We start from the raw sequence: 324788 nt of genomic DNA on the forward strand, positions 1-324788 counted from the left end.
CGGCGGTAGTTCTCCCTGACGCGGTCGATGTCGAGGACGTACAGCGGGCCGCCGAAGTCGGTGACGAGGTCACGCAGGACGTCCGCGTCCCAGTCGTCGAGGCGACGGATGTCCGGGCCGCCGTCGGCCGCGGGCCCGTCGTCGAACGGCGCGCCGGCGGCGGCGCTGCCGTCAGCGTCCCCCCCGGCTTCGTCGCGGTCGTCCCGCGCGACCTCGCCGTTCATTCGCGCAGCACCTCCTCGCGCTGGGTGGCTTCGAGCGTCTCGGCCTCCAGTCCGGTCGCGACGACGGCCGGCTTGTACGCGCCGCCGTCGATGAGGTCGTGCTCGCCGAGCGAGGACTCGACGAACCGCTGGAACGCCCGGCGCTCGGGCGGTAGCTCGCCGTACAGCACCTGGTCTTCGACGAGGTCGTAGACCGGGATTCTGGGCGTGAGCAGCGTGTTCTCGCCGACGACGGAGTTCTCGCCGACGACGAAGCCCGAGGTGACTCGGCAGCCCGCGCCCAGCGAGACGCCGTCCTCGACGACGACCGGCGCACCCTCGACGGGTTCGAGCACGCCGCCGACGAGCGTGTTCGCGCCGAGCTTGACGTCCGCGCCGATCTGGGCGCAGGAGCCGACGGTGTCACAGGAGTCGACGAGCGTGCCGTCGCCGACGTGTGCGCCGATGTTGACGAAGCTCGGACTCATCAGGATGCAGTCCGCGCCGATGTGTGCGCCCGCCCGGACGACGGTGCCGTCGGGCGTGTTCCGGCTGCCGCGCGCGCCGAGATCGCTCGTGTCGTGCAGCGGGAGTACGTCGTTGTAGGTGACGCCGCCGTAGTCGTACGCGGCGATGTCGTGGCAGACGAAGTTCAGGAGGACACCCTGCTTCACCCACTCGTTCGCCACCCACTCGCCGTCGACCTTCTCGGCGGCCCGGGCTTCGCCATCCTCGAGCGCGTCCAGCAGCGCGTGGAGCACGTCGTGGGTCTCCGGGGCGTCGGTGTCGAGCTCGCCGGCCTCGTGCGCTGCCCAGAGGTTCCGGATATCGGCTTCGAGACTCATGCGTCCACCTCCAGAACCGCTTCGAACTCGTACTGGCCGGCGTCGCGACCGGCCAGCCACGCGGCGGCGTCGAGCGCGCCCTCCGCGAACACGCGGCGCGACTCGGCGCGGTGGGTGAGCCGGAGCTCCTCGCGGCCGCCGGCGAGCCAGACCTCGTGCATCCCGGTCACGTCGCCCGCGCGGACGGCGTGGACGCCGACTTCCTCCTCGGAGCGCGGTGCCTCGCCCTCGCGACCGTGGACGCGCGGCGACTCGCCGCGAGCCTCGTCGACCGCGTCGAGCAGCGACAGTGCGGTGCCGGAGGGAGCGTCGGTCTTGCCGTCGTGGTGCGCCTCGACGAGCTCCACGTCGTAGTCCGCGAGCGCGGCGGCGGCGTCCCCGACCAGCTGCGTGAGGACGGCGACGCCCTTCGAGAAGTTCGGCGCGTGCAGGACCGGGACGGAGTCGGCCGCGTCGGCCAGTGCGGCCCGGCCGTCGTCGGTCAGTCCGGTGGTGCCCGTCACGAGCGCGACGCCGGCGTCCACGCAGGCAGCCGCGTAGTCGGCGAGGGCGGCCGGCGCGGTGAAGTCGACGAGGACGTCGACCTCGTGTGCCGCGAGCGCGTCGGCGAGGTCGGCGTCGTGGACGACCGCGGTGTCCACGTCGACGGTGACCGGGTCGACTGCCTCGGGGTCTGACGAGACGGCCAGCACCACGCTCTCCGCGCGGTCGGCCGCGGCGGCGAGCACCTCGCCGCCCATCCGTCCGGACGCGCCCGTGACGGCCAGTCGCATCAGTTGCCCACCTCCGCGAGGTGGTCGTCCCCGTCGTCGGCCCCGTCGTCTTCGAGGTCCGCCAGCAGGTCGGCCAGCGGCTCGACGTGCTCCTCGGAGAGCCGCGTGAGGGGCAGCCGGAGGTGCGGCGGGGCGTGGCCCCGGATGTGGAGCGCTTCCTTCACCGGGATTGGGTTGGTCTCGACGAACAGTTCGCGGGTGAGCGGGGCGAGCTCGTGGTGGATGGCACGGGCACGCTCGTAGTCGCCGGCCAGCGCCGCACCGACCATGGCGCAGGTCCGCTCGGGTTCGACGTTCGCGACCACCGAGATGGTGCCGACGCCGCCGACCGAGCAGATGGGCAGCGTCAGGCCGTCGTCGCCGGAGAGCACCGCGAACGCCTCGTCACGGGTGCGCTCGCAGACCTCGCTGATGGCCCCGAGGTCGCCGTTTGCGGCCTTGAAGCCCGCGACGTTCTCGTGGCTCGCGAGCTCGACGACGGTGTCGGGCGAGAGCCCCTGTCCCGTGCGCGAGGGAACGTCGTAGACGATCTGGGGGACGTCCACCTCGTCGGCGATGGTGCGGTAGTGCTCGACCAGGCCGCGCTGCTCGGGCTTGTTGTAGTACGGCGAGATGAGCAAGAGTGCGTCGGCACCGGCCTCGACGGAGCGGCGCGAGAGCGACAGCGCTTCGGCGGTGTTGTTGCTGCCGGAGCCGGCGATGACTGGCACGTCGTCGACAGCGTCGGCGACGGCCGCGACCACGTCGACGTGTTCGTCGTGGCTGAGGGTCGCGGACTCACCGGTCGAGCCGACGGGCACGATGCCGTCGACGCCTGCGGTCTCCAGGCGCTCGACGTTCGCGCAGAGTGTGTCGTAGTCGATGCTGCCGTCGTCGTGGAACGGAGTCGTGATGGCGGGGTAGACGCCACTGAGTTCGATTGTCGTCATTTCGTTCGGGTTTCGTCGGGAGTCGTCGGTCGTCACACGGTTCAGAAGTCGAGTGCACCCGGAACGGGGTCGCCACGCCCGCACCGAGCACTTACCGTGTGTAGAATTTCCCTGTAAAGCCGAAACCGAACGCGCCGCTCTGCTCGGGTCGAGCCCGGCCGGGAGCGGCGTCTATCATCACATGGTTCACGGAGCGCGACCGGTATAACGCTTGTGCTGACCGGCAGAAGCTGTCACGGGTCGAAGGAAGTGACATGGGTCGCTGTGCCGTGGCTGCGGTTCGCACGCGGCTGACGGACCCGTGCTACGTTTGGACGCCATTTATCAGGCGTGGGCCGCTACCCGCCGGATATGCAACACACGGGCCTCAAGCTCAGGATGGCGTTCGTCGGCACCGTCCTGTTTGGCTTCTACTCCGCGCTGGCGCTCGTCGCGCTCAGCGTGTTCGGCACCGGCGTCTGGCCGTTCGTCGCCGTCGGGACGCTGCTGTTCGTCGGCGTCCAGTACAAGATCGGCAAGTGGGCCGCGCTCCGCAGCGTCGGCGCACAGGACATGCCCGAGGAGGAGTTCCGCGAGATACACCGCATGGTCGAGGACCTCTCCGAGGAGATGGATATCAAGAAGCCCAAGCTCAAGCTCGCACGCATGGGCGTCCCCAACGCCTTCGCCACCGGGCGCAAGGGCGCGGGTGTCGTCGTCGTCTCCACCGAGCTGCTGCAGGTGCTCGAACCGGACGAGGTCGAGGCCGTCCTCGCCCACGAGCTCGCGCACATCAAGAACCGCGACGTGGTGACGATGGTCGTCGGACAGTCCATCGCCGCCATGATCGGCATCGCCATCCAGTGGATCGTCATCCTCGCGGGCGACAACGCCATCGTCGACTGGGTTCTGGGCTGGCTCGCCGGCATGGTCGCCCAGATGCTCGTCATGGTGTTCGTGCTCGCCATCTCCCGGTACCGCGAGTACGTCGCCGACGCCGACGCCCGCCAGTACGTCGGCAGCGGCGACCCCCTCGCCCGTGCGCTGAAGAAGATTCAGGTCACCAGCGAGAACGTCGACGACACCGCCATCGACAGCAGCACCGCGGCGCTCTGTATCTTCGACAGCGACAAGAGCTTCCTCCGGCGCATCCTCGCGACCCACCCGCCGGTCGAGAAGCGCATCGAGCGGCTGCAGAGCTGAACTCGGCCCCTGGTTTTCGGTTCTACGTTCGAGTGCGCGCAGCGGGTCCCACGGCTGTCGGAGGACTGCCTGGAAAACGATACCGCAGCAGCGAACGATTACTCGTGCCGCGCGAACGTCAGGTAGCCGGTGTGCCCGACGCCGCGCGTCGATGGGCGGGAGCCACGGTCGTCGAACTGCATCTGCCGCTGGATGGTCTCGTAGGTCGTCACCCCGGAGAGGCCCACGTCGCGGGCGGCCTCGGCGGCGGCCCGGGTCTGTTCGACGAACGGGGAGTAGACGGCGACGAAGCCGCCGCTCTCGAGCAGTCCTGGGGCGCGCGCCACCACGTCGGCGGCGTCGCCGGTGTCGAGCGTGATGACGTCGAAGTTGCCGAGGTCGTCGAGGTGCGGACGGACGTCGCCGCTTCGGACGTCGACGCGGTCGTCGACGCCTGCGAGGCGCATGTTCTCGCGGGCGACATCGGCGAACTCGGGGTCCTGCTCGAACGTGGTGACGGTCGCGCCGGCGCGGGCGAGGTACGCGGAGAGGACGCCGGTGCCGGTGCCGGCGTCGAGGACGCGGTCGCCCTGGCCGACGCCGGTCTCACCCATGACGAGGCCGATGTCACGGGGCATCATCGGGGCACCGGTGCGCTCGAAGTGGCTGAACAGGTCGGGGCCACGGAGCGCGCGGACGGTGAACGGCTCGCCGAGATGCGTCTCGAGGACGGTGCCGGGCTCGGGGTCCTCGGGGACATCCAGCACGCCGAGGTCGGTCTGGAGTTCGTCGCCGGGGGCGACGAGGTACTCCCGGTCGTCGTGGACGAGGACGACGCTCACTCTAGCTGGTCGACGGCCGCGGCGAGGTCGCCGTCGTTGGCCTTCAGCGCGGCGCGGGCCTCGTCCTCGCGGGCACCGGTGCGCGCGACGACGATGTCGATGTCGTCCTGCGGGATGCCCTCGTCGGTGTCGTCCGCGTCGCCAGCGTCAGCGCCGGCGTCGGCATCGGCGGACGCCAGCTCGCCCTGTGCCTGCTCGGTGGGGTCACCGACGATCTGGTAGGTCTCCTGTCCACGGGCGTCCATCTTCGTGACCTCGGCGTCGTCGAAGACGAGGTCGTGGTCCTCGGTACGGATGATGACCTCCTCGGCGTCGATCTCGGTCACGTCGATCCCCATCTGCTTCATCATCTGCTTCATCTTGCGGGGGTTGAGCCCGCCGCCTCCTCCGAACATACCCGAAACGACTGCCCGTATCGGCAAAAACATGACGAACTGCAAGGCTGCGCGGGGGTCGCCGTCGCTGTCGGCTGGTACCGTTCCGGTCGGTCAGTCGCTCGCGCCGGTGCGGACGAAGACTGCCATGCCGCTACCGAAGTCAAGCATCGAGCCCGCATCGAGTTCTGCGCGGCCGACCGCGAGCAGGTGGCCGTCGTGGTGGACGACGCACACCTCGTCGCCCGGCCGGACTGCGGGGTCGACGTCGCGGACGAACTTCGCGAACACGTTCTTGCCCTCGCGGACGAACGGCTCGCTGTCGTCGCCGACCACGACCCGGGCGGTGGGGTGGTCGAGCGCGTCGTGCAGCCGGTGGCCGCCGGCGAGCCCGAGCGTGAACCGGCCGTCGACGCCGTGGCTGACCAGCCGGCCCTCGTCGGCGATGACCTGCTGGGGTCGGCCGGAGCTGGTCCGACGGACCTCCAGGTCGTCGCTGGCGGGGAACAGCGCCGTGCCGGCACCGGCCCCGAACTGGTAGTCCGCGAGCGTCCGCAGGTCGGGGACGTCGTGGTCCTCGTCGCTCATGCCCCGGAGTTTCGCGGCCGTGGATAAACGCGTGTCGAACCGACGACGGGCCGGTCGGCGGGAACCACCACCGCGGAGAGTTTGTCACTCCAGACCATGAGCCCTGGTACCATTCTTCGAAGCTGAGACGGAGAGAAACATATATCCAGTCGCTCTCCCAGTCACAATACGAAATGAACACGACCAAGATCGCGCTCGGGGCGGTGCTGCTGTTCCTGAGCTCGGCCATTCTGCTCATGATGGGTACACCCGGAACATCCATCCCGGTGCTCGCTGGCGGTGCCGCCTCGCTCGCGATGGCGGCCGGCGCGCTGCTCGTCGGTACGTCCGAGGGCGGCCGCCCCGTCTGAACGGGCGGCACTTCTCCGGTTCGCAGCCTCAGAGTAGAAACGTCTCCGGCCGCTCGGAGAGGTCGATGAACCGGTCAGTCGCCTCGACGAGCTCGTCGGCCGTCGAGCTCTCGAAGCCCATCACCTCGACGCGGACCCCCTCGTGACGCAGGTGCGAGCAGAGCCGCGAGAAGTCGCCATCGCCTGTACAGAGGATCATCGTGTCGACCTTCTTCGCGAGCGTGACGGCGTCGAGGCTCAGTCCCACGTCCCAGTCGGCCTTCTTCGAACCGTCCGAGAACGTCTTGATGTCCTTGATCTTCGGCTCGAAGCCGATGTCCTCCAGCGCATCGAAGAAGCTCTCCTCCTCGGGCGAATCTGCACGGATGACGTAGGCGATAGCCCGGGTGAGCTCGCGGTCCTGCACCCCCTTCTCCAGCAGGGCGGAGTAGTCGATGTTGCGCGTGTAGATGCTCTGTGCCGTGTGGTAGAGGTTCTGCGCGTCCACGAGCATGGCGACGCGCTGGCCCGGATGAATCTCGGTCATGGATGAGTCTCGTGTCCACTCCCTGAAAGCCCTTTATCTCGGTTCCCCCGGTCGTGGCGAACGGACGGCGCGACAGCAACCGCTTTGGCGACTCCGTCCGACAGCCGACCCGTGTCCTCGACGATACTGGTCGCCGGCACCGCAAGCCACGTGGGCAAGTCCACCGTCGCGACGGGGCTCTGCCGGCTCCTCGCCGACCGGGGCGTGAGCGTGGCCCCGTTCAAAGCCCAGAACATGTCGAACAACGCGCGGGCGGTCCCGGCACCGCACGCCGACGAGCCGTGGGGCGAGATCGGCGTCTCGCAGTACGTACAGGCCCGAGCCGCCGGGCTGCAGCCGACGACGGACCACAACCCGGTGCTCCTGAAGCCCAGCGGTGACGGCGCGTCGCAGCTCGTCGTCGACGGCCGCGCCGTGGGGACCTACGAGGCGGGCTCGTACTACGACGAGCACTGGGAGACGGCCCGTGCGGCGGCCGAACGCGCACACGGCCGACTCGCTGCCGAGCACGACGTGGTCGTCGCCGAGGGCGCGGGGAGCATCGCCGAGATAAACCTCCACGACCGCGACCTGGCGAACGTCGAAACCGCGCGGTTCGCCGACGCGAGCGTCGTCCTCGTCGCGGACATCGAGCGCGGGGGCGTGTTCGCGTCGCTGGTCGGGACGCTCGAACTGGTGCCCGACGACGTGCGCGAGCGGGTCGTCGGGGCGGTCGTGACCAAGTTCCGGGGCGACGCGGCTATCCTCGAACCGGGGCTCCGCGAGTTCGAGGACCGGACCGGCGTGCCGATACTTGGCGTGGTTCCCTACGACGACCCGGGGCTCCCCGAAGAAGACAGCGTGGCGCTTCCCGCGGTCGACGAGCGTCGCATCGTGGGCCGGGACGACCACGACGACCCGGTCCGCATCGGCGTCGTCCGGCTCCCCCGTGCCTCGAACGTCACCGACGTCGAGCCGCTCGCCGGCGAACCGGGCGTCCGAGTGGTGTACGTCCCGCCTGACGGCGACCTCGCGGACCTCGACGCGGTGGTCATCCCCGGGACGAAGAACACCGTCGACGACCTGCTGACCTGTCGCGAGGCGGGCCTCGACGACGCGCTCACCGCCTTCGACGGCCCCATCGTCGGCCTCTGCGGCGGCTACCAGCTCCTCGGCGAGCGCATCGCGAACGCGAGCGTCGAGGGACGGGGCGAAGGGGTGGGAACGGGCGCTGACGACGCCGTCCCGGGCTTCGGCCTGCTCCCGGTCGTCACGCGCTTCGACCACGAGAAGGCCGTCCGGCAGGCGACGTACGAACTCGACGGCGTCGGCCCGCTCGCGGACGCCACGGGGACCGCCTCGGGCTACGAGATACACATGGGCGAGACGCGCGCCGTCGAGTCCGTCGAGACGCCGTTCGTGGCCGACGGCGAGGCGAGCGCGGCGTTCGGTGCGGTCGCGGGGAACGTCTGTGGCACCTACCTCCACGGGCTGTTCGGGAACGAGGTGGCACGACGCGGCCTGCTGTCGGCGGCCGCCGGCGGTGACCGGGAGGCGGCGACGGCCGCGGACCGGGCCTCACACGCGTCATCGTACGACCGCGCGGCGACACTCCTCCGCGAGTCCGTCGACGTTGACGCGCTGTTGTCTGCCACGGACATGCATGTTAATTACTGACGCATCGGCCACAACAGTTACTAGCCGGGGTCGCCACGTACCGGGTGGTTGGGGCACCCCCTGGCCAGTCACACGCTCGACGTGGATGGCATTTCTCCCCCCACCGATTCCCCCACCGTTTCTTTCATTGGGTAGTGACACGAAACATCTTTGTACGGTCGGGCAGCAGTCGTGGCATGGTCGAAGCCGTCGCCGTCGCCAGCGGGAAGGGAGGCACCGGCAAGACGACGGCGACACTCGCCCTCGGGATGGCGCTCGCGGAGCGCTACGACGTGACCGTCGTCGACGCCGACACCGGCATGGCGAACCTGCTGTTCCACGCCGGCCTCGCCGACGCCCCCGTCACCCTGCACGACCTGCTGCTCGACGACGACGACGTGGCGGTCGAGGACGCCGTCTACAACCGGTTCGGGATGGACGTCGTGCCCTGTGGCACCTCGCTCGACGCCTTCCGCGACGCCGACCCGACCCGGCTGCGCGACGTGGTCGCCGAGCTCGCACGCGACACCGACGTTCTGCTGCTCGACTCCCCGGCCGCACTCGGCAGCGTCAGCGCCGTCCTGCCGGTCGTCCTCGCCGACCGGGTCGTCGTCGTGCTCCAGCCGACGGTGCCGGCGCTCTCGGACGGCCTGAAGGTCCAGGAGTACGCCCGCTCCTACGGCACAGACGGCGCTGGCGTGCTCTTCAACAAGGTCCACGACGACGACAACGTAGAGCGCATCGCGGACCGGACCGAACGCTACTTCGACGGGCCGGTGCTCGCGAGCGTCCCCGACGCCGACGCCGCTCGTGAGGCCCGCGACGCCGGCGAGCCGTTGCTCGCACGGGCCCCGGAGTCCGCCGCCGCCGAGGCGTTCCGCGAGGCGGCCGCGAGCATCGAGATCCGCGACGAGGCCGCCGAGGACGTGGCCGCGCGCTTCCGGAGCGCGGTCGTGCCCGAGCAGCCATGAGGCTCCCACGCGGCGACCTCGTGCGCTCGCGCACCGCGACGGCCCCCGGCGACGCGCTCGCGTGGGCGCTCGATGCCGGCCACACGGGCTACGTCGTGTTCGAACCGGCCGACGCGGTGCTCGGCGACGGCGACGACGCATGCGTCCTCACCGTCGCCGACGGCGTGCCCCGACTCGCGTACCACACCGATACCGAGCGCGGCGGGCCACCCGCACTCGCCGATATCGCAGGCGCTGAGCCGTACAGCGTCGACTGCTACGCGGTCGACGGAAGTGCCCTCACAGACGTCCCGGAGACCGACGAGTTGACCGTCGCTCCCGACGCGCCGGCGGAACGGCTCGCCGGCGATTCGGCACTCGCGGAACGGACGCGCGCCGCCGCTCCCGACGAGTGGACCGAGGAGTCGGCGTCGCCCAGCGACCCGGTAGAGGCGTTCCTCGCGGACGAAGAGCGACTAGACGCTATCCGCGACCGGGCCCGCGAGGAGGCCCGGCGGAAGGCACGGGAGTGGGACCTCACGGACGCGCTCGTCGACGACGACGAACATTGAGTGGTTCTGCAGCCGGCGACGTCAGAGCCGGCGGCGGCGCGTGTACACGGTGTGTGCGAGCGCGACGACGAGGAAGAGTGCCGCACCGATCGTCGCCGTGGCGAAGCCGTTGCCAGCGAAGAATGGCACGACGCCCGTCGCCGCCGCGAACACGAACGCAACGTTGACCGCGGCGACGCCCACCGTGAAGTCGCTCCACGGTATCTCGTCCCCCTCGAGCACCTCCAGGTAGACGTCGAGCTCGTCGACGGTGTCCGTCCGTTCGATGGTGCCGCGGTTGCAGTCGTACTCGACCACGTCGAGCTCGTGCAGCTTCGGCAGGTGTGACTGGTACAGCGAGGTGTACACCCGCTTGCGTTGCTTGTACGTGACCTCCTCGACCGGGATGTCGTTCTCCCAGGCGGCGATCTGCTCCGCGAGGTCGCGTAGCTCGACGCGTTCCTCCGTCGCGTGCTGGTTCAGGTACTTGATCGCGAACCGACGACGTGCGTTCGACAGGACCGTGAAGACGCTGTCCTGCGAAAGTGTCGTGTCTCGGTTCGTCGGTTCGGTTCCACCTCTGGTAGATAGTTCGGGCTGGTCGAGTTGCAAGCTAGTTCCCCCCAGAAATCCTCCCGACGTACGGCACAATAAAGGGGGTCAACCGTTCACTGAACCCGACTGTTCACGGTCACGGAGGGCCCGACCTAACAGCGTGTTAACTCGTGTTGACATCCGGGGACGGCGGGCGGGTGTCGATTACGATAGCGGATTTCAACGCCCAGAAACGCCGTAGCGACGCGGACCGCGTCAGCCACACACTACCGACTCCACCAGAGTTGTAAGCCCACAGACACGAAGTGGTTCGTGTGGGGGTATATATGGGTGTTCGGGACCGGCGGTGCGACGGGCGGCGGCGGCGCGGCCGGCCGGCTCAGCCCTGTAGGCTCTGCCGGATGTACCAGCGGTTCGACCAGAGTTGGTACGTGACCAGCAACGCGAAGCACGCGAGCGATCCGCTCGTCCACAGCATCGGGTCGACCGCCGAGACGACCGGCAACCCGACGAGCGACCAGAGCACCAGCGTGAGCGAGGCGACCCCGAGGCTCCGGTACACCTCGCTCCAGGTGACGCCGTGGCTCGTCACGACCTCCATGTACTGGTCGACATCGCGCGCTCGGTCGCTCGGGTGGACCTCCCGGGCGTCGCGGTCGTAGTCCACGACACCCAGCTCCTCCAGCTTCGGCAGGTGCGTCTGGTGCAGCGAGTTGTAGACGCTCTCGCGGGCGGCGCGCGGCGGCGGCGACTCGCCCGTCTCGCGCGCTGCGATCTCCTGCGACAGCTCGTGCAGTGTCGTCGGCTCACCCGACGACTCGACGGTGAGGTGTCTGATGGTCTCCCGTCGCCTGCGATTTGCCAGTACCTCGTATATCGTCCCCTCCGATAGCGTATCTGTCCTGAACATCTCTCCCCCCTCCCCAGGGTCTACTGTTCGGTTCAACGGGAGGGAGCATCATCATCATGAGCCGCATACGGGTTCGGTACGTGGTACCTGTGGCCTCCTGTCCGTCGGGCCGATCTTGATTGTGAGTTGTTACCATGATAAGACCATCCTGCTCCCGTCCCGTACAATCGGTCGATTCGTCCGGTTAATGACCGGATACGAGACGTCAGTGACCGACGGCTGTCCCCGGCCTCAACTGCTTGGTTCCGGAGCGACACCGTGCCGGACCGTATCGATCGGTTTGAGGCCATTGCCGACCCTCAATTCCGGAATTGAACCGTGACGTGGCGGCGGATTACTACGGGGGTATCTGTGCATGTGATAGACAACCGAGCCCCGTTCGAGAACGGGAGTTCGGGGGGAAATACACTATGTCAGACAAGAACACGCTCGGACTGTCGCGGCGCCGGTTGCTCGGTGGCCTCGGTGCCATCGGCGTCGCATCCGCCGGTGCCGGACTCGGAACGAGCGCGTACTTCAGCGACGTCGAATCGTTCGATGGAAACTCGATGACAGCCGGTGCGCTCGACCTGAAGGTCGGCTGGGAGGAGCACTACTCCAACTGGTCCGACGACGAGGGGAACGGAATCAACGGCACCGTCGAGATGGAGCAGGGGGCGAACTTCACTGCGGGCAGCACGGTGGGCAGCCCCCGTGTCGGGCTCCCGGCGAACGCGGCGGCGATGCTCTCGTTCAACAACTCGACCGACGCACAGCAGTTCCTCGACAACACGCAGGAGGACGTGTACCCAGATGGCCCGAATGGGTACGACTCCAGCGACTTCATGACCGGGACGTCGATCGACTGTACCGCAGACAATCCGGGGCTTGCGGACGACGACGCAGCGCCACCGGTCATCGAGCTCGACGACGTCAAGCCGGGCGACTTCGGCGAGGTGACGTTCAGCTTCGCCATCTGTGACAACCCGGGCTACGTCTGGGCACAGGCGTTCCTCGAGGACGCGAGCGAGAACGGGCTCAACGAGCCCGAGATGGCGGACGAGGACGAGGACCAGACGATCAACAGTACCGGAGATGTCGATCCGGCCGACGGCGACGTCGAGTTGCTCGACGAGATCATGGTCGCCATCTGGCTCGACGACGGCAGCAACTCCCAGAACTGCGGGGAGCAGCCGCTCACCGTCGGGAGTCTCCGTGATACAATCAACAACATCCCGAACCCGGGACAGCGGCTGGACGGGCGGAACGTGCCCGAAGGTAGTACGGCCGCTGGGAACAACAAACAGCTCACCGCTACGGGTGTGAATCGGTTCGACGTGAACCAAGACGGGAGCTGGGACGTCGACTTTGAGCTCGCCGACGACCCTGCTGGAAACAACAGAAAGGTTGCAAAGGCCACGTCGGGTGGCCAACAGACCGAAGACTACGCGTCGTCCGTCGTCTCCGTCTGCGAGACGATCGGGGATATCGACTCTCTGACCTACCAGTACTACGAGGGAGACGAGAACACGAACGCGAACCCGGACGAGGTCGTCCTGCTCATCCAGGAGGCCGACGGCACGCAGCACGTCGTCTTCCGGACTGCAGGGTCGGCAAACAACAGTAACCCCACCGAGGACACGTGGCAGACGCGTGATGTCGGTGCCGAACTCAGTGGTGGCGTCAGCGGGTGGCACGAGATCGAGGACGGGGGCGGTTACAGCGGTATCTCCGACCCCGAGACGGAGTACGGGTCGGATGCGACCGTCCTGTCGATGGGGGCTGGTGTCGGAAACACCAATGGCGGAAGCGGCAGTGTCAGCGAGATCTACGTCGCGAACCCGCAGGTCGACACCGGTGACGGTGCCGTGTCACTCGGCAACTTCCCGACCGCCTGTTTCCGCGGCGGCGGGTCGGTGTACAACGGCGTGTTCGCGTGGTGGCTCCCGGTCGACCACGGCAACGAGATCCAGAGCGACTCCGCGACGTTTACGCTCGGACTCTACACCGAGCAGTGCCGCCACAACGACGGCAGCGGCCAGCCGCCGGAGACCCAGCCGAACTGAGCTGAGCACAGCGAACCAACAATCGACCCACGCGGGTGCGCGACGGCGGTTCGACTCCGCCGGTGGGTCTTCCCCACAAGGGGGGTTACAATGTCAGAGAATCCGATAGAACTCTCACGGAGGAAGATACTGGCCGGTATCGGCGCGGCGGGGGTCGCGTCAGTTGGTGCTGGGCTGGGTACCAGTGCGTACTTCAGCGACAACGAATCGTTCGACGGAAACACGCTCACTGCCGGTGAGCTCGACATGCACGTCGGCTGGGAGGAGCACTACTCCGACTGGTCCGACGACGAAGGCGACGGTATCAGCAGTATCGAGATGGTGGGGCCGAACGAGACGGCGAACAGTTCTCGGGTGGGGCTCCCGCTCGGTGCAGACACCGCGATAAACGGGTCGATGGTTACCGTCGAGAACGTGAGTCAGGCCCATCAGTTCCTGAACAACACCGAGACGTCACCGAACGGGACGTACTCGAACACGACGGACTTCGACCCGATGACAGTCTCCGGCGACCCGTGTCAGTACCTCGCCGATGGTGCGGAGCAGAGTCCCGTCATCATCGACCTGGACGACGTCAAGCCGGGCGACTTCGGGGAGATCACGTTCAGCTTCGCGCTGTGTGACAACCCGGGTTACGTCTGGATGAGCGGTGCGCTCGAGAGCGCGAGCGAGAACGGGCTCAACGAGCCGGAGATGGAGGATCCAGATGAGGACCAGACGATCAACAGTACCGGAGATGTCGATCCGGCCGACGGCGACGTCGAACTGCTCGATACCGTCCGGGCAGCTGGCTGGTACGACGACGGTGACAACTTACAGAGCGGCGGCACCGAGGAAGCCGCGGTCGGCGCAGCTGACATCGCATTCATCCTGGACCGCTCGAATAGCATGAGTGATGAGCGCAACTTCCTTCAGAACGAGATCTCGGGCCTCGCAACGCAGATCTCTCAATCGGGGGTCGATGCGCAGTACGCACTCGTCCCGTACGAGGACACCACGAGCGGCAGCTGTCCCACGTTCATCGCGACGAATCTTACCGCTGACGAGACCAACCTGGACTTCACCTACGGTACCTGTGGTGGGAACGAGGACGCATCGGAAGCGATTAGCTACGCACTGGACAACCTGAATTGGCGGTCCAACGCCCAGAAGATCCTGGTCGTTCTCACCGACGAGGACGACGACGGCAATCAGTCCCAGCGTACTACTGCACTCAACAAGATCGATAATGAGAACGCATGTCTCCTGGCCGTCTCGGAGGGCGGTTCTCAACCCAACGACCTCCAGCAGATGGCTGCCAGTGTCAACTGTGGGGACTGGGTCCAGATCGATGACGGGCTTTCCCAAGACAACCTGAACGATTTCGTCAGCTTCGTCGGTGGTGTTACCGGCGGCGAACCGGTCTTCGTTCAGGGGACGCTTCGCGAAGTGCTGAACGCACTCTCAAGTGGGCTCGGCGTGCCCCTCAATGGCGACATCGAAGCCGCCGCTGGTGGCGGAATGAGCGAACGGAACTGCTACTCCGCGAGCACGCACCACAACGTCGGCTTCGCGTGGTGGCTGCCGGTCGACCACGCCAACGAGATCCAGACGGACACCGCGGAGTTCTCACTCGGCTTCTACACCGAGCAGTGCCGCCACAACGACGGCAGCGGTCAGCCGGCCGAGACGACTTCCGGAGGCACCAACCAAACCAACACGACCACCCAGCAAGCCCAGTGAGCTAGCGGGAATCGTTACATCGACCCACGCGGGTGCGCGACGGCGGTTCGACTCCGCCGGTGGGTCTTCCCCGAAGGGGGGGAGATGCCAATGAGCAAGAACATCGAACTGTCACGGCGGAAGATACTGGCCGGCATCGGCGCAGCAGGCGTTGCTAGCGTCGGTGCTGGACTCGGAACGAGTGCCTACTTCAGCGACCGCGAACTGTTCGAGGGGAACACGATCGCGGCGGGGGAGCTCGACCTGAAGGTCGACTGGGAAGAACACTACTCCGACTGGTCCAGCGACGAGAACGTCGACATCGAGGAGGCAGACGACGGCGAGTCCCAGGAGGACGACGGTGAGGGCGGGTTCAGCGTCACGATGACCGAACCCCAGAACACCGAGGGATTCACCGCGTTCCCGCCGGGCACGCAGTCCGATTTCAACGGGCAGGAGCCCTTGATCTGGGTGCCGGACCCGTACGTCGATGACTTCATGGCCAACACGGCGATCGAGGCGTTCCCGGATATGGATAACGATGGGCTCGCCGAGTTCCCAGTCGATCAGATCGAGGGTGATCCATGTGACTTCCTAGCTGACGTCGGCGGCGAGAGCGGCGGCGACCTGGGGTCGTACACGACGCCGGGAACTGACGACCTGGGGCGGACGGACAACGATGACACTGTCATCCAGACCGGTGAGGGTGAAGGCCCCGCGCCGCTCATCAATCTGCACGACGTCAAGCCCGGGGACTTCGGCGAGGTGACGTTCAGCACGCACCTCTGTAACAACCCCGGCTACCTCTGGATGACCATGCCCGACGGCCTGACGACCAGCGAGAACGGGCTCACGGAGCCAGAGATGGAGGACGGCGACGAGGACCAGACGGTCAACGAGTCTGGAGATATCGTCCCGAAGCAGGGAGTCGAAGAGCCGACGGTCGAACTCGCTGACAAGCTGCAGACGGCCATCTGGTACGACAACAACTGTGACAACCTGTTTACCTGCGACGAGAAGGTCGACGTGATGGCGGTCGCCGACACGTCAGCCAGTATTGAGGGTACGCTGAAAGACGACGACGGCGACGGGGAGATAGACATCGGCAACCAGGAGATAGACCTCATCGCGGAGGGAGCGAACACCTTCGTGAGCGAACTTGAGGCACGGGCAAGCGACCCCGACGACGTGCGGGCAGGGTTGCTGACGTTCAACGGACCCACCGAGTCCGGCACCGACATCAGCAACATTGACAGAGGGTTCGAGCGCCCGGCGCTGCGCGCTGGTCTGGGGCCGCTCGACCAGTTCGACCGCGACGGTGATGGGTCGCCCGAGATCGAACAGTTCCTCCCCGCTCAGGGAGTCGGCGACACGCCGATGCCACACGCGCTCGACCTCGCTCAGAAAGTCCTTAACAACGACCCTGACGGCCGGAACGACGCTCGGAAGGTCATCCTGCTGGTCACCGATGGGCTTCCGGACTACGTCGGGACGAACTCCGGTACTACGCCATACACCGTTACCGACGCCGAGGGGAGCCCCCTCTCGGGGAGCGGTGCCACGTACACGTCCGAGAGCTATTCCGGGAGCAGCGATGGGAATAGTTCGCCGGGCGAGCAGGAAGCGACCGCCATCGAAGCCGAAGAAATCCAGCAGGACGGTATCGAGGTGGTCGTCGCGGGTGTTGGTCTCGACGTCGGTAACGACCAGTTCCTGGAGGACGAGGTCGCAGGCCAAGACGGCGACAGGACGATTGCCGAGCCGAACTACTTCTTCGACGTGGACTTCCCGAGCCAGATCGAACCCGGCGACAGCGAACAACCGATTGGCGAGGCCGCAGAGGACCTCGCACAGTTCCTCGTCAGCGGCGACGGCGAGTGTGAAAAGACGATCTTCCAGGGGACGCTCAGAGAGGCTGCCCAGGAACTCACCGCGAACGGGGGGCTCGGCATCCCACTGACGTCCAATCAGGCGACCGACTTCGACGAGCTCGAGGATAGTCCGGACGACCCCGGACGCGAGTGCTTCTCACCGGGGCATACCTCGTGCTTCGGGTTCTCGTGGTGGCTGCCGGTCAACCACGGTAACGAGGTCCAGTCGGACTCCGTCTCGTTCGACATCGGCTTCTACACGGAGCAGTGCCGCCACAACGAGGGAGAAGGTATCGAACTCGTGTAGCGACGGTTGGGAACCGACGCTACCGAACCAAGACACCCATCCCAAACCACCCCCCTTTTGACCGCTAGTCCGACGCCGCGAGTGGCGTGCTCCGGTGCTCGCGCAGAATCCGCTCGAAGTACGGCGTCATCACCTGTTCTGCCTGCTTCCACTTCCGCGTGTCGTGGAGTTCGACGCCGAGCAGGTACCGGGCGGGCTCCGGGCCGTACCCCGACTGCCCGTATCTGGGTTTGTCGGGATAGTCAGGCTTCTGGAGTGCGGCGCGGTACTCGTGCAGTTGAGCCTGCTTCATCGGCGTCCAGTAGTCACCGCCGACCTTGTGCCGGCGCCACGCGGTGGTGCTCTTTTCGGCGTACTGGGGGTCCATGTCGACGAGCGACGCACGCCTGGCGAACGCCTCGCGGACGTCGCTCCAGTCGGCGGCCGCCAGCGCGTCGGCGTCGATGGTGCCATCGACCATGCAGGACCGCTCGACCGCGTCTTTGGCCCACAGCGCGTCCACGTAGGCGACGGCTGCGTCGTGAGCCGTCGTCTCGGAGACGTGTTGGAACTGGAGGCGGTCGACCGCCGCGAACGACTCGACCGCCGCCTCGCGTTCGCGGTCGTCGTGGTGCTTGAAGCCGAGACAGAGCTGTCTCGCCGCGCGCCTCGCACCGGTCTGTACGTCTTCCGCCTGGTCGTCAGCTTGCTGATGGGGGGTAGCCATTCGTCGGCCGACGTTTGGCCGTCACATTCAAATACTTAATTTCAGCTTGCCAATCGCTTGGTCGTGAGATAATCGCCCGTTAGATGGCCAACTCGTCGGTTTCTGGCGTTTTCGTCCTACAGCACCTCGTCGATTGCCAACAAGTAACGCGCCACTACCAGAGTCGGCGAACCGTCCCGGCCCGTCGTTCACGCGCCCACGTCAGACGGCGGGCGACGGCCCCGTACGAGGAGACGGCCGCGGACCCGACCTGCTCCGTCACTGCCAGAACTGCAACGTGATGGAGTACGTGGCGATGGCGCGGACCCACACGGGGCACTCCGCACTCCATAAACCGCCGATTAGCACGCTGCAGGCGCTTGGTACCATCCCAGTATGCAGTTGTTGCTCTCCGGTACGGCGCTCATTCATATCCCCCTACCTCTGGTACGGGTTTACACGAACGCGCCCGTCCGGTGGGGGCCGAACGGGCAGGGGGGAGACCTGTGAACCCAGGAATATCTGACGGAGACCGTCGAATGAGGCGAACAAGACACTCCGCGAGAGGTGAGGCACCGTGAGCCGCGACCAGGCCTCGGTGAGCCGCCGGAAGCTCCTCGGGAGCGTCGGGTCGGTCGGCGCACTGAGCGGTGTCGCCGGCGCCGGAACGTGGGCACTCTTCGAGGATAGCGAGAGGTTCGGCGTCTCGATGAGCGCCGGCAAGGTCGGGGTGAGCATCGACTGCCGCAACTGCGAGGTGATTGACGGGACAGTTGGCTTCGAGTTCGGCGGGCTGACTCTGGGGGAAGAACGCACCGAGCGGTTCACCGTCACCGCCGACGCGAACCCGATTTGGGTCTGGCTCCGGACGAACTGCCCTGAACCAGTTGACCCACTCGGTGACGTCGTCGAGATACAGCTCTTCCGGGACCCCAACTGCGACGGCCCGAGCGACGTGACGCAGGTATACCCACCCGACGACGACGAAGACTCGTGGACCACCCTGAACGAGTTCCGGACCGCACTCCGGGGTGGGCTCCGGCTGGACGACCTCGACGGCGAGCCCTGCATCGACTCCGAGCTCTGTCTCGACCTGAAGTACCGACTGTCCAAGGACGCGACGTGGGCCGTCGACCTCTCGACCGAGCTGACGTTCGAGGTCGTCGCGGAGCAGTGCCGTCACGTCCCGGAAAGTGACATGGCTATGTCGCCGTTTCCACCCGAGGACTGTCCCGAGCCGGAGTGCACGGAATGCGTCGAATTGGGGAAGCTGGAGGTCGGCGACGACGACCTGCTCGAGCCGGATATCTACGATTTCACCGAGCTCTGTTCACAGTTCCGCAACGACGAAACGGCCTACGCGCTGGAGGTACTCGATGCGATGAACAAGGACGACAACGGAGGCGAGGAAACGGTCTGTGTGTGGTTCCGGCTGCTCGCCGGCGACAGTTCGGACGCTCTCGACGCTCTCGACGAGGCGAACGCACCCGCGATGTGCTCGGTCGCAGTGAAGGGCAGCCAGCAGACCGAGTCGTACCCCATCGACCCGCCGTTGACGCGCACCCGAGGGATGGTCTGCACGGTGACACAAGACGGGGACACCGGCGCGCTTCCGGCGATCAGCAACATCGTCGTCTCCGTCTGTGCGGAGAGCGACGAGGGCTGCGGTCCACCCGACGGAACTGGTGGGCCGCCTCGTCAGATCGAAACGTGGGACCAAGGCTTCGAGGTGAGCGACTGATGGTGGACAAGCGACGCGTCGCACACGGCATCGGCCTGCTCGTACTGCTCCTGGTCGTCGTTCCGTTCGTCGTCTACGCCTTCCCCGGCGCCGTCGGCGCGGACCACAGCTTCGTCGTGCTCTCGGGCAGCATGGAGCCCGAGATCGCTCCCGGCGACGTGGTCATCGTCGACGAGGGCTCGACCGAGGCCATCGAAGAGGGGGACATCATCACGTTCGTCAGGGGCGAGGGCGAGAAGCCGGTGACCCACCGCGTCGTCGGGCTCGAGGAGCGCGGGGACACCACGGTGTTCAGGACCAAGGGCGACGCGAACGAGGACGTCGACGCCCAGCCGATCCCGGCGGGGAACGTCATCGGCGAGGTGACGGTCACCATCCCGTACATCGGCCACGTCATCCAGTTCGCTCAGCGGCCGGTCGGCTTCGTCGTGCTCGTGCTCCTCCCGCTCGGACTCCTCGGGCTCTCGGAGATCTGGACCATCGTCCAGAAGCAACGCGGCGACGGTGCCGCCGACGACGTGGGTGACGAGACCGTCGCGACGGGCGCGGACGCAACCAGCGCGGCGACGGCGGCCGACGCCAGCAGCGCGGCGACGGCGGCCGACGCTAGCACGGACGACGACGAGATCACGCTCACGGCGACGGACCTCACGCTCGCGTCCGGAATCCTCCTCGTGGTGGCACCGTACACCGTGTGGGTCGCCATCCAGCTCCGGAACCCCGTGACGTTCACCGCCGCCTTCGCCGCCATCTTCTCGTTCGTCGGCGTCGCCGCGCTCTGGCTCACTGCCCGGGGTGGCGACACTGGCGAGCCGACGGGCGCGCCGGACGACGACGGCGACGGCTGGGAGGGTGGCGACCTACTTGCGGACGGCGACGACGCGTTCGACGACGACTGGGCAGCCGGGGAGTCGGACGAGACATTCACGTTCGACGACACGGGCGGCGACGGGTTCGCCGACGAGTTCGACGGGGCGTTCGGTGACGGGGCCGACGCGACCGCCGACGTGGTCGACCCGACCACCGACGGGAGCGGGCCGACCGCCAGCGTGACCGCGGACGACGCCGGCGAGGGAGACACGGCCGGGGGCGACGGATTCTTCGACGACCCGACGGCCGAGAGCGAGTCGACTGGTGCCGACGTGTTCGACGACACGGCCGACAGTACGGAGGAGGTGGACTGAATGGACCGAAACGTTCTCTTCGCACTCGCCTGCAGCGCGCTGCTGATCTCGGCCGCGTACCTCGCCGGCTTCGGAACCGTCGCGACCTTCACCGACTCGGCGACCGTCAGCGGGAACGTCGCGAGTGCCGAGAACTTCGACGGCTCGGTGACAGTCGTCGACGCCGTGACGAACGAGCAGTCGACCGGCGGCGGGAGCGGCTGTACGGCCGAACAGGACGCGGCTGGGAACACGGACGACGGCGGTGCCGCTAACGCACAGGCTGGAGGCGGCGGTCTCGGAGACTGTGGCGGTACCGGCGGCAACGGCGGCACCGACGGCGGTCGCTACGTCGCACCCGTGGCCCGACCACTCACGGTGGGAGAACGGGAATGAACCCGCCGTCTGGACGGTCTGATCCCCCGCCAAACGACGAAGGCGAGACTCAGGGGCCGAGAATCCCCATCGTACTGCTCGGGCTGTTGCTCCAGATCGACAAGCGGGCCGTAGTGATACTGCTGTGGCTGTTGCTCATCGCCGCGGTGCTGTACGGGCTCCTCGTCGGCGCGTGACTCAGTCGTCTCGCCCGTCGCCGTTGTGGTTCACGTGTGCCGACACGACCTTCGAGAGCGACTTCCGGAGGTGACTGTGGAACGTCGAGGAGGCGATCTCCATGGCGTCCGCGATCTCCTCGGCCGTGCTCTCTCGGGGCCACTCGAAGTAGCCGGCGTTGTGCGCGGCGACGACGGCCTCGCGCTGCCGGTCGGTCAACCCCTCGACGGTGGCGATCCGTCCATCGTCCTCCGTGGCCGGTGGGCGCTCGCGCTTCGACCGCAGGCTCACCGGCCCGACGGCATCCTCGAGTACCTCCGTCAGCTGCCGAACGGCGTTTCCGGTCGCGGTCTCGGCGACGAACGTGAGCTGCCCGTCGCGCGCTGTGGCCTCGCCGAGGCGCGCGCCCCGGGCGGTCACGACACCGAGTGCGGACGGACCACGGAGGCGTACCTCGACGGTGTCGCGGTTGGGAACCTGTCGAACCCGCTCGACCTCGTCGGCGTCGGCGAACGTGTCGATGACCGCCTCGACGTCGCCGCAGTCCTCGACGTCGACGTAACACAGCAGTCCGGAGTCCTCGACCGGCACGGTTCCCTCGACGATGAGCGTACAGTCGTGGGCGGCGCTGACCCGGGCGAGGGGCGACCCCTCGGCCGACACCTGGTAGGTGAGTGCGACGAGGCTGTCCGATAGCAGCGTCTCGCGCGTCTCGATGGCGTGCAGCGCCATCCCGACGCTGGCACACAGCTCCTCGAGGATGGTCACCTCGTGGTCGTCGAACGCCCCCTCGCGGTCGCTCTCGACGACGAGCGCGCCGTAACCGATGGACGCGAAGTCGATGGGAACCGTCGCACGCATCCGGCCCCCATCCGTCACCTCGACGGTCGTCTCCGGCACGCTCTCCTCGCGGATGGTCGGGGTGACGTACCACGGCGTGGTCGCGAGCCGGTTCGTGACCCCGTCGAGGAGTTCGGGTCGGGACTGCGCGCGGACGATGCTCGTGAGCACGCTCCGGATGGACTGGTTGATGGCGTCGAGCTCGCGGAGCTCGGTGCGCTGGCGTTCGAGCTCGTCCTGTCTGCGCTCCAGTTCGGCGAGCCGCCGTTCGCGCTCGGTCACGTCGTGGAGCAGGTACGCGGTGCCGACGGAGCGGCCGCGACCGTCCTCGACGGGCGAGGCCGAGACCTCGAACTGGCGGTCGTCGAGGGTGATGAGTGCGGGCTCGTCACCCGGTTCGGGGCGTTCCGGCAGCAGCGCCTCGATAGCGACCCCGATGAGGCCGCTCCCGTGTTCCGCGTCCGCCCCGGTCGCGGGCACCGAGAGCACGTCGCGGGCGATCTGGTTGTCGGTGACGACGGTTCCCTCCCGGTCGGTGACGAGGACGGGGTCGTTGAGCGTCCCCAGTGCGGAGGTGCGACCGAGCTGGAGGATGGAGGGTGGCCGTTCGAACAGGTCGTGTTCGAAGACGGCGATGGCGAACGCGAGCCCGGTGATGCTGAACGCGTAGGGCGTCATGTCCAGCCCCTCGTAGATGGCGTAGCCGAGCACCGAGAGCAGGTTCGCGACGGTGGGCGTCCCGATACCGACGATGAGCGCCGCACTCGCCGCGGAGAACGACTGCTCGGAGCGCCGGATGGTGTACAGCAACAGGGAGACGCTGCCGCCGAGGAGCAGGTAGGTGTAGAGCAGGTTGATGCGGTACCACGGCCCCTCCTGCTGCGTGGCGACGTTCACGCCGTCGACGACGCGGAAGCTCCAGTCCCGCCAGATGAGGGGGTGGTACTGGCTCGTCCAGACGAGCACCAGCGTCACCGCCGGGACGATGCAAACCCCCGCGACGACGGCGGGGCGCTGGAGCTCCTCGAAGCCGGTGTACTCGGCGAAAAACAGCAGGACGAACACGGGTGCGAGGACGATGCCGAACCACTGGAGCTGCTCGAAGAACAGTCGAAGACCGTACTGGTCGGCGGGTGTCAACAGCCCCGCGGCGTAGCCGGCGCTCCAGACGCTCGCCACGGCCATCATCCCGGTGAACGGCGTCGCACCGGGGCGGCCACGGTTTCGCCAGCCAACGACCGCGAGCCACGTCGTCAGGAGCGTGGAGAACCCGAGCAGCGAGACGTGGAAGGCCGCAGCCACACCCACCATCTGTCGTCTAAACCGTATACCACCCCCGAGTGATAGCGTTTGTGATACGTGCAGCCTCGAAAATAATGCCGGCTGTGAAAGGAGATACGTTAACATATCAACCGCCGCCTATACCGTGGTTCCTCGTGCAGTCTCTCCCATGACAGCAACCGACGAGAGCGTCGAGCCCCCGACGTTGACCGGCGACGACGTCCTGCGAATCGACGACGCCGACTTCGCCGCCGGCCGGGTCGCGCTCGTGACGGGCGCGGCCTCGGGGATCGGCCGTGCCACGTCGCTGGTGCTCGCGGCGAACGGGCTCACGGTCGTCGCGACGGACGTGGACGAGGACGGGCTGGCGGAGACCCGCGACCGCGGCGACGAACTCGACTTCCCGGGCGATATACACCCCGAACCCGCCGACCTCACCGACGACGAACACCTCGAATCGGTCGTCGACGCCGCTGCCGGCTACGGCGACCTCGCCTACCTCGCGAACGTCGCCGGGATGCAGCACATCTCCCCGCTGGACGAGTTCCCGATGGAGGTGTACGACCGGATGCAGGACGTGATGCTCCGCGCGCCCGTCTACCTCTCGAAGCTCGTCCTCCCTCACCTCCGGGACAGCGGCGGGGGCTCCGTCGGCAACATGGCGTCGGTCCACGGGCACTACGTCACCGCCGACAAGGTCGCCTACAACGTCGCAAAGTTCGGCCTGCGGGGGCTCACGCAGTCCATCGCCGCCGAAGGAGCCGGAACCGTCCGGTCGTTCTCGGTCAGCACCGGCTACGTGAAGACGCCGCTGGTCACCGACCAGATTCCCGATACCGCGGAACAGCGCGGTATCTCCGTCCAGGAAGTCGTCGAGGACGTGATGCTCGGCCAGTCGCGCACGAAGGAGATGATGGAGCCCGTCGACGTGGGGAACCTGTTCGCGTTCGGCTTCTCGAAGCACGCGACGCACCTCAACGGCGGCGACCTGCTGTTCGACGGCGGGATGACGCTGACCTACGAGTAAGCTGTCGCGGGCCAGTCAGTCCTGTCGGATACTGAAGAACGCGTACAGAAGGAGACCGACGCCCACGATCAGGTTGACCCACCCCGGGAGCGTCCACGTGATCGTGTCCGTCAGGTTGCCCACGCCCAGGACGAGCAGGCCGACGCCGACGCCGAACAGGAGAGCGACCTCGACCAGGTGGCGGAGTGAGTTTCGTGGTTCCGTCTCGGGACGTGACATACGTCCTGTATCGTTCCCGACTGATATAAAGCGGCACTATCGAAGCGACTCGACTCGAAGTACCCACTTCAGGCGTTCTCGTAGTTGAATACTGTCACCCAACACACCTAATTCGAAGCTCACATAATATTGACAATGTATATACTCCGCAGATTCGTCAACACGCGTCTCGGTGACTCTCGATGGACCTCGACCAATTCAGGACACGGAACGCACCGAAGGAGAGCGGCGACGCCTTCCAGCTGGAGAACTCGAAGCGCCTCGGCGTGAACGGCTCGGTCATGGCGAAAGCAGCAACGTCTCGCCCGGCTCGCACCGCGACACCAACCTGAAGTCGTTCATCGGGAAGTCGGCGGGCGAGACGTTCCAGCTTGACTTCGCCCAGCCCGGCGGCTGGGTCGTCCTCCAGCCGTACGAGGAAGCCAGCCCGCAGCAGTAGCCCGGGCGCGTTCTTTGCGTCTCGGCTCGCCGCCCCCGTGGCGAGGCGCGGCTCAGTCCCGCCCGTCGGGCCCGGCGCCACCATCGGCCTCGACCGTGCGACCGTCGACGGTGCGCGCGGTCCGCAGGGTCTGGACAGCGGTCGCGACGGGCGCACGAGCCGCCCGACCCGCACCCACCGCCGCGTAGACGGCGATGGCGACGAGCACGATGGAGCCGCCGGCGGCCACGTCGTAGACGTACGAGAGCGTCGCGCCGCTGACGGTCGCGACGAGTCCGGTGAGGACGGCGGCGGCGACGCTCCGCCGGAACCCGCGCATCCCGCCGGCCGTCGCGACCGGGATGACGAGCATCGCGGCGACGAGTATCACGCCCATGATCTGCATCGCGGCGACGACGACGACCGCCGTCAGGACGACGAGCAGGAGGTTGTACCGACCGACGTGGAGGCCGGCCGCACGGGCCCCGACCTCGTCGAACGTCGCGTAGAGCAGTGGCCGGTAGGCGAGGGCCACGACCGCCGTCACGAGCAGCGTCATCGCGAACAGGATGCCGACGTTCTCACGCGTCACCGTCGCCAGCGAACCGAACAGGTAGGCGTTGATGCCGACCGCGATGCCGCCGTCGGTCGCGGTGATGAGCACGCTGCCGACCGCGAACGCACCCGTCAGCACGACCGCAAGCGAGGTGTCGGTGTAGGTGCCGACACGGTCGACGAGGAGCTGGACGAGCACCGCCGCGACGACGGCGACGACCAGCGCGGTCAGCAGCGGCGGCACCGACAGGGCGAACGTCGCGTTCACGAACAGGCCCACCGCGACGCCCGCGAACGCCGAGTGCGCGAGCGTGTCGCCGATCATCGCCATCTCACGGTGGACCAGGAAGCTCCCGACGAGCGGGCCGATGACCGCGATGCAGACCGCCGCCAGGTACGCCCGCTGCATGAACGGGTAGCTCAGCATCTCGACGCCGGTGAGCGCCGCGAGCGCGTCGAGGACGGTGCCCCACACGTCGTCGAGGACCCAGTCGAGCAGGCCGCCCAGGAGGAGCGGCGTCCGGGCGACGGCGGTCGCCCCCGTCATGGGTGGTCGTGCGCGAGCACGTGCTGATTACCGCCGTAGGCGTCCGCGAGGGCGTCGGTCTCGACGAACGTCTCCGGGTCGCCGTGGAAGAACAGCTCGCGGTTGAGACAGGCGATCTCGGTCGCGTGGGTCGTCACGACGCCGATGTCGTGTTCGACGAGGACGACCGTGAGCCCGGACGCGTTCAGCTCGGCCAGCAGCCCGTAGAACGCCTCCCGCGACTCGGCGTCGACGCCGACCGTCGGCTCGTCGAGCGCGAGCAGGTCGGCCTCCGCCGCGAGCGTGCGTGCGATGGCGACGCGCTGGCGCTGCCCGCCGGAGAGCCGGTCGACGCGACGGTCGGCGAGGTCCCGGATGTCGACGCGGTCGAGCGCCGACTCGATGGCCCGCCGGTCGTCCGCGGTGAACCCGCCGACGGGGCGGTGCGGGTACCGCCCCATCCGGACGGCTTCTCGTACCGTCACCGGCATCCGCCCACCAGCGTGGGTCGCGTCCTGTGCGACGTAGCCGACGCGCTGACCGTCTGCGACGGAGTGGGCCGGCTCGCCGAACAGCGTGACGCTACCGGCGTCGGGCCGGCGAAGCCCGACGAGCAGTGCGAGCAGCGTCGTCTTCCCGGAGCCGTTCGGGCCGACCAGCCCGAGGAACGCCCCGGCCTCCACGGTGAGCGAGACGTCCTCGACGACGGGCGTGTCGCCGTAGCCGAACGTCACGTCGCGGGCGTCGACGACAGCCATCAGGCCTCCAGCGCCCGTTCGAGCGTCGGGCGGTTCACGTTCTCGACGATGTCGAGGTAGCCCCAGTCCCGGTCGGCCCAGTCGTCGTGCAGACCGGGGAGCGCGGTCAGCGGCAGGACCTCGGTCGCGTCGGTCTCCGCGACCAGCTGTTCGGCGGCGCGCTGTGACTCGAGCGGGTCTGCACAGATGTACTGCAGGTCGTGATGCTCGATGACCTCCTGTGCACGCTCGATGTCACGTGCCGTCGGCTGCGCGTCTGGCGACATCCCCGTGAGCGCCTCGATCTGGAGGCCGTACCGGTCGCCGAAGTACTGGAATGCGTCGTGGCCGGCGACGAGGAGCGTCCCCTTCGAGGCGTCGGCGACGGTCCCGTCGATGTCCTCGTGGAGCGCGTCGAGTCGCTCCCGGTACGCCGTCGCGTTCGCCTCGTAGACGTCGGCGTTCGCCGGGTCGACCGCGACGAGCCGCTCGCGGACCGTGTCGACGGCCGTCCGGATCCGGAGCGGGTCGAGCCAGAAGTGCGGGTCGAACTCGCCGCCGTGGTCGTCGTGGTGTTCCTCCTCGTGATGTTCGGTGCCGTCGTGCTCTGTACCGGTGTGCTCTGTGCCGCGTTCCTCCTCGTGCTGTTCCGTCTCGTGCTCGCCGTGGCCGTGTCCGTGGTCGTCGCCGAGCGGCAACAGGTCGACGTCCGCACTCGCGTCGACCGTCTCGACCGCGGCACCGTCGGCCGTCAGGTCGGTGGTGATGTCGTCGACCCAGGGCTGGAACCCCGGCATCCCGTGGACCAGCAGTGACGCGTCGCGGATGGACTCGCGGACGCGCGGCCCGGGCTCCCAGCCGTGCCCGTGCTGGCCGACCGGGACGAGGACCGAGGCGTCCGTCGCGTCCCCGGCGACCGCGGCCGTGACCGCGCCGAAGACGAAGAACGACGACTGCACGCCGCCGCTCTCAGTGTCGCCACCAGTGTTCAGGCCGTCGAGACAGCCAGCGACTCCGCTGAGCCCCGCCAGTCCGGTTCCCGCCAGCACTCGGCGTCGAGTGAGTTCCTGCATATTGCTAAGACCAAAGCCTGAATTAATAAGAATTGTGTTTCTTGATTGGTTTCTTGTTAACTCTCGCGGCACCGGGCGCCACCGTCGTCCGTCGGGGGTACCGTTTTGTCCCCGCCCGCGCAACGACGGACCACCATCCGACTGATGCACGACGCACCACCGACGCCACCGCTCGCCGACGCCCCCGACGAGCTCCTCGACGGCGGCCACCTCTGGCTCCGCGAGCACCTCACCGGGAGCCCGTTCCGGTTCCAGCTCCGCTCGACTGGCGTGCTCGCGTTCGGCGACGCCGACCGGGAGTTCGGTCCCGACGACGTGCCGCTCCCGTACGCACACGCGGTCCGGCACGTCCGCGAGCAGTTCGACCGCGAGGCGTTCCGGGCGTCGGTCGAGAACGTCGAGCCCGTGACGTTCGTCGGCGTCGCAGTCGACGGGAGCGGCGTCGCGTACGACTGGTCGCGGACGCCGTCGTTCCTCGGTACCGAGGTGTACGACGCCGACCACGGCTCGTTCCTGCCGCCGGACTCCGTCGCGAGCATCTACGACGGGCTCGGGCTGACACCGGTGAACGCACTCGAGAAGGAGGTTCGGGCGGTCGACTTCGACCCGGAGGGCTACGCTTTCCCCGACTCGAACTGGCGCGACAGCCCCGTCGCCGGTGTCCTGCTCGCGGACAAGACGGGTCACCGCGCCGTGCTGCGGAACCACACCGTCACGGGTGGGGAGGACGCAGTCGAAACGACGGCCACGAACCCGGACGAACTGGTCGCAGCCCTCGCCACGGACCGCTGGCTCGACGGCGTCGTCGCCCGTCTCGGCGTGACCGACGACGAACTCGGCTTCGACCTGCTGTTCGAGCGCGCCGTCGAGGCGCTGGCCCGCGAACACGTCCGGGCCTTCCGCGACGGCTCCGTCGATACCGACGAGTCCGGGGTCAGGAGCGCGATGGCCGACCGCGTGGAGTCGTACCTGGTCGCACGCCGGGAGTAACGTTTTTTGTGTCGGCAGTTCGACTACAGGTTGCATTGAACACGTGCTCGCGGTCGACTCGGGCTCGCGTCGCGGTCTGACGCGAGGGTCGGCCGGCTCGCCGGCTGTGGGAACCGTGGCGGACCGACCGGAGGGGTCGGCATCCGACGCGGCGTCACGCTGATCGGCACTCCGGTTCGCGCGCCCCGCCAGCGTTGCGTGGACCGTTCTCCCGGTTCTCGAACCCGCTAGCGGAGCGCGTGGGACGTTCCGCCCGCTGACCGCCGCCGGTCACGACCCACGTCGATGCACGATACACCCACGATTCGTCCGCAGTGCCACCAGTCGCACCGCCCGCAGGTTCTCACGACCACCACCATCGTCACCGCCGTCGCCGACCCGCGGAGGGGAGGTAGCCGATGCCACTGAGCCGCCACGAGCCGGCTCTCGCCCTCGGCTCGCGCGTCGACGGCGGCCCGCGGCGCTACGAGTTCCACACCGCCGACAGCTGCTGTTCGCCCGACGGGTTCCGTCCCGCGACGCTCGCCCTGCTGGAGGCGTGCTGGGAGGAGCGACTGGGCCGACTGCTCGTCCCGGCGGCGAACTACGGCGTCGTCGGCTGCGTCCTCGCCAGTGTCGCCGACGCGGTCGTGATGACCGAGACGAGCGCCCGCGCCGCCGCCTGCTGCGAGCGCAACAGCTCCACGAACGGCGTCGACGCGACGGTGGCGACTACCGCCCATCCGGCCGGCGCGGACTCGACGTTCGACACCGTCGCGTACGCCCCGAAACCGTACACCCCGGTCGCGGTCGGGAAGCAGCGAGTGGCGAACGCGCTCGCGACGCTGGCTCCGGGCGGCACGCTCTACGTCGCCGGCAACACGACCACCGGCCTCGGTCGCTACGAGGACTGCCTCGCCGGGCTCACCGGCCGCGTCGAGACCGTCCACGACGGCGAGGCCCGCGTCGTCGCGGCGACGCGACCGGAGACCGTCGACCCGCCCGCGTTCGTCGAGCCACGCGAGTTCGCCGCGACGGTCGACGGCGTCGACCTCTCGCTCGTCTCCGTCCCCGGGACGTTCTCCGCCGGGCACCTCGACCACGGCACCAGGCTGCTGCTGGAGACCGCCACCGTCGACGACGATGCGAGGGTTCTCGACCTGTGCTGTGGCTACGGTCCAGTCGGCTCGTACGCCGGCTCGGTTGCCGACTGCGACCTGTGGCTGACCGACGACGACGCGGTCGCGACGGCCTGCGCCGAGCGGACGCTGGCCGAGAACGGCGTCGATGCGACGGTCGTCACCGCCGACGCGGTGTCGGGCGTCGCGGACCGGCGCTTCGACCACGTGCTCTCGAACCCGCCGACCCACGCGGGCGACGGCGTGCTCTCGGACCTGTTCTCCGGGATGGAGCACGTCCTGGCGTCGGATGGTCGTGCGACCGTCGTCCACCATCGGTCGCTCGACCTCACCCGGCACTTCGAGCGGTTCCCGTCCGTGGAGACGCTGGCGACGGGCGCGGAGCACGTGGTGGTCCGGCTGCACGAATAAGCGGCTCGGACGACTACAACCCGTACAGCGCCTCGGCCTTCTCCCGCGCGCAGTCGACGAAGTACTCCGCGGTCAGCGGCTCGCCGGTCGCGACCGCGACCAGTTCCGCGGGCTCGTAGCGCTGGCCGTGCCGGTGGACGTGGTCCGTCATCCACTCGTGGATGGGTCCGAACTCGGCCCCGCGGACGAGGCCGTCGGCCGCTTGGCGCGGCCGGGCGCGCCGCCCTGCGGCATCGTCACCTGCTGGTCCCAGTTGAGGAACGTGGAGGCCTGCCGGAGGTTCGAGACGCGTCGGTAGCGGTCGGTTCGTCGTAGGCGGCTGGTGCGTCGCTCGCAGCGTCCGTTGACATAGCATGCGGCGACGTGGCCGACCGAAAGAGCTCGGGTCGGGGACGACCCCCGAGCGAAGCTCCCTCCGACTCGCGTCAGAACTCGCCGGTGACGATGTCCGCGACCCGCTGGCGGTCGAACAGCTGCTCGTCCTCGGGAATCTCGGGGTACGGGTCGCCGTCCTCGTAGGTCGGCCACGCGCCGAACTGCTGCGGGTAGAGCTGTTTGGCGGTCATCTCGAGCTGGAACAGGTTCATGATGGGGCCCTGATACCGCATCCCCTGTGCGTGCACCCGGTCGTTCTGGACCGCCGTGAGGTCCCGGCCGACGGGGTGGTCCACGAGTAACTGTCGCATATCCGTCATGCTCCTTGAGGGCGTCATGCCCCACAGATGCAGGAGGACGTCCGGGTCGGCCTCGACCATCGCCTCGAAGTCGACCTGTCCCCAGAGATTGCCCCAGTCCTCGTCGGCGAAGGCATCGGTCGCGCCGAGCGGACGCGTGTCCGCCAGCCAGTAGCCCGGCTTGTTGAGGTGGTAGGTGTAGAACGACTCGCCGTCGCTCGCGATGGAGACGCGTACGGCGGTCGGTCGCTCGGGCGGCAGGTCGCTCTGGATGCGCTCGACGAGGTCCGCGTGGACCGCGGCGAGCGCCTCGTAGCGGGCCTCCTCGCGGAAGACCCGTGCGACACCGCCGAATAGCTCCCAGAGGTCGTAGTACTCGTACTCCGGGTACCCCTCCGGCGGCGACGTCTGCGTGCCGCTGTAGAAATTGCCGAACCACGGCGCGACCTGTGTCCCGACCTCGTCGACGTCGCCCCGGTCCCAGTTCTGCTGGGTCGACGCCCACGAGGGGTCGGCGAGGTGGACGTCGCTGTCGAGTTCGTACAGCCGCTCCTTCGACAGGCCGTCGACGAGCGGGTCGTGCAACCCCTCCCAGTCGAAGGAGACGCCGTCGAGGTGGTGGTAGTAGTGGTTCATCGTCGTCCCCGACATCTCGGGTACGTAGAGGGCGTTGACCGCGTCGCCCCGGCCGAGGGCGACCGCCATGTCCGCGTACTGTGCGAAGACGGTGAAGATGTCCGCCGGGACGGTGTCGAACTCGACGGTGCCCACCGGAGACATCGTCACCGAGTAGGGGCCGTCGTCCTCGGTCGTCTCAGTGGCGGTCGACTGGTCCGCTGACCCGGTCGGCGTCGCGGTAGCCGTGTCGCCGCCTCCGTCGCTGCCACTCCCACCGAGACAACCCGCGAGCAGCGCACTGCTCGCCAGCGTCCCACCGTACGTCAGGTACGTCCTGCGCGTCGATTCGTCACCCACACTGCGGTCTCCCGACATATGATTTAGGCCGGCCTAAAAATTCTTAACGCTTCCGGTTTTTAGGCCGGACAGAACCTGGTGGCGTCGAATCCCTCCCAAGCACGACGACGGTGAGGCAGAGAAGGCCTTCGACGCCTTCCCGGGTTGCGGTCGTGCTCGGCCCAGAACCCCCTCGTAGCCCGTCACTCGTCGGCTTCCATCCGTGGCTGGTGGTCGCGACACTCGTCGGGGGCACCGTCGTCGTCGTGCCGGGGGCGAATCGGCTCGACCCGCGGACCTCGTTCGGTCCGGTCGACTGCGGCGTCGATCTCGAAGACGTCCGCGAGCATCGACTCCGTCAGGACCTCCTCGGGCGTTCCACGGGCCTGAATCTCCCCGTCCTTCAGCGCGACCATCCGGTCGGCCAGTCGTGCCGCCTGCTCGACGTCGTGGAGGACGACCACGACGGTGATGTCGCTCTCGTCGCGCAGCGTCTCGATTATCTCCATCACCTCGAGCTGGTGGTGGAGGTCGAGGAACGTCGTCGGCTCGTCCAGCAACAGGACGTCGGTCTCCTGTGCGAGCACCATCGCGATCCAGACGAGCTGCTTCTGGCCGCCGCTGAGACTGCTGACCTGCCGGTCACGGAGGTGGTCGACGCCGGCGAGGTCGATCGCACGGTCGACGGCCCGTTCGTCCTCGTCGGTGACCGTCTCGAAGAAGCCGCGGTGGGGGTAGCGGCCGTGGAACACGAGCTCCTCGACGCTGATGCTGCCCGGGGACGTGCTCTCCTGTGAGAGCAGCCCGAGCTTCTTGGCCATCTCTTTCGTGCCGAGGGACTGCACGTCCCGGCCGTCGAGCAGGACCGAGCCGTCCGTCAGTTCGAGCTGGTTCGCGAGCCCCTTGAGCAGCGTGCTCTTGCCGGAGCCGTTCGGCCCCACGAGCGCCGTCACCGCACCGGGAGTCGCGGTCATCGACTCGCCGTCGAGCACGGGCTCGTCGGTGTTCGGGTAGCCGAGCACCAGCTCCTCGCCAGCGAGTTCGCTGATGGCTGCGGTCGTTGTCTCGGTCGTCGCCTCCTCGGTCCAGTCGGCGACGGTCGCTCCGTCGGACTGCGGCGTCGCGTCGTCGGTACCAGTGTGCTCGCTCATATGTTCCCCAACGCCTCCTGCTTTCGCATCAGATAGAGGAAGTACGGTCCGCCGACCAGGCCGGTGACGATACCGACCGGGACCTGACCGCGGCTGCCGATCATCCCGAAGAACAGCCGCGCACCCACGTCGGCCGAGACGACGAGCGCCGGTCCGGCGAAGAGGCAGCCGACGACGAGCTTCTTGTAGTCGCTGCCGACGATGTTCCGGACCATGTGCGGGACGATGAGGCCGACGAAGCTAACGATGCCCGCGACGGCGATGCTCGCGCTGGCGGCCAGCACGCCCACGCTCGAGAGGCCGAACCGGACCCGCTCGACGTTCATCCCGAGTGACTTCGCGGTCTGTTTGCCGAGCAGGAGGACGTTCAGCTGTCGCGACCCCGCGAGCGCGAGCACGACGGCGAGGACCGACCACGGGAGCACCGTCCGTATCTCCTCCCAGTCGGTCCCGATGAGCGAGCCGACGGTCCACGCACGGGCGGACTTCGCGACCGCGATGTCCTGCAAGAAGAAGAACATCCCTCGCTGGAGGGAGGTGAATATCGTCCCGACGATGACGCCCGCGAGGACGAGTCTGACCGGGGAGGTGCCGTTCTTCCACGCAATCATGTAGACGGTCAGGAACGCGAGGGCCCCGCCCGCCGCTGCGATGAGCGGCAGGTACATCGTCAGCCCGCCGAGGAAGACGAACGTCAGCAGGATGGCAGCCCCGGCCCCGGACGAGACGCCGAGGATGAACGGGCTGGCGAGTTCGTTCCGCGTCACCGCCTGGAAGATGGCCCCGGAGACGGCGAGGTTCGCACCGACGAAGATACCGACGACCACGCGGGGCAGACGCATGTACCAGACGACGAGGTTCTGGCGGCTCATCTCGGGGAGTTCGTGCCCGAGGAGGAACGCCTTCCAGACCTCGATGTCGAAGAGAACGGTCTGGTCGGTCAGCGATCGCCACACTTCGGCGTAGCTCATCCGGAACGGTCCGTGGCTCACCTGCACGATACCACCGACGACGACGATCAGTAGGCTCACCGCCGCGAGGCCGACGAGCTTCGGGTCGAACAGCCAGCCGAGGCGGGTGCCTCCCGGAACCGTGTCGGTTCCGACGCCCCGTCGTTCGTTGCTCATCGTGTCGTCCACCCCTCCCGTTCACCGAGCTCCCCTGTTCGTCGTGTGCCTCGCCTGCGACCCACAGCGTGCACACTCGAGTTTGCCGGGTCGTTTGCCATAGGAATTAGGCCTACCTAAAAAAATAAATGGCTTTCGGATTTTAGGCGAGCCGAAAGCAGGTTCGAACGACCCTGCGCCCCGGAGTTCGGCGCGTCACGGGGGCGTCGGAAAGGAAGTCAGTCGTCGGCCGCCGTCGCATCCTGCCGTTCGAGGTACGAACGGATGTGCTCGTCGTCGAGGTGGTCGAGCAGGCGGTGGTGTGCTTCCTCGGTCCGCTGCTCTATCTCCTCGTCGGTCGTCTTCGTCGCGAACGCCTCGTCGAGGTACCGCTCGCGGAGTTCGACGAACCGCGCCTCGTCGAGGTCGTGGTCGCCGGCCTCGGCCTCGAAGTACTCGCGCCAGCGGTCCCGCTCGGCCCACTTGCCGGAGAACTCACCCGCCCGTCGCCGCCAGTCGTAGCGCGCGGCGACGCCCTCCGGGTAGCCCGCGGCCACGCGGTGGTCCTCCAGCAGCGACCGGGCGACGTGGGCACCGTTGCCCGCGGCGACGACGGCCTGCGCGCTCCGACCGCCGGCGGGCGAGGCGACGTACAGGCCCTCGACCGGCGTCCGGCCGTCGTCGTCGGGGTAGTCGGGGTCGAACCGCTCGTGCTCCTCGCCGTGATGCTCGTGCAGTTCGAACATCTCGTCCCCGTCGTCCAGCGGTTCGAGGTAGGAGCCGTCGTACCAGGCCGCCGCGAGGACGTAGTCGGTTCGGACCCGCCGGTCGTCGGCCGTCTCGACGACGAAGCGAGCACCGTCGTCGGCGTCCGCCGCGGTGCGTGCGACCGACACAACGGAGTCCTCGACCGGAATCGCACCCGCCGTCTCGAGGTGGTCCGCGAGCAGGCCCTGGAACGTCCCCACGTCGATGCCGGCGGGGAAGCCGGGGTAGTTCGCGAGGAACGCACAGCGGTCGAGCGCCCCGGCACCGCGGTCGAAGACGACCGTGTCGAGGCCATCCCGGGCAGTGAACACCGTCGCGGCCGTTCCAGCGGGCCCACCCCCGACGACCACGACGTCGTAGCGGTCAGCGGCGTCCGTCGCGTCGGAGCCATCTTCCGTCATCGTGGGTCGAGCCCCGACTCGAGCTGTCGCGTCACCAGTTCGTCGTCGAGCAGGGCGTCCGGGCCCGCGAGGTGGACGACGGGGCCGTTCTCGACGCGGAGCCACTCGTCACAGCCCTCACCCGCCAGCGTTACGCTCTGACGCGACTCGGGGAGGCCGTTCTCCCGACGACGGCCGGTGCGCTGCCGGACGCGCGTCAGCGTCCCACCCGCGCCATCGGCGTCACAGACCGCGAGTTCGTAGCGTTCGAGTCCGGGGTCGAGCGTCCGGAGCACCGCCCGGTAGCGCCGCGCGGCGTCGCGGGCACGCTCGGCCCGCTCGAACGTCTCGAACGTCGAGCCGTCGATTGGTTCCGGGCTGGTGCCGGTCTCGCGGCAGGCGACCGCGAACGGACCGTCCTCGCAGGCGAGCCGTGCGACGTTCTCGCGCTCGTGCCGGAGCGTCGCGACGAGACCCGCGTCGCACGCGTCCTCGTCGGCGCGTTCGTCCGCCGCGTCGGCCGCGTCCGCCTGTCCGGTCATGCTCAGAACTCCCCCGCAACGATGTCGGCGACCCGTCCACGGTCGAACAGCTCCTCGTCGACGCCGTAGAGCTTGCTGGCGGTCCGCTCGGTCAGGACCATGTTGGTGATGGGGCCCTGGTAGAGACCGCCGGCGCGGTAGACATCGCCGTTCTGGACGGCGGTGAGGGCGCTCGCGGTCGGGTCCGCCTCCAGGCTGGCGACGACGGTGCGCTGGAACTCGCTCTCGGACATCGACTCGTAGCTACGGAGCAGGATGACTTCGGGATCGACTTCGAGCAGCGTCTCCAGATCGATCGCAGTACGGCTCCCGTGGAAGTCCCGAATGTTGGTGCTCGCGAGAGCGTCGCGGAGCCGCAGGTCCCGGAGGTGCTTGAACCCGGTTCCCTCGCCGATGATGTACGGAAGGAACTCCTCGAGGGCCTCACCGTCCCCCCAGAGCACGGCTACTTCGGGGCGCTCGCCCTGTGTCGGCACGTGGGGTGCGAGGTTCGACTGGAACTCGTCGTGGACGGTCTCGAACGCCTCGTAGCGGTCGGTGCGCTGGAACAACTGCGCGAGCTTCTCGAACGCCTCGTAGAGGCTGTAGTAGCGGTAGTCCGAGTGCCACGGGTAGTTCTGGGCGTAGATGCAGTTGCCGAACATGGGGGCGACGTTCTCCTCGACCTCCGCAACGTCGCTCTCGTCCCAACCGTTGAACCGGTTCACGAGGAAGTTGGGGTCCATCACGTGCACGTCGGCGTCGAGGCTGAAGAACAGCTCCTTGCTGACGCCGCTCTGGTAGAGCGACACCATGTCGCTCTTGTCGACGGAGACGCCGTCGATGCTGTCGTAGTACTGCGTGTGGTAGCGCCCCGTCAGCCAGACGGCTTTCGGCGGCTCGAGCCCGAGTGCGACGCCCATGTCGGCCCAGCTCCCGTTGTTCGCGACCCACGTCTCGGGGACGGTCTCGAACTCGACCGATCCGACCGGCTCCATGGTGACGCTGTAGGAGCCAGTCGTCTCGGACGGCCCCTCGGTCGTCCCTGCCGTCGTCGCAGGCGGTGCGGTCGACGTCGGGTCCGCAGTCGATGTGCCGTCGCCGGGCCCGGACTCGCCGAGACAGCCGGCCAGTCCGATGGCCGCAGCCAGTCCAGCACCGGTTCCCAGGAAGCGCCGCCGCGTCGAGTCGTCGTACGAATCCTCGCTCATAGTTTTAGGCTAGCCTAACAATTTAAATCGCTTTCGGAATTTAGGTAGACCTAATCCTCTGTCACGGGGGCCGCAGCCGAACCGCTCCGGCACCACGACTTTGCCGTGGGCCGTCGAATCATCCGGCCATGGCCGCAACCGTCTCCCGCTGGGCGCGCCGGTACGTCGGTGTCGCCGTCGCCGCGCTGCTCGCGTGGCAGGTCGGCCTGCTCGTCGGCATCCCACGGGGGACCGAGGTGGCGCTGGGGCTGTACGGGTTCGTCCTCCACGTCGTCTTCGGGAAGGCGTACTCGCTGGTGCCGTCGTACTTCGACCGCGAGCTCGCCGAGCCCCGCGCCGCAATCGTCCAGCTACCGCTCACCGCAGGCGGGGTGGCCTGCCTCGCACTCGCACCGCTGGCGGGGACACCGGATGTCCTCGAACCCGCCGGCGCCGCGCTGTGGGCCGCCGGCGTCCTCGGCTTCGTCGGCACGCTCGCGTGGACGGTGCGGGACAACCCCACCGGGGGCGAGACCGGCACCGGCGGCCCGAACGCCCACCGGGCAGGGGTCGATCGGGCGGCAAACGCCGTCGTCCCCGTCGCGCTCGCGTACCTGCTCGTCGGGAGCTACGCGACGCTCGGACTCGTGGAGCTCGTCCCGCCCGTCTTCGACGGCTACCCGCCGCGGACCATCCACCTGCTCGGGACCGGGACGGCGGCCCTGCTCGTCTTCGGCCTGGGCGTGCGGCTCCTCCCGCGGTTCCTCGTCGCAGACCCGCCGAAAGCCCTCGTGTGGGTCGTCCTCCCCGCGGGCGCGGTCGGCCCGGTGCTGCTCGCGGCGACCCTGCCCGCAGGCCCCTGGTTCCACCTCGCCGCAGTCGTCGAGACGGTCGCCGTCGTCGGCTACGCCGCCATCGTCGGCACCCTGTTCGTCCGGTCGGACAACCGCCGGACCGCGCTCTACGGCGTGCTCCTGGGCGCGGTCGGTGGCGTCGCCGCCGTCGCGCTCGGTGCGTGGTTCGCGTTCGTCGGCCTCGACGGCGTGCTACTCCCGGCCCACCGCCGGCTCACCCTGCTCGGCTTCCTCGGGCTGACCGTCGTCGGCGTGTCGCTCCAGTTCTATCCTCCGAACGTCGGGCGCTGGCCGGGCTGTGACGACCGGACCGCGCTCGCGTCGATGGGCCTACTCGCGGTCGGTGTCGCGGTGCAGGCGGCCGGTCTCGGGCTCGACGTGCCGGCAGCCGAGACGAGTGGCGTGGTGCTCGCGCTCGCCGGTGGCCTCGGCTACGCCTACCTGCTCGCCGGCGCGTTCGCGACGCGGTGACCGCGGCTCGACCCGGGTCCTACGACCGGTGACCGCCGACGCAAGGTGCTTCTCACGGTTCGGCCGTCGTTTCGAACCGGCCCCGACTTCCGCTCACCCGGGGTCTCCAGCCCAGTCGGTTCGACGGAGCACCTCGTACGACTCCTTCAGGCGCTCGTCGTACGAGAGGCGGTTCCACTCCTCCCACCCGTAGGCGACGGTCTCCAGCCGGTCTCCGCGGGCCCCCGGTGCCGCGCGGTCGACGGCCGTCGAGTCCGACTGCGGCGTCCCCGCATCGTCGTTCGGCGCGTAGGTCGCGACGCCGACGTCTATCTCGTCGAACGACGTCACTTCGAGTCCGGCGTCCCAGTCCGTCTCGATCCGACGCTTGCTCGACGGGTCGGCGACGTTGAGGAGCACCCAGGGCAGTCGTACTTCGACGACCCGACCGTCCGGAGCAGCGTACACGTCGGTGAGGGAGTCGTACTGGTCCGCGGCGGGGTTCCCGACCCCGTATCGCAACTGCCCGGTCTCGACCGCATCGAACGGAACCTGCTCACCCGTCGGAGGGACGGTGTAGCCGAGAGTGACCGGCTCGTAGACCGGGACGAACCCGGCATCGCCGGTCCGATACGACGCCACGTCCAGCCCTGCCAGGGACCCGAACTCGCGTGCGAAAGCGTCGTACGACGACTCGACCAGCAACCGCGACTCCCCGGCCCCGGCGAGGTTCACGACGAAGTCAGCCGGAGCCGTCGCGTCCAGCCCGAACGGCAACGCCGCCCGTCGTCCGGTCAGTCCGATGGTCACGAGCGCGTTCGTGGCGCTCCAGTCGATGGGCTCTCCCGTGGCTTCGAACTCCAGCCGTACGGCCAGGCCTTCGTAGTCGTGTGTCACCCGAGCGCGCTGGAGTTTTCGCGTTCCGCTTCCGCCGTCGCCCGTCGCAGCCACACGCAGACCGTCGGTCCAGCCATCGACGGACCCGTCGAGGGAGACGCCGTCTGTCGGCTCGAACGCGAGCAGGCCGAACCGTTGTTCGGGCGTCTCGATGTTCGACCAGAACGGACGACGGCCGGGGACCGATCGCTCGTCCAGGTTCCAGGTCCGCTTGAACCACTCGTCCTGCCAGGAGAACACGATCCCACCGGCGCAGCCGGCGTGGAGGATATCCTCGTACATCGCTCCAACCAGCTCTCCCTGTCTGGTCTCGGTGTGACGCCCCTGGTCGCGACCGTGAACGTGGTGGTGGGCGATGCCCCGCGAACTCGGGACGCCGAACTCGGCGAGCAGGACGGGGTGCGAGGTCGAACCGACGAGGTCGTTCAGGTAGCCAGCGTAGCTGTTCTGCTCTCCCCGGTGGTCGACGTAGTCGACGTACGACGGCGTCTCGTTGAGCAGGTCGGGGTAGTACGGATACGCGTGATAGGCAGCGAACGTACCCGCGGGGTAGGCGTCGGTCGCCGTGAGTGCGTCCGGATCGACGCTGACAGAGTCTTCGTCCCCGTAGGGTTCGTAGGGATGTGCCAGCGGATCGGTCGTCACCCAGTTGACGAACGCGGCGGGACGTTGCACCCCGTAGGTCTCGGTCTCGTGCCCGACCGCGGCGTTCAGGCGGCCCCCGAGCCACCGTTCGAACGGCGAGGCGTGGGCCCCCCGGAGGTATCGACCGTCGAGTTCGCCGGCCGTTCCACGCTCGTCGGTTCGGGCGACGACGTCCGGTGGCCACTCGATACCGAACAGGAGGCCGAGCGTCGTGCCGCTGACATCCGCATCGTAGGTGCCGCTGGCGTGTCCGGGGCGCTCCGGAAGCGTCGCCTCACCGTGGAGGACATCGACGGTTCGCTGGAGCTCCCGGTCGACGGTCCGTGACAGCTCGGTGGCGTCCTCCGCGTCGAGAAGTTCCGCCGTCGGAACCCACGTCCCCTGGAGCAAGAACAGCGGTTCGGCGGCCGTCTCGTTGTACGCGGCCAGCGCCCGGTAGAACGCCGGCGGGTGGATCGTGTACGTCCGGACGACGTTCGCGATGTCGCCCATCGCCGCGAGCCACCGGTCGTACTCCTCGCGTGTGATCGCCGCCTGTCCCGGGAACGCGCCGGGCTTGGCCATTCCGAGATTGATACCGCGAACGGTCAATGGTTCGAACCCACCGTCGGTCCACCGTTCGAAGCCGTCACCGGCGACGCGAAACGCGGCCCCGTCCGGACTGACGTCCGCCGTCGTCGGTGACTCGGTGCGACTGCCTGCGGAGGTCTCGGTTCCGGGTGACTCGCCCGGCCCCGAGCTCGTCTCCTCCGCTGATGAACCCGCCAACCGCTGACAGCCCGCGAGGCAACTGAAGCTACCGGCGCTGATCGACGCCAGAAACCGACGTCTCTCCATATCCCGACGAAGGGGAGAGCCCACAAGAAGCCGGTGGATGGCCGCGGCGTCGATAGGCGTGTTTATGTACGTGTGCTCTCATCTCTTATTGAATGGCGGTCGATGTCCTCGTAGTCGATGACGACGAAACGCTTCAGCAGCTGGTGAAACACCAGCTCGGAGCAGCTGGATACGAGGTGCGGGTGTGCGAAGACGGGCGTGCAGCCGCTGACGTCCTCGACGGAGGCTACGAGCCGGATATCGCCGTGATGGACGTGATGATGCCTCGTCTGGACGGGATGCGACTCGCGAGGATGATCCGTGGTGGGGAACTGGCCGTCAGGGCCGACCTCCCCATCGTGATGCTGACTTCGCGGGGGCGAGAAGAACACGTCCTCGAAGGGTTCGATGCCGACGTCGACGACTACGTGACGAAACCGTTTCGGAGCGAGGAACTTCTCGCCCGAATCAGGAGACATATCGATGCGTGACGGTCCGAGAGGAGTTCGATGACCGAGGTCACGCTGTTCGGGTACGTCGTTCCGATGCGGGTCATACTCGTCAGGGTCGGACTGGTCGTTGGCGTCGCGACCACGGTCTCGTTCTGCCTCACGATGGGGTTGTCGGTGTATCGTTCGGGCAAGAACACCCGCCGCGAGCGCGTCCGCCCCGACCTCCGAGAGGAACTTCTGAATCGACTGTTCGCCGACGAGCCGGACTGGGAGGGATGGGTGGACGGTCTCTCGCGGATGGAACGCGCCGTCGTCGAATCGTTGCTGGACGACAACCTCCGGGAGCTCGACGGGCGGGAGGCCGACCGGCTCCGCGATCTGGGCGACGCACTCGGGATTCCTGAGCGAGCCGGGCGGAGACTCGAGTCACGGAACGAGTACGACCGGTTGCAGGCGCTCACGTGGCTGACGCTGCTGTGCCGACCGGACCAGTACGTCGACTCCACGTTCGAACCGCAGAGTCCCCGCGAGCGAGCCGCGGTCGTCACACTGCTACAGGTAAGCGGCACGCTTCCCGACGCGGAGAGTGGTATCTCGATGCTGCTGGACGGGACGAACGAGGAGTTCACCGTCTTCGGCCAGGACACCCTCTATCGGGTGGCGCGGGACGATCCCGAACCGTTGTTACGTCGGGCCAACCGGTCCTACAGCGAGTGGCCCGAACCGCTGCTGACGCAGGTACTCGCCGTCTGTGCGAACCTCGGAACGAGCGTCCGCGACGGCGACCTGGGGTGGCTGACGGCCGCCCTCGAGACCGAGAACGAGGCGATCCGTGCCGCCGCCGCGGCCGCGCTCGGGAGTTTCGGCTGGAACGCATCGCTCCGTGACCAGCTGTTCCTCGAGCGGGCGACCGACGACCCCTCCCCCCGCGTCCGGGCGGCCGTCTACGAGATGTTGGCGGCCTGGGGAGACGAGAAGGCCCTCTGGATTCTCCTCTTCGCGCTCGTCGAAGAGACCCACCCCCGTGCACTCACGCTCGGGACGGCAGCACTCGTTCGACGACGTGACCGCATCGAGACCGACGGGGACGCAGTGCTGGGAGACGCGTGGGCATGGAGTCTCGAACACGCCGAGTACGACCAGTTGGCACGCACGCCGAACCGAGACGGGGTGACCGGCTGACGTGCACTCGATCCAGCACCTCCTCGGGACGGTCCTGCTGCTGTTCGGTGTGTTCGTCATCTGCTACTACCTCGTCGTGAACGGCGGATACCTGCTGTTGCACGTTCTCGCACTGTTCGAACTCCGTGACGACGTTCGCGATTCGCGATGGAACCCACCCTTCAGGCGGTTCTCGAGCCCGTTCTATCCGGGCATCGGCATCGTCGTCCCGGCGTACAACGAGGAGGCGACCATCGTCGAAAGCGTCCAGTCGATGCTGTCGCTGAACTACCCCGAACTGGAGGTCGTCGTCGTCAACGACGGGTCGACCGACGCGACACTCGACCGGCTCGTCGAGACGTTCGACCTCGAAGCGGTCGACGCCGACATCCCGTTCGACGTCCCCTCGGAGGAGATACACCGCGTCTACCGCTCGTGCACCGACGAGGAGTTACTGGTCGTCGACAAGGAAAACGGCGGCAAGAGCGACGCGCTCAACGCCGGGATCTGGCTGACCGAGATGCGGCTGTTCTGTGCCGTCGATTCGGACACCGTCATCGACCGGGACGCGCTGCTGTCGCTGGTCAGACCGTTCCTCGAGGAACCGACGACGGCCGTCGCCTCCGGCGGCGTCATCCGGGTGGCCAACGACTGCGTCATTCAGGACGGGGTCGTCGAGTCGGTCAAACTCCCGAAGACCGGGCTGCCGGGGGTGCAGGTGATGGAGTACCTCCGGGCGTTCTATTCGGGCCGTCTCGGCCTCAACCGTATCAACGGACTCATCCTCATCTCCGGGGCGTTCGGCCTGTTCCAGACGGACGCAGTCCGAGAGGTCGGGGGGTACAGACAGGACACCGTCACCGAGGACTTCGACATCGTCGTCCGACTGCACCGCCACCTCAAGGAGACCGGCCGCGAGTACACGGTCGACTTCGTCCCGGAGCCGGTCGCCTGGACGGAGGTTCCGTCGACGCGGCGAGTGCTCGGCCGTCAGCGACGGCGGTGGTACCGGGGGATGATCGAGACCGTGGTCACTCACTGGCGGATGCTGGGGAACCCGAACTACGGCCGTGTCGGGTCGTTCGTCATGCCGTTTTTCGTCGTGGCAGAGGTGCTCGGGCCGCTGATCGAAGGGCTCGGATACGTCGTGCTACCTCTGGCGTGGTACTTCGGGGTCCTGAACGTCGAGTTCGTCCTCGTGTTCTTCCTGCTGACCACCGGGTTCGGTATCTTCCTCTCGTGGTTCGGCGTCTTCAGCGAGGTCTGGAGCTTCAACCGCTACGACAGTCCGTGGCAGGTGTTACGGCTGCTGTGGTACGGCGTTCTGGAGAACTTCGGCTATCGCCAGTGGAAGACCCTCGTCGCGTGGCGGGGCCTCCTCGAGTATCTCAGGGGCGTCGACACCTGGGGTGCGATGGAGCGGACCGGCTTCTCGACCGAGGACGATTAGTGCGGCCGGTGATAACTCCACCCATGACCGACCAGGAGGTACGGGATTACTTCCGTGACCTGTACGAACTCGGGGGAGACACGTCGGCGACGCTGGAAGAGAAGATCGGCCGGGCGATCACCGTCGGTCGGGACCGCCTCGACATCGACTACGGTGTCCTCTCGTACACCGGCGAGGGGGACTACGAGGTACTCGCCTCGACGATCGAGAGCGGGGAGTACACCCCCGGGTCGGTTCACGACCTGGAGACGACCTGGTGTCGTCACGTCGTCGGCGACGAGAAACTGCTGGTGCTCGCCGACGCCGACGACTCGGGCTACAGCGACGACGTGGCGAAGGAGGTGACGGAGCTGCACTGCTACATCGGTGCCCCGATAACCGTCGACGGCGACATCTACGGGACGCTGTGTTTCTCCGCGGAGGACCCGCGCCCGGTCTCGTTCGACGACGACGAACAGCGGTTCGTTTCGCTACTCACTCGCTGGATCGGCCACGAGATAGAGCGAGAGCAGCACTACCGGTCGCTGGACGCGCAGAACGAGCGACTGAACGAGTTCGCGGGCGTGCTGGCACACGACCTCCGGAATCCACTGGCCGGCGCACAGGGGTACGCCGAGCTCGCTGCCGAAACCGCCTCCGGACCCGAGGCGGAGTACCTCGAGGTGGTTCTGGAATCGCTGGAACGGATGGACGCGCTGATCACGGAGACGCTTTCGCTCGCTCGCGACGGGGTCGACGTCGGCGAGCGCGAGTCGGTCCAGCTCTCGGCCGTCGCGCGCACGGCCTGGGACACCATCGACCCCGAAGCGGCCTCGCTGGACATCGCCAACGACCGGACGCTCCGGGCGGACACGTCCCGTCTCAGACAGCTGTTCGAGAACCTGTTCCGGAACGTCGACGAACACTGCGGCCCGGACGTGACAGTAAGAGTCGAAGGGATCGAGGACGGCTTCGTCGTCGAAGACTCCGGCCCGGGGCTGCCGCCCGACATCGCCGATTCGTTGTTCGGTGGTGAGTACGGTACGGACCGGCGAGGCCTCGGCCTCCTCATCATCGAACGAGTGGTCTCCGGGCACGGCTGGCGTGGGTCGGTGCAGGCCACGAACGACGGGACCCGGTTCGTCTTCACCGGTGTCGGGACGGTGACCGACCCGCCGACGAGCTGAGTCCGGCCCCCGCATCGCTCCGAATCCACGGTCGGGACGCCGCGTCCCAGCCGTCGGTCCCGAACATGTGTGGCCCCCGAGCCTTGACGCCGGCGACCGTAAGTGGTCTCATGGTTTCGACAGGCGACACCGCACCGACGTTCACCGCGACGTACGGCACGAGCGACCACGAACCGTTCGACCTCGCCGACCACCTCGGCGACGGCCCGGTCGTCCTCGCGTTCTTCCCGGGCGCGTTCACGCCACCCTGCACGAACGAGATGGTCGCGCTGCAGGAGCACCACGACGCGTTCGCCGCGGCCGGCGCGGCGGTGTTCGGCATCAGCGCCGACTCCCCGTTCTCACAGGGCGCATTCCGGGAGGAGCACGGCATCGAGTTCGACCTCGTCAGCGACATGGCCGGCGACGCTATCCGGGCGTACGGCCTGGAGATGGACATTCCAGACCTCGGACTGTACGGTATCGCGAACCGGGCCGTGTTCGTACTCGACGACGACGGCACCGTGAGCTACGCGTGGGTCGCCGACGACCCGACGAACGAGCCTGACTACGACGCGCTGCTCGACGCCGTCGGAGCCCCCTGAGCCAGTCACTGGCACCCGACCGGAGCAGCCGGCGGAGAGCGGCCGGGACCGACGGCCAGCGGGTGTGACCCACCGCGAGCAGTCGAAAGTTTACAGCAGACGTAAACATGAAGGCTGGTGACGCCGTAGTTCGGGCCATGCCCGCGACCACACCGTTCTCCGCCTCGCTCGTCGCCGACGTGGCGCGCGACCGCGACGTCGACCGCGACCGCCTCGCCGACGCACTCGCGAGCATCCACGCCGACCTCGCCGAGGGTGGCGACGCCATCCAGCGGCACTACGACGACGAGTACGACCAGCCCTACCACACCACCGACGACGGGCTGGCCACGGTGCTCTTCATCGGCGCGGACGTGTGGACCCAGCTGGCGGAGCGGCTCGACCTCCCCGACGACCTGCGTGCCGCCGCGGAGCGCGTCCACGCCGCGTTCGCACGGGACGTGATGGACGAGTCCGTCCCCGGCAGCGAGCCGCTCGTCCTGCCGAGCAGTCGGGTCGCCTCGCTCGTCCGCGCCGGCCTCTCGCTCCGGCAGGCACAGGTACAGGTGCTCCGGAACGAGGGGCGCTCCCAGCAGGCCATCGCCGACGAGCTCGGCCTCGACGTCGGGACGGTCAAGACCCACACCTACCGCATCGACAGGAAGGTCAGCGAGGCGCGGGCGTTGCTCGCTGCCGTCGACGACGGCGAAGACTGACCGGGTCGACCCCGAACCACGTCGCCGCCGCTGGCCGGAATCCATTAGCCCCGCCCGCCCGTAGCGAGTGGTAATCGTGACAGCGCGGTCATCGAAAGAAGAGGAGGGTATCCGAGTGCTCTACGCCAGTGCCGACGATGGATTCAGGGGGTTGGTGGAGACGAAGCTCCTGCGGGCCGACCCCGAGATCGACTGTCTCACAGAATCCAGCATCGAGGCGACGATGGAGCGGCTGCGAACCGACGACGTCGACTGTGTCGTGACGGCCTACACGCTCGACGACGGGGACGGCATCGAGCTCACCAGAGCCATCCGCGAGACGGGCGACGACTGCCCCGTGGTCCTGTTCACGGGGTCGGGCGACGAGACGCTCGCGAGCGAGTCGACGCGGGCGGGCGTCTCGGACTACATCCCGCTTCGTCCGGACCGGGACGACTTCGACCTGCTCGCCAGCCGCGTCCGGACGCTCGTCGAGGCCACACGGGAGCGTGCGGCCGCCGAACGGGTTCGAAACCGCTTCCAGCGAGCGCTCGAGCGAACGACCGACGCGGTGTACGCCGTCGACAGCGACTGGCGCATCGAGTACCTGAACGAGCGGATGGCCGACCGCGTCGACCGCGACCCACAGGCGGTCGTCGGGGCGGATATCTGGACGGAGTTCCCCACCATCGCCGGGACGGAGATGGAGGAGCGCTATCGAACCGCCATGGAGACGGGCGAGCCGACCTCCTTCGAGGAGTACGTTCCCGAGCCGTACGACTACTGGGTCGAGGCGCGTGTGTTCCCCGACGAGGACGGCCTCACCGTCTTCTCCCGTGACGTGACCGAGGAGCGCGAGCGGGAACTGGAGCGCGAGCGGAACGCGACCGTCCTCGATACCATCCACGACGTCGTCCTCGTCGTCGAGCCCGATGGCGTCGTCCAGTTCGCGAACGCGCCGGCCAGACGGCTCACGAACGTCCCTGACGGCGAGACGCTCGAGGGACACCGCCTCTCGGACGTCGCCAGCGGACAGGTCCACGATGACGACCAGTTCAGCGAAGCGGTCGCGCGGACACTCGACGACGGGGGGAGCGACCGACGTGAGAGCGACCCGTACGAGGCGGACATCACGGTCGACCTCGAGGTCGGCACCGGCACGCGGACGTTCGACGTGCGGCTCACACCGTTCGAGCGGACCGAGCCGGCGCAGGTGCTCGTCGTCGCGCGGGACGTCACGGACAGCAGCCAGGCCAGGCGAGAACTGGAGCGCGAGCGGGACGCGTTGCAGGAGATCGAGCGGGTCATGGCCAGCAGTACCGGCGACGTGGACGAGCAGCTCGAGGCGCTCCTCGACGTCGGCAGACGGACGCTCGGCCTCGACATCGGCATCGTCTCGCGGATCGAGGAGGACTCCTACACCGTCCGTGCCGTCCGCAGCCCCGACGACGACATCGAAGCGGGCACCACGTTCGACCTCGAATCGACCTACTGCGAGGCGGTCGTGCGCCAGGACGACCTCACGGCGTTCGCCGACGCGACGGCTGCCGGACGGTCGTCCCATCCGGCCTACCGCGAGTTCGACCTGAAGTCCTACATCGGCGCACCGCTCCCCGTCGACGGCGAGCGATACGGGACCATCAACTTCTCGAGTTCGACCCCCAGGGACGGTTCCTTCGGACGGCTGGAACGGACGTTCGTCGAACTGCTCGCCGAACTGGTGAGCGCGGCACTCTCCCGGGAACGCGACCGGCAGGAGCTCGAACGCCAGCAGTTTCTCTTCGAACGGGTCCAGCAGATCGCCGACCTCGGCATCTGGGAGTACGACCCGGCGACCGAGGACCTGAACTGGTCCGGCGGTGTCAGGCACATCCACGGCGTCGACGACGACTACGAGCCCACGCTCGAGGACGCTATCGAGTTCTACCACCCCGACGACCGCGAGCGTGTCTCGACCGCGGTCGACCGTGCTATCGAGGCGGGCGAGCCGTACGACCTCGACCTTCGCATCGTCCAGGCCGACGGCGAGGAACGGACCGTCCGCGCCTGGGGCGAGCCCGTCGAGACGCCCGCCCGCGACCGGCCCATCCTCCGGGGCGTGTTCCAGGACATCACCGAGCGCGAGCGACGGGAGCGGGAGCACCGGGCACTCGCAGAGGAGTACGAGGCGCTGCTCGACACCTCCGGCGACGCCATCTTCCTCCTCGACGTCGACCAGTCGGAGACGGACCCGACGTTCCAGTTCAGGCGACTCAGCGACGGCTACGAGTCACAGACCGGTCTCACGACCGCGGACGTCCGTGGCCAGACCCCACACGAGGCCTTCGGGCCGGAGCAGGGGGCCGAGCTCGAGTCGAACTATCGTCGCTGCGTCGAGCAGCGCAAACCCGTCGCCTACCGCGAGGAGCTCGATCTCGGGCCCGAGGCACGGTTCTGGGAGACGACCCTCGCCCCGGTCGTCGTCGACGACGACGTGGTCCGCCTCGTCGGTATTGCACGGAACGTCACCGAACAGGTCGAGCGCGAGCGCGAACTCGAGGCGGCGAACGAACGGCTCGAGTCGCTCATCGAGGCCGCGCCCCTCACCATCATGGAGATCGACGAGGACGGCGAGGTCCTCCTCTGGAACGACGGCGCAGAGGAGATGTTCGGCTGGTCGAGCGAGGAGGTGCTGGGCGAACGCAACCCGATGGTTCCTGAGGAGAAGCGAGCGGAGTTCAGCGACAACCGCCACCGCGCGTTCGACGGAAACGCCATCCGGGGCAAGGAGGTCCGCCGCCGGACCAAAAGCGGCGAGGAGCTCGACCTGCTGCTGTCGGTCACGCCGCTCAGGGACGCCGACGGCGAGGTCGCGAGCGTGCTGGCCGTGCTCGAGGACATCACCGACCAGAAACAGCTGGAGCACAGCCTCAGGGGGCTGCAGGAGACCGGGCAGCGTCTCAGCAGCGCCCAGTCGGTCGAATCCATCGGGCAGATCGCGGTCGAGGCGGCCGTCGAGGTGCTCGGGTTCGAGAACACGGGCATCTGGCGTTACGACGAGGGGGACGACGTGCTCGTCCCGCTGGCCGCGAGCGACGTTGCGGAGCAGGCGTTCACAACGATCCCGCGATTTGCCCGGGGCGAGGGCCTGACCTGGCAGGCCTTCGAGGCCGGCGAACTGCATCGCTACGAGGACGTCAGCACCGAGACTGCGGTGCACAACCCGGAGACCGACGTCCAGAGCGAGATGCTGGTCCCCCTCGGCGAGCACGGCGTCCTCGTCACGGCCGTCACCGAACAGGCCACCTTCTCGAACACGGACGCGGACCTGTTCCGCATCCTCGGTGCGACCGTCGAGACGGCCCTCGACCGGGCCACGCGTGAGGCGACGCTCCAGCGGCAGAACGAGCGCCTCGACCAGTTCGCCAGCGTCGTCGCCCACGACCTCCGGAACCCCCTGACCGTCGCGATGGGTTACCTCGACGTCGCCGCCGAGACCGGCGACCCCGCGCACTTCGAGGAGATAGAACTCGCCCACGACCGGATGGAGCGGCTCATCGAGGACCTCCTCACGCTGGCCCGCGGCGAGACGACGGTCGAGGCGAGCGAACAGGTCGACATCGCGGCGGTCGCCACCGAGGCATGGGGCTACGTCGACACCGACGAGGCAACGCTCGACATCGCCGCCGACGTCTCCGTCGTAACCGGCGACGCCGGCCGGCTGACCCAGCTGTTCGAGAACCTCTTCCGGAACGCCGTCGAGCACGGCGGCGAGGATGTCCGCATCACCGTCACCCCGCTCACGGACGCCGACGGCTTCGCCGTCACCGACGACGGCGGGGGCATCCCACCCGACCGGCGCGAGTCGGTGTTCGAACACGGTGTCACCACCAACGAACAGGGGACCGGGTTCGGGCTCGCCATCGTCGAGGATATCGCCGAGGCCCACGGCTGGACCGTCGCCGCGACCGAGGGCGACGAGGGCGGTGCCCGCTTCGAGTTCGAGTTCGCTGGCTAGACATCCGGCCGTCACCCCACGACCGGCACGACAACCGTCACCGCCGACACACCCTCCCGCGTCGTCACCGTCAGGTCAACAGCGACCGCGAGCACCGTCGTCTCCCCCGCACGTTCCTGCACGACGACGCCCTCGATAGCCTCACAGTCGCCGAACTGCCGGTCCGGCCCCGACGGGCAGCGTTCCGCCGCCCAGGTGGCCGCCGCCGAGTCGTCGACTCGTACCTCGTAAGCGATGCCCTCGGCGACTCGAACGGTCACGGGCTCAGCCGGTAAGCTGGTAGATTTGATTTCGATAGATCGGCTCGATATCCTCGTAGTAGGTGTGGATGTACTCGTCGATAGCACCCCTATCGTTGATCGTCGCTGACCCGGGCGTGTCGCCCCGCATGTACTTTAGAAGTTCGCGGTTGAGGTCCTGTTCGACCCGCCAGTACGTCGTGAACCGGTGTCGACCGTAGTGGCTGGTCACGGCTCGGTGCTGCTCAGTCTCCTCGTGCTCGGGGTGGAAGTACTGCTTCCAGAATTTGTTGATGTCCTGTTTATCGAGCTGGATGTGCCGGCTCTTCGAGAGAAACAGCCACGCCACACCGTTGTCCGGTCGGACGAGAAGGTACTCGGTGAGCACCCGCTGTGCTTCCTCGTCGAGTGGGAGCACACGAGAACGACGCGACTTGTTCCCGCTCCGGTCGTGGGGAATGAGTATCGCGTTCTCACGACCGTCGAGCAGTCGGTGGGTACCGAGTTCCGTGTAGTGGTTCCGTACTTCAGAATCGGCTATCGAGAGCTCTGAAAGGCGGATATTGCAGAGTTCGGTGGCACGGAGCCCCAGCTTCAACTGCAGGAAGATGATTGCGTGGTCACGGACGTGGTCGATGGCTGCTAGCTGCTCCCTGAGGTCGTCCACAGTCAGCCGTGGAGGTTCTTTCCGTTCGGGATAGGAGAGGTCGATGGTCGACCGTGCGAGGCTGACTGGATTGAAGTTCACCGGATGGGGGAACACGGGGTCGTTCTGCCAGTACTCATAGAGCGAGTTCAGTTTCCGGAGCTTCTCCGCGACTGTTCGCGGGCTGTTGCCCTTCTCGTCGAGTTCGTACCTGGCGAAGCCCTTCACATGCTCCTTGTTGGGACAGGCCGGGTGCCGCCCGAGTCGGTCCATGTGCTCACACCATTGTCCCCAGAGACATTCGTGGAGGTCGATCGTGTGCTGAGTGACGTCACGAGATTCGAGGACGTCAGTTCGGAACGGTTCAAACGGGTCGGCATCTGTCCCTTCGAAGGTCGCTTCGTACTGTTCCAGTGGATCGGTTTCGGATTCGAAAGCCTTCGCGAGCGTCTCGCGGGTATCGTCGCTCACTGTGTCCCTCCATTCCCCCGTCTGATCTTCTCGTCCCAGATCTGCCCCGAAGCGCCACCGTCGATAGCCGCCATCAACACAGGGTTGTAGCAGTGGGGATGGGAACGGTGCCAGTACAGCCACGTGTAGAAGCGTTCGACCCGGACCCAGTAGGAGTTGTATGCAGTCTTGATTTTGAGCGTGTTCACGAGATGCTGACACCAGGACTCGACGTCGCGCGGCGTTGCGAGAGCGGGGTGCCGACCGCGGGTTTTCATGTGGTCTTTCCACCGTCGACCCGCTCGCTTAGCGTCCTGAATCGACCGGTCAGACGTGTAGCGTTCGAGCAATACAACTTCCATGAACTCATCCCAGACCTCACGGTTCTTGTACTCGGATTCGTACTGACTCAGTCGCCTGTGAACTGGGACATCCTCAAGCCGTTTGTATATCCCAATCCGATCCGCGGGGTCGCGTGACTTGATCTTCGGCGAGGCGTCGGTCTCCGAACTACTGGTTGGTTGGCTCACAACGGTATTGATGCGCTATCGGTTTTGAACTTCCAGACTGGGATGTGGTGATCGCACGGCATAGTTACGACGAGACCGCCGGCTCAGCCTCCACAATCAGTCGGAAGCGATTTGCGGTGCCGAGAGAACTCAAGAGCCTCGCTAGACTTCTATCGTGTGTTCCACAATCGGCCTCAACACCCGCAAGAAGAGCTGTGAAACTGCTTGTGGAGTGATTGTGGAGGGTGTTCGAAACCGAGAAGTGCTGCGCGAGAGCAAGTCGAAGCTGGTCGAAAACGGGGTGTAGAACCCCTCAGTAGCGATGTGTGTGGGGTTTCCGTTAGTCGTTCGACAGGGGTGTCGGTTCGTTCGCGAGCGATGGCTGAGTTTCCACAATCGGTCCCCGTCTTGCGGTTTTCATTGCGGCTGGCCATGACAGCCTGGAAATACAGGCAGAGCATAAGAGGAGCCGGTTCCTGATTCGGTCGTTTTCGGGTTTTCTCAAGACCTGTATCCAGACATTCGGTACGCTCTGTGCAACTATCTGTTTGGCTCTCTTCGCGTTCCACACTCACCCTCATCACAGCGAATGCGTCCTTCTTGCGGGTGTTTAGGCCGATTGTGGAATCGCGGAGACCGAACTAGCACGGCTATCGGCTGCTGTCAGCACGTCTCGGTGCGATAATCCGGTTGTGGAAGAACGTCCACAGCTACCGACAGGTTGTGAGCGGCTGCTCGAGGAGCGGTCGCGTGCCATGTGACTGGGACAGTTCTGTCATGCGTGGCACCAACTATCGACGACGGCTGGAACGACCGCCTCTCTCGGACTCAGTCGGGTTTCTGTCGGTTCGGTCAGCGCCCCGCTGCTCTGGCCACCACAGCCCGCGAGGGAGCTGACGGCCGCGACGCCGCCGAGTCGGAGGAGGCTCCGTCTATCGATGTCGTCTCTCGCCATCGCTGGTCGAGGCGACGACACAGCGACTAATCAACCTCAGCTAACAGATACATCAGCGGGCATCCGGACGGTTACGAGGATACAGAAGCGTCACCAGGAGCCACGGTAGAACGGTGGGTGAACCGTCTCAGGCTACGTGTTGGGCACAGAACACGTGCGAATTCTCGGCCAGACACTGTCGGGTGTGAGGCGTCAGCCAGCGTCGACAGTGCGTTACGTGTCTTCCATCGGCCGCGTGTACCACCACGCCCACAGCGCCAGCACCGCCTGGAGCGGCAGCCGCAGCCACGCGACGACCCGCGCGATGTCGGTCGCCCACTCCGGCGCCGCCTCCGCCGCCACGTCGTCGGTCGCCATGTAGACGTTCGCCGGGAACACCGCCGCCAGTAGCGCGACCAGTCCCCATGCCGACTTCCGCCGCGTCGACGGCAGTAAGACACCCACACCGAGGCCGATCTCGGCGATACCGGAGAGGTAGACCAGCTCCCGCGGCCGGGGGAACTGTGGCGGTACCACCCGCTCGTAGGTGTCCGGCGCGACGAAGTGTAGTATGCCCGCAACGACGTACAGCGGGCCCATCACGTACAGCAACGGCCGTTTGAACCGCGCTATCGACTTTCCGAGGTCCGGTTCGCTCATGCGACCCGAATCGGGCCAGCGGCCAAAGAACGTTCTCCACCGCTCCCGTGGTACTACGTTCTAATCCCATCGCGGATTCAAGTAGATGCCCGCGGTAAGGCGTCGCTATCTGTCGAACCAGCTTCGAGTGAAAAAGCCATGCCGCCTCCCGGATTTGAACCGGGGACAGCTCGATCTTCAGTCGAGTGCTCTCCCAGTCTGAGCTAAGGCGGCGCGCACTCCAACTTCGGTGGATGCACTAAAAAAGGATTTCGAATCGGGAGCGTGGGAACCAGCCGTCGGATTCGGATGCGGCACGGGTGTCAGGCGGCGGCTCCGGGGACAGAGCGGGCTAGAGGACTCTGGCGAACTCGTACTCGTCGAGGGACTGGCCCTTCAGCTCGACTGTCTCCTCGCTGGTTTGCTCGAAGCCGTGGGACCGGTAGAAGGAGATGCCGACCTCGTTGTTCGCGATGACTTTGAGGACGAGTCGCTCGAAGCCACGCTCGCGGAGTCGCTGTGTGCAGCGCTCGAGCAGCGCCGTTCCGATGCCGGCTCCCCAGCGGTCGGGATGGACGTAGATGCTGTACAGGCCCGCGACCGTCTCGGGTCGCTCGTCGTCGGTCGGACCGACGGACGCGTAGCCGACGACCCGGTCGTCGGCCGTGGCGACGAGGTAGTCGATGTCGTCGTTCTCGATGGCGTCGCTGACCGTCTCGTGGTCGTACCAGTCGTCGATGCAGTCGTCGACGGTGTCGGGGCCCATGGCGTCGTCGTAGGCCGCGTGCCAGCCCGCACGAGCGACGCGCTGGATGCCGGAAACGTCGGCCGGCTCGGCCTGGCGGAGGGTGTAGGTGGACACGGACGGACCATCGACGAGGCCCCGCAAAAGCGTTCGGCCGGTGTGTGCGACTCACTCGGCGAGTTCGACGTCGGTGAACTCGAAGCGTACGCCGCCGTCGTCGCCCTCGGTGAGCGCGACCGACCAGCCGTGTGCAGTGGCGATCTGCTGGACGATCGCGAGGCCGAAGCCGGTCCCCTGTTCCTCGGTGCTGAAGCCGGGGTCGAATACGTGCTCCCGCTCGGCGGCGGGGATGCCGGGGCCGTCGTCGGCGACGTAGAAGCCGGCGGCATCGTCGAGTACCCCCACGGTGAGGGCGACGCCGTCCGTCGCGGCGTCGTGGTCCGTGCCGTGCTCGACACTGTTCCGGAACAGGTTCTCGAGGAGCTGCTGGAGTCGGCTCTGGTCGGCGACCAACCCGAGGTCCGACGCGACGGTAAGCTCGGCCCCTTCAGCCTCGACCGCCTCCCAGGCACGCCGGACGACGACCTCGAGGTAGAGTGCTTCGGTCTCCCCCACGACCATTCCCTGTTTGGCGAGCGTGAGCATATCGGAGACGAGGTCCTCGATCCGGGTCAACGAGACCTCCGCACGGTCGAAATGCTCGCCGTCGCCGGTCTCCCGTGCGAGTTCGAGCTGGCCGCGGACGACGGAGAGCGGGTTCCGGAGGTCGTGGCTGACGATGTTCGTGAACTCCTCCAGCCGGGCGTTCTGCTCGCGGAGCTCGTGTTCGCGGTCGCGAACCATGCGCTCGCGGTTGGCGCGGTCGAGTGCGGATTGCAGGTTGGCCGCGAGGATGCGCGCGAGGTTGTGGTCGGTCTCGGAGAAGTCGTCGGGCGTCGGCGAGGCGAGCGCGAGCGCTCCGTACCGGCCGAGCGGGAGGACGAGCAGCGACCGGATGTCCGCATGGGACTCGACGGTCACCGACTCGGAGACTACGTCGGGGTACCACTGCACCTCTCCCGTCGTGTAGGCGTGCCAGGCGGGACCGTTCTCGCCCGGGAACGCCAGCCGCTCCTCCAGCCCGTCTGCCGTGGCGTCGGTGACGGCCACCGGTTCGAGGTCGTCCGTCTCCTGGTCGTACAGTCGAACGGACGCGATGGGGAACTCCAGCGAGTCACAGGCCGCCTCGACGGCGACCCACGCGCACTCGTGTCTGTCCGCCGTCTCCAGCAGTTTGCCGAGGACTTCGTTGAGGGCGTCGAGCCGCCGTTCGTAGCGCACCCGTTCGGTCACGTCGGTCATAAACCCCTCGAGCGCGATGAGTTCGCCGTCGTCGCCGTACACGCCACGACCCTGCTCCCACATCCAGCGGACCGCCCCGTCACGGCGGCGGATGCGGTAGGTGACCTCGAACGACTCCAGGTTGTCGACGGCGTCCTGAACGACCTCCCAGGCCGACTCCTGGTCGTCGGGGTGGAGTATCTCCTCGCCCCAGACGACCTCGCCGCGCTCGAGCTGGGATGGCTGGTAGCCGGTGAGGTCTAGACAGCCCTGGCTGACGAACTCCATCGGCCACTCCGGTGCGTTGCGGCACCGGTACACCATCCCCGGCAGGTTGGAGATGAGCGTCGAGAACATCCGTTCGGACTCCTCGAACGCTGCCTGCGTTCGGTAGGCCTCGACGGCGTTCCGGATGCGGTTGGCGAGCAGCTGGAACTGCTCGTTCGCGCTGCCCTTCTGGAGGTAGTCCGTCACCCCCGCCGAGATAGCGTTGCTCGCGATCTGCTCGGAGCCGTGGCCAGTAAAGAGGATGAAAGGCAGCTCGGGGCGGCGGTCACGGACCGCGTCCAACAGTTCGAGCCCGTCCATCTCCGGCATCTGGTAGTCGCTGACGAGACAGTCCGGGTCCACTGCGTCGAGCCGGTCCAGCGCCGCCGCGGCGCTGGTCGTCGTCTCGACCTCGACGGCGTCGAGTTCCCGGTCGAGGAACTCCCTGGTGAGGGTCAGGAACGCCGGCTCGTCGTCGACGTGTAGGACCCGGATGGGGTCGGTCATGCGTCGTTGCTCTACGTAGCCGTGGCACCGATTAATACTCTTGGGACGGTGATGCGGCCGGTGCCGGAGCGGTTCCTTTACCCGTGTTCGAGTGGGCCACTTGCGCGAGTGTGACGGTGACATGTTTGCGCTCTTATCGAGTGAGTCGCCGTGGGACGGGACCACGACCAAACTAAAAATTGTCACTAGCTCCGCGACGGCGGCCGCTCCACCACGGTCGCGCGGACACCCGTTCGCCGGTACGGGAGCGGAACGGTTCATAGAACCATTGCATAGAAGGCCGACAGAGTTATACTATAAACGATAATAAACTGAACTGGATGGGTTGGGGCCTATCCAGAGAGGAGCAATCGAGCCACCACACGGTTCCACCAGTTCGTCACCAACACCACCACCTGCTCCTCCACCTTTTCGACCGCGACGAGTCAAGACACGAACACCGAGCGGCCGTCCCGGCGAACTGCCTCCTGTCTTCACAGCTGTCGGCCACGTCGGTGCGCGGCGGATATTCGGCAGACAACCGGCTGCGTGGTGCATGACCGCGCGCGAGACCGGCGGCTCGGTGACGGGGTCGACCTCAGGACCGCTGTTGGATTCCTCTGCGGCAACTACACGCCACGGATGTCACGCGATGGGTTCTGATATCCACACCTCGTGGCAGCCGTTGCGTGCGAGATACGGCGGGTGAGTTCCGCGAGTGGCTGTTGGAAAGGCCGGGCTGTAGAGCGGGGAGGATGCCGTCGGTCAACCGTGAGGGTCCGTCTCTCATCTCCGGCTGTGACAGAGCGGATGCCGAAGCGTACTTACCCGGTGTTCGACGTGGGAACTACGCAGCAGCACAGATATGCGCGTGATAATCGCTGGCGCTGGGCAGGTCGGACGAAGAGTTGCAGCCAAACTCGACGCAGCTCACGATGTCGTCGTAATCGATACCGATGCAGACCGGATCGATGGCCTTGGCTACGAATTAGATGTCCTCACAGTTCTCGGTGACAGTTCGACGATTGGAACACTACAGGAAGCCGGTATCGCGGACGCAGACTTGCTCATTGCGAGTACCGACAGCGACGAGATCAACATCCTGACGTGTGAGACGGCGAAAGCACTGAGCGACGCCACGACCGTCGCACGCGTCAGAAGTGTAAAATATATCGAAACGTGGGATCGTGCAGACGACGTGTTCGGCGTCGACCTCATGGTCGGGACGAACCTGTTGACCATCGGGGCAGCAGTCGGCGGAACTGGCCTGGAAGCAGCGAGCAGCTTCGACGTCTTCGCCGGTGGAACGGTCCATATCGCCGAGTTCTACGTCGATCCGGGCAGTTCTCTTGTCGGCCAAACAGTCGAGGAGGCCGACAGGTTCGAGGGGCTGACCTTCGGTGCTCTCGTCCGGTCGGGAACCACCATTATTCCGACTGGCTCCACCCGGATCGAAGCCGGCGACGGAATCATCGTCATCGGAAAGCCCGAATCAGTCCATACCCTCGGCACCGAACTCAGTCAGGAGAGATCACCCACGCGAAACGTCCTGATTGTCGGGGGGAGCGATATCGGATATCACACTGCACAACTGCTCGAGGAGCGGGGACTTCGCCCGCACCTGCTGGAAGCAGACCCTGACCGCGCACGCGAACTGTCCGAACGCCTCTCGGCGACGACTGTCCGCAATACGGACCCGACAACCCGGGACTTTCTCGAGACCGAACGAGCCGCGGACATCGACGTCGTCGTCGCGGCACTCGATCAAGATAGCGAGGCGAACCTCCTGGCCGCACTCCGGGCCAAACGGATGGGCGTCGACCGGTCGGTCGCAGTCGTCGATCACGGTGAGCACGTGGACCTGTTCGAGGAGGCTGGTGTCGACACCGCGGTGAACCCGCGGCGAGCGACTGCCGAGGAGATCATCGAATTTGCCCGTGACCAGGATACACTGAACGTTGCCCTGCTGGAGAACAATCAGGCCGAGGTCATCGAAATCCGGATCGACACGGAGAGTGCCCTCGCAGGGCGTCCAATCGCGGAGGCAATCGCCGATTTCCCACCCGGTGTCGTGATCGGTGCGATTACTCGGAACGGGAGTTTTCTGATGCCCCGCGGCGATACGGTCGTCAAACCGGGAGACCATGCCGTCGTTCTCGCTGACAGTGATGGCATCGAGGAGGTAATAGAGCGCCTATGAGCGGAACTGACCAGCGGTGTGCCCGACCGTCTCCCGCTCGATCCACTCTCGCCCGGGATGTGGAGGCAACCTGATGCACCTGAACGTTAACTGGCGCCAGAGCTGTGCGCTCGTCGGGACAGTCCTGAAGTATCTTGCCGTCGCGATGCTCGTTCCGCTCTTCGTTGCAGTCGTCTACGGGAACGACGTGGACGTGTTTCTTGGGTCGGTCGTCATCACTGCCGGACTCGGGGTTGCGCTGGAACGGAGTGCCGACGTTGACGACCTCGGAACGGAGGAGGCGATATTATTCGTGGCGCTCGCCTGGGTCGGCGTGTCCGTCGGTGGAGCCGTGCCGTATCTGCTCTAGGGCTTCGGGACGGCATCGACGGTCGGACTCTCACTCGAATCACCGAGTGCGCTGTCCGCCTCGATCGCCAACGCCCTCTTCGAGTCGACGTCGGGATTCACCACGACAGGGGCGACCGTGCTCGGCGAGATCTCGTTCGAGCGTCACTCACACGCCATGCTGATGTATCGGCAGCTGACGCAGTGGCTCGGTGGGATGGGCATCATCGTTCTCATGGTCGCGATCCTGCCCGAACTGGCGGTCAACGGCGCCCAGTTGATCGACGCAGAGGCGCCGGGCCCGGAGTTGAACAAACTCACCCCACAGATCGCCGAGACGGCACGCATCCTCTGGCTCGTGTATGCCGGATTCACCGCGCTGTTGATCTGTTTGCTGTACGCGCTCCATCTGATCGGCGTTGCCCCAAATATGGACCTGTACAACGCGATCGCGCACGGGTTCACGACGCTCCCGACCGGTGGGTTCTCGCCGGAGGCCGAGAGTGTCGCAGCCTTCTCCCCGGCCGTGCAGTGGCTCGTGATCCCGTTCATCGTCGTCGCGGGGACGAACTTCGCGCTCTTCTATTTCGTTCTGCAGGGGAAGTACGTCGACGTGTTCCAGAATCGAGAGTTCCAGGGGTACGTGGGTGCGATCGTCGGTGTCGCGCTCGTTCTCTGGGCGCTGTTGTTCGGCGGTGTTGCACCCGCGCTTGAACTGGGTGGGGTTACCAAGGGAGCCTTCGAGAACTCACTGCGGCAGGCCTGTTCCAGACTGTGACACTGCTCAATTCGACCGGCTTCGCGACGAGTGACTTCGCGCAGTGGAACGAGGCGGGACAGGTACTCCTCCTGGCAGTGATGTTCATCGGCGGGTCAGCAGGGTCGACGGGTGGCGGTGTGAAGATAATCCGGTGGCTGGTCATCCTCAAAGCCATCCGTCGACAGCTCTCGACGACGGTGTACCCCGATGTCGTGGAGCCAGTCCGTCTCGGCGGCCAGGTCATCGACGAGGAGGTCGTGCGGGGTATCTTCGCGTTCACCTTCCTCTATCTGTTCATCTTTGCCGTGTCCACGGTAGTCATCACGCTCGATGCGGGGCGTGTAGGGCTCGAGTTGACGACGCTCGAAGCACTCAGCGCGAGTATCGCGACCATCGGGAACATCGGCCCCGGCTTCGGGATGCTCGGCCCGTTCGGAAGCTATCTGGAGTTCCCGGTGACGTCGAAACTCCTGATGATCGTGCTGATGTGGCTCGGACGGCTCGAAGTGGTGCCAGTGCTCGTGTTGTTTACCCGCTCGTTCTGGGAGTGGTGAAACCGTCGCGCTCGGCCTCACGAACGATTTTTCGTCGGCGGTGATACCGAGCTGTTCGGGACTCACGCCTCGTGGACTCCCGTTCGAGCTTCGGTTGGTAGAGTCGCAAGACGGCAAAGGGGGCCGTGTATCCCCTCGTCGAAATCCACTCTGAGAGGTGGGTTCCAGAAAACCCGGAACCGCCGAGTCCGAGCACTACGCAGCGCTAAGGATTCTGTTTTCTGAGAGTGGAGAAACAGGTGTTTCGTCGATGGGCCCTGACGGATTCGAACCATCGACCACTCGGTGTCCCACGACCGGACCCGGTACGAGTCGGCGGTCGATATGAGCCGAGCGCTCTAACCAGGCTGAGCTAAGGGCCCTCTCGGTCGGTAGTTCCGGACCAGGCATAATAGACGTGTCGAAAATACGGGCAGGGAGTGGTTCGAGCCGAGCGTTCGTGCCACCGTCGGAAACGCGTGGATACTCGAAGACGGTGATCTTCGGGTACTGAATCGTCAGAAGCGCCGTCACCAGGGCTCGAACTCGCCGAGACGTTCCTGCTCGCGACGCTGCGCGGGCTGCGACTCGTCTGCTCGAGCCCTGGCGTGTCTCGGTTGTATCGATTCGGGCGTCGCTCGGAGACAGTGCTCCTCGGGTACTGAATCGTCAGAAGCGCCGTCACCAGGGCTCGAACCTGGGACCACCACGTTAACAGCGTGGTGCTCTACCAACTGAGCTATGACGGCTCGTCGCATTCTCAGGTAGGCCTGCCGGATATAAAGAGACTTTCGCTTTACCGCGGCCGGGTGCCGTGTCACCATCCCATCGACATCCGTTTACGGGCCCACCGAGTATTTCGCGAGCATGAGCGAGGACGCCTTCGAGGCGACGGTCGCGGCGGTCCGCGAGCGAGTCGACCCGTCGCCGGCGGAGCGGGAGCGGCTCCGGACGGCCGCAGACGAGCTGGTCGAGCGGGCGGCGGCAGCAGCCACGGAGCGCGTCGCGGACGCCGACGTGGTCCAGGTCGGAAGCACTGCCCGTGGCACCTGGACGGCGGGCGACCGGGACATCGACGTGTTCGTGCGGTTCCCGACGGACATCGACCGGGAGACGCTGGAGCAGTACGGGTTAGAGGTCGGCCGCGAAGTGCTGCCGGACGGCCACGAGGAGTACGCCGAGCATCCGTACGTGAAAGGCGAGTACGAGGGGTTCGACGTCGACCTCGTGCCCTGTTTCCGGGTCGACGCGGCCACCGAGATCAGGTCCGCGGTCGACCGGACGCCGTTCCACAACGCCTACCTCCGCGAGCGACTCGACGACGAGCTCGCGGGGGACGTGCGCGTCGCGAAGGCCTTCTGCAAGGGGATCGGTGTCTACGGGAGCGACCTTCGCACGCAGGGGTTCTCCGGATATCTCGTCGAACTCCTGGTGCTCGAGTACGGCGGGTTCCACGAGCTCGTCACGGCGGCGGCGGACTGGCACCCGCAGGTCGAGCGCGACCCTGAGAGCCACGGCACGCGGTCGTTCGAGGACCCCCTCGTCGTCGTCGACCCGACGGACCCCGAGCGCAACGTCGCGGCCGTGGTCTCGCCGGCGAACGTCGCACGGCTCCAGCACCACGCGCGGGCGCTGCTCGCGGACCCGGCCCCGGAACGGTTCGAGCCACGCGAGCCAGAACCGCTCTCGCCCGCCGAGGTGCGGGCACATCTGGAGACGCGTGGAACGACACCGGTCGCAGTGCGCTTCGACCCACCGGACGTGGTCGAGGACCAGCTCTGGCCGCAGCTCCGGAAGTCGCTCGACGGCGTCACGGAGGCGCTCGACCGGCGCGGCTTCGACACGTTCCGGGCAACCGCGCTCGCAGACGAGACGGCGGCGCTGTTCGTCGAGCTCGCCGTCCCGGAGCGGCCGGCCGTCGAACGCCACGACGGGCCGCCAGTGCACGTCCGCGAGCACGCGACCGGCTTCTACGAGAAGTACGCCGCGATGACGGAGACACCGCCGTACGGCCCGTTCGTCGACGGCGACGACCGGTACGTGGTCGAGCGGGAGCGTGAATTCACGACCGCGGCCGCGTTCCTCCGGAGCGACGCGTTGTTCGACGTGGCACTCGGGGCGGGCGTCGAGCGCGCGCTGGCGGACGACTACGAGGTGCTGGTCGGTGACGAGGTCGCGGCGCTCGCGACGGAGTTCGGGACCGAGCTGGCGGCCTACTTCTCGCCACGGCCCTGAGGCCGGCAGCCGGCCCCCGGGACGGCCCAGTCAGTCGAGGTCGTGTGCGGCGCGGACCTCGTCGAGCAGGTCGGCGACGTCCGCCGAGACCTCGTCGTCGGGCTCGATGGGGTCGCGTCCGTCGAACGTCTCGTGGACCATCGCGACCCCGTCCGCGAGCACGTCCAGGCCGTACCCCCCCTCGAGGATGAACGCGATAGGTGCGTCGACGCGCTCGCAGAGCCCCCGGAGCTGGTCGGTGAGGACGGCGTACCCCTCAGTCGAGAGCCGCATCCGCGAGATAGGGTCGTGCCGGTGGGCGTCGAAGCCCGCGCTGACGAGCAGGAGTCCGGGGTCGAACCGCTCGATTGCGGGCTCGATCGCGCGCTCGAAGACGGTGGCGTAGTCGCTCGTGTCCGCGCCCGCCGGGAGCGGGACGTTCAGCGTGGTTCCGTCACCGGCTCCCTCGCCGGTCTCCTCGACGTCACCGGTCCCGGGGTAGAGGCCGTCCTCGTGGGTCGACGCGAAGAACACGTCCCCGCGGTCGTAGAAGATGTCCTGCGTGCCGTTGCCGTGGTGGACGTCCCAGTCGACGATGGCGACGCGGTCGACGTCGCGCTCGTCGATGGCCGTCCGGGCCGCGACGGCGACGTTGTTGACGAAACAGAAGCCCATCGCGTCGTCGTAGACGGCGTGGTGCCCCGGCGGCCGGCCGAGCGAGAACGGCGTGTTCCTGCCCTGCTCGCCGTCGAGCGCGCTCGTCGCGGCCCACTGCGCGCTCCCCGCGCTCTTCAGCATGGCGTCCCAGGACTCCTCGACGGCGGTCGTGTCCGGGTCCCAGTCGCCGCCGCCGTCGGCACAGAACTCGCGGACCGCCTCGATGTAGTCGCGCTCGTGGACCGTCGCCAGAGCCTCGACCGTCGCGGCGTCGGGGTCGACGTACTCGACGCCGTGCTTGCGCTTCAGCCCCTCCCGGATGGCCCGCAGGCGGTCCGGCGTCTCCGGGTGCCGTGGGCCGGTGTCGTGCTCGAGGCAACGGGAGCTGTATCCGAATTTCATCTCATTCGAAGAGGGCGAAGTACGTCTCGATGTCTTCGGCCTTGATGGTGCGTCTGTCCGCGTGGCGCGCCAGCGTCGCGGCGGCGGCCGCGACGTTGTCCGCGTAGTCCTCCAGAATGTCCGCGAGTGCGACCCGCGCGTCCATCGCGACCCTGTAGGAGTCGCCGATGTCGAGACGGGCGATGCGGTCGACCGGGGCGACCGGCAGTTCCAGTTCGTCCTTGTCGATGGTCGCCTCGACGCCGAAATCACTCGCCATCAGCGTCTTCCGCCCGTCCGCCGTGGCGACTTCGGCCGCGTCCTCGGCCAGGTCGGCACCGTGGAGCTGGATGCGTCGCGCCAGCTCCTCTGCGGCACCGGCGCTGACCCGAAGGTCGCCTGCGTTCCGTCGGATGATGGAGTCCACCGGGGCGAACGGTAGCTCAACGCTCATACCCTGAACCGAGTCCGCCCGTCCCTTTGTAGTTTTCCGTCACGCCAGCATCGGCCGCGAAGCCGGGACCGGAACCGCGGTTCCGGCGCTGTCGAGACTGGGAGCGTGTCAGCGACCCACGTCCGTCTTTCCACAACATACATCCGTGATTCACTCGCGCGTACAACATATGCCCGAAGGAACGCTGTACGAACGTCTGGGGGGCAGAGAATCGATACGCGCCGTGGTCGATGATTTCTACGACAGACTCCTCGCGGACGACGAGCTGGGGCCGTTCTTCGAGACCGCGAATATGGAGCGACTCCGGCGGACACAGACGGAGTTCCTGTGCGAGGCGGCGGGCGGCCCGGAGACGTACGACGCCGAACCCGTCCGCGAGGCCCACCTGCACGTCCCGTTCACCCCGTCCCACATCCAGCGGGCTGTCGAGTTGCTGTACGAGAGTCTGGACGCGTTCGACGTTCCCGAGGAAGACGCGGACGCCGTCGTTCAGGCGGTCGCCGCGTACGAAGACGACCTGCTGGCGAGACCGGAAGACGAGCGGCAGTAGCGACCACGTCGCTCCGTGAAGCGCCTCGGGGTCGACCCCCGAAGCAGTCGCTCTACCTCTGCTGTAGAGTGGCCGCGCTGAATCCGGCAGAGGTGCTGCGACGCATCGCACGTCGACGGTTTCGATACGGCCGCGGTTCCCAGTCGCGGGCGACCGCGTTCAGAACACGTCGTCGGCGTCGAGGGTACCCTCGGAGACCGCTCCGCGGACCGTGACCTCCTGTCCGAGGTGGACGTCGGCGTCCGTCTCGACGCTCATCGTCTCCTCGCCGTCGTCGAGGATGACGGGCGACCCCGCCTGCACGACGGTGCCGGTGAACTCGACGACCTCGCCCTGGAGCGACGCCGTCGCGGAGCCACCCGAGCCACCCGAGTCGGCGACGGTCGCGCTTGCGTCGTCGCTGCCGGCCGTCTCGCCCGCGTCGGCGCCCTCTCCCTCCGCGAACGCGTCGAGACCGGTCGCCTGCTCGTCGGCCCCGTCGCCCTCGTCGCCGCCGGGGGCGTCTCCCGCACCGTCGAGGATGGTCACGCTCGACCGCCAGCCAGCGGACGCCTCGAGGTCGTCCTGCCAGCCGTCCTGGATCTCCACGTCCGCGAAAGCGACGCGGTCACCGGGGCCGATGTCGTAGTCGGCCTTGTCGCCCCAGAGCGCGACGCGGATGTCGCCCGTCTCGTCCTGGACGCGGACGTTCCGGACCTGCCCCTCGGAGCCGTCGTCCCGGTCGAACGTCCGCTTCGGGTCCGCCGACCGGACGACTCCGGCGATGTCGACGGTGTCGTCCATCTCAAGTGCCTCGATGGCCGTGCTCTCCGGCTCGTACTGGATTTCCTCGTCCAGCTCCTCGATGGCGCCACGCTCACCGACGTGGAGTTCGAGGCTGCCGTCGCGCTCACGGACGTAGCCGTCGACGACCTCGACGCTCGTCCCCGCGGAGAGCGCCTCGACGGTGTCTGCCTGCCCGTCCCACATCGTCACCCGGATGCGCCCCGTCGGGTCGCCCAGGGTGAGGTTCGCGACCTTGCCCTCGGAGCCGTCGTCCCGGTCGAACGTGCGGACCGACTCGGTGTCGAGGATTCGACCCTTGGTGTTCACGTCCGAGAGCCCGAGCGAGAGGTCCTCGACGCGGTAGGAGTCCTGTATCTGTACGTCGACCTCGGCGTCCTCGTCGACCTCGACCTCGTCGACGTTTACCTCGATGCCGTTGTAGCCCTCCTTCGGGCGGCCCTTCACGCGGAGCACCTGCCCGGCCTCGAGCTCGTTCTCTGCGGCGTCGGCCTTCTCGTCCCAGAAGGCGAGCCGGAGCGAGCCGGTCTCGTCGGCCACGTCGACGTTGACGACACGGCCGTCCTCGGCGTCGTCGCCGTCGCGCTCGAAGGTCCGCACGTCGCCGACGGCGGTGACCTTCGCGAGGAACTTCACCTCGTCCATCCCCGGCGCCACGTCGGCGATACCGTTGACCTCCTCGTCGCGCAGCTCGTGCGCGATGAGCATCGCCGCGGTCTCCTCGTCGGCCAGTCCCCCCATCTGCTCGACCTTGGCCTCGACGGCCTCCTCGAACTCCTCGAGGGAGACGTCGGCCTCGAGGTCCTCGTAGACGTCCTCTATCGCGCCCATAATTCTAGAATTTCGCAGGGTTGGGCGTTGCTTAAGCGTTGTCCTTGCAGGAGGAGGTCGCCTCCTGGGGGTGTTTTTCTCGCCGGTGAGCGCGTGTACATGGCCGACGCTTGCGGCGGCCTCCTACAAGAACTCCGGGCCGGGCGTACACCGGTCAGTGCGGCTGGACGTTCCGCGACTCGGTCGTGACGGTCGTCGTCTCTCCCTGGCTCGCGTGCTGGATCTCGACAGTGCCCGGGAGCGCATCGGCGAAGGCGAAGCGCGCCTCGTACTCGACCTGCCCGAGACACTGCTGGCACGCGTCGGCGTCGTCGGCCGCCACACCGACGACGACCGTGAGCGTCCCGTCGGACACCGCGGCGCGCTCGACCGTCGCGACGTGGCACGGGTTCGGCGCCATGATGGAGCCGTCGACGCTCACCGTCGACGAGCCGCCGTCGAACGCCACGGCGGCCTCGGTTGCCGACCCGCAGCCGGAGTCGGTCGTGGTGATGTTCCGAGACTGCACGCTGGCGCTGCTCGACTCGGCCTCCCCCGAGGCATCCGAACTCGTCGAGTCGTCACCGTCGCCCGAGTCGTCGCTGCTGGGGTCGTCGCCGTCGGTCGTCCCATCGCTACTGGAGTCGTCGCCGTCGGTCGTCCCGTCGTTTCCGGAATCGTCGGAGCCGCCGGACTCGCCGGTCGGCGTGCTCGTGTCCTCGCCCCCGCCGCCAGGGGAGTCCTCGGTCTGTAAGGACCCGATACAGCCCGCTATCGACCCGATAGCCGCCGCTGTACCCGCTTTGGTGAGTAGCTCTCGTCGCTTCATACCTGTCCAGACGCACCCTAATTTCAAATCCCTTTCCCACGGTGAAAATCTCCTTTCAGCTTGCTCGCCGGTTCGAACGTCGTGCCAGATGCCCGCACACGGCGCGGCCCCACCACATCGTAACCCTCTTATCCTTCTCCGCGGAAGGTGTAGTTGAGTCCGGGTAGGGTAGTGGACTATCCTCTTGGCTTGCGGAGCCAGGGACCGGAGTTCAAATCTCCGTCCGGACGTTCCTTCGTTCCTTCACTGCGTTCAGTCACTACGTCACGTCCGGACGCGCCCCCGCTCGCTTCGCTCACGGCTTCGCCGTTCGCAACGCGGTTCTCACTCGCTGCGCTCGTTCCGAACCGCGCCACTGCTCGCGGGGACTCCGTCCGGAACTTCCCTCGACGGCGAGCACAGCGATGATTGGTCCACCAGTAGCCCAAGGAGCCGTTGAACATATCCGAATTTAAAAGATGGTGCATGTTCACAAAGAACAGATATGGCCGGAGAGATGGACCATCCGCCCTCGGCCCTCACCCGCGTGCCACCGCTGACAGCCGGAAACCTCGCTCTGGCACTCCTCGGATTACCGCTCTTCGTCGTCCTCCTGGAAGTGACCAGCACGGATGTTCAGACGACGACGACCATCGGCGTCTACTGGGCACTGGCGCTTCTCGTCGTCGGCATCGCAGTGAGGGGCGAAGCATTGTCGGTAGCCGACCTCGGGTTTCGGCGTCCAACCCGCGTCGACTTCGGCTACCTCTTCGCGACGTCTATCGGTATCCTCCTCGTATACACCACCACACCACCGCTGATCGAGACGCTAGGATTGCCGGTGAGTGAGGGCACGACCGCGGTAGGTGCTGGTGTCGGAATCGGCCTCGCGCTCTTTCAGTCCGTGACTATCGGAGTGGTCGAGGAGGTCCTCTTCAGGGGGTACCCGATCGAGCGACTGCTCGCGTACACGGACAGTTCGCTCGTCGCCGGTGGGGCGACGTGGCTCGTGTTCACCGCGGCCCACGCGATGAACTGGCCGCTCGGAAGCCTGCTCCAGACCTCACTGGTTGCCGCAGTGCTCACTGTGGTCTACCTCCACCGACGAACACTGGTCCCCGTGGTCGGCGCACACGTCCTCGTGTGGGTATTCGCGACACTCGGGCAGTTCTACGGCTAACGGGCAGGTGCACGAAGTGGACAGCTAGGCGTCTCGCCTGCTGTCCACGTTGGCCGCTCTCCACGGACAGTCCCCCGACCGTGGCCTCACGGCGGGACGATGACCGCACGCCCCTCGATTTCGCCGTGTTCGAGGCGTTCCGCGACGGCGTTGATCTCGTCGAGGTCGTTGCGCTCGGTCCGGAGTTCGACGTCGCCGCGCTCGACGAGGGCGACGGGTTCCCGCAGTTCGGCGTAGCGGCCGGCGCTGCGACCCTCGGAGGCTGGCTAGCACCAGCCCGTACCCTCGACCTCGACGACAACCTGGTTCGCCCGCGACACCGTCGGACGCTCGACCTCGTCGAGGGAGAGCGCCTCGCTCATCTCGTCCGTGTACCCGTAAGCCGTGCAGCGTGCACGCGCGAGCTACCGGATGCCGTGGTATCGAGTAACAAGACACCCGGTGGGACGGACCGGAAACTGGTTTCCGCCCAGACGCCGTAGGCTGGGCCGAATGCGCGAGCACCTCCGGGCGGGCATCACCGTCTTCAACGCGGGCGACTTCCACGACGCCCACGACGCGTGGGAGGACCACTGGCTCGACCTCGAGTCGGGCACCGACGACGAGCAGCTGCTCCACGGGCTCATCCAGTTCACCGCCGCGGTCCACCACGGCTACGGCCACAACTGGACGGGCTGTGTGGGGCTGGCAGAGAGCGCCGGCCAGTACCTCGCCGGGCTTCCCGACGAATACCGCGGCGTCGACGTGGCGCGCGTGCGGCGCATCCTCGCCGAGGTCGCACGGGACCCCGAGGCGCTGTACCGGCGCGGCGCGCCGCGGCTGACCCACGAGGGCGAGTACCTCCTGCTCGCGGACCTGGCGTTCGAGAGTGCGGCGGTCGCCGCGGGGGTCTACGCCGAGCGCGAGGGCTACGACGAGACGACCATCGACCGCGGGGTCGCCTACGCACACGAGGACCTCGAAAGTGGGAAGCAGAACAGCCGGTTCGTCCACCTCGTGCGGGACTTCGCCACCGACCCCGCCAATCGAGGGATCATCCACCAGCGGCTCGGCGGTCACGTCGAGCAGCGGCGGCACCGCGAGCGCGACGTGGAGGGGCTGTTCGACTGACCGGCGCTACTCGGGGGTCGGCGTGTAGTCGGCCCCCACACGGAAGTCGAGCGCCCCCGCCGACACGTCGAGCGCGAGGTGTTCGTGCTCGCTCAGCTCGCCGTCGCGGCTGAAGGTGATGGGTTCGCCGTCGGTGTCGCTGACGGCCACCCTGTCGGCCTGGAAGTGCGTGACGTTCTCGCTCCCGGAGCCGAGCAGCCGGTGCTGGACCGCCTCGGCGACGAGGTTGCTCGTCGGCATCTGCTCGACGACCGCCACGTCGAACAGGCCGTCCTCGAGGTCGGCCTGCCCGCCCTGCTCGACGAACTTCCGGGCGTTGCCGACGAGCACGCAGAGCGCCTCGCCGGACCAGCGCTCGTCGCCGTCGTCGGTCGTCACCTCCACGTCGATGTTCAGCGGCTCGAACTCCAGCGCCTCCTGCGCACCGGTGACGAGGAACGCGAGCGTGCCGAAGCGTGCCTTCAGGTCGCTCGACGCCGCGACGCTCGCCTCGGCCGGGAAACCCGCGATACAGGAGACGACGAACGGCTGGCCGTCCGCCATCCCCACGTCGATGGTCCGCACGTCGCCCGTGTCCGCGGTCTCGACGCCCTGCTCGATGCCGGCGACGCCGATCTGTCTCGCCAGGATGTTCGCCGTCCCCGCGGGAACGACCGAGAGCGTCACGTCGCCGAGGTGGTCCGCCGCTGTCAGCCCGCGGAGCACCTCGTTCACCGTCCCGTCACCGCCGACGACCGCCAGCTCGGAGACGCCGTCGCGGCCGGCCTCCAGCGCGAGCTCCACGGCGTCCTCCGGCCCGTCGGTCTCGTGGACCGCGAAGCCGCGGGCTTCGAGCAGCCGTCGCGCGTAGTCCGCGTGTCCGCCGCCACCGCTGACGGGATTCAGGATGGCACGCCTGGACCCGACCTGCATACCGGGACGGACGGCCGCCTGCTATTTAAGCACGGGCGGTCGTCGGCTTCCGCGCGGTGCCGACCGCCGGCAATCAGCGCGTCCCGTCGACGCCCGCCTCGCGCTCGAACCGCTCGAAGAACTCCTGCACGAAGCCCCAGCGCTCCGCCCCCAGTCGGCGGCCGGGGTCGGTGTAGAGGGCATCCAGTCGCTCCCGCGTCCAGTGCCGGAGGAGCGAGATGTCGGGGCTGTCCGCGGAGGCCGTCTCCGACCCCGACGCGTCGTCGATGACGGCGTGTGGCTCACCGTTCCGGCCCGACCGCTCGCCGACGATGCACGCCAGCCGGACGATACCTCGCGCGCCGGCGGCGTCCAGCTTGTCCGCGTCGAACAGCAGTTTGGCCTCGTCGGTCGCCGGCTCGGGTGAGCTGGCCCGGATGCTGTGCGCTCGGATGCAGTGCTCGACGGCGTCGACAGTCGCTGTCGGCACGCCCTCAGATGCGAGCAGGTCGACGGCCTCGGTCGCGCCCCACGCGTCGTGGTCGTCGATGTCACCGGTGCGTTCCAACGGGCGACCGATGTCGTGGAGCCACGCCGCCGCGGCGAGCACGTCCCGGTCGATTTCGTGGTCGGATTCGTCGGCCAGCCGGAGCGCCACGTCGCGGACGCGTCTCGCGTGGAAGCGGTCGTGTGCGGGGAGCGCTGCGTCGTAGTACGGGAGCGAGAGCTCTCGTGCGAGGGGTCCGAGGTCGGTCGTCATTGGAGGAGGCTGGAGGTCGCCCCGGTGTCGGCATAGGCGTTGTGGAGTCGCCCGCTCGATTCCGGCCGGGACTCGCTGTCCTTGCCAGCGCCCGGATGTTTATGGTCCGCGAGGTGGTCGGAGCACTCGCTAGCATGGCCCGTAGCATCTGGCGCGACACGACCAGACGTCGGTGGGTCGGCTGGGCGGCGCTCGCCGGCGCGTTCGTCCTCGTCAACTTCCACCGCGTCTCGACGGCGGTCCTCGCGGACACGCTCAGTCGGGTGTTCGACACCACCGGCGCGGAGCTCGGCCTGCTGCACTCGGCGTTCTTCTACGTCTACGCCCCCATGCAGCTGTTCGCGGGCATCCTCGCCGACCGGTGGGGGACGCGTCGCGTCGCGACGGTCGGCTCGGCCGTGATGGGCCTGGGCGTCGTCTGGTTCTCGGTCAGCGGCACGTACCTCGCGGGGTTCCTCGCCCGGGTGCTCATCGGGCTCGGCGGCGGTGTCATCTACATCGCCACCCTCCGGTACTGCGCGAACTGGTTCCGGACCGACGAGTTCGCGACCGTGACGGGCCTGACGCTCTCGGCGTCCGCGGTCGGCGGCCTGCTCGCGGCGACGCCGCTGGCCGTCCTCGTCGGCGCTGCCGGCTGGCGCGACGGTCTGCTGGGCATCGGACTGGTGGGATTCGTGCTCACCGGGGCCGTGTTCCTCCTGGTGCGGGACACGCCGACCGAGGCCGGGCTGACCCCGGTCGAGGGGACGCCCGACTCCACCGAGCAGTCTCTCTCGGAGGTGTTCGCCGGTGTCAAGACGGTGTTCGACAGGCGCGACACCTGGATCATGGGCTGGATGCTCTTCTTCGCCGCGGGAATCAACTTCACCGTCATGGGCCTGTGGGGGGTGCCCTACATCGTACAGGCCTACGACGTGTCCGTCGAGACCGCGTCGGTGTACACGCTCGTCGGCAACGCCGGCCTGCTGTTCGGCTCGCCCATCCTCGGCTGGCTCTCGGACCGGCTGGACGAGCGGACCGGTATCATCCTCGTCGCCGCAGTCGTCTACTTCCTCGCGTACACGAGCATCGTCGTCCTCGGGACGCCGCCGCTCTGGTACGTCGGACTCGTGTTCTTCACCGTGATGTTCCTGCTCGGCGGGTTCACGCTCTCGTACACCGTCATCAAGGAGCGCCACACTGCTGCGCGGTCCGGCACCGCGACGGGCACGATAAACGGGATGAGCTTCCTCGGCGCGGCGGTCCTGCCCGGGGTCATGGGCGCGTCGCTCGACATCTTCTGGACGGGGGAGACGGTGGCTGGCAGTCGCGTCTACACGCTGTTCGGCTACCGCGTGGCGTTCGGCATCGCCGCCGCGAGCGGCCTCGTCGCGCTCGTCTGTGCCGCGTGGCTCCACCGGCGCGCCGGCTGATTGCGTCAAGCAGCACGAATTTCACGACGCCCGCACATCGTGAGCCATGGCAGGCACTGCCGACACGTACGAGACGACTGTCACCGTCCGGTTCCGCGACCTCGACCCGATGGGGCAGGTCCACAACAGCGTCGTCCTCCAGTACGTCGAAGAGGCCCGCATCCGCTACTTCCGGGACGTGCTGGACACCGACTTCACCGAGGTCGACGGGGCGGTCGCTGGCCAGGACATCGACTACCGCGCCCCCATCACCCACGGTGCGTCGGTCACCGTCCGCTACCGGGTCACCGAGATTGGCTCGTCGAGCCTCACGATGGCGTTCGAGGTCCACGCCGACGACGCGCTCGCCGCCGAGGGCGAGGTCGTCCACGTCGCACTCGACGAATCCGGCACGCCGGCCGCGCTCCCCGAGTCGTGGGTCGAGAAGGTCCGGGCCTTCGAGGGAATCGACGGCGACTGAGGACGGAACCGCCCGTCAGTCGTCGGCCCAGTCCGCCGAGTTATCGAGCGGCTCGTATCCCAGCACCTCTTTCGCGTTCTCCAGCGAGTAGTACTTCCGGTCGTTGTCGGAGATACCGTAGACGATCTCGTAGTCGTAGTCCGCCGTGAGACAGCAGTCGAACAGGTGCGCACAGTCCCGGTAGGAGAGCCACATCGCCTGCCCGCGCTCGTAGTCCTTCGGCGGGTGATCTCTGGTGAGGTTGCCGATACGGACCGCGACGAACGAGAGGTCGTGTTCGTCGTGGTAGTAGCGGCCGAGGAGTTCGCCGCTGGCCTTGGAGACGCCGTAGAGGTTGCCCGGTCGCGGCAGCTCGCTCCCGTCCAGCCGGAAGTCGTCGTGGGAACGGTAGAGGTCCGGCTTGCGCTCTGTCTCGTAGTGCTTGACCGTGTGGTTCGAGGAGGCGAAGACGACGCGTTCGACGCCGGCGTCGACCGCCGCGGAGAGCACGTTCTGCGTGCCGTCGATGTTGTTGGCGAGGACGCTGTCCCAGGGCGCGGTCTTCCGTGGGTCGCCCGCGAGGTGGACGACCGCGCCACAGCCCTCGACGGCATCGCGGATGGCGTCCTCGTCGGTCACGTCGGCGACGACGAACTCGCCGGGGAACGCGTCGGGGTCGGTCGGCGGGTCGCGGTCGATGCACCGCCACTCGTAGTCGTCGGCCAGCTCGTCGAGGATGGCGGTGCCGACGTGGCCGGACGCGCCGGTGAGCAGGACGGGGTCGTCCATTCGGTCGGAGGAACGATGGGTGGCAGTAAGTAGGATGTGGTTTGGGCCGGCGGCTCAGTCGCCGGTGGTCCAGACGCTCGCGGCGCGCTCGACTGCTGCGGCGTAGTCACTGATGAGGCGGGCAGGCGCGGCGGCGAGGGTCGCGATGGCGTCGCGGTCGCCGGCGTCGTCGGCGTCACCGTAGGCGCGGCGGACGGTGAGGGTGTGCTCGCAGTCGGGACAGACGAGGGCGGTGCCCCCGGCGCGGTCGGCACGCACCCAGTCGCCGTCGACCGGGTTCTCGTGGTCGCAGGACACGCAGAACAGCGTGGCCTTGCGACGTGTGCGTGTGCCGTCGCCGGGTGCGTCGACACGGGGGTTGGTCATACACGGATCAAGTGTTTCCAGGGGTAAAAGCCTCTCTTGCGTGTGTGTACCGATGGCAACTGAGCCGTTCACACCGCTCGGGGCGGGGTCACCCGAGCGCGACGTCGAGCGAGAGCATCACGAGCACGCCGACCATCGTCCCGAGGGTGGCGACGCGCTCGTTCCCGCGGGCGTGGGTCTCGGGGACGATCTCGTCGCTGATGACGAACAGCATCCCGCCCGCGGCGAAGCCCATCGCGTACGGGAGGATGGGCGCGGCGACGCTCACAGCGAGCGCCCCGAACAGGGCGAGCGGAACCTCCACCAGCCCCGCCCGGATGCCCGCGAACGCGGCGTAGAATCGCTTGCCGAGCCCGGCGTTGATCGCGGCGACCGACACCGCGAAGCCCTCGGGGATGTTCTGGATGCCGATGGCGAGCATCAGCGAGATGGCGTTGCCCAGCGCCGACTGCCCGTCGACGGTCGCGGTCGGGTCCAGCGCCGCCGACCCGAGGCCGACCCCGACGGCCAGTCCCTCCGGCATGTTGTGCAGCGTGATGGCGACGATGAACAGCAGGACCGAGGCGACCCGTGCGTCGTCGCCACGCCCCTCGTCACGGGTCCGTCCCGTGACGAACACGTGGACGTGGGGCACCCACTCGTCCGCCTGGTCCAGCAGGAGCACGCCGAGCCCGAACCCGACGACGACCGGAACGAGGCTCCCCCCTGCGAGCTCGATACCGGGCAGGATGAGGCTCGTGTAGCTCGCCGACAGCATCACGCCCGCCGCGAATCCGAGCAGCCCGTCGAGCTCTCGCTCCGAGGGGTCGGACCAGACGAACACCAGACACGCGCCGAAGAGGTTCATGCCGGCGATGACGAGCCCGCCGACAAGTCCCCAGACCAGCGCGTTCGTCCCGAACAGGTCGACGAACTGGGATCCGAGGCTCACGCCACCCAGCCTCCGTGCTGCATTACCGGGAGCGTTCTCGGGCGTGTGATTTCAGTGTTGCCCCCCGCTAACAGTTGTTTGAATCAGTGCTGACGACCCAGAGAGGTCATCCGCAAGAACGACTGAAGTCGAGCCGCTCGCCAGCCGCGCGCTACGGTGGAGAGACGGAGAACCCTACTCCCCGGCCGCGTCCAGCCGCCCCATCTCGTCGGCTGTCAGCTCCAGTGCTGAGGCGGCGACGTTCTCTTCGAGGTGGGCGACGCTGCCGGTGCCGGGAATCGGGAGCGTCACGTCGGAGTGGCCGAGCAGCCACGCGATGGCGACCTGCTGCTGCGAGGCGTCGTGGGCGTCGGCCACGTCGTCGACGGCCGCAGCCACGTCGTCGTCCAGCTCACTCGCGCCGAGCGGGTACCACGGGATGAAGCCGACGCCGTGGTCCTCGCAGGCGGCGAGCACGTCGGCCTCCTCGCGGTAGCCGACGTTGAAGCGGTTCTGGACGGTGGCGATGTCGACGATGTCGAGGGCGGTTTCGAGCTGCTCGACGCTGACGTTGCTCACGCCGACGTGGTCGACGACGCCGTCGTCCTTCAGCTCTGCGAGCGCGTGCACGGAGTCCTCGAAGGGCGTGTCGGGGTCCGGGCGGTGGTACTGGTAGAGGTCGATACTGTCGACGCCGAGACGGTCGCGGCTGCAGAGCACGGCGTTCCGGAGGTAGTCCGGGTCGCCGTGAGGGAGCCACTCGCCGTCGCGGTTGCGGAGGAGTCCGCCCTTCGTCGCGACGACGAGGTCGTCGCGGGTGCAGTCGAGCGCCTCGCCGAGGATGCGCTCGGAGACGCCGGGACCGTAGGAGTCGGCGGTGTCGACGAAGTCCACGTCGAGTTCGACCGCGCGCTGGGCCACGCGTCGGGCCTCGTCCTCGTCGGCCGGCGACCCGATGATGTCCTCCCCGGTGAGCCGCATCGCACCGAAGCCGAGGCGGTTGACCGTCGTCTCGCCGTCCAGGTCGAAGGTGTCGGACTGGTTCTGTGTCGCCATGGATGAACGTGCAACCGCCGGCCGCAAGAGTGTCGGTGTCCCGGTCGTCCGTGCCGGGACCGTTCGGGCCGGCTGCCGTCAGCGCGCCGCTGCGTCGACCGGGAGCGGACCGGCGGGCCACTCGGCGTCGACGGGCTCGACGGGCCAGACCGGCTCGTCGGGGGTGGCCGGGCGCGGCTCGGGGAGCGCAGGCCGCTCGACTGGCTCCGTCGGCTGCTCGGAGTCGAGGTGGTCGAAGGGGAGCTCGGAGACGGGCTCCCACGTCTCCTCGTCGACGACGGTCAGCCCGTCGTTCGAGAAGACGTAGAGGTAGTCACCGACGTAGGCCGCGCGGGTCGCCGGCTCGTCCGTCTCGACGAACGCCTGCTGGTTCAGCTCGGTGTCGAACACGTAGCCGCCCCGTTCGGTCGGCAGGAAGAACACCTCGTGGCGCTGGTCGTAGAGGAACGCGTGGTGCGTCTGTGCGATGGCGGACCAGCGCGCGTCGAGGATGCGCGACTCCGCGACGGTCGGGTTCTCCGGGTCCGACACGTCGAACACCGTCGCTTTTACCTGGCCGTCCTCCTGGCCGATGCCGAGCACGCGGTCGCCCGAGAGCGGGTGCAGGTACCGCGAGAACCCGGGGAGCTTCAGCTCGCCGGTGATCTCGGGAGTCTCCGGGTCCGAGAGGTCGAGGACGTAGAACGGGTCGATCTGCCGGAAGGTGACGACGTACGCGGTGTCACCCTCGAAGCGGACCGAGTAGATCTCCTCCGTCTCGCCCATGTTCCGGGCCGAGCCCTGGACCTCGAGCGAGCCGTCCAGCGTGTAGACGTCGTTCACCGAGGTCGCACCCATCGGGTCGACCGTCGTCGCGATGCGCAGGGTGCCCTCGTGCTCGTCGAGCGCCCACTGGTTCAGCGGGCGACCGGGCACCTCGCCGGTCTCGGCGACAGAGAGGGAGTCACCGTCGCGGTCGATGCGGACGATGCCCGAGCGCAGCAGGTCGCGCTTGCGCTCGTCGACGTACTCCTCGTACCCGGCCCGGAGGTCCGACCGGAGCTGGTCGCGCTCCTCGGCGGGGTGGCGAGCGAGCCAGTCCTGCACGAGCGTGCGGAGCTCGGTCATCCGGGCGTTCCGGCTGAGGTCGTACGTCGCCAGCTCGTCGAGCCGGTCGTGGGCCTGCTCGTCGAGCAGCTCGCTGCCCTGCAGGTACGCCTGGTACGTCTCCGCGTAGGGCGTGCGCTGCGTGTAGGTGAGGTACACCGAGTCGTTCGTGACGTACGTCGCGGAGTGCTGGCGCGTCCCGAGGAACGTCACGCGGTCGTGCTCGTCGCCGGTGTGCGGGTCCATCGAGACGACGGTGTAGGTGACGGAGGCGTCGGCGTCCGCACCGGGGCGGTACACGTCGGTGCAGACCGTTCCTGGCCGGTCGGCGAACGGCTCGACCGGACACGGGTCGTCGAGCGTGACACCCTGCTGGAGCACGAGGACGAGCCGACCCTCCGTCATCCGGGCAGTCTGGATGTGCGCGTTCAGGCCGACCGACCACACCTGCTCGGGGTCCTCCCGGTCGGCGACGTCGTAGCCGACCACGCGGTCGTTCGAGAGGACGACGAGCGTGTCGTTCACGAGCAGGAGCTGGCCAGAGTCGTCGATGCCGCCGACGAGTTCGGGCGCGGCGGGGTCGCTCGCGTCGAGTATCCTGGTCCGGCCGTAGCCGTCCTCGCGGACGTAGCCGCCGCCCCAGTGCCGCCCGTCAGCGTAGTACAGCGTCCGTTGGCCGGTCTGGAGCCGGTCCGGCTCGGCGACTCCCTGGACCTGGACGTTCGTGTCGGAGATCCGGGTGTCGCTGCCGCCACCGCCGCTGCCGCCCGCCCCCTGACTGTTGGTCGCGGCGTCGGCGGTCTCGACGGCGACCTCGCCGTCGTTCTGGAACGTGACCCTGCCGCCGCCGAGGTAGCCACGGCTGTCGCGCTGTGCCGCGGCGACGTACGCCTCGAATGCCGCATCGGAGTCGAACTGTTCGACCGAGGCCTCGTCGACGACGGTCGGCGGGTCCGTCGTCGGTGGGTCGTTCGCGTCGGCGGGACTGTCCGTCATGAGTGCGAATGCACCCACGCCGACCACCACCGTCGCGATGGCGGCCAGCAGCACCACGAGCTGGAAAGAACGTCGCATGCACAGAGCAACGACAGCGGAGATAAAGGCCGTATCGCTGGCTGAAACGCCGGTTTCAGCTTGCGAGGGCAATCGTTTTCACGGTTCGGGCGGAGTGGGTGGATATGAAGGTGCTGCTGGGAATCGACGGGAGCGACGAGTCGATGAAGACGTTGCGCAAGACCATCGACCGTACCCGGGAAGCTGACGACGACCTGACGGTCGTCGTCGTCCCGAAGGAGGCCGCAAAGCGCTCGCAGGACGAGATGGCGACCGAGGCCCGCGACCTCGTCACCGAGGCCGGGCTCGACCTCGACGTTCGCGTCGTCACCGGCGACCCCGGGAGCACGCTCGTCGACATCGCGGAGCGCGAATCGTTCGACCAGCTCGCCATCGGCGGCGGCACGGAGAGCCCGATGGGGAAGATACGGCTCGGCCCGATCACCGAGTTCGTCCTGCTCAACGCGAACGTCACCGTGAGGCTCGTCCGATGAGCCGCGAGCGAGTCTACCCCGAGGAGCCGGCCGGTCCGTTCCCCGAGCCGCCACAGACGTTCGCGGACAAGGAGGAGCGGGAGATATCGGTCGTGACTGCCGACGAGAGCGACGTCGACGCCGTCACCGAGATGTACTGCGACTTCGACCCCGCAGACCGTGCCCAGGGCATCCCCCCGACCGGTGAGACGCGCATCCGTGAGTGGCTCGACACCATCTTCGGCGAGGGGCTCAACGTCGTGGCACTCGACGACGACACCGTCGTCGGCCACGCCACGCTCGTACCCGACACCGCCAACGGCGAGGGCGACGAGTGCGCCTACGAGCTCGCCATCTTCGTCCTCCAGTCCCACCAGCGCGCCGGCATCGGCCGGAAGCTGCTCACCACGCTGCTCGGCTACGGGAAACGCGAGGGCATCGAGCGTGTCTGGCTCACCGTCGAGCGCTGGAACCGCGCCGCCGTCGAGCTCTACCGCGACGTCGGCTTCGAGACGTGTGGCTCGGAGAGCTTCGAGCTGGAGATGTCGCTGCGGCTGAACGGGTGAGCGACGACGGCTCCGGCAGTATCACCCGGACGGGTGAGATTTTTACTCGGTGACGACCAGTCACGGGGTATGGCAGCGCACGGTAGTTCGATGGACGGCAACGGTGGCCCACAGCTCCCGCCTGCCCTCCCGTTCACGCTCCCGCACCTCTCCCGGCTGAGCTGGGAGCTCGGCGCACGGGTCGTGGACGACGAGGCAGCGACGACCGAGAGCGTCTGGGAGCGGACCGACGGCTCCTGGGGACTGTCCGTGTATCGGGTGACGACCGCGACCGACATCCTCTGTGTCAGGTCCCCGACCGGGCGCGAACGGTTCTACGGGACGCCGGACGCGCCGCTCGAGTCGGCACGGCAGCAGCTCGCGGCGGCGGCGAACTGGCGACGCGTCGGGTAGGGAACACCCATTCGGGCAAACCTACACCGACAGCAACGGCTGGCTCGCGTACAGCAGCACGTACTCGGCGGCCTTCGCGAGCACGTCGCCGGCGTCGTCCGTCATCGACTCGCGCGGGACGACGATGAAGTCAGCGCCGAGCTCCTCGGCCGTGTCGAGCACGACGCTGCCGGGGTGCTGTGTCTTCCGGCGCGTCGAGAAGCCGTAGGCCGTCGACGTCGAGAGCTCGACGTCCTGGTCGTCGGCCACCGACACGGTGTCGTCGACGAACGACTGGGCCTCCGTGGCGACCTCGTCTTCATCGACTGCACCCTCCTCGATGGCCCGCGAGACGTCCTGTCCGACGACGTACACCGCGTGCACCCTCGCGTCGTAGCTGCCCGCAATCGCCACCGCGTACTCGACCGCCGTGACGGATTCGTCGCTCCCGTCGACCGGCACGAGTACGAGGTCTACGTCGAGCGCCTCGGTCATGTGCGGGAGTGCGTCGGCACGCACCAAAAACGTGCCCCTCGCGAGTGAGTGGCATCCGTTCCATCGCGCCGAGCCGGGAGAGTTTACAGCAGCTGTAAACCTCCGTCGGCATCGACCGCTGACCAGCCGTATGGCGCGCGTCTTGCGAGCCCGCCGGGCTGTGACCCAGCCACGCGCCGTCTTCGAGAGGGAATCTCCCTCGCCCCTGCGGGGCTCGTCCGGCAGGCAGCCAGAACGCCGAGTGGTCTGACAACGCAGCAGGCTCCGGTTCCACGCTACTCGCAGGCAGCCGCCGAGAACAGACGAGGAAGGTATTTACCCACGACCCGCTAGCCGACGGACATGTACGACTTCGTCGTCGTCGGAGCCGGACCGGCGGGTTCGCGGTTCGCACGACGCGCCAGCGAGGCGGGCCACGACGTGCTCGCGCTGGAGCAGGGCCGCGTCGGCGAGCCGCTGGCGTGTTCGGGCCACGTGAGCACGGACATCTGGGAGTTCACCGGCCCCGACGCGCGCGATGAACTGCTGCAGAACGAGGTGTACGGCGCGCGGTTCCACGTCGGCGGACCCGGGTCGGACGCCCACGAGTTCTACAAGCGCGAGGTGGTCTCGAACGTCATCGACCGGGTGGGGCTGGACCGCCATCTCGCCGGGCTCGCACGCGAAGCGGGCGCGGACCTCCGCGAGGAGCACACCGTCACGGCGGTCGACGAATCGCGTGACAGGGTCGCCGTCACCGCCCGCGGACCGGACGGCGTGGAGACGCACGAGACGAGGATGGTCGTCGGCGCGGACGGCCCCACGTCACGGGTTCGTAAGGCGCTGAACCTGCCCGAGCCGGGCGAACTGCTCCACGGCGTGCTCGGCTTCGACCCGGACGCGGACCCGCAGGACTTCGTCGACGTCCACCTGACCGCGCCGCGATTCTTCGCGTGGCGCATCCCGCGGGCCGACGCCGGCGTGGAGTACGGGCTGGCCTGCCCGCCCGGCGAGCAGGTGAACGAGCTGTTCGACGAGCTGGTCGCGGGCTACGGCGCCGACATCGAGAAGCGCTGCTCGGGGCTCATCCCGGTCGGGCCGCCGGACGTGGTGACGACCCGGCGTGGACTCCTGCTCGGTGACGCCGCCGCCCAGACGAAGCCGTTCACCGGCGGCGGCATCCTCTACGGGATGACCGCAGCGGACCACGCCGTACGCACCGTCGACCCCGACGACCCGCGCACGCTGGCGGACTACGAGGCGGCGTGGCGCGAGGACCTCGCGACCGAGATCCGGCTGGGCCACCTCATCCGCAAGGCGTACTCCCTGCCCGAGCCGGTCCAGACGCTCGGGCTCGCGTCGGTGTCTGGCGAGATCGGCGTCCACATGGACCGCCCGACCAGCGTGTTCTCGGTCGACCACCTGAAGAAGATGCTCTCGCCCTGAGGCGGGCGTTTTTACCACATCGGAGCCAACGACGCAGCAATGAGCGACGATACAGCCGCCAGTGCGAGCGACCCGGTCGCTGCCAGCCCGCGCGACTCGGTCGCGACAGTCTACGGGGCCCCGACCATCGTCAGCCTGAGCGACGTCCACGGCTACCTCGACCGGGCCCGCAGCGCGCTCCTGACGCTCTCGGACCACGACGGCTTCGACCCCATCGTCGAAGAGCGCGACGACGGCCTGCTGCACTGGGCCGGCAACGACTACGTCTTCGTGTTCAACGGCGACGCGGTCGACCGCGGGCCGGACTCCGCGGGCTGTCTCGCCCTGATCGACCGGCTGCGGGCCGAAGCGCCCGACGGCCGTGTCCGCCAGCACCTGGGCAACCACGAGTGGTTCTGCCTGCTGCCCAACGACCCAGAGGACGGCAGCTGGTACTGCGACATCATCCCCGACGAGCGGCGGCGGGCCATGTTCGACGCCATCGTGGATGGCGACCTGGCCGTCGCCTACGAGGGGTACAACTACACGTACAGCCACGCCGGACAGCCAGCGGGCGTCGACCCCGCTACGGTGAACGACGAGGCAGCGGCGGCCGCCGCGGACATCCGCACTGTCGTCGGCACGCCGGCGGACGACCTCCGGGCCGTCGTCGACCGGTTCAGCGAGTACCCCGTGTTCGACGCCGGACTCCACATCCTCGACGGCGGCGACGGCCACGTGAAAGGGCCCGGGGCCGGCCCGCTCTGGCTCGGCTTCGACCATCTGCCTGCGGCGGCACCACCGCAGATCGTCGGCCACACCCGCCACGAGGAACCCACGAGAACCGGGAACGTCGTCTGTGGGGACGTGGTGCTGAACAACCGCGAAACAGCAGGCGGTGAGGCGGTGCTGGTCGAGACACCCGACTCGCTACGGGCACTCGTCAGGCAAGGAGACGGCGATGTCGAACTGCGCGAGATGTAGGGGTGCGCGGCGCGAGCCGGGGAGTCAGGCTTCCGGGTACGTCGGCAGCCGCCCCGAGCGGTCGCTCCCGTCGACGAACGGGAGGTCGACGACCGCGGTCTCGACCTCGTCCCCCTCGTAACGGACGGTCAGCGCGTCGTCCACGGCGTCCCACTCGACGTAGGCAAGCGCGATGGGCCGCTCCAGCATCGGACTCTCGACGGCCCGCGTGACCTCGCCGACGGCGGCGTCGCCCGCGAACACGGCCGCCCCGGACTCGGGCACCGCTTCGGGTTCCAGCCCGACCAGCCGGTTGCTCGGCCGGCCGCGGTTCTCGACGCGGGAGACGACCTCCTGGCCGACGTAGCAGCCCTTCTCGAAGTCGAGCGCGTTCCGGATGCCGGCGACGTTCGGGATGCGCCCCTCGAGTTCGGTGTCGAACGTGGGTGTCCCTGCTTCGAGCGTCAGCGCGTCCCAGGTCCGGTAGCCGAAGGGCGCGGCGTTCAGTCCGTGGTTGACGAGCGTGTCGAAGACGCTGGCGGCGGCGTCGGCGCTGCAGACGACCTCGTAGCCCTCGTCGCCGGCGGGCGCGTCGCTGGCGATGACGGTCACGCCGTCGTCGCCCATCGAGCCGCGGTCGAAGTGGAGGTGGCCCTCCGGGCTGCCTGCGCCGTTCAGCACGCTGGCTATCTTCTCGGTTGACTTCGGACCGTGGACGCCGAAGGTGGCGAACTCGTCCGTGGCGACGCTGATCTCGACGTCCTGGATGAACACCTTCTCCGACCAGTCGTCGGCGAGCGGTTCGGCGCGCTGGGGCGGCGTGAACAGCAGGAGGCGCTCGCCGGCGTTGTAGACGTACATGTCCGTCTCGATGCCGCCCTGGGGGTCCAGCAGGAGCGCGTAACAGCCCTGGCCGTCGGTCTCGGGGACGTGGTTGGAGACCGCGTTGTCGACGTACTCGACGCGGTCGTCGCCCGACACGACGACCACTCCGTAGCCGAGTTCGATGACGCCGACGACCCGGCGAACCGCCTTGTGGACCCGCTCCGGGCGGCCGTAGTGGTCGACGACCCGACGGCCGCCGCGCTCGGTGAAGGTGGCTCCGTGGTCCGCGTGGACCGACTCGATGACCGTCATTCCTGACCCGTGTTTCGGGTCGTTCGCGGGTAAAGCCTCCCATTCCGAGTGGCCGACACGCTGGTCGGTACGGGCTGGAACGGCGAGTGCGGCGGGGAGAAGGTGTCTACGCGTCGACGTCGTGGTCGGGGTCGTCCTCGACCGAGCGCTTCATCGACTTGCGGCGGGACTTCGCGTCCCGGCCCGTCGCCTCGAGGAGGAAGTCGTTCTTCTTGTCGACGGCGTCGCCGGCGGCCTCCAGCTCGTCCGGGCCGAGGTCGGCGATGTCGCGCTCGTGGAACTCGACTGCCAGCTTGTCCTTCTTGCTGGAGTAGGAGACGGCACCGGCGACGACGCGCTCGAAGACCGGGTTGTCGGGCTCCGCGATGACGAACAGGTCGCTTCCCTTGAACTCCTCGGTGCCAGTGATGGGCCCGAAGTACTCCTCGACGGTCGATTCGAGGTCCGGAATTCGCTCCTCTAGATACTCGCCGCGTCGCATCTTGTACTCCTTCATGGGTGGGTCAAAGACAGGGGACCGTTTACTTGTTTCGTCACTCGTTGGCCTCCGCCAGGTAGCCCCGTTTGCACTCGGGGCAGATGTCGCCGGCGCGCAGCGACGTACGCGACCGGCTCTCGGCGTTGCCACAGGCCGGACAGGCAAGCTGGGCGTCGGGGCTCGTGCTCGTGCCCTCCGAGGGCGCGGTGGCTTCGCTCGCGCTGGTGATGCCGGTGACGCTCTCGCCGTCAGTCGGCCGGTTCGACCCCTGCTCGGTCCGTTCGTGCTCGGGGGCGCGCCCGACGGCGTTGTCGACGAACTCGGCGTCGTGGCCCTCCTCGGCTTCGACGGTCTCGCCCTCGGCATCCGCATCCTCGCCGGCCTCCGGGGCGAGCCCGCCGCCGAACTCCACGTCGGCGGTCTCGTCGTCCGGGACCTGTGCGTCGTAGCCGCCGTCGTCGCCCTCGTGTTCGGGCCAGGCCGTCGTCTCGTCCGCCGCCGGGGCGTCCGCCTGCTCGTGTTCGGGCCACTCGCCGTGGCCACGCTCGTCCGCCTCGGACGACGGCTCGGCCTCCCCCGGAAGGATGACGCCGTCGTCCGTCGCGGCGTCCCCGTGGGGGTCGGCCGGCTCCGCCGCGGCATCGGCGGTGGTCTCGCCTGCGTCAGCAGCGCCCTCGGGTGCGCCGGTATCGCCGGACTCGACGTCGACGGCCGGCTCGTCGTCGTCGTCCGTCATCACCACTGCGTCCTCGTCCGCGGGGTCGACGGCTCCCGACTCAGCGGCCGCCGGCTCGGTGGGCGACTCCGGCTCTCCGTCGGCGATGTCCGTCGCTCCATCGGCGGCATCGTCCTCGGCGTCGACGATGATGGCGGCGTCGTCGCCCTCGACGGCCGCGTCCTCGTCCTCGGCGGCCGCCACTGCATCGTCGACCGGGTCGTCGTCGGGCTCCGCCGGGGGTGCCGCCGGCTCACGTTCGGTCTCGTGCGGCTCGTCATTCCCCGTCTCCTCGCTCTCCGCGTCGTCGCTCGTTCCGTCTCCCGTGTCCGCGACCGTCGTTACCTCCGTGTTCTCGCTGACGAGGTTCCGCGCGTCACAGCGCGAACAGACCTCGTACTCCCGGACCGTCAGCACGACCTCGTTCCCGCGCTCGTCGCGCTCGTCCTCCAGTTCCCTCTCGCTCCAGTCGTGACCACGGAGCGAACACATGAGACCCATTGTGCCCGCCTACCCTGTCCGTGCCTAAAAGGCTACTGCCGCGCCACTCGGCGTCTGACACGCGTCCGACGGGTACCCATCACGCAGGGACAAACATCAAATCGTATCCACGCTAACTGTGAGGTGATGAAGGCAAAGCGGGAGTACCGGGACCGGGACGAGATCGACGTTTCGGTGCTCGACGCCCTCGTCGACCGCCAGCACGACGGCATGACGGTCTTCGAGCTACGGTCACGCGTCGAGGTCGAGATCGACGCCCTGGAGGACGCGCTGGCAGGGCTGAAGGAGGACGACCTCATCGTCGTCGAACAGCCGTCGCGCTCGCGGACGGTCATCAAACCGGCCGAGACGGTCGTTCCCGACCCCGAGGACCTGGAGGAAGACCCCTCCCTCGTCGAGGAGCTCCGCCGTCGGCTGCCGTTCTAGTCGAGCGCGCGCTCGACGGCGGTGGCGACCTGGCGGGCCTGTTCCGCCAGCGGTTCGGGGACGTGCCCGGCCGCGACGGCGTCGTCGAGCTCGTCGTCGTCCACCCGCTCGACCGTCCCGTCCCCGTGTTTCACCACGTCCACGTGCAGGTCGACGTACCGGGCCGAGTCGGGAAACAGCTCGACCGGCGTGCAGATGTTGACGTAGGTTCCCTTCGACTCGCCGTCGGCGTCGCGGTACACCGTCGGGTACCACCAGCGGCCCTCCTTCAGCTTCGTGACCGCGGTGTCACCCGACTCCCGTTTCGTGCCGAGCGCGTCGTAGGTACCGCCGCCGGTCATCGAACGCTCGACGGTGAGCGTGCCTGCGTCGGGGTCGAACTCGGTGATTTCGCCGCGACCGAGCGTGAACGCGCGGCCCTCGGGCTTGCCGTGGTGGATGCCCAGCCTGTCGCCCAGCCGTGGACCGAACCCCTCGCTGACGGCGCGGAACGGGAACTCGCCGTCGCCCGGGTCGTCGCAGACGGCCTCGACGAAGTCCACTGCCGTGTTGGCCGAGCGGGCGGCCGCCTTCACGCGGTGGTGGCCGTTCATCGTGGATTCGACCTCCCGCCGGGCCTCGTCCAGCCCGAACCGGCTCTCGCGGCCGAACCAGACCCAGACCGTCGCCTCGCCGTCGGCGACCACCGGGTCGTCAGTCCCCAGGTTGTCCTCGATGGGCGGGGCGTCCGCGACCGCCGCGTCGAGCACCTCTGCACGCTCGACGGCGTCGGCGAGCGCGTCGCCCAGTGCGCCCATCTCGGCGTCTTCGGCGGCGCGCTGCCAGCGGAGCCCCCAGCCGTCGGGCACGTCGGCCGAGAGCAGTTCGACGGTACGGACCAGCTCGGTCGCGCGGTCGCCGGGCACGTTCGCCGACGCGCCGGAGCGACCGCGCGAGAGCTCCACGAGTCCGGTCTGGACGGTCAGCTCGGTCGTCAGTGCGGCGCGGTCGTCGCCCCACGGCGGCGTGGGGTCGGTCACCTGCACGCGGAGCGCGTCGCCGTCCTCGACGTAGCCGTCCGTCGCGCTGAACGGGAGGAAGCCCTCGAACTCGCCGCAGTCGACGACCGCGCCGGAGCCCAGCGTCTCGGTGACGACGCCGTCGACGACCGCACCGCGGCCCGCCGGGTCGTCCCACGAGAGCGCGTCGAGCCCGACGCCGGTGCACGTCTCGCGGACGGCGGCGACCGTCTCCGCGTCGCCGTGGATGCCGACCCCCTGCCTGTCGTTGGTCGTCTCGACCGCGGCGGCGTCCGGCACCGCTGCGAGGTCGGCGTCGTGGTCGGCGAAGCGGCGCTGGATGGGCGGCGACGCCTGCACCACGTCGATGCCCGCGTCGAGCAGGCGCTTGGTGAGTGCGGTCGTGTAGATGCCCCTGATTCTGACCGTCATAGCGCGTCGCGAGTCGGCGCGAACCGCACCCGGTCGTTCACACTCGGCCCCAGCGTCAGCTCGACGGTACCGTCGTCCAGCACGCGGCCGTCCTCGACGTAGACGCCCCAGGTCGAAAAGCGGAGCCAGCCGCGCATCTCGGCGGCGTGGGTCGTCACGTCGCAGTACTCGACGGTGTGCTCGGGGAACTCGGCCGTCGAGTGCGCCTGGTCCATGTCCGAGTAGACCACGTCGTTCGTCTCGAAGAACTCCTCGAGCGCGGCGGCGCTCTCGGCGACACGCTCGACGACGCCCTCCGAGGCGGCCTGTAGCTCCTCGGTCGTCAGCCCCACGTCGCGCAGGGCGGCCTGTGTCCGCTGGTCGAAATGCATACCCGGCGGTACTCGCAGCAGCGTCTTGAACCTGGCTTCCGCTGGCCGGTCAGTCGTCGGCGGGCGTTCCGCTCCAGGCTGGTGAGTCAGTCGAAGTCGGGCGAGAAGTAGGAGGGTCGGCGGTCGGTGCGTCGGTCGGGGTGTCGGCGGCCGATGGTTTCGGGTCGTCACTGAACCCTTTTAGTGTCGGTACTGGTGTTCGAAAACCGTCGTCCTCCGCTGTGGGGAGGGGGGTGTAGAGCATTCCTCGGCCATTCTGGTCTGTCATTAGAACGTACACGGAGTTTCTCGTTGATAAACTACCCCTAATACAGATACTGTGAATCAATGTCATACTAAGATGTGCCACGAATCCTTAAGGACGGCGCCGAGAGTCCCAGGGGAACCATTACGGGGCCGTTCCCCCAAGCCGGAGCCAATGAGTCCACGACGGGACCCGATAGAGCGGGCCGCCGACCGGGGACGTGACCTGTACGAGGTCGCCACCTGGGACCAGCGCAGCGAGTTCGACGGCATCGCTGTCGCGGTCTACGAGGGACTACGCCCGGCCGCACGCTGGGTCGTCATCGGCATCGCGACGATCATCACGGTCGCGCTGTTCGCCTTCGGCGGACTCGCCACGATCTCGAACCCCATCGTCGGGACGTTCGTCCTCCTCTCGCTCGTGCCCGCACTGTTGCTCGCCGGCTACGTCTACCGCAGCGACGTGACCACGCACGAACCCCTCCCGATGCTCGCCGGTACGTTCCTGCTCGCCATCGTGTTCTCGACGTTCGCGAGCATCGTCAACACGTTCACGAGCGCCGCCTTCACCAGCGTCGGCCTCCCGACGCAGGGCTTCGTCGGCGGGGTGCTCTTCTTCGTCTTCATCGTCGGTCCCGGCGAGGAGTTCGTGAAGTGGCTCGCGGTGCGCATCTACGCCTTCCGACGCGCCGAGTTCGACGCGGTCATCGACGGCGCGGTGTACGGTGCCGTCGCCGGCCTCGGCTTCGCCACCATCGAGAACGCCTTCTACATCACGCGGTTCATCGAGGCGACCGGCACCACCGTCTCCATCGTCGAGGCCGGGTCGAACATCGCCGCCCTGCGGGCGCTCGCCGGCCCCGGGCACGTCATCTACTCCGCAATCTCCGGTTTCTACCTGGGCCTCGCGAAGTTCAACCGCGAGCACTACGGCCCCATCGTCGTCAAGGGGCTGCTGCTCGCCGCGCTGTTCCACGCCACCTACAACATCTCCGTGGGCTACGTCCCCGGCATCATCTCGTTCGTCTCACCGCTGGACGACTTCGCCGCGAGCATCGTCTACATCATCGTCTACGACACCCTCATCGGACTGTTCCTCTACCGCAAGCTCCGCAACTACAAGCGGGCCTACCGCGACGCGGGGGTACGCGAACACCGGAACCGCCCGAACGACCCCGAACTCACCGAGTTCGACGGCCCGCCGCGGCCCTGACTCAGGCCCGCTCGCCCAGCATGTTCTCGACGTACTTCGCGACGACGTCGACCTCCAGGTGGACCGGATCGCCCGGCTCCTTCGCCGAGAGGTTCGTCAGCTCGTACGTCGTCGGCACGATGGCCACCGAGAACCCCTCGTCGTCCCGCTCCGCGACGGTCAGGCTGATACCGTCGAGCGTCACGGACCCCTTCTCGACGACGTACCGGCCGTAGCCCGCGGGCAGGTCGAACGCGAACTGCCAGTCCTCGCCCACCGCCTCCACCGAGCGAACCGTCGCCGTCGTGTCGACGTGACCCTGCACCACGTGCCCGTCGAACCGCCCGTCTGCCGGCATCGCCCGTTCGAGGTTGACGGGGTCGCCGACCGCCACGTCCCCGAGGTACGTCTTCGCGACGGTCTCCTCGGCCAGGAACACCTCGAACGCCTCCTCGTCGTACTCCTCGACGGTCAGACAGACGCCGCTGACGCTGATGCTCGCGCCGTGGCCCACGTCCGAGAGCACCACGTCGCCCGCGATACGGAGGCGACGACCGTCGTCGGTGTCCGTGACCCCGACGACCTCACCCGTCTCCTCGACGATTCCCGTGAACATGGCCGGCGCTTGGGGTCGGGGACGCAAAACGCTCCCGTTCTCACGAGTCGGACGCGGTGCTCACGCCCCTGCGTCGAGTTCCTCGTACCGCTCCCGGAACCGCGCCTCACACGAGCCACAGCAGAACTGGTAGACGTCGTCGCCGATGCGGGCCGAGGTACCCTCGCTGGTCACGGTGTTGTCGCACTCGGCACAGGAGAGCGCGAAGTCGACGCCGCCGACGCTGGGCGACCACTCGGCGCTGGCGACCAGCTCCACGTCGACGTCCCGCACCAGCGACGAGTCGACGACGCCGTCGAGCCAGCGGTGGACCGCGTCGTCGGGGACGCGGGCGTGGACCGTCACGTCGCCGTCGGCGGTCGTGAACACGTGCTCGACGGCGTCGGCGGCCCGGAGCGCGCCCGCGACCTCGTCGCTGGCACCGGGTTCGAGGTCGAGGCGGACGAGGACCGGCGTGCCCTCGCGGAGCTGCGAGCGGTCGACGTCGACGGTGAACCGGCGGACGACGCCGACCGCCTCCAGCCGGGAGACGCGGTCGGAGACGGCGGGCCCGGAGAGCCCGACCGCCTCGCCGATGCTGGCGAAGGAGCGGCGGGCGTCGGCGGCGAGCAGGCGGAGGATCTCGATGTCGGTGTCGTCGAGGTCGCGCATACCAGGGAAGACGAGCCGGGCATCGAAAAGTATTGTGCGGGTTCGGCCTTGGAATCCAATGCGAAGCCAGCGTCGGCCCGCTGATCCGAACGTTGTCAGTAGACGATGCCGGCGCCGTAGACGATGAGCGTCGCGTCGACGAGCAGGAGCACGGCGACGACGCTCGCGGCGTAGAGGAACGGCTTCGCCTCGCGGGCAGGCGAGCGGACCTTCTGCTCGTCGAAGCCGCGGTCGAGCTTGCCGCCGGCGACCTCGACGAGCCCAGTGAGGACGAACCAGAGCGTGAGCATGGTGAGGACGAGGTGGCCGCGGCCGCTGCCGGTGAGCGAGTCGACGGTGTAGAGGGTGCCGGCGAGGTGGCCGCCAGTGAAAAAGAGCAGGGCAGAGCAGCCACGCGAGAGCCAGCGGAACCGCGAGACGATGCCTTGCAGGGGGCTGGCGTTGAGCGAGCCGTCGAGCGCGGCGGGGAGCAGGCCGAACGTGACGAACAGCACGCTCCCGACCCAGACGGCCGACGTGATGCTGTGGAGCGTCCGGACCGCGACGTCGATAGTGGACATGCTCGTCGGTGACGAAGCAGGGGACAAAAGAGTTGCCGAAGTCGACAGGGCGGCTGGGAGCGGGACGGCGGCCACCCAGTCACCCTGACGGGGCGGGCACGGCGACGCGCTCGGGGTAGCGCCACGCCGTGACGGCCGGGTCGACGTCGGTGCCAACGAGCAGGAGCCCGACGATGCCGACGAAGGTCGCCAGCGCGCTCCCCGTGACGAGTCCGACCGCCGCGGGGACGACACCGAGCAGCAGCGTCGGCGCGGCGAGGCAGAGCCAGTACGCGGTGCGCGGGACCGGCCGGGTCGGGTGTACCGAGTGGTGGATGGGGTCGAGGCCCTCGCCGAACTCGATGCCGGCCTCGACCCGTATCTCGTCCCACGAGCAGCGCCCGACCGTCGCGTAGGCGGCGGCGTGGACCGCCTCGTGGGCGACGAACACGGCCGCGATGACCGCGAACTGGAGCAGCTCGCCGGCGGGGAGCGCATCCGCGTAGCTGAGGTACTGGGCGAGGCCGTAGGTCGCGACGTAGGCCCCGCCGACGGCGAGGGCGGCGGCCGCACCGACGGCGGTCGACCGCGCCGCGCCCCAGCCGTCCTCGTGGCACTCGGGGTCGGGGTCGACGTACATGCGTTGTGGGTTGCGTGGCGAGGGCTGTAAGCGCTCGGGCATGGCTGGCTACGCGTCGACCTCGCAGCGCCGACGCGGCTCGCCGTCTCGACGCCGGCGGTAGTACGCCAGCCCGAGGAGCTGGGCGTACAGCAGTCCCAGCGCGATGGGGAACAGCGCCAGCGCGCCGACCGTCTGCGACACGTAGCCGCCCGCCACGAGCAGTTCGGCGAGTTCGTTCGCGACGACGACCGTGATCGCACCGACGTACAGCAGCGGGGAGGCGGCCATCGAGCGAGCCGACCGGTACAGCGAGCGGAGACCGTTGGTTGACTGTCCGTTCTGCGTCATCGACTCAGCGTACGACTGCCGGCCACTTGGGCGCTCGGCGAACGGAATTTCTATACAGAATCCATCAGTTCTCCTCGACAGCGACGACGCGCCCGTCGCCATCGAGTGTGGCGGTGAGGCTGTCGTCGTCGATGGCGACGGTGACGACGAGTTCGCCACCGTCGACGGTCGTGTCGCCGTCATCGGCGTCGGCCCCACTCTGGGTGCCCCGAGCGTCGACGGCCTCGACGCTCGCGTCGTCACCGACGAACGGGAACTCCCAGACGTGGTCCTCGCGGAGCGTGTAGCCGTGTGTGCGGCACCAGCTAGCCACGTCAGGGTCGACGAGCAGGGGGAAGCTGATCGGGCCAGCGACCCGGGCAGGACAGGTGTCACAGACCGCGCGGAAGCCCGGCTCTGCAGGGTCGCCGATGGTCGTCTCGACGCTGTCGTAGCACTGCGTGCAGACGCCGGCGAGCGCCTGCTCGATAGCCTGGAACGCGAACAGCTCGGCGAGGGCGACCACCTCGGAGAGCGTGGCGTCGGTCGTCGCGTTCGCGGGCACGTGCCACGAGAACAGCGGGTGGTCCTCCGCACAGGAGACGACGCACTGGCCGTCCTGGACCGTCGCGACCGCGGGGGTGCCACAGAACGGGCACGTGCTGTCGAGCTCGGCCGGGCCGAGCGAGACCGACTCGGTGTAGGTGCCCGCGAGGATGGCCCCGGCGACCCGTGCGCCCGTGGCGGTCAGCCGGTAGCCGTCGTCGGTCCGCTCGACGAAGCGGGCGCGCAGCTGGTTGAGGTGGTAGCGGAAGCGGCCCGAATCACGGACGCCGACGCGACGCCGCAGCGCCGCGAAGCCGACGGGCTCGGGCCCCTCGTCCCGGTGGTGGTCCGTGAGCGCGTCGAGGATGTCGACCCGGACCGGGTCGCTCAGTGCCGCGAACGCGTCGGCGGGCGCGGGTTCGTCGTCTGATTCTGGGTCGGACATCGGCCGGGAATCACTCCGTATCGGCGGCACAGGCGCCACAGAGCAGCTCGATGGTCGCCGTCTTCGAGCCGATGACGGTCTCGAGGTCGTTGACCGGGTGGCTGTCGCCACAGCGCTCGCAGTCGGCCATCGGCTGGGAGACCTCGCCGAGGAGGCTCTCCACGTCGAACGCGTCCTCGCCGAGGTCCGCGTCGAGCTCGTCGGCCGTCCCGCCGCGCAGGAGGGCGTCCTCGGCGGGCTCGTCGTCGGGGTCGGGCTCGTCGGGGTCCTCGTCCACGACCGACCGCATCGCCTCGCCGAAGAACTCGCCGGCGAGGTCGTCCGGCAGGCCCGCGTTCCCGTACAGCGTCGAGACGAGGTCCGTCCGGAGCTCCTCCGGCGAGATTCCCTCGCGGCGGGCGACGGCGGCGACGGCGTCGGCCTCGCGTTCGTCGTGACCGCCGTACTCGTTCGGGTTGTGAACGTAGCGGTCGACGACCGCGTGCAGCCGCCTGCGCACGGTCGGGTCCGCGTCCCACCGGGCCGGGAACGCCTCGTCGATACGCTCGACGAGGTCGCTCCGCGGCCCCGGCGGGCTCTCGGGCTGGCCCGACGCTCCGGCGGTCCGGCCGGCGTCCGCAGTCGTGCTCCCGTCGGCGTCGGCCGATACCGGGTCGAGTCGCCCCTCGGCCAGGTCACAGAGCACGCTGAGGCTCTCCTGGGCCGACGCGGGCTCGTAGCCGCGGCAGTCCACGAAGATGCGCTCGATGCGGTCGGCCACCGCCGCCGGTATCTCGACCGCGACGGCGTCGCCGTCGTGGTCGTCCCGCTGTTCCATCATCCATTGTCTTGCCCCCGAAACGTATAAATTCCACTGAAAGAGCCGGTGGGGATTGGACGAAACACGGTCCGGACGCTCACTGGCTGCGGTGGCCGTCCGGTCGACGGGTACTGTTATGACTCGTCGTCCAGTAGGGAGATGCAACGTCTGAGCTATGTGGACTCGTAACCGTGTACTCGTGCTGGTGTTCGCGGTGACCATCCTGCTCCTCGGCACCACGTTCGTCTCGCCCTCGGTCCAGACGCCGCCGGGCGAACCCGAGGACGACGACGAGGCGCTGGTCGGTCTCGGGGACACCGAGACGGACGTCTGGCCGTACGTCAGCAGCCGCGAGGCGTTCCAGGGACGCGCCAGCGCGCTCAACCTGCTCGTCCGTGGCAACCCCGAACAGGTGAAGGCACGGCTCCAGGCCGGCGGCGACGGCTGGAACGAGACGGAGCCGGTGTTCACCGAGGAGACGGACGATAACCCGCAGTTCGGCAACGGCAGTCGCATCGTCTGGGCCGACGCCGTCGGGGCGAAGCGCTACGTCTACTACGAACGCGCGACGGGCGAGGGCACCTGGGCGCCCCAGTCCTACCAGCTCCACCGCGGCGACTACTTCGGCGGCCAGTACCACGCTCGAGCGTACCAGCTCGAGACGGAGAGCGGCAACTGGACCGCGGTGCAGGCCCACGCGGAGCACTTCGACTGGTTCACGCTGACACACACCGTCGACAGTCTGCAGGAGGCCCGCATCGACATCGAGCGCGACTTCATCGACTCGACACCCACCGGTGACGTCCAGCGGGTGTACCACGACAACGGCGACACGCACGACCACGACGGCTGGACGACCGTCGTCTACCTGCTCGCGCTGCCGCTGCTCGGCAGCGTCTCCCTCGGCTCGGCGCGGGCGACGGCCCGGACCATCTTCGACGGCGTCTGGACCTACCGAACCCGGCTCCGGGTCGCGGTGTTCGTCGGCCCGGCCGCGGTCCTGCTCGGAGTGCGCTTCGCCGGCATCGTCATCGAGAACGCCATGTCCGTCGACCCCAACAGCATCGTCGCAGCACTCTACCCGGTCCTCGTTTTCGGGACGCCCGCCGCCGCCTACATCGCCGGGCGGAACCTCGACCCGGCCGACGGCTTCATCTTCGGCACCCTCGGGTTCGGCACCGGCGTCGTCCTCGACTACGGCTTCATCGGCGTCCGCGTCCTCCCCATCGAACTCGTGCTCCACCGGGTCGGCCTCGCGGTCGGCATCGGGCTCGTCGCCGCCGGCGCGAGCGCGTTCCACGACTTCGAACTGCGCCGGTCGCTCGTCGCCGGCGGCCTGCTCTGGTACGGCCTCGTCGTCGCCGCACACTACCTCTGAGCGACCAGCGCTCTCTCTCGCACCCGGATTTTCCGACCCAGCAGCCGTCGGAGTGATTTAACTGGGTCCCGAGCCACGCTCCGGGTATGCAACAGTCACCCCGCCCCGCGAGACGGCCCGCGCCGTGGTGGTCCCGGTGAGAGTGGCCCCCCGACACGTCCGTCGCATCGCCCGGACGGAGTTCCGGCGAACCCTCCGCAAGCTCGGCGACAACACCGTCCAGGTCGTCGCGCTCGCCGTCGCCGGCCTGTTCTTCAGTGGGATCTCGCTCGGGGCCGCCTCCCTGTTCGCCATCCTCGGCCGCGAGCTCCGCACCGGGGAGCTGACCGACCTCTCGATCTCCGGAGGGTTCGTCGGCGGCCTCCGTGGTGCCGTCGGCCTCGCAGCCGTCGGTCTCCTCGCGCTGACGACGTTCCGGACCATCGCCCAGCGCGGCAGCGTCGACGAACCCGAGACGCTCCTGCTGTCCGCCCGCGTCCGCGACGTCGTTCCCGGCATCCTCGTCGCCGAGACGGTGAGCTACCTCGCGTGGCTGGCCGTCCCGGTCGCCCTCGCTGTCGGCGGCTTCACCTACGGGGCCCGCGCGCCACTGGTGCTCCTCTTTCTCCCCGTCGTGCTCCTCGGCGTGCTCCTGCCCGCCATCTGGCTCGGTTTCTGCCTGGGGCTCGTCGGCCGACACCTCGTCACCCGGTACGAGCCCATCGCCCGCAACCGGACCGCCATCGGACTCGTCGCCTTCCTCGCCTACATGGGGCTCGTCTTCGGCAACGGCTTCGCCGTCCTCACCGAGTTGCTGTTCGAGCCGCTGCAGTCGACGCCGCTCTCGGGCTACGCGGACCTGCTCTTGCTCGGCGCGCCGAACGTCGACGCCTCCCCCCTGCGGGCCGGTGGGGCGGTCGCGACAACCGTCGGCCTCGTCGCCGTCGGCCACGTCGTCTCGGTGCGGCTGGCGAACTACCACTGGTTCTCCGACCCCGCGACGGAGACCGAACACGAGCGCGTCGAGAGCGAGTCGGGGTTCGCGGTCGGCGACCGCCTCCTCGGCATCGTCGACCGCCCGACCCGGAGCGTCGTCCGCGTCGTATGGACCCGGACCCGCCGTGCACCCATCAAACTCGTCTACGCGCTCTACCCGCTCTTCTTCCTCGTCTCGGACGTTCAGACCATCGTCGAGACCGGGACCATCCCCTCGCACCTGCCCTGGCTGCTCGGGCTCTACGTCGCCTGGAGCGTCGCGCTCGCGTTCGCACTCAACCCCCTCGGCGACGACGGGCCCGCGCTCGAGGCGACGCTCACCGCACCCATCTCCGGCCGGCAGTACGTCGTCGGGCACGTCCTCGCCGGGGCCGTCGTCGGCATCCCCGCCGCGGTCCTCGTCGTCGCTCCGGTCGCGTTACTCAGCCCGCTCCCGGCCATCGAGGCCGCCGCGGCCGTCGGCATGGCGGTGCTTGGCACCCTACTCGCGCCGCTGCTGGCCATCGGCGTCGGCATGACCTTCCCCCGCTTCGGCAGCGTGCAGGTCGCCGGCAACAAGCAGGCCGTCGTCCCGAGCAAGACCGCACTCGCCGCCTTCTCCCTCGCGCTCGTCGCCATCGCCGGGAACGTCGCGCTCGCGACCGACGCCGGGACCCGCCAGCTGCTGGCCGCAGTCGCCAACGGCCTCGTCGGGTTCCTCACGCCGTGGACCCTCGGGCTCGACCCCGCGTGGCTCCTCCCCGCCAGCGCCGTCGTCGTCGCCGCCGGAATCGCCGCGCCGCTGCTGTCGTACGTCTACGCCGTCCAGCGGTTCGAGCGGTTCACGCTCTCCTGAGAACCCCGCGGCGTCGCCCTATCGGAACCGCTCCGGCGTGATGTCCGGCAGGCGCTTCCGGACCACCGTGTACGCCAGCGAGACCACCAGCCCCGCCAGCGCGGCCTGCTCGACCCAGCCGTCGAAGACGGCCAGCCCCGGGAGCGCGAACGCCGCCCCCACGACGAAATCCTCCGGCGCGCCGTCGTACCTGACCAGCCGTCTCGGCCGGAGCCACCGCCGCTTCGGGTGGACGTACACCCCCTTCTCGCCCGTCGCCTCCCACGGCCGCAGCTCGAGCCCGCCGCCGAGTACGTCGCTCGCGGAGTGGACCGCCGCCGCGACGAGAAAGAGCGCGACGGCGACCGTCGTTGGAGTCGGATTCACCAGCGCGAGCAGGGCGACCGGGACGGCGGCGACGCTGTAGTACACCGGGAAGTGCAGCGTCTTGCGATGCGCGGCGGCGAGGTCCAGGTCCGGGAAGACACCGCCGGCGAGCGCGCCGGTGGCCGCGGCGACGCCGAACTCGGGTGCGACCAGCGCCACGGGCACCGCCAGTGCGAGCCCGACGAACGCGTGCGTGGTCGCCATCATCGTTGGTTCGTGAATGGGTCCTCGTTCCGTATGAGGTTGTCGTCGCGAGCGGCATCGGCGTCGGACGATGGCTCGGGACGGCTGCTCCGACGACGTCCACGCCAGGCGGTTACGACACGTTTCGAGTGGCCGAATCGACCACCGGCTGCGGTTCGACCCGAAACGGCGGTGCCACCAAGTCCCTCCGCGACCAAACTGGAGCCATGAGTCTGACACTGTACCAGCTGGAGGGCTGTCCGTGGTGCGAGAAGGCCGCCGACAAGCTCGACGAACTCGGCCTCGACTACGAGACGATCTGGGTCGAGGCACTGCACTCGGAACGGAACGAGGTCAAGCGCGTCTCCGGCCAGCGCGCGGTACCGGTGCTGGTCGACGACGAGCACGGAGTGACGATGAACGAGTCGGCGAACATCGTCGAGTACCTGGAGACGACGTACGGGGGCTGACTACTCGGCCCACTCGGCGTCGGCGAGCGTCTTCTGGACCGTCTCCTCGCCGACGGCCGCCGCGAGCGTCTCGAACCCGGCGCGCTCGACGCGGTCGTCGGCGTCGGCGACCAGCCGGGAGACGATGAACTCCGGCGTGGAGCGCCCGAGCTGGTCGAACCGGGGCTGGTAGTCGACCTCGAGTTCGAGCTCCGGCGTGAGCCCCTCGGCGAAGATGCCGTCGACGCGAGCCGCCTCGGGAAGCGGTTCGAGGTCGTCGGCGAGGTGCGTGACGAACGCGCCGACGGCATCCCGGTCGACGGTCAGCGTGACGAGGCCGTGGAGCAGGTCGGCGGCGCTGCCGGGCTCGGTGATGGCCTCGAACTCGTCGACGAGCATGAGCGTCCGCCCCTCGCCGGTCAGGGGTGGGACGACCGACTTGAGGGTGGACTCGAGCACGCCGGCGTTGAACGAGGCGTGCCGGCGGTGGAACACCACGTCGTCGAACAGCGTGAGTTCGGCCGACTCCGCAGGGACGGGCAGCCCCATGTGCGCGAGGACGACCGCCTGGCACACCGTCTCCAGCAGCGTCGTCTTCCCGCCGGAGTTCGCCCCGGTGAGGACGGCGACGCGCTCGTCGCCCGGCGGCGGCGTGAGGCCGTGCTCGCCGAGCCCGTAGCGCACCGGCTGGACGTCGGCGTCGCCCGCGAGCAGGTCCAGGTTCCGGGCCCCCTCCACGGCGACGGTGGCCTCGCCCTCCAGGAACGACGGTCGGGTGAGGCCGTACGCCGCGGCGAACCGCGCCAGCGAGAGGTCGAGCGCGATGTCGTCGACGGCCGAGACCGCGCGGTCGATGTCCTCGCGGGCGTCGCTGATGGCGTGCTGGAGGTCCACGCGGACCTCGCGCTCTCGTTCGTCGACGGCGCTTGCGAGCTCCTGGGTCAGCGAGCGCAGCGCGGAGCCCACGAAGTCGGTGGCGTCGCGTGCGTCCGTCGGCACCGAATCGCGGATGCGCTCGGCGTCGACCGCGGCCTCCCCGCGGACGTAGTCGACGAACGCGCTGCGGAACTCGTCGGGCGAGCGAGCGCCGGCGTCCCGCACCGCCTCGATGACGTCCACGGCGTTGGCGTCCATCGTCTCGACGGCGGCGCGGGCGTCGCGCAGCCGGTCGAGGCGGTCGTCCGCGCCGGACGCGACCCGCCCGTCGGAGAGCGCGCCGAGCGCGTCCGCGGCGTCGGCCAGCCCCTCGCGGTCGAGGTCGCCGAGCGGCGCGAACGTCCCCTCGGTCAGCGCCAGTTCGAGCAGCGCGAGCGCGGTCTCGACGGCCGCGAGCTCGCCGCCGCCCGCCTCGTCGTAGTCGGCGAACGCGTCGAGGATAGCCTCGCGGTCGTCTTCGGCGAGTGCCTCCCAGGACTCCCGCGCCGTTGTCACGTCGTCCAGTCGGCTCTCCATCGCCTCGCGGTGCGCCAGCGGCGTCAGCACGCGGATGCTGTCGGCGGCGTCCTGCGTGACGGCGTGGCGGCGCGCCAGCTCGATGCACTGCTTGTACACCGAGCGCGTGTCGCCGGTCGAGAGGATGCCCATACCCTCGCCGCCGCCGGCCCGCCGGAGGATGCGGGTCGCTCGGCCGCGTGAGAGCCCCGCCTCCGCGAGCGTCCGCACGTCCGCCGACTCGATGGCGTCGACGCTCCGCTCGACGCCGAGTTCCGCGACGAGCAGCTCTCGGGTCTTCGGCCCGACGCCCCAGTAGTCTTCGAGTCGCATACTCGCCGGCAGGGCCCCCGCCCCCAAGAGGTTATCCGAAGCGGCCGGAGCGAGCGCCGGCGTCTGTGGCCGCGAAGGAACGCCGTCCGAGATGAACAATCCCAACGGGAGTGAGGACCGTGAACGCTCGGCCAGTCGACGTGATTTACTTAAAATTTTGACTATATCTCATGTCTCTGTCGAAGAAAGTGCTCCTACACCCCCGAATTTCAGGCTGTGAAACGGTGTCGGTTCTTTTATTTGTTTTCCAGTCAGATGCCCGATGTATGCAGGACAGTTCCCGCAGACAGGTCCTCCGCAGTATCGGTACAGCCCTCTCCATCGGTGCGCTCGCGTCGGTCCCCGCCGCCGCAGGCGACGCCCCCGGTCGGTCGACCGCCCTCGACCGTACGTGGCGCGACGCCGACGAGTTCGGCGAGCTCTTCGAGTACGTCCCGGCGTCTGCCGCCGGGGACGAGCTCGTCTTCGGTGCCATCGACTACGCGGCGATGCGTGAGTCGAGCCGCGAGGGGGCGACGACGGTCCCCGTCGCGGGCCTCGACGTCTCCACCGACTCCCTCTCCAAGGGTGCCCTGCTCCAGGACGGCCAGTTCGGCGGCGACGTCCGCGTGCTCGTCCTCACCGGCGACGTCTCACTCGACGGCGACGGCGAGACCGTCGAGACAGACGGGAGGGAGTACGAGCGCTACGAACGCGGCGAGTTCGTCGTCGCCGACGTCGACGACCGCCTCGTCGTCGCATCGTCGACCGACGTGCTGGCGGACGCCCTCGCCGCGAAGGCCGGCGAGCGCGAGCGCCTGCTCGCGGCCAACGACGTCGTCGCTGACGGCATCGAGGCCTTCGGCGACGCCGACACCCGTGCCGTCATGGTCGGCGACGAGGTCGGCTACGCCGAGGTCGTCGACGCCGACGTTCGCTTCTCCGGCTACGGGATGACCGTCCGCGGGCCCGACAAGCTGGAGCGCTCCTTCGTGTTCGGCCTGGAGGACGAGTCCGACACCGAGCAGGTCGTCGACACGCTGGAGTCCGAGGGCGTCTTCGGCAACGGCGACGACACGACCGTCGAGACCGACGGCGCAGTCGTCATGGCGACGACCGTCATCGACCTCGCCGCCCGGCGGCGTGCTCGCGAGCACGACAGCCCCGGCGGGCTCCGCGTCGACCGCGACGCGCTCCGGAACGCCGACGAGTACGTCGAAATCGAGGTGACTCACGGCGAGCCGACTCCGGTCGACGAGCTCACCCTCGAGGTGGGCGGGGAGACGTACGACCGGTCTACCTGGGCCGGCAAGCAGGAGCGCATCGCCGAGGGCGACACCATCCGCATCCGCGCGTCGGACGTGGAACCGAACCTCGAGGTCACGCTCACCCACGAGACCGAGTACGCGACGAGCTCGACCACCACGTATCTCCTCGGTAGCCTCGACTTCGCGTTCGACTACGCCTTCGACAGCCGGACGCTCGACCTCGAGTACGCCGACACGTTCGCGGTCGACGGCGACGAGCTCTCCGCCGTCGTCTTCGAGGGCCGGCAGTGGTGGCGACGCGACGACGACGACGAGACACGGACGGAGACGCTGTGGACCGACGAGACCGTCACCGAGGGCGACACCGCCTCGCTCGACGAGGTCGACCCGGGCGAGACCGTCGTCGTCACCTACGGCGGTACCGAGCCCCAGGACGGCATCGCATACTTCCGGCCGGAGCCCCCGGGCGACGCGACCCTCGAGTACGACTTCGCCGCCCGCACGGTGACGGCGACGCTCACCCTCGACGAGCCACGGCCCGCCGCCGAGTACGAGGTCCGCGTGGAAGACGAACCCGCGGAGACCCAGTGGGCCGACGCCGGCGACACCGTCACGGACGGCGACAGCCTCACCGTCGAGGACGTGCCGGTCGGCACGACCGTCGCCGTGGTCTGGGGCGAGGACGACGCCAGACTCGCGGTCGAGCGTACCATCCCCAGCATCGAACTCGACCTGGCCTTCGGCGACGAGGTCTCGCTCGAGCACGTCGACGGCGACGCAGTCTCCGCTTCGAAGCTCACCGCGCACGTCTGGAACGACGGCCGGACGCTCGTCGACGTCGGCGACGAGGTCGACGGCGAGTTCGCCCCGGGCGACAGTGTCCCGCTCGGCGTCGAAACCCTCCAGCACGTCTCGCTGATGTACGACGACGAGTACTACGTGGGCTTCGCGTCGGCCCGCGACCGCTGACCGACGGATTCCGGCGAGCTTCGGGCAACGCTCAACGCCGGTACGGTTTTTTCCACGCCCCGCGTACTCCGAGGCATGACGGATGCCTTCGACGGTGCCGACCGCATCGACACCGACGCACGGTCGTACCGCTACTACCGGAACGCAGTCGAACGTCACTGGGACCCCGCGGACGTCGACCTCCAGCAGGACCGCGTGCGCGTCGCGGCCCTCGACGACGACACGTTCGACCAGCTTCGGGGCGTCCTCGCGCTGTTCGGCGCGGGCGAGGAGGCCGTCACCGAGGACCTCGCTCCCCTCGGGGTCGTCCTCTCCGACCTGAACGACCAGCTGTTCGTCACCACGCAGCTCTACGAGGAGGCCAAACACGCCGACTTCTTCCACCGCTACTGGTCCACGGTCGTCGCGCGCGAGGAGGACAGCCGCGGCATGACCCGGTCGAACCCCCGCGACCCGAAGTGGTACTCCGACGCCTACGTCGAGCTGTTCGACCGGACCGAAGACGCCATGCATCGCCTCCTGACCGAGGACACCCCCCAGACCCGCGCGGCGGCGTTCTGCCACTACCACCTCACCATCGAGGGCATCCTCGCCCAGACCGGCTACTACGGCATCCAGACCTCGTTCGACGGCAGCGTCCCGGGCGTGCCCGAGCTTCCCGGGCTCGTCGAGGGGTTCGGCAACATCCGCGCCGACGAGGGCCGCCACGTCGGCTTCGGCATGGCCAAACTGGAGGAGCTCGTCGAGTCCGGTGCCGTCGACCCCGAGGAACTCCACGAGCTGACGGCCGAACTCGCCACGCTCACCCAGCAGGCCGTCGCCGGGGCCGCGACCGACGGCCGGACCGGTGTCGGCCCCGACGAACTCGCGGAGTACGCCGCGACGAAACACGCCGAACGCATGACCCAGATCACCGACGACGACGTCGAGATCCCCGACGTCGAGGCGCTCGTGGACGTCGGGACCGAGTGAGCGCTGCGGATTCGTCGATTCCTTACGCGGGAGCCGAGCCCACGGAGCCACGCTGGCCGCGAGCGAGTCGGACCCGGGAGGACAGGTGGTGGCTCTCCGACGTAGTCCACGTGTCGTCGAACAGCGCATCGCATCCAGGCTCCCGGCCCGTTCCGGGACCACAACGGACTTCGGCCGTCCACCCCACCCCCGAGTATGGACGCGACGGAGCCGGAGACGGCCTGTTTCGAGGCGGGCATCAAGTTCGGGACGCTCTACCACCAGTTCGCGGGGACGCCCGTCTCCCCCGAGTCGGCGGCCAGCCTGGAGACAGCGATGGCCGACGCCATCGAGAACCAGCCGCACTGCGTCGACGTGACGGTAGACGTGCTGGCCGACGCAATCGCCGACGCCCTCGCCGAGCAGTCGGCGGACTACCTGGAGCTGACGGGGCGGTTCATGGAGGTCGAGATGGTCGTCGAGTACGAGGGCACCCGCGTCGAGACGAGCATGTCGATGGAGGGTGACTACCCGATGATGCGGGTCGACAGCGTCGAATGAAGTACTTCGAGGAGCTCGAAGCGGGCGAGTCCCACGACCTGGGGACGGTCTCTCTCGCCGCCGACGAGATACGCGCGTTCGGCGAGCAGTTCGACCCGCTGCCGATGCACACCGACCCCGAGACCGAGGAGCCGTTCGGCGGGCTCGTGGCGAGTGGCTACCACACGCTGGCGGCGGTGAACCGGGTGGTCGTCGACGAGTTCCGGACCGACGTGGCGGGCATCGCTGGCATGAGCATCGAGAACCACCGGTGGCACGCACCGGTCTTCCCGGACGAGGAACTGACGGTGGCACTGGAGCTCGCCGAGAAGCGGCCGTCGGCGGGTCGACCGGGGACGGGTGTCGTCCGCGAGCGCATCACGGTCACGCGCGGCGGGGACGACGGCCCTGAACCGGTCCTGACGTACGACAGCGTCGGGCTGGTCCGCCGGTGCGAGGACTGACGCCGGCCCGATGCGTCAGGGTCGTGAGTTCCGGTTCGGCTGAGCTATCCGGGCGCGAGGACGCTCAGGGCAGCCGGTTTCACTTTCACTTTCAGGCAGGTACTTAACCACCTCCCGCTCGAACCGTGAGCCATGAGCCAGTCCACCCTGAACGACGACGAACTGTTCGGCGAGGCGGCCAGCGAGATGCGCAATGACGTCGAGGACTCCCTCGCGGAAGCGTGGGACGAACTCCCCGACCCCGACGACGTCTGGGAGACCGACGCCGACAACGTGCTTGGCGTGCTCAACGGCCTCCGCTCGGCGCTCGACGTCGGCGACGCCGAGGAGCACCTTCGAGACGCGAAGAAGTGGTTCACGATGGGCGAGCGCGCCGACGCCTTCGACGACGCCGACGATCTCGAGGCCGAACTCGAGGACCTGGAGGGGGTCATCGAGGATATCGCCACCGCCGGCGAGCAGGTCGGCGAACTCACCTCCACGGTTCCGGGCCTCCGGAGCACGCTGGAGGAGGCCGCTGGCGACGACGAGGAGTAGTCCCTACCGCGACCGCTCCCGGAGGCCATCGACCAGCGCCAGCAGCTTCTCCGCCGCGTCGTCGAGCACGGCCTCGCCGCGTTCTGCACTCGCCGCGCTCGGGTCGCCGACGTTGCCGCTTTCGGCGAACTCGCTGAAGTCGTAGGCGACGTTCACGCCCGCGACCCAGTCGCCGAAGCCGTCGCCAGCGCCGGCTGCGGCCGCATCGTAGCGCTCCGGGTGGACGAGGTCGCTGTCGATGGCTGCGACGACGCTCGTCTCGACGGGGCCGCCGTGTCCCAGCCCGCCGAGCAGGTCGCCCTCGACGGTGTCGAACCAGGTGAACGGGGCGGCGTCCGTGGTGCCGTCGCGGGTGACCCGCGCGCAGACCTCCCGCACCGCGGCGGTGTTGCCGCCGTGGCCGTTGACGACGACCACGTACTCGACGCCGTGGTGTGCGAGACTCTCGACGGTCTCGCGGACGTACGCCCGGAACGTGTCCTCGCTGACCCAGAGCGTGCCGTCGAACTGGCGGTGCTCCTCGGCGATGCCGACCGGGACGACCGGCGCGACGAGCGGGTCGAAGTCGGCCCGCTCGGCGGCTCTCGCGGCTATCTCGGTGGCGCTCATCGCGTCGGTTCCCAGCGGTGCGTGTGGCCCGTGCTGTTCCGTGCTGCCGACAGGGAGGAAAGCGACGTCGGCGCCGGCGTCGCGCACGTCCGTCCACGCCACGTCTGTGAGCTGCATACCGGGACCGACGGGTGGTCGGGTCTTGTATCCGCCGTCTCGGTGGCGGGCAGGGTCGCCCGTGAATCGGTGACCGGCCTGTCGGCTCAGCCGGGCGGGACCCGGCGGAGGTAGAGCGCGACACCGACGAACCAGACGAACGCGAACCCGAACAGGACCAGTAGCACCTCGAACCGCTCGAAGACGACGGCCGACGCGACGAACGTCATGAGGAGGAAAGTCAGGAGCAGCATCCGGGGGAACCCGAGGGTCTTCACGACCTCCCGCATCGTTCCGGCGTCGACCTGGACGCCGTCCTCGTCGACCGTCTCGGGGCGGACGACGAAGGCGAAGCCCTGGAGCCCGAGCCGCGCAGCCGAGAACTTCCGCCGTCTGATCCGCCAGCCATCCTGGTACCGCGGCGGGAGCTCGTGGAGGTAGACGAGCAGATAGTTGTAGCGGTCGCTCTGGGCGGGGAGCCGGTGGTCGAACCGCTGCATTCGGCCCCGATTGAAGTCGGTCACGAACCGAATCCCGATCGCACCGTTGACGATGATCTCACAGCCACCTTGCTGGGTCCCGAGGGCGACGACGTCCTTCTCCCACTCCGTCTCCACCCCTGCGTTCAGGTCTCGCTCGATGTGGCGCTGCAGTCCCCTGACCGGAACACCCTCGGGGAGGCCGTCGCGTTCGGCCCACAACCTGACGCTCTCGACGACCGACTCGAATGTCTCCGGGCCGTCCCCCTCATCGGGTAGGACCATGGTGGAAAGAAGGGAAGCCCGGGCGGCGCTCGTCGCGAGGCGCACCGCTGGTCGGCCGGTGACAGCGCGATCCGACCGTCTCCGCTGACCGAACGCCATACCCGAGGTTGAGAAGCATCTCGCAGGAGATACGCTGTCCCACGGGGAAAGGGTTGGCTCAAACTACTTTGGCTGCCGGACAGCGCCTCGTCCGCGTCGTCCCGTTCAGGCCCCGCCGAAGTCGTCGGTGAGGTGGAACCGCCAGGCGTCGAACCCGGAGCTACACTCGGGGCTGGTCTTCAGGTGGTCCACGAAGCCCGCGCCCGGATTGGGGAGCGTGGCGTCACAGAACGGGCAGGTGTTCTCGTCGGTCCAGTTTGCGGTGGGCGTGCCGACTGACATACGCGATAGTGTGCACGCATCACGTATGAATCCCGCCTACAAAGTAATAGGAGACACTAGTGGTGATTAAACACGTTTTAATCATCTTCGGCAGCCAGCGACTCGACCGGGGTGTCCCCCGAGGCGTCGACGAGCTGGAGTTCGACGACGAACACGGCACCGCCCTGCTCGGCGTCCTCGACCCAGACGTCCCCACCGAACTCGTCGGTGAGCGTGTCGACGAGGTAGAGCCCGACCCCGGTTCCCTCGCTCTCGAGTCCCTTCTCGCCACGACCGAAGATCTCCTCGCGCTGGCCCGGCGGGACGCCGGGGCCGTCGTCGGCGATGCTGATACGAGCCACGCCGTCCGCGACCGTGCAGTCGACCCAGACGTCGGGCTCCGCGTCGTCGTTGTGGACGACCGCGTTGTTCAGCAGGTTGGTGAAGACGGCGGTGAGCATCTCGTTGCCGTCGACGTGAACCGACGGGACGTCGCCGAGGTGGAAGCTCGCATGCGGGAAGTTCGAGCGTGCCTTCTCGACCTCCGTCGTGAGGACGTGGCCGAGCGCGATCGGTTTGAGCGTGAGCGTACCGTCGCTGGTGATCGTCTCCATCAGCTCGCGCACCGTCTCGGTGATCTCGATGACGTGCTCCGCGCTCTCCATGACGAGCTGGTAGTCGTCCTCCCCCGCAGGAGCGACGTGAGGTTCGAGCAGCTGGCCGCGTCCGTGGAGCACGTTCATCTCGTTGCGGATGTCGTGACGGACGATGCGGTTCAGGATGGTTATCTCCTGCTCACGGTTCCGGCGTCCGGTGATGTCGTGGAACACCGCCACCGCACCCATTCCGTCGGGGAACCGCGAGAGCTTCAGGTCGTAGTGGTGTCTCTCGCCGTCGCGCTCGAGGGTCACCTCCCGGTCCGCGATGGGCTCGCCGTCCGCACCGCTCTCTGCCCCGACGAGTGCATCGCCGACCGCCACGCCGAGTACGTCGTCGATACTCTCGTGAATGACGCGACGGCCGCCGACGAGCTCCTCCGCGGTGGGATTCACGTCGACGATGTCGCCGGTGTCGGTGAGCACGAACACCGCCTCCTCCATGTTGTTGAAGACGGTCGCCCGGGCGACCGGGAGCGTGTCGAGCAGCTGGAGGCGCTCGACGGCGAGGTAGAACCCGAGCACCTTGACGGCGCTCGTGAGCGCGAGCGTGTCCAGCGGAACGACGCGGAGCCACCAGAGCACCACCCCGCCCATCACCAGCGTGATGGTACCGACGAGCACACCCGTCTGGAGGCCGAAGCCCCGTCGCGACCGGAACAGTCCGAGCAGCAGCCCGACGCCGACGACGATGCAGCCGACCATGAACGTCGCGTACACCCAGTAGAGCGGCCCGAACGCGGGGACGAGCAGCTCGTTCTGGAGCTCGCCGGCGGCGTAGAGCGGGCCGTCGGTGCCGTTAGTCCAGACCACGACCTGTACGGCCGCGACGACCGCGACGAGGCCCGCGACCACGCGGCGCGTGAGCACGTGCTCGTTGTCGGTGTACTGGACCGCCATCAGCATGTAGCCGATGGCCATACAGGACACCCCGAGGAACCGCCAGTTCCACCAGAACAGCTTCGTCGCGGGGTCCGTCGCGCTCACCTTCAGCGCGACGACCGCCGACAGGAGGACGACGCCGGTCACGTCGAGCAGGAAGCCCTTCGCTGCCCGCCGCTCACGGTGTCGCCACAGGAGCACCCAGAGCCCTGCGGTGAGGACGAACGCGGCGACGTAGGGGACGGCAAGGGGTGTCAGCTCGTAGGCCACAGCGGAACACCGGAGTCTGTCGTCCGGACGAAAGGACGACAGCGTCTTTAGCCTACGGGCCGGTCAGTCGTCGTTCTGTGCCTCGACGCGGTTCTCGCGCTCTCTGGCCCGCTCGATGAACTCCTCGGGGAGTTCGTCGATCTCGCCGGCCTGCACGCCCCAGAGGTGCGCGTAGAGGTCATCGTTGCCGAGCAGCTCCTCGTGGGTGCCGCGCTCGGCGACCCGACCGTCCTCGAGGACGAGGATCTGGTCGGCGTCCTTGATGGTCGAGAGGCGGTGCGCGATGGCGAACGTGGTGCGGTCCTCGGCCAGCTCGTCGATGGAGCGCTGGATGAGCATCTCCGTCTCCGTGTCGACGTCGGAGGTCGCCTCGTCGAGCACGAGGATGTCGGGGTCCTTGAGGATGGCCCGCGCGATGGAGATGCGCTGGCGCTGCCCACCCGAGAGCTTGACGCCGCGCTCGCCGACCTCGGTGTCGTAGCCGTCGGGGAGGTTCTGGATGAACTCGTGGGCCTCGGCCATCTTCGCGGCCTCGACGACGTCCTCGCGGTCGGCGTCGAACGTGCCGTAGGTGATGTTCTCCTCGACGGTGCCGTAGAACAGGAACGTGTCCTGGCTGACGTAGCCGATGTGCCGGCGCAGACTCGGGATGGTCACGTCCCGCAGGTCCTGTCCGTCGATCTCGATGGCACCATCGTTCACGTCGTACATCCGGAGCAGCAGCTTGAGCACCGTCGACTTCCCGGCTCCGGTCGGGCCGACCAGCGCGAGCGTCTCGCCGCCCGAGACGTCGAAGCTGATGTCCTCGACGATGGTCTCGTCCTCGTCGTAGCCGAAGTTCACGTCGTCGTAGGTCACGTCACCGTCCGTGACGACGAGGTCCTCGGCGTTGGGGTCCTCGGCGATGCGCGAGGGCTCGTCCATCAGCCCGAAGATGCGCTCGCTGGACGCGCGTGCCCGCTGGTACATGTTGATTATCTGCCCGAACTGCGCCATCGGCCAGATGAACCGCTGGCTGAGCAGGATGAAGACGACGAACTCACCCTCCGAGAGCGTGCCCGTGAGGAACCACGGTCCCTCGCCGCCGTACACCCAGAGGCCACCGACGAGGAAGGTGATGACGAAGCCGACGCCCGCGAGCACGCGCAGCGCCGGGAAGAACTTGATGCGGGTGTTGATGGCGTCCCAGTTCGCGTCGTAGTAGTCCTGGGAGACATCGTCGACGCGGTCGGATTCGAAGTCCTCGGTGTTGTACGTCTTGATGACCTGCACGCCGCCGAGGTTGTTCTCCAGCCGGGAGTTCATCTGCCCGACCGACGAGCGCACGTCGGCGTACTTCGGCTGGATGATGCTGACGAACTTGTACGTCGTCACGCCGATGAGCGGGACGACGACCAGCGTGATGAACGCGAGCTGCCAGTTGTAGTAGAACAGGATGCCGGCGATGCCGATGACCATCACGCTCAGGCGGAACGCCGAGTTCATCCCGTCGTTCAGGAACCGCTCGAGGCGGTTCACGTCGTTGCTGAGAATGGACATCATCTCGCCGGTCTGCTTGTCGGCGAAGAAGTCCATGTTGAGCCGCTGCATCTTGTCGTACGTGTCGGTGCGCACCTCGTGCTGGATGTGCTGGGCGAAGGAGTTCCAGCCCCAGTTGCGGGCCCAGTGGAACGCCGCCCCGCCGAAGAACGCGAACCCGATGATTCCGGAGGCGAGGATGACCTGCGACTCCGGGTCCGGCGCGTACTCGTACAGCGGAACCGGCCCGAGCTTGAACGGCCGCGACCCGCGGAACGTCGCGTCGATCGCGACGCCGAGGAGGACCGGCGGAAGCAGGTCCAGGAGCCGGGCGACGATGCTGGAGAGCAACCCCACCACGAAGGCGAGTTTGTTGTCCGACCCGTACTCGAGGAACAGCCGCTTCATCGGGTTCTCCGTGTTCTCCCGTTGTTCCTCGAACGGGTCCTCGTCTTCAGCTTCGATACTCATTGTGCATCTTCTGGTGGCTCAGATTGAAAAGGCTTGTTACGAATCGAAACAGTTGCCGCAATCCACCGCGGGGCCCGGGGCTGTGGGGCTTGCATGGGTTTGGCAAATAGTCTCACTGACTCGGAACTGTGTCTGCGTACGTGAACAGATTATTGTCGTGTGCTACCAAGGCTCTACCGCCGAGCCGTCGGCCGCGGGCGGCCTCAGAGCTCCCGCCGCTCGACCTCCGGGTCGATGCCCGCCTCGGCGAGGTCCTCCCGAATCCGTGCCCGGAGCGGGTCCGGGACGGTGTTCCGCCCGACGGGCACGGCGACATCGCCGTCGCCTTTCACCTTCCAGTAGACCACGCACTCGCTCGGCTCGTAGAACTCGATGCTGTAGCGGTCGCCCGCGCCCTCGTAGTGGACGCGAGCGGCGAACCCCTCCGCGCGCCAGCCGTCGCGGTCGGCCAGCGCGGCAACGGCGTCGGTCATAGCGGGAACTGCGACCGACGGGACGGTAGGCGTTGCGGTCGCCGGTCGGGTGGGCCGGGTTGGGCCCGGTCAGTTCGACTCGTTGTAGTTCGGTTCGACGTGGTCACCGACCTCCATCCCGGTCTCGTTAGCGTAGCCCCGGGGGACCTCCAGCACGTACTGGCCCGTACCGGTCGCGGTGATCTCGTTGCCGTCCTCCTTCGGGCCGGGTGCGCGCCGATGGTGGATGCTGTTGATGCGGCCGTCCTCGCCGACGAAGATGATATCGAGCGGGAACTCCATCCGGCGCATCACGTACGTATGCTGGCTCTCTTCGTCGTAGACGAACCACATCCCGTCGCCGTCAGCGAGGCTCTCGTGGTCGCTCAGTCCCGTAAACCGCTCCTGGCGGGTGTCCGCGACCTCGACCTCGATGACCGCCTTCTCGCTGCCGTTCTCGTCGGACACCACGACGGTCGCGGGACCACTGTACTGGTCCTCGCCCGGGAGCTCGATGACGCCCAGGTACCAGAACATGGCGACGATGAGGAGGGCGGCAGCTCCGACCAGGGCGACCTGGAAGAGGCGTTTCCGATTCACGGTCGTCCTTCGGACCCCCACGAAAAAAGGGAAGCGTTATTCCGACGGGTCGGCTACGCCCGATTGCGGGGTGGTGGTCTAGCCGGTTATGACATCTCCCTTACAAGGAGAAGGTCGCCAGTTCGAACCTGGCCCACCCCACTCGCTTCTCGGGACCCCGACCAGTCACGCCAGGCCGTCACACACTTTACTCCCCAACCAGTAGTGACGGCGACGATGGCAGAGTACTACGTCGTGGTGGACGGGCACGAGTTCGAAGGGCCGTTCGACGACCGGAAGTCGGCGAAAAAGCGGGCGGACGAGCTGAACACCAACGAGGTCGGTGGACGCTACCGGGTCACGTCGAAGTAGCGGCCGAGTGGCCGACTCCGCGGCAGTTTTGTGTCGGAGGGGCGTCGGCTGGAACATGGACGAACGCATCCACGAGCACGCCGACGTGCTCGTGAACTGGAGCGCCCGCGTGAGCGAGGGAGACAACGTCGTCGTCAGCGTCGACGAGGGCGCGCACGACCTCGCCGTCGCGGTCGCCGAAGCGCTCGGCGACGTCGGTGCGAACATGTCGGTGCAGTACGGCTCCGGCGAGGTCGGCCGCGCGTACACGAAGGCCCACGACGGCGAGTTCGACGAGAGCACACACGAGCTGGCGCTGTACGAGGAGACGGACGTGGTGCTCCGCCTCGGCGGCGGCCGCAACACCAGCGCCGACGCCGACGTGCCCGCGACGAAGCGACAGGCCGCCGCGCAGGCGAGCCAGGGCGTCCGCGAGGCGCTGATGGACACCGACTGGGTGTCGACGGTCCACCCGACGCGCTCGCTCGCCCAGCAGGCCGGGATGGCCTACGAGGAGTACCAGGACTTCGTCTACGACGCCGTGCTCCGCGACTGGGAGGCACTCGCCGACGAGATGGCGAAGATGAAGACCGTCCTCGACGAGGGCAACGAGGTCCGTCTCGTCAAGCAGGACACCGACATCACGATGTCCATCGAGGGGCGTACGGCGGTCAACTCCGCCGCGAGCGTCGCCTACGACAGCCACAACCTCCCCAGCGGCGAGGTGTTCACCGCACCGTACGACGTCGAGGGCGAGGTGTTCTTCGACGTGCCGATGACCTTCCGCGGGACCCGGGTCCAGAACGTCCACCTCACCTTCGAGGACGGTGAAGTCGTGGACTACAACGCCGACGCCGGCGAGGACGTCCTTGGCGAGATTCTGGACACCGACGAGGGCGCGCGCCGGCTCGGCGAGCTCGGCATCGGCATGAACCGCGGCATCGACCGGTTCACCGACAGCATCCTGTTCGACGAGAAGATGGGCGACACCGTCCACATGGCCGTCGGCCGCGCCTACGATGCGAACCTGCCCGAGGGCGAGTCCGGCAACGACTCCGCCGTCCACGTCGACATGATCACCGACGTGAGCGAGGACTCGCGCATGGAGGTCGACGGCGAGGTCGTGCAGCGCAACGGCACGTTCCGATGGGAAGACGGGTTCGAAGAGTAGCAAACGCCGTCGAGCCGGACCTGCCGGTCCGCGTCATCCTCTCCACGGTCACTGCTTGGCCCGGATTTTGCGAGCGCAGAGCTTGCTCGGCGCTCGACGAAGGATAGTGGTTGAGAGGAGTAAGCCCCCTTCTGTTCGTCCCGGCATTCGGCTGAGCGTCCGTCGCCTCGTCCGGACTACCTAGTGGCGCGGACTTGCACCAGTGGGGATTCGCCGTTCCATCCGTTCTCGCCCGTCGACACGCGGCGGACCGCGTGCCCGGACGTGGTCGCGGATGCGACCACGCGCGCTCGGCGGGTCAACTCCCTTCCCTTGCGGGTCGGTTCGCACCGAGCGGTGACTCGCGTCACCGCTCGCGCCTCATCGCTCGGGCCGAGGGGTCTCGTTTCTGTTCCAGAGCCAGCGGTCTCCCGCTCCGGACTTGCGTCCGGCCACCTGTCCGGACGGTGGGGGGACTTTCCTCACGTCGTGGCGGAGCCACGTCGCGGTGGCCGGGCTCTCTCTACCGTCGAAGCCTAGCCCTGTCCCGCGTTTAAACCCCTCGGTCGGACGGCCGGTAGGAGCTTCCTACTGCCGTCGAGACGAAACGAAAGCGTTCAAGAGCGTGTCCCACGATATACGTTCTATGTCGCAGGCAAAAGGCGTCCAGTTGACGTACGATGACGGGGCGCGTGCCGTCGAACTTGCGCGAGAAGCGGTGGAGGGCTTCGTCGTGAACGGTCGACGTGAGCAGCCCGGCAGCATGATCGACGCCTTCTACAACCGAACGGGAGCGTTCGTCCGGCTCGAATCGACCCGGGGGCGTGGGAGCCTCCGGGGCTGTGCCGGTGGCTACGAGTCCGACGACCAGCTCGGCCACGTCATCGTCGACGCCGCCATCGAGGCCGCCAGCGAGGACTCCTGTGGCTCCGAGGTGACGCCGACCGAGCTCTCGAGTCTGACCGTCTCGGTCTGCTGTGTCTGTAACCTCGTCCTCACCGACGACCCGGTCGCCGACATGGAGCTCGGCACACACGGCGTCGCAATCGACACCGGCAGCGAGCGCGGCTGGCTCTACCCGACCGTCCCGGTCGAGCACGGCTGGTCGAAGACCGAGTACCTCGGTCGTGTCTGCCGGAAGGCCGGCCTCCCGCCGATGGCCTGGCAGCAGGAGGACGTGATGGTGACGCTGTTCGAGGGCCAGATCTTCCGCGAGCGCGATCCCGAAGGTAGTATCGAAGAGCTGACCGGTTAGAAGTCGACCAGCTCGGCGTCCCGGAGCGCCCGTTCGGCCGCCGCGTCGATGTCGAACTCGCCGACGACCTCTCCATCCCGTAGCAACGGCTCCAGCAACGGCTCCGCATCGAGGGGCCCCTCGCGGTCCGCCAGTCCGACCGCGTGTGCGCCGTCCGCGGTCCGGTACACCTGCTTCTTGCCGGAGAGCTTCCCGCGCTTGGCCCCCGGCTCGCCGTCTACGGTCACGATGTCGAGCGCGAAGTCCACCGGGTCCGCGTTCGTGACGTGGCTCCCGACGCCGAAGCCGTCGGCGAGGTCGCGCAGCTCGCGGATGCGGTCGGGCGTGAGTCCGCCGCTGACGAAGATGTCCACGTCCTCGTGCCCCCGGACGTCGAGCTCCCAGCGCACCTCGCGGATTATGTGTTCGAAGTCGCCCCGTCGCGAGCCCGTCGTGTCGAGGCGCACGCCGTCGAGGTCGTCGCCCAGCTCGTCGACCGCCCGCAGCACCTCGTCGACCTCGTCGCTGTAGGTGTCACAGAGCGCGATGCGGGGCACCCCGGGCGGGGCCGCCTCGTGGAACGCGCGCCAGGCGTCCTCCTGGCGGCCGCGGCCCATGCAGATGACGAGCGCGTGCGGCATCGTCCCGCCGGCCTCCCGGCCGAGCAGTTCGCCCGCGGCCACGTGCGAGAAGCCGTCCAGCCCGCCGACCAGCGCGCTCCGTTCGACGGCGGCGGCGATGGCGGGGTGGACGTGGCGCGCGCCGAAGGAGAGCACCTGCGACTCAGGTGCGGCCCGTCTGGCCTCCAGCGCGGCCGTCGCGAAGCCCGAGGCCTGCGAAAGGAACCCCAGGATCGAGGTCTCCAGACTGGCGAAGTCGAGATACTGCCCCTCGATTCGCATCACCGGGCCACCGTCGAACAGCTGCCCCTCGGGTATCGCCTGCACGTCGACCGGGCGACCCTCCAGGAGTCGTGCCACGCTCTCGACGCCGGCCAGCACCTCGAACTCGCCGGACGGGAACTGGTCGGCTGTCACCTCGACGACCACGCGAGGGTTCACCCCGGCGTGTTCGAGGGCCTCCTCGGTCCGCTCGAAGTAGGCGTCCGTCGCGGTGCCGTCGCGTATCGCCTCGGCGGGAATCACGTCGAACGAATCGTCCATACCGGGCGTTCTCGTCCCCGGGCAAAAGTCTAGGCGGTGCCCGCTCGGTGCCCTGTCGTCGCATCCGTGAGCGACGACGGTATCCGTCCGGCTGCTGCGATGGCGAGTCCACCGGGGTCATGCACGTCGTCGAGGTCGGCCACCGTCGGCGCGTTCACGACGAGCACCGTGTCGCCGTCGCGGACCACGCGGAACGCGTCGGCGAAGCCACCGTCGGGGACGACGTAGACCCCGTCGCCACGGGACTCGGCCCCGTTAGCGGCGAGCAACTCGCGGTAGGCATCAGCGAACTCACGCGCCTCGTCGGCCGACTCCCACTGCGACCGCCAGACGTACGCGCCCTGCTCGCCGTCCGTGTAGAACACCAGCCGGTCACCGGCCCAGCCGGTCGAGTACGGATGGTCGTACCTGTATCGGTTCACGCCCTCGCCGCTGGTGTAGTGCTCGCGGGGGAGCGTCTCGCCGTACCAGAACATCGAGTAGATGTGGGCCTCACCCGCCGTTTCGAGGACGGACTCGCCGCCGACCGCGATCCGCCGCCAGCTCTCGCCCGACCGGTCCGGAACCGTCACCGGGGTGGGCCGCTCGTCCGGGTACCGCTCGGGGTGGATGAGCTGTTCGGTGCTGACCGGCCGGTTCTCGAAGGCCCCGTCGACTGCATCCCAGCCGCCGCGCTCGTACAGCGCCGCGACGAACCGCTCCCCGGCCGCATAGGGTGTGTACGTCGCCACGGAGAGCCCGGCGTTCACGTCCCTGCTCCCGCCACCGCCGTCCGCCTGTGGCACCTCGACGCAGTCCCAGGTACCCGCCGCACAGCGCTGTTCGTACAGCCCTTCGACGTAGTTCGCGTCACCTTCCACGACACCGGTCGCGGCCAGCCGGCCGTCCCGGGTCGTCGTGCTCGCGGCGAGCCCGAACTGCTGGTCCTGCAGCGCGTGCTCGAGTTCGTGGACCAGCGTCGCCCGCGAGAGCCGGAGCTGCTCGGAACCGTCGCTCACGATGACGATGTCGCCGGCCGAGTAGTAGCCGAGCACGGACGAGCCGTACAGCTCGCCGAACGCCTCGTCCACCGTCGTGTCCTCGTCGACGACGAACAGCGCCTCCCAGAACTGCTCGCGCCACTCGGGCGAGGACCCACCGCCGGAACGCTGCTCACGGTACGTCTCCCGCGAGATTATCTCGACCGACACCGACTCCTCGAACTCGTGGCCGCGGATGCGTTCGATGCGAGCCATCGCTCTCGCGGTGACCGCCTCTATCTCGGGCTTGCTCAGCCCGTCCTCGCCCTCCACTGGGAGCGAGTCGTTCCACCAGTAGCCGTCCTCCCAGCCGCGGACGTCGGTGTCCGGGTCCGGATGGTTCGACGCTGGTTCGGCAAGGCGCGTCTCGCCGAAGCCAAGCCCCAGACAGCCCGACAGGACGAACAGGGCGACGAGACAGGCGACCGGGAGGATGCGTCTCATGGCGGTCTGTTCGGGGCCGCCGGCAAAGGAGTTTGGCCTCGCTCAGGCCGCGACGACGCTCGCGTTCGTCGTGCCCGCACCGCTCCGGACGCCACTCAGGTCGTCGACGGTCGGCGCGTTGACGATGACCACTGACGTCCCCTGCTGGACGACGTGGTACGCGTCGCCGTACGCCGCCCCGTCGTCGATGAGATACGTGTTCGCCCGGTCGCTCACCGCCTGTGCGTCGTGGTGATCGAGCAGGTCGCGGTAGGCGTCGGCGAACTCGCTGGCGTCGCTCTCGCTGTCCCACTCGGTCTGCCAGACGTAGCCGGTCTCGTTCGTGCTCGCCGAGTCGTCGGTGACGTAGGGCACGAGCCGGTCACCCGCCCAGCCGTCCGTGATGGGGTGGTCGTAGTTGAACGGGTCCGTCTGGTTGAGCTGCTGGCCGTCGTAGTTCAGGTGGTTCTGGTACGGGATGACGACATCCGTCAGCTGACCGGTCGCCTGCGTCGTCTGGTACGACGGATACCAGAACATCACGTAGAGGCCCGCCTCGCCGAAGGAGGCGTAGTCGTTTGCGTCTTCGAGGCCGAGCACCTGCCAGTCGTCGTTGCTACGGTCCTCGACGGTCGGATAGGAAGGCGTCTCGTCGGGGTACCGGTCGGGGTGGATGGTCTGCTCCGTGCTGGCCGGCGGGTTCTGGTACACCGCGTTCACGGCGTCCCAGCCGCCCCGCTCGTACAGCTGCTGGACGAACAGCACGCCGTCGCTGTACGGCTGGAAGCTGACCTGGTAGAGCCCGAGGTGGATGTCGCTCGAACCACCGCCGCCCTGCTGTTGCTGGGGCATCAGGCAGTCCCAGTTGGACTCACACCGCTCCTGGTAGCGCTGGTCGACCAGGTTCCCGTCGCCCTCGATGATGCCGTCGCGGGCATTGTGGAGTTCCTGGGTGGACTGGTCGAACGAGCTGATGTCGAACCGCTGGTCCTGCAGCCCGTGGAACAGCTCCTGGGAGAGGGTTATCTCGTCCATCTCGGGCGTCTCCGAGTCGGAGATGATGACGATCTGCTCCTCGCTCGGGGAGTAGTAGCCGCCGACGCCGCCGGCGGAGTTCCGGTTCTGGACGGCGATGGCGTCGGTCGACTCGTCGACCATCAGCATCGCCTCCCACTTCACGTTCTGGTGGAGCCGGTCGGCGGTCGTCGTGTTGCCCGACTGGACCTGCTCGCGGTACTCCTCGCGCGAGATGATCTCGACGGGCACGCGGCTCTCGAACTCGAGGCCACGGACCTGCTCGACGCGGGCCATCGACCGCGAGACGACCCTGTCGAGTTCGGTGTCGTTCAGCCCGTCGCTCCGGTCGACGGTGATGCTCTCGTTGTACCAGTAGCCGTCCTCCCACCCGAGGACGTCCTCCTCGGGGTCGGCGAGGCCGCCGGACTGGTCGCCGCCGTCGGTCGTTGTCTGAGTGGTCTGTGCCGCCGTCGTCTGCATCTCGTCGGTCGGTGCCGTGGTCTCGGGCGTGTCAGTCGCGTTCGACGAGCCGTCGAGCGCGCTACAGCCGGCGAGGACCACGAGCAGGGCGACGAGGATGCTCGCCGATACTCGCATATCTCGGCTGAGGGACCACGTGGAAATAAACGACGTGGTGCCGGCGGCACAATCGACTTTGCCGTGCCACCCGAACCGCGACACATGGAGTTCGACTCGACCGACACCGCACTGGTGGTCGTGGACATGCAGAACGGCTTCTGCAAACCCGATGGGAGCCTCTACGCGCCCGGGAGCGAGACGGCCATCGACCCGGTCGCGTCGCTTGTCGACCGGGCACACGACGCCGGCAGCCGCGTCGTCTTCACGCGGGACGTGCACCCGCCGGAGCAGTTCGACGGCGCGCACTACTACGACGAGTTCGAGCAGTGGGGCGAGCACGTCCTCGAGGGGTCCTGGGACGCACAGCTGGTCGAGGAGCTGGAAGTGCGCGAGGACGACCACGTCGTCGAGAAGCACACGTACGACGCGTTCCACGAGACGGAGCTGGACGGCTGGCTCACGGCCCGTGGTATCGACGACCTCGTCATCTGCGGGACGCTCGCGAACGTCTGTGTCCTCCACACGGCCGGGAGCGCGGGGCTACGGGACTACAGACCGGTGCTCGTCGAGGACTGCATCGGGGCCATCGAGTCGGATCACCGGGAGTACGCCCTCGACCACGCGGACTGGCTGTTCGGCGAGGTGACGCGGTCCATGGACGTGGCATTCGTGAGCGGGGAGTAGCAGCCGCAGTGAGCCCTGTCGACGCTGTCGCTGGCGTTGCTGTGGCGAACAGGCGACGCAGCGTGGCTCGACCGACGGCGCGTCGCGCACCCGCGGAACCGACGGTCGGCAGTGTGTCAGCGCACGCCGCCGTTGGCCGCGGTATCGTACTTGAATCCCCGGAGCGGCCGCGTCGGACTACGTCGGGTCGACGGCGACCGTGACCCGGTCGCCGACAGCGAACTCGCGGTCTGGGCAGACCAGCTTCGCACCGAAGCCCGGGTCGCGGGCGAGGAACAGCGAGAGGCCGTGCACCGGCTCGCCGTTCGCAGTGACGGTCACGTCGTCCCAGACGACGGACCGACCGTCGGCGACACCGACCCGCTCGCCGAGGAAGCGGACTGACCCGTCGCCATCGCGCCGGGAGCCGCGTTCGTCGAACAGGCCGCCACAGTCGTAGTGCCGGAACCCGCCGTCGAGCGCGACACGCGCTCCGCCGGTGGTGGTGGCTTCGAGGCCGACGAACCGGCCCGGATTCGGATGGGTAGGCGCGTCGAGCATCGCCCACGTGTCGCCGGTCGCGACGACCTCGCCGGTGCCGTCCCACGGGACCGCTTCGACGGGGACGTCGGCAACGAGTGGAAGCGAGCCCGATGCACGCCGGAGGTGCTGGTCCGGCCGACGGAAACCGACGTGGAGGTGCGGATCGACCCATGGTCCAAAGAAGCCGGGGAAGACGAGCTCGCCGAGGTCGTCGCCGACCGCGACCCTGGTACCGGGGTCGAGCGGGGAATCGACGTGCATGACACGCGCGACGAGGGCAGACGGCTCGGAACCGTCGCTCCCGCCGACCGACAGCCCCGGCGTCGAAGCGATGTCGACGTCGACGAGCAGGAGGTGGTCCTCGTCGTCGGCGTAGTCACGTGGCGGCGCTCTGACCGTGAGCGTCTCGCGAACCGTCCCGGCGACCGGGCTCGGTGCGGCGTCGTCGCCGGGGTAGCAGTCGACCGCGTGGCCCGCGTCGTGAGCAGGGTACGGCGAGTTGTACAGCGACAGCCGGTCGTACTGGTCGACGACGGTCGGGCCGAGCGTGACCTCCATCGGGGACGGCTTCGGACCCGATGGGTTTAGACGCGTCGCCCCCAACCCGGAGCCATGCGCGTGGTTCGCGGCCGCGGGGAGGACCCGACGGCCGACGGCGAGGTGACGGCACGGCTGCTCGACGAGGTCGGCGAGCACGGCGAACCGGCGGTCCGTGTGTGGGCGCCGCATCGTATCGTCGCGTTCGGCCGCCGCGACGCCAACGAATCGGGCTACGAGGCGGCCGCGAGTGCGGCCCGGGAGCGCGGCTTCGAACCCGTCACGCGGAGCGTCGGCGGCCGCGCGGTCGCCTACGACGGCGGGACGACGCTCGCCTTCGCCCGCATCACGCCCGTCGACGACGTCCGCGGCGGGCTGGACGACCGGTACGAGGCGCTCACGGTGGACGTGCGGCGCGCCCTCCGGCGGCTCGGCGTGCCCGCGGAACGCGGCGAACCGTCCGACTCGTTCTGCCCGGGCCAGCACTCGCTCCAGCGCGACGGCAAGCTCGTCGGCATCGCCCAGCGCGTCCGTGCCGACGCCGCCATCACCTCGGGCGTCTGTATCGTCCGACACCACGAGGAACTTGCCGACCTACTCGATGCCGTCTACGGCGCGCTCGACGCGCCGTTCGACCCGAACTCGCTCGGGAGCATCGAGCGGGCTGGGGGGACGAGCGACCCCGAGACGGTGCGCGCGACCATCGAGGCGGAGCTCGCGGGCGAGCCCGAGCCGACCGTCGAGCGGCTCGACGGGGCGTCCGTCGACTCACACGACGAGCCGTAGTTCGGGAGACTTAGGACGCCCGGCGCGGGAGTGGGAGATATGCTCATCGGCAACGCGACGCTGCCGGACGGGACGACCGCCGACGTGCGCGTCGACGGCGAGACCATCGACGCGGTCGGCGACCTCGGAGGCGAGGTCGACGTGGACGCGACCGGAAAACTGCTCATGCCCGGTGCCATCGACGTGCACGTCCACTTCCGGCAGCCCGGCTTCTCGCACAAGGAGACGTGGTCGACCGGCTCGCGGAGCGCCGCCGCGGGCGGCGTGACGACCGTCGTCGACCAGCCCAACACCGACCCGCCGACGGTGTCCGGCACTGCCTTCGATGAGAAGGCCGCCCTCGCCGGCGAGTCGCTCGTCGACTGGGGCGTCAACGGCGGCGTCACCGAGTCGTGGGACCCCGACTCCCTGTTCGACAGACCCCTGTTCGCCCTGGGCGAGGTGTTTCTCGCAGACTCCACGGGCGACATGGGCATCGAGGCCGACCTGTTCGACGACGCCGTCGAGCTGGCCGCGGGACACGACGTGCCGGTCACCGTCCACGCCGAGGACGCCGACCTGTTCGACGAGGCAGCGCTCGAAAACGCCGACGACGGCGTCGGGAGAGCGGCCGACGGGGACGCCTGGTCCGCCTACCGGACCCCCGAAGCCGAGGCCGCCGCAGTCGAGCGCGCCTGTGAGGTCGCCACCGACTCCGGTGCGGACCTCCACATCGCCCACACTTCGACGCCGGAGGGCATCGACGCCGCCGCCGAGGCCGGCGCGACCTGCGAGGTCACCCCGCACCACCTGTTCCTCTCGCGCCTCGACGCCGCCGACCTCGGCAGCCACGGCCGGATGAACCCGCCGCTTCGCTCCGAACCACGCCGAGTGGCCGTCTTCGAGCGCGTCGCCGACGGGACGGTCGACGTCATCGCGACCGACCACGCCCCACACACCGTCGAGGAGAAAGAGGAGAACATCCGCGACGCGCCATCGGGCGTCCCCGGCGTCGAGACGATGGTCCCGCTCCTGCTCGTCGAAGCCACCGCCACCGACGGTGCGTTCGGCTTCGAGCGCGTCCGCGACCTCGTCGCCGCGAACCCGGCCGAGATCTTCGGGCTCGACTCGAAGGGACGGGTCGCCGAGGGCTACGACGCGGACCTCGCGCTGTACGACATCGACGACAGCCGCGAGATCCGCGGCGCAGACCTGCACTCGAACTGCGGGTGGACGCCGTTCGAGGGCTGGACGGGCATCTTCCCCGAGTGGACGACAGTTCGGGGAACGGTCGTCTGGGACGGCGAGGAGTTCGGCGAGAACGACGGGCAGAACGTCAGTCTCTGAGTCCGGCGCGGCTCACAGCAGCACCGTCGCGAGTGAGCCAGCGAGCATCACGCCGACGCCGAAGCCGCTGATTCTGGCCATCGCGCGCCGTGAGTCTGTCTCGGTCCAGTCCGAGCCGGTGTCCATGTAGCGCTGCATGTTCTCGATGCCGCGGCCTGCCATCACGGAGCCGGACCAGCCGAGCACGCCGAAGCCGAGCAGGAGCGCACCGACCGCGAAGGTGGTCTCGGTCGCCGCCCGGAGCGTCCCGTCGAGGGTGAGCCCGGCGAGAGCGACGAGCCCGACGACGACGCCGGCACCCCCGGCGGTCGCGAGACGGCGGACGGCCGTGGCGAGACCAGTGCCGGTCGCCACCTCAGTCGACCGCATCCTGCATCCGCGGGTCAAGTGCGTCGCGCATCCCGTCGCCGAGCAGGTTGAACCCGAGCACGGTCAGCGCGAGGAACAGGCCGGGGAAGAAGGACATCCACCAGAGGCCGTTGATGAGCCCGTTCTCGACGCCCTTCGTCAGCATCCAACCCCACGACGGCGTGCCGGCAGTCGCACCGAAGCCGAGGAACGAGAGGGCCGCGAGGTCGATGATCGCAAGCCCGAAGTTCAGCGTGCTCTGGACGGTGATCGGCGCGAGCGAGTTCGGGAGCACGTGCCTGACGATGACCCGCCAGTCACGCGCCCCGAGCGCGACGGTCGCTTCGACGTACTCGTCCTCTAGCACCTTCAACGCCGCACCGCGCACGACGCGGGCGAACCGGGGCGTGTAGACGAGCGTCAGTGCGAACACGGCCTTCCAGAGACCGGTCCCGAAGACGGCGACGACCGCGAGCGCCAGCAGCAGGGAGGGGAACGAGAGCAGCACGTCCATCGTCCGCATGATGACGTTGTCTATCCAGCCGCCGTAGTACGCGGCCACGGTTCCGAGGCCGACGCCGAGCACCGTCGAGGCGGCGACCGTGACGGTGCCGTACTTCAGCGCGAGCCACGCGCCGTACATCGTCCGCAGGAACACGTCCCTTCGCTGTGCGTCGGTCCCGAAAAAGTGCTGACAGGAGCCGAGCGACGAGAGCCAGCCAGTGAGCGTCGCGTCGCCACACGGTGGGTAGTACTGCTGCTGGGCGAACTGCGTATCGAGCAGCTGGCCGAAGTCGAGGACCCCGACGAACACCGCCAGCCGGGTCCCGACGCCCATGACGGTGATCAGCAGTATCAGCGATAGGCCGAATATCGCGAGTCGGTTCGACAGGAGTTCGGTGAGGAACGGCGACGCGCGGAGCCGGTCGACGAATCCCCGCTCCTCGCGCTCCGGTGTGGCTGTTTCAGTGCTCATTGTTCGATCCTCGGGTCGAGGTAGGAGTAGGTCAGGTCGACGATCAGGTTCACCATGGTGAACACGAGCGCGAATAGGAGAACAGTCCCCTGGATTATCGGGTAGTCACCGTCGGTGATCGCGTCGACGAGCAACATCCCGATACCCCTGATGTTGAACACTGTCTCGGTCAGCACCGCCCCACCGAGGAGGCTCCCGAACTGGATGCCGATGACTGTGACGACGGGGATGAGCGCGTTCCGGAGACCGTGTTTCAGCAGCGTTATCTTCCGCCCCTGTCCCTTCGCGTGTGCGGTCCGGATGTAGTCTTGCCGGACGACCTCCAGCATCGAGGAGCGCATCATCCGGGAGATGAGCGCCATCGAGTAGATACCGATGACCATCGCCGGGAGGAACAGGTGCCAGGCGGCGTCGATGAACATGATGATGTTCCCCTCGAGCAGGGAGTCCACGAGCAAGGCGCCGGTCGTCTGGGGCGCGCCGCCTTCGTACGCCCGCTGCGTGAGACGCCCACTCGTCGGGAACCACCCGAGGGAGACCGAGAACAGCAGGATCACCAGCGGCCCACTCCAGAAGATGGGGATGCTGATTCCGGAGAGTGCACCGACCCGGCTGAGGTGGTCCGTGATAGTGTCCTGCTTGATTGCGCTGACGATGCCGATCGGGATTCCGAACATGATCCCGGCTATCTGCCCGAGAACCGCCAGTTCGAGCGTGATGGGGAACTTCCACCGCAGGACGCTCGTGACCGGCTCACCCTTCCGGATGACCCAGGACTCTCCGAGGTTGAGCTGGACCGCATCGAGCATGAACCGCCCGTACTGGACCCAGACCGGGTCGTTGAGTCCGAGCCGTTGTTCGACCTGCCGAATCTCCTCGGCCGACGCCTGCTGCCCCGCGACGACGGTCGCCGGGTTGCCGGGCGAGAGATGCAGGATGGAGAAGACGAGCGTCGCAACTCCGAACAGCACCGGAACCAGCAACAGCAATCGCTTGAATATGTATCGCTTTGATATCATCAGGGAGAGATGACGGAGGCAGTTACTCGAGTTCGACCTGGTTCAGGAACGGCCCACCGATGAGCTCGACGACGTAGTTCGAGACGTTCGTTCCGGTCGCACGGACTTCCTCGGTGTGGACCAGCGGGACCCACGGACACTCCTCGTGGAAGATGCTCCCGGCCTCCTTGTAGAGCGACTCCCGCTCGCTATCCTCGTAGGTCGTCTGTCCCTGCTCGACGACATCCATGAAGTCGTTGTTCGCCCAGGCGGCGCGGTTGCTCGTGTTCATCCCCTTGGTACCCCACTCGACGTAGTTCTGGTCGGCGCTGGACTCCACCTGGGGGTGGAGCAGAGCGTAGTAGAAGTTGTCCGGGTCGCCGTTGTCCGTCATCCAGCCGAGGAAGCAAGCGTCGTGGCTCCCCTCACCGGTGTAGGTGAGGTACGTCTCCCACGTCTTCTGCTCGATGTTCGCCGTGATGCCGATCTCGCCGAGGTACGAGCGGACCGTCTCGGCAGCCTGCACCGGCGACGGGTTGTACGCCCGCGGGTTCTGGAACGTAGCGAGTTCGAACTCGAAACCGTCGCCGTATCCGGCCTCCTCGAGCAGCTGCTGGGCCTGCTCGGGGTCGTGCGGGTACGGGTCCAGCTCCTCGTTGTATCCCATGATGGAGTCCGGGATGGGCTGGCTCGCAGGCACCGCGATGCCCTGGTAGACGCTGTTGGCCAGCTCCTCGGTGTCGATGGCGTAGTTCATCGCCTGCCGGACCTTCTTGTTCCGGAACGGCTCGAACTCGGCGATGTTCATCGCGAGGTAGCCGACGTTCATCCCGGCAGTGCGGTGGACTTCGCCCTCGCCGTCCTCGACCTGCGTGATCGTCTGTGGGTCGAGCCCGTCGATGATGTCGAGTTCGCCCGCGTTGAGCGAGGACGCACGGGTGGAGTTCTCCCCGATGACCTCGAAGACGACCTCGTCGACGTTGGGGCCGTCACCGTAGTAGTCGCCGTTGCTGGAGAGGCGAATCGTCCCCGAGCCGTCGTCGAGGCTCTCGAACTCGAACGCGCTCGTGCCGACCATGGTCGACGAGAAGTCGGTTTCGGCCTCTATCTCGGACTTCGGCAGCACGACCAGCGCGAACGCCCCGAGGTTCGCGAGGAACGGGGCGTACTGCTTCGAGATATCGAACTCGACGGTGTAGTCGTCCGGTGCCGTGACCTCGTTCACCGACCCGAGGAGGTAGGGTCCGTAGATGGAGCCGTCCTCGAAGAAGTACTCGTACTCCTCGTCGAGGAAGCGGCGGTACGTCGCGATGAAGTCGTCGGCCGTGAACTCGTCGCCGTTGTGGAACGTCGCGTCCTCGCGGAGCTGTAGTGTTGCGGTCGTCCCGTCTAGCTCGAAGTCGGTCGCGAGCGACTCGACGAGCGCGGAGCCGCCCGGCTCGAAGCCGATGAGCGTGTCGTACACCTGGTTCGTCACCTTGGCCACTTCGCCGCTGGTCGTCGCCTGCGGGTCGAGCGTCTCGGATGCGGCACCGCGTCCGTAGACGAGTGTTCCGCCGCTGCCGCTACCGACGAGGTCGCCGATGCAACCCGCGCTCGCGGTCATCGTCGTCGTTGCTGCGGCGGCACCCGCCGACTTGAGGAAGCTGCGTCGATCCATATCTCGTGCCATAAACCGGCATCCTCGGCTATCTCCAATAAATATAACGAAACCCCGACAAAGTATAACAAACGTAGATATCGGCAGAAGCTACCGGTCAGCGCGGGAGATATGGCAGGCGGCTACGTGTGAACCGTCGCCGAGTTCGGGCTCCTCGCGCTCACAGACGCTCCCGAACTCCTCGGCGAGCAGATCGGCCGCCTCGTCGTACTCGTCGGCCGCGACGAGTCGCAGCGAGTCGTCGACGACACGTCGCACCTCCACCGGGAGCGTCGTCTCGAACAGTTCCGTCCGGGCGTCGGCGACCGACACGTCGGCCGCCGACCCCCCGTCGGTTGCCGCAGTCGAGTCATCTCCCGGGACAGCTTCGGAGACCGTCGGGAGCTCGACCGGGACGCTCCCCTCGGCGACGCGCTGGCGATAGTCCATCAGTTCGCGGAACGCCGCCTGCTCGATGTCGAGGTCCTCCGGTGGGATGACCTTCGGACACCGCGTCCGGAACCGACAGCCGCTCGGCGGGTCGATGGGGCTGGGGACGCTCCCGGACAGGAGTATCCGGTCGTCGGTCTCCGCGAACGGGTCGGGGTCGGGGATAGACGAGAGCAGCGCCTCGGTGTAGGGGTGCTGTGGGTCGTCGAACAGCTCGTTCGTTTCTGCGACCTCGACCACCTTCCCGAGGTACATCACCGCGACGCGGTCAGAGATGTGGCGGACGACGCTCAGGTCGTGGGCGATGAACAGGTACGTCAGCCCGAACTCCTCTTGCAGGTCCTCCAGCAGGTTGAGTATCTGTGCCTGCACGCTCACGTCGAGTGCCGACACCGGCTCGTCGGCGACGATGAAGTCCGGGTCCACCGCGAGTGCGCGGGCGATGCCGACACGCTGGCGCTGTCCACCGGAGAGCTCGTGCGGGTAGCGGTCGCGCTGGTCGACCTCCAGGCCGACCGCCTCGATGAGTTCGTCGACCCGCTCGCGCCGACGCTGTCGCTTCGAGCGGTCGCCGCTCCCGTCGGGCTCGGGCAGGTCGTGTATCTTGAGCGGCTCCCGGATGGTCTGGGCGACGGTCAGCCGGGGGTCCAGCGAGGACATTGGATCCTGGAAGATCATCTGCATGTCCCGCCGCCGCCCGCGGAGCCCGTCCTTGTCGAGCGAAGCGAGGTCCTCACCGGCGAACAGGACCCGTCCGTCCGTCGGTTCGATCAGGCGGAGGAGCGTCCGGCCAGTCGTCGACTTGCCACAACCGGATTCGCCGACCAGGCCGAGGGTCTCGCCCTCGTACAGATCGAAGTCGACACCGTCGACCGCCCTGACCGGCTGCTCCTCGTCGGCGAGCAGTCTGTCGAGGAAGTCGTCGGCCTGCGAGAAGTGCTTCGTGAGTCCGTCGACGTCGACCAGCGGCTCGCCGTCGAACTGCTCGGCCGACGTGGACATCCCGGCTCCAGCCTCGCCGTACAGCGACTCGTCGAAGTCGTCGAGGATGCACTTCGACCGGTGGTCCATCTCGTCGGGGCCGTGCTGGAGATAGGGTATCTCGCCCTCGCGGCACGCCGGCTCCGCCCACGGACACCGCGGCGCGAAGTGGCATCCTTCTGGAAGGTCGACGAGGTCGGGGACGTTCCCCTCGATGGGGGTGAGACGCTCCGTGTCCTCGGACGGGATCGACTCCAGCAGCGTGTACGTGTACGGGTGGCTCGGGTCGGCGAAGATCTCCTCGACGGGGCCCTCCTCCACGATCTCGCCCGCGTACATCACCGCGACCCGGTCGCAGGTCTCCGCGATGACGCCGAGGTCGTGCGTGATGAAGAGCACGGACATCCCGATGTCTTCTTGTAGTTCGTTGATAAGTTCGAGGATCTGGGCCTGGATCGTCACGTCCAGTGCCGTCGTCGGCTCGTCGGCGATGAGGAGCTTGGGCTGACACGCCAGCGCGATAGCGATGAGCACGCGCTGGCGCATCCCGCCGGAGAACTCGTGTGGGTAGTCGTCCAGCCGCTCGTCGGGGTCAGGGATACCGACCTGTTCCAGGATCGAGACCGCCGATTCGAGCACCTCCTCGCTGATGCCGCCACCCTGCAGCGACGGCAGGACCTCCCTGACCGCGTTCCACCACGTGTCTCGCTTGCGCCCGCCGTGCTGGTGGAGCTGCAGGCTCTCGGCGACCTGCTCGCCAACCGTCAGGGCGGGGTTGAGCGACGTCATCGGGTCCTGGAAAATCATGCTCATCTCGCCGCCACGGATGGCCCGCATCGCGGGTTCGGGTGCGGCGCTCAGGTCGACGACGCCCTCGGACTGGTCGACGAAGCTGTCGGCCTGTCCAGGGAATTCGTCGGCCAGTTGTGCAGCGATCTCGGCGTCGTGGAACTCGACTGTCCCGCCGACGACCTCGCCGGGGTCCTCGACGAGCCCCATCGTCGACAGCGCGGTGACACTCTTGCCGGAGCCGCTCTCGCCCACGAGACCGACGGTCTCCCCCTCGCGGACCGTCAGGTCGACGCCGTCGACGGCCTTGACCTGCCCCCGGTCGGTCGCGAACTGTGTTCTGAGACCGGAGACGGAGAGTAGTTCTTCCATTATCTCCGTAGCTACGAGCGAGAATAAAGTATCTTTCTACCGACGCTAGCGACCGGCGCCCCGCTGTCGGAGCGGACGGGAACGCTTTTTACCGTCCCCCCGCGCACCTATGCCCATGGAGACCCCCGGTGTCGACGATTCGGTCCTCAGCTCGTGGGAGCGCGTAGTCGAGGACATGGAGGCGACGGCCGCCGAGTACCGCGACGACGGGTGGGAGGTCGTCGAGCTTCACCCCGGCGACGTGACTCCCCTGCCACCGGACCACGACCGATTCGGCCTCGACGTGCTCGTCGGCGGCGACGAGTACGAGACCGTCAGCGAGATCGTCACCGACGACGGTGCGGCCTTCGACGAGTTCGAGGTGTTCCGCGCGGTCCAGGGCGGTCACGTGTTCCTCGTCGTCGCCGTCGAGGACGCCGCTCGCGAGCAGGCCGTCCTCGTCCCGGCCTACTACGGCATCAAGGACGCCGATGACACCATCGAGGCAGTGCTGGAAGAAGACACGTTCCCGCTGCACATCCGCCCGCTCAGCATCGACGACGTCGTCACCGTGGAGCCGTCGGACCCGTCGCTGCTGCTGCCGCCGACGGAGTGAGCTACTCCGTCTCCTCTTCCTCGCGAAGCTCCGCGCTCGCCTCGCGCACCTCGCGCATGACCGTGGAGATGCGCTCCTCGGCCTCCAGCTCCTCCTCGACGGAGAGGTCCACGCCCTCGACCTCCAGCAGGAACTTCGCGACCTCGGTCGACTCGTACATCACGTCGTCGAGCTCCTCGGCGGTGAAGAAGTCGCACATCGCGCCGTAGAGGAACGTCGCGCCCGCGGTCCGGATCTTGTCCTCGAAGGCGGCCCGGGCCTGGTTGACCGCCTGCGGCGTGTACGTGTCGGTCATGAACGGGACGAGTTCGGGCAGGTTCTCGCCGATCTTCGTCATCTCGACGCCGGTCTCGGTGCGGAAGTCCGAGCAGAGCCGGGCGATGGCCCACTCGCGGGCCGTGATGTAGGTGCGGTCGCGCAGGAACTCGTTGACGCGCTCGTACTGCGCGCCGTCCATCTTCGTGAAGCGGTCGTAGGTGGCCACGTCCTCGGGGACGTCAAGCGTCTCTTCGTCAGGGACACCCGGCGTGGGGCCGCCGGCGTCGGCGTCCGTCGACTCGTCGGCTGTCGACGCCACGTCGTCGCGGGCGGGCCCGTCGGCCGCGTCGTGTTCCGCCGGTGCGTCCGTCGACGGGGCGGTCTCCTGGCCCACCCCGGTGGCTGGCGTCTCGTCGTCGTCCCCGTCCGTGCCCGGCGACTGCTCGGTCATGCCCTGCCCTACCTCGCTCTCGGCTAAAAAGGTTCGGCGGCGGTGCCGACTCAGTCCCCGCCCCGTCGGAGCACGACGACGAACCCGCCGACCGAGAGCAGGAACGCCGCCGTCGCGACCGGGTACTGCGCGTGGCTGAGCGTGGCTGCGAGCGAGCCAGCGCCGAGCGAGCCGGCGACGGTGGCGACGACCGGCGCGGTACAGCTCACGCACGCGAGCAGACCCACCGCACCGGGCATCGATGCACCCCACGTCCGGTCGACGGCGACAGCCGCGAGCAGGCCGAGCGTCGCGTAGCCGCCGACGAGGAACGGGACGACGGTGAGCGCGACCATCGGGCCGACGTAGTGCACGGCCGGCCCCCAGCCCGGAATCGCGAGGTGCACCGAGAGTTCGGGCGCCGACGCGGCCGGTGCGAGCAGCCCAGCGGTCCACAGCAGCGCGACGGTGTACGCCGCGCCGGCGAGCGCCGGAAGCGGCGAGAGCGAGCGTGCCCCGGCGTCGATGGCCACCCGGACGCCGACCGCGCTGACCGCCAGCCACAGCAGCGGGTAGCCGACCTGCGCCGGCGACTGGACGACCGGATCGACCGCCAGCCAGTAGCCGACTGTCACACCCGCGACCACGGCGAGCGCGACCCACGACAGCGGCAGCCGGGGGCGGTCATCGACGACGGACATCTCAGGCCTCGCCCTGTGCCGACGCGCGCTGGAAGTCCGCCAGCACGGCGAACAGGGTCAGCGCCACCGCCAGCGTGCCCAGATACGGGACCGCCGGCACGTCGACGCCCAGGAACAGCCCGAGCGCCGTCCGGAGCTCGAAGCCGAAGACGAGCAGGAACACCCAGGCGACGAGCAGCCCGCCGCGGGTCTTGACGATGGGGCCACGGTCGCTCATCGGACCACCCCCAGGAGCTCGCGGACGGCGTCGAGACCGTCGAACGCGCCGAGGACGGACACCGGGTAGGCGTCACCGCCCATACCGAACAGGCCGCCGTTCTGGATGATGGCCCCGAGCGGCAGGACGTACGCGAGTGCGACGAGCAGCAGCGCGATGCCCGCCCAGAGCTTCATGTTGTCGAGCACGCGCGGACTGTCCGACGCCCCGGAGAGCGGCTCCGGAAGCGACTGCCCGAGTCCCTCGACCTTCGGGTTCCCCATCGAGAGGCCGAGGTTCCCGAGGAACAACAGGGTGGAGACGAACAGCAGCGTGCCGCCGACGGCGAGCTGGATGTTCAGCTCCGAGATGCTCCCGAACGCGGTGTTGAAGTCGAAGCCAGCGTACTCCGGCTCCGCGGTGCGGCGCGGGACGCCGTAGAGCCCGGCGACGTGCATCGAGTTGGACATCAGCGCCATCCCGCCGAACCACATGACGACCTGCAACAGCCCGATGGGCCGGGAGTAGATCCGGCGGTTCGTGAGCTGGGGCCACAGCCAGTACGTCCCCGCCATGAACGTCAGCGCGACCGCCGTGCCGACGGTGAGGTGGAAGTGGCCGGGCACCCAGATGGTGTTGTGGATGAGGTAGTTGATGTTCATCCCGGCGTTGATCATGCCGGAGAACCCGCCGGCGGCGAACATCAGGCCGGCGAGTGCCATCCCGGTGAACGCGGGGTCGCGCCACGGGAGGACGGTGAGCCAGCCGAACAGTCCCTCACCGCCGCGCTGCCGCGCCCCGTGTTCCATGCTCGCGACGACGGTGAACGCGGTCAGCAGGCTCGGCAACAGCAGGAACATCGTGTTCGTCATCGCGATGAACTTGAACCCCTCCGCGATGCCGGGGTCGACGTACTGGTGGTGGATGCCGACCGGCGTCGACAGCAGCACGAACAGCACGAAGACGACCCGTGCGAGGGGGTCGCTGAACAGCCGGCCGCCGGCGAGCTTCGGCAGCACCGTGTACCAGAGCATGTACGCCGGCAGCAGCCAGAAGTAGACGACCGGGTGGCCGAAGAACCAGAACAGCGTCCGGGTCAGCAGCGGGTTCACGGTCTCGATGAACCCGAGCGACCACGGCAGCAGGAAGAAGAGCGTCGCGACCGCGACGCCGATGGTGGCGACGTACCACATGATCATCGACGTCAGCACCATGAACGTCTGCAGTGGGATGCGCTCGTCCGGGTTGTCCTGCTTCCAGTGGAGCCACGTGCGGAACCAGTCGACGCCCGCGAGCCAGGTCCCGATGATGAACACGACCAGTCCCGTGTAGAACAGCGGGTGGGCCTGCAGCGGCGCGTAGAACGTGAACAGCACGTCCGCACTGATGCCGACCTGGTCGACGAACCCGAGCAGGATGGTGATGCCGGTGAGAGCCGACCCGACGGTCATCAGCGTGAGCCACGCCCGGGTGAAGTTGATGTTCGTCGGCGATCGGTCGAGGCTGCGCGTGATGGCCCACTGGTACAGCCCGACCAGATAGAAGATAGTGAAGACGATGACCATCAGGACGCCGTGTGCGGTCAGCACCGTGTAGTAGTCCGTCGACGGGATGAATCGAAGGACGTTGGTCCGGTGGAGCGCCTGGATGATGCCGAACAGCGCGCCCAGGCCGAGGGCGGTGAACGCTACCAGGAACGCACGCCGGACGAGCTCTGCCTCCTGTGGATACCGGTCCACGAACGTCTCCTGTTCGACGCTCATTGCTCACCTCCGTCGCTGCTGTTGTACTCACCTTCCGGCACCACCCGGAGGATTCCCTCCATGGTGTGGTGCCCGGAGCCACAGTACTCGTGGCAGATGAGGCCGTACTCGCCGGCCTCGTTCACTTCGACGGTGACCTCTGAGACCTCGCCGGGGATGACCATCGTGTTCGCGTTGGTCCCGACGACCGAGAAGCCGTGGATGACGTCCGCAGAGGTCACGTAGAACGTCACCGTGCTGTTTGCGGGCACCACGATGGGGTCCGGCTGGAAGATGAACTGCCGGGCCACCACGTGGGCCTCGTACTCGTTCTCACCGACCTGCTCGACGCCGGGGTCGCTGAACTCGGGGTGCTCGTCGAGGGCGTTCGGGTTGACGTTTCCACCGCTGTCGTCAACCATCGTTACACCGACGCCGACCGCGCCGTACGTGATGGTCGCGATGAAGCCCACGATGAGCAGCAGCGACATGCCGAGCCAGAGTTTCTCGTACTGGTGAATGTGCATCCGTGATCACCCCACCACGATGAGGTCGTTGCCCAGGAACTCGACGAAGTACATGAACACCCACATGACCGCGAGGACCGCGAAGTACGTCAGTATCAGCGCGAGTGTTCCCTTCGGGTCGAACTCCTCGTGGGTGAGCTTCCGTTCCGGTTCCTCCTGCGTCACAGGTGCCGAAACGCTCTGTTCTCCCTCCGCCACTTCCTCCTCGTCTTCGACTGCTGGTACACCCCTGCTCATGAAAATCAATTCTAAATTCTCATGTCTTAATTCTCTGGGTCGGTTCCGCGAGCCGAGAATCGGACCAGCATTTATAATCGCACACTTCCACACCCCTCACCATGGACGCTACACCGCGAACGGTCGGGTTCATCTCGCTGGCCGCGCTGGCTCCGGCGGTGGCTTTCATCGCGCTGAAGGGGGAGACCATCGCAGCCATCACCCTCCTCAACGTGCTCATCATCACCGGCAGTCTGGCGCTCGCGCTCTCGCCACACGAGGACGAGCACCACGACGAGGCGAGCGCGAACGGGGTGTGATAGGTGAACGGGTGGGGCGAGCCCGTCGCGCGAGGCCTGCAAACCGGCGGCGTCACCGCGAACGCCGACCTGCTGCTGTTCCTCGTCATCGGCGCGCTCGGCGGCGCGCACTGCCTCGGAATGTGTGGGCCGCTGGTGTCGACGTACGCCGACCGTATCACCGCGAGCGGCGACGCCCGCCGGCGGGACCAGCTGACGGTGCGCGACGTTCGCCAGCACGGACTGTTCAACCTCGGCCGCACCGCTGGCTACGCGTTCGTCGGCGCGGTGCTCGGACTCGCCGGCAGCCTCGTCGTCGGGGGCGTCACGGCAATCACGTCGCTCTCGGACGTCGTGCGCGGGAGTATGGGCATCCTCGTCGGCCTGTTCATCCTCGCCGCGGGCGTCGGCTACCTGTTCCGCGGCACCGCCGGCGGTGCGGCCGTCGGGAACTCTATCCCCGTGCTCTCGGGTGTGTTTCGACGGGTCAGTGGTGTATTGACGGGCCACCTCGACCGTGCGACGAACTCGACGGGTATCGTCGGACTGGGTGCGGTCCACGCGGTACTCCCCTGTCCGATCACCTACCCGGCGTACCTGTACGCGTTCGTCATCGGCGACCCGGTCCGTGGGGCACTCGCGTTGTCGCTGCTCGGCATCGGGACGATTCCGACGCTGCTGGCGTACGGGCTCGCCATCGGTTCGCTGTCGGTGCGGCACCGAACGCTGTTGCACCGGACGATGGGCGTCGCCTTCCTCGGCCTCGGCTACCTGCCGCTCGCCCACGGCCTGATGCTGCTCGGCGTCCACCTGCCGCACCCACCCGTACCGTACTACCAGCCGCTGTGAGTGAGCTATGACCGGCTGTACGCTCTGTGACCTGGACCTGCCCGCCGACCCGGTGACCGACCCCGAGGTCGCGGGCGAGTTCTGCTGTCGTGGCTGCCTCGCCGTCGCACGCTCGCTGGACGACGTCGAGGACATCGACGCGGCCTCGCCCGAGGAGCTGCTCGACCCGGGCGACGACGACGCCGACGGCGAGGTCTGCTACCTCTCGGTCGACGGGATGCACTGTGCGACCTGCGAGCTGTTCCTCGAGTCGACAGCGACCGACAACCCCGGCGTCGAGGGGGCGTCGGCGAGCTACGCGACGGACACCATGAAGCTCGTCTACGACCCGGCCACCGTCGACGCCGGCGACCTGCCCGACCTCGTCTCGACGGCGGGCTACGAGGCGCGCGAGCGGTCCGTCGCCGAGGAGGACGAACCCGACTCGCCGACGGCGAAGTTCCTCGTCGGCGGCGGCTTCTTCGGCATGATGACGATGATGTGGTACGTGCTGTTCATCTACCCGCAGCACTTCGGCTTCGCGCCGGTCGTCGACTTCGGCTCCTTCGGCCGACTCTACCTGCTCGCACAGATCTGGCTGTTCACGACCGTCGTACTGTTCTACAGCGGCTTCACCCTCCTCCGCGGGGCGTACGTGAGCCTCCGGGCGGGCCAGCCGAACATGGACCTGCTCGTCTCGCTTGCGGCGACGAGCGCGTACGTCTACAGCACCGCCGTGATGGTGACCGGCGGCATCGACGTCTACTTCGACGTGACCGTCGCCATCGTGCTCGTCGTCAGCGCGGGCAACTACTACGAGGACCGCGTGAAGCGGAACGCCGTCTCGCTGCTGTCGGACCTCACCGCGGCGTCGGTCGAGGAGGCCCGCCTCCGCGACGGCCGCACGCTCCCGGTCGAGGACGTTGCCCCGGGCTCCGAACTGCTCGTCCGACCGGGAGAGCGGGTCCCGCTCGACGGCACCGTCGTCGAGGGCGTCGCCGCCGTCGACGAGGCGCTCGTGACCGGCGAATCGCTCCCGGTGACGAAGCGCGAGGGGGACGAGGTCGTGGGCGGCTCGGTCGTCACGGACACCCCGCTCGTCGTCGCGGTGAGCGAGGACGCGACGAGCACGCTCGACCGCATCGTCGGCCTGCTCTGGGAGGTACAGAGCGCCCGCCCCGGCGTCCAGCGCCTCGCGGACCGGCTCGCGACGGTGTTCGTGCCGACCGTGACGACCGTCGCGCTGCTGGTCGCCGCCGGGACCCTCGTCCTCGGCGGGACCCCGACCGGCGCACTGCTCGTCGGGCTGACCGTCCTCGTCGTCGCCTGCCCGTGTGCGCTCGGCCTCGCCACGCCGCTGGCCGTCGCCGCGGGCATCCAGCGCGCCGCCGAGTCCGGCGTCGTCGTCGCCTCGGAGACGGTGTTCGAGGTGCTGCCCGACGTCGATACCGTCGCGCTCGACAAGACCGGAACGCTGACCAGCGGCGAGATGAGCGTGACCGACGTCGCGGTCGCGGACGGCGACGAGGCGCGGCTCCTCGCCCGCGCCGCCGCGCTGGAGCGGTACTCGAACCACCCCATCGCCGACGCCGTCGTCGCGTTCGCCGCGGGTGAGGGCGTGCGACCCATCCCCGACGAGGAACCCGCGACCGACGGCGGCAAGCCGGCGGCGGCCACCGCGACAGGCAGCGACGCGGACGCTTGGGACGACCCCGCGACGTCGGTCGACGTGCGCCCGACGGGCGTCGTCGGCGACGTCGACGGCGAGCGGACCGTCGTGGGGAACTCCGACCTCCTCGTCGCCGAGGGGATCGCCGTCCCGGAGCCGTTCCGCGAGCGTGCCGACGCGGTCGCAGCCGATGGCGGCGTCCCCGTCCTCGTCGGCTGGGACGGTCAGTTCCGGGGACTCCTCGCCGTCACCGACCGGCCGCGCGACGACTGGGACGAGACGGTCCGGGCGCTCGCCGACGATGGCCGCTCCGTCGTCGTGCTGACCGGCGACGAGGGCGCGGCCGCCGAGCGGTTTCGCGACCACCCCGCCGTCGACGAGGTGTTCGCCGGCGTCCCACCGGACGGGAAGGTCGCCGCGGTCCAGCGGCTCCGCGCACGGGGGACCGTTGCGATGGTCGGCGACGGCGACAACGACGCGCCCGCGCTCGCTGCGGCGGACGTCGGGGTCGCCATCGCGGGCAGCGGCGGGCTGGCGACGGAGGCCGCCGACGCCGTCGTGACCGACGGCCGGCTCGACGCGGTTCCCGTGCTGTTCGACGTGGCAACCGCGACCAGACGGCGCGTCCGCGAGAACCTGACCTGGGCCTTCGGCTACAACGCCGTGGCCATCCCGCTCGCGGCCACGGGACTCCTGAACCCGCTGTTCGCCGCGCTGGCGATGGGGACGAGCAGCGCCCTCGTGGTGCTGAACTCGGCGCGGTCCCTCGTTCCCACGGAGTGAAAATCTGGAGACCGGGTTTATATGTAGACCGCGTATTCACTGGTATGACTCAGTACCCGGAGCAGTCGAACGATGGACTCCAGACCGAAGAGCGTATCCTCTGGATATCCGGTGCGCTCGGCCTCCTCGTGGCGCTCCTGCTGACGGCCGTCGTCGTGTTCGCGACCGTCGGAACCGGCACGCTCACGACTGGCTACGTCCCGGCGGCGCTCGTGTTCACGGCCCTGCTCGCCGTCGTCGTGTTCGCGATGCGCCGGCTCGGCACCAAGCGCTCGCGCCCGCGCTGACGGACAGTTCTTTCTGCGGAACCGGTGGTTTCAGAATCGAAACGGCTCTTACGGCTAGCCATGCGCGTCAGACCGGCAACGCCTGGTGACGCCGACGCGGTCCTGGCGGTCCACGAGGCAGCCATCGCCGAGCGCGGGCCGCAAGGGTACGACGCCGCCGTCGTCGATGCGTGGCACGACGGCCGGAGCGTGGACGACTACGAGTTCGACGGCGACGACACGTTCCTGGTCGCGACGACGGACGCCGGCACCGTCGTCGGGTTCGGCACCGCCCTCCCCGAGTGTCGGGACCACCTCGACGCCGACGTCGACGCCGAGGTGACCGCGCTGTACGTCGACCCCGGCCGGGCGGGCGAGGGCGTCGGGACGACGGTGCTCGAGGCGCTCCACGGGCACCTCCGGACGGCGGGCGCGGCCTCGGCGGCGTGCTGGGCATCGGCGAACGCCGCGGGGTTCTACGAACGCCGGGGCTACGAGCGGGTTGCCACCCACCGCCACGAGTTCGCCGACGGCGTGACAGGGGACGTGGTCGAGATGCAGACCCGGCTGTGAGCGTCCAGTCTTGCCCGGGCACGACCCCCTCCCCAGCCACGTGACACGAGTGTAACCTGCCGACACGGGGGTCCACACGCTATTTCCTCGCCGGGCACCTACGAATCGGTATGACTGACACGGGCAGACTACACGGCATCCACCACGTGACCGCCGTCGCGGCGGACCCGACCGGCAACGTCGCGTTCTACACCGACGTTCTCGGCCTCAGGATGGTCAAGCAGACCGTCAACTTCGACGACGTGACCACGTACCACCTCTACTACGGCGACGAGACGGGCACACCGGGCACGGCGATGACCTTCTTCCCGTTCGGCGAGACACGCCAGGGTCGGGTCGGGAAGGGGATGGCGAGCGCGACGGCGTTCCGTGCGCCCGACGGCTCACTGTCGTACTGGCAGGACCGACTGACTGAGAGCGACGCCGACGTGACCCAGCCGGTCGAGCGCTTCGGCGAGACCGTGCTCCCGTTCCGCGACCCGGACGGCCAGCCGCTCGAACTCGTCTTCGGCGCGGACCCGCACGACGACGACGCAGTCGAACCGTGGGGCGACGGCCCAGTTCCTGCCGGGCACGCCCTGCGGGGCTTCGCCGGTGTGACGCTGCTGCCGACGGACCCCGAGGCAACCGGCGACGTGCTGGCGACGATGGGCTACGAGGCGAGCGAGACCGTCGGCGACCGCACCCGCTACGAGGTGCCCGACCGCGCCGGTGTCGTCGACGTACTCGACCGCCCCGACGCACCCGCTGCTCGTCCTGGTGCCGGTACCGTCCACCACGTCGCCTTCAGGACGCCCGACTCGGAGACGGAGCTCGCGTGGCGCGAGACCCTGCTCGACGCCGGTCAACGCGTCACCGAGCAGAAGGACCGCCAGTACTTCCAGTCCCTCTACTTCCGCGAGCCCGGCGGAATCCTCTTCGAGATCGCGACCGAGGAGCCCGGCTTCACCGCCGACGAGTCCGTCGCGGAGCTCGGCAGCGAGCTCCAGCTCCCGCCGTGGCTCGCCGACGACCGCGAGCGCATCGAGGCGAACCTCCCGCCGCTGGCGACCGACGCGACGGCGCAGCTGACAGACGGCGGCGTCGACGGCGATGGCAGCGGGGACACGGGCCCAGGTGACGAACTGACGGGTGAGCAGTGACCATGCCCGACGGCCCGCACGCCGACGCGCAGGTGCTCACGACCGGTGCATCCCTCGACGAGGCCCGTGCCGCCGTCGTCGCACTCCACGGCCGGGGTGCGATGGCCCGGAGCGTCCTCGGCCTCGCGACCGAGCTCGACGTCGCCGACGTTGCCTGGCTCGGCCCGCAGGCCGCCGGCAACACCTGGTACCCCTACTCGTTCATGGCCGACACGGCGGACAACGAGCCGCACCTCTCGTCGGCACTCGAACTCGTCGACGAGACGGTCGCACGGGCCGTCGACGCCGGCATCCCGCACGAACGGGTCGTCCTGCTCGGCTTCTCGCAGGGTGCCTGTCTCGCCAGCGAGTACGTCGCGCGGAACGCCACCCGTTTCGGCGGCCTCGTCGCCTTCAGCGGCGGCCTCATCGGACCCGAGGGGACCGCCCGCGACTACGACGGCGACCTCGACGGCACGCCCGTCTACCTCGGCTGCGACGCGAGCGACCCGCACATCCCGAAGGAGCGCGTCAACGAGACCCGCGACGTGCTCACCGACCTCGGCGGCGACGTGACCGAGCAGATATTCGAAGGGATGGGCCACACCATCGTCCCCGAGGAACTCGAGGCCGCAGGCGACGTGCTCGCGAACGCGGTCGGCGACGGCGACGAGTAGCCCGCGCCGGGGGCAGCCACCAACTCTCTTTACCGCGTTGCGAGAACGGACCGGTATGAGCGACTCCGACATCGTCGTCGAACGCCTGTCGCCGGACGAGGCGTTCGGCCTGGTGGCCCACGAGACACGGGTCCGCGTCCTCGAAGCGCTGCTCGACGCCGACGAGCCGCTGTCGTTCAGCGAGCTCAACGACCGTGTCGGGATGCGCGACACCGGCCAGTTCAACTACCACCTCGGGAAGCTCACCGGGCGGTTCGTCGAGGAGGGTGACGACGGTTACGGGCTCACCCGCGAGGGCGCGCGGGTCGGCGGTGCCATCCTCTCCGGCGGCTACACGAAGAGCATCGACGCGGAGCCCGTCCAGATGGACGCGACCTGCATCGACTGCGGCTCGCCGATGACGGCGACGTTCGAGGAGAGCAGGGTCGACATCACCTGCGCCAGCTGCGGCGAGGACTTCGCTCAGGTCGAGGTGCCGCCGGGTGCGCTCTACGACTGTACCCCCGAGGAGGCCGTCGACGTGGCCCACCGCTGGGCGCTGCGGAACCACAGCACCGCAGAGCTCGGCTTCTGTACGCGCTGCGACGGCCGCATGGACCGCTGGGTCATCGACGCCACGACCGACGACTCGCCGGACTGGCTCGACGACGGACCGTTCGAGGCGTTCGTCCGGTACGGCTGCGAGCGCTGCGGCGCGGGCTGGTTCACCGACGTCGGGCTCGCACTCATGTCACACCCCGCCGTCGTCGCCTTCCACTACGACCACGGGATGAACACGCACGAGACGCCGCTCTGGGAGCTGGAGTGGGTCAGCGCCGACGCCTCGACGGTCGTCGACCGCGACCCGCTTCGGGTCGCCGTCTCGGTCACGCTGGACGACGAGACGCTGACGCTCACCGTCGACGACGAGCTCACCGTCCTCGAAGAGGAGCGGACACGGGCTTGAACGGGGACCGCTGGCGACTCGCCCGCTGCGTCATCGCACCGCCAGTCCTCGCACCGGGCCGGTCTCGTCCCACGTGACAACCCGGTCCCACGAGCGACCGGCATCTTCGCTCCGGTAGAGCCCGTCGTCGGCCGCAGCGAGGAACGTTCCGGGGCCAGCGGACGCGAGGACCGGCCGGCGGAACCCCGCCGGCTCGGGCAGGCCGTCCATCGCGACCTCCCACGGATCGTCGCCGTGCTTGCGGTAGACGTAGCTCTCTGCCGTCCCCGTTCGGTGGGCGCGTGACGCACTGCTGGCGGCCGAGAGGACGCGCAGATCCGGGTCAGCGGGGTCGACCGCGACGCTCCAGCAGTAGCGATGGTCGAGGCCCGCCTGGGGCTGGTCCCACGTCCGGCCGTGGTCGGTGCTCTCGGCGTAGCCGTCGCCGGCCGCGCTGTACACCCGGCCGACGGCCCCGGACTGCGTCGCGAGCTGGTGGTTGTCGCGACGGCTTCCCTCCGGACGTTCGGTCCACGTCTCGCCCCCGTCGTCGGTGACGGCGAGCGCGCCAGCTTCGATACCGACGTAGCAACGGTCCTCCCGGTGCGGGTCCGGTTCGAGCCAGCGGACGTGGTGCGTGTCGGGCCGCGGTGGGAAGTACCACTCGTCGGCGGAGGGCAGGTCTGTGAGTCCGGGGCGCTCGGCCCAGCTGTCGCCGCCGTCGGCGGAGTAGAAGACGCGGCTCGGCTCCGTGCCGACCCAGACACCGTCGGGGTCGTGCGGGTCGAGCGCGACCGCCGTCACCGAATCGGGGAGCGATTCACCGACGCGGTGCCAGTTGTCGTCGCCGGAACCACCGTCCTCGCGGCGATACAGCCCGGCGTCGAACGTCCCGACGAACACCCGGTCCGGCCCGACGGCCACGCACTCGAACTCGTGGCCGTCGAACCGGCGGGTCACCGTATCGTCGTCGACGGTCAGGAGCGCGTCGTCCAGTGCGACGAACTGCATAGCTCCGGATACGCGCTCCCCCACAAAAACCTCGGGTGCTGGCTGGCCGACCGCGTCTAGCGGTAGCCCAGCGCGCCGAGACGGTCCTCCAGCTCCTCGGGGACCTCCTCCTCGTCGCTCTCACCGTCGTGCTCGCCGGCGACGGTCGCCAGCGCGTCGAGCCGTCGCTGGGCGGCTCGGCAGAGTTCCGCGACACCGGGCTCGTCGGCTGCCTCGTCCCACCGGTTCTCCCGTTCCTCCGGGTCGACGCTCCGGTCGTAGAGCTCGCGCTCGTCGGCCGCCGGGCACTCGATGTACGTCCAGCGCTCGTCCCGAACGCTGACGACCGTGTCGCCGTCGCCCAGGTTGCGGGGAATCGGCTGCTGGGTGACGGAGTCACCACGGACCGTCACGGAGACGATCGGCGCGGCGTCCGGCTCCTCGCCGTCGCGGAGCGTCGGCAGGAGGCTGTCCGCGGTGAACCCCTCGGGACGCTGGAGGCCGTGGAGGTCACACAGCGTCGGCGGGATGGCGTCGAGCGCGACCGGCGACTCCACCCGCCGGCTCGGCGTGTCCGGTGCGTCGACGACGAACGGCACGTGCGTCAGCTCGCGGTAGAGCTTCGGGTAGTGCGAGAGGTGGCCGTGTTCCATGAACTCCTCGCCGTGGTCGCCGGCGACGACGACCGTCGTCTCGTCGCGGATACCCTCGCGTTCGAGCGCGTCGAGAACCCTGCCGATGCTCTGGTCGACCTGATGGGCTGCCGCACGGTACAGCGTCCGCAGGTCCGCGAGCGTCTCGGGGCCGACCTCGCGCCCCAGCCCGGTGCGCAGGTGGGGGCTCAGCATCCGCAACGTGCCGTAATCCTCGCCGGTGACGGCGCGGACGTTCACCGGTGCGGGGACGTACGGCGTGTGGGTGTCCATGTAGTGTATCCAGCAGAAGAACTCGCCGTCCTGAGCCTCGATGAACGAGACCGCGGCGTTCTCCACGTCGCGCATCCGCGAGGTGTTCTCGGCGGGATAGCTCTCCTGCCCCCGCAGGCGTCGCGCAGCGGCCCGGAACGGCTGGGTGGCGAACTGCGACCACGCCTGCCAGGTCGGGTGCGCCGAGAGGAACTTGCTCAACGGGTTCGAGGCCTCGGCGTGGTACGTCTCGAACTCCTCGAACCCGCGGTCGTAGCCCCAGTACGCGGTGAGAAACCCGTTCGAGGCGTTGAACCCGCCCGTGGCCATACCGGACCGGCCGAGCGTCTCCGCGAGCGTCGGGCCGTTCCCGACGCCGATGCGTGGCCCGTCGGCGAACACCGGTGCACCGCCGAGGATGCTCGGGAAGGAGAACGGGGTCCAGTTCCCCTGCGCGAACGCGTTCTCGAACACGGTCGCCTCACCGGCCAGGTCCCGCAGTGCCGGGGTGTGCGACGAGTCGGATGTCAGGTCAAGTGCGTCCGCTCGCAGCGAATCGACGGTTATCAGAACGGTGGCTCGTGCGTCCTCACTCATACGTGTGCGGCCGGGTACACCCCGACTTCTCGCCTACTCCTAGCGCTGGTGCCGCAAAATAGCTGTCGGGCCGAATATATATAGTGGCCCGGAGCCGGCGTGGTGGCGAACAGGCGCACTCGACACCCCTCCGACGACGTATCGCGCACCCGTGACCCGTCAGAGGGCGGCCGTCAAGACACGCAAGGCCCGGTGGGCGCTGGTACTCGAACTCTCAGTTCGCGACCGACCAGTCGAGCCGCCGGTTGTGTCGCTCGAGGCAGTCCCGCACATCCGGCGCATCCGCTGGCAGTCGAACCCGCTCGCCCTCGCGTGAGACGAGCGTTCGACCGAGCAGGTCGCTCTCCGTCTCGAACGAGGGCGCGACGCGGATTCGAAGGTCGAAATCGAGCGTGAACAGCCCGGCGTCGAACGCCGCGTGGTGGGTCTTTCCGAGCAGCAGGACGTTCCGTGGGTCCGTCCGCAGGTCGTCGTACTCCGCCCACGGGAGGATGTGCGCCACGTCGACCAGCTGCCGGTGGTCCACGCCGGAGACGGGGCACGTCTCGCCGTACCGCCCGAGGACGGCGCGCCGGAACGCTGCCGACATCGACCGCGCGGTCGCCGTCGTCTCGTACTCCGCGGCGTGGTACGCTGTCTCGGGAGCGTCGCCGCGCGAGGGGCTACCTGTCTCCCCGGACCTCTCGTCCGCCCCGATGCCGACGAGCCGGTAGGTCCCCGGGGCGAGGAACTCGACCTCGTCCCGGTCGCGGAGCTGTTGGAGCACCTGTCTGAGCTTCGCCGAGGGGTGGTCGTTGTCGGGGAACTCCGACGCGACGACCGGGAGGAGCTGTTCGTACACTTCGTCGAGGTCGACCACCTCGAACCCCGTGTCCGCCCTGTACTGGGCGAGCTCGCGTCGGACGACCTGCCGCCAGCGAGACATGATTCCCAAAAAGGATCGGGGGATCGAAAACGTTCGGGCCCCGCGGACCGAGCCTCACCGCTGTCGCTGCGCTGGGAAACCGGGCAACGGGAGACGCTTCAGTCGTCGTCCGTCGGCGTCGCCATCTCCCGGGTCTCGGGCTCGACGCGCTGGCCGCGTGGCCCCTCGACGTCGACGCCGGGAAGCAGGTCGCGCAGGTAGCGGCCGGTGTGAGAGGCGTCGACCCGGGCGACCGCCTCGGGGGTACCGGTGGCGACGACCTCGCCGCCGTGTTCGCCGCCCTCGGGGCCGAGGTCGAGGACGTGGTCCGCGTTCTTCACGAGGTCGAGCTCGTGCTCGATGACGACGACGGTGTTGTCGTTGTCGACCAGGCGGTGCAGCACGTCGATGAGCTTCTTCTCGTCCGCGGAGTGCAGGCCCGTGGTGGGCTCGTCGAGCAGGTAGAGCGTGTTGCCGGTGTCGCGCTTGCCCAGCTCCTCGGCAAGTTTGATGCGCTGGGCCTCGCCGCCGGAGAGCGTCGTCGACGGCTGGCCGAGGGTCATGTAGTCCAGCCCCACGTCTTTCAGGAGCTTCAGCCGGCGCCGCAGGCGCGACGAGGACTCGAAGAAGTCGTGGGCCTCCTCGACGCTCATGTCGAGCACGTCCGCGATGGTCTTGCCCTTGTAGGTGACGTCGAGCGTGGCGTCGTTGTAGCGTGCCCCCTCGCACTCCTCGCAGGGGACGTACACGTCCGAGAGGAAGTTCATCTCGATCTTGACGGTGCCCTGTCCCCCGCACTCCTCGCAGCGGCCGCCCTTGACGTTGAACGAGAAGCGGCCCTTCTCGTAGCCGCGCTGCTTCGAGAGCTTCGTCTCGGCGAACAGCTCGCGGATGTAGTCGAAGACGCCGGTGTACGTGGCGGGGTTCGACCGGGGAGTGCGGCCGATGGGGCTCTGGTCGATGAGCCGCACCGTCTCGACGCCCTCGATACCCTCGATGTCGTCGTGCTCGCCGGGGTTGACGGAGGTGTTGTCGTTCATCCGGCGTGCGAGCCCCTTGTACAGCACGTCGTGCATCAAGGTGGACTTCCCGGAGCCGGAGACGCCCGTGATGGCGGTGAAACAGCCCAGCGGGAGGTCCACGTCGACGTCCTTGAGGTTGTGCTGGCGTGCGCCGAGGACGGACAGATGGTCGTCCGCGGTGCGGCGCGTGTCGGGCACGGGAATCTGCCTGCGGCCGGCGAGGAAGTCGCCGGTGATGCTGTCCTCGGAGGCGACGACGTCGTCGAAGTCGCCCTGCACGACGACCTCGCCGCCGCGCTTGCCCGGGCCGGGACCCATGTCGATGACGTTGTCCGCCCGACGCATCGTCTCCTCGTCGTGCTCGACGACGATGAGCGTGTTCCCGAGGTCGCGCAGCCCCTCCAGCGTGTCGAGCAGCTTGTCGTTGTCGCGCTGGTGCAGCCCGATGGAGGGCTCGTCGAGGACGTAGAGCACGCCGACCAGCCCGGAGCCGACCTGCGTCGCGAGCCGGATGCGCTGGGATTCGCCGCCGGAGAGGGTCGACGCCTCGCGGTCGAGGGTGAGGTACTCCAGCCCGACCTCGGTCATGAAGCCGAGGCGGGCGCGGATCTCCTTCAGTATCTCCTCGGCGATGGTCCTCTGGCGCTCGTCGAGCTGGGCCTCCATGCCCTCGAAGTGCTCGAGCGCGTCGCCGATGCTCATCCTGTTGACCTCGCTGATGGCGGTGCCGGCGACGTAGACGGAGCGCGAGGCGGGCTTGAGCCGGGTGCCGTCGCAGGCCGGACACTCCGTGACCGACATGTAGTCCTCGATGTGGTCGCGGGTACCCTGCGAGTCCGTCTCGACGTAGCGCCGTTCGAGGTTCGGGATGATGCCCTCGAAGCGCTTCTCCTTGCGCCGGGTGCCGTTCTTCGTCTGCCGCTCGAACACGACCTCGTCGTCGGTTCCGTAGAGGAACTGGCGCTGGACGTCCTCGTCCACCTCCTCGAACGGCGTGTCGAGGCTCACGTCGAAGTGCGCCGCGACCGCGTCGAGGCGTGTCTGGTAGTACGACCGGTTGTAGCTCCAGGGCTCGAACACGTGCCTCAGCGGCTTCGACTCGTCGACGACGACGCGCCGCTCGCTGACCTCCTTCGTCTCGCCGATACCCTCGCACTCGGGACACGCGCCGTGGGGCGAGTTGAACGAGAACGAGCGCGTCTCTATCTCGGTGAAGTCGATGCCGCAGTGGGTGCAGGCGAGCTCCTCGGAGAACTCCAGCACGAGGCGGTCGAAGCCGGCATCGTCGCCCTCCTCGTCGCTCCCCACGTCCGCGAGATCACCCGTCGAGCGGGCCTCGCTGCCGCCGATGTCCGGCTCCTGGGGTGGGTCCGGCAGGATCAACTTCATGACGCCGCCCGCCTCTACGAGTGCGGTCTCGACGGAGTCCGTGATGCGCGGCCGAGCGTCACCGCTGAGCTTCACGCGGTCGACGACCACGTCGATGGTGTGGTCGTAGTTCTCGTCGAGCTCGGGGCGCTCGACGGTCAGGTCGTACTCCTCGCCGTCGACCTCGACCCGAGCGTACCCCTCGCTCACGAGTTCGTCGAAGCGGTCCTCGAACGCTCCCTTCTGGTCGCGGACGACCGGCGCGGCGATCTTCGCGCGGGTTCCCTCGGGCAGGTCGAGGATACGCGACACCATCGTGTCCGCGGACTGCTCGCCGACCTCCCGACCGCACTCCGGGCAGTGCGGCGTGCCGACGCGGGCGTACAGCAGACGGAGGTAGTCGTGCAGCTCGGTGACGGTACCGACGGTCGACCGGGGGTTGTTCGCCGCGTTCTTCTGGTCGATGGAGATCGCAGGTGAGAGCCCCTCGACGGTCTCGACCTGTGGCTTGTCCATCTGTCCCAGGAAGTTCCGAGCGTACGCCGACAGCGACTCGATGTACCGTCGCTGCCCCTCGGCGTACACCGTCTCGAACGCGAGCGAGGACTTGCCCGACCCGGACAGCCCCGTCACCACGTTGAACTGCTCGCGTGGGATGCGAACGTCGAGGTCTTTCAGGTTGTGCTCCTCGGCACCTTTGACCTCGATGAAGTCCTTGCTCATCTGGTCGTAGCCTGGGACGGGACGACCCTTAGGGTGTCGGTTCCGGGTTGTCCCGTGTGGGCACGGGAGAGCGGATGTCAGGGTTTAAATGACAGGCAGCGGCCAGTGAGGGTAATGAGCACGCCAGCACGGTACGACATCTCCGGCGTCGAGCTCACCGACGACCGATACACAGTCATCCAGAGCTTCATCCGGAACAAGTACAGAGCCGAGGACGCGGCCGGCAACACGGTGCTGAAGGGGAAACAGAAGCTGTTCAAGATGAAAGAGGAGTTCCCGTTCACCGACGGGAACGGGCAGGAGGTGTTCACCGTCAAGGCCGGCGGTATCATCGACGTGGCTGGCAACTACATGCTGTCCGACGCCCAGACTGGCGAGGACATCGTCGTACTGGACAACGACTTCTCGATGCTGCAGGACACCTGGCGGATTCGGGACGCGAGGACCGAGGAAGTCCTCGCCCGAATCGACTCGCGCGGGGCGGCGGTCACGCTCGCCCGGAACTTCCTCCCGTTCGGCGTGCTCATCCCGCACAAGTACGAGATCACGGACGTGAACGGGAACCACGTCGGCAAGATAACCGGCCAGTTCTCGGTGAAGGACAGGTACGACATCGTCATCGACGACGCCAGCAACGTGCCGAAGGAACCCATCATCGCGGCCGCGATGGTCATCGACGCCATCCAGGGGAACTGAGCGTCCTCAGGTAGCTCTCAGGGCGGACGCAGGTGGACTATGACCTCGGTGCCGACCTCGGGGTCGCCGAAGCTGACCTCGCCACCCAGCGACCGCACCACCCAGTTGACGACCCACAGCCCGAGCCCGTCGCCGTGTTCGACCTGCGAGACGTCTCGGTCGCCCGTGAGGAACGCCCGCTCGTGGGCCGGGATTCCCGGCCCGTCGTCGGTGACGTGGATGTCGACGCCCGCTCCATCGGTCGCGACGCGGACGCCGACCCTCGGGTCCGTGGCGTGTGTGTGCTGGATGCCGTTCTCCACGAGGTTCTCGATGGCGAGGTCGAGCCGCTCGTCCACGTGAGCGACCGCCGTCTCGGGCGCGTCGACCTCGATGGTCGCCCGAGGGTAGCAGTCGCGGAGCCCGTCGACGAGCGGTGCCAGCCGCTCGACCACGTCCGTCGGGCCGGGCGTCAGGTCGGTGTCCTGCTGGATGACCTGCTCGAGCTGGTGGACCTTGTCGGCGAGCCGGGCAACGTCCTCGGCACGGCCCGTGACGCGCTCGATGAGCGCGTGGTCGTCCGGGTCGTCCAGCCGGTCGTCGAGCTGGTCGAGGTAGCCGATGACGACGCCCATGTCGGTGCGGAGGTTGTGCCGGAGAACACGGTGCAGCACCTGAAGGTGGCGTTCGCGGTCGTGCTGGTCGGTGATGTCCGTGTAGATACCGAAGGCGTGGGTACCCCGTTCGTCGGTACGGTACGGGATGCCACGGAACAGGAAGTGTCGGTCGCCATCGGCGGTCTCCCGGCGGACCTCGGCGGAGACGGGGACGTCGTCCCCGGCGAAGGTTCGCCGATCGAGTTCGCGGCCGCTGCCCTCGTCCTCGGCCGGCACGAGCACGTCGTTGATCGACCGTCCCGCGATCGCGTTCATATCGTGGCCGAAGACGCGCTCGAACGCCGGATTCACGGTGTCGACGACCGGCTCGTCGCCCTCGAAGCGCGCGTCCACGATGGGGTCCGGTAGATGCTCGAACAGCGAGCGGAAGCGGTCGCGCTCCTGGGCCAGCTGCTCCTCCGTCTCGACGAGATCGGAGATGTCCCGTACCGCGCCGATGGTGCCGCGGAACTCGCCGTCGTCGCTCGGGAGCAGCGAGACCTCGACCTCGATGGGGACGTTCGTACCGTCGGCCCGGGAGCCCACCGTTCGATACGTTCGGCTCCCGTCGTCCCCGGACGTGTACAGCTCGGCGACGAGTTCGGTGCCGCGTTCGAACCCCTCCTCGTCGATGAACTTCGAGACGTGCTCGCCGACGAGCTCGTCGCGGCCGTAGCCGCTTGCCTCGACTATCTGGCGACTGACGAGGACGATGCGAGCGTTCTCGTCGAGGACGTACACCATCTCGCGGACGTTGTCGACGACGGTGCGGTACAGCTCCAGCGTCTCCTCGCGGGCGGTTCGCTCGAAGGCCGCGGAGGCGTTCGCCGTGAGTATTTCCGCGAGCTGGACGTCCGACTCCCCGACGTCGGTGACGCTGCCGGTGCCGACCGCGAGGACGCCGTGCTCGCCGAGCGGGAAGTACAGCGCGGCGCCGTCGTCCTCGCGGCGCTGCACGGTGGGCTGGCCGGTCTCGAACACGCGGCCGACGGGCGGCTCCCCCACGTCGTACGCAGGGTCGTCGCCGCCCGCCGCAGGCGTCAGGCGCTCCGCGTGGTCGTCGACGAGCCAGACCGTCGTCCACTCGAAGTCGAGCGTGTCGACGGCTGCGTCGACGATCACGTCGGCGATCTCGTCCGGCGAGTGGATGGTGAGCAGCTGTCGGGCGGTCGCGAGCAGTCCGCTGAGCGTGCGCTCGTCGGGTCTGGTCGGGTCCTGCTCCTGAGAGAGGAGCATGACCCGCTCGGCGAGCCGACTCGGTGGGTCGTCCCAAATGGCGAGGGGGAGGTACTCCGACGCGGTGCCGTCGGCGACCGCAGCGGCGACATCGTCGCTGGGCTCGTCGGTGACGAGGATGCTTGGCACGTGTGGGTACGCACCGTGCAGCCGGCTGAGGAGTTCGACCCCGGACAGCCCGTCGCGCTCGTTCGGGCAGACGACACAATCGACGGGGTCGGTCGCGAGGTGGTCGGCGGCGTCGGCGTGGTCGTCGACGACGGTGGCGGCGATGTCCGGATGCTCCGACAGGAGCGGCTCCTCGCCGGAACCACGGACTGACAGGACCACCGGACGCGAGCTCATGCGGGGAAGGTCACTCGGACGATGGGCAGGCGCCTACATGAAACTGTCTCCCGTGCCACATTCAGAGCCGCCAGCAGTACTCGAACGCGAGTAAATCTAACCGCTTAAGTGCCATCCCGTCCGTATCACTCGTAGCATGGCCACCTACGCGGGCGTCGACCTCGGCGCGACGAACGTCCGGGCGGTCGTCGGCGACGGCGACGCCCGCATCCTGGGGTCGCACCGAACGAGCACGCCACAGGGACCGACCGGAATCGCTGTGACAGAGGCGGTCCTGGACACCCTGAGGAACGCCTGTGCGGACGCCGGGGTCGACCCCACCAACGTCCGCTCCTGCGGCATCGGATCCATCGGTCCTCTCGACCTCGCCGAAGGTGCGGTCGAGGACCCGGCGAACCTCCCCGGCACGGTCGAGCGCATCCCGCTCTCGGGCCCCATCGGTCAGCTCATCGCCAGCGACCAGGTGTATCTCCACAACGACACCGCCGCCGGCGTCATCGGCGAGCGCTACCACGCCGACCGCAACCCCGACGACATGGCGTACATCACCATCTCGTCGGGTATCGGCGCGGGCGTCTGCGTCGACGGCGACGTCATCGCCGGCTGGGACGGCAACGCCGGCGAGGTCGGCCACTACGTCGTCGATCCACAGGGCCGGCTCACCTGTGGCTGCGGGAAGGACGGCCACTGGGAGGCGTACTGCTCGGGCAACAACATCCCGAACTACGCACGTCTGCTGGCCGAGGACGACCCCGAGGTCGACACCAGCCTCCCGCTCGACGACCCGCAGTTCACCGCGAAGGACGTGTTCGACGCCGTCGGCGAGGACGCGTTCGCCGACCACGTCGTCGACCAGCTCGCGCACTGGAACACCATCGGCGTCAGCAACGTCGTCCACTCGTTCGCCCCCATCGTCGTCTACATCGGCGGCGCTGTCGCGCTCCACAACACCGAGCTCGTCCTCGACCCCATCCGCGAGCGCATCGACGAGATGGTGATGACGAACGTCCCGGACATCCAGCTCACCACGCTCGGCGACGACGTCGTGGTCAAAGGTGCGCTGGCCAGCGCTCTCACCGGTGGGACCGGTGACAGGTCACGGACACGTCGCTGACACGACCGTGGAATCGGCACGGCCGGCCCGACGACCCTCTCCCCTTTCGACGCGCGAACTAGTAACAAAAAGACATCTTTGAGCTTCCTGAACCTTTAGTTAGAGTAGCTCGTTGGGTGGGGGTATGGAGCGAAGAGATGTACTCCGTGCGGGTGCAGGCGCGCTCGCGCTGGGTGCGGTCGGAGGAACAGTTTCCGCAGCAGGACAGCAGGACGCGTACGAGCCACTCGGCAGCGTCGACATCGAAGGCACGATGGAGGTCGCACCGAGCGAGGACGGCCAGTTCGCGTTCGTCGCGACCGGCGACGGCTTCGTCTCGGTCGACATCTCGGACGAGGCGAATCCGAGCATCGCCTTCGAGGACCACGCCCTGCTCGCGGACCGCGACGCCGGACCGATGCAGGCCGTCGCCGACGTGAAGGTCGACGGCGACCGCCTGCTCGTGGTCGGCCCCAACCAGCCCGGCGATGTCATCAAGGCCGCACTGCTCTACGACATCAGCGACCCGGCCAACCCCGAGCAGGTGGCGGTCAAGACCGTCGACCACTCCATCCACAACAGCTTCTTCGTGGACGGCTACGCCTACCTGACCAACGGCGACCGGTTCCGCATCATGGACACCTCGAACGACGAGTTCAGCGCCGTGTCCGAGTGGGGAATCCACCAGACTGCGGACATCTGGAGCGAGGTCAACGCCAACTTCCGGAACGTCCACGACCTGTGGGTGCAGGGCGACTACGCGTACCTCGCGAACTGGGATGCCGGGACCGTCATCGTCGACATCTCCGACAAGGAGAACCCCTCGATGGTCAGCCGACTCGGCGGCGCGGACCCGCAGAAGCTGGCACAGGTCCGACGCCAGGACCTCACGGCCATCTTCTACCAGCCGCCGGGCAACGACCACTACGTCACGGTCGACGAGAACGCGGAGACGCTGTACGTCGGCGCGGAGTCCTGGGATGCCAACCCCGACGACGACCGCCGCGGTGCGAGCGGCATCGACGTCTGGGACATCTCCGACAAGGCCAGTCCCGAGAAGCTCACCACCATCCACGCGCCCGGCTCGGAGAACGAAGGTTTCCAGGGACAGTTCACCACCTCGCACAACTTCTCCCTCTACCGGGACCGCCTCTACACCTCCTGGTACTACGGCGGCGTGATGGTCCACGACATCACCGACCCCGCCAACCCGGAGCGCATCGCCTGGTGGCGCGACCCCAACAACACCCAGTTCTGGGGCGCGAAGTACGCCCGTTCGAACGGCCCGGATGCACAGGGAGCGTTCGTCGCCGGCAACATGGGGCCCGGACAGGCCACCGGCGGCCTCTACGTCTTCCCCGATACCGACGGTGAGATGGCGGAACCGCCGGGCGTGTTCACCGCACCGGAGGAGACCAGCATGGTCACGAGCGTCGACTGGCCGGACTACGTCGAGAGCGAGAGCCCGAACACGGCGACTCAGACACCCACCGAGACGCCGACTGAGACCCCGACCGCAACGCCGACCGAGAGCGGCACGACAGCGATGGAGGGGACGACCGAGATGAACGACACCACCGCCGGGACGACCGAGAGCAGTGACGACGGCGGCTCGCCCGGCTTCGGCGCAGTCACCGCCCTCGCAGGCCTCGGCCTCGGTGCCGCGCGCTTCCTCCGTAGCGACGACGGAGAGTAGGGAGGGTTCGAGCGCGGGCCGGAACTGCTGCCAGGAACCACCGCGGGCCGTGCCGCGGGAACGGGGTTCCTCACGGTCGTTCCTGTCGAATCGTGCGACAGAGACCCAAAGCTTTCTCACCGTCCGAGTGCCTAGGAGTGAACGATGAGTACCGACGCGGCTGAGACGGACGATGCGCTCGCCGAGCGGGTAGAGCAGTGGCTGGCGCGGGAAATGCCGATCATCCAGATGCACGGCGGGACCAGTTCCGTGCGGCGGGCCGACCTCGAGACCGGTGAGGTCGTCGTCGAACTCGGCGGCGGCTGTTCGGGCTGTGGCGTCGCCGACATCACCACGGGTAACATCGAGGCGGAGCTGCTGCAGTGGCCCGAGATCGAGGAGGTGACGGTGCGGGTACCCGAGAGCGGCGAGTCACTCGGCGTCGACCAGGCCGAGTCCATCATGGGCGTCGACCGGACCGAGGGTGGCCGTGGCGACTGGGGCTCCTCGAACCCCGGCAAGGACCACCTCTGAACTGCGCAGTCGCTGTCAGCAGTGGCGAACAGGCGGTGCATCAGCTCCCGCGCGGGGCGCACCGCACGCCCGCCCAGACCGCCGCGCGGCCGAGTCGTGGCTGACGCTGGCTCTGGGTGCGGCTTCGCTGATAAAGGCTGGTTCGCTCAGTCGCGGCCGAGCTTCTCGCGGCTGATCTTCACGCCCGTCGGCGTGACGATGAGCTGGTCGTCTCCCTTCTGGACGATGTCGCCGTCGACCTCCTGGGCGACCTGTCGCAGTTCGTCGACGATGTGTTCGACCGTCCTGTCCTCCGTGCGCAGGCGTGTGATGTCCGCGATGACGAGGTCGCCGTCGTAGACGGCGTCCTTGATATCGATCGCATCGGCCTGCCCGGCGACCTCGGCGATGTGAACCTCCATCGCCGCGTCGCCCGAGACCGTATCGAAGTCGTCGAGGTCGAGTTCGAGATAGTCCTCGGTGCTGTGAGAGTTGTTCCCGCCGAGGATCTTGCTCATGAGGCCCATAAGTGTCTACCTGCGGTGGCGAGCGTTTAGTTCTTACGTCAGACACGGTCGGCGTCGCCGGAGTTACGGGGGAGAGTGCGAACCGCCCAGTCCTGGCGATAGCGGACATCGTTTTGGAAACAGCCCACTATAGACAGATATTGCTCTTTATCTAATACTTGTGCCAGGTATAGTTAATTATTTAATCCATGGTGCACGACATCGGGCCGCATGGTCAGAGACACCAATGGCGTTTCCCGACGGAAATTATTGAAAGGAGTCGGTGCTGGACTGGCGGCGACGACGATGGCGGGCGAGGTCGTCGCGGGCGAGGGCGCACAGGACGTAATCGTGGGCGTCTCCGACGACCACGGACTCCAGACCGCCCGGGAGCAGGCGTCGTCGGTCAGACACGAGTTCGACTTCGACGAGGTCGGGCAGGCCGTCGCGGGACGGTTCCCCAGCGAGGCCCTACAGGGGCTGCAGAACAACCCGCACGTCCGGTACGTCGAGGCCGATAGCGAGTACCACGCGCTCGCCCAGACGCTCTCGTGGGGAGTCGACCGCGTCGACGCCGACGTGCTACACAGCAACGGTGACACCGGCAGCGGGGCCGACATCGCCATCCTCGACACGGGTATCGACAGCGACCACCCCGACCTGGCCGACAACATCCAGGGCGGGAAGTGCTTCACCGACAACTGCTGTGGCGAGGCCGGCGGGGGCGGCGGCCCGTTCGGCTGTGACACGAACAACAACGACTGCCCCAACGCCTGGGACGACGACAACGACCACGGCACACACTGTGCCGGTATCGCCGACGCCGTCGACAACACCGAGGGTGTCGTCGGTGTCTCCACACAGGCGAACCTCTGGGCGGGCAAGGTGCTCGACGGCTGTGGCTCGGGCTCCCTCTCGGCCATCGCGGCCGGCATCGAATGGGCCGCCGACCAGGGCTTCGACGTGGCGTCGATGTCGCTCGGTGCGTCCTCGGGCGATCAGACCCTACAGGACGCGGTGCAGTACGCCGCGAACAACGGGCTGCTGATGGTCGCGGCGGCTGGGAACGACGGGCCCTGTTCGGACTGCGTGGGCTACCCCGCGGCGTACTCCGAGGTCGTCGCGGTCTCGTCGACGGCCAGCGACGACAGCCTCTCGGACTTCTCCTCGACCGGTCCCGAGGTCGAGCTCGCGGCACCCGGTACCGACATCTACTCCACGGTTCCGAGCGGCTACGCGACGTTCTCGGGCACGTCGATGGCGTGTCCGCACGTCTCCGGCACCGCCGCACAGGTGATGGCAACCGGTGCGACCGCCTCCGAGGCCCGCACGATTCTCCAGAACAGCGCCGAAGACATCGGCCTCGCCGGGAACGAGCAGGGCTACGGCCTGGTCGACGCCGAGAACGCGGTCGCGGCCGCCGGCGGTGGAGGCGGTGGCGACGCCGCACCCAGCGTCTCCTGGGTGAACCCCGCGGACGGCAGTACCGTCAGCGACACCGTCGCCATCCAGATCAGCGCCTCGGACGCCGAGGACAGCGACGACTCCCTGACGGTGGAGTGGAGCGTCGACGGCGAGACGGCACAGACGGCGTCGTACAACAGCACGTCCGGCTACTACGAGGCCAGCTGGGACAGCACCGGCGTCGCGGACGGCGACCACGCCGTGTCGGCGACGGCGACCGACTCCGCCGGCAACACCAGCAGTTCGTCTATCACGGTGACGACGGACAACAGCAGCAGCGGGAGCACGGCACCCGCCATCGACCAGTTCGGTATCAGCAACCGAAGCAACGGTGGCTGGGCCCGCTTCGAGGTGAACTGGGCCGTTTCGGACGCCGACGGCGACCTGGCCTCGGTCGGCCTCGTCCTCGACCAGAACGGCACCGCCGACTCGGCGAGCGCCAGCGTGAGCGGCGCCAGCGCGTCCGGCTCGACCCGGCTGCAGGAGAAGAAGGGCTCGGGCAGCTACGACATCACGCTGACCGTGACCGACGCGGCCGGCAACACGACGAGTCAGACGAAGACCGTCACAGCCTGACGGCGCTGGACCGACCGCACCGAGAGGACGACCGCATCGACTTCCGGCACACCGGCTTTTTTGCTCGGCTCGCTCCAGTTCCCGGTATGACGTTCAGCATCTGCGTCCACGAGACGTACACCGACGACGACGGCGAGGAACAGGACCGCTTCGGCGTGGCGGTCACGACCCGGCTCCCCGGCGTCGGGACGCTCTGCCCGTTCGCCAGCGAGTCCGGTGCGGTGGCCACACAGAGCCTCGTCAACGTCGAACTCGGGCGGAAGGGCATCGAGTACGTGGACGACGGCCTCGCCGTCGAGGACGCCCTCCAGTCGCTCCTGAACGCCGACGAGGGTGCCGAGAACCGCCAGCTCCACGGCGTCGACGCCGAGGGAACCTTCGTCTTCTCGGGCGAGGAGTGTAAGGGCTGGTACGGGCACATCGAGGGTGAGGGCTACACCGTCGCGGGCAACCTGCTGACCGGCGAGGCCGTCATCGACGCCGTCGCCGACGAGTACGAATCGAGCCGCGACGAGGACCGCCCGCTCGCCGAGCGACTCGTCGACGCCCTGGCCGCGGGCCACGAGCAGGGCGGCGACAAGCGCGAGGAGCTACGCGTCCAGAGCGCGGCGCTCCTCGTCGAGTCGACCGGGGAGCGGGTCGTCGACCCGTACTACGAGGACCTGCGGGTCGATGCGACGGAGACGCCCATCGCGGACCTGCGAGAGACGTACGAGTACGCCGTCGAGGGGTACGAGGAGGCGATGGAGCTGTACGAGGACGCCTACGACGAGGACGGACTCGACTCGGTCGACGGGGACGAAGACTAGCCCGAGAACTGGAAGAGGTCGTCGCCGACGTGGTGGATGGACTCGACGACCTTGCCGGAGTCGCCGGCCATGTCCTCGCCGTCGACCTTCGCGCGGCCGACCGCGAGCACCTTGCCGTGGGTCTCCTCGGCGATGACGACGAGATCGCCCGGCGCGATGTCCGAGGTGGCCTCGACGATGCCGGGCCGCATCACGTCGGCGCCGTCGGAGACGAAGGAGATGGCACCGGCGTCGACGGTGACGACGCGGCTGGTCGGTTCGGTCGCGTTCGCACCCGCGACGGTGAGGAACGGTTCGTCGTCGACGTAGAAGACGGCGGGCTCGCCGTCGACGAGGACGACGTCGAACTCGCTGTCCTCGAACTCGACCAGTTCGTACGTGTCGCCGTCGAGGTCGACGCCGAGTGCGTCGGCCACGGCGCTCTCGACCTCCCTCACGTCGTCGCTACGGAGGTGGTGTCGGGACTTCACCTGCATACCCCAACCCTCCACCGGGAGCCGCATAAACCGGTCGTTCTCGGCGAGCGGTCGAGACGGCCTGCTGCACTTAAACAGGGTGAGAAACCCGCGGCAACGTCTTTATAGGTGCCCCCCGTTGCCAAAACCATGTGGGGTGCCCGGCGAGACGGCGACGACGACCCCGTGACGTGCATCGCGTGCGGCGACGAGGTCCCTCGCGACGACGCCCGCGAGTACGACAAACACGGCAACCGGTGGGAGCGCACGGACAAGGAGTTCGAGTACCTCTGCAAGCCCTGCGACCGGGCGTGCTGTCACCAGCCGCGGAAGGGGCTGGAGTGCATGCTGATCGACCTCGGCGCCGGCCAGGTGTCCCAGGAGGAGTTCCTCGCCCGGTTCCACGACGCGACCGTCGAGGCGCAAGAGCAGTCTGACTGAGAGACCGGCCCGCGACGCGGACGCCCCGATACGTTTTCCCGTCCCCCCCTCGTAGCCCGGCCCATGACCGACGACGCCAGCGCGCAGGCCGCCGCGGGCACCGCCGAAGGGCAGGGCCCGGTCGAGATCGACGAGGAGCTCGCGCGCCACCTGGAGAACAAACGCGAGGAGCTGTTCGAGAAGTTCGAGATCGCCGACGCGTTCCCGCCGGAGGTACTGGAGGAGGCCGAAGAGCGGACCGAGGGCGTCCAGCAGGAGATAGAGGACGAGCTGGACGAGCGCGAGGACCTCCGTGACCTGACGACGTGGACGACCGACCCCGTCGACGCACAGGACTTCGACGACGCCATCGCCATCCGCGAGAACGAGGAGACGTACACGCTGTGGGTCCACATCGCCGACGTCTCCCACTACGTCCACCCGGAGAGCGCGATGTGGAAGGAGGCCGTCGAGCGCGGCAACACCGTCTACCTCCCGGCGTACACCATCCACATGCTGCCGCCGACGCTCGCCGAGACCGTCTGCTCGCTGGTCCCCGAAGAGGACCGCCTGGCCCACACCGTCGAGATGGAGCTCGACAAGGAGCACCTGAGCTACGAGTCCATCGACATCTACAAGTCCGTCATCCACTCGAACGAGCGGCTCACCTACACGCAGACCGAGGACCGCCTCGACGAGCCGGACGCCGACCTGCACGACGAGATCTCACTGGTGTTCGACGTGGCCGACCGGATGCACGAGCAGCGCAAGGAGGACGGCTCCCTCGTGCTCAACCCGCGTCGGGACCGCGCCCACACCATCATCGAGGAGTGCATGCTGAAGGCGAACAAGGCCGTCACGCACGAGCTGATGTGGAACCGCGGCGTCGAGGCGATGTACCGCGTCCACCCGCAGCCGACCCCCGACGAGTGGGACAAGGCCCTCGTCGAGATCCAGGACCTGGACGGCGTGAGCATCCCGGGCGACTCCTGGGACGACCCCCGGATGGCAGTCAACGCGACGCTCGAACAGGCACCCGGCCGCCAGCTCGGGAAGATCCAGTGGGCCGTGATGAAGGTCATGCCCCGGGCGAAGTACATGAGCGACCCCTTCGGCGGCCACCACGCGCTCAACTTCGACATCTACGGCCACTTCACGAGCCCCATCCGCCGGCTCTCCGACCTCATCAACCACTGGATCGTCTACACGAACGACGTTCCCGAGGACCTCGCCGCGCTCTGTTCGCGCGCCTCCGACAAGCAGAAGGCCGCCGAACAGTGCGAGCGCGAGTACAAGGGATTCCTCCAGGAGGTCGGCCTCGACCCCGACGCGGTCAACAACCGCGGTATCGAGGTCGTCGACGACCCCGACGAGGAGTGACGAACACGTCGACACCCACGTGACCACCCCCGACACGACCGGCGGTATCTCTATCCTCGATGCGGTCGTACCGGCAACTATGTACCGTATCGTACTCCCGGAAGGTGTCATCGAGTGCGACGACTACGAACACGTCGAGCACGGCGTCGAGTGCTACGTGGACGGCTCGTTCGCCGCGTTCGTCCCCTACGAGAACTGCTACGCGCTCGTCGACGAGGAGGTCGTCGACGGCGACGAGCGCTCGATCTGGTAGCCGCGTGGTCGTCGGACGGTTCGGGTAGTCGGACAGCTCAGGCCGTCGGCGGACGCCGGGCGGGCACCGTCCGCCGGACCGTGGCGTACGCGACGACGGCCGCGAGGAGCACGGACGCCGGCAGTCCGAACACGAGGACGGCGATGCCGAGCTCGCCCACGTCGAAGACGACGGCGGCGGTCCCGAGCGGAACGACGACCAGACACGTCGCGACCGCGACGACCGCCGCACGGTACGCTGCGACGGCGCCGGCGTCCAGCGTCCCGACACGGCGGCGCTCACGGTAGCGTAGCGTCGCCACTGTCGCGAGGAGTGCGGTTGCCCCGACGGTGACCGCGACCGGCGCACCGACCAACAGCGACGGCCAGATGTACGGGTCGATCACCGCGGTGACCGCGATTCCCGTCGCGAGGAAGGCGAGTAGTCCGACGGCGACGCTGACGAGGGTCTTCGAGAGTGTGCTCATTCCCGTCTAGACGGCTGCTCGGGCGATATACCCGTACGCTGCTTCCCGCCCCACGGGAACGGAGCCACCCAAACGGTCATGCTAACTCCTCACGTAGATAGCCGACATGGGCGCGTTCTCCTCGCTGCTCGCCCGAACGCCGAACCAGCTCCGCTCGCGTGCCATCGTCAAGACGCTGCTGTACCGGGTGCTGATGGTCGTCATCACCATCGTGGTCGCCTTCGCAGTGACCGACGACGTGCTGGCCTCGGTGAACATCGGGCTGGTGACCAACATCGTCAAGACAGGGACGTACTACGGCTACGAACGCCTCTGGGACCGCATCGCCTGGGGCGTCTGAACGTGAGCAGCACCGCTCGCTGGGGATGCGGGTGTCCCGTAGAACGTCTCACTATGAACCCTTATCACGAGAAGTACTTAAACGACCCCTGCTGGCCGGGCCGGTTCCACGACTGACGTGGAGTCGGCGTCGTTCCGACGGACCGGAACGGTTGCGGAGTTCCACGGGCACTTCGGATACACCCACCTCCGCTGGGATGGGTAACATCCATCGTCCGCCGGCACCGCCACTCGCACTGATTCCGCCCCCGATTCCACTCGTGGGACCGCCGAAACTACCGATTATCGCATTACTGCGTCGGGTGTCGACCACCGTCTCAGGGTAGTGCTGCGGCCCGGGACGCGTTCCTATTGGCGGATTTGAAAGTCACGTTCGTTTCAATTTCGCCGTTGGACGGTGACGTGTCGCCGTATAACTACGGGGGTACTGGTGTTCGTTTCACTCAACCGAACTGTCCCACACGTCGGGAGTTCGGAGGTAACTACCAATGACTGACGAACACACGACCGGACTGACGCGGCGACGCATCCTCGGCGGCATCGGCGCCGTCGGGGTCGCCTCCGTCGGAGCTGGACTGGGAACGAGCGCGTACTTCAGCGACACCGAATCGTTCGAGGGCAACACTCTCACCGCGGGCGAGCTGGACCTCAAGGTCGGCTGGCAGCAGGTGTACTACGGGCCGAACGGATTGGAGGACCCTGAAGGGCCGATACGCCCACGGACCGACGACCTCGGAGAGTTCGTGAACGCCCACCCGGATCACGACGGCGACGCCGAGCAGTCGGTTGACACCGGCGACGGCGTCGTCAACTGGAACGACGGGGGGGCAACGGGCGAAGATACCGACGTGACGGACGTTATCAGCTGCGGCAACATCGACGAGAACTACGCGGACGACTACGGTGACCAGGAGACCCTCGTCGCACTCGACGACGTGAAGCCTGGTGACGGCGGCCAGATAACGTTCAACCTCTGTCTCTGTGACAACCCGGGCTACATCTGGCTCACGCTCGCGAACTTCACCGAGGGCGAGAACGACATCACCGAACCCGAGGGGGAAGTCGACAGCACGCCCGCCGACGGCGAACTCGCCGAGAACATGCACGTCGACATCTCCCTCGACGAGAACTGCAACTCGCGGAACGACGACGAGGACACCACGGTCTGGAGCGGGACCCTCGCGGAGGCCCGTGAGGAGGTCGAGACCGGCTCCAACGGCCTGCTCCTCTCGGAGGACTGCTTCGAGGGCGGGGAGTGCCACTGCGTCAACGTCGGCTGGAACGTGTCCGAGGACGTCGGCAACGTCATCCAGACCGACTCCGTCGGCTTCGACATCGGCTTCTACACCGAGCAGTGCCGGCACAACCCCGAGCCGTGCCCCTGCCTGAGCGACGAGTTCGTCGTCGAGGCCGGCGGCGAGCAGCACTGCGTCACCGCCGTCGAGGACGATATGACCGTCGAGGAGTTCTACAACTACAGTCCGCACCGGGCGGGCGACGACGCTCTCGGCTACACCGAGAGCGACCGCAGCCAGCTGTTCCTCTACCGGAACACCAACACGGGTGACACCAGCCTCGTGATGCTTCACGATACCGTTGACGATGGCAGCGGTGGCGCGGTCACCTTCGAGTTCGACTTCGCGGGCATCACGCCCGGCAGCTGGAGCGTTCAGGACGACTCTGGGGACACCTACCAGACTGACAGCGGCGTCATCTCACAGGCGGACTGGTCGTGGGCCGACGCCCCGACGGACGGTGGAGCCATTCCCGTCGACGATGACCCGTTCAAGATCGACATCACGCCCGCGTTCAACGACGATGCCGACCGCGACCCGCTCAACGAGGGCGATATCGACTCCTGGGTCGCCCTCTCCGGCGACGACACCGTCGTCGACCTGCCGATGGACGAACCCGTCAGCATCTACCCGTGCGATGGGAGTGATCTCTGAGGCGTAGTGGACACCCATCACCGGGTGCCCTATCATCGACACATCCCATCCGCCATTTAAGTTATTCTTGCGACAACGGCTCGTAGTGAGACGTTCTGCGGGAGTCCGTGCCTCCGAGCGACAGCGCTCTTCTGGGACGTAGTCCACCGCCGAGGCGCGTGGCTCTCGATGTAGTCCGTCGAAAATCGGGATGGACTTGCTGGGATTTGAACCCAGGGCCTCTTCCTTGCGAAGGAAGCGATCTACCGCTGATCTACAAGCCCGCGAACGCATCCAGTTCTTGCCAGTGGTGCGTATTAGTACCTTTCCTTTCGGGAGCCGTGCGGGGCCGAGTGTGACACCGCGAGCAGGTTCGCGCGGCCGGCCGCGAGCCCGACGAGGAAGCCGGTGAAGTGGGCGAACAGGGCGACGCCGGGTGCACCGGTCGCGACTGTCACGACGAGCGCGACGACGAGGAACGTGGTGTACTCGACCCAGTCGGGGATGTCGAGGTTCCGGAGCAGGCTGTCGGTGACCCGGTTCCCGCCGAGGACGTAGCCGTACAGCGCGAAGACGGCTCCGCTGGCCCCGAGGACGCCGGCCGACTTGCCGACCCCGAGGCTCGCGAAGAAGCCACTCAAGAGCACCTGCGAGAGCCCGGCGATGGCGCCTGTCCCCACGAAGAAGAGGTGAAAGCGCAGGCGTGTCGTGTAGCGTTCGAGGATGAACCCGGCGAGTACGAGTGCGACCGTGTTCGACAGAAGGTGGCCGAGGCCGTCGTGGGCGTAGACGCTCGTGACGAACGTCCACGGCTGTGACACCGGCGAGTCGAGGACGAACAGGAAGACGTAGACGGGTTTCCACGCGCCGAGGAACCCGAAGACACCCTTCACCAGACCCTGGAAGGCGAAGACCACGGCGAAAACGACGAGCGTGTCGAGCGTCGGGCTGCCGCGGGACATAGATTCAGACGGGTCCTGCAGCTACTAAACTGACGGGGTCGACCGCGCGTCGACCGACGGCGCTGCGCGAGAGAGAGTAGCCGTCGGCAGCGTCCTCAGTCCTCGAGGACGATTTCGATGCTGACGTCGTTCGGCACCTGAATCCGCATGAGCTGACGAAGTGCGCGTTCGTCGGCGTCGAGGTCGATCAGGCGCTTGTGGACGCGCATCTCCCAGTGCTCCCAGGTCGCAGTCCCCTCACCGTCGGGAGACTTGCGAGTCGGAATCTCCAGCGTCTTGGTCGGGAGCGGGATCGGGCCCGACAGCGAGACGCCGGTCTTGTTCGCGATCTCGCGAACGTCGTCGCAGATGTTGTCGAGGTCGTCGGGGCTGGTGCCCGCGAGACGGACGCGTGCCTGTTGCATCTGTTTACTTCTCGTTGACGCTCAGGACCTGGCCTGCGGCGATGGTCTGGCCCATGTCGCGCACCGCGAAGCTGCCGAGCTCGGAAATCTCGCCGGCCGGCTCGATGCTGAGGGGCTTTTGCGGGCGAACGGTGACCTTCGCCGCGTCACCGGACTGGATGAAGTCGGGGTTCTCCTCCGCGACCTCGCCCGATGCCGGGTCGATCTTGGCGTCGAGGCTCTCGATGGTACACGCGACCTGTGCGGTGTGTGCGTGGAAGACCGGCGTGTAGCCGGCCGTGATGACGCTCGGGTGCTGCATCACGACGACCTGTGCCTTGAAGGTCTCGGCGACCGTCGGCGGTTCGTCGGCGGGGCCACAGACGTCGCCACGGCGGATGTCGTCCTTGCCGATGCCGCGGACGTTGAACCCGACGTTGTCACCGGGCTCGGCCTTGGGGACCTCCTCGTGGTGCATCTCGATGGTCTTGACCTCGCCACCCACGTCGCTGGGCTGGAAGGAGACCATGTCGCCCATGTTCATCGTCCCGGTCTCGATACGTCCGACGGGGACGGTACCGATGCCGGAGATGGTGTAGACGTCCTGAATCGGCAGGCGGAGCGGCGCGTCCGTCGGCGGCTCCGGCTCCGGCAGGCTGTTGAGTGCCTCGAGGAGGATCTCGCCGTCGTACCAGTCCATGTTGCCGGACCGCTCGGCGATGTTGTCGCCCTCGAAGGCGGAAATCGGGATGTACGTGGCGTCGTCGGAGCGGAACTGAACCTGCTTCAGGAGCTTGTTGACCTCCTCCTTGACACCCTCGTACTTGTCCTCGCCGTAGTCGACGATGTCCATCTTGTTGACACCGATGATGAGCTCGCCGATACCCAGCGTGCGGGCCAGGAAGACGTGCTCTCGGGTCTGGGGCGCGACACCGTCGTCTGCCGCGACGACGAGCACTGCGTTGTCGGCCTGCGAGGCGCCCGTGATCATGTTCTTGACGAAGTCACGGTGGCCCGGACAGTCGACGATAGTGAAGTTGTACTCGTCGGTGTCGAACTCCTGGTGGGCGATGTCGATGGTGACACCACGCTCGCGCTCCTCGGCGAGGTTGTCCATGACGTAGGCGAACTCGAAGCCGCCCTTGCCCTTCTCTTCTGCTTCCTCTCGGTACTGCTCGATTACGTGTTCCGGGACGCTCCCCGTCTCGAAGAGGAGTCGTCCGACAAGTGTGCTCTTGCCGTGGTCGACGTGGCCGATGATAGCCAGGTTCTGGTGTGGTTTGTCGCTCATTGTTGTATCTCACGCGCAGAGGCGCTGTGTGGGAATCTTTCGGCAGAAACGGTTAAAACCATTTCGATACGGACTCCTACCCAGCCTGTCGCCGTCTTGCGTTTTGTGTCACACCGACACACGGTCTCCCCGTCTCGGAGGGCGATTCAACGGTCCAGCCGGGCGACGTCCGCGAGCACCGCACTCGCGGTCTCGTCGCCACCGGCACCGCGACCGCGGAGCGCGAGCGACCCCGCGTGCGTCGTCTCCAGCTGGACGATGTTCTCGGTCCCGCCGACCGCGAGCGGACTGTCCATCGACACGAGTCGCGGGCCGACACGGATTCCGGTGGGCGTCGCCTCGCCGACGAGGCGGACCGTGCGTCCGTCCTCCTGGGCCAGCGAGAGCGCGCTCGGTGGGATGTCGACGATGCCCGACACCTCGGCGTCTGCGAGCGTGTACGATCCGTCACCGAGGACGTTCGCGAGGATGACGCACTTGAGCGCGGCGTCGGTCCCCTCCACGTCGAAGGCCGGGTCGGCCTCGGCGACACCGAGGTCCTGTGCCTCCGCGAGCACGTGTTCGTAGTCCAGTCCCTCGGCGGCCATCCGGGAGAGGATGAAGTTCGCCGTTCCGTTGAGTACGCCACGAACGGCCGTCACCTGTGCCGGGCCGTAGTCCGCGATGGTACCGAGCACCGGGATCGCACCAGCGACGGTCGCCTCGAACAGCACCTCGCCATCGCTCTCGTCCTCGAGCCGGCGAACATCGCCGTACCGCTCCGCGACCGGCCCCTTGTTCGCGAGCACGACGTGTCTGTCCCGGTCGAGTGCCCGGCGGACGTGGGAGAACCCCGGTTCCGCGTCGCCGAGCGTCGTCGGCGTCGCCTCGACAAGTGCGTCGTACTCGGCCGCGAGCGCCTCCCCGGGGTCCGCGGCGCCGACGCTGCCCCGCGCGGACTTCCGCGAGAGCACCGCCTCGGCGCCGAGCCCGTCGCTGTCGACGGCCGCACCACTCGAGTCAGCAACGGCGGTGACTGTGTGTCCGTACTCGCCGGCCATCCGGACGACGGAACGGCCGACCGCGCCCGCACCGACGACTGCGAGCTTCATCGCTCACCCTCCACGAGCGGCTCCACGACCTGCAGTCCCTTCCGGTCGGCCACGTCACGGACGACTGACAGCACCTCGCTGACCTGCGGCGGGTCGACCGCGAGCCGGAGGCGCGCACTCGACTGCTCGTCGGTGCCCGCCGGCGCGTCGAGCGAGAAGTCCGCCACCGACGCCCCGCTGCAGGACTCGACCGTCGCCAGGGTATCGGAGAGGTCCGTGTCGACCAGGTGACCGACGAGTAGCAGCGTCACCTCCTCCGCGTAGCCGTCCTCGCCGGCCTGCGTGACCGTCACGCCGGCGTCGCGCAGGCCCGCCACGATGTCGTCGAACCGTCCCGGTGAACACTCCAGGTCCACCTCGACCGGGATGTTCCCCCGCGGTGTCAGGTTGCCGCGCTCGTGGAACACCGACAGGAGGTTGCCGCCGTTCTCGGCGACGGGTCTGAGCGCACGCATCAGCTCGCCGGGCTCGTCGACGAGCTCCAGTCGAACCGTGTACGTCCGCCGCGTCTCGGCTACATCAGCCACCGCGCTCACCCGACACCGGGCGTCGTCGCTTCATGTGTCGTCTGTTCGCCGGGGCGGACATAAGCCTTCAGCCACGTGCAAGTCTCACCACTGTCGTGCCCGCACGACTCGGCCACACGCCTCATACCGGGTTCGGTGGCTTCTTGCCCTGTCACCCGAAATTTCGAGTATGTCCACCGCTCGTCAGATGGTCGAAGTCGTGGTCGCGAGCGCCCTCGCCGTCGTCGGCATCCTGCTCACTGGACTCGTCGCGTCGGACTCGTTGACTCAGACCGTCGGCATCATCATCGCCTGTGGCTACTACTTCTCCCGGTATCCGTGGGGCTCCCGCCAGCCGGATGGCATCAACGACCGCATCGACTCGTTCTACGACCGCGTGCTGCCGTTCTGAGCCGTCGAACACTCGTGGCCGGTCGTGGCGAACGTCGAGACGCCGCCGTCGTCTCCCACTCGAATCAACAGCACGTAACACGGCTCGTCGCCGAGGTCCGCCGTTCTAACCCGCTCCCGCTCGCCACCGTCGACCGCGTACTCGACGGTGAGCGCACCCTCGACCGCGTCGAACCCGCCGGTCAGGACCCTACCCGTCGCCTCGCCCTCCGATGCGGCGTCCAGCGACACGGCGCGTTGGTACATCGTCTCGCCGTCGTCGACCACCGTCACCCGCACGTCGTGGGCGCGGTCGTGGCTGTTTCGGAGCTCGACCGCGCCGAGTCGCGGTGGCTCGTCCTCATCGTCCGAACCGCCGAGACAGCCGCCGAGAACCACGAAACTTCCCGCAACCGAGCCGAGCACCCGTCGTCTGGAGGGCAGACGTTCCATTGGTGATGGCACTGGGCCCTGCCTGATAAGCGTCCGCCCTGAATTCGCGTGTCGGGTCGTCCGGGACGTCGTCTGCCGAATCAACCGGGCGGCGCGCGGCTGTCTCGGGATCGTAAGCGGTTCGCGTGACCAGCGAGAGCGTGCTCTCGCGACAGCGAGTCGCAGACGGCGAGCGAACAGGGACTTTCCGGCCGGTTTGGGGTTCGAGCAGTTTCGACGATAGACGGGACTCTCTGGCTGCTCCAGCCGCCAACCACCCTCACAAACCACAGGAGTCGGAGCTACTCCTGAAAGGAGCAAAGAACCGCAGAAGAAACCGAAAGAAGCCGAACGGTTAGTCGAGGTAGTCGGCGCCCTCGGGCAGCTCCAGCTTCATCCCCTTGCGCTCGCGAATCTCCATGATCTTGCCCTTCTGGAGCGAGTCGGACATGAACTCGAAGCCGGCGTTCTCGGTGTTCCACGACGCGCGACCCTCCGTCGCGGAGCGGATGTCCGAGGAGAAGCCGATCATCTCGTCGACGGGCGCGATGCCCTCGACGACCATGAGGTCACCCTCCTGGTACATGTCGTCGACGCGGCCACGGCGGCCCTGAATCTCGCCGGAGGCGGCACCCATGTGCTCGTTGGGCACGTCGATGCGGACGTCCTGCATCGGCTCCAGCAGCGCGACGCCGGAGTGGATGAGGGCACGGTGGACGGCGTTCCGGACTGCCGGGATGACCTGTGCCGGACCGCGGTGGATGGTGTCCTCGTGCAGGCGGGCGTCCTTCAGGCGAAGGAGCGAGCCCTGGACCGGCTCGGCGGCGAGCGGGCCGTCCTCGAGGGCCTCCTCCAGACCCTCGATGACGAGCTCCATCGTCTCGTTGAGGTGCTGGATACCCTTCGTGTCGTCGAGCAGGATGTTGGTGCCGTAGATGTGCTCGACGTTCTGGGAGGAGTCCTTGTCCATGCCGGCCTCCTGCAGGGCCTCGCGGCGCTCCTGCTCGGGCATGTCCATGGAGACCTCGCCGAGGCGGATCTTCTCGACGATCTCCTCGTTCATCGGTTCGAGGGTGAGGTAGAACCGGTTGTGGCGGTTCGGCGAGATACCCTCGACCTCCTCGGTCGCCTGGCGCGGCGCTTCGCGGTAGACGACGATGGGCTCACCGGTCGAGACCGGGATGCCCTGGTTGCGCTCGATGCGCTGGGTGATGACTTCGAGGTGGAGTTCGCCCTGCCCGGAGATGAGGTGCTCGCCGGTGTCCTCGTTGATCTCGATCTGGATGGTCGGGTCCTCCTTGGAGACCTGACGGAGCGTCTCGATGAGCTTCGGCAGGTCGTCCATGCTCTTCGCCTCGACGGACTTCGTGATGACGGGCTCGGAGATGTGCTCGATGGACTCGAACGGTGTCATCTCGACGGAGGAGACGGTGGAGCCGGCGATGGCGTCGCGCAGACCGGTGACGGCCGCGATGTTGCCTGCCGGGACGTGTTCGACCTCCTCACGCTCGCCGCCCATGTAGATCCCGACGGACTGGATGCGGTTCTTGCCCGCAGTGCCGGAGACGTAGAGCTCCTGGCCCTTCTCGACGGTGCCGGAGAAGACGCGACCGGTCGCAATCTCGCCGGCGTGGGGGTCCATCCCGATGTCGGTGACCATCATGACGACCTCGCCGTCGTCGTCGACGAGCTGCATCTGCTCTGCGATGTCGAGCTCGTCGTCGCCACGCCAGATGCGCGGGATACGACGGGGCTGGGCGTCGAGCGGGTTCGGGAAGTGCTCGACGACCATGTCGAGGACGACGTTCGACAGCGGCGTCTTCTCGTGGAGCTCCTGCCGCTGGTCGGACCGCTCCATGTCGATGATGTCGCCGAAGTCGAGGCCGGTGCGCTGCATCGAGTTGACGGAGACGCCCCACATGTACAGTGCGGAGCCGAACGCGACGGTGCCGTCCTCGACGGAGACGGTCCAGTCGTCGACGTCGTCCATCTCCTCGGTCATGCCGCGGATGAGCTCGTTGACGTCGGCGATGACCTTCTGGAGACGCTCCTGCATCTCCTGGGGGCCCTCCTGAAGCTCGCTGATGAGGCGGTCGACCTTGTTGATGAACAGGGCCGGCTTGACACCCTCGCGGAGTGCCTGCCGGACGACGGTCTCGGTCTGGGGCATCGCGCCCTCGACGGCGTCGACGACGACGAGCGCACCGTCGACCGCGCGCATCGCACGGGTGACGTCGCCACCGAAGTCGACGTGGCCGGGCGTGTCGATGAGGTTGATGAGGTGGTTCCGGTCGTCGTACTCGTGGGTCATCGAGACGTTCGCCGCGTCGATGGTGATCCCACGCTCCTGCTCGTCCTCCTCGGTGTCCATCATGAGCTTGGTCGCCTCACCTTCGTCGGCGATCATGCCCGTACCCGCGAGGAGGTTGTCTGTGAGCGTCGTCTTACCGTGGTCGACGTGTGCGGCGATGGCGATGTTCCGGATCTGGTCCGGCTCGTCCATCAGTCGCTCGCACTCGTCGACGATCTTCTTGCGTCTACCCATTGGTGCCTGATACCGGCACAAGGTTCAAAAGGGTAGTGTTTTCAGTCGGGGCGGAACCCGACGAATAGGCGGTCGTTGTCCCACGATTCGTCCGTTCGTGGGACAACTGTACACACGATTCTCGCCGGTGCGACAGCTCCGAATCGTCGTCACCCCGTCCCGACGGCGCGGGAAATTACGGCAACGGGTACCACAGCCACAACGCTCATACCCACGAGAACCCTGATACAGATGAACATGGAGGTTCGCGTGCAGGACGGCGGACCGACCGCCCCCTTCCTCAGCGCCAGGGACGTCTTCGAGACCGTCTGCGACCTCGAACTGCCGGTTCGAGTCCAGGTCAGGGAGAATCCGGACGAGCGGACGTGGACAGGCCACTACGACGACCACCACGTCCTCAACATCTCGAGACGGGCGGCGACGAGCGCGATGGCTCGCGAGCTCGCGCTCCACGAGTTCGCCCACATGGTCCGGTACGAGGAGTCGCATCCGTCGCACACCCAGTCGACGGACGAGGCGTTGTTCCTGGGGCTCGCGGGCAACAGCGTCGAGCGCCACAAGGTCGCCCAGTGCTACCAGATCGCGAATCACATGAAGGACATCTACGCAGACGACATCACGATGCGCGTCGCCTCGGCCGAGAAGCTGGTGTCCTTCCTCGAATCCGGACTCGCCGCCGCTGTCGCCGACCAGCCTCGGCCGTTCCGCGGTGGCCTCGTCCCCGCCAATCCCGGTTCCGACCCCGATATCACGGCGGTCAACGCCGCGTTCGCGCTGGCACTCGTCGAGCGCCACGACCTCGCCGGCCCCGACCACCGGCTGTACGACCTCGCCGCCGCCGCCGCGAGCGACGCCCCCGACGTCAGCCTCGAGGAGTTCAAGAGCCGGTTCGTCTCCCTCGTCGACGACCCGACCGAGAGCGAGTACCGCAAGGCACTCGTCGACGTGACGCGGGCGTTCGCGCTCGGCGGGCAGCAGGCCGCGGACTGATATCCGGATCACCAGTCACCCCGCGACAACGTCTCACGAGGAGTCGCCCCAGCAGGCCTTGCTGAGTGGGAGAGACTTATTACGCTGATATCGCTAGCGGTACGCGTGCCCTCGCCGTTCGACGTGTTGCAGGTCGACGCCGACGCCGACGAGCAGACAGTGCACCAGGCGTACCGCCGTCGGGTGAAGGAGGCCCATCCGGACCAGGGCGGATCCGCACAGGAGTTCCAGCTGGTCCAGTCGGCCTACGAGACCATCGTCGAGGGCAGCGCCGACAGCTGGTACGAGACGAACGGGACAGACGAGCCGGCGACGGCGGCGGAGTCCGCGCCGGAGCCCGAGCAGGACCCGAACGTGTCCGTCGAGTACCTCGACTACGAGGCGGTCGTGGCGAACGGCTGGGAGCTCGGCGACGACGAGCTGTTCCAGAAGGCACGACGGGCGGGGCTCGACGAGGACGCGTACGGCGAGCTGACGGTCGAGCCCGGCGACTACCTGCTGGAGGCCGCGGAGGACGAGGGGTTCGAGTGGCCGTTCTCGTGTCGCGGCGGCGCGTGTGCGAACTGCGCGGTGCTGGTCGTCGACGGCGAGATGGAGATGACCGTCGACAACGTGCTCTCGGCCGACCTCGTCACACAGGGAATCCAGCTCTCCTGTATCGGAACCCCCGTGAGCGACGACCTCAGGGTCGTCTTCAACGTGAAGGACCTGCCGGGGCTGGAGGAGCTCCAGCTGCCGTCCCGGATGAACTGACCCGGTTCTCAGGGCCAGAGTCCGAGCAGCACCGCGAGCCCCGCGACCGCCAGCCCGCCGCCGAGGAGCGAGACGACCGCGTCGGCGGCCGTGAACCGGAAGCGGGGCGGTGTGGGCTCCCACGAGAAACAGCGCGCTCTGAGCGCCAGCGCCAGCCGGTCCGCGCGCTCGAACGCCCGGACGAGTCCGAGACGGCCGAGCCGGCCGAGGCGGTCGGTCACCGGGCGCTCGCCGCCGAGACGGGCACGCATGGCGGTCCGGGCGGCGGTCAGGTCACGGCGGAGCACCGGCAGGAACCGGGCGGTGAGCGCGACGCCGACGCCGAGCAGGCGGCCCGCGTTCCCCGGGACGTATCGCTGGATGGTCGCCCGCGTCTCGCGGATGGGCGTCGTGCGGACGTAGGCCGCGCCGACGAACAGTACGAGGCCGACGCGGCTCACGGCGAGCGACGGGGCGACCGCCCGCCCGGGGGTGAGTCGGAGCGGCGAGAGCGCGACCAGGTCGATGGCGGGGCCGCTGAACAGGAGCACGAACACGAACCAGTAGGTGCGGACGACCGCGACGGGGCTGGTCCGGGACCCAAGGAGCGCGAGCGCGGCCACGACCACCACCGCGGCGAGCCAGCGCGGCGTCGGGCTCGCGAACGCGGCGATGGCGAAGCCGAACTGGAACAGCAGCTTCGAGCGGGCGTCGAGTCGGTGGGCGAACGTTCCTCCGGGTGTGTAGCTGATCATCGGTGGCAGTGGTCACGACGGCACGTCGACGGCCACGTCGGCGAGCGCGTCGCGCACCGAGTCGGGCGGGCCGTCGGCGACGATGCGACCGTCCGCGAGCGCGACGACGCGGTCTGCGGTGTCGAACCACTCGCGGAGGTCGTGGGTGACGACGACGACGCTGGTCCCGTCGGCGTGCAGGGCCGTGAGGCGGGAGCGGACGGAGTCGCGGCCGGTCGCGTCCAGTCCGGCGAGCGGTTCGTCGAGTATCAGGTGCGCCGGCTCCATCGCCAGCGCGCCCGCGATGGCGACCCGGGCCTCCTCACCGCCGGAGAGCTCGTCGACGCGCTCGTCCGCACGACCGGCCATCCCGACCGCCTCGAGGGCGTCGGCGACCCGGGCGTCCACCGCCTCGCGATCGAGGCCCAGGTTCTCGGGGCCGAAGGCCACGTCCGCGCCGACCGTCGCGGCGACGAGCTGGTCGCGAGGGTGCTGGAACACCATGCCGACGCGGGTGCGGGCACGCACGAGGTTCTCGTGGACGGGCGTGCCGTCGACGGTGACGGTGCCCGAGTCGGGTTCGAGCAGGCCGTTGCACTGTCGGACGAGCGTCGTCTTCCCGCTGCCGTTCGCACCGACGACGAGGACGAACTCGCCGTCCCCGACGGTCGTCGAAACCCCGTCCAGCACGCGGGTATCGCCGTAGCTGTGCGAGAGGTCCTCGACGCGGATCATTCGACGAGTGCGTCGAGTTCGCCGCTGCGGACGATGCCGAGCGTCGCGAGTATCTTCAGCACGTCGCCGGGGAGGAAGATGGCCGCGCCGACGACGACGGCCTGGGGCATGCTCACGGTCGGCCCCGACAGCGCGACGAACGGCGGGTCGAGCGGGACCGCCATCGCCGCCGAGAGCGAGTAGTCCGTGGTCTCGGCGAGCCACGGCACCCCCACCGCGTAGATGACAGTGATACCAGCGAGTAACGCGAGTGACTGCCGCCAGGTGGGGACCGCCGACGGCCGCTTCGCGTCGAGGCCGCCGTGGGCGAGCAGCCCGATGACCACCGCCGCGAGGACGTAGCCGACGAGGTAGCCGCCGGTCGGGCCGAGCACGACTCCGAGTCCGCCGGAGGCGCTCGAGAACACGGGCACCCCGGCCGCGCCGGTGAGCACGTACAGCAGCATCGAGAGGCCGCCCCACCGTGCGCCGAGCAACAGTCCCGCTGCGTACACCCCGAACGGCTGGAACGAGATCGGTGCCGGGAGTCCCGGGACGGGAATCGATATCTGTGCGAGCGCGGCCGTCAGCGCAGCGACGACCGCCGCCAGAGCGAGTCGTTCGACCGTCTCGTCGGCGACGAGGTCGACCGATTCGTGCGAGTCCGACATACGTCCCGAATGTCCGTCAACCAGTAATAGCGTGCCGGTTTACAGCCGGCGAGGGACCAGTGAGCCGCCCGTTCAGACCTGTCGGAGGCGGATGAGTCGGTCGCCGTTGTCCTTGGGGAAGTCGCCCTCGGCGCGGCCGTCGCGGTTGCACGTGATGAAGTAGAGGTCGCCGTCGGGCCCCTGTTCGACGTGGCGGATTCGGCCGAACTCGTCCTCGAACAGGTGGTGCGAGGTGGCGACGTAGCCGTTGTCCAGCCAGTCCGCGTCGTGCCGTTTCCCGTTCCCGACCGGGGGCAGGTCGCCGTCCGGTGGCGAGAGCGTCACGACGTTGATGCGCTGGCTCCACAGCCCCCCGACCAGCAGTCGGTTCTGGAGGCCCGGGACGCTCTCGCCGGTGTAGAAGACGCCACCGCTCGGTGCCCACGAGGTGTTCGCTCCCGTGTGCGCGACCGGTCGATTGTAGTCGCTGCCGGGGTACTCCTCGGCCGTGCGGACTTCCGGCCAGCCGCCGTTCCAGCCGGGGGAGATCAGGCTCACCTCGTCCTGTGCGGTCTGTCCGTGCTCGGACACGACCGGCGTCGCGTCCGGCAGCCACGTGATCGTCTGGGGGTTCCGGTGGCCCAGCGAGAAGACCCGGCCGTCGCCAGCCTCGGTGTTCCCCTCGACCGGGTCGCCCGAGGCGGTGATGCGGAGCACCTTCCCGCCCAGCGACTCTGTGCTCTGGCTGTTCTCCGCGGTCCCGCCGTCACCCGTCGTGACCCAGAGGTGGCCCTCGGGGCCGAACGCGATGCGGCCGCCATCGTGGTAGCTCTCGCCGGGGATGCCTTCGACGAGCGTCGTCACCGTCGACGCCGGGTCGTCCGCGGACGCGTCGAACGACGCCACCTTGTTCTTCTCCGTCCCGCCATCCATGTACGTGTAGTAGGCGTACACCAGCGGTGGGTCCGGGTAGTCCGGGTGCGCAGCGACGCCGAGCAGGCCGCCTTCACCGCCCTCGACCCACCAGGTCTGCTCGTCGGGGCTGTCGATGGAGCCCGCGTCGATGGCCTCGTCCGGCTCGACCACGTCGACCACGTCCCCGGACTCGAACTTCCGAATGTTGCCGGTGCGCTCGGTCAGGAACAGCTCGTCTTCACCGGTAAACGAGATGTCCCACGGGATATCGAGGTTCTCGACCAGCACTTCCGTCTCGTACTCGTAGTCGAGAGGGGAGTCCGTCGGCGGCTCCCAGTCCTCGTCGTACTTCGGCCACTCGTCCTGTTCGACTGTCGGGTCGTACGCCGAGGTCGGCGGATCGGTCGGCGTGCCGCCACTACCAGTGACATCCGAGAGACAGCCGGCCAGACCGGCCGCCGCAGCCGCCGCGAGGAACTGGCGGCGGGATGGAGGGTTCGGTGCCATACCAGGTGCTATCGACAGGATAGGTAAATACTTCGTGCTATCCGGCCGCCGAGCCGGTGGCTCCGGGCGTGGCGAGAACGGGAGATAGAGAGAGCGTTAGCGTGCCGCGGCCGCGACGCGTTCCTTCTCTTCCTTCTGGCTGACGGCGTACGTCTGGACGTCGTAGTTCGCCGCGCCGACGAGCTGGTTGGCCAGCGCCTCGGCGGCGGACGTCGGGGTCTTGAACGAGTCCTTGTAGACACCGTCGGTCAGGAACAGCAGGGCCTGGTCGACGCGGCGCTGCGGCGCGACGTCGACGGCCTTCGGGACCGAGATGCCACCGTACTTCAGGCGAACGGTCTCCTCGCGGGGTGCCGCGTTCTCGACGGCGGTCACGAGCACCTGGATCGGGTTCTCGTCGGTGCGCTCGTGGATCTGCTCGAAGCCATCGCGGACGATCTGGATCGCCTTCTGCTTCTTGCCGGTGTTCTCCTCCGTCTGCATCAGACGGTTGATGAGTCGCTCGACGATGGAGATCTCGGACTTCTTGAACTGCTTCGAGGAGTGCCGACCCATCGTGTGCGCGACCGGCGTCACCGAGATGTAGCGCTCGGTGGACGGGTCGTTGTACTCGATGTCGGTCACGTCCCACGCGCCGAACAGCTGGGCGCGTGCGCCCTCGTCGTCGGTTCCCGCCGGCTTGTCCGGCTCGGGTGTGTCTTCGGCCGACATGGTTAGCGCACCGGCTTCTCCGCGTTCCCGCGGACGAGTTCGAGCATTGCGACGCCGTTGACCTTCTCGACCTTGTAGTTCACGCCGGAGAGGTCACCCATCGCGCGACCCTTCGCCCCACCGATACCGGCGATGGTGACTTCGTCGTGCTCGTCGATGAACGAGATGGCACCGTCGCCCGGGCAGAACGCCGTGACCTGCTTGCCGTTCTTGATCAGCTGGACACGAACACACTTCCGGATCGCGGAGTTCGGCTGCTTCGCTTCGATGCCGACCTTCTCCAGTACGATACCTCGACCCTGGGGCGCGCCCTCGAGCGGGTCGGACTTCTTGCGAAGTCCGCGCTCGCGTCGAGCGTACTCAGAGTCGGACCACCGGTGATTCTGGCGGTCCTTCTTGAGCTTGCGCGCGGCGTATTTGCCGTTCGCCATAGTACCAGTCGCTATCTTACGGAGGCACTTAAGCCCACCCTTTTGACCCCGCGAGTTACGGCTCCAGCGAGCGCGAGAGGGGTCGAAGGAGGAATCTGAGGCCGTTTCGGGGTTCGAAGTTACGCGCTCTACGCGCTCCTTATCTCGAAAGCGCTTCGCAGACCCGTTCGTTTGGGGTTTCGTCGTGTTCGGGTGTGCTGGTTGGTGTGCTGTCTGTATTCTCGTGATGTGAGCGGTAGTTCGGTGGGAGAACAGTTGGAGACACCAGCAGCCAGAGTGCGGGATTTTCTGGCTGTTGTCGGAGGAGCTGCCTCGCATGGTTCACCGAACCTCGCGCCCGGCCAAATCCGCCCAATTTCCACGACGACAGCACGAACGAACCAAAACCGGGACAATCGTAACCACACGTACGGGCGGTCCGACGGCTTTTACCGCGTCGCGGTGTACTACGGCGTATGAGCGAAGTCGCCGACAGGCTCGCACTCCCCTGTCCCTCGTGTTCGCCCGAGTTCGATCGGGCGCACGAGGTGCTGAAGGAGCGCGGGCAGATGTACACGGTCCGCTGTACGGAGTGCGGGCACGTCCACAAGGAGCGAGTCGAGCCGGACGAGACGGCCGAGATCGACGTCGTCGTCAGTCAGGACGGGGACTCCTTCACCGCGACGGTGGAGGCCCCGGTCGACGAGACGGTCGCGACGGGCGAGGAGTTCATCCTCGACACCGACGAGGCCATCATGACGGTTCGCATCACGAGCCTCGAGCTCGACGGCGAGCGTCGGGTCGAGGAGGCCGAGGCGGGCGACGTGGAGACGTTCTGGACCCGCGCGGTCGGGAACGTCGGGGTCAACGTGACCATCCACCCGCGCGACGGTCGCAACAACGAGACGCGCTCGGAGCGCGTGCACGTCCCCGGCGACTACGAGTTCGTCGTGGGCGAGACGGAGACGTTCGACAACGACGAGTTCACCATCAGCGGCATCGCGGTGCGTGCCGACGCGGAGGGCTACTACCACGACAAGCTCGACCACGACGGCGACACGGTCGTCGCCAAGGACGCGAAGCGCGTCTACGCGTGGGACGAAGAGACGACGGCCTGGTCCGCCTGGTGAGATGAGCTTCGAGGCCGCCCGGGAGTCGCTGGTCGACCGACTCGACCGCCGGAGCGACGTCCGGCGGGAGTCGACGCTCGACGCGATGCGGGCGGTCCCGAGACACGAGTTCGTCCCGGAGTCACGCCGGAGCGAGGCGTACGCCGACCGCCCCCTGCCCATCGGGGACGGCGCGACCATCAGCGCGCCGCACATGGTCGCCATCATGGTCGACGCGCTCGACCTCTCGGCCGGCGACCGGGTGCTCGAAGTCGGCACCGGCTGTGGCTACCACGCGGCCGTCGCCGCCGAGGTCGTCGGCGCGAAGAGCGTCTTCTCCGTCGAGTACAGCGAGCGACTCGCCAGCGAGGCTCGCGAGCGCCTCGACAGGCTCGGCTACGGGGACATCGAGATCCGGACCGGCGACGGCCGCGAGGGCTGGCCGGAACACGCCCCCTACGATTCGGCGTACCTGACCTGCGCAGCGCCCGAGCTCCCGGACGCGGTCGTCGAACAGGTCCGTCCGGGCGGGGTCGTCCTCGGCCCCATCGGCACCGACCGGCAGCGGCTCGTCCACGCGACCCGGCGGGCCGACGGCTCGCTCGACCGCGAGGACCGGGGCGGCGTGCGCTTCGTCCGGATGCAGTGAATTATCCCCCTCCGGTCCGTCATCGCCGACCATGACAGAGGACCGGGAGACGCTGTTCCTGCTGTGGGCCGCTCGCGAGACGGGCGTCCTCGACGCGTTGCTCTCCGACGCGGACACGCCAGCGGCGGTCGCCGAACGGACGGACGTGACCGAACGCGCGGCCCGACTCACCGTCGAGGCCCTCGCCGACGCCGGCTTCTTCCGCGACGTGGGCGGCGTCTACGAGCCGACGAACCGCTCGCTGGGCTTCCTCGCGGCTGCCGACCTTCGCTCCGTTGGGCGCTTCCCGGCCGAGCTGGACGACCTCGACGCGCTCCGCCACCTCCCGGCGACGATGCGAGGCGAGGCACCCCCCGCTGGCTCCAGCGACGAACCCGCACCCGACGGCACCGCGACCGAGTGGACCCGCAACCGACTCGGCCGCGTGCAGGCGACCGATGAAGCGACCGTCCGGGCCTGCGTCACCGTCGCCCAGCACGTCGTCCCCGACGGCCAGGTCGTCGACATCGGCGGCGCGCCGGGCACCTACGCCGTCGAGTTCGCACGGCGGGGGTACGACGTGACCCTGCTCGATGCCGCCGACCGGCTCGACGCGTCGGCATCGCTGCTCGCCCGCGAGCCTGTGGCGACGGCCACCTGGAACCTGCCCGGCGACGACGGGGTCGACTCCAGCAGCCTCCCCGTCGAGGGAGTCAACTGCGCGTTCGTCCCGCTGCGGACCAGCGAGCGCTCGGCGAAGGCGAACCGGCGACTCGTCGCCGGGGCGGCCGACGCGCTCGCGCCGGGGGGCTGGCTCGTGGTCGTCGATTACCTTCGCGAGCGCTCGCCCGCCGCGCGCGAGGCGACCGTCCGTCGACTCGCACTCGGCTCCGGCGAGGCCCATGCGCCCACTGCCTACCGGGACTGGTTCGAAACTGCCGGACTACGGGCGGTTCAGGTGCGTGACGTCCCGGGAACGGACCGCCAGGCGGTGCTCGGGCAGGCGCGAGATTCTTAACTGAGCATCACGGAGCTTCGGGCATGGAGCCGGCGGCGCTGCGGGACGACATGGTCGACAGCCTCGAACACGACGCGAAGGGCGTCGTGGGCAGCGACGCGGTCGGCCTCGCGCTGCGGGAGGTGCCCCGCCACGAGTTCGTCCCCGAGGAGAAACGCGCGTACACCGACCAGTCACACGAGCACGCCGGCACCCGCATCCTCTCGCCGACCGCGGTCGCGCGGCTGTTCGAGGCGCTCGACGTCGACGCTGGCGACGCGGTGCTCGTCGTCGGCGCTGGCGTCGGCTACACCAGCGCGGTCGCCGCCGAACTCGCCGGCGCGTGCAACGTCCACGCCGTAGACATCACCCGCCACGTCGTCTACGAGGCGCGGTCGAACCTCGCGGACGCCGGATACGGGGAGGTACTCGTCGACTGCCGCGACGGCACCCACGGTCTCGCCGAGTACGCGCCGTTCGACCGGGTGCTGGTCGAGGCCGGCGCCGTCGAGCCACCGCGTGCACTCGTCGACCAGCTCGCGGACGACGGACGACTCGTCATGCCCCAGGGCGCGGCCGGGCAGACGCTCGTCTCCGTCGACGCCGACGGCGAGGTCGTCGGCGAGCACGGCCCGGTCGCGTTCGCGCCGCTGCTCGTCGAGGGCGAGCAGGCCGGCGCACTCGAACGGAACCGGACCGACCGCGAGGACCGCGAACGTGCCCAGGCCACCGTCGGGAACGGCTGGGAGCACGAGTGGATCGACTGGGATTAGGGACCCAGCCGACCCCGAACCGCCGTCCAGTTCTGTACCAGAAACGCCAGCAGCGCCGGCACCGCCGCGACCGCGAGGAACAGCACGAGCACGAGCAGGTCGCTGACGGTCAGGACGTGCGTCCACGGGCTGCCGACGCCGGCCATCCCCGTGACCGTGAACGTGTGGAGCTCGTACGCGACCGGGAACAGGGCCAACAGCGCAGCGAGCATGTACAGCCCACCCGCAAGGATGTCACGCGGTGTGGCCCGCCCGTACAGCAGGACACCGGCCGCCAGCGCGACGACGACGGTCGCGAGCTGACGAACACCGAAGTCCGTGACGACCCAGCCGGCGACGAGGCCGAGGACGAGCGCTTCGCCGGCGACGAGCGCCGTCGTCGCTGCGTCGTGGCGCTGGTCGAAGGGAGCGCGAGCACGCTCTCTGAGTGAGTCGACGGTCGACATCAGCGACGCACCGCCTCCCTGGGCGCCCGTTCTGGGTTCGGCATCGACTCGAGCTCGTCGAACGGCGGCTCCGGCGCGTTCTGCCAGTCGCCCATCGGCGCGTCGCCGTTCTCCAGCTGGAGGTACTGTTCGAGCAAGGTCACCGTCACGGCCGGGTCACCCCCGAGCAGTCGCAGGCCGCCCGTGAGATGTCCCGGGCGGCTGCTGCCCGCGTCGTTGTCGACGAAGCGGTTGTCGCCGGCCTGTGGCGCGCCGAGGGCGAGGTCGACCCGGCCCGACTCCGAGACGGTGTTCCCCCGGACGAGGTTGTTCCGCGGCCGGTAGAGGTTGTCGTCGATCATCGGGAGCACCGCGATGCCGTAGTTGGCGTGGCCCCTGACCTCGTTGTCGAACACCTCGTTGTTGATGCCGCCGGCGACGGAGATGCCGACGCCGCTGGTCGCGTAGCCGAAGGCGGCGTCGGGCGCGTCGTCGTTGCTGTTGTGCTCGACGAGATTTCCCTCGATGCGGGCGGCATCCTGCGGCGGGTCGGCTTCCGAATCGAGGGTGTTCGGCACGACGCCGGCCTTGTTGTGCCGCCAGACCGAGTTCGCGACCGTGAGGTACCCTCCCGCGTTGGTGCCGGAGTAGCCGATGGCGTTGTGCTCCGAACGGACGTCCTCGATGCGGGCGTAGCAGGGCTTGCACTGGCCGATGTAGAAGCCGGAGTCGGTGTGGCCCGATGCGTAGCAGTTGTCGTATCGCCCGTGGGTCGAGTCGATGTTGTAGATGCCGTACACCCTGTTGTTGTGCGCGGTGAGGTAGGAGCCACGCCAGCCGGTCACGCTCGACCAGAAGAAGCCGTTGCGCTGGTAGTTGCGTGCGGTCATGTTCTCGACGACGACATCGTCGACGGTCGCGAGCACGCCGTCCTCGCGCCGGAACTCGCCGTCGAGTATCACCTCGTTGCGGTCGGTGCCCCTGATCGTCAGCTGTGGAGTGTCGGTCACGCTGACCGCTTCGCGGTAGACGCCCGGGCCGACGAGGACGAGGTCGCGCGGCTCGGCGGCCTCGACGGCGGCCTGGATGCTGTCGTACGCCTCGGGGACCCGGTGGACGGTGTACTCCTCGTACTCCCGTGGCGGGTCCCGTCGTGGTTGGTTCGCCGGGTACTGTCCGCCCCCAGCGTCTTGGGCGAGCGCGGCTCCCGCGACGCTCCCCGTGACACCAGCCGCTCCGGCGAGTCGCAGCAGCCGACGGCGACTCAGCGGCATCGGTCTCCCCCTGATGTGTGTCCCATTGTATCGACCTCCCGTACAACGACGGCCGAGACCGACATAATTGTTACCAGGCACCACGCTGAAGCCGCGCCCCGTCCGCCGGCCAGCATGTCCGACGGCTAGCCTCGCCGACCGGTCGGGACCTACTCCTCGACGACACGGACGCCGCCGCGCATGCCGAGGTCGCGGTGCGGGTCACAGAAGTACCGGACGAGCGCCGGCTCGGTGAACGCGTGTTCGAACGTGTGGCCCTCGTCGTCGACGAGATCGCTCTCGAAGTCCCCACCCTCGGCCTGGACGTTGTGACCACCGCCGTTGCCGGTCCACTCCCAGACCACGGTCGTCCCCGGCGAGATGCGGATGGCCGCCGGCTCGAACGCGAGGCCATCGTCGGTGCCGACCAGCACGGTCGTCTCGGACTCGCCCGTCCGGTCGACCTCGCCGTCGTAGTTGTCCACGCCGTCGAACCAGTCGTCGTAGTCGGCGTCCGGCCCGTCGGACGAGCTACCACCACCGCCGAGGCAGCCCGCCAGCGAGCCTGCCGCCGCCGCGATGCCCGCGAGGACCCGTCGTCGCTGCATGCTCGGTCCGACGGTCAACCGGTACAAATAGTTTGGTACGTGAGGCCATGTCACAACTGCTATGCCGCTTCCCGTCGAAGCCGAGACGATGCGCCGCAGGACGTTCCTGGCTGCAACGGCCGGCACGGTAACGGTCTGGGGAGCCGGCTGTGGGGTCCTGGGAGCGGACGACTCGTGGCTACCGCCGGCGCTCGAGGACCCACCGGACGGCGTCTACCGGCCGACGAGCGCCAGCGAGGTCCGTGTCGTCGGAACCCGCGAGGCCGGGGACTACCGGTTCGGCCTCCTGTACAGCTACCCGAGCCGGTTCTGGGAGGTCGTCGGCCGGCAACGGTACCCCCGCTCGGTCGCCCCCGAGGACGCCATCCACCTGATGACGCTCGTCTGGGACCCGGAGACAGGTGTCGTTCTCCCCGACGTCGGGCTGACAGTCGAGGTGCTGCGCGACGGCGAACTCGTCGTCCAGAAGGCCGTCTACGCGATGCTCTCCCAGCGCCTCGGCTTCCACTACGGCGACAACCTCGCACTCCCCGGCGACGGCGAGTACACGGTCCGCGTCCGCGTGGGTGGCCTCGCAATCCGCCGGACCGGCGCGTTTGCCGGGCGCTTCGACGGGGCGGCGAGCGTCGACTTCGAGCTGGCGTACGACCGCGAAGAGCGGGACAGCATCGACCGGCGCCGGCTCGACGACGCCGGCGACGACAGACCCCTCACGACGGCCGACGCGCCGGGCGTCCCGCCGGCCGTCGCCCCGGCTACCGATGCCCTTCCTGCGAGGCACCTCGGCCGGAGGACGACCGATGGCGCGGCCCTCGACGCGGTCGTCTGCACCGGTGATGCCGTGGAACGCCTGGGCGTCGACGGCGATGCCTACCTCGCGGTGCTCGCACGAACGCCACACAACGACCTCGTGCTCCCGGGGATGGGGCTGCAGGCGCGCGTCGAGCGTGCGGACGAGACCGCCTTCGACGGGACGCTCTCCCGCACAGTCGACCCGCTGCTCGGTGCCCACTACGGCACGCCCGTCCCCGAACTGACGAGCGGCGACCGGGTCACGCTCACGGTGCTGACGCCGCCGCAGGTGGCCAGGCACGAGGGCTACGAGACGGTCTTCTTCGAGATGGAGCCGGTGACGATGGCGGTTCCCTGATCAGTCCTCGACCACCAGGATGACCGTGTTCGCGCGCTGGTCGGCGTACTCGCTGCCGGCTGGTGGTTTGATATCGATCTCCAGCGTGCCCTCGGCCTGGTTCGGGCCGAGTGAGGGGCTGACAGTCACCGCAGCAGTGCCGTTCTCCCCGGTGTTCGCCGTCTCGATGCCGTCGAGCCGTGCGGTCGAACCCTTCACCACGACAGTCGCGCCTTCGACTGGGTTCCCGTTGCTGTCGACGACGCGGATGCTGACGGTCTGCTCGCCGGGCGTGACGACGTCCGGCGTCGGCTGGGCGTCGACCTCGGTGACGGCGAGGCCGCCGATGCCCGAGATCATGTTCATCATAACCGAGAGGCTGGCGACACCGACGACGAGGGCGATGACGAGGCGAATCGGCAGTCCTTCGATGGCGCGGTCGTCGCGCCGGAGAGGTGTGAGTCGCACGCCGTGGTTGGCCTCGTGCTGATACTTGAACGGTGGGGTGGGCCGGTCCGACCGTTCAAGTACCATCCCGCGGCCAGACTGCCCATGGTCGTCATCGGACGCGACAGCGGGGCCGGCGAGACGGTCGAGTTCGGCCACTACCGTGCACCGGACGGGAGCGCGGGTGCGACGGTGGGGCTGGACTGCGAGTCCCCCCACGCCGCACTCGTCGTCGGGAAGCGTGGCTACGGTAAGTCGTACACACTCGGGGTGCTGGCCGAGGGACTGGCGGCAGCCGCGGGCGTCGCGCCGGTCGTCGTCGACCCGATGGGCGTGTTCGGGACGCTCGCGACCGACGGGTCGGCAACCGTCGTCACGGAGCCGCGTGTCGACCCCGACGCGCTCCCGCCGACGGCGTGGTGCGAACTGGTCGGACTCGACCCGGAGTCCCCGGGCGGGGCCGTGCTCTGGCGTGCCGCTGCGGCGGGGACGACCATCGACGAGATACGGGAGCGGCTGGCAGCACTGGACTGCGACCGGGCGGCCCGCCGAGCAGCCCGGAACCACCTCGACCTCGCCGCCTCGTGGGGCGTGTTCAACCCGGACGGGCTCGACGCAACGGCGTTGGCCTCGGGCACGGCGACGGTGCTCGACGTGTCGGGGCGACCGACGGCGGCGGCGAACGCGGTCGTCAGGGCGACGGCGACCGCGCTCTACCGGGCACGGGTGCAGGGAACCGTCGACCGGCTCCCGTGGCTCCTGCTCGACGAGGCGCACGCCTTCTTCGACGGTGTCGCGGCACCCGCGCTGCGGACCCTGCTGACGCGTGGCCGACAGCCGGGGGTGAGCCTCGTCGCGGCGACGCAGCGCCCGAGCGCGCTGCCGGCAGTGGCAGCCTCGCAAGCTGATGTCCTGATTGCACATCGACTCACCGACCGACGTGACCGCGAGGCACTGGCACGAGCGCGCCCCTCGTACGTCGATTCGGCGCTGACGGAGCGGATGCCCACCGAGCCGGGCGAGGTTCGCGTGGTCGACGACGCCACCGAGCGATGCCACGCGGTACAGGTCCGCGAGCGGCGCACGCCACACGACGGCGATAGCCCGAACGCGAGCGCGGTCGTTCCGGAGCGAAGCCTCAAGTGATAATTTGACTCTTCACCGGCCTTAATACCCGTCCAGTCTATGGATTTACTGTCGACAGGAACGCCGCCTGCTGTCATCCCCACCCCGATTCAGCCCCCGCGACTGCGTTGCAGACCAGCCAGCTCCTGTCGACAGCCACTGCTTCGTCTTTTTGGAGAAAAGTGAAATCAGATTTTGATATTTACTCCTTGGCCGGTTTTATTTTCATTGATAAGGTTTTTCCTAGGACTAGGTGCCACTAGTGTTTACAGCGGCTTTTTGACACGAAAGACCGAACCGGTGGGTGTATGTCAGACGACCAGTCCCTCCAGCGCCGGAACTTCCTCAAAGCGACCGGCGGCGCGGCGACAGCCCTGGCCCTCGCGGGTTGTACGGGCGACAACAACACCGACGACGAGAACACCGACGACCCCGGAACCGACACCCAGGGGACCGACACCCAGGGGAGCGACGACGATGGCTTCGGCGAGAGCGACCGGACTCTCAAGCTCACGAACGCGACGATGAGCACGCTCGACCCCGTCGCCTCGACTGACGTCCCGAACGGGCGAGTCATCCAACAGGTGTTCGAGCCGCTGATGAACTACCCGAACGGTGAGATAGAGGTCGAGACGCTGCTGGCGACGGATTACGAGGTGTCCGACGACTTCACCACGTACACCTTCAACATCAAGGAGGACGTCCAGTTCCACAACGGCGACACCGTCACCGCCTCGGACTTCGTCTACTCGTTCGAGCGGCTCACCGCCTCCCCGAACTCTCGTCGCGCGTACTTCGCCACGTCGGCGCTTGGCATCGAACACGAGACGGACAGCGAGGGCAACTACGAACCCGGCACGCTCGGCGTCACCGCCGTCGACGAGACGACGCTCGAGATCCAGCTCTCCTCGCCGTTCCACTCGGTGCTTCCGATGCTCGCGTACACCGCCTTCGGTGTAGTTCCCGAGGGGCTCGTCGACGACACACCGGGCTACGACGGCGAGATGGGGTACGACGAGTTCGCACAGAGCAACCCGATCAGCGCCGGGCCGTTCACGTTCGATAGCTGGGAGACGAACACGATGGCCGAGGTCAGTCGCTTCGACGATTACCACGGTGATGGGCCGCTCATCGGTGGCGTCCACTGGCAGATCATCACCGACACCGACGCGCTGTACAACTACGGCCAGAACAAGAACGCGGACCTCCCGCCGATGCCGACCTCGAAGTACGACCCGAACATGGTCTCCATCGACAGCGAGGACGAGCTCGGCCGACAGATCGGGACCTACGGCCCGATGCAGAACGGCGAGACGGCCGAGTACGCCGCCGTCCCGACCATCAACACGTTCTACATCGGCCTGAACGCCAAGAACGTGCCCAAGCCCGTCCGGGAGGCCATCGCGTACGCGATGAACCAGCACGAGGGCGTCGAGCAGGTGTTCAAGGGCCGCGGCGAGCCCGCGTACCACTTCAGCCCGCCGCGCATCTACCCGGGCGGGACCAGCGCGTACGACGAACACGCCGAGCAGAACTACCCCTACGGCTACGGCGAGTCGCTCCTCGACGAGGCCCAGCAGGTGATGGAGGACGCCGGCTACGGCCCCAACAACGAGTACGAGATCACGTTCACGACCTACACGTCACCGACGTGGCAGGGCCTCGGTACGATCCTCCGGGACAAGCTCGTCAACGCGCACGTCAACATGAACCTCGAGGAGGCGCCGTTCTCGACGCTGCTCAACCGTGGCCGCAACGGGAACCTCGCCGCCTACTCGCTGGGCTGGTCGATGGACTGGCCCGCCCCGGACAACTTCTTCGGCCAACTCGTTCCGGAGCTCACGAACACCGACCGCGAAGGTGGTGCCCGCGGTGCCTACATCGACTGGGACGACGTGGAAGACGGCGCCGTCGACCAGATGAACAGCGCCTGGGATACCGTCCAGAACAACCAGGCTCCAAGCGAGGACGACGCCGCGACCCGCGGTGAGGCCTACGTCCAGATGGAGGAGGCGATGTGGGAGGACATGATACTCCTGCCCTGCTACCACCGCACGGACGAGCGCTTCGTGTACGACTGGGTTGACATCGACCCGTACGGTGCCAGTGGCGGCAGCCGTCAGAAGTACAACCAGGTCACCATCGGCGAGCGGAGCTGAACGTCCGCCCCGACGGTCGTTCCAGCCGCAACCGCCGACACCGGTTCCGGTGCTCATTTTTGCTGGGCTACAGCCGCCTCGCGAGCCACGCGACAGCGAGGGCTCTCGTCGGATAGTGCTTCAGGAAGGGGGGGTTGGGGGGAGTATGGGGGTGGCGACAGCGGTTCGCTGCTGATTCGCCGACTAATCGTATGGGTGGGATGGGATTAACAGTTTATTCTAATCGGTTAGTGCACTCGTCCGGGCGGCACTAATCAGTTAGAGCCAGACTCGAACACCCCGCTCACCAGCTTGCGTTCGGCCGCACGCAGGTGGTAGTGGTAGGTCGGCGGCGTCACGTCGAGCGCCTCGGCGAGCACTTCCCCGGTCACCTCACGGGGCCAGTCGTAGAACCCGGCGTAGTAGGCGCTCTGTAACGCCTCGAACTGGCGCTCCGTCAGCTCGCCCTCGACCCAGGACCGATGGGTGCGGTGCTGGCGGTTCGCCTGCCTCGTCTCCCGCCGGGCCGCGAGCTCCGTCGTCGGGTAGGACTCGCTCAGGTCGTTCCACAGGCCGCGGGTGTCACCGCCCTGTGGGAGCTCGACGAGCAACGTGACGACGCCGTCGGTGGCTGACAGCGACTGGACCGTCCCGTCGTACTCCCGAAGCAGCTCGAACAGCCGTGGCTCAGTCAGCCGCATCTCGAACAGTGCCGTATCGCCGTCCTCGTTGATGCAGGCCACCGACGGCACCGACGACCAGTCCGCGAGCGTCGACTCGACGAGCTCCGGGTCGATCCCCTCGGTCCGGACGAAACAGAGGTGGGTGCCGTCGGGCCGGGCGACGGAGCCATCGAGCCGAATCGTCCCACCGACGGCCGCCGACAGCCGCGAGAACGTGAACCGTTCGTCGGCCACGTCGAACTCCAGCTCGACGACGCTATCCGTGACGAGCGCCCGCGTCCGCTCGACCGCGTGGATGGCGTGTCCGATGGTCTCACCCAGCTCACCGAGCACCGCCAGCTCCTGTTCGGTCACCGTCTCGGGCGTCGCGACGTGCAACACGAGGACGCTGTAGACGCGCTCGTTGTCGACCAGCGGCACGGCGACGACCGTCTGGAAGCCGTACGTGAGCGCCTCCGTCCGGCGTTCGCTCCACTCGTCCGTCAGCACGTCATCGACGACGACCACCTCCTGCGTGTCCACGGCCTGCCGGACGAGGGTCCCCTCCGGCGTCGGGTCGTCCACGTCGTCGTCTATCCGGTCGACGTAGTCCGCGTCGGTGTTCGACCAGGCGAGCGGCGTCATCGCGCCGTTCGGGCCCTCCGCCTCGGCGACCCAGACGGCGACGTACGGCTCTGCCTCGGCCAGCCGGTCACAGACCGCCTGCTCTATCTCCCGACGGGTCGACGCCTGCGCGACCGCCCGGTTCACGTCCCGGACGATCTTGTTCGTGTGGTTCAGCTTCCGCAGCTCCTCGTTCTGCTGGGTCAGCCGGCTGTCGTGGTCGCGGAGCAGCTGCTCGCGCTCGGCACGGTCCATCGCCGCCTCGGTGTTCGCCGCGAGGATGTGCAACAGCTCGATTGTCGACTCCCCGAACCCCTCGGCGGCGTCCGAGACCGCCACCAGCGCACCGTGGGTCCCGAGTGGGATCACCAGCTGGCTCTCGACGACGTCGTCCAGCCCCCCCGACCCGTCCGCCACGTCCGGGAAGTACCGCGACTCCCCCTCGCTGAACGTCTCCCAGACGTGGCCAGCCCCGCGCTCGACCGTCGGCGGTGACCCCAGCAGGTCGCTCGTGCTCGGCGTCGTCGCCGCCGGTTCGAGCTCGCCGGTGTCGCTCTCGAACGTGTAGACGACGAGCGCGCTCAGCCCCAGCAGGTCCGCCGCTGTCTCCGCAGCCGTCTCGCAGATATCCGCCCGCGTCTCCGCACGCATCAGGTCCCGGGAGGTCTCGTGGAGCGTGTCCAGCGTCTCCTCGTAGCGCTTGCGTTCGGTCACGTCCGTCGCCACCGTCAGCACCGCCCGTTCGCCCTCGTACTCGATGGTCCGCGAGGTCATCTCGACGTGGACGACCGACCCGTCGTGACCGACGATCCGTCGCTCCCGACGTGTCGGCTCTGCCTCACCCGCCAGGGTCCGTGCCATGGCTGTCGTGACGACCTCCTCGTCCTCGGGATGCAGCAGCGACGACAGGTCGGAGCCGAGAAGCTCCGTCTCGTCGGCGGCCCCGACGAGCGAGACGAACGCCGGATTCGTGTAGACGAGGTCGCCGTCCCTGTGTACGACGACCGCGCTCGGTGAGACCTCGACCAGCGTTCGGTACCGCTCGCTGCTCTCCTGGCGCTCACCCTCGATGACGTTGCGCTCGATGGCGCTCGCGAGTACCGTCGCCACGTTCTGGAGGAACGTCACGTCGTCCTGCGTGAACCGTCGATGCGTCCGGGCGTGCGCCTCGACCACTCCCCAGTCGGAGCCGCGCAGGCCGACCGTCGCACACGCACCGCTCCGGAGCTCCTCCACCTCGGCCGCGTCGCTCGTATCGAACCGGTCCTCCGAGGAGAGGTCGTCGACAACCACGACCGGCTTGCCGTCGTCGACCGCGTACTGTGCCTGGCCCGACGGCGGCGCGTCCGGCCGCCATCCGACGGCCGCCTGCGTCCTGAGGCCCGCGTCCGACTCCGGGAGCGAGAGGATGCGGACGTGGCTCACGTCGAGCGCCCGCGCGACCCGACGGACCGTCGTCTCGAACAGCACGTCCAGCTGTGGCTCGTTCAGCGCCTGCTGGCCGATGGTCGCTACCGCCTCCTGCTGGCGAACCCGGTCCTGCAGGGCGCTCTGGGTCCGGTACTGCGCCACCGCGTTCCGTATCTGGTTCCCCAGCAGCGCGTACCGCTCGCGACCCGGCTTCTTCTGCAGGTACTGGGTCACGCCCGCCGCGATGGCGTCGCTGGCGATCTCCTCGCTCCCCTTCCCGGTGAACAGCACGAACGGCAGCCGGTCGTCCCGCTCGCGAACCGCCTGCAGCAGCTCCAGCCCGTCCATCTCGGGCATGTCGTAGTCGCTGACGATGCAGTCGACCTGTCGTCCCGGGTCCTCGACCACCTCGATTGCTGCCGACCCGTCCGGGACGACCGTCACCGTGATGCTGTCGTCCGCCCGCTCCAGCATCGTCTTCGAGACCGACGCGAAATCGGCATCGTTGTCCACGAACAGCACCGACACCTCCTCGACGGTCGGCGTCCCGGCCACGAGTTCGCCGAGCCCGTCCCTTGCCATGGGACCCATTACGCCACAGGAGTACTAAAGGATTAGAGCCAACGCACCCGACAGACACTGGCGCTCGGTATCGGTGACTCGAGAACTGGATAGAATACATACACTTTTGCCGTGCCCCTTCGACCAGTGCCACATGCGAAGACGCGCCTACCTGACCGCGAGCACACTCTCACTGACCGCACTCGCCGGCTGTAGCGGCCTCCTCGGCGGCGGGAACGACGCCGGTGACGACCCCGAAGCGACCGCCGTGGCCTTCATCGAGGCACTGAACGACGGCGACCGCGAACGCGCGAACGAACTCCTCCATCCCGAAACACCTGGCCAGGAGGTAACCGAGGAAGGCGCCTCACAGAACGCAGAGGTCGACATCAACATCGACGATACCGAGGTGCTCACGTCGGACGACGACGTGGCCGAAGTCCGCGTCGACCTCACCATCTCCGGGCCCGACAGCGAACAGTCCGAGTCGCACTCCATCGTCTACGAGCTCCGGACACACGACAGTAACTGGCGAATCTGGTCGCAGGGGAGCGCCGACGAGCAGTGATACCCTGACTTGTTCGCGCCCTCGGTGCTGCATCGTCGTCTGCCGAGAAAACGCCAGAGGCGGGATTCGAACCTCGGTCGGACGTGCCGTCCTCCCTGATTCAAAACCCGCTACGGTCGCTCTGCTCGTCACGAAGCTCCTCGTAGAAGCGCCCGAGGCGGGATTTGAACCCGCGTCACAACCGTGACAGGGTTGTATGATGGGCCACTACACCACCCGGGCTTCACACTACCGTATCCGGGTTATACGTTTAAGACTTTCCAAAGTCACTCCAGAACCCGGAGGGGACTTGATCATGCCTCGAGACATCCGGGCGTGAACTCGTACTCGCTTGCCCAGTTAATCGAAGGATGGTCGATGTCCGCGTCAAACCGGAGCTCCATTTTCTGTGACGTTGCGTCCGCAACGTCCACCCAGTAGAGAGTCCCAGTCTCTGGATATCGAACGATGAACGCATCCACCGCGTCCTCGTATGTACTCTCGTGGTATTCTCCGCCTCTTGTGGTCTGGCTATGTGTGTTGAACCGAATCGTATCGGGTTTGTTCTGCCAGGCAGTCTTGCACTGAACTCGATACAACTCGGCCCCGCTATCGAGGACGAGGTCGTACTTATCGTTATCACCGAAGGGCAGAGACACGCTGTACCCGTACTCGATCAACTTGTGTAGTATCGCGACCTCCGTTTCGTCACCGACGTCCTTCGAATTCGGCATACATTCTGTTACGGAGAACGCACCATTATTTCTTCTAACTGGAGTTCGAATCTATTTAGTTCGAAAGAGTCCTCCGAAGCGGGAACGGGAGATCGCTACGAGTTTTGGAGCACCGACGCTCGCGAACGAGAAATCGAAGAAGCGCCCGAGGCGGGATTTGAACCCGCGTCACAACCGTGACAGGGTTGTATGATGGGCCACTACACCACCCGGGCTTCACCTCTACGTACCCGGGTTGTACGCTTAAGGCTTTCCAATCGGAAGGCGTGTGCGTGTGTCCACCGCGGCACAAACGCTTTAGGGTCGTAGCGCAATCGTCAGGACGAAACTGAGATCGTTCACGTCGTCCCGACCGCGGGTTCGCACCCGCCGCCGAGGCGGGCACCAGTAGCGAAAGCTCCCGTACGTACTTGGCAAACGTTAAATGCCTCCCGCCGGTAGTGCCCTGTAGTATCTCGTGACAGCAGCTTCTCTCTCCGGTCAGACACAACCATGGTAGACGTAAGCCAACACGAACTCGTGCCGGAGCACGTCGTCCTCGACGAGGACGAGATCAACGACGTGCTCGACGAGTATGACATCGACAGGACGGACCTTCCGAAGATCAAGCGCACCGACCCGGCGCTCCCCGACGAGGCGGAGATGGGTAACGTGGTGAAGATCATCCGAGAATCGCGAACGACAGACACAGCGGTCGTGTATCGACTCGTGGTGGACTGACAGAATGGACAGAGCAAACCGACGCGCGATTTCGCGTGAGTACTTCTCGAAGGACAGACTCGCAGAACACCACTTCCGCTCGTTCAACGCGTTCCTCAACCGGGGGATGCAGCGCGTCGTGGACGAGAAGGAGACCATCGACACGGACATCGGCGACAAGGAGGGCGAGGAGCCTGTCCACGTCGAACTCGGCGACGTTCGTGTCGTGACCCCGCGTGTGCGTGAGGCCGACGGGTCGGAGGAACTCCTCTACCCGCAGGAGGCACGCCTCCGGAACATCACGTACTCCGCGCCCGTCTTCATGGAGATGTCCATCGTGAAGGGCGAGGAGGGCGAGGAGCGCGTCGTCGACTCCACCGAGACCAAGATCGGCCGGATGCCGATCATGGTCGGCTCCGACAAGTGCAACATCGCGGGCTTCTCGGACGAGGAGCTCATCGAGATCGGCGAGGACCCCGCCGACCCCGGTGGCTACTTCATCGTCAACGGCTCCGAGCGCGTGCTGATGACGAGCGAGGACCTCGCGCCGAACAAGATCCTCGCCGAGTACGACACGAAGTACGGCGACGAGATCCAGGTCGCGAAGACGTTCAGCCAGCGACGGGGGTACCGCGCCCTCGTGCTGACCGAGCGTAACCGCGAAGGGCTGCTCGAGGTGTCGTTCCCCTCCGTCTCGGGGAGCATCAACTTCGTCACGCTCGTGCGCGCACTCGGCCTGGAGTCGGACGAGGAGATCGTCCACCGGGTCAGCGACGACCCCGAGGTCGTCAAGTACATGCTGGAGAACCTGGAGGCCGCCGAGGTCCAGAGCCAGGAGGAGGCCATCGAGACGCTGGGCAAGCGCGTCGCCTCCGGCCAGGGCAAGAACTACCAGCTCAAGCGCGCGAACTACGTCATCGACCGGTACCTCCTGCCACACCTCCACGAGGAGGGCGTCGAGGAGGAGGACGTTCGCATCAACAAGGCGTACTACCTCTGCCGGATGGCTGAGGCCTGTTTCGAACTCGCGCTCGGACGGCGTGAGTCCGACGACAAGGACCACTACGCCAACAAGCGCCTGAAGGTCTCGGGCGACCTCATGAAGGACCTGTTCCGGACGGCGCTGAACAAGCTGGCACGCGACGTGAAGTACCAGCTCGAACGCGCTAACATGCGCAACCGGCAGCTCTCGGTCAGTACGGTCGTCCGTTCGGACGTGCTCACCGAGCGCCTGGAACACCCCATCGCGACGGGGAACTGGGTCGGTGGCCGCTCCGGCGTGAGCCAGCTGGTCGACCGGACCGACTTCATGGGCGTGCTCAGCCACCTGCGTCGGCTGCGCTCGCCGCTCTCCCGCTCGCAGCCTCACTTCGAGGCGCGTGACCTGCACGCGACCCAGTGGGGCCGCATCTGTCCCTCCGAGACGCCCGAGGGGCCGAACTGTGGGCTGGTGAAGAACTTCGCCCAGGCGATGGAGCTGTCACAGAACATCGAGGACGAACAGGGACTGAAACGAGAACTGGCGTCGATGGGGGTCAAGGGTATCCCCGGGCTCGAAGGACAGGGCCAGGAAACACCCGCGGACGACTAACACATGGCAAGTCAACAGCGCGAAGCGAAGGTATACGTCAACGGTAGTCTGGTCGGGACACACCCCGAGCCGCACGAACTCGCGGAGCAGATCCGCGAGGCGCGTCGGCTGGGCGAGGTGAGCGAGATGGTGAACGTCTCCGTGAAGGACCGCACCCGCGAGGTCATCGTCAACGCCGACGCCGGCCGGGCACGCCGCCCGCTGCTGGTCGTCGAGAACGGCGAGCCCCGCATCTCGCAGGAGGAGATCGAGGCGGTCCGCAACGACGAGCTGGCGTTCGACGACCTCGTCGAGCACGGCCACGTCGAGTTCATCGACGCCGAGGAGGAGGAGGACATCTACGTCGCCGTCGACCGGGAGGACCTCACCGAGGACCACACGCACCTCGAGGTCGACCCGCAGCTCATCTTCGGTATCGGTGCGGGCATGATTCCGTACCCGGAGCACAACGCGTCGCCGCGTATTACGATGGGTGCAGGGATGATCAAGCAGTCGCTCGGGCTGCCGAGCGCGAACTACCGCATCCGGCCGGACACGCGCCAGCACCTGCTGCACTACCCGCAGCTCTCGATGGTCAAGACCCAGACCACGGAGCAGATCGGCTACGACGAGCGCCCCGCGGCACAGAACTTCGTCGTCGCCGTCATGAGCTACGAGGGCTTCAACATCGAGGACGCGCTCGTGCTCAACCAGGGGTCGGTCGACCGCGCACTCGCCCGCTCGCACTTCTTCCGGACGTACGAGGGCGAGGAACGGCGCTACCCCGGCGGGCAGGAGGACCGCTTCGAGATTCCGAGCCAGGACGTGCGCGGCGCACGTGGCGAGGACGCGTACACGCACCTCGACGAGGACGGCCTGGTCAACCCGGAGACGCGCGTCGGCGAGAACGACGTACTGCTCGGGAAGACCTCGCCCCCGCGGTTCCTGGAGGAGCCCGACGACATGGGCGGCCTCTCCCCACAGAAGCGACGTGAGACGAGCGTGACGATGCGCTCCGGCGAGTCCGGGGTCGTCGACACGGTCACGCTGATGGAGGGCGAGGACGGCTCGAAGCTCTCGAAGGTCTCCGTCCGCGACGAGCGCATCCCGGAGATGGGTGACAAGTTCGCGTCACGGCACGGCCAGAAGGGTGTCGTCGGCCACATCGCACCCCAGGAGGACATGCCCTTCACGCAGGAAGGTGTCGTTCCGGACCTCATCGTCAACCCGCACGCGCTGCCGTCGCGGATGACGGTCGGCCACGTGCTGGAGATGCTGGGCGGCAAGATCGGTGCGCTGGAGGGTCGCCGTGTGGACGGGACACCCTTCACCGGCGAGAACGAGGACGAGCTCCGTGGCGGGCTCGAGGAGGCCGGCTTCAAGTCCTCGGGCAAGGAGAGCCTCTACTCCGGCGTCACCGGGGAGAAGATCGACGCCGAGATCTTCGTCGGGGTCATCTTCTACCAGAAGCTGTACCACATGGTCTCGAACAAGCTGCACGCCCGCTCACGCGGGCCGGTGCAGGTGCTTACCCGGCAGCCGACCGAGGGGCGTGCCCGCGAGGGCGGCCTCCGTGTCGGAGAGATGGAGCGCGACGTGCTCATCGGGCACGGTGCGGCGATGGCGCTCAAGGAGCGCCTGCTCGACGAGTCCGACCGCGAGTTCATCCACGTCTGCGGCCAGTGTGGGATGAGCGCGGTCGAGAACGTCGACCAGCGTCGGGTGTACTGCCCGAACTGTGGCGAGGAGACCGACATTCACGAGATAGAGATGAGCTACGCCTTCAAGCTCCTGCTCGACGAGATGAAGGCACTCGGCATCGCGCCGCGACTCGAACTGGAGGACGCAGTCTAACATGGCAAGCTCACAGACACCAAAGGAGATCGGCGAGATCGACTTCGGGCTGATGGACCCGGAGGAGTACCGCGACATGTCCGCCACGAAGATCATCACGGCGGACACGTACGACGACGACGGCTTCCCCATCGACATGGGGCTGATGGACCCGCGACTGGGCGTCATCGACCCCGGGCTGGAGTGCAAGACCTGCGGGAAGCACTCGGGCTCGTGTAACGGGCACTTCGGCCACATCGAGCTGGCCGCACCCGTCATCCACGTCGGCTTCACGAAGCTCATCCGCCGGCTGCTCCGTGGCACCTGCCGCGAGTGCGCCCGGCTCTGTCTCACCGAGGACGAGCGCGACGAGTTCCGCGGCCAGCTGGACCAGACGCGCAAGCTGGGTCGCGACCTCAACGACGTGACGAAGGCAGCCATCCGGCAGGCCCGGAAGAAGGACCGCTGTCCGTTCTGTGGCGAGACCCAGTTCGACATCCAGCACGAAAAGCCGACGACGTACTACGAGGTCCAGCAGGTGTTGACCTCGGAGTACTCCCAGCGCATCGCGGCCGCGATGCAGCCGGACGACGACGACGACGAGCCGATGGGGCGCGAGGCGCTCGCCAACGAGACGGGCATCGAACTCTCCCGGGTCAACCAGATTCTCTCCGGCGAGTTCCGCCCGCGCGAGTCCGACCGGAAGGCACTCGAGAAGGCGCTCGACATCGACCTCACCGAGGAGGACATGAACAAGCTGATGCCCTCGGACATCCGCGACTGGTTCGAGGACATCCCGGACGAGGACATCGAGGTGCTCGGCATCTCCGCCGACAAGTCCCGACCGGAGTGGATGATCCTGACCGTGCTGCCGGTCCCGCCGGTGACGGCGCGTCCCTCCATCACGCTGGACAACGGCCAGCGCTCGGAGGACGACCTGACCCACAAGCTGGTCGACATCATCCGTATCAACCAGCGGTTCATGGAGAACCGCGAGGCCGGTGCCCCTCAGCTCATCATCGAGGACCTCTGGGAGCTGCTCCAGTACCACGTCACGACGTTCATGGACAACGAGATATCGGGCACGCCGCCGGCGCGACACCGCTCCGGCCGCCCGCTGAAGACGCTGTCCCAGCGCCTGAAGGGCAAGGAGGGCCGCTTCCGTGGCTCGTTGTCCGGCAAGCGCGTGAACTTCTCCGCCCGGACCGTCATCAGCCCGGACCCGACGCTCTCGCTGAACGAGGTCGGCGTGCCGGACCGCGTCGCGACGGAGATGACCCAGACGATGAACGTCACCGAGCGGAACCTGGAGGACGCCCGGCGCTACGTCAGCAACGGGCCCGAGGCCCACCCCGGCGCGAACTACGTCCGACGCCCGGACGGTCGCCGGCTGAAGGTGACCGAGAAGAACTGCGAGGAGCTCTCGGAGAAGGTCGAGGCCGGCTGGGAGGTCAACCGACACCTCATCGACGGCGACATCGTCGTGTTCAACCGGCAGCCCTCGCTGCACCGGATGTCCATCATGGCCCACGAGGTCGTGGTGATGCCGTACAAGACGTTCCGCCTGAACACCGTCGTCTGCCCGCCGTACAACGCCGACTTCGACGGTGACGAGATGAACATGCACGCCCTGCAGAACGAGGAGGCCCGCGCCGAGGCGCGCGTCCTCATGCGCGTGCAGGAGCAGATCCTGAGCCCCCGCATGGGCGAGAACATCATCGGGGCCATCCAGGACCACATCAGTGGGACGTACCTGCTGACCCACGACAACCCTCACTTCAACGAGACGCAGGCACTCGACCTGCTCCGGGCGACTCGCATCGACGAGCTGCCCGAGGAGGCAGGCATCGACGACGACGACCGCCCGTACTGGACCGGTCGCCAGCTGTTCTCCGAGCTGCTGCCCGAAGACCTGAACCTGGAGTTCAAGTCGAACACCGGGGACACGGTCGTCATCGAGGACGGCCAGCTCCTCGAGGGCACTATCGACGAGGACGGCGTCGGCGCGTTCGGCGGCGAGGTCGTCGACACGCTCGCGAAGGTGTACGGCGAGACGCGCGCCCGCATCTTCATCAACGAGGTCGCGACGCTCGCGATGCGTTCGATCATGCACTTCGGGTTCTCCATCGGGATCGACGACGAGACCATCCCGGGGGCGGCCCAGGACCGCATCGACGAGACCATCGGGGACGCCTACGACCGCGTGCAGGAGCTCATCGAGACGTACGAGGCGGGCGAGCTCGAGTCCCTGCCCGGTCGGACCGTCGACGAGACGCTGGAGATGAAGATCATGCAGACCCTCGGCAAGGCGCGTGACAACGCCGGTGACATCGCCGAGGAGCACTTCGAGGACGACAACCCGGCAGTCGTCATGGCCAACTCCGGTGCGCGTGGCTCGATGCTCAACCTGACCCAGATGGCCGGCTGTGTCGGCCAGCAGGCGGTCCGTGGCACCCGCATCAACCGCGGCTACGAGGACCGTACCCTGAGCCACTACAAGCCCGACGACCTCTCCGCGGAGGCACACGGCTTCGTCGAGCACTCCTACACCGGCGGCCTCACCCCGCGGGAGTTCTTCTTCCACGCGATGGGTGGCCGCGAGGGCCTGGTCGACACGGCAGTCCGGACCTCGAAGTCCGGCTACCTGCAGCGCCGGCTCATCAACGCGCTCTCCGAGCTGGAGACGCAGTACGACGGCACGGTCAGGGACACCAGCGACACCATCGTCCAGTTCGAGTTCGGCGAGGACGGCACGTCGCCGACGAAGGTCGCCTACGACGACGACCACGGCATCGACGTGGACCAGATCGCCGACCGCGTCCTCGAGGCGGAGTTCGAGAGCGACGACTCGAAGGCGGAGTTCCTGGGCGACAAGGCTCGGCCGACGAACCTCTCCGAGCACGGGGACGCGCGTCGGAACCCCGACATCCTCTCGGAGGTGGAGTCCGATGATTGAACTCCGTTCAATCAGGCTCACAGCCGGGCTTCGTTCGGGGGTGAACGATGACTGAGTTCGACGTCTCGGCGGACATCGAGGCAGTCGTCGAGGACACCGAACTGTCCGAGGACCTCAAGGAAGAGGTGTACCGGACCGTCGAGGAGCGCGACGCGAACGTCGAGCAGGCGGACGAGATCGCCCGCGCCGTCGAGCACCGTTACCTCGACACGCGGGTCGACGCGCTCGACCCCGTCGGCACCGTCAGCGCCCAGTCCATCGGGGAGCCGGGTACGCAGCTGACGATGAACACGTTCCACTACGCGGGCGTCGCGGAGATCGACGTCACCCAGGGCCTGCCCCGGCTCATCGAGCTGGTGGACGCCCGGAAGACGCCGGACACGCCGACGATGACCGTCCACCTCGACGACGAGTACGCGACCGACCGCGAGAGGGCACACGAGGTCGTCTGGAAGATCGAGGCGACGAAAATCCTCGCGCTCGGTGACATCTCGACGAACGTCGCCGACATGCGTGTCCACATCGACCTCAACCCCGACACGCTTCAGGAGCGCTGGCCGACCGTCGACAGCGTCGACGAGATCGCCGGCGAGGTCGCCGGAATCATCGAGGACTCCCTCGGTGTGAACGCGGTCCAGCAGGGCACGAACGTCGAGTTCGGTCCGGAGGAGCCGTCGTACCGCGACCTGCTCCAGCTGGTCGAGGAGCTGCGTGACGTGACGTTCAAGGGCATCGAGGAGGTCTCTCGCGTCGTCATCCGGAAGGAGGAGACCGAGGAGGGCGACGAGTTCGTCCTCTACACAGAGGGCTCTGCGTTCGGCGACGTGCTCACCATCGAGGGCGTCGACGCCTCGCGGACCACCTGCAACAACATCCACGAGATCCACTCCGAGCTCGGTATCGAGGCGGCTCGCGAGATCATCATCGAGGAGACGAAAACAACCCTCGAAGAGCAGGGTCTGGACGACGTGAACGTCCGCCACCTGATGCTCGTCGCGGACATCATGACCAACCGCGGCGAGATCGAGTCCATCGGCCGGCACGGTATCTCCGGCTCGAAGGAGTCCGTCCTCGCGCGTGCGGCGTTCGAGGTCACGGTCAACCACCTGCTCGACGCCGCCATCCACGGCGAGGTCGACGACCTCAACGGCGTCACCGAGAACGTCATCGTCGGCAAGCCCATCAAGCTCGGCACCGGCGACGTGAACCTCAAGATGGGGTCGGTCAACCGGTCCTCGCAAGCTGACTGATGGCGGTCACGCTGACGGACGAGGCGCTGCGCATCCTCGGGCTGTTCGAGGAGGTCACCGAGGCGAGCGGTCGGGACTGCCTGGTCGAGGACGACCGGGTCGTCGTCCTCGTCGCCGCGGGCGACATGGGGACGGCCATCGGCCCGGGCGGCCAGCACGTCGCCGAGTTCGAGGAGCGCCTCGGCCGGGACGTCAAGCTCGTCGAGGACGCCGACACCGCGGCGGACTTCGTCGCGAACGCGCTCGCCCCGGCGGCGGTGTACCACGTCACCATCAGCGAGAACGGGGACACCGTCGCCTACGCGGAGGTCGACGAGGCCGACACCGGCGTCGCCATCGGCGCTGACGGCCGGAACATCGACACCGCGCGGGAGCTGGCGAAACGGCACTTCGACGTGGACGACATCCAGCTGGCGTAGTGTCGGCCCGTTCGTTTCTGCTGCTTGGCTTCGGGTGACTGCGAGGCGTAGCTACGCCACCGATTCCTGCGTGCTGGGAACCGACCCCACCAGATTCTTCCCCCGAACGTCTTCGCCCGGGTATGGACCCCTCGAAGGAGTTCGGATTAGGTGGACTGAACCGGTTCGTGGAGGCGGCGTCGCTCACGGGCGAAATCGGACTGGACGACGACGAGATAGCCTGGCGAAAGCAGTTCGTGGGCTTCGACGCGGAGGACGAACGGCGGCTCGACGACCTCGAGCCGCTGCTCCGGGAGAACCAGGACGTTATCGCCGACGCGTTCTACGACAACCTGACCGGGCACGAGCAGACCCGTGCGGTCATCGAGCGCTCGCCGAAGGGCGTCGAACAGCTCAAGCGGACGCAGAAGGCGTACCTCGTCTCGCTCGCGACCGGCGACTACGACGAGGAGTACTTCACGAACCGGGCACGCATCGGGAAGCTGCACGAGATCCTCGACATGCCGCTGAAGCACTACGTCGGGCAGTACGGCCTCTACTACGACCTCATCCTCTCGCGGGTCGACGAGCGCGTCCAGACGCAGGTGGTCGGCGCCATCGAGGACTGGGTCGACGAGCGCGAGGCGAACGACGGCGGGCTGGAACGCGTCGTCGGCGCGCTCCGGGGGCTCGGCGGGGACGACGAGCCCGACGGGCTGGACGAGTCGCTGGAGGCCACCGTTCGGGACGCCATCCACGACGGGATGCAAGACGTGCTCGCCGTCCTCCGCATCCTCAACCTCGACCTCCAGGTCGCAAGCGACACGTACGTCGACTCCTACAGCCAGCGGCTGGAACGGGCCATCGACGCCCAGCGCGAGCTCGCGACGGAGGTCGAACAGGAGGTCCAGCCGCCGGTCGTCCAGCTGAAGCGGTCCTCGGCGTCGGTCGCCGAGAGCGCGGCGACCATCCGCGACCACGCCGAGGGCCAGGCGGCGGGTGCGGCCGACGCCGCCGCCGACGTCGAGGAGGTCAGCGCCGCCGCCCAGGAGGTCGCATCGGTCGCCGACGACGTACGGGACACGAGCGAGCGCGCAGCCGAGGAGGCGAGCGAGGGCGTCGCGGCGGGCGAGCGCGCGCTCGACGCCCTCGAAGCCGTCGAGGCGACGACCGAGGACCTGCTCGACGCCGCCGAGACCGTCGAAGCCCGTGCCGCGGACATCGAGGACGTCGTCGACCGGGTCGAGAACCTGGTCGACCGGACGGCCGTGCTGGCGACGAACGCGAAGGTCGAGGCGAAGCGAGGCGGCGCCGGTGGTCCGGCCGAGACCATCGCGTCGGAGCTGGAGACGTTCGTGAGCCAGACCCGCGACGACATCGACGAGGTCGCCGAGGCCGCCGACGCCCTCCAGCACGAGGCGGCGTCGACCCGCGAGACGGTCGACGACGCGAACGACAGCGTCCGGGCGGGCCGGGCCGAGGTCGCGTCGGCGGTCGACACTCTCGACGACCTCGAGGGCGTCGTCGACGACGCGGCCCACGGGATGGAGGAGGTAGCGGCCGCCGCCGACCAGCAGGCCCGCAGCGTCGTCGAGATCTCGGAGACCGTCGAGTCGCTGGCGAACGCCGCCGAGTCCGTGGCCTCGGAGGCACAGTCCGTCGCGAGCGCGAGCGAGGAGCAGGCCGCCAGCGCCAGACACGTGGCCGAGGCCGTCGAGAAGCTGTCGACCGACCCCATCGAGGAGCAGGTGCCGGTGTACGAGCAGGTCTGAGCCGGCGGGCTCTCCGAGTTCGGGGGTCGCCGATTCAGTCGGTGTCGGCGACGGCAGCCGCCGCGACAATTCTCTTGTGCCGGGCGACCGCAGGGTCGGCCATGGACGAACTCATCGATCTCACCCGCGGCCTCGTCTCGGTTCCGAGCCACGACGGCGAGGCCGCGGCCGGCGACTTCGTCGAGGACTGGCTCCGCGCGGAGACCGACGCCGACGTGACCCGGGACGAGGCCGGCGACGCGGACCGGGGTGGGAACGTCATCGCGCGCCGTGGCGCGACCGACGAGCCCGACGCGCCGACACTCGCGTTCGTCGGCCACCACGACGTGGTCCCGCCGGACGACGGGCAGGTCGACACCGACAGCAGCTACGTCGTCAGAGAACGCGGCGGGCGACTGTACGGCCGCGGAACCGCCGACATGAAGGGTGCCGACGCGGCGATGCTGCTCGCCTTTCGCGATGCGGCTGTCGGAGCCATCGAACTCGTCTTCGCCTCGTTCGTCGGCGAGGAGGTCGGCGGCATCGGCGCGCGGGCCGCTATCGACGACGGCTTCAGACCGGACTGGGCGCTCGTCGCCGAGGGCTCGACGGGCTACTCCAAGCCCGGCGTCCTCGACGTGGCCGTCGCGCACAAGGGTCGCCGTGGGAGCACCGTGACCGCCCGCGGGCAGGCTGCCCACGCGAGCGAGCCGGGGGCGGGCGAGAACGCGGTGTACCGCGCCTGCGACGCCGTCGACGTGATTCGGGGGCTCGACTGGCCGTCCGTCACGGTCGCCGGCGAGGAGCTTTCGGGCAGCGCCGCCGTCACCGGCATCGAGGGCGGGACCGCCTGGAACGTCGTCCCCGAGTCCTGCGAGGTGACCGTCGACGAACGCACCGTGCCGGGCGAGCGCGCCGACCTCGGACGGGTCGAGTCGATCGACGGCGTCGAGTGGACCGTCGACCAGGACCTCCCGCCGATGCGCTGCTCGGACGACGCCTTCGCCGACGCCGTGCTCGACGCGGTCCGGGACGTACAGGACGGCGCCGGCGAGCGCGTCACGAAACCCCACGCGACCGACGCCGGCTGGCTCGCCGAGGCCGGGACGGCCTGCGTCGTCTGCGGCCCCGCCGAACCCGGCGAGGCCCACACCGCAGATGAGAGCGTCTCCATCAGCGTGCTCGAACGCTGTTACGAGAGCTACCGGCGGCTCGCGGCGTCGTGGGCGGGGTAACGCTGTGGGCAGGAGGCCCGCAAGGAAAGGTCTCGGACGCCGGCCGGGCCGACTGTCCGGTCAGTCGTCGTCCCCGGCGGCCTCCTCGACCGGCACTGCGGACGACTCCGTCCCGACGGGCAGCTCGTCGACGAGCACGACCGACTCGCCCTCGACCGCGGCGTCGCCGTCCTCGTCGTACACCGCCACGTCGAGGCGGTACTTCGGACCCTCGAGGTCTTCCGTCACCCGGCAGACAGCCGTCGCCACGTCGTCAACGCCGATGGGACCCACGAACCGGAGGTCCTGTGAGAGGTAGATGACGAGTCCGGGCAGCCGCGCCAGCGCCGCCGAGACGACACCCGTCGTGAGCACGCCGTGGACGATGCGCTCGCCGAACCGCGTCTTCGCGGCGAACTCGTCGTCGAGGTGCAGCCGGTTCGTGTCGCCGCTGGCCGCCGCGAACGACCGTACGTCCGCGTCGGTCAGCCGCTTGCGGAACCGCACCACGTCGCCGACGTCCAGCCCGTCCGCAGTGCCCTCGCCGTCGAACTCCCAGTCCGGATGGTCGTAGGCCATCTCGGGGCTGTCCGACGGCAGGTGCGCCTGCGGGTCGACCTCGAACGCCGCGTCCACCCGCCGTCGTCGCTCGGTCAGATGCGGCAGGTAGTCCGCGACGTCGCTCACCGCGACGATACCGACCAGTTCGCCGTCGTCGACGACCGGGAACCGCTCGACGCCGTGTCGGTCGAACAGCGTCGCCGCACGTTCGAGCGTCGCGTCCGCGTGGACGGTGACGAGGTCGGCGGCCATCACCGCGCCCACGGTCACCTCGTCCGGGTCCAGCCGGTCGGCGAGCACGTCGACCAGGTCCGCCTCGGTGACGATTCCGACCGGCTGGCCGTCCGCCAGCACCACCAGCGAGCCGACGTCCGCGGCCGACAGCTCGCGGGCGGCCGCCCGGAGCCTCGTCTCGGGCGTCGTCGTCAGGACCTCGCGGGTCATGCAGTCCCCGACGGAGAGTGGAACGAGCATGTGGGTCGTATCGTGGCGTCGGGGTATGTAGCCACCGACGAGGAATGGGGAAGTTCATAGGTTCCGAATCGAAACACCCTCCCATGGCAACGGAAGCCGCCCAGCACTCCGAGACGTACGAGGAGTTCATCACACTCGTCGAGCGCATCTCGAACGTCGGGAGCGCCCAGTCGCTCTTGAACTGGGACCAGGAGGTCATGATGCCCGAGGAGGGCACACCTGCCCGGTCGAAGCAGCTCTCGGCGCTCTCGGCGGTGAGCCACGAACTGCTCACCGGCGAGGAGATGACGGGTTACCTCGACGAGCTGGCGGAGTCGGACCTCGACGCCGAACAGGAGGCCGTCGTGCGCGAGGTGCGCCGGAAGCACGAGCGTGCCGCCCGCGTCCCGACAGACCTCGTCGAGACGATCTCCCAGACCGCCGCGGAGGCCCACCCGCTCTGGAAGGAGGCGAAGGCGGAGGACGACTTCTCCATCTTCGCGCCGAAGCTCGAGGAGCTGGTCGAGCTCAAGCGGGAGTACGCCGAACACATAGACCCCGACCGCGACCCGTACGCGGTGCTGTTCGAGGACTACGAACCGTACCTCGGGCTCGACACCGCCGAGGAGACGCTCACCGAACTGCGCGACGAGCTCGTCCCGCTCGTCGAGGACATCCGCGCCTCCGACGCCGACCTCGCGACCCCGTTCGAGGGCGAGTTCGACGAGGAGACCCAGGAGGAACTGGCCCGCGACGTGCTCGACACGCTCGGCTACGACTGGGACCGCGGCCGCCTCGATGTCGCGCCGCACCCGTTCTCGACGGGCAACCAGTTCGACGCCCGCGTGACGACCCGGTTCGACGAGTCCGACCCGCTCGGCGCGCTCACCTCGACCGTCCACGAGTTCGGCCACGCGACGTACACGCTCGGCCTGCCCGACGAGCACTACGGCACGCCGCTGGGCGAGTCCCGCGACCTGACCGTCCACGAGAGCCAGAGCCGCCTCTGGGAGAACCACGTCGGCCGCTCCGAGCCGTTCTGGGAGCGCTTCCTCCCCGCGATGCAGGAGCGCTTCCCGCAGGTCGACGACGCCACGCCCCGTGACGTCTACGAGGCCGCGAACACCGTCAAGGAGGACAACCTCATCCGCGTCGAGGCGGACGAGCTGACCTACCACATGCACATCGTCGTCCGCTTCGAGATCGAGCGCGAGCTCATCTCGGGCGAACTCGACGTGGAAGACGTGCCCGAGGTCTGGAACGACAAGTACGAGGAGTACCTGGGCATCCGGCCCGACACCGACGCCGAGGGCTGCCTGCAGGACATCCACTGGAGCCACGGCAGCTTCGGCTACTTCCCGACGTACTCCCTGGGCTCCGTGCTCGCCGCCCAGCTCTACGAGGCCGCCGAGGCCGACCTCGGGGACCTCGACGAGCGCACCAGCGAGGGCGAGTTCGACGGCCTCCACGAGTGGCTCACCGAGAACGTCCACCAGCACGGCTGTCTGTACACCACGGACGACCTCGTGAAAGAGGCGACCGGCGAGGGCTTCACCGCCGACTACTTCCTCGACTACGTCACCGAGAAGTACGGCGAACTGTACGACCTGGACTGACACCGAACCGAAGCGCTAACGTCCCCCGCAACCCGTACGGGTGAGCGTGCAACGTCTCCGTTCCGCGGCCGCCGAGCTCCGGACGCCCGGCGGGCGCGCCCGTCTCTTCGCGCTGCTGGCGCTCGTCTTTCTCGCGGTCGCCGTCGCCGGCTACGTGACGACCCCGACACAGCCCGTGCTGACGGTCGACGAGGAGTCGCCCGAGAACAACACGCTCGTCGCCGTCCAGGGCTACCAGGACGGCGGGAAAGCCCTCGAGATAACGCCCGACGGCGAGGTGGCGTGGCAGTACACCGAACCCGACGACGTGTTCGACCTCGAGCTGGTGAACGAGTCGACCGTGCAGGTGTCGACCGCCTCCACCGTTCCCGACTCCGAGTGCCCCGAGCCGTACGCCAGCGACGGCTACGACGGCTGTGTGCGCAACGCGCTCCAGCACGTCGACACGGACACCAACGACGTCGTCTGGGAGTACGCCTGGTACGACGTCGAGAAGCACGAGCACGAGCTCCACGACGCAGACCGCTACGTCGTCGACGGCGAGCCGCGCTACGCCATGGCCGACATGGGCAACGACCGGGTGTTCGCCGTCGACCACGACGGAACCCTGCTCTGGGAGTGGAACGCCACGGACGACTACGAGATGCCCGACGGGATGGGCCCCGAGGGTGACTGGACGCACGTGAACGACATCGACCGCATCGAGCCGGGCGTGTTCCAGATCAGCCTGCGGAACTTCGACACCGTCGCCGAGCTACACGTCGAGAACGGCTCCGTCTCGGTCGAGCCGGTCGTCGGGCCGAACGAGTTCCACGCCGACGACGAGGGCGAACTGTACGAGCAGCACAACCCGGACCGACTCGCCGACGGCTCGCTCATCGTCGCCGACAGCGAGCACGACCGCATCGTCGAGTTCGGGCCGGACGGCGACGTGGTCTGGGAGGTCGGCGGCAGTGCGACGTTCGACTGGCCGCGCGACGGCGACCGGCTCCCCGACGGTGACACGCTCGTCGCCGACTCGTACAACGACCGCGTCGTCGAGGTGAACCCGGACGGCGAGGTCGTCTGGGCGGTGGAGGTCGGCAACCTGGTCTACGAGGTCGACCGGGTCACCACGCCGGCGAACGCGAGCGACGGGAGCCGTCCCGCGCCGTCGGCCACCCAGGGCGAGTTCTCGAGCGCGATGACCGACGCGAACGTCGTCGCGGAGTACCTCGCGTTCGGCATCGCGGTCTCGAAGTACGTCCTGCCCTACGGCGTCGCCGAACAGCTGTACTGGCTGCTCGGCGCCGTCTTCTCGCTGCTGCTCGCGGGCGTCGAGCGCTACCGCGCGTCGTCGCGGTCGCTGTCGCTGCCCTCGCGCTGACGGCGCGCGAGCAGCGCCTCGAGGTCGTCGAGCAGGTCCGGCAGCACCAGCCGTGCGCCGGGGTCGAAGGAGAACAGCGTCCCGTCCGTTGGCTCGCCGGTCGGCGCGACGTAGACGAGCGTCTGGTCGGCGGCCGTGACGACTACGCTCGCCGGCTCCGTGCCGTCAGCGTCGAGCGCACGGGCGAGCCGGCGACAGCGGGCGCGAGCCTCGACGGCAGACAGCCCGCCCGCCTCGTCACGCTCGTAGGCGACCCTCACGTCGTCGCTGGACCGGTGGGCGACCGCACGGAGGGCGAACTCGCTCCGGGTACGGACGAGTCGGACGAGCAGGTCGTCCGTGTACGGGGCGACGCCCGCGATGGCGGACAGCTCCTCGGTGCGAGTGCCGTCCTCGCGGTGGAGGCGCTGCATGTACGCCAGCGCGAGGTCCTTGGCCTCCGCGAGCGTCGCCGTCCGGCCGAGCGTCAGTGGCGTCCAGTAGCCGTCGCCGAACAGCCGGTGGACACGGACGAGGTAGCCACTCGCGGTCATCTCGCTGGCCCGGCCGTTGGGCGAGTCGTAGCGCGGGAGGATGCTCAGCGCGAGTTCGCGTGGCTCGTGGAAGTACTCCGCACCGTTCCGCCCCTCGTACTCGCGGACCCAGCCTGTCGGCAGGTCGCCGTCCATCTACAGGACCATCCGCTGGCAGGTCCCACAGAGGTTCTCCTCCTTCACGTCGACCTCGCGGACCGTGGGCGAGAAGTTCATCACGCACCGCTTGTTGTCGCAGTGTTCGAGCCCCATCGTGTGACCGATCTCGTGGACGATCTCCTTGCGGATGCGGTCCTGAAAGATGTCCTCGGAGCTGCGGTTCGAGAAGCCGCCGTCGCTGGAGGTCTGGAGCCGATACGTCGAGACCACGCTCCCGCTTCCGTCGAGGTAGGCGAGTCCGAAGACGTAGTTCCGGCGACGGTAGAACAGGTCCTTCGGCGTGACACCGATGTTCTTGTCGCCCGTCCCGACCTGCTCCGCGAGCTGGATGAACTCCTCGGCGGAGTACTGCTCTCGGCCATGGTCGTACGCGTCGCTCGGGAGTGGCTGTGGCTCGTGGATCGTCACGTCGCAGTCGTACACCGACCTGATTCCCTCCGAAGCCGCACGCTTGACGGCGGCGGAGACGTCCCCCACGGGGACGATGTCGACGAGCATGGAAAGCCGTAAGGCTGCCCGGGCTATAAATATCCCGCCGTGGTCCCCGACTCGTGCCCCGCACTGGTCGACCGACTCGCCCGCTTCGAGCGGGTGGTCGAGGTCGGTATCGGCAACCGGACCGACGTGGCCGCCGGGCTCGCCGAACGGGGCGTCACCGTCACCGCGACGGACGTGCGTGACTGTCAGGTTCCCGACGGCGTTCGCTTCGTCCGCGACGACGTGACCGACCCCGACCCTTCGGTGTACGCGGCGGCCGACGCCGTCTACGCGCTGAACTGCCCGCCGGAACTCCAGCGAGCGGTCGCGGCGGTCGCCCGCGACGCCGACGCTGCCTGCTTCCTCACGACTCTCGGTGGCGACCCGACGACGCTCCCGGTGACGCCGGAGACGGTTCCGGGCGACACGCTGTTCGTCGTGGACACCGACGCGCCGGGCGGCGGCCGACGGCGTGGACGACGCCGTCGCGGCGGCCGCTGACGACGTCGACGCGCCCCGCAGCGGCGGTGATGATCGCTCGCATCCAGGGTCCGATAGGCCCATTACCCGGGGGAACAGATGGCGGGGTATGCAGGTGGACACGGTCGTCCTGGACGTCGACGGCGTGCTCGTCGATGTCTCCGACTCCTACCGGCGTGCCATCGTGGACGCCGTCGAGCACGTCTACGGCGAGACCATCGACCGTGCGGACGTGCAGGCGTTCAAAGACGCCGAGGGGTTCAACAACGACTGGGAGCTGACGTACGCCGCGGCGCTGTTCGTCCTCGCGAAGCGTGAGGGGTTGGCGCTCGAACTCGAGGAGTTCACCGACGAGATACGCGAACACGGCGGCGGACTCGACGCCGCCGAACTCGTCGTCGGCAGCGAGGTGGGCGCAGCGGCCCTCGACGCGGTCCACGAGGCCTGGGACACCGACCGCCTCCATGACGTGTTCCAGCAGCTCTACCTCGGCAGCGAGCGCTACCGCGAGCTCGAGGGCGGCGAGCCGGACATGGACCACGAGGGGTACATCGAGAACGAGCCCGTCATCGCCACGCCGGCGACGGTCGCAGCGCTCACGGAACGCTGGAACGTCGGCATCGTCACCGGCCGCCCGGCCGCGGAGGCGGAGATCGCACTGGACCGTGTGGGGCTGGAGGTCCCCGACGAACACCGGTTCACGATGGACGACTGGGAGGCCGGCAAGCCCGACCCTCACGCGCTGGTCACGCTCGCCGAGCGCTTCGACGCCGACTCGCTCGTCTTCGTCGGCGACACCATCGACGATATCCAGACCGCACGCAACGCCGCCAGCGAGGATACGGCCCGCGAGTACCACGCCGTCGGCGTCCTCAGCGGCGGGCTCTCCGGCGTCTCCGGCAAGGAGAAGTTCGTGGCCTACGGCGCCGAAGCTATCCTCGACGACGTGACGCTCCTGCCCGACCTTCTGGAGACGTAATCGCCCGACGACAGCTAGCCAGAGTTTTACGTCGGCACCGCCGACCCCATCCTGATGGGTACCCGACTTCGGCGGCTCGGATGGGCACTCCCGATCGGTATCGCACCCGCTGTCGTCGGCGGCGCAACGTTCAGCCCACCAGACCCGTTCACGAACATCGCGTACGTCGCCGCGGCCTTCGCGGTCACGCTCCTGCTCGGCTACCACGTCGCGGTCATCGAGACTCCCACCGACGAGGAGACGCCGGACCCCGACCGACTCTGGCTGTTCGCCGGCACCCTGCTCGTGTTCCTGCTCGCCGGCGGCACCGTCTTCAGCCGGCTCGACGCCACGATGCTCTGGGACCTTCCAGAGGGCCAGGAGCTCGCCGCCGTCGCCGGCATCGTCGGCGGCCTGTTCCTCCTCGCCGAGCTGGTCATCTACTACGGTCCCTTCGACCGGCTCTACGGGCTGTTCCGGTGACGAGCAGTCTCTCCCCGAGACGGTGACCGAGATGTGATTCCCGTGGACGAGTCTCCGGAGCCAGCACCGGCCAGCGGCCCCCGCAGTTCTCGGCGTAGACGCCACGAATCCCGAGTAGCACCTTTTTTCTCCGCCGGTGACGTACGACCGGTCAGTATGGGCCAGAGCATCTTCGGGCAGTTCTCGCTGCTGGTGACGCTCGCGTTCGCGCTGCCGGCGATGGCGGCGGGCGTCGACCTCTTCTTCCTCCAGGGGAACACGACCTGGGGCGCGGCGCTGATCGGCATCGGTGTGTTGATGATACTGATGGAGAAGTACGTCGACAACCCGTTCGACGCGGGCAGCATCGTCGGCGAGACGGTGGTCGACGCGGCGGTGAAGGAGCCGGACGAGAGCGAGGAGAGGGAGTAAGGAGAAGGAGTAGGCGGAGCGGGAGTCAGGGCGAGAGCGAGCGCGGGAACGCACCGAGCAGCTCCCCGCCGTCTTCAGTGACGGCGACGAGCTCGGCGAGGCGGACGGTGCCTTCTGTCGGGTCAGATACACGCACGTCGAGCGCGAGCACCGCGCCGACGGGGAGCTCGTCGCCACCGGCGAGCGTGGGCCGTTCCCGGCGGTCGAGGCCGACACCGTAGCCGCCCGACTCGGGCGATGGGTCGAAGCCGTAGGCGGTGACCTCCGCGTCGAGTTCGGTCCGGACGGCGTCGGCACCGTCCGGGGCGAGTTCGGGAATCGCGGCGTCGAGTGCGCCCTCGGTGGCGAGCTGTGCGCGGCGGGTCCAGCCGCCGTCGCCGTCGACGACGAACGTGCGGACGAGCCGGCCGTGGTAGCCGTCGGGGCCCTGCGGCGCGAGGTCGACGACGACCGTCTGGCCGGGCTCGATGGTGGTCTCGGAGCGGGGCGTGGCGGGCTCGCCGTCCACGCCGATGGCGGTGTATCCGGGAGCCATCCCCTCGGCGGCGATGGCGGCGTCCACCTCGCGACGGAGCCGGAGGGCGGTCAGTGGCGCGTCGTCCCAGTCGAGCCGACCCTCGTGAGCGTGGGCGTCGGCGAGCACCGCGGCGGCGCGGCGCATCCCAGCGCAGGCGGCGGACTGGACCGTGGACTGACGGAGGCGCTCGGCGTCGGTCTTCCCGGCGCGTGCGTCGTCGACGACCGCCGTGGAGGCGACCGCGTAGCCCGCCTCCTCGAGGTAGAGTGCGGCGTCGTGCGGGATCGTCCTGGGCGTGAGGACGGTGCCGTCGAGCGCGAGGTCGTCGAGGACGGTCCCGACGCGCTCGCCCGTCGGAATCTCCCCGCCGGCTGGCAGCACGCTGTCCCCCGGGAACGTCTCGCGGGCGGCGGCCGGTGCGTCGGCGGCCAGCAGCATGGCGGTGTCGCCGGTGACGACCACGCCGAGCTCGCCGTCGACGCGGCCGGCACGGCCGAGATACCGGAGCGTGGGGTCGTCCTCGCGGCCGACGTGGACGAAGGCGCACGCGTCACGGCTGCGGAGCTCCTCGCGGATCTCCTCGAACGGAACGGGCCGGGTCATGTGGTCAGTCGGCGGCCTCGAGGGGCTCGCTCGCCAGCTCTGCGAGCTCGTCCGTGGTGGCCCCGGTGAGCTCGTTGTTCAGCAGTACGTCGATGGGGAGCGTGGGTGCGCCGCTGACGAGGTTCTCGAGCAGGACCAGCCGTTCGCGGGCCCGGGACATCCCGACGTAGAACACGCGGCGCTCGTTGTCGGTCAGCACCGGCACCGGCGAGGTGGTCTTCGTGAACTCGAGGTCGTCGTCGAGCTCGTCCTCGTCGATGGTGGCGACCATCTGCTCGACGACCTTCTCGGTGAGGTCGGTGCCGACGAACACGTGGTCGGCCTCGCGACCCTTCGCGGAGTGGATGGTGCCGACACGGACGGCGTTGCGCTCCATGTCCCGGTACTCCTGGGTCGCGAAGTACGCCTTCATCGACTTGCGCTGGAAGGAGGTGACCTTTCGGACCATGTCCGACGCGGAGGCGGGGCCGGGCATGAACGGCACGAAGTCGGTGACGAGGCTCGGGTCCACGTCGAGCTCGGTGAGGTCCTCGACGCCCGCGTCCTCCTGCTCGGCGTCGATGGCGTCGAAGAGGTCGTCGCGCTCGTTCGTCCCGAAGGCCGAGTCGGCGAGCATGTCGGCGAGGCGGCGGGCCTGCAGCCCGTTTACCTCCTCGTCCTCGTCGAGGGCCTCGACGGCAGTGACGTAGTCGTCGAGGCGGTCGGTCCACATGCGCTGGTCGGTGAGGGATTTGAACGGGATGCCCTCGCTGATGAACTCGTCGATGAACTGGAACATCTGATAGCGCGCCCGGAACAGCACCATCACGGTGCCGTCGTCGCCCTGGACGGTGCGGCGGACGTTCCGGACGAGGTCGAGCATCGACGGACTCTCTACGGCCTCGACGGTGCCGCCCTCCTTGCGCGGCTTGAGGTCCTTGTCCTGGCGCTTGTCGATGTGACGGATCTCGCGGTTGACGACGTTCAGGATGCGGGAGGGAAGCCGGTAGGAGTTCGGCAGGATGACATCCTCGTCGGGGTCGGCCTCGAGCAGCAGGTCGGGGTCCGCGCCCTGCCAGGCGTAGACCACCTGGTCGTCGTCACCGGCGATGAGCACGCTGTCCATGTGCGGTTTCCACTCCTCGTACACCTCGTGCTGGAGCGTGGTGATGTCCTGGAACTCGTCGATGACGAGGTGGTCGACGCTCGGCAGCAGCGAGCGCTGCTTGACGCGTTCGAGCATGTCGGCGAAGCCGGTGAGGTCGTGCTCGCCCTTGTAGTTCCGCCAGCCGCGGATGACTTCGGGCACGTCGATGCGGTCGTCGTCCGAGGGCCACGTCGGCGTGTACTTGTTGCCGTCCTGTGCGTTCGGATCGATCTCCGGCGGGAGGCGGACCTCCTCGACGTTCCACTGGAAGGGCACGTCGTACCAGTCGGCCACGTCGCGCTCGGTCCGCTGGAGCCACTGCGAGGTGGCTATTATCTTGTTCCCGATGGTCGTCGAGCGGGCAGTGCGGCGGCCCGCGCCGCCGTACTCGTCTTCGTACTCGATGCCGTACTCCTCGCAGAACTCCTCCTTGTCGGACTCGCTGACGACGTCGCCACGGGAGAGATTGAGCAGCTCGTAGGCCTTCGCGTGCATCGTACAGACGTTGCCCTGCAGAGAGCGAGGGTTGATGTCGAGGCGCTCGGCGAGGCGCTCGCGGACCTCGGCGGCGGCAGCGCGGGTGTAGGAGACGACGAGGATGTCGCGATGGCTGACGTCCTCTCGTTCGAGTAGTTCCTCGACTCGGTCGAGGAGGGCTGTCGTCTTCCCACTCCCCGGCCCACCGAACAGGCGGGTGAGTTTCGTGTCGGCGTCGCTCATTGCACATATACTGGAGGCCGATACGTATAAGAGCCGTGGGTTCGACCGACGCGAGGAATCGGACGCAAGCGCCCTGGTGTTACCGTGCTGTGGGGAGATGAACTACTGCGAAGAAACCTAGTTGTTCCGTGGGGACCTCGCCTCCCGGACGTCGCTGCCGTCGCGGATCTTGTCCTTGCAGTTCGGGCAGACGCGCGGGTCGTCGATCTCGCGGGGTGTGAACACTCGCGCGTACGCCTCGGTGACGAAGGACCCGCAGTTCTGACATTCCGGCATTTGAATCTCCAAGACTGTCTGATGGAATTATATTTAATAACGTTACCGCCAAGCCGCCCGTGTTGCCGCGTCTCACGCGACTGACAACACACCGCACGCTGACGGTTCAGTCGTCGATTCGCCGTTCGCGAGAAAATCGCCGCCTACCGGCGGTTACGCCGGAGACGGGTCCCAGCCGCAGACCGAGCAGTCGTCGGCTGATTCGTCGTGCAGCGCCATGCAGTCGGGACACTGTAGCTTGTTGTAGTTCCGCTCCCACCCTACTCGTTCTGTTTCGTGACCGCGGTCCGAGAGGAATTCGTCGAACACGTCGTCACCGGAGTCGGGTGCGGACGCCATGCTCCATGGTACACTACACCACGTTAAATTCGTTGTGGTGTGACACTCGTTGGCAAACGTAGCCGGTGTGTCCCACCGACGCCACGCGAGCGTGAGAGTTTTTCACTGGCGGCCCGAACCATCCCACCATGACCGACCTCTCGCTCTCGCCGACCCAGCTGGACCGCTACTCCCGGCACGTCATCATGGACGAGGTCGGTCCCGACGGGCAGGCGAACCTGCTCGACGCCTCGGTGTGCTGTGTCGGTGCCGGCGGGCTCGGCTCGCCCGTGCTCGCGTACCTCGCGGCCGCCGGCGTCGGGCGGGTCGGCATCGTCGACGACGACACGGTCGAACGGTCGAACCTCCAGCGACAGGTGATCCACGGCGACGACGACGTCGGCCGCCCGAAGGTCGACAGCGCCGCGGAGTTCGTCGAGGAACTGAACCCCGATATCACGGTCGACCGCCACGAGTTCCGGGTCGACGCCGACACCGTCGAAGGACTCGTGACCGACTACGACCTCGTCGTCGACGGCTCGGACAACTTCCCGACCCGGTACGTCGTCAACGACGCCTGTGTCATCGACGGGACGCCGTTCGTCCACGGCGCCATCTACCGGTTCGAGGGACAGGCGACCACCTACCTGCCGGGGGGCCCCTGCTACCGCTGCGTCTTCTCCGAGGCACCCGAACCCGGCACGGTTCCGGACTGCGCGACGACCGGCGTTCTGGGCGTGCTCCCTGGCGTCATCGGCAGCATCATGGCGACGGAGGTCGTCAAGCATTTCGTCCCGGTCGGCGACCCGCTCGACGACCGGATGCTGGTGTACGACGCCGCTGACATGACCACCGACGAGGTGCCCGTCGCGCAGAACCCGGACTGTCCGGTCTGTGGCGACGAGCCGACGGTGCGGTCGCTGGGTGACGTGAGCTACTCCGGGACGTGTGCCGTGAAGTGAACCGCCTCAGTCCCGCAGCGCGACCACCTTGCTCCCGCCAGCGAGGTACAGCGTCTCGTCCGCGACGGCGAGTTCGGGATCGCTGACGACCCGGTCCCGTCGCCACAGTTCGTCGCCGGAGTCGGCGTCGAACGCGACGAGCGGGGCGCCGGATGCGCGGAACGGCCCGGTGTAGACGGTGCCGTCGGCGACGACGGGCGTACGGAGGCCGGCCTCGGGGTCGAACCGCCACCGCTCCGTGCCGTCGGCTGCGAGGGCAGCGAGCACGCCGTCCTGTCCGATTGTCTCCGACCAGACCCCCGACGTGGCGACGTAGGCGACACCATCTTCGACAGCTGGTGTCTGCGGTGTCTGCTCGAACGGGGCCTGCACCAGCCTGGCCCGTCGCTCGTGTCGTACACCGAGAGCCGGCCACGGGGCTCCGAGTCGGAGGGTGAGAGCACGTTCGTACTCCGATAGACGAGCCCGTCGTTCACCGCCGGGACGCCGTAGGTCTCGTAGCCGTCGCTGTCGGCGGTCCATCGCTCGTCGAGCGCCCGGCCGTCGACGTCGTAGGCCCGGAACGTCGAGCGGCCGCCGTACAGCGAGCTGCCATCGGTCGCGGTACGGTAGACGTAGTGGTCGCTCCGTTCGACGAGTTCGCCGGTGTCGGCGTGGAGTCGAAGCGTCTCGTTCGGGGGGAACAGGAACACCCAGCCGTCGCGCTCGACGAGGAAGTAGCCCCACACGCCACTCTCGGCCAGCCGGGTCGACCACCGTCGCTCCCCGTCGGCGGACAGGGCCGTGAGCCGCTCCCGGCCGCCGGCGTAGAGCCGCCCGGCGACGAACTGGAGCGAGCCGGCGTCGCCAGGGACCGACCGTCGCCACCGCTCGTCGCCGGTGTCGATGTCGAGGGCGACTACGGCGGCGTCGGTCTCGTTCCAGACGAACACGCGCCCAGCGGCGACGACCATCGAGTCGACGACACCGCCGATGTCCACCTCCCAGTCGGCGGAGGGGTCGCTCCGCGGCGGCGACGCGAACGGGTTGTGGCAGGTCTGTGCGAACCCGTAGTGTTCGCTCGGCCAGTCGCCGCGCGCTGGCTTCCAGTCCGCGGGAACCCGCCGTTCCGGTGGCTCGACGTCGTCGTCGACCAGGCCGTCGACGGTCGAACAGCCCGCGAGGGTACCGATGCCGGCAGCGGCGACGGTGCCGAGCAACGACCGACGGCCGAGGCTGGGGGTGGAGGACGGTTCAGGTGACATACGTGCCGGTTCCGAATCCCCTGATAAGTGTCTTTTCCCGGACCACAGCACGTATTGCGATAGCAGCCGACCCGACGCACATGCCCGATACGGACATCCGAAAGCTCGACCAGGCGACGGTCGAGCGCATCGCCGCCGGCGAGGTCGTCGAGCGTCCGGCGTCGGTGGTGAAGGAGCTCGTCGAGAACAGCCTCGACGCCGACGCGACCCGCGTCGACGTGGCCGTGGAGAACGGCGGCGTCGACGGCGTGACGGTCGCGGACGACGGCGCGGGGATGACCGAGGCGGACGTACGCGCCGCCGTCCAGGAGCACACGACGAGCAAGATACGCGACATCGACGACCTGGAGGGCGGCGTCGGCACCCTCGGCTTCCGGGGGGAGGCGCTGCACACCATTGGGGCGGTCTCCAGAACCACCATCCGGACGAAGCCGCGGGACCCCGACGACGGCCCCGCCGAGGGCACCGAACTCGTCTACGAGGGCGGCGCGGTGGAGTCCGTCGCACCGGTCGGCCGACCCGCGGGGACGACCATCGAGGTCGAGAACCTCTTCTTCAACACGCCCGCCCGGAAGAAGTACCTCAAGACCCGGGCGACGGAGTTCAGCCACGTCAACCGCGTGGTGACCCGCTACGCGCTGGCGAACCCCGGCGTCGCGGTCTCGCTCTCCCACGACGACCGCGAGGTGTTCGCGACGACCGGGCAGGACGACCTGCGCTCGGCGGTCCTCGCGGTGTACGGGAAGGAGGTCGCACAGGCGATGGAGTCCGTCGAGGCGCGGGCCCTCGACGACGGCCCGCTCGACGCCGTGGCCGGACTGGTCTCGCACCCCGAGACGACCCGGAGCACCCGCGAGTACGTCTCGACGTTCGTCAACGGGCGGTACGTCACCTCGAAGCTGGTCCGGGACGCGGTGCTGTCGGCCTACGACGGCCAGCTGGCGAGCGACCGCTACCCGTTCGTCGTGCTCGACCTCGCGGTCGACCCCGGACAGGTCGACGTGAACGTCCACCCCCGCAAGATGGAGGTCCGGTTCTCCGACGAGGCGGGGGTCCGTCGGCAGGTCCACGACGCCGTCGAGGACGCGCTCTTGGAGGCCGGCCTCCTGCGGTCGTCGGCCCCCCGCGGGAAGTCGAAGGCGGCCGAGGTAGACGTGCGGCCGGAGCCGGCGGCGGGAACGACCGACAGTTCCGGGACGACGGGCCCGGGAACCGACGAGTCGGCGGCGACCGCCGGGGAAACCGCGTCTCGGGACACCCGGAATCGCGCGTCGTCACCGGCTGACGGGTCGTCGTCCGGCGACGAGTCCGCGTCCCGGCCCGGGATGGATGCCGAGGCGTCGACATCGGCGGGCGACGACGGGTCGACGGCGGCCGCCGACACCGAGGCAGCCTCGACGGCCGGGTCGACCACGGTCGAGTCGTCACCTCCGACCGAGGAGGGCGATGCGTCGTCGACGACCGAGTCGCCGGACTGGGGCACCACCGAGCGACGAGAGCGGCCCACCGACCTCGGCGAGTTCGGGCCGGGTGACTCGCGAGCCGCGGGCGGCTGGCCGGATCCGCCGTCGTCGAGCGACCACGCGGGCCCGTCAACGACGGCCCGGGACGGAGTCACGGCGGACACCGACGCCGACCGCAAGTTCGGCGGCGAGCGCACCCAGGCGACCCTGACGGGCGAGGACGCCACCGAGACGACCGACTACGACGCGCTGCCCCGGCTGGAGGTGCTGGGGCAGTACCGCGACACGTACTTCGTCGCCGCGTCGCCGGACGGGCTGGTGCTCGTCGACCAGCACGCCGCCGACGAACGCGTCAACTACGAGCGGCTCCGCGCGCAGTTCGAGGAGGGCGCGACCGCCCAGGCGCTCGCCGAGCCGGTCGAGCTGGAGCTCACGGCGGGCGAGGCCGCCGCGTTCCCGGACTACCGCGAGGCGCTCTCGGCGCTCGGCTTCCGGGCGGAGCGCACGGGCGACCGGACGGTGGCCGTCACGGCGGTCCCCGCGGTGTTCCGGAAGACGCTCGAACCCGCGGACCTGCGTGACGTGCTCGCCGGCTTCGTCGCCGAGGGGGCCGACGGTGAGGGGACCGTCGACGAGCTGGCCGACGAGTTCGTCGCCGACCTCGCGTGCTACCCCTCCATCACGGGCAACACCTCGCTCACCGAGGGCTCCGTGGTCGACCTGCTCGCCGCGCTCGACGACTGCGAGAACCCGTGGGCCTGCCCACACGGCCGCCCGACGCTCGTCTCGTTCCCCGACGACGAGATCGAGGCGCGCTTCGAGCGGGACTACCCCGGCCACGGCGGGTAGCGATGCAGACCATCGACGGCGGCGACGGGAGCGTGCGTCTGTCGGGCTGACAGCTCGCCCGCTGGTTTTCGATTCGATACCCGTCGCCCGTGTGCGGTGGGGACACTTATACCAGTGCCGTCCGTTCGGCCGTACATGAGTGCTGTGAGCCAGTCGGTGGCGACGCCAGGAGGGTACAGATGAGCGACGACCTCGTGACGTTCGGCGAGTCCATGCTGCGCCTGTCGCCGCCGGGGAACGAACGCCTGGAGACGACTGGGGAGCTGGAGGTCCACGCCGCCGGCGCGGAGTCAAACACCGCCATCGCGGCCGAGCGACTGGGGGCGGAGGCGTCCTGGCTGTCGAAGCTGCCGGACACGCCGCCGGGCCGACGCATCGCGAACGGCATCCGCCAGCACGACATCACGACCGACGTGGTGTGGGCGGAGGAGGGCCGTCCGGGCGCGTACTACCTCGAACACGCCGGCAAGCCACGCGGGACGAACGTCGTCTACGACCGTGCCGACTCCGAGTTCTCCACGGCCGCCGCCGAGGAGTTCAACCTCGACCGGGTCCGCGACGCCACCGCCTTCTACACGACCGGCATCACGCCCGCGCTCTCCGAGCAGATGCGCGAGACGACCGTCAACATGTTGAGCGTCGCCCGGAACGCCGGGACGATGGTCGCCTTCGACGTGAACTACCGGCGCAAGCTCTGGGAGCCAGAGGCGGCCCGGAACACCATCACGCGGCTGTTCCCCGCCATCGACGTGCTCGTCATCGCGGCGAAGGACGCCGAGGCCGTGCTCGACTACGACGGGGAGCCGACCCAGCTCGCCCACCACCTCGCCTCCGAGTACGAGTTCCGGACCGTCGTCGTCACCCGCGGGGCACACGGCGCGGTCGCCATCCACGACAACGTCGTCCACGAGCAGGAGGCCTTCGAGACCGACACCCACGACCCCATCGGCTCCGGCGACGCCTTCACCGGCGCGTTCCTCGCCCGCCGGCTCGCCGGCGACGACGTGGGCCGCGCGCTGAAGTACGCCACCGCGACCGCCGCGCTCAAGCGGACGATCCCCGGCGACGTGGCCACCGTCACCAGGTCCGAAGTCGAGGCTATCGTCGCCGACCGGACCGAGGACATCTCCCGCTGACGGCGGACCGCCGTCGTCGGAAGCTGAGAGCCGTGTCGCCTTTTTAATGTGGTGCGATACCAACCATCGAGTATGACCTACGTCGTGTCGTTCGACGACCGGCGTCTCGCGCGCGTCGCCCTCGACCGTGCGCAGTCGTACGCCAGCCTGACCGACGAACGCGTCGTCGCCGTCACCGTCGTCCCGAAGAACCCGAGCTACGCCAGAGAGCGCGACTGGCTCGGGCCCGACGAGAGCTTCGAGCTGCAGGCGATACTCGAGCGCCTCGCGGAGGCCGTGGACGGCATCGCTCCCGAGGCGGAGTTCGAGTACGTCCTCGCGGACCGGTACGCGTCGCCCGGGACCATCTCCTCGAAGATCCGCCGCAAGGCACGGGACCTCGACGCCGCCGTCGTCTTCGTCGGGAGCGAGAACGCCGGCCGGATGCTCACCACGCTCCGGAGCGTCGGCCACAGCGTCGCCGCCGACGACACCTACGACGTCCACATCGTCCGCCGCGCCCGGGCGACCGGCGTGCCGGCGCTCGACGAGCACTCCCGGCTGTTCGAGAGCTGAGACGCCGACGCGAGTGCAGGCGGTGTACACGCTTGGCGAATCCCTTTTTGTGTCCGTCCCGGAGTGATGCGCATGACACACGTCGCTATCGTCGGTGCGTACGGGAGCGCAGGCGTCGCGGTCGCCGGCGAACTGGCCGACGAACCGGGAGTCGAACTCACGCTGATCGACGACGGCCAGCCCGGCGGCGGGCTCTGCATCCTCCGCGGCTGCATGCCGTCGAAGGAGGTGCTCTCCGCGGGCGCACACCGGTTCCAGGCCAGACACGACGACCGGCTCGCCGGCGAGCTCCCGACGGTCGACCTCGACGCAGTCGTCGATACGAAGGACGAGCACGTCGCCGGCTTCGCCGAGCACCGACGGGCGGCCGTGCACGACCTCGCCGAGCGCGAGAACGTCGAGTTCCTGCGCGACACCGCGACGTTCGTCGACGACCACACGCTCGCCGTCGGCGACCGTACCGTCGAAGCCGACTACGTCGTCGTTGCCACTGGTTCGACGGTGAACGTCCCGGACCTGCCCGGTATCGACGAGGTGGACTTCCGGACCAGCGCGGACGTGCTGGACTCGCGGTCCTTCCCGGACTCCGCGCTCGTCATGGGCTTCGGCTACGTCGGCATGGAGCTCGTCCCCTACGTCGCCGAAGCCGGTGACACCGCGCTGACCGTCGTCGAGCACGACGGCCGCCCCCTCGACGAGGCCGACCCCGCCTTCGGCGACACGCTCGCGGACATCTACGAGGAGAACTTCGACGTGGACATCCTGCGCCACACACGGGAGCGACGACTCGAACCCACCAGCGACGGCGGGGTTCGGCTCCACGTCGAGCGCGACGGCGAGCACGAGGTCCACGAGGCCGACGAGCTGTTCCTCTTCACCGGCCGGCGACCCAGCCTCGACCGTCTCGACCTCGAATCGACGGGGCTGGTCCCCGAGGACGGCTGGGTCGACGACACGATGCAGACCCGCGACGACGACCGCGTGTTCGTCGTCGGCGACGCCAACGGCAAGGAGCCCATTCTCCACGTCGCCAAGGAGCAGGGCTTCGCGGCCGCCGAGAACATCCTCGCCCACAGCCGCGGTGAACCCCTGAAGCCGTACGAGAACGTGCACCATCACGTCATCTTCTCCGGCCTCGGCGTCTATCCCTACGCCCGTGTCGGCCACTCGGCGGAGAGCGCCGAGGCGGCAGATATCGACCACGTCGCGGTCACGCGCGAGGCCAGCGACGACGGCGTGTTCAAGACGAAGGACGTCCCCGAGGGGCGTGCTTCCCTCGTCGTCGGGACCGACGGCACGGTGCTCGGCTACCAGGGCCTGCACTACCACGCGGACGTGATGGCGAAGACGCTGCAGGTCGTCGTCGAACTCGGCCTCAACGTGCGCGCGCTCCCCGACCGGGCGTTCCACCCGACTACGCCGGAGATACTCGACGGGCTGTTCCGGGCCGCCGCCGAACAGGTCGACGAATAGACACCGAACCGACCACCTAGCGCCCTACAGGCCGTTAATGCGTGTTAGCTCGTGTCCATACGTGTTTATATAGATATAAGTCGTCTATCTGGTATGGCATTCAGAACCTACGACGACGTGGACAGCATGTTCGACCAGATGGACCAGATGTTCGACGAGATGCGGACGAACTGGATGGGCATGACCCCCCGCAGCACGACACCCCAGCTCGAGTCCGGACACGAGGCCGGCCTCACGACCTACGGCGACAGCGCGACCAGCCTCACCGAGCGTGACGGCAACTACGTGTTCGTGATGGACCTGCCCGGCTTCGAGCGAGAGGACATCGAGCTCACCCTCCGGAACGGCTTCCTCCACATCGACGCCGCAACCGAGATCGACCACGACTCGGAGTTCCTCTCGATGCACCAGTCGCGCCGCAGCAGCGAGCGCGTCCGCATCCCCGGTGACATCGTCGCCGAGCAGATACAGGCGACCTACCGCAACGGCGTCCTCGAAGTCCACCTCCCCACGATGGATGGCGAGGACGACCACCACATCTCGATTCAGGACTGAGGGTTCCGGTCCACTCGACCACGACCGGCATCCGTGACGGTTCCATCGCGGTGGCTGGCCCCTCCGGTTCGCTCTTCGATGATCTCTCGGGCACTCGTTTTAAATTCTTGTCTTAAAAGTATTCAATCCATCAATCTTAGATAGAAATTATTAATTGAATTTAATCTATTGGTCGATGACCGACGGATATGGCTGCGTATCTAAGTACCGCCGTGATGCTGCTCGGGCTCGTGGTTTCGCTCGGCTCCGGCTGGTACATCGCGAAGGGACCGTTCTTCGGGTTCGGCACACCCCCGTTACCCTCCATCCTGGCCGCGACGGGGCTCTTCGTCTTCGGTATCATCGTCTTCGGCTGGGGCCTGAGCAGTCGCATCGACGCCGGAAGCGGCGACGAGCGCGTCATCCCCGGCAACGAGAAAGTTTAGAACAGCGGCGTCAGCTCCTCGTCACCGTCGTCGAGGAGCGCCGCCAGGTTCGCGTCGGACTGCGAGCGTATCTCCTCTAAGTTCTCCATCGCCTCGATGGCGACCTGCTGGAGCCCCTTGATGCGTGGCACGTCGGTCACGCCAGACAGCAGCACCACGCAGGCGACCGAGTGCTCGTCCGGGAGCGGGTAGTCCCCGCCGCGGATCTCCATCGAGCCGGTCTGCTCCTCCAGCCACCGCCGGCCGTGCTCGATGCCCTTCCGGTTGAGGTACTCCGGCGGCCCGGCCATGACGAGTAACCCCCGTTCCGTGCCGCCGAGTTCGCAGGGCAGCGTGAGACGGCCGAGGGCGGCCTTCCTGACGAGCGAGGTGATACGGTTCGTGGTGTCGGTCTCGTCCAGTCCCTTCTTCGAGAACCGGGAGAACAGGCCGCCCTTCTCGCGCTCGACGTGGTCGATGGCGTAGCCGATGGTCGAGACGCCGCCGCTGCCGAGCGTGTTGATTATCTCCGAGGCATCGACGACTGACTCGCCGACAGCGCCGGCCTCGTCGACCTCGCCCGCGCCGAACAGCACCGCGAGCCGACGCACCAGCTCCTCGTTGATGTCCGCGTAGCCCTCGCCCAGTGACTCGCCGGTGTGTCGCCACGACTCGTTGTCGAAGACCATGAGGTTGTCCACCTCGCGGACGAACGTCTGGAACGACCGCGCCGCGTTCAGCGTGTACAGCCCGCCCTCGTCCGACCCCGGCAGAATGCCCAGCCCGTAGACGGGTTCGGCGTACAGTCGCTGCAGGTGCTTCGCCAGCACCGGCGCGCCGCCCGAGCCAGTGCCGCCGCCGAGCCCGGCGACGATCATGAACGCGTCGACCTCGTGGACCGGCACGTCGTCGAGCGCGGCCTGTATCTCCTCGACGTCTTCCTCGGTGACCTCCGCGCCGAGTTCGTTGTCCGCGCCGACGCCGTGTCCTTTCACCCTGGTCTGCCCGATGAGCACCTGCTCGTCCGTCGGGACGTGCTTCAGTCCACGGAGGTCAGCCGTCGCCGTGTTCACCGCGATGGCCGCGCGGACAGTCTTCCCCCGAGTCTGTCGGTCGAACTCGACGAACCGGTCGACGACCTTCCCGCCCGCCTGGCCGAAGCCGATCATCGCGAGCTTCACTGCCGACCCACCCCGGCGAGTTGCGTCGGTACTGTACTCATAGTGATCAGTTACGGTCCCCGAGGAGATAAATGCAGACGCCGGGCGAGAGTTCCGAGTGGAGCGTGTGGCGTGAGGGCTCCCTCGGCTGCCCTGGGTTCACACTTTTTGTAAACCCTCGCCACTACCAGTACGCGGGCCACGATGCAGCCGACAGGGGGTCCAGGGAGCGGCAGTCGGGGACACAACAGCATCCACCAGCCACACGCGAACACCGCACACGGGACCCCGCCCCTTATCAACCGCCACGGCCCTACTGCAGGTATGAACGTCGTACCGGACACGAGCGTGGTCGTCGACGGCCGCGTGTCCGCCAAGGTCGACGACGGCGAGTACGAGGGGGCCACCATACAGGTCCCAGAAGCCGTCGTCGCGGAGCTGGAATCGCAGGCAAACGAGGGGTTCGACACGGGGTGGGACGGGCTGGAGGAGCTCCAGCGACTCGCCGACCTCGCCGACGCCGGGACCATCGAGCTGGCGTACGTCGGCGAGCGTCCCGACGCGGTCGAGCGCGGCCACGCCGGCGAGGGCGAGATCGACGCACTCATCCGCGACCTCGCCGCCGAGCTGGGCGCCACGTTCCTCACGAGCGACGTGGTCCAGGCCGAGGTCGCGAAGGCGAAGGGCCTCGACGTGGCGTTCGTCTCCGCCGAGGTCCGCGGCCAGACGGAGATCGACCGGCTGCAGGTACAGAACTACTTCGACGACGAGACGATGAGCGTCCACCTCAGGTCCGGCGCGGTGCCGATGGCAAAGCGCGGCGCCCTCGGCGAGATGCACTACGTCGAGGTCGCCGACGAGCCGCTCTCCGACGAGACGATGGACGAGTACGCCACCGAGGTCGTCAACGCCGCCAAGGAGTCCCGCGACGGCTTCCTCGAACTCTCCCGCAACGGCATGGACATCGTCCAGTTCCGGGACTACCGCATCGCCGTCGCCCGGCCCCCGTTCTCGGACGGCATCGAGATAACCGCGGTCCGGCCCATCGCACAGACCGACATCGACGACTACGAGCACGCCGACGAACTGCGCGAACGCCTGCTCGAACAGCAGCGCGGCGTCCTCATCTCCGGCGCGCCCGGAGCCGGGAAGTCCACGTTCGCACAGGCGGTCGCCCGGTTCATCGCCGACAACGACTACTCCGTGAAGACGATGGAGAAGCCCCGTGACCTCCAGGTCGGCCCGGAGATAACGCAGTACACCGAGCTCGACGGCGAGATGGCCAACACCGCCGACGCCCTGCTGATGGTCCGGCCCGACTACACCATCTACGACGAGGTCAGGAAGACCGACGACTTCGAGGTGTTCGCGGACATGCGCCTCGCGGGCGTCGGCATGATCGGCGTCGTCCACGCCACCCGCGCCATCGACGCGCTCCAGCGGCTCGTCGGACGGGTCGAACTCGGCATGATTCCTCAGGTCGTCGACACCGTCGTCTACATCGAGGCCGGGCAGATCGCGAAGGTGTACGACGTCCAGACCGAGGTGAAGGTGCCATCCGGCCTCACCGCCGAGGACCTCGCCCGCCCCGTCATCCAGATCACCGACTTCGAGACGGGACGCCCGGAGTACGAGATCTACACGTTCAACCGGCAGGTCGTCACCGTTCCGCTCACCGACGACGAGGGGAGCAGCGACTCCGGCGTCGACCGCATCGCGAAACAGGAGATCGAACGGGAGATACGCTCCATCGCCCGCGGCCACGTCTCGGTCGAGCTGAAGGGCCAGGACACCGCGGTCGTCTACGTCGACGACGACGACATCTCCGCGGTCATCGGGAAGGGCGGCGGTCGCATCACCGACGTCGAGGACCGCCTCGGCATCGACATCGACGTGCGCACCCACGACGAGAACCCGAACTACCGGACCGGGTCGAGCGGCGGGTCCACCGGCGGCGGCGGTGGCGGCGGCGGTGGCGGCGGAGACAAGGGCCAGCTCGTCACGCCCGAGATCACCTCGCGGCACGTCATCGTACCGGTCGATGGACACACCGGCGAGACGGTCGAGGTCCGTGCTGGCGGCGAGTACCTGTTCACCGCCACGGTCGGTCGTGGCGGGGAAGTGCAGGTCTCACGTGGGTCCGGCATCGCCGAGGAGCTGGAGCAGGCCATCGACCGGAAGCAGACCATCACCGTGCACACGGCCTGAAATAGGCCAGAGACGCGGGTTTCGGGATGCTTCTATGACGACCACCGCGGGGCGCGCTCCCTCAGGTCGCTGCGTTGGCAGGGCGCTTCCGTTCGACTCTGCGAATCACTCTCTGCTCGTTCCGATCCGTGTACCGCTCACCAGCACGTGCCACGTCGGAACACCGGCGGTCGGTTCGACCGGGAACTCAGCCCTCCACGGCGTCGAGCAGTGCCAACACACGCTCGGACAGCGTCCCCGCATCCGGAGCCACTAGTTTGCACATCGACTCCTTCCCGTGGGCACCGTAATCGAGGACGGCGACGGGGGTCTCGTCGGCCGCGCCGAACGTCGACCGGCCGGCCCAGTCCATCGTGCTCGCGTCGGCGGGCTCCTCGCTGCGGTCGTAGGTAGCGCTGGGCCAGCCGAGAGCGTCGACGGCAGCCTCGACCGACTCGTCGAACCGGCAGTTGCAGGCGAAGCGGAGGGCCGGGTCGTACTCGCGGGCCGAGAACAGGAACCGGGCGACGTGGCTGGACGCACCGAAACGCACGCCACCGGTGGCACGGACCCCGTCGTGGACGCTGGCGAGGCGGCCGTCGACGGCGACGGTCTCGTCGACAGACTCGGCGGACGGGAGCGCGCCGACGACGTTGGTGCCGACCTCGGGAATGAGGGCGCTGGCGTCGGCGGCGACGAGGTCGTCGACGACGCGCTCGACGCCGGCGATGGTCTCGCGGGCGGCGGCCTCGTTCCGAAGCGCGACGTGGTGGTTCACCGCGCCGTTCGTCCCGACGTCGGCGTGGTAGCGGATGGCCCGCGCGACGAAGTCGACGGCGGCCTCGACGGCGTCAACGAGGTCGTCGCCGGTGGCGAGGTTGGCGGCGACGGCGGCCGAGAGCGTACAGCCGGAGCCGTGGGTCGCGGCGTCGGCGACGCGCGGGTGCTCGAAGACGGCCGAGCTGTCGGCGGTGACGAGCACGTCGACGACGCCGTCGGTGTCGATGTGGCCGCCCTTGACGAGTGCTGCGTCGGCGCCCATCGCGACGAGGTCGGCACCGGCGTTGCGGGCGCTCTCTACGTCAGTCGGCTCCGTTCCGGTGAGCACGGCGGCCTCGTCGGCGTTGGGCGTGACGAGCGTCGCGTCCGCGACGAGGTCCTCGTAGGCCGACTCGGCCTCGCGGTCGAGCAGGCGGTCGCCGGAGGTCGCGACCATCACGGGGTCGACGACGACGGGCAGGTCGGCCGAAGCGAGGCGCTCGTGGACGGTCTCGACGACGGGTGCGGTGGCGAGCATCCCCGTCTTCGCCGCCCGGACGTCGAAGTCGTCGAGGACGGCGTCGACCTGTGCGGCGACCTCGTCGGGCGGGAGGACGTGCGTCGAGTCGACCCCGCGGGTGTGCTGTGCCGTGACGCTCGTCACCGCGCTGGTGCCCCACGCGCCGTGTGCGCCCATCGTCGCGAGGTCCGCCTGGATGCCGGCGCCGCCGCCGGAGTCGCTTCCGGCGACCGTCAGTGCGACGGGCCTGGCGTCGGCTGCCGGCCGTCGCTCGCGGGTCGTGTCGTTGTCCATACCGAGATGTATTAGCTGGTAGTACAAATCGGTGGTGGACTATCGGGCGAGCCGGTGCTGCCGCTCCGTGTATGTACGACGCGGTCACGAGAACGGCCTCAGCGCGAGCTCTCGGCGGTCCCTGCGCGGTAGCCAGCGCGGAACTCCCGAACGACGCTGCCGATGATGCTGCCGAAGACGATGGCCATGAGGACGCTCGCGAAGCCGACCGACCACACCTCGTTGACGCCGCCGCGCGCGTAGCCAGCCATGACGGCGGCCAGCGCACCCATACCGGCGATGCCGGCGAAGCCGAGGCGGACCTCCGAACCGGTCCGCATCGCGACGACGTGCTGGGGGACGGCGACGCCGACGAAGGCGTAGATGGCGACGCCGAGGGGCGTCCGGGCGAACACCGTCGGCTGGCCCGTCGCGAGCGTCGTCCCCCCGGTCAGGAGGACGGCGACCGCGAGGCTCGCGACGACGATGCGACGCTCGTTCATGCGCGGCGGTTCGACACGTCCCGTTATAGGCTTTTCCCGCCGGATGAGAAGAATATCCGGGTGGTACCACTGAGTGAAAACACTCTTGTCCGTGTGGTAGCGACTCCGGGCACATGGAACTCGGGGCACGCATTCGTTCGATGGGACCGACGTGGCTGGCCGGGGCGATCGCCGCCGGCCCGGCCACGATGGCGAGTCTGCTCGGTGCGGGCGCGGGCTACGGCTACGAGCTACTGTGGGTGGTCCTGCTCTCCGCGGTACTCGGCGCGACCGCACAGTACCTCGCGGCGCGGCTGGGCGTCCTGACCGGCGAGGGGCTGGTCTCGACGGTCGAGGCGAGCCTGGGCAACTGGTGGGCGTGGCTGCTCGTCGTCGACGTGGTGCTCGCGGCGGGGCTCGCACAGCTGGTCATCATGAAGACCGTCGCCGACGTGACCGAGATGGCGACCGGCGTCGATGCGGCCGTCTGGGGCGTCGTCTGGGCGGTCGTGCTCGCGGTCGGCCTCGTCGGCGGCGGCTACCGGGTGGCCGAGCTGGGCGCGAAACTCGTCGTCTCGCTCGTCGTGCTGGCGTTCGTCGGTTCGCTGTTCGTGGTGCCGGTCGACCTCGGCGCGGCGGCGGGCGGGACGGTGCCCTCGCTCCCGACCGCCGACACCGCCCTCGTCGCCGCGGGCATCCTCGGCGGCGCCGTCCACGTCACGCTCGTCACGATGCAGAGCTACACGATGCAGGAACGCGGCTGGACCCGCGAGGACTGGGAGCTCGCGCGCTTCGACGTCGTCGTCTCCATGGGCGTCGCCTTCGGCGTCTACTCGCTGGCAATCTTCCTCGTCGCCGCGAGCGTCTTCCACCAGGGGCCGGTCCCGCTCGGTGACCTGACGACGACCCGGGCCGCGACCGCGCTCGGGCCCGCCGTCGGCGGGCTCGCGGAGTCGCTGTTCCTCGCCGGCCTGGTCGGCGCGGCCGTCTCGACGCTCGGCGGGAACACGACCGTGCCGCCGTATGCCCTGGCGGACAAGCTCGGCTGGGACCACGACGACAACCGCTACCGGGCCGCCGTCGCCGTCACCGCCCTGGCATCCGCCCTCGGCCCGGCGCTCGGCGGGAACGTCCTCGAACTGCTCGTGCTCGTGCTCGCGTTCGGGCTCGTCGGGACCCCCTTCGCCATCGCGCTCGTGCTCTACCTGCTGCACGACCCCGACACGGTCCCGGAGCGCCCGCCGGTCGTCGCGAGCGTCGGCGGCGTCGTTCTGCTCGCCGTGACGAGCGTCTCCGCCGGCTCGTGGCTCCGGTCGACGCTCGCGCCGTACGCGAGCGACCCCCTCGGACTGCTCGGGGCCCCCAAGACGCTGCTCGCCGGCGTCTTCGCGGTGGTTCTGGCGCTGGCGGCGCTCGCGCTCGGGGCGCGGTTCGTCCGCGAGCGCGCGACCGGCCGGACACGGGCGAGCGACGCGTGACGCCGCCCGCCCCTCTCGCCGGCGCGGAGCCGCTCCCCGTCGAATCGGGGCGCCATCTCGTCGTCGGCCCGTCGAACAGTGGCAAGACCCGGACGACCGCCGCGACGCTCGCACGCTGGGTCGACGACCGGGGACCGGACGGCGTCGTCGTCCTCGACTTCGCGCCGGCGGTCGAGCGCGACGGCCGGCTGCTCGGCGGACGGCTCGACCGATTCTACCGGCCGCCGGACGACTGCTGGTACGGCGTACTCGACGCACACGCACCGCGGACCGACAGCCGTGACGGGGAGGAGGCGCTCGCGCTCGCCCGCTCGAACGCCGAGCGCGCCCGAACGCTCCTCGCCGCCGCACCGTCACCGCGGGCCGTCTTCGTCAACGACGCGACCATCCCGTCACAGGCCGACGGCGACCCGGCGCCGCTGCTCGACGTCTGTGCAGGTGCCGACCTCGCCGTCGTCAACGCCTTCGAGAGCGACGAGCTCGGGACCGAGGACGTGGTGTCGCGGAACGAACGCGCGGCGCTCGACGGACTGGAGAACTGGGCCGACGAACGGCACCGGCTCGGCTGATTATCCCTCGACCGCGGCACACAGGTCGACGGCGACCGAGACCGCGTCGGCCGCGTCGGCACCGAGCACGTACAGGATGGGCTCGACGCCGTAGTCGCCGTCGTGGTAGGCGACCCTGGGGACGCCCGCCGCGTCGAAGCGCTCGCGCAGGTGCGCGTCGCGGTCCTCGTAGCCCGCGTCGAACTCCAGGGGTTCGTAGCCGGCATCGCGCGCGGCGGCGAGCAGCGCCTCGGAGGTCTTCAGGTTCACCGCACCCCGTACCGCCGGGTCGGTCGCGTTCGCGGCGAGCACCAGCCCGGCGACGTGCTGTGACGCGCCGAACTCCGGGTTTCCGGGGACGTTGAGGCGGCCCTGGACGGCGTGGAGCCGGCCCGGGACCGCTGCGACGTCACCGCCCTCGTCGGCCTCCGGTAGCGCCATCGCCACGTTCGTCCCGACGTTCGGCACGTGGTCGACGACGGCGGGGACACCCGCCAGCCGGCGGACCGCCTCCCGCACGTTGTCGAGCACCGCGCGCTCGTCGAGGACGCCGCTGTCCGGCCCACGGACACAGAGGTCACAGCCCACGCCGCGGAGCGCGGGCATCACGTCCTCGTGGACTGCACAGATGGGCCCGCGGTCCTCGAACTCCTCGACGAGCGCCAGGAGATCGGAGAGCGCCTCGTAGTGGTCCATCTCGCCCTCGGCGAGCCCCTCCCCGATGCGCTCGACGGTCGCGACCATGCGTGCATCCTCGCTGAATCGGTCCTCGACGGTCACCTCGCCGCTTCGGTACTTACTGACCGCGGCCTGGGTGACCCCCAGATGGCCGGCGATCTCCCGCTGCGTCAACCCCCGGTTCGCGAGGTCGTCGACGAGCATCGCCCGCGCCGTCGGCAGGAACCGCTCGACGACGATCTCGCTCGGCAGCACCACTGGCATGGACGCGGGTTCGCCTCCCGTCGTGTTAAGTTGTGGCCGTAACCGGTGGTGCGGGACCGGTCCACCGTTTCATTGCCGGCGTGGGCTGCTGGACGGCCTGGGCCTACAGGGCTGCCGCTCTCGACAGGCGGCGCTCACGGTCGAACACGCGAAAAAGACCGCAGCGAGACGAGACCGGAGTTACAGCTCGTTCTCGTCCGGGAAGCCGTCGTACTCGGTGATGTCGACGCCCTCTTCGGTGACCTCACAGAGGACGAGCCCGTTGCCGGAGCCGGTGTCACGCTCGGCCGCGCTCTGGACGGCGCGGGCGGCGAGACGACGGGCCTCGTCCATCTCGATGTCCTCGTGCCACTCGCCCTCGAGCAGGCCGTAGGCGACCATCATCCCGGAGCCGGTGACGGTGTAGTCGTCCTTCATGACGCCGCCGGCGGGGTCGATGGAGTAGACGTGGCTGCCGTCCTCGTCGACGCCGCCCAGGATGGGGTTGATGGCGAAAAACGGGCCGCCACGGGCGAAGTTACCCGCGAGCGTGGCGAGCGCCTCGATGCTCATGTCCTGCCCGCGGCGGGTCTCGTAGAGGTTGACCTCGGCGCGGAGGGACTTGATGAACGACTGGGCACCGCCGACGCTGCCGACGAGCGTCATCGCGGCGGTCGGGTGGATCTCCTCGACCTTCACGACCTGCTTGTTCGAGACGAAGCGGCCGCCGAGGCTGGCACGGCGGTCGGTCGCGATGAGGACGCCCTCGTCGGTCGCGATGCCGATGGTGGTCGTCCCGGTCTTGTTGACCTTCTGTTCGTCGCCGGCCTGTTCTCGCCACTCGGCCGCGCCGAGTTCGGGTTCGTAGGGGTCGGTGTTGTCGAGCATCATTCGTCGTCATCCTCCGTGAGGAGGTCGAGTTCCGCGAGTCTGTTCTCTATCTCGTCCAGTTCGAGGGTCCGGTACTCACCGCTTTCGGTCTCGACCGTCGAGATGGCGAGCCCCTCCGGCGGGAAGCCCTCCTCCTCGCCGACGGCCATGGCCTCGATGGCGAGGTCGATGCCGCCCTGGAGCGTGAGCTCGTCGGAGTACTCGTCTTCGAGGTGACTCTGGATCTCCTCACGGTTGCCGCCGATGGCGATGGCCTTCCACTCGTACGGCGTCCCCGAGGGGTCGGTCTCGAAGAGGCGGGGCTCGCCGTCGTCGATACCGCCGACGAGCAGCGCGACGCCGAACGGGCGCGCGCCACCGGTCTGCGTGTACTGCTGGATGTGGTCCGTGACGGCCTTCGTCAGCGTCTCGACCCCGATGGTCTCGTCGTAGCGGAGCTGGTTGACCTGTGACTGCCGACGCGCCACGTCGATGAGCTGGCGCGCGTCGGCGACGTGGCCGGCGCTCGCGATGCCGACGTGGTCGTCGATCTTGTGGAGCTTCTCGACGGAGTCGCGCTCCATCAGCGGCGAGCGACTGCGACGCTCGGCCACGAGGACGACGCCCTCCGGTGTTCGAATCCCGACGCTCGCGCTGCCGCGCTTGACGGCCTCGCGTGCGTACTCGACTTGGTAGAGACGTCCGTCCGGCGAGAAGATAGTGATTCCCCGGTCGTACGCTTGCTGCTGGTTCTGACCTTGCATTGTCTGCGTTAACCTGAAGTTAGGGACGTGTTTTTAAGTACTTTTTTGTACTCCCCGGCGGCGGAATGGGGACTGCTGCGTGTCTCCATCGAGGTCTCCCAGCCCCATAACGACGTTGCACTCGGCAAGGGTGAGCGGTTGTAGGAAACCGGAGGTCCGACGAACCGGGATATTCATTTGAACAGTTGTTCATTCGTTGGTATGGCAACGGCGGACCGGCTAGAACGACTCATCGTCGACGAGTGCGGGAGCTGCTGTGACGGGGACGTGGACGCACTGATCGCCGACCTGAACGCGGTTTGCGACCGGGCACGGACCGACCGAACACCGACCGCCGCGGCGCTCTTCGACGCACTGTCGGCGGAGACGCGGCTCGACATCGTGCGGCTGCTCGTCGCCGCCGAGGACGAGCTCTGCGTCTGCGAGCTCGAACCCCTCGTCGACGTGAGCGACAGCGCGGTCAGCCACGCGCTCTCGACGCTGACCGACGCCGGCCTCGTCGAGCGGCGGAAGGAGGGTCGCTGGCGCTACTACCGGCCGACTGAGCGCGCCGCGGCGCTGCTGGCGGCGGTCGACGGGGAAGCCGACGGCACAGCGGGAGGTGCCGCCGAATGACGACCGTCGGCTTCGTCTGTGTGCAGAACGCCGGGCGCAGCCAGATGGCGACCGCGTTCGCCGAGCGCGAGCGCGACCGCCGCGACCTCGACTGGGACATCCTCACGGGCGGCACGCTCCCCGCCGACCACGTCCACGCGGAGGTCCGCGACGCGATGGCCGACGTGGGCATCGACCTCTCGGACCGGACCCCCCGCGAGGTGAGCGACGCGGAGCTCGACTCCTGTGACGTGGTCGCGACGATGGGCTGTTCGACGCTCTCGCTGGACACCGCCGTCGATCTTCGCGACTGGGACCTGCCCGATCCCGACGGTAAATCGCCCGAGGCCGTCGCCGAGATACGGGACGACGTCGAGCGACGGGTGGTCGCGCTGTTCGACGAACTCGAGGACGCCTGACGGCGATTCGAACGGTACGCCTTTCCACCCGCGGCCGGTAGTTCGGGCCGATGACCGACCGCGGAAAGATCGACCGCTCGTTCTTCGACGACGTGATCTACCCGAACCTCGGAGCCGACCGCGACGACGTGGCGCTGGGCCCCACGCACGGCGTCGACTTCGGCGTGCTCGACGTGGGTGGCCGGGCCATCGTCGCCGCGACGGACCCGGTCTCCATCCTCCCCGACCTCGGCTGGGAGCGCGCCGCCAGATTCGCCCTCGGTGTCGTCCTCGCGGACGTCGCCGTCTCCGGCATCCCGCCGAGCCACCTCGCCATCTCGTTCTCGCTGCCGCCCGAGCTGCGCGACGACGAGTTCGCGGCCGTCTGGGAGACGATGGCCGACGACCTCTCGGACCTCGGGACGACCGTCCTCACCGGCCACACCGCCCGCTACGCCGGCTGCTCGTTCCCCTGGGTCGGCGGCGCTACCGTCCTCGGCGTCGGCGACCACGAGGACGTGATTCGCCCGGACGGCGCGCGCCCCGGCGACCACCTGCTCGTCACCCACGGGCCCGCCGTCGAGGCGACCGCGCTGTTCGCCGCGCTGTTCCCCGACGACATCGACCTGCCCGACGACGTGCTCGCACGGCAGGCCGAACGCCTGCCGTCGACCGAGCACGTCCGTGACGCGCTCGTCGCCGCGGCGAGCGGGCCCGTCACAGCAATGCACGACGCGACCGAGTGCGGGCTCCAGGGCGCGCTCGTCGAACTCGCCGCCGGGGCGGGCGTCCGTCTCGACGTGGACTCGGCCGCGACCCCCGTCTCGGACGAGGCCGCTGCCATCTGTGACGCACTGGAGATGGAGCCCTGGGCGGCGACGACCAGCGGGAGCCTCCTCGTCGCCGTCCGGCCCGAGGGCGTCGACGCCGTCGTCGAAGCGCTCGAATCGCGCGGGACGCCCGTCGCCGACGCCGGTCGTGTACGCGACGGTGACGGCGTGTACGTCGACGGCGAGCCGGTCGAACATCCGGGGGAGGACCCCGCGTGGCGCGTCTGGGCCGAGCTGTCGGGCGGGGAGTGACCCGGCTGCGGCCGCCGCTTACCTCCGTTCGCCGTCGAGCGGGAGCAGCATCCGGACGACGTTGCCGCGCGGCTCCCGCTCCTCGAACACCAGCTCACCCCCGAGCGAGTCGATGGACCACTGCATCACCCAGAGCCCGAGCCCGGAGCCGTGGTAGGTGTCGGTCTTGGACTCCCAGGCGTCGAGGACGTCGACCTCGATGTCGGGAATCGGTGGCCCGTCGTCGATGATCCGTACCTCGCCGCGGTCGCCGTCGGAGTCCTTCGTGACGGTCACTGTCACCGAGGGCGTGTCCCGGTCGTTGTGGACGATGGCGTTCTCGAGGGCGTGCCCGATGGCGTAGTCGATACCGTCGTCGGCCAGCGCCCAGACAGCCGCCTGCTCGTCGAGCCGGACCGCCGCTTCCGGGTGCGCTTGCTGTACCGCCACGACCTGCTCGCGGACGACCTCGTTGACCGAGACCCGCGACCGACCGGACCTGTTCGAGTCCGCGATCTCCTCGAACTCCTCGATGGAGTCGCTCAGCGAACCGATGTCGGCGGCGATGTCGTGGACGGTCTCGAGGTCCGACACCAGCCGCTCCTGGTCGACGGACTCCATGGCCTGTTCGACGTAGCCCATGAGGACGGTGCTGTCGTTCCGGAGGTTGTGACGGACAGCCCGGTTGAGCAGTCGGAGCCGGCGCTCGCGGGTCTTGTACTCCGTGATGTCTCTGACCTCCGCGAGCACGCAGTCCCGCCCGTCGACGCCGACCGCGGTGAGGTCGACGGAGACCCAGAGGACCTTCCCGCTCCGTCGTTCGACCTGCCACTCGAACGACTGCGGGTCACCGTCGGCCGCCGCCCGGATGCGCCGCACGGCCATCGCCTGCGTGAGCTTCGTCGTCGGCGCGGTGAAGTCCTCGACCTGCATCGTCTGGAGCGTGTCGACATCGTAGCCGAACAGCGTCTCCAGTCGCTCGTTCACGTCGAGGATTCGCCCCGTCTCCGCGTCGTGGAGCATCACTCCCGTTTTCAACGCGCCGAACTCCTCGGGGAGTCGGACTGCCTCGCTCATCGATGCGAACGAGGACCCCACCGCCCTTCTCCTCCATCGAACTCGACAGCCATCCCATCCATGCGACAGGGATGACGGTTCGGGTACGAATAGTTATCGGCAACGGGGCTGCGGTCACTCCTCCCGGTCGACCTCGACCCGACCCAGCAGCTCCCGCTTCGACGCCGGCGAAAGAGTGATTCCGGCTCCTTCGAGGCGCTGCTTGACGTGGCGACCGTACTCGGACCGGATCTGGAGGGTCCCGCGCCGCCTCAGATCGGAGACCCAGAACTCGCCGCGGAGGACGACCGCGTCGCCGGCGAACTCGTCGACGAACGCCCTCGGACTCGGCCCCTCCACCACGCCGTCGACGTCGTGCGCCGCCGCCCGGAGCAGCGCCAGCGCCTCGTCCACGTCGTCCTCGTACGCGATGCCGACGTGCTCGACGATGCGCGTCCGGTCGTAGCCGTACGGTCGGGTGATCGCCTGGCCCGTCAGCGCGGTGTTCGGGAGCGTCACCAGTCCGCCGTCGGGCGTCTGAACCCGCGTCACTCGGAGCGTGATGGCGCGCACGGTGCCCTGGCCCCCCTCCCACTCGATGTAGTCGCCGACGTTGAACTCCGGGTCCAGCACGAGCACCATCCCGCTGACGAGCGAGCCGATGACCGTCTGACCGGCGACGCCGAGAGCGAGCGTCGCGGCCGCGACGACGAGCGCCGACGACTGCAGGAACGCGCCGTAGCCCGTGATGAGCGCCCCGACGAGCAACGCGACCACGATCACCGCCAGCCGGAGGTACCGCGACACCGCATCCTCGACGGTCGGGTTGTTGCGGTTCCGGGCGGTGACGATGCGACTCACCGCCGGGTCGAGGACGAACCAGCCGAAGAGCGTGACGAGTGCGAACGCCAGCATCCCCCAGCCGAGGCGCACCACGAACGACCAGTCGTTCGCGAACTGCGACGGCCAGAAATCGGGGGGCGAGCCCTGGAGCAGCAGCGACATCGCGTCGGAAAGCATAGCCGGCACAACGCGGGTCAGCCACTAAAGTTCGGGCGGCGATACCGCCCCAGTCGTGTCCCGTGGTCGTGGGACGCTCGCTCGCCCTGCCCCACTGCCCGCGACGCCAGCTCCGGGACTGCCTCGGCCACTGTGCGGGCACCGCAGTGGGCGTCGACGGTGCCAGGTTCGAACGAACCATCACCTGAATCCCTGGCCAATCTGTATAGGGTCGGTGCGGGCTACGATGTTTGGCTGCAGGTTGAACGGGCGCGAGCACCACGTCCCCGGTGATGAATCGCACCGAATACGACGTGCGGAAGACACTCGACACAGCCGCGGACCTCGGCCTCGCGTTCCTGGGCATCGTCGTCGTCGTGTTCCCGACCGCCGCACTCGCCGACGGGATACTCGGTGACCCGCTGGGCTCCGGCGTCCTCGGTCTCACGGCCGTCGTCGGCGTGCTCGGCGCGTCCCTGTTCGTCGACCGTGGGTGGTCACACGGCAACTTCGGCAGGTTCGTCGGCATCACCGTGGTCACCATGCCGTTCTGGCTCCTCGGTGTTGGCGGGATGATGTCGCTCCTCGGGGTCGACGCGCCGGCGGGGAGCCGTGAGCCGTTCCTGCTCGCGTGGTTGTTCGGTCTCGCCACCGCGTATGTCCGCGTCTACGCCGACCGCGTCGACCTGCCCACCCTCGACGACCACCGCGATTCGACCGACAGCTCGTCGTGAGCGCCGAACCGCGAACCACCGACTCCGCCCGTCGGCGGTCCAGGGTCGGTCGCCGCCAGTTCAGCCGAGCGTGATCAGCGCGACGCCGCTGATGGCGACGCTCGCAGCGGCCAGTCGGAGACGGAAGTCCTGCTCCTGTAGTACGGCCCCACCGAGCAGCACCGCCACGACCGCCTGTGCGTTGACGATGGGCGAGGCGACGCTCGCGGGCAGCGTCGTGAACGCCAGCGAGATGACGTGCTGACCGGCGGCGACGACCGCGCCGAACGCGACGAACTTCCGCCAGTCGGCGGCCATCGTCGCGCGGTCGAGCTTCGGGAGCGCCAGTGGCGAGATGACGACGAACGTCGTCACGAGCATGACGACGACGAACGCGGCCGGCTCGACGCCCAGCTCCTGCAGGACGATCCGCTTGCCGACGTCGACGACGCCGAACGTCGCCGCGCTCAGGAGCGCGAGCTGCGCGGGGCGGGCGCGGACCGCACGCCGGAGCGGCTCCAGCAGCGTCCCCGGTTCGTAGTTCACGAGGTAGAGCCCGAGCGTGACGACGACCACGCCCGCGACCTGCATCGCCGAGAGCCGCTCGTGCAGGACGAGCACCTCAATGGGCAGGACGAAGGCGGGGACGACCTTGCTGATGGGCGCGACGTAGCTCACGTCGCCGGTCGAGAGCGCCCGGAAGAACGCGAGCAGCGCGACGACGACCCCGACACTCACCGCCAGCGATGCCGCCAGCCCGACTGCCGACGTCGGCACGGGCGGTCCCTCCGTCGTCGCCACAGCCACCGGGAGGTACCAGGCGACCGCGGCGGCGTACACGCCGAACATGTAGACAGACGCCGCGTAGTCCGCGAAGTACCGCTTCACACCGAACATGTAGCTACCGAGGAGGACCGCAGCGAACAGCGCGAGGGCGATACCGTTCACGGCTCACCCTCCCTCGCGGGCCGGGATGAACCGTGCGGTTTCGGCAGCGTTCCCGGGCGGGACGGCGCCGTGGCTCCGGGGTGGGTGAAACCGAAAGAAATCGGCGTGGTTACTTCCCGCGACCCTTGCCCGAGTTGTTCGAGGGACGGGTGTGCTCGGTGCCCTTGCCCTTGAACGTCAGGCCTCGGTTCTGCTTGCCGGCGCTGGTGAGCCCACGGAACGCACGGCCCGTGTGGCTGTCGTCGCAGATCCAGCTGAGGTCGTCGTCGTTCTCGATGGCCGGATGCTCGGGGTCGACCATGATCACTTCGTGCCACTTCTGGGAGCCGTCCTCACCGACCCAGTAGGAGTTGAGCACGCGCAGGTTCGGGTACTTGCGAGCGCAACGCTCCTCGGCGATGCGCTGGATGTTCTTGCGGCGGCCGATGCGGTTGACGCCCTGGCGCTTGGACCGACGACCGGCCTTGTGGCGCTGCTTGCGGGCGTTCCCCTTACGGACCGAGACGCGGGCGACGACGACGCCCTGCTTGGCCTTGTAGCCCAGCTCGCGGGCCTTGTCCAGTCGGGTCGGTCGCTCGATGCGCTCGATGGCGCCCTGCTGCCGCCAGTCCTGTTTTCGTTGCCACTGCAGCTCGGCGAGCTTCCCGTCGTCCGGGTCCCGCCAGGCTTCCTTGATGTGGGAGTAGAAGCTTCGTGCCATGTGTGTATCACCACGGGCGTTGTCCGGTTCAGTTCGCGTCGGCGAACCACATTCCGATGACCTGTTGTGCGCAGGTGCCCGCTGGAGCCCGTCCGCCAGCGAGTTACCCGAACTTCCCCACTGAGGGGGTTAAGGGCTTCGAAAGGTCGTCGCCGCACTCACGCCGTCGAGACCGTCCAGCAGTCCTCGGATAGCTCCCGGCCAGCGGCGTAGCCACGCAGTTCGCGGACCAGCGTGCGCTCTCGCAACCGGTAGGTGACGCGGTGCGAGGTCGCGTCCGCGGGCTCCTGGGTCGCGGTCCCGGTCCGCGTGGGTTCCACCCCCTCTACCGCCATGTCGATGTCGTAGCCGTCGCCGGCCGCCGTGGTCTCGGTGACGGTAATGGAGTCGATGGCGGTGTAGCTGTCGTCCGTCGCCACCACGTACACTTCCTCGAACTCGCGGACGTAGTCGACGACGCTCGACTCGGTCAACGTCTCCGGGCGGGCCGGGAGCCCGTCGATGTCCGGCTCGTCGGGGCAGTCCTCGGGGAACGAGTCGGCGCTGGTGGTGGTTGGCGTCTCCGTCGTCGTGTCGGGAGGCCCCCCGGTCGGTTGCGTTGTCGTCGATACGGAGTTGGTCGTCCCGTCGCCATCCGGGTCGTCGTCGCCGAGACAGCCGGCGACGGTGGCGCTTCCGACTGCTGTCGCGGTCGCTGCGAGGAGGGCGCGGCGTCGCATAGTCGGACGGTCAGTCGCACCCCGTAAGTGCTTTCAGGTGGCTGAAAACGCTGTTTGACGGTCTCCCGTCAGGCCGAGTAGTAGTACTCGCCGTCCTTTTTCTGCTGCTTGTCGAGCTGCGAGCCGGGCTTGTTGACCCGGGGGCGCTTCGTGCGCTCGTCCCGGCGGAACGTCACGTCCAGGTTCGCGAGGAACTCGTTCATTCCCGAGCGCATCGCCTGCGGACGGCCGGCGTGGCCGTGGTCGGCGGGTTCGCCGTCGAACACCATCAGCCGGTCGGCGAGCAGGTCGATCATGTAGATGTCGTGGTCGATGACCATGACGGTCGCGTCCTGGCTCTCGGCGTAGCGCCGGATGGCACTGGTTGCCTGCACCCGCTGTTCGACGTCGAGGTGCGCGGAGGGCTCGTCGAGCAGGTAGAGGTCGGCGTCCTCGGAGAGGCAGGCCGCGATGGCGACGCGCTGGCGCTCGCCGCCGGAGAGGTCCTCCAGGTTCTGTTCCATGATGCGCTCCAGCTGGAGCGGCTGGGCGATCTCGGTGTTCCAGTACGACGACCCGAACTGGTCCGTGATGGACTGGAGGAACACGTCGACGCGCATCGGCTTGTCGATCTCGACGTACTGCGGCTTGTAGGAGATGTCGAGTCGGAAGTCGAGGTCGCCCTCGTCCGGTTCGAGCGCACCGTTGAGCAGCTTCGCGAACGTGGACTTCCCGATACCGTTGGGGCCGACGATACCGAGCACCTCGTTCTCGTGGACGGTGCCGCCGTCGACCGTCAGCGAGAACTCGTCCGGGCCGTAGCTCATCTCGAGGTCGGGGTACTCGACGAGCACGTCGCCCTTCTCGGCGGTGCGCGGGGCGTGCTCCTCGAACTGGATGGCGTTCGGCCGGATACGCATGTTCTCGTTGTCGAGGTAGCCCTTCAGGTACTCGTTGATGCCGTTGCGCACCGACTTCGGGTCCGTGACGACACCGTACGCCCCGGGCTCACCGTAGGCGACGTGGAGGTTGTCCGCGAGCAGGTCGAGGATAGCCAGGTCGTGCTCGACGACGAGCATCGACCGGTCCCCGTCGGCTGCGAGGTCGCGGATGAGCCGTGCGGCGGTGACGCGCTGGCCGATGTCGAGGTACGGCGTGATCTCGTCGAGGAAGTAGAAGTCGGCGTCCCGGGCCAGCGTCGCGGCCAGCGCGACGCGCTGGAGCTCGCCGCCGGAGAGGTCGCCGATGTGCTGGTCCATCACGGGCCGGATGCTCAGCCGGTCGACGATCGCGTCGAGGTCACCGCGCTCGTCGGTCGAGTCGAGCAGTTCGCGCGTGGTGCCGTCGAACTGGTTCGGGATCTGGTCCACGTACTGCGGCTTGCGGGCGACGTCGACGTCGCCGTCGCGGAGCTCGCGCAGGAACGCCTGCAGCTCGGTGCCGCGGTAGCGGTCGAGCACGTCGGACCACTCCGGCTCGGTGCCGTAGTTCCCGAGGTTGGGCACGAGCTCCCCGGCGAGGATGCGCACCGCGGTCGTCTTCCCGATACCGTTCGGACCGAGGATGCCCGTCACGCGACCCTCGTCAGGCGCGGGGAGCCCGTACAGCGAGAACGCGTTCTCGCCGTAGCGGTGGGCTGGCTCGTCGTCGAGCTCCTGTGGCAGGTTGATGATCTCGATGGCGTCGAACGGGCACTTCTCGACGCAGATACCGCAGGTCTCGCCCAGACAGATCTCCTCGGAGATGCGCACCTGGTCTGGCTTGCCCTCCATGGTGTCCTCGCCGCGGACGGTGATACACTCTTTCCCGGTGCGGTTCGGCGGACAGAAGTTCTTGCACTCGTAGTTGCAGCGGTCGGGCTGGCATCGCTCCAGATCGACGACCGCGATGCTGTCGTCCGCCATCGGTCACGCTGTGTGCTGCGCGGTGAGCATGATTCCCCAGGTGACGAACCAGAAGGCGAAGGTCATGAATCCGATGAACAGGAAGTCCTTCGCCCCGAAGTCGTCCTTGTAGACGCCGAGCACACGCTGCAGGAGCGGCTGGACGGCGATGGCGACGATGACGACGAGCTGTGCGGTCTGGTTCTGTGCCGCAATCTCTGCCGTCTCGGCCCCAGCGGTGAGCGACGTCGAGAGGAAGGCCGCCGCAACGCCGGCCCCCGCAGAGAGAGCCGTCCGCGTGACCGTATGAAAGTGCTGGTCCTCCGAGTCCGCCGTGTCGGAGCCAGCCGTGTCGGTAGCCATGTTCAAGAGTGTGTGAGCGCCGGTAAAAAGGCGTTCGCTTGTCTCCCGTTAGGATGGGCCGCCAGTCGAATCGTTGGGGTGAAGTTTAAGGTCGTGGCGGTTTTCGATTCGTAACGATGAGCACAACCGGGGAAGAACTCGAGGAGCTACCGCCCAGCGCCAAGCTCGTGTACAAGGTGCTCGAATACGACGGGCCGCTCACGCAGAAGCAGATCGTCCAGGAGTCGATGCTCTCGGCCCGGACGGTCCGGTACGCACTGGAGCGTCTACAGGAGATCGATCTCGTCAGCCAGGACGTCTACTTCGCCGACGCTCGACAGAGTCTCTACGAAATCGAGGAGGAGAAGGTGGCTGCCGACGGCGGCGAGACAGACTGCAACGAAGCCGAACCCTGCTGCGCAGAGTGACGAACCACCCGTTCTGACGGTTGCGAACGCGCGACTGCTGCCAGCCTCCGCTCAGCCACGGCCACACCGACTTTATCCGAGGCCGGCGAGGTGTCGACCATGACCGATGCGGGAGCACCTGCCGACGGCGACGACGGGGACGCCGACGACGAGCGTGCAGCCGGCAGCGCAGGGCCGGACGGCCCGGCGAGCGCCCGGTCGCCGGCGACGGACCCCCGCGCCCCCGAGCCGGCGAACCCACGCCGGCGGCTGGTGGTCGTCGGTGTCGTCGTCCTCATGCTCGCCGCGAGCGTCGGCGGTATCGCCTGGGCGGTCACCCAGACAGGAAGCACGGACGCGACAGTTCCGACCACCTCCTTCGACCACAGCTACGAGGGCGACGGACGGACCACGCTCACCTACACGGGTGGCGACAGCGTGCTCGCAGGCAACATCGTCGTCGAGGTCGACGGCGACCGGGCGACGTGGGCCGCCCTGCGATTCGGCGTCGGCGACGACGACATCATCACCACCGGTGACAGCGTCGTCCTCGTCGGCGTCGAACCCGGCGACGATCTGACCGTCCGCTACGTCGCCGGCGACCTGGACGCCGTACTCGCCAACGGCACGGTCGGCAACGGCGGCTGACCGCCGGCCGGAGTCGAACTGCCTTTTGTCCCAGGGGACGGTAGCCAGTCCATGAACGTCAAGCGTATCGCCGTCGTCCTCGTCTTCCTCGTCGTCGGGAGCGTCGTCGCCGGCACGTTCCAGACGACACCAATCGCGGGCATGTCCGACGCCCAGCGCACCGCCCTCGGCATCGCGTTCTCGACGCCCGTCGGCATCGCCGTCTTCGCCCTCGTCGCGAGCACGTTCGACACCGACGGGTACCTCGAGGAGCGCTCCTGGGCCGGCAAGTTCGGCGACCTCGTCTTCATCGAGCTCGCCGCCGTCATCGGCGCACTCGGTGCCGCAACCGCCCTCGAAGGCGCGATACCGAACTTCGCCGGCTGGACCGGCGCGGGACTCGGCTACTTCCTCGCCTTCTTCACCTTCCTCTGGCGCGCCGGCGAGTATAACGAGACGCCCGCACGGGACGAGTAGGAGCCTGGAGAGCCGTTCCCTGAGGAGTACCCGAGCGAGTGAGAACCGCGATTGCGAGCGGGGGCCGGTCACGAGACGCGCGACGCCCGTGAGCGGCTCCCCGACGAGCCCGTCGGAGCCCGCCGGCTGGTCGGATCCCCGGAACCCAGCGACACGCGGTCACCTGCCGACTCCGAACGCTTATTCACCATCCGGGTCCACGTCACGGGTATGCGAATCGCACTGCTCGGTGGCACGGGCGATATCGGCCAGGGGCTCGCGCTCCGCTGGGCCTACGACACGGACCACGAGGTACTGATCGGCTCGCGCGACGCCGAGAAGGCGCGGACTGCGGCCGAGTCGTACGAGACGGAGCTGGATAGCCGCGGCGTCGACCGCACGGTGAAGGGATTCGTGAACGAGATGGCGGCCGACCGTGCGGACATCGTCGTGCTGGCGGTGCCGCCGTACCACGTCGGCGACACGGTCGATTCGGTCGCCGGGAAGCTGGACGAGGACGCTATCCTCGTCTCCCCCGCGGTGGGGATGAAGGGGGACGAGGACGGGATGCACTACCACCGGCCCGGCGCAGGGAGCGTCACCGCCATCGCGGCGGAGGCCGCCCCGGACGCCGTCTCGGTCGTCGGCGCGTTCCACAACCTCTCGGCGGACCGGCTCGCGAACCTCGACGTGACGCTCGACCTCGACACGCTGGTCGTGGGCGACGACCCAGACGCGAAGGGGATCGTGCGACAGCTCGCCGACGAGATCGAGGGACTGCGCTCGCTCGACGCCGGCCCGCTCGCCAACGCGGCGGAGGTCGAGAGCGTCACGCCGCTGGTCATCAACATCGCGCGCCACAACGACGGGATGCACGACGTCGGCGTGAAGTTCGAGTGAGGCGAGACGACCGACTGCTGTTGCTCTGCGGTACTGAGACAACGAGAGGGACGCTGGACGCCCCGACCACCACCGTCGGCGCGGTTACGCGCCGGCCTTCTCGAGGGCGTCCTCGAGGTCCTCGCGCTGGGTGACCCCGACGAAGCGCTCGACGACGCCGTCGTCGTTCTCGACGATGAGCGTGGGGAGCGAGCGAACCTGATACTCGTTCGCGACGTCCTGCTCCTCGTCGACGTTGACCTTCTCGACCTCGAACCGGTCGGCCCAGTCCTCCTCGAGCTCGTCGAGGATGGGGTCCTGCGTCTTGCAGGGGCCGCACCAGTCGGCGTAGAAGTCTTTGAGCGTGACTGCCATAATCGCCCGATTCTTCCCTCGCTGCGCGCATAAGGGTTTGGTTAGACGAGGAGCGCGCACGAGCGCGGCCCCCGGCCCGAAGGCGGTGTCGAAAGGTTTAGACGGTCCCAGCGACGAGAAGCCGGTATGAGCAAGGGAGAGAACTCCGGCGGGCTGATGTCCAGCGCCGGGCTCGTCCGCTACTTCGACGCCGAGGACCGCAACGCAATCCAGATCGACCCCAAGACGGTCGTCGCGTTCGGCGTCTTCTTCGGCGTGTTCGTGATGGTGCTGAACGTCGCGCTGTAGGCATCGTCCGGTCGCATCGCTCGGCGGTTACCGGCAGCATCGCGTCGACTCGCGAGCCTTTTCTTTCGGCACCCGTAACTGCCAGTCATGACACTCATCGCTGGCGTCGTCGCCGTCCAGGGCGACGTCTCCGAGCACGCCGATGCCGTCCGTCGGGCCGGCCGTGCCCACGGCGAGGACATCGAGGTGCGCGAGATACGCGAGTCGGGACTCGTCCCCGACTGCGACCTGCTGCTCGTGCCGGGTGGCGAGTCGACCACCATCTCGCGACTGCTCCACGAGGAGGACATCGCGCCCGAAATCGTCGCCCACGTGGAGGCCGGCAAGCCGATGCTGGCGACCTGTGCGGGTCTCATCGTCGTCTCGCGTGACGCGAAAGACGACCGCGTCGAGACGCTCGACCTCGTCGACGCGAGCGTCGACCGCAACGCCTTCGGCCGTCAGAAGGACAGCTTCGAGGCGCCACTCGACATCGAGGGACTGGACGAGCCGTTCCCGGCGGTGTTCATCCGCGCGCCGGTCATCGACGAGGTCGGTGACGACGTCGAGGTGCTGGCGACGTGGGACGAACGGCCGGTCGCGGTGCGTGACGGTCCCGTGGTGGCGACCTCGTTCCACCCCGAACTGACCCCCGACGTGCGGGTCCACCGCCTCGCCTTCTTCGCCGCGGACGAGGCCGACCCCATCGCCCGCTGAGAGCGGGGACTTTTCTACCTCGGCCTCTTCCGTCCGGCCATGAACGCAGCCATCGACGCGGTCCGCGTCGCCGGAACCCGCGACGGACCCGTCCCCGTGGTCGTCCTGAGCGTCGCGGACGCCGAGGACGTGGTGCCCATCTTCATCGGGTTCGAGGAGGCCATGGCCATCGCGCGTGGCCTCGACGCCGAGGACATCGGCCGACCGCTGACCCACGACCTCCTGCTCGACGTCGTGGAGGAGCTGGGCGGCCGCATCACGCAGGTCGTCGTCAGCGCGGTCGAGGACGGCACCTACATCGCGGACCTCCACGTCGCCACGCCGCGTGACGACGTTGTCGTCGACGCACGCCCGAGCGACTCTCTCGCGCTCGCGGCCCGGACGAACACGCCCATCGAGATATCCGAGGCGGTGTTCGAGGACAGCCGTCGCGACGCCGGGGAGTTCGACGAACTGGACGACATCCGCGAGGTGACGGAGCACGCATGAGCGGCGACACCACCGACGGCTCGACGGACGACGTGCTCGACGAGCTGTTCGCGGTCGTCGAGGATCGCAAGACCAACCTCCCCGAGGGCTCCTACACGGCCAGCCTGTTCACCCACGAGAAAGGCGAGAACGCGGTGCTGGAGAAACTCGGCGAGGAGGCCACCGAGCTGGTGCTCGCCGCGAAGGACGACGACCACGACGAGCTCGTCCACGAGAGCGCGGACATCGTCTACCACCTGCTCGTCCTGCTCTCGATGAAGGACATCGACATCGACGAGCTGCGGGCGGAGCTGGCCGACCGACGCTGACGCACCGGGGGACCACGGCGAATCCACAAGGAACGCCTTATACGTCCGCGCAGACAACGTATGACCATGATTTTCGAGAACCTTCCGACGACCCCCCGGTCGGAGGAACTCATCGACAAGGCGTTCTCGCGGGCGGCCCGCTCGGGGCGAGCCAAGTCCGGGCACGAGGCCCAGACCTCGATGCTTCAGACGGCGTCGAACATCCTCTCCGACAACATGGAGAACGTCGTCACGGCCTGGCCCGACTTCGGCACGGTCGACCCGTTCTACTACGAGCTCGCCGACGCCATCGTCGACGTCGACGAGCTGCGACAGTCGCTCAGCGAAGTGAGCTGGGCGGCACGCAAGACCGACGAGATCCGCTCGGAGTACGAGGGCCGGATGCGGCGCAACGACGTCGACACCGCCCGCAAGCTCCGCAAGCAGGCCTTCGCCCGCCTCGCCGACGTGGTCGAGGAGGTCGAGGACGACCTGCTCCGCATCGGCGAAGCCCGGGACGACCTGAAGACCCTGCCCGACATCGACCCCGACGCGCCGACCATCGTCGTCGCCGGCTACCCGAACGTCGGCAAGTCCTCCTTCGTCAACACGGTCACCCGGGCGCGCGGCGAGACCGCCTCTTACCCGTTCACGACGAAGGGCATCGGTGTCGGCCACTTCGAGCGCGACCGCATCCGCTACCAGGTCATCGACACGCCCGGCCTCCTCGACCGCCCCGCCGACGAGCGCAACGACATCGAACAGCAGGCCGTCTCCGCGCTGACTCACCTCGGTGACTGCCTCCTGTTCATGGTCGACGCCAGCGGCGACTGCGGCTACCCGCTCGACGCCCAGCTGGCGCTACGGGACGCCGTCGCCGCCGACTTCGAGGACGTCCCGCTGCTCACCGTCTGCAACAAATCCGACCGCTCCCGCGATGTCGACGCCGACCTGTATATGAGCATCACCGAAGACGAGAACGTCGAAGGAGTCCTCGACGCCGCTGTCGAGGCCGTCGACTACGAGCTCGAACTGCCCTTCGAGGAGTCGAACTAGAGCGGTCGCGCGGGATGCTGGTTCTGGAGCGTCGTCTCGGACGACGAGAGCAGCGGCGCGAGCGTCGAGAGCTGTGACGCTGACTGTCGGTCGTCCCGCGCCGACACCGTGACCGTGTCGACGTACCGAACCTCGACGACGGGGCCGTCACCGTTCTGGACCATTGCCGCGATCCGGTCCGGAAGGTCCGGGTACGCCTGGCCTGGTGGTCGCGCGACCGTGACGATCACGCGCTCCGGTCGCGGGTCGAACGCACGCTGGTAGACGTTCTGTTCGTGGATTATCTCCACGTCGACCAGCGTCGCCTCGGGGTACTCCGCGACGGTATCCTCCACGTCGGCGACCATGTCGTCCTCGATGGCCGCCGTCGCGTAGGTCATGTAGGTCACACCGCCGAGGAACACCGAGAGCACCGCGATGGAGGCGACGAGCACGGCGATGCGCTGGAGCGTCGCCGCCCGGGCCTCGTCGGTCCGGAACCACTGCTCTGGACGGTAGCCGGCATACCACAGCGTCGCGGTCCCCGCCAGGTTGATCGAGAGGACGTTGACGAGGACGAGGACGCTGGCTCCGAGGACAACGAGCGGGAGCCCGTAGGCGATGCCGATGCCGATGACGGCCGTCGGCGGGATGAGCGCCACGGCGATCATGACGCCGACGAGTGACGCCGAGACGCCCGTCCGAAGCGAGGTCGCGCCGGCGATGCCAGCCCCGATGGCGACCGCGAGCGAGAGGAAATCGGGGAGCAGTCGCTCCTGAACCTGTCCCACGGTCGTTGGGTCCATCGGCGGGATGAGGTGGACCGTCTTGAGCAGCGTGGCGAAGCCGGCGGCGGCGGCGACGGCGACCACTACGCCGAGCAACTGGAGGCGCGCCCCGCGGACGAACATCTCCCGGTCGTCGAGGACGGTCCCGACGCTCGCCGCCATCGCCGGGCCGATGAGCGGGGCGATGACCATCGACCCGACGACCACCGCAGCCGAATCCAGCAACACGCCGGCCGTGGCGATGACCGCGCTCACGACGGTCAGCAGGACGTAGACAGACAGCCCCGGGGCCATCTCGCCGGCCTTCGTCTTCAGCTCCTCCCGCGAGATGCGTCCCGTGGTCTCCTCGTCTTCGACGTACTCCTCGCTGAGCCGTTCGAACTTCTTCGAGACGACCGTCTGGGCGTCGAGGACGACGGTGTAGGACTCCCGCTCGATGCCGGCCTCGCGAAGCCGTTCGAGGATGGGCTCGACCGCCTCAGTCGGGAGCGGGAACGAGACGACGGCGGTGTACTCCCGGCCGCTCACCTCGTCCGTGAGCGCGTACTCGACGCCCGCGTCGTCGAGCGTGTCGAGGACGGCACGGCGCTTCCCTGCCGGAATCATAACCTGTACGAGTCGCACGTCAGTGCCGACGCAGAACGAGCAGAAAAAGCCCGTGGGTCGGGCGTGTACCGGGCGTATCGACCGGTGAAACTGGCAAACAGGCGACGCAGGAGCGCCCACCGGGCGACGCGTCGCGCACTCGCTCCCCACCCGGTGGTAGCTCGGCAGGGCACGCCCTCGTTGGGCGTGTCATCTCTCATAAACCCGACGGTCAGATCCACAGGGGGACGTGACGCTTCCAGAACCGGAACAGCCCGCGAACCGCCGCGAACGCCTGTCCGTCGTGATGGAAGCGATGCGTGCTGTACACCGTGACGAGAAGCCCGGTTCCGGCACCGATGCCGAAGACGACCAGCACCAAACGGACGGACCACGGAACGATGGTGAGCGAGAGGAACGAGAGGACACCGAACGCGATGGCGAAGGAAAGTCCGTCGAGGAACCCGAACGCGAGGGCGATGAGATGGTCGACGACACCAGGCATATGGCAGCCGTCGAACGGAGGTCACCTCACTCTGTTGGACTGTCGCGGCCAACGAGACACCCTTTTGCCCGTCGGCACGGTACGGACGACTATGTTCGAAAACCGTCCGAACTGTGCCCACGAGGTCGTCTTCGTCGGGCGGTCCAACGTCGGCAAGTCGACGCTGATGCGCGAGATCACCGGTCACTCCTTCGACACCGGCGGCAAACCCGGCGTCACCCGCGAGCCGAATCACTACGACTGGTCGGCCCACGACTTCGTCGTCACGGACCTCCCCGGCTTCGGCTTCATGTCTGGCGTCGAAACAGACCGCCGCGAAGCTATCAAGGACGACATCGTCGCCTACCTCGAGGAGTACGCCGACAACTTCCTCGCGGCCGTTCTCGTCGTCGACGGCAAGAGCGTCATCGACATCATCGACCGCCACACCACCGAGGACGAGATCCCCTACGACGTCGAGATGTTCCACTTCCTGCGCGAGCTCGGTGTCCCCACCGTCGTCGCCGTCAACAAGATGGACAAGGTCGACGACCGGGACGAACGCCTCAACGACCTCTGTGACCGTCTCGGCCTCTACCCACCGTGGCAGCAGTGGCAGGACGTCGTCGCCCCCATCACCGCGAAACAGGGCCGTATCGAGGCACTCAACGAGGCGCTTCGCGACCACCTCCACGCGCAGAACCACGACGAACTGTTCCAGTACTTCTGACGGTCGACGAGGCTAATTCCGCCCGTCGAATACCCGATTACGATGACAGACGCGCCACGCTACGTCGTCAACGTCGAAGCTGCGATCTACCGCGACGGCGAGTACCTCCTCGTCGAGCGCGCAGCTGACGAAGACCACGCAAGTGGACACCTCGCACTCGTCCGCGGCAAGGTCGAGGGCATCGCACACGATACCGGTGCCTTCGAACGCACCGTCCACCGCGAGGTCCGCGAGGTCCGCGAGGAGGTCGACGTAGCCGTCACCGACCTCACCTACCTCCAGAGCAACGCCTTCGTCGCCGACACCGGCGCGGAGTGCCTGAACGTCGTATTTCTCGCCCGCCACGACGAGGGCGCGCCGACCGTAGCCGCCCCCGAGGAGGTCGCCGCAACGCACTGGCTCGCACCCGCGGACGTAGAGTCCCATCCCGACTGCCCCGAGTGGACCGCCGCGTTCGTCGCCCTCGCCGAAGAACGACGGCAGTCACTGGGCTGGTAGCGTCTCGCAGAATGGGGCGGCTCGGGTTGAGTGCCTCGTCACACGGGGCTCGGTGGGGGTAACCCTCGTCACCGCCGCCCGAGAGGAACTAGGCCGACCGACGGTTTCTCACTTGCGACTCGGGCCGACGGTTGAAGTACGAGAACGGGACCAGCACCGGTATCACCTGAGCGATCGCCCACGACGGTCGAGGCGGGTGTGTGACGAGCCGTCGTGTGTCCCGGAGTCACCTGTCAATCACGCCAGTCGGCGAGTGCCGACAGTTCGTCAGCTACGGCATCGATCTCGCTCGGGTCGAGTTCGCCGCGCTCGGTGACGAATGCGTCGACGAGGTGGGCAGGGGTCTCGTCGAACACCGGGTTGAACATCGATAGCGGTGCGTCACCGTCGTACACCGCCGAGCGACGGCCACTCTCGACGTTGACCGACGGCTCCGTGTGGATCTTGTCGGTCGCGGCGACGACGTAGCACGGCACCTCCTCGTGTGCGGCGGCGACGGCGGCCGTGCGCGTCCCGACCTTGTTCACGACGGTCCCGTCAGGGAGGATGGTGTCGGCACCGACCAGCACCGCGTCCACCTCGCCGGTGACGATGGCCTGGGCGACGGCCGCATCGGGGAGTAACGTCACTGGCCCGTCGTCGACGAGTGCCTCGGCGACACCGACGCCTTCGCCGCCGGGTTCGGACGTGGCGACGTACACCTCCTCGGGGTCGCCTTCGTCGAACGCCCGGAGGACGGTCCCCGAGCGTGACACCGTGAGGACCGTCCGGTCGCTGACGAGCGCGCCGGCCCGCACGGCGGCGTCGGTGTCGGCGGTGACGGCACGGTGGATGCCGTCGGTCGCCGTGTCGAGCACGGACGCAGCGGTTCGGTCGGCTCCGGCAAGGGCTCGGTTCACGCGGTTGCGCAGGACCGCCATGCTCGGTCGTGCGCGGCAGAGCCGCTTCCCGAGGTCGGCGAGCTCGTCCCACGCGTCGTCGTCTGCCTCCGCCTCGGCCTCGGCCTCGGCGACCAGCGTCGCAGCCCGGTCGCGAAGCACCTCCAACGCCCGGGTAGAGAGGTACGACGCGCCGTGCTCGTCGTCTGCGGTGATGCTGCGGACGGAGGGCGCGACACGTTCGTACGTTGCCCACAGCGCTGGGACCACGTCGCGGTCGAACATGGTCGTCGGCGAGACCCACTCGTAGGTGTCGTGCTCCTCGCTGGTCGTCACCTCGCGGGTCGTCACGTCGAACAGGAACGGGTGTACCACCCACGTACGGTCGAGGTCGTCGTCGACGACACGGAGTGGGTTCCCGGTCCGGACGAGCGTCCGCTCAGCCTCGCCGATCCCCGCTTCCTCGTCGATCTCGACCTCTACCTGTGGCTCCGGGTCGCCCTCCGCGTAGCCGGAGACGCCGCCCCAGTCACCCTGATACGTCCCGACAGCGTCGCTCCGGCGCAGCAACAACACCTCGCCGTCGTGTCGAAGGAACGCCGTCACGACGTGGGTCTCCTCGCTCATGGCTCGGTGAACGGAAGCCAACGCTGTGAGTGTTGTCATCGCGTTCGAACCGGGAGACGGTGACAGTCGACATGGGCGGGACTTTCCACCACCGAGGCGCTTTTGTCCGGCCCTCCGGAACGCACTGGTATGGAGCTACTGGCGGTTCCGGACGTCCCGGAGATACGCGAGGGCGACGACCTCGCGGCCGCGATTACGGACCGGTTCGACCTGCGTCCGGACGACGTGGTGGTGGTCGCCTCGACGGTCGTCTCGAAGGCGGAAGGGCGGTTCGCCGACCTCGCCGATTTCCCCGACGGCCCACGGGCACGCGAGATCGCGCGCCGGCTGGAGTCGATCACCGGCGACGAGAAGGACCCGCGGTTCGCACAGGCCGTCCTCGAGGAGTCGACGGAGCTGCTGATGGAGGCACCGTTCCTGCTCACGGAGACGAAGTTCGGCCACGTCGGCGTGAACGCGGGTATCGACCGGTCGAACGTCCCCGGCCACGACCTGCTGTTGCTGCCGGAGCGGCCGAGCGAGAGCGCTGCCCGCATCCGGGCGGGACTCTCGCACGAGAACCCGGTCGTGGTGACTGACACGTCCGGCCGGCCGTTCCGCCACGGACAGGCGGCCGTCGCGGTCGGCTGGGACGGGATGCCCGGGAACCGCGACTGGCGCGGCGAGCACGACCGCGACGGGCGGGAGCTCGGCGTGACAGTCCAGTGCGTCGTCGACGAGCTCGCCGGGGCGGCGAACCTCGTGGCGGGCGAGGGCGACGGGGGGGAGCCCATCGTCGTCGTCCGTGACTGGGCGTTCGGCGACCACGGCGGCCACGACTCGGTGTTCCGTGATGTCGACAGCGATTTCGTCAGGCAGGCGCTCCGGGGGTGGGAGTTCGACGATGCGTAGACTCGGTATCGAGCTCACGCCGGAGCACCCGACCGCGGAGGTCGTCGAAACGGCCCAGGCCGCCGAGGACGCGGGCTTCGACACGGCGTTCGTCTCCTCACATCACTTCAACCGGGACCCGTTCGTCGTCGCCGACCGCATCGGCCAGGCGACCAACCTCGACGTGGGACCGGGGGTGGTGAACCCCTACGAGACGCATCCGGTGTCGCTCGCGACGCGGGTCGGGACGCTCGACGAGACGACCGACGGCCGGGCGGTGTTCGGTATCGGCGCGGGCGACCGGTCGGCGCTGTCGAACCTCGGCTACGAGCACGACCGGCCGCTCCGGCGCGTGCTGGAGACGTTCAAGGTGGCACAGCGGCTCTGGGCCGGCGAATCGGTGGACCATGACGGCACGTTCACCGCCCGGAGCGCCGAACTGAACTTCGACGTGGGGGAGATTCCGGTGTACGTCGGGGCGCAGGGCCCACACATGACGCGGATGGCGGCGAAACACGCCGACGGGGTGCTGCTGAACGCCTCCCACCCGCGTGACTTCGAGTGGGCGGCCGACCGGGTCGCGGAGGGGCTCGAGGAACGGCCCGACTCGCGCGGCGAGTTCGACTTCGCGGCCTTCGCGAGCGTCAGCGTCGCCGAGGACGAGGCCGCGGCACGTGCCGCGGCACGCCCGCCGGTGGCGTTCATCGCGGCCGGCGCTGCACCGCCGGTGCTGGACCGGCACGACGTCGACCACGAGGCCGCGAGCACGGTCGGCGAGCACCTCTCGAACGGCTCCTTCGACGCCGCGTTCGAGGCGGTGACGGAGCGGATGCTGGACGTGTTCTGTATCGCAGGAACGCCGGAGCAGGTCGGCGAACGGGTAAAAGCGGTGTTGACGCACGCGGACAGCTTCGTGGCCGGGAGCCCGCTGGGCCCGGACCGGACCGTCGCGCCTAGGCTCCTCGCGGGGGCTCTCGGGAGAGCGAACGGGCGAGACCGCTGAGGAGGCTTCCGGCGGCCAGCAGGCCGAACCCGCCGGCTGCGACGCCGGTGAGCACGGCACCGACGACCAGCAGTGCGATGGAGAGCGGGTCGCCGTTGGCGGCGACCTGTCCGAAGCCTTCGACGAGCTGCTCGACGTTCGCGACCGGGTCGACCTGGAGTGCGACCGTCTCGATGCTGAACATACCCGAGGGTTCGAGCGGGAGTACTTGGTTCTGTCCGTTGCCCTCGATGTGGAACGTAATTGGGTGAGAGGCGGGCCGCAGTTCGGAAAATTCCTTTTTAGTAACTTCCCGTCGGTCTGGGTATGCGAGACAGACTTACGAGTGTCCCGCCCGTACGCGCGGTCATGACACGCGACACCTCGCTAACGGCGTTCGGAGACGGCGGGGACGACGACGAGGAGCCGGCGGCAACGAGTGCAGCGTCGGCGTCCGACGGTGACACCGACGGTCCCGACCCCGTCCGACCGACTTCGCGCTGGAGCGCGAGCCCCCGGCCGTGTGCTGATTGTGGCACTCGGACCCAGCGCGCGTGGACCGACGACGGTCGGTTACTGTGTGCCGACTGCAAGGAGTGGTAACCCGTTGGTTGCCTTTGGGATTCACTGGCACGGCAACGTTACAAGTTTGGGAACGCTACACAAGCACAGACGAACCGGACGAGGTCGCACGAGGCAAAATAACTACAATCGTGACTATGGGCAACACAAAAATTATCCCGCTACCCCACCCAGACCGATTCAGTAGCCCTCTAGACGGACACGAGCGGTCGGAAGCACCACCATGACGGACGCCAACACTCCAGACGCTTCACACCAGCCGAGTCGACCAGCAACCACTACAGATGCACTCACCGTGGACCAGGCCGCACAGGTCAGCCACGACGTCCTCGCCAACGTCGAGGACGTCATCGTCGGTCACCCCGACGAGATCGAACACGTCTTCACCGCTATCCTCGCGCGGGGCCACATCCTGCTCGAGGACGTTCCCGGCGTCGGGAAGACGATGCTCGCCCGGTCGATCGCTGCCTCCATCGACTGCTCGTTCAAACGCGTCCAGTTCACGCCGGACCTCCTCCCCTCGGACATCACCGGGGTCAACGTGTTCAACCAGAAGACCCGCGAGTTCGAGTTCCAGGAGGGGCCGGTGTTCGCGAACATCGTCCTCGGCGACGAGATCAACCGCGCGCCGCCGAAGACCCAGTCGGCACTCCTCGAAGCGATGGAGGAGGAGCAGGTGACCGTCGACGGCACCACCCGGAAGCTTCCCCAGCCGTTCACCGTCATCGCGACCCAGAACGCCGTCGAGCCGAACCGCACCTACGAGCTCCCCCTGGCCGAGGTCGACCGCTTCATGAAGAAGCTCAACCTCGGCTACCCCTCGCAGGCAGAGGAGTCCGAGATGCTGGCGCGGGTCGTCGGTGACCACCCGATCGACTCGCTCGAACCAGTCACGGACGTCGAGACCGTCCAGCGCGCACGTCGAACGGTCGCCGAGGTGACGGTGAAGGAGCCGGTCCGGAACTACGCCACCCGCATCTCCGAGTTCACCCGCGAGCACGCGAAGCTCGGCGTCTCCCCGCGTGGGACCATCGCGCTCCTGCGTGCGGCACAGGCGCGGGCGGTCCTGCGCGGCCGCGGCTACGTCATCCCGGACGACATCCAGGCCGAGGCACCACGCGTTCTGAGCCACCGTATCAGACTCTCCGCGAGCGGCCCCCGCGACCGGGGCGTCCAGGTCGTCGAGGAGGCCATCGAGACAGTCCCCGTCGAATGAGACCCACCAGACGCGGCATCGGCGCGGTCGTCCTCCTCGTCGCCACCGTAGCGATGGCCGTCCAGTTCGGGTCGCGTCAACTCGGTGCCATCGTCATCCCCGTGGTCGTCGTCTGCCTCGGCGCGGTCATCCAGATCGCGCTCACCGGCCGGCCGACGGTCGAACGCGTCGTCCCCGACGCCGGGCACATCGGCGAGACCAAGCCCGTGCGGCTCCGCTTCGACGTTTCCTCCCCAGTCGCGGCGCGGGTCGTCGACGAGACCCCGGCGGCAGTCGGGGCAACGGGGAACGTGTTCGACACGACCATCGGTGACGACGTCCTCGAGTACGACGTCGAGTACCTCGCCCGTGGCGAGCACGAACTCGGCCCGCTCACCGTCACCGTGACAGACGTGCTCGCGCTCGCCGAACGGACCTACACCTACAGCATGTACGACTCAGTCCTCGTCTACCCCCGCGTGTACACCCTCACCGGGGCGACCAGACACGACCTGAATCTCCTCCCCGAAGGCGGCTTCGACCACAACCGCGAGGAGTTCGACCGCCTCCGCGAGTACGACCGGGGCGACTCCCTGCGCGACGTCCACTGGAAGTCGAGCGCGAAGCGCCCCACCGACGACCTCGTCGTCAAGGAGTTCCTCGCCGAGACCGACCTCGGTGACGTCCGCATCGCCGCCGAGGCCGCCGACGGCTGGGACGACGACATGGCCGAAGCGGCCGCGAGCATCGCGCTGTACCTGCTGGACAGCGGCATCGCCGTCGGCATCGCGACACCGAACGGAGAGCTCGAGGTCGCAGCCGGGGCCGACCAGCGCGAACGCCTGCTCAATCTGCTCGCGACCGTCGGCCCCGGTCAGGTGCCCGAGCACTACCGCGAGCAGGCCGACATCAACATCACGGCGAGCGAGGGGACCGCCGTCAGCGTGCGGATGGAGGACAGCGAGGTCCCGTTCGAACAGTTCGTGAGCGACGATATCCCGTCCAGCCGGGAGGTGGCTGCATGAGCGCGCCGACTGCCTACCGTGCCCGGAGCGAAACCGAGGTCGACGACGGCGTCGACTGGTTCCGGCTCTGTGCCCTCGGCGGCCTCGCCGTGATGACGGCGACCTGGGTCGCGGTGCTGTACGACCTCACCATCACCCTCGGCGGGTCGGTCCCACTCCTGCTGCTGGTCACCGGGTCCATCGCGCTCGCGGCGGTGCTCTCGCGGCTCATCAGCGAGCGGGTCGCCGCCGTCCTCACCGTCGGCCTGCTCGTGGTCTCCTACGGGTCGTACATCCTCTCGACACCGAACGGACTGGAGCTGCTGCTCCAGGCGTGGGACAAGATCATCGCCGACTCCATCTCGCTGTTGACGGGGCTCACCGTCCTGCGGCTGAAGGAGGCCCACCTCTGGGTGCTCGGGTTCGCGCCCGCACCGGCCTTCTTCTCGTGGTACCTGGCGTTCCGGCGGCGCTACGTCCTCTCGGCGGTCGTCGGAGGGCTCGCCTTCCTCGTGCTCGTGCTGACCGGGGACGCCGCGACCGCGTTCAGCGGCGGCTGGATCCAGCGCGGGATGCTGTTCGGCGCGACGCTGGGCGGCATCGCGATGATCGGCTTCGGCGAACTCGAACGCCACGGCGGCTCGGTGCTGCAGGCCGACGTGCTCGTCGTCCTCTTCACGCTCATGCTCATCGGGTCGGCCATCCAGCTCCCGTTCACCGGGAGCGCCCTCCGGCTGGTCGAGGGCGGGCCGACGACCGTCGAGGGCAGCCTGACCAGCTCGCCCGGCGAGACGACCATCCAGGGCTCCATCGAGCTCTCACCGGAGGTCCGGTTCACCGTGACCGCGGACGACCCGCAGTACTGGCGCGTCGGCGTCTACGACCGCTTCACCGGTGGGTCGTGGCTCCGGACCGGACAGGCGGGACCCTACAGCGGCCAGCTCGATCCACCGCCCGGCGATACGGAGACCGTCTCCCAGCTCGTCCGGATGCACGACCGGGCGAACGTGATGCCCGCGGCGAACCAGCCCGTCCGCGTCGAGGGGCAGGTGCGCGAGTACACTCAGGTGACCAGCCACGGGGGTCTCCAGTCCACCGTCACGTTCCAGCCGAACGACACCTACCGGGTCGTCAGTGAGGTGCCAGACCCCGACGAGGCGACGCTGCAGAACGCCGGCACCGACTATCCGACGGCGGTGCAGCAGGTGTACCTCGCCGGCGACAAACAGCCGGACTTCTCGAACGGGTTCGAGTCGCGAACCCAGGAGATCGTCGACACGGCGGGTGCGGAGAACCCCTACGAGACCGCCGTCGCCATCGAGGACTGGCTCGAGGAGAACCGGGAGTACTCGCTCGACGTGGACCGCCCGAACGGCAACGTCGCCGAGTCGTTCCTGTTCGAGATGGAGCAAGGGTACTGTGTCTACTACGCGACGACGATGGCGATGATGCTCCGCTCGCAGGACATCCCCGCGCGGTACGTCGTGGGCTACACGCCCGGCCAGCAGGTCGGCGAGAACCAGTGGGTCGTTCGCGGCCTCAACTCCCACGCCTGGGTGGAAGTGTACTTCCCCGACGTGGGGTGGGTCAAGTTCGACCCCACCCCGGGTGGCGCGCGGAGCGACGCCGAAGTTACCAGCATCGAGGATGCCAGGCAGAGCGGTGACGGGCAGGTCGACGTCGGCGGAAGCGAGGACGAGCCGCTGACGACGACGACCGCCATCCCGACCAACCGGCCGACCAGTAACGCCACCGACAGGAACCGGACGTTCCGCGACCCCGACCTGCCGGGCGTCGGCTCCGACAACCCCGGTGGCTCCTTCAACGGCACCGCCTCGACACCGGGTGCGACCGTCGGCGAGCCCGAAGGCGACCGCCCCGATGGCTTCTCCGAGGAGCAGCAGCGCTACGCCGCCTTCGCGCTCGTCGCGATGGTCGGGCTCGCAGCCGGTGCCCATCGCGCCGGTGCGACCCGCGCGGTCCGTCGCGCCGCGAAACTGCGCTGGCAGGGGACGAAACGCGAACCCGACACCGACGTCGAACGGGCCGTCGAGCGCCTCGAACTCATGCTCGAACGGCGGTACGGCCCGCGGGAACCGAACGAGTCGCCGTCGCAGTACGTCGAGCGGCTGTCCATGTCCGGCGTCGACACGCGCGCCGACCGCGTGGTCGAGCTCCACGAGAAAGCGGTGTACGGTCCCGGTGTGAGCCGCGAGGAGGCCGACGAGGCCATCGATCTCGTCGACACCATGGTCCGGTCGAACACGCCCCTGCTTCGTCGGTTCGCCGACTGACCGGCTCCACCGCCGTGACACCCGATTTGTTGCGCGGCCACCCGATAGTGTTTAATATGGCGAATTCGTACGTCCAACCTGTAATGTCGGAAGTCTGCTCGACGTGCGGACTGCCCGAGGAACTCTGCGTCTGCGAAGACGTTGCCAAGGGCGACACTGAGATAACCATCCGCATTGACGAGCGAAGATACGGTAAAGAAGTAACGGTGATCGAAGGGTTCGACGCGAAAGACGTCGACCTCGACAGCCTCTCGTCGGACCTCAAGTCGAAGTTCGCCTGTGGGGGCACCGTCGAAGACAACCACATCGAACTCCAGGGGAATCACTCGGGCCGCATCGAGGACTTCCTCCGCGAGCGCGGATTCAACGTCGCCTGACCCAACGCCTTCTCTTGCTGTCTCGCGTCGAGCGACCGCGTTAGAACGGTGCGTCGCCGGGCTCTTCGGCCGCCTCGGCGCGCTCAAGCTCCCATTCCCACTCGGTGAGCCCGCCAGCCATGCTCTCGACGGTGCCGTCGAACCCCTCGTAGGACGCGATGAGCCGAGCCGCCTGAACGCTCGATTTCCCGTGCGGACACACCGTCACGACGTGGTCGTGCCCCGCGACGCGCTCGACCTCGCTCGGGAGCCGCTGGAACGGCAGGTTCGTCGAGCCGGGGATGTGTCCCCGTTCGAACGCCAGCTCGTTCCGGATGTCGACGACGAGCGAGTCGTCGTCGTCCAGTTGCGCCTTCACGTCCTCGGGTCGAATCTCGCCGTCCATCGTCAGGAACGTACGCCCGGACGGAAGTAAGCCTGCTGGACGGCGAGGGTTCAAATAGCAAGCCGCGGGCAGGGTCAGCGATGCAGTGACGACGGCCCGCGTCGGCCTCGGCGGGAGTGTGGCGCACCGACGCGACGAGTGCCAGCGCCGCCTGTTCGCCCCCGAGTGGCCCTACAGCAACCCCTCTTCCTTCGCGAGCAGCACACCCTCAACGGTCGCGTCGTTGGTCGGCTGTGCTCGCGCCCGGTCGAGTGCCTCGTCGACCGGGACGGTCCGTATCGTCAGGAACTCGTTGCTGTCCAGCTCGCGCTCGGCCGGCTCCAGCCCCTCAGCGAAGACGATGCCGCGACGGTGCCGGAGCACGCCGGTCGAACACCAGAACTCCTGAAGCAACGACACGCCAGCGGGGTCGAAGCCGGTCTCCTCCCGGAGTTCACGCGCACCAGCGGTGGTGAACGACTCGCCGTCCTCGACGATGCCCGCGGGGAGTTCGAGGTGCGTCTCGCGGATGGCCGGCCGGTACTGCTCGACGAACAGCATCTGGTCGTCGGCGACGGCGACGACGACGACCGCATCCGGTAGCTCCGCCCAGTAGTAGCGCTTCTCGCTTCCGTCGGGCTGTGTGACGCGGTCGTAGCCACCGGTGTACCAGCCGGTCTCGTACTCGGCGACGGACTCCTCCAGCGTCCACTCGTCGGGATCACTCATCGGTCTCCCGTGTGAGTTCCAGGCGGTAAACCGTGCCGTTGTGCTGGACGTAGGCTACGTCACCCTCGACCGCGTCGGGCGACCGCGTCCGGAGCGCGCCGAACTCGTCGAACGGCGAGTGCGTGAACGCCCCTTTGATGCCGACTGGGCCCTCGTAGTAGCTGCCGGAGCGACCGTCGGAGAGCGCCGCGAACAGGTACGGGTACTGTTGCTCGGAGAAGTTCGACACGTCGACAGCCGCGTGGTCGGTCTCGGCGTCGGTCGCCGTCACGTAGTACGGGTCGCCGCTCGTGAGGAGGGAAGGCAGCGCGCCGAGCGCCAGCAGGGCGAGGACCAGCCCGATGAGGAGCAGCAGGTAGCGCTGTCGCATACGCGGCGGTTAGAACGGGACGAGTAAGGGGGTTTCGTCACAGCCGTTCGCGGTAGATGCGCCCGAGCGCCTGCCGTCGGAGCGTGTCGACGGCGGCGTCCTCCTCGTCGGCGAACGTCGCGGCGACCGCCTCGTCGGCGAAGGGCGCCACGTGCCACGCGACGTTGGCGACCTGCTCGCTTCCCGTCTCGTGGACCTCGCCGTCGAACTCGGCGGCCCACTCGTCGTACTCCTCCCGGGTGCCGACGTGGACGGCGAGCTCGGCCGCAAAGAGCACGTCACGGGCTGTCTCGACCACGTCCGAGTCGACGCGTTCCTGGTACTCCTCGCGGTCGAACTGCATCGACTTCGCGATCTCCTTGACGACGAGCTGTGCGGTCGGTCCGACATCCTCGTACACCTCGCGTGCTGATTCCTCGCTCTCGGGGCGAAGCTCTCCGACGGTGTGCATGGGTGAACTGCGAACCGGGAGCGGTTACTCGCTTTCGGTGTCGGACGCCTCGTCTTCCGCGTCCGACTCGGCGTCCTCGTGCATCCGTCGAGTCAGCTCCTGGGCCTCCTGCAAGACCTCGTCGTGGTCGGCAGTCGCCGAGGCCGAGCCCCGGTTGCCGTCGCGAACGCCCTCGGCGACAGCGTCCTCGAAGCTGGCGTGATCGTGGTCGTGTCCTTCGGTCGTATCCTCGAACACCTGCTCGAACTCCGTCTCCGGCACGGCGTCGGCGACGACCGGCGCGAGCGACTCCGGGTTCGCCGACTCCCACCCGGGTGCGTGCTCCGCGAGCCAGTCCTCGTGCTCGTCGCCGTGGAGCATCGCGGTGAACGCGAGGTGGTTCGCCAGATGCTCGGCGTCGGAGTGTGGCACCGAACAGACCGGACACTCGTATCCCATGTCCGGTGGCAGGTGGTCGGGAGGAAAGGCCCTTGCGCTTCTCAGAGGTCTCTGACCATCACCAGCGCGTCCTCCCCGTCGTCGTAGTAGCGGGGGACGCGCCGGAGCGCCTCGAAGCCGAAGTCCTCGTACAGCGAACGGGCGGGCTCGTTGCCGACGCGGACTTCCAGCTTGACAGAGGTCGCGTCACGGGTCGCGAGCGTCGCGAGGGCACGGGCGAGCAGCCGCCGGCCGATACCCTCGCCCCGCCGCGACTCGTGGACCGCGAGGTCCTTGATGTGACCGAGCGCGCGGCCGTGGTTCGGGATGGTGTCGGCGACGACGTAGCCTGTCACCTTCCCGTTCTCCGTCGCGACCAGGAAGCCCGGCTCGCCGAGGAACCGCTGGAAGGCGTCGAACGGCCACGGTTGCGGGAAGACCGCCTTCTCGATGCGGAAGACGGCGAGCAGGTCCGCGTGCTCGGCCTGCCGGATGTAGAGGTCGTCGTCCGCAGCGTCCCGGGTGACGGTCGTCACGACCCGACAGTTGGGCTGGCGCGATTATCAATCACGTGGGTGCCGGCTCGGAAGGCCGCATAGAGGACCGAGACACCGAGGACGATGACCGCCACATCGAACGCTGTCGCGAGGGCGATGCGGCCCTGTACGGGCGCGAACGCCGCGGCCTCCGTCTGGACGACGAACGCCGCACCTGAGACCCAGCGACGGCGGCCGGAATCGGGAGCAACAGCCCTGCCAGCGCGTGCCTGCGGGAGTCCATCGGGCTGGCGTCGTGACTCGCCAGTGTTGAGCGCGTCGAAAGAACGAGGTCGGTGCTGCAGTCGCGAGTGCGCGCTCAGTCGTCGGCGGGCGCGGCCCCGTCGTCGCCATGGGCGCGCTGCTTCGTCCACGGGAGCTTGCCGCCGACCGCGAGCATGTCGCGCTCGCGCTCGGAGGCGTCGAGCCCCGCGGTGAACTCCCAGTCGCCGTTGACGCTGACGGTGAACTCCTCCTGACCGGACTCGACACCCTCGCGGATGTCGTCGACGACGGTCAGCTCGTCGCCCTGGTCGATCTTCGCGTAGGTGTCCTCGTCGATGATGAACGGCACGATGCCGAAGTTGAACAGGTTCGCCTTGTGGATGCGGGCGAAGCTCTGTGCGAAGACGGCGTCGATACCGAGGTACATCGGACACATCGCGGCGTGCTCGCGCGAGGAGCCCTGGCCGTAGTTCTCGCCGGCGACGAGGACGCCACCGTCGGCGGCCTCGGCGCGCTCGGGGAACGTCTCGTCGATCCGGGTCAGGGTGAACTTCGCGTACTCCGGGATGTTCGACCGGTACATCAGGGCGTCCGCGTTCGCGGGCGTGATGTGGTCGGTCGTGATGTTGTCCTCCATCTTGAGGAGGTTCTCACCGGAGAGCTCGGCGTCGAGCGCGTCCTTCAGCGGGACGTCCTTGATGTTCGGGCCCTTGACGAGCTCGTCGTCGACGGCCTCGTCGGGCGCGATGAGGTCGGCCTTGGAGCCGTCGTACTCGTCGGGGAGCTCGAAGCCGGGAGCCTCGAGGTCGCCGAGTTCGTCGGCGAGGTCGCGCGGGTCGACGATTTCGCCCTTGATCGCGGCGGCGGCCGCGACCTCGGGGGAGCAGAGGTAGACGGAGTCGTCGTCGATGCCGGAGCGACCCTCGAAGTTGCGGTTGAAGGTACGCAGCGAGACGGAGTCGCTGGCGGGGACGTGACCGATGCCGATACAGGCACCACACGTCGCCTCGGAGAAGTTGACGCCAGCGGCCATCATCTCGGCGACCCAGCCGTCGCGGGCGAGCATCTCGGATGCCTGCTTGCTGCCGGGCGCGACGATCATCTCGGTCTTCTTGTTGATCTCGCGGCCCTCGACCATCTTCGCGGCCGGGAGGATATCCTCGTAGCCGCCGTTCGTACAGGAGCCGATCATGACCTGACTGACTTCGACGCCCTCGACCTCGCGGACGGGGACGACGTTGTCGGGCATGGACGGCTCGGCGATGAGCGGCTCGAGGTCGGAGAGGTCGACGACGATCTCGTCGTCGTACTCGGCGTCCTCGTCGGGGGCGACCTCGGCGAAGTCCTCCTCGCGGCCCTGGCGGGCGAGGTAGTCCTTCGTCTTCTCGTCGGTCGGGAAGATAGAGGAGGTCGCACCGAGTTCGGTGCCCATGTTGGTGATGGTGGTCCGCTCGGGCACGGAGAGCGTCTCGACGCCCGGACCGGTGTACTCCAGCACCTTGCCGACGCCGCCTTTCACGGAGAGGCGTCGCAGCATCTCGAGGATGACGTCCTTCGCGGTCGCCCACTCGGGGACCTCGCCCTCGAGGCGTACGTTGACGACCTCGGGCATCTCGATGTAGTACGGCGCACCGCCCATCGCGACGGTGACGTCGATACCGCCCGCGCCGATTGCGAGCTCACCGAGCCCGCCCGGGGTCGGCGTGTGCGAGTCCGACCCGAGCATGGTCTTGCCGGGTGCGGCGAAGTTCTCCTTGTGGACGTTGTGGCAGATACCGTTGCCGGGGCGAGAGAAGTGTGCCCCGTAGGTGCCGGCGGCCGACCGCAGGAAGCGGTGGTCGTCAGTGTTCTTGAAGTCGAACTGATAGGTCTGGTGGTCGCAGTACTGCGCGGCGATCTCCGTCTGGACCTCGTCCAGACCCATCGCCTCGAACTGCAGCCAGACCATCGTTCCCGTCGTGTCCTGAGTGAGGACCTGATCGATCTCGATACCGATCTCCTCGCCTGTTTCGAGTTCTCCCTCGACGAGGTGGTCATCGAGAATCTTCTCTGTAAGCGTCTGTCCCATAGCAAGGTTAAGTTCGGCCGCCCGCGACCATAAATCCCGCGTGTTTTGGATGGACGACCGTGCGGTTTTCGGGGCTGAGCCTGTCGATTCGCGCAATCCTTGCCGAGTCGCGGCACAGTCGTCGTCGGTCACGGGAGAACGCGGACTGCGGAGCCGCCGACAGGTATTTTTCCAGCCGCTTCGAGTGCCGGAGGTATGTCGGACGATGCGACCAGCGTCTCGGTGAAGTAGTATCTCACCGGGGTCGCAACCTCGCTCCTCCTCGCCACCGTGGTGTACGGGATGGTCGTCTTCCCGCTGTTGTTCGGCGACGCGGCGCTGGTGCATGACACCTCCCCGACGGACGGGCAGATGCGGGCAATCGGCCGGGGGTCACGCTCCCGACAGTCGTCGGAATCGGGGTCGTCACCGTCGGCGCGGTAACACACGGGGCTGTACAAGCACTACCCGCGGCTCCGAGAGCGACTGCGAGCGGGACCTCGGCCCCAACTCGCAAGCTACATTCGACTCCGCTCGGACGCTCGCGTATGTACCGTTCCGGGCAGTTCGTCGCGGAGCACGTGTCGCCGACGACCGAGGACCAGATACAGCCCAACGGCGTCGACCTCACCGTCGAAGCCGTCTTCGAGCAGCGCGAACCGGGGCGCATCCGGACCGACGGGAAGGAGATCGGGGAGCGACAGGAGGTCGAGTCCGAGCAGTACACCGACGAGGGGTCACCGACGTACTACCTCGAAGCCGGCACCTACGTCGCGCGTTACGGCGAGCGCATCGCCATCCCGTCGGACCACGTCGGCTTCGTCTACCCGCGTTCGTCGCTCATGCGCAACTCCTGCATGCTGAACACGGCGGTCTGGGACGCCGGCTACGAGGGCCGCGGCGAGGGGTTGCTGCAGGTCCACCACGACGTCGAGCTGGAGTCGGGCGCCCGCATCGCCCAGCTGGTGCTCGCCGAGGCCGAACACATGGAGGAGTACGACGGCAGCTATCAGGGCGAGAACCTGTAGGCGTGGTCGTGATTACAGCGCGACGCTCGCTTCGGAGCTGTTGCCCGCCATCCCGGCGCACGGCCCGTTGCCGTTGGAGCCGACGGCGGACTGGGGCAGTTCGATGGGGTGGCTCGTGTTGAAGTCGGAGAACCGCATCGAGACGGTGAGCTGGATCTCCCGGCCGCTGGTGAAGTAGGTCGCGTTCATATCCGACCGGAGGAGCCGCTTCGACTCCGTGTCGACGTACTGCGTGTAGGTCACGTCGTTGAACTCGACGTCAGATTCGGTGTCCGCGAGCAGCGTCTGTACGGCTTCGTCGCTCGGCTTGACGACGATGACGTGGACGTCCTGACCGTCGTACGTGTCGTTGTAGAGGCGCGCATCGGAGCTGTTGAGCAGCTCCGTGAGGACGCTGACGTTCGTGGCCGAGCGCCACGGGCTACGGTCGACGGTGGACTGCTCCCAGCTGCCGTCGAGGTCGAGACACTGCTGGTCGCCGAACACGTAGGTGGTAGAGCCCTGCCGGGTCCGCGAGGAGTTCGTCCGGATCGTCGTGATGCTGTCCGTGACCATCCGCTGGGCGGCGACGTCGACGGTGCTGTTGGACTCGGTCACCTGCTCGTTGGCTCCGAACTCGATGGCGGTCACCATCGAGACGTTGTAGGAGTCGATGGCGGCCATCTCGTTGGCGACCTCGCTCCGGATCTCCTGCCCCTCACCGAGGCTGTCGTCGTCCTGAGGGCCGCCACTGCCGCCGAGGGCGGTGCAGCCGGCGAGCGCGACGAGGAGGACGAGCGCGAGTGGAACGAGGAGGTGGGTTCGTGTGGACATTGCGGTCGGTCGTTGCGGCGAGAGTTGCGGCCACGTCGCTACAACCTTTTTGGTCCGTCGGCGTCGCCGGCGTCGAGACGGCTGGCGATGCGTGGGAGGCTACTCACCCTCGAAGTACCGGTCGTGGTGGGCCGCACAGCCCGGGTTGAACGCCCCGCCACAGACCGGGCACGTCTCCGGGTCGGCGAGGTACTCGCTCGTTGGCAGGCCCGCGCCGCAGCGGCCACAGAGCGCGGCCACCTCGTCGAACCGGGCACGCGGCCACGGCTCGGGGGCGTGGTCAGCGACGGCGTCGTGGCACTCGAAACAGGGGTAGAACCGCTCACAGCAACCGAACCGGAGCGCCAGCACGTCGTACTCCGCGTCGTAGTGCGCACAGCGCGTCTCGGCGTCGACGGCGACGCCGAAGACGTGGTGGTCGGCGATTCGTCGCACGAAGAGAGCGTCGGGCGGCGACGACACCTGTCTTGTGGTTCACGGCATCACCGTGTCCTCCCGGTCCGTCGTTGTTTCGGGGGCACGAGCTACCCGGCAGTGGGGGAACCGCCGACGACTGAGCTACTGGTCGTCGCCAACCTGATCGGAGAGGGTGTCGCGGACGAGCGTCTCCATCCCGCGACGCAGGCGTTCGGACGCCGCCTGTCCGGAGACGCCGACCTCGTCGCCGAGCCCTCGAAGGGTCGTTTCGCGCGGGATGTCGAAGTAGCCGACCTCGACCGCCCGGGAGAGAATCTCGCGCTGGGCGGGCGTGAGGTCGGCGTCGTCGTTCGTCCAGTCGACCTGCCCGCTGTGGATGGACTCGACAGTGACTGTCAGGTCTGCCTCCTCGCAGGCCCGTCTGAACGACCCGAACGCGTCGCGGTCGGGGAACAGCATCCCCATCGTCCAGCCGGATGCGTTCCGTGTGGCGTCGACGACGACGCCCTGGAGCTCGATCGAAACGCTGTACAGCTCGGCACAGGGCATGGTCTCGGCGGCGAGGACACAGTACAGTCGCTGGTCCTGCTCGTCGGCGAGGATGTCGAACTCCGCGACGGTGGAGTCGTGGGCCAGCCCTGCTTCGAACTCGTCGAACGGGCCGCTGTGCGCCCGAAAGATGACCCGGAGGGGGATAGTCGGCGAGGCGTCGAGTTTCTCGATGTCGAGACTGATGTCGGGGACTGCAGAGACGGCCTGACCGAGAAGTGGTGAGTCGTGAGTGAATTGAACGAACATTAGCGAAGCTACTGGAGAGACTCAGGAAGAGTTGCTCGCTGCAGTCGGGCCTCGGTTCCGTAGTCGATAGTACATGACGTAGGTGTGACCACTACTACTCGCTGGAGGGCAGACCACTATATCTATGATGCCTGAATATACAGGTTTTCCGGCCGCTTCTGCCGAGTATTCTGACCCGTCGCAATAGCATCAGATTACCAATATTTGAACTTTCGGGCCGTGTCCTTGGACAGAACACGGAACGTCGATTGCCGACGAGACGTAACTCATTTGTTTCGGTTCGAAATAGGTAGGCTGTGTACCGTCCGCCGAACCCCGTCCGGCTCCTCATCCTCTGGATCGGCCTCGGCCTGGCCCGCGTCGGCCTCGTCTCCCGGGAGCACGTGCGCCGGACGACGGACCTCGCGTGGCCGCGAATCGTCACGGGGCTCGCGCGGATGTCGAAGAACGCCGTCGACGTGGCGATGGTCGGCGTCGCCGTCGGCCGAACTGCCATCGCCGGTGTCGGCTTCGCCTCCCCGTACTGGGGCGTCGCCTTCTCGCTCGGCGGTGGTTTCGCCGCAGGCACCATCGCCCTCGTCTCACAGCGGTTCGGCGGCGAGGCGTTCGACGAACTCGGCGACGCGATCCGGGCGAGTGCGCTCCTCGTCGTCGTCGTTACGCTCCCCGTTGCAGCGGTCTTCTGGTCGGTCCCGACCGAACTCGTCTCCCTCCTGACCAACGAAGCACGCCCGGCCGAACTCGGCGGTGCGTACCTCAAGATTCTCGCCCTCGGGGTCCCGTTCGCGGGGCTGAACCTCGTCGGAAGCCGCATCTACATCGGGCTCGACGATGCCTGGACGCCGATGGTCCTCCGGGCGGGCGGCGCAGTCATGAACATCGCCCTCAACGCCGTGCTCATCTTCGGGCTCGGCCTCGGCGTCGAGGGTGCGGCGTGGGGCACCGTGCTCTCGAACGCGCTCATCACCGGCGTCTTCGCCGTCGCGCTGGCCGCCGGCCGGCTCCCCCTCCTCGGCGAACTCCCGGTCCGGGTCTCGCCGACCGGCTCCTACGCGGTCCTCGGCGACCTCCGCGACCTCGTCCGCATCGGCCTGCCGGTCGTCGGACGCAACCTCGTCTGGACCGTCGCCAAGTTCCCCATGCTCGCCATCGTCGGCCTGTTCGGCTCGACGGTCGTCGCCGCGTACGTCATCAGCCGCCGTATCTGGGGCCTGATGAACACGCCCGGCTGGGGGTTCGGACTCGCCGCCAGCAGCCTCGTCGGCCAGGAGCTCGGCGCGGGCGACGAGGCGGCCGCGGAGTCCTACGCTCGCGACATCATCGCGTTCTCCGTCGCCACCTACGCCATCGCGGCCGTCGTCGTCGCCGTCTTCGCCGACCCCATCGTCACCTCGTTCGTCGGGGACCCCGGTGACACCGCCATCCCCGTCGCCAAGGGACTCGTCTACGCCGCCTGCATCGCCGTCATCGCCGGCGGCGTCAAGGCCGCGACCGCCGGCCCGCTCGACGCCAGCGGCGACACGCGGTGGCCGTTCTACAGCCAGGCAATCGGGATGTTCGGCGTCGCCATCCCGCTCGCGTACCTCGGCGCGACCACGCCACTCGGCATCTACGGGCTCTACCTCTCGTTCCTCGCCGAGACGAGCGTCCCGGCGGCCATCAACTACTGGCGGTTCGCCTCGGGCGAGTGGAAGGCCATTAGCCGCGAGTACCGCCCCGACCAGTCCGTCGCCGACGACTGAGCTCAGCCCCAGTCCTCGTCGTACGCCGACAGCAGCCGCTCGTTCCCTGCCCGCAGGAACCCGGCATCGTAGCCCATGATACCGAAGTCGAACCCTCGCGCGGCCCACGTCTCGAACCGGTCCGGGTCCGTGGCGAACACACCGACCGGCACCCCTGCGTCGTCGGCCGCCGCGACCACCGCCTCGACGGCATCCTCGAACACCGCGGCCTCGTAGTCGAGTGGCACGTCCAGTGCGACCGAGAGGTCTGCGGGCCCGACGAACAGCGCGTCGATACCCGACACGGCGGCGATGTCCGCAGCGTTCTCGACCGCCGCCAGCGTCTCGACCTGCACGATTCTGGTCAGTGCGTCGTCCGCCCCGTCCAGATACGCCGGCAGGTCCGCACCGAAGCCAGAGGCCCGAGTACCGGCCGTCCCGCGGATGCCCTCAGGTGGGTAGGTTGAGGCTGCAACCACGGCCTCCGCGTCCGCGGCGGTGTCGATCCGCGGCACCATCAGCCCACCCACGCCGGCGTCCAGCGCCCGCTTGATGACGACCTCGTCGTTGGTCGGCACGCGGACCAGCGGCACCGTGTCGCCCGGTGCGGCATCGATGCCGCGGACGAGGTCGCCCAGGTCGCCAACGTCGGTCGGTGCGTGCTCCATGTCCACGACCACGAAGTCGTAGTCGTGTCTGGCGGTGAGTTCGGCGACCTCCCCGTGTGGGATGGAGACCCAGCCGCCCCGGAGCTGCTCGCCGTCGTGGAATCGGTGCCGCAGCCGCTCGAATCGTTCCAGCCGGTCCATGGCGGCGCTTCGGAGAGCGGTGTGAAGGATGTTTGGCTGCCGGTGGTCCGGCGCGCCACGGCACTGCTGTCGGGGGTGCCGCCACCGGCGCCGCCCTGTTCCAGCGAGGGAGCTCTCAGACAGGGGCGTTCAGCGCGCCGAAGAACACCTGCCAGGCCAGGAGCGACTTCGCGACCAGGCTGAGGACGATGTAGGCCTTCTCGCCGAAGAGGTAGTCCTGCCACTTCCAGGTCTCCCGGTACTGCAGCACCATGTTGATGGCGAACAGGTTGAAGAACACGAACAGGCTGGCGTAGATCGCCAGCACGAAATCCGGCGGCCCGCCACCGTCGCTCCCCACGACGGTGCTCAGGATGGTGATGGCGATGACGATCCAGGGGACGATGCCGGCGAAGCTCCCGATGATGTAGGCCGTCCAGTCCGTCTTCTCGGTGGTCTGGTTGTAAAGCTCCATCATCCACCCCATGAGGTTCATCACGGCCACCAGCGAGAACAGCGCCACGAGGGTCCCGAGGTCCCAGACGCCGGCCAGCATCGCGATGACGACGATCATCACCGAGGCGCTGACCGCGTACTCGTACCAGCGGTAGGGGTTCATCCCCCGCTCGAGGTACGAGACGTAGGAGTCGTAGAGCACCGTCGCGATGAGCAGGTGCGCCAGCGCCGAGATGAGCAGGAACGCGGCGACGAGGTAGGACAGCTGGATGGTCGTCCAGGGTTCGAGCACGGGTTCCAGCCGCTGGGCGTCCGCCTGGAATTCGAGACTCGTGACGGTGATAGTCCAGTTGACCGAGCTGCTCAGGTAGATCATCAGCGCGCCCTGCAGGAAGTGCAGAACGGCCATCACTGCGTTGAACTGACGGAGCCGAGTGTACGTCTGGTCGGTACGTGCCATCTATACTACTAGGAGAGAGATAGTAATGAGCCTATGCATCCGAAACGATAGCTGCGGAACCGCGACCGTTCCGGCCACGCGATGATGATTGCAAGGACGGGCCCGTGTACTGGTCAGGAGTGATGGACTGTCCCGCCCGCTGACGAACCCGACGACCGAGGCACCCGACCAGCTCCCAGCCCCACCCAGAATCAAGAGTTAACACGGATATTCGTGTAGGGAGCAGTATGGCGAAGTACGTCGGTCTCGACTGGGCCTCGAAAGGATGGTTCGGCGTGATACTCCGCGACGACGGCGGCTGGGAGACCGACCTGTTTCCGTCCATCTGGAGCGTCTGGAAGTACCACAGCGACGCCGCGGACATCCTCGTCGACGTCCCCATCGGGCTCTCCAGCGACGGGAAGCGGACCTGTGACGTGAAAGCGAAGGAGAAGCTCTCCCGGCAGCAACGCAGCGTGTTCTACACGCCAGTCCGGGAGGCGGTGTACTCGCAGAACATCGACGAGGCGAAGACGACGAACGAGAAGCGAGCCGGGTTCAGCATCCAGAATCAGGCGTGGGGCGTCGTACCGCGCATCCGGGAAGTCGACGAGTTCCTCGACGCGAATCCTGGCGCCCGCGACCGGTTGCAGGAAACGCATCCGGAGGTCTGCTTCTACTCTCTCAACGGACAGACGCCGCTCGACAACGCCAAGACGACCCGCGACGGCTTTCGACAGCGCAAGTCGCTCCTCGTCGACGAGAGCCCCGAGGCGCAGGAGATCATCGCGGAGTGCATTCCACGGTACACCACCCCCGACTACGCACCGATGGTCGGTGGCGCGGACGACATCCTCGACGCCCTGGTCGCAGCAGTGACGGCACGACGCCCAGCCGACGAGCGCCTGACCATCCCGGACGCCCCACCGACCGACGAGCGCGGGCTCCCGATGCAGATGGTCTACCCCTCCAACACCAGGCAGGCCCGCCTGTCGAGTCTGCACGCACATCAGTAACTGCGGGTGCGGTGTCCTCGCCTCTTGACGCAGTGACGGCTTTCACGAACGGGAGTACGCCGGAGGAGTGTCTGACGTGAAATCAAGGAACGGACCCGACGGGACTCCCGCGAGCGAGCGTCAGCGAGTGAGCGGGAGTACGTCGGGGGAGTGAGGACGAACGAAGTGAGGACGAGCGGACCCGACGGGATTTGAACCCGCGACATCTTGGTCCGGAACCAAGCACTCTGTCCACTGAGCTACGGGCCCTCACCTACGCATAGCCCATCCGCTGTGATAACCGTTATGAACTGGACAACTCCCTATCGGAGAGGGTGAACCGCTCACTCCTCGCCGCCGGTGGGCGACGGCGACTCCCCGGGCTCGTCCTCGATGTAGGCGTTCTTCCAGGTGCCGCGGGTGAACCAGAGCGCGGCGGCGATGCCGCCGACGATGTTCCCGAGCGCCATCCCGGTCCAGAAGCCGTCGGGCCCGAGCCCGTAGCCGGAGAACTCGGTGAACGGGACGGTGCCGATGAGCGGGATGGGGTCGAACGCGAGGATACCGACGGTGGCGACGCGGCCGATCCACAGCGCCAGCAGCGAGAACATCAGCGCGGTCTTGGTGTTGCCCGCGCCGCGGTAGGCGCCGAGCATGACCTGGAGCACGCCGATGAACGCGAACTCGAAGGCACGAACGCGGATGTAGTCGGCGCTGAAGTCGATGGTGGCCTGGGCGTTGTCGATGTTCTGGTTGACGAACACCTCGACGAGCGGCTCGGGAAAGACGTACACCACGACGGCCACCAGGAGCAGGATGCCCGCGGCGACGGTGGCGGCGAGCCACACCGCCCGCCCGGCTCTGTCCGAGTTGCCCGCGCCGAGGTTCTGGCCGACCATCGTGTTGGTGGCACGCCCCAGTCCCATCGCGGGGAGGAAGATGAGCGAGGCGATCCGGTTCCCGAGGCCGTAGGCTGCGACGACGGGCGGTGCGAACAGGACGATCATCGCCGTCAGCGTGACCATGGCGAACGCGCTGGCAGACTGTTCGAGCGCGGTGGGGACGCCAAGGCGGAGGATGTCTTTTATTACCGCGAGGTCGAATCCCAGATGTTCGACGCTGACGTCGGGGCCGGCGTCGGTGAAGAAGAGGATGTAGACGCCGAGTATCGACCCGATTCCCCGCGAGGAGATCGTCGCGATCGCCGCGCCGGTGATGCCCAGTTCCGGGACCGGTCCGACCCCGAAGATGAGGATCGGGTCGATGATGACGTTGACCGCGACAGTGACGAGCATCACCCGCATCGGGGTCTTCGTGTCGCCGTAGCCGCGCATGACCGACGAGAAGACGAAGAAGCCGAACATGAAGACGATGCCGAGGAAGAACACCTCCATGTAGTCGGCCGCGAGGGGGATGACCGCCTCCTTGGTCTCCTGCTGGCTCGGGAGGGCGGCGAGCATGTCTTTGGTGAAGACGTAACCCACGAGACCGAGGACGACGGCGAGGACGGAGACGAACGAGAGCGTCTGCCCGGTGACGCGGCCGGCAGATCCCTCGCTGTCGGCGCCGGTGTACTGTGCGACGAGGATACTCCCCGCGGCGGTGAACCCCCCGGCGATGGAGATGAGCAGGAAGATGAGGGGGAAAGCGAGGCTGATGGCGGCCAGCGCGTCGGTATCGAACTGGCCGAGCCAGAACGTGTCCGCGATGTTGTACGTGACCTGGAGGAGCTGGAGGGCGACGATGGGCCAGGCGAGCCGGAACATCGGTCGCACCAGTCCGCCCTCCGTGATGCTGTCGGACGGCTGAGTGCTCACTGTCCTTCGAAACGAAACACTCGGATTTGAATCTGTTGAAACGCCGACGGGGGCGTTCACGACCCGGTTTCAGGGCGACACAGTGGTCGCCGTGCGGACGAGCGTCGGAGGTCCGTGGAGGCCCGCGGGGGACATCGTCAGCGTGTCCCCGTGCGCGTCGTCACCGGTGACGACGCCGACGGCTCGGGGCCGCGCCCCTGACGGTGGCGTCGTCGTCGTCGGCCATCGCGGCCGCCAGCCCCCGGGGAGCGTCCTCGGACGGGTCGGCGTAGCCACTCACATCCCCTGTGTCTCCGCTGAGAAACACGTCGAAATCGTTCATGCCGGCACGTGATGTGCCGGCGACAAAGACGGGGGCTACGGCGTCTCGCTGGTCTCGAGCGTGAACTCGCCGCGCGGGTAGGCGACGCAGGTCAGCACGTAGCCGTCCTCGAGCTCGGGGTCGTCGAGCATCTCCTGGTTGTCGTGCTCGACGTAGTCTCTGGAGTCACCGCCGTCGGCGATGTGTCCGGCACAGGAGACACACTGGCCCTGTCGACAGGCGTAGGGCAGGTCCCAGCCCTCCTCCTCACCGGCATCGAGCAGCGTCTCGTTGTTGGCGACGGAGATGGTCTCGCCCTCCTTCGTGTACTCGATGTCGAAGTGCTCGATCTCGTCCTCCGGGATTTCGGCGGGGCTCGTCGACTCCTCTTCCTCCGAGCCCTCCTCGAGCTCCGCGCCTGCGTCGCCGGCGCCGACCGCACCGACCGCGCCGCCGCCACCGAGGGAGCGGTTCATCGGCTCGGGGAACTCGGTCTCCGGGACGGTGCTCGCCCGATGTTCGAGGACCTCCTGCGAGATGTCCTCGTTGGGCTTCCACGACGTGCCGCGCACGAGATGGAGCGTGACGGCGATGACCGTCAGGGAGAGCCCGACAGCGATTCCCAGTTCGTTAGCCATATGCGAGACGGTTAGGAGTACGGGTTTAATTCAGTTGTGATTGCTCGCGCCCTGTGCGACGGTATCGTCGGCGCTCAGTCCCGGTCGGTGCGGTCGACATCGTACTGGTGACAGTACAGTTCGAGCAGTTCCTCCAGCAGGAGCGCGTCGCGCGAACTCGTCGGGTAGTGGTGGTCGATGAAGTCCTCGGCGTCGTTCGGGTTGCCGCGGACGACGAACCGCCGAACGGTCGCGACCGACTCGAAGAAGGGGAGCCCGGACTCGCGGTCCTCGGCGGATTCGATGACCTGGTCCTGCGGGAACACGTCCGCCTTGATGTCCTCGAAGTCGACCGTCGAGGGGTCGTAGCTGTCCGAGAGCTGTTCGAGGATGTACTCCGAGGCGAAGCGGTAGAACTCGGACTTGCTCTCGAAGACTCCCTCCGCCACGAGGGACTCGATCTCCTCGACGGTCGACTCCGAGAATCGGACCGTGCTCTTTACCATACCCACTCATGTTAGCGAAGGGGTAATAAATCGACCGACCATCCAGCGCCGTGTTCACCGCGTTCCGCCCCGTCTGTGCCCGTTTCGAGGCTCGCTGTCTGACGTGTGTCGGACGTTCGCGCCGACAACTGCGCCTACCGAGAGGATTTATACGCGTTCTGATAGAAGGGGGCGTGCACAGAGGGAAGAGGTACCGCGCTCGTCGCGCTGCAGGGACGAACCGACCGGAACTATGCTACCGAAGCAAACATTTATTCATTCACAGCATAATTTCGCTGTATGAAGTACTGGCTGCACTGGGTCCTGACGGTCGCGATCATCATGGCAAGTACGGCATGTACCCTTTCGTTGGCCATGCATCCCGAGTTCGCACTATCGTTCATGGCACTGGCCGTTGGACTCTACATCGTCGCTCGTACCCTCCACCGAGAAGACCACTCGGACACGGCGAAGCGCCCATCCGAGACCCCCGTCGCTCACACCTGAACGACGACGCGCTCCCGTCCTATTCTGACAGACGCAGACGCTGGAGGTGACGAGGCCCCCGATTCAGCCGACCGCAGAGTCGAATCGAGAGGCTATCGTCCGGAGTGCTCTGGTCCGCGATGACCGGCGGCACCCCGCCAGGGTCGACCTGCACGTCGAGCAGCGTCGACCAGTTGCGCGCCAGCGCACTCGGCGCGTCTGCGCCTGGAAGCACCCCCGCCTGCGACGACGACGGCCGCTCGGCTCCTTGCAGGAGCTGCTGGCCTACTACACGCCCCACGGACGCTCCTCAAAACCCTGGCAGCTGAATCCGATCGTGACGCCGGGGGCCGCCTCCCCGCTAGCTCACTCCTGTCGGGCGACCTCGTGCCGTCCAAAGCCGTACCGGAGCCGGTTGGCGAGCCGCCGTGAGAACCGACCGGATTCCGGGGCGCGGGAGCCGAACCGCTCGGCGAGCGACTGGTAGATGAGCGGGACGGGGACCTCCTGTTCGAGGGCCTCCTGCACCGTCCAGGTACCGGTCGAGCCGCCGGCGACGTGGTCCGCGACATCGCCCAGCTCGTCGGTGTCGGTGCGCTCCTCGCGGAACGCCTCCTCGCAGAGCTCGAGCAGCCACGACCGGATGACAGCGCCGTTGTTCCAGGTGCGTGCGACCGATTCGAGGTCGAGGTCGTACCGTCCGTTCGCGAGCAGCTCGAACCCCTCGCCGTAGGTCTGCATGAGCGCGTACTCGACGCCGTTGTGGACCATCTTCACGTAGTGCCCGGAGCCGGCCGGGCCCATGCGGTCGTGGCCCTCGGGACCGGTCGCGACGGCGTCGAAGACGGGCGTCAGCTCGTCGTAGGCCCACTGCGGGCCACCGACCATCAGCGAGAAACCGAGTTCCGCACCGGCGGGACCGCCCGAAGTGCCACAGTCGAGGTACGCCGCGTCCGTCTCCTCGGCACGCCGGACCGAGTCCTCGAAGTGGGAGTTGCCGCCGTCGACGACGACGTCGTCGCCGTCGAGACGGGGCTCCAGATCAGCGAGTGCGGCGTCGACTGGTTCGCCCGCCGGGACCATCAGCCAGATGCGCTTCTCGTCACCGAGCTCGGCCGCGAGTTCGGTGACGGAGTCGACCGGCGTCGCGCCCGCGTCGGCCGCCGCCGCGACCGCGTCGTCGTCGAGGTCGAACGCGACCACGTCGTGTCCGGCGTCGAGTGTTCGGTCGACCACGATGCGACCCATCCGCCCGAGGCCGAGTACGCCCAGTTGCATGGCTGAGGCTGCTCGGGGAGACACCGTAGGGGTTGTGATTGTCGCCCGCGGCCGGGACTCACTCGTACACGCCGACGGCGAAGCGGGAGAGGATGTAGCCGAGCACCGCGAGCGAGGCCACGAAGATGGCGATGTCGACAGCCGGCTCCCCTGCAAGCACGCCGAGCGGGTCGGTCGGTCGTCGAACGAGACCGGCGACGACGTCACGGACGCCGTACGCGGCGACCCACCCCGCGCCGGGCAATCCCCACCGGTGACGGTGCAACACAGCCCAGGCGATGGCGAGGAAGAGTGGCACCCAGCCAGCGATGAAAATGGCGTTGAGCGTGTCGACGCCGCCCCCGCCGACGCGAATCAGCGCCTGGGAGAGCGGTGAGAGGGAGACGAGGACGAGGTAGGTACTGACCAGTTTGTGGCCGAGCGGTGCGGCGACCGCGTCGTCGCTCAGGGGGAGGGTCACGCGGTCGGTCGGTACAGCGGACTCGAACAAAATTCTTCCGACAGGAAAGAGGTGAGAGATACGTGCCGGCGGCTCGACTGGGGCAGCGCTCAGGGCTGTGATTCGCACCGCGGACAGACCGTGGAGAACGGGGCGAGCGTGGGTGTTACAGGTGGGCGATGACCCGCGCTGGGGACGGTACCGAACGTCGTGTGGGACGCGAGCGAATCCGTCGCGACATCACACTGCCTCCTCGACTGAGACGGCCACGGAGGACTGGATCCACGCCGTGGAGCGGCCTTCGTCGAACAGCAGGATCTCGCCGTCGCCGACGTCGATGGCGACGTACGGATCAAAATCGACGGCGTCGACTCCGGCCGCGTCGTGTCCCCGGTCCCGGTTCGGTGCAGCAGCCATGTTGTTCCTCGACCGCCACGTTGGCTCCCGAGAATGATAAATGTTACCACACTACAAGTTCGTGCGGGGTGCCCGCCGACCGCGACACACTGAAGACACGTTCCTGGTCGTTGGCAAAACGGTATGGCCGATGCCCCGTAACGGGTGTGCATGACAGTCAACGCGATCTTCGATGCGATGCCGTACGCGAAGCACCTCGGCATCGAGATGGAGGAAGCCGAGGACGGCTTCGCCCGGGGTCGCCTCGAACTCGTCGAGGAGCACTCCTCGGTCCCCGGGAAGATAGTCGCCCACGGCGGCGTCGTCCACTCGTTCGCCGACCACGTCGCCGGTGCGGCGGTCATCTCGCTGAACTTCACGCCCACGCCGACAATCGACATCCGTATCGACCATCTCGCGCCGGCGACGGAGGACCTCGTCGCGGAGGCCGAGGTCGTCAAGAACGGCTCGGACATCGCCACCGTCGACTGCGACGTGAGCGACGTGACCGGGACCCGCGTCGCCACCGCCCGTGGGGTGTTCAAGACCGCCGGCGGCGACGGTGGCTCGGCCTGGGTCGACGACGCGACGGAGTTCGACCTCGACTGAGTCCCGGGCGAGCTGGCGGTCCCACCCGCTTTGGTCGGGGTTTTTCTCACTGGAGGTACAACTCCGGGTATGCTCGATTCCCCGAAACTACGGAAAGCGATCGCCGCTGCAACCGCCGCACAGGGCCTGCTCAGCCTCCTCTTCCCGAAGCGCATGGCCAAGCTCGGCTCGCGCCTCCTGCTCGGTATGAGCTACGAGAACACCGGCGAACTCGAACCCCGCGACTGGTACGTCGACTCGACCCGCGCCTCGGGCCTCGGGATGCTCGTCGGCGGCCTGTTCGGCTACATCCTCGCCGACCGCGCCGGTGACAGCGCCGCCGCCGCGGCAGCCGTCGAGGACGCCGAAGCCGAAGCCGAGACCGAGGCGGACGAGGGCGACGAGGAAGACGACGACGACGGCCCCGTGATGGTCGACATCGACGAGTAGACACGACCAGCGCGGTCGTTGTGTCGGACCCGGCATACTGCTTTTGCTGGCTCGGACCATACTCTAGGGTGCCATGTCGACACTCAGTGAGAGCCGCGGAATGGGCCCGAACGCACCGATGAGCGCAATCGGCTACCTTATCGGCGGGCTGCTGGCACTCGTCCTGGTCCCGCTCGCGCCGATCATCCTGGTCGCATGGCTCGCTGTCAAGGTCGCCGCGGCGGCCGGCGGCGAGCGCGAGGGAGCGGTCTAAGCCCCACAGGCAACCCTGCGCAGACAGGGAGCAACTTTTTCCGACATCCACCTGTCGGTTCCCCCATGCCCTCCCCCACGACGAACCGCCGAACACTGCTCGGAGTCGTCGGCTCGACGGCGATTTCCGGCTGTACGACGTTCGGCGCACAGGAGGACGACGTCGGGATTGCCCGAATCGTGGAACTCGAAACGGAGTCCAGTTCGGCTGCCCTCCCGTTCGAGGGCGAGATACTCGCACGGGGGAGCGTCGACGAGCCACCGCGAATCCGCGTCGTCCTCGAAAACAGCGGTGGACCGACGGGCGGCAGTTTCGGCTCGACACCGCCGTTCTCGACCCACGGTGCGACCGACGAGGACGGAGTCATCGCCTCGTTGGTCCCCGAGAACAGGGATATCGTGGTCGGCACCGATGAGCTGTTCCCCGACGACCCGACCGAGCACTGCTGGCGGCTCGCCGGCCCCATCGGCTTCCGGCTGTACCACGGCTACACCGAACTCGACACCGGAGACGAACTCGCCACCGAGTTCACGGTGTGGGTCGGGCCGGACGAACAGTGCTTGCCAGCGGGTGAGTACTCGGCGTCCTTCGCACCCGAAGCGGGCGAAGGCACCGACCCGCTAGCCGAACTGGCACTTTCGTTCACCGTCGAATCGTAGTCCCTCGACTCACGTCACCCCGCCGGCCTCCTGTTTGTACCCTTCGTAGACCCCGTCCTCGACGATCTCGACGAGGTCGTCGACCACCGACCACACCTCCTCGAAGGTGACGTAGTACGGCGACGGAGCGACCCGGACCACGTCCGGCGGGCGGTAGTCCACGACGATGCCGCGGTCGCGCAGGGCCTCGCTGATGCGGTAGCCCTCGGCGTGTTCGAGCGCCACGTGGCCGCCCCGCCGGTCGGGGTCCCGTGGTGACCCCACGGCGAACCCGTGCTCGGCGAGGCGGGCGTCGGTCAGGGAGACGAGGTACTCCGTCAGCGCGACTGACTTCTCGCGCAGCGCGTCGATACCGGCGTCCTCGACCACGTCGAGCGCGCCGTCGAGCGGCGCAGCCGCGAACAGCGGCGGCGTTCCAACCTGCCACGCGCCGGCGTCCGGTGCCTGGTCGTACGTCGTCCGCATCTCGAACATGGTCCCCTTGTCGTTGCCCCACCAGCCCGCCAGCGCCGGTGGCGCGCCGAAGTGCTCCTCGCTCACGTACAGCCCCGCAACCGCGCCGGGGCCGCCGTTGAGGTACTTGTACGAGCACCAGACCGCGAAGTCGACGCCGTTCGCGTCGAACTCGTGGGGCACCGCGCCGACGCTGTGGGCCGCGTCGACGCCGAACAACGCGCCGTGTTCTCGGGCGAGGTCCGCGATGGCTTCGACATCGAGCAGCTGACCCGACCGGTAGAGCACCGTCGGGAGGAAGACGATGTCGACGTCGTTGTCTTCCAGCGCGGCCGCCACGTCGTCTGGGCTCACCGTGCGCCCGTCGCTGCTCTCGGCGACGACGAGGTGTTCGTCGGGGGCGAGCCCGCGCTGGCGGAGCTGGGCCCGGATGGCGTAGTGGTCCGTCGGGAAGTCCAGGTCGTCCACGAGTATCGTCTCCGCGCCGTAGGCGTCCAGCATCGTCCCGATCAGCGTGTGGATGTTGACCGTCGTCGAGTTGCCGACGACCACCTCCGACTCCTTCGCGCCGACGAGCGACGCGAGCCGGTCGCCCAGCCGCTCCGGGTAGTGGAACCAGTCAGGGTCGGCCTCGCCCCAGCCCCGGATGGCCAGGTCGCGCCACTCGTCGACGACGTGCTCGAGCGCCGCCTCCGCGTCCTTCGACATGAGCCCCAGCGAGTTCCCGTCCATGTAGCGGTCGCCCTCGGGGATGTAGAACCGATCCCGCAGGCCTGCGAGCGGGTCCCGGTCGTCGAGTTCCACGGCGAAGGCACGGTCCGTCGGCGGGTCTACTGGGATTTCGGGCGTCGGCATATCAGGTCAGGTTCACGGGGAAGTGTGAACTAGCTTTGGTCGCCGGCGACAGTAGCGACCACCGGAAACCATGGGATTCGACCAGCCGGGTGGCGCGCGGCTGTTCGAGGACTACGCGATTCCAACGAGAACCGAACGCACTCACAGAACGGCGGAGACAGTCAGTAGCCCATCGACGCGACCGCGAACGTCCCGACCACGAGCGCGACGGCGACGGCGGAAGCCTGCAGGAACGCCACGTCCGTCGGCACGCGCAGCAGCAGTCCCATCCCGGCGGTGACGCCGAACGCGACGATAGCGTTGGCGAGCGCGCGGATGAGCCGGGTCGGGTCGCCTGCCATACCACCCGCTCCTCGCGGAGGTGGCTAAAGGCCTTCGGCAGGTTCGCCAGCGATCGAGTGCGAACCGGCGCCGAACCCGCAGGGTTTTACTCCGCCTCCCGACCAGTACATGCCATGACAGAGGCGACGGGTATCGTCGGGGAGTTCCTGGGGCTGAAGGAGGACACCGACGCCGACGTGCTCGCGATGCAGTGTGGCGACTTCTACGAGTTCTTCGCGGACGACGCCGAGCTCGTCGCCGACGAGCTGGACCTGAAGGTGAGCCAGAAGTCGAGCCACGGCTCGTCGTACCCGATGGCCGGCGTGCCGGTCGACGACCTCACGCCGTACCTGAAGGCACTCGTCGAGCGCGGCTACACAGTCGCCGTCGCGGAGCAACACGAGGACGACGGCGACATCCACCGCGAGATAGAGCGCGTGGTGACGCCCGGAACCCTGCTCGACGTTGGCGGGGTGGACGCGCAGTACCTCGCCGCGGTCGTACGAGCGGACGACGGCGGCACGGACGGCGACGCGAGCGACGCCACCTACGGCCTCGCGTTCGCGGACGTGACGACTGGCCGGTTCCACGTGACGACGGTCGACGGCACCGACGCCACGCTCACGGAGCTGTACCGGTTCAGTCCCGTGGAGGTGCTGCCTGGCCCCGGAGTCCGGGACGACGGCGTGCTCTGTGACCGCATCGAGGAGCGGACCGGGGCGCGGCTCTCGCTGCCCGACGCGGCGTCTTTCGCACCCGGGCAGGCTGGCCACGTCGCCCGCGACCACTTCGGCGACGACACGTTCGAGACGCTCGGCGTTGGCGACCTCGGCGTCCGCGCCGCCGGAGCCGTCCTCGCGTACGTCGACGAGACCGGCACGGGCGTACTGGCGTCGATGACCCGGGTCCAGCCCTACCACGGCGGCGAGCACGTCGAGCTCGACGCGACGACCCAGCGCAACCTCGAACTCACCGAGACGATGCACGGCGACCGCGCGGGCAGCCTGTTCGCGACGGTCGACCACACCGTCACCAGCCCGGGCGGCCGGCTGCTGAAGGAGTGGCTCCAGCGGCCCCGACGCGACCGGGCGACGCTCGACGAGCGCCAGGCGAGCGTCGCCGCCTTCGCCGCCGGCGCGCTCGGTCGCGAGGAGGTCCGCGAGACCCTCGACGTGGCGTACGACCTCGAACGGCTCGCCGCCCGGGCGGTGGGTGGGAGCGCGGACGCGACCGACCTGCTCCGAGTACGGGACACGCTCGGGGTCCTCCCCGAGCTCGTCGAGGCCGTCGAGGCGTCGCCCCAGCTGGCGGACTCGCCCCTGCCGGACATCCTCTCGCGGCCCGACCGCGACGCGGCCGCCGACCTCCGCGCGGCGCTCGCCGACGCGCTCGTCGAGGACCCCCCGAAGACCACGACCCAGGGCGGGCTGTTCAAACCGGGATACGACGACGAGCTCGACGAGATTCGCGACCGCCACGAGGCCGCGCAGGCGTACTTCGATGGCCTCGCCGACCGGGTGAAACGCGAGCACGCCCTCAGCCACGTCACTGTCGACCGGAACAAGACCGACGGCTACTACGTGCAGGTCGGCAAGTCCGCCGCCGACGGCGTTCCCGACAACTTCGAGCACGTGAAGACGCTGAAGAACTCGAAGCGCTTCCGGACCGAGGAGCTCGCCGAGAAGGAGCGCGAGCTGTTCCGGCTGGAGGAACAGCGCGGCGACCTCGAAGCGCGACTGTTCGCCGAACTCCGCGACCGTGTCGCCACACGGGCCGAACTGCTGCAGGACGTGGGACGGGCCGTCGCCGAGGTCGACGTGCTCGCGAGCCTCGCGACCCACGCGGTCTCGAACGACTGGAACCGCCCCGAGCTGACCGACGAGCGCGCCCTCGACGTGACGGCGGGCCGCCACCCCGTCGTCGAGCAGACCGTCGAGTTCGTTCCGAACGACTGCCACATGGACGGCGAGCGCACGTTCACCGTCGTCACGGGGCCGAACATGAGCGGGAAGTCGACCTACATGCGCCAGACCGCGCTCATCGTGCTGCTCGCCCAAGTCGGGAGCTTCGTGCCCGCTCGCGAGGCCACCGTCGGACTGGTCGACGGTATCTACACTCGGGTCGGCGCGCTGGACGAACTCGCCCAGGGTCGCTCGACGTTCATGGTCGAGATGCAGGAGCTCTCGAACATCCTCCACTCCGCCACCGAGGACTCCCTGGTCATCCTCGACGAGGTCGGCCGTGGCACCGCCACCTACGACGGCATCTCCATCGCCTGGGCCGCCGTCGAGTACCTCCACAACGAGATCCGCGCGAAGACGCTGTTCGCCACGCACTACCACGAGCTGACCGGGCTCGCCGAGCACCTCGAACGGGTGCAGAACGTGCACGTCGCGGCCGACGAGCGCGACGGCGACGTGACGTTCCTCCGGACCGTGCGGGAGGGCCCGACGGACCGCTCCTACGGCATCCACGTCGCCGACCTCGCGGGCGTCCCCGAACCCGTCGTCGACCGCGCCCGCGACGTGCTCGACCGGCTCAGACAGGAGAAGGCCATCGAAGCCCGCGGGAGCGGCGGCGGGGAGCGCACGAAGCAGGTCGTCTTCGACCTCGACAGCGGCACCATGACGACCGCGGACGGCGGCAGCGAGCCGGAGCCGGAACCGAAACCGGCCATCGACCCCGAGACGGCGGCGGTTCTGGACGAACTCGATGGACTGGACGTGGACCGAACCTCGCCCGTCGAGCTGATGCAGCGCGTACAGGAGTGGCAGGAACGGCTGGACGGGGAGTGAGTGCTACGAACTCGTGGGGAGTACTGACGGAGAGGTCCGCAGATTTATGCCCACGGCCGGGGAACCCACGTCCATGTTCGACACCGTCGTCATCGCCACCGACGGCTCCGAGAGCGTGAAACGCGCTGTCGCCGTCGCCCTCGACCTGTCAGAGCGCTTCGACGCGACGGTCCACGCGCTGTACGTGATCGACGCGAGCGAGGTGGAGTCCTCGCCCGAGTCGGTGCGGGACCAGTTCCACGACGCACTGGAGGAGAGCGCACAGGAGGCACTGGCGCAGGTCGAGGACGAGACCGACCTGTCGGTCCAGACCGCCATCCGCGAGGGTCGCCCCGCCGGCGAGATCTGCGCGTTCGCCCGCGAGGTCGACGCCGACGTGGTCGCCACCGGCACGCGGGGCCGCCACGGCGAGAACCGCTTCCTCATTGGAAGCGTCGCCGAGCGCGTCGTCCGCACCTGCGAGAGCCCCGTGCTGACAGTGCGACAGTTGCAGGAGGCGTAGGCAGTCAGTTCTCCACCCAGTACAGGAACGCCCGGAGTTCCGCCCACGCCGCGTCGTGCTCGTCCCAGAAGACGTGATGGCCGGCACCGGGAACGTGCACCAGCCGGCCATCCGACAGCGCGTCGGCGATGTCCGGGTCCTCGGCTCGTTCCTCTGGGTCGGTATCGGCCTTCAGAATCAACGTCGGCGCAGCGATGTCGGGGAGGGCGTCGGGCGTCATCTGGAAACCGGTCCCGTACACGCCGGCGATATTGGGACTCACCTCTGTGTTCGCCACGGCGACGCGCCGGGCGCGCTCGTCGTCCAGTTCATCGTGCTCGGCGGCGATCTCCGCGACCGACTGCTCGGCCAGTTCCTCGACCTGCTCGCGGACGGACGACGCCATCTCCTCGGGGGACATGTCGGGCTCGCCGCTCCAGGCGTCGGGGTCCTCAAGCACGACGGCGCGGGGGAGCTCCGGATGCTGTGCGGCGGCCCAGGCGACCGTCGCGCCGCCGGCGGAGTGCCCGAACAGGATTGGGTCGTCGAGTTCCAGCGCCTCGACGAGGCCGACGAGGTCGGCCACGCGGTCGTCGATGCCGTAGCCCCACTCCGGGCTGTCGGAGCCGCCGTGGCCGCGGGCGTCGTAGGCGACTACGTCGAAGTCCTCGGCGAGGTCCGCTAGCAGCGGGGTGCGACACCTGGCGTTCTCGTAGAACCCGTGGGCGACGACGAGCGGCGGGCCGTCGCCGGTCCGGTGGTACTGGAGGTCGACGTCGTTGGCGCGGACCGTGTCGGTGGTCCAGCCGTCGGGGACGTCCATGCCACCACGGCCGGGAGCGCGCCCCGAAAATCTATCGACGGTGTGGGGGACAATCACACCGACGCGCCCGGGAACCGGCGGCTTCTTGCCGTTCCCGCCACTCCTCTCGGTATGAACGAGGAACTCATCGCTGACGAGGATATGCCGCTGGCCCGCAAATCTATCCTGCCGGGCACCGGCTTCTTCGTACCCGACGAGGTCGACGAGGAGCGACGCGAGCGCGAGGCGATGTCGGCGCTCTCGGGGAAGTCCGTGGCCGTCGTGGCCGACCCCGACGCCGACGGGCTGGCCTGCGTCGCACTCCTGCGCGAGGCCTTCGGCGAGGCCGGACTCGTACCCGCCGGCCCGCACGACCTGGAGGAGGGGATGGAGCTCGTCGCCGAGTTCGGCGAACCCGGCCTCGACGTGTTCGTCTGCGACCTCTGCCCGGACAAGTTCGAGTACGTCGAGGACGAGCTCGACATGCTGCTGGAGACCGCCGACAGCGTGCGCTGGTTCGACCACCACCAGTGGGACCCCGAGGTCGAGCAGGCCGTCCGCGACGCCGGCGTCGACCTCGTCGTCGGCGACGGCGAGGAGGAGTGCACCGCCGACGTGGCCGTGCGCTCGCTCGACTACGAGTTCGACGAGCAGTTCGTCGACCTCGCCGCGGTCACTCGCGACCACGACCTCTGGCTGCGCGAGGACGAACGCTCCGACGACCTCGCGGACCTCGCGTACTGGCTCGAACCGGACGAGTACGTCGACATCGTCGCCGAGGGTGGCGCGGACCTCCCGCCCGAGGCCGCGGAGCTGCTCGCCGAGCGCCGCGTCGAGAAGGAGGCACTCATCGAGAAGGCCGTCGACCGCGGCGAAATTCGAGAGGTGAACGGCTGGACCGTCGGCGTCACCTACGGCCGCTGCTCGCAGAACGAGGTCGCCGAAGCCTTCCGCGAGCAGGGTGCCGACGCAAGCGTCGTCGTCAAGCCCGCCGGCTCCGCCTCCATCCGCGGCACCGACGAGTTTGAGCGCTGCCACGAGGTCGCCGCACAGGTCAACGGCGGCGGCCACCCCAAGGCCGCCGGCTGCAAGCCCGACATCTACGACGACATGCTCGACTACGCCCACCACTGGACGACCCGCGGCGCGACCGCGAAGCAGGTCATCCTCGACGGCTTCCGGAACCTCGAACCGGAGGACGACGACGAGGGCGTGGAGACGGAGCGATAGGGCTCGCGGATTCGTTCTCGGGACAAGAGGGTTATTCCATCGGTGAGAGCCGGGAGTATGGACAGGCGTCGGCTTCTCGCGAGTCTCGGACTGGTCGCGCTTCCGGGGTGTTCCGCGCTGGACGAGTCCGGGACAGAAGCCGGGACGACGGGTGCCACGAACACGCCCACCTCCGAGACGACGTCAAAACCGACGGCGACACCGACCGCAGAATCGACGACGACCGCCGAACCACCGGCATCCATTGCCGACGCGAACATCTCATTTCACGTCGAGACGTTGCGCGGGGCAACTTCGGACCACCCGGCGGAGATAGAAATCGGCGTCACGAACGAGGGGCGACCCCGGGACCTGAACTTCATCGGCTCCGCGCCGCTATCCTCGGAGCTCGTCGGTGATGGACCCGAGCAAGCCGAACTACTCCTAGCACCACACGACCGTCACGACGCGGCCATCATCGACGAGAACGGCGACCACGAGGGAACTGTCGTGCCTGACTCACGTGAGGGACACTGCTGGAACCGAATCGACATCCCCTACAGCCCACCGAACAGCGGCTTTCAGATCACGCTGGACAGGGACGAGACGTTCACCAACACGTACTCGCTGCTCGTCAACAGCCTCGACGGCTGTATCCCGTCCGGAGAGTACACGTTCGAGAGCGAGTTTCGAATACCAGCGACCGACGTCCAGTTCACCTGGGAGTTCTCGCTGGCGTATCCGGTGACGGTGTAAGCAGAATAGAGCAGTCAGAGCCGCTCAAGCACCGTCTCCCGCCTCGGCAACCCGCCCCTCGCACCCCCGCCGAGACAGTTCTCCGCCGCCACGGCGGCCGCGAACCGCCCCGCCTCGGCCGCCGATTTCCCGTCGAGAATCCACGCGTCGACCAGCCCGGCCGAGAACGCGTCGCCTGCACCGGTCGTGTCCACCGCGTCGACCCGAAACGCAGGGAACTCCACAACGTCGTCGCCGTCAAGCAACAGCGCGCCATCCTCGCCACGGGTCAGCGCGGCTCGCGTGACCCCGCGTTCGCGCAGTTCCGCGGCCGCGTCGCGCCCGTCACAGCCGAGGTACGAACGGAGGGGAACCTCGCTCGACACGAAACAGTCCACCACGGGGAGCAGGTCGTCGATGGTCTCGGGCTCCGTCCCGCGGTCTTCCAGCTCCGCCAGGGGGCCGGCGAGGTCGAACACGATGGGCGGAAAGGCATCGTCCGCGCGGGCGGCCGCGACGAGCCGCGAGACTACCTCGTCGGGAGCGTACGCGCTGGTGAACACCACGTCCGCGTCGCGGCAGTAGTCGAGGGCATCGTCGTCCAGCCGGAGCTTCGGGATGCTCTCGCCGCCCGCGATTATCATCCGGCGACCGTCGTCGTCCCGGAGGATCATCGCGTAGCTGGAGCGCTCGTCGCCCCGAGAGACGTGGCTGGCGTCGATATCCTCCGCAGCGAGCGAGTCGAGAATCCGGTCGCCGTCGTCGTCGCGGCCGACGCGGCTGACGACGCCGGCGTCACGCCCGAGCCGGGCGCAGGCGGTGGCGACGTTCGCGGCGACGCCACCCGCCGCAGTCCGTTCGTCGCGGGCGAACGCGCCGCCGTCGGGTTCCGGCAGGTTCGTCACCGGATAGATTCGGTCGAGCAGCGCACTCCCGACGGCGACGACGGTGGGCATCTACCGGGAGCCGGCGACCCACTTGTGGCTGTACGCCGCCTCGCAGGAGCAGCGGGCATAGGCGTGGATGACGTCGCCCTCCTCGTAGAGGCCGCCGACCTCCTTGTTCTGCTCCTCGGCGAACGCGAACACGTACTCGACCGTGCCGTCGTCGCACTCCGGACAGTCGCCGGCGGTGAGGTTCGGCGCGATTGTACCCTCCGTGCCCATCGCCTCCTTCGCGAAGTTCATCGCGTCGGCGCCGGTCGCGGCCGTGAACGCGTCCCGGCCGCTGTCGCCGTCGACGACGACGACGATGCCGTCGGCGACGCGCTCGCCGTACTTCTCGAGCCGGCCGACGTCGTCGACGAAGCTATCGGCCAGGTAGAGTGCGATATCCTCGGGCAGCTCGCCCGCCAGAAAGGTCTCGCGGCGTGAGTCGCTCATGGTCGGGATACCGTCTCGACCGATAAAAAGCACGCGAGTCGCCCCGAGTGGGAAGGTCGGGGCGTGCTCGCAGCCGAATCCGCGTTGCCTCGGGTGTGGGATACACCACGTGGGGTGACCCCGGCGGCACGTCGCCGCCAGCGTCGGAATCGCGTTGCCTGGATCGATGCGTCGGGAGACGCCTCATATCCGTTCGTTGGGATGGTTGCCGCGCTGTACCGTTCCGGGCGAGTCTACGAGCGCATCCCGTGAGGGACGCGTCGAGCGGTCCTCGTCTCCGGTCGATGTCACCGGCGCATCCCCGGTCCAGTGTGAGACCGGAGGGGATGCGCCCGCAGACGGTACTCGGAGTCGACGAAGCTGAGGTGGGAAGGCTCAGCGTCGCCGTTTAGACCGCCACGTAGTCTTCGTTGGAGATCGTGTCCGGCACGTTCACGCCGTACACGGTCGTCGCACCGGACTGGTCGACGAGACGAACGGTCGCCTCCTCGCCCTCGTCGAGCGGGTCACCGAGGGCGTCGAGGTTGACACCGACGACGACCCGGTCAGACGTGTTCGAGAGCACGATCTGGCCACTGGTCGCTGCGTAGTACGAACTCGGAGTGTCCGGATCAGACGTAGGAGCGACGACGAAGTTATCGCTACCGAACGTGTTCGCAAACGTCAGCGTCTCGGAGATGTCTTCGCTGGTGTATTCGACCGTCGCATCTTCGAGGTCGATGTCGTCCGAACCGGCGGACTTCATGACCGTGAAGTTGAGGTAGTCCACGCTACCGCTGTCGACGCTACCGGATGCGCTGACGACGGTAATCTGGTTGGACACCTGGGACTGGGAGTCCTGGCCCGTGTCGGAGGCCGTGGACTCGAGCAGCCCGGCCGTGTTGATGAGCACGCCCGCGGCGACTGCCGCGACGAGCACCATCGCGATGAAGATGATCAGCGTGCCGATACCGACCTGCCCGCGGTCGCCGTCGTTCTCAGTGATGTCTGCGAACATGGATTAGACCTCCACGAACGTCTCACCGGAGATGCTGTCGGGCACGTTGACGCCGTAGATGGTCGTCGCGCCGGACTGGTCGACGAAGCGAACCGTCGCTTCCGAGCCTTCAACGAGCTCGCTGTCGACATCGGTCACGTTGATACGAGTGTTGATACGCTCGTTCGTCTCTTCGAGGACAGCGTTACTGTCGCCTTTCAGTACCGAATGGTTGAAATGCGTACTGTTCGCGGTCGCGCCATACGAGAGCGTCTGGGACGCGGTATCTGACTGATACTCGAGCGTCGCGTCCTCAAGGTCGAGATTACCGGATCCCGCCGACTTCTTGACCGTGAAGTTCAGGATCTCGACCGCGCTGTCACCGTCGACGTTGTGACCGGTCGCAGTCACGACATCGATCTGATTGGAAACCTGTGCCTGCGAGTCCTGGCCCGTGTCGGAGGCCGTGGACTCGAGCAGCCCGGCCGTGTTGATGAGCACGCCGGCCGCCACTGCGGCGACGAGCACCATGGCAATGAAGATAATCAGGGTGCCGATGCCCACCTGACCGCGTTCGTCGTTTTCTGTTACGTCCACTATCATATGTTTACGTGGGGATGCGCCCCGAGTAGGCCAAAGATAGCTACTACTATCAAGGCCTGTATGGTTTCGAGAGCCGTTTCGATGCTCGACTCACGACTCGATACGGCACAAGATATGGAGCGAGAATCGTACTGCTGTCTATCGAAGTAAGAAAGTCCGTAGAAGCAACAACATCACTACCGACCGGAGAATAGTACCGTGTAATTACCAATTTTCAGACTATACGTCCAGCGGCGACGCGTCCAGCAGTATCCGGAGCGTCTCCTCGGTTTCCAGTTCGTCGTCGAGTTCGTCGGCGTACCACGTCAGCAGCGACGTGAACACCTCGCGCACGTCGTCCGAGCGGATCTCCTCGTGTGCGACGCCGTCGTCGGTCTTCATCGCGATGTCGACGCCGTATCGCTCGTCAGCGTTCGCCAGCGCGTCGGCGGACACGGCGGCCCCCGGTGGGCCACCGGACCCGTCGGTCGCCAGCCCGGCGCGTGCCGGGTCGACGTCCGGAAGTCGGGTCTGACCGCCGTTCGATCCCGCAGACGGACCATCGCTCGCCGAGACGACGAACCGACCGTCGCCGAGGTCCTCGCAGTGGTCCTCGCTTGGGGTCAGCTCCTCTGGCGAGAGGATGCCGTCGGCGCGTTCGTCCGTGTGTTTCGTGCGTTCGTTCATTGGTTGGTGTGTGCCCCGCGTGGGGGCACGGGTCTCTCGCATCAGACGACGACGTACTGCTCGTCGGATATCGACTGCGGGACGTTGACGCCGTAGAGCGTCTTCGCGCCCGACTGGTCGACTATCTGGAGCATCGCCTCTTCGCCCTCTGCGAGGTACGTTCCTTCGACTAGCGAATCTGTGACGTCGATGGAGACGCGGATGCGGTCGGATCGGTCGTTCAGCGTCGTGTTCGAGTCCCCGCTCATGTTGACGAGCGAGACTGCAGAGTCATCGTGCGACAGCGTGACGGCTGCCGAGTCCGAGACCCACTCGAACGACGCCTTGCTCAGGTCGATATCGCCGGCACCGGCTGCCTGCATCAAGGTGATATTTACCTTTTTGATGCCGGTGCCATTGTCGTTCACCTCGCCGGTCGCGCTGACAGCGACGATGTGATTAGAGACCTGTGACTGTGCGTCGGTACTCGTGTCCGACGCCTTCGCTTCCAGCATGCCTGCCGTGTTGATGAGCACGCCAGCTGCGACAGCCGCGACCAGGACCATCGCGATAAAGATGATCAAGGTCCCGATGCCGACCTGCCCGCGGTCACCATCTTGTGGTTCCGTTACGTTCATCGGTGATTCACCCCGTGCGAGCAGCTCACTCGCGTCCTCGCGGACACGACCAGCTACGCGTGGCCCAGCAGGGCCAACCGGGAGTCGGCGCGACGCGATCCAGAGAGAGGCGTCTGCTGCCGACCGCCGCCAACGTCGTTCCCCGTCGTGGGGTGAGCCGATTCCTCGCATCACAGCGTGGGGAGTTTTCCCCGTCGATGACGACGACGGACACGACTATCAAGACCGCTATGCGCTCAACATCTGTTTCGACCGTCGACTCAGTCCTCGATACGCGGGCCGAGTCGGCGAGCGAAGGCGTCCGTACCAATATACCGACATCCGTCCTACGAAGTAGCAGTGACTGCTGGGAGTACAGCGACCGTCGGCGTGTTCGCCCCCGTAACCGGGAGCGACCGCGCCGTGCGTGTACGACTCTACATCGAGAGGGAGATAAATGGGGATTCGGGACGTACTCGCTGACTTCCTCAGCTCGGAGGGACCCCAGGGAGGGGGCACCACCGGGCCGGACACCGACGAGGGCGACGACGAGGAGATGTCGCCCGAACCGGGCTACGACGTCCCGCTCGATGACCTCGACCAGGAGGAACAGGTCGAGAACCTCGAACACCGCATCGACTCGATGCAGGAGGACATAGAGCGCAGCAACTCCCAGATCGAGTCGATACAGAGCTCCCAGGAGGAGGTGGCCGAGCGCGTCGAGGACATCAACGGGACGGTACGACAGCTGCTCGGCATCTACGACCAGCTGACCGCCAGCGCGAACCCGTTCGTCGAGGGCGGAAGCCAGACCCAGATGAACGACGACGTGGACGGGTTCGGCCTCGGCGGCGAGCCCGACCACGACGGCGCGACTGGCGAGATGCCGCCGGCCGACGCGGTCGAGAACGAGGCCGAGGCGGCAGAGCCGGAGCCCGAACCGGAAGACGAGGAGCCCGCGGACGAGCCGGACGAGGACCTCGCGGACAACGAGGTCGTCGTCGAAGCGACCGAACCGGGCGACGAGAACGCCGTCTCCTTCGACGACCTGAAGTCGGAAACCGAAGCGGACGAGGGCGACGCGGAGACGGTCGAGACCGGCGACGGCGGCCAGCAGGCGGTACAAGAACAGGAGGAAAACGATGCAGATGACACCCAACTGGAGGTCGAACCACTCTCCGACGAGGCAGCACAGATGAGCGAAGCAGCCGAGGAGTCGCGCTCGCACGAGCGGGGGTCGAAGGGCTCCCGGACCGGGGCAGTCGAGTCACGGTCGGACGCCACCCTCTCGGCCCTCGCGGACACGTACGCGACCGACATTCTCGTGTTCGAGTGGCTGACCGACCTCGTGGCGAGTGCGGGCCCGGCGGCGACGTTGCGGGCCATCGCGTACTACGAGGAGATCGGGTGGATCTCGCCCGAGGTGAAGGCGTACCTCGAAGACGCCCTCTCCGGACCGGACCTCGACATGGCCGTCGACCCGAGCCGCGACCCGAACGAACTGAACGCGGAGGACCACGCAGAGAGCTACGAGTACATCATGAAACTCGAAGCCATCCAGGAGACGATGGACGAGACCGGACTGTAACGATGGGATTCAGCACGAGTGGCTCGGCCGCGATCCTGTTCGTCGGCGCGCTCGTCTGCCTGAGCACCGTCTACCCCGTGATGGAGACCGCGAACGAACGGGTGACGGAGGCGGGCGAGGCACGCGACGACCGCGCGCTCGCACAGGCGAACACCGCGATGAACCTGACGGACGTCAGCTACAACGCCTCGACCGGCACGCTCGTCGTGAACGTCACCAACACGGGGTCGACGACGCTGTCTGTCGCCGGCACCGACCTGCTGGTGGACGGGAGCTACGCGAGCGGTGCGACGACCCGCGTCGGGGGCGACCCCGGGAGAACGATCTGGGTCCCGGGTGAACAGCTCCAGTTCGAGCTGACCGGGGTCACCGCCGAGCCCGGGCGGGTCAAGCTCGTGACCGAGAACGGCATCGCCGAGACGGAGGTGCTCTGAGATGGCGAGCAGTTCCGTGTCGAGCATGATCCTGTTCATCGCCGCGATGCTCGTCGCCGCGAGCGTCGCGGGCACGCTCGTCACGAGCGTGGGCGACGTGAGCGGCTCCATCGACGCCCGGAGCGCGGACGCCGCCCAGACGATCGACACCGAGATAGACGTCATCTCGGACCCCGGAAGCGACGCGGTGTACGCCGACAGCGGCAGCACGGTGACGCTGCTCGTCAAGAACACCGGGAACGGCCGCCTCTCGACGGACGCGTCCACGCCCGACGTACTGCTGGACGGTCAGTACGTCTCGGGGAGCGACCGGTCGCTGACGGTCCTCGGCGGCTCCGACTGGCGGTCCGGCGACGTCGTCCGGTTCGAGCTGACCGCCAGCCTCGACCCCGGCGAACATCGGGTCGTCATCATCATCAACGGCGACAGGGAGGTGTTCGAGTTCTACGTATGAACGACTACTACTCGCTCGGCCTGACCGACTCGGACCGCGTCAATCACGCCTTCGGCGGCGGCATCCCCGAAGGGAGCGTCGTCCTCATCGAGGGCGTCGACGGCGCGGGCAAGTCGGTCATGAGCCAGCGTATGGCCTACGGTATCGCAAGCGAGGACGCCTACGTCTCGTACATCTCGTCGGAGCTGAACGCCGGCGAGTTCATCACCCAGATGCACTCGCTGTCGTACGACGTGGTCGAGCACCTGCTCGGCGGCCAGCTGCTGTTTCTCAGCGCGGACGTCGACACGCACCGGAACGGCTCCCAGCGCGAACTGCTCGCGCGGCTCACCGAGCCGAGCCTGCTCTGGCAGGGCGACGTCGTCGTCGTCGACGCGTTCAGCGCGTTCCTCCGGAACGACCCGCGGTACGACGCCATCACCGGCGTCGGCGACGAGGACCACGCCATGGAGTCCGTGCTGACGTTCTTCGAGAGCATGACCCGCAAGGGGAAGACGGTCATCCTGACCGCGGACCCCGACGCGGTCACGGAGCGCGGGCTGATGCCCATCCGGAGCGTCGCGGACGTGTTCCTCCAGATCGAGACCGAGACGGTCGGGCAGGACATCCGGCGGACGGCTCGTGTGCGGCGGTTCACCAACATGAAACAGCCCGTCGACGACGGTATCGGCTTCAACGTCCAGCAGGGGCGTGGCATCACCATCGTGAACCGGACGGTGGCCTGAGATGGCGGAGTACGGCACCACCCGGATGACGACGGAGCTCCGGGAGGCGAGCGAGGAGCACTCGCACCTGGCGGACCACCTCGCGGAGTTCAACGCGGAGTTCGGCGAGTACCCGACGCTCGTGCCGGACCCGGGCGACTACGAGACCGACCGGCCGAACGTCTGCTACCAGGTGACCGACGAGGTGTTCGTCCACGTCTACGGCGACATGGGCATCGACACGACGTACTACTGCATCGAACCACAGCTCGACGAGGAGCAACGCGAGGTGTACGCACAGGTCCGCCAGCGCATCCTCGACCGCTCGGTCACGCGACCCGCGCCCTCGGACGACGACGAGTTCGAGGAGCACCTCGACACGCTGCTGAGCGAGGTCGTCAGCGTCGGCGGGGCCATCAGCTCCTCTATCGGCGGCCTGTTCGGCGGCTCCATCACGGTCGACCAGAGCACCTACGAGTCACTGCGCTACCACCTGCAACGCGACATCGTCGGCCTCGGCCCGCTCGACCCGGTGATGCAGGACCCGGAGAACGAGGACATCCACGTCATCGGCCCGCACCAGTGCTACAGCGACCACGGCACGTACGGGATGGTCGGGACGAACGTCGACTTCGGCGGCCTCGAATCGTTCCAGAACTGGATCCGCAACATGGGCGAGCGGATGGACACGCCCGTCAGTGACTCCCACCCCATCATCGACTCGACGCTGCCCGACGGCTCGCGTATCAACATCATCTACTCCGACGACGTCTCGGTCCAGGGGCCGTCGCTCACCATCCGGCAGGGCGAGGATATCCCGCTCTCCATCTTCCAGATCACGAAGTGGGGCACGCTCAGCCCCGAGCTGGGCGCGTACCTCTGGCTCTGCCTGGAGAACGAGCAGACGGTGTTCGTCGTCGGCGAGACGGCGTCCGGCAAGACGACGACGCTCAACGCCTCGCTCTCGTTTATCCCGAACGACTCGAAGATATACACCGCCGAGGACACCGCGGAGGTCAAGCCGCCACAGGAGACGTGGCAGCAGCTCCTCACGCGTGAGGGCTCGGGCGACGGCGACTCGGACGTGGACATGTTCGACCTGGTCGCGGCCGCGTTGCGGTCGCGCCCCGACTACATCATCGTCGGTGAGGTCCGTGGGGCGGAGGGCCAGATGGCGTTCCAGGCCGCCCAGACCGGCCACCCGGTGATGCTCACTTTCCACGCGAGCGACATCGTCTCGATGATCCAGCGGTTCACCGGCGCCCCCATCAACGTCCCCGAGACGTTCATGGACAACTGCGACGTGGCGCTGTTCCAGAACCGTGTCAAGCAGGGCGACGACGTACTCCGTCGGGTCACCTCGGTCCAGGAGATCGAGGGCTACTCCGACTACGAGGACGGCGTCATCACGCGGCAGGCGTTCAACTGGGACCCCCGCGAGGACGAGGTCGAGTTCACCGGCCGGAACAACTCGTACGTGCTCGAGGAGCAGATCGCGACGCTGCTCGGCTACACGGACACCCGGCTCATCTACGACGAGCTGGACAAGCGCGCCGAGCTCATCCGGCGGGCCATCGACGCCGACGTCCTCGGCTACCACGAGGTCAACGACTTCATCGCCGACTACCAGCGCGACGGCATGGAGGGCATCTCCATCGACACCGGAGGCCTCGGCCAGACCATCTGAGATGTCCACCGCGAACCCCTCGGGCGATATCAACGCTCGCACGCTGCTCTCCTCGGTCCGCGAGGCGTACCGCCGCATGGAGATGTCCGCGCGGCGGTACGTCCTGCTCATCGTGCTCCCGTCCGTGCTGTTCATGGTCGGCAGCGCCGTCGCCGTCGTCGTGGTCGGCCTCCCGCTGGTCATCGGCGGCCCGGTCGTGCTGCTCGGGGTGTTCGCGGTGTTCGCCGCGCTAGTCTACCCGAAGGCGGTGCAGGACAGACAGCGCAAGCAGATCCGCCAGCGCTTCCACCTCTTCCTGACCCACATCACGGTGCTCTCGATGACGAACATCAACCGCATCGAGATCTTCCGCACCCTCGCCGAGGAGGAGGAGTACCAGGCGCTCGCCGAGGAGATGGGCTTCCTGGTCGCGCTCGTGGACACGTGGAACCAGAGCCTCGACGACTCCGCTCGGATGCGGGCGCGACAGGTGAACTCGCCGCTCCTGTCGGACTTCCTGGAGCGCCTCGCCTACACCGTCGGTGGCGGCCAGCAGATCAGCGAGTTCCTCATGGACGAGCAGGACTCCATCATCCAGCAGTACGTCATCCGCTACGAGGCGGACCTGAACAAGCTCGACGTGATGAAGGAGCTCTACCTGTCGATGATGCTCTCGACGGCGTTCGTGCTGGTGTTCGCCATCGTCCTCCCCGTGCTCGTCGGCATCAACCCGACGGTCGCCGTCGGGGGCGTCATCTTCATGTTCGTCGTCGTGCAGGCGGGCTTCGTCTACGCTATCCACGCCGTCTCGCCGTACGACCCGGTCTGGTACATCCAGGAGACCGCCGGCGACTACCCGCTCAAACGTGCCCGGCCGGCGCTCGTCGCGGGCGGCGTGCTCTCGCTCGTCGCCCTCGTCGTCGTCGGTGGCATCCTGCTCGGCTACCTCCCCGTGAAGAGCGACGTGCTGCCGCTGCCGGTGATGGCGGCCATCCCGGTGACCCCCCTGCTCATCCCGGGCTGGCTGGTGCGCCGCGAGGAGAAGAAGGTCAAAGAACGCGACAGCGAGTTCCCGAGCTTCATCCGCGCGCTCGGCGCTGTCGAGTCGGTCAAGCAGACCTCGACGGGGAACGTGCTGGAGTCGCTGCGGCGCAAGGACTTCGGCGCGCTCACGCACAACATCGACAACCTGTACAAGCGCCTGGCGATGCGGGTCGACTCCTCGCGCTCGTGGTCGCTCTTCGCGGCCGAGGCCGGCTCCTACCTCATCCAGAAGTTCGGCGACATGTACGTCGAGGGCCGCCGGATGGGTGGCGACCCGAAGATGCTGGGCCAGGTCATCTCGCGCAACCAGAGCGAGGTCCTCAAGCTGCGCGAGCAGCGCCAGCAGGCGACGACGACGCTCATCGGCGTGCTGTACGGGCTGACCGCCGCGTCGGTGTTCTCCTTCTTCGTCGGGCTGGAGGTCGTCGAGATGCTGATGACCATCGTCAGCGACATGGACCTGCAGGCGAGCCAGATGAGCTTCCTGCTGTCGACGGAGCAGTACGACGTGGCGGTGATCGAGTACCTGCTCATCCTCACTATCGTCCTCAACGCGCTGCTGTCATCGATCATGGTCCGGGTCGCCGACCGGGGACACATCCTCTCGGGGTACGTTCATTTCGTCGCGCTGACGTGGACGGGCGCGCTGACCGCCGTCATCACGAAGATCGCCGTCGACGCGCTCATCACGGTGTGAGACGGCCGGTGACCGCCGGCGACCCGACGACTGACCGGCCACGACTTCCGACTGTGAAACTCGCCGGTGTTTTATACGGGGTTCCGACACGTCGGTCCGTGTATGAGCTCCGCGCTCCGCCGCCAGCAGGACGCCTGGACGTACGCCATCATCGGCGGCCTCGTCGCCGCACCGCTCGTCGTCGCACACAATCTCTACACCGGACTGGGGAGCGAGTTGTCGCTGAACGGTGTGTTCGTCGGCGGTCTCGTCGCCGGCTTCCTCGCCGCCCGCGGGTCGGGCGATGCGGACCGCGCTGCCGCCGGAGCCGGCGTCCTCGGTGGCGTCCCGGCGCTCGCCTGGATGCTCCCCGACCTGTTCGTGGTCGCCCTCGACGGCGACGGGACGTGGTGGTTCACCGTCGCCGAGGCGGTCATCGCGGTCGTGTTCGTCGGTCTCGCCCTCACCATCGCCGTGGTTGCCGGCGTGCTCGGCGGCGTGGTCGGCAAGTGGTTCGCGTCGGTCGTCCGTCGCCGGACTGCTACTCACGGCTGACCGTCGCGGTCCGAGATGACGCACCGGGTACGGTTTCCGAGCCCGAATCCACCCGAATCTTATACGTCGACGGGGGTCCTCATTCCGTCCGTGACACCGGCCCTCCACCACCGACGGGCTGCCTGGACGTACGCGCTCGTCGGCGGCCTCGTCGCCGCACCGCTCGTCGTCGTTCACAACCGCTCCACCGGACTCGGGGGCGAACTCTCGCTGCTCCCCGGTCTCGGGACCGGACTCCCGTTGACCGCGGTGTTCGTCGGTGGCCTCGTCGCCGGCTTCCTCGCGGGACGTGCGTCAGCCGACGTCGACACTGCCGCGGCCGGAGCCGGCGTGCTCGGCAGCGTCCCGGCGCTCGGCTGGGCACTCGCGTATCCAACCGAGATCGCGCTCGAAACCGGCGGCGCATGGTGGTTCGGCCTCGTCGAGGGCGTCATGCTGTTCGTGTTCGCGGGGGTCGTCCTCACCCTGGGGGCCGTCGGGAGCCTGGCCGGTGGGTTCGTCGGCAGGTGGCTCGCCTCGCTTGTCGGCTGAGGGGTGGTCGCTCGGCGGCGGTCATCGGGGGACGAGCGTGGCCCACCGCCAGAACCGACCTCGGGCGTCGACTCACGGCTCGAAACGGCGAGCACCTTTATACGGATACCGTCCTTCGATACGGACAAGCGGATGTCACTGCACGCCGAGAAACCGTACCTGCGCTCGCTCTCGCAGGGCACCGAGGGAATGGAGGCCACGATGGAGTGGGCTCGCTACCTCGGGGAGACGTTCGGCACCAGCGGCGCGCTGAACTGTCTGCGCTACTACGAGCGACTCGGCTGGATCTCCGACGACGTGTGTCGCTCCATGACGACGTACATCCGGGGGCTCTCGCTGCAGGAGATCCACAACAAGAAGTACGACGAGCCGGCGACGCTCGAGTACCCACTGGAGACCCTCTCCGGGACGCCCTTCGGCACCCACGCGCGGTCGCTGAAGTACATCGCGGCCATCGCGGGCGACGACCTCGAGGAGCACCTGATGCTGGCCCGGCTCGCCGAGCGCCGCGTCGAGAAACAGATCGGCGACCCGTCCGTCCGCGACGAGGTCGTCGAGGCCATCGGCGACGACTGACACCAGTGAACGTTTTCTGATAATTGCCGCCAAGAGCCACCGGTTTGTCGGCTGATCCCGAATCGGATAATCGCCGCTCAGAAACCCCATTAAAACGTTTTTCGGCCGTTACCCGGGCCGTCGAAAACATCGACCCGAACCGCCCTAATATTTTGTCACAAAACACGGGTTGGCCGATTGACTTATTAGCCATGCTTCCAACGTCTCTAACAGTACCCGAACGGGCCCGACGACCGTTGGTGGCGGTCGGTGGGGTGGGCCGAGTCGGAGAAAGCCAAAAGGTGACGACTGACCGATGCGAAACAACAAGGAACCAAGTTCGGTGTTCAGCGACCTCACAGCCGCTGCCACCGACGACGATAGTGGCACCGACCAGTACGAGCTGACCATCGGATCGGCGGAGAAGGTGAACGACCAGTCCGTCGAGCGCGAGCTCGACGAAATGCTCGAATCCGTCGAGGACGCGCTCCCGACCGACGAGGCGGAGTTCGACGAGGAGATCATCAAGGAGAACCTGGACGAGGTGCTCCTCATGCTCATCTCGCTGCGCGGCGAGACCCACGGCAAGGAGCTCATCTCCGACCTCACCCGACTCTTCGACGCACAGCTCAGCCCGGGGACGGTCTATCCCGGCCTGCACAGCCTCGAAGAGGAGGACGTGCTCCACATGCACAAGAAGGTCCGCACGAAGGAGTACTCGATCAACGACGAGCGCGAGGTCCGCATGAGCGTCGAGCGGACGATGCTCCAGCACCTCGCCTTCGGCTACCTGCTCTACTCCTTCCTCCCTCGACTCTAGTCCTCGAGATCAGAGGCGATAGACGCGAGACTCCCGTCGGGTTGCTCCAGTGCGTCGTACACTGCACGGCCTCCCGGGGCCCGCAACCCGTACTGGAACCCGTCTTCGACAACGTCGACAAGCACCGACCCACCAGCGCCGCGGCCGTTCGCCTCGCACCAGGTCGTAAGGTGGTTCTCGCCCTCGCCGGGGTTCCGCGCCGCCGACGGCGTCTCGAACGCACCTGCGATGAGGAGCTCGTCGCCCGTCAGCGCCGACTCGATCCGCGCGAAGTACCGGTCGCCGTCGAGCACCAGCCGAACGACCTCCTCGGCCGGGAACCGGTCGGTCTCGTCCGCCGGCAACTCCAGCTTCAGACGTCCGGTCGCCCCGTGTTTCGCGAGCGTCGCCCGTACCGTCGGCACTGCGTCAGAAGAAACCCGATCAGCCATGCCCGTTACTCGGGCACCACGCCGCATGTACCTGTCGCTCGCGGCGTGATGGGCGCAGGAAGTGTGTCGCTGTCACCGCCGCGCGCCGAGGGTGTGACCCTCAGGAAACCTACGACGCGGCCGTGACGGGACCCGTTCGGATTACTCTTCGTCGTCTTCGTCGGCGTCCTCCTCGACCAGACCGAGGAGGGACTCGACGGACTCGTCACCGCGACCGACGATCTTCGCGTTGATCTGGCTGGTCTCGTCGGAGACCTGGCGACCACGGATGGTCAGCCGCTTGCGCTCGCCCGGCCGTGCCGGGTTGTAGCCGACGCCCTGCTCGCGCATGAGGACTTCCTCGACGTTTGCGCCCTCGATGTCCTCGCGCATCGGCCGCCCGGCCTCGTCAGAGCCGCCGGTGAGGAGGAGCGTGTAGCCGTCGAGGCCGACGGCACCGCCGTCGACCTCCTCGCCGAGCTCCTTGCCCATGAATCGGTTCGCGTCCTGTTCCTCTGCCTCGAGCTGGTGCGATGCGCCCGAGTCCGGGTCCGCAACGACGACGTTGAAACTCGCCATAGTGGATACGAATCGTCGGTGCGCGTTCAAAACTCCGTCGAAACGGGGGCGGACCGGCAGGGCGATTCGCCGGCGTCAGCCCATCCGGGCGACGTCGACGACGAGGGACTCGTCGACAACCATCCACTCGGTGCCAGCGGGGCGACCGTCGGAGCCGCGTGTCATGAACGTGACCGTCTCGGCGTCGGGGTCGGTCGTGATAGCGATGCGGGAGCCGATGGCCCCGTCGACAGGCTCGCACGACTGGCTGTCGGTTCGGGCGATGCCCCCCTCCCGTTCGCTGGTGTCACTCATCTACCAGGCGGTACGGCTCCCGGGTACATAGGGTAGTGACAGCTGTTTCACGTCTTGAAACCACCCGGGTCCGACGCACGGCTGACGGACGACAGACCGGCCACCCGAAGACCGAAAGCATCCGGGCGCGAACGCCCTCGCATGAAGCCCGGTCGACTGGAGCTCAGGCTCGAACGCGAGTTCGGCGGCGAGGCGCACGTCGTCGTGCGCGAGGCGCTCGACCTGCGTGACTCCGGTCGGTACCACGACGACACGGGCGACGACCTCACCGCCGACGTCATCGTGGACAACCTGCGCGACGCGCCACGGGGTGACGTGGTCGACCGCTGGAACTGGTGGCTCGGCTCGCTGGCACTGGCCTACGGCCCCGAGTACAACCAGTTCACCGTGCGTCGGAACCCCCGGGACCGAGAGAACGGCACGTTCTGAACGGGGTCGAAGTCGAACGAAGCCGACGGACCCAAACCTCTCGCCCGCTTACGCGACTGCAATCGAATGGAGATACGGTTCCTCGGGGGCGCACGCGAGATCGGGCGGAGCGCCATTCTCGTCGACGACTCGCTGCTGCTGGACTACGGAATCGAGTCGGGCAACCCACCGCAGTACCCGGTGGAGCAACCCGACCCGGACGCAGTCGTCGTCTCGCACGGCCACCTCGACCACGTCGGGGCGGTCCCCTCCCTCCTGTCGGGCGACGAGCGGCCACCCATCCACTGGACGCCGCCGACCGCCGAGCTGGCACGGGTGCTCGGCCGCGACACGCTCAAACTCCACGGCGGGAGCTACGACTGCCCGTTCACCGAGGCCGAGCTGAAGCGACTCACGGAGGTCTCACGCACCCACGGCTACCGCCAGCAGTTCGAGGCCGCCGGCTACGAGGTGACGTTCTTCGACGCCGGGCACATCCCGGGGAGTGCGCACGTGCTCGTCGACGACGGCGACACGAGGCTACTGTACACCGCGGACTTCCACACCGAGGACCAGCGGCTGCTCGGTGCCTCCCGCGCCCGCCCCGACGCCGACGTGGTCATCGTGGAGTCGACGTACGCGGACACCGAACGCGAGCCACGCCCGGCCATCGAGCACCGGTTCGTCGAGAGCGTCAAGTCGACGGTCTGGGAGGGTGGCACCGTCGTCGTCCCCGCCTTCGGCATCGGCCGCACGCAGGAGATGCTCTGCATTCTCGGCGCACACGACGTCGACTGCTACGTCGACGGCATGGGCAAGGAGGTGACACGGCTGTTCCAGCGCCACGACGGCTTCGTCCGCGACGCCGACGTCCTCCAGCGCGGCGCGTCGAACGCCCGGTTCGTCACCGGCAAGCCCGGCCAGCGCGAGCGCATCGCGCAGAAGAACACCGTCATCGTCACCACCTCGGGGATGCTCCACGGCGGGCCCGCGATGACGTACGTCCCCGAGATACGGTCGAGTCCGACGAACAAGGTCGCGTTCACCGGCTTCCAGGTGCCCGGGACACCGGGCCACGAACTGCTCGAACGCGGGCGCGCCGACTTCGACGGCCGCATCCTCCCCGTCGCCGCCCAGACCGAACAACACGACTTCTCCGCCCACGCCGACAGCGACGGGATCTGGGAGTTCCTGGGGTCGTACCGCGATTCGCGGGTCCTCGTGAACCACGGCGACGACTGCGAGGACTTCGCGGCCGAGCTCGTGGCCAGTGGCTTCGACGCGGCGGCACCGCGGCTGGACGAGACGGTCGAGGTCTGAAGGGCACCGGCGGGTCGAGAGCGACCGCTCAGGGCTTGACGAGCAGGTCGAACAGGTACCAGTCGCCGTCGTAGGACGCGACGGCGTTGCGGAACGCGACGGGGTCGTCGTAGCTTTCGTGCGACTCCAGGTCGTCGCCGATGCCGAGCCGGTCGAGGACCGTCGCGAGCCCGTCCGAGAGCGGGGGCTCCTCGTGGTAGCGGCTGCCGGGCTCGCTGTCGACGGCGGCGTCCAGCACGTCGCGGACGGCTTCGGAGAACGCGTCGCGGTCGAACCGGGCGTCCGGCACCGTCTCCTCGACGTAGGACTCGAAGGCGTCCCGCGACGACGCGACCTGTTCGACGGCGAACGTCCGCTCGGGCACCGTCACGGTCCGCTGCTCGACCACGACGCGGTAGGTGTCGCCGGCGTGGTCGACGTAGTCGAACGGCGGCTCGGGGACGAGTTCGCTCGCCTCCGGCTCCATGTCCCGGTGGTACTGCACCGGCCGGAGGCCGTCGACCTCCGGCTGGCCGAGGAAGCCGTCGTTGCCCGCGTAGACGGCGTCGAAGGCCGCTTCCAGTGTGTCACGGTCGCGCCACGAGAGGTCGAACGGTTCGCTCGCGACGGTGGCACCGTCGGGTGGTGTCTCGTCGGTGCGCTGGACCGCGAACAGCCAGCGCTCGCGCTCGACGTCCCGGGTCGCCTCGGTCGTCACCTCGTGGTAGCCCCCGTCGCGCTGGAGGAACGTCGGCCGGGGACGCGTTCCTGTCCCCCAGTCGTCGGGGTGGACCAGCGGCCACTGGACCGCGGTGACATCGCCGGTGTCGAACAGCGTGGCGAGCCAGTCGCGCTTCGTCTCCGTGTCGTAGTCGATGCGGGTCTCCGCCTCGACGCTCGTCGGCTGCACGAGGCGGAACTCGTCGGCGAGCGTGGCGTCCATTTCGTGCGGGACGAGCCGGTAGCCGCTCTCGCGGCCGCCGCTCAGGCAGCCGGCACTGACGGTCGTTGCGAGGCCGGCGACGACGCCAGTACGCTGGAGGAGGGAACGACGGGAACAGGGCATCGTGGTCGGGAGTACCGAACCGACCGAGAAACGTCTTGTGTTCGTGCTGCCGGAAACGCGACGACCGGGTGAGCTGCCGAACGGGGCCGGCTACCCGTCGCCGAGTGCGAGCACCCGTCCCCCGTAGCCCGAGAGGAAGATCGCGTTCGGCGTGACGACCGCACGACCGGTCCCGTCGGGGGAGCGCGTCCACCGTTCCTCGCCGGCGTCCCGCGAGAGCCCGACGAGGGAGTCCCGACCCCGCAGGACAACGCTGTCGCCGACGACCGTCGGCACCCCCGGCCGACCGTCGGACGGCGCGTGGGTCCAGACCTGCTCTCCGGCCCGGTCGATGGCGTCGAGTCGCTCGCGACCACGGACGTACAGGTGCCGGTCGTCGACGGCGACGGGGCCGACGCCGGTGTCGGGGACGGACACCGCCCACCGACGGGTCCCGTCGAGGCCGAACGACACCACGAGCCCGTCGGTCCGGGCGAAGACGTGCTCGCCGTGGACCACCGGCCCGGCGGTCACGGCGGGCGTGGACTCGTGCCACAGTTGCTCGCCCGTGTCGGCGTCGAGTGCCGTGACGCCGGTCGTCCCCGCGCGGGACCCGACGTAGAGCACGCCGTCGGCAACGGCGACCGGCTCGGTGAACGTCGGGGCGTGGTCGTCGTCGCCGACTCGCCGCGACCACCTGACGGAGCCGTCGGCGACGGACAGGGCGTGGACCTTGCCGTTCCAGTCGGGGACGTAGACGACGCCCCCAGCGACGGTCGGCGACGCGGTGAGCCTGGCGTCGACGTCGTAGAGCCAGTCCTCGCGACCGTATCGCTCTTCGAAGCACACGACGCGGCCCCGGTGGGTCGACCGACGGGCGGTCACGACGACGCGGTCGCCGTACACCGCGGGCGGCCCGTTCGGTGCCGCCCGGAGCGGGACCTGCCACCGCTCCTCACCGGTCGCGGCCACGAGGGCGTGAATCCGGTGTCGGTGGTGACTGCGCTCGGAGACGGCATCGACCGGGACGTACAGGACATCGTCGACGGCCGCCGGCGTCCTGGCAGCCCGGGCGCCGTCCAGCTGTGTCAGCCAGACCGTCTCGGGGTCGGCCGGGCCGTCGGCGACGCGGCGGCTGTGTCCCTGGTCCCGGCCGGCCATCGACCACGCGCCGTCGACCTCACCGAGGTCACCCGAGGGTGGGGATGAACCACCGGAGAGACAGCCCGAGAGGCCGACGCTCGCTGCACCGAGGCCGGCGAGGAACCGGCGACGTGACGGGGAGGGCATCGTCCGCGCTTCTCGATACAGACGGATGAATCCAGCGCCAGCGTCACTCCGCCAGGAACTCGACGACGGGGTCGAGCTGTTCGGCGACGTTCAGTCCGGGCGGGTGCCCGCAGTCGAGTTCGAGCAGGTCCGTCTCGGGTCGGCGCTCCAGCATCTCCTCGACGGTCGGCTCGGTGAGCACGTCGGACTCGTGGGCCCAGATGACGAACGTCGGCAGGTCGAGCGACTCCCAGTAGCCCCAGGCCTCCTCGGGGTCGGCGTTGCTCGAGAGCAGCGCGGCGACGATGCGCTCGTCGTAGTCGCGGGTGACGCGGCCGTCGTCACGCCGTCGCGCGCTCGTGAGCGTGAATCGCCGCCACTCGGCGTCGGTCTGGGGGTTCATCGTCGCGTAGGTCTCCCGGTACCACGCCTCGAGTTCGGCGTAGGTGTCGAACGCTGGCGGGTCCGTGAGGTAGTCCACGATGCGCTCGATGCCCGCCTCGGCGTTGACGAACACCGGGCCGATGTCGTTGCAGACGAAGTGCGTGAGCTCGACGGCGTCGTCGTCGTTCGCCAGCAGCATCCCGAGCAGGCCGCCCATCGACGTCCCGACGTAGCGCACCGCGTCGCGCTCGAAGGTGTCACAGAACCCACGCAGCGTTGCGAGCAGCCCCTCCCAGGAGTACTCGGTCTCGGGGTCGTCCGCCCACTCGCTCCGGCCCCTGCCCGGCATGTCCGGGCAGACGACGCGGTAGCCCTCTGTCACGAGTCGGCGCGCGAGCGGGTCGAAATCACGCCCGTTGCGCGAGAGCCCGTGGACACAGACCACGAGCGGGTCGTCGGCATCGCCCCAGTCGGTGTAGTGGACCTCGGTACCGTCGACGGTAACGAAGGCGTCTGTTCGAGACATGTGACCATACACCGCGCAACCGAGTATAAACGGTGACGTTAACGACGGCTGGCAGACCACCCACCACTAAGCGGTCGGCTCACCAGGCACGTGTATGACCTCACAGCGCGACGACGGCGACGAGAACGCGTGGTCGGCCGACGATTACGACGGCGGGCACGCGTTCGTCTTCGAGTACGGCGAGGGCGTCGTCGATCTGCTCGACCCCGCCCCCGGTGAACGAGTGCTCGACCTCGGCTGTGGCACGGGCCACCTGACCGCCAGCATCGCCGATTCGGGCGCGAACGTGGTGGGCCTCGACGCCGACCGGGCGATGGTCGCCGAGGCCGCCCGGACCTACCCCGACCTACGGTTCGTGCAGGGGGACGCCCGACAGTTCGCCTTCCGAGAGCCGTTCGACGCGGTCTTCTCGAACGCGGCGCTGCACTGGATCGACGAGCAGGACGCGGTGCTCGACTCGGTCGGCGATGTGCTGCGGCCCGGCGGCCGGTTCGTCGCCGAACTCGGCGGGACTGGCAACGTGGAGTCCATCGTCGGTGCGGTCGAAGCCGCCGCAGCAGAGCGCGGCTACACGGTCGAGAACCCGTGGTACTTCCCGAGCGTCGGCGAGTACGCGAGCCTGCTGGAGGCCCACGGCTTCGAGGTGCGCTACGCGACCCTGTTCGACCGACCGACCGAACTCGACGACGGCGAGGCCGGGCTGGCGTCGTGGCTCGGGATGTTCGGCGACGGGCTGTTGGGTCCGGTCCCGGAAGACGAGCGCGACGCCGTGGTCGCCGACGTGGAGGACCACCTGCGGAAGGAGCTGTTCGCCGACGGGACGTGGACCGCGGACTACCGCAGGCTCAGGGTCGTCGCGCGGGACGGGACGAGTAAGCCCCAGAAATAGTATCCGTACGCGACGACGGTGGTTCACTTACCAGCGGGTTGAAAATTACTGTGTGGGAGATGGTTCACGTGTGTTTCGCAACCAGAAACCCGGATAGGGAATTATAGTCAGCGGCCGAGTCAGTGGGAATATGGACTGGGTGTTCAGAATCCGGAAAGATGTTCCATCTTGGCTCATGAAACTCGTACTGGTCGTCGCTATCTTGCTAATTGCTGGTCTTCAGCATTTCAACATCGTATAAAACCATTCAGATCGCTGATATCGCCGGTGACGAATGTGCAGCCAGACCTACCAGCGGTTCCTCCACGAGAACAGCCGACAGACCGAGTCGTCACGCCACCTCGCCAGCCAGCGCGACCGCCTCTTCCAGTGACAGCTCTCCGTCCAGGTCGTCGAGTCGGTCGAGCAACGCCTTCACGCGCTCCTCGGTCGGCTCACGGTCGGCGCGTTCGAGACGATAACCGGGGCTGCCGGTGGTTTCGCACGGGGCGGTCGTCCGAGTCGTGAACGCGACTGTTCCGGCTTAACACGTCTATAATGAAGCGGCTGGCGGGCGTACCGTCCGACTCCAGATGTTCCAATCGACGACTCACCTCGCGACGGTCGGTAGCATCAGTGACGCGAGCGCGGCACTCGCTGGTATCCCCCTGCAGTCAGGCAGCCTGCTCGGACTCGCCATCGTCTTCTTCGCCCTCGCGCTCGCGGCCGCCGTGGTCGGAGCCCGCGGCATCGCGGGGATGAGTATGGAGATCGCGCGGATACTCGTGCTGGTGTTCCTCGTACTCGCCATCCTCTCGTTGGTGGTGTGACAGCGCTCAGTCCTCCGCGACGGCCGGCTCCTCGAACGCGTAGGTGACGCCCGTCAGCTCCTCGGAGACCGCCCAGAGTCGCTGCGCGCTCTCTTCGTCGCGAGAACGGGCACTCGACTCCTGCACCTCGGGGTAGCCGCGCATGTCCATGAGCCCGCCCGGCCCGACGTACTCGCCACCCTCGATGCTCGGGTGGGTCGCCGCGTACACCATCGGAAGCGCGCCAACGCTCGGGGACTGCCCGACGACGACGTTGGCGACGCGCATCATCACGAGCCGGAGCCAGGAGCCGCTCTCCTCGGGGCCGCGGTACTGGAGGTTCGTCGACGAGTAGCCGGGGTGAGAGCCGACGCTCGTCACGTCGTCGACGCCCGCCGCGTCGAGCTTGCGGTCGAGCTCGTACGCGAAGAGGAGGTTCGCGAGCTTGGACTGCCCGTAGGCGTCCCACTTGTCGTACTCGCGTTCGCTGTGGAGGTCGTCGAAGTCCATCTCGCCGTTCTCGTGGAGCCCACTGGACTGGCTGACGACGCGGGCCTCGCCGTCGCTCGCCCGGAGCGCGTCGAGCAGGTGGCCGGTCAGCGCGAAGTGCCCGAGGTGGTTCACGCCGAACTGCGTCTCGAAGCCGTCGGCGGTCTCCGAGCGCGGGATCGCCATCACGCCGGCGTTGTTGCAGAGGACGTCGACCGCGTCGTACTCGTCCTCGACGCCTGCAGCGAAGGCGGCGACGGAGTCGAGGTCCGCGAGGTCGCACTCGCGCACGTCGAGGTCGGCGTCGGCCACGCTCTGGCGCACCTCGGCGGCGGCCGTCTCGCCCTTGTCGGTGCTCCGGCAGGCCATCACGACCGTCGCCCCGGCGCGGGCGAAGTGCTTCGTCCCCTCGAGGCCGAGGCCGCTGTTGGCCCCTGTCACGACAACCGTTCGTCCCGACTGGTCCGGCACGTCGTCCGCGGTCCACTTGCTCATACTGGACACTGGTTGGGGCGGCAGGCAGTCAAGGCTGTCGGCGAGGGACCCGCCTCCCCGAACTCAACCGAACGGGCTTTGTATCACCGGACTGGACGGCGGTGTATGGATTCCGAGGTGGTTATCGCGCTCGTCGTCGGCGTCCTCCAGGGCATCTTCGAGTGGTTGCCCGTCTCCAGCGAGGGCAACGTCACCGTCGTGCTGACCGCGCTCGGGAGCGAGCCGGAGGCCGCGCTGCAGTACTCGCTGTTCCTCCACGTCGGCACCGCCCTCGCCGCCACGGTCTACTACCGCGACACGCTCGCCGAGGTCGGCTGGACGCTTCCGGAGTTACGGCCGGACGACCCCTTCCGTGACGACACGGCCACGCTCTCTTTCCTCGTGCTGGCGACCCTGGCGTCCGGCGTCGTCGGCATCGCGGCCTACCTCGCCATCGAGGACCTCGTCTCCGAACTCACCGGGGGCGCGGCCGTCGCGCTCATCGGCGTGCTGCTCGTCGCGACCGGCGTGCTCCAGCGCACCGCCGGGACCGGCGACGCGGACCGCGAGGAGACATCAGCGCCCGCCGGTGGAGTCACGGACCACCGCGAGGCCCCGACCGCCGTCGACGCGGTGCTCGTGGGCGCACTCCAGGGACTGGCCATCCTCCCCGGCGTCTCCCGCTCGGGCACGACCGTCAGCGCGCTGTTGCTCCGTGGTTACGAGGGCGAGGCGTCGTTCCGGCTGTCGTTCCTGCTGAGCGTGCCCGCCGCGCTCGGCGCGGGCGTACTCGCCGTCCTCGACGGCGGCGGGCTCCCGACGTTGAACCCGGCCGCCGCCGGCCTCGCGCTCGCGACCGCCGCCGTCGTCGGCTACCTCACCATCGACGTCCTGATGCGCGTGGTCAAGCGGGTGGCCTTCTGGGGCGTCTGCGTCGGGCTCGGACTGCTCGCGATTCTCGGCGGTGCGCTGGCGATTCAGCTGGCGTAGGGCCTTAGTCCCTCCCGCGAGTCACCGTCGACAAGACGATGCTCCCCTCGGGAGCCGACTACTGGCTCGTCCGGTTCGTCTTCCAGCGCGGGCTGGCGGTCATCTACCTCTGTGCGTTCCTCGTCGCGGCCCGGCAGTTCCACCCGCTCGTCGGCGAGGACGGCCTCCTCCCGCTCTCGGAGTACGCAGAGAACGCGTCGTTCCGCGAACGGCCGAGCCTGTTCTACGTCTATCCCGACGACCGGGTCGTCGGCCTCACGGCATGGGCCGGCGTCGCGCTCTCGCTCGTCGCGCTGTTCGCGGGGCCGTACTGGCTCCCCGCGCCGTACGCGCTCCCGGCGTCGATGCTGCTGTGGCTGGCGCTGTGGGCGCTGTACCAGTCGTTCGTCAACGCCGGACGGGTCTTCTACGGCTACGGCTGGGAGTCGATGCTGCTGGAGACGGGCTTCCTGGCCGTCTTCCTCGGAGCCGGGGGGAGCAACCCGCCCGTCGTCGTGATCTGGCTGCTGAAGTGGTTGCTCTTCCGCAACATGTTCGGCGCCGGTCTCATCAAGATCCGCGGCGACGACTGCTGGCGTGACCTGACCTGCATGGACCACCACTACGAGACGCAGCCGATGCCCAACCCCGTGAGCTGGTTCGCCCACCACCTCCCGGAGCGGTTCCACCGCGTCGAGGTGCTCGGGAACCACGTCGTCGAGCTCGCGGTGCCGTTCCTGTACTTCGCGCCGCAGCCCTACGCCACCGCCGCGGGCGTCGCGACTATCGGCTTCCAGGCCTGGCTCGTGTTCACCGGGAACTTCTCGTGGCTGAACGCGCTGACCGTCGTCCAGGCCGTCGCGACGTTCAGCGACGGCGTGCTCACCGCGGTCGCCCCGGTCGCCGCACCCGCTGCCGTGTCGCCGCCGCTGGCCCTGACCGTCCTGGCAGTCCTCGTCGCCGTCCTCGTCGTCGCCATGAGCGTCCGCCCCGTGGTGAACATGCTCTCGCCGACGCAGGTGATGAACACCTCGTTCGACCCGCTCAACCTCGTCAACACCTACGGCGCGTTCGGCTCCATCACCCGGGACCGCTACCAGCTGGTCATCGAGGGGACCGACGCCGAGAACCCCGCGGAGGACGACTGGACAGCGTACGACTGTAAGGGCCAGCCAGTCCGGACGGACGAGCGCCCGTCGCAGTGGGCACCCTACCACCTCCGGCTGGACTGGCAGCTCTGGTTCGCCGCGATGCGCCCCCGGCCCGGCCGTCGCCAACGCTGGCTCCTCGAACTCCTCGAAGCGCTGCTGGACGGCGACGAGGGCGCGCGCTCGCTCATGGGGTCGGACCCGTTCCCCGACGGCCCCGAACGGGTGCGGGTGCTGCGCTACCGCTACCGGTTCACCACACCCGAAGAGCGCGCCGAGACCGGGGACTGGTGGGAGCGCGAGCGCGTCGGGACGTACGTCGCCCCCGTGTCGCTCGCAGACCTCCAGGGAGGCCTCGGTCGTCGGACGGTCGTTCGGTGACGGCTCGGCTGCGAGACGCGCGTCGACGGCGGTACACTCATCTGGCTTCGCGTCGAACGGCCCACCGTATGGCGTTGATCGACTCGCTTCGGCGGTCCCTCGACCGCGCCCGGGACGTAGAGCGGTTCGTCCGGTTCGTCGTCGCCGGCGGGCTCGCGCTCGTGGCCGGGCTCTGGCTCGCGGCGCTGTCGGCGCTCTGGTCGCTCCCGTGGGCGGTCGGCGTCGTGCTCTCGTTCGGTGGCGTCGGTGGGCTCGCCGTCGGGATTCGAAGCGAACTCGTATACTGAGGGCAGCGCCGTCGCCGTGAGCGGGCCTACCGTTTTGCCGCTGGCTGCCCTCGTCCCGCGCATGGGGGACCGCGCCTGCTACCGCTGTCCGGACTGCGACGCGCAGGTGACCATCGTCGACGAGGAGTGTCCCGAATGCGGCCGGTCGCTCGGCGTGGAATGAAGTCGGTTGGAGCGGTCACGAGTGCCGACGTAGTTACTGTACTTCGGAGTATCGTACTCTAAAGTATCGTACTCTGAAGTATGATTACCAGAAGTACTTTCTTGCGGGCGTCAGTAGGTGGGGTATGCCAGCGTTCGTCAACCGGACGGAGGAACTCGCTCGCCTCCACGATCTCTACGACTCGGACGACGCGGAACTCGCGGTGATATACGGACGCCGACGTCTCGGGAAGACCGCACTCGTTCGAGAATCGCTTCGGGCGTACGAAGACGCGGTCGTGTATCAGGCGAGGCAGAAGACGAGCGAGCTACAGCTCGAACAGTTCATCGAGACCGCAGCGGCGTCGTATCCAGGAGTCACACGGATCCGTGAAGACTGGGACGAGGTCCTCGGCTATCTCGCCGAACAGGATGCGATCGTCGTGCTCGACGAGTTCCCGTATCTCGTCGCACAGGACGAGAGTCTCCCCTCCGTGTTCCAGGCGATGTTCGACCACGAACTCGACGAGTCGGCTGCGACCTTCGTCCTCGTGGGGTCGTCGATCAGCATGATGGAAGAAGCGGCGTTGCTCGGGAACAGTCCCCTCTACGGCCGCTCGTCGTTGAAACTGGACATCAGACAACTGCCGTTCGACGCCGCGATGGAGTTCTTCGGAGACGAGTACACTGCGGAGGAACAGGTGCTCACGTGGGGCGTCTTCGGTGGGGTCCCGTACTATCTGGAAGAGGTCTCACCGAACGCGACCCTCGCGGAGAACATTCTGCGGACAATCCTCTCCCGGCACGGCACGCTTCACGACGAGCCCGACTACGTCCTCAGAATGGAGCTCACCGAGCCCACCCGGTACTTCTCGATCCTGGAAGCCATCGCGGGCGGGAACACCAGCCGGAACGAGATCGCCGGGAGAACCGGTATCGACTACAATCAACTGTCGAAGTACCTCGACCGGCTGTCCCGGTTGCGGCTCGTGGCCCGGCACGTCCCGATAACGGAACGAAAGGAACGGAGCAAGCGCAGTCGGTACCGCATCCGTGACCCGTTCTTCCGCTTCTGGTTCCACTTCGTGTACGGGGCAGCTGAACGATACGACGAGATAGGGGACGAGGCCTACGAAGCGCTGATCGAACCGGAGCTGGCCGACTTCGTGAGTCACTCGTTCGAGGAGCTCTGCTGTTCGGCACTTCGGCCGCTCTATCAGGAGCACACGATCACGAACACCGGACAGTGGTGGTACGGTGAGCACGAGATCGACATCGTCGGTCTCACAGCCGGCGAGACGTTGCTCGTCGGTGAGTGCAAGTTCCAGCAGTCGCCGCTCGGATACGACGCCCTTGCGAAGCTCGAGGAGCACGTCAATGAACTTCGCTGGTCGCCCCAGGACGGGGGCGAACGGGTCGTAGAGTACGCACTCTTCTCACGGAGCGGCTTCAAACCGTCCGTCGAAGAGGCGGCCGCGGAACGGGACGACCTCCGGCTGTTCACCGTCGAGGATGTCGTGCGTGCGCTCTCGAAGGACGGACGATAGCGGACAGGCAACGGACGTTCTGGCCCCCTTCGAGCGGCCACCCGTCTCCAGCCCGCTCGTCACCGGAACCTGACGACTGGTCATAGTTTCCCGGTGTACCGCTTTGCCGCTGGCACCTGCCGTTCCGCGCATGGGAGACCGCGCCTGCTACCGCTACCGCTGTCCGGACTGCGACGCGCAGGTGACCATCGTCGACGAAGAGTGCCCCGACTGTGGGCGCTCGCTCGACGTCGAATGAGTGCCGAGGAATCTGAATAATCCGCTAGTGCAAGGGTTTATTCCGCTGCCAGCCGTAGAAGTGGATATGAGGGAACCGAACGACGAACTGAAACCGGGCCCCGACGCGCGTTCGGAACCACCGGACTTCGAGGCGTTGACGCCGCCCGAAGAGCTCGTTCGTGGTGACCGCACCAGAGACGACTTCCTCGATGCGGTGCTGGCGTTGGACACGCCGACGAGGGTCAGCGAGGTCGCCGAACTCGCGGGCCACGGCGTGGACGCAGCGCGGGAGTATCTGGAGTGGTTCGAGCAGCTCGGCATCGTCGTCCGGGTCACCGAGTCACCGGCGACGTACGAGCGGAACCAGGACTACCTGAACTGGCGGCGCGTCCAGCGGCTCCAGCGGGAGTACACCACGGAGGAACTGCTGGAGTACCTGACTTCGGCGTCCGAACGCGACGAGGAGTATACGGAACTGTTCGGCGTCGACGCTCCGGACGAAGTGTCCATCTCGGTACACGCTTCGGAGACCGACCAGTCGGTCGAGGCAGTGTGGCGAGAGCTATCCGAGTGGCAGACCACACGCCGTCGAATCGAACTGCTCGAACGGGCGTTAGCGAACGGCTCCAGCGACTCGGCCGAGGGAAGAACGGCCGTATGAGCGGTCACGGCGACGGGGGCACCAGCTCGGACTCCGAGAGCGGCGCACCGGTCGATTTCGACCGCCTCGACGTGATCGCGGAACGGTTGACGGGGGATGCTCGGTTCTCCCGGGTCGACCGACAGTCCGGGTTCGCACCGGACCGAGTCGTCGCAGTCTACGAGGACGGGTTCTACCCCGAGCCGGTCCACGAGGGTCGACTCGAAGTCGTGTGGTTCGAGAACGGCGATTTCTCGCTCCACTACCACGAGGACCACGACGAAGGGACGTTCGACCATCGGTGGGACCGACACCCGTCCGACCACAACGCCCGGGACCACGTCCATCCCGGTCCCGACGCGCCGACGCCAGGCAACGACGTGGCACATCCGGTCGACTGGCGTGATGTACTGTCGATGGTACTCGCCGAAATCGAAGACCGACAACGTGCGTTCTGGCCCGACTGAAACGGCCACCCGCCTCGTCGCCGGAACCTGACGACTGCTCTCGATTTCGCGCTTACAAGAAGATATATTACTCTCGCAAGGGGTCTTTTCGCCAATGAGTATTACTGCGGCCGTGGTCCTCGCCGCAGGGGAGGGTGAACGGTTGCGGCCGTTGACACGGAACCGGCCGAAGCCCATGCTCCCCGCCGCGAACCGCCCCATCATCGAGTACGTGTTCGACGCGCTCGTCGACGCCGGCATCGAGGAACTGCACGTCGTCGTCGGCTACAAGCGCGACCGGGTGCAGGGCCACGTCGGCTCGACGTACCGTGGCGTTCCCGTCACCTACCACACACAGGAGAAACAGCTCGGTAGCGCCCACGCCGCCCTCCAGGCGCGTGACGCGCTCGACGACGACTTCCTCGTCGTCAACGGCGACCAGATCGCCCAGGGCGACCTCGTGGCCGACGTGATGGCTACCCACGATGCAGAGAGCGCCGTGACCCTCGCCGTCATCGAGAGCGACGACGCCTCCATGTACGGTGCCGTCGAGACGGACGGCGACCGCGTCACCCGCATCGTCGAACGGCCGGGAGGCGACGAGTACCGCCTTCTCAACGCCGGCGTCTACGCCTGCGACGCGTCGCTGTTCTCGGCCGTCGAGGACGCTATCGGTGACGGGGAGTCGCTGACGATGCCCAACGCGATCAGCTCGCTCGTCGAGTCCGGCTTCGAGGTTCGCGCCGCGCGGACCTCGGGCCTGTGGACCGACGCGACCTACCCGTGGGACCTGCTCGCGGTCGGCCAGCAGCTCCTCGACCGCGGCGACATCGACGGGACGGAGGTCCGCGAGGGCGTGTGGTGTGCCGACCGCGTCCGCATTCACGAGGATGCGGTGTTGCGGCCGCCCGTCGTCGTCAGCAGCGACTCCGAGATCGGCGCGAACGCCGTCGTCGGCCCCCACGTCGCACTCGGACAAAACGTCACCGTGGGCTCGAACGCGACCGTCGAACGCTCCGTGCTCGACGCCGACACCCGCGTCGGCGCGGGCTCGACGCTCGTCGACTGCGTCACGGGACAGGGCGTCTCGCTCGGCCCCGGCTGTGTCGCACCGGGCGGCCCGGCCGACGTCGCCGTCGGCACGACCGTCCACGAGGATCGCCGTCTCGGCGCGCTGGTCGCCGACCGCGCGACGGCCCGGGGCGGGGTGACCTTCGTCCCCGGCACGCTCGTCGGACCGAACGCCGAACTGGATGCCGGGACGACGGTCTCCGGCGTTATCGCGGAGAACGGGCGGGTGATGCGCTAATGTGCGGCATCGTCGGCTGTGTGGGCCGTCCTGACGAGACGCTGGACGTGCTCATGACCGGCCTCTCCAACCTCGAGTACCGCGGCTACGACTCCGCGGGCGTCGCGCTCTCGAACGAGGCGCTGTCCGTCGAGAAGCGCGCCGGGGAGCTCGAGGAGCTCGAGAATGCAGTCCGCACCACCTCGCTGCACGGCAACGTCGGGGTCGGTCACACCCGCTGGAGCACCCACGGCGCACCCACCGACGCGAACGCCCACCCGCACACCGACTGCAGCGAGCGCGTCGCCGTCGTCCACAACGGCATCATCGAGAACTACGCCGAGTTGAAGAACGAACTCCAGGCACGCGGCCACACCTTCGAGAGCGAGACCGACACCGAGGTCCTCCCCCACCTCGTCGAGGAGTACCTCGAAGCCGGCACCGACCCCGAGTCGGCAGTGCGGGAGGCCATCGGGCGGATCGAGGGCAGCTACGCCGTCGGCGTCGTCGTCGCGGGCGTCGACGCCATCTTCGCCGCGCGCGAGGACTCCCCGCTCGTCATCGGCGTCGCCGACGACGAGTTCCACCTCGCCAGCGACGTCCCCGCGTTCCTCGACTACACCGACCGCGTCGTCTACCTCGACGACGGCGAGTTCGCCACGCTGCGACCGGGTGGACTCACCGTCATGGACGCTGAAGGGACGCCCATCGAGAAACCCGTCGAGACGGTCGACTGGGACACCGAGGACACCGGCAAGGGCGGCTACGACCACTACATGCTCAAGGAGATCCACGAGCAGCCCCAGGCCATCCGTCAGTGCCTCAGCGGCCGCGTCGACGAGCTGCGCGGTCGGGTCGAGCTGGAGGAGCTTGACAGGCTGGCGCGCCCGCAACGTGTGCAGTTCGTCGCCTGCGGAACGTCGTATCACGCAGGACTCTACGCGGCGCACCTCTTCCGCGAGATGGGCATCCCGGCGCAGACGTTCATCGCGAGCGAGTACGCCACCAGTCCGCCGCCCGTCGACGAGGACGAACTCGTCGTCGCCATCACCCAGAGCGGCGAGACCGCCGACACGCTGTCTGCACTGCGCGAGGCGAAGGCCCGCGGCGCGGAGACGCTCGCGCTCACGAACGTCGTCGGATCCTCGGTGACCCGGGAGTGCGACCACACCATGTACATCCGCGCCGGCCCCGAGATCGGCGTCGCCGCCTCGAAGACGTTCACCTCCCAGCTCGTCGCCGTGAACCTGCTCGTCGAGGCGATGAACGGGAACGACGCCGGCGTGCTGACCGGCCTCCGGGACCTGGCTGGCGACCTCCAGTCCGTGCTCGACCGGGTGGACGTCACTGCTGCCGCGGAGCGGCTGGCCGCTGCTGAACGGTGCTTCTTCGTCGGTCGTGGATTGAATCATCCTGTTGCGCTCGAGGGCGCACTCAAGTTCAAGGAGATCACCTACGTCCACGCCGAGGGCTTCCCCGCCGGCGAGCTGAAACACGGTTCGCTGGCGCTGGTCACGGACGAGACGCCCGTCGTGGCCGTGCTGACGGGCGATGGCGAGGAAACCCAGAAGACCATCGGGAACATCAAGGAGGTCGAGTCGCGCGGCGCGCCCGTGATTGCCGTGACTGATGGCCAGGTCGAGCTCGAAGGGTACGTCGACGAGGTCATCGAGGTCCCCGCGACCCATGCCCACGTCGCGCCGCTGCTCGCGAACGCCGTGTTGCAGTTGATTGCGTACCGGAGCGCGGACCTGCTCGGACGCAGTATCGACAAGCCGCGCAACCTGGCGAAGAGCGTGACCGTCGAGTAGTCAGGATTCGCGGATCTCGCCTGCGAGCTTTCGTGCTCGGACGTATCTGAGCCTGCGTTCCACGACGAACCAGACGCCCACGAGCAACGCACCGAGCGTGTTCGCGAGCAGGTCGCCCCAGCCGAAGTATCGGTAGGACAGGGTTCCTTGCGCGAGTTCGATGAGCACGCCGAAGCCGACTGCGCCGGCGATGACGAGGGCTGCTCTTCGGTACGGCTGGTCGCGTTGTCTGGCTGTCGCGTAGGCGACCGCGAGTGCGAGGCCGGCGTAGGCGACGAAGTGGAGGTGTTTGTCCCAGAACGGTGTTGTGCCGGCTGGTTTCGGCGGGACGGTGACGATCGAGAAGTAGACGATGACCGCGACGACACCGACGACACCGAGCCAGCGAAGCGGTTTCGGGAGCAGGGGGAAACGAAGTCGTGCCATCGGGAGGTTCTCGTCCAGTCCTGCTGGCGGTCGGTAAAAGTATGTTGTCGTTCGTCCGCTGGTCACGTGCGGGATGTGGGTGTCCTGGGGAGCTGTTCGACCCCGAGTTACCGCGAGGCAGCGCAGAATCAGTTCGAGGGTAGCTGTCTCGGTAACGTGTCTCGGGCTACCGGTCAGATGTCCTGCCCTTCGTCGTCGTCGGATTCATCTTCGTCGGGGAGTTCTTCCGACCCGTCAGCTTTGTCCGGCGGTTCGGGTGGCGCTAGCGCGTCCATAACGATTTCCCCGGTTCGTGTCTCTGCCGCCCTGTCGATACCACGGTCCACAGCGACGAGGGCCTGCCTCAATCGCGAACCCTGCCAGTACGGTTCGAGGCGGTCGATGACGCCATCGAGCACTTTGATCAACGGGCCTACGGTGTACGTCTCTCGGAGGTCGATGACGATGACTTCGGGCTCGGGTTCCTTCGTCAGCCATCGATAGAGGAACGAGTTCCGTGTCGTCGTCGCGAGTCTCTCGGCCCTGTTCGAGAGTCCTGAAGAGACTCGTTCGAGCGTTGCGATTGTCCGTGACCCATCTACGAGCTGGCGTAGCTTCACGGGCACCGAACCACTGTCCTCCCCATCGACCACGTCCTCACCCATCGTTCACACGGACACCACGGTTGCGCGGATGATGACTGTTCCGAAATCCAACAAGACTGTCTCGCCCTGTCTGAGCGACGACCCCTTGAACGTGATTCCGGTCGCCGACTCGCGGACCTGGAGTTCAGCCGTGACGGTCACGTCCTTGTTCACCGGGTGGTCCCGCAGGAAGACGTTGCCGTCGTCGCTCGTGAGCACGATGTCCGCAGGTTCGACCTCGACGTTCGTGACGTCGACGACCGTCTCCCCTGCGATCTGTTCGGTCATGCCCGCCTCGACGCTGTTCGCCACGTCGGGCTCGACGTTTTCCATCTCGAGCGTGACCATTCGCGTCGTTTCGGTGCCGCGCTGTTCGAGTGCGTTCTCGCGGACGACACGTCCCTGGAACTCGTACTCCTCGGTCCGGAACGGGAGCTGGGTACCCTCACGGACGCGCTGCCCTGCGAACTGCGGGACCTCGCGCGGCTGGTACGTCTGGTACGTGACGCCAATGTACGCGAGCCGGCGATCGGACGCGCCGGTTCCATACGCATCGATAGTCTGGATGGTCGCGACGGTCTGATCGTTGACCAGGTACTCGTCACCTGGCTCGAGCTGTGCGAGTGTGTCGCTGTCGAGTTCGGTCCGAAGGAGAACATCTGTTTCCGAGACAGGGAGTCCGCTGACCCCTGTCCGGAGGAGCGTGCCCTGCAGGTCGAACTCGCCTGTGGTCAGTTGGACAGTCTGGCCTACTCGGAGCGGCGTCACGCCGAAACGGAGCGTATCTCCGTCCTGATGTGCGAGCAGGTTCGCGACGACGACGGCGCGACGCTGGTTGGGGTCATCGGTTTCGTAGAGACGAAAACTCTCGACCGTGGCTATCGTGCGGTTGTTCCGTGTAATGGTGTCGTCGGTGTCAATCCGGTCTGCTTCCTCGGCCGTGACCGTCGTTTCGAGGAGAATACGCGTGTTCTGTAGGTCGAGGTCCGGGTCGCTGGCGCTGACCTCGGTGATACGCCCCGACGTACTGTACTCCGACGTCGTGATGGCGAGCTCGCGGCCGACCCGTGGTGGGCCGCCGTCGTACGTGAGGGTGTCATCCGCTGGGTCCTCGGTCGGGTTTCCTTCCAGCGCGACCCGAACGAGGACCCGTCTGTTGTCGCCCTGGTCCGTGACGTACACGTCTGTCACCGTGAGTTCCTCCGTCTCGGAGGGTGTGACGTTGTCTCCTTCCTCGATGAGCGTTGCCACGTACGTAGGCTGAGTACCAAGGTCGAGGGTAGCGTAGTGGGTCTCAGTCGTGGGTTCTGGTTCCGGATCATCGGAGAGGACGAACACAGCACCTGTGGCGACCACAGCGAGAACGAGTAGGACGACGAGTGCATCGACGACGTTTACAACACCGAAGAGATAGCCATTGTCGTCGATTAGTTCCATCGCAATCTCACCACTCTCATACTATCCAAGCATCCCAAGTAGGCTGACTAAATCTTTCCGGAACGGAAAGTCAGACGCTGTCGATTACAGTCAGATGATGTCAACCAGACAAGAGCCCACTCAATACGTTTGCGCTCACTCGTTCTGATAGTACGAGATAGTCCGTTTCAGACCGTCAGAAAAGTCAACGGTTGGTTCGTATCCGAGCAGCTCTTTGGCTTTGGAGATTTCTGCATGTGAGTGTCGCACGTCTCCGGGACGTTGGTCGTCGTACCGTGGTTCGAGATCAGTACCCAAGAGGTCGTTCAACGTTTCAACGAGTTCGTTGACTGTCACCCGTCCCCCGCAGGCAGCGTTGAACATCTCGCCACTCACATTACCCTCCGCTGCCAGAATATTCGCTTGAATCACGTTCTCGACGTACGTGAAGTCCCGCGACTGTTCACCGTCGCCGTAGATGACGGGGCGTTCTCCGTCTAACATGAGGTCGATGAACTTTGGAATGACTGCTGCGTACTCGCCTTCCGGGTCTTGATGTGGGCCGAAGATGTTGAAGTATCGGAGGGCGACCGTGTTTATATCGTAGAAGTCACTGGCCTGGAGTGCTAGGTTCTCAGTGTAGTACTTCGAGAGTGCATACGGTGATTCGGGCCGAGAATCCATCGTTTCGACCTTCGGTAGCTGCTCGGTCGACCCATAGACGGAAGAGGAGGACGCAACGACAACGGTATCGACGTCTGCATGGCGTGCGGCGTCCAGTACAGTAGCGGTACCCGTACAGTTCGCGTCGGTGGTCGTCACTGGGTCATCGACGCTCCGTGGAACAGAGGGTACTGCCGCTTGGTGGAAGACGTAGTCGACCCCGGCAGTCATCTCTGCCATGATGTCAGCGTCCCGGATGTCTGCCTCACGAAACAAATAGTCCTCTTCAGATTGGAGTCGTTCGACGTTCGTTGACCGTCCGGTTTCGAGGTTATCGACACCGCGTACGTTGTAGCCACGGTCGAGTAATGACTCGACGAGGTTCGATCCGATAAACCCAGCAGCACCGGTAACGAGCGCAGTAGGCATGTCCACCGATTCTGACGGCGGGGTCCTTAGTGTGTCGAATCGAGACAATCAATGCGTGTTGCGAACCTCCAGGGTTCGTGACGAAGGAGATGGAATGACTCTTGTTCCTTACTCTATATTCCCAGTGGTGTGAACGCGATGTCTGAAGGAGAATCCCCTCACGTCTTCCATCTCATCACGCGTTTGATCAAGGGTGGGGCTGAGGCGAAGACGACCGCCACCGTGCTTGGATTGGATGGGTACGAGTTCACCGTAGGGTATGGGGCATCGTACGACCAAGAGCCAGTTGACCGATTCGAACGGAACGGGATCGAAACGGTGCAATTCCCGTTGATGCGACACTATAATCCCGTGACTGCTGTCCCTGCAACGATCTCGTTGGCGAGGTATCTCCGTCAGAGCGATTTCGATATCGTCCATACCCACAGCACGGAAGCAGGCATCATCGGTCGGTTCGCTGCTGCTCTCGCCGGCGTTCCAAATGTCGTCCACACCGTTCACGGCGTGCCATTCACCGATGACCGGAACGAGGTATTGAACCGGTTCGTTCTCTCATGTGAGCGTGCTGCAGCGAACTATACTGATTGCATCGTCACGAACGCCGATGTCATCACAGACGATTACCTCGGGCGTGGCATTGGAATGCCCGATCAGTATCAGACGGTCTACAGTGGAATCGATATCGACGCATTCGCCGACGCTGAGCCCGTCAAAGACTTGCCTGGGAATCGACCGCGGGTCGTGATGGTCGGTCGGCTTGCGGACGGGAAAGGCCACGGCGTGCTACTGGACGCCATCGAATCGCTGGGCGAGTGGGAGGGCTCGGTATGCATCGTCGGGGACGGCCCGTTATATGACTCTTTGGCACGCGAGGTTACGGAACGTGGACTGTCGGATCAGGTCTTCCTCACTGGGTACCACGACGACGTCCCGCGAATCCTCGCCGCGAGCGACATTCTCGTGTTGCCATCGTTCCGAGAAGGGACACCCAGAGTGATCACGGAAGCGATGGCAAGTGGACTCCCCGTCGTGGCGACCGACATCGCAGGGATTCCAGAGCAAGTCGCTGACGGGGAGAATGGTTATCTGATTTCGACCGGTGATGTCGAGGCATTGGCCGAACATCTGGAAATATTGCTGAAAAATAAGTCTCGGAGAATGGAGATGGGTGAACGGGGACTCGAACGTGTCGAACAGTTCTCGGTCGACACGATGGTCGATAGTCTCGATGAAGTTTACCAAGACCTACTCAATAATCGGCTATGATCCTCTCAAAACTGGGGAAACCCATTCTGATTGACATCACGTGGAGGGGTCGCGCGCTTTACCTGAACTATGGCTTGAGTCTGAGAAGGGCCATACGATTTTCACATGCTCTGAGAACCCGATACCGCCGAAGAGGAAGATGACCCAGAGGAACATCTGCCTGTGACGCATCCCGGTCCCGTAATTAGCCGTTCCCACCCCGTATAGGACGAGAGCAACGCCAAGTCCAACAAGTAAGCCGATAGTTGCAGGCGCATTCTTCCGTCCCAGAGAACGAATCCCCCACACTGCGAAAATCGTGTAACAGATGCTGAACAGTCCCTCAGCTCCGATGAGAAGGTCCGGAATCGTCTCGATCATCCACGGGAACGGCGCATAGAGGAAGTACGCAGCTCCAATCCAACTGAATACACCAAGTTCCAGTACCGTCTGTGGGACGATTTCTGTGAGATATACAGCACGGCCTTTCGCCCGAAGCTCACGGGTACGGGCGAGGAAATCAACACCGTCTCGTACGAATGGGAGGGCCAAAACGAACAAAACGGGTGAAAGGAGGGCACCGACTCCCACCCATTGCTTCGACAGAAACCCAGATTCGAGAGCATACACAACGAATCCTGCACCCATCGCTGCTGCGTAAATGATGACGTTGTCGCTACGCAGTAATAACGCGACGTGCAGCAGCCCTCCAGCCATAGCATAAGTGAGTAGTCGGAATCGTCGATTGGAAGGCATCATCAGAAGTCGGGCTGTGGTCGTGATTACGAACAAGATTACAGCCTCTCGGAGGAGTGTACTGTGAACCGCGACGAAGCTCGGATAGAACATCATCGGGAGCGCAGCGAGAACCCCCGCCTGATGAGAGTGGTAGTATCGGGCGAGAATGTACACGTTGTAGATGGCGAGGGCTCCCAAGAACGCGTTGCCGAGTCGAGCATAGAAGCCACTCGGCCCTGGAAGTAACCAGAATGGTGAAAGGAGTGTTCCCCAGAGTTCGTAGATATTGACTGACGTAAGGGGGAACAAAAATTGGGTTGGTTCTACGGAACTCGGCGTATTTGAGTATGGGTCTCCATTGCGTAGCCCGAGTGCAATCATTTCTGCATAATTCCCAAACTCGACAGCATCTCCAGCCGATTCTGGATTAAAAGCCGTGGCAGTAGTTAAAATTACAGAAATTATCCTCACTGTTAGTGCTAATCCAAAACAATAAATTGCTGATTTAGCAGTTTCGTTGTTCATCAGTCTTCGGATGAATTTTTTCGTACTCCGAGAATGAACGACCAAACCACACCTGCAATATCTTCAACAGATTCAATGCAGGCATTTCTTAGATAATTCACTCCCCGTTTGAACTGACCCTCCCGGAGATACGCTTTTCCAACTACATAATTATGCTTGCAGATGACTCTATATCCCTCGGACTCAAGATCATAGACTGTATTTGAGAACTTGTTCAAAAATTTCTCTTTCTCGTTTTTTATCGTGTCTCCGTCTGTGTAGTTTGACCGATGTATTATCGAAAGCTGTTCATCAAGATATGCTAACTTTCCTTTCTTTAACAATTCTACAATAAAGGCTAAATCCTCATTGATATGTATAGACTCATCGAAACCTCCGATAGATGTAGCGATATCTCTTTTTACCAATAACGTCGATCCAGGATGGATCGATGCTCTCGTTGACAAAACTTCCTTGATCAATTCTGAACCGCCCTCTTTCTTTTTGCCTGAATTGAAAACTGCCCCAGCAATTTGCTCAAGTACGTTTCTCCTTTTTTGTGTGACTCCACAGTATGCTGCTACCCAGGAATCAGGTTTCGAATTGAGATATTGCAGCTGATGTTCAAGTTTCTCGGGAACCCATTGATCATCAGAGTCCAAAAAGGCAATGTAGTCTCCGGTGGCAGCTGTTATTCCTGTGTTGCGGGCAGCACTCCGCCCTCTGTTCACATCATGTTTTATACAACGTAACCTGTCATCGTCGTAGCTCTCCACCCTTTCTACTGTATCATCTTCTGACCCATCATCAACTACAATGCACTCAAGCTCTTCGTATGTCTGTGCTAGCACACTGTCGACCGCCCTCGAAATATTCTTAGATTCATTGTAGGCAGGAATAACAACGCTCACGGACATTTTGTTGGGCAAGTCGGTGTACCTCAATAAGAATTCCTGTTCGCACTGGCTCTAATGGTCTTGATGGGGTGCCCACTTTAGGCTGCGAATGGCTTGAGCAGTACCTTACTGGAACCTCTAAGGGTCCTACAAACTCCTGATGGAGTGATACCAACTGGTGATGTGGTAAACTACACCGTGCGTTTTCTGGGACAATGGGTGGTCCCAACAACTGACCGGGGCTAGTTCGTAAAATAGTATGTGTTTAGCCCGAGCTGATTTCGCCACCATCTCATAGGAGGCGCACAAATCGGGCTGTATGAGCTGGCAGCGGAGGTTCGTGATGATCCACAGGGATGGGCTCCGTCGCGGAGCCCATCCCGT

The 324788-nt window shown here is 67.7% G+C and carries 339 protein-coding genes, 9 tRNA genes, 1 other RNA gene and 4 pseudogenes (1 of these 353 only partly in view); 168 read left to right on the forward strand and 185 right to left on the reverse strand.

The genetic code is table 11. The annotated features are described in order from the left end of the window. The 4 genes in view from lysA to dapA are tightly spaced (each overlapping or abutting the next) and all read right to left on the reverse strand, a layout consistent with a single transcriptional unit that may run on beyond the window. Positions 1-224, reverse strand: the start of a protein-coding gene (gene lysA / locus NO978_RS10860; RefSeq protein ID WP_257299614.1) for a diaminopimelate decarboxylase. 1108 nt of this gene lie to the left of the window's left edge; 224 of the gene's 1332 nt are visible here — the first part of the coding sequence; it begins with the start codon at positions 222-224; the stop codon falls past the left edge of the window. Further along, entirely contained in the window at positions 221-1048 is an 828-nt protein-coding gene (locus NO978_RS10865) for a 2,3,4,5-tetrahydropyridine-2,6-dicarboxylate N-succinyltransferase (RefSeq protein WP_257299615.1), read from the reverse strand. The genes lysA and NO978_RS10865 overlap by 4 nt, the downstream gene beginning before the upstream one ends. Beyond that, positions 1045-1821 carry a 4-hydroxy-tetrahydrodipicolinate reductase gene (gene dapB / locus NO978_RS10870; RefSeq protein WP_369684138.1) on the reverse strand — a complete coding sequence of 259 codons (777 nt, stop codon included), beginning with the start codon at positions 1819-1821 and terminating at the stop codon, positions 1045-1047. Before dapB ends, NO978_RS10865 begins: the two co-directional genes overlap by 4 nt. Continuing rightward, the gene (gene dapA, locus NO978_RS10875) at positions 1821-2750 is read right to left on the reverse strand and encodes a 4-hydroxy-tetrahydrodipicolinate synthase (RefSeq protein ID WP_257299616.1); all 930 of its coding nucleotides are present in this window, start codon (positions 2748-2750) and stop codon (positions 1821-1823) included. Before dapA ends, dapB begins: the two co-directional genes overlap by 1 nt. Before the next feature lie 351 nt (positions 2751-3101). On the opposite strand from dapA, the gene NO978_RS10880 reads away from it, so the two are divergent. Beyond that, positions 3102-3932: a M48 family metallopeptidase gene (locus tag NO978_RS10880; protein WP_257299617.1), complete on the forward strand. Its 831-nt coding sequence runs from the start codon at positions 3102-3104 to the stop codon at positions 3930-3932. Positions 3933-4030: 98 nt separating this feature from the next. Here NO978_RS10880 and NO978_RS10885 read toward each other — a convergent pair whose 3' ends face one another. From NO978_RS10885 to NO978_RS10895, 3 genes are all read right to left on the reverse strand, one after another. After that, positions 4031-4753, reverse strand: coding sequence for a tRNA (adenine-N1)-methyltransferase (locus NO978_RS10885; RefSeq protein WP_257299618.1), 723 nt, complete (start codon positions 4751-4753; stop codon positions 4031-4033). Then, a complete protein-coding gene (locus tag NO978_RS10890; protein ID WP_257299619.1) occupies positions 4750-5148 on the reverse strand; it encodes a nascent polypeptide-associated complex protein in 399 nt (132 codons plus the stop codon). Before NO978_RS10890 ends, NO978_RS10885 begins: the two co-directional genes overlap by 4 nt. Before the next feature lie 93 nt (positions 5149-5241). After that, the gene (locus NO978_RS10895; RefSeq protein WP_257299620.1) at positions 5242-5715 is read right to left on the reverse strand and encodes a PUA domain-containing protein; all 474 of its coding nucleotides are present in this window, start codon (positions 5713-5715) and stop codon (positions 5242-5244) included. 173 nt (positions 5716-5888) lie between these two features. Between NO978_RS10895 and NO978_RS10900 the strand changes: the two genes are divergently transcribed. Then, positions 5889-6065: a hypothetical protein gene (locus NO978_RS10900; RefSeq protein WP_175526452.1), complete on the forward strand. Its 177-nt coding sequence runs from the start codon at positions 5889-5891 to the stop codon at positions 6063-6065. Between the two features lie 28 nt (positions 6066-6093). On the opposite strand, the gene NO978_RS10905 is transcribed toward NO978_RS10900, so the two are convergent. After that, positions 6094-6591: an NYN domain-containing protein gene (locus NO978_RS10905; protein ID WP_257299621.1), complete on the reverse strand. Its 498-nt coding sequence runs from the start codon at positions 6589-6591 to the stop codon at positions 6094-6096. A 111-nt stretch (positions 6592-6702) separates the two neighbouring features. Between NO978_RS10905 and NO978_RS10910 the strand changes: the two genes are divergently transcribed. From NO978_RS10910 to NO978_RS10920, 3 genes are all read left to right on the forward strand, one after another. Continuing rightward, positions 6703-8247 carry a cobyric acid synthase gene (locus tag NO978_RS10910; protein WP_257299622.1) on the forward strand — a complete coding sequence of 515 codons (1545 nt, stop codon included), beginning with the start codon at positions 6703-6705 and terminating at the stop codon, positions 8245-8247. A gap of 176 nt (positions 8248-8423) precedes the next feature. After that, complete coding sequence (locus NO978_RS10915) at positions 8424-9197, forward strand: P-loop NTPase (RefSeq protein ID WP_257299623.1); 774 nt, start codon at positions 8424-8426, stop codon at positions 9195-9197. Then, positions 9194-9748 carry a hypothetical protein gene (locus NO978_RS10920; protein WP_257299624.1) on the forward strand — a complete coding sequence of 185 codons (555 nt, stop codon included), beginning with the start codon at positions 9194-9196 and terminating at the stop codon, positions 9746-9748. The genes NO978_RS10915 and NO978_RS10920 overlap by 4 nt, the downstream gene beginning before the upstream one ends. 21 nt (positions 9749-9769) lie before the next feature. Here the strand turns inward: NO978_RS10920 and NO978_RS10925 are convergent, their stop codons facing one another. Together NO978_RS10925 and NO978_RS10930 are read right to left on the reverse strand one after the other, a co-directional pair. Continuing rightward, the gene (locus NO978_RS10925; protein WP_257299625.1) at positions 9770-10339 is read right to left on the reverse strand and encodes a hypothetical protein; all 570 of its coding nucleotides are present in this window, start codon (positions 10337-10339) and stop codon (positions 9770-9772) included. Positions 10340-10661: 322 nt separating this feature from the next. After that, positions 10662-11192, reverse strand: a complete 531-nt coding sequence (locus tag NO978_RS10930; protein ID WP_257299626.1) for a hypothetical protein — start codon at positions 11190-11192, stop codon at positions 10662-10664. 410 nt (positions 11193-11602) lie between these two features. Here NO978_RS10930 and NO978_RS10935 point away from each other — a divergent pair, with 410 nt between their 5' ends. The 3 genes from NO978_RS10935 to NO978_RS10945 all read left to right on the forward strand — a co-directional run bounded on the left by NO978_RS10935 (position 11603) and on the right by NO978_RS10945 (position 17116). After that, a complete protein-coding gene (locus NO978_RS10935) occupies positions 11603-13237 on the forward strand; it encodes a SipW-dependent-type signal peptide-containing protein (RefSeq protein WP_257299627.1) in 1635 nt (544 codons plus the stop codon). Between the two features lie 90 nt (positions 13238-13327). Further along, a complete protein-coding gene (locus tag NO978_RS10940) occupies positions 13328-14959 on the forward strand; it encodes a vWA domain-containing protein (RefSeq protein ID WP_257299628.1) in 1632 nt (543 codons plus the stop codon). 90 nt (positions 14960-15049) lie between these two features. Next, positions 15050-17116 (forward strand): vWA domain-containing protein, encoded by a 2067-nt coding sequence (locus NO978_RS10945; RefSeq protein ID WP_257299629.1) that lies wholly within the window; start codon positions 15050-15052, stop codon positions 17114-17116. Between the two features lie 64 nt (positions 17117-17180). On the opposite strand, the gene NO978_RS10950 is transcribed toward NO978_RS10945, so the two are convergent. Further along, positions 17181-17822: a hypothetical protein gene (locus tag NO978_RS10950; protein ID WP_257299630.1), complete on the reverse strand. Its 642-nt coding sequence runs from the start codon at positions 17820-17822 to the stop codon at positions 17181-17183. Between the two features lie 556 nt (positions 17823-18378). On the opposite strand from NO978_RS10950, the gene NO978_RS10955 reads away from it, so the two are divergent. From NO978_RS10955 to NO978_RS10970, 4 genes are read left to right on the forward strand one after another with little or no spacing between them, the layout of a single operon-like run. Continuing rightward, complete coding sequence (locus NO978_RS10955; protein ID WP_257299631.1) at positions 18379-19542, forward strand: hypothetical protein; 1164 nt, start codon at positions 18379-18381, stop codon at positions 19540-19542. Then, positions 19542-20726 (forward strand): signal peptidase I, encoded by a 1185-nt coding sequence (locus NO978_RS10960; protein ID WP_257299632.1) that lies wholly within the window; start codon positions 19542-19544, stop codon positions 20724-20726. Before NO978_RS10955 ends, NO978_RS10960 begins: the two co-directional genes overlap by 1 nt. Beyond that, on the forward strand, positions 20727-21101 hold the full coding sequence (locus NO978_RS10965; protein ID WP_257299633.1) for a hypothetical protein: 375 nt from the start codon (positions 20727-20729) through the stop codon (positions 21099-21101). Next, complete coding sequence (locus tag NO978_RS10970) at positions 21098-21277, forward strand: hypothetical protein (RefSeq protein ID WP_257299634.1); 180 nt, start codon at positions 21098-21100, stop codon at positions 21275-21277. The genes NO978_RS10965 and NO978_RS10970 overlap by 4 nt, the downstream gene beginning before the upstream one ends. A 1-nt stretch (position 21278) precedes the next feature. Here the strand turns inward: NO978_RS10970 and NO978_RS10975 are convergent, their stop codons facing one another. Further along, positions 21279-23399: a histidine kinase N-terminal 7TM domain-containing protein gene (locus tag NO978_RS10975; protein WP_257299635.1), complete on the reverse strand. Its 2121-nt coding sequence runs from the start codon at positions 23397-23399 to the stop codon at positions 21279-21281. A 148-nt stretch (positions 23400-23547) separates the two neighbouring features. Here NO978_RS10975 and NO978_RS10980 point away from each other — a divergent pair, with 148 nt between their 5' ends. Continuing rightward, positions 23548-24405, forward strand: coding sequence for an SDR family NAD(P)-dependent oxidoreductase (locus NO978_RS10980; RefSeq protein WP_257299636.1), 858 nt, complete (start codon positions 23548-23550; stop codon positions 24403-24405). Between the two features lie 15 nt (positions 24406-24420). Here the strand turns inward: NO978_RS10980 and NO978_RS10985 are convergent, their stop codons facing one another. Then, positions 24421-24624, reverse strand: coding sequence for a hypothetical protein (locus tag NO978_RS10985; protein WP_257299637.1), 204 nt, complete (start codon positions 24622-24624; stop codon positions 24421-24423). Positions 24625-24796: 172 nt separating this feature from the next. Between NO978_RS10985 and NO978_RS10990 the strand changes: the two genes are divergently transcribed. Then, positions 24797-25063 (forward strand): hypothetical protein, encoded by a 267-nt coding sequence (locus NO978_RS10990; protein ID WP_257299638.1) that lies wholly within the window; start codon positions 24797-24799, stop codon positions 25061-25063. 52 nt (positions 25064-25115) lie between these two features. Here NO978_RS10990 and NO978_RS10995 read toward each other — a convergent pair whose 3' ends face one another. From NO978_RS10995 to NO978_RS11005, 3 genes are read right to left on the reverse strand one after another with little or no spacing between them, the layout of a single operon-like run. After that, the gene (locus tag NO978_RS10995) at positions 25116-26144 is read right to left on the reverse strand and encodes a metal ABC transporter permease (RefSeq protein WP_257299639.1); all 1029 of its coding nucleotides are present in this window, start codon (positions 26142-26144) and stop codon (positions 25116-25118) included. Then, a complete protein-coding gene (locus tag NO978_RS11000) occupies positions 26141-26881 on the reverse strand; it encodes a metal ABC transporter ATP-binding protein (RefSeq protein ID WP_257299640.1) in 741 nt (246 codons plus the stop codon). Before NO978_RS11000 ends, NO978_RS10995 begins: the two co-directional genes overlap by 4 nt. Continuing rightward, positions 26881-27933, reverse strand: a complete 1053-nt coding sequence (locus tag NO978_RS11005) for a metal ABC transporter substrate-binding protein (RefSeq protein WP_257299641.1) — start codon at positions 27931-27933, stop codon at positions 26881-26883. The genes NO978_RS11000 and NO978_RS11005 overlap by 1 nt, the downstream gene beginning before the upstream one ends. Before the next feature lie 144 nt (positions 27934-28077). On the opposite strand from NO978_RS11005, the gene NO978_RS11010 reads away from it, so the two are divergent. Further along, positions 28078-28923, forward strand: a complete 846-nt coding sequence (locus tag NO978_RS11010; RefSeq protein ID WP_257299642.1) for a hypothetical protein — start codon at positions 28078-28080, stop codon at positions 28921-28923. 398 nt (positions 28924-29321) lie between these two features. Then, the gene (locus NO978_RS11015) at positions 29322-30452 is read left to right on the forward strand and encodes a methyltransferase (protein WP_257299643.1); all 1131 of its coding nucleotides are present in this window, start codon (positions 29322-29324) and stop codon (positions 30450-30452) included. A 13-nt stretch (positions 30453-30465) separates the two neighbouring features. On the opposite strand, the pseudogene NO978_RS19965 reads toward NO978_RS11015, so the two are convergent. The 7 genes and pseudogenes from NO978_RS19965 to NO978_RS11050 all read right to left on the reverse strand — a co-directional run. Next, positions 30466-30648: pseudogene (locus NO978_RS19965) on the reverse strand (carboxypeptidase M32); the annotation flags it as partial. Positions 30649-30877: 229 nt separating this feature from the next. Further along, positions 30878-32119, reverse strand: coding sequence for an ABC transporter substrate-binding protein (locus NO978_RS11025; RefSeq protein ID WP_257299645.1), 1242 nt, complete (start codon positions 32117-32119; stop codon positions 30878-30880). Positions 32120-32283: 164 nt separating this feature from the next. Beyond that, positions 32284-33231, reverse strand: coding sequence for an ABC transporter ATP-binding protein (locus tag NO978_RS11030; protein WP_257299646.1), 948 nt, complete (start codon positions 33229-33231; stop codon positions 32284-32286). Continuing rightward, positions 33228-34358, reverse strand: a complete 1131-nt coding sequence (locus tag NO978_RS11035) for an iron ABC transporter permease (RefSeq protein ID WP_257299647.1) — start codon at positions 34356-34358, stop codon at positions 33228-33230. Before NO978_RS11035 ends, NO978_RS11030 begins: the two co-directional genes overlap by 4 nt. Positions 34359-34576: 218 nt before the next feature. Further along, positions 34577-35506, reverse strand: a complete 930-nt coding sequence (locus NO978_RS11040) for an FAD-binding protein (protein WP_257299648.1) — start codon at positions 35504-35506, stop codon at positions 34577-34579. Beyond that, positions 35503-36027 (reverse strand): hypothetical protein, encoded by a 525-nt coding sequence (locus tag NO978_RS11045; RefSeq protein WP_257299649.1) that lies wholly within the window; start codon positions 36025-36027, stop codon positions 35503-35505. Before NO978_RS11045 ends, NO978_RS11040 begins: the two co-directional genes overlap by 4 nt. A 2-nt stretch (positions 36028-36029) precedes the next feature. Then, complete coding sequence (locus tag NO978_RS11050; protein ID WP_257299650.1) at positions 36030-37217, reverse strand: ABC transporter substrate-binding protein; 1188 nt, start codon at positions 37215-37217, stop codon at positions 36030-36032. Positions 37218-37345: 128 nt separating this feature from the next. On the opposite strand from NO978_RS11050, the gene NO978_RS11055 reads away from it, so the two are divergent. Continuing rightward, entirely contained in the window at positions 37346-38521 is a 1176-nt protein-coding gene (locus NO978_RS11055; protein WP_257299651.1) for a hypothetical protein, read from the forward strand. Positions 38522-38614: 93 nt separating this feature from the next. Here NO978_RS11055 and NO978_RS11060 read toward each other — a convergent pair whose 3' ends face one another. Beyond that, positions 38615-40879, reverse strand: a complete 2265-nt coding sequence (locus NO978_RS11060) for a hypothetical protein (protein WP_257299652.1) — start codon at positions 40877-40879, stop codon at positions 38615-38617. Between the two features lie 92 nt (positions 40880-40971). On the opposite strand from NO978_RS11060, the gene NO978_RS11065 reads away from it, so the two are divergent. From NO978_RS11065 to NO978_RS11095, 7 genes are all read left to right on the forward strand, one after another. Then, positions 40972-41349, forward strand: coding sequence for a response regulator transcription factor (locus NO978_RS11065; protein WP_257299653.1), 378 nt, complete (start codon positions 40972-40974; stop codon positions 41347-41349). An 18-nt stretch (positions 41350-41367) separates the two neighbouring features. After that, positions 41368-42492 carry a HEAT repeat domain-containing protein gene (locus NO978_RS11070; protein ID WP_257299654.1) on the forward strand — a complete coding sequence of 375 codons (1125 nt, stop codon included), beginning with the start codon at positions 41368-41370 and terminating at the stop codon, positions 42490-42492. A 1-nt stretch (position 42493) separates the two neighbouring features. Next, positions 42494-43921 carry a glycosyltransferase family 2 protein gene (locus tag NO978_RS11075; RefSeq protein ID WP_257299655.1) on the forward strand — a complete coding sequence of 476 codons (1428 nt, stop codon included), beginning with the start codon at positions 42494-42496 and terminating at the stop codon, positions 43919-43921. 23 nt (positions 43922-43944) lie between these two features. Then, complete coding sequence (locus tag NO978_RS11080; protein ID WP_257299656.1) at positions 43945-45087, forward strand: GAF domain-containing sensor histidine kinase; 1143 nt, start codon at positions 43945-43947, stop codon at positions 45085-45087. Between the two features lie 110 nt (positions 45088-45197). Continuing rightward, positions 45198-45671 (forward strand): redoxin domain-containing protein, encoded by a 474-nt coding sequence (locus NO978_RS11085; protein WP_257299657.1) that lies wholly within the window; start codon positions 45198-45200, stop codon positions 45669-45671. Between the two features lie 137 nt (positions 45672-45808). After that, on the forward strand, positions 45809-46366 hold the full coding sequence (locus NO978_RS11090; RefSeq protein ID WP_257299658.1) for a hypothetical protein: 558 nt from the start codon (positions 45809-45811) through the stop codon (positions 46364-46366). A 76-nt stretch (positions 46367-46442) separates the two neighbouring features. Then, positions 46443-50342 (forward strand): PAS domain-containing protein, encoded by a 3900-nt coding sequence (locus NO978_RS11095; RefSeq protein ID WP_257299659.1) that lies wholly within the window; start codon positions 46443-46445, stop codon positions 50340-50342. Between the two features lie 11 nt (positions 50343-50353). On the opposite strand, the gene NO978_RS11100 is transcribed toward NO978_RS11095, so the two are convergent. The 8 genes from NO978_RS11100 to NO978_RS11135 all read right to left on the reverse strand — a co-directional run bounded on the left by NO978_RS11100 (position 50354) and on the right by NO978_RS11135 (position 56598). Further along, the gene (locus tag NO978_RS11100) at positions 50354-50602 is read right to left on the reverse strand and encodes a hypothetical protein (RefSeq protein ID WP_257299660.1); all 249 of its coding nucleotides are present in this window, start codon (positions 50600-50602) and stop codon (positions 50354-50356) included. A gap of 4 nt (positions 50603-50606) precedes the next feature. Next, positions 50607-51698 carry a site-specific integrase gene (locus NO978_RS11105; protein ID WP_257299661.1) on the reverse strand — a complete coding sequence of 364 codons (1092 nt, stop codon included), beginning with the start codon at positions 51696-51698 and terminating at the stop codon, positions 50607-50609. After that, a complete protein-coding gene (locus NO978_RS11110; protein ID WP_257299662.1) occupies positions 51695-52207 on the reverse strand; it encodes a hypothetical protein in 513 nt (170 codons plus the stop codon). The genes NO978_RS11105 and NO978_RS11110 overlap by 4 nt, the downstream gene beginning before the upstream one ends. Before the next feature lie 754 nt (positions 52208-52961). After that, positions 52962-53141, reverse strand: coding sequence for a hypothetical protein (locus NO978_RS11115; RefSeq protein WP_257299663.1), 180 nt, complete (start codon positions 53139-53141; stop codon positions 52962-52964). Between the two features lie 213 nt (positions 53142-53354). Continuing rightward, positions 53355-53780, reverse strand: a complete 426-nt coding sequence (locus NO978_RS11120) for a hypothetical protein (RefSeq protein WP_257299664.1) — start codon at positions 53778-53780, stop codon at positions 53355-53357. A 139-nt stretch (positions 53781-53919) separates the two neighbouring features. After that, positions 53920-53993 (reverse strand) — tRNA-Phe (locus NO978_RS11125). Positions 53994-54111: 118 nt separating this feature from the next. Continuing rightward, entirely contained in the window at positions 54112-54621 is a 510-nt protein-coding gene (locus NO978_RS11130; protein ID WP_257299665.1) for a GNAT family N-acetyltransferase, read from the reverse strand. A 51-nt stretch (positions 54622-54672) separates the two neighbouring features. Beyond that, entirely contained in the window at positions 54673-56598 is a 1926-nt protein-coding gene (locus NO978_RS11135; RefSeq protein WP_257299666.1) for a response regulator, read from the reverse strand. A gap of 844 nt (positions 56599-57442) precedes the next feature. Between NO978_RS11135 and trkA the strand changes: the two genes are divergently transcribed. Further along, positions 57443-58777, forward strand: coding sequence for a Trk system potassium transporter TrkA (trkA, locus tag NO978_RS11140; RefSeq protein WP_257299667.1), 1335 nt, complete (start codon positions 57443-57445; stop codon positions 58775-58777). A gap of 73 nt (positions 58778-58850) precedes the next feature. Continuing rightward, positions 58851-60418: pseudogene (locus NO978_RS11145) on the forward strand (TrkH family potassium uptake protein). Between the two features lie 251 nt (positions 60419-60669). Here the strand turns inward: NO978_RS11145 and NO978_RS11150 are convergent. Together NO978_RS11150 and NO978_RS11155 are read right to left on the reverse strand one after the other, a co-directional pair. Then, positions 60670-60780, reverse strand: a tRNA-Ile gene (locus tag NO978_RS11150). A gap of 293 nt (positions 60781-61073) precedes the next feature. Next, a tRNA-Asn gene (locus NO978_RS11155) sits at positions 61074-61146 on the reverse strand. A gap of 118 nt (positions 61147-61264) precedes the next feature. Here NO978_RS11155 and cca point away from each other — a divergent pair. Then, the gene (gene cca / locus NO978_RS11160) at positions 61265-62632 is read left to right on the forward strand and encodes a CCA tRNA nucleotidyltransferase (protein WP_257299668.1); all 1368 of its coding nucleotides are present in this window, start codon (positions 61265-61267) and stop codon (positions 62630-62632) included. Positions 62633-62662: 30 nt separating this feature from the next. Here the strand turns inward: cca and NO978_RS11165 are convergent, their stop codons facing one another. Next, entirely contained in the window at positions 62663-63670 is a 1008-nt protein-coding gene (locus NO978_RS11165) for a histone deacetylase (protein WP_257299669.1), read from the reverse strand. Between the two features lies 1 nt (position 63671). Further along, a complete protein-coding gene (locus NO978_RS11170; RefSeq protein ID WP_257299670.1) occupies positions 63672-64103 on the reverse strand; it encodes a histone in 432 nt (143 codons plus the stop codon). Between the two features lie 169 nt (positions 64104-64272). Here NO978_RS11170 and NO978_RS11175 point away from each other — a divergent pair, with 169 nt between their 5' ends. After that, positions 64273-64653, forward strand: a complete 381-nt coding sequence (locus NO978_RS11175) for a truncated hemoglobin (RefSeq protein WP_257299671.1) — start codon at positions 64273-64275, stop codon at positions 64651-64653. A 159-nt stretch (positions 64654-64812) separates the two neighbouring features. On the opposite strand, the gene NO978_RS11180 is transcribed toward NO978_RS11175, so the two are convergent. Then, entirely contained in the window at positions 64813-66267 is a 1455-nt protein-coding gene (locus NO978_RS11180) for a single-stranded DNA binding protein (RefSeq protein ID WP_257299672.1), read from the reverse strand. Positions 66268-66421: 154 nt separating this feature from the next. Then, complete coding sequence (locus tag NO978_RS11185; RefSeq protein WP_257299673.1) at positions 66422-67075, reverse strand: hypothetical protein; 654 nt, start codon at positions 67073-67075, stop codon at positions 66422-66424. 157 nt (positions 67076-67232) lie between these two features. Here NO978_RS11185 and NO978_RS11190 point away from each other — a divergent pair. Both NO978_RS11190 and NO978_RS11195 read left to right on the forward strand, forming a co-directional pair. Continuing rightward, positions 67233-67305, forward strand: a tRNA-Arg gene (locus tag NO978_RS11190). A gap of 254 nt (positions 67306-67559) precedes the next feature. Further along, positions 67560-68234 carry a CPBP family intramembrane glutamic endopeptidase gene (locus NO978_RS11195; RefSeq protein WP_257299674.1) on the forward strand — a complete coding sequence of 225 codons (675 nt, stop codon included), beginning with the start codon at positions 67560-67562 and terminating at the stop codon, positions 68232-68234. An 86-nt stretch (positions 68235-68320) separates the two neighbouring features. Here NO978_RS11195 and NO978_RS11200 read toward each other — a convergent pair. Further along, a pseudogene (locus NO978_RS11200) lies at positions 68321-68476 on the reverse strand (NAD(P)-dependent alcohol dehydrogenase); the annotation flags it as partial. 250 nt (positions 68477-68726) lie between these two features. Here NO978_RS11200 and NO978_RS11205 point away from each other — a divergent pair. Next, positions 68727-69344: a DUF309 domain-containing protein gene (locus NO978_RS11205; RefSeq protein WP_257299675.1), complete on the forward strand. Its 618-nt coding sequence runs from the start codon at positions 68727-68729 to the stop codon at positions 69342-69344. A gap of 6 nt (positions 69345-69350) precedes the next feature. Here NO978_RS11205 and NO978_RS11210 read toward each other — a convergent pair whose 3' ends face one another. Both NO978_RS11210 and NO978_RS11215 read right to left on the reverse strand, forming a co-directional pair. Continuing rightward, positions 69351-70256 (reverse strand): diacylglycerol kinase family protein, encoded by a 906-nt coding sequence (locus tag NO978_RS11210; protein WP_257299676.1) that lies wholly within the window; start codon positions 70254-70256, stop codon positions 69351-69353. Positions 70257-70329: 73 nt separating this feature from the next. Then, positions 70330-70995, reverse strand: a complete 666-nt coding sequence (locus NO978_RS11215; protein ID WP_257299677.1) for an HD domain-containing protein — start codon at positions 70993-70995, stop codon at positions 70330-70332. A gap of 134 nt (positions 70996-71129) precedes the next feature. On the opposite strand from NO978_RS11215, the gene NO978_RS11220 reads away from it, so the two are divergent. Continuing rightward, positions 71130-72407 (forward strand): MFS transporter, encoded by a 1278-nt coding sequence (locus NO978_RS11220; RefSeq protein WP_257299678.1) that lies wholly within the window; start codon positions 71130-71132, stop codon positions 72405-72407. A gap of 46 nt (positions 72408-72453) precedes the next feature. Beyond that, positions 72454-72867 carry a thioesterase family protein gene (locus tag NO978_RS11225; RefSeq protein WP_257299679.1) on the forward strand — a complete coding sequence of 138 codons (414 nt, stop codon included), beginning with the start codon at positions 72454-72456 and terminating at the stop codon, positions 72865-72867. A gap of 15 nt (positions 72868-72882) precedes the next feature. Here the strand turns inward: NO978_RS11225 and azf are convergent, their stop codons facing one another. From azf to NO978_RS11250, 5 genes are all read right to left on the reverse strand, one after another. Then, on the reverse strand, positions 72883-73635 hold the full coding sequence (azf, locus tag NO978_RS11230; RefSeq protein WP_257299680.1) for an NAD-dependent glucose-6-phosphate dehydrogenase Azf: 753 nt from the start codon (positions 73633-73635) through the stop codon (positions 72883-72885). Positions 73636-73689: 54 nt separating this feature from the next. Next, positions 73690-74001: a hypothetical protein gene (locus NO978_RS11235; protein WP_257299681.1), complete on the reverse strand. Its 312-nt coding sequence runs from the start codon at positions 73999-74001 to the stop codon at positions 73690-73692. A gap of 88 nt (positions 74002-74089) precedes the next feature. After that, entirely contained in the window at positions 74090-74932 is an 843-nt protein-coding gene (locus NO978_RS11240; RefSeq protein WP_257299682.1) for a ZIP family metal transporter, read from the reverse strand. Between the two features lie 174 nt (positions 74933-75106). Further along, positions 75107-75967 (reverse strand): aldo/keto reductase, encoded by an 861-nt coding sequence (locus NO978_RS11245; protein ID WP_257299683.1) that lies wholly within the window; start codon positions 75965-75967, stop codon positions 75107-75109. A gap of 78 nt (positions 75968-76045) precedes the next feature. After that, positions 76046-78127 carry a beta-propeller domain-containing protein gene (locus NO978_RS11250; protein WP_257299684.1) on the reverse strand — a complete coding sequence of 694 codons (2082 nt, stop codon included), beginning with the start codon at positions 78125-78127 and terminating at the stop codon, positions 76046-76048. A gap of 104 nt (positions 78128-78231) precedes the next feature. Between NO978_RS11250 and NO978_RS11255 the strand changes: the two genes are divergently transcribed. From NO978_RS11255 to NO978_RS11265, 3 genes are all read left to right on the forward strand, one after another. Continuing rightward, a complete protein-coding gene (locus NO978_RS11255) occupies positions 78232-78600 on the forward strand; it encodes a universal stress protein (RefSeq protein WP_257299685.1) in 369 nt (122 codons plus the stop codon). Then, the gene (locus NO978_RS11260) at positions 78597-79145 is read left to right on the forward strand and encodes a GNAT family N-acetyltransferase (RefSeq protein ID WP_257299686.1); all 549 of its coding nucleotides are present in this window, start codon (positions 78597-78599) and stop codon (positions 79143-79145) included. The genes NO978_RS11255 and NO978_RS11260 overlap by 4 nt, the downstream gene beginning before the upstream one ends. Before the next feature lie 69 nt (positions 79146-79214). After that, positions 79215-79538 carry a hypothetical protein gene (locus NO978_RS11265; RefSeq protein ID WP_257299687.1) on the forward strand — a complete coding sequence of 108 codons (324 nt, stop codon included), beginning with the start codon at positions 79215-79217 and terminating at the stop codon, positions 79536-79538. A 21-nt stretch (positions 79539-79559) separates the two neighbouring features. On the opposite strand, the gene NO978_RS11270 is transcribed toward NO978_RS11265, so the two are convergent. Then, the gene (locus tag NO978_RS11270) at positions 79560-80012 is read right to left on the reverse strand and encodes a universal stress protein (RefSeq protein WP_257299688.1); all 453 of its coding nucleotides are present in this window, start codon (positions 80010-80012) and stop codon (positions 79560-79562) included. 342 nt (positions 80013-80354) lie between these two features. Between NO978_RS11270 and NO978_RS11275 the strand changes: the two genes are divergently transcribed. Both NO978_RS11275 and NO978_RS11280 read left to right on the forward strand, forming a co-directional pair. Then, the gene (locus NO978_RS11275) at positions 80355-81437 is read left to right on the forward strand and encodes a geranylgeranyl reductase family protein (protein ID WP_257299689.1); all 1083 of its coding nucleotides are present in this window, start codon (positions 80355-80357) and stop codon (positions 81435-81437) included. A gap of 39 nt (positions 81438-81476) precedes the next feature. Then, positions 81477-82400, forward strand: a complete 924-nt coding sequence (locus NO978_RS11280) for a metallophosphoesterase (RefSeq protein ID WP_257299690.1) — start codon at positions 81477-81479, stop codon at positions 82398-82400. Positions 82401-82424: 24 nt separating this feature from the next. On the opposite strand, the gene NO978_RS11285 is transcribed toward NO978_RS11280, so the two are convergent. From NO978_RS11285 to NO978_RS11295, 3 genes are all read right to left on the reverse strand, one after another. Beyond that, positions 82425-83516, reverse strand: a complete 1092-nt coding sequence (locus tag NO978_RS11285) for an aminomethyltransferase family protein (protein WP_257299691.1) — start codon at positions 83514-83516, stop codon at positions 82425-82427. Positions 83517-83622: 106 nt separating this feature from the next. Continuing rightward, a complete protein-coding gene (locus NO978_RS11290; protein ID WP_257299692.1) occupies positions 83623-84012 on the reverse strand; it encodes a DUF5611 family protein in 390 nt (129 codons plus the stop codon). Between the two features lie 37 nt (positions 84013-84049). Then, positions 84050-85210, reverse strand: coding sequence for a hypothetical protein (locus NO978_RS11295; protein ID WP_257299693.1), 1161 nt, complete (start codon positions 85208-85210; stop codon positions 84050-84052). 126 nt (positions 85211-85336) lie between these two features. On the opposite strand from NO978_RS11295, the gene NO978_RS11300 reads away from it, so the two are divergent. After that, complete coding sequence (locus tag NO978_RS11300) at positions 85337-85636, forward strand: DUF6432 family protein (RefSeq protein WP_257299694.1); 300 nt, start codon at positions 85337-85339, stop codon at positions 85634-85636. On the opposite strand, the gene NO978_RS11305 is transcribed toward NO978_RS11300, so the two are convergent. After that, on the reverse strand, positions 85633-87066 hold the full coding sequence (locus NO978_RS11305; protein ID WP_257299695.1) for a DUF402 domain-containing protein: 1434 nt from the start codon (positions 87064-87066) through the stop codon (positions 85633-85635). The genes NO978_RS11300 and NO978_RS11305 overlap by 4 nt on opposite strands. Next, a complete protein-coding gene (locus NO978_RS11310; protein ID WP_257299696.1) occupies positions 87063-87437 on the reverse strand; it encodes a hypothetical protein in 375 nt (124 codons plus the stop codon). The genes NO978_RS11305 and NO978_RS11310 overlap by 4 nt, the downstream gene beginning before the upstream one ends. Before the next feature lie 418 nt (positions 87438-87855). Here NO978_RS11310 and NO978_RS11315 point away from each other — a divergent pair, with 418 nt between their 5' ends. Beyond that, entirely contained in the window at positions 87856-88893 is a 1038-nt protein-coding gene (locus NO978_RS11315) for a PrsW family intramembrane metalloprotease (protein WP_257299697.1), read from the forward strand. Position 88894: 1 nt separating this feature from the next. On the opposite strand, the gene NO978_RS11320 is transcribed toward NO978_RS11315, so the two are convergent. The 7 genes from NO978_RS11320 to NO978_RS11350 form a co-directional block, all read right to left on the reverse strand. Next, positions 88895-89488, reverse strand: a complete 594-nt coding sequence (locus NO978_RS11320; RefSeq protein ID WP_257299698.1) for a riboflavin synthase — start codon at positions 89486-89488, stop codon at positions 88895-88897. A gap of 60 nt (positions 89489-89548) precedes the next feature. Then, on the reverse strand, positions 89549-90139 hold the full coding sequence (locus NO978_RS11325) for an AsnC family transcriptional regulator (protein WP_257299699.1): 591 nt from the start codon (positions 90137-90139) through the stop codon (positions 89549-89551). Positions 90140-90234: 95 nt separating this feature from the next. Next, positions 90235-90699: a CopD family protein gene (locus NO978_RS11330; RefSeq protein ID WP_257299700.1), complete on the reverse strand. Its 465-nt coding sequence runs from the start codon at positions 90697-90699 to the stop codon at positions 90235-90237. A 79-nt stretch (positions 90700-90778) separates the two neighbouring features. Continuing rightward, positions 90779-91318 (reverse strand): metalloprotease family protein, encoded by a 540-nt coding sequence (locus NO978_RS11335; protein WP_257299701.1) that lies wholly within the window; start codon positions 91316-91318, stop codon positions 90779-90781. Between the two features lie 48 nt (positions 91319-91366). After that, positions 91367-91648: a hypothetical protein gene (locus NO978_RS11340; protein WP_257299702.1), complete on the reverse strand. Its 282-nt coding sequence runs from the start codon at positions 91646-91648 to the stop codon at positions 91367-91369. A gap of 64 nt (positions 91649-91712) precedes the next feature. Then, on the reverse strand, positions 91713-92618 hold the full coding sequence (locus tag NO978_RS11345) for a helix-turn-helix transcriptional regulator (RefSeq protein ID WP_257299703.1): 906 nt from the start codon (positions 92616-92618) through the stop codon (positions 91713-91715). A 10-nt stretch (positions 92619-92628) separates the two neighbouring features. Continuing rightward, on the reverse strand, positions 92629-93435 hold the full coding sequence (locus NO978_RS11350; RefSeq protein WP_257299704.1) for a hypothetical protein: 807 nt from the start codon (positions 93433-93435) through the stop codon (positions 92629-92631). Between the two features lie 157 nt (positions 93436-93592). On the opposite strand from NO978_RS11350, the gene NO978_RS11355 reads away from it, so the two are divergent. Both NO978_RS11355 and NO978_RS11360 read left to right on the forward strand, forming a co-directional pair. Beyond that, positions 93593-94795, forward strand: coding sequence for a hypothetical protein (locus NO978_RS11355; protein WP_257299705.1), 1203 nt, complete (start codon positions 93593-93595; stop codon positions 94793-94795). Between the two features lie 136 nt (positions 94796-94931). After that, positions 94932-96605, forward strand: coding sequence for a hypothetical protein (locus tag NO978_RS11360; RefSeq protein ID WP_257299706.1), 1674 nt, complete (start codon positions 94932-94934; stop codon positions 96603-96605). An 18-nt stretch (positions 96606-96623) separates the two neighbouring features. On the opposite strand, the gene NO978_RS11365 is transcribed toward NO978_RS11360, so the two are convergent. Beyond that, entirely contained in the window at positions 96624-97178 is a 555-nt protein-coding gene (locus tag NO978_RS11365) for a metal-dependent hydrolase (RefSeq protein WP_257299707.1), read from the reverse strand. Between the two features lie 203 nt (positions 97179-97381). Between NO978_RS11365 and NO978_RS11370 the strand changes: the two genes are divergently transcribed. After that, positions 97382-97624: a glutaredoxin gene (locus tag NO978_RS11370; RefSeq protein ID WP_257299708.1), complete on the forward strand. Its 243-nt coding sequence runs from the start codon at positions 97382-97384 to the stop codon at positions 97622-97624. Here the strand turns inward: NO978_RS11370 and NO978_RS11375 are convergent, their stop codons facing one another. Further along, a complete protein-coding gene (locus NO978_RS11375; protein ID WP_257299709.1) occupies positions 97625-99367 on the reverse strand; it encodes a DNA mismatch repair protein in 1743 nt (580 codons plus the stop codon). A 266-nt stretch (positions 99368-99633) separates the two neighbouring features. Between NO978_RS11375 and NO978_RS11380 the strand changes: the two genes are divergently transcribed. The 5 genes from NO978_RS11380 to NO978_RS11400 all read left to right on the forward strand — a co-directional run bounded on the left by NO978_RS11380 (position 99634) and on the right by NO978_RS11400 (position 104075). Continuing rightward, positions 99634-101583 carry a hypothetical protein gene (locus NO978_RS11380; protein ID WP_257299710.1) on the forward strand — a complete coding sequence of 650 codons (1950 nt, stop codon included), beginning with the start codon at positions 99634-99636 and terminating at the stop codon, positions 101581-101583. 75 nt (positions 101584-101658) lie between these two features. Continuing rightward, positions 101659-102555 (forward strand): ribonucleotide-diphosphate reductase subunit beta, encoded by an 897-nt coding sequence (locus tag NO978_RS11385; protein ID WP_257299711.1) that lies wholly within the window; start codon positions 101659-101661, stop codon positions 102553-102555. Between the two features lie 195 nt (positions 102556-102750). After that, a complete protein-coding gene (locus NO978_RS11390) occupies positions 102751-103095 on the forward strand; it encodes a dihydroneopterin aldolase family protein (protein ID WP_257299712.1) in 345 nt (114 codons plus the stop codon). Next, positions 103092-103538, forward strand: coding sequence for a MaoC/PaaZ C-terminal domain-containing protein (locus NO978_RS11395; protein ID WP_257299713.1), 447 nt, complete (start codon positions 103092-103094; stop codon positions 103536-103538). Before NO978_RS11390 ends, NO978_RS11395 begins: the two co-directional genes overlap by 4 nt. 132 nt (positions 103539-103670) lie before the next feature. Next, a complete protein-coding gene (locus NO978_RS11400) occupies positions 103671-104075 on the forward strand; it encodes a DUF5790 family protein (RefSeq protein WP_257299714.1) in 405 nt (134 codons plus the stop codon). Between the two features lie 3 nt (positions 104076-104078). On the opposite strand, the gene NO978_RS11405 is transcribed toward NO978_RS11400, so the two are convergent. The 7 genes from NO978_RS11405 to NO978_RS11435 form a co-directional block, all read right to left on the reverse strand. Next, positions 104079-104801 carry a creatininase family protein gene (locus NO978_RS11405; RefSeq protein WP_257299715.1) on the reverse strand — a complete coding sequence of 241 codons (723 nt, stop codon included), beginning with the start codon at positions 104799-104801 and terminating at the stop codon, positions 104079-104081. An 86-nt stretch (positions 104802-104887) separates the two neighbouring features. Continuing rightward, the gene (locus NO978_RS11410; RefSeq protein ID WP_257299716.1) at positions 104888-105544 is read right to left on the reverse strand and encodes a hypothetical protein; all 657 of its coding nucleotides are present in this window, start codon (positions 105542-105544) and stop codon (positions 104888-104890) included. Positions 105545-105748: 204 nt separating this feature from the next. Beyond that, positions 105749-105925: a hypothetical protein gene (locus NO978_RS11415; RefSeq protein ID WP_257299717.1), complete on the reverse strand. Its 177-nt coding sequence runs from the start codon at positions 105923-105925 to the stop codon at positions 105749-105751. Positions 105926-106002: 77 nt separating this feature from the next. Next, positions 106003-107712 carry a histidine kinase N-terminal 7TM domain-containing protein gene (locus NO978_RS11420; protein ID WP_257299718.1) on the reverse strand — a complete coding sequence of 570 codons (1710 nt, stop codon included), beginning with the start codon at positions 107710-107712 and terminating at the stop codon, positions 106003-106005. Between the two features lie 63 nt (positions 107713-107775). After that, on the reverse strand, positions 107776-109701 hold the full coding sequence (locus NO978_RS11425; RefSeq protein ID WP_257299719.1) for an ABC transporter ATP-binding protein: 1926 nt from the start codon (positions 109699-109701) through the stop codon (positions 107776-107778). 203 nt (positions 109702-109904) lie between these two features. After that, entirely contained in the window at positions 109905-110174 is a 270-nt protein-coding gene (locus NO978_RS11430) for a hypothetical protein (protein WP_257299720.1), read from the reverse strand. 69 nt (positions 110175-110243) lie between these two features. After that, positions 110244-110753 (reverse strand): DUF192 domain-containing protein, encoded by a 510-nt coding sequence (locus NO978_RS11435; RefSeq protein WP_257299721.1) that lies wholly within the window; start codon positions 110751-110753, stop codon positions 110244-110246. 67 nt (positions 110754-110820) lie between these two features. Here NO978_RS11435 and NO978_RS11440 point away from each other — a divergent pair. The 3 genes from NO978_RS11440 to NO978_RS11450 all read left to right on the forward strand — a co-directional run bounded on the left by NO978_RS11440 (position 110821) and on the right by NO978_RS11450 (position 112254). Next, a tRNA-Val gene (locus tag NO978_RS11440) sits at positions 110821-110894 on the forward strand. 75 nt (positions 110895-110969) lie between these two features. Then, positions 110970-111104: a hypothetical protein gene (locus NO978_RS11445; RefSeq protein WP_257299722.1), complete on the forward strand. Its 135-nt coding sequence runs from the start codon at positions 110970-110972 to the stop codon at positions 111102-111104. A 55-nt stretch (positions 111105-111159) separates the two neighbouring features. Beyond that, the gene (locus tag NO978_RS11450) at positions 111160-112254 is read left to right on the forward strand and encodes an aminopeptidase (RefSeq protein WP_257299723.1); all 1095 of its coding nucleotides are present in this window, start codon (positions 111160-111162) and stop codon (positions 112252-112254) included. A gap of 108 nt (positions 112255-112362) precedes the next feature. On the opposite strand, the gene rnpB is transcribed toward NO978_RS11450, so the two are convergent. Then, positions 112363-112761, reverse strand: an RNA gene (gene rnpB / locus NO978_RS11455) — RNase P RNA component. Between the two features lie 118 nt (positions 112762-112879). On the opposite strand from rnpB, the gene NO978_RS11460 reads away from it, so the two are divergent. Beyond that, entirely contained in the window at positions 112880-113488 is a 609-nt protein-coding gene (locus NO978_RS11460) for a TIGR00296 family protein (RefSeq protein ID WP_257299724.1), read from the forward strand. Here NO978_RS11460 and NO978_RS11465 read toward each other — a convergent pair. The 3 genes from NO978_RS11465 to NO978_RS11475 are packed head-to-tail and all read right to left on the reverse strand — an operon-like array spanning position 113485 to position 117686. After that, positions 113485-114630, reverse strand: a complete 1146-nt coding sequence (locus tag NO978_RS11465; RefSeq protein WP_257299725.1) for a nicotinate phosphoribosyltransferase — start codon at positions 114628-114630, stop codon at positions 113485-113487. The genes NO978_RS11460 and NO978_RS11465 overlap by 4 nt on opposite strands. A gap of 29 nt (positions 114631-114659) precedes the next feature. Next, on the reverse strand, positions 114660-116093 hold the full coding sequence (locus NO978_RS11470; RefSeq protein ID WP_257299726.1) for an Hvo_1808 family surface protein: 1434 nt from the start codon (positions 116091-116093) through the stop codon (positions 114660-114662). Between the two features lie 42 nt (positions 116094-116135). Next, on the reverse strand, positions 116136-117686 hold the full coding sequence (locus NO978_RS11475; RefSeq protein WP_257299727.1) for an Hvo_1808 family surface protein: 1551 nt from the start codon (positions 117684-117686) through the stop codon (positions 116136-116138). Between the two features lie 84 nt (positions 117687-117770). Here NO978_RS11475 and NO978_RS11480 point away from each other — a divergent pair, with 84 nt between their 5' ends. Then, on the forward strand, positions 117771-118352 hold the full coding sequence (locus NO978_RS11480) for a cysteine hydrolase family protein (RefSeq protein WP_257299728.1): 582 nt from the start codon (positions 117771-117773) through the stop codon (positions 118350-118352). A gap of 177 nt (positions 118353-118529) precedes the next feature. Here the strand turns inward: NO978_RS11480 and NO978_RS11485 are convergent, their stop codons facing one another. Next, the gene (locus tag NO978_RS11485; protein WP_257299729.1) at positions 118530-119432 is read right to left on the reverse strand and encodes a hypothetical protein; all 903 of its coding nucleotides are present in this window, start codon (positions 119430-119432) and stop codon (positions 118530-118532) included. Between the two features lie 54 nt (positions 119433-119486). On the opposite strand from NO978_RS11485, the gene NO978_RS11490 reads away from it, so the two are divergent. Next, positions 119487-120197, forward strand: a complete 711-nt coding sequence (locus NO978_RS11490) for a lipoate--protein ligase family protein (RefSeq protein ID WP_257299730.1) — start codon at positions 119487-119489, stop codon at positions 120195-120197. Between the two features lie 39 nt (positions 120198-120236). Beyond that, positions 120237-121523 (forward strand): dihydroorotase, encoded by a 1287-nt coding sequence (locus NO978_RS11495; protein WP_257299731.1) that lies wholly within the window; start codon positions 120237-120239, stop codon positions 121521-121523. A 12-nt stretch (positions 121524-121535) separates the two neighbouring features. On the opposite strand, the gene NO978_RS11500 is transcribed toward NO978_RS11495, so the two are convergent. The 5 genes from NO978_RS11500 to NO978_RS11520 form a co-directional block, all read right to left on the reverse strand. After that, positions 121536-121892: a hypothetical protein gene (locus tag NO978_RS11500; protein ID WP_257299732.1), complete on the reverse strand. Its 357-nt coding sequence runs from the start codon at positions 121890-121892 to the stop codon at positions 121536-121538. Further along, positions 121879-122847: an ABC transporter permease gene (locus tag NO978_RS11505; protein WP_257299733.1), complete on the reverse strand. Its 969-nt coding sequence runs from the start codon at positions 122845-122847 to the stop codon at positions 121879-121881. The genes NO978_RS11500 and NO978_RS11505 overlap by 14 nt, the downstream gene beginning before the upstream one ends. Further along, positions 122844-123866: an ABC transporter permease gene (locus NO978_RS11510; RefSeq protein ID WP_257299734.1), complete on the reverse strand. Its 1023-nt coding sequence runs from the start codon at positions 123864-123866 to the stop codon at positions 122844-122846. The genes NO978_RS11505 and NO978_RS11510 overlap by 4 nt, the downstream gene beginning before the upstream one ends. A gap of 22 nt (positions 123867-123888) precedes the next feature. Further along, positions 123889-125517: an ABC transporter substrate-binding protein gene (locus NO978_RS11515; RefSeq protein WP_257299735.1), complete on the reverse strand. Its 1629-nt coding sequence runs from the start codon at positions 125515-125517 to the stop codon at positions 123889-123891. A 78-nt stretch (positions 125518-125595) separates the two neighbouring features. Then, positions 125596-128076: an ABC transporter ATP-binding protein gene (locus tag NO978_RS11520; protein WP_257299736.1), complete on the reverse strand. Its 2481-nt coding sequence runs from the start codon at positions 128074-128076 to the stop codon at positions 125596-125598. A gap of 115 nt (positions 128077-128191) precedes the next feature. On the opposite strand from NO978_RS11520, the gene NO978_RS11525 reads away from it, so the two are divergent. Then, positions 128192-128671, forward strand: a complete 480-nt coding sequence (locus NO978_RS11525) for a hypothetical protein (RefSeq protein ID WP_257299737.1) — start codon at positions 128192-128194, stop codon at positions 128669-128671. Between the two features lies 1 nt (position 128672). Here NO978_RS11525 and NO978_RS11530 read toward each other — a convergent pair whose 3' ends face one another. The 6 genes from NO978_RS11530 to NO978_RS11555 are packed head-to-tail and all read right to left on the reverse strand — an operon-like array spanning position 128673 to position 132762. After that, a complete protein-coding gene (locus NO978_RS11530; protein WP_257299738.1) occupies positions 128673-129380 on the reverse strand; it encodes a DUF5806 family protein in 708 nt (235 codons plus the stop codon). Between the two features lie 50 nt (positions 129381-129430). Next, positions 129431-130060, reverse strand: coding sequence for a hypothetical protein (locus NO978_RS11535; protein WP_257299739.1), 630 nt, complete (start codon positions 130058-130060; stop codon positions 129431-129433). Position 130061: 1 nt separating this feature from the next. After that, positions 130062-130277: a hypothetical protein gene (locus tag NO978_RS11540; protein WP_257299740.1), complete on the reverse strand. Its 216-nt coding sequence runs from the start codon at positions 130275-130277 to the stop codon at positions 130062-130064. After that, the gene (locus tag NO978_RS11545) at positions 130274-132019 is read right to left on the reverse strand and encodes a b(o/a)3-type cytochrome-c oxidase subunit 1 (RefSeq protein WP_257299741.1); all 1746 of its coding nucleotides are present in this window, start codon (positions 132017-132019) and stop codon (positions 130274-130276) included. The genes NO978_RS11540 and NO978_RS11545 overlap by 4 nt, the downstream gene beginning before the upstream one ends. Beyond that, a complete protein-coding gene (locus NO978_RS11550) occupies positions 132016-132525 on the reverse strand; it encodes a cytochrome c oxidase subunit II (protein ID WP_257299742.1) in 510 nt (169 codons plus the stop codon). Before NO978_RS11550 ends, NO978_RS11545 begins: the two co-directional genes overlap by 4 nt. Positions 132526-132531: 6 nt before the next feature. Then, positions 132532-132762 (reverse strand): hypothetical protein, encoded by a 231-nt coding sequence (locus NO978_RS11555; protein ID WP_257299743.1) that lies wholly within the window; start codon positions 132760-132762, stop codon positions 132532-132534. A gap of 101 nt (positions 132763-132863) precedes the next feature. Between NO978_RS11555 and NO978_RS11560 the strand changes: the two genes are divergently transcribed. The 8 genes from NO978_RS11560 (at position 132864) to NO978_RS11595 (ending at position 139903) form a co-directional block, all read left to right on the forward strand. After that, positions 132864-133061, forward strand: a complete 198-nt coding sequence (locus tag NO978_RS11560) for a hypothetical protein (RefSeq protein WP_257299744.1) — start codon at positions 132864-132866, stop codon at positions 133059-133061. A gap of 3 nt (positions 133062-133064) precedes the next feature. Beyond that, positions 133065-133889: a sulfite exporter TauE/SafE family protein gene (locus NO978_RS11565; RefSeq protein WP_257299745.1), complete on the forward strand. Its 825-nt coding sequence runs from the start codon at positions 133065-133067 to the stop codon at positions 133887-133889. Between the two features lie 7 nt (positions 133890-133896). Further along, on the forward strand, positions 133897-136320 hold the full coding sequence (locus tag NO978_RS11570; protein WP_257299746.1) for a cation-translocating P-type ATPase: 2424 nt from the start codon (positions 133897-133899) through the stop codon (positions 136318-136320). Positions 136321-136364: 44 nt separating this feature from the next. Continuing rightward, positions 136365-136607 carry a hypothetical protein gene (locus NO978_RS11575; protein WP_257299747.1) on the forward strand — a complete coding sequence of 81 codons (243 nt, stop codon included), beginning with the start codon at positions 136365-136367 and terminating at the stop codon, positions 136605-136607. 60 nt (positions 136608-136667) lie between these two features. Next, complete coding sequence (locus NO978_RS11580) at positions 136668-137159, forward strand: GNAT family N-acetyltransferase (protein ID WP_257299748.1); 492 nt, start codon at positions 136668-136670, stop codon at positions 137157-137159. 110 nt (positions 137160-137269) lie between these two features. Next, on the forward strand, positions 137270-138301 hold the full coding sequence (locus tag NO978_RS11585; RefSeq protein WP_257299749.1) for a ring-cleaving dioxygenase: 1032 nt from the start codon (positions 137270-137272) through the stop codon (positions 138299-138301). A 2-nt stretch (positions 138302-138303) separates the two neighbouring features. Beyond that, positions 138304-138957: an alpha/beta hydrolase gene (locus tag NO978_RS11590; RefSeq protein WP_257299750.1), complete on the forward strand. Its 654-nt coding sequence runs from the start codon at positions 138304-138306 to the stop codon at positions 138955-138957. Positions 138958-139012: 55 nt separating this feature from the next. Next, positions 139013-139903: a helix-turn-helix domain-containing protein gene (locus NO978_RS11595; RefSeq protein ID WP_257299751.1), complete on the forward strand. Its 891-nt coding sequence runs from the start codon at positions 139013-139015 to the stop codon at positions 139901-139903. A gap of 30 nt (positions 139904-139933) precedes the next feature. On the opposite strand, the gene NO978_RS11600 is transcribed toward NO978_RS11595, so the two are convergent. From NO978_RS11600 to uvrA, 4 genes are all read right to left on the reverse strand, one after another. Then, positions 139934-140893: a hypothetical protein gene (locus NO978_RS11600; RefSeq protein ID WP_257299752.1), complete on the reverse strand. Its 960-nt coding sequence runs from the start codon at positions 140891-140893 to the stop codon at positions 139934-139936. 56 nt (positions 140894-140949) lie between these two features. Further along, a complete protein-coding gene (locus NO978_RS11605) occupies positions 140950-142374 on the reverse strand; it encodes a sulfatase-like hydrolase/transferase (RefSeq protein WP_257299753.1) in 1425 nt (474 codons plus the stop codon). A 214-nt stretch (positions 142375-142588) separates the two neighbouring features. Further along, a complete protein-coding gene (locus tag NO978_RS11610; RefSeq protein ID WP_257299754.1) occupies positions 142589-143299 on the reverse strand; it encodes an HNH endonuclease in 711 nt (236 codons plus the stop codon). A 98-nt stretch (positions 143300-143397) separates the two neighbouring features. Continuing rightward, a complete protein-coding gene (gene uvrA, locus NO978_RS11615) occupies positions 143398-146391 on the reverse strand; it encodes an excinuclease ABC subunit UvrA (RefSeq protein ID WP_257299755.1) in 2994 nt (997 codons plus the stop codon). Positions 146392-146505: 114 nt separating this feature from the next. Between uvrA and NO978_RS11620 the strand changes: the two genes are divergently transcribed. Next, on the forward strand, positions 146506-147087 hold the full coding sequence (locus tag NO978_RS11620) for an LURP-one-related/scramblase family protein (RefSeq protein ID WP_257299756.1): 582 nt from the start codon (positions 146506-146508) through the stop codon (positions 147085-147087). Between the two features lie 17 nt (positions 147088-147104). Here NO978_RS11620 and NO978_RS11625 read toward each other — a convergent pair whose 3' ends face one another. Further along, positions 147105-149303, reverse strand: coding sequence for a PAS domain S-box protein (locus NO978_RS11625; protein WP_257299757.1), 2199 nt, complete (start codon positions 149301-149303; stop codon positions 147105-147107). 136 nt (positions 149304-149439) lie between these two features. Between NO978_RS11625 and NO978_RS11630 the strand changes: the two genes are divergently transcribed. From NO978_RS11630 to NO978_RS11640, 3 genes are all read left to right on the forward strand, one after another. Continuing rightward, positions 149440-150417 carry an ROK family protein gene (locus tag NO978_RS11630; RefSeq protein WP_257299758.1) on the forward strand — a complete coding sequence of 326 codons (978 nt, stop codon included), beginning with the start codon at positions 149440-149442 and terminating at the stop codon, positions 150415-150417. Positions 150418-150541: 124 nt separating this feature from the next. Next, the gene (locus NO978_RS11635; RefSeq protein ID WP_257299759.1) at positions 150542-152092 is read left to right on the forward strand and encodes an LVIVD repeat-containing protein; all 1551 of its coding nucleotides are present in this window, start codon (positions 150542-150544) and stop codon (positions 152090-152092) included. A gap of 144 nt (positions 152093-152236) precedes the next feature. Beyond that, positions 152237-152605 carry a NifU family protein gene (locus tag NO978_RS11640; RefSeq protein WP_257299760.1) on the forward strand — a complete coding sequence of 123 codons (369 nt, stop codon included), beginning with the start codon at positions 152237-152239 and terminating at the stop codon, positions 152603-152605. A 146-nt stretch (positions 152606-152751) separates the two neighbouring features. Here NO978_RS11640 and sepF read toward each other — a convergent pair whose 3' ends face one another. Further along, positions 152752-153111, reverse strand: a complete 360-nt coding sequence (gene sepF, locus NO978_RS11645) for a cell division protein SepF (RefSeq protein WP_256297957.1) — start codon at positions 153109-153111, stop codon at positions 152752-152754. A gap of 210 nt (positions 153112-153321) precedes the next feature. Here sepF and NO978_RS11650 point away from each other — a divergent pair, with 210 nt between their 5' ends. Next, entirely contained in the window at positions 153322-155130 is a 1809-nt protein-coding gene (locus tag NO978_RS11650; protein ID WP_257299761.1) for a S8 family serine peptidase, read from the forward strand. Between the two features lie 86 nt (positions 155131-155216). Further along, entirely contained in the window at positions 155217-155939 is a 723-nt protein-coding gene (locus tag NO978_RS11655; protein ID WP_257299762.1) for a DUF1028 domain-containing protein, read from the forward strand. Here the strand turns inward: NO978_RS11655 and NO978_RS11660 are convergent. Continuing rightward, positions 155936-156415 carry an RNA-binding protein gene (locus NO978_RS11660; protein WP_257299763.1) on the reverse strand — a complete coding sequence of 160 codons (480 nt, stop codon included), beginning with the start codon at positions 156413-156415 and terminating at the stop codon, positions 155936-155938. The two genes, NO978_RS11655 and NO978_RS11660, sit on opposite strands and share 4 nt — an antisense overlap. A gap of 129 nt (positions 156416-156544) precedes the next feature. On the opposite strand from NO978_RS11660, the gene NO978_RS11665 reads away from it, so the two are divergent. The 3 genes from NO978_RS11665 to NO978_RS11675 all read left to right on the forward strand — a co-directional run bounded on the left by NO978_RS11665 (position 156545) and on the right by NO978_RS11675 (position 158447). After that, positions 156545-156835 (forward strand): hypothetical protein, encoded by a 291-nt coding sequence (locus tag NO978_RS11665; protein WP_257299764.1) that lies wholly within the window; start codon positions 156545-156547, stop codon positions 156833-156835. Between the two features lie 63 nt (positions 156836-156898). Continuing rightward, complete coding sequence (locus NO978_RS11670) at positions 156899-158194, forward strand: ribonuclease R family protein (protein WP_257299765.1); 1296 nt, start codon at positions 156899-156901, stop codon at positions 158192-158194. Between the two features lie 79 nt (positions 158195-158273). Continuing rightward, a complete protein-coding gene (locus NO978_RS11675) occupies positions 158274-158447 on the forward strand; it encodes a hypothetical protein (RefSeq protein WP_257299766.1) in 174 nt (57 codons plus the stop codon). A gap of 37 nt (positions 158448-158484) precedes the next feature. Here the strand turns inward: NO978_RS11675 and NO978_RS11680 are convergent, their stop codons facing one another. Further along, entirely contained in the window at positions 158485-158913 is a 429-nt protein-coding gene (locus NO978_RS11680) for a hypothetical protein (protein WP_257299767.1), read from the reverse strand. A gap of 106 nt (positions 158914-159019) precedes the next feature. Here NO978_RS11680 and NO978_RS11685 point away from each other — a divergent pair, with 106 nt between their 5' ends. Beyond that, positions 159020-159253, forward strand: a complete 234-nt coding sequence (locus tag NO978_RS11685; RefSeq protein ID WP_257299768.1) for a DUF2061 domain-containing protein — start codon at positions 159020-159022, stop codon at positions 159251-159253. A 487-nt stretch (positions 159254-159740) separates the two neighbouring features. Continuing rightward, positions 159741-161201 carry a SipW-dependent-type signal peptide-containing protein gene (locus NO978_RS11690; protein WP_257299769.1) on the forward strand — a complete coding sequence of 487 codons (1461 nt, stop codon included), beginning with the start codon at positions 159741-159743 and terminating at the stop codon, positions 161199-161201. A 191-nt stretch (positions 161202-161392) separates the two neighbouring features. On the opposite strand, the gene NO978_RS11695 is transcribed toward NO978_RS11690, so the two are convergent. From NO978_RS11695 to NO978_RS11720, 6 genes are all read right to left on the reverse strand, one after another. Then, positions 161393-161464: transfer RNA gene (locus tag NO978_RS11695), tRNA-Ala, on the reverse strand. Between the two features lie 33 nt (positions 161465-161497). Continuing rightward, the gene (locus NO978_RS11700; protein WP_257299770.1) at positions 161498-162142 is read right to left on the reverse strand and encodes a rhomboid family intramembrane serine protease; all 645 of its coding nucleotides are present in this window, start codon (positions 162140-162142) and stop codon (positions 161498-161500) included. Positions 162143-162237: 95 nt separating this feature from the next. Beyond that, entirely contained in the window at positions 162238-162546 is a 309-nt protein-coding gene (rpsJ, locus tag NO978_RS11705) for a 30S ribosomal protein S10 (protein WP_089733751.1), read from the reverse strand. A 4-nt stretch (positions 162547-162550) separates the two neighbouring features. Further along, positions 162551-163816 (reverse strand): translation elongation factor EF-1 subunit alpha, encoded by a 1266-nt coding sequence (gene tuf / locus NO978_RS11710; RefSeq protein ID WP_257299771.1) that lies wholly within the window; start codon positions 163814-163816, stop codon positions 162551-162553. A 146-nt stretch (positions 163817-163962) separates the two neighbouring features. After that, on the reverse strand, positions 163963-164907 hold the full coding sequence (locus NO978_RS11715; protein ID WP_257299772.1) for a homoserine dehydrogenase: 945 nt from the start codon (positions 164905-164907) through the stop codon (positions 163963-163965). Beyond that, positions 164904-165434: an amino acid-binding protein gene (locus tag NO978_RS11720; protein ID WP_257299773.1), complete on the reverse strand. Its 531-nt coding sequence runs from the start codon at positions 165432-165434 to the stop codon at positions 164904-164906. Before NO978_RS11720 ends, NO978_RS11715 begins: the two co-directional genes overlap by 4 nt. Before the next feature lie 169 nt (positions 165435-165603). On the opposite strand from NO978_RS11720, the gene NO978_RS11725 reads away from it, so the two are divergent. Then, complete coding sequence (locus NO978_RS11725) at positions 165604-165825, forward strand: hypothetical protein (protein WP_257299774.1); 222 nt, start codon at positions 165604-165606, stop codon at positions 165823-165825. Here NO978_RS11725 and NO978_RS11730 read toward each other — a convergent pair. Continuing rightward, positions 165801-166256: a hypothetical protein gene (locus tag NO978_RS11730; RefSeq protein ID WP_257299775.1), complete on the reverse strand. Its 456-nt coding sequence runs from the start codon at positions 166254-166256 to the stop codon at positions 165801-165803. The two genes, NO978_RS11725 and NO978_RS11730, sit on opposite strands and share 25 nt — an antisense overlap. Before the next feature lie 334 nt (positions 166257-166590). Next, complete coding sequence (locus NO978_RS11735; RefSeq protein WP_257299776.1) at positions 166591-168780, reverse strand: elongation factor EF-2; 2190 nt, start codon at positions 168778-168780, stop codon at positions 166591-166593. 237 nt (positions 168781-169017) lie between these two features. Between NO978_RS11735 and NO978_RS11740 the strand changes: the two genes are divergently transcribed. Beyond that, entirely contained in the window at positions 169018-169770 is a 753-nt protein-coding gene (locus tag NO978_RS11740; RefSeq protein ID WP_257299777.1) for a DUF5781 family protein, read from the forward strand. 105 nt (positions 169771-169875) lie between these two features. After that, a complete protein-coding gene (fer, locus tag NO978_RS11745; protein ID WP_257299778.1) occupies positions 169876-170523 on the forward strand; it encodes a ferredoxin Fer in 648 nt (215 codons plus the stop codon). 8 nt (positions 170524-170531) lie between these two features. Here fer and NO978_RS11750 read toward each other — a convergent pair whose 3' ends face one another. From NO978_RS11750 to NO978_RS11775, 6 genes are all read right to left on the reverse strand, one after another. Next, on the reverse strand, positions 170532-171257 hold the full coding sequence (locus NO978_RS11750) for an energy-coupling factor transporter transmembrane protein EcfT (protein ID WP_257299779.1): 726 nt from the start codon (positions 171255-171257) through the stop codon (positions 170532-170534). A 12-nt stretch (positions 171258-171269) separates the two neighbouring features. Next, positions 171270-171971 (reverse strand): energy-coupling factor ABC transporter ATP-binding protein, encoded by a 702-nt coding sequence (locus NO978_RS11755; protein WP_257299780.1) that lies wholly within the window; start codon positions 171969-171971, stop codon positions 171270-171272. Beyond that, on the reverse strand, positions 171968-172621 hold the full coding sequence (locus NO978_RS11760; protein WP_257299781.1) for a biotin transporter BioY: 654 nt from the start codon (positions 172619-172621) through the stop codon (positions 171968-171970). Before NO978_RS11760 ends, NO978_RS11755 begins: the two co-directional genes overlap by 4 nt. 72 nt (positions 172622-172693) lie before the next feature. Next, complete coding sequence (locus NO978_RS11765; protein WP_257299782.1) at positions 172694-174022, reverse strand: sorbosone dehydrogenase family protein; 1329 nt, start codon at positions 174020-174022, stop codon at positions 172694-172696. Positions 174023-174118: 96 nt separating this feature from the next. Then, on the reverse strand, positions 174119-174733 hold the full coding sequence (locus NO978_RS11770; RefSeq protein WP_257299783.1) for a 30S ribosomal protein S7: 615 nt from the start codon (positions 174731-174733) through the stop codon (positions 174119-174121). Positions 174734-174735: 2 nt separating this feature from the next. Next, positions 174736-175164: a 30S ribosomal protein S12 gene (locus NO978_RS11775; protein WP_089733776.1), complete on the reverse strand. Its 429-nt coding sequence runs from the start codon at positions 175162-175164 to the stop codon at positions 174736-174738. 455 nt (positions 175165-175619) lie between these two features. On the opposite strand from NO978_RS11775, the gene NO978_RS11780 reads away from it, so the two are divergent. The 4 genes from NO978_RS11780 to NO978_RS11795 are packed head-to-tail and all read left to right on the forward strand — an operon-like array spanning position 175620 to position 178650. Then, positions 175620-176273 (forward strand): HVO_0476 family zinc finger protein, encoded by a 654-nt coding sequence (locus tag NO978_RS11780; protein ID WP_257299784.1) that lies wholly within the window; start codon positions 175620-175622, stop codon positions 176271-176273. A gap of 1 nt (position 176274) precedes the next feature. Then, complete coding sequence (locus tag NO978_RS11785; RefSeq protein ID WP_257299785.1) at positions 176275-176901, forward strand: protein-L-isoaspartate(D-aspartate) O-methyltransferase; 627 nt, start codon at positions 176275-176277, stop codon at positions 176899-176901. Positions 176902-176932: 31 nt separating this feature from the next. Then, positions 176933-177898, forward strand: coding sequence for a bifunctional 2-polyprenyl-6-hydroxyphenol methylase/3-demethylubiquinol 3-O-methyltransferase UbiG (locus tag NO978_RS11790; RefSeq protein WP_257299786.1), 966 nt, complete (start codon positions 176933-176935; stop codon positions 177896-177898). Positions 177899-177921: 23 nt separating this feature from the next. Then, the gene (locus NO978_RS11795; RefSeq protein WP_257299787.1) at positions 177922-178650 is read left to right on the forward strand and encodes a protein-L-isoaspartate O-methyltransferase; all 729 of its coding nucleotides are present in this window, start codon (positions 177922-177924) and stop codon (positions 178648-178650) included. On the opposite strand, the gene NO978_RS11800 is transcribed toward NO978_RS11795, so the two are convergent. The 3 genes from NO978_RS11800 to NO978_RS11810 all read right to left on the reverse strand — a co-directional run bounded on the left by NO978_RS11800 (position 178647) and on the right by NO978_RS11810 (position 180936). Further along, the gene (locus NO978_RS11800) at positions 178647-179096 is read right to left on the reverse strand and encodes a hypothetical protein (RefSeq protein WP_257299788.1); all 450 of its coding nucleotides are present in this window, start codon (positions 179094-179096) and stop codon (positions 178647-178649) included. The genes NO978_RS11795 and NO978_RS11800 overlap by 4 nt on opposite strands. Continuing rightward, complete coding sequence (locus tag NO978_RS11805; protein WP_257299789.1) at positions 179096-180349, reverse strand: right-handed parallel beta-helix repeat-containing protein; 1254 nt, start codon at positions 180347-180349, stop codon at positions 179096-179098. Before NO978_RS11805 ends, NO978_RS11800 begins: the two co-directional genes overlap by 1 nt. Positions 180350-180498: 149 nt before the next feature. Beyond that, the gene (locus tag NO978_RS11810) at positions 180499-180936 is read right to left on the reverse strand and encodes a halocyanin domain-containing protein (RefSeq protein WP_257299790.1); all 438 of its coding nucleotides are present in this window, start codon (positions 180934-180936) and stop codon (positions 180499-180501) included. A 61-nt stretch (positions 180937-180997) separates the two neighbouring features. Between NO978_RS11810 and NO978_RS11815 the strand changes: the two genes are divergently transcribed. After that, the gene (locus NO978_RS11815) at positions 180998-182086 is read left to right on the forward strand and encodes an iron transporter (RefSeq protein ID WP_257299791.1); all 1089 of its coding nucleotides are present in this window, start codon (positions 180998-181000) and stop codon (positions 182084-182086) included. Here the strand turns inward: NO978_RS11815 and NO978_RS11820 are convergent, their stop codons facing one another. After that, positions 182087-182533, reverse strand: coding sequence for an Ig-like domain-containing protein (locus NO978_RS11820; RefSeq protein WP_257299792.1), 447 nt, complete (start codon positions 182531-182533; stop codon positions 182087-182089). An 84-nt stretch (positions 182534-182617) separates the two neighbouring features. Here NO978_RS11820 and NO978_RS11825 point away from each other — a divergent pair, with 84 nt between their 5' ends. Beyond that, a complete protein-coding gene (locus tag NO978_RS11825; RefSeq protein ID WP_257299793.1) occupies positions 182618-183658 on the forward strand; it encodes an ATP-binding protein in 1041 nt (346 codons plus the stop codon). A 287-nt stretch (positions 183659-183945) separates the two neighbouring features. Next, positions 183946-185796 carry an ABC transporter substrate-binding protein gene (locus tag NO978_RS11830; RefSeq protein WP_257299794.1) on the forward strand — a complete coding sequence of 617 codons (1851 nt, stop codon included), beginning with the start codon at positions 183946-183948 and terminating at the stop codon, positions 185794-185796. 254 nt (positions 185797-186050) lie between these two features. Here NO978_RS11830 and NO978_RS11835 read toward each other — a convergent pair whose 3' ends face one another. Further along, on the reverse strand, positions 186051-189053 hold the full coding sequence (locus NO978_RS11835; RefSeq protein WP_257299795.1) for a bacterio-opsin activator domain-containing protein: 3003 nt from the start codon (positions 189051-189053) through the stop codon (positions 186051-186053). 133 nt (positions 189054-189186) lie between these two features. On the opposite strand from NO978_RS11835, the gene NO978_RS11840 reads away from it, so the two are divergent. Beyond that, entirely contained in the window at positions 189187-189600 is a 414-nt protein-coding gene (locus NO978_RS11840; protein WP_257299796.1) for a hypothetical protein, read from the forward strand. Between the two features lie 149 nt (positions 189601-189749). Here NO978_RS11840 and NO978_RS11845 read toward each other — a convergent pair. From NO978_RS11845 to NO978_RS11855, 3 genes are all read right to left on the reverse strand, one after another. Next, a tRNA-Asp gene (locus NO978_RS11845) sits at positions 189750-189822 on the reverse strand. 71 nt (positions 189823-189893) lie between these two features. Beyond that, positions 189894-190313 (reverse strand): group I intron-associated PD-(D/E)XK endonuclease, encoded by a 420-nt coding sequence (locus NO978_RS11850; protein ID WP_257299797.1) that lies wholly within the window; start codon positions 190311-190313, stop codon positions 189894-189896. A gap of 142 nt (positions 190314-190455) precedes the next feature. Continuing rightward, positions 190456-190528 (reverse strand) — tRNA-Asp (locus NO978_RS11855). Positions 190529-190805: 277 nt separating this feature from the next. Between NO978_RS11855 and NO978_RS11860 the strand changes: the two genes are divergently transcribed. The 8 genes from NO978_RS11860 to NO978_RS11895 all read left to right on the forward strand — a co-directional run bounded on the left by NO978_RS11860 (position 190806) and on the right by NO978_RS11895 (position 202005). Continuing rightward, positions 190806-191033 (forward strand): DNA-directed RNA polymerase subunit H, encoded by a 228-nt coding sequence (locus NO978_RS11860; protein ID WP_257299798.1) that lies wholly within the window; start codon positions 190806-190808, stop codon positions 191031-191033. Positions 191034-191037: 4 nt separating this feature from the next. Next, on the forward strand, positions 191038-192603 hold the full coding sequence (locus NO978_RS11865; RefSeq protein WP_257299799.1) for a DNA-directed RNA polymerase subunit B'': 1566 nt from the start codon (positions 191038-191040) through the stop codon (positions 192601-192603). A gap of 3 nt (positions 192604-192606) precedes the next feature. Then, positions 192607-194436, forward strand: coding sequence for a DNA-directed RNA polymerase subunit B (rpoB, locus tag NO978_RS11870; protein ID WP_257299800.1), 1830 nt, complete (start codon positions 192607-192609; stop codon positions 194434-194436). 1 nt (position 194437) lies between these two features. Then, entirely contained in the window at positions 194438-197371 is a 2934-nt protein-coding gene (locus tag NO978_RS11875; protein WP_257299801.1) for a DNA-directed RNA polymerase subunit A', read from the forward strand. Positions 197372-197418: 47 nt separating this feature from the next. Beyond that, positions 197419-198621 (forward strand): DNA-directed RNA polymerase subunit A'', encoded by a 1203-nt coding sequence (gene rpoA2 / locus NO978_RS11880; protein WP_257299802.1) that lies wholly within the window; start codon positions 197419-197421, stop codon positions 198619-198621. Further along, on the forward strand, positions 198621-199040 hold the full coding sequence (locus NO978_RS11885) for a NusA-like transcription termination signal-binding factor (protein ID WP_257299803.1): 420 nt from the start codon (positions 198621-198623) through the stop codon (positions 199038-199040). Before rpoA2 ends, NO978_RS11885 begins: the two co-directional genes overlap by 1 nt. A gap of 122 nt (positions 199041-199162) precedes the next feature. Beyond that, entirely contained in the window at positions 199163-200791 is a 1629-nt protein-coding gene (locus NO978_RS11890; protein WP_257299804.1) for a globin-coupled sensor protein, read from the forward strand. A 101-nt stretch (positions 200792-200892) separates the two neighbouring features. Then, positions 200893-202005 (forward strand): M20 family metallopeptidase, encoded by a 1113-nt coding sequence (locus tag NO978_RS11895; protein WP_257299805.1) that lies wholly within the window; start codon positions 200893-200895, stop codon positions 202003-202005. 60 nt (positions 202006-202065) lie between these two features. On the opposite strand, the gene NO978_RS11900 is transcribed toward NO978_RS11895, so the two are convergent. After that, the gene (locus NO978_RS11900) at positions 202066-203019 is read right to left on the reverse strand and encodes a CBS domain-containing protein (protein WP_257299806.1); all 954 of its coding nucleotides are present in this window, start codon (positions 203017-203019) and stop codon (positions 202066-202068) included. Positions 203020-203102: 83 nt separating this feature from the next. Here NO978_RS11900 and NO978_RS11905 point away from each other — a divergent pair, with 83 nt between their 5' ends. After that, positions 203103-204614: a carboxypeptidase M32 gene (locus tag NO978_RS11905; RefSeq protein WP_257299807.1), complete on the forward strand. Its 1512-nt coding sequence runs from the start codon at positions 203103-203105 to the stop codon at positions 204612-204614. Positions 204615-204660: 46 nt separating this feature from the next. After that, positions 204661-205980, forward strand: a complete 1320-nt coding sequence (locus NO978_RS11910) for a hypothetical protein (RefSeq protein WP_257299808.1) — start codon at positions 204661-204663, stop codon at positions 205978-205980. On the opposite strand, the gene NO978_RS11915 is transcribed toward NO978_RS11910, so the two are convergent. Then, complete coding sequence (locus tag NO978_RS11915; protein WP_257299809.1) at positions 205938-206648, reverse strand: hypothetical protein; 711 nt, start codon at positions 206646-206648, stop codon at positions 205938-205940. The two genes, NO978_RS11910 and NO978_RS11915, sit on opposite strands and share 43 nt — an antisense overlap. Next, positions 206649-207170 carry an archaemetzincin family Zn-dependent metalloprotease gene (locus tag NO978_RS11920; RefSeq protein WP_257299810.1) on the reverse strand — a complete coding sequence of 174 codons (522 nt, stop codon included), beginning with the start codon at positions 207168-207170 and terminating at the stop codon, positions 206649-206651. A gap of 63 nt (positions 207171-207233) precedes the next feature. Between NO978_RS11920 and NO978_RS11925 the strand changes: the two genes are divergently transcribed. From NO978_RS11925 to NO978_RS11940, 4 genes are all read left to right on the forward strand, one after another. Continuing rightward, positions 207234-207650, forward strand: coding sequence for a UPF0146 family protein (locus NO978_RS11925; protein ID WP_257299947.1), 417 nt, complete (start codon positions 207234-207236; stop codon positions 207648-207650). Between the two features lie 88 nt (positions 207651-207738). Beyond that, the gene (locus NO978_RS11930) at positions 207739-208608 is read left to right on the forward strand and encodes a TIGR01548 family HAD-type hydrolase (RefSeq protein ID WP_257299811.1); all 870 of its coding nucleotides are present in this window, start codon (positions 207739-207741) and stop codon (positions 208606-208608) included. A 54-nt stretch (positions 208609-208662) separates the two neighbouring features. Beyond that, positions 208663-209070 carry a hypothetical protein gene (locus NO978_RS11935; protein WP_257299812.1) on the forward strand — a complete coding sequence of 136 codons (408 nt, stop codon included), beginning with the start codon at positions 208663-208665 and terminating at the stop codon, positions 209068-209070. A 156-nt stretch (positions 209071-209226) separates the two neighbouring features. Further along, positions 209227-209481: a hypothetical protein gene (locus tag NO978_RS11940; RefSeq protein WP_257299813.1), complete on the forward strand. Its 255-nt coding sequence runs from the start codon at positions 209227-209229 to the stop codon at positions 209479-209481. Positions 209482-209506: 25 nt separating this feature from the next. On the opposite strand, the gene NO978_RS11945 is transcribed toward NO978_RS11940, so the two are convergent. The 4 genes from NO978_RS11945 to NO978_RS11960 form a co-directional block, all read right to left on the reverse strand. Next, on the reverse strand, positions 209507-210601 hold the full coding sequence (locus NO978_RS11945) for a M24 family metallopeptidase (RefSeq protein ID WP_257299814.1): 1095 nt from the start codon (positions 210599-210601) through the stop codon (positions 209507-209509). Between the two features lie 4 nt (positions 210602-210605). Then, positions 210606-212447, reverse strand: coding sequence for a UvrD-helicase domain-containing protein (locus tag NO978_RS11950; RefSeq protein ID WP_257299815.1), 1842 nt, complete (start codon positions 212445-212447; stop codon positions 210606-210608). A 117-nt stretch (positions 212448-212564) separates the two neighbouring features. Continuing rightward, positions 212565-212723: a hypothetical protein gene (locus NO978_RS11955; protein ID WP_256399502.1), complete on the reverse strand. Its 159-nt coding sequence runs from the start codon at positions 212721-212723 to the stop codon at positions 212565-212567. A 153-nt stretch (positions 212724-212876) separates the two neighbouring features. Further along, a complete protein-coding gene (locus NO978_RS11960) occupies positions 212877-213062 on the reverse strand; it encodes an HVO_0416 family zinc finger protein (protein ID WP_089733833.1) in 186 nt (61 codons plus the stop codon). A 128-nt stretch (positions 213063-213190) separates the two neighbouring features. Here NO978_RS11960 and NO978_RS11965 point away from each other — a divergent pair, with 128 nt between their 5' ends. Beyond that, positions 213191-214003 (forward strand): molybdopterin-synthase adenylyltransferase MoeB, encoded by an 813-nt coding sequence (locus tag NO978_RS11965; RefSeq protein WP_257299816.1) that lies wholly within the window; start codon positions 213191-213193, stop codon positions 214001-214003. A gap of 6 nt (positions 214004-214009) precedes the next feature. On the opposite strand, the gene NO978_RS19970 is transcribed toward NO978_RS11965, so the two are convergent. Then, positions 214010-214525: a PQQ-binding-like beta-propeller repeat protein gene (locus tag NO978_RS19970; RefSeq protein WP_369684141.1), complete on the reverse strand. Its 516-nt coding sequence runs from the start codon at positions 214523-214525 to the stop codon at positions 214010-214012. Between the two features lie 224 nt (positions 214526-214749). After that, a pseudogene (locus NO978_RS19975) lies at positions 214750-215247 on the reverse strand (PQQ-binding-like beta-propeller repeat protein); the annotation flags it as partial. Between the two features lie 80 nt (positions 215248-215327). Here NO978_RS19975 and mutL point away from each other — a divergent pair. The 6 genes from mutL to NO978_RS12000 all read left to right on the forward strand — a co-directional run bounded on the left by mutL (position 215328) and on the right by NO978_RS12000 (position 221703). Further along, positions 215328-217559, forward strand: coding sequence for a DNA mismatch repair endonuclease MutL (gene mutL / locus NO978_RS11975; protein WP_257299818.1), 2232 nt, complete (start codon positions 215328-215330; stop codon positions 217557-217559). A gap of 179 nt (positions 217560-217738) precedes the next feature. After that, positions 217739-218695 carry a bifunctional 2-dehydro-3-deoxygluconokinase/2-dehydro-3-deoxygalactonokinase gene (kdgK1, locus tag NO978_RS11980; protein ID WP_257299819.1) on the forward strand — a complete coding sequence of 319 codons (957 nt, stop codon included), beginning with the start codon at positions 217739-217741 and terminating at the stop codon, positions 218693-218695. Between the two features lie 72 nt (positions 218696-218767). Beyond that, positions 218768-219250 (forward strand): universal stress protein, encoded by a 483-nt coding sequence (locus NO978_RS11985; protein WP_257299820.1) that lies wholly within the window; start codon positions 218768-218770, stop codon positions 219248-219250. Positions 219251-219322: 72 nt separating this feature from the next. Next, on the forward strand, positions 219323-220723 hold the full coding sequence (locus NO978_RS11990) for an NAD(P)/FAD-dependent oxidoreductase (RefSeq protein ID WP_257299821.1): 1401 nt from the start codon (positions 219323-219325) through the stop codon (positions 220721-220723). Between the two features lie 93 nt (positions 220724-220816). Next, entirely contained in the window at positions 220817-221278 is a 462-nt protein-coding gene (locus NO978_RS11995) for an Hsp20/alpha crystallin family protein (protein WP_257299822.1), read from the forward strand. 188 nt (positions 221279-221466) lie between these two features. Continuing rightward, positions 221467-221703, forward strand: coding sequence for a hypothetical protein (locus tag NO978_RS12000; protein WP_257299823.1), 237 nt, complete (start codon positions 221467-221469; stop codon positions 221701-221703). On the opposite strand, the gene NO978_RS12005 is transcribed toward NO978_RS12000, so the two are convergent. Then, positions 221700-222851: a tubulin/FtsZ family protein gene (locus NO978_RS12005; RefSeq protein ID WP_303647300.1), complete on the reverse strand. Its 1152-nt coding sequence runs from the start codon at positions 222849-222851 to the stop codon at positions 221700-221702. The genes NO978_RS12000 and NO978_RS12005 overlap by 4 nt on opposite strands. A 315-nt stretch (positions 222852-223166) precedes the next feature. On the opposite strand from NO978_RS12005, the gene NO978_RS12010 reads away from it, so the two are divergent. After that, a complete protein-coding gene (locus NO978_RS12010) occupies positions 223167-225050 on the forward strand; it encodes a PINc/VapC family ATPase (RefSeq protein WP_257299825.1) in 1884 nt (627 codons plus the stop codon). 187 nt (positions 225051-225237) lie between these two features. On the opposite strand, the gene thiD is transcribed toward NO978_RS12010, so the two are convergent. Next, a complete protein-coding gene (gene thiD, locus NO978_RS12015; protein WP_257299826.1) occupies positions 225238-226602 on the reverse strand; it encodes a bifunctional hydroxymethylpyrimidine kinase/phosphomethylpyrimidine kinase in 1365 nt (454 codons plus the stop codon). Positions 226603-226700: 98 nt separating this feature from the next. Then, positions 226701-227084 (reverse strand): hypothetical protein, encoded by a 384-nt coding sequence (locus tag NO978_RS12020; RefSeq protein ID WP_257299827.1) that lies wholly within the window; start codon positions 227082-227084, stop codon positions 226701-226703. 113 nt (positions 227085-227197) lie between these two features. On the opposite strand from NO978_RS12020, the gene NO978_RS12025 reads away from it, so the two are divergent. Then, a complete protein-coding gene (locus tag NO978_RS12025) occupies positions 227198-228541 on the forward strand; it encodes an NRAMP family divalent metal transporter (protein ID WP_257299828.1) in 1344 nt (447 codons plus the stop codon). Beyond that, a complete protein-coding gene (locus tag NO978_RS12030; RefSeq protein WP_257299829.1) occupies positions 228538-229110 on the forward strand; it encodes a hypothetical protein in 573 nt (190 codons plus the stop codon). Before NO978_RS12025 ends, NO978_RS12030 begins: the two co-directional genes overlap by 4 nt. On the opposite strand, the gene NO978_RS12035 is transcribed toward NO978_RS12030, so the two are convergent. The 3 genes from NO978_RS12035 to psmA form a co-directional block, all read right to left on the reverse strand. Then, the gene (locus NO978_RS12035) at positions 229111-230031 is read right to left on the reverse strand and encodes a thiamine-phosphate synthase family protein (RefSeq protein ID WP_257299830.1); all 921 of its coding nucleotides are present in this window, start codon (positions 230029-230031) and stop codon (positions 229111-229113) included. Between the two features lie 180 nt (positions 230032-230211). Continuing rightward, entirely contained in the window at positions 230212-230901 is a 690-nt protein-coding gene (gene psmB / locus NO978_RS12040; RefSeq protein ID WP_257299831.1) for an archaeal proteasome endopeptidase complex subunit beta, read from the reverse strand. Then, the gene (gene psmA, locus NO978_RS12045) at positions 230898-231644 is read right to left on the reverse strand and encodes an archaeal proteasome endopeptidase complex subunit alpha (RefSeq protein ID WP_257299832.1); all 747 of its coding nucleotides are present in this window, start codon (positions 231642-231644) and stop codon (positions 230898-230900) included. The genes psmB and psmA overlap by 4 nt, the downstream gene beginning before the upstream one ends. A gap of 201 nt (positions 231645-231845) precedes the next feature. Here psmA and NO978_RS12050 point away from each other — a divergent pair, with 201 nt between their 5' ends. Genes NO978_RS12050 through NO978_RS12060 form a run of 3 tightly spaced genes read left to right on the forward strand, consistent with a single transcriptional unit; the run spans position 231846 to position 233718 of the window. Next, the gene (locus NO978_RS12050; RefSeq protein ID WP_257299833.1) at positions 231846-232259 is read left to right on the forward strand and encodes a metalloregulator ArsR/SmtB family transcription factor; all 414 of its coding nucleotides are present in this window, start codon (positions 231846-231848) and stop codon (positions 232257-232259) included. Beyond that, positions 232256-232657 (forward strand): low molecular weight phosphatase family protein, encoded by a 402-nt coding sequence (locus NO978_RS12055; RefSeq protein WP_257299834.1) that lies wholly within the window; start codon positions 232256-232258, stop codon positions 232655-232657. Before NO978_RS12050 ends, NO978_RS12055 begins: the two co-directional genes overlap by 4 nt. Before the next feature lie 50 nt (positions 232658-232707). After that, positions 232708-233718, forward strand: a complete 1011-nt coding sequence (locus NO978_RS12060; protein WP_257299835.1) for an AIR synthase family protein — start codon at positions 232708-232710, stop codon at positions 233716-233718. Between the two features lie 18 nt (positions 233719-233736). On the opposite strand, the gene NO978_RS12065 is transcribed toward NO978_RS12060, so the two are convergent. After that, positions 233737-234774 (reverse strand): ATP-binding protein, encoded by a 1038-nt coding sequence (locus NO978_RS12065; protein WP_257299836.1) that lies wholly within the window; start codon positions 234772-234774, stop codon positions 233737-233739. Positions 234775-234888: 114 nt separating this feature from the next. Beyond that, positions 234889-235773 (reverse strand): mechanosensitive ion channel family protein, encoded by an 885-nt coding sequence (locus tag NO978_RS12070; RefSeq protein ID WP_257299837.1) that lies wholly within the window; start codon positions 235771-235773, stop codon positions 234889-234891. 272 nt (positions 235774-236045) lie between these two features. Here NO978_RS12070 and NO978_RS12075 point away from each other — a divergent pair, with 272 nt between their 5' ends. Beyond that, positions 236046-236486, forward strand: coding sequence for a hypothetical protein (locus tag NO978_RS12075; protein ID WP_257299838.1), 441 nt, complete (start codon positions 236046-236048; stop codon positions 236484-236486). 60 nt (positions 236487-236546) lie between these two features. Here the strand turns inward: NO978_RS12075 and NO978_RS19980 are convergent, their stop codons facing one another. The 5 genes from NO978_RS19980 to NO978_RS12100 all read right to left on the reverse strand — a co-directional run bounded on the left by NO978_RS19980 (position 236547) and on the right by NO978_RS12100 (position 241057). Next, positions 236547-237413 carry a DMT family transporter gene (locus NO978_RS19980; protein ID WP_257299839.1) on the reverse strand — a complete coding sequence of 289 codons (867 nt, stop codon included), beginning with the start codon at positions 237411-237413 and terminating at the stop codon, positions 236547-236549. Positions 237414-237522: 109 nt separating this feature from the next. Further along, positions 237523-238113, reverse strand: a complete 591-nt coding sequence (locus NO978_RS12085) for a 50S ribosomal protein L15e (protein WP_257299840.1) — start codon at positions 238111-238113, stop codon at positions 237523-237525. Between the two features lie 158 nt (positions 238114-238271). Beyond that, positions 238272-238832: a hypothetical protein gene (locus NO978_RS12090; RefSeq protein WP_257299841.1), complete on the reverse strand. Its 561-nt coding sequence runs from the start codon at positions 238830-238832 to the stop codon at positions 238272-238274. Positions 238833-238900: 68 nt separating this feature from the next. Further along, positions 238901-240715: a ribosome biogenesis/translation initiation ATPase RLI gene (locus NO978_RS12095; RefSeq protein WP_257299842.1), complete on the reverse strand. Its 1815-nt coding sequence runs from the start codon at positions 240713-240715 to the stop codon at positions 238901-238903. A gap of 3 nt (positions 240716-240718) precedes the next feature. After that, the gene (locus NO978_RS12100; protein WP_257299843.1) at positions 240719-241057 is read right to left on the reverse strand and encodes a hypothetical protein; all 339 of its coding nucleotides are present in this window, start codon (positions 241055-241057) and stop codon (positions 240719-240721) included. Positions 241058-241173: 116 nt separating this feature from the next. Between NO978_RS12100 and NO978_RS12105 the strand changes: the two genes are divergently transcribed. From NO978_RS12105 to npdG, 4 genes are all read left to right on the forward strand, one after another. Next, positions 241174-241464, forward strand: a complete 291-nt coding sequence (locus NO978_RS12105) for a helix-turn-helix domain-containing protein (RefSeq protein ID WP_257299844.1) — start codon at positions 241174-241176, stop codon at positions 241462-241464. A gap of 99 nt (positions 241465-241563) precedes the next feature. Further along, positions 241564-242091 (forward strand): hypothetical protein, encoded by a 528-nt coding sequence (locus tag NO978_RS12110; protein ID WP_257299845.1) that lies wholly within the window; start codon positions 241564-241566, stop codon positions 242089-242091. Positions 242092-242142: 51 nt separating this feature from the next. Continuing rightward, positions 242143-242547, forward strand: coding sequence for a hypothetical protein (locus tag NO978_RS12115; protein WP_257299846.1), 405 nt, complete (start codon positions 242143-242145; stop codon positions 242545-242547). Between the two features lie 210 nt (positions 242548-242757). After that, complete coding sequence (gene npdG / locus NO978_RS12120; protein ID WP_257299847.1) at positions 242758-243426, forward strand: NADPH-dependent F420 reductase; 669 nt, start codon at positions 242758-242760, stop codon at positions 243424-243426. Between the two features lie 84 nt (positions 243427-243510). Here npdG and trxA read toward each other — a convergent pair whose 3' ends face one another. Beyond that, positions 243511-243780 carry a thioredoxin gene (gene trxA / locus NO978_RS12125; RefSeq protein ID WP_257299848.1) on the reverse strand — a complete coding sequence of 90 codons (270 nt, stop codon included), beginning with the start codon at positions 243778-243780 and terminating at the stop codon, positions 243511-243513. Between the two features lie 126 nt (positions 243781-243906). Here trxA and NO978_RS12130 point away from each other — a divergent pair, with 126 nt between their 5' ends. From NO978_RS12130 to NO978_RS12150, 5 genes are all read left to right on the forward strand, one after another. Continuing rightward, the gene (locus tag NO978_RS12130; RefSeq protein ID WP_257299849.1) at positions 243907-244068 is read left to right on the forward strand and encodes a preprotein translocase subunit Sec61beta; all 162 of its coding nucleotides are present in this window, start codon (positions 243907-243909) and stop codon (positions 244066-244068) included. 87 nt (positions 244069-244155) lie between these two features. Next, the gene (gene pdxT / locus NO978_RS12135; RefSeq protein ID WP_257299850.1) at positions 244156-244764 is read left to right on the forward strand and encodes a pyridoxal 5'-phosphate synthase glutaminase subunit PdxT; all 609 of its coding nucleotides are present in this window, start codon (positions 244156-244158) and stop codon (positions 244762-244764) included. Positions 244765-244803: 39 nt separating this feature from the next. Next, positions 244804-245253, forward strand: coding sequence for a bifunctional nuclease family protein (locus NO978_RS12140; protein WP_257299851.1), 450 nt, complete (start codon positions 244804-244806; stop codon positions 245251-245253). Continuing rightward, positions 245250-245561: a phosphoribosyl-ATP diphosphatase gene (gene hisE / locus NO978_RS12145; protein ID WP_257299852.1), complete on the forward strand. Its 312-nt coding sequence runs from the start codon at positions 245250-245252 to the stop codon at positions 245559-245561. The genes NO978_RS12140 and hisE overlap by 4 nt, the downstream gene beginning before the upstream one ends. A gap of 66 nt (positions 245562-245627) precedes the next feature. Next, entirely contained in the window at positions 245628-246596 is a 969-nt protein-coding gene (locus NO978_RS12150; RefSeq protein ID WP_257299853.1) for an NOG1 family protein, read from the forward strand. Here NO978_RS12150 and NO978_RS12155 read toward each other — a convergent pair. Both NO978_RS12155 and NO978_RS12160 read right to left on the reverse strand, forming a co-directional pair. Further along, complete coding sequence (locus NO978_RS12155; protein ID WP_257299854.1) at positions 246593-247987, reverse strand: TIGR00341 family protein; 1395 nt, start codon at positions 247985-247987, stop codon at positions 246593-246595. The two genes, NO978_RS12150 and NO978_RS12155, sit on opposite strands and share 4 nt — an antisense overlap. A gap of 193 nt (positions 247988-248180) precedes the next feature. Beyond that, the gene (locus NO978_RS12160) at positions 248181-248453 is read right to left on the reverse strand and encodes a hypothetical protein (RefSeq protein WP_257299855.1); all 273 of its coding nucleotides are present in this window, start codon (positions 248451-248453) and stop codon (positions 248181-248183) included. Positions 248454-248544: 91 nt separating this feature from the next. On the opposite strand from NO978_RS12160, the gene engB reads away from it, so the two are divergent. Continuing rightward, the gene (engB, locus tag NO978_RS12165; RefSeq protein WP_257299856.1) at positions 248545-249162 is read left to right on the forward strand and encodes a GTP-binding protein EngB; all 618 of its coding nucleotides are present in this window, start codon (positions 248545-248547) and stop codon (positions 249160-249162) included. A 42-nt stretch (positions 249163-249204) separates the two neighbouring features. Then, positions 249205-249660, forward strand: coding sequence for an NUDIX domain-containing protein (locus NO978_RS12170; protein WP_257299857.1), 456 nt, complete (start codon positions 249205-249207; stop codon positions 249658-249660). Positions 249661-249893: 233 nt separating this feature from the next. Here the strand turns inward: NO978_RS12170 and NO978_RS12175 are convergent, their stop codons facing one another. Continuing rightward, a complete protein-coding gene (locus tag NO978_RS12175; protein ID WP_257299858.1) occupies positions 249894-251165 on the reverse strand; it encodes an NUDIX domain-containing protein in 1272 nt (423 codons plus the stop codon). 129 nt (positions 251166-251294) lie between these two features. Here NO978_RS12175 and NO978_RS12180 point away from each other — a divergent pair, with 129 nt between their 5' ends. Beyond that, complete coding sequence (locus NO978_RS12180; RefSeq protein WP_257299859.1) at positions 251295-252056, forward strand: coenzyme F420-0:L-glutamate ligase; 762 nt, start codon at positions 251295-251297, stop codon at positions 252054-252056. Continuing rightward, a complete protein-coding gene (locus NO978_RS12185; protein ID WP_257299860.1) occupies positions 252049-253038 on the forward strand; it encodes a 5,10-methylenetetrahydromethanopterin reductase in 990 nt (329 codons plus the stop codon). Before NO978_RS12180 ends, NO978_RS12185 begins: the two co-directional genes overlap by 8 nt. Here NO978_RS12185 and NO978_RS12190 read toward each other — a convergent pair. Then, positions 252989-253222: a hypothetical protein gene (locus NO978_RS12190; protein ID WP_257299861.1), complete on the reverse strand. Its 234-nt coding sequence runs from the start codon at positions 253220-253222 to the stop codon at positions 252989-252991. The genes NO978_RS12185 and NO978_RS12190 overlap by 50 nt on opposite strands. A 164-nt stretch (positions 253223-253386) precedes the next feature. Between NO978_RS12190 and NO978_RS12195 the strand changes: the two genes are divergently transcribed. The 5 genes from NO978_RS12195 (at position 253387) to yciH (ending at position 258469) form a co-directional block, all read left to right on the forward strand. Further along, positions 253387-253620 (forward strand): hypothetical protein, encoded by a 234-nt coding sequence (locus NO978_RS12195; RefSeq protein ID WP_257299862.1) that lies wholly within the window; start codon positions 253387-253389, stop codon positions 253618-253620. Positions 253621-253822: 202 nt separating this feature from the next. Beyond that, on the forward strand, positions 253823-254815 hold the full coding sequence (locus NO978_RS12200; RefSeq protein ID WP_257299863.1) for a MoxR family ATPase: 993 nt from the start codon (positions 253823-253825) through the stop codon (positions 254813-254815). After that, a complete protein-coding gene (locus NO978_RS12205) occupies positions 254812-255819 on the forward strand; it encodes a DUF58 domain-containing protein (RefSeq protein ID WP_257299864.1) in 1008 nt (335 codons plus the stop codon). The genes NO978_RS12200 and NO978_RS12205 overlap by 4 nt, the downstream gene beginning before the upstream one ends. Then, positions 255816-258092, forward strand: a complete 2277-nt coding sequence (locus NO978_RS12210) for a DUF3488 and transglutaminase-like domain-containing protein (protein ID WP_257299865.1) — start codon at positions 255816-255818, stop codon at positions 258090-258092. The genes NO978_RS12205 and NO978_RS12210 overlap by 4 nt, the downstream gene beginning before the upstream one ends. Before the next feature lie 83 nt (positions 258093-258175). Beyond that, on the forward strand, positions 258176-258469 hold the full coding sequence (yciH, locus tag NO978_RS12215; RefSeq protein WP_089733931.1) for a stress response translation initiation inhibitor YciH: 294 nt from the start codon (positions 258176-258178) through the stop codon (positions 258467-258469). A 40-nt stretch (positions 258470-258509) separates the two neighbouring features. Here yciH and NO978_RS12220 read toward each other — a convergent pair whose 3' ends face one another. The 6 genes from NO978_RS12220 to rimI all read right to left on the reverse strand — a co-directional run bounded on the left by NO978_RS12220 (position 258510) and on the right by rimI (position 261336). Continuing rightward, positions 258510-258854: a rhodanese-like domain-containing protein gene (locus NO978_RS12220; protein ID WP_257299866.1), complete on the reverse strand. Its 345-nt coding sequence runs from the start codon at positions 258852-258854 to the stop codon at positions 258510-258512. A gap of 171 nt (positions 258855-259025) precedes the next feature. Beyond that, positions 259026-259562: an NUDIX hydrolase gene (locus tag NO978_RS12225; protein ID WP_257299867.1), complete on the reverse strand. Its 537-nt coding sequence runs from the start codon at positions 259560-259562 to the stop codon at positions 259026-259028. Further along, on the reverse strand, positions 259555-259932 hold the full coding sequence (locus tag NO978_RS12230; RefSeq protein ID WP_257299868.1) for a hypothetical protein: 378 nt from the start codon (positions 259930-259932) through the stop codon (positions 259555-259557). Before NO978_RS12230 ends, NO978_RS12225 begins: the two co-directional genes overlap by 8 nt. 37 nt (positions 259933-259969) lie before the next feature. Beyond that, positions 259970-260383, reverse strand: a complete 414-nt coding sequence (locus NO978_RS12235; protein WP_257299869.1) for a DUF5809 family protein — start codon at positions 260381-260383, stop codon at positions 259970-259972. Between the two features lie 24 nt (positions 260384-260407). Beyond that, complete coding sequence (locus NO978_RS12240) at positions 260408-260821, reverse strand: DUF5810 domain-containing protein (protein ID WP_257299870.1); 414 nt, start codon at positions 260819-260821, stop codon at positions 260408-260410. 41 nt (positions 260822-260862) lie between these two features. After that, entirely contained in the window at positions 260863-261336 is a 474-nt protein-coding gene (rimI, locus tag NO978_RS12245) for a ribosomal protein S18-alanine N-acetyltransferase (protein ID WP_257299871.1), read from the reverse strand. Positions 261337-261371: 35 nt separating this feature from the next. On the opposite strand from rimI, the gene NO978_RS12250 reads away from it, so the two are divergent. Next, positions 261372-261515: a hypothetical protein gene (locus NO978_RS12250; RefSeq protein WP_257299872.1), complete on the forward strand. Its 144-nt coding sequence runs from the start codon at positions 261372-261374 to the stop codon at positions 261513-261515. A gap of 140 nt (positions 261516-261655) precedes the next feature. Here NO978_RS12250 and NO978_RS12255 read toward each other — a convergent pair whose 3' ends face one another. Both NO978_RS12255 and NO978_RS12260 read right to left on the reverse strand, forming a co-directional pair. Beyond that, positions 261656-263629 (reverse strand): aconitate hydratase, encoded by a 1974-nt coding sequence (locus NO978_RS12255; RefSeq protein ID WP_257299873.1) that lies wholly within the window; start codon positions 263627-263629, stop codon positions 261656-261658. A gap of 128 nt (positions 263630-263757) precedes the next feature. Further along, positions 263758-264069: a hypothetical protein gene (locus NO978_RS12260; protein ID WP_257299874.1), complete on the reverse strand. Its 312-nt coding sequence runs from the start codon at positions 264067-264069 to the stop codon at positions 263758-263760. Positions 264070-264156: 87 nt separating this feature from the next. On the opposite strand from NO978_RS12260, the gene NO978_RS12265 reads away from it, so the two are divergent. After that, a complete protein-coding gene (locus NO978_RS12265; protein WP_257299875.1) occupies positions 264157-264636 on the forward strand; it encodes a deoxyuridine 5'-triphosphate nucleotidohydrolase in 480 nt (159 codons plus the stop codon). Between the two features lie 12 nt (positions 264637-264648). Here NO978_RS12265 and NO978_RS12270 read toward each other — a convergent pair whose 3' ends face one another. From NO978_RS12270 to NO978_RS12280, 3 genes are all read right to left on the reverse strand, one after another. Further along, entirely contained in the window at positions 264649-265449 is an 801-nt protein-coding gene (locus NO978_RS12270; protein WP_257299876.1) for a hypothetical protein, read from the reverse strand. A 99-nt stretch (positions 265450-265548) separates the two neighbouring features. Then, positions 265549-265884, reverse strand: coding sequence for a CHY zinc finger protein (locus NO978_RS12275; RefSeq protein WP_257299877.1), 336 nt, complete (start codon positions 265882-265884; stop codon positions 265549-265551). A gap of 123 nt (positions 265885-266007) precedes the next feature. After that, on the reverse strand, positions 266008-266664 hold the full coding sequence (locus NO978_RS12280) for a helix-turn-helix domain-containing protein (protein WP_257299878.1): 657 nt from the start codon (positions 266662-266664) through the stop codon (positions 266008-266010). Between the two features lie 296 nt (positions 266665-266960). On the opposite strand from NO978_RS12280, the gene NO978_RS12285 reads away from it, so the two are divergent. Continuing rightward, a complete protein-coding gene (locus NO978_RS12285; RefSeq protein ID WP_257299879.1) occupies positions 266961-268406 on the forward strand; it encodes an MATE family efflux transporter in 1446 nt (481 codons plus the stop codon). Positions 268407-268408: 2 nt separating this feature from the next. Here the strand turns inward: NO978_RS12285 and NO978_RS12290 are convergent, their stop codons facing one another. Beyond that, positions 268409-269194, reverse strand: a complete 786-nt coding sequence (locus NO978_RS12290) for an HpcH/HpaI aldolase/citrate lyase family protein (protein ID WP_257299880.1) — start codon at positions 269192-269194, stop codon at positions 268409-268411. 115 nt (positions 269195-269309) lie between these two features. Then, complete coding sequence (heR, locus tag NO978_RS12295; RefSeq protein WP_257299881.1) at positions 269310-270089, reverse strand: heliorhodopsin HeR; 780 nt, start codon at positions 270087-270089, stop codon at positions 269310-269312. Between the two features lie 227 nt (positions 270090-270316). On the opposite strand from heR, the gene NO978_RS12300 reads away from it, so the two are divergent. Further along, a complete protein-coding gene (locus tag NO978_RS12300) occupies positions 270317-271084 on the forward strand; it encodes a DUF429 domain-containing protein (protein WP_257299882.1) in 768 nt (255 codons plus the stop codon). Between the two features lie 176 nt (positions 271085-271260). On the opposite strand, the gene NO978_RS12305 is transcribed toward NO978_RS12300, so the two are convergent. The 5 genes from NO978_RS12305 to NO978_RS12325 all read right to left on the reverse strand — a co-directional run bounded on the left by NO978_RS12305 (position 271261) and on the right by NO978_RS12325 (position 274304). After that, positions 271261-271333: transfer RNA gene (locus tag NO978_RS12305), tRNA-Arg, on the reverse strand. A gap of 74 nt (positions 271334-271407) precedes the next feature. Next, on the reverse strand, positions 271408-272829 hold the full coding sequence (locus NO978_RS12310; RefSeq protein WP_303647304.1) for an MATE family efflux transporter: 1422 nt from the start codon (positions 272827-272829) through the stop codon (positions 271408-271410). A 211-nt stretch (positions 272830-273040) separates the two neighbouring features. Continuing rightward, positions 273041-273202, reverse strand: coding sequence for a hypothetical protein (locus NO978_RS12315; protein WP_257299884.1), 162 nt, complete (start codon positions 273200-273202; stop codon positions 273041-273043). A gap of 35 nt (positions 273203-273237) precedes the next feature. Next, positions 273238-273819, reverse strand: coding sequence for a 2Fe-2S iron-sulfur cluster-binding protein (locus tag NO978_RS19815; protein WP_303647282.1), 582 nt, complete (start codon positions 273817-273819; stop codon positions 273238-273240). 74 nt (positions 273820-273893) lie between these two features. Beyond that, a complete protein-coding gene (locus NO978_RS12325) occupies positions 273894-274304 on the reverse strand; it encodes a transcriptional regulator (protein WP_257299885.1) in 411 nt (136 codons plus the stop codon). A 279-nt stretch (positions 274305-274583) separates the two neighbouring features. On the opposite strand from NO978_RS12325, the gene NO978_RS12330 reads away from it, so the two are divergent. Next, positions 274584-274790: a hypothetical protein gene (locus NO978_RS12330; RefSeq protein WP_257299886.1), complete on the forward strand. Its 207-nt coding sequence runs from the start codon at positions 274584-274586 to the stop codon at positions 274788-274790. 19 nt (positions 274791-274809) lie between these two features. Here NO978_RS12330 and NO978_RS12335 read toward each other — a convergent pair whose 3' ends face one another. From NO978_RS12335 to NO978_RS12350, 4 genes are all read right to left on the reverse strand, one after another. Continuing rightward, the gene (locus tag NO978_RS12335; protein ID WP_257299887.1) at positions 274810-275070 is read right to left on the reverse strand and encodes a hypothetical protein; all 261 of its coding nucleotides are present in this window, start codon (positions 275068-275070) and stop codon (positions 274810-274812) included. A gap of 65 nt (positions 275071-275135) precedes the next feature. Further along, positions 275136-276047: a phosphogluconate dehydrogenase (NAD(+)-dependent, decarboxylating) gene (gene gnd / locus NO978_RS12340; RefSeq protein ID WP_257299888.1), complete on the reverse strand. Its 912-nt coding sequence runs from the start codon at positions 276045-276047 to the stop codon at positions 275136-275138. 58 nt (positions 276048-276105) lie between these two features. Then, complete coding sequence (locus NO978_RS12345; RefSeq protein ID WP_257299889.1) at positions 276106-276507, reverse strand: hypothetical protein; 402 nt, start codon at positions 276505-276507, stop codon at positions 276106-276108. A gap of 219 nt (positions 276508-276726) precedes the next feature. Then, positions 276727-276903, reverse strand: coding sequence for a hypothetical protein (locus NO978_RS12350; RefSeq protein WP_257299890.1), 177 nt, complete (start codon positions 276901-276903; stop codon positions 276727-276729). Between the two features lie 150 nt (positions 276904-277053). Here NO978_RS12350 and NO978_RS12355 point away from each other — a divergent pair, with 150 nt between their 5' ends. From NO978_RS12355 to NO978_RS12370, 4 genes are all read left to right on the forward strand, one after another. Beyond that, positions 277054-277491, forward strand: coding sequence for a PaaI family thioesterase (locus NO978_RS12355; RefSeq protein WP_257299891.1), 438 nt, complete (start codon positions 277054-277056; stop codon positions 277489-277491). Positions 277492-277560: 69 nt separating this feature from the next. Next, positions 277561-277920 carry a hypothetical protein gene (locus NO978_RS12360; RefSeq protein ID WP_257299892.1) on the forward strand — a complete coding sequence of 120 codons (360 nt, stop codon included), beginning with the start codon at positions 277561-277563 and terminating at the stop codon, positions 277918-277920. 73 nt (positions 277921-277993) lie between these two features. Then, positions 277994-278173, forward strand: coding sequence for a hypothetical protein (locus NO978_RS12365; RefSeq protein WP_257299893.1), 180 nt, complete (start codon positions 277994-277996; stop codon positions 278171-278173). Between the two features lie 65 nt (positions 278174-278238). Next, positions 278239-278832: a hypothetical protein gene (locus NO978_RS12370; protein ID WP_257299894.1), complete on the forward strand. Its 594-nt coding sequence runs from the start codon at positions 278239-278241 to the stop codon at positions 278830-278832. 9 nt (positions 278833-278841) lie between these two features. Here NO978_RS12370 and kynU read toward each other — a convergent pair whose 3' ends face one another. After that, positions 278842-280140: a kynureninase gene (gene kynU / locus NO978_RS12375; protein ID WP_257299895.1), complete on the reverse strand. Its 1299-nt coding sequence runs from the start codon at positions 280138-280140 to the stop codon at positions 278842-278844. Positions 280141-280301: 161 nt separating this feature from the next. Next, positions 280302-280481, reverse strand: coding sequence for a hypothetical protein (locus NO978_RS12380; protein WP_257299896.1), 180 nt, complete (start codon positions 280479-280481; stop codon positions 280302-280304). Positions 280482-280595: 114 nt separating this feature from the next. Here NO978_RS12380 and mutS point away from each other — a divergent pair, with 114 nt between their 5' ends. Then, positions 280596-283256 carry a DNA mismatch repair protein MutS gene (gene mutS, locus NO978_RS12385; protein ID WP_257299897.1) on the forward strand — a complete coding sequence of 887 codons (2661 nt, stop codon included), beginning with the start codon at positions 280596-280598 and terminating at the stop codon, positions 283254-283256. 73 nt (positions 283257-283329) lie between these two features. Then, complete coding sequence (locus NO978_RS12390; RefSeq protein ID WP_257299898.1) at positions 283330-283758, forward strand: universal stress protein; 429 nt, start codon at positions 283330-283332, stop codon at positions 283756-283758. A 4-nt stretch (positions 283759-283762) separates the two neighbouring features. Here NO978_RS12390 and NO978_RS12395 read toward each other — a convergent pair whose 3' ends face one another. Then, entirely contained in the window at positions 283763-284560 is a 798-nt protein-coding gene (locus NO978_RS12395) for an alpha/beta fold hydrolase (protein WP_257299899.1), read from the reverse strand. Positions 284561-284671: 111 nt separating this feature from the next. Between NO978_RS12395 and NO978_RS12400 the strand changes: the two genes are divergently transcribed. Then, positions 284672-285769 (forward strand): DHH family phosphoesterase, encoded by a 1098-nt coding sequence (locus NO978_RS12400; protein WP_257299900.1) that lies wholly within the window; start codon positions 284672-284674, stop codon positions 285767-285769. A 57-nt stretch (positions 285770-285826) separates the two neighbouring features. Then, positions 285827-286504 carry a hypothetical protein gene (locus NO978_RS12405; RefSeq protein ID WP_257299901.1) on the forward strand — a complete coding sequence of 226 codons (678 nt, stop codon included), beginning with the start codon at positions 285827-285829 and terminating at the stop codon, positions 286502-286504. 14 nt (positions 286505-286518) lie between these two features. On the opposite strand, the gene NO978_RS12410 is transcribed toward NO978_RS12405, so the two are convergent. The 6 genes from NO978_RS12410 to NO978_RS12435 all read right to left on the reverse strand — a co-directional run bounded on the left by NO978_RS12410 (position 286519) and on the right by NO978_RS12435 (position 290727). Continuing rightward, positions 286519-287439, reverse strand: coding sequence for a carbohydrate kinase family protein (locus tag NO978_RS12410; protein WP_257299902.1), 921 nt, complete (start codon positions 287437-287439; stop codon positions 286519-286521). Continuing rightward, positions 287440-287865, reverse strand: a complete 426-nt coding sequence (locus NO978_RS12415; RefSeq protein WP_257299903.1) for a DUF5807 family protein — start codon at positions 287863-287865, stop codon at positions 287440-287442. It abuts the gene before it with no gap. A 388-nt stretch (positions 287866-288253) separates the two neighbouring features. Beyond that, positions 288254-288862: an archaellin/type IV pilin N-terminal domain-containing protein gene (locus NO978_RS12420; protein WP_257299904.1), complete on the reverse strand. Its 609-nt coding sequence runs from the start codon at positions 288860-288862 to the stop codon at positions 288254-288256. A gap of 3 nt (positions 288863-288865) precedes the next feature. Continuing rightward, a complete protein-coding gene (locus tag NO978_RS12425) occupies positions 288866-289444 on the reverse strand; it encodes an archaellin/type IV pilin N-terminal domain-containing protein (RefSeq protein ID WP_257299905.1) in 579 nt (192 codons plus the stop codon). 219 nt (positions 289445-289663) lie between these two features. After that, entirely contained in the window at positions 289664-290110 is a 447-nt protein-coding gene (locus NO978_RS12430) for a hypothetical protein (protein WP_257299906.1), read from the reverse strand. A gap of 41 nt (positions 290111-290151) precedes the next feature. After that, positions 290152-290727, reverse strand: coding sequence for an archaellin/type IV pilin N-terminal domain-containing protein (locus NO978_RS12435; protein WP_257299907.1), 576 nt, complete (start codon positions 290725-290727; stop codon positions 290152-290154). A gap of 436 nt (positions 290728-291163) precedes the next feature. Here NO978_RS12435 and NO978_RS12440 point away from each other — a divergent pair, with 436 nt between their 5' ends. The 10 genes from NO978_RS12440 (at position 291164) to NO978_RS12485 (ending at position 299733) form a co-directional block, all read left to right on the forward strand. After that, positions 291164-292294, forward strand: a complete 1131-nt coding sequence (locus tag NO978_RS12440; protein WP_257299908.1) for a FlaD/FlaE family flagellar protein — start codon at positions 291164-291166, stop codon at positions 292292-292294. A 2-nt stretch (positions 292295-292296) separates the two neighbouring features. Continuing rightward, positions 292297-292728, forward strand: a complete 432-nt coding sequence (locus NO978_RS12445) for a flagellin (RefSeq protein ID WP_257299909.1) — start codon at positions 292297-292299, stop codon at positions 292726-292728. Position 292729: 1 nt separating this feature from the next. Continuing rightward, the gene (locus NO978_RS12450; protein WP_257299910.1) at positions 292730-293182 is read left to right on the forward strand and encodes a hypothetical protein; all 453 of its coding nucleotides are present in this window, start codon (positions 292730-292732) and stop codon (positions 293180-293182) included. Beyond that, complete coding sequence (locus NO978_RS12455) at positions 293179-293907, forward strand: ATPase domain-containing protein (protein ID WP_257299911.1); 729 nt, start codon at positions 293179-293181, stop codon at positions 293905-293907. The genes NO978_RS12450 and NO978_RS12455 overlap by 4 nt, the downstream gene beginning before the upstream one ends. A 1-nt stretch (position 293908) precedes the next feature. Beyond that, positions 293909-295573 (forward strand): type II/IV secretion system ATPase subunit, encoded by a 1665-nt coding sequence (locus NO978_RS12460; protein ID WP_257299912.1) that lies wholly within the window; start codon positions 293909-293911, stop codon positions 295571-295573. A 1-nt stretch (position 295574) separates the two neighbouring features. Then, on the forward strand, positions 295575-297293 hold the full coding sequence (gene flaJ / locus NO978_RS12465) for an archaellar assembly protein FlaJ (RefSeq protein ID WP_257299913.1): 1719 nt from the start codon (positions 295575-295577) through the stop codon (positions 297291-297293). A 102-nt stretch (positions 297294-297395) separates the two neighbouring features. Further along, positions 297396-297827 carry a DUF5518 domain-containing protein gene (locus tag NO978_RS12470; RefSeq protein ID WP_257299914.1) on the forward strand — a complete coding sequence of 144 codons (432 nt, stop codon included), beginning with the start codon at positions 297396-297398 and terminating at the stop codon, positions 297825-297827. Positions 297828-297917: 90 nt separating this feature from the next. After that, a complete protein-coding gene (locus NO978_RS12475; protein WP_257299915.1) occupies positions 297918-298358 on the forward strand; it encodes a DUF5518 domain-containing protein in 441 nt (146 codons plus the stop codon). 132 nt (positions 298359-298490) lie between these two features. Beyond that, the gene (locus NO978_RS12480; protein WP_257299916.1) at positions 298491-298934 is read left to right on the forward strand and encodes a FlaD/FlaE family flagellar protein; all 444 of its coding nucleotides are present in this window, start codon (positions 298491-298493) and stop codon (positions 298932-298934) included. A 295-nt stretch (positions 298935-299229) separates the two neighbouring features. Then, positions 299230-299733: a PadR family transcriptional regulator gene (locus NO978_RS12485; protein ID WP_257299917.1), complete on the forward strand. Its 504-nt coding sequence runs from the start codon at positions 299230-299232 to the stop codon at positions 299731-299733. Here NO978_RS12485 and NO978_RS12490 read toward each other — a convergent pair. From NO978_RS12490 to NO978_RS12500, 3 genes are all read right to left on the reverse strand, one after another. Next, positions 299730-300164: a hypothetical protein gene (locus NO978_RS12490; RefSeq protein ID WP_257299918.1), complete on the reverse strand. Its 435-nt coding sequence runs from the start codon at positions 300162-300164 to the stop codon at positions 299730-299732. The two genes, NO978_RS12485 and NO978_RS12490, sit on opposite strands and share 4 nt — an antisense overlap. Before the next feature lie 141 nt (positions 300165-300305). Next, on the reverse strand, positions 300306-300722 hold the full coding sequence (locus NO978_RS12495; protein WP_257299919.1) for a 30S ribosomal protein S6e: 417 nt from the start codon (positions 300720-300722) through the stop codon (positions 300306-300308). 75 nt (positions 300723-300797) lie between these two features. Next, the gene (locus tag NO978_RS12500) at positions 300798-301016 is read right to left on the reverse strand and encodes a hypothetical protein (RefSeq protein ID WP_257299920.1); all 219 of its coding nucleotides are present in this window, start codon (positions 301014-301016) and stop codon (positions 300798-300800) included. Positions 301017-301157: 141 nt separating this feature from the next. On the opposite strand from NO978_RS12500, the gene NO978_RS12505 reads away from it, so the two are divergent. Together NO978_RS12505 and NO978_RS12510 are read left to right on the forward strand one after the other, a co-directional pair. Next, positions 301158-301445 (forward strand): hypothetical protein, encoded by a 288-nt coding sequence (locus NO978_RS12505; protein ID WP_257299921.1) that lies wholly within the window; start codon positions 301158-301160, stop codon positions 301443-301445. A 66-nt stretch (positions 301446-301511) separates the two neighbouring features. Next, positions 301512-302744 carry an MBL fold metallo-hydrolase gene (locus tag NO978_RS12510; RefSeq protein WP_257299922.1) on the forward strand — a complete coding sequence of 411 codons (1233 nt, stop codon included), beginning with the start codon at positions 301512-301514 and terminating at the stop codon, positions 302742-302744. Positions 302745-302772: 28 nt separating this feature from the next. Here NO978_RS12510 and NO978_RS12515 read toward each other — a convergent pair whose 3' ends face one another. The 3 genes from NO978_RS12515 to NO978_RS12525 all read right to left on the reverse strand — a co-directional run bounded on the left by NO978_RS12515 (position 302773) and on the right by NO978_RS12525 (position 305947). After that, entirely contained in the window at positions 302773-303789 is a 1017-nt protein-coding gene (locus NO978_RS12515) for a hypothetical protein (protein WP_257299923.1), read from the reverse strand. A 90-nt stretch (positions 303790-303879) separates the two neighbouring features. After that, positions 303880-305058: a PQQ-binding-like beta-propeller repeat protein gene (locus tag NO978_RS12520; protein ID WP_257299924.1), complete on the reverse strand. Its 1179-nt coding sequence runs from the start codon at positions 305056-305058 to the stop codon at positions 303880-303882. Positions 305059-305101: 43 nt separating this feature from the next. Further along, positions 305102-305947: an alpha/beta fold hydrolase gene (locus tag NO978_RS12525; protein ID WP_257299925.1), complete on the reverse strand. Its 846-nt coding sequence runs from the start codon at positions 305945-305947 to the stop codon at positions 305102-305104. A gap of 94 nt (positions 305948-306041) precedes the next feature. Between NO978_RS12525 and NO978_RS12530 the strand changes: the two genes are divergently transcribed. Further along, the gene (locus tag NO978_RS12530) at positions 306042-306836 is read left to right on the forward strand and encodes a trans-aconitate 2-methyltransferase (protein WP_257299926.1); all 795 of its coding nucleotides are present in this window, start codon (positions 306042-306044) and stop codon (positions 306834-306836) included. 572 nt (positions 306837-307408) lie between these two features. Continuing rightward, the gene (locus tag NO978_RS12535) at positions 307409-307645 is read left to right on the forward strand and encodes a DUF1328 family protein (RefSeq protein WP_257299927.1); all 237 of its coding nucleotides are present in this window, start codon (positions 307409-307411) and stop codon (positions 307643-307645) included. A gap of 6 nt (positions 307646-307651) precedes the next feature. Here NO978_RS12535 and NO978_RS12540 read toward each other — a convergent pair whose 3' ends face one another. Further along, positions 307652-308608 (reverse strand): oxidoreductase, encoded by a 957-nt coding sequence (locus tag NO978_RS12540; RefSeq protein ID WP_257299928.1) that lies wholly within the window; start codon positions 308606-308608, stop codon positions 307652-307654. A 105-nt stretch (positions 308609-308713) separates the two neighbouring features. Between NO978_RS12540 and NO978_RS12545 the strand changes: the two genes are divergently transcribed. From NO978_RS12545 to glmS, 8 genes are all read left to right on the forward strand, one after another. After that, complete coding sequence (locus NO978_RS12545) at positions 308714-309577, forward strand: undecaprenyl-diphosphate phosphatase (RefSeq protein ID WP_257299929.1); 864 nt, start codon at positions 308714-308716, stop codon at positions 309575-309577. Between the two features lie 38 nt (positions 309578-309615). After that, positions 309616-311085, forward strand: coding sequence for a lipase maturation factor family protein (locus tag NO978_RS12550; protein WP_257299930.1), 1470 nt, complete (start codon positions 309616-309618; stop codon positions 311083-311085). A 68-nt stretch (positions 311086-311153) separates the two neighbouring features. After that, positions 311154-311372: a hypothetical protein gene (locus NO978_RS12555; RefSeq protein WP_257299931.1), complete on the forward strand. Its 219-nt coding sequence runs from the start codon at positions 311154-311156 to the stop codon at positions 311370-311372. A 287-nt stretch (positions 311373-311659) separates the two neighbouring features. Beyond that, positions 311660-313060, forward strand: a complete 1401-nt coding sequence (locus NO978_RS12560; protein ID WP_257299932.1) for an ATP-binding protein — start codon at positions 311660-311662, stop codon at positions 313058-313060. A gap of 304 nt (positions 313061-313364) precedes the next feature. Further along, entirely contained in the window at positions 313365-313940 is a 576-nt protein-coding gene (locus NO978_RS12565) for a hypothetical protein (protein ID WP_257299933.1), read from the forward strand. Continuing rightward, the gene (locus tag NO978_RS12570) at positions 313937-314386 is read left to right on the forward strand and encodes a hypothetical protein (protein WP_257299934.1); all 450 of its coding nucleotides are present in this window, start codon (positions 313937-313939) and stop codon (positions 314384-314386) included. Before NO978_RS12565 ends, NO978_RS12570 begins: the two co-directional genes overlap by 4 nt. Before the next feature lie 94 nt (positions 314387-314480). Next, the gene (locus NO978_RS12575; protein WP_257299935.1) at positions 314481-315674 is read left to right on the forward strand and encodes a sugar phosphate nucleotidyltransferase; all 1194 of its coding nucleotides are present in this window, start codon (positions 314481-314483) and stop codon (positions 315672-315674) included. Next, positions 315674-317464, forward strand: coding sequence for a glutamine--fructose-6-phosphate transaminase (isomerizing) (gene glmS / locus NO978_RS12580; protein ID WP_257299936.1), 1791 nt, complete (start codon positions 315674-315676; stop codon positions 317462-317464). Before NO978_RS12575 ends, glmS begins: the two co-directional genes overlap by 1 nt. Here the strand turns inward: glmS and NO978_RS12585 are convergent, their stop codons facing one another. The 4 genes from NO978_RS12585 to NO978_RS12600 all read right to left on the reverse strand — a co-directional run bounded on the left by NO978_RS12585 (position 317465) and on the right by NO978_RS12600 (position 321021). Further along, positions 317465-317890 carry a VanZ family protein gene (locus NO978_RS12585; RefSeq protein ID WP_257299937.1) on the reverse strand — a complete coding sequence of 142 codons (426 nt, stop codon included), beginning with the start codon at positions 317888-317890 and terminating at the stop codon, positions 317465-317467. Positions 317891-318063: 173 nt separating this feature from the next. Then, entirely contained in the window at positions 318064-318534 is a 471-nt protein-coding gene (locus NO978_RS12590) for a hypothetical protein (RefSeq protein ID WP_257299938.1), read from the reverse strand. Between the two features lie 3 nt (positions 318535-318537). Then, positions 318538-319950 carry a DUF4330 domain-containing protein gene (locus NO978_RS12595; protein ID WP_257299939.1) on the reverse strand — a complete coding sequence of 471 codons (1413 nt, stop codon included), beginning with the start codon at positions 319948-319950 and terminating at the stop codon, positions 318538-318540. A gap of 135 nt (positions 319951-320085) precedes the next feature. Next, positions 320086-321021 (reverse strand): NAD-dependent epimerase/dehydratase family protein, encoded by a 936-nt coding sequence (locus NO978_RS12600; RefSeq protein WP_257299940.1) that lies wholly within the window; start codon positions 321019-321021, stop codon positions 320086-320088. Between the two features lie 138 nt (positions 321022-321159). Here NO978_RS12600 and NO978_RS12605 point away from each other — a divergent pair, with 138 nt between their 5' ends. Next, entirely contained in the window at positions 321160-322287 is a 1128-nt protein-coding gene (locus tag NO978_RS12605; RefSeq protein ID WP_257299941.1) for a glycosyltransferase family 4 protein, read from the forward strand. Between the two features lie 36 nt (positions 322288-322323). Here the strand turns inward: NO978_RS12605 and NO978_RS12610 are convergent, their stop codons facing one another. Both NO978_RS12610 and NO978_RS12615 read right to left on the reverse strand, forming a co-directional pair. Next, the gene (locus NO978_RS12610) at positions 322324-323529 is read right to left on the reverse strand and encodes a hypothetical protein (RefSeq protein WP_257299942.1); all 1206 of its coding nucleotides are present in this window, start codon (positions 323527-323529) and stop codon (positions 322324-322326) included. Continuing rightward, positions 323529-324425 carry a glycosyltransferase family 2 protein gene (locus NO978_RS12615; RefSeq protein WP_257299943.1) on the reverse strand — a complete coding sequence of 299 codons (897 nt, stop codon included), beginning with the start codon at positions 324423-324425 and terminating at the stop codon, positions 323529-323531. Before NO978_RS12615 ends, NO978_RS12610 begins: the two co-directional genes overlap by 1 nt. Between the last annotated feature and the right edge of the window lie 363 nt (positions 324426-324788).

Origin of the sequence: Haloarchaeobius sp. FL176, assembly GCF_024609245.1 — an archaeon.
GTDB lineage: Archaea > Halobacteriota > Halobacteria > Halobacteriales > Natrialbaceae > Haloarchaeobius.

What these genes read in the sequence shown, in the direction of transcription:
- NO978_RS11315 (WP_257299697.1), top strand. Translation starts at nt 87,856, where the DNA reads ATGAGTCCACGACGGGACCCGATAGAGCGGGCCGCCGACCGGGGACGT.
- NO978_RS11920 (WP_257299810.1), bottom strand. Translation starts at nt 207,170, where the DNA reads ATGCTCGTCGACATCGTCCCCGTGGGGGACGTCTCCGCCGCCGTCAAG.
- NO978_RS11965 (WP_257299816.1), top strand. Translation starts at nt 213,191, where the DNA reads ATGACCGACCTCTCGCTCTCGCCGACCCAGCTGGACCGCTACTCCCGG.
- NO978_RS11480 (WP_257299728.1), top strand. Translation starts at nt 117,771, where the DNA reads ATGGAGTTCGACTCGACCGACACCGCACTGGTGGTCGTGGACATGCAG.
- NO978_RS11655 (WP_257299762.1), top strand. Translation starts at nt 155,217, where the DNA reads ATGACGTTCAGCATCTGCGTCCACGAGACGTACACCGACGACGACGGC.
- NO978_RS11090 (WP_257299658.1), top strand. Translation starts at nt 45,809, where the DNA reads ATGCCCGCGACCACACCGTTCTCCGCCTCGCTCGTCGCCGACGTGGCG.
- NO978_RS12535 (WP_257299927.1), top strand. Translation starts at nt 307,409, where the DNA reads ATGTTCCAATCGACGACTCACCTCGCGACGGTCGGTAGCATCAGTGAC.
- NO978_RS11700 (WP_257299770.1), bottom strand. Translation starts at nt 162,142, where the DNA reads ATGTCCCGCGGCAGCCCGACGCTCGACACGCTCGTCGTTTTCGCCGTG.
- NO978_RS11885 (WP_257299803.1), top strand. Translation starts at nt 198,621, where the DNA reads ATGGCGGTCACGCTGACGGACGAGGCGCTGCGCATCCTCGGGCTGTTC.
- NO978_RS11025 (WP_257299645.1), bottom strand. Translation starts at nt 32,119, where the DNA reads ATGTCGGGAGACCGCAGTGTGGGTGACGAATCGACGCGCAGGACGTAC.
- NO978_RS10970 (WP_257299634.1), top strand. Translation starts at nt 21,098, where the DNA reads ATGAACCCGCCGTCTGGACGGTCTGATCCCCCGCCAAACGACGAAGGC.
- NO978_RS12175 (WP_257299858.1), bottom strand. Translation starts at nt 251,165, where the DNA reads ATGAGCGAGGAGACCCACGTCGTGACGGCGTTCCTTCGACACGACGGC.
- NO978_RS11640 (WP_257299760.1), top strand. Translation starts at nt 152,237, where the DNA reads ATGAGTACCGACGCGGCTGAGACGGACGATGCGCTCGCCGAGCGGGTA.
- NO978_RS11690 (WP_257299769.1), top strand. Translation starts at nt 159,741, where the DNA reads ATGACTGACGAACACACGACCGGACTGACGCGGCGACGCATCCTCGGC.
- NO978_RS12510 (WP_257299922.1), top strand. Translation starts at nt 301,512, where the DNA reads ATGGAGATACGGTTCCTCGGGGGCGCACGCGAGATCGGGCGGAGCGCC.
- NO978_RS11085 (WP_257299657.1), top strand. Translation starts at nt 45,198, where the DNA reads ATGGTTTCGACAGGCGACACCGCACCGACGTTCACCGCGACGTACGGC.
- azf (WP_257299680.1), bottom strand. Translation starts at nt 73,635, where the DNA reads ATGGACGACCCCGTCCTGCTCACCGGCGCGTCCGGCCACGTCGGCACC.
- NO978_RS12505 (WP_257299921.1), top strand. Translation starts at nt 301,158, where the DNA reads ATGAAGCCCGGTCGACTGGAGCTCAGGCTCGAACGCGAGTTCGGCGGC.
- NO978_RS12610 (WP_257299942.1), bottom strand. Translation starts at nt 323,529, where the DNA reads ATGAACAACGAAACTGCTAAATCAGCAATTTATTGTTTTGGATTAGCA.
- NO978_RS11805 (WP_257299789.1), bottom strand. Translation starts at nt 180,349, where the DNA reads ATGCCGCTGAGTCGCCGTCGGCTGCTGCGACTCGCCGGAGCGGCTGGT.
- NO978_RS10935 (WP_257299627.1), top strand. Translation starts at nt 11,603, where the DNA reads ATGTCAGACAAGAACACGCTCGGACTGTCGCGGCGCCGGTTGCTCGGT.
- NO978_RS12005 (WP_303647300.1), bottom strand. Translation starts at nt 222,851, where the DNA reads ATGATCGGCTTCGGCCAGGCGGGCGGGAAGGTCGTCGACCGGTTCGTC.
- heR (WP_257299881.1), bottom strand. Translation starts at nt 270,089, where the DNA reads ATGGCACGTACCGACCAGACGTACACTCGGCTCCGTCAGTTCAACGCA.
- NO978_RS12205 (WP_257299864.1), top strand. Translation starts at nt 254,812, where the DNA reads ATGAGACCCACCAGACGCGGCATCGGCGCGGTCGTCCTCCTCGTCGCC.
- NO978_RS10985 (WP_257299637.1), bottom strand. Translation starts at nt 24,624, where the DNA reads ATGTCACGTCCCGAGACGGAACCACGAAACTCACTCCGCCACCTGGTC.
- NO978_RS11680 (WP_257299767.1), bottom strand. Translation starts at nt 158,913, where the DNA reads ATGAGCACACTCTCGAAGACCCTCGTCAGCGTCGCCGTCGGACTACTC.
- NO978_RS11765 (WP_257299782.1), bottom strand. Translation starts at nt 174,022, where the DNA reads ATGGCACCGAACCCTCCATCCCGCCGCCAGTTCCTCGCGGCGGCTGCG.
- NO978_RS12405 (WP_257299901.1), top strand. Translation starts at nt 285,827, where the DNA reads ATGGACAGGCGTCGGCTTCTCGCGAGTCTCGGACTGGTCGCGCTTCCG.
- NO978_RS11715 (WP_257299772.1), bottom strand. Translation starts at nt 164,907, where the DNA reads ATGAAGCTCGCAGTCGTCGGTGCGGGCGCGGTCGGCCGTTCCGTCGTC.
- NO978_RS10900 (WP_175526452.1), top strand. Translation starts at nt 5,889, where the DNA reads ATGAACACGACCAAGATCGCGCTCGGGGCGGTGCTGCTGTTCCTGAGC.
- NO978_RS11775 (WP_089733776.1), bottom strand. Translation starts at nt 175,164, where the DNA reads ATGGCGAACGGCAAATACGCCGCGCGCAAGCTCAAGAAGGACCGCCAG.
- rpoA2 (WP_257299802.1), top strand. Translation starts at nt 197,419, where the DNA reads ATGACTGAGTTCGACGTCTCGGCGGACATCGAGGCAGTCGTCGAGGAC.
- sepF (WP_256297957.1), bottom strand. Translation starts at nt 153,111, where the DNA reads ATGGGCCTCATGAGCAAGATCCTCGGCGGGAACAACTCTCACAGCACC.
- NO978_RS12590 (WP_257299938.1), bottom strand. Translation starts at nt 318,534, where the DNA reads ATGGGTGAGGACGTGGTCGATGGGGAGGACAGTGGTTCGGTGCCCGTG.
- NO978_RS11950 (WP_257299815.1), bottom strand. Translation starts at nt 212,447, where the DNA reads ATGAGCGACGCCGACACGAAACTCACCCGCCTGTTCGGTGGGCCGGGG.
- NO978_RS11070 (WP_257299654.1), top strand. Translation starts at nt 41,368, where the DNA reads ATGACCGAGGTCACGCTGTTCGGGTACGTCGTTCCGATGCGGGTCATA.
- NO978_RS11175 (WP_257299671.1), top strand. Translation starts at nt 64,273, where the DNA reads ATGCCCGAAGGAACGCTGTACGAACGTCTGGGGGGCAGAGAATCGATA.
- NO978_RS10895 (WP_257299620.1), bottom strand. Translation starts at nt 5,715, where the DNA reads ATGAGCGACGAGGACCACGACGTCCCCGACCTGCGGACGCTCGCGGAC.
- NO978_RS11325 (WP_257299699.1), bottom strand. Translation starts at nt 90,139, where the DNA reads ATGCGCGACCTCGACGACACCGACATCGAGATCCTCCGCCTGCTCGCC.
- gnd (WP_257299888.1), bottom strand. Translation starts at nt 276,047, where the DNA reads ATGCAACTGGGCGTACTCGGCCTCGGGCGGATGGGTCGCATCGTGGTC.
- NO978_RS11830 (WP_257299794.1), top strand. Translation starts at nt 183,946, where the DNA reads ATGTCAGACGACCAGTCCCTCCAGCGCCGGAACTTCCTCAAAGCGACC.
- NO978_RS11470 (WP_257299726.1), bottom strand. Translation starts at nt 116,093, where the DNA reads ATGAGACGCATCCTCCCGGTCGCCTGTCTCGTCGCCCTGTTCGTCCTG.
- NO978_RS12550 (WP_257299930.1), top strand. Translation starts at nt 309,616, where the DNA reads ATGCTCCCCTCGGGAGCCGACTACTGGCTCGTCCGGTTCGTCTTCCAG.
- engB (WP_257299856.1), top strand. Translation starts at nt 248,545, where the DNA reads ATGTTCGAAAACCGTCCGAACTGTGCCCACGAGGTCGTCTTCGTCGGG.
- NO978_RS12490 (WP_257299918.1), bottom strand. Translation starts at nt 300,164, where the DNA reads ATGGCTGATCGGGTTTCTTCTGACGCAGTGCCGACGGTACGGGCGACG.
- NO978_RS12235 (WP_257299869.1), bottom strand. Translation starts at nt 260,383, where the DNA reads ATGCACACCGTCGGAGAGCTTCGCCCCGAGAGCGAGGAATCAGCACGC.
- NO978_RS11895 (WP_257299805.1), top strand. Translation starts at nt 200,893, where the DNA reads ATGGACGAACTCATCGATCTCACCCGCGGCCTCGTCTCGGTTCCGAGC.
- NO978_RS12365 (WP_257299893.1), top strand. Translation starts at nt 277,994, where the DNA reads ATGTCGACACTCAGTGAGAGCCGCGGAATGGGCCCGAACGCACCGATG.
- NO978_RS12220 (WP_257299866.1), bottom strand. Translation starts at nt 258,854, where the DNA reads ATGGACGGCGAGATTCGACCCGAGGACGTGAAGGCGCAACTGGACGAC.
- NO978_RS11410 (WP_257299716.1), bottom strand. Translation starts at nt 105,544, where the DNA reads ATGGTCCTACCCGATGAGGGGGACGGCCCGGAGACATTCGAGTCGGTC.
- NO978_RS11310 (WP_257299696.1), bottom strand. Translation starts at nt 87,437, where the DNA reads ATGCATTTCGACCAGCGGACACAGGCCGCCCTGCGCGACGTGGGGCTG.
- NO978_RS12435 (WP_257299907.1), bottom strand. Translation starts at nt 290,727, where the DNA reads ATGAACGTAACGGAACCACAAGATGGTGACCGCGGGCAGGTCGGCATC.
- NO978_RS11740 (WP_257299777.1), top strand. Translation starts at nt 169,018, where the DNA reads ATGGAGGTTCGCGTGCAGGACGGCGGACCGACCGCCCCCTTCCTCAGC.
- NO978_RS11170 (WP_257299670.1), bottom strand. Translation starts at nt 64,103, where the DNA reads ATGAGCGTTGAGCTACCGTTCGCCCCGGTGGACTCCATCATCCGACGG.
- NO978_RS12415 (WP_257299903.1), bottom strand. Translation starts at nt 287,865, where the DNA reads ATGAGCGACTCACGCCGCGAGACCTTTCTGGCGGGCGAGCTGCCCGAG.
- NO978_RS12530 (WP_257299926.1), top strand. Translation starts at nt 306,042, where the DNA reads ATGACCTCACAGCGCGACGACGGCGACGAGAACGCGTGGTCGGCCGAC.
- NO978_RS11570 (WP_257299746.1), top strand. Translation starts at nt 133,897, where the DNA reads ATGACCGGCTGTACGCTCTGTGACCTGGACCTGCCCGCCGACCCGGTG.
- NO978_RS11390 (WP_257299712.1), top strand. Translation starts at nt 102,751, where the DNA reads ATGGACGCGACGGAGCCGGAGACGGCCTGTTTCGAGGCGGGCATCAAG.
- NO978_RS11495 (WP_257299731.1), top strand. Translation starts at nt 120,237, where the DNA reads ATGCTCATCGGCAACGCGACGCTGCCGGACGGGACGACCGCCGACGTG.
- NO978_RS12270 (WP_257299876.1), bottom strand. Translation starts at nt 265,449, where the DNA reads ATGTCCACACGAACCCACCTCCTCGTTCCACTCGCGCTCGTCCTCCTC.
- NO978_RS10915 (WP_257299623.1), top strand. Translation starts at nt 8,424, where the DNA reads ATGGTCGAAGCCGTCGCCGTCGCCAGCGGGAAGGGAGGCACCGGCAAG.
- NO978_RS11575 (WP_257299747.1), top strand. Translation starts at nt 136,365, where the DNA reads ATGACTCAGTACCCGGAGCAGTCGAACGATGGACTCCAGACCGAAGAG.
- NO978_RS11790 (WP_257299786.1), top strand. Translation starts at nt 176,933, where the DNA reads ATGACAGAGGACCGGGAGACGCTGTTCCTGCTGTGGGCCGCTCGCGAG.
- NO978_RS11730 (WP_257299775.1), bottom strand. Translation starts at nt 166,256, where the DNA reads ATGGAACGTCTGCCCTCCAGACGACGGGTGCTCGGCTCGGTTGCGGGA.
- NO978_RS11120 (WP_257299664.1), bottom strand. Translation starts at nt 53,780, where the DNA reads ATGAGCGAACCGGACCTCGGAAAGTCGATAGCGCGGTTCAAACGGCCG.
- NO978_RS11760 (WP_257299781.1), bottom strand. Translation starts at nt 172,621, where the DNA reads ATGTCGGACTCGCACGAATCGGTCGACCTCGTCGCCGACGAGACGGTC.
- dapB (WP_369684138.1), bottom strand. Translation starts at nt 1,821, where the DNA reads ATGCGACTGGCCGTCACGGGCGCGTCCGGACGGATGGGCGGCGAGGTG.
- NO978_RS11875 (WP_257299801.1), top strand. Translation starts at nt 194,438, where the DNA reads ATGGCAAGCTCACAGACACCAAAGGAGATCGGCGAGATCGACTTCGGG.
- NO978_RS12055 (WP_257299834.1), top strand. Translation starts at nt 232,256, where the DNA reads ATGACGACCGTCGGCTTCGTCTGTGTGCAGAACGCCGGGCGCAGCCAG.
- NO978_RS11685 (WP_257299768.1), top strand. Translation starts at nt 159,020, where the DNA reads ATGGGCGCGTTCTCCTCGCTGCTCGCCCGAACGCCGAACCAGCTCCGC.
- NO978_RS12445 (WP_257299909.1), top strand. Translation starts at nt 292,297, where the DNA reads ATGGGATTCAGCACGAGTGGCTCGGCCGCGATCCTGTTCGTCGGCGCG.
- NO978_RS11625 (WP_257299757.1), bottom strand. Translation starts at nt 149,303, where the DNA reads ATGAGCTCGCGTCCGGTGGTCCTGTCAGTCCGTGGTTCCGGCGAGGAG.
- NO978_RS11040 (WP_257299648.1), bottom strand. Translation starts at nt 35,506, where the DNA reads ATGACGGAAGATGGCTCCGACGCGACGGACGCCGCTGACCGCTACGAC.
- NO978_RS12520 (WP_257299924.1), bottom strand. Translation starts at nt 305,058, where the DNA reads ATGCCCTCCCCGTCACGTCGCCGGTTCCTCGCCGGCCTCGGTGCAGCG.
- NO978_RS11505 (WP_257299733.1), bottom strand. Translation starts at nt 122,847, where the DNA reads ATGAGCACTGAAACAGCCACACCGGAGCGCGAGGAGCGGGGATTCGTC.
- NO978_RS11600 (WP_257299752.1), bottom strand. Translation starts at nt 140,893, where the DNA reads ATGCAGTTCGTCGCACTGGACGACGCGCTCCTGACCGTCGACGACGAT.
- NO978_RS12130 (WP_257299849.1), top strand. Translation starts at nt 243,907, where the DNA reads ATGAGCAAGGGAGAGAACTCCGGCGGGCTGATGTCCAGCGCCGGGCTC.
- trxA (WP_257299848.1), bottom strand. Translation starts at nt 243,780, where the DNA reads ATGGCAGTCACGCTCAAAGACTTCTACGCCGACTGGTGCGGCCCCTGC.
- rpoB (WP_257299800.1), top strand. Translation starts at nt 192,607, where the DNA reads ATGGCAAGTCAACAGCGCGAAGCGAAGGTATACGTCAACGGTAGTCTG.
- NO978_RS11395 (WP_257299713.1), top strand. Translation starts at nt 103,092, where the DNA reads ATGAAGTACTTCGAGGAGCTCGAAGCGGGCGAGTCCCACGACCTGGGG.
- NO978_RS12380 (WP_257299896.1), bottom strand. Translation starts at nt 280,481, where the DNA reads ATGGCAGGCGACCCGACCCGGCTCATCCGCGCGCTCGCCAACGCTATC.
- NO978_RS11735 (WP_257299776.1), bottom strand. Translation starts at nt 168,780, where the DNA reads ATGGGTAGACGCAAGAAGATCGTCGACGAGTGCGAGCGACTGATGGAC.
- NO978_RS12075 (WP_257299838.1), top strand. Translation starts at nt 236,046, where the DNA reads ATGAATCGCACCGAATACGACGTGCGGAAGACACTCGACACAGCCGCG.
- NO978_RS11225 (WP_257299679.1), top strand. Translation starts at nt 72,454, where the DNA reads ATGGCAGGCACTGCCGACACGTACGAGACGACTGTCACCGTCCGGTTC.
- NO978_RS11635 (WP_257299759.1), top strand. Translation starts at nt 150,542, where the DNA reads ATGGAGCGAAGAGATGTACTCCGTGCGGGTGCAGGCGCGCTCGCGCTG.
- NO978_RS11905 (WP_257299807.1), top strand. Translation starts at nt 203,103, where the DNA reads ATGGCAACGGAAGCCGCCCAGCACTCCGAGACGTACGAGGAGTTCATC.
- NO978_RS11280 (WP_257299690.1), top strand. Translation starts at nt 81,477, where the DNA reads ATGAGCGACGATACAGCCGCCAGTGCGAGCGACCCGGTCGCTGCCAGC.
- NO978_RS12020 (WP_257299827.1), bottom strand. Translation starts at nt 227,084, where the DNA reads ATGAACGAGCGTCGCATCGTCGTCGCGAGCCTCGCGGTCGCCGTCCTC.
- NO978_RS11900 (WP_257299806.1), bottom strand. Translation starts at nt 203,019, where the DNA reads ATGCTCGTTCCACTCTCCGTCGGGGACTGCATGACCCGCGAGGTCCTG.
- kdgK1 (WP_257299819.1), top strand. Translation starts at nt 217,739, where the DNA reads ATGAGCGACGACCTCGTGACGTTCGGCGAGTCCATGCTGCGCCTGTCG.
- NO978_RS12420 (WP_257299904.1), bottom strand. Translation starts at nt 288,862, where the DNA reads ATGTTCGCAGACATCACTGAGAACGACGGCGACCGCGGGCAGGTCGGT.
- NO978_RS12495 (WP_257299919.1), bottom strand. Translation starts at nt 300,722, where the DNA reads ATGGCGAGTTTCAACGTCGTCGTTGCGGACCCGGACTCGGGCGCATCG.
- NO978_RS12470 (WP_257299914.1), top strand. Translation starts at nt 297,396, where the DNA reads ATGAGCTCCGCGCTCCGCCGCCAGCAGGACGCCTGGACGTACGCCATC.
- NO978_RS11475 (WP_257299727.1), bottom strand. Translation starts at nt 117,686, where the DNA reads ATGCGAGTATCGGCGAGCATCCTCGTCGCCCTGCTCGTGGTCCTCGCC.
- NO978_RS12440 (WP_257299908.1), top strand. Translation starts at nt 291,164, where the DNA reads ATGGGGATTCGGGACGTACTCGCTGACTTCCTCAGCTCGGAGGGACCC.
- NO978_RS11425 (WP_257299719.1), bottom strand. Translation starts at nt 109,701, where the DNA reads ATGAGTATCGAAGCTGAAGACGAGGACCCGTTCGAGGAACAACGGGAG.
- NO978_RS10945 (WP_257299629.1), top strand. Translation starts at nt 15,050, where the DNA reads ATGAGCAAGAACATCGAACTGTCACGGCGGAAGATACTGGCCGGCATC.
- NO978_RS11415 (WP_257299717.1), bottom strand. Translation starts at nt 105,925, where the DNA reads ATGTCAGTCGGCACGCCCACCGCAAACTGGACCGACGAGAACACCTGC.
- NO978_RS12050 (WP_257299833.1), top strand. Translation starts at nt 231,846, where the DNA reads ATGGCAACGGCGGACCGGCTAGAACGACTCATCGTCGACGAGTGCGGG.
- NO978_RS11750 (WP_257299779.1), bottom strand. Translation starts at nt 171,257, where the DNA reads ATGATCAGCTACACACCCGGAGGAACGTTCGCCCACCGACTCGACGCC.
- NO978_RS19970 (WP_369684141.1), bottom strand. Translation starts at nt 214,525, where the DNA reads ATGGACCGCCGACAGCGACGGCTACGAGACCTACGGCGTCCCGGCGGT.
- NO978_RS11815 (WP_257299791.1), top strand. Translation starts at nt 180,998, where the DNA reads ATGCCGCTTCCCGTCGAAGCCGAGACGATGCGCCGCAGGACGTTCCTG.
- NO978_RS11490 (WP_257299730.1), top strand. Translation starts at nt 119,487, where the DNA reads ATGCGCGTGGTTCGCGGCCGCGGGGAGGACCCGACGGCCGACGGCGAG.
- NO978_RS12525 (WP_257299925.1), bottom strand. Translation starts at nt 305,947, where the DNA reads ATGTCTCGAACAGACGCCTTCGTTACCGTCGACGGTACCGAGGTCCAC.
- NO978_RS11915 (WP_257299809.1), bottom strand. Translation starts at nt 206,648, where the DNA reads ATGGACGGCGACCTGCCGACAGGCTGGGTCCGCGAGTACGAGGGGCGG.
- NO978_RS11285 (WP_257299691.1), bottom strand. Translation starts at nt 83,516, where the DNA reads ATGACGGTCATCGAGTCGGTCCACGCGGACCACGGAGCCACCTTCACC.
- NO978_RS11780 (WP_257299784.1), top strand. Translation starts at nt 175,620, where the DNA reads ATGAGCGAAGTCGCCGACAGGCTCGCACTCCCCTGTCCCTCGTGTTCG.
- NO978_RS11560 (WP_257299744.1), top strand. Translation starts at nt 132,864, where the DNA reads ATGGACGCTACACCGCGAACGGTCGGGTTCATCTCGCTGGCCGCGCTG.
- NO978_RS12095 (WP_257299842.1), bottom strand. Translation starts at nt 240,715, where the DNA reads ATGGCGGACGACAGCATCGCGGTCGTCGATCTGGAGCGATGCCAGCCC.
- NO978_RS11955 (WP_256399502.1), bottom strand. Translation starts at nt 212,723, where the DNA reads ATGCCGGAATGTCAGAACTGCGGGTCCTTCGTCACCGAGGCGTACGCG.
- NO978_RS12265 (WP_257299875.1), top strand. Translation starts at nt 264,157, where the DNA reads ATGTACCGTTCCGGGCAGTTCGTCGCGGAGCACGTGTCGCCGACGACC.
- NO978_RS11055 (WP_257299651.1), top strand. Translation starts at nt 37,346, where the DNA reads ATGGCCGCAACCGTCTCCCGCTGGGCGCGCCGGTACGTCGGTGTCGCC.
- NO978_RS11525 (WP_257299737.1), top strand. Translation starts at nt 128,192, where the DNA reads ATGGAGACCCCCGGTGTCGACGATTCGGTCCTCAGCTCGTGGGAGCGC.
- NO978_RS11005 (WP_257299641.1), bottom strand. Translation starts at nt 27,933, where the DNA reads ATGCAGGAACTCACTCGACGCCGAGTGCTGGCGGGAACCGGACTGGCG.
- NO978_RS11585 (WP_257299749.1), top strand. Translation starts at nt 137,270, where the DNA reads ATGACTGACACGGGCAGACTACACGGCATCCACCACGTGACCGCCGTC.
- NO978_RS12185 (WP_257299860.1), top strand. Translation starts at nt 252,049, where the DNA reads ATGCGTAGACTCGGTATCGAGCTCACGCCGGAGCACCCGACCGCGGAG.
- NO978_RS11180 (WP_257299672.1), bottom strand. Translation starts at nt 66,267, where the DNA reads ATGGGCGCGATAGAGGACGTCTACGAGGACCTCGAGGCCGACGTCTCC.
- NO978_RS10865 (WP_257299615.1), bottom strand. Translation starts at nt 1,048, where the DNA reads ATGAGTCTCGAAGCCGATATCCGGAACCTCTGGGCAGCGCACGAGGCC.
- NO978_RS11215 (WP_257299677.1), bottom strand. Translation starts at nt 70,995, where the DNA reads ATGACGACCGACCTCGGACCCCTCGCACGAGAGCTCTCGCTCCCGTAC.
- NO978_RS12090 (WP_257299841.1), bottom strand. Translation starts at nt 238,832, where the DNA reads ATGCGACGCCGCGCCCTCCTCGCAGCGACCGCGACAGCAGTCGGAAGC.
- NO978_RS12070 (WP_257299837.1), bottom strand. Translation starts at nt 235,773, where the DNA reads ATGCTTTCCGACGCGATGTCGCTGCTGCTCCAGGGCTCGCCCCCCGAT.
- NO978_RS12085 (WP_257299840.1), bottom strand. Translation starts at nt 238,113, where the DNA reads ATGGCACGAAGCTTCTACTCCCACATCAAGGAAGCCTGGCGGGACCCG.
- NO978_RS12035 (WP_257299830.1), bottom strand. Translation starts at nt 230,031, where the DNA reads ATGCCAGTGGTGCTGCCGAGCGAGATCGTCGTCGAGCGGTTCCTGCCG.
- NO978_RS11930 (WP_257299811.1), top strand. Translation starts at nt 207,739, where the DNA reads ATGCAGGTGGACACGGTCGTCCTGGACGTCGACGGCGTGCTCGTCGAT.
- NO978_RS10920 (WP_257299624.1), top strand. Translation starts at nt 9,194, where the DNA reads ATGAGGCTCCCACGCGGCGACCTCGTGCGCTCGCGCACCGCGACGGCC.
- NO978_RS11380 (WP_257299710.1), top strand. Translation starts at nt 99,634, where the DNA reads ATGCAGGACAGTTCCCGCAGACAGGTCCTCCGCAGTATCGGTACAGCC.
- NO978_RS11030 (WP_257299646.1), bottom strand. Translation starts at nt 33,231, where the DNA reads ATGAGCGAGCACACTGGTACCGACGACGCGACGCCGCAGTCCGACGGA.
- NO978_RS11340 (WP_257299702.1), bottom strand. Translation starts at nt 91,648, where the DNA reads ATGACGCAGAACGGACAGTCAACCAACGGTCTCCGCTCGCTGTACCGG.
- NO978_RS11860 (WP_257299798.1), top strand. Translation starts at nt 190,806, where the DNA reads ATGGTAGACGTAAGCCAACACGAACTCGTGCCGGAGCACGTCGTCCTC.
- cca (WP_257299668.1), top strand. Translation starts at nt 61,265, where the DNA reads ATGAGCGAGGACGCCTTCGAGGCGACGGTCGCGGCGGTCCGCGAGCGA.
- NO978_RS12410 (WP_257299902.1), bottom strand. Translation starts at nt 287,439, where the DNA reads ATGCCCACCGTCGTCGCCGTCGGGAGTGCGCTGCTCGACCGAATCTAT.
- kynU (WP_257299895.1), bottom strand. Translation starts at nt 280,140, where the DNA reads ATGCCGACGCCCGAAATCCCAGTAGACCCGCCGACGGACCGTGCCTTC.
- NO978_RS12315 (WP_257299884.1), bottom strand. Translation starts at nt 273,202, where the DNA reads ATGAACGATTTCGACGTGTTTCTCAGCGGAGACACAGGGGATGTGAGT.
- NO978_RS11210 (WP_257299676.1), bottom strand. Translation starts at nt 70,256, where the DNA reads ATGCAGGTCGGGTCCAGGCGTGCCATCCTGAATCCCGTCAGCGGTGGC.
- NO978_RS11165 (WP_257299669.1), bottom strand. Translation starts at nt 63,670, where the DNA reads ATGAAATTCGGATACAGCTCCCGTTGCCTCGAGCACGACACCGGCCCA.
- NO978_RS11080 (WP_257299656.1), top strand. Translation starts at nt 43,945, where the DNA reads ATGACCGACCAGGAGGTACGGGATTACTTCCGTGACCTGTACGAACTC.
- NO978_RS11195 (WP_257299674.1), top strand. Translation starts at nt 67,560, where the DNA reads ATGGCCGGAGAGATGGACCATCCGCCCTCGGCCCTCACCCGCGTGCCA.
- NO978_RS12230 (WP_257299868.1), bottom strand. Translation starts at nt 259,932, where the DNA reads ATGCGACAGCGCTACCTGCTGCTCCTCATCGGGCTGGTCCTCGCCCTG.
- NO978_RS11675 (WP_257299766.1), top strand. Translation starts at nt 158,274, where the DNA reads ATGTACCGTATCGTACTCCCGGAAGGTGTCATCGAGTGCGACGACTAC.
- NO978_RS11000 (WP_257299640.1), bottom strand. Translation starts at nt 26,881, where the DNA reads ATGGCTGTCGTCGACGCCCGCGACGTGACGTTCGGCTACGGCGACACG.
- NO978_RS11370 (WP_257299708.1), top strand. Translation starts at nt 97,382, where the DNA reads ATGAGTCTGACACTGTACCAGCTGGAGGGCTGTCCGTGGTGCGAGAAG.
- NO978_RS12390 (WP_257299898.1), top strand. Translation starts at nt 283,330, where the DNA reads ATGTTCGACACCGTCGTCATCGCCACCGACGGCTCCGAGAGCGTGAAA.
- NO978_RS11445 (WP_257299722.1), top strand. Translation starts at nt 110,970, where the DNA reads ATGGCAGAGTACTACGTCGTGGTGGACGGGCACGAGTTCGAAGGGCCG.
- NO978_RS12545 (WP_257299929.1), top strand. Translation starts at nt 308,714, where the DNA reads ATGGATTCCGAGGTGGTTATCGCGCTCGTCGTCGGCGTCCTCCAGGGC.
- NO978_RS11430 (WP_257299720.1), bottom strand. Translation starts at nt 110,174, where the DNA reads ATGACCGACGCCGTTGCCGCGCTGGCCGACCGCGACGGCTGGCGCGCG.
- NO978_RS11520 (WP_257299736.1), bottom strand. Translation starts at nt 128,076, where the DNA reads ATGGAAGAACTACTCTCCGTCTCCGGTCTCAGAACACAGTTCGCGACC.
- NO978_RS11605 (WP_257299753.1), bottom strand. Translation starts at nt 142,374, where the DNA reads ATGAGTGAGGACGCACGAGCCACCGTTCTGATAACCGTCGATTCGCTG.
- NO978_RS11260 (WP_257299686.1), top strand. Translation starts at nt 78,597, where the DNA reads ATGAGCCGCGAGCGAGTCTACCCCGAGGAGCCGGCCGGTCCGTTCCCC.
- NO978_RS12500 (WP_257299920.1), bottom strand. Translation starts at nt 301,016, where the DNA reads ATGAGTGACACCAGCGAACGGGAGGGGGGCATCGCCCGAACCGACAGC.
- NO978_RS12160 (WP_257299855.1), bottom strand. Translation starts at nt 248,453, where the DNA reads ATGCCTGGTGTCGTCGACCATCTCATCGCCCTCGCGTTCGGGTTCCTC.
- NO978_RS10890 (WP_257299619.1), bottom strand. Translation starts at nt 5,148, where the DNA reads ATGTTCGGAGGAGGCGGCGGGCTCAACCCCCGCAAGATGAAGCAGATG.
- NO978_RS11960 (WP_089733833.1), bottom strand. Translation starts at nt 213,062, where the DNA reads ATGGCGTCCGCACCCGACTCCGGTGACGACGTGTTCGACGAATTCCTC.
- NO978_RS11545 (WP_257299741.1), bottom strand. Translation starts at nt 132,019, where the DNA reads ATGAGCGTCGAACAGGAGACGTTCGTGGACCGGTATCCACAGGAGGCA.
- NO978_RS11205 (WP_257299675.1), top strand. Translation starts at nt 68,727, where the DNA reads ATGCGCGAGCACCTCCGGGCGGGCATCACCGTCTTCAACGCGGGCGAC.
- NO978_RS11990 (WP_257299821.1), top strand. Translation starts at nt 219,323, where the DNA reads ATGACACACGTCGCTATCGTCGGTGCGTACGGGAGCGCAGGCGTCGCG.
- NO978_RS10980 (WP_257299636.1), top strand. Translation starts at nt 23,548, where the DNA reads ATGACAGCAACCGACGAGAGCGTCGAGCCCCCGACGTTGACCGGCGAC.
- hisE (WP_257299852.1), top strand. Translation starts at nt 245,250, where the DNA reads ATGAGCGGCGACACCACCGACGGCTCGACGGACGACGTGCTCGACGAG.
- NO978_RS10950 (WP_257299630.1), bottom strand. Translation starts at nt 17,822, where the DNA reads ATGGCTACCCCCCATCAGCAAGCTGACGACCAGGCGGAAGACGTACAG.
- NO978_RS11335 (WP_257299701.1), bottom strand. Translation starts at nt 91,318, where the DNA reads ATGTACGTCGACCCCGACCCCGAGTGCCACGAGGACGGCTGGGGCGCG.
- NO978_RS12395 (WP_257299899.1), bottom strand. Translation starts at nt 284,560, where the DNA reads ATGGACGTCCCCGACGGCTGGACCACCGACACGGTCCGCGCCAACGAC.
- NO978_RS11725 (WP_257299774.1), top strand. Translation starts at nt 165,604, where the DNA reads ATGTCCACCGCTCGTCAGATGGTCGAAGTCGTGGTCGCGAGCGCCCTC.
- NO978_RS11010 (WP_257299642.1), top strand. Translation starts at nt 28,078, where the DNA reads ATGCACGACGCACCACCGACGCCACCGCTCGCCGACGCCCCCGACGAG.
- NO978_RS11405 (WP_257299715.1), bottom strand. Translation starts at nt 104,801, where the DNA reads ATGCAGCTCACAGACGTGGCGTGGACGGACGTGCGCGACGCCGGCGCC.
- psmA (WP_257299832.1), bottom strand. Translation starts at nt 231,644, where the DNA reads ATGCAAGGTCAGAACCAGCAGCAAGCGTACGACCGGGGAATCACTATC.
- NO978_RS12180 (WP_257299859.1), top strand. Translation starts at nt 251,295, where the DNA reads ATGGAGCTACTGGCGGTTCCGGACGTCCCGGAGATACGCGAGGGCGAC.
- NO978_RS11610 (WP_257299754.1), bottom strand. Translation starts at nt 143,299, where the DNA reads ATGTCTCGCTGGCGGCAGGTCGTCCGACGCGAGCTCGCCCAGTACAGG.
- NO978_RS12300 (WP_257299882.1), top strand. Translation starts at nt 270,317, where the DNA reads ATGGCGAAGTACGTCGGTCTCGACTGGGCCTCGAAAGGATGGTTCGGC.
- NO978_RS11935 (WP_257299812.1), top strand. Translation starts at nt 208,663, where the DNA reads ATGGGTACCCGACTTCGGCGGCTCGGATGGGCACTCCCGATCGGTATC.
- NO978_RS12280 (WP_257299878.1), bottom strand. Translation starts at nt 266,664, where the DNA reads ATGTTCGTTCAATTCACTCACGACTCACCACTTCTCGGTCAGGCCGTC.
- NO978_RS12100 (WP_257299843.1), bottom strand. Translation starts at nt 241,057, where the DNA reads ATGGCTACCGACACGGCTGGCTCCGACACGGCGGACTCGGAGGACCAG.
- NO978_RS11305 (WP_257299695.1), bottom strand. Translation starts at nt 87,066, where the DNA reads ATGACGGTCAGAATCAGGGGCATCTACACGACCGCACTCACCAAGCGC.
- NO978_RS12000 (WP_257299823.1), top strand. Translation starts at nt 221,467, where the DNA reads ATGGCTGCGTATCTAAGTACCGCCGTGATGCTGCTCGGGCTCGTGGTT.
- NO978_RS12290 (WP_257299880.1), bottom strand. Translation starts at nt 269,194, where the DNA reads ATGGACCGGCTGGAACGATTCGAGCGGCTGCGGCACCGATTCCACGAC.
- NO978_RS11050 (WP_257299650.1), bottom strand. Translation starts at nt 37,217, where the DNA reads ATGAGCGAGGATTCGTACGACGACTCGACGCGGCGGCGCTTCCTGGGA.
- NO978_RS11045 (WP_257299649.1), bottom strand. Translation starts at nt 36,027, where the DNA reads ATGACCGGACAGGCGGACGCGGCCGACGCGGCGGACGAACGCGCCGAC.
- NO978_RS11270 (WP_257299688.1), bottom strand. Translation starts at nt 80,012, where the DNA reads ATGACCGAGGCGCTCGACGTAGACCTCGTACTCGTGCCGGTCGACGGG.
- NO978_RS11035 (WP_257299647.1), bottom strand. Translation starts at nt 34,358, where the DNA reads ATGAGCAACGAACGACGGGGCGTCGGAACCGACACGGTTCCGGGAGGC.
- npdG (WP_257299847.1), top strand. Translation starts at nt 242,758, where the DNA reads ATGCGAATCGCACTGCTCGGTGGCACGGGCGATATCGGCCAGGGGCTC.
- NO978_RS12190 (WP_257299861.1), bottom strand. Translation starts at nt 253,222, where the DNA reads ATGTTCAGCATCGAGACGGTCGCACTCCAGGTCGACCCGGTCGCGAAC.
- NO978_RS11385 (WP_257299711.1), top strand. Translation starts at nt 101,659, where the DNA reads ATGACGGATGCCTTCGACGGTGCCGACCGCATCGACACCGACGCACGG.
- NO978_RS12240 (WP_257299870.1), bottom strand. Translation starts at nt 260,821, where the DNA reads ATGGGATACGAGTGTCCGGTCTGTTCGGTGCCACACTCCGACGCCGAG.
- NO978_RS10930 (WP_257299626.1), bottom strand. Translation starts at nt 11,192, where the DNA reads ATGTTCAGGACAGATACGCTATCGGAGGGGACGATATACGAGGTACTG.
- NO978_RS12555 (WP_257299931.1), top strand. Translation starts at nt 311,154, where the DNA reads ATGGCGTTGATCGACTCGCTTCGGCGGTCCCTCGACCGCGCCCGGGAC.
- NO978_RS12370 (WP_257299894.1), top strand. Translation starts at nt 278,239, where the DNA reads ATGCCCTCCCCCACGACGAACCGCCGAACACTGCTCGGAGTCGTCGGC.
- NO978_RS12330 (WP_257299886.1), top strand. Translation starts at nt 274,584, where the DNA reads ATGAAGTACTGGCTGCACTGGGTCCTGACGGTCGCGATCATCATGGCA.
- NO978_RS12350 (WP_257299890.1), bottom strand. Translation starts at nt 276,903, where the DNA reads ATGGCTGCTGCACCGAACCGGGACCGGGGACACGACGCGGCCGGAGTC.
- NO978_RS11400 (WP_257299714.1), top strand. Translation starts at nt 103,671, where the DNA reads ATGAGCCAGTCCACCCTGAACGACGACGAACTGTTCGGCGAGGCGGCC.
- NO978_RS11795 (WP_257299787.1), top strand. Translation starts at nt 177,922, where the DNA reads ATGGAGCCGGCGGCGCTGCGGGACGACATGGTCGACAGCCTCGAACAC.
- NO978_RS12600 (WP_257299940.1), bottom strand. Translation starts at nt 321,021, where the DNA reads ATGCCTACTGCGCTCGTTACCGGTGCTGCTGGGTTTATCGGATCGAAC.
- NO978_RS11375 (WP_257299709.1), bottom strand. Translation starts at nt 99,367, where the DNA reads ATGCGACTCGAAGACTACTGGGGCGTCGGGCCGAAGACCCGAGAGCTG.
- NO978_RS11510 (WP_257299734.1), bottom strand. Translation starts at nt 123,866, where the DNA reads ATGATATCAAAGCGATACATATTCAAGCGATTGCTGTTGCTGGTTCCG.
- NO978_RS12450 (WP_257299910.1), top strand. Translation starts at nt 292,730, where the DNA reads ATGGCGAGCAGTTCCGTGTCGAGCATGATCCTGTTCATCGCCGCGATG.
- NO978_RS11255 (WP_257299685.1), top strand. Translation starts at nt 78,232, where the DNA reads ATGAAGGTGCTGCTGGGAATCGACGGGAGCGACGAGTCGATGAAGACG.
- NO978_RS12570 (WP_257299934.1), top strand. Translation starts at nt 313,937, where the DNA reads ATGAGCGGTCACGGCGACGGGGGCACCAGCTCGGACTCCGAGAGCGGC.
- NO978_RS12585 (WP_257299937.1), bottom strand. Translation starts at nt 317,890, where the DNA reads ATGGCACGACTTCGTTTCCCCCTGCTCCCGAAACCGCTTCGCTGGCTC.
- NO978_RS12360 (WP_257299892.1), top strand. Translation starts at nt 277,561, where the DNA reads ATGCTCGATTCCCCGAAACTACGGAAAGCGATCGCCGCTGCAACCGCC.
- NO978_RS12150 (WP_257299853.1), top strand. Translation starts at nt 245,628, where the DNA reads ATGATTTTCGAGAACCTTCCGACGACCCCCCGGTCGGAGGAACTCATC.
- NO978_RS11065 (WP_257299653.1), top strand. Translation starts at nt 40,972, where the DNA reads ATGGCGGTCGATGTCCTCGTAGTCGATGACGACGAAACGCTTCAGCAG.
- NO978_RS12140 (WP_257299851.1), top strand. Translation starts at nt 244,804, where the DNA reads ATGAACGCAGCCATCGACGCGGTCCGCGTCGCCGGAACCCGCGACGGA.
- NO978_RS11500 (WP_257299732.1), bottom strand. Translation starts at nt 121,892, where the DNA reads ATGCGGTCGACTGAGGTGGCGACCGGCACTGGTCTCGCCACGGCCGTC.
- NO978_RS11620 (WP_257299756.1), top strand. Translation starts at nt 146,506, where the DNA reads ATGAGCACGCCAGCACGGTACGACATCTCCGGCGTCGAGCTCACCGAC.
- NO978_RS11660 (WP_257299763.1), bottom strand. Translation starts at nt 156,415, where the DNA reads ATGCAGGTGAAGTCCCGACACCACCTCCGTAGCGACGACGTGAGGGAG.
- NO978_RS12355 (WP_257299891.1), top strand. Translation starts at nt 277,054, where the DNA reads ATGACAGTCAACGCGATCTTCGATGCGATGCCGTACGCGAAGCACCTC.
- NO978_RS11460 (WP_257299724.1), top strand. Translation starts at nt 112,880, where the DNA reads ATGTCGCAGGCAAAAGGCGTCCAGTTGACGTACGATGACGGGGCGCGT.
- NO978_RS12225 (WP_257299867.1), bottom strand. Translation starts at nt 259,562, where the DNA reads ATGAGTGATCCCGACGAGTGGACGCTGGAGGAGTCCGTCGCCGAGTAC.
- NO978_RS12195 (WP_257299862.1), top strand. Translation starts at nt 253,387, where the DNA reads ATGACACGCGACACCTCGCTAACGGCGTTCGGAGACGGCGGGGACGAC.
- NO978_RS11535 (WP_257299739.1), bottom strand. Translation starts at nt 130,060, where the DNA reads ATGTCCGTCGTCGATGACCGCCCCCGGCTGCCGCTGTCGTGGGTCGCG.
- NO978_RS11530 (WP_257299738.1), bottom strand. Translation starts at nt 129,380, where the DNA reads ATGACCGAGCAGTCGCCGGGCACGGACGGGGACGACGACGAGACGCCA.
- NO978_RS12455 (WP_257299911.1), top strand. Translation starts at nt 293,179, where the DNA reads ATGAACGACTACTACTCGCTCGGCCTGACCGACTCGGACCGCGTCAAT.
- NO978_RS10940 (WP_257299628.1), top strand. Translation starts at nt 13,328, where the DNA reads ATGTCAGAGAATCCGATAGAACTCTCACGGAGGAAGATACTGGCCGGT.
- NO978_RS11275 (WP_257299689.1), top strand. Translation starts at nt 80,355, where the DNA reads ATGTACGACTTCGTCGTCGTCGGAGCCGGACCGGCGGGTTCGCGGTTC.
- NO978_RS11555 (WP_257299743.1), bottom strand. Translation starts at nt 132,762, where the DNA reads ATGAGCAGGGGTGTACCAGCAGTCGAAGACGAGGAGGAAGTGGCGGAG.
- NO978_RS11115 (WP_257299663.1), bottom strand. Translation starts at nt 53,141, where the DNA reads ATGGCGAGAGACGACATCGATAGACGGAGCCTCCTCCGACTCGGCGGC.
- NO978_RS11985 (WP_257299820.1), top strand. Translation starts at nt 218,768, where the DNA reads ATGACCTACGTCGTGTCGTTCGACGACCGGCGTCTCGCGCGCGTCGCC.
- NO978_RS11295 (WP_257299693.1), bottom strand. Translation starts at nt 85,210, where the DNA reads ATGGGTCTCATGTGTTCGCTCCGTGGTCACGACTGGAGCGAGAGGGAA.
- NO978_RS11850 (WP_257299797.1), bottom strand. Translation starts at nt 190,313, where the DNA reads ATGCCGAATTCGAAGGACGTCGGTGACGAAACGGAGGTCGCGATACTA.
- NO978_RS11670 (WP_257299765.1), top strand. Translation starts at nt 156,899, where the DNA reads ATGACCGACGACGCCAGCGCGCAGGCCGCCGCGGGCACCGCCGAAGGG.
- psmB (WP_257299831.1), bottom strand. Translation starts at nt 230,901, where the DNA reads ATGATGCTCGACAACACCGACCCCTACGAACCCGAACTCGGCGCGGCC.
- NO978_RS19815 (WP_303647282.1), bottom strand. Translation starts at nt 273,819, where the DNA reads ATGGCTAACGAACTGGGAATCGCTGTCGGGCTCTCCCTGACGGTCATC.
- mutL (WP_257299818.1), top strand. Translation starts at nt 215,328, where the DNA reads ATGCCCGATACGGACATCCGAAAGCTCGACCAGGCGACGGTCGAGCGC.
- tuf (WP_257299771.1), bottom strand. Translation starts at nt 163,816, where the DNA reads ATGAGCGACAAACCACACCAGAACCTGGCTATCATCGGCCACGTCGAC.
- NO978_RS11945 (WP_257299814.1), bottom strand. Translation starts at nt 210,601, where the DNA reads ATGACCCGGCCCGTTCCGTTCGAGGAGATCCGCGAGGAGCTCCGCAGC.
- NO978_RS11770 (WP_257299783.1), bottom strand. Translation starts at nt 174,733, where the DNA reads ATGTCGGCCGAAGACACACCCGAGCCGGACAAGCCGGCGGGAACCGAC.
- NO978_RS11290 (WP_257299692.1), bottom strand. Translation starts at nt 84,012, where the DNA reads ATGAAGGAGTACAAGATGCGACGCGGCGAGTATCTAGAGGAGCGAATT.
- NO978_RS12595 (WP_257299939.1), bottom strand. Translation starts at nt 319,950, where the DNA reads ATGGAACTAATCGACGACAATGGCTATCTCTTCGGTGTTGTAAACGTC.
- NO978_RS11580 (WP_257299748.1), top strand. Translation starts at nt 136,668, where the DNA reads ATGCGCGTCAGACCGGCAACGCCTGGTGACGCCGACGCGGTCCTGGCG.
- NO978_RS12515 (WP_257299923.1), bottom strand. Translation starts at nt 303,789, where the DNA reads ATGCCCTGTTCCCGTCGTTCCCTCCTCCAGCGTACTGGCGTCGTCGCC.
- NO978_RS11320 (WP_257299698.1), bottom strand. Translation starts at nt 89,488, where the DNA reads ATGTTCACGGGAATCGTCGAGGAGACGGGTGAGGTCGTCGGGGTCACG.
- NO978_RS12105 (WP_257299844.1), top strand. Translation starts at nt 241,174, where the DNA reads ATGAGCACAACCGGGGAAGAACTCGAGGAGCTACCGCCCAGCGCCAAG.
- pdxT (WP_257299850.1), top strand. Translation starts at nt 244,156, where the DNA reads ATGACACTCATCGCTGGCGTCGTCGCCGTCCAGGGCGACGTCTCCGAG.
- NO978_RS10880 (WP_257299617.1), top strand. Translation starts at nt 3,102, where the DNA reads ATGCAACACACGGGCCTCAAGCTCAGGATGGCGTTCGTCGGCACCGTC.
- NO978_RS12565 (WP_257299933.1), top strand. Translation starts at nt 313,365, where the DNA reads ATGAGGGAACCGAACGACGAACTGAAACCGGGCCCCGACGCGCGTTCG.
- NO978_RS11235 (WP_257299681.1), bottom strand. Translation starts at nt 74,001, where the DNA reads ATGACCAACCCCCGTGTCGACGCACCCGGCGACGGCACACGCACACGT.
- NO978_RS11840 (WP_257299796.1), top strand. Translation starts at nt 189,187, where the DNA reads ATGCGAAGACGCGCCTACCTGACCGCGAGCACACTCTCACTGACCGCA.
- NO978_RS12460 (WP_257299912.1), top strand. Translation starts at nt 293,909, where the DNA reads ATGGCGGAGTACGGCACCACCCGGATGACGACGGAGCTCCGGGAGGCG.
- glmS (WP_257299936.1), top strand. Translation starts at nt 315,674, where the DNA reads ATGTGCGGCATCGTCGGCTGTGTGGGCCGTCCTGACGAGACGCTGGAC.
- NO978_RS11345 (WP_257299703.1), bottom strand. Translation starts at nt 92,618, where the DNA reads ATGTCCGACCCAGAATCAGACGACGAACCCGCGCCCGCCGACGCGTTC.
- NO978_RS12110 (WP_257299845.1), top strand. Translation starts at nt 241,564, where the DNA reads ATGACCGATGCGGGAGCACCTGCCGACGGCGACGACGGGGACGCCGAC.
- NO978_RS12480 (WP_257299916.1), top strand. Translation starts at nt 298,491, where the DNA reads ATGTCACTGCACGCCGAGAAACCGTACCTGCGCTCGCTCTCGCAGGGC.
- NO978_RS11595 (WP_257299751.1), top strand. Translation starts at nt 139,013, where the DNA reads ATGAGCGACTCCGACATCGTCGTCGAACGCCTGTCGCCGGACGAGGCG.
- NO978_RS11485 (WP_257299729.1), bottom strand. Translation starts at nt 119,432, where the DNA reads ATGGAGGTCACGCTCGGCCCGACCGTCGTCGACCAGTACGACCGGCTG.
- trkA (WP_257299667.1), top strand. Translation starts at nt 57,443, where the DNA reads ATGCGCGTGATAATCGCTGGCGCTGGGCAGGTCGGACGAAGAGTTGCA.
- NO978_RS12560 (WP_257299932.1), top strand. Translation starts at nt 311,660, where the DNA reads ATGCCAGCGTTCGTCAACCGGACGGAGGAACTCGCTCGCCTCCACGAT.
- NO978_RS12170 (WP_257299857.1), top strand. Translation starts at nt 249,205, where the DNA reads ATGACAGACGCGCCACGCTACGTCGTCAACGTCGAAGCTGCGATCTAC.
- NO978_RS11995 (WP_257299822.1), top strand. Translation starts at nt 220,817, where the DNA reads ATGGCATTCAGAACCTACGACGACGTGGACAGCATGTTCGACCAGATG.
- NO978_RS10965 (WP_257299633.1), top strand. Translation starts at nt 20,727, where the DNA reads ATGGACCGAAACGTTCTCTTCGCACTCGCCTGCAGCGCGCTGCTGATC.
- NO978_RS11835 (WP_257299795.1), bottom strand. Translation starts at nt 189,053, where the DNA reads ATGGCAAGGGACGGGCTCGGCGAACTCGTGGCCGGGACGCCGACCGTC.
- yciH (WP_089733931.1), top strand. Translation starts at nt 258,176, where the DNA reads ATGTCGGAAGTCTGCTCGACGTGCGGACTGCCCGAGGAACTCTGCGTC.
- NO978_RS11630 (WP_257299758.1), top strand. Translation starts at nt 149,440, where the DNA reads ATGGCCACCTACGCGGGCGTCGACCTCGGCGCGACGAACGTCCGGGCG.
- NO978_RS11665 (WP_257299764.1), top strand. Translation starts at nt 156,545, where the DNA reads ATGTGGGGTGCCCGGCGAGACGGCGACGACGACCCCGTGACGTGCATC.
- NO978_RS12010 (WP_257299825.1), top strand. Translation starts at nt 223,167, where the DNA reads ATGAACGTCGTACCGGACACGAGCGTGGTCGTCGACGGCCGCGTGTCC.
- NO978_RS11515 (WP_257299735.1), bottom strand. Translation starts at nt 125,517, where the DNA reads ATGGCACGAGATATGGATCGACGCAGCTTCCTCAAGTCGGCGGGTGCC.
- NO978_RS12025 (WP_257299828.1), top strand. Translation starts at nt 227,198, where the DNA reads ATGGAACTCGGGGCACGCATTCGTTCGATGGGACCGACGTGGCTGGCC.
- NO978_RS12210 (WP_257299865.1), top strand. Translation starts at nt 255,816, where the DNA reads ATGAGCGCGCCGACTGCCTACCGTGCCCGGAGCGAAACCGAGGTCGAC.
- NO978_RS10995 (WP_257299639.1), bottom strand. Translation starts at nt 26,144, where the DNA reads ATGACGGGGGCGACCGCCGTCGCCCGGACGCCGCTCCTCCTGGGCGGC.
- NO978_RS12615 (WP_257299943.1), bottom strand. Translation starts at nt 324,425, where the DNA reads ATGTCCGTGAGCGTTGTTATTCCTGCCTACAATGAATCTAAGAATATT.
- NO978_RS12430 (WP_257299906.1), bottom strand. Translation starts at nt 290,110, where the DNA reads ATGAACGAACGCACGAAACACACGGACGAACGCGCCGACGGCATCCTC.
- NO978_RS11350 (WP_257299704.1), bottom strand. Translation starts at nt 93,435, where the DNA reads ATGGAACAGCGGGACGACCACGACGGCGACGCCGTCGCGGTCGAGATA.
- NO978_RS11060 (WP_257299652.1), bottom strand. Translation starts at nt 40,879, where the DNA reads ATGGAGAGACGTCGGTTTCTGGCGTCGATCAGCGCCGGTAGCTTCAGT.
- NO978_RS11300 (WP_257299694.1), top strand. Translation starts at nt 85,337, where the DNA reads ATGAAGGCAAAGCGGGAGTACCGGGACCGGGACGAGATCGACGTTTCG.
- NO978_RS11220 (WP_257299678.1), top strand. Translation starts at nt 71,130, where the DNA reads ATGGCCCGTAGCATCTGGCGCGACACGACCAGACGTCGGTGGGTCGGC.
- NO978_RS11355 (WP_257299705.1), top strand. Translation starts at nt 93,593, where the DNA reads ATGTGGACTCGTAACCGTGTACTCGTGCTGGTGTTCGCGGTGACCATC.
- NO978_RS12575 (WP_257299935.1), top strand. Translation starts at nt 314,481, where the DNA reads ATGAGTATTACTGCGGCCGTGGTCCTCGCCGCAGGGGAGGGTGAACGG.
- NO978_RS12425 (WP_257299905.1), bottom strand. Translation starts at nt 289,444, where the DNA reads ATGATAGTGGACGTAACAGAAAACGACGAACGCGGTCAGGTGGGCATC.
- dapA (WP_257299616.1), bottom strand. Translation starts at nt 2,750, where the DNA reads ATGACGACAATCGAACTCAGTGGCGTCTACCCCGCCATCACGACTCCG.
- NO978_RS11810 (WP_257299790.1), bottom strand. Translation starts at nt 180,936, where the DNA reads ATGCAGCGACGACGGGTCCTCGCGGGCATCGCGGCGGCGGCAGGCTCG.
- NO978_RS11185 (WP_257299673.1), bottom strand. Translation starts at nt 67,075, where the DNA reads ATGAAGCGACGAGAGCTACTCACCAAAGCGGGTACAGCGGCGGCTATC.
- thiD (WP_257299826.1), bottom strand. Translation starts at nt 226,602, where the DNA reads ATGGACAACGACACGACCCGCGAGCGACGGCCGGCAGCCGACGCCAGG.
- NO978_RS11540 (WP_257299740.1), bottom strand. Translation starts at nt 130,277, where the DNA reads ATGAGCGACCGTGGCCCCATCGTCAAGACCCGCGGCGGGCTGCTCGTC.
- NO978_RS11250 (WP_257299684.1), bottom strand. Translation starts at nt 78,127, where the DNA reads ATGCGACGTTCTTTCCAGCTCGTGGTGCTGCTGGCCGCCATCGCGACG.
- NO978_RS11865 (WP_257299799.1), top strand. Translation starts at nt 191,038, where the DNA reads ATGGACAGAGCAAACCGACGCGCGATTTCGCGTGAGTACTTCTCGAAG.
- NO978_RS12325 (WP_257299885.1), bottom strand. Translation starts at nt 274,304, where the DNA reads ATGGTAAAGAGCACGGTCCGATTCTCGGAGTCGACCGTCGAGGAGATC.
- NO978_RS12060 (WP_257299835.1), top strand. Translation starts at nt 232,708, where the DNA reads ATGACCGACCGCGGAAAGATCGACCGCTCGTTCTTCGACGACGTGATC.
- NO978_RS12485 (WP_257299917.1), top strand. Translation starts at nt 299,230, where the DNA reads ATGCGAAACAACAAGGAACCAAGTTCGGTGTTCAGCGACCTCACAGCC.
- NO978_RS10905 (WP_257299621.1), bottom strand. Translation starts at nt 6,591, where the DNA reads ATGACCGAGATTCATCCGGGCCAGCGCGTCGCCATGCTCGTGGACGCG.
- NO978_RS11330 (WP_257299700.1), bottom strand. Translation starts at nt 90,699, where the DNA reads ATGTCCACTATCGACGTCGCGGTCCGGACGCTCCACAGCATCACGTCG.
- NO978_RS11450 (WP_257299723.1), top strand. Translation starts at nt 111,160, where the DNA reads ATGGACGAACGCATCCACGAGCACGCCGACGTGCTCGTGAACTGGAGC.
- NO978_RS11365 (WP_257299707.1), bottom strand. Translation starts at nt 97,178, where the DNA reads ATGATGGCGACCACGCACGCGTTCGTCGGGCTCGCACTGGCGGTGCCC.
- NO978_RS11015 (WP_257299643.1), top strand. Translation starts at nt 29,322, where the DNA reads ATGCCACTGAGCCGCCACGAGCCGGCTCTCGCCCTCGGCTCGCGCGTC.
- NO978_RS11785 (WP_257299785.1), top strand. Translation starts at nt 176,275, where the DNA reads ATGAGCTTCGAGGCCGCCCGGGAGTCGCTGGTCGACCGACTCGACCGC.
- uvrA (WP_257299755.1), bottom strand. Translation starts at nt 146,391, where the DNA reads ATGAGCAAGGACTTCATCGAGGTCAAAGGTGCCGAGGAGCACAACCTG.
- NO978_RS11800 (WP_257299788.1), bottom strand. Translation starts at nt 179,096, where the DNA reads ATGTCGACCGTCGACTCACTCAGAGAGCGTGCTCGCGCTCCCTTCGAC.
- NO978_RS12605 (WP_257299941.1), top strand. Translation starts at nt 321,160, where the DNA reads ATGTCTGAAGGAGAATCCCCTCACGTCTTCCATCTCATCACGCGTTTG.
- NO978_RS11265 (WP_257299687.1), top strand. Translation starts at nt 79,215, where the DNA reads ATGGCAGCGCACGGTAGTTCGATGGACGGCAACGGTGGCCCACAGCTC.
- NO978_RS12255 (WP_257299873.1), bottom strand. Translation starts at nt 263,629, where the DNA reads ATGGGACAGACGCTTACAGAGAAGATTCTCGATGACCACCTCGTCGAG.
- NO978_RS12200 (WP_257299863.1), top strand. Translation starts at nt 253,823, where the DNA reads ATGACGGACGCCAACACTCCAGACGCTTCACACCAGCCGAGTCGACCA.
- NO978_RS11550 (WP_257299742.1), bottom strand. Translation starts at nt 132,525, where the DNA reads ATGCACATTCACCAGTACGAGAAACTCTGGCTCGGCATGTCGCTGCTG.
- NO978_RS11755 (WP_257299780.1), bottom strand. Translation starts at nt 171,971, where the DNA reads ATGATCCGCGTCGAGGACCTCTCGCACAGCTACGGCGATACCCGCGTG.
- NO978_RS11825 (WP_257299793.1), top strand. Translation starts at nt 182,618, where the DNA reads ATGGTCGTCATCGGACGCGACAGCGGGGCCGGCGAGACGGTCGAGTTC.
- NO978_RS12310 (WP_303647304.1), bottom strand. Translation starts at nt 272,829, where the DNA reads ATGTTCCGGCTCGCCTGGCCCATCGTCGCCCTCCAGCTCCTCCAGGTC.
- NO978_RS12115 (WP_257299846.1), top strand. Translation starts at nt 242,143, where the DNA reads ATGAACGTCAAGCGTATCGCCGTCGTCCTCGTCTTCCTCGTCGTCGGG.
- mutS (WP_257299897.1), top strand. Translation starts at nt 280,596, where the DNA reads ATGACAGAGGCGACGGGTATCGTCGGGGAGTTCCTGGGGCTGAAGGAG.
- NO978_RS12540 (WP_257299928.1), bottom strand. Translation starts at nt 308,608, where the DNA reads ATGAGCAAGTGGACCGCGGACGACGTGCCGGACCAGTCGGGACGAACG.
- NO978_RS11940 (WP_257299813.1), top strand. Translation starts at nt 209,227, where the DNA reads ATGGGCCAGAGCATCTTCGGGCAGTTCTCGCTGCTGGTGACGCTCGCG.
- NO978_RS11590 (WP_257299750.1), top strand. Translation starts at nt 138,304, where the DNA reads ATGCCCGACGGCCCGCACGCCGACGCGCAGGTGCTCACGACCGGTGCA.
- flaJ (WP_257299913.1), top strand. Translation starts at nt 295,575, where the DNA reads ATGTCCACCGCGAACCCCTCGGGCGATATCAACGCTCGCACGCTGCTC.
- NO978_RS10960 (WP_257299632.1), top strand. Translation starts at nt 19,542, where the DNA reads ATGGTGGACAAGCGACGCGTCGCACACGGCATCGGCCTGCTCGTACTG.
- NO978_RS11245 (WP_257299683.1), bottom strand. Translation starts at nt 75,967, where the DNA reads ATGGCGACACAGAACCAGTCCGACACCTTCGACCTGGACGGCGAGACG.
- NO978_RS12065 (WP_257299836.1), bottom strand. Translation starts at nt 234,774, where the DNA reads ATGAGCGAGGCAGTCCGACTCCCCGAGGAGTTCGGCGCGTTGAAAACG.
- NO978_RS11465 (WP_257299725.1), bottom strand. Translation starts at nt 114,630, where the DNA reads ATGGACGATTCGTTCGACGTGATTCCCGCCGAGGCGATACGCGACGGC.
- NO978_RS12400 (WP_257299900.1), top strand. Translation starts at nt 284,672, where the DNA reads ATGAACGAGGAACTCATCGCTGACGAGGATATGCCGCTGGCCCGCAAA.
- NO978_RS11650 (WP_257299761.1), top strand. Translation starts at nt 153,322, where the DNA reads ATGGTCAGAGACACCAATGGCGTTTCCCGACGGAAATTATTGAAAGGA.
- rpsJ (WP_089733751.1), bottom strand. Translation starts at nt 162,546, where the DNA reads ATGCAACAGGCACGCGTCCGTCTCGCGGGCACCAGCCCCGACGACCTC.
- NO978_RS11890 (WP_257299804.1), top strand. Translation starts at nt 199,163, where the DNA reads ATGGACCCCTCGAAGGAGTTCGGATTAGGTGGACTGAACCGGTTCGTG.
- NO978_RS11135 (WP_257299666.1), bottom strand. Translation starts at nt 56,598, where the DNA reads ATGACCGACCCCATCCGGGTCCTACACGTCGACGACGAGCCGGCGTTC.